This is a genomic window from Acidilobus sp. 7A, assembly GCF_003431325.1.
Classification (GTDB): Archaea; Thermoproteota; Thermoprotei_A; order Sulfolobales; family Acidilobaceae; genus Acidilobus.
In genome coordinates, this window is the sequence record NZ_CP010515.1 from 286748 (window position 1) to 748120 (window position 461373).

General features: G+C 56.5%; 472 protein-coding genes, 14 tRNA genes, 3 rRNA genes, 1 other RNA gene and 5 pseudogenes (1 of these 495 running past the window's edge). 225 read left to right on the forward strand and 270 right to left on the reverse strand.

The window, feature by feature from the left end:
- Positions 1-109: 109 nt before the first annotated feature.
- A complete protein-coding gene (locus SE86_RS01385; RefSeq protein WP_174221329.1) occupies positions 110-346 on the forward strand; it encodes a ferredoxin in 237 nt (78 codons plus the stop codon).
- A 69-nt stretch (positions 347-415) separates the two neighbouring features.
- Here SE86_RS01385 and glnA read toward each other — a convergent pair whose 3' ends face one another.
- Entirely contained in the window at positions 416-1768 is a 1353-nt protein-coding gene (gene glnA, locus SE86_RS01390; protein WP_117353974.1) for a type I glutamate--ammonia ligase, read from the reverse strand.
- Positions 1769-1980: 212 nt separating this feature from the next.
- Between glnA and SE86_RS01395 the strand changes: the two genes are divergently transcribed.
- On the forward strand, positions 1981-2997 hold the full coding sequence (locus SE86_RS01395) for an AbrB/MazE/SpoVT family DNA-binding domain-containing protein (RefSeq protein WP_236747386.1): 1017 nt from the start codon (positions 1981-1983) through the stop codon (positions 2995-2997).
- Here the strand turns inward: SE86_RS01395 and SE86_RS01400 are convergent.
- Complete coding sequence (locus tag SE86_RS01400; RefSeq protein ID WP_117353976.1) at positions 2963-3625, reverse strand: hypothetical protein; 663 nt, start codon at positions 3623-3625, stop codon at positions 2963-2965. The two genes, SE86_RS01395 and SE86_RS01400, sit on opposite strands and share 35 nt — an antisense overlap.
- Positions 3626-3699: 74 nt before the next feature.
- Here SE86_RS01400 and cmk point away from each other — a divergent pair, with 74 nt between their 5' ends.
- Positions 3700-4269 (forward strand): (d)CMP kinase, encoded by a 570-nt coding sequence (cmk, locus tag SE86_RS01405; RefSeq protein WP_236747336.1) that lies wholly within the window; start codon positions 3700-3702, stop codon positions 4267-4269.
- Between the two features lie 19 nt (positions 4270-4288).
- Here cmk and albA read toward each other — a convergent pair whose 3' ends face one another.
- Complete coding sequence (gene albA, locus SE86_RS01410; protein WP_117353978.1) at positions 4289-4588, reverse strand: DNA-binding protein Alba; 300 nt, start codon at positions 4586-4588, stop codon at positions 4289-4291.
- A gap of 480 nt (positions 4589-5068) precedes the next feature.
- Here albA and SE86_RS01415 point away from each other — a divergent pair, with 480 nt between their 5' ends.
- Complete coding sequence (locus tag SE86_RS01415; RefSeq protein WP_117353979.1) at positions 5069-6310, forward strand: zinc metalloprotease HtpX; 1242 nt, start codon at positions 5069-5071, stop codon at positions 6308-6310.
- Between the two features lie 462 nt (positions 6311-6772).
- Positions 6773-9388 (forward strand): DNA-directed DNA polymerase I, encoded by a 2616-nt coding sequence (locus tag SE86_RS01425; RefSeq protein ID WP_236747337.1) that lies wholly within the window; start codon positions 6773-6775, stop codon positions 9386-9388.
- Positions 9389-9535: 147 nt separating this feature from the next.
- On the opposite strand, the gene SE86_RS01430 is transcribed toward SE86_RS01425, so the two are convergent.
- The 3 genes from SE86_RS01430 to SE86_RS01440 all read right to left on the reverse strand — a co-directional run bounded on the left by SE86_RS01430 (position 9536) and on the right by SE86_RS01440 (position 11936).
- On the reverse strand, positions 9536-10054 hold the full coding sequence (locus SE86_RS01430) for a hypothetical protein (protein ID WP_023428489.1): 519 nt from the start codon (positions 10052-10054) through the stop codon (positions 9536-9538).
- Between the two features lie 142 nt (positions 10055-10196).
- Positions 10197-11702, reverse strand: coding sequence for a sodium:solute symporter (locus SE86_RS01435; RefSeq protein WP_117353982.1), 1506 nt, complete (start codon positions 11700-11702; stop codon positions 10197-10199).
- Between the two features lie 6 nt (positions 11703-11708).
- Positions 11709-11936: a DUF3311 domain-containing protein gene (locus SE86_RS01440; RefSeq protein ID WP_117353983.1), complete on the reverse strand. Its 228-nt coding sequence runs from the start codon at positions 11934-11936 to the stop codon at positions 11709-11711.
- 192 nt (positions 11937-12128) lie between these two features.
- Between SE86_RS01440 and SE86_RS01445 the strand changes: the two genes are divergently transcribed.
- A complete protein-coding gene (locus SE86_RS01445) occupies positions 12129-12347 on the forward strand; it encodes a DUF2283 domain-containing protein (protein WP_117353984.1) in 219 nt (72 codons plus the stop codon).
- Here the strand turns inward: SE86_RS01445 and SE86_RS01450 are convergent.
- From SE86_RS01450 to glyS, 3 genes are read right to left on the reverse strand one after another with little or no spacing between them, the layout of a single operon-like run.
- A complete protein-coding gene (locus SE86_RS01450) occupies positions 12337-12789 on the reverse strand; it encodes a hypothetical protein (protein WP_117353985.1) in 453 nt (150 codons plus the stop codon). The two genes, SE86_RS01445 and SE86_RS01450, sit on opposite strands and share 11 nt — an antisense overlap.
- A complete protein-coding gene (locus SE86_RS01455; RefSeq protein ID WP_117353986.1) occupies positions 12789-13136 on the reverse strand; it encodes a hypothetical protein in 348 nt (115 codons plus the stop codon). Before SE86_RS01455 ends, SE86_RS01450 begins: the two co-directional genes overlap by 1 nt.
- A 5-nt stretch (positions 13137-13141) precedes the next feature.
- On the reverse strand, positions 13142-14896 hold the full coding sequence (glyS, locus tag SE86_RS01460; RefSeq protein ID WP_117353987.1) for a glycine--tRNA ligase: 1755 nt from the start codon (positions 14894-14896) through the stop codon (positions 13142-13144).
- Between the two features lie 74 nt (positions 14897-14970).
- On the opposite strand from glyS, the gene speB reads away from it, so the two are divergent.
- Complete coding sequence (gene speB, locus SE86_RS01465; protein ID WP_117353988.1) at positions 14971-15894, forward strand: agmatinase; 924 nt, start codon at positions 14971-14973, stop codon at positions 15892-15894.
- Here the strand turns inward: speB and SE86_RS01470 are convergent.
- Complete coding sequence (locus tag SE86_RS01470) at positions 15872-16108, reverse strand: hypothetical protein (protein WP_211096635.1); 237 nt, start codon at positions 16106-16108, stop codon at positions 15872-15874. The genes speB and SE86_RS01470 overlap by 23 nt on opposite strands.
- 87 nt (positions 16109-16195) lie before the next feature.
- Between SE86_RS01470 and yciH the strand changes: the two genes are divergently transcribed.
- From yciH to SE86_RS01510, 8 genes are all read left to right on the forward strand, one after another.
- Positions 16196-16501 (forward strand): stress response translation initiation inhibitor YciH, encoded by a 306-nt coding sequence (gene yciH, locus SE86_RS01475; protein ID WP_117353989.1) that lies wholly within the window; start codon positions 16196-16198, stop codon positions 16499-16501.
- Positions 16502-16692: 191 nt separating this feature from the next.
- Positions 16693-17709 (forward strand): nicotinate mononucleotide-dependent phosphoribosyltransferase CobT, encoded by a 1017-nt coding sequence (gene cobT, locus SE86_RS01480; protein WP_117353990.1) that lies wholly within the window; start codon positions 16693-16695, stop codon positions 17707-17709.
- Positions 17696-18778 carry an adenosylcobinamide amidohydrolase gene (locus SE86_RS01485; RefSeq protein ID WP_117353991.1) on the forward strand — a complete coding sequence of 361 codons (1083 nt, stop codon included), beginning with the start codon at positions 17696-17698 and terminating at the stop codon, positions 18776-18778. Before cobT ends, SE86_RS01485 begins: the two co-directional genes overlap by 14 nt.
- Complete coding sequence (locus SE86_RS01490; protein WP_236747387.1) at positions 18771-19301, forward strand: NTP transferase domain-containing protein; 531 nt, start codon at positions 18771-18773, stop codon at positions 19299-19301. Before SE86_RS01485 ends, SE86_RS01490 begins: the two co-directional genes overlap by 8 nt.
- Positions 19258-20328 (forward strand): histidinol-phosphate transaminase, encoded by a 1071-nt coding sequence (locus SE86_RS01495; RefSeq protein WP_211096636.1) that lies wholly within the window; start codon positions 19258-19260, stop codon positions 20326-20328. The genes SE86_RS01490 and SE86_RS01495 overlap by 44 nt, the downstream gene beginning before the upstream one ends.
- Complete coding sequence (cobS, locus tag SE86_RS01500) at positions 20325-21044, forward strand: adenosylcobinamide-GDP ribazoletransferase (RefSeq protein ID WP_158543071.1); 720 nt, start codon at positions 20325-20327, stop codon at positions 21042-21044. Before SE86_RS01495 ends, cobS begins: the two co-directional genes overlap by 4 nt.
- A complete protein-coding gene (locus tag SE86_RS01505; RefSeq protein WP_117353995.1) occupies positions 21041-21985 on the forward strand; it encodes a cobalamin biosynthesis protein in 945 nt (314 codons plus the stop codon). The genes cobS and SE86_RS01505 overlap by 4 nt, the downstream gene beginning before the upstream one ends.
- A 257-nt stretch (positions 21986-22242) precedes the next feature.
- Positions 22243-23265, forward strand: a complete 1023-nt coding sequence (locus tag SE86_RS01510; protein ID WP_117353996.1) for an asparagine synthase C-terminal domain-containing protein — start codon at positions 22243-22245, stop codon at positions 23263-23265.
- Here SE86_RS01510 and SE86_RS01515 read toward each other — a convergent pair.
- Complete coding sequence (locus tag SE86_RS01515) at positions 23233-23940, reverse strand: DUF72 domain-containing protein (protein ID WP_117353997.1); 708 nt, start codon at positions 23938-23940, stop codon at positions 23233-23235. The two genes, SE86_RS01510 and SE86_RS01515, sit on opposite strands and share 33 nt — an antisense overlap.
- A 78-nt stretch (positions 23941-24018) precedes the next feature.
- On the opposite strand from SE86_RS01515, the gene SE86_RS01520 reads away from it, so the two are divergent.
- Positions 24019-24708 carry a DUF2250 domain-containing protein gene (locus SE86_RS01520; protein WP_211096637.1) on the forward strand — a complete coding sequence of 230 codons (690 nt, stop codon included), beginning with the start codon at positions 24019-24021 and terminating at the stop codon, positions 24706-24708.
- On the opposite strand, the gene ribC is transcribed toward SE86_RS01520, so the two are convergent.
- The 5 genes from ribC to SE86_RS07880 are packed head-to-tail and all read right to left on the reverse strand — an operon-like array spanning position 24688 to position 27326.
- Positions 24688-25104: a riboflavin synthase gene (ribC, locus tag SE86_RS01525; protein ID WP_342755403.1), complete on the reverse strand. Its 417-nt coding sequence runs from the start codon at positions 25102-25104 to the stop codon at positions 24688-24690. The two genes, SE86_RS01520 and ribC, sit on opposite strands and share 21 nt — an antisense overlap.
- A gap of 22 nt (positions 25105-25126) precedes the next feature.
- The gene (locus tag SE86_RS01530) at positions 25127-25813 is read right to left on the reverse strand and encodes a 3,4-dihydroxy-2-butanone-4-phosphate synthase (protein WP_117353999.1); all 687 of its coding nucleotides are present in this window, start codon (positions 25811-25813) and stop codon (positions 25127-25129) included.
- Positions 25800-26507, reverse strand: a complete 708-nt coding sequence (locus tag SE86_RS01535; RefSeq protein WP_148666737.1) for a hypothetical protein — start codon at positions 26505-26507, stop codon at positions 25800-25802. Before SE86_RS01535 ends, SE86_RS01530 begins: the two co-directional genes overlap by 14 nt.
- Positions 26504-27154 carry a stage II sporulation protein M gene (locus SE86_RS01540; protein ID WP_211096639.1) on the reverse strand — a complete coding sequence of 217 codons (651 nt, stop codon included), beginning with the start codon at positions 27152-27154 and terminating at the stop codon, positions 26504-26506. Before SE86_RS01540 ends, SE86_RS01535 begins: the two co-directional genes overlap by 4 nt.
- Complete coding sequence (locus tag SE86_RS07880) at positions 27141-27326, reverse strand: hypothetical protein (RefSeq protein ID WP_148666738.1); 186 nt, start codon at positions 27324-27326, stop codon at positions 27141-27143. The genes SE86_RS01540 and SE86_RS07880 overlap by 14 nt, the downstream gene beginning before the upstream one ends.
- 221 nt (positions 27327-27547) lie before the next feature.
- Here SE86_RS07880 and SE86_RS01545 point away from each other — a divergent pair.
- A pseudogene (locus tag SE86_RS01545) lies at positions 27548-28255 on the forward strand (DUF2192 domain-containing protein); the annotation flags it as partial.
- Between the two features lies 1 nt (position 28256).
- Here the strand turns inward: SE86_RS01545 and SE86_RS01550 are convergent.
- A complete protein-coding gene (locus tag SE86_RS01550) occupies positions 28257-29456 on the reverse strand; it encodes an acyl-CoA dehydrogenase family protein (RefSeq protein ID WP_117354002.1) in 1200 nt (399 codons plus the stop codon).
- A gap of 135 nt (positions 29457-29591) precedes the next feature.
- Complete coding sequence (locus SE86_RS01555) at positions 29592-30425, reverse strand: DMT family transporter (protein WP_117354003.1); 834 nt, start codon at positions 30423-30425, stop codon at positions 29592-29594.
- Positions 30426-30500: 75 nt separating this feature from the next.
- Between SE86_RS01555 and SE86_RS01560 the strand changes: the two genes are divergently transcribed.
- From SE86_RS01560 to SE86_RS01570, 3 genes are all read left to right on the forward strand, one after another.
- Positions 30501-30953 (forward strand): DUF2286 domain-containing protein, encoded by a 453-nt coding sequence (locus SE86_RS01560; RefSeq protein ID WP_117354004.1) that lies wholly within the window; start codon positions 30501-30503, stop codon positions 30951-30953.
- Positions 30950-31540, forward strand: coding sequence for a MarC family protein (locus tag SE86_RS01565; protein WP_211096641.1), 591 nt, complete (start codon positions 30950-30952; stop codon positions 31538-31540). Before SE86_RS01560 ends, SE86_RS01565 begins: the two co-directional genes overlap by 4 nt.
- Positions 31541-31762: 222 nt before the next feature.
- A complete protein-coding gene (locus SE86_RS01570) occupies positions 31763-32191 on the forward strand; it encodes a universal stress protein (protein WP_211096642.1) in 429 nt (142 codons plus the stop codon).
- Here SE86_RS01570 and SE86_RS01575 read toward each other — a convergent pair.
- The gene (locus SE86_RS01575; RefSeq protein ID WP_117354006.1) at positions 32163-33365 is read right to left on the reverse strand and encodes an MFS transporter; all 1203 of its coding nucleotides are present in this window, start codon (positions 33363-33365) and stop codon (positions 32163-32165) included. The two genes, SE86_RS01570 and SE86_RS01575, sit on opposite strands and share 29 nt — an antisense overlap.
- A 144-nt stretch (positions 33366-33509) precedes the next feature.
- On the opposite strand from SE86_RS01575, the gene SE86_RS01580 reads away from it, so the two are divergent.
- A complete protein-coding gene (locus SE86_RS01580; RefSeq protein WP_117354007.1) occupies positions 33510-34241 on the forward strand; it encodes a nucleotidyltransferase family protein in 732 nt (243 codons plus the stop codon).
- On the opposite strand, the gene SE86_RS01585 is transcribed toward SE86_RS01580, so the two are convergent.
- Genes SE86_RS01585 through SE86_RS01595 form a run of 3 tightly spaced genes read right to left on the reverse strand, consistent with a single transcriptional unit; the run spans position 34228 to position 36823 of the window.
- Positions 34228-34614, reverse strand: a complete 387-nt coding sequence (locus SE86_RS01585; protein ID WP_117355034.1) for a DUF126 domain-containing protein — start codon at positions 34612-34614, stop codon at positions 34228-34230. The genes SE86_RS01580 and SE86_RS01585 overlap by 14 nt on opposite strands.
- Positions 34615-34619: 5 nt before the next feature.
- Positions 34620-35825, reverse strand: coding sequence for an aconitase X catalytic domain-containing protein (locus tag SE86_RS01590; protein WP_117355035.1), 1206 nt, complete (start codon positions 35823-35825; stop codon positions 34620-34622).
- Entirely contained in the window at positions 35825-36823 is a 999-nt protein-coding gene (locus tag SE86_RS01595; RefSeq protein WP_117354008.1) for a hypothetical protein, read from the reverse strand. The genes SE86_RS01590 and SE86_RS01595 overlap by 1 nt, the downstream gene beginning before the upstream one ends.
- A 54-nt stretch (positions 36824-36877) precedes the next feature.
- Between SE86_RS01595 and SE86_RS01600 the strand changes: the two genes are divergently transcribed.
- Entirely contained in the window at positions 36878-37180 is a 303-nt protein-coding gene (locus tag SE86_RS01600) for a hypothetical protein (RefSeq protein WP_117354009.1), read from the forward strand.
- 100 nt (positions 37181-37280) lie between these two features.
- Here the strand turns inward: SE86_RS01600 and SE86_RS08080 are convergent, their stop codons facing one another.
- The 13 genes from SE86_RS08080 to SE86_RS01650 form a co-directional block, all read right to left on the reverse strand.
- The gene (locus SE86_RS08080) at positions 37281-37715 is read right to left on the reverse strand and encodes a zinc ribbon domain-containing protein (protein WP_236747338.1); all 435 of its coding nucleotides are present in this window, start codon (positions 37713-37715) and stop codon (positions 37281-37283) included.
- A gap of 103 nt (positions 37716-37818) precedes the next feature.
- Positions 37819-37965, reverse strand: coding sequence for a hypothetical protein (locus tag SE86_RS08085; protein WP_211096645.1), 147 nt, complete (start codon positions 37963-37965; stop codon positions 37819-37821).
- The gene (locus SE86_RS08090) at positions 37952-38485 is read right to left on the reverse strand and encodes a hypothetical protein (RefSeq protein ID WP_211096646.1); all 534 of its coding nucleotides are present in this window, start codon (positions 38483-38485) and stop codon (positions 37952-37954) included. The genes SE86_RS08085 and SE86_RS08090 overlap by 14 nt, the downstream gene beginning before the upstream one ends.
- A complete protein-coding gene (locus SE86_RS08285) occupies positions 38486-38611 on the reverse strand; it encodes a hypothetical protein (RefSeq protein ID WP_257791319.1) in 126 nt (41 codons plus the stop codon).
- A 73-nt stretch (positions 38612-38684) separates the two neighbouring features.
- Positions 38685-39767 carry a DUF1464 family protein gene (locus SE86_RS01610; protein ID WP_158543073.1) on the reverse strand — a complete coding sequence of 361 codons (1083 nt, stop codon included), beginning with the start codon at positions 39765-39767 and terminating at the stop codon, positions 38685-38687.
- Positions 39768-39904: 137 nt separating this feature from the next.
- A 23S ribosomal RNA gene (locus SE86_RS01615) occupies positions 39905-42984 on the reverse strand.
- Between the two features lie 189 nt (positions 42985-43173).
- A 16S ribosomal RNA gene (locus SE86_RS01620) occupies positions 43174-44670 on the reverse strand.
- Together the 16S and 23S rRNA genes form the textbook arrangement of a ribosomal RNA operon.
- A gap of 367 nt (positions 44671-45037) precedes the next feature.
- Complete coding sequence (locus tag SE86_RS01625) at positions 45038-45613, reverse strand: hypothetical protein (protein ID WP_117354011.1); 576 nt, start codon at positions 45611-45613, stop codon at positions 45038-45040.
- A gap of 4 nt (positions 45614-45617) precedes the next feature.
- Positions 45618-45893 carry an elongation factor 1-beta gene (locus tag SE86_RS01630; protein WP_117355036.1) on the reverse strand — a complete coding sequence of 92 codons (276 nt, stop codon included), beginning with the start codon at positions 45891-45893 and terminating at the stop codon, positions 45618-45620.
- Positions 45894-45903: 10 nt separating this feature from the next.
- Complete coding sequence (locus tag SE86_RS01635; RefSeq protein WP_117354012.1) at positions 45904-46113, reverse strand: zinc finger domain-containing protein; 210 nt, start codon at positions 46111-46113, stop codon at positions 45904-45906.
- 359 nt (positions 46114-46472) lie between these two features.
- The gene (gene rqcH, locus SE86_RS01640) at positions 46473-48422 is read right to left on the reverse strand and encodes a ribosome rescue protein RqcH (protein WP_117354013.1); all 1950 of its coding nucleotides are present in this window, start codon (positions 48420-48422) and stop codon (positions 46473-46475) included.
- Positions 48423-48854, reverse strand: a complete 432-nt coding sequence (locus SE86_RS01645; protein WP_211096647.1) for a hypothetical protein — start codon at positions 48852-48854, stop codon at positions 48423-48425. It abuts the gene before it with no gap.
- A 36-nt stretch (positions 48855-48890) separates the two neighbouring features.
- Entirely contained in the window at positions 48891-49607 is a 717-nt protein-coding gene (locus tag SE86_RS01650) for a metallophosphoesterase (RefSeq protein ID WP_117354014.1), read from the reverse strand.
- A gap of 182 nt (positions 49608-49789) precedes the next feature.
- Between SE86_RS01650 and SE86_RS01655 the strand changes: the two genes are divergently transcribed.
- Positions 49790-50995: a THUMP domain-containing protein gene (locus SE86_RS01655; RefSeq protein ID WP_158543074.1), complete on the forward strand. Its 1206-nt coding sequence runs from the start codon at positions 49790-49792 to the stop codon at positions 50993-50995.
- 5 nt (positions 50996-51000) lie between these two features.
- Positions 51001-52311 carry an SLC13 family permease gene (locus SE86_RS01660; protein WP_117355038.1) on the forward strand — a complete coding sequence of 437 codons (1311 nt, stop codon included), beginning with the start codon at positions 51001-51003 and terminating at the stop codon, positions 52309-52311.
- Here SE86_RS01660 and SE86_RS01665 read toward each other — a convergent pair.
- The 7 genes from SE86_RS01665 to SE86_RS01690 all read right to left on the reverse strand — a co-directional run bounded on the left by SE86_RS01665 (position 52305) and on the right by SE86_RS01690 (position 55994).
- The gene (locus SE86_RS01665) at positions 52305-53090 is read right to left on the reverse strand and encodes an enoyl-CoA hydratase/isomerase family protein (RefSeq protein WP_158543075.1); all 786 of its coding nucleotides are present in this window, start codon (positions 53088-53090) and stop codon (positions 52305-52307) included. The genes SE86_RS01660 and SE86_RS01665 overlap by 7 nt on opposite strands.
- Before the next feature lie 92 nt (positions 53091-53182).
- Positions 53183-53268: transfer RNA gene (locus SE86_RS01670), tRNA-Ser, on the reverse strand.
- 189 nt (positions 53269-53457) lie between these two features.
- Positions 53458-54192 carry an RNA-guided pseudouridylation complex pseudouridine synthase subunit Cbf5 gene (locus SE86_RS01675; protein WP_236747339.1) on the reverse strand — a complete coding sequence of 245 codons (735 nt, stop codon included), beginning with the start codon at positions 54190-54192 and terminating at the stop codon, positions 53458-53460.
- Positions 54193-54221: 29 nt separating this feature from the next.
- Positions 54222-54527: a hypothetical protein gene (locus tag SE86_RS08095; protein WP_211096648.1), complete on the reverse strand. Its 306-nt coding sequence runs from the start codon at positions 54525-54527 to the stop codon at positions 54222-54224.
- A 15-nt stretch (positions 54528-54542) separates the two neighbouring features.
- Positions 54543-54833: a 50S ribosomal protein L14e gene (locus SE86_RS01680; RefSeq protein ID WP_117354017.1), complete on the reverse strand. Its 291-nt coding sequence runs from the start codon at positions 54831-54833 to the stop codon at positions 54543-54545.
- 175 nt (positions 54834-55008) lie between these two features.
- Positions 55009-55746 carry a molybdenum cofactor biosynthesis protein MoaE gene (locus tag SE86_RS01685; protein ID WP_117354018.1) on the reverse strand — a complete coding sequence of 246 codons (738 nt, stop codon included), beginning with the start codon at positions 55744-55746 and terminating at the stop codon, positions 55009-55011.
- The gene (locus SE86_RS01690) at positions 55746-55994 is read right to left on the reverse strand and encodes a hypothetical protein (RefSeq protein ID WP_117354019.1); all 249 of its coding nucleotides are present in this window, start codon (positions 55992-55994) and stop codon (positions 55746-55748) included. Before SE86_RS01690 ends, SE86_RS01685 begins: the two co-directional genes overlap by 1 nt.
- A 96-nt stretch (positions 55995-56090) precedes the next feature.
- Here SE86_RS01690 and SE86_RS01695 point away from each other — a divergent pair, with 96 nt between their 5' ends.
- Together SE86_RS01695 and SE86_RS01700 are read left to right on the forward strand one after the other, a co-directional pair.
- Positions 56091-58907, forward strand: a complete 2817-nt coding sequence (locus SE86_RS01695; protein ID WP_117354020.1) for a DEAD/DEAH box helicase — start codon at positions 56091-56093, stop codon at positions 58905-58907.
- Positions 58908-58942: 35 nt separating this feature from the next.
- Entirely contained in the window at positions 58943-59482 is a 540-nt protein-coding gene (locus SE86_RS01700) for a hypothetical protein (protein ID WP_148666739.1), read from the forward strand.
- Positions 59483-59563: 81 nt separating this feature from the next.
- Here the strand turns inward: SE86_RS01700 and SE86_RS01705 are convergent, their stop codons facing one another.
- Entirely contained in the window at positions 59564-59767 is a 204-nt protein-coding gene (locus SE86_RS01705) for a ribbon-helix-helix domain-containing protein (RefSeq protein WP_236747348.1), read from the reverse strand.
- A gap of 173 nt (positions 59768-59940) precedes the next feature.
- On the opposite strand from SE86_RS01705, the gene SE86_RS01710 reads away from it, so the two are divergent.
- Positions 59941-60873: a hypothetical protein gene (locus SE86_RS01710; protein WP_148666740.1), complete on the forward strand. Its 933-nt coding sequence runs from the start codon at positions 59941-59943 to the stop codon at positions 60871-60873.
- 12 nt (positions 60874-60885) lie between these two features.
- Here the strand turns inward: SE86_RS01710 and SE86_RS01715 are convergent, their stop codons facing one another.
- From SE86_RS01715 to SE86_RS01725, 3 genes are read right to left on the reverse strand one after another with little or no spacing between them, the layout of a single operon-like run.
- A complete protein-coding gene (locus SE86_RS01715; protein WP_117354024.1) occupies positions 60886-61653 on the reverse strand; it encodes a peptidylprolyl isomerase in 768 nt (255 codons plus the stop codon).
- On the reverse strand, positions 61654-62127 hold the full coding sequence (locus SE86_RS01720) for a hypothetical protein (RefSeq protein ID WP_158543076.1): 474 nt from the start codon (positions 62125-62127) through the stop codon (positions 61654-61656). It abuts the gene before it with no gap.
- 26 nt (positions 62128-62153) lie between these two features.
- On the reverse strand, positions 62154-63155 hold the full coding sequence (locus SE86_RS01725; RefSeq protein ID WP_211096649.1) for an RsmB/NOP family class I SAM-dependent RNA methyltransferase: 1002 nt from the start codon (positions 63153-63155) through the stop codon (positions 62154-62156).
- Between the two features lie 53 nt (positions 63156-63208).
- On the opposite strand from SE86_RS01725, the gene SE86_RS01730 reads away from it, so the two are divergent.
- The 4 genes from SE86_RS01730 (at position 63209) to SE86_RS01745 (ending at position 65443) form a co-directional block, all read left to right on the forward strand.
- The gene (locus tag SE86_RS01730) at positions 63209-63742 is read left to right on the forward strand and encodes a nicotinamide-nucleotide adenylyltransferase (RefSeq protein ID WP_117354027.1); all 534 of its coding nucleotides are present in this window, start codon (positions 63209-63211) and stop codon (positions 63740-63742) included.
- 209 nt (positions 63743-63951) lie between these two features.
- Complete coding sequence (locus tag SE86_RS01735) at positions 63952-64443, forward strand: adenosine-specific kinase (RefSeq protein WP_117355039.1); 492 nt, start codon at positions 63952-63954, stop codon at positions 64441-64443.
- 33 nt (positions 64444-64476) lie between these two features.
- Positions 64477-65040: an AAA family ATPase gene (locus SE86_RS01740; RefSeq protein ID WP_236747349.1), complete on the forward strand. Its 564-nt coding sequence runs from the start codon at positions 64477-64479 to the stop codon at positions 65038-65040.
- Entirely contained in the window at positions 65003-65443 is a 441-nt protein-coding gene (locus SE86_RS01745; RefSeq protein ID WP_117354029.1) for an RNA-binding domain-containing protein, read from the forward strand. The genes SE86_RS01740 and SE86_RS01745 overlap by 38 nt, the downstream gene beginning before the upstream one ends.
- On the opposite strand, the gene SE86_RS01750 is transcribed toward SE86_RS01745, so the two are convergent.
- Entirely contained in the window at positions 65440-66321 is an 882-nt protein-coding gene (locus SE86_RS01750) for a ribonuclease Z (protein ID WP_117354030.1), read from the reverse strand. The genes SE86_RS01745 and SE86_RS01750 overlap by 4 nt on opposite strands.
- Positions 66322-66342: 21 nt before the next feature.
- On the reverse strand, positions 66343-67344 hold the full coding sequence (locus tag SE86_RS01755) for an RsmD family RNA methyltransferase (protein ID WP_117354031.1): 1002 nt from the start codon (positions 67342-67344) through the stop codon (positions 66343-66345).
- A 105-nt stretch (positions 67345-67449) separates the two neighbouring features.
- Here SE86_RS01755 and SE86_RS01760 point away from each other — a divergent pair.
- Positions 67450-67542: transfer RNA gene (locus SE86_RS01760), tRNA-Thr, on the forward strand.
- A gap of 164 nt (positions 67543-67706) precedes the next feature.
- Here SE86_RS01760 and SE86_RS01765 read toward each other — a convergent pair.
- Positions 67707-68774 (reverse strand): glycosyltransferase family 2 protein, encoded by a 1068-nt coding sequence (locus tag SE86_RS01765; protein WP_236747340.1) that lies wholly within the window; start codon positions 68772-68774, stop codon positions 67707-67709.
- Between the two features lie 121 nt (positions 68775-68895).
- Between SE86_RS01765 and SE86_RS01770 the strand changes: the two genes are divergently transcribed.
- Positions 68896-69618: a metallophosphoesterase gene (locus SE86_RS01770; RefSeq protein WP_117354033.1), complete on the forward strand. Its 723-nt coding sequence runs from the start codon at positions 68896-68898 to the stop codon at positions 69616-69618.
- Here the strand turns inward: SE86_RS01770 and SE86_RS01775 are convergent.
- The 4 genes from SE86_RS01775 to pcn form a co-directional block, all read right to left on the reverse strand.
- Positions 69611-70147 carry a TATA-box-binding protein gene (locus SE86_RS01775; protein WP_117355040.1) on the reverse strand — a complete coding sequence of 179 codons (537 nt, stop codon included), beginning with the start codon at positions 70145-70147 and terminating at the stop codon, positions 69611-69613. The genes SE86_RS01770 and SE86_RS01775 overlap by 8 nt on opposite strands.
- A 132-nt stretch (positions 70148-70279) precedes the next feature.
- Complete coding sequence (locus SE86_RS01780; RefSeq protein ID WP_117354034.1) at positions 70280-70780, reverse strand: hypothetical protein; 501 nt, start codon at positions 70778-70780, stop codon at positions 70280-70282.
- The gene (gene priS / locus SE86_RS01785) at positions 70725-71804 is read right to left on the reverse strand and encodes a DNA primase small subunit PriS (protein ID WP_117354035.1); all 1080 of its coding nucleotides are present in this window, start codon (positions 71802-71804) and stop codon (positions 70725-70727) included. Before priS ends, SE86_RS01780 begins: the two co-directional genes overlap by 56 nt.
- Positions 71764-72522 (reverse strand): proliferating cell nuclear antigen (pcna), encoded by a 759-nt coding sequence (gene pcn / locus SE86_RS01790; RefSeq protein ID WP_211096654.1) that lies wholly within the window; start codon positions 72520-72522, stop codon positions 71764-71766. The genes priS and pcn overlap by 41 nt, the downstream gene beginning before the upstream one ends.
- A 129-nt stretch (positions 72523-72651) precedes the next feature.
- On the opposite strand from pcn, the gene SE86_RS01795 reads away from it, so the two are divergent.
- The 3 genes from SE86_RS01795 (at position 72652) to SE86_RS01805 (ending at position 73326) form a co-directional block, all read left to right on the forward strand.
- A tRNA-Asn gene (locus tag SE86_RS01795) sits at positions 72652-72727 on the forward strand.
- Positions 72728-72817: 90 nt separating this feature from the next.
- Entirely contained in the window at positions 72818-73105 is a 288-nt protein-coding gene (locus SE86_RS01800; RefSeq protein ID WP_117354036.1) for a 50S ribosomal protein L44e, read from the forward strand.
- 5 nt (positions 73106-73110) lie between these two features.
- On the forward strand, positions 73111-73326 hold the full coding sequence (locus SE86_RS01805; protein ID WP_211096655.1) for a 30S ribosomal protein S27e: 216 nt from the start codon (positions 73111-73113) through the stop codon (positions 73324-73326).
- Here SE86_RS01805 and SE86_RS01810 read toward each other — a convergent pair.
- From SE86_RS01810 to SE86_RS01820, 3 genes are all read right to left on the reverse strand, one after another.
- Positions 73323-73502 carry an RNA-protein complex protein Nop10 gene (locus SE86_RS01810; RefSeq protein ID WP_117354037.1) on the reverse strand — a complete coding sequence of 60 codons (180 nt, stop codon included), beginning with the start codon at positions 73500-73502 and terminating at the stop codon, positions 73323-73325. The two genes, SE86_RS01805 and SE86_RS01810, sit on opposite strands and share 4 nt — an antisense overlap.
- A 13-nt stretch (positions 73503-73515) precedes the next feature.
- A complete protein-coding gene (locus SE86_RS01815) occupies positions 73516-74325 on the reverse strand; it encodes a translation initiation factor IF-2 subunit alpha (RefSeq protein WP_117354038.1) in 810 nt (269 codons plus the stop codon).
- A gap of 133 nt (positions 74326-74458) precedes the next feature.
- The gene (locus SE86_RS01820) at positions 74459-74794 is read right to left on the reverse strand and encodes a hypothetical protein (RefSeq protein WP_117354039.1); all 336 of its coding nucleotides are present in this window, start codon (positions 74792-74794) and stop codon (positions 74459-74461) included.
- 194 nt (positions 74795-74988) lie between these two features.
- Between SE86_RS01820 and SE86_RS01825 the strand changes: the two genes are divergently transcribed.
- A complete protein-coding gene (locus tag SE86_RS01825; protein ID WP_117354040.1) occupies positions 74989-75246 on the forward strand; it encodes a hypothetical protein in 258 nt (85 codons plus the stop codon).
- 48 nt (positions 75247-75294) lie between these two features.
- On the opposite strand, the gene SE86_RS01830 is transcribed toward SE86_RS01825, so the two are convergent.
- Positions 75295-75915, reverse strand: coding sequence for an adenylate kinase (locus SE86_RS01830; protein ID WP_117354041.1), 621 nt, complete (start codon positions 75913-75915; stop codon positions 75295-75297).
- A gap of 6 nt (positions 75916-75921) precedes the next feature.
- A complete protein-coding gene (secY, locus tag SE86_RS01835) occupies positions 75922-77289 on the reverse strand; it encodes a preprotein translocase subunit SecY (protein ID WP_174221330.1) in 1368 nt (455 codons plus the stop codon).
- Between the two features lie 119 nt (positions 77290-77408).
- Here secY and SE86_RS01840 point away from each other — a divergent pair.
- Together SE86_RS01840 and SE86_RS01845 are read left to right on the forward strand one after the other, a co-directional pair.
- A tRNA-Leu gene (locus SE86_RS01840) sits at positions 77409-77496 on the forward strand.
- A gap of 248 nt (positions 77497-77744) precedes the next feature.
- Positions 77745-78923 carry a hypothetical protein gene (locus SE86_RS01845; protein WP_117354042.1) on the forward strand — a complete coding sequence of 393 codons (1179 nt, stop codon included), beginning with the start codon at positions 77745-77747 and terminating at the stop codon, positions 78921-78923.
- 185 nt (positions 78924-79108) lie between these two features.
- On the opposite strand, the gene SE86_RS01850 is transcribed toward SE86_RS01845, so the two are convergent.
- Positions 79109-79846: a thioredoxin family protein gene (locus tag SE86_RS01850; protein ID WP_117354043.1), complete on the reverse strand. Its 738-nt coding sequence runs from the start codon at positions 79844-79846 to the stop codon at positions 79109-79111.
- Between the two features lie 411 nt (positions 79847-80257).
- Between SE86_RS01850 and SE86_RS01855 the strand changes: the two genes are divergently transcribed.
- Genes SE86_RS01855 through SE86_RS01865 form a run of 3 tightly spaced genes read left to right on the forward strand, consistent with a single transcriptional unit; the run spans position 80258 to position 83549 of the window.
- Positions 80258-80746: an archaellin/type IV pilin N-terminal domain-containing protein gene (locus SE86_RS01855; RefSeq protein ID WP_148666742.1), complete on the forward strand. Its 489-nt coding sequence runs from the start codon at positions 80258-80260 to the stop codon at positions 80744-80746.
- Between the two features lie 5 nt (positions 80747-80751).
- Positions 80752-82158: a type II/IV secretion system ATPase subunit gene (locus SE86_RS01860; protein WP_117354045.1), complete on the forward strand. Its 1407-nt coding sequence runs from the start codon at positions 80752-80754 to the stop codon at positions 82156-82158.
- On the forward strand, positions 82155-83549 hold the full coding sequence (locus SE86_RS01865; RefSeq protein ID WP_117354046.1) for a type II secretion system F family protein: 1395 nt from the start codon (positions 82155-82157) through the stop codon (positions 83547-83549). Before SE86_RS01860 ends, SE86_RS01865 begins: the two co-directional genes overlap by 4 nt.
- Here the strand turns inward: SE86_RS01865 and SE86_RS01870 are convergent.
- The 6 genes from SE86_RS01870 to SE86_RS01895 all read right to left on the reverse strand — a co-directional run bounded on the left by SE86_RS01870 (position 83546) and on the right by SE86_RS01895 (position 88401).
- Positions 83546-83914 (reverse strand): hypothetical protein, encoded by a 369-nt coding sequence (locus tag SE86_RS01870; RefSeq protein WP_117354047.1) that lies wholly within the window; start codon positions 83912-83914, stop codon positions 83546-83548. The two genes, SE86_RS01865 and SE86_RS01870, sit on opposite strands and share 4 nt — an antisense overlap.
- Positions 83889-85022 (reverse strand): DUF373 family protein, encoded by a 1134-nt coding sequence (locus tag SE86_RS01875; protein WP_117354048.1) that lies wholly within the window; start codon positions 85020-85022, stop codon positions 83889-83891. The genes SE86_RS01870 and SE86_RS01875 overlap by 26 nt, the downstream gene beginning before the upstream one ends.
- 179 nt (positions 85023-85201) lie before the next feature.
- A complete protein-coding gene (locus tag SE86_RS01880; RefSeq protein ID WP_117354049.1) occupies positions 85202-86371 on the reverse strand; it encodes a tRNA (guanine(26)-N(2))-dimethyltransferase in 1170 nt (389 codons plus the stop codon).
- Positions 86322-86921, reverse strand: coding sequence for a nucleoside-triphosphatase (locus tag SE86_RS01885; protein WP_117354050.1), 600 nt, complete (start codon positions 86919-86921; stop codon positions 86322-86324). Before SE86_RS01885 ends, SE86_RS01880 begins: the two co-directional genes overlap by 50 nt.
- Positions 86827-87870 carry a helix-turn-helix domain-containing protein gene (locus tag SE86_RS01890; protein WP_117354051.1) on the reverse strand — a complete coding sequence of 348 codons (1044 nt, stop codon included), beginning with the start codon at positions 87868-87870 and terminating at the stop codon, positions 86827-86829. Before SE86_RS01890 ends, SE86_RS01885 begins: the two co-directional genes overlap by 95 nt.
- Positions 87871-87969: 99 nt before the next feature.
- Positions 87970-88401 carry a transcriptional regulator gene (locus SE86_RS01895; RefSeq protein WP_179948722.1) on the reverse strand — a complete coding sequence of 144 codons (432 nt, stop codon included), beginning with the start codon at positions 88399-88401 and terminating at the stop codon, positions 87970-87972.
- A gap of 310 nt (positions 88402-88711) precedes the next feature.
- On the opposite strand from SE86_RS01895, the gene SE86_RS01900 reads away from it, so the two are divergent.
- The 3 genes from SE86_RS01900 (at position 88712) to SE86_RS01910 (ending at position 92650) form a co-directional block, all read left to right on the forward strand.
- Positions 88712-89674 (forward strand): deoxyhypusine synthase, encoded by a 963-nt coding sequence (locus SE86_RS01900; RefSeq protein ID WP_117354052.1) that lies wholly within the window; start codon positions 88712-88714, stop codon positions 89672-89674.
- A gap of 140 nt (positions 89675-89814) precedes the next feature.
- Positions 89815-91485 carry a DNA topoisomerase VI subunit B gene (locus SE86_RS01905; protein ID WP_117354053.1) on the forward strand — a complete coding sequence of 557 codons (1671 nt, stop codon included), beginning with the start codon at positions 89815-89817 and terminating at the stop codon, positions 91483-91485.
- Position 91486: 1 nt separating this feature from the next.
- Positions 91487-92650: a DNA topoisomerase IV subunit A gene (locus tag SE86_RS01910; RefSeq protein ID WP_117354054.1), complete on the forward strand. Its 1164-nt coding sequence runs from the start codon at positions 91487-91489 to the stop codon at positions 92648-92650.
- 380 nt (positions 92651-93030) lie between these two features.
- On the opposite strand, the gene SE86_RS01915 is transcribed toward SE86_RS01910, so the two are convergent.
- The 8 genes from SE86_RS01915 to SE86_RS01950 all read right to left on the reverse strand — a co-directional run bounded on the left by SE86_RS01915 (position 93031) and on the right by SE86_RS01950 (position 96968).
- Positions 93031-93792: a DNA polymerase sliding clamp gene (locus SE86_RS01915; RefSeq protein ID WP_117354055.1), complete on the reverse strand. Its 762-nt coding sequence runs from the start codon at positions 93790-93792 to the stop codon at positions 93031-93033.
- Positions 93793-93854: 62 nt separating this feature from the next.
- Positions 93855-94253, reverse strand: coding sequence for a 30S ribosomal protein S8 (locus SE86_RS01920; RefSeq protein ID WP_117354056.1), 399 nt, complete (start codon positions 94251-94253; stop codon positions 93855-93857).
- Positions 94254-94264: 11 nt separating this feature from the next.
- Positions 94265-94429: a 30S ribosomal protein S14 gene (locus tag SE86_RS01925; RefSeq protein WP_117354057.1), complete on the reverse strand. Its 165-nt coding sequence runs from the start codon at positions 94427-94429 to the stop codon at positions 94265-94267.
- A gap of 11 nt (positions 94430-94440) precedes the next feature.
- Positions 94441-95010 carry a 50S ribosomal protein L5 gene (locus SE86_RS01930; protein ID WP_117354058.1) on the reverse strand — a complete coding sequence of 190 codons (570 nt, stop codon included), beginning with the start codon at positions 95008-95010 and terminating at the stop codon, positions 94441-94443.
- A gap of 13 nt (positions 95011-95023) precedes the next feature.
- On the reverse strand, positions 95024-95770 hold the full coding sequence (locus SE86_RS01935) for a 30S ribosomal protein S4e (RefSeq protein ID WP_117354059.1): 747 nt from the start codon (positions 95768-95770) through the stop codon (positions 95024-95026).
- Positions 95770-96183, reverse strand: a complete 414-nt coding sequence (gene rplX / locus SE86_RS01940) for a 50S ribosomal protein L24 (protein WP_117354060.1) — start codon at positions 96181-96183, stop codon at positions 95770-95772. The genes SE86_RS01935 and rplX overlap by 1 nt, the downstream gene beginning before the upstream one ends.
- 11 nt (positions 96184-96194) lie before the next feature.
- Positions 96195-96617, reverse strand: a complete 423-nt coding sequence (locus tag SE86_RS01945) for a 50S ribosomal protein L14 (protein ID WP_117354061.1) — start codon at positions 96615-96617, stop codon at positions 96195-96197.
- A gap of 6 nt (positions 96618-96623) precedes the next feature.
- Positions 96624-96968: a 30S ribosomal protein S17 gene (locus SE86_RS01950; protein ID WP_117354062.1), complete on the reverse strand. Its 345-nt coding sequence runs from the start codon at positions 96966-96968 to the stop codon at positions 96624-96626.
- A gap of 331 nt (positions 96969-97299) precedes the next feature.
- Here SE86_RS01950 and serS point away from each other — a divergent pair, with 331 nt between their 5' ends.
- The 7 genes and pseudogenes from serS to SE86_RS01975 all read left to right on the forward strand — a co-directional run.
- Positions 97300-98679 (forward strand): serine--tRNA ligase, encoded by a 1380-nt coding sequence (gene serS / locus SE86_RS01955; protein WP_117355044.1) that lies wholly within the window; start codon positions 97300-97302, stop codon positions 98677-98679.
- Between the two features lie 426 nt (positions 98680-99105).
- Positions 99106-99461, forward strand: a pseudogene (locus tag SE86_RS08335) (RNA-guided endonuclease TnpB family protein); the annotation flags it as partial.
- 191 nt (positions 99462-99652) lie between these two features.
- A complete protein-coding gene (locus SE86_RS08290) occupies positions 99653-99784 on the forward strand; it encodes a hydrogenase maturation nickel metallochaperone HypA (RefSeq protein WP_148666715.1) in 132 nt (43 codons plus the stop codon).
- Entirely contained in the window at positions 99785-100087 is a 303-nt protein-coding gene (locus SE86_RS08100) for a hypothetical protein (protein WP_211096656.1), read from the forward strand.
- Entirely contained in the window at positions 100075-100473 is a 399-nt protein-coding gene (locus SE86_RS08105) for a hypothetical protein (RefSeq protein WP_211096657.1), read from the forward strand. Before SE86_RS08100 ends, SE86_RS08105 begins: the two co-directional genes overlap by 13 nt.
- A 71-nt stretch (positions 100474-100544) precedes the next feature.
- Positions 100545-100985, forward strand: coding sequence for a zinc ribbon domain-containing protein (locus SE86_RS08110; protein ID WP_211096658.1), 441 nt, complete (start codon positions 100545-100547; stop codon positions 100983-100985).
- A 28-nt stretch (positions 100986-101013) separates the two neighbouring features.
- Positions 101014-101675: pseudogene (locus SE86_RS01975) on the forward strand (transposase); the annotation flags it as partial.
- 1 nt (position 101676) lies between these two features.
- On the opposite strand, the gene SE86_RS01980 reads toward SE86_RS01975, so the two are convergent.
- Complete coding sequence (locus SE86_RS01980; protein WP_117354064.1) at positions 101677-102894, reverse strand: ABC transporter permease subunit; 1218 nt, start codon at positions 102892-102894, stop codon at positions 101677-101679.
- Positions 102875-103657 (reverse strand): ABC transporter ATP-binding protein, encoded by a 783-nt coding sequence (locus SE86_RS01985; RefSeq protein WP_211096660.1) that lies wholly within the window; start codon positions 103655-103657, stop codon positions 102875-102877. The genes SE86_RS01980 and SE86_RS01985 overlap by 20 nt, the downstream gene beginning before the upstream one ends.
- 84 nt (positions 103658-103741) lie before the next feature.
- Here SE86_RS01985 and SE86_RS01990 point away from each other — a divergent pair, with 84 nt between their 5' ends.
- Positions 103742-104383, forward strand: coding sequence for a hypothetical protein (locus SE86_RS01990; RefSeq protein ID WP_117354066.1), 642 nt, complete (start codon positions 103742-103744; stop codon positions 104381-104383).
- Here SE86_RS01990 and SE86_RS01995 read toward each other — a convergent pair.
- The 3 genes from SE86_RS01995 to SE86_RS02005 all read right to left on the reverse strand — a co-directional run bounded on the left by SE86_RS01995 (position 104333) and on the right by SE86_RS02005 (position 107113).
- Positions 104333-105133 (reverse strand): 4-phosphopantoate--beta-alanine ligase, encoded by an 801-nt coding sequence (locus SE86_RS01995; protein WP_117354067.1) that lies wholly within the window; start codon positions 105131-105133, stop codon positions 104333-104335. The genes SE86_RS01990 and SE86_RS01995 overlap by 51 nt on opposite strands.
- A gap of 271 nt (positions 105134-105404) precedes the next feature.
- Complete coding sequence (locus SE86_RS02000; protein ID WP_117354068.1) at positions 105405-106259, reverse strand: hypothetical protein; 855 nt, start codon at positions 106257-106259, stop codon at positions 105405-105407.
- A gap of 20 nt (positions 106260-106279) precedes the next feature.
- Positions 106280-107113: an NAD+ synthase gene (locus SE86_RS02005; RefSeq protein WP_117354069.1), complete on the reverse strand. Its 834-nt coding sequence runs from the start codon at positions 107111-107113 to the stop codon at positions 106280-106282.
- 197 nt (positions 107114-107310) lie between these two features.
- On the opposite strand from SE86_RS02005, the gene rpl12p reads away from it, so the two are divergent.
- Together rpl12p and alaS are read left to right on the forward strand one after the other, a co-directional pair.
- Positions 107311-107661 (forward strand): 50S ribosomal protein P1, encoded by a 351-nt coding sequence (gene rpl12p / locus SE86_RS02010; RefSeq protein WP_117354070.1) that lies wholly within the window; start codon positions 107311-107313, stop codon positions 107659-107661.
- Between the two features lie 643 nt (positions 107662-108304).
- On the forward strand, positions 108305-111058 hold the full coding sequence (gene alaS, locus SE86_RS02015) for an alanine--tRNA ligase (RefSeq protein WP_117354071.1): 2754 nt from the start codon (positions 108305-108307) through the stop codon (positions 111056-111058).
- 44 nt (positions 111059-111102) lie between these two features.
- Here alaS and SE86_RS02020 read toward each other — a convergent pair whose 3' ends face one another.
- A complete protein-coding gene (locus SE86_RS02020) occupies positions 111103-113055 on the reverse strand; it encodes an aldehyde ferredoxin oxidoreductase N-terminal domain-containing protein (RefSeq protein WP_117354072.1) in 1953 nt (650 codons plus the stop codon).
- A gap of 195 nt (positions 113056-113250) precedes the next feature.
- Here SE86_RS02020 and SE86_RS02025 point away from each other — a divergent pair, with 195 nt between their 5' ends.
- Together SE86_RS02025 and SE86_RS02030 are read left to right on the forward strand one after the other, a co-directional pair.
- Positions 113251-113760, forward strand: a complete 510-nt coding sequence (locus SE86_RS02025) for a 50S ribosomal protein L11 (protein WP_117355045.1) — start codon at positions 113251-113253, stop codon at positions 113758-113760.
- Between the two features lie 64 nt (positions 113761-113824).
- Positions 113825-114397 carry a hypothetical protein gene (locus SE86_RS02030; RefSeq protein WP_148666744.1) on the forward strand — a complete coding sequence of 191 codons (573 nt, stop codon included), beginning with the start codon at positions 113825-113827 and terminating at the stop codon, positions 114395-114397.
- Positions 114398-114781: 384 nt separating this feature from the next.
- On the opposite strand, the gene SE86_RS02035 is transcribed toward SE86_RS02030, so the two are convergent.
- Complete coding sequence (locus tag SE86_RS02035) at positions 114782-115663, reverse strand: prenyltransferase (protein ID WP_158543077.1); 882 nt, start codon at positions 115661-115663, stop codon at positions 114782-114784.
- 124 nt (positions 115664-115787) lie between these two features.
- Between SE86_RS02035 and cysS the strand changes: the two genes are divergently transcribed.
- The gene (gene cysS, locus SE86_RS02040) at positions 115788-117227 is read left to right on the forward strand and encodes a cysteine--tRNA ligase (RefSeq protein ID WP_117354075.1); all 1440 of its coding nucleotides are present in this window, start codon (positions 115788-115790) and stop codon (positions 117225-117227) included.
- Positions 117228-117467: 240 nt separating this feature from the next.
- Here the strand turns inward: cysS and SE86_RS02045 are convergent, their stop codons facing one another.
- Positions 117468-118838: a digeranylgeranylglycerophospholipid reductase gene (locus SE86_RS02045; protein WP_117354076.1), complete on the reverse strand. Its 1371-nt coding sequence runs from the start codon at positions 118836-118838 to the stop codon at positions 117468-117470.
- A 190-nt stretch (positions 118839-119028) separates the two neighbouring features.
- Positions 119029-119556, reverse strand: a complete 528-nt coding sequence (hsp20, locus tag SE86_RS02050) for an archaeal heat shock protein Hsp20 (protein ID WP_211096661.1) — start codon at positions 119554-119556, stop codon at positions 119029-119031.
- Positions 119557-119721: 165 nt separating this feature from the next.
- Here hsp20 and SE86_RS02055 point away from each other — a divergent pair, with 165 nt between their 5' ends.
- The 9 genes from SE86_RS02055 to SE86_RS02095 all read left to right on the forward strand — a co-directional run bounded on the left by SE86_RS02055 (position 119722) and on the right by SE86_RS02095 (position 126267).
- Positions 119722-120579 carry a nucleotidyltransferase domain-containing protein gene (locus SE86_RS02055; RefSeq protein WP_211096662.1) on the forward strand — a complete coding sequence of 286 codons (858 nt, stop codon included), beginning with the start codon at positions 119722-119724 and terminating at the stop codon, positions 120577-120579.
- Entirely contained in the window at positions 120572-121480 is a 909-nt protein-coding gene (locus SE86_RS02060) for a hypothetical protein (RefSeq protein WP_117354078.1), read from the forward strand. The genes SE86_RS02055 and SE86_RS02060 overlap by 8 nt, the downstream gene beginning before the upstream one ends.
- Positions 121481-121544: 64 nt before the next feature.
- Positions 121545-123275 (forward strand): methionine--tRNA ligase, encoded by a 1731-nt coding sequence (gene metG, locus SE86_RS02065; protein WP_117355047.1) that lies wholly within the window; start codon positions 121545-121547, stop codon positions 123273-123275.
- Between the two features lie 346 nt (positions 123276-123621).
- Positions 123622-124047, forward strand: coding sequence for an AbrB/MazE/SpoVT family DNA-binding domain-containing protein (locus SE86_RS02070; protein WP_117354079.1), 426 nt, complete (start codon positions 123622-123624; stop codon positions 124045-124047).
- Positions 124048-124140: 93 nt separating this feature from the next.
- The gene (locus SE86_RS02075; RefSeq protein WP_117354080.1) at positions 124141-124563 is read left to right on the forward strand and encodes a 30S ribosomal protein S19; all 423 of its coding nucleotides are present in this window, start codon (positions 124141-124143) and stop codon (positions 124561-124563) included.
- A complete protein-coding gene (gene rplV, locus SE86_RS02080; RefSeq protein WP_117354081.1) occupies positions 124563-125048 on the forward strand; it encodes a 50S ribosomal protein L22 in 486 nt (161 codons plus the stop codon). Before SE86_RS02075 ends, rplV begins: the two co-directional genes overlap by 1 nt.
- A complete protein-coding gene (locus SE86_RS02085) occupies positions 125023-125766 on the forward strand; it encodes a 30S ribosomal protein S3 (protein WP_211096664.1) in 744 nt (247 codons plus the stop codon). Before rplV ends, SE86_RS02085 begins: the two co-directional genes overlap by 26 nt.
- Positions 125741-125989 carry a 50S ribosomal protein L29 gene (rpmC, locus tag SE86_RS02090; RefSeq protein WP_117355049.1) on the forward strand — a complete coding sequence of 83 codons (249 nt, stop codon included), beginning with the start codon at positions 125741-125743 and terminating at the stop codon, positions 125987-125989. The genes SE86_RS02085 and rpmC overlap by 26 nt, the downstream gene beginning before the upstream one ends.
- Positions 125986-126267 (forward strand): ribonuclease P protein subunit, encoded by a 282-nt coding sequence (locus tag SE86_RS02095; protein WP_117354082.1) that lies wholly within the window; start codon positions 125986-125988, stop codon positions 126265-126267. Before rpmC ends, SE86_RS02095 begins: the two co-directional genes overlap by 4 nt.
- 37 nt (positions 126268-126304) lie before the next feature.
- Here the strand turns inward: SE86_RS02095 and SE86_RS02100 are convergent.
- Positions 126305-126380, reverse strand: a tRNA-Ala gene (locus SE86_RS02100).
- Positions 126381-126530: 150 nt separating this feature from the next.
- On the opposite strand from SE86_RS02100, the gene SE86_RS02105 reads away from it, so the two are divergent.
- The 6 genes from SE86_RS02105 to fdhE all read left to right on the forward strand — a co-directional run bounded on the left by SE86_RS02105 (position 126531) and on the right by fdhE (position 131646).
- A complete protein-coding gene (locus SE86_RS02105) occupies positions 126531-126962 on the forward strand; it encodes a translation initiation factor IF-2 subunit beta (protein ID WP_211096665.1) in 432 nt (143 codons plus the stop codon).
- Between the two features lie 288 nt (positions 126963-127250).
- Positions 127251-128555: an FAD-dependent oxidoreductase gene (locus SE86_RS02110; protein ID WP_117354083.1), complete on the forward strand. Its 1305-nt coding sequence runs from the start codon at positions 127251-127253 to the stop codon at positions 128553-128555.
- Positions 128552-128860, forward strand: a complete 309-nt coding sequence (locus SE86_RS02115; protein ID WP_117354084.1) for a 4Fe-4S binding protein — start codon at positions 128552-128554, stop codon at positions 128858-128860. The genes SE86_RS02110 and SE86_RS02115 overlap by 4 nt, the downstream gene beginning before the upstream one ends.
- 10 nt (positions 128861-128870) lie before the next feature.
- Positions 128871-129725: an electron transfer flavoprotein subunit beta/FixA family protein gene (locus tag SE86_RS02120; protein ID WP_117355051.1), complete on the forward strand. Its 855-nt coding sequence runs from the start codon at positions 128871-128873 to the stop codon at positions 129723-129725.
- On the forward strand, positions 129722-130825 hold the full coding sequence (locus SE86_RS02125; protein ID WP_117354085.1) for an electron transfer flavoprotein subunit alpha/FixB family protein: 1104 nt from the start codon (positions 129722-129724) through the stop codon (positions 130823-130825). Before SE86_RS02120 ends, SE86_RS02125 begins: the two co-directional genes overlap by 4 nt.
- Positions 130826-130830: 5 nt before the next feature.
- Entirely contained in the window at positions 130831-131646 is an 816-nt protein-coding gene (gene fdhE, locus SE86_RS02130; protein WP_158543078.1) for a formate dehydrogenase accessory protein FdhE, read from the forward strand.
- Here the strand turns inward: fdhE and SE86_RS02135 are convergent.
- From SE86_RS02135 to SE86_RS02150, 4 genes are all read right to left on the reverse strand, one after another.
- Positions 131554-132033, reverse strand: coding sequence for a hypothetical protein (locus tag SE86_RS02135; RefSeq protein WP_117354087.1), 480 nt, complete (start codon positions 132031-132033; stop codon positions 131554-131556). The genes fdhE and SE86_RS02135 overlap by 93 nt on opposite strands.
- A gap of 536 nt (positions 132034-132569) precedes the next feature.
- Positions 132570-133541: an MBL fold metallo-hydrolase gene (locus SE86_RS02140; protein ID WP_211096666.1), complete on the reverse strand. Its 972-nt coding sequence runs from the start codon at positions 133539-133541 to the stop codon at positions 132570-132572.
- 54 nt (positions 133542-133595) lie between these two features.
- Positions 133596-133705 (reverse strand) — tRNA-Tyr (locus SE86_RS02145).
- 30 nt (positions 133706-133735) lie between these two features.
- The gene (locus SE86_RS02150; protein WP_117354088.1) at positions 133736-134188 is read right to left on the reverse strand and encodes a hypothetical protein; all 453 of its coding nucleotides are present in this window, start codon (positions 134186-134188) and stop codon (positions 133736-133738) included.
- 96 nt (positions 134189-134284) lie between these two features.
- On the opposite strand from SE86_RS02150, the gene SE86_RS02155 reads away from it, so the two are divergent.
- The 4 genes from SE86_RS02155 to SE86_RS02170 all read left to right on the forward strand — a co-directional run bounded on the left by SE86_RS02155 (position 134285) and on the right by SE86_RS02170 (position 137674).
- Entirely contained in the window at positions 134285-134956 is a 672-nt protein-coding gene (locus SE86_RS02155) for a GntR family transcriptional regulator (protein ID WP_117354089.1), read from the forward strand.
- A gap of 149 nt (positions 134957-135105) precedes the next feature.
- A complete protein-coding gene (locus SE86_RS02160; protein WP_117354090.1) occupies positions 135106-136152 on the forward strand; it encodes an FAD-dependent oxidoreductase in 1047 nt (348 codons plus the stop codon).
- Positions 136130-137173, forward strand: coding sequence for a 4-demethylwyosine synthase TYW1 (gene twy1 / locus SE86_RS02165; protein ID WP_117354091.1), 1044 nt, complete (start codon positions 136130-136132; stop codon positions 137171-137173). The genes SE86_RS02160 and twy1 overlap by 23 nt, the downstream gene beginning before the upstream one ends.
- Positions 137174-137296: 123 nt before the next feature.
- Entirely contained in the window at positions 137297-137674 is a 378-nt protein-coding gene (locus SE86_RS02170) for a hypothetical protein (protein ID WP_117354092.1), read from the forward strand.
- 409 nt (positions 137675-138083) lie between these two features.
- On the opposite strand, the gene SE86_RS02175 is transcribed toward SE86_RS02170, so the two are convergent.
- Positions 138084-138344, reverse strand: coding sequence for a hypothetical protein (locus tag SE86_RS02175; protein WP_117354093.1), 261 nt, complete (start codon positions 138342-138344; stop codon positions 138084-138086).
- A gap of 82 nt (positions 138345-138426) precedes the next feature.
- On the opposite strand from SE86_RS02175, the gene SE86_RS02180 reads away from it, so the two are divergent.
- Entirely contained in the window at positions 138427-139194 is a 768-nt protein-coding gene (locus SE86_RS02180; RefSeq protein ID WP_148666745.1) for a hypothetical protein, read from the forward strand.
- A 205-nt stretch (positions 139195-139399) separates the two neighbouring features.
- Here the strand turns inward: SE86_RS02180 and SE86_RS02185 are convergent.
- A tRNA-Arg gene (locus SE86_RS02185) sits at positions 139400-139474 on the reverse strand.
- A 654-nt stretch (positions 139475-140128) separates the two neighbouring features.
- On the opposite strand from SE86_RS02185, the gene SE86_RS02190 reads away from it, so the two are divergent.
- Together SE86_RS02190 and SE86_RS02195 are read left to right on the forward strand one after the other, a co-directional pair.
- A complete protein-coding gene (locus SE86_RS02190) occupies positions 140129-140782 on the forward strand; it encodes a 50S ribosomal protein L1 (protein WP_236747343.1) in 654 nt (217 codons plus the stop codon).
- Between the two features lie 32 nt (positions 140783-140814).
- Positions 140815-141819: a 50S ribosomal protein L10 gene (locus SE86_RS02195; protein WP_211096667.1), complete on the forward strand. Its 1005-nt coding sequence runs from the start codon at positions 140815-140817 to the stop codon at positions 141817-141819.
- A 28-nt stretch (positions 141820-141847) separates the two neighbouring features.
- Here the strand turns inward: SE86_RS02195 and coaBC are convergent, their stop codons facing one another.
- Positions 141848-143080, reverse strand: coding sequence for a bifunctional phosphopantothenoylcysteine decarboxylase/phosphopantothenate--cysteine ligase CoaBC (gene coaBC, locus SE86_RS02200; RefSeq protein WP_117354097.1), 1233 nt, complete (start codon positions 143078-143080; stop codon positions 141848-141850).
- Between the two features lie 262 nt (positions 143081-143342).
- On the opposite strand from coaBC, the gene SE86_RS02205 reads away from it, so the two are divergent.
- Positions 143343-143954, forward strand: a complete 612-nt coding sequence (locus tag SE86_RS02205) for an N-acetyltransferase (RefSeq protein WP_117354098.1) — start codon at positions 143343-143345, stop codon at positions 143952-143954.
- Positions 143955-144057: 103 nt separating this feature from the next.
- On the opposite strand, the gene SE86_RS02210 is transcribed toward SE86_RS02205, so the two are convergent.
- On the reverse strand, positions 144058-144576 hold the full coding sequence (locus SE86_RS02210; protein ID WP_158543079.1) for a hypothetical protein: 519 nt from the start codon (positions 144574-144576) through the stop codon (positions 144058-144060).
- 257 nt (positions 144577-144833) lie between these two features.
- On the opposite strand from SE86_RS02210, the gene prf1 reads away from it, so the two are divergent.
- Positions 144834-145955, forward strand: coding sequence for a peptide chain release factor aRF-1 (gene prf1 / locus SE86_RS02215; protein ID WP_174221331.1), 1122 nt, complete (start codon positions 144834-144836; stop codon positions 145953-145955).
- 108 nt (positions 145956-146063) lie between these two features.
- On the opposite strand, the gene SE86_RS02220 is transcribed toward prf1, so the two are convergent.
- Positions 146064-146588 carry a nicotinamide-nucleotide adenylyltransferase gene (locus SE86_RS02220; protein ID WP_117354100.1) on the reverse strand — a complete coding sequence of 175 codons (525 nt, stop codon included), beginning with the start codon at positions 146586-146588 and terminating at the stop codon, positions 146064-146066.
- Positions 146589-146659: 71 nt separating this feature from the next.
- Between SE86_RS02220 and SE86_RS02225 the strand changes: the two genes are divergently transcribed.
- Both SE86_RS02225 and SE86_RS02230 read left to right on the forward strand, forming a co-directional pair.
- Positions 146660-147289 carry a site-2 protease family protein gene (locus SE86_RS02225; protein ID WP_117354101.1) on the forward strand — a complete coding sequence of 210 codons (630 nt, stop codon included), beginning with the start codon at positions 146660-146662 and terminating at the stop codon, positions 147287-147289.
- Positions 147290-147420: 131 nt separating this feature from the next.
- Positions 147421-147726: a hypothetical protein gene (locus SE86_RS02230; RefSeq protein ID WP_117354102.1), complete on the forward strand. Its 306-nt coding sequence runs from the start codon at positions 147421-147423 to the stop codon at positions 147724-147726.
- Positions 147727-147846: 120 nt separating this feature from the next.
- On the opposite strand, the gene SE86_RS08115 is transcribed toward SE86_RS02230, so the two are convergent.
- The 4 genes from SE86_RS08115 to SE86_RS02250 form a co-directional block, all read right to left on the reverse strand.
- Positions 147847-148221 (reverse strand): hypothetical protein, encoded by a 375-nt coding sequence (locus SE86_RS08115; protein ID WP_211096668.1) that lies wholly within the window; start codon positions 148219-148221, stop codon positions 147847-147849.
- Positions 148222-148378: 157 nt separating this feature from the next.
- Positions 148379-148846, reverse strand: coding sequence for a RecB-family nuclease (locus SE86_RS02240; RefSeq protein WP_236747351.1), 468 nt, complete (start codon positions 148844-148846; stop codon positions 148379-148381).
- 21 nt (positions 148847-148867) lie between these two features.
- On the reverse strand, positions 148868-150271 hold the full coding sequence (locus SE86_RS02245; protein ID WP_117354103.1) for an aminoacyl--tRNA ligase-related protein: 1404 nt from the start codon (positions 150269-150271) through the stop codon (positions 148868-148870).
- Between the two features lie 37 nt (positions 150272-150308).
- Entirely contained in the window at positions 150309-150971 is a 663-nt protein-coding gene (locus SE86_RS02250) for a hypothetical protein (protein ID WP_117354104.1), read from the reverse strand.
- Between the two features lie 86 nt (positions 150972-151057).
- Between SE86_RS02250 and SE86_RS02255 the strand changes: the two genes are divergently transcribed.
- From SE86_RS02255 to SE86_RS02290, 8 genes are all read left to right on the forward strand, one after another.
- Positions 151058-153496: a valine--tRNA ligase gene (locus SE86_RS02255; RefSeq protein ID WP_117354105.1), complete on the forward strand. Its 2439-nt coding sequence runs from the start codon at positions 151058-151060 to the stop codon at positions 153494-153496.
- Between the two features lie 171 nt (positions 153497-153667).
- Entirely contained in the window at positions 153668-154594 is a 927-nt protein-coding gene (locus tag SE86_RS02260) for a malate dehydrogenase (RefSeq protein WP_117355055.1), read from the forward strand.
- 88 nt (positions 154595-154682) lie between these two features.
- Positions 154683-154919: a hypothetical protein gene (locus SE86_RS02265; protein ID WP_117354106.1), complete on the forward strand. Its 237-nt coding sequence runs from the start codon at positions 154683-154685 to the stop codon at positions 154917-154919.
- A gap of 76 nt (positions 154920-154995) precedes the next feature.
- Positions 154996-155475, forward strand: a complete 480-nt coding sequence (locus tag SE86_RS02270; protein WP_211096670.1) for a multiprotein bridging factor aMBF1 — start codon at positions 154996-154998, stop codon at positions 155473-155475.
- Positions 155472-156632, forward strand: a complete 1161-nt coding sequence (gene hflX, locus SE86_RS02275; RefSeq protein WP_117354108.1) for a GTPase HflX — start codon at positions 155472-155474, stop codon at positions 156630-156632. The genes SE86_RS02270 and hflX overlap by 4 nt, the downstream gene beginning before the upstream one ends.
- The gene (locus SE86_RS02280; RefSeq protein ID WP_211096671.1) at positions 156553-157125 is read left to right on the forward strand and encodes a tRNA (cytidine(56)-2'-O)-methyltransferase; all 573 of its coding nucleotides are present in this window, start codon (positions 156553-156555) and stop codon (positions 157123-157125) included. The genes hflX and SE86_RS02280 overlap by 80 nt, the downstream gene beginning before the upstream one ends.
- On the forward strand, positions 157103-157684 hold the full coding sequence (locus SE86_RS02285; protein ID WP_117354110.1) for a transcription initiation factor IIE subunit alpha: 582 nt from the start codon (positions 157103-157105) through the stop codon (positions 157682-157684). The genes SE86_RS02280 and SE86_RS02285 overlap by 23 nt, the downstream gene beginning before the upstream one ends.
- A complete protein-coding gene (locus SE86_RS02290; RefSeq protein ID WP_117355056.1) occupies positions 157659-158636 on the forward strand; it encodes a DNA cytosine methyltransferase in 978 nt (325 codons plus the stop codon). The genes SE86_RS02285 and SE86_RS02290 overlap by 26 nt, the downstream gene beginning before the upstream one ends.
- Here SE86_RS02290 and SE86_RS02295 read toward each other — a convergent pair.
- The 4 genes from SE86_RS02295 to SE86_RS02310 all read right to left on the reverse strand — a co-directional run bounded on the left by SE86_RS02295 (position 158633) and on the right by SE86_RS02310 (position 162095).
- A complete protein-coding gene (locus SE86_RS02295) occupies positions 158633-159799 on the reverse strand; it encodes a proteasome-activating nucleotidase (protein ID WP_117354111.1) in 1167 nt (388 codons plus the stop codon). The two genes, SE86_RS02290 and SE86_RS02295, sit on opposite strands and share 4 nt — an antisense overlap.
- A 523-nt stretch (positions 159800-160322) precedes the next feature.
- Positions 160323-161048 (reverse strand): replication initiator protein WhiP, encoded by a 726-nt coding sequence (locus SE86_RS02300; RefSeq protein WP_117354112.1) that lies wholly within the window; start codon positions 161046-161048, stop codon positions 160323-160325.
- A gap of 173 nt (positions 161049-161221) precedes the next feature.
- Positions 161222-161878 carry a hypothetical protein gene (locus SE86_RS02305; protein WP_158543080.1) on the reverse strand — a complete coding sequence of 219 codons (657 nt, stop codon included), beginning with the start codon at positions 161876-161878 and terminating at the stop codon, positions 161222-161224.
- Positions 161799-162095, reverse strand: coding sequence for a hypothetical protein (locus tag SE86_RS02310; RefSeq protein ID WP_117354114.1), 297 nt, complete (start codon positions 162093-162095; stop codon positions 161799-161801). Before SE86_RS02310 ends, SE86_RS02305 begins: the two co-directional genes overlap by 80 nt.
- A gap of 172 nt (positions 162096-162267) precedes the next feature.
- Here SE86_RS02310 and SE86_RS02315 point away from each other — a divergent pair, with 172 nt between their 5' ends.
- From SE86_RS02315 to SE86_RS02335, 5 genes are read left to right on the forward strand one after another with little or no spacing between them, the layout of a single operon-like run.
- Positions 162268-163797, forward strand: a complete 1530-nt coding sequence (locus SE86_RS02315; RefSeq protein WP_117354115.1) for a type II/IV secretion system ATPase subunit — start codon at positions 162268-162270, stop codon at positions 163795-163797.
- Positions 163784-164656 carry a type II secretion system F family protein gene (locus SE86_RS02320; RefSeq protein ID WP_211096673.1) on the forward strand — a complete coding sequence of 291 codons (873 nt, stop codon included), beginning with the start codon at positions 163784-163786 and terminating at the stop codon, positions 164654-164656. Before SE86_RS02315 ends, SE86_RS02320 begins: the two co-directional genes overlap by 14 nt.
- A 9-nt stretch (positions 164657-164665) precedes the next feature.
- Positions 164666-165637 carry a type II secretion system F family protein gene (locus SE86_RS02325; RefSeq protein ID WP_148666746.1) on the forward strand — a complete coding sequence of 324 codons (972 nt, stop codon included), beginning with the start codon at positions 164666-164668 and terminating at the stop codon, positions 165635-165637.
- Positions 165613-166020 (forward strand): hypothetical protein, encoded by a 408-nt coding sequence (locus tag SE86_RS02330; RefSeq protein ID WP_117354117.1) that lies wholly within the window; start codon positions 165613-165615, stop codon positions 166018-166020. The genes SE86_RS02325 and SE86_RS02330 overlap by 25 nt, the downstream gene beginning before the upstream one ends.
- A gap of 43 nt (positions 166021-166063) precedes the next feature.
- On the forward strand, positions 166064-168022 hold the full coding sequence (locus SE86_RS02335) for a hypothetical protein (protein WP_117354118.1): 1959 nt from the start codon (positions 166064-166066) through the stop codon (positions 168020-168022).
- Here SE86_RS02335 and SE86_RS02340 read toward each other — a convergent pair.
- The gene (locus SE86_RS02340) at positions 168001-168375 is read right to left on the reverse strand and encodes a hypothetical protein (protein WP_117354119.1); all 375 of its coding nucleotides are present in this window, start codon (positions 168373-168375) and stop codon (positions 168001-168003) included. The genes SE86_RS02335 and SE86_RS02340 overlap by 22 nt on opposite strands.
- A 76-nt stretch (positions 168376-168451) precedes the next feature.
- On the reverse strand, positions 168452-169423 hold the full coding sequence (argF, locus tag SE86_RS02345) for an ornithine carbamoyltransferase (RefSeq protein ID WP_117355058.1): 972 nt from the start codon (positions 169421-169423) through the stop codon (positions 168452-168454).
- Positions 169424-169475: 52 nt separating this feature from the next.
- Between argF and SE86_RS02350 the strand changes: the two genes are divergently transcribed.
- Together SE86_RS02350 and SE86_RS02355 are read left to right on the forward strand one after the other, a co-directional pair.
- Positions 169476-169934, forward strand: a complete 459-nt coding sequence (locus SE86_RS02350) for a prefoldin subunit alpha (RefSeq protein ID WP_117354120.1) — start codon at positions 169476-169478, stop codon at positions 169932-169934.
- A complete protein-coding gene (locus SE86_RS02355; RefSeq protein WP_117354121.1) occupies positions 169931-170671 on the forward strand; it encodes a PAC2 family protein in 741 nt (246 codons plus the stop codon). The genes SE86_RS02350 and SE86_RS02355 overlap by 4 nt, the downstream gene beginning before the upstream one ends.
- A gap of 17 nt (positions 170672-170688) precedes the next feature.
- On the opposite strand, the gene tgtA is transcribed toward SE86_RS02355, so the two are convergent.
- Positions 170689-172257: a tRNA guanosine(15) transglycosylase TgtA gene (gene tgtA / locus SE86_RS02360; protein ID WP_211096675.1), complete on the reverse strand. Its 1569-nt coding sequence runs from the start codon at positions 172255-172257 to the stop codon at positions 170689-170691.
- A complete protein-coding gene (locus SE86_RS02365) occupies positions 172257-172706 on the reverse strand; it encodes an Lsm family RNA-binding protein (protein ID WP_117354123.1) in 450 nt (149 codons plus the stop codon). Before SE86_RS02365 ends, tgtA begins: the two co-directional genes overlap by 1 nt.
- Before the next feature lie 539 nt (positions 172707-173245).
- Between SE86_RS02365 and SE86_RS02370 the strand changes: the two genes are divergently transcribed.
- On the forward strand, positions 173246-173692 hold the full coding sequence (locus SE86_RS02370) for a thioesterase family protein (protein ID WP_117354124.1): 447 nt from the start codon (positions 173246-173248) through the stop codon (positions 173690-173692).
- Here the strand turns inward: SE86_RS02370 and arcC are convergent.
- The 3 genes from arcC to SE86_RS02385 are packed head-to-tail and all read right to left on the reverse strand — an operon-like array spanning position 173689 to position 175632.
- A complete protein-coding gene (gene arcC / locus SE86_RS02375; RefSeq protein WP_117354125.1) occupies positions 173689-174606 on the reverse strand; it encodes a carbamate kinase in 918 nt (305 codons plus the stop codon). The genes SE86_RS02370 and arcC overlap by 4 nt on opposite strands.
- A gap of 32 nt (positions 174607-174638) precedes the next feature.
- A complete protein-coding gene (locus tag SE86_RS02380; RefSeq protein WP_117354126.1) occupies positions 174639-175391 on the reverse strand; it encodes a phosphoribosyltransferase family protein in 753 nt (250 codons plus the stop codon).
- A gap of 13 nt (positions 175392-175404) precedes the next feature.
- Positions 175405-175632, reverse strand: a complete 228-nt coding sequence (locus SE86_RS02385; protein ID WP_117355059.1) for a 30S ribosomal protein S17e — start codon at positions 175630-175632, stop codon at positions 175405-175407.
- A 128-nt stretch (positions 175633-175760) separates the two neighbouring features.
- On the opposite strand from SE86_RS02385, the gene thsB reads away from it, so the two are divergent.
- From thsB to SE86_RS02420, 7 genes are all read left to right on the forward strand, one after another.
- Positions 175761-177446, forward strand: a complete 1686-nt coding sequence (gene thsB / locus SE86_RS02390; RefSeq protein WP_117354127.1) for a thermosome subunit beta — start codon at positions 175761-175763, stop codon at positions 177444-177446.
- A 730-nt stretch (positions 177447-178176) separates the two neighbouring features.
- Positions 178177-179268 carry an NAD(P)-dependent glycerol-1-phosphate dehydrogenase gene (locus SE86_RS02395; RefSeq protein ID WP_174221332.1) on the forward strand — a complete coding sequence of 364 codons (1092 nt, stop codon included), beginning with the start codon at positions 178177-178179 and terminating at the stop codon, positions 179266-179268.
- Positions 179269-179356: 88 nt separating this feature from the next.
- The gene (gene psmB, locus SE86_RS02400) at positions 179357-179968 is read left to right on the forward strand and encodes an archaeal proteasome endopeptidase complex subunit beta (protein WP_117355060.1); all 612 of its coding nucleotides are present in this window, start codon (positions 179357-179359) and stop codon (positions 179966-179968) included.
- Positions 179969-180012: 44 nt separating this feature from the next.
- Positions 180013-182037, forward strand: coding sequence for a beta-CASP ribonuclease aCPSF1 (locus tag SE86_RS02405; protein ID WP_117354129.1), 2025 nt, complete (start codon positions 180013-180015; stop codon positions 182035-182037).
- 10 nt (positions 182038-182047) lie between these two features.
- Positions 182048-183283: an Nre family DNA repair protein gene (locus SE86_RS02410; protein WP_117355061.1), complete on the forward strand. Its 1236-nt coding sequence runs from the start codon at positions 182048-182050 to the stop codon at positions 183281-183283.
- Between the two features lie 104 nt (positions 183284-183387).
- Positions 183388-183840: a transcriptional repressor gene (locus tag SE86_RS02415; protein ID WP_117354130.1), complete on the forward strand. Its 453-nt coding sequence runs from the start codon at positions 183388-183390 to the stop codon at positions 183838-183840.
- A gap of 79 nt (positions 183841-183919) precedes the next feature.
- On the forward strand, positions 183920-184957 hold the full coding sequence (locus SE86_RS02420; RefSeq protein WP_211096678.1) for an acyl-CoA thioesterase: 1038 nt from the start codon (positions 183920-183922) through the stop codon (positions 184955-184957).
- Positions 184958-184966: 9 nt separating this feature from the next.
- Here the strand turns inward: SE86_RS02420 and SE86_RS02425 are convergent, their stop codons facing one another.
- Entirely contained in the window at positions 184967-186160 is a 1194-nt protein-coding gene (locus SE86_RS02425; protein ID WP_117355063.1) for a thiolase family protein, read from the reverse strand.
- Positions 186161-186313: 153 nt separating this feature from the next.
- On the opposite strand from SE86_RS02425, the gene SE86_RS02430 reads away from it, so the two are divergent.
- The 4 genes from SE86_RS02430 to SE86_RS02445 are packed head-to-tail and all read left to right on the forward strand — an operon-like array spanning position 186314 to position 189952.
- Positions 186314-187288, forward strand: coding sequence for a hypothetical protein (locus SE86_RS02430; protein WP_211096679.1), 975 nt, complete (start codon positions 186314-186316; stop codon positions 187286-187288).
- Between the two features lie 6 nt (positions 187289-187294).
- The gene (locus tag SE86_RS02435; protein ID WP_117354132.1) at positions 187295-188287 is read left to right on the forward strand and encodes a methionine synthase; all 993 of its coding nucleotides are present in this window, start codon (positions 187295-187297) and stop codon (positions 188285-188287) included.
- On the forward strand, positions 188281-189339 hold the full coding sequence (locus SE86_RS02440; protein ID WP_117354133.1) for an AIR synthase family protein: 1059 nt from the start codon (positions 188281-188283) through the stop codon (positions 189337-189339). Before SE86_RS02435 ends, SE86_RS02440 begins: the two co-directional genes overlap by 7 nt.
- Positions 189332-189952, forward strand: coding sequence for an AAA family ATPase (locus tag SE86_RS02445; protein ID WP_117354134.1), 621 nt, complete (start codon positions 189332-189334; stop codon positions 189950-189952). Before SE86_RS02440 ends, SE86_RS02445 begins: the two co-directional genes overlap by 8 nt.
- Here the strand turns inward: SE86_RS02445 and SE86_RS02450 are convergent.
- A complete protein-coding gene (locus SE86_RS02450) occupies positions 189833-191482 on the reverse strand; it encodes an ATP-binding protein (RefSeq protein ID WP_158543081.1) in 1650 nt (549 codons plus the stop codon). The two genes, SE86_RS02445 and SE86_RS02450, sit on opposite strands and share 120 nt — an antisense overlap.
- Before the next feature lie 58 nt (positions 191483-191540).
- On the opposite strand from SE86_RS02450, the gene SE86_RS07965 reads away from it, so the two are divergent.
- Positions 191541-192557: a molybdopterin-dependent oxidoreductase gene (locus SE86_RS07965; RefSeq protein ID WP_158543082.1), complete on the forward strand. Its 1017-nt coding sequence runs from the start codon at positions 191541-191543 to the stop codon at positions 192555-192557.
- 170 nt (positions 192558-192727) lie between these two features.
- Here SE86_RS07965 and SE86_RS02460 read toward each other — a convergent pair.
- Positions 192728-193132: pseudogene (locus SE86_RS02460) on the reverse strand (class I SAM-dependent methyltransferase); the annotation flags it as partial.
- A gap of 316 nt (positions 193133-193448) precedes the next feature.
- Between SE86_RS02460 and SE86_RS02465 the strand changes: the two are divergent.
- Positions 193449-193820: a hypothetical protein gene (locus SE86_RS02465; RefSeq protein WP_148666747.1), complete on the forward strand. Its 372-nt coding sequence runs from the start codon at positions 193449-193451 to the stop codon at positions 193818-193820.
- A 29-nt stretch (positions 193821-193849) separates the two neighbouring features.
- On the opposite strand, the gene SE86_RS02470 is transcribed toward SE86_RS02465, so the two are convergent.
- Positions 193850-194302, reverse strand: coding sequence for a hypothetical protein (locus SE86_RS02470; protein ID WP_148666748.1), 453 nt, complete (start codon positions 194300-194302; stop codon positions 193850-193852).
- 56 nt (positions 194303-194358) lie between these two features.
- Between SE86_RS02470 and SE86_RS02475 the strand changes: the two genes are divergently transcribed.
- From SE86_RS02475 to SE86_RS02490, 4 genes are all read left to right on the forward strand, one after another.
- Positions 194359-195765 (forward strand): APC family permease, encoded by a 1407-nt coding sequence (locus SE86_RS02475; RefSeq protein ID WP_117354139.1) that lies wholly within the window; start codon positions 194359-194361, stop codon positions 195763-195765.
- 128 nt (positions 195766-195893) lie between these two features.
- A complete protein-coding gene (gene fni, locus SE86_RS02480) occupies positions 195894-197027 on the forward strand; it encodes a type 2 isopentenyl-diphosphate Delta-isomerase (protein WP_117354140.1) in 1134 nt (377 codons plus the stop codon).
- Positions 197017-198033, forward strand: a complete 1017-nt coding sequence (locus tag SE86_RS02485) for a polyprenyl synthetase family protein (RefSeq protein WP_117354141.1) — start codon at positions 197017-197019, stop codon at positions 198031-198033. The genes fni and SE86_RS02485 overlap by 11 nt, the downstream gene beginning before the upstream one ends.
- 1 nt (position 198034) lies before the next feature.
- Complete coding sequence (locus SE86_RS02490; protein ID WP_117354142.1) at positions 198035-199762, forward strand: glutamate--tRNA ligase; 1728 nt, start codon at positions 198035-198037, stop codon at positions 199760-199762.
- Here the strand turns inward: SE86_RS02490 and SE86_RS02495 are convergent.
- The 5 genes from SE86_RS02495 to SE86_RS02515 form a co-directional block, all read right to left on the reverse strand.
- Positions 199759-200985 carry a phosphotransferase gene (locus SE86_RS02495; RefSeq protein ID WP_117354143.1) on the reverse strand — a complete coding sequence of 409 codons (1227 nt, stop codon included), beginning with the start codon at positions 200983-200985 and terminating at the stop codon, positions 199759-199761. The genes SE86_RS02490 and SE86_RS02495 overlap by 4 nt on opposite strands.
- 173 nt (positions 200986-201158) lie before the next feature.
- Positions 201159-203000, reverse strand: a complete 1842-nt coding sequence (locus tag SE86_RS02500; protein ID WP_117354144.1) for a glycoside hydrolase family 15 protein — start codon at positions 202998-203000, stop codon at positions 201159-201161.
- A 163-nt stretch (positions 203001-203163) separates the two neighbouring features.
- The gene (locus SE86_RS02505) at positions 203164-203982 is read right to left on the reverse strand and encodes a GTP cyclohydrolase, FolE2/MptA family (RefSeq protein WP_158543083.1); all 819 of its coding nucleotides are present in this window, start codon (positions 203980-203982) and stop codon (positions 203164-203166) included.
- 7 nt (positions 203983-203989) lie between these two features.
- Positions 203990-205666, reverse strand: coding sequence for a phenylalanine--tRNA ligase subunit beta (pheT, locus tag SE86_RS02510; protein ID WP_117354146.1), 1677 nt, complete (start codon positions 205664-205666; stop codon positions 203990-203992).
- Positions 205667-205670: 4 nt separating this feature from the next.
- Positions 205671-207116, reverse strand: coding sequence for a phenylalanine--tRNA ligase subunit alpha (locus SE86_RS02515; protein WP_117354147.1), 1446 nt, complete (start codon positions 207114-207116; stop codon positions 205671-205673).
- 125 nt (positions 207117-207241) lie between these two features.
- Here SE86_RS02515 and SE86_RS02520 point away from each other — a divergent pair, with 125 nt between their 5' ends.
- Entirely contained in the window at positions 207242-208156 is a 915-nt protein-coding gene (locus SE86_RS02520) for a hypothetical protein (protein WP_148666749.1), read from the forward strand.
- An 18-nt stretch (positions 208157-208174) separates the two neighbouring features.
- On the opposite strand, the gene SE86_RS02525 is transcribed toward SE86_RS02520, so the two are convergent.
- The 9 genes from SE86_RS02525 to SE86_RS02565 form a co-directional block, all read right to left on the reverse strand.
- A complete protein-coding gene (locus tag SE86_RS02525; protein WP_117354149.1) occupies positions 208175-208867 on the reverse strand; it encodes a purine-nucleoside phosphorylase in 693 nt (230 codons plus the stop codon).
- Position 208868: 1 nt separating this feature from the next.
- Positions 208869-210782: an arginine--tRNA ligase gene (locus SE86_RS02530; RefSeq protein WP_211096681.1), complete on the reverse strand. Its 1914-nt coding sequence runs from the start codon at positions 210780-210782 to the stop codon at positions 208869-208871.
- A gap of 34 nt (positions 210783-210816) precedes the next feature.
- Positions 210817-212370: a vWA domain-containing protein gene (locus tag SE86_RS02535; RefSeq protein ID WP_158543084.1), complete on the reverse strand. Its 1554-nt coding sequence runs from the start codon at positions 212368-212370 to the stop codon at positions 210817-210819.
- Positions 212371-212375: 5 nt separating this feature from the next.
- Positions 212376-213335, reverse strand: coding sequence for a MoxR family ATPase (locus tag SE86_RS02540; protein ID WP_211096682.1), 960 nt, complete (start codon positions 213333-213335; stop codon positions 212376-212378).
- A 40-nt stretch (positions 213336-213375) separates the two neighbouring features.
- The gene (locus tag SE86_RS02545; RefSeq protein ID WP_158543085.1) at positions 213376-214005 is read right to left on the reverse strand and encodes a Dna2/Cas4 domain-containing protein; all 630 of its coding nucleotides are present in this window, start codon (positions 214003-214005) and stop codon (positions 213376-213378) included.
- Entirely contained in the window at positions 214002-217187 is a 3186-nt protein-coding gene (gene ileS, locus SE86_RS02550) for an isoleucine--tRNA ligase (protein ID WP_117355067.1), read from the reverse strand. Before ileS ends, SE86_RS02545 begins: the two co-directional genes overlap by 4 nt.
- 2 nt (positions 217188-217189) lie before the next feature.
- Positions 217190-217462 (reverse strand): hypothetical protein, encoded by a 273-nt coding sequence (locus SE86_RS02555; RefSeq protein ID WP_117354152.1) that lies wholly within the window; start codon positions 217460-217462, stop codon positions 217190-217192.
- Positions 217463-217591: 129 nt separating this feature from the next.
- Complete coding sequence (locus SE86_RS02560) at positions 217592-218572, reverse strand: radical SAM protein (RefSeq protein WP_211096683.1); 981 nt, start codon at positions 218570-218572, stop codon at positions 217592-217594.
- An 85-nt stretch (positions 218573-218657) separates the two neighbouring features.
- Complete coding sequence (locus SE86_RS02565) at positions 218658-219650, reverse strand: TIGR00269 family protein (protein WP_117354154.1); 993 nt, start codon at positions 219648-219650, stop codon at positions 218658-218660.
- Positions 219651-219740: 90 nt separating this feature from the next.
- On the opposite strand from SE86_RS02565, the gene SE86_RS02570 reads away from it, so the two are divergent.
- Positions 219741-220253 carry a CoA pyrophosphatase gene (locus SE86_RS02570; RefSeq protein WP_117354155.1) on the forward strand — a complete coding sequence of 171 codons (513 nt, stop codon included), beginning with the start codon at positions 219741-219743 and terminating at the stop codon, positions 220251-220253.
- Here the strand turns inward: SE86_RS02570 and SE86_RS02575 are convergent.
- On the reverse strand, positions 220240-222648 hold the full coding sequence (locus SE86_RS02575; RefSeq protein WP_158543086.1) for a DUF3536 domain-containing protein: 2409 nt from the start codon (positions 222646-222648) through the stop codon (positions 220240-220242). The genes SE86_RS02570 and SE86_RS02575 overlap by 14 nt on opposite strands.
- Positions 222649-222940: 292 nt before the next feature.
- Between SE86_RS02575 and SE86_RS02580 the strand changes: the two genes are divergently transcribed.
- From SE86_RS02580 to SE86_RS02590, 3 genes are all read left to right on the forward strand, one after another.
- Entirely contained in the window at positions 222941-223315 is a 375-nt protein-coding gene (locus SE86_RS02580) for a transposase (RefSeq protein ID WP_211096685.1), read from the forward strand.
- Positions 223316-223369: 54 nt separating this feature from the next.
- Entirely contained in the window at positions 223370-223708 is a 339-nt protein-coding gene (locus SE86_RS02585) for a zinc ribbon domain-containing protein (protein ID WP_117354158.1), read from the forward strand.
- A gap of 97 nt (positions 223709-223805) precedes the next feature.
- Positions 223806-224420 carry a CPBP family intramembrane glutamic endopeptidase gene (locus tag SE86_RS02590; RefSeq protein ID WP_117354159.1) on the forward strand — a complete coding sequence of 205 codons (615 nt, stop codon included), beginning with the start codon at positions 223806-223808 and terminating at the stop codon, positions 224418-224420.
- On the opposite strand, the gene gcvPB is transcribed toward SE86_RS02590, so the two are convergent.
- The 3 genes from gcvPB to SE86_RS02605 all read right to left on the reverse strand — a co-directional run bounded on the left by gcvPB (position 224412) and on the right by SE86_RS02605 (position 229454).
- Positions 224412-225977 carry an aminomethyl-transferring glycine dehydrogenase subunit GcvPB gene (gcvPB, locus tag SE86_RS02595; protein WP_117354160.1) on the reverse strand — a complete coding sequence of 522 codons (1566 nt, stop codon included), beginning with the start codon at positions 225975-225977 and terminating at the stop codon, positions 224412-224414. The genes SE86_RS02590 and gcvPB overlap by 9 nt on opposite strands.
- The gene (gene gcvPA / locus SE86_RS02600; RefSeq protein WP_117354161.1) at positions 225974-227353 is read right to left on the reverse strand and encodes an aminomethyl-transferring glycine dehydrogenase subunit GcvPA; all 1380 of its coding nucleotides are present in this window, start codon (positions 227351-227353) and stop codon (positions 225974-225976) included. The genes gcvPB and gcvPA overlap by 4 nt, the downstream gene beginning before the upstream one ends.
- 103 nt (positions 227354-227456) lie before the next feature.
- The gene (locus SE86_RS02605) at positions 227457-229454 is read right to left on the reverse strand and encodes a glycoside hydrolase family 15 protein (protein ID WP_158543087.1); all 1998 of its coding nucleotides are present in this window, start codon (positions 229452-229454) and stop codon (positions 227457-227459) included.
- A gap of 301 nt (positions 229455-229755) precedes the next feature.
- Between SE86_RS02605 and SE86_RS02610 the strand changes: the two genes are divergently transcribed.
- The gene (locus tag SE86_RS02610; RefSeq protein WP_211096687.1) at positions 229756-230049 is read left to right on the forward strand and encodes a hypothetical protein; all 294 of its coding nucleotides are present in this window, start codon (positions 229756-229758) and stop codon (positions 230047-230049) included.
- Between the two features lie 67 nt (positions 230050-230116).
- Here SE86_RS02610 and SE86_RS02615 read toward each other — a convergent pair whose 3' ends face one another.
- Positions 230117-230443 (reverse strand): hypothetical protein, encoded by a 327-nt coding sequence (locus tag SE86_RS02615; protein WP_211096688.1) that lies wholly within the window; start codon positions 230441-230443, stop codon positions 230117-230119.
- 98 nt (positions 230444-230541) lie between these two features.
- On the opposite strand from SE86_RS02615, the gene SE86_RS02620 reads away from it, so the two are divergent.
- A tRNA-Leu gene (locus SE86_RS02620) sits at positions 230542-230626 on the forward strand.
- A 551-nt stretch (positions 230627-231177) separates the two neighbouring features.
- Here SE86_RS02620 and SE86_RS02630 read toward each other — a convergent pair.
- The 3 genes from SE86_RS02630 to SE86_RS02640 form a co-directional block, all read right to left on the reverse strand.
- Positions 231178-231480 (reverse strand): hypothetical protein, encoded by a 303-nt coding sequence (locus SE86_RS02630; RefSeq protein WP_117354163.1) that lies wholly within the window; start codon positions 231478-231480, stop codon positions 231178-231180.
- Positions 231481-231742: 262 nt separating this feature from the next.
- On the reverse strand, positions 231743-231949 hold the full coding sequence (locus tag SE86_RS07885) for a hypothetical protein (RefSeq protein WP_148666753.1): 207 nt from the start codon (positions 231947-231949) through the stop codon (positions 231743-231745).
- A 44-nt stretch (positions 231950-231993) separates the two neighbouring features.
- Positions 231994-233355: an acetyl ornithine aminotransferase family protein gene (locus tag SE86_RS02640; RefSeq protein ID WP_117355070.1), complete on the reverse strand. Its 1362-nt coding sequence runs from the start codon at positions 233353-233355 to the stop codon at positions 231994-231996.
- Between the two features lie 48 nt (positions 233356-233403).
- Here SE86_RS02640 and SE86_RS02645 point away from each other — a divergent pair, with 48 nt between their 5' ends.
- A complete protein-coding gene (locus SE86_RS02645) occupies positions 233404-233607 on the forward strand; it encodes a hypothetical protein (protein ID WP_117354165.1) in 204 nt (67 codons plus the stop codon).
- Positions 233608-233620: 13 nt separating this feature from the next.
- Here the strand turns inward: SE86_RS02645 and SE86_RS02650 are convergent, their stop codons facing one another.
- From SE86_RS02650 to SE86_RS02675, 6 genes are all read right to left on the reverse strand, one after another.
- On the reverse strand, positions 233621-234880 hold the full coding sequence (locus tag SE86_RS02650) for an NDP-sugar synthase (protein ID WP_117355071.1): 1260 nt from the start codon (positions 234878-234880) through the stop codon (positions 233621-233623).
- Between the two features lie 74 nt (positions 234881-234954).
- The gene (locus SE86_RS02655; protein WP_117354166.1) at positions 234955-236382 is read right to left on the reverse strand and encodes a glycoside hydrolase family 57 protein; all 1428 of its coding nucleotides are present in this window, start codon (positions 236380-236382) and stop codon (positions 234955-234957) included.
- On the reverse strand, positions 236379-237971 hold the full coding sequence (locus SE86_RS02660; RefSeq protein ID WP_211096690.1) for a glycogen/starch synthase: 1593 nt from the start codon (positions 237969-237971) through the stop codon (positions 236379-236381). Before SE86_RS02660 ends, SE86_RS02655 begins: the two co-directional genes overlap by 4 nt.
- A gap of 34 nt (positions 237972-238005) precedes the next feature.
- The gene (locus SE86_RS02665) at positions 238006-238731 is read right to left on the reverse strand and encodes a hypothetical protein (protein ID WP_117354167.1); all 726 of its coding nucleotides are present in this window, start codon (positions 238729-238731) and stop codon (positions 238006-238008) included.
- Complete coding sequence (gene alaXM / locus SE86_RS02670; RefSeq protein WP_117354168.1) at positions 238728-239465, reverse strand: alanyl-tRNA editing protein AlaXM; 738 nt, start codon at positions 239463-239465, stop codon at positions 238728-238730. Before alaXM ends, SE86_RS02665 begins: the two co-directional genes overlap by 4 nt.
- A 16-nt stretch (positions 239466-239481) precedes the next feature.
- Positions 239482-239583, reverse strand: a tRNA-Thr gene (locus SE86_RS02675).
- A 420-nt stretch (positions 239584-240003) separates the two neighbouring features.
- On the opposite strand from SE86_RS02675, the gene SE86_RS02680 reads away from it, so the two are divergent.
- From SE86_RS02680 to SE86_RS02710, 7 genes are all read left to right on the forward strand, one after another.
- Entirely contained in the window at positions 240004-241233 is a 1230-nt protein-coding gene (locus SE86_RS02680) for a PLP-dependent aminotransferase family protein (RefSeq protein WP_117354169.1), read from the forward strand.
- A gap of 213 nt (positions 241234-241446) precedes the next feature.
- Entirely contained in the window at positions 241447-242118 is a 672-nt protein-coding gene (locus SE86_RS02685) for a class I SAM-dependent methyltransferase (RefSeq protein WP_117354170.1), read from the forward strand.
- A gap of 82 nt (positions 242119-242200) precedes the next feature.
- Positions 242201-243163: an NAD-dependent epimerase/dehydratase family protein gene (locus SE86_RS02690; RefSeq protein ID WP_117354171.1), complete on the forward strand. Its 963-nt coding sequence runs from the start codon at positions 242201-242203 to the stop codon at positions 243161-243163.
- A gap of 28 nt (positions 243164-243191) precedes the next feature.
- Positions 243192-243269: transfer RNA gene (locus SE86_RS02695), tRNA-Glu, on the forward strand.
- A gap of 531 nt (positions 243270-243800) precedes the next feature.
- Positions 243801-244478: a TIGR00266 family protein gene (locus tag SE86_RS02700; protein ID WP_211096691.1), complete on the forward strand. Its 678-nt coding sequence runs from the start codon at positions 243801-243803 to the stop codon at positions 244476-244478.
- Positions 244475-245152 carry a phenylalanine--tRNA ligase beta subunit-related protein gene (locus SE86_RS02705; protein ID WP_211096692.1) on the forward strand — a complete coding sequence of 226 codons (678 nt, stop codon included), beginning with the start codon at positions 244475-244477 and terminating at the stop codon, positions 245150-245152. The genes SE86_RS02700 and SE86_RS02705 overlap by 4 nt, the downstream gene beginning before the upstream one ends.
- 109 nt (positions 245153-245261) lie before the next feature.
- Positions 245262-245354: transfer RNA gene (locus SE86_RS02710), tRNA-Cys, on the forward strand.
- Positions 245355-245356: 2 nt separating this feature from the next.
- Here the strand turns inward: SE86_RS02710 and SE86_RS02715 are convergent.
- The 4 genes from SE86_RS02715 to SE86_RS02730 form a co-directional block, all read right to left on the reverse strand.
- Positions 245357-246364, reverse strand: coding sequence for an ATP-binding cassette domain-containing protein (locus SE86_RS02715; protein WP_158543088.1), 1008 nt, complete (start codon positions 246362-246364; stop codon positions 245357-245359).
- Positions 246318-247139 (reverse strand): ABC transporter permease, encoded by an 822-nt coding sequence (locus SE86_RS02720; RefSeq protein WP_117354173.1) that lies wholly within the window; start codon positions 247137-247139, stop codon positions 246318-246320. Before SE86_RS02720 ends, SE86_RS02715 begins: the two co-directional genes overlap by 47 nt.
- Before the next feature lie 9 nt (positions 247140-247148).
- Entirely contained in the window at positions 247149-248303 is a 1155-nt protein-coding gene (locus tag SE86_RS02725) for a substrate-binding domain-containing protein (RefSeq protein WP_117355075.1), read from the reverse strand.
- A gap of 98 nt (positions 248304-248401) precedes the next feature.
- On the reverse strand, positions 248402-248560 hold the full coding sequence (locus SE86_RS02730) for a ribbon-helix-helix protein, CopG family (RefSeq protein ID WP_117354174.1): 159 nt from the start codon (positions 248558-248560) through the stop codon (positions 248402-248404).
- Between the two features lie 155 nt (positions 248561-248715).
- Here SE86_RS02730 and SE86_RS02735 point away from each other — a divergent pair.
- Positions 248716-248823, forward strand: a tRNA-Met gene (locus SE86_RS02735).
- 131 nt (positions 248824-248954) lie between these two features.
- Here the strand turns inward: SE86_RS02735 and nuoN are convergent.
- From nuoN to ndhC, 11 genes are read right to left on the reverse strand one after another with little or no spacing between them, the layout of a single operon-like run.
- Positions 248955-250403, reverse strand: coding sequence for an NADH-quinone oxidoreductase subunit NuoN (gene nuoN / locus SE86_RS02740; protein WP_117354175.1), 1449 nt, complete (start codon positions 250401-250403; stop codon positions 248955-248957).
- Positions 250404-250409: 6 nt separating this feature from the next.
- A complete protein-coding gene (locus SE86_RS02745; protein ID WP_117354176.1) occupies positions 250410-252473 on the reverse strand; it encodes an NADH-quinone oxidoreductase subunit L in 2064 nt (687 codons plus the stop codon).
- Positions 252474-254042 (reverse strand): complex I subunit 5 family protein, encoded by a 1569-nt coding sequence (locus tag SE86_RS02750; protein ID WP_211096694.1) that lies wholly within the window; start codon positions 254040-254042, stop codon positions 252474-252476.
- Positions 254043-254050: 8 nt separating this feature from the next.
- Entirely contained in the window at positions 254051-254365 is a 315-nt protein-coding gene (locus SE86_RS02755; protein ID WP_117354178.1) for an NADH-quinone oxidoreductase subunit K, read from the reverse strand.
- On the reverse strand, positions 254362-254859 hold the full coding sequence (locus SE86_RS02760; RefSeq protein WP_117354179.1) for an NADH-quinone oxidoreductase subunit J: 498 nt from the start codon (positions 254857-254859) through the stop codon (positions 254362-254364). Before SE86_RS02760 ends, SE86_RS02755 begins: the two co-directional genes overlap by 4 nt.
- Positions 254856-255446 carry an NADH-quinone oxidoreductase subunit NuoI gene (nuoI, locus tag SE86_RS02765; RefSeq protein ID WP_117354180.1) on the reverse strand — a complete coding sequence of 197 codons (591 nt, stop codon included), beginning with the start codon at positions 255444-255446 and terminating at the stop codon, positions 254856-254858. Before nuoI ends, SE86_RS02760 begins: the two co-directional genes overlap by 4 nt.
- Positions 255447-255457: 11 nt before the next feature.
- A complete protein-coding gene (gene nuoH, locus SE86_RS02770; protein WP_117355076.1) occupies positions 255458-256516 on the reverse strand; it encodes an NADH-quinone oxidoreductase subunit NuoH in 1059 nt (352 codons plus the stop codon).
- Between the two features lie 5 nt (positions 256517-256521).
- Entirely contained in the window at positions 256522-257769 is a 1248-nt protein-coding gene (locus SE86_RS02775; RefSeq protein WP_211096695.1) for an NADH-quinone oxidoreductase subunit D, read from the reverse strand.
- A 3-nt stretch (positions 257770-257772) separates the two neighbouring features.
- The gene (locus tag SE86_RS02780; protein WP_117355078.1) at positions 257773-258291 is read right to left on the reverse strand and encodes an NADH-quinone oxidoreductase subunit C; all 519 of its coding nucleotides are present in this window, start codon (positions 258289-258291) and stop codon (positions 257773-257775) included.
- Entirely contained in the window at positions 258275-258892 is a 618-nt protein-coding gene (gene nuoB / locus SE86_RS02785) for an NADH-quinone oxidoreductase subunit NuoB (protein WP_174221333.1), read from the reverse strand. Before nuoB ends, SE86_RS02780 begins: the two co-directional genes overlap by 17 nt.
- A gap of 2 nt (positions 258893-258894) precedes the next feature.
- On the reverse strand, positions 258895-259296 hold the full coding sequence (ndhC, locus tag SE86_RS02790; protein ID WP_117354182.1) for an NADH-quinone oxidoreductase subunit A: 402 nt from the start codon (positions 259294-259296) through the stop codon (positions 258895-258897).
- 324 nt (positions 259297-259620) lie between these two features.
- Here ndhC and SE86_RS02795 point away from each other — a divergent pair, with 324 nt between their 5' ends.
- Genes SE86_RS02795 through SE86_RS02805 form a run of 3 tightly spaced genes read left to right on the forward strand, consistent with a single transcriptional unit; the run spans position 259621 to position 261725 of the window.
- Entirely contained in the window at positions 259621-260001 is a 381-nt protein-coding gene (locus SE86_RS02795) for a prefoldin subunit beta (RefSeq protein ID WP_211096696.1), read from the forward strand.
- Positions 260002-260013: 12 nt separating this feature from the next.
- Entirely contained in the window at positions 260014-260988 is a 975-nt protein-coding gene (locus SE86_RS02800) for a DHH family phosphoesterase (RefSeq protein ID WP_117354183.1), read from the forward strand.
- Positions 260985-261725 carry an ERCC4 domain-containing protein gene (locus SE86_RS02805; protein ID WP_117354184.1) on the forward strand — a complete coding sequence of 247 codons (741 nt, stop codon included), beginning with the start codon at positions 260985-260987 and terminating at the stop codon, positions 261723-261725. The genes SE86_RS02800 and SE86_RS02805 overlap by 4 nt, the downstream gene beginning before the upstream one ends.
- A gap of 20 nt (positions 261726-261745) precedes the next feature.
- Here the strand turns inward: SE86_RS02805 and SE86_RS02810 are convergent, their stop codons facing one another.
- On the reverse strand, positions 261746-262684 hold the full coding sequence (locus SE86_RS02810; RefSeq protein ID WP_117354185.1) for a polyprenyl synthetase family protein: 939 nt from the start codon (positions 262682-262684) through the stop codon (positions 261746-261748).
- A 73-nt stretch (positions 262685-262757) separates the two neighbouring features.
- On the opposite strand from SE86_RS02810, the gene SE86_RS02815 reads away from it, so the two are divergent.
- A complete protein-coding gene (locus SE86_RS02815) occupies positions 262758-263447 on the forward strand; it encodes a hypothetical protein (RefSeq protein ID WP_148666754.1) in 690 nt (229 codons plus the stop codon).
- Positions 263448-263617: 170 nt separating this feature from the next.
- Here SE86_RS02815 and SE86_RS02820 read toward each other — a convergent pair whose 3' ends face one another.
- Positions 263618-265813, reverse strand: coding sequence for an elongation factor EF-2 (locus SE86_RS02820; RefSeq protein ID WP_212989743.1), 2196 nt, complete (start codon positions 265811-265813; stop codon positions 263618-263620).
- A 98-nt stretch (positions 265814-265911) separates the two neighbouring features.
- Complete coding sequence (locus tag SE86_RS02825; protein WP_117354188.1) at positions 265912-266373, reverse strand: DUF371 domain-containing protein; 462 nt, start codon at positions 266371-266373, stop codon at positions 265912-265914.
- 112 nt (positions 266374-266485) lie between these two features.
- On the opposite strand from SE86_RS02825, the gene SE86_RS02830 reads away from it, so the two are divergent.
- A complete protein-coding gene (locus SE86_RS02830; protein ID WP_211096697.1) occupies positions 266486-267163 on the forward strand; it encodes a protein-L-isoaspartate O-methyltransferase in 678 nt (225 codons plus the stop codon).
- Between the two features lie 116 nt (positions 267164-267279).
- Here SE86_RS02830 and proS read toward each other — a convergent pair whose 3' ends face one another.
- The 3 genes from proS to dcd all read right to left on the reverse strand — a co-directional run bounded on the left by proS (position 267280) and on the right by dcd (position 269851).
- On the reverse strand, positions 267280-268728 hold the full coding sequence (gene proS / locus SE86_RS02835) for a proline--tRNA ligase (protein ID WP_117354190.1): 1449 nt from the start codon (positions 268726-268728) through the stop codon (positions 267280-267282).
- A gap of 74 nt (positions 268729-268802) precedes the next feature.
- Entirely contained in the window at positions 268803-269213 is a 411-nt protein-coding gene (locus SE86_RS02840; protein WP_117354191.1) for a hypothetical protein, read from the reverse strand.
- Positions 269214-269317: 104 nt separating this feature from the next.
- Positions 269318-269851 (reverse strand): dCTP deaminase, encoded by a 534-nt coding sequence (gene dcd / locus SE86_RS02845; RefSeq protein ID WP_117354192.1) that lies wholly within the window; start codon positions 269849-269851, stop codon positions 269318-269320.
- A gap of 236 nt (positions 269852-270087) precedes the next feature.
- Here dcd and SE86_RS02850 point away from each other — a divergent pair, with 236 nt between their 5' ends.
- Complete coding sequence (locus tag SE86_RS02850) at positions 270088-270675, forward strand: tyrosine-type recombinase/integrase (protein WP_117354193.1); 588 nt, start codon at positions 270088-270090, stop codon at positions 270673-270675.
- Positions 270676-270738: 63 nt separating this feature from the next.
- Positions 270739-272466 (forward strand): hypothetical protein, encoded by a 1728-nt coding sequence (locus tag SE86_RS02855; RefSeq protein ID WP_117354194.1) that lies wholly within the window; start codon positions 270739-270741, stop codon positions 272464-272466.
- Between the two features lie 372 nt (positions 272467-272838).
- Here the strand turns inward: SE86_RS02855 and SE86_RS02860 are convergent, their stop codons facing one another.
- Positions 272839-273342, reverse strand: coding sequence for a hypothetical protein (locus tag SE86_RS02860; protein ID WP_148666755.1), 504 nt, complete (start codon positions 273340-273342; stop codon positions 272839-272841).
- Positions 273343-273807: 465 nt separating this feature from the next.
- Between SE86_RS02860 and SE86_RS07890 the strand changes: the two genes are divergently transcribed.
- The 4 genes from SE86_RS07890 (at position 273808) to SE86_RS02875 (ending at position 276815) form a co-directional block, all read left to right on the forward strand.
- Positions 273808-274335, forward strand: a complete 528-nt coding sequence (locus tag SE86_RS07890; protein WP_148666756.1) for a hypothetical protein — start codon at positions 273808-273810, stop codon at positions 274333-274335.
- A gap of 280 nt (positions 274336-274615) precedes the next feature.
- The gene (locus SE86_RS08295; protein ID WP_257791320.1) at positions 274616-274741 is read left to right on the forward strand and encodes a hypothetical protein; all 126 of its coding nucleotides are present in this window, start codon (positions 274616-274618) and stop codon (positions 274739-274741) included.
- Between the two features lie 91 nt (positions 274742-274832).
- A complete protein-coding gene (locus tag SE86_RS02870; protein ID WP_236747355.1) occupies positions 274833-275948 on the forward strand; it encodes an RNA-guided endonuclease TnpB family protein in 1116 nt (371 codons plus the stop codon).
- A 93-nt stretch (positions 275949-276041) separates the two neighbouring features.
- On the forward strand, positions 276042-276815 hold the full coding sequence (locus SE86_RS02875) for a DUF1614 domain-containing protein (protein WP_117354196.1): 774 nt from the start codon (positions 276042-276044) through the stop codon (positions 276813-276815).
- A gap of 40 nt (positions 276816-276855) precedes the next feature.
- Here SE86_RS02875 and SE86_RS02880 read toward each other — a convergent pair whose 3' ends face one another.
- Positions 276856-277878, reverse strand: coding sequence for a methyltransferase (locus SE86_RS02880; protein WP_117354197.1), 1023 nt, complete (start codon positions 277876-277878; stop codon positions 276856-276858).
- 14 nt (positions 277879-277892) lie between these two features.
- Positions 277893-278208: RNase P RNA component (gene rnpB, locus SE86_RS02885), an RNA gene on the reverse strand.
- 80 nt (positions 278209-278288) lie between these two features.
- On the opposite strand from rnpB, the gene SE86_RS02890 reads away from it, so the two are divergent.
- Both SE86_RS02890 and SE86_RS02895 read left to right on the forward strand, forming a co-directional pair.
- Positions 278289-279155 carry an NAD(+)/NADH kinase gene (locus tag SE86_RS02890; protein ID WP_117354198.1) on the forward strand — a complete coding sequence of 289 codons (867 nt, stop codon included), beginning with the start codon at positions 278289-278291 and terminating at the stop codon, positions 279153-279155.
- Entirely contained in the window at positions 279118-279582 is a 465-nt protein-coding gene (locus tag SE86_RS02895; protein ID WP_117354199.1) for a DNA-binding protein, read from the forward strand. Before SE86_RS02890 ends, SE86_RS02895 begins: the two co-directional genes overlap by 38 nt.
- Before the next feature lie 92 nt (positions 279583-279674).
- Here the strand turns inward: SE86_RS02895 and SE86_RS02900 are convergent, their stop codons facing one another.
- Positions 279675-280973: a tRNA (N(6)-L-threonylcarbamoyladenosine(37)-C(2))-methylthiotransferase gene (locus SE86_RS02900; protein WP_117354200.1), complete on the reverse strand. Its 1299-nt coding sequence runs from the start codon at positions 280971-280973 to the stop codon at positions 279675-279677.
- A gap of 45 nt (positions 280974-281018) precedes the next feature.
- Complete coding sequence (locus tag SE86_RS02905; RefSeq protein WP_158543090.1) at positions 281019-281498, reverse strand: Holliday junction resolvase-like protein; 480 nt, start codon at positions 281496-281498, stop codon at positions 281019-281021.
- Positions 281499-281600: 102 nt separating this feature from the next.
- Between SE86_RS02905 and SE86_RS02910 the strand changes: the two genes are divergently transcribed.
- Both SE86_RS02910 and SE86_RS02915 read left to right on the forward strand, forming a co-directional pair.
- On the forward strand, positions 281601-283211 hold the full coding sequence (locus SE86_RS02910) for a CTP synthase (protein WP_117354202.1): 1611 nt from the start codon (positions 281601-281603) through the stop codon (positions 283209-283211).
- Between the two features lie 99 nt (positions 283212-283310).
- A complete protein-coding gene (locus SE86_RS02915; protein WP_117354203.1) occupies positions 283311-283913 on the forward strand; it encodes a hypothetical protein in 603 nt (200 codons plus the stop codon).
- Between the two features lie 19 nt (positions 283914-283932).
- Here the strand turns inward: SE86_RS02915 and fen are convergent, their stop codons facing one another.
- The 3 genes from fen to SE86_RS02930 form a co-directional block, all read right to left on the reverse strand.
- Entirely contained in the window at positions 283933-284985 is a 1053-nt protein-coding gene (gene fen / locus SE86_RS02920; RefSeq protein ID WP_117354204.1) for a flap endonuclease-1, read from the reverse strand.
- A gap of 137 nt (positions 284986-285122) precedes the next feature.
- On the reverse strand, positions 285123-285395 hold the full coding sequence (locus SE86_RS02925; RefSeq protein WP_117354205.1) for a hypothetical protein: 273 nt from the start codon (positions 285393-285395) through the stop codon (positions 285123-285125).
- A 196-nt stretch (positions 285396-285591) separates the two neighbouring features.
- The gene (locus tag SE86_RS02930; RefSeq protein WP_117354206.1) at positions 285592-287811 is read right to left on the reverse strand and encodes a CDC48 family AAA ATPase; all 2220 of its coding nucleotides are present in this window, start codon (positions 287809-287811) and stop codon (positions 285592-285594) included.
- Positions 287812-287989: 178 nt separating this feature from the next.
- Between SE86_RS02930 and SE86_RS02935 the strand changes: the two genes are divergently transcribed.
- The 5 genes from SE86_RS02935 to SE86_RS02955 are packed head-to-tail and all read left to right on the forward strand — an operon-like array spanning position 287990 to position 292855.
- Entirely contained in the window at positions 287990-288220 is a 231-nt protein-coding gene (locus tag SE86_RS02935; protein ID WP_117354207.1) for a hypothetical protein, read from the forward strand.
- A gap of 32 nt (positions 288221-288252) precedes the next feature.
- On the forward strand, positions 288253-289728 hold the full coding sequence (locus SE86_RS02940) for a radical SAM protein (protein WP_174221357.1): 1476 nt from the start codon (positions 288253-288255) through the stop codon (positions 289726-289728).
- The gene (locus SE86_RS02945) at positions 289718-290752 is read left to right on the forward strand and encodes a flippase-like domain-containing protein (protein ID WP_148666757.1); all 1035 of its coding nucleotides are present in this window, start codon (positions 289718-289720) and stop codon (positions 290750-290752) included. The genes SE86_RS02940 and SE86_RS02945 overlap by 11 nt, the downstream gene beginning before the upstream one ends.
- 34 nt (positions 290753-290786) lie before the next feature.
- Positions 290787-292082 (forward strand): asparagine--tRNA ligase, encoded by a 1296-nt coding sequence (gene asnS, locus SE86_RS02950; RefSeq protein WP_117355080.1) that lies wholly within the window; start codon positions 290787-290789, stop codon positions 292080-292082.
- Positions 292079-292855 carry a diphthine--ammonia ligase gene (locus SE86_RS02955; protein WP_117354210.1) on the forward strand — a complete coding sequence of 259 codons (777 nt, stop codon included), beginning with the start codon at positions 292079-292081 and terminating at the stop codon, positions 292853-292855. The genes asnS and SE86_RS02955 overlap by 4 nt, the downstream gene beginning before the upstream one ends.
- Here the strand turns inward: SE86_RS02955 and SE86_RS02960 are convergent.
- Positions 292795-293526 carry a TatD family hydrolase gene (locus SE86_RS02960; RefSeq protein WP_117354211.1) on the reverse strand — a complete coding sequence of 244 codons (732 nt, stop codon included), beginning with the start codon at positions 293524-293526 and terminating at the stop codon, positions 292795-292797. The two genes, SE86_RS02955 and SE86_RS02960, sit on opposite strands and share 61 nt — an antisense overlap.
- 140 nt (positions 293527-293666) lie before the next feature.
- Here SE86_RS02960 and SE86_RS02965 point away from each other — a divergent pair.
- Positions 293667-293744 (forward strand) — tRNA-Val (locus tag SE86_RS02965).
- Positions 293745-293932: 188 nt separating this feature from the next.
- Here SE86_RS02965 and SE86_RS02970 read toward each other — a convergent pair.
- From SE86_RS02970 to SE86_RS02985, 4 genes are all read right to left on the reverse strand, one after another.
- On the reverse strand, positions 293933-295000 hold the full coding sequence (locus tag SE86_RS02970; protein ID WP_211096700.1) for a site-2 protease family protein: 1068 nt from the start codon (positions 294998-295000) through the stop codon (positions 293933-293935).
- Between the two features lie 102 nt (positions 295001-295102).
- Positions 295103-295954, reverse strand: coding sequence for a diphthine synthase (gene dph5 / locus SE86_RS02975; RefSeq protein ID WP_158543093.1), 852 nt, complete (start codon positions 295952-295954; stop codon positions 295103-295105).
- Between the two features lie 154 nt (positions 295955-296108).
- Positions 296109-296603, reverse strand: coding sequence for a PadR family transcriptional regulator (locus tag SE86_RS02980; protein WP_117354213.1), 495 nt, complete (start codon positions 296601-296603; stop codon positions 296109-296111).
- A 169-nt stretch (positions 296604-296772) separates the two neighbouring features.
- Positions 296773-298827 carry a V-type ATP synthase subunit I gene (locus tag SE86_RS02985; protein ID WP_117354214.1) on the reverse strand — a complete coding sequence of 685 codons (2055 nt, stop codon included), beginning with the start codon at positions 298825-298827 and terminating at the stop codon, positions 296773-296775.
- A 138-nt stretch (positions 298828-298965) separates the two neighbouring features.
- Here SE86_RS02985 and SE86_RS02990 point away from each other — a divergent pair, with 138 nt between their 5' ends.
- Entirely contained in the window at positions 298966-299280 is a 315-nt protein-coding gene (locus SE86_RS02990; RefSeq protein ID WP_211096701.1) for a V-type ATP synthase subunit F, read from the forward strand.
- A 65-nt stretch (positions 299281-299345) separates the two neighbouring features.
- Here SE86_RS02990 and SE86_RS02995 read toward each other — a convergent pair whose 3' ends face one another.
- From SE86_RS02995 to SE86_RS03005, 3 genes are all read right to left on the reverse strand, one after another.
- Complete coding sequence (locus tag SE86_RS02995; protein WP_117354216.1) at positions 299346-300047, reverse strand: (Fe-S)-binding protein; 702 nt, start codon at positions 300045-300047, stop codon at positions 299346-299348.
- A 238-nt stretch (positions 300048-300285) separates the two neighbouring features.
- Positions 300286-300600, reverse strand: coding sequence for a (Fe-S)-binding protein (locus SE86_RS03000; RefSeq protein WP_117354217.1), 315 nt, complete (start codon positions 300598-300600; stop codon positions 300286-300288).
- Between the two features lie 54 nt (positions 300601-300654).
- Entirely contained in the window at positions 300655-301437 is a 783-nt protein-coding gene (locus tag SE86_RS03005; RefSeq protein ID WP_117354218.1) for a radical SAM protein, read from the reverse strand.
- Positions 301438-301536: 99 nt separating this feature from the next.
- On the opposite strand from SE86_RS03005, the gene SE86_RS03010 reads away from it, so the two are divergent.
- On the forward strand, positions 301537-302259 hold the full coding sequence (locus SE86_RS03010; protein ID WP_117354219.1) for a hypothetical protein: 723 nt from the start codon (positions 301537-301539) through the stop codon (positions 302257-302259).
- Between the two features lie 98 nt (positions 302260-302357).
- Here the strand turns inward: SE86_RS03010 and SE86_RS03015 are convergent, their stop codons facing one another.
- Both SE86_RS03015 and SE86_RS03020 read right to left on the reverse strand, forming a co-directional pair.
- On the reverse strand, positions 302358-302801 hold the full coding sequence (locus SE86_RS03015; protein ID WP_117354220.1) for a hypothetical protein: 444 nt from the start codon (positions 302799-302801) through the stop codon (positions 302358-302360).
- On the reverse strand, positions 302798-303172 hold the full coding sequence (locus SE86_RS03020) for a hypothetical protein (protein WP_117354221.1): 375 nt from the start codon (positions 303170-303172) through the stop codon (positions 302798-302800). The genes SE86_RS03015 and SE86_RS03020 overlap by 4 nt, the downstream gene beginning before the upstream one ends.
- A 353-nt stretch (positions 303173-303525) precedes the next feature.
- Here SE86_RS03020 and SE86_RS03025 point away from each other — a divergent pair, with 353 nt between their 5' ends.
- Positions 303526-306459, forward strand: coding sequence for an adenosylcobalamin-dependent ribonucleoside-diphosphate reductase (locus SE86_RS03025; RefSeq protein WP_117355082.1), 2934 nt, complete (start codon positions 303526-303528; stop codon positions 306457-306459).
- Positions 306460-306540: 81 nt separating this feature from the next.
- Complete coding sequence (locus SE86_RS03030; protein ID WP_117354222.1) at positions 306541-307059, forward strand: signal peptidase I; 519 nt, start codon at positions 306541-306543, stop codon at positions 307057-307059.
- On the opposite strand, the gene SE86_RS03035 is transcribed toward SE86_RS03030, so the two are convergent.
- From SE86_RS03035 to SE86_RS03050, 4 genes are all read right to left on the reverse strand, one after another.
- A complete protein-coding gene (locus SE86_RS03035) occupies positions 307024-309075 on the reverse strand; it encodes a DNA topoisomerase I (protein WP_158543094.1) in 2052 nt (683 codons plus the stop codon). The genes SE86_RS03030 and SE86_RS03035 overlap by 36 nt on opposite strands.
- 681 nt (positions 309076-309756) lie before the next feature.
- Positions 309757-310110 (reverse strand): hypothetical protein, encoded by a 354-nt coding sequence (locus SE86_RS03040; RefSeq protein WP_117354224.1) that lies wholly within the window; start codon positions 310108-310110, stop codon positions 309757-309759.
- 20 nt (positions 310111-310130) lie between these two features.
- Complete coding sequence (locus SE86_RS03045; RefSeq protein WP_117354225.1) at positions 310131-310433, reverse strand: 50S ribosomal protein L21e; 303 nt, start codon at positions 310431-310433, stop codon at positions 310131-310133.
- Between the two features lie 58 nt (positions 310434-310491).
- Positions 310492-310773: a DNA-directed RNA polymerase subunit K gene (locus SE86_RS03050; protein WP_117354226.1), complete on the reverse strand. Its 282-nt coding sequence runs from the start codon at positions 310771-310773 to the stop codon at positions 310492-310494.
- Positions 310774-311084: 311 nt separating this feature from the next.
- On the opposite strand from SE86_RS03050, the gene SE86_RS03055 reads away from it, so the two are divergent.
- Positions 311085-311483: a hypothetical protein gene (locus tag SE86_RS03055; RefSeq protein WP_117354227.1), complete on the forward strand. Its 399-nt coding sequence runs from the start codon at positions 311085-311087 to the stop codon at positions 311481-311483.
- A 114-nt stretch (positions 311484-311597) separates the two neighbouring features.
- Here the strand turns inward: SE86_RS03055 and pyrH are convergent, their stop codons facing one another.
- Entirely contained in the window at positions 311598-312290 is a 693-nt protein-coding gene (gene pyrH / locus SE86_RS03060; RefSeq protein WP_117354228.1) for a UMP kinase, read from the reverse strand.
- Between the two features lie 215 nt (positions 312291-312505).
- Here pyrH and SE86_RS03065 point away from each other — a divergent pair, with 215 nt between their 5' ends.
- Positions 312506-312904 (forward strand): hypothetical protein, encoded by a 399-nt coding sequence (locus tag SE86_RS03065; RefSeq protein ID WP_117355083.1) that lies wholly within the window; start codon positions 312506-312508, stop codon positions 312902-312904.
- 122 nt (positions 312905-313026) lie between these two features.
- Here SE86_RS03065 and SE86_RS03070 read toward each other — a convergent pair whose 3' ends face one another.
- The 11 genes from SE86_RS03070 to map all read right to left on the reverse strand — a co-directional run bounded on the left by SE86_RS03070 (position 313027) and on the right by map (position 327830).
- A complete protein-coding gene (locus SE86_RS03070) occupies positions 313027-314454 on the reverse strand; it encodes a V-type ATP synthase subunit B (RefSeq protein ID WP_117354229.1) in 1428 nt (475 codons plus the stop codon).
- Positions 314451-316256, reverse strand: a complete 1806-nt coding sequence (locus SE86_RS03075; protein ID WP_117354230.1) for a V-type ATP synthase subunit A — start codon at positions 316254-316256, stop codon at positions 314451-314453. The genes SE86_RS03070 and SE86_RS03075 overlap by 4 nt, the downstream gene beginning before the upstream one ends.
- Before the next feature lie 6 nt (positions 316257-316262).
- Positions 316263-316859 carry a V-type ATP synthase subunit E gene (locus tag SE86_RS03080; RefSeq protein WP_158543095.1) on the reverse strand — a complete coding sequence of 199 codons (597 nt, stop codon included), beginning with the start codon at positions 316857-316859 and terminating at the stop codon, positions 316263-316265.
- Between the two features lie 349 nt (positions 316860-317208).
- Positions 317209-319476: a hypothetical protein gene (locus SE86_RS03085; RefSeq protein ID WP_117354232.1), complete on the reverse strand. Its 2268-nt coding sequence runs from the start codon at positions 319474-319476 to the stop codon at positions 317209-317211.
- A 227-nt stretch (positions 319477-319703) separates the two neighbouring features.
- Positions 319704-319778: transfer RNA gene (locus SE86_RS03090), tRNA-Glu, on the reverse strand.
- 127 nt (positions 319779-319905) lie between these two features.
- A complete protein-coding gene (locus tag SE86_RS03095) occupies positions 319906-322797 on the reverse strand; it encodes a DEAD/DEAH box helicase (RefSeq protein WP_211096703.1) in 2892 nt (963 codons plus the stop codon).
- A 202-nt stretch (positions 322798-322999) separates the two neighbouring features.
- Positions 323000-324655, reverse strand: a complete 1656-nt coding sequence (gene thsA / locus SE86_RS03100; RefSeq protein ID WP_117354233.1) for a thermosome subunit alpha — start codon at positions 324653-324655, stop codon at positions 323000-323002.
- A 55-nt stretch (positions 324656-324710) separates the two neighbouring features.
- On the reverse strand, positions 324711-324995 hold the full coding sequence (locus SE86_RS03105; RefSeq protein WP_117354234.1) for a hypothetical protein: 285 nt from the start codon (positions 324993-324995) through the stop codon (positions 324711-324713).
- A 465-nt stretch (positions 324996-325460) separates the two neighbouring features.
- Positions 325461-325748 carry a hypothetical protein gene (locus SE86_RS03110; RefSeq protein ID WP_211096704.1) on the reverse strand — a complete coding sequence of 96 codons (288 nt, stop codon included), beginning with the start codon at positions 325746-325748 and terminating at the stop codon, positions 325461-325463.
- Positions 325745-326863, reverse strand: coding sequence for a DUF1512 domain-containing protein (locus SE86_RS03115; protein WP_117355086.1), 1119 nt, complete (start codon positions 326861-326863; stop codon positions 325745-325747). Before SE86_RS03115 ends, SE86_RS03110 begins: the two co-directional genes overlap by 4 nt.
- Positions 326864-326915: 52 nt before the next feature.
- On the reverse strand, positions 326916-327830 hold the full coding sequence (gene map, locus SE86_RS03120; RefSeq protein ID WP_117354235.1) for a type II methionyl aminopeptidase: 915 nt from the start codon (positions 327828-327830) through the stop codon (positions 326916-326918).
- Between the two features lie 96 nt (positions 327831-327926).
- Here map and SE86_RS03125 point away from each other — a divergent pair, with 96 nt between their 5' ends.
- Together SE86_RS03125 and SE86_RS03130 are read left to right on the forward strand one after the other, a co-directional pair.
- Complete coding sequence (locus SE86_RS03125) at positions 327927-328613, forward strand: metal-dependent hydrolase (protein ID WP_117354236.1); 687 nt, start codon at positions 327927-327929, stop codon at positions 328611-328613.
- A gap of 31 nt (positions 328614-328644) precedes the next feature.
- Positions 328645-330450, forward strand: a complete 1806-nt coding sequence (locus SE86_RS03130; protein ID WP_117354237.1) for a ribosome biogenesis/translation initiation ATPase RLI — start codon at positions 328645-328647, stop codon at positions 330448-330450.
- Positions 330451-330459: 9 nt separating this feature from the next.
- Here SE86_RS03130 and SE86_RS03135 read toward each other — a convergent pair whose 3' ends face one another.
- Positions 330460-331185, reverse strand: a complete 726-nt coding sequence (locus SE86_RS03135) for an RNA methyltransferase (protein ID WP_117354238.1) — start codon at positions 331183-331185, stop codon at positions 330460-330462.
- Complete coding sequence (hxlB, locus tag SE86_RS03140) at positions 331186-331767, reverse strand: 6-phospho-3-hexuloisomerase (protein WP_117355087.1); 582 nt, start codon at positions 331765-331767, stop codon at positions 331186-331188.
- A 567-nt stretch (positions 331768-332334) separates the two neighbouring features.
- Between hxlB and SE86_RS03145 the strand changes: the two genes are divergently transcribed.
- Together SE86_RS03145 and SE86_RS03150 are read left to right on the forward strand one after the other, a co-directional pair.
- Entirely contained in the window at positions 332335-332592 is a 258-nt protein-coding gene (locus SE86_RS03145) for a hypothetical protein (RefSeq protein WP_117354239.1), read from the forward strand.
- Positions 332593-332625: 33 nt separating this feature from the next.
- On the forward strand, positions 332626-333000 hold the full coding sequence (locus SE86_RS03150; protein ID WP_117354240.1) for a hypothetical protein: 375 nt from the start codon (positions 332626-332628) through the stop codon (positions 332998-333000).
- A 35-nt stretch (positions 333001-333035) separates the two neighbouring features.
- Here the strand turns inward: SE86_RS03150 and SE86_RS03155 are convergent, their stop codons facing one another.
- From SE86_RS03155 to SE86_RS03170, 4 genes are all read right to left on the reverse strand, one after another.
- Complete coding sequence (locus tag SE86_RS03155; RefSeq protein WP_117354241.1) at positions 333036-333323, reverse strand: hypothetical protein; 288 nt, start codon at positions 333321-333323, stop codon at positions 333036-333038.
- A 77-nt stretch (positions 333324-333400) separates the two neighbouring features.
- Entirely contained in the window at positions 333401-334021 is a 621-nt protein-coding gene (locus tag SE86_RS03160) for a methyltransferase (RefSeq protein ID WP_117354242.1), read from the reverse strand.
- Positions 333994-334749: a 16S rRNA (adenine(1518)-N(6)/adenine(1519)-N(6))-dimethyltransferase RsmA gene (gene rsmA, locus SE86_RS03165; protein ID WP_117354243.1), complete on the reverse strand. Its 756-nt coding sequence runs from the start codon at positions 334747-334749 to the stop codon at positions 333994-333996. The genes SE86_RS03160 and rsmA overlap by 28 nt, the downstream gene beginning before the upstream one ends.
- Positions 334750-335625, reverse strand: a complete 876-nt coding sequence (locus SE86_RS03170) for a DUF655 domain-containing protein (RefSeq protein WP_117354244.1) — start codon at positions 335623-335625, stop codon at positions 334750-334752. It lies immediately after the preceding gene.
- 146 nt (positions 335626-335771) lie between these two features.
- Between SE86_RS03170 and SE86_RS03175 the strand changes: the two genes are divergently transcribed.
- A complete protein-coding gene (locus SE86_RS03175; RefSeq protein ID WP_117354245.1) occupies positions 335772-336134 on the forward strand; it encodes a hypothetical protein in 363 nt (120 codons plus the stop codon).
- On the opposite strand, the gene SE86_RS03180 is transcribed toward SE86_RS03175, so the two are convergent.
- From SE86_RS03180 to aspS, 5 genes are all read right to left on the reverse strand, one after another.
- Positions 336131-337249 carry a glycosyltransferase family 2 protein gene (locus SE86_RS03180; protein ID WP_117354246.1) on the reverse strand — a complete coding sequence of 373 codons (1119 nt, stop codon included), beginning with the start codon at positions 337247-337249 and terminating at the stop codon, positions 336131-336133. The two genes, SE86_RS03175 and SE86_RS03180, sit on opposite strands and share 4 nt — an antisense overlap.
- 97 nt (positions 337250-337346) lie before the next feature.
- A complete protein-coding gene (locus tag SE86_RS03185; protein ID WP_211096707.1) occupies positions 337347-337706 on the reverse strand; it encodes a transcription factor S in 360 nt (119 codons plus the stop codon).
- Positions 337707-337835: 129 nt separating this feature from the next.
- Positions 337836-338921: a phosphoesterase gene (locus SE86_RS03190; RefSeq protein WP_117354247.1), complete on the reverse strand. Its 1086-nt coding sequence runs from the start codon at positions 338919-338921 to the stop codon at positions 337836-337838.
- A gap of 98 nt (positions 338922-339019) precedes the next feature.
- Complete coding sequence (locus SE86_RS03195; protein WP_117354248.1) at positions 339020-339580, reverse strand: DUF429 domain-containing protein; 561 nt, start codon at positions 339578-339580, stop codon at positions 339020-339022.
- Positions 339580-340908: an aspartate--tRNA(Asn) ligase gene (gene aspS, locus SE86_RS03200; RefSeq protein WP_117354249.1), complete on the reverse strand. Its 1329-nt coding sequence runs from the start codon at positions 340906-340908 to the stop codon at positions 339580-339582. Before aspS ends, SE86_RS03195 begins: the two co-directional genes overlap by 1 nt.
- A gap of 111 nt (positions 340909-341019) precedes the next feature.
- Here aspS and SE86_RS03205 point away from each other — a divergent pair, with 111 nt between their 5' ends.
- Positions 341020-341853 carry a CoA-transferase gene (locus SE86_RS03205; RefSeq protein WP_023428525.1) on the forward strand — a complete coding sequence of 278 codons (834 nt, stop codon included), beginning with the start codon at positions 341020-341022 and terminating at the stop codon, positions 341851-341853.
- Positions 341853-342599: a CoA-transferase gene (locus SE86_RS03210; protein ID WP_211096708.1), complete on the forward strand. Its 747-nt coding sequence runs from the start codon at positions 341853-341855 to the stop codon at positions 342597-342599. The genes SE86_RS03205 and SE86_RS03210 overlap by 1 nt, the downstream gene beginning before the upstream one ends.
- Positions 342600-342623: 24 nt before the next feature.
- On the opposite strand, the gene SE86_RS03215 is transcribed toward SE86_RS03210, so the two are convergent.
- Positions 342624-343418, reverse strand: coding sequence for an aldose 1-epimerase (locus tag SE86_RS03215; protein WP_117354250.1), 795 nt, complete (start codon positions 343416-343418; stop codon positions 342624-342626).
- Between the two features lie 218 nt (positions 343419-343636).
- Here SE86_RS03215 and SE86_RS03225 point away from each other — a divergent pair, with 218 nt between their 5' ends.
- The 11 genes from SE86_RS03225 to SE86_RS03280 all read left to right on the forward strand — a co-directional run bounded on the left by SE86_RS03225 (position 343637) and on the right by SE86_RS03280 (position 356600).
- Positions 343637-345205, forward strand: coding sequence for a radical SAM protein (locus SE86_RS03225; protein ID WP_117354252.1), 1569 nt, complete (start codon positions 343637-343639; stop codon positions 345203-345205).
- A 535-nt stretch (positions 345206-345740) separates the two neighbouring features.
- Positions 345741-346811, forward strand: coding sequence for a phosphate uptake regulator PhoU (locus SE86_RS03235; protein ID WP_117354254.1), 1071 nt, complete (start codon positions 345741-345743; stop codon positions 346809-346811).
- A 794-nt stretch (positions 346812-347605) separates the two neighbouring features.
- Positions 347606-347773, forward strand: a complete 168-nt coding sequence (locus SE86_RS08120) for a hypothetical protein (protein ID WP_211096709.1) — start codon at positions 347606-347608, stop codon at positions 347771-347773.
- Between the two features lies 1 nt (position 347774).
- Positions 347775-349214, forward strand: a complete 1440-nt coding sequence (gene gatA, locus SE86_RS03245) for an Asp-tRNA(Asn)/Glu-tRNA(Gln) amidotransferase subunit GatA (protein WP_117354256.1) — start codon at positions 347775-347777, stop codon at positions 349212-349214.
- Positions 349211-350698 carry an Asp-tRNA(Asn)/Glu-tRNA(Gln) amidotransferase subunit GatB gene (gene gatB / locus SE86_RS03250; protein WP_117354257.1) on the forward strand — a complete coding sequence of 496 codons (1488 nt, stop codon included), beginning with the start codon at positions 349211-349213 and terminating at the stop codon, positions 350696-350698. Before gatA ends, gatB begins: the two co-directional genes overlap by 4 nt.
- Before the next feature lie 33 nt (positions 350699-350731).
- Positions 350732-351883, forward strand: coding sequence for an alkaline phosphatase family protein (locus SE86_RS03255; RefSeq protein WP_117354258.1), 1152 nt, complete (start codon positions 350732-350734; stop codon positions 351881-351883).
- A gap of 70 nt (positions 351884-351953) precedes the next feature.
- Positions 351954-353195 carry a DUF4010 domain-containing protein gene (locus tag SE86_RS03260; protein WP_117354259.1) on the forward strand — a complete coding sequence of 414 codons (1242 nt, stop codon included), beginning with the start codon at positions 351954-351956 and terminating at the stop codon, positions 353193-353195.
- Positions 353196-353406: 211 nt separating this feature from the next.
- Positions 353407-354384: a DNA repair and recombination protein RadA gene (gene radA / locus SE86_RS03265; protein ID WP_117354260.1), complete on the forward strand. Its 978-nt coding sequence runs from the start codon at positions 353407-353409 to the stop codon at positions 354382-354384.
- 4 nt (positions 354385-354388) lie between these two features.
- A complete protein-coding gene (locus tag SE86_RS03270) occupies positions 354389-355027 on the forward strand; it encodes a prepilin peptidase (protein WP_117354261.1) in 639 nt (212 codons plus the stop codon).
- The gene (locus tag SE86_RS03275) at positions 355028-355570 is read left to right on the forward strand and encodes an HIT domain-containing protein (RefSeq protein ID WP_117354262.1); all 543 of its coding nucleotides are present in this window, start codon (positions 355028-355030) and stop codon (positions 355568-355570) included.
- Positions 355548-356600, forward strand: coding sequence for a DHHA1 domain-containing protein (locus SE86_RS03280; RefSeq protein ID WP_117354263.1), 1053 nt, complete (start codon positions 355548-355550; stop codon positions 356598-356600). The genes SE86_RS03275 and SE86_RS03280 overlap by 23 nt, the downstream gene beginning before the upstream one ends.
- Here SE86_RS03280 and SE86_RS08065 read toward each other — a convergent pair.
- The 4 genes from SE86_RS08065 to SE86_RS03300 form a co-directional block, all read right to left on the reverse strand.
- Positions 356597-356998: a hypothetical protein gene (locus SE86_RS08065; protein ID WP_179948723.1), complete on the reverse strand. Its 402-nt coding sequence runs from the start codon at positions 356996-356998 to the stop codon at positions 356597-356599. The genes SE86_RS03280 and SE86_RS08065 overlap by 4 nt on opposite strands.
- 167 nt (positions 356999-357165) lie before the next feature.
- Positions 357166-358110, reverse strand: a complete 945-nt coding sequence (locus tag SE86_RS03290) for an ABC transporter ATP-binding protein (protein WP_117354264.1) — start codon at positions 358108-358110, stop codon at positions 357166-357168.
- Positions 358111-358234: 124 nt separating this feature from the next.
- A 5S ribosomal RNA gene (rrf, locus tag SE86_RS03295) occupies positions 358235-358336 on the reverse strand.
- Positions 358337-358427: 91 nt separating this feature from the next.
- The gene (locus SE86_RS03300) at positions 358428-359417 is read right to left on the reverse strand and encodes a tRNA (guanine-N1)-methyltransferase (protein ID WP_117354265.1); all 990 of its coding nucleotides are present in this window, start codon (positions 359415-359417) and stop codon (positions 358428-358430) included.
- Positions 359418-359714: 297 nt separating this feature from the next.
- Between SE86_RS03300 and SE86_RS03305 the strand changes: the two genes are divergently transcribed.
- Together SE86_RS03305 and rnhB are read left to right on the forward strand one after the other, a co-directional pair.
- On the forward strand, positions 359715-360191 hold the full coding sequence (locus SE86_RS03305; protein WP_117354266.1) for an iron-sulfur cluster assembly protein: 477 nt from the start codon (positions 359715-359717) through the stop codon (positions 360189-360191).
- A 33-nt stretch (positions 360192-360224) separates the two neighbouring features.
- The gene (gene rnhB, locus SE86_RS03310; RefSeq protein WP_117354267.1) at positions 360225-360896 is read left to right on the forward strand and encodes a ribonuclease HII; all 672 of its coding nucleotides are present in this window, start codon (positions 360225-360227) and stop codon (positions 360894-360896) included.
- A 98-nt stretch (positions 360897-360994) separates the two neighbouring features.
- Here the strand turns inward: rnhB and SE86_RS07895 are convergent, their stop codons facing one another.
- Together SE86_RS07895 and SE86_RS03315 are read right to left on the reverse strand one after the other, a co-directional pair.
- Positions 360995-361165: a hypothetical protein gene (locus tag SE86_RS07895; protein ID WP_158543097.1), complete on the reverse strand. Its 171-nt coding sequence runs from the start codon at positions 361163-361165 to the stop codon at positions 360995-360997.
- Between the two features lies 1 nt (position 361166).
- Positions 361167-361982: a nicotinamide mononucleotide deamidase-related protein gene (locus SE86_RS03315; protein ID WP_117354268.1), complete on the reverse strand. Its 816-nt coding sequence runs from the start codon at positions 361980-361982 to the stop codon at positions 361167-361169.
- A gap of 109 nt (positions 361983-362091) precedes the next feature.
- Here SE86_RS03315 and SE86_RS03320 point away from each other — a divergent pair, with 109 nt between their 5' ends.
- Positions 362092-362352: a hypothetical protein gene (locus SE86_RS03320; RefSeq protein ID WP_117354269.1), complete on the forward strand. Its 261-nt coding sequence runs from the start codon at positions 362092-362094 to the stop codon at positions 362350-362352.
- On the opposite strand, the gene SE86_RS03325 is transcribed toward SE86_RS03320, so the two are convergent.
- On the reverse strand, positions 362330-362992 hold the full coding sequence (locus SE86_RS03325) for a V-type ATP synthase subunit D (protein WP_117354270.1): 663 nt from the start codon (positions 362990-362992) through the stop codon (positions 362330-362332). The two genes, SE86_RS03320 and SE86_RS03325, sit on opposite strands and share 23 nt — an antisense overlap.
- Positions 362993-363066: 74 nt before the next feature.
- Between SE86_RS03325 and SE86_RS03330 the strand changes: the two genes are divergently transcribed.
- Positions 363067-364179 (forward strand): pelota family protein, encoded by a 1113-nt coding sequence (locus SE86_RS03330; protein WP_117354271.1) that lies wholly within the window; start codon positions 363067-363069, stop codon positions 364177-364179.
- Here SE86_RS03330 and SE86_RS03335 read toward each other — a convergent pair.
- The 11 genes from SE86_RS03335 to SE86_RS03380 all read right to left on the reverse strand — a co-directional run bounded on the left by SE86_RS03335 (position 364127) and on the right by SE86_RS03380 (position 372826).
- On the reverse strand, positions 364127-364924 hold the full coding sequence (locus tag SE86_RS03335) for an inositol monophosphatase family protein (RefSeq protein WP_117354272.1): 798 nt from the start codon (positions 364922-364924) through the stop codon (positions 364127-364129). The genes SE86_RS03330 and SE86_RS03335 overlap by 53 nt on opposite strands.
- Before the next feature lie 49 nt (positions 364925-364973).
- On the reverse strand, positions 364974-366080 hold the full coding sequence (locus tag SE86_RS03340) for an MFS transporter (RefSeq protein WP_117354273.1): 1107 nt from the start codon (positions 366078-366080) through the stop codon (positions 364974-364976).
- 5 nt (positions 366081-366085) lie between these two features.
- Entirely contained in the window at positions 366086-367135 is a 1050-nt protein-coding gene (locus SE86_RS03345; RefSeq protein WP_117354274.1) for a glycosyltransferase family 4 protein, read from the reverse strand.
- A gap of 5 nt (positions 367136-367140) precedes the next feature.
- Entirely contained in the window at positions 367141-367578 is a 438-nt protein-coding gene (locus SE86_RS03350) for a hypothetical protein (RefSeq protein WP_117354275.1), read from the reverse strand.
- Positions 367579-367640: 62 nt separating this feature from the next.
- On the reverse strand, positions 367641-367925 hold the full coding sequence (locus SE86_RS03355) for a winged helix-turn-helix domain-containing protein (protein ID WP_158543098.1): 285 nt from the start codon (positions 367923-367925) through the stop codon (positions 367641-367643).
- Positions 367922-368566, reverse strand: a complete 645-nt coding sequence (locus SE86_RS07975; RefSeq protein WP_158543099.1) for a hypothetical protein — start codon at positions 368564-368566, stop codon at positions 367922-367924. Before SE86_RS07975 ends, SE86_RS03355 begins: the two co-directional genes overlap by 4 nt.
- A 76-nt stretch (positions 368567-368642) precedes the next feature.
- Positions 368643-369461, reverse strand: a complete 819-nt coding sequence (locus SE86_RS03360; RefSeq protein ID WP_117354277.1) for a hypothetical protein — start codon at positions 369459-369461, stop codon at positions 368643-368645.
- Positions 369458-370489 carry an NAD-binding protein gene (locus SE86_RS03365; protein WP_211096710.1) on the reverse strand — a complete coding sequence of 344 codons (1032 nt, stop codon included), beginning with the start codon at positions 370487-370489 and terminating at the stop codon, positions 369458-369460. The genes SE86_RS03360 and SE86_RS03365 overlap by 4 nt, the downstream gene beginning before the upstream one ends.
- A gap of 72 nt (positions 370490-370561) precedes the next feature.
- A complete protein-coding gene (locus tag SE86_RS03370) occupies positions 370562-371197 on the reverse strand; it encodes a TenA family protein (RefSeq protein WP_117354279.1) in 636 nt (211 codons plus the stop codon).
- Between the two features lie 47 nt (positions 371198-371244).
- On the reverse strand, positions 371245-372453 hold the full coding sequence (locus SE86_RS03375; protein WP_117355091.1) for an MFS transporter: 1209 nt from the start codon (positions 372451-372453) through the stop codon (positions 371245-371247).
- 49 nt (positions 372454-372502) lie between these two features.
- Positions 372503-372826 carry an MGMT family protein gene (locus SE86_RS03380; RefSeq protein WP_117354280.1) on the reverse strand — a complete coding sequence of 108 codons (324 nt, stop codon included), beginning with the start codon at positions 372824-372826 and terminating at the stop codon, positions 372503-372505.
- Positions 372827-373013: 187 nt separating this feature from the next.
- On the opposite strand from SE86_RS03380, the gene SE86_RS03385 reads away from it, so the two are divergent.
- Positions 373014-373553, forward strand: coding sequence for a DUF1641 domain-containing protein (locus SE86_RS03385; RefSeq protein ID WP_117354281.1), 540 nt, complete (start codon positions 373014-373016; stop codon positions 373551-373553).
- 70 nt (positions 373554-373623) lie between these two features.
- On the opposite strand, the gene SE86_RS03390 is transcribed toward SE86_RS03385, so the two are convergent.
- The 5 genes from SE86_RS03390 to SE86_RS03410 form a co-directional block, all read right to left on the reverse strand.
- Complete coding sequence (locus tag SE86_RS03390; protein ID WP_117354282.1) at positions 373624-373890, reverse strand: ferredoxin; 267 nt, start codon at positions 373888-373890, stop codon at positions 373624-373626.
- Positions 373891-373978: 88 nt separating this feature from the next.
- The gene (locus SE86_RS03395; RefSeq protein ID WP_117354283.1) at positions 373979-374614 is read right to left on the reverse strand and encodes a superoxide dismutase; all 636 of its coding nucleotides are present in this window, start codon (positions 374612-374614) and stop codon (positions 373979-373981) included.
- Between the two features lie 73 nt (positions 374615-374687).
- A complete protein-coding gene (locus SE86_RS03400; protein WP_148666759.1) occupies positions 374688-375368 on the reverse strand; it encodes an ABC transporter ATP-binding protein in 681 nt (226 codons plus the stop codon).
- A gap of 38 nt (positions 375369-375406) precedes the next feature.
- Positions 375407-376396, reverse strand: a complete 990-nt coding sequence (locus tag SE86_RS03405) for an iron ABC transporter permease (protein WP_117354285.1) — start codon at positions 376394-376396, stop codon at positions 375407-375409.
- Complete coding sequence (locus tag SE86_RS03410; protein WP_117354286.1) at positions 376393-377649, reverse strand: ABC transporter substrate-binding protein; 1257 nt, start codon at positions 377647-377649, stop codon at positions 376393-376395. Before SE86_RS03410 ends, SE86_RS03405 begins: the two co-directional genes overlap by 4 nt.
- Positions 377650-377793: 144 nt before the next feature.
- On the opposite strand from SE86_RS03410, the gene SE86_RS03415 reads away from it, so the two are divergent.
- Complete coding sequence (locus tag SE86_RS03415) at positions 377794-378675, forward strand: hypothetical protein (protein WP_117354287.1); 882 nt, start codon at positions 377794-377796, stop codon at positions 378673-378675.
- Positions 378659-379033, forward strand: coding sequence for a hypothetical protein (locus SE86_RS03420; protein ID WP_117354288.1), 375 nt, complete (start codon positions 378659-378661; stop codon positions 379031-379033). The genes SE86_RS03415 and SE86_RS03420 overlap by 17 nt, the downstream gene beginning before the upstream one ends.
- Positions 379034-379084: 51 nt before the next feature.
- Here the strand turns inward: SE86_RS03420 and SE86_RS03425 are convergent, their stop codons facing one another.
- The gene (locus tag SE86_RS03425) at positions 379085-380287 is read right to left on the reverse strand and encodes an RNA-guided endonuclease TnpB family protein (protein WP_211096712.1); all 1203 of its coding nucleotides are present in this window, start codon (positions 380285-380287) and stop codon (positions 379085-379087) included.
- 224 nt (positions 380288-380511) lie between these two features.
- On the opposite strand from SE86_RS03425, the gene SE86_RS07980 reads away from it, so the two are divergent.
- A complete protein-coding gene (locus SE86_RS07980; protein ID WP_158543100.1) occupies positions 380512-380670 on the forward strand; it encodes a hypothetical protein in 159 nt (52 codons plus the stop codon).
- A gap of 347 nt (positions 380671-381017) precedes the next feature.
- On the forward strand, positions 381018-381890 hold the full coding sequence (locus SE86_RS03435; protein WP_236747356.1) for a mechanosensitive ion channel family protein: 873 nt from the start codon (positions 381018-381020) through the stop codon (positions 381888-381890).
- On the opposite strand, the gene SE86_RS03440 is transcribed toward SE86_RS03435, so the two are convergent.
- Positions 381887-383005 carry an MFS transporter gene (locus SE86_RS03440; RefSeq protein ID WP_211096713.1) on the reverse strand — a complete coding sequence of 373 codons (1119 nt, stop codon included), beginning with the start codon at positions 383003-383005 and terminating at the stop codon, positions 381887-381889. The genes SE86_RS03435 and SE86_RS03440 overlap by 4 nt on opposite strands.
- Before the next feature lie 96 nt (positions 383006-383101).
- Between SE86_RS03440 and SE86_RS03445 the strand changes: the two genes are divergently transcribed.
- Positions 383102-383845, forward strand: a complete 744-nt coding sequence (locus tag SE86_RS03445) for a helix-turn-helix domain-containing protein (protein WP_158543101.1) — start codon at positions 383102-383104, stop codon at positions 383843-383845.
- On the opposite strand, the gene SE86_RS03450 is transcribed toward SE86_RS03445, so the two are convergent.
- Positions 383842-384729: an MBL fold metallo-hydrolase gene (locus tag SE86_RS03450; protein ID WP_158543102.1), complete on the reverse strand. Its 888-nt coding sequence runs from the start codon at positions 384727-384729 to the stop codon at positions 383842-383844. The two genes, SE86_RS03445 and SE86_RS03450, sit on opposite strands and share 4 nt — an antisense overlap.
- 42 nt (positions 384730-384771) lie before the next feature.
- Between SE86_RS03450 and SE86_RS03455 the strand changes: the two genes are divergently transcribed.
- Positions 384772-385674, forward strand: coding sequence for a DMT family transporter (locus tag SE86_RS03455; RefSeq protein WP_158543103.1), 903 nt, complete (start codon positions 384772-384774; stop codon positions 385672-385674).
- A 90-nt stretch (positions 385675-385764) separates the two neighbouring features.
- Positions 385765-386037 (forward strand): UPF0147 family protein, encoded by a 273-nt coding sequence (locus SE86_RS03460; RefSeq protein ID WP_117355093.1) that lies wholly within the window; start codon positions 385765-385767, stop codon positions 386035-386037.
- A 155-nt stretch (positions 386038-386192) separates the two neighbouring features.
- On the opposite strand, the gene SE86_RS03465 is transcribed toward SE86_RS03460, so the two are convergent.
- Positions 386193-386783, reverse strand: a complete 591-nt coding sequence (locus SE86_RS03465) for a hypothetical protein (RefSeq protein ID WP_117354294.1) — start codon at positions 386781-386783, stop codon at positions 386193-386195.
- Between the two features lie 141 nt (positions 386784-386924).
- Between SE86_RS03465 and SE86_RS03470 the strand changes: the two genes are divergently transcribed.
- The 6 genes from SE86_RS03470 to SE86_RS03495 all read left to right on the forward strand — a co-directional run bounded on the left by SE86_RS03470 (position 386925) and on the right by SE86_RS03495 (position 392053).
- Positions 386925-388601: a long-chain-fatty-acid--CoA ligase gene (locus tag SE86_RS03470; protein ID WP_117354295.1), complete on the forward strand. Its 1677-nt coding sequence runs from the start codon at positions 386925-386927 to the stop codon at positions 388599-388601.
- A 191-nt stretch (positions 388602-388792) separates the two neighbouring features.
- Positions 388793-390148 (forward strand): NADP-dependent malic enzyme, encoded by a 1356-nt coding sequence (locus tag SE86_RS03475; RefSeq protein ID WP_117354296.1) that lies wholly within the window; start codon positions 388793-388795, stop codon positions 390146-390148.
- Positions 390148-390633 (forward strand): GNAT family N-acetyltransferase, encoded by a 486-nt coding sequence (locus SE86_RS03480; RefSeq protein WP_236747345.1) that lies wholly within the window; start codon positions 390148-390150, stop codon positions 390631-390633. Before SE86_RS03475 ends, SE86_RS03480 begins: the two co-directional genes overlap by 1 nt.
- A gap of 4 nt (positions 390634-390637) precedes the next feature.
- Complete coding sequence (locus SE86_RS03485) at positions 390638-391126, forward strand: GNAT family N-acetyltransferase (protein WP_117354298.1); 489 nt, start codon at positions 390638-390640, stop codon at positions 391124-391126.
- 80 nt (positions 391127-391206) lie between these two features.
- The gene (locus SE86_RS03490) at positions 391207-391617 is read left to right on the forward strand and encodes a metal-dependent transcriptional regulator (RefSeq protein WP_211096714.1); all 411 of its coding nucleotides are present in this window, start codon (positions 391207-391209) and stop codon (positions 391615-391617) included.
- Positions 391610-392053 carry a CopG family ribbon-helix-helix protein gene (locus SE86_RS03495; protein WP_117354299.1) on the forward strand — a complete coding sequence of 148 codons (444 nt, stop codon included), beginning with the start codon at positions 391610-391612 and terminating at the stop codon, positions 392051-392053. The genes SE86_RS03490 and SE86_RS03495 overlap by 8 nt, the downstream gene beginning before the upstream one ends.
- A gap of 24 nt (positions 392054-392077) precedes the next feature.
- Here the strand turns inward: SE86_RS03495 and SE86_RS03500 are convergent, their stop codons facing one another.
- Positions 392078-393199, reverse strand: coding sequence for a tryptophan--tRNA ligase (locus tag SE86_RS03500; protein WP_117354300.1), 1122 nt, complete (start codon positions 393197-393199; stop codon positions 392078-392080).
- A 124-nt stretch (positions 393200-393323) separates the two neighbouring features.
- Between SE86_RS03500 and SE86_RS03505 the strand changes: the two genes are divergently transcribed.
- A complete protein-coding gene (locus SE86_RS03505) occupies positions 393324-394268 on the forward strand; it encodes a winged helix-turn-helix transcriptional regulator (RefSeq protein WP_117354301.1) in 945 nt (314 codons plus the stop codon).
- Here SE86_RS03505 and SE86_RS03510 read toward each other — a convergent pair.
- Together SE86_RS03510 and SE86_RS03515 are read right to left on the reverse strand one after the other, a co-directional pair.
- Positions 394258-395601, reverse strand: coding sequence for a hypothetical protein (locus tag SE86_RS03510; RefSeq protein WP_117354302.1), 1344 nt, complete (start codon positions 395599-395601; stop codon positions 394258-394260). The genes SE86_RS03505 and SE86_RS03510 overlap by 11 nt on opposite strands.
- Positions 395598-395858 carry an RNA repair domain-containing protein gene (locus SE86_RS03515; protein WP_117354303.1) on the reverse strand — a complete coding sequence of 87 codons (261 nt, stop codon included), beginning with the start codon at positions 395856-395858 and terminating at the stop codon, positions 395598-395600. Before SE86_RS03515 ends, SE86_RS03510 begins: the two co-directional genes overlap by 4 nt.
- 57 nt (positions 395859-395915) lie before the next feature.
- Between SE86_RS03515 and SE86_RS03520 the strand changes: the two genes are divergently transcribed.
- Positions 395916-396395 carry an HIT domain-containing protein gene (locus SE86_RS03520; protein ID WP_211096715.1) on the forward strand — a complete coding sequence of 160 codons (480 nt, stop codon included), beginning with the start codon at positions 395916-395918 and terminating at the stop codon, positions 396393-396395.
- A gap of 116 nt (positions 396396-396511) precedes the next feature.
- Positions 396512-397207 carry a PHP domain-containing protein gene (locus tag SE86_RS03525; RefSeq protein ID WP_117354305.1) on the forward strand — a complete coding sequence of 232 codons (696 nt, stop codon included), beginning with the start codon at positions 396512-396514 and terminating at the stop codon, positions 397205-397207.
- Here the strand turns inward: SE86_RS03525 and SE86_RS03530 are convergent.
- On the reverse strand, positions 397185-398711 hold the full coding sequence (locus SE86_RS03530; protein ID WP_211096716.1) for a DUF2139 domain-containing protein: 1527 nt from the start codon (positions 398709-398711) through the stop codon (positions 397185-397187). The genes SE86_RS03525 and SE86_RS03530 overlap by 23 nt on opposite strands.
- A 110-nt stretch (positions 398712-398821) precedes the next feature.
- On the opposite strand from SE86_RS03530, the gene SE86_RS03535 reads away from it, so the two are divergent.
- The 3 genes from SE86_RS03535 to SE86_RS08050 are packed head-to-tail and all read left to right on the forward strand — an operon-like array spanning position 398822 to position 400561.
- A complete protein-coding gene (locus SE86_RS03535) occupies positions 398822-399682 on the forward strand; it encodes an ABC transporter ATP-binding protein (RefSeq protein WP_117355095.1) in 861 nt (286 codons plus the stop codon).
- Positions 399669-400406, forward strand: a complete 738-nt coding sequence (locus SE86_RS03540) for an ABC transporter permease (protein WP_117354306.1) — start codon at positions 399669-399671, stop codon at positions 400404-400406. Before SE86_RS03535 ends, SE86_RS03540 begins: the two co-directional genes overlap by 14 nt.
- Complete coding sequence (locus SE86_RS08050) at positions 400403-400561, forward strand: hypothetical protein (RefSeq protein WP_174221334.1); 159 nt, start codon at positions 400403-400405, stop codon at positions 400559-400561. Before SE86_RS03540 ends, SE86_RS08050 begins: the two co-directional genes overlap by 4 nt.
- Positions 400562-400959: 398 nt before the next feature.
- On the opposite strand, the gene SE86_RS03545 is transcribed toward SE86_RS08050, so the two are convergent.
- The 6 genes from SE86_RS03545 to SE86_RS03570 form a co-directional block, all read right to left on the reverse strand.
- Entirely contained in the window at positions 400960-401277 is a 318-nt protein-coding gene (locus SE86_RS03545; protein WP_117354307.1) for a DUF131 domain-containing protein, read from the reverse strand.
- Positions 401278-401668: 391 nt separating this feature from the next.
- Entirely contained in the window at positions 401669-402082 is a 414-nt protein-coding gene (locus SE86_RS03550) for a DsrE/DsrF/DrsH-like family protein (RefSeq protein ID WP_117355096.1), read from the reverse strand.
- Between the two features lie 307 nt (positions 402083-402389).
- Positions 402390-404333 (reverse strand): APC family permease, encoded by a 1944-nt coding sequence (locus tag SE86_RS03555; protein ID WP_117354308.1) that lies wholly within the window; start codon positions 404331-404333, stop codon positions 402390-402392.
- Between the two features lie 598 nt (positions 404334-404931).
- Positions 404932-406140 (reverse strand): radical SAM protein, encoded by a 1209-nt coding sequence (locus tag SE86_RS03560; RefSeq protein WP_148666761.1) that lies wholly within the window; start codon positions 406138-406140, stop codon positions 404932-404934.
- Between the two features lie 278 nt (positions 406141-406418).
- Positions 406419-407720, reverse strand: a complete 1302-nt coding sequence (locus tag SE86_RS03565) for a zinc ribbon domain-containing protein (protein ID WP_148666762.1) — start codon at positions 407718-407720, stop codon at positions 406419-406421.
- The gene (locus SE86_RS03570; RefSeq protein WP_117355097.1) at positions 407692-408294 is read right to left on the reverse strand and encodes an IS607 family transposase; all 603 of its coding nucleotides are present in this window, start codon (positions 408292-408294) and stop codon (positions 407692-407694) included. The genes SE86_RS03565 and SE86_RS03570 overlap by 29 nt, the downstream gene beginning before the upstream one ends.
- A gap of 220 nt (positions 408295-408514) precedes the next feature.
- Between SE86_RS03570 and SE86_RS08340 the strand changes: the two are divergent.
- Positions 408515-408739, forward strand: a pseudogene (locus SE86_RS08340) (RNA-guided endonuclease TnpB family protein); the annotation flags it as partial.
- On the opposite strand, the gene SE86_RS03580 reads toward SE86_RS08340, so the two are convergent.
- Entirely contained in the window at positions 408693-409370 is a 678-nt protein-coding gene (locus SE86_RS03580; RefSeq protein ID WP_117354311.1) for a DedA family protein, read from the reverse strand. The pseudogene SE86_RS08340 and the gene SE86_RS03580 overlap by 47 nt on opposite strands.
- Before the next feature lie 148 nt (positions 409371-409518).
- Between SE86_RS03580 and SE86_RS03585 the strand changes: the two genes are divergently transcribed.
- Positions 409519-410040: a class I SAM-dependent methyltransferase gene (locus SE86_RS03585; protein WP_117354312.1), complete on the forward strand. Its 522-nt coding sequence runs from the start codon at positions 409519-409521 to the stop codon at positions 410038-410040.
- 162 nt (positions 410041-410202) lie between these two features.
- On the opposite strand, the gene SE86_RS03590 is transcribed toward SE86_RS03585, so the two are convergent.
- The 6 genes from SE86_RS03590 to SE86_RS03615 all read right to left on the reverse strand — a co-directional run bounded on the left by SE86_RS03590 (position 410203) and on the right by SE86_RS03615 (position 418104).
- Positions 410203-411633 carry a hypothetical protein gene (locus SE86_RS03590; RefSeq protein WP_148666763.1) on the reverse strand — a complete coding sequence of 477 codons (1431 nt, stop codon included), beginning with the start codon at positions 411631-411633 and terminating at the stop codon, positions 410203-410205.
- Positions 411620-412435 (reverse strand): hypothetical protein, encoded by an 816-nt coding sequence (locus SE86_RS03595; RefSeq protein WP_117354314.1) that lies wholly within the window; start codon positions 412433-412435, stop codon positions 411620-411622. The genes SE86_RS03590 and SE86_RS03595 overlap by 14 nt, the downstream gene beginning before the upstream one ends.
- Complete coding sequence (locus SE86_RS03600; protein ID WP_117354315.1) at positions 412419-413165, reverse strand: hypothetical protein; 747 nt, start codon at positions 413163-413165, stop codon at positions 412419-412421. The genes SE86_RS03595 and SE86_RS03600 overlap by 17 nt, the downstream gene beginning before the upstream one ends.
- A gap of 56 nt (positions 413166-413221) precedes the next feature.
- Positions 413222-413797 (reverse strand): hypothetical protein, encoded by a 576-nt coding sequence (locus SE86_RS03605; RefSeq protein ID WP_117354316.1) that lies wholly within the window; start codon positions 413795-413797, stop codon positions 413222-413224.
- Between the two features lie 106 nt (positions 413798-413903).
- On the reverse strand, positions 413904-416660 hold the full coding sequence (locus SE86_RS03610) for a GH116 family glycosyl hydrolase (protein ID WP_148666764.1): 2757 nt from the start codon (positions 416658-416660) through the stop codon (positions 413904-413906).
- Between the two features lie 193 nt (positions 416661-416853).
- Positions 416854-418104: a glycosyltransferase family 4 protein gene (locus SE86_RS03615; protein WP_158543104.1), complete on the reverse strand. Its 1251-nt coding sequence runs from the start codon at positions 418102-418104 to the stop codon at positions 416854-416856.
- A gap of 235 nt (positions 418105-418339) precedes the next feature.
- Here SE86_RS03615 and SE86_RS03620 point away from each other — a divergent pair, with 235 nt between their 5' ends.
- The 10 genes from SE86_RS03620 to bgaS all read left to right on the forward strand — a co-directional run bounded on the left by SE86_RS03620 (position 418340) and on the right by bgaS (position 428193).
- Entirely contained in the window at positions 418340-419359 is a 1020-nt protein-coding gene (locus SE86_RS03620; protein WP_158543105.1) for a glycosyltransferase, read from the forward strand.
- 919 nt (positions 419360-420278) lie between these two features.
- Positions 420279-420455, forward strand: coding sequence for a hypothetical protein (locus tag SE86_RS07985; RefSeq protein ID WP_158543106.1), 177 nt, complete (start codon positions 420279-420281; stop codon positions 420453-420455).
- Between the two features lie 86 nt (positions 420456-420541).
- Positions 420542-420955 carry a HEPN domain-containing protein gene (locus SE86_RS03625; RefSeq protein WP_117354320.1) on the forward strand — a complete coding sequence of 138 codons (414 nt, stop codon included), beginning with the start codon at positions 420542-420544 and terminating at the stop codon, positions 420953-420955.
- Complete coding sequence (locus SE86_RS03630) at positions 420946-421320, forward strand: nucleotidyltransferase domain-containing protein (protein WP_117354321.1); 375 nt, start codon at positions 420946-420948, stop codon at positions 421318-421320. The genes SE86_RS03625 and SE86_RS03630 overlap by 10 nt, the downstream gene beginning before the upstream one ends.
- Before the next feature lie 127 nt (positions 421321-421447).
- Positions 421448-422452 (forward strand): glycine betaine ABC transporter substrate-binding protein, encoded by a 1005-nt coding sequence (locus SE86_RS03635; protein ID WP_117354322.1) that lies wholly within the window; start codon positions 421448-421450, stop codon positions 422450-422452.
- Positions 422449-423189 carry an ABC transporter permease subunit gene (locus SE86_RS03640; RefSeq protein ID WP_117354323.1) on the forward strand — a complete coding sequence of 247 codons (741 nt, stop codon included), beginning with the start codon at positions 422449-422451 and terminating at the stop codon, positions 423187-423189. Before SE86_RS03635 ends, SE86_RS03640 begins: the two co-directional genes overlap by 4 nt.
- Positions 423177-423866: an ATP-binding cassette domain-containing protein gene (locus SE86_RS03645; protein WP_117354324.1), complete on the forward strand. Its 690-nt coding sequence runs from the start codon at positions 423177-423179 to the stop codon at positions 423864-423866. The genes SE86_RS03640 and SE86_RS03645 overlap by 13 nt, the downstream gene beginning before the upstream one ends.
- Positions 423867-425288, forward strand: coding sequence for a UbiD family decarboxylase (locus tag SE86_RS03650; RefSeq protein ID WP_117354325.1), 1422 nt, complete (start codon positions 423867-423869; stop codon positions 425286-425288).
- The gene (locus SE86_RS03655; RefSeq protein WP_211096718.1) at positions 425257-426165 is read left to right on the forward strand and encodes a prenyltransferase; all 909 of its coding nucleotides are present in this window, start codon (positions 425257-425259) and stop codon (positions 426163-426165) included. Before SE86_RS03650 ends, SE86_RS03655 begins: the two co-directional genes overlap by 32 nt.
- Positions 426166-426735: 570 nt before the next feature.
- Positions 426736-428193, forward strand: coding sequence for a beta-galactosidase BgaS (gene bgaS, locus SE86_RS03660; protein WP_117354326.1), 1458 nt, complete (start codon positions 426736-426738; stop codon positions 428191-428193).
- Between the two features lie 28 nt (positions 428194-428221).
- Here the strand turns inward: bgaS and SE86_RS03665 are convergent, their stop codons facing one another.
- The 3 genes from SE86_RS03665 to SE86_RS03675 all read right to left on the reverse strand — a co-directional run bounded on the left by SE86_RS03665 (position 428222) and on the right by SE86_RS03675 (position 434039).
- The gene (locus SE86_RS03665) at positions 428222-429490 is read right to left on the reverse strand and encodes a hypothetical protein (protein ID WP_117354327.1); all 1269 of its coding nucleotides are present in this window, start codon (positions 429488-429490) and stop codon (positions 428222-428224) included.
- 28 nt (positions 429491-429518) lie between these two features.
- The gene (locus tag SE86_RS03670; RefSeq protein ID WP_158543107.1) at positions 429519-431690 is read right to left on the reverse strand and encodes an ABC transporter substrate-binding protein; all 2172 of its coding nucleotides are present in this window, start codon (positions 431688-431690) and stop codon (positions 429519-429521) included.
- A gap of 99 nt (positions 431691-431789) precedes the next feature.
- Complete coding sequence (locus SE86_RS03675; RefSeq protein WP_117354329.1) at positions 431790-434039, reverse strand: glycoside hydrolase family 3 N-terminal domain-containing protein; 2250 nt, start codon at positions 434037-434039, stop codon at positions 431790-431792.
- Between the two features lie 93 nt (positions 434040-434132).
- Between SE86_RS03675 and SE86_RS03680 the strand changes: the two genes are divergently transcribed.
- Positions 434133-435050, forward strand: a complete 918-nt coding sequence (locus SE86_RS03680) for a hypothetical protein (RefSeq protein WP_148666765.1) — start codon at positions 434133-434135, stop codon at positions 435048-435050.
- A gap of 11 nt (positions 435051-435061) precedes the next feature.
- On the opposite strand, the gene SE86_RS07900 is transcribed toward SE86_RS03680, so the two are convergent.
- Positions 435062-435331 carry a hypothetical protein gene (locus SE86_RS07900; RefSeq protein ID WP_148666766.1) on the reverse strand — a complete coding sequence of 90 codons (270 nt, stop codon included), beginning with the start codon at positions 435329-435331 and terminating at the stop codon, positions 435062-435064.
- 62 nt (positions 435332-435393) lie between these two features.
- Between SE86_RS07900 and SE86_RS08170 the strand changes: the two genes are divergently transcribed.
- Together SE86_RS08170 and SE86_RS08300 are read left to right on the forward strand one after the other, a co-directional pair.
- Positions 435394-435684 carry a hypothetical protein gene (locus SE86_RS08170; protein WP_212989725.1) on the forward strand — a complete coding sequence of 97 codons (291 nt, stop codon included), beginning with the start codon at positions 435394-435396 and terminating at the stop codon, positions 435682-435684.
- Positions 435685-435868: 184 nt separating this feature from the next.
- Positions 435869-436000, forward strand: coding sequence for a hypothetical protein (locus tag SE86_RS08300; RefSeq protein ID WP_257791321.1), 132 nt, complete (start codon positions 435869-435871; stop codon positions 435998-436000).
- A gap of 8 nt (positions 436001-436008) precedes the next feature.
- Here the strand turns inward: SE86_RS08300 and SE86_RS03695 are convergent, their stop codons facing one another.
- The 10 genes from SE86_RS03695 to SE86_RS03735 form a co-directional block, all read right to left on the reverse strand.
- Complete coding sequence (locus tag SE86_RS03695; RefSeq protein ID WP_117354333.1) at positions 436009-437199, reverse strand: hypothetical protein; 1191 nt, start codon at positions 437197-437199, stop codon at positions 436009-436011.
- Positions 437196-438179: an ABC transporter ATP-binding protein gene (locus SE86_RS03700; protein WP_117354334.1), complete on the reverse strand. Its 984-nt coding sequence runs from the start codon at positions 438177-438179 to the stop codon at positions 437196-437198. The genes SE86_RS03695 and SE86_RS03700 overlap by 4 nt, the downstream gene beginning before the upstream one ends.
- Positions 438176-439156, reverse strand: coding sequence for an ABC transporter ATP-binding protein (locus SE86_RS03705; protein ID WP_117354335.1), 981 nt, complete (start codon positions 439154-439156; stop codon positions 438176-438178). Before SE86_RS03705 ends, SE86_RS03700 begins: the two co-directional genes overlap by 4 nt.
- A 1-nt stretch (position 439157) precedes the next feature.
- Positions 439158-440051: an ABC transporter permease gene (locus SE86_RS03710; RefSeq protein WP_117354336.1), complete on the reverse strand. Its 894-nt coding sequence runs from the start codon at positions 440049-440051 to the stop codon at positions 439158-439160.
- Positions 440052-440061: 10 nt separating this feature from the next.
- A complete protein-coding gene (locus SE86_RS03715) occupies positions 440062-441099 on the reverse strand; it encodes an ABC transporter permease (protein ID WP_117355099.1) in 1038 nt (345 codons plus the stop codon).
- A 605-nt stretch (positions 441100-441704) separates the two neighbouring features.
- Positions 441705-442247 carry a hypothetical protein gene (locus SE86_RS08190; RefSeq protein WP_236747346.1) on the reverse strand — a complete coding sequence of 181 codons (543 nt, stop codon included), beginning with the start codon at positions 442245-442247 and terminating at the stop codon, positions 441705-441707.
- A 79-nt stretch (positions 442248-442326) separates the two neighbouring features.
- Positions 442327-443985, reverse strand: a complete 1659-nt coding sequence (locus SE86_RS03725) for a glycoside hydrolase family 42 (RefSeq protein ID WP_117354338.1) — start codon at positions 443983-443985, stop codon at positions 442327-442329.
- Positions 443949-444260, reverse strand: a complete 312-nt coding sequence (locus tag SE86_RS03730) for a hypothetical protein (RefSeq protein ID WP_117354339.1) — start codon at positions 444258-444260, stop codon at positions 443949-443951. The genes SE86_RS03725 and SE86_RS03730 overlap by 37 nt, the downstream gene beginning before the upstream one ends.
- A 34-nt stretch (positions 444261-444294) precedes the next feature.
- The gene (locus SE86_RS08305; RefSeq protein ID WP_257791322.1) at positions 444295-444429 is read right to left on the reverse strand and encodes a hypothetical protein; all 135 of its coding nucleotides are present in this window, start codon (positions 444427-444429) and stop codon (positions 444295-444297) included.
- A 26-nt stretch (positions 444430-444455) separates the two neighbouring features.
- Complete coding sequence (locus SE86_RS03735; RefSeq protein ID WP_158543109.1) at positions 444456-446216, reverse strand: chloride channel protein; 1761 nt, start codon at positions 446214-446216, stop codon at positions 444456-444458.
- Between the two features lie 62 nt (positions 446217-446278).
- Between SE86_RS03735 and SE86_RS03740 the strand changes: the two genes are divergently transcribed.
- Genes SE86_RS03740 through SE86_RS03750 form a run of 3 tightly spaced genes read left to right on the forward strand, consistent with a single transcriptional unit; the run spans position 446279 to position 451102 of the window.
- On the forward strand, positions 446279-447439 hold the full coding sequence (locus SE86_RS03740) for a pyridoxal phosphate-dependent aminotransferase (protein WP_158543110.1): 1161 nt from the start codon (positions 446279-446281) through the stop codon (positions 447437-447439).
- A gap of 57 nt (positions 447440-447496) precedes the next feature.
- Positions 447497-448948 carry an NADH-ubiquinone oxidoreductase-F iron-sulfur binding region domain-containing protein gene (locus tag SE86_RS03745; protein WP_117354342.1) on the forward strand — a complete coding sequence of 484 codons (1452 nt, stop codon included), beginning with the start codon at positions 447497-447499 and terminating at the stop codon, positions 448946-448948.
- A 6-nt stretch (positions 448949-448954) separates the two neighbouring features.
- Complete coding sequence (locus SE86_RS03750) at positions 448955-451102, forward strand: molybdopterin-dependent oxidoreductase (protein ID WP_117354343.1); 2148 nt, start codon at positions 448955-448957, stop codon at positions 451100-451102.
- On the opposite strand, the gene SE86_RS03755 is transcribed toward SE86_RS03750, so the two are convergent.
- Positions 451099-451404 (reverse strand): hypothetical protein, encoded by a 306-nt coding sequence (locus SE86_RS03755; RefSeq protein ID WP_117354344.1) that lies wholly within the window; start codon positions 451402-451404, stop codon positions 451099-451101. The genes SE86_RS03750 and SE86_RS03755 overlap by 4 nt on opposite strands.
- 165 nt (positions 451405-451569) lie before the next feature.
- Between SE86_RS03755 and SE86_RS03760 the strand changes: the two genes are divergently transcribed.
- Both SE86_RS03760 and SE86_RS03765 read left to right on the forward strand, forming a co-directional pair.
- Complete coding sequence (locus SE86_RS03760) at positions 451570-451737, forward strand: YHS domain-containing protein (RefSeq protein ID WP_117354345.1); 168 nt, start codon at positions 451570-451572, stop codon at positions 451735-451737.
- Positions 451730-454003 carry a copper-translocating P-type ATPase gene (locus SE86_RS03765; RefSeq protein WP_211096719.1) on the forward strand — a complete coding sequence of 758 codons (2274 nt, stop codon included), beginning with the start codon at positions 451730-451732 and terminating at the stop codon, positions 454001-454003. The genes SE86_RS03760 and SE86_RS03765 overlap by 8 nt, the downstream gene beginning before the upstream one ends.
- 589 nt (positions 454004-454592) lie before the next feature.
- Here SE86_RS03765 and SE86_RS03770 read toward each other — a convergent pair.
- Positions 454593-455813 carry an MFS transporter gene (locus tag SE86_RS03770; protein WP_117354346.1) on the reverse strand — a complete coding sequence of 407 codons (1221 nt, stop codon included), beginning with the start codon at positions 455811-455813 and terminating at the stop codon, positions 454593-454595.
- A gap of 154 nt (positions 455814-455967) precedes the next feature.
- Positions 455968-456564: a creatininase family protein gene (locus tag SE86_RS03775; RefSeq protein WP_158543111.1), complete on the reverse strand. Its 597-nt coding sequence runs from the start codon at positions 456562-456564 to the stop codon at positions 455968-455970.
- Positions 456565-457347: 783 nt separating this feature from the next.
- Between SE86_RS03775 and SE86_RS03785 the strand changes: the two genes are divergently transcribed.
- A complete protein-coding gene (locus SE86_RS03785; protein WP_117354349.1) occupies positions 457348-457578 on the forward strand; it encodes a MoaD/ThiS family protein in 231 nt (76 codons plus the stop codon).
- Here the strand turns inward: SE86_RS03785 and SE86_RS03790 are convergent.
- Together SE86_RS03790 and SE86_RS08125 are read right to left on the reverse strand one after the other, a co-directional pair.
- A complete protein-coding gene (locus SE86_RS03790) occupies positions 457575-457910 on the reverse strand; it encodes a hypothetical protein (protein ID WP_117354350.1) in 336 nt (111 codons plus the stop codon). The genes SE86_RS03785 and SE86_RS03790 overlap by 4 nt on opposite strands.
- Before the next feature lie 134 nt (positions 457911-458044).
- Positions 458045-458215 carry a hypothetical protein gene (locus tag SE86_RS08125; protein ID WP_211096739.1) on the reverse strand — a complete coding sequence of 57 codons (171 nt, stop codon included), beginning with the start codon at positions 458213-458215 and terminating at the stop codon, positions 458045-458047.
- Here SE86_RS08125 and SE86_RS03795 point away from each other — a divergent pair.
- The gene (locus tag SE86_RS03795) at positions 458196-458531 is read left to right on the forward strand and encodes a YbaK/EbsC family protein (RefSeq protein ID WP_236747347.1); all 336 of its coding nucleotides are present in this window, start codon (positions 458196-458198) and stop codon (positions 458529-458531) included. The genes SE86_RS08125 and SE86_RS03795 overlap by 20 nt on opposite strands.
- A gap of 706 nt (positions 458532-459237) precedes the next feature.
- Here the strand turns inward: SE86_RS03795 and SE86_RS03800 are convergent.
- Positions 459238-460728 (reverse strand): dihydropteroate synthase-like protein, encoded by a 1491-nt coding sequence (locus tag SE86_RS03800; RefSeq protein WP_117354352.1) that lies wholly within the window; start codon positions 460726-460728, stop codon positions 459238-459240.
- Positions 460729-460914: 186 nt separating this feature from the next.
- On the opposite strand from SE86_RS03800, the gene SE86_RS03805 reads away from it, so the two are divergent.
- On the forward strand, positions 460915-461373 hold the 5' end (the start) of the coding sequence (locus SE86_RS03805) for an alcohol dehydrogenase catalytic domain-containing protein (protein ID WP_117355101.1). 534 nt of this gene lie beyond the right edge of the window; only the first 459 of its 993 coding nucleotides appear in the window; it begins with the start codon at positions 460915-460917; its stop codon lies off the right edge, out of view.

Sequence of the window (461373 nt, forward strand, 5' to 3'; positions counted from 1 at the left end):
CGCACAGGAAGCCTTACCAAAGATGATGGACAGGTGTTATTAAAGGAGGACTCTTGATAAGCAAGGCTTTTCTACTGGTTCAATCAGAATGCACGGAGGGTGCGTGCGCATGCTCAAGGTAAGCATAGACCCAAGGGATAACTGCATAGCCGACATGGTCTGCGTCAGCCTGTGCGGCGACGTTTTTGAGATGAGCGACGTTGACGGGAAGAGCCAGATAATAGCCAAGTGGAGGACGGACCCCAACGACATAAACCACGGCCAGATCCCGGATGACATGAAGGACTGTGCCGACGCCGCGGCGCAGAGCTGCCCGACCAGCATAATACACGTGGAGCCTGCTTAAGGCTAGCAGGCAGCAGAGAAACCGACTAATATAACAAGTTTTAAATAACGTTTTCCTTTATAACTAAGGTCAATAGCTCATGTACATGTAGAGCTCCATCGGCGATGGGTGCATCCTTAAGGTAGCGGCCTCCCTCCTCTTGACCTCAAGGTAGGAGTCTATGAGCTCCTTGCCCATCACCGGGAGAAGGTACTCATGGTCGCTCTCAAGCTCGTCAAGGGCCTCGTCAAGGCTCCTGGGCAGCGTCCTCAGTTTGCCCTCATCCTTGAACTCATAGACGTTCTCGCTGACCGGGTCGCCTGGCTCTATCTTCTTAACTATACCGTCGTAGCCAGCCAGGAAGGTGGCTGAGAGCGCAAGGTAGGGGTTGCAGAGCGGGTCAGGGCTCCTGAACTCAACCCTGGTGAGGTCCTTGGAGCCGCCCGTGGCTGGCACCCTTATAGCGGTGCTCCTGTTGGAGTACCCCCAGGTCAGGTAAACTGGGGCCTCGTAGCCAGGCACCAGCCTCCTGTAGCTGTTAACGGTTGGCGCCACGATGGCCGCAAGGCTCCTGCCGTGCTCCAGTATGCCGCCTATGAAGTACCTTGCCAGCTGCGAGAGGCTGCCGTCCTCGCCGACGAAGAGGTTGCTGCCCTTAGCGTCCCACAGGCTCAGGTGGAAGTGAAGACCGCTCCCGTTGTCACCGAAGAGCGGCTTCGGCAGGAAGACGGCAACCATGCCGCTCTCCCTGGCGGCCTGCCTGGCGACCAGCTTAAACGTGACTATCTCGTCGGCCACGAACAGGGGATCGCCAGCCTTGACGCTCACCTCCGACTGGGAGACCGCGACCTCGTGGTGGGTGGCGTTGAAGTCATAGCCGAAGGCCCTGAAGTACCTCAGCATTCTCTCCCTGACAGCCTCAAGGGAGTCCATGGGCTCAGGCAGGTGGTAGGCCCTCTTAGTGACGGCGTGGGGCGACTCCGTGTCCCACGGCTGCTCCTGGCTCACCACTGAGTAGCCCGTCCCCCTCAGCGGGTTTATGACGTCAACCTTGAGGGACCTGAACAGGAAGAACTCCACCTCCGCGCCCGCAAGCAGCCTGTAGCCCTTGTCCGCCAGGTAGCTCATAGCGGCCTCGGCCACGTACCTTGGGTCCTTCTGGTACCTGGCGCCGTCAGGAGAGTATATCTTACCAAGCACCCTCGCCCTCTCGAGCCTCCATGGTATCCTCGCGAACGTTGAGGCGTCAGCCATCAGCAGCAGGTCGCTTCTGTTAATGGGTTCAAATCCATCAACGCTGCTTCCATCAAAGGCCGCTATGAAGCCGTCCACCTTCTTCTTATAGCTCTGGTATGGTATTACGACGGACCTGAGAATGCCTGGGATATCTATGTATTGAACCTCAAGGAACTCAGGCTCACCTGACGCCTCGGCCTCGCCCATTCTGGCCTCACAGGCAAGGTAACTCTTTGCACACTAGGTTAAAAATTTTAGTTAGCATTCTCAGGTAAAAAGATCTTTGTACAAATCCCACTGGTTACCATCTCATTAAGTGTATGCATACGTATTTATTATGTCACCTTGGAAGTTTTTAAACCGCTGTACATTTATCTGACCCACTCCCTGTATACTTACAAGGGAGCTGCTTGAGGTCCGTGTCCTCTGAGGAGGCCCCCTCTGACGGCCGCGTACTCCCGCGCAAGGTCCAGAGGCTCGGCACTTCATCGCTCATAATTACGCTTCCCCGCAACTGGGCCAGGTCGCACGGGCTTAAGGCGGGCAGCATGGTGACAGTTGTTGAGGACGGCGACAAGCTTGTGGTAATGCCCTCCGTTAAGGGGAGACTGCTGACCGCGTCGTTCTCCTTAAAGCACGTGAACGTGTGCAAGCACCTCGGCCGCGTTGTCTTCTGCGCGTACCTCTCCGGCCTCGACGGACTCACGTTCTACTCGAATAGGCCCATAAGGGCTGACATCGTGGAGAAGATAAGCAAGGTCTCCCAGGCCCTCAGCAATGATAGCATAAAGGTCTATCTCAACAGCGTCTATGAGGTCAACGCCTCCATAGAGGACTATAAGGGCGACGTGGCGAGCTCGCTGGCCAACTACGGCAGGAGCCTGGCAGCCGCCTTTGAAAGGCTCTCGCAGCACCTGGAGGGGAGCAGGATGACGGAACAGGAGCTTGAGAGCATATATAGGGAACTTAAGGGGCAGGCCTTCAGGATGCTGAGGTCCGGGGCGAGCGGCGTCGACTACGGTGTCTCCCAGGAGCACCTTAACAGGCTCCTCATGGCTGGCGTCGGCCTCATGATACTTGTTAATGATGCCTTCTATAAGCTCGCCAAGGATCTAGTGGCCCTTGAGGGACAGCTGTCGCAGAGCGAGAGGGAGAGGGTGAAGTTCCTCTTCCAGGTCCTTGAGGTCTCCTTGGTGGCAGCATCAATGGGAGTTGAGCCCCCGAGCATAAAGAAGGAGGAGGAGGCATACTCAAAGCTCAGGATGCTCCTTGACATAGAGGGTGAGCTCAGCGATATAGTTAGCGCCTCAAGCGCAGCCTACGCCTACCTGCTCGCCAAGATCCTTGACGTGGCTAAGATCGTGAGCAACATAGAGGAGACGCTGCTCTGCCGCTCCCTCTTCAAGAAGTACTCTGACTCCGAGCAAGAGCTATGATGTACTGCTCGGCCCTGAGCAGTGACTCCAGGAAGGTCGTGGTCAGCTGGGTCAGCTGACCCTGTAGGCCTGGGTCAGGCCCGTTCTGCAGGGATTCCGCTATGGCTGAGAGGTTCTCAGCGGCACCCTCCGCCTGTGAGACGTATCCCTGGAACGTGGAGTTGGCCCCCATCTCAGCCCCTATGAAACCTATGGCCTTGACGGCCTCAACCGTCATGTTGGCAGCCTGCGAGGCTGCCCTTGAGAGCTCGTAGCGCGCAAACGGGCTCACGTTCGCCTCAACCGTTAAGTTTACAGCAACGTCGAAGGTCTTCACAGCTATCAGGTTGAGCTCAAGCGAGGAGTTGACGGCCTGCAGCGACCTCTCTGCCATTGCTGCGTGGAGCGTGGCGTTCAGGTAGCTCGTGAGGTTCTGGTAGGCCTTCAGCAGCTTCACGGTTGAGTTCAGGAGCTTCGCGCTTGCTATGGCATAGGATGTCATGTTAGTGAGCCTGCGCTCCTCCTCGTTGTACTTTGACTGCAGTGAGAGGTAGCTGGCGTACCACGCTATGTTAGTGGCGACCAGTATGACTACCAGGGCGACCGCTATAATAATTAAGTACCTTGACCTCCTGGCCTCCTGAGTCAAGCACCCTTCCCTTTGCACCCCGCGGCTTAAGAACTATTAAGCTGATATACCAGCCGAGCTAATGATTAAGGAGAGTGTGCAGCTTGGCCTCAGCCTGCAGCGAGGGGCGCAGACCCGTAATAGTTATCTCAGGCCAGCCGGGCTCCGGCAAGTCAACGTACGCGAGGAGGCTCGCCGCTGACCTGGGGCTCAGGTACTACACGACAGGCCATGCCTTCAGGAAGCTAGCTGAGAAGCTGGGCGTCAGCCTCATGGAGCTTAACAGGATGGCTGAGAAGGACCCCTCGATTGACCTGTCCATAGACATGGACTCCCTGGCCGAGGCCAGGAGGGGCTGCGTCGTTATAGACAGCCACCTGGCCGGCTGGCTGTTGAGGGACGTCGCGGACGTGACCATATACATCAAGGCTTCGCTGCCCGAGAGGGCTAGGAGGATAGCCTCAAGGGACTCTAAGGCGGACTCTGAGGCCTTGGCGGAGGCCTCGCAGAGGGAGATAAGCCACTGGGAGAGGTTTGCTAGGTACTATGGTATAGACGTCAGGGACCTGTCAAGCTATGACCTAGTTATAGACACCACGAGGATAGACATCGAGGGGACGTACCAGGTCATATTGACCTTTGTTAAAAACGTTCTTTCCATTTGACCTGTCAGCTTGGCAGCCCTCAGCTCTTGCCTATGCAGATCTCTATGCTGCTGACTCTCCTGGTCTTCTGCTGGTTCGTCTGTGGGTCTGTGACAGTTATGTCGTGGCTCCCTATGTCAATGCCCTTTATGGCGACGTTCTTGGCGAACCTGCTCCTTACTATCTCAACTGTGTCAACGGCCTTGGTGATGTTCCTTCCTCTGGCCTTTATCACGACCTGGTTAACGTTCTGCTCCATCAGGGTGGTCAGGACTGCCAAAACATAGTTCATTACAGGCTTCTTCCCTATCCTTACCTCAGGTGCGCCCTCACAGACCATTTGGGACACCTCTAGCCTAGACATTTGGGCTGATTTGCTATAGGCCTAAAGCTCATATAAAAGCTTTTCTGAGAGCCCTCGCGGCCTTAAATCAGGCCTACCATAAGGCTCTAGGGCTGCGGTGGGATATGCACTTAGTGCAAGCCTGAGGTCGTCCAGGGCGACGCCCTACGTAGCTGTTTCAACTTTCATATAGTATAGTTGTCACGCAATCAGCATATACAGGAGGTACGTAACCGAGCACTCAAGGTGTGGGGCCCCTGGGGTGGCCCTGAACGCCCCCAAGCCCGATGAAATCCCGAGCGGGGTGCGGGGGAACAGGGATGAGGCGATGACCGTAAGGTAACATGAACCTGTATGAGAGCTGAACCCCCTGCTGATGCGAGGTTCTGAAACACCTCCCAGCTCTAGGACACAGCCCCGGGACATAACAAGGTTTTTAAGCGCTCAATCAAGGGGTTATCTAGAAGGGACCGCACCATGATAATCTATAGCCCTTTCATGGGGCTCTTCGCCTTCATGATGGCATACTGGTGGCTCCTCATACTGACATCAATAGCGGCCGGAGGGGCTGTGGCCGCAATGGCAGCCATAGCCCCTAAGGCTATAAAGGGCGAGCCTAAGAGCCTCTCAAGCCTTAGGGCTTCAATGGCTATAACCGCCCTAGCGATAGTCCTCGCCGGCATCGGCGTCTTCATAGGGGTAGCCTGGCTGTTCGCTTATATCTTCGGCTTCTCCTTCGGCGCCTCCGCGGGCGTGTACCTCGTAACGTCAGCGGTCATATTCACCTTCTTCATAATACTGATCCAGTGGCTCCTCTCGCCCTTCTTCATAAACTTGGCGTACAGGGCCCATCCGCCGAAGACGCCGGAGGAGAAGAGGTACCAGGCCATGCTTGATGAGGTGGCTAAGCGCAGCCACATAAAGGCCCCGAAGCTGAGGATAGCCGAGACCAACATACCTAACGCCTTCTCCTACGGGAGCCCTGTCTCCGGGAGCTACGTGGCCGTTACAAGGGGGCTCCTCAACCTGATGCCTGACGAGGAGGTTGAGGCCGTGCTGGGCCACGAGGTCGGCCACCTGAGGCACAGGGACGTCTCCTGGATACTGGCCCTGAGCGTCATACCTCTGGCGGTCTACTACCTGGGGCAGATGCTTATCTGGAGCGGGTTCTTCGGCGGCATGGGCGGAGGAGGTGAGGGTAGGGGCAGAAACGGAGGAGGCGGCGGGGGAGCCCTGTTGCTGGCGCTCGTAGGCATAGTACTTGTTATGGCCGGCGTCGTCTTCAGGTTCCTTGTAGGCAACTTCAACAGGCTGAGGGAGTACTACGCTGACGCAAACAGCGCCATGGTTACCTCGCCGAGGAGGATACAGAGGGCCCTCGCGCGCCTGCACATAGCTGTTGAAGGCAACTCCTACTTCAAGCACCAGGTCAACTCGAGCACAGGCTCAACCCTTAAGGCCCTGTTCATAGTGGCGCCCTTCGTCGAGATAAACGGCGGCTTCCTCTACGAGCCAGACGAGGACGCGTGGCCCTGGAGAAGGAGGATGGAGCCTGACCTGAGCAGGTACAGGAACTACGACGTCGATCAGCTGATAGAGAGGATAAAGAACGAGAAGACGGACCCCGTGCAGGAGATCTTCGCCACTCACCCGCCGATACCAAAGAGGCTGAGGTTCATAGACAACATAAAGTACACGGTGAACCCTCTAGAGGCCTGACTTTAAGAGTTCTAAAGGGACTTCGCGACCTTTTTAGGCATTCTTAACGCTGGCCATTCCTAATTGCAGCGTGGGTTCCTGAGGGATAGGGCCCTTAATAGGCCGCAGCCCTAAAGGTACATCTAAGGGGCTGAACCTGACGCCTGAGGGAGACAGCAAGGGAAAAAGGAAGCCGAACCTAGATGACTTCCTGAAGGAACTTGAGAGGGCGATAAACCAGGAGGGCGCCAGGAGGGAGGAGCCGGGCAGCGACAGGGGCGAGCAGGCCAAGCGCCAGGAGGAGCCTACGCGGAGCGCTAAGCCAGGCGAGGCGCCCAGCAAGAGGCACAGGAACATCCTTGACTTCATGGAGGAGGGCACAACGGCGCAGAGGACGGAGGAGAAGGCAAAGAGCGAGGAGGCGCAAAGAAGGCTGAGCAGCCTCAGAGCGCCGTTGAGAGCCTGCAGGGCGCCCAGCAGAGGGTGCAGGCCCCTCAGGCTGAGGAGCCGCGGTGGTCCGCCGAGGCGGAGAGGTACAGGTGGTACGAGGAGTCGAGCGACTTCGCAGTTGAGGCCCCCAAGGGCTCAGGAGCCGTCCCCTGGTGGCTCTACCAGCACGAGATCTACTCCTCCCAGGCGTCAGGCTACCTGATTGAGGTGAGGTACGAGGGGGACCTGGGCAGGGCCGTGGCCTTCCTCTACGACCCTGAGAGGGGGCAGGTGGTCAAGTGGGCCGACAGGACTGGCCACAAGCCGTACTTCCTCACCAACATGTCACTCACTGATGAGGGCAAGGCTCCCATTGACTTAACTAAGTACAAGTCCTTCAGCAACCTGGCGGTCGTAACGAAGAGGGACCCCATAACCAACAGGGACGTCAAGCTGCTCAAGATAGTGACGAACGACCCCCTCGCCGTCAAGACCCTAAGGTCCGTGCTAGCTCAGAAGGGCTACAGGGTCTGGGAGGCCGACATAAAGTACTTCCTCAACTACATCTACGACAACCAGCTGATACCCGGCATGCCATACGACGTCGCTGACTCCTGGAGGCCTAGGTCGTGGAGGCACAGCGAGGAGCTGGAGAAGCTGATAGAGGGCTCATTCACGGAGGACCTCAAGGAAATAGCGCTTGAGTGGCAGTACATATTCGAGGAGCCTTCGCCAAAGGTGCCTAAGGTTGCCTTTGACGTGGAGGTCATAGCCCCCGGCGAGGGCCACTTCCCAGACCCTAAGGCTGCTGACATGCCTGTGATGAGCGTCTCCATAGTTGACGACGCGGGCAGGAGGTCCGTGCTACTGCTAGCGAGGCCTGGCAGCAAGTTCAGCGGAAAGGTTAACGTTGATGGTGAGGTCGAGCTGTTTGACAGCGAGAGGGCAATGCTCCTTGAGCTCCTGAGGAGGCTCAGCCGCTACGCCGTAATCTTCACGTTCAACGGTGACAACTTCGACCTACCCTACGTCTACAACAGGCTGATAAACCTGGGCGTGAGCCCGGACGACATACCTATAACCTTCCTTCAGGACTACGTGACCTTCAAGGGAAGGCCTCACGTTGACCTGCACAGGTTCTTTGACATAAAGGCTCTGCAGACCTATGCGTTTGGCAACAAGTACAGGGAGAAGAGCCTTGAGGCTGTGTCTGAGGCCCTCCTAGGGCAGACCAAGAAGGAGCTTAGCACTTTCCTCAACTACGTTGACCTTGACGAGCTCGCTGCCTACAACCTGCAGGACTCCGTGCTTACCATGGGCCTCGTCACCTTTAACAATGAGCTCGCCTGGAACCTTCTCGTGCTCCTGATGAGAATAAGCAAGTCAGGCCTCGAGGAGGTCTCCCGCTCCCAGGTCTCGGCCTGGGTAAGGAGCACCCTCTACTGGGAGCACAGGAAGAGGGGCCTCCTGATACCAAGCAGGGAAGACATAGATGTCATGATAGGGAAGCAGGCGCCGAGGAGCGCGGCTATAATAAAGGACAAGAAGTACAGGGGCGCCATAGTGCTCCAGCCCCCACAGGGGGTCTTCTTTAACATAGTCGTGCTAGACTTCGCCAGCCTGTACCCCTCCGTCATAAGGAACTGGAACCTCAGCTATGAGACCGTTGACAACCCCTACTGCCAGAAGTACGTTGAGGCGCCAGAGGTTGGGCACCGGATATGCATGGACAGGAAGGGCATATCAAGTCAGCTGGTGGGCCTTCTGAGGGACTTCAGGGTCAAGGTCTACAAGAGGAGGGCCAAGGACAAGAACCTGAGCGATGCCGAGAAGCTCTGGTACGACACCGTGCAGGCCGCTATGAAGGTCTACATAAACGCCAGCTACGGCGTCTTTGGCAACGAGTCCTTCGCACTCTACAGCCTCCCCGTGGCTGAGAGCGTCACTGCAATAGGCAGGGCGACGTTGCTTGAGACCCTGCGCAAGGCCAGCGAGCTGAACCTCCACATACTCTACGGCGACACTGACAGCCTCTTCGTCTGGGACCCACCCAAGGACGCCCTCAACAATGTCATAAAGTACGCGCAGGAGAAGCTAGGCATGGACCTTGAGATAGACAAGACCTTCAGAATAGTGCTCTTCAGCGGCCTCAAGAAGAACTACGTTGGCTTTGATAACAGCGGCTACGTTATAAAGGGCATGGTAGCAAAGAAGAGCAACACCCCTGAGTTCATAAAGTCCGAGACGAGCGACATCATGAAGATACTGAGTTCCATGCAGGGCCCCGAGGACCTGGAGAAGACCCTTGACCTGCTGAGGGGGAAGGTCCAGGAGATATACACTAAGCTTAGGAGGAGGGAGTACACGCTCGACCAGCTTACCATATCAGTGATGCTCAGCAAGGACCCGATGGAGTATAAGAAGAACACCCCGCAGCACGTTAAGGCCGCGCTCCTGCTTATGAACGAGGGCGTGCCCATAAACAAGGGAGACATAATATCGTTCGTGAAGACAAAAGACAAGGTCGGGGTCAAGCCAGTGAGGCTGGCGAGGCTCTCGGACGTTGACACCTCCAAGTACCTGGAGTACGTCAGATCCGCCTTTGAGCAGTTCCTCCTGGCCTTTGGGGTCAGGTGGGACGAGATGGCTGGCGTCAAGAAGCTGATATGAGCGTCAGGCCTCACACGGCTCCTCATCCCTGAAGTCAGGCCGAAGTCGCTCCTCATCCGCCTTGCCTTTGTTGGCAACGATCGCCTAAAAGTCCTTCCTATAATATATCAAAAATAAATGATATTAATTGAAAAAGCTGTGCTGTCTTTACTTGGGGCTCCTTATACCCCACAGCTTCCTGGCCGTGACCTTGAGGCCAGCGCTTATGGCGTCAAGTATCTTGGGGTTGAGCTGCATCCTTGTCCTGGCGGGCGGCGGCGATATCTTGCTGAGCTGGAGGCCCAGGCTAAGCACCGAGGAGAGGACCTCGCGGGAGCCTGGGTACTTGGCGCCACCTATGAGGCCAGCGAAGTAGGGCGCCCAGGCCGTCGGGTCCCTGCTCCTCCTAGTTATTACTAGGAAGCCGCCGACAGCGGCGCCGACCTCAGGCTTCAGTCTGTATGAAGTGTAGTTCCCCGTGCTGGACTCCTCCTCTATGTAGTTGCCCTGCCTGAGGGCAGACGATATCATGTCAAAGAGCTGCTGGGCCTTCCTGCCGCCTATCCTGACGAGAGTGGCCTCCCTGCCCTGGGATCCGGGGCCCCTGAACTGAATCACTAGGCCCCTGGCAGTCTTCCTGAGCACTAGCCTGTACGTCACGGGCTTTGAGCTCTCCTCAGCCGCCAACCTAGCTCACCTCTACTACTCAGCAGCACAGTGGTAGCCAGCTAAATTATAGTTTTCCTCCCGGAAGCCAGGAGTATCATTTATGTGAAAAAGCGCCTGGAAATACCGTTACGTGAGACCTAAAGGCTAAGGCTCTCAGGGTTCAGCGGGGCCTCCACCCCACGGCGTAAGCTACAGCCGTGCCGAGACCCACCACGGCAAGGTTAATGGCAAGCGACGTCATGCCTATGTAGACTTGGTAGCCAAATATCGGGTATGTCGAGCTGACTAGCGGGCCGAAGTGGTTTGCATAGAGGAGCAGCATGATTCCTGAAAGCATCCCTGCAGCCCAACCTGCTATCAGGGAGTACCTTTCAATCTTCCTGGTGAGAAGCCCAAGGAAAACAGGGGGCAACGTCTGCAGTATTATGATGCCTCCCGTGAGCTGGAGCTGTATCGCGTAGGTCAGTGGAGTGGCGAAGACGAAGCCCAGGGCCAGGAACTTGAAGACCACCGCCGCCCACTGGGCTGCCTTTGTCTCGCCCTTCTCGCTCAGCCTGTGAAATGGCTCTATCACGTTTCTTACCAGGAGGTTGGCCTGAGCTATTGCCATTATTGCAGCAGGTACCATGCCTCCCACAAATATACCTAGAAGCACCAGGCCTGCGAACCATGACGGGAGCAACGTAGCGGAAAGCGCAGGCACCACCAGCAGGCCCCTCTCCGCTGCCGGGAACTGGGTCAGGAACTTCATTGTGGCGGGCGAGCCGTAGACCAGTATCCCGAGGAGGGCCAGTATGGCCAAACCTATACCATAGACTGGAAGCAAGGCAGTGCTGTACCTGAGGGATTTCCTCGACTCGGCGCTCAGCGAGCCGTTGATACTGTGCGGGTAGAGGTAGAGCGCCAGCGCGCTCCCTATGAAGAGGCTCTCATACGCTGGCGTGAATGCCGCCTTAAGCGTCTCCACGCCACTTGCAAGCTTGTGCTGGGCCGCTGCGCTGAATGCCGTCGAGAAGCCCCCCTTTATGGAGAGCGGCACGATCACTATTAGCGATATCACGCCGAGCCAGACTAGGGCGTCCTTAAGCACGGCCCCGAGGGCTGAGCCCCTGAGCCCGCTGGTGTAAGTGAACGCGGCAAGTATTGCGAAGGCTATTAGCAAAGCTACCTCAGAAACAACCCTTGCGCTTGAGACGCCCGCCATCATGACCTCAAGCACGACCCTCATGCCATCTATCTGGAGGGCTATGTAGGGCAGCTCCGCCACTATGCCAGTCAGGGCAACCAGTATAGCAAGGGTCACGGAGTTAAACTGGTCCTGAACGAAGTCAGCTGCAGTTATGTAGCCCCTCTCCCTTGACTTGTCCCAGAGCATTCCCATGAAGAGCATCGCCAAGGCGAACGTTAGTGAGACGTAGGGCACCGCGAAGAAAGCTAGGGCCCCCTTAGCGTATTCGAGGGACGGAACGGCAACGAACGTGTAAGCTGTGTATAGGTCAGCGCCTATGAGGAACCAGGCCAGGAATACCCCGAGCCTCCTCCCAGCCAGAGCCCACTCGTGAAGCTGGGCTAGGTTACCCCTCCTCCATCTGGCCCCATAGAAGCCGAGGAAGACGAAGAGCGCGAAGACCGTCCAGAAGGTAATCCAGCCCGCCAGGCCCAGCAAAGCGTCTCACCTCTCCCCACTACGGCTTAAGCCGCGCTCCCATATTATGGCGGCCGCTATGTAGAGAACTGCAGATATTGCCAGCCAGAGGGTCTGGGACCAGTAGAAGAAGGAGACGCCGCCAAGCGATGGGCTCACCATGTTGTAAGCTGGGTAGGTCATGTAGTACACGAGCGGTATGAGCAGAAGTACAGCTATAGCGACCTTCTCACGCGTGGTAAGCTTACCACCCATAATAAGCCCACCACCCTATATTATGCCATTCTAAGCTAACAGTATATTTGCTTTTAGTTTGTAATATATATACTTGATAAAGCACTACAGCGTTTTGCTAAAAATTACCACGTCCAGGCAAGATTTGACTGAAGGGCCTAGAGCTTAAGGAGAGATTTAAGCTTGACGAAGCATCAGACGTGGGGGTTAACTTTGAGCGCTGGTGAGGAGGGCCGCAGGCGCCTTACAATTAAGGACATAAACGGCCTGTGGATAGAGTATGACAAGCAGAGCGACACCCTTTACATAGGCTTCGGCGAGGGTGAGGCCGAGGAAAGCTTTATGCTTGACGACGGAACTATAGTCAACGTGAGCGATGATGAGCTGATAAGCATCGTAATTCAGAACGCCAGCGAGAGACTTAATCTCTGAAGTTCCCAGCGCTTGAGGAGACTGTTATTAGGGCGTCCTGAAGAGCCCTCACGAGCCTCTCAAGTCTCTCAAAGTCACCCCTGACGTCAACGAACCTGCTGGCCTGCTCCAGCGTCTCCCTCTCCCTCCTCGAGCCGGCCATGATATAGTAACCTAGCAGCGCCTCAAAGTCCTGGCTCCTGGCGAGGCAGCAGCTGGCAATCATGCTGTACTCGTCCACCGCCTTCTCAATGCTATCCCTTACGTTCCTGAGCGATACCAGGTACTCGCTGAGCTGTCCCAGGGCCTCCTCCCTGTCCCCCTCGCGGAGCGCCATGTAGAGGTTAAGCTGCTCCCTTAACCTCTCCACCAGGTCAGCGTGCTCCTGGAGGGCCTGGGCTACCCTAGTGACGCTGAACTGAAGCAGGCCCTCGACGTTGCTGCACTTTACCTCGCAGCTCATCAGCGCGGCGCCCTCACCGTGACGGTGCTCCCGTCAGCCACACCGCGCTCCTTCATCTCGTCAGGGTTAGCCCAGACGGTAGTGTCGTCCCCGATAGAGTCGTCTATGGCAACCTTGAACCTCAGCCTGAGCTTGCCGCCAACGGCAAGCTCGACCTCGTCCACTATGCCAAGCTCTGAGGCAAGATTCTTTGAGAGCTTTATGGTGCCCTGCTCCACGCCCTGGTCATGTACGAGCTTCACCCTCTTCTCGCTGATCTTAGACTTCTTTGAGTATATGGTCGAGGCTGAAGGTATAAATGAGAGCATCTTATTTACGTCAACCTTCTCCTGGTCGCTCGAACTCATGATCTCTACCCTTCAGACCTTACCGGGGTCCCGAGGCTCTCTATGTCAGCCAAGTTATAAATAAATTTCTTCAAGGCCCCTGGGGCCTCCTCCAGCTTAAGCCTTACCTGCCTCCACGTGTCCCTGTCCCTCATAGTTACTGTGTCATCCTCAAGCGACTGGTAGTCCACGGTGAAGGCCGCTGGGACCCCTATCTCGTCAGCCCTGGCGTACCTCTTGCCTATGCTGCCGCTCTCATCGTAAATGACCGCGAAGCCGGCGGACGCCAGCCTGTCCCTCAACTCAAGCGCCTTCTGCCTGAGCCTCTCATCTCCTTCTATCAGGGGCAGCACTACGGCGTCCACGGGGGCCAGGTACCTGGGCAGCGAGAGGACCACCCTGCCCTCCCTCTCCCTGTAGGCCCTCTCAAGAGCCACGTAGAGCAGCCTGTCAGTCCCAAACGAGGGCTCAAACACGTGAGGCACGTAGGTCCTGCCGCTGACCTTCTGCTCAACCTCAACTATCTTTACCGCCGAGGCTGGGAACTCAAACTCGCCCACGACAAGCTTCCCCCTCTCCTTGAGCTGCCTCTCAGCCTCCTCGGGCGGCACCGACTCAGCAAGCCTGACGGCCTCAGAAGCCTTTGACCTAAATGTGCGGCCCGCGTACGCCAGGTCAACTATGACCTTCTTCACTTTCTCCACGCGAGGCTCCTTGTACGGCTCAAAGACGCTGAGGTCCTGTCCGCTGTACTTTATGTGGCGGCTCAGGTCGTAGTCCCCCCTGTAGGCGTACCCTGCGACCTCGACCCAGCCCCACCTCGACGTCTTTACCATCTGGTCGAAGACCTGGGTCGCGTAGTGGGCCTTCTCCTTCGGCCCCTTCTCCTCGAAGAAGGTCTCGTCCTCGGGGACCCCAATGTACTTGACAAGGTCGAGGCCAACCGCCATCCAGTAGGCCATGCAGGGGTGGGCCACTATGCCCTTCTCTATGAGCTCCCTCACTGTGAACTCCTGGGGCTCGCCGCCCTCAAGGCGCACCTTGTACTGCCTGACCCTCAGCCTGCGGTCCATCACCTTGTCAAGGTTTGGGCACTCCTTTGACTGGGGGTCGAAGAAGAACTCCATCTCCATTATGGTGAAGTCCCTGAGCCTGATCATGCCCTGCCTTGGGCTTATCTCGTTCCTCCCTACCCTGCCTACCTGGGCTATGCCCAGTGGCATCCTGCCCCTCATAGTCTCTAGGACCCTCTTGAAGCCCAGGAACATGCCCTGGGCAAGCTCTGGCCTCACATAGCCAACGCTACCCTCATAGGGCCCTATCTGTGTCTTGAAGAGGAGGTTGAATGTCGTGACCTCCGAGAGCTCGCCGCCGCAGATGGGGCACCTTATGTTGTTCTCCCTTATCTTCCTCGTCAGCTCCTCAGGGCTCAGGCCTTCAGCGCTTACCTTGAGGGCGTCCTCAACAAGGTGGTCTGCCCTGAATATCCTGCCGCACTTCGTGCACCTGACCACGGGATCCGTGAAGCTCTCGACGTGGCCGCTGGCCTCGTAAACTATCGAGGGCCCTATGAGGGGCGTCTCTATCTCAACGACGTAGTCCTGGTGACTAAATACGAAGAGCCTCCTCCACGCGTCTATTATCTTGCGCTTCACCGCGACCCCGTAGGGGCCTATGTCGTAGAAGCCCGCGAGTCCTCCGTATATCTCGAAGCTTGGCCAGAAGAAGCCCCTCCTCTTAGCCAGCTCCACCATCTTGTCGTAAATGTCCTGCTCCACCATCTTGGCCGCTACCTCGGCTACACCCTGTGTATGAGGTTTTAATCTATTGTAGTGGCAATAGCTGGGAAAGGACCTTGGGCCTGGGAAGGCTTTACATAACGTCAGCCAACAGGGTCTTCGCGGGCATTGAGGGGAGCCCTAAGTCTGCCTACAGGGTGATAGGGGTCCCATATGATTCTACCACAAGCTTCAGGCCAGGCACAAGGTTCGGCCCTGACGCCGTGAGGCTTGCCGCGGCTGGCCTTGAGAGCAACAGCGCATTCATAAAGGACGTGTTCCTCGAGGACCTGTCCCCCTACGACGAGGGCGACGTTGCTGTATCGATAGGGGACACCAATGAGACCATCTCAAGGGTTGAGACTGTCATAAGGGAGCTCAGCTCCTCGGGGCTGCCAGTCATGATTGGAGGGGAGCACACGGTGACCCTTGGCGCCCTCAGGGCGTTCGCCGAGAGGAACCCCTGCGTAGTCATGTTTGACGCGCACCTTGACCTGAGAAACGAGTACCTTGGCCTTAAGGTGGGGCATGCGACCTTCATGAGGAGGGCCCTTGAGCAGGTCAGGGTGCCGAAGCTGATCTACGTCGGGGCCAGGGCCCTCTCGAGGGAGGAGCTGGAGTTCGTGAGGACTAGGAGCAACATAGCTGTGTTCAGCCCAACCGACATAATGGCCTTGGGGCCCGTGAACGTTGCCTCAAGCATATCATCGCACCTCAAGGACTGCGAGGGCTTCTACCTCACCGTTGACATGGACGCCTTCGACCCGGCCTACGCCCCGGGCGTCGGAAACCCTGAGCCCCTGGGCCTCACGCCATACGATGGCCTCTACATGGTCTCCCGCATAGTGGATGAAAGGCTCCTAGGCGTTGATGTCGTTGAGGTCTCGCCCCACTACGACCCAGGGGGCGGCACGGCTGCCCTGGCAGCCAAGGTACTGATAGAGGCCATGATAAAGCACTACGTCTCCTCCAAGGACTCTAAACAGCGTAGACCCTCCTAGGCGCCACTATAGTAGATGGGGCCCTGACCTTCACAAATATCCTGTAGCCGCAGCGCGGACAAACCATGCTGTAGTACTGACTCAGCTCGCTCTTACTTACCTTGTAGCCGCACCTCAGGCACATGTAGTAAACTTCCCTTGGCTTTATCCCATAGAGCTCCTCCGGCGCCTCAGTCCCCTGGGCCTCAGGCGCCCCAGCCTGCTCCTCAGACAACGCCTGACCCCAGCTCACCGCTCCTGCAAACGTATATATCCCTGTTAGCTGTACCTTAAGGTGAGCGAGAGGTGGCTGTAAAAGCCCATGTCTGAGAGCCTGGACTGCGGAGGACTTCCTCCTGAGATCTGCGAGCAGCTTAACGCTGAGCAGCAGGTTATTAAGATAAGGCTTGAGGTCAGGAGGTTCAACAAGCAGGTCACCGTTATCGAGGGCATAGACAGCAAGCAGTTCAACCTTAAGGAGATAGCCTCAAAGCTTAAGAGTGAGCTAGCAGCAGGCGGCACGTACAAGGACGGCAGGATAGAGATACAGGGAGACCACAGGAGGAAGGTGAAGGAGATCCTCGTCAAGATGGGCTTCCCTGAGGAGAACATAATGATAATAGAGTAGAGAGGCAGGTTAGTAATTTAAGCTAAGAATAATTAATTTAAAAACGCCCTTTTTGATCATCTTACGGCCAGCTCCTGTGCCGGCACGGCTAGACCACGCTCAAAGCCCACCGGACCCTATTTTATTAGACCCTGCGCACATAAGCAACGCACTTTTAAATGCATGGCTAGGGTATCCAGGCAGGGTTAGCTTTGAGGCCCCTGGCCATATACGTCGGTGGCTCAACTTTGACGTCAACGGTACCTGGCCTCAGCATAGCCGGCCCCTCGCCGGAAGGGACGCTGTACACGCCCTCCCTTGACCTTGAGTACTTAGTCCTTGGAATGCCAAAGACCCTAAATGTCGTGCCCATGACACCGGATGGGTTGCCAACCCCGGCCGTTATAACTAGAGCAGTCCTCGAGCTGATCAAGGTTCCCTACCTAGTAGTTGACGCCGGGACATACTATGGTATAAGGGCCCCTCACGTGAAGCTCCCAAGCGCCAAGCATGGGGGTAACGTAGCTGAAGGCCCCGCGCTGCAGCATGGCACTGCATCCCTCCTGCTCCAGGAGGGCAGGGCTCTCGGCCTGACAGTGTCAAGGAGTCACGACGTTGTACTGATAGGAGAGAGCATACCGGGAGGTACCACCGTGGCAGCCGCTATAATGAGCGCAAGCGGCATGGACGGCGTCGGCTACGTCAGCAGCGCGTCGCCGGACAACCCGAAGGACCTGAAGAGGCAGGTGGTCTCAAAGGCCCTCAGCAGGCTCCGCGGTGGCCTGGACGTCCTCTCGATAGTGGACGAGGTGGGGGACCCAGTACACGTGACCATGGCTGGCATAGCGATCGGCGCCTCTGAGGCCGGGGCTTCTGTAGTGCTGGCCGGCGGCACTCAGATGGGGGCTGTCCTTGCTATACTTAGGGGCCTTGGCTTTGACACCAGCAGGCTATCAGTGTGGACAACAAGGTGGATAGCGGATGACGGAAGCTCCAACATACAGGCTATAGCTAAGGCCTTTGACGTCCGCGACCTTGAGGTCTCGGAGATCAGCTTCTCCGACGCCCCGTATGAGGGCCTCAGGATGTTCGAGGCCGGCTTCGTTAAGGAGGGCGTCGGCGCTGGCGGCACCATGGTTCTGGCGTCTAAAATGGGCTTCTCTAATTCTGAGATAAAGTCAGCGATATACTCTGAGTACAAGAGGTTAAAGGACCTTGGTAAGGCTTAAGCTTGAGAGCGGCTACCTGGTAGTTGACCTGGGCTCACCAAGGCTTATAGCCACCACTGCTCACCCTAAAGGGCTTGTCACCGCCTCAAAGGTGGCCATAGTTCACGTCGACAAGGACGCGGACCTCTCGAGGCCTGATGACTTTAAGGCCTCCGTCAGAGGCAAGCTGGACCTCAGCGAAGACGATCCAGTGATGTTAACGGCCGTTGACGTAAACAGGTACAGGGAGGCCGTCGAGGGGGACTACGGGGTCCTGGCAACCGTAGGCCTTGCAAACGCCGCCTGTCACGGCATGGAGGCGACCTACAGGCCCCTCACTGCATCAACTATCAACATAGTAGCCTGGGTCCCTGACAGGCTTACAGTATCGGCCATCCTAGACCTATTTAGGGTCGTCGCTGAGACAAAGGCGGCTGCAGTGGCTGACCTAATGTTAAGGTGCGACGGCGGCAGGGCGACGGGAACGGTGAGCGACGCCATAGCGGTAGCTGCGGTCCCCAGCAACAACGGCTACCTCTGGGCCGGGCAGGCGACCACGGTGGGCTCCAAGGTGGCGGCGCTGACCTACAGGGCCCTCACTGCTGAGAGCCCCTCCGTTGATGATGAGCTCCGCTGGGGACTTGGGGTCAGCCTTGAGGAGCTGTTGGACGACGCCATTAAGCTGTACCAGGCGGCGCCGGTCCCAGGTTTAAACTCCTTAGAGGCGAGGGAGATCATCAGGAGGGAGCTGGAGAAAATCCTCCGGGACCCAAACGTCTGGCCATTCATAATAGCCGCCAGGGAGAGCGACCTGCGCGGCCAGTCGGGCCTCATACCCGGGCTCAGCAGGGATGAGTTTGAGGCTGACAGCAAGAGAATAATAGCTGACGAGCTCCTCGCCACGGCCCTCAGCGTTTACATTAATGGCTTCAGGGCGCTCACCGCAACGTACTGGGCTGACACGCTGAAGGGGAGGCTCGGCCTTAAGCTGTCGGCCCTGCCCATGTTTGAGGACGACATAGCTGCAGCCCTTGTGGCCTCTGCCCTCTCAAGGGTTTACGACAGGCTGCTAGGTGTTGGCAGTGTTTGAGGTCTCAGCCATAATGGCCGGCGGGGCTGGGTCAAGGATAGGCGGGCCCTGGAAGCCTGCAGTAAGGGTCTGCGGCAGGCCCCTTATAAGTCACGTGCTTGACGCGGCCCTTCAAGTCTCCAGGCTTGTCATTGTAGTAACCTCACCATTATCATCAAGGTACCTGAGGGGGTTAGCGGAGGACCCCAGGGCCTCGGAGGTGGTCCTTGACGGCGATGGATATCCAAGCGACTTGGGCAGGCTGGTAAGCATGATGAGGGCCAGGCCCCTTCTCGTGCTCCCAGCCGACGTGTACGGCCTCACGCCCGAGGTCCTTAGCCATGTCTATAGGCTGAGCACTGAGGCTGGGGAGCCCGTGGTGTCAGTTAAGGTCAACGGCAGCTACAGCGGCATCTCCGTCTTCAAGGGCTACCAGTTTGAGCCTTGGACAGACGTCAACATAAGCGCCAACGTAGTTAATGTAAATGACGGTGATGCACTTGACAGGGCCAGGAGCATGTGCATGGAGGCGTCACGGGGGTAACAGCCCGCCCGGGGCTATAGACTTCAGCGCCCCGGCCAACCCACTGGGGCCGCCGCCAGGGCTGGCAGAGCTTATCATGAGCTGCGCGTCCTCGCGCGTCTACCTGAGTTACCCTTCGCCAGGCCTCCAGTCAAGGCTCGCGTCGGCCGCCTCGGAGTACCTGGACGTTGATGAGGACCACATAGTGCTCTCCAATGGGTCAGCCGAGCTGCTCTCGCTGATCCCCCTGGCCCTAAAGGCCAGAAGCCTTGTGGTTGTTGAGCCTAACTTCGGTGACCACGAGCTTCTAGCCAGATCCGTGGGCGTCGACCTCCTAAGGGTCCTCATGCCTGCTGTAGACGACTCCTTCCAGGTGACCACCGATGACATAATAAGGGTCGCGAGGGCCGCCAGGTCCCCGGCGGTGCTGATTATGTCAAGGCCAAACAACCCGACGGGCTACCTCGCTGATGAAAGGCTAATTGACGATATATCCTCAAGGTTGCCCAGGGACGTGACCCTCGTCGTTGACGAGGCCTTCATAGGCCTTAGCTCCCTTGGCACGAGCCTTGGGGACCGCGAGGACCTGATAACGCTTAGGTCCTTCACAAAGGACCTAGCAGCGCCGGGCCTAAGGCTTGGGGCCATGGTAACCTCAAACAGGGCTGCGCTCAGAGCCGTCTCAGGCTCAATGCAGGCGTGGCCCGTGGACTCAATAACCGCGTGCTCCCTCTCGTCGCTATTAAGCGACAGGTCCGTCAGGGACCACGTGAGGCGCGGGAAGGACCTAGTCGCCAGGGAGCTCCCGAGGGTCAGCGAGGGCCTCAGGTCGGCAGGCTTCAAAACCTTCAGGTCGGCCGCCCCCTTCGTGTTGGTAAAGCACAGGAGGCCCAACCCTGACCTGAAGGATGCCCTCCTTGAACACGGCATCTACATAAGGGACGCCTCGAGCTTCTACTCGCTCGACAGGCACTACTCGAGAATATCAATAAGGTCGCCCAGGGACAACGACGTCCTTCTAAGCGCCGCGAGGTCGATAGGGCCTTGAGCGTTAGGGACCTCCTGGCGCTCTTCACGAGGCTGCCCGTGGGGTCGGGGAGCGTCGAGGGCGCTGCCTCAAGCTTTTACCTGGTCCCCCTGGTCGGCCTCGTCGAGGGTGCAATAGTCTCCTTAGTCGGGGTGGCCATCAGTTATCTCAGGCTACAGCTGCTGGCGGCGGCCCTCATGATTGCGGCTCACCTAGCTGTGACGGGAGGCATGCACATTGATGGGCTCGCTGACTACAGCGACGTGCTCGGCTCAGGGCTGAGGGGCGAGGGGGCCTTAAAGGTGCTCAAGGACCCAAGGAGGGGGTCGTTCGCTGTCGTAGCCGTGGTAGTTGCTCTCCTTGTAAGGTTCTCAGCCCTCTACTACCTGGCGGCGTCGCCAGTCATAATTATGGCATCGTACATCTCGTCGCTTGAGGCCTCATTTATAGTTGCGCGGCTTGGCGTGGAGGAGCCTTATGAGGGCATGGCGCGTCCCTTCACGAGGTCAGCTAAGTTGGCCGAGCAGCTGAGGCTTAACATTATCGTTTACGTGGCACTCATGGCGGCGCTGGCCCTGTTTGACCCTGTGAGCCTGGTGACGGCCCTCTCCTTGGCTGCTGGCCTCCTCGTCACACTTGACGCGAACTCAAGGCTTGGGTTTGTGAACGGCGACGTCATTGGGACGTCAATAGAGCTCGGGGGCCTCGTGGCACTCGTCGCAGGTGCCCTGGCTTGATCCTGCCGGGCTTCCTTTACCCAGGCCCCCTGGAGGTCGTCTCAGCGCTACTGCTTGCAACGGCCCTTGACATAGTTTACCCCTACCACAGCGGTGTGATGCTTAAGATACATCCCGTTCACACCTCCTACTTCATGGCGCTGAGGCTCTTCAGGCCCTACTCGTCGCGCCTGCGCGGGGCCCTCATATGGCTCGCTGTAATGGCCTCACACCTGGCCATCTACTCAGCCCTGCTCTACTTTGCCTACAGGCTGAGCCCCGTGGCCTGGGTTATAGTGGCGGCTTACATAACTAAGGCATCAATGTCTGCGAGACTGCTCCTAGAGGAGGTCAGCAGTGCCGGGAGGGGGCTACTTGAGGGCGACCTCAACGCTGCCAGGAGGGCCGCCCAGGGCCTGGTGAGGAGGGACCTAAGCAAGGAAGACCCAGGCCACGTAGCATCTGCAGCCATTGAGTCCCTCGCTGAGAGCCTCAACGACGGCCTCGTCTCGCCCCTCTTCTGGTACGCTTTGCTTGGCCCGCTCGGGGCCCTCGCGCAGAGGCTTGTTAACACCATGGACGGCGCCCTCGGCTTCAAGGACCCTGAGCACATAAGGGCTGGGTGGCTCAGCGCCTGGGCTGACACCATTGTAAATTACATCCCGGCCAGGGTCACGGCGGCCCTTATAGTGATAGCCTCAGCGCCTCACAGGTCCTCCGGAAGGGCCCTCAGGGCGTGGCTCAGGTGCGGGAGGCTCACTGAGAGCAGGAACGCCGGGAGGCCCATGTCAGCCATGGCGGGCTCCCTGGGCGTCATGCTAGAGAAGAGGGGCTCCTACACGCTCTGCGGGGAGTTCGGGAGGCTACCTGAGGGCCGTGACGTCGCTGAGGCCGTAAGGGTTGCAGCTATATCGTCAGCTCTGCTGGTCCTGGCCGAGGTCATTGTCCTCCTGCTTATCTGACAGGCATTAAAATCAATGCCGACCTGAACGCGGCAAGAAACATAGCGAAGAAAGCAGGCTACAAAACACCGATATCGAGGAGGATACTGAGCTATACAGTCACTGCTAACGGCGTGAAACCGTTAACCCCCAAAGAGGGGGTAACGTTCGAGACCCACGGTAGAAACCCCGCCCTTAAGGGCGGGGAGGGGTCATAGGCCGCCAGCAATGAGAAGAAGCTACTTAACCTCCCTCAGCGCGCGGCCGCTCGAGAAGGCATGAGGTGCGAGGACCTAGGGGCTGCCCTGCTTGACTCCGTAAAGGAGTTGGTTGCCAGCGAGGGGTGTGACTGCGTGCTCTTCAGCGGCGGCATAGACACCACATTCGTCACCCTGGCCGCCGTCGAGGGCGGCCTAAGGCCTAAGCTCATATCAGTGCTCTTCCCCGGCTCGGCTGACGAGGAGTACGTAGACTACGTGTCAAGGGAGCTTGGCCTGGAGCTAATCAAGGTCAGGCCAACCGCCGAGGAGGCCCTTGCATGCGCTGACGAGGCGCTAAGGTCAATGGTGACGATAGACCCCATAGAGGTCATCTCAGGTGCCGCAGTCTGCCTGGGCCTCAGGAAGGCCAAGGAGCTTGGCTGCAGGTGCGTTGCGACAGGCGACGGAGGGGATGAGCTCTTCATAGGCTACGACTTCCTCTTTCCTGAAGGCCGCGATGAGCTTGAGAGGTGGCTAAGCAAGGTCACGCGTGGGGCTTTCTTCAACTCAGTTCCCATATCGGGCCGCCTGGGGGTCAAGGTGCTGCTACCCCTCTACAGCGACAAGGCCAAGGAGCTCTCCTGGGAGGCCCTGAGGCTCGGCTGCGACCTGAGGGAGCTCAACGGGGTCAAGTACGGCAAGTACCTAATGAGGAGGGTCATAGAGGCCAGGGGGCTCAGCAAGGTGGCCTGGAGGCCCAAGGACCCCATAACAAGGGGAAGCGGCTCACAGTCGCTGCTGGACGTAATGAGCAGCCTCACCTCTAACGATGAAATAATTGAACTCTCCAGGGAGACGGGCGTGCTGTTGCCTTCAAGGCCCCACGCCTACCTACTTAAGAGGAGGCTGTCCCTTGAACTTCAGATGCCGCAGAGGGCGACCTCCAACAGCTGCCCCATATGTGGCTCAGAGATGAGGGACGGCTTCTGCAGGTTCTGCGGGGCCTACATAGATAGGTCGGACTCGCTCTCTGTATACTCCGACGACGCTGCCAGCCTCACGGGCGCCTCAAGGCTGCTTGGAAACCTCAAGAAGTCTTGAAAGCGTGAACCTAGCATTCCCAAGCATCCAGTGATCGTTGTTAAAAAAGACGTAGGCCCTGCTCGGCCTGAGCGCTACTATCTCGTTCACGTCGCTGAGGAGCTCCTCCTCGCTGTACTCATAGGCGTACCACGAGGCCCTTCCGTGCATCCTGAGGTAGACGACGCCGTTGGTGCTCCTTATAAATACCCCCATGGGCGAGTCAACAGACACGAAGGTCACGCCAAGCCTTCTCAGGGCCTCAACGGCATCGTCCGAGAACCATGAGGGGTGCCTGAACTCCAGCGCCGCCCTCTGTCCAAGGCCTGACCTCATCACAAATGTCTCAACCCTGGACAGGTTCTCCTCAGTGTAGGCGAAGTTGGGCGGCATCTGAAAGAGGTAGAAGTCTATGAGATTGTTCATTGGCTCGAAGAGCCTCCTGAACTTGGCCCACGTGTCCGCTGCCTTATCATTAAGCCTGTGAACATGTGTTATCAGCCTGTTCACCTTAATTGACCACCTGAGACCTGAGCCCCTCCTGGACCACGAGGTCACCTGCGAGGGGAAGGGGAACCTGTAGAACGAGGCGTTCAGCTCCACGGCGTTTAGCCCGCTGTTCTCAGCGTACCAGCCGAGGCTACCATCCTCGTTCCAGTCGTAGAGCCAGCCTGATGTACCGACGTAGACCTCCAACCGACCTCCTCCCCGCCCTAAAGGGCGGGCTTTCAGCTGTAAGGCCCCTAGCTGTAGGGGGCCAGCGAGCTTATAGGAATGGCGAAACTCCCTAATATTGGTGGACACGCCGCGGAGGGCGAGAAGGGCTCTGACATTGAGGCGAAGCTGACGCAGCTGAGCCCCCTGTCGCTCTACATACTCTTCCACCTTAAGAGGGCCAACGCTGACTACGCGGGCTCGATATCTAAGGTTATCGAGGTGCCAATAGAGAAGGTTGTTGACGAGCTTGACAGGCTTGAGTCGACAGGCCTGATACAGAGGCGCGTCGGGGGCTCATCAATAAAGCGCAGTGAGGCTAGATTTAAGCTCTCCGACGAGGTACATAAGCATCACGTCTACTATGAGCTTAGCAGGGAGGGCGAGGCACTGGTCAGGGAGCTCGTGAGGGACCCCCGGAAGCTCTCAGAGTACTTTGACAGACTTGCAGGCCACAGGAACGCCCTCAAGCTGCTCCTCTTCCTCTTTGAGGCCAAGAACGAGCACGCCGGGACCCTGGCCAAGGTGGTTAATGACACGCCCTGCAACACCGTTGACCTCCTCGACAGGCTCGAGTCCCTGGGCCTTGTGGTTAAGGTCAAGGAGAAGGTCATAAAGGCCTCCCACAGGAGGGCCAAGCCGAAGCCCGAGACCAGGACGCACCACGTCTACTACAGGGTCAGCGAGATGACTAAGATGCTAATAAGGTACAGCGACCTCAGGAGAGCCTCACAGGGGGCCTACGCTTGATCTTCCCTGCCTGACGCCCTGGCCTGCCAGGGGCCTGAGGGCCTCCAGGCCGCCCGTGAGGAGCTTGACTAGGTTCTCAGCGTGCGCCCTGGCCCTGTTTACGGCTATCTCCCTGAGTTCCCTTGGGTCCTCAGTCTCGTCCTCGTGGACTGTGACGTCGACAACTACCTTGCCCGTAAGCACGGAGAGCATGACGAGGCCTACGCTCATAGCTATGTAGCTGTACTTGTCCACCTGGGTGGCGCCGACCCAGCCAAGCGTTATCACGCCGTCGCAACCCATGTCTATAAGCCTGCGGGCGGCGCCGGGGAGGTCCTTTATGCCGGGCACTGTGTACCTGACTACCCTGTAGTCAGGTAGCTCCTCCCTCAGCACCTCCTCGGCGACGGAGCCCATGTCGACCCTTGAGAAGGTCGTGTCAATCACTCCAACACATCTCGACTCCGTCACAGGCGTCTATCACCTCCCTGCCGCTCACCAAGGCCAGGCCCTCCCTCTCGGCTATAGCCTTAGCCTTCTCAAGGCTCAGCGAGGGGCCGCGGTCAAGCATCTCTGCAAAAACCGTGGTAGGCTCAAGCCCGGCGAGCGCCGTGAGCGCTATGCTTAGCTCCGTGTGCCCCCTTCTGGCCTTGAGGCCCCTTGAAGCGAGCAGGGGCACGTGGCCCGGCGCCTGGAACTCATTTAGGAACTTCCTCCTTGCCCCCTCCCTATCGCCCTTCAGGAAGGCCTTAACCACCTCATAGAGCTCCCTGACCGTTGTCGACCTGTCTATGTCGCTTATGCCTGTCCTGACGGACGTGTGGTTGACCCATATCGTGAACGCCGGCCTGTCGCCGTAGAAGAGTCTCCTCTCAGTCAGGGGCCTGAGGGCCGGGACCGACGCTATCAGCTCGTCGCCCCAGGGGACGCCTAGGTAGCTCACTATGGACCAGCGTGTCGCGAAGCATATCAGGCCCCCGGCCCTTGCCCTCAGCGCATATATGGCCTCTGGCGTAACGGCAGACGCGTGAAATACCATGTCAACCTCCGACTCCCTTGACTCTGAGTCGTAAAGTAGGACAGGCATGCCGCTCTTGAGTGCGCTTATAGCTTCATCCACGCCCACGCTCGGCCACCAGCGAGAGAGCTAGGGCCAGGAGGGAGATTATTAATAGAGCGTACGGCGTCTCCAGCCTCGCCCTTTGGGAAGTCAAGCCGCTGCTAATTGACATGGGTGGGGGCAAGCCGCTCGCTGTGCCCTCAGCAGCGCCAGGGGCGCCGCCCATTATAATGTCAAGGTACCAGCCGCTTCCGCTCACTGTGATTGAGAGCCACGAAGTGTTAGTAAAGTACGTCAACAGCTGATACTCGGGCGTGCTGCCGTAAAATGCCAGCTCCTCGCCGCAGCTGGCGTTGCTTTCATGAAACACAGAGCTAAGCCCAGGAACCTCCGTCAGGTTAACGTAGGTGGGCCCCTGCCACATGCCCCTGGGGGAAGCGCCGGAGCCGTTAACGCATAGCACAACGTTAGCCGTCCAGGCCCTCAGGAGGGCCGAGTATTCAGGGGTCGCGTTGATAAGCTCAAACGAGGTGTTTGATATAATTATAAGGACGTTCCCGTGGCTCAGGGGGTAAATAGATGCCCTAGAGGGGCCTCCAGTTATGTTAACCAGGGTCACGCTGACCCCGTTGACCGCCAGGCGCCCAACGCCAGGGCCCGGGAGGGCCAGCGTCCCGTTGGTCAGCCCCGCGGAGAGGTTGCCTATGAACAGGGCAATCGCCGCTGCGGAGAGGAGCAACAGCGACGCCAACGGCCTCAAGTCAGGGCACCGCTAGTGCCATTGACTATCATGTGCAGGGCAGTTCTGTTAGTCAGCGCCTGCACCAGTGACCCCACTACAAGGGTCACGCTGGACTCCATAATGGCAGCCACCACCAAAAGCAGCACCGAGAGCACCAGCAGGGAGAACGCCAAGGCATAGGTTCTCCCTATGCCACGCTTAAAGAACAGTACCATGGAGGACGCGACGAGGCTGAAAGCGGGTATCTCTATGACGCCGTGTGGAGCGAGGAAGTAGAATATTGCCAGGGCGTTGCCGTGCAATGGAAGGGTGTAGACGCTCACAAAGCCCACGAGCCCTCCGTTAAGCACTATTACGAAGATTGGGAAGACTATTGTGATCAGCAGTGCGTAGTCTATAATGTCCGTGAGGGAGTTCTTCGCGAATATAATGCCTGGGAGCGCCGCATAGAAATATGGACCACTGGTGTTAGCAAAGCTTGCAATGCTCCTTATGGACTGCGTCTCGTTAAGCAGGTACTGACCGGGGTAGCCGCTCACTATCTTATTGTAAAACGTCGCCACGAGCATTGCAACGACGCCGAAAAGAACTATGAACGCGTACCAGGCCCGCCTGTACAGGCTGTCCTGTGCTATCTCGTCAACAGCGTCATCAAGAAACCCCATCTCTATCACCTCCATCATCAACTAGAACCACGCAGTCCCTATCTATATGAGGCGCTATAGCGAGAAGCGTGTTTGACGTGGTCTTAACATACTTCCACTCCCTGCAGAGCCTCACGCAGTCCTCGGGGTCAGCGCACTGCATGAACTTTACTTTAAAGCCTACCTCTTCCAACCGCGCCCTCTTACTCTTTCCAGCTCCAGCAGTTAAATGAACTGTTTCAGCGTGCCGGCCTAGCGCGGCGATGTTCTTGGGTACTGACAGGACGTGAGACCTTAGGTTGCGCCCAGCCGCTGCAAGGTAAAATCAATATAAGTGTCGCCTCAGCCCCTGTGATATGGAGAACCCCGTGGTGAAGCGCCACGAAAGGAAGGACAAGCGCAGCAAGGTCTGAGGCCTTGATGAACACCTGGAATGAGATAACTAGCGCGTGGGACTCCGGCGAGCAGGTGAGCAGGGAAAGGGCCATAGAGCTGCTCAAGGCTGAGTACTCGAAGCTAAAGGTGAGCCCCATAAAGGGCTCAGCCGAGCCTAAGGACCTTTATGACAAGGAGCTCACCAGCCTCTACGTGATAGGCAAGTATGGTATGGGGCTTGACTCGCAGTACCCTGAGCAGTTCGACTCCCTATTCAACCTGGAAGTGAAGCTTGAGCAAGCAGCGTCACTGCTAACATCAGGCGACCCCTCGGCAAGAGTGAAGGTGACGGCCCTCCTTGGAGGCCTTGATGGAAACCTGGTCGCCAGGATGCTGAGGATAGGCCTTACAAAGGTCTACTTAGGCTACGCCGACGACTCATACATGAAGGAGCTAAGCGACGCCATAACTGGGGCCTTCCCAGAGATGGCTGATGACGTCAACAGGTTCCTCAAGTTCTACTCCGCGTTCAAGGTAGCCATGGCTATAGAGCAGGGCTCCGTGAGGGACCGGATGACCAAGGAGGCCATGAAGGAGGCCGTCGCCATCCAGCTCGGGAGGGGAAAGGCCACGCTGCCAAGCGACCTCTACATAGTTAAAATAGCGAGGGACGTCTTCAAGGTGCCGGGGAAGGTCCTCTGGCAGGTCTTTGGGAGTATAGCGGAAAAGGTCAGGGAGGGTAGGTAGGTTAAATCCTCAACCCGAAGGCCTGTCTGATCATCTCCCTGACTATGGTCAGCCTCTGTATTTCGTTCGTCCCCTCGTATATAGTTGTTATTATGGCGTCGCGCAGGTACCGCTCGACGCCAGTCTCAAAGTCGACGCCGTAGCCTCCGTGTATCTGAACAGCCTGCCTCGCTATCCACTCAGCGGACTCCGTGGCGAAAGTCTTAGCTATGCTGGCGGCTATAGCGTACTCCGACCTGCCCTCGTCAGCTAGGCTCGCAGCCCAGTATGTGAGAAGCCTTGACGCCTCAAGCCTTATGTACATGTCGGCCAGCTTCTCAACTATCATTTCAAAGTTTATCATGTTCTGGCCAAAGAGCTCCCTCTGAAGGGCGTAATTGACCGCTTTCTCAAAGGTAGCCTGGGCTATCCCTACAGCCTGAGCCGCTATGCCTATCCTTGTATGATCATAGGTAGTCACCACGACCTTGAAGCCCTCGTTCTCCTTTCCAACAACGTTCTCGGCGGGTACCTTGACGTTGTCAAGTACAACCTCATATGGCTGCTCCCCCCTCATGCCTATCACTCTGAACTGCTGCCCTATCTTGACGCCCGGCCAGTCCCTCTCGACCACAAACGTAGTTATGCCCCACCACCTCTTGCCCTCCTGTGGCGGGTTTGTCCTTGCTGAGACCAGGAGGTAGTCGGCCTCGCCAGCGGCGCTTATGAAGACCTTCCTCCCAGTGATTATGTAATGGTCATTCTCTTTGACCGCCCTTGACTGGATGCCGGCCACGTCACTGCCGCCGCTTGGCTCCGTGTTCGCATGAGCTCCTCTTTTTTCGCCCCTAGCTATGGGCGTCACGTACCTCTTCTTCAGGTCCTCGGCGCCGAACTCAAGGACAGGAACTGCAAACAAGTGATTGACCCCTATTGCAACTGCCAGGCTTGGCACGGCCCTGGCTATCTCTTCCATGGCTATAGCTGTTATGAGCTGCCCCCCTCCCTGGCCGCCGTACTCCTCGGGTATGCCAATGCCCGTTATGCCCTGCTCGGCGAGACCCTTGAGTATCTCAGGCGGTATTCTGTTGCTCTCCTCTATCTCCCTCCACCTCGGCATGATATCCTTCTCAACAAACTCGCGCACGGACTTCCTGAAGAGCTCGTGTTCCTGGGTCAGGTTTACCTTAAAGTCCTCAATACTCTTGAATGGGAACACCATCCAGGTCCCACTCTAGAGGGCTAAGGGGAAAATTTATATTAGAAAGCTTGGCGCGCTCATTGTCCGCCCTACATGGTGCCTTTAAACGAGCCCTGGCTACGGCAGACCAGGGCTGAGCTTTACTTAATGACAGTTTCAACCTAACTGAACTACCAGCGCCCCAGCTATCACGGCAGCCGAGGCTATAGCCTCAAGCGGCGTTGGGACCTCCCTAAACATCACGGCAGTGGAAAGAATAGCAACTATAGGCGTCAGCATGGATATAGAGCCCGCCCTGACGCCCCCAAGCGCCTTAACGCCGTAGAACCACGAGAACCAGCCGACGGCCTGTATAACCACTACAATGTAAGCTATCAGTGCCGCCGAGAGGGGCGTGAGCTTCAAGTACATCCCCAGGGGCCAAAAGGCGAGCACTAATGGCGTTGAGGAGAGCGACATGAAGGCCGTGGCGGCCACAAGGTCCAAACCTTCAGGGACCACGCGCTTCTCATAGTAAAGCGTGCCCGCTGACCACAGTACGCCGCCCAGGAGACCTATGAGGATTCCAATGTTAAGCTTAGCAGCGTCGGCAAACACTAAAAGCGCTATGCCAGCCATGCCAACCCCCACGCCTGAGTACTGGCGCCCGCTCACCCTCCTGCCCATGACGAAGGGCGTGGCCAGGGCTGTGAACAGGGGTTGCGTGTATATCATCACTGCGGCGAGCGACGGGTTGGACGACAGAGCTATTGCGAGGTTCAGCAGGACCAGGAAGGCACCTATGTTTATGAGGCCTGCTATGAAGACCTTAAGGTTAGCCGCGAGCCTCCTAGCTATGGCTGCCAGCACTGCGCCTCCTATTAAGGTCCTGAGGGCGGCCAGGGCCACAGGGGACACGTACCTCTCGGCTACACCTATTATAGGATAGGCCGTTCCCCACACCAAGATCGCGAGGGCCAGCGAGACGTAGCCAAGCCTACGGGACGTCACGCGCGGTCCTAGCCCAGGGAGCCTCCAGCTTCGCTTTTAAGCAGCCCTGAGATAAGTCAGGTGGGTTAAGGAGCGTTGAAGGTACTCACTATAAGGGCCGAGAGGGGGAAGATCATAAAGAGCGAGGTGGTCGATGGGGACCTGAAGGATCTCGTCAAGAGGAAAGCCCAGGAGGCCATGAACGAGTGGGACCCTGAGACCAGTGACTTCATAGTACTTAAGGACAACAGGGAGCTTGAGCTACCCCTCCCCCTCAAGCCTGAGCTCGTGGACCTTTTCAGGAGCATTGGCAACATCTCAAGGACCAAGGATAAGGCGATAGGCTCCTTCCCCGTCTACACCATAAGCTTTGAGAACAGAATGCTAAGCGAAGATAAGTACGTCGAATACAAGATCTACCTCCTCGCGCCTTACATAAACGACGACGTTAAGACCGAGCTGGAGGCTGAAGCCCAGGACATCACCACCGAGAAGGAGGGTCCTGAGGGCATCGAGGAGGAGGGCGAGGAAGAGGAGAAGGAGAGTTGACAGGCATTGAGAAGGACCTCGTGGGCCTCGGCGAGGCAGTGGTCACTCTGTTCATAGTGCTTGACCCGTTCACAGTTGTGCCGTTCTACGTGAGCGCTGCTGAGAAGCTGCCGCCTGAGAGGAGGGGCGGCTTCCTCAACACGTTGATATACTCGGCGGTCTTCATGCTCCTGGCGTTCATAGTTATCGGCGACTACCTGTTTGAGCTGCTAGGCGTCACGCTTAAGGACTTCAGGATAGCGGCGGGTCTCATACTTCTCGTGTACGCCATATCGAGCCTCTTTGACATAGAGATAGGCGCCCCCAGCAGCTCCGAGTCCGTGGAGAGGCAGGCCATAGTGCCGCTGGCGACTCCCCTGCTGGCAGGGCCGGGCAGCATATCAACGGCCCTCTACTTCAGGTACATCTACGGCTACCCTATAGCTATAGGGAGCGTCCTCATTAACGCAGCGCTGGCGTACGTGATCCTCTACTTTGGCGAGAGGCTCATGAGGCTCCTGGGCAAGCACGGGGCCCTTCTGATAGACAAGTTCATGAGCCTGGTGCTGGCAGGGTTCGCTGTGAGCCTCATAAGGGCCTCGCTCTGAGGCCTGCCACTGGACTTCTGGAATGCGCCTCAGCCGGGGACAGCGTCCTCATCAGCTCAGTCCTATCGACATCCTCATCGGCGTTAAGCTACAGGCCCTCTGCAACACAGGCCCTGATCATCGGTACTCACGCTTGCAGCGCTCTTCATCGGGCCACTCTGACGCTTTGTCTCCTAACGTTTATAAAATCTAGACTTCAATAACAAGCACGTGGTGGGCCAGGTGTATAAGAAGATACTTGTTGGTTATGACGGCAGCGAGGGCGGCGAGAAGGCGCTTAACAGGGCTCTCGAGCTTGCCAAGAGCTTCAACAGCGAGCTCTGCCTCCTGACAGTTATACCGCCCAGCTCCATGGCCTTTGGGGAGATAGTTGTCCCTGACGCCATCAACCTGTCACTGATAATAGAGTCCTCGAGGAAGAAGCTTGCTGACCTCTCGTCAAAGCTGAGCGCCGAGGGCTATAAGGTCAGGTTTGAGGTCCTCACTGGGGACCCTGGTGATACCATAGTGAGCTATGCCGAGGTCAACGGCTGTGACCTCATAGTCCTTGGCAGAAGGAGGCTCTCGAGGCTTGAGAGGCTCGTGCTCGGCAGCGTCACCAGCAAGGTCGCTGGCAAGTCCACTAAGGCCGACGTGCTGGTCGTCCCCTAGGCAGCATGACCAGCATAGCAGAGGAGGCAACTGCGAACGCAGCGAACATCCACATGGTGGAGTAGATCGGCGTCAGGCCAAGGAACCCCCTGCCCTGCAGCAGCAGGCCGCCTATGAGGGCCCCCACGGCGCCGCCGACGGTGTTCCCCACGCCCCACACGAGCGAGTTCGCCTGAGCCCTCACGCTGGGGTCCACGACCTCTGAGACATAGCCTAGGAGCACCGGGAACCCGCTGAGGGCGAAGAAGCTGTAGAGGCCCAGAAGGACAGTCATCATGACGACGCCGCGCGCCAGCAGGAAGACCACGTAGAGCAGCGTCGACGCCAGCGTAGTAATTATGACGACGCTCCTTCCCCCGAGCCTGGTCACCAGCCAGCCAAAGATGGGCTGGCCAACCACCGCCGTTGCGTAGGACACCGTTATTATTACGCCCATGAACACCTTCGACCTGACTATGTCAACCACGTAGGTTGGCGCGTACGTCATGACGCCATTCATAAACATGGCCCTCACGAAGACCATAGCCGTCAGCGGCACCAGCAGAAAGCTGTACCTGGAGAGCCTTGAAAATGAGCTGGAGGCGCTCTCGTGAAGGGCAGGCATCTTGACGTCGTGGAGGCCGGCCTGTATTATGAGAGCTAGAACTACCACATAGGCAGCTATGAGGGACAGGGCCTCACTGCCCCCAAGGTAGGCGACGGCAAGAACCATTACCGTGGGGAAGATGGCCCTCCCCACGCTGCCAAGGGAGCCGTTTATGCCAAGCGCCCTGCCAGCCTGGCCCTCGTAGCTGTGCTGTAGTATGGCGCCGCCCAGCGGGTGGTAGAAGGAGAGCCCGAGGCCTAGGAGGACTGAGCCTAGGCCTATGAGCGCCAGCCTGGCGACCCCGCCGTAAATGAATGTGGCCGCGAAGGCTGCCAAGGAGCTCGCTATTAGGGCGAAGCCGACGGTCATGAGCGTCACGTGCCTGCCCGTCCTGTCAGCAGCGTTGCTGACAAGGGGACTGGCCAGGCCTGAGGCAAGGTTCACGAGAGCTGCCATGCCGCCTAGGAACGCCGCCGGCACGTGCATGTCTATGTAGTACGTTATGAGGATTGACACAGTCACCAGGAAGCTGTCGTTTAGGAAGTGGGCAAGCGACGTGAACAGCAGCATCCTGCCCCTGCTGTCCATACTTTGACACCTGCGGTCTCACGGCGTCCTACAGATAAAAATTTACCTTATGAAGATAGCGCCGCCCCTGGGAGCTTTTAAGCGGCCGCTGGCTGGAAACTTTTAAGTATTGCAAGGCGATGCTAGTCCTAGGGGCGCTCCTCTGTGTCCCTGACAGCTGTTATACTTGCTGGCGGCGAGGGGACGAGGTTCAGGCCCTACACGGACCTGATACCGAAGCCTATGATACCACTAGGACCTGAGGAGAAGCCGGTCGCTGACCACATCGTGAGCACCCTCATCAAGGGCGGCGCCACTCACGTAGTCTTCCTTGTTGGCTACAAGTGGAAATACGTGAGGAACTACTTCGGCTACGGCGACAGGTTTGGCATAAAGATAGACTACAGCGTAGACGACGAGACCTACAAGAACACCGGCGGGTCCCTCCTAAAGGCTTACAAGCAACACCTGCTGGACAGCGACCCCGTGGTCGTGTGGTACGGTGACATACTGGCGCCCCTCAATGCCAGCGAGCTAGCTAAGGAGCACGCGAAGCTGGGGGCCGACGCGCTCCTAGTTGTTGCCAACGCCTACCAGGTACCCGTGGGCGTCGCCGAGATCAACGAGAGCGGTGATATTGTTGACCTAAAGGAGAAGCCGTGGGTCAACATGAAGGTGACCATAGGGGTGCTGACGCTGAGGCCCAGCCTGCTCGAGGAGTACGAGGGCAAGCTGGGGACCTCCTTTGACATAATGGGCGACCTCGTGCCAGAGATGATAAGGTCAGGGAAGAAGGTCAAGGCCTACATATATGACGGCCCCTGGATAGACGTCGGCAGCCTGGAGAGGTATAAGAAGATAGACGAGTCCCTGCTGAGGCACATCACGCTCTCCTAATGACCCTGACTGTGCCGGCGCCGTCAAGCTCAACAACGTCCCCGTCCCTAACCTTGGAGAGGGCCTCCTCGGGCACCGAGTCTACTAGCGGCACTCCGGCCAGCACGCAGCCTGCTACTATTATTGGGTCAACCCTCGACATCACTATGGCGGCCGGGGCGACGCCGTTCACCTTTAGGGCGTAAATTATGTAGCTTCCCACTGTGCTCCCCCTGGGCCTCCTGGCGACTATCACCCTTGAGGCCGCTCTTCTCCCGTCCTGCATGACGCCGGTCCTGGGGTCAACGTCGCCGTAGAAGCTTATGGCGTCGAGGGTCAGCGCCTCCCCCGTTGCCCTGCCAGCGACGAGCTGCCTCCCCCTGAGCTCAAGCACGACGCTCAACGCCTCTCACCCAGCCTCATGGCTAGGTCCTCCATGGACTCAAGGCCAACCTTTAGGCCGCGCCTTGAGAGGTAGAAGAGCGCCTTGTAGCTGTAAGTGGCCACCCTAAGGCCCCTGGACCTTAGGCTTGACACTACGAGGCACGTGTCCCTTAATATTACCGCCCCGTACTCCCTGAGCACCTTCATGGCCTCAGCGCTCACCCTTGACTCCTCAAGCCTTGACGTGGTTATCAGCAGCCCCGGCCTGTGGGGCCTGGGCCTGAGCCTGCTGAGAAGCCTGGCAAGCTCCTCTATCTCCTCATGGGACGCGTGTGGGCAGCCGATGTAGACTATATCAACGTCGTCAAGCCTCTTCGACTCGAGCTCATCCTCTACCTCCCTGTAGTCTAGCGTCTCGACGGCCTCAAGCCTCTCCGGGGGCCTCTCAGGGGTGAGGCCGGGGACGAATACCATCGCTATGTCCCCCTCCGCCCCCACCGCGGCCCCAAGCTCCTTGAACCTCTCAGCGTCTATGGGCGCCATCAACATGGGCGGCCCCTCGGACCTGTGGAGCCTGGCCAGTAGCTCCCCCAGGGCGGCGGCCCTGGCGTAGTCCAGCCTGTAGCCGTCAGGGGCCTCAAGCCTGTAGGCCACCCTGGGCAGCCTGCCCTCCGGCGTATGCATGCCATAGTAGTACGTCCTCCCAGCTATGGCCGCCATGAGGGCCACAGGCCCCCCTTCCCTGTTGGTCCTTAGGCCTAGGACGCTGTTTGCGTAGACCACGGCGTTGGACTCGCCCCAGGCGACGCTGTCGCCGGGCCTGAGGGACCTGACAGATGGTATGTAGTAGGGCGTGCACGTCAGCGTCAGAGCCGCCCCCATGCGGAGCAGCGCAGCGGTTATCGCCCTCTGGCCCTCCTCAACCTCCCGCGGCACCGCCACCAGGTCAGAGGCCTGGGGGCTCTCCAGGTCGAACCCTACTGGGTTCACAGTGGTTGGCACTGAGAACCTGGCTCCCATTGAGGCCAGGTCCTCTATTAGCCTCCTGCCGGGCTCCCCAATGTTGTTATATGACACCCCCGAGACGTGGGCGTGCACTATCGGCTGAAGCCTCGGGGCCCCCAGGGCCTCGCCCACCTTAACTATGACCTCCAGCGCCCTGGCCCTTGCCTCGCCCTCGTCGCCCTTAAGTATCCTCTCCTCCTCCCTGGTCAGGTACATCAGTACCACCACGTGTCCATGAAGTTGTGCTCAGGCACCATGTAGAGCCTCTCAGATGAGGCCCTGCAGGCTGGCAATAATATACACCTGTCCCCCTCGCAGCCCCCTGCCGAGGAGCACCTTGCTGAGCAGCCGGAGATGCAGGCGGGCGCCTCAAAGGTGCAGCAGGACCTGCCGAAGGACCAGAGGAAGTCGTCCATTATGAACGGGTCTACGCCGGCCTCCTGGGCCACAAGCCTGTAGGCCTCCCTAACCGCGAGCCTAAGCATGACGTCCTCCTGGGGCCTGAAGGGGGCGCCAGCGGCTATGAGCTCCAGGGTCTCCCTGTCAACATCAACTATGCCAGTCCTCAGTGCCACCCTGGTCAGGTGGTTGTCAACTGGCACCTCCTTGTTCTGGGGGTCCTGAAATATCACCACCTCCCTCCTCTCTATGAACTTAGCCAGGAGGAAGGCCTTTTTCTCCACGGGGTCCTGGTAAGCCTTAAACACCTTGAGCAGGTCTATGAAGCCCTGGCCGACCCCCCTCCTAAGGTAGCCGCCTGACTCAACCACTATCCTGTAGGGGTCGCCGTCGAAGAGAGCCTTCAGCTTGACCCCCAGGTCCCTGAGCAGCTCCGCCCTGACGTGGGCGTCAGGGGGCCTGGCGCCCTCGACGCTGAGCCAGGAGAGCACGTCGTCGTCGTTCACGAGGGCCAGCCTGTCAGCCGTGAAGAAGCCTGGGTCCTCGGAGAACCTCTTTGAGCCAAGCCTGTAGAGCAGGTCAGCCCCGTGAAACCTTGAGCCCCCCACGGAGGCCTCGTACTGCCTCCTGCCCCTACTCAGCCTGTGGTCCATGGCTACCATCACCAGGAAGTAGGCCATCACGTCCCTCCTGGGCGCGTCCCTGGGCGGGTAGTACCTTGGGTCATCAAACGCGTCAGCTGGCGTCTTGGACACAGCCTTAGCTATGGCCCTGCCTAGGGCCTTTGCCCTCTCCCTGTTCACCTCGACCCTCAAGGCAGCCCGGAAACGCTGTTAAGCGCCTCCAAAGATAAGCTTAGAGGAAGAGAAGTGAGCGAGAGCTGGGAGCTGGCCGCGTCGCAGCTGCTGGAGAGGGCCAGGTCCCTCAAGGGAGACCTGAGGGAGGCGTTCATCTACCTGCTTGACAACGTCTCTGTCGGGGACCTGAGGGCAGCGCTTGACCTGAAGAGAAAGGGGCTGCAGGACCCGGTGGGGACCCTTGAGAGGCTGGTAGAGATGGGCCTTGCTGAGAAGGGGAGCGAGTGCTACAACCTGCCGTGGCCCATAAGGAAGCTCATAGCAGAGAGGGGGGTAGGGGTGGCTGAGAGGGCCCTCGGCGTGGGCCCTGGCTAGGCGCACAGCTTAGGCCTTGCAACGCTCTCAACATAGGCCCTCCTCACCCTCTCCCTCATGGACAGCGCGGCCGGGTGAACTATATGACCTCCTCCCCGCCCTAAAGGGCGAGGGTTCCCTTAGGGCGGTTCACAGGTTCCCCCCATCTGTTCGGGCTTACATCTGTCACCTGGGGGGCAGTCGGGGCAGCCAGAGGTCCCCCCATCTGGCTAAGCGCCCTCCCCTCAATGTTCAGTATAGCTATTGTGTCCCTGTCGGCCTCAAGGCCGCAGCTAGGGCACCTGAGCCTGCGATGCCCTACTTCTACAAGTTTAGCGCCGCACCTTGGACACGTCGTGGATGTGTTGGTAGGGTCAACAACGAACAGCGGCACTCCGCCCTTCTCGGCCTGCCAGTCAATCCAGAACGCCAGCCTCCTGTAGCCGAGCGCTATCAGGGCTGTCCTGTGCCCCTTCGGGAGCTCCCTTAGGCTCTCCACCAGCCCCGTGAGGTCCTCCCTGGCTACCGCCAGCTGGCCCTGCTTCGCTAGCGACACGATTATATGAGCCGTCCTCCTGGCCCAGTCCTCTATGATGTTCCTGGCCTTCCTGCGGAAGTGCCTTATCCTCCTCCTTACCCCGCTCCTCCTGCGCCAGGCGCTATACCTTGAGGGAGGAGTACTTCCCCTGAAGCCTTTCAGCGAGCCTCCTGTAGCGCAGGGCCCTCTCAACTGGCGTCTCTATCCTTTGCTCAACGCTTGAGTTGCCAACTACTATCTGCCTCTCATTTATATCAACGGCAAGCACCCCCCTTAGGGGCGTACTTTGCTGGCCTAGGCACCTGTTTAGTTATGTAGAGCGTAAACTCGCCGTCCCTAAATACAAGCCTGGCCTCCCTATTAGGGAAGTCGTCATACCTCCCGTCCCAGCCGATGACTCTGAGCCTGTAACCCCCTGCCAGCTCCATATGGTTATCCTTTATCCTGTAGCCCTGTTCATGAGTCAGCCACACGCTCAGGCGCTTAGCTGTTGGTATATCGCCCCTTTTCGGGTTCTTAAGCCAGGACCTGGCTATAGCGATGACCTCCCTGTAGCAGTCCTGGGCGACCCTGGCTGGTAGGCCGTACCTCTCCCTCAGGTCATTATACAGGAGCTTGTGGGCCTTGGTGAGGCTCAGGGCCCTGCTCGCTATTACTGCCCTTATTGAGTAGTTTAGTGCGTCTCCGTACCTCCTCATGAGGTCCAGCAAGGCCTGCTGGCTTTCGGGCTCGGGGCTAACCCTCATTTTAACACTCAGGGTTAGCTCTCCCTCACCGCCCGCAGGCATTCACTCCACCCTGTTCTTCTGAATGTCCACCTTCCTCATACAGTTGGGGCATGTGACGTAGCGAGTCTTCTTACCCTTGTACTCCCAGACGTAGCCGCAGTACGGGCACCTTAGCTTTACCACCACCTCCACCACCTCCAATAGGGAAATGAGGCCTTATAGGCTTTCCTATCCATCCCCGTCCTAAAGGGCTAGGCTTTCAGTTGTAATCCACTACAGTGCCGCACGCCGAGTCGACCTCCGCCGTCTTCACGACCTCCTCAAGGAGCCCCTCTCCCCCGCCGGCGGCGTGGGCAACCATGGCCGCGTAGCCCTGGGAGGCCTCCTTGGTTATCGAGGAGCCCGGCAGCCTGCTGCCTTCGACGACCTCAATGTCAGGCATGGCCTCCATCAAGGCCTCCCTGAGGCTCCTCAGCGAGGAGTACCTGCCGTTCAGAACTACCGTGCCTGCCTCCTTGCCGAGGGGCACGAAGGCCCTGGCCACGTCCTTCACAGCGCCCTCAAGCCACGCCCTGAAGGCTGAGGCGCACGGCTCCTCCCCCGCCTCATACATGCGCTCGGCCTCCCTGAGGTCGTGGAGGCCGCAGACCTCGGCGAGGCCCCCCTTGTAGACGTCGAACCTGGCCCAGGAGGGCGCCCCTACAACTACCTCAAGGTCCATGGCCCCCGCCGTCAGGGGGCCGTAGGAGGCGTAGGTGCCCCCTATGCCGTCAACGACCTTCCCCCTGAGCACGCTTATGGCTGAGTTGTAGCCGAAACCGAGCTCCAGGATGACGGCGCTGACCTCGCTCGGCTGGAGGCCCTTGGACTTGGCCAGGTGGTGAACGGCTATGAGGGCTGATGCGAGCTTGTCAGCGGTCCCCATGTCGACCTTGTTGTACTTCCTGTAGGCCGGCACGGTCCTGAGAAGTATCACAGAGGGCACAAAGGCCGCCCTGAGGTTGGCCTTCGAGAGCTGCTCAACTACGAAGGCCAGAGCCTCGTAGACCTTGACGCCCAGCTCCCCTGAGGCCTTGGCTATCTGTTCAGGGGTGCTGAGGAGCAGGACCTCGTAGACAAACCTCGCGGGGTCCCTGACCTCGTCAGCCCAGCTGAAGGGCACGCCGTAGCCTGAGGGCGCAGCTATTACATCTGGCCTTGAGGCCTCGACTGCCCTCATGAGGCTCTCTGGGTCATCAGCCACCCTGGCTGCGGGTACGCTGGCCTCATAGACTACCCTATCACCGTCGACAACCGCTAAGTCAAAGGTTCCCGTGCCTGGGTCTATGCCTAGGGCCCTCAAGGTGAGTCCCTCGCTCAGTTAACATAACCGGTCTGAGCTGAACGAGGAAAAAGCAAGGACAAGCATGAGCGCCGCCCACCCGATAAGGCCGGCTGAACCCTCTGAGCCCAGCCCCACCAAAGGTCTGCCTTATCCCTAGCCCCTGGGCCTCGGGCGATTGGGAGCGGCGGGCTGAACCGCTCGGGCTTGCGCCCTCGCGGCTTACACCCCCGCCCCATCAACCCCGTCTTCTACGGGAGCCCTCGTCGCCCTCCCGGCAGAGCCGGGAAGGACGAGCGGCCGCCTATTTTTGGGGTGGGGTTCCCGCTTAGATGCTTTCAGCGGTAACCCCTTACGGCGTGGCTGCCCGGCTTGCCCACCAGGACAGCCGGTAAACTAGAGGCCGCGGCGCCCCGTTCCTCTCGTACTGAGGGCACCTTCCCCTCAGGCGGCCAGCACCCCCCGCGGGTAGAGCCCAACCTGTCTCACGACGGTCTGAACCCAGCTCACGTTCCCCTTTAATGGGCGGGCAGCCCCACCCTTGGGGGCTGCTGCACCCCCAGGATGGGAAAAGCCGACATCGATGTAGCAAACCGCGGGGTCGATAGGAGCTCTCGCCCGCGACGACTCTGTTATCCCCGGGGTAACTTTTCCGTCGTGCCCGGCCCCCACCGAAGGGGGCACGAGCGTGCGCTAGGCCGCGGTTTCCCGTCCGGGCCCCATGCAGTTAAGGGCCCGGTCAGGCCGGCTTTTGCCCTTGCGCTCTACGGCGGGTTTCTGACCCGCCTGAGCCGACCTTTGGGCGCCCGTGTTACCTTTTCGCGGGCGTGCCGCCCCAGCCGAACCGCCCACCTACCGCTGTCCCTGGCTTGCGCCAGGTTAGACCCTCAGGCAGGGGTGGGTGGTGTTTCATTGACGCCTCGCGGCCTCCCGAAAGAGGCCGCTCACCGGCTCCCACCTACGCTACGCGCCCCCGCCCGAGGGTCAACGGCAGGCTGCGGTGAAGCTCCACGGGGTCTTCTCGCCCTGCGGGGGGATGTGGGGCTGTGCACCCACCCAGTAGGTTCGCGGGGCCCCAGGCCGGGACAGCGGGGACCTCGTTGATCCGTTCATGCGCGTCGGAACTTACCCGACAAGGCATTTGGCTACCTTAAGAGGGTCAGGGTTACCCCCGGCCTTCAGTGGCGCTTCGCCCGGTTGAACCCGGGTTTCACGTACCACCAGTGGCCAGGATTCACCCCCCGTACACACCCTTTCGGGCTAGCGGGGAGCTATGTTTTTGTTAAACAGTCAGGTCCCCCTTGTCACTGCGACCTGCGGACCCCGGTTTTTGCCGAGGACCGCAGGCACCCCTTCTCCCGAAGTTACGGGGCCAGTTTGCCGAGTTCCCTGGCCTGGGTTGACCCCCCGACGCCTTGGGCTCCTCACCCAGGGGCACCTGTGTCGGTTCTCGGTACGGGCGTGGGGGATCCTTCCTGGCTCCCTTTTCAAGGGCCCCAGGGCTCGGCGGAACCCGCCAAAGGCGGGCCATTCCCCCCTTCAGCCGCTTCTCGCCGTTACGGCACTCCACGGCCTTCGGGCAGTTAGCTGGGTCGCCCCCGAACGGAGGCCCCCAGTCCGCCTACCCCGAGGCGTCGGGAGCCAGGCCTTGGGTTACCCCGAAGCGTACCCCCACGGCACGGGAATGTTAACCCGTTTCCCCTTCCCGGGCACCGGTTAAGGGCCCAGTTAGGACCGGCTAACCCCCGGCTGACGAACGTTGCCGGGGAACCCTGGCCCTTCCGGCGGCGGGGATTCTCACCCCGCTTCGCTGCTACTACTGCCGGGATCAGCACTCGGAGCGGCTCCACGGGACCTCACGGCCCCGCTTCTGCGCCACCCCGACGCCCGCCTACCGCACGCCCCCATCCCGGAGGCGGCCCGAGGTCTCGGCGGCCGGCTTAGCCCCGACCAATCTTTGGGGCCCCCCGCCTCGGCGGGTGAGCTGTTACGCACTCCTTAGAGGATGGCTGCTGTTGGGCCCACCTCCCCGCTGTCTTAGGCGAGGGACGCCCTTCGAATGGCACTTAGCCGGCACTTTGGGGCCTTAACCTCGGTCTGGGTTGTTCCCCCCTCGGCCCCCAGCCTTACGCCGGGGAGCCCCACTCCCGCCGTCTTCGGCGGCCGCAGGTTCGGAGTTTGACTGGGTGCCGGAGGGTTTCCCCTCCTGGTCAACCCAATCAGTAACTCTACCCCACGGCCAGCCTCAGGCGAGGCTGGGCTCCGGCCCACTTCGGCGGGAACCAGCTATCACCGGGCTAGATTGGCCTTTCACCCCTAGGCGGGGGTCATGGGAACGAGTTGCACGTCAGAACCCCTTCGGCCCTCCACGGAGGTTAGCCCTCCGCTTCGGCCTGCCCCCGCCTAGATCGCCCGGTTTCGGGCCTCACGGCCGTGACTCCGGGCCCTGTTAGGACCCAGCCCCTCGCCGGCTTTCGCCGGCTGCGGGCCTTTCGGTTTCCCTGCGCCTTCGGGGCTGACCCCCTTAGGCTCGCCACGACCGTGAACTCCCCGGCCCGTGTTTCAAGACGGGAGGCGTGACCCCGGTCAGCGCCCCTCGTACTCCTCGGTCACCCGAGTTTCCTTCGGGGGCCTCACCCCTTTAGGGCCACGCCCTTTATCGCCGCCCGGTTTCAGGCTCTTTTCGCCCCCCTACTCGGGGTCCTTTTCAGCTTTCCCTCACGGTACTTAGTTCGCTATCGGTCTCGGGACGTGTTTAGCCTTGGAGGTCGGTGACCCCCACCTTCCCACGGCACAACCAAGCCGTGGTACTCTCCTTCGCGGCGCGGGCCACCGCGGTTTCGCCTACGGGGCTATCACCCTCTACGGCGGGCCTTTCCAGGCCTCTTCGGCTACCGCGGCCCGGCCCGCTGGGGTTGCCCCCCGCCGCGAAGGCAGCGACCCCTCATCTCCCTACGGTTGTCCCGCAGGGAATTGGATTGGGCTCTCCCCCTTTCGGTCGCCCCTACTCAGGGGATCTCGATTGATTTCTCTTCCTGCCCCTACTAAGATGTTTCCGTTCGGGGCGTTCCCGCCCCTTACGGGGCGCGCAGGGCTGTTCGCCCTGCGCAGGAGGTCCCATTCGGGGATCCCGGGTTCAGCGGCTGCATGCGCCTACCCCGGGCATTTCGCTGCTTGCCGCGCCCTTCCTCGGCGCCCGAGCCGAGCCATCCACCGGACGGCTACGGCGCCGCAAGGGCCAGGGATAAGTCAGGTGCCCCTGGTGGGGCCAGGCCCAGATCTGGGCGCTGGCCCCATCGGGTGGGCGGCGCTCATTGGGCCTCAGCTCAGAGGCCCTAGCGCCCTTCGCTCACAAGCTTAGCTTGTGAGCTGCATCGGCGTCAAGGGGTCCGTGGGCTTTCACGCGACAGGGCGCCCAACTGCCGTCGAGAGGTGATCCAGCCGCAGGTTCCCCTACGGCTACCTTGTTACGACTTCTCCCCCCTCGAGGGGGAGAGGTTCGACCCCCTCCCGAGGGAGAGGGCCTCACCCCTCCCCCTCTCGGGTGGAGCGACGGGCAGTGTGTACAAGGGGCAGGGACGTATTCACCGCGCGATGTTGACGCGCGGTTACTAGGGATTCCAGGTTCATGGGGGCGAGTTTCAGCCCCCAATCCCGACTACGGCGGGGTTTCAGGGATTGCCTCCCCCTTTCGGGGTCGGATCCCGCTGTCCCCGCCATTGTAGCCCGCGTGCAGCCCGGGGGTTTAGGGGCATGCTGACCTGCCGTGGCCCCCTCCTTCCTCCGCCTTAGCGGCGGCAGTCCCCCTAGTGTGCCCCCACGGTCGCCCGCAGGGTCGCAACTAGGGGCGGGGGTCTCGCTCGTTGCCTGACTTAACAGGACACTTCACAGCACGAGCTGGCGACGGCCATGCACCTCCCCTCAGCGCGTCAGGCAAGGTCATTAGCCTGGCCGTCATCCTGCTGTCGCCCCCGGTGAGGTTCCCGGCGTTGACTCCAATTGAGCCGCAGGCTCCACCCCTTGTGTGCCCCCCCGCCAATTCCTTAAAGTTTCAGCCTTGCGGCCGTACTCCCCAGGCGGCGGGCTTAACGGCTTCCCTGCGGCACCGGGCGGGCTCTAACGCCCGCCCGACACCTAGCCCGCATCGTTTACAGCCGGGACTACCCGGGTATCTAATCCGGTTCGCTCCCCCGGCTTTCGCCCCTCACCGTCGGGCGCGTTCCAGCCGGGCGCTTTCGCCACTGGTGGTCCCCCAGGGATTATCGGATTTCGCCCCTACCCCTGGGGTACCCCCGGCCTTTCCCGCCCCCTAGCCCCGCAGTATCCCCCCCACTCCCTGGGTTGAGCCCAGGGCTTTCAGGAGGGACTTACGGGGCCGGCTACGGGCGCTTTAGGCCCAGTAGACGTCCCGACCACTCGCGGGGCTGGTATTACCGCGGCGGCTGACACCAGACTTGCCCCCCGCTTATTCCCCCGCCTCCTTGCAGCGGGGAAAAGCCCCCTTACGGGGGCACTCGGGGTGACCCCGTCACGGTTTCCCGCATTGCGGAGGTTTCGCGCCTGGTGCGCCCCGTAGGGCCTGGGCCCTTGTCTCAGGGCCCATCTGGGGGCTCCCGCTCCCACGGCCCCTACCCGTCGTCGGCTTGGCGGGTCATTACCCCGCCAACTACCATGATGGGGTGCAGCCCCATCCTCGGGCGGACCCCAGGCGATAACCCCCTGAGGTCCCTTTCGGCAAGAGACCCTTCCAGGCCCCCTTGCCTATGGGGGATTAGCCCCAGTTTCCCGGGGTTGTCCCCCTCCCGAGGGTAGGTTAGCTACATGTTACTCAGCCGTGCGCCGCGCCCAGCGGCGGCTGGGCGCGCGACTCCCATGGCTTAGCCTCACCCCGATAGCAGTCGGGTCCGGCAGGATCAACCGGAGTTCAGCCGCAAGGCGCGGCTGAGGCGGTTGGGCACACCTGCCGTTACGTGGCCCACGGGCCCCTGTCAGACCTAAGCGTCCCTGGAGTACCACTTCCAGGGTTTGCTTAGGCCCCCATTTACTCAGCGTCCTAGGCCCCTGCTCGGGGCCGTAATCTCTTCTTTCTGTGCCAGGGTTAATAACGTTTACGAGTAGCTGACACCTCGCGACAGGAATATATTGCAATGCCTTGCACGCCCGGTGTCCCCGCAGCCAGAGGCCGGGCCTCATGCTGGGAGCGACGACTCCCCGTTAGCCCAGCGCCGCCGGGCGAGCAGCTGCGGGGCCACCTCTACGTTGGCGGCCAGGCCTTTTAGGGCTGACGGAGCCTAGGCCCTCAGAAGCCCGAGCCTCCTGGCAAGGGCCTCCCAGTCAAGGGCGAAGACCAGGAGCCCAGCCACGACGCCAGCGACGCTGACGGCAGCTATGAGAGCGAACTCTGACAGCCTGAGGGCTGACGATATGAAGCCAATGGTAACATTGAGTATGTAGACCTCCATGACAGTCTTTATCAGCTTCGCTGCGGCTGCCATGAGGCCCATCAGTTTAGCCCTCATGCCTGAGGCGCCTCCAACCATGTAGACGAAGTCGTCAAGCGGCAGCACGGGCACTATCGCTGCCACGAAGGCAAACAGGTAGGCCCAGCTGGAGTTAGCGTACCTTGAGAGGAACCTCACGTTCCTGTTCCTCCTCAGGACCCCCTTGAGGCCGATGCCGAGGTAGTACATGACCAGCTTGGCTGCTGCTGCGCCGAGGGACGCGGCTATGACTGGCGGCCAGAAGCCGAGGCCGCCGTACTTGACCTCTAGGATGACGACAGTGACGTAGGGAGGGGCGCCAAGGGGTACCAGGTTAAACACGAGGGCGACAGCAAAGCTGGTCAGGATGACTTCGAGTGCCCTCAAGGCCTCACTCGCTCATCCTGGTCACTGCCTCCACCTGCACGTCCTCCACGTCAGGCACAGACCTCAGGAACTCCTCGAGGGTCTCAGTGCCTCCCTCCACGTCCTCAGGCATCGCTATTATAAGTTTCAGGGCCTTGAGGCCGAAGGCTATGGGCTCCTCGCCCGAGTTGAGGACCTCGTAGCCCTGCGGCAGCGAGCCCTTTATCCTGTTAAGGAGGTCACTGAGGTTGACGTCCACCGAGGAGGGCGTAACGCTCACCAGCACGGCGACCCTTGCCATTCTGTCCACCTCATGGCCCAACGAAGCCGCAGTTGGGGCACCTGTACGGAGTGCCCTGCTTCCTGCACTTGGCGCAGCGCCAGAGGAGGGCCTTGCCGCAGTTGGGGCAGTAGAAGGCCACGGCCTTCTCCTTGGGGTGAATTATCCTGCCGCAGCTCACGCAGACTGGGGGCTGAACGGTGTCAAGCATGTCTATCTTTCTCACGAGCGATACCGACATATCCTTACTCCCGCCAGTCCGTGGACGCTCCCAGGTATTTTAAGCCTGCCTACGGCCTTCCCGAAGGCTTAGCGTGGCGCCTTCCGCAGCTGTTTAGAGTTTCACATAGTTTTTAGGGCTCAATATATCATCATGTCTATCGGCGAGGTCCCCTTGAGGGGTGAAGAGCCGCCAGCCCCCAGGGCTACTCAGGGCGTGGGGCCCCAGGTAACCCTGAGCGCCCCAGGCCCTATGAGGGCCCCGAGCGGGGCGCGGGGAACAGGGGGTGAGGCGATTACTGTAAAACGATGAACCCGTGTAGGAGCTGAACCCCTGGCGCTACCTGCCAGCGCCTGCTCCGTCGGCTATGAAGGAAGCCCTTAGCCCTCGCCCCCTGATGGCCACCTAGGCCTCATGAGCCCCTGGGCTAGGCCTCTCCTAGCGCGCGATACAGAGGCCCTGCCGGGCAGCCTGAGGGCCACCTCCGAGGGGTCAACCGCGCCGACTATCTCAACGTCCTTGGCAACCCTTGAAAGCTCCTCAACTATTTCCTTGGCAACGTCCTCAACCTTCCCATTGCCTGGCGTCACCCTGAGGTATGCCACCGCCTGGGGGGCCACAACGCTCTCAGGCCCAACTATAACCACCGGGAGCCCCTCCTCATCTAGGGCCACCCCAAGATATACCTCGACCTTGAGGGGCCTCAGGTAGTTCTTCTTGCCGTAGACCATGAAGGAGCCCTTCGTCAGGTACTCGCCCGAGGGCGGGCTCTTCGACACCTGGGAGCCGTAGGCCCAGTAGACGCTGACGCTAGCCATGCCCTCCTTCCAGGCCCTGCTGTAGGCTGCCGTGAGCGTCGCGGCCTCCTCAACGTCCTGCTCAGTGAACTTGCCCCCGGGGCCAGTCATGAGCACCACTGCAGGGGCCCCGTGAACGTCGGCATGGAGGAAAACATCATTGGGTCCCAGCATTCTCCTAACAAGGCTCTCGTTTTGGTCTGCGTCCCTCCCCCCAACCGCAAGTAGGCCTGATGACGTTACAAGCCAGTGGTACCTCTCGTACCAGGCCCTCCGCCTGCCCCTAGCCTTAGCCCTCAGCTCCTGGAGGGCGAGCTGGCGCTCCAACTCCTTCAGCCTGGCCTCTATGTCAACCTCCGACCTCTGGGCCCTCTCGGCCTTGGCCCTCAGCTCGCCCGCCTCGCGGTAGAGCCTCTTTATGGCGTCGTCCACGCTCTCGTAGAGGTAGACCTTGACGTCAATGCCCGAGAGCTCAAATACCGCGTACCCCTGCCTCCTGTTGACCTCCTTGGCGCCGCAGCCCTCCCCTCCCTCCCTTATGCACCTGAGGGCGCCCGCGACGTCATGATATGTCGAAGCTATGGCATTTGCCTGCGCCTCGAGGAGCTCGGCCTGCTTAAGGTAGTCCTCCGCCTCCCTCCTGGCCCTCTCAAGGCTGCTCATCAGCTTGGCCCTCTCGGCCTCAAGGGGGCTTGGCCTCCTCGGCGCTGAAAGACTGAAGTACAGGTCCAGCGCCTCGTCGAAGCTGTTGAAGGCCTGCTCCCTCATGCCCGTAGCTGATGTCACCCTGAACGGCGTCGCCTGTGCAGGGGCCCCGTCAGGGCCTATGTAAACGTAGCCCCTCCCCTGAAGCGACTCGTCAAGTATCGTCCTTAGAGCGCCCGTAAGTCCCGCCAGGTCCTGGGACCCCAGCGACTGGGGGCTCACGTCAGCCCTGAGCCCGGCCCTGAAGACGGCCTCCTCCGCGGCCTCGCCTGGGACCCCCAGGGAGAGCACGAGGGACCTTACCAGGTCCTTAGCGCCTGAAGCCCTTATTCTCATCCCAAGCTCCTCAGGGTTAAGCGTGAAGGGGTTCTCGGACCTCAGGGGCGGGTATGAGTACTGGAGGCCCCTCTTGACGCTCCTGTCCTTGGCCTCAAAGTATGAGGAGGCCGAGATCACCTTGCCGTCCGGCGAGACAAGAGCTACGATGCCCCTTGGCAGGAGCTCCGCGATAACCCTGTGACCGTCCTCGAAAGCTAGCTCCACGAGCCTATCAAAGCCTACCTGCTTAACCTCAGCTATCCTCAGGTCCCTTATCGACTCCCTCATGGCTTTGGCCAGGGGGCCCAGCTCCCTGCCTGGCTGATACCTTGAGCTCAGGTGAACCCTCACGGCGGGCTGCATGACGAGGAAGTCGCCGTGGGGCACCCTAACCCTTAGGGCCAGCGCGTCGTCCTGATACACGTTATCGACCCTCTGCCCCCTGAGCTGGCCGGCGTTCGCCGTGACCCAGGCCATCACGTCAAGGGAGCTCATTGACTTCCTGGCCAACTAGGCCACCCTCTCTGACCTGAGGCCCTTGAAGAGCCAGCTAAAGTCATCGTAGAGGGAGCAGTCTATTATAATGTCTTCGCCCTCCCTTATCACCGAGAGCCCCTCAAGCGGGTTACTGGGCGGCTCCGGCAGCCCCCTGGGCCTCTCGTGACCTGCATATATCAACCTCCTCTCCCCCTTCCTCCACCAGTACCTGCCGTAGTACTCATAGACCCTGACGACGCCGTTTAGCCTCTTGTAGACCTTGTGGACGGGCTTAAGGTAGTAGCCCTTTCTTGAGGCCACCTCATTATACCTGTATATAGCCTCCTTTACGTAGCTCAGGACGGTAAGTATAGCGCTGTAGCCGCCGTAGACCCTGACCCTGCACTGGGGCTCACTCGGCTTTTCCCGCTCATCCCTTTCAGGTCGCCTCGTCGCAGGTTCCATCACAGCCCCTTTACTGCGTCCCCGGCCAGGGCTAAATTAGCTGAAGAAGGCCTCCAGGCCAGCCTTGACCTCCCTGACCCAGACAGGGGCCCTGTTAAGCGGAAAGGCCACGTTGTACACAGGAACTCCAGCGACTACGGTGAACCTTGAGCCCTTGTGGGCGTGGCCGTGCACGGCGATGGTTGGCCTCTCCTCAGCTATGACCCTCTCAAGCCTTGAGCTGTAGAGGTTCGCATAGAACCTTGGATCCTCACCCTTAAGGTTGCCCCTTGCAAGGGCATAGTGGGAGAGGAGCACGGTGACGTCAGCCGACTTCTTGGCCTCCCTTATGAGGCCCCTGACAACCTCCACTCTCCTCCTGTAGACCTCCTCTATTCCCTTAATGTGAGCCTCCTGCCACTTGGTCGGCCTGTCAAGGGCCCCAGGGGTGCCCACAACCGCCACTTTAACGCTGCCGCAGGTGTAGACTCTCAGCTCGTCAACGAGCCAGTCCACCTGCTGGTACCTTCTCCTCAGCTCGTCCCACCTGTCCTGGAACTCGTCGTTGCCAAACGTAGCAACTATCTTAACGTTAAACCTCTCCTCTATGGCTCTGAACACGGACTCAGCCATGGCGACGTTGCCCCTGTCGACTATGTCGCCCGCCAGGAGGAAGAGGCATGGGCTCTTCCCCAGGCCCGCGAGCGACTCCGTGAATTCCTTGAGGTACTCTGGCGAGTGAATGTCGGACGAGGCCAGCAGTCTCAGCTCCAAGGGCCCTCCCAGCTGAATGCTAGCTCAGGGAATTTTATTGTGTGGTTATAACTGCGTGTACTGGCATCTAATGGAGGGCCTGTGATGGGCGATGGGCAGCCCGAGCGGTGAGGTCAAACGACTTCCTGAGGCCCGCATTGGTTAATAACGCGCTCAAGGCCCCCCTTCTAAGGTTGAGCGCCTTGGAGCGCGTCGCTGACCCCGTGGAGCAGGCAACGGCTGTGCTCTCGAAGTACCCGCTGTGCGATAGGTGCCTTGGAAGGCTCTTCGCGGGCCTGGGGCGAGGCCTTAGCAACGCCGAGAGGGGCAGGGCGCTGAAGCTCTCAATTCTTATGAGGATCCATGCGGCCGCCCTCGCGGGCCAGGCGCCAGGCTACGCCAAGGAGGTGCTGACCAACATGGGCCAGACGGCTGAGGGGCTATATGAGCAACTCTTCGGCTCTAGGCCTGAGAGGAGGGCCTGCTACATCTGCAACGACAAGCTTGATGAGTTCCTTGAGAGCACGCCAGAGAAGGTAGCGAGGGCCGTGAGGGAGTGGGGAGGGACTACATTTCTGGTCGGGGCCTCTGTTGACCCGGAAGTGGTGCAGCGCGAGGAGAAGCTGAAGGCCGAGTTCAAGCTGGCCCTTGGGGAGTCCATAAAGTCGGAGATCAAGAGAGAGGTGGGCAAGAGGGCCCAGGCCCTCGGGCTTAGGGTTGACTTCGCTAGGCCTGACGTCGTTGTGCTGGTGCGCTTCCCCAGCGGCGATGCTGAGCCTCAGCCCAGGAGGCTCATGATAAGTGGAGTATACAGGAAGCTGAGGAGGGACTTGAGCCTAAGCCCGCGCGAACCCTCGCTTAACCCCCTGACTTCAAGGCTCCTGGAGATGACACAGTCGTCCAGGGTTGGCATCAAAGGCCTTGTGAGGGATGAGAGGGGTGTCAGGGCGCTCGGCCTTGGTATACCCGTGACATTCCTACTCGGCGGCTCCCGGGTCAGGTCAGCGCCCCCTGAGGGCACCGTGATAGAATCAGAGGGCGCCTCACTTGAAGTCAAGGGTGACGCCGCCGCTGTGGCTGATGAGGATCTATCTAGAAGGGTCAGGGTTTACAGGTGCGTCATCTATGCCGAGGGCGCCTCGCCCGCTGAGGTCAAGCTAGCGGCTGAGTCCTTGAAGGGCAGGGAGGCCAGACAAAAGGTTATGGGAAGAACTGTGAGCGGCGTCGTGAGGGAGGCCGCCTGCAACATAGTTGGGGACCTGGTGGAGTGCCTCATATCCCTTGACGAGAAGCTCTATGTTATGGAGCTCGTGAGCGGAAGGGGCTCTGAGCCCAGCCTGAGCGGCCTGCTGGGCAAGGAGGCCACGTGCGTCGAGGCTGACCTCCTTGGGGTCATAAGCCTCAGGTGAGGTCCATGTACTACGCCTTGAGGGAGGTCCTGGGAGGGCTCATAATACTCGTAATCTTAGTGGGGCTCATATTTAGGTCCAGGTACTTCCACAACGTACCTATATGGACTATAATGTCACTGGCTGCCTTCATAGCGATAGTTGGGGGCCTTGTCAAGCCTAACAACGTTGAGAGCTACGTTAACTGGGACGTCATACTTTTCCTTATAGGAATGTTCAGCATCGGAGCCCTGGCAGAGGAGTCCGGCCTGCTGGAGTACGTTACCTACGCCATTGCCTACAGGGTTAATGATAGGCTTATGCTTGTGGTTGCCCTCACCGCGGCCCTAGGCCTGATGGCAGCCCTTACAGTTAACGACGCGGTGGCAGCCATGGGCTCAATGATTATAGTGCCCATGGCAAAGGTGATAGGTATCGACCCAGAGCTTGCCATACTCGTGCTGGCCTTTTCAATAACTATAGGCTCTACCATGACCCCCCTTGGTAATCCCCAGAACATGCTTATAGCCATAGGATCTGGCGTGAGGGCCCCTCTGAGCACCTTCCTCCTCTACCTTGGCGTGCCGACCGTGGTGAACCTTCTTGTGACTGGCTACATCCTTGCTAAGATCTACGGCGTCAGCCACGGCAAGGTTACGTTGTACAAAGTGCCTGAGGAAGCGATAAAGAGCAGAAGGGATGCCATGCTTGCCGCAGCAGCTATAATCATAGTAATAGCGGCCCTCGCAGTTGATGACGCCCTTGAGCTGCTCAGGAGGCCTGCGCTAACTGAGATAGGAGTTATACCATTTACGGTTGCCGCAATAATATACGTTCTTTCGAGCAACCCAAGGGATATGATAAGCAGGGTAAACTGGAGCACTATACTCTTTTTCATAGTAATGTTCATAGCTATGGCCGGCGTCTGGGACTCCGGCGTCCTCCTGCCTCTCATGCACGCTTTCCTGCCAGCTGTCAGTGGGACCGTTGACGATGCTATCAGGATAACGGCGTCCTCACTTGTCCTGAGCCAGGTCCTTAGCAACGTGCCGTTTGTGGAGCTCTTCATGATCTACATGCAGAGCATAGGGTTCGCCTCGTCAAATTACCTGGCGTGGCTAACCCTTGCCATGGCGTCAACTATAGCTGGAAACCTCACAATACTGGGGGCCGCCTCTAACGTCATAATCCTGGAGACCACGGAAGCCAGGTACGGGGTCTCCGTGAGCTACTGGAAGTTTATGAAGATAGGGAGCCTGGTGACGCTGATAAACGTCATCATATACTTGGCTTACATTATTCCCCTGGCGCTAGTGCTTCACATAGCACCCTACTGAGCCTTGCGCTCGCCCCTCACAGCGGCTGGCTTAAGCTTCCTCGACTTGAAGAGCTCCATCCTTTCCTTAGCGTCGCGCGTCAGTACTAGCTCAGCCAGCCTGTCAATGACCTCCCTCACGGCCTTAGCGTCTATGTCCCGTTGTGTGAACTTCTTTATTGACTCAAGCGCCTCGTCTGGGAAAGAGACCAGCGTGCTGAGTATGTCATCTACGGTCTGATCAACGTCCGACTGAGGCACCACCTCGTCAACTATGCCGAGGACTGCCGCCTCGCTCGCGGATAGCCTTCTGCCCGACATAGCTAGGTACCTAGCCCTCCTGTAGCCGAGGGCCCTTGTGCCCACGCCCAGCAGGAAGGGCGGTATGAGGCCTAGGGCCACCTCGGGGAAGCTTATCCAGGAGTTCTCTGCTGCAACTACTATGTCGCAGGCCAGCAGGAGCTCGGCGCCCCCTCCGGCTGCGAGGCCCTTAACGGCACATACTATGGGCTTGTGGCAGCTGCTCATGGCAGTAAACACGTTGTATATCTTTTCAAAGAAGCCCTTCGCCTCCTCGGGCGTGTAAAGCCTGTACATAGCGTCTATGTCATCACCTGAGCTGAAGGCGCTCTCGGTGCCTGTCAGAAGTATTGACTTGAGTTCAGTGGAGCAGCCACGGTCGAGCTCCTTAGCTAGCGCATCCCACATCTCGTCATTTATAGCGTTGAGCTTCTCGGGCCTACTTATGGTAATCTTGTAGGCCAGGTCCTTATAGGGCTCCCCGTATACATAGCTGGGCATCTGAGTCCCAGCTTTTCGTATAGGCTTGCTGAAAGTATTTGAGCTGTTGCACATGAGATGCTATGTCGCCTGAGGTCACTAAGCGCTAGACGCGCCGGGGGTGGGATTTGAACCCACGCGCCCCTGGTGGAGCAACGGGTCTCCAGCCCGTCCCCTTGGGCCGCTCGGGCACCCCGGCGTCGCTGCAAATAGTAAGGCTTGCGCCTTAAATCTATTCGCAGTCGTTCCAAGCCTTGAGTGAGCATAACATGGCTTTAGAGCTCTCACTTAGTTTAACTACATCGGTGAAGGCTTTTGCGCTGCCAGGCAAAGCTTGAGGACTACACATCAATGACTTGTCGTGTTATTGTTAAGGCGGCTTCGGCCGCTAAGCCTTGCCAGACTTCCACATACGTGGGTAGACGCCGCGTGGCATCACAATGCGCTTAGGCTTAACTGCTATCCCCTTCTCGCTCCTCATTATCTCGTCAGCACCCATCGCAGCCTCGCCAAGCCCTACCAGCTCACCCTTAAGGGTCATCATCGCGACCTGGCTACCCGCCTTTACGTCGCTTGTGAGCAGCGATATGCCTGGAACGGCCAGCAGTGCGCCGTTCACGACGCTCTCAACGGCGCTGTCCCTGAGCACCACCTTAGGTAGCTCGCACACGGCAAACTCCCCTGGCATTACGACATTCCTGAGGTAGTCGCACTTGCCCTCCACCTTGAACCTGTAGACCGCCTCGGAGAGCTGCTGAAGCGTCACGAGGCCGTGGTCCTCGTCGAAGGGACCCGTCTTAACCCTCCTGAGCTCCCTCATGTGAGCCCCAATGCCGAGGACAAGTCCCATGTCCCAGCATAGCTTCCTCATGTATGTGCCGGGGTCCGACTCCACCCTGAGCAGGGCGAGCCGACCCCGGGCCTCGAGGAGCTCCATGGAGTATATGTTCCTCACCCTCAGGGCCCTCTTGACGTTGCTCCTCACAGGGGGCCTCTGGTATATCAGTCCCGTGAACTCCTTCACCACCTCCCTGAGCCTGTCCTCGCTGACGTCGCCATGAAGTTGCATGACGCAGATGTAGACCTTCCTCGAGTGCACGACCGAGCCCATTATCTTCGTCATGTTTTCAAGCGCTATCGGTAGGACGCCCGTTACCTTGGGATCTCCCCGCCCAGCCCCATGGGGCTGGGCTCAAGGGTCCCGCCGTGCCCAGCCCTCTTCACCCCCAGGATCCTCTTGACCCATGCCGTCACCTCATGACTTGTGGGCCCTGGGGGCTTGTCAATGTTGACCACCCCGTAGCTTATATGTTGGGGCAATGGCCTTGCTGTAGGGATCGTCCCGTAGTCCGGCGACGTGTCCTCGGGAAGCTTCTCAAGCCACTCAGCGCTGTGGCCGCAGAAGGCGTTCACAGAGTTCAAAAACTCCCTTCCAAGCCTTGTTACATCTGAGCTCAAAACTCAACACCGGCCTCAGGCTAAGGCCTTCTCAAGCTTGACGCGCTCCCTCATGAAGTCTACTAGCCCTGCGGCCTCTATGGCTTTCATTACCTCCTCGTCGCTGGCCCCCTTGTTTATCTGCACAACCTTGTCAAGTGACACTATATGCGATATGTTTACCCTCCTCCTTCTGACGCCGGTCAGGCTCTTAGGGCCTGTCACCAGGACTGTATTCTCGTCAACTATGTCAACTATGACACACTTCCTGCCAACCTCACGCCCCCTAGTCTTATAGCAAACCCTGCCAACCTCTATGGCCGGCATCTTAAGGTCCCCGGAGAGGCTGAGGAGTGCCTTTGATTTAAAACCGTTCCGCTAATCGTTGGTCTAGCCAGGCCTTAGGCTTCTACGACACCTTGTAGTCCTCCGCGCGTTGTTAACGTGTGGTTGGACTGCTGGAGCCTAGAAGTGCCTCCCACCCGCACATGAGCAGAGCAACTTAGCTTACCTTTGTCGCTAAGTCAGCCTGCCTCAGGTCGGTCTCCCTAATCTCCTGGTCCCCAACTATGAAGTACGTGCCGCTTGCTCTAACCTCCTTCTTCCACACTGGGGCCTCATGCTTCACGTGTTCAACCAGCCACTCGAGAGCAGGGAAGACGTTCTTGCGCGACTCCCCTGAGACCCCAACAACCATTGTGAGCTCACCAGGGTTCCTGACGCCGACGAAGTGAACGACGCAGACGCGTGAAAGCGAGAACTCCTTTATTGCTTCATAGGCCAGCTCCTTAAGTTTAGGCTCCATGAGTTCCTCCGAGTGCTCATAGTCAAGCTCTTTAACCACCTCACCCATGTTGATGCCCCTCACTACACCGATGAAGAAGGCAACAGCGCCGACTTTGCGGTCGCCCGCGTAGAGGAACTTTGTGAGCTCGGAGAGGTCAACGGGCTCGTTACCCTTGGCCACCCTTACCAGGACCCTCTCGTCGCCGCCCGAGGAGGGCGGCAGGACATGGACCACCCTGGCGTCGGCTGGCAGGGCCTGCGAGAGCGACAGGGCCTTACCGTCAACCACTACCTGCAGCCCTCCCTTAAGCTCCCCCATGAGCTTGCCAAGCCCTAGCGAGGAGAGGGCCCCAAGCAGGTCCGCCACCCTAGCCCCTTCCTCCAGCTCCAGCTCCAGCTCGCCCCTTCCCATGGCCTCACGCAACACGGAGTAAAGCTTCACTTTAACCCTCATCAGGCTATCACCTTTGAACGGCCTTCCCTTCTCTTCTCGACAGCCTCGCGAAGCTCTTTAGAGATTTGTTTGATAGGCCCCTCTACACATGAAGCGTCTGACCTCTCAACGAGGAGCCTTAGAAACTTGGAGGCACAGCGGGCGCTGTGGAACTCAAGCACGAGGTCGCCCCTCCTTATTACAATGCCCTGGCCCTCGTGGAAGGGCCTGCCGCACACAATGCAGGTATGAACCTCCTCCTTTGCCATCTACGGAGCCCTGGCTAGCGTGGCGCGCATTCTATTTAAGGTCAGGCGGCCCAGAGGTAGAAGGTTTGCGCCACGCCTAGAGATGGTAGAGCAGACATGCCAGAGGTGCAGCTGAGGCCTGAGATACTGACCCTTATGAGCAGGAGGGGCTGGAATGGCCTCACGCAGATGCAGGTGAGGGCAGCCAGGGCCATATTGGCTGGCAAGAACGTCCTGATAATGGCCCCCACGGGCGAGGGCAAGACGGAGGCCGCCCTGCTGCCCCTGCTCACAAGGGTAGCAAACGATGGGGACGCAGAGCCCGTGGCAATCCTCTACATAACACCCATGAGGGCGCTTATAAACGACCTCCACAGGAGAGTAAAGTATTGGGCTGAGCCTCTCGGCCTAAATGTTGCCAAAAAGCACAGCGACGTGCCGAGCTCCGAGAGGTCACTGCGCCTGAAGTCACCCCCTCACATACTTCTGACAACCCCGGAGAGCCTCGAGATAGACCTTGACTGGGCCCCAAGGTTTAGGGAATATTACAGAAACCTGAAGGCCGTGATCATCGATGAGGTCCACGAGCTTTTCTCGTCAAAGAGGGGGGCGCAGCTGGCGCTACTGCTAGAGAGGCTCATGAGGCTTGCCGGTGACTTCCAGAGGATAGGCCTCTCGGCCACTGTTGGCAACCCAGAGAAGATGCTGAGGATCCTAAGCGGGAGCAGCTCTAGGGAGGCGGAGGTCGTAGCTAGCGAGAGCAGGAGGCTGTTCACCTTTAACGTTAAGTATGTTGGCAACCTAGAAGATCCATGGCCTAAGGTCGCTGAGGATGTGCTCTCAGAGGCGGCTGGCCCAACTCTGGTGTTCACTAACAGCAGATACGCGGCTGAGAAGTTAGGCCACGAGCTTCAGAAGAAGAGCGCCAATAACGTGTACGTGCACCACTCGAGCGTCTCGGCCGAGATAAGGGAGAACGTTGAGGAGAGGCTCAGGCGTGGCGAGGACCTAATGGTTGTCTGCACTAAGACGCTGGAGCTAGGGATAGACATCGGGTCTATAAGGAAGGTGCTTCAGATCAGGGCGCCAGGCTCCGTCGCAACCCTTATTCAAAGGGCTGGCAGGAGCTTTCACGTGCTGGGCGGCACGTCAAGAGGGACCATAATTAGTCTTGACCCTGTTGATCTAGCAGAGGCGCTGGCAGAGGTAAAACTGGCTCTGTCAGGCTACGTTGAGGACGACACTATAGACGAGGCTCCAGTGGAGGTAGTTGCAAAGGAGGTCGTGGGTGCAGCTCTGTCGAAGGAATCAAACCTCAGCGTAGAGGAGTTGTACAAAACCCTGAGCGGTTCACCGCTCTTTAATTTGAGCCAGGAGGAGTTCAGGTCCCTGATAAGCTATATGAAGAAAAACGGCGTCATAGATGTAGGTGACAATTATACGATAAGAGTTGGCAAGTCATTTTTCAAGATCTGGAGGCTTCGCGGTGACAGCTCCTCCAGATCGTGGTCCCCTAGGGACTTTGGCGACTTCTTCTCAACTATTCCAAAGCGTGACATGTTTGCCGTGAGGTCACCCACCTCCGTTGTAGGGTATGTTGACGCCTACTTCGTATACCGCAACCTCAGGGTGGGGGACGTCTTAAGGCTCGCAGGCAGCTCATGGAGCGTGAGCAGGATAGACGAGATTAGCCAGCACGTTGAGGTAGTGCCAGCCCCTAACAGCCCTGGCGAGGTGCCCCTATGGAAGGGCGAGGGGCTTACAAGGTCCACAGAGGTCTCAAGGGAGTTCTACAGGGTGATCTTTGAAGGCGTAAGGAACGCTGACCTAGGTAAGGTTCTGGAACCTATAGCTTCATGGTACAGGGCTCGCGGGATTGTCATAGGGCCCGCTGACCTCGTTTATGAGAAAGTTAACGGGGAGCACATACTTCTAGGACCTCTTGGCTCAAAGGTCGCGGAGACCCTTGCTATAGCGTTGTTCTACCTTTCCATGAAGCGCAGAGGCATGGACGTCTACTACAGGCCCTCCTTCTTTGGCATAAGCATCGCCGCTGGAGACTATGATATAGTATCAGCACTGGAGGAGCTGAGTCCCGAGGACCTGCGGAGCATCATCTATGATGCCCTAGATTACCTGCCCATTTTTTATGAGCACGTGATGGAAGCAAGGTATGACCTAGGCAAGATAGGTGAGCTTGACAGCGACGCTGACATGCCGCTCATCAGCGAAGTTAAGAAGTTTATTGTAGATGAGGAGCTTGACATAAACGGCGCTGTCTCCCTGATAGAGGCCATCAGGGCTGGAAAGGTAAAGGTTCACAGAATAGATGGTGGTCCCTCGCCTCTGGCAGGGGAGATGCTCTCCATACCTCCTGTGAGGCCTTGGGTTCAGGACCTCGCCAAGAGGTTAGCTAAAATGCTTAAGGACTGGGCCTTCACAGCCATAGAGATAGCTGAGGAGCTAAAGCTGTCTGAGAAGACGGTGCTCAACAAGCTGAAGGACATGAGGCGCCCAGAGTACGGGGACCTGAGAGTCGTGGCGTTCATTGATACAAACAGCGACGAGTGGAGGTGGACCCTCTCCTCCTACTTTAACGCCATCGCAACAATGGAGGACTTCAGCGACAGCTTTGCACCATTGGACACCGACGCTGAGCTTAAGGTCAGCGTCAGAAAGGACCACTTGTGGAAGCCCAGGGAGACACTAGTTAAGGTTAAGGACGTGATGGAGAGGTGGACCGACATTTACCCCTACATAGCCTGCTCCGACGAACTTTATGAGCTCAAGGTCTCGCCTGCTGGCTACTACAGCGACTCCGAGGGCTCTGTCGTGTATCATTATGTTAACGCCAGCCACGCGAAGCTCCTGATATTAAATGCCGCCACCTTTATACAGAGAAGTGGACAGAGGTCACAGAGGGTGTCAGTTTAATGTCTGGCTGCGCTGAGGTGGAGCGTCTAAGGGTAGTGGGCTCGAAGGCCTCCCTTTCTAAGGACTCCAGCATTAAGGCGCTGTCGTCTTCTATCATTAGCCTTGCTGACGTTCTTGAGAAAGTCTGTGACATGGTCAGCGCAGGCAAGCTACAACTGTTAATCGATGATCTTGAGGCGGCAGTTAACTCGGCCGATGTAGCGGCGGCTTCTACTGCCCTCCACAAAATAAGAGACTTCGCCACCATGTACGGCAGAGCTACGCTGCTGCGGGTAGCCCTGGCCACCATTAGGCTAACTGCTGGCGTCTCGCTGATAATTTTTGCTTTCGTTTCACTTCTAACAGCAGCCACACCTCCTCAGTTCGAACTGGCGCCCCTAATTTTAGGCCTTGGAGTTGCAGCCAGCGCGCTTTACAGGAGAACTGAGGCCGACGCACTCCTAATAGCGGCCTCTCTAGCCCTCATATTCAGCGGCGTCTACCTCTCGCTGGTAGCCGGCCCACTTCTAGCTGCCGCAGGCGTCGGCAGCCTGACTATAAGCTTCTTGGGCTATAGACTAAGCGGAAGGGCTTAAGTGAGCCGCAACCAAGCCCTCTTAAAAGTCCCTATAACGTTGGCTCGCTCTTGGGAGGCTACCAACAAAAGCAGCTTCAGCCTAAGCCTCCACCAGTTCGTCGGCTTTCAACGAAGGCGCCTCCTCCAACAACGTCTCACCCCACAGCTCCCTTTTAAGGAGCTCCCTTACTGCAATCCTTATGACCTCGCTTCTGTTTGTGAACTTCTCCTCCTTAACGAGCTCATCTATGGCCTTCACGTAAAGCTCGGGCATCTTCACAGTTACGAGCTTCAAGCAGATCACCGCATAAAAGCTTATAACCTCTGGTTTTAAGAGGTAAAAGCCCATCCCCGTGCCCTTTTTGTGACCATACTAGACATAGTCTAACTTGTAGCCGGAGGGCCTAACATTAACAGGTTGTTAAAAGGCGCTAGAAGCTCTTAACCCCTTCCTCACAGAGGCATTGGGGTTATATAATGCGCGCGGAGGTGGAGACGGGCTCCAGGCTCCACGGAGGCTTCTACTACGCGGCTGGCGACTGGAACGTCAGGTGGGGCTCGCTCGGCTTTTACATCGACAAGCCTAAGTTCAGGGCCGCCGTGGAGCTCTCTGATGAGGAGAAATACAGGGGGCCACCAGAGCTCCTTGAGTATGTGAGGAGGGCTGCCAGGGCCGCCGGCGCCAGCGGGTTCAATGTTGAGGTGCTTGAGAGCCCACCTCTTCACTCTGGCTTCGGCACGGGCACGCAGGTGCTCCTCTCAATATACATGGCTATAAAGTTGCTGAAGGGCGAACAGCCAGAGCCAGCCGAGGAGGCAACGCTGAAGCTAGGAAGAGCTAGGCATAGCGGCGTTGGAACATTGCTATTCAAGTACGGCGGCTTTGTGATGGACGCAGGCCTTCCTGGCAGGCCGACGCCGCTCCTGACGCTTAAGGTGCCCAGCCAGTGGAGATTTGTCATAGCGCTTCCCGGCATGGAGAGGGGGCTCAGCGAGGAAGAGGAAGAAAACATCATGGATAGAAAGCAGTGGAGCAACAGTGAGTCAAACATAGGCTTCATGGCAGAGGGCGCGCTCAGACTGGCAGCCGGCATAGCAAGGGGCGACATAGATGACGCCCTCGAGGGCCTGAGGTTAGTCCAGAGAGGCACTGGCATACTATTCTCGTCCGTTCAGGGAGGCGAGTTCAGGGGCAAGCTGGGCGAGCTGGCCGCAGAGGCCTGGCGCAGCAGGGTTATACTGGCTCAGTCAAGCTGGGGGCCAGCCATGTACACCATAGTTGAAAATGAGTATGAGGCACAGGGCGACGTAATGTTGATGAGGGAGGTCATGAGCACCGTCGGGCTCAGCGGCACAGTAATTGTGACGCCGCCAAGAAACTATGGGGCCATGGTAAAGCTTGTCGAGTAGGCCTTAGTCAGTTTAGGCCTGCTCCTGCTGCGCCTCAGGCTGCTGAGAGCCCTGATGAGCCTGACCCTCGGTCTGCTTTGTCTCCTGAGCCTGTGAGAGCATCACGTTCACTACCAGCTTGACCTCCTTAACTTCAAGGAGAGAAGAGAGGTCCCCCATGAGGAGCTGGAGCCTTGACTCAAGGTCTGACAGCCCCAGGATCTCCTGTGGTAGCTGAAGCTCTATCTTGCCTGCGTCGCTCTGGCTCACGGTCACCAGGTCGCGGCTAATCGGCATATACCTTGTCACTAGGTACTTCACCTTGTCCTCCAGTGTCTCAAGCTTGCCCACAACCTCGAGCTCTACCTTAAGGTCCTTGCCTGCCAGGGGGTGATTGAAATCTATGTAAGCGAACCTCTCCGTGACGCTCCTTATCACGCCTACCCTACCGCCTACTTCGACCCTCCTTCCAACGACTGGTGGGATGCCGTACCTGTTAAGCTGCTTTATGGGAAGCCTTATGACCAGGTCATCACGGTACGGCCCGTAGGCCTTGTCAGGGCTTGCCACGAACTCCCTCTTCTGGCCTACGTCCATCTCCCTCAGCTGTTCGTCGATTGCCTTTATGACCTGGCTTCTTCCTAAAACGACAAGGTACGGCTCGTACTTCCTGTTAGCGTCATATATTCCGGCGCTCTTGGCCACGTCCTCCTTGTTTGTGTCCCCCACAACCTCCCTGTCGCCGCTCTTCACGCTTATCACGTAGTTTATGAGCACGAAGTCGCCGTCCTTTATTGTCACCTACCCTCCCCTCCTCAGGTACCAGCCCAGGTCCTTCACTGGCTTAACCCTGGCAACACTCCTAGATTTAAGTCTAATGCGGGAGCCGATCCCCCACCCCAGTGGCTCTAATAGGGTGTCGAGAACCACCGAGAGGCCCTCTCTAAACTTAACTATGTGATCCTCGTCGACCTCCTTACCGTAGAGGAACACCTTAGCTCCATGCTCATCCAGAACCGCGCAGTCCATTAGAATGAAGCATTTGCTTGCAAGCCTTTGGGCCAATGGAAGACCTGGGTGGAAGCCCTCCCTGTCAATGTAGCCTATGTAGAAACCGGCTGAGTAAAGGGAGCTGAACCTTGTGGCCGCCTCCTTAACGGCTCCCGTGATGTCAAAGATATCAAAGTATTTGCCCTCCGGTACCTCAATAGCGTAAGGCCTCGAGACCACAGCTTCTAGCCTAACACCAAGTGACCTACTGAAATCCTCCAGCATCTTCAGCTCATCCTCGGTTAGGTGCCTTAGCCTAGGCGCCTCATGTTGCATATGAAGAACCCCTCCGTCCCCTGCCGGTGCGGGAAGAGCCTGCCGCAGCCCTTGACCCTATCGTCAAACTTAACGCCGCGGTACTCCTCAAAAGCCTCGCTGAGCGGAAACCCTGCAGGCCTCTCGGTCGCCACATAGTCTCTATCCTGAAGAACCTTGTGCACAACATACTCGCCCTCCTCCACAGCGGTGGAGCAGGCGGCGTAAGTTACGGAGCCCCCAGAGCCTACGGCGTCTAGGGCCTTGTTAAGGAGCTCTAGCTGTAGGTAGTGGATTCTTTTTAGGTCTGAGAGTGCTGTCTTAGTCTTCCTCCTCTTATCCTTCCTTATTATGCCCTCGCCGCTTGATGGGGCGTCAAGCAGAACCTGATCAACCTTAACGTTAAGCTTCAGGTTCCTAGCATCTGACTTTATTATTATGTAATTACTAAAGCCCATCCTCTGAAGGTTTGACCTCAGCGCCCTGACCCTGTCCCTCTTGGGCTCCACAGCTATGAGCAGCGCTGAGTCCCTGGTAAGCTGGAGTATCTGCGTCGACTTGCCGCCTGGGGCGGCTGCCATGTCAAGAATTGTGGCCGAGGGCCTGGGTCTCATGATATAGACAACCAGCATGGAACCTGGGTCCTGCAGGTAATAGTAGCCCTTCAAGTACTCGTGGGTCGCCCCAGGCGATATGGGCGCCTTTGTTATTATATAGCCATGGGGGAGGAAGGGCACCCTCTCGATCTCGAAGCCGGCCTCGCCAAGCCTTGCCTCAAGCTCCCCGCAGCTTATCTTAAAGTCGTTACACCTGATGGTCTCTGACATAGGCTCCTCATTAGCCTCCAGTAGCTCCTCGGCCTCACCCCCTAGCAGCTCAAGGTATCTCTCAACTATGTAAGGCAGGTAGCCGTAGCGCTCAGCGAGCCTTCTAGCCTCTGGCGTCGACCTGTCGCTGAATATCAGCTCGTCGCCCTTCTCCCACTCATGCTTATCCAAGCTCAAGCATCACCTAAAAACCCAAGCAACATATGTGCTGAGGGGAATTTAACTTGAAGAAGTACAAGAGACTGGTGTTCCCAGGCAGGTTCCAGCCGCCCCACATGGGCCACATAAACGCCATCAAGTACGCCCTCGATCTGGCGGACGAGGTCGTGGTAGTTATAGGGAGCGCGCAGGACAGTTTCTCCATAAGGAACCCCCTCACGGCTGGCGAGAGGCTGATGCTACTTAAGGTTGTGCTAAGCCATGAGTTTGGAGAGGACTACTGCAAGCGCGTTTATTCAGTGCCAATAGCTGACGTAGAGATGAACAAGGTCTGGGTCCAGTACCTCAGGATGATGCTCGGCGACTTTGACGGCGTCGTGTCCGGCAACCACCTGGTGCTCCAGCTCTTCAGAGACGCCGGGCTGGAGGCCTTACAGCAGCCTATGTTTAACAGGGGCGAGTGCAACGGCACAAGGATAAGACAGCTCATACTTAGCGGCTCCGACGAGTGGACCCGCTGCGTCCCAAGCTATCTGCTGCCGGAGCTTGACAGACTGAACTTCGTTGAAAGGCTTCGCTTCGTAGCCTCAGAGACCTAGGCTGTGAAGTTAATATGGCTTAGGCCACCTAAAGGTCTTGCCATAGTAGAAGTCGTGGCTATATCTAGCTCTAACTTCATCGTTGAGGTCAGAGAGTTTCCTAAGGTGAAGCGTAAAGGGTTTTTAAGACCGAGTTGGCCACCAACACTTTATGACCGCTTGTATTTAAAAGCTACCTAGCCTTATATTTCGCGAGGTCTTTGAAGGGGGTGAGTCGCTTGGAGCTGAAGGTTATAGACGTCCCCATACCTGAGGGCTCTAACGTTATCATAGGCAGAAGTCACTTTATCAAGACCGCAGAGGACCTCTACGAGGCACTTGTGACATCATCTCCAGGTATAAAGTTTGGGCTCGCCTTCTGTGAGGCCTCAGGCAAAAGGCTCGTGAGGAGGGAGGGGAACGACGAGGAGCTCATAAAGACGGCCACTGACACCTGCCTTAAGATAGGGGCCGGCCACGTCTTTGTGATATACATAAGGAACACCTACCCAATTAACGTGCTTAACGCGATAAAGCACGTCCAGGAGGTCGTATCTGTTGACGTGGCTACGGCTAACCCCGTTAAGGTCGTGGTCGCCGACCTAGGCGAGAGCAGGGCGCTCCTAGGGGTCAGCGACGGCTTTAAACCTCTCGGCGTCGAGAGCGACGAGGATGTGAAGGAGAGGAGGGAGTTCCTAAGGAAGATAGGTTATAAACTATGATGCCCCACGCTCCTGAGGGTCTCATTGCTGGTAGTGTGCGTAACGGGTATGCCGGGCAGTGGCAAGAGCAGCTTCGCTAAGTCCCTCTCTAGTTTCCTTAACGCGAAACTGATAGTTATGGGTGATGTTGTCAGGGAGGAGGTCAAGAGGAGGGGCCTTCCCATCACAATAACTAACGTAGAGCTGGTGGCCACAGAGCTAAGGAAGGCCTACGGCAGGGGAGCCGTCGGCGCAAAGGTGGCTGAGATGCTGAGGGGCTCTGGGGAGGACTACGTCATTGTTGACGGCGTGAGGAGCCCTGAGGAGATCTCTTACCTCCGGTCCCTCGGCGACCTCTGCGTGGTAGCGGTGCACGCGGCCCCTTCAATAAGGTACACTAGGCAGCTCAGCAGAGCCAGGGAGGGCCAGCTGACCCTTGAGGAGCTGAGGTTCAGGGACTCCAAGAACCTAGAGTACGGCATAGGCGATGTGATAGCTATGGCTGACTACATGATTATAAACGAGGGCAGCGCCAAGGAGCTTGAGGGGGAGGCAAGGAGGTTAGCTGAGGCGATAAGGGGTGGGCTCTGGAGAGGTCGTTGTGGAGGCCGAGGTTAGGCCTACTGAGAGCGAGGACAAGGTGCTGAGGGCCATATATAACGTCTTTGAGCCTGAGAGGGTTGAGAAGGTCCAGGTGGGCGACCACGAGATAATAAGGGCCAGGGCCACGTCCCTCTCATCGTTATTAAAGCTTCACAGGCTCCTGAGGGTGCAGGAGATACTTGAGGCCGCAAGGAGCTACATGCTTAAGGAGGTTAGGGGCGACACTGTTACAATACTGCTCCACAAACAGGCCGCCTATGAGAGCAAGGTAAGCCTGCTCTCATGGGCCAGCGAGTCACCCTTAGGGCCTATAAAGATCAGCATCAAACACCCTAACATAAGGGATGTCATAGACTGGCTAGCGCCCCAGACCTCACACGGCAGGGCCCTCTGGGAGAAGGGAATGCCTGACCCCTAGACATTCATGACGAACCTAGCGAGGTCCCAAGCTAGTATGGAGTTAGGGAAGACGGAGCGCGCCTCCTGCTCCAGCTGCAGGGCCTCGTAGCCCTCATACCTGGTGCTTACATGAGAAAGTATTAGCTTGCCGGCGCCAGACCTTAAGGCATCCTGGGCTGCGCCCACGCTAGTGCTGTGCCCATACTGTGAAGCCTCAGCCTGCATGGAAGCCTCAAAGGTACATTCGTGTATTAGCACGTTAGCGCCAGAGGCCCCCCTGACGACGCTATCACATGGAGAGGTGTCCCCAGTGTAGCTCAGCTTGAACGGCCTTATGACCTTAAGGCCCTCGCCCCCCTCCTGAAGTAGCCTGCGGGCCTCGAGGGGCTCAACAGGGGACTCCAGCCTAGGCCCAAGCGTCCACGTGAGGGAGTACCCGTAGGCCTCTATGGAGTGACACACCCTGAACCAGCTCAGCGCGAGGCTGTCCCTGCCCTGCGTCGATAAGACTATGGAGCCTTCATCTCCGCTGACATCTATGACCTCCACGGGAAACTGCTGCTCAAACTTGTTAGCCTCCACCATCTCCCTTATAGGGTCTGCTATGTACTTTGGCGCAACTATGGTCAGCTTGCTCTTCCTACCACTCAGCTGCATTGTCCCAAGCAGGCCGGGCAGGCCGTTTATGTGATCCCCATGTCCATGCGTTATAGCAATGAATTCCACCTTTGTGGGCGATACGTCAGCTTGCCTTAGCCTCTGCTGGACGCCCTCACCAGCGTCGAGAAGCACCACATTGCCCATCCAGTCCCTTACTAGATAACCTGCGGTCTGCCTCTCCAGGCTGGGGAGAGCCGCGCCTGTGCCAAGCGTTATCAGCTCTACCTGCCTTGCCAAGCCCCCTCCCAGGGCATCAATCTATTGGGGCTTTTTAGCCACAACTATTTGTCTGACAAGGCCAGAGTGGACGAACTGGTCGAGAACGCTAACAACCTTGAACTCCTGCTCAACGGCATATTTATATGGCCTGAGCTCCGTAGGGCCAGCATAAACAGCGTAACCCCCGCTCCTTAGGACCCTTTTGGACTCCTTTAGGAAGAGCTCGATAAGGGAGCTGTAGCTGTCACCGGCGAGCTTTGTAGACCTGCCGTACGGCGGGTCTGTCGCTATGGAGTCCACACTCTCATCCCTGAGCGGCATGAAGGCGGCGTTAGACCTATTTATTAGGGCCTCAGCGCCTACATGCCTGACGTTTAAGGCTGAGCCGTGAACCATGGCCTTGTCCAGGTCCATACATATCACCTTGCCGCCCCAGGCTAGCCAGGCCTCAACAGCCAAAGTCCCAGTGCCACAGAAGGGGTCAAGGAAGGTGCCGCCCTCGAGAGGCCTTGAGAGGTTTACCATAGCTCTCGAGAGCCTCACGTCAAGCTCCCCTGACCTCCAGAAGGGCTTCACAGGTGGCGACCTGGTCTTTACGTCGCCCATGTCGCTGTAGGCCAGCGGCTCCCCTACTATTGCTGCACCCTCAGACACAAAGGTCCTCACCACGTTGGCCGAGCTGAGGCTTGGGCTGGCCACCGACCTAGGCACCTTAGCGATGAGCCCCTTAAGGTCACAGCAGGGGGGCACCTTAATTGCTGTCAACTCAAGCCTGTAGGTCCTATAGCCTCTAAGCTCCAGGGCTTTAGTTACCAGCTCTGGCAGTTCGTCACTGGAGCCGAAGGCCAGCACAGTTCCCACCTCCTTAACGAAGGCAGCCCTATGAATGGCAGCTACAGCCTTATCTACGTCTGAGTCGAAGACGGCCAGCTGGTCAAGCCTAAGCAGGGCCCTGTAAGTTGAGCCGCCAGCCTCTATCAGGGCCTTCAGCTCCTCCTCCGGGAGCCTTGGGTGCCTGCCGGAGAGGTAAGCGTACAGCACGGCTCTCCTAATCAGGAGCTGGAAGGCGCGGCTTTTAGGGAGGCGTCACCTTGTAGGAGGCACAGATTGCGCTTTTAACGGGAGACAGCTAATGCCTCAACTGAGGCCGCCGTAGCTCAGCCGGTAGACCCTGCGCGGGCCGGGAGCGCCGGCCTTGTAAGCCGGTGGTCGCGGGTTCAAGTCCCGCCGGCGGCTCCAGCTCCTGTTTGAGGCGTTAGAGGAGGAAAATGTAAGACTAGAGTTTAAGCAAGAGCACAACTATGAGTAAATAGTCTGTAAAGCCAATGCTCATCAACAGCGGCAGGTAACACCTCCAGCGACGATGGCCGCCTGGCGCAGGCCTTCAAGTTCTGCCCTATTAATCAGCTAAACCTCCACACATTCCTTGAGGAGAGCGTGTAATTGGCCACGAAGCCAGCGAGTATGCCTATGAAGAGCGCGAGGAGTGCGTAGACGTGGAACATCTTCGCCAGGAGCTCTGCGACGAAGAAAATTGTTAGTCCAGCCGGGGCCACCATGACGTGGTACCTGAGCAGGCGTGAGTACCACCTGCCGGATCTCCTGTCCCTGAAGGTCCACAGGTCGTTCAGCGCGAAGTTGCTCAGTATGCTGACCTCTATGCCGCCCACGAAGGCCGCCGTGTAGTTGCCCAGAAGGTAAAGTACCAGGGCGGCCACGCCCTCGTTCACCCCCGTGCCGACGCCCCCTACCAAGGCGAACCTCACGGGCCTGGAGATCTTTATGACGTGCCAGAGGTACTCAAGAATCACTTTAGTGCCGAGCTTGCTCTTCCCCCTCTCCCTCGGCATGAATGTGTAAGGGACTTCAACAACCTTGGCCTGAGGGTTCCTGTAGAGGATCTCGAGCAGGGCCTTATAGCCAGTTGGGCTGGCCCCTTCAAGGCTGACCCTGTCCCTCCTTATCAGGAAGAAGCCTGACATGGGGTCGCTAGTCCTCCTGGACTCGGGTACAAGGAGCCTAGAGATGACAGTGGCCCCCCAGCTTATCAGCCTCCTGAGGGGGCTCCAGCCCCTGGTCCTGCCACCCTTGGCGTACCTGCTGGCGACCACTATGTCAGCCCCGCTGCCCTCCGCGGCCCTCACCATCTCAGCGACTACCTCAGGGGGGTGCTGGAGGTCAGCATCCATAACCACGACGTATTTCCCCCTTGAGGCGCCTACACCGTCAAGTATCGCGGTGGCCAGGCCCTTCCTGCTGGTCCTGAGGAGGAGCCTGACCCTTGGGTTCACCTTGGCTGCGTCCTCTATGACCTTGGCCGTGCCGTCAGGGCTGTTATCATCAACGAATACTACCTCATAGTCCACACCGTCGAGGGCCTTTGTGAGCCTCTCGAGCAGGGGGGCCACGTTGTCCCTCTCGTTGTACGTTGGAACGACAACGCTCAGGAGCGGCTGGCTCAAGCGGAGCACCTTAGCCTGTCGCCACAATGAGAGTTTCTTTTAAACGCTCGTTAAAAACCTTGCCTGCCAGGTACATTGAAAGGGTGCCGGGCCCACGCTTAACAGCTACCTCGGCTCCAAGCTAAAGCTAATGGGCAGGTCGCCAGCGCTGTTACACGAGAGGAGCCGGACCCTTATAATAAGCGACGTGCACCTCGGCTACGAGGACTCCATGGCCTCACAGGGGGTGTTCCTTCCAAGGCTTCAGCTCAAGAAGGCCAAGGACGTCATAAAGGAGGGGTCGCGGGCTGAAGCTCAGAGGCTCGTAATAGATGGAGACCTTAAGCACGTCTTTGAGAAGCTTACCAAAGGCGAGAGAACAGAGGTAGCCGACCTAATAAGGTACGCGCTTGAGGAGGGCTACAAGGAGGTGGCGCTGGTTAGGGGCAACCATGATACCTTTGTGGGCCCACTGCTCAAGGACTTCGGCGTTGAGGTTGTCGAAGATTACCTAGATTTGGGAGACGGCATAATTGTAACTCACGGACATAAGCTTATTGACTCAGTAAAGGGTGCCTCTGCCGTCATAATAGGTCATGAGCACCCCAGTCTTGAGATAAACCTTGCCGGCTCTAAGGTGAAGCTCCAGGCCCTGCTCAGGGCCCCGCTCAAGGGCGGAGGGGAGCTCATAGTGTTGCCCGCTATAAGCCTCTACCAGACGGGGACCTCTATAACGCCGAGCCCAGAGACCTATCTGTCGCCAATAGTGAAGGAGATGGCCTTACTTGAGGATGCCATGCCTATAGTAGTTGACAGGGAGATAGGAGTTATAGAGCTCCCAACCCTTAAGGAGCTGTTCTCTGGAATTATCTGACGCATTTGTTCTCCTCAAGTATCTTGTGTATGTTGTTAACCGCCTCGTAGACCTCGTTCTCCCTCTTGGCGCCAGTTATGACCATCTTGCCGCTGCTGAATATCAGAAGGACCACGCGGGGCTTGTCCATCCTGTAAATCAGCCCTGGGAACTGCTCCGGCTCATACATGCTGTGAGGCAGGACAAAGGCCGCCTTCTCCAGGTCCACTACTACGTTCAAGTTAGCCGACGCCACGATATTCTGTATCTGGATCTGAGGCCTGCCCTGTACCGCTATGCCCTTTGTCATGAACTTCTTCAATATTGCCTTGACGGCCCACACCAGCTGTTTAACGCTCTTAGCCCCTGTGACCACCATCTTGCCTGACTTGAACACGAGAGCTGTTATCTTAGGGCTCTGAAGCCTGTAGACAAGCCCAGGGAACTGGTCCGGGTTATAATCAACGTCAGGTATCCTGGCCTCTATCAGGTTTAGGTCTAAAGTGTTCTCAAGTATGATTGTTGCCACGATGTTCTCTATGTTAACCACAGGCTTCCTGGCCTCCGGGAGCTCGGCGGTCTTGGACTCTGAGGTTGTCTCCTCGTCTGAGGTAGGTATGTCATCTTCGTCAGACAAGACCTTCACCCTTTTAAGCTCAGCTTATAAATTGTCTAGGCCTATTTATAAACTTTTACTTGACGCACCCCTTAGGCTTTTTAACCAATAGTCAAGGTTTAGGGACCAAGTCAGCGCGGGCTCCACGAGGCCCAAGGAGCCTAGGCCTACGGCCATCTCTACGTCTATAAAGGCAACGTCGCCCTCCCTAAAGGATATGCCGCTGGACAACGTGAGGTTCACCTTAAAGGTCACTAGAACCTTCTCACCCCTAGCCACAAGGACACCACCTATGTAGTGGCCGTAGAGCTTGATGAAAGAGTTAAACACCTTGATGACCCCGGCATCGATGCCGTCGTAGCTGGGGCCTAGATCCTCGAGCCTTGCCTTAGCGGTGAGCTCGGAGGCCTTCAGCAGAATCTCCTTAAACTTATCGCAGTAGGCCTGGCCCGAGGTGCAGTAGATAGGCCACAGCCCCCTCGCCCTCTTTATGGACTCCGTTGAAAGGACTTCATGGTGTCCAGTCGCAGCCTTGTATGGGCCACCAGCCGGTATTTCTCCTGACAACCACTTCACCGCCAGTAATAGTTACGTAGCCTGACAAATAGAGGTATAAGGCTACCGAGGCCGGCAGGCTGAGCTCCTCACCGTTGGAGAGCGAAACCTTAAAACCCATGACAGAGGTCTGGTCAAGCGCCTTTATGGCCTTCACATCAAGCGAGCCCCTGAACGGGGATAGGTGGGGCCCAGGGGTGAAGGAGTCGCAGAGAGGAGTTACAATCATGCCCCCCTTGGCGTTAAGGGAGCCCGGGACACGAGTGAGTCTTGAGGGATCCTGGGTAACCATCACATCTATGTCAACTCCAACATCCTCGCTCGTGGCTCTCAGGTCAATCCCAAGGCTCGCGGCCAGCCCCCTCCACCCAGGGTCTGAAGGCGAGGGCGCTGCGGGTCTCACGCCCTTCTTGCTTGGGAAGAGCAGGCTAACATCAAGACCCTCGGCCCTCACCAGCTTCGCTATCTCAAGCCTCTCATCGCGTCCAAGGCTTAGGCACCCGCTGCACAGACCCCTTACGTGGAACCCCCTATGCCCAGTAAAGTAAATGAGCGGCTTGCCCCCCAGCATGTCACTGATGACCCTTGCAACGACCTTGGCCTTCTCAAAGCCCTTAACTAAGCACTCATCATCAACAAGTTCGCTCTCGCAGGTCCCGGGGTGATCTAAGTCCAGGTCGAAGAGGAGCTCAGAGCCAAGCCACCCCTTATCCTCCATGCTTGACGCTCCTGGTATCTCATAAATGCCCACGGAGTGGTACAAGTGCCTGGGAACCTTTGACTTTATGAACCTCCTAAGCGCGTGCTCGTCACCAAAGGAGAGGTGCCTCACGTAGCTGTCTATCTCAAAGGGCTGTATTGCAAACTCCCTGCGGGCCATATCCATGGGCAGCACTAATGGAGGATCCATATCATAATAGGCCTTGAATATGTCCTTAAGTGCCTCCCGCTCAGTCCACCTCTCTACCTCTATTACTCTCTCCTCCCGAGGGCCCTCACTCGATCCTCGGCGAGACGTAGAAGACAAGCCTTCCACCGCCTTCATAGTCGAACTGAACGCGCGCTGGTGCGTCCTGCGCATACTGCAGGGTGACCTGGTCAGCTCCCCTTGCGGCCTTTATCATATCATCAAAGTACTCCACACTATAAGTAGCCTTGTCGTGCGAGTCGACCCTTATGTCTATCAGGTTCTGGTCATCCTTGCTCAGCTCCACCTCGACCTTCTCCACGTCCCCCATCCCTATGAAGTGCAGTCTGTCATCCGAGGGAGCCGATATCGTGATAGAGTCAGCCACCTCCTCAACGGAGTTTATGGCGTCTATGAACACAGAGTTCATGAGTTTGGCCATGACAGAGAACGATATGCGTGGCTCTGGCAGCTTCTCGACGCTCAGCGATATCTGAGGTATCTTGAACTCCCTCCTCCCGCGACCCTCAAAGGCTACTATCAGGGAGTCGCCGGAGGCCTGGAGCTCTAAGCTCTCATCATTCTGACCCCTGGCGAGCACTTTATTAAAGACATCGAAGGAGACGCCGAACATCTCGTCGCCTGACGCTGAGTACTCATCAAAGGCCTCCTTAGGGTAAAACAGGTCAACCATGACTACCCTGCTGGAGTCGAGGGCTCTAAGCGAGAGGCCCTCCGAGGTTGCCAAAAAGACCCCTTCATCTATAATGTTCTTTATGGAGCCAACTATGTAAACCCATGTCCTGGCGTTTCTAAATCTTAGCTTCACTAGCTCCAGCACCTGCATAATGTTAAGGTGCTTGCACCTAAAAAGGACTCAAAGTCCTCAGGTAATGCAAGGCCCCTTATGCCCAGCTGCGCGTTGAGCAAGCACAAAGAATTTAAAATATCTGCCCTTGGGTAAGAGTGACCTAGGGCCGGGGTAGCTCAGCTGGTAGAGCGCCCGGCTGTTAACCGGGCGGTCGAGGGTTCGAATCCCTCCCCCGGCGCCATCTAATTCTGCTGAAGCCCTCAGGATCTGCCAGGATTGGCGCGAAACGGTTAAAAATCACTTTTAGCTTTCCTAGGCTCAGGTGCTGAGGTTGAAGTTCCCCAAGACTATAAGGACCTATTGCCCGCGCTGTAAGACACACACGGAGCACACGGTAACTATCTATAAGGCTGGCAAGAGAAGGACCCTCTCAGAGGGCCAGCGCCGCTACCTCAGGAAGAACGAGGGCTACGGTAGCAAGAGGAAGCCTGAGCAGAAGAGGTTCGCCAAGACGACAAAGAAGGTGGTTCTCCTAATAACCTGTACCAAGTGCGGCTACAAGAGGCACATACTTGGCATAAGGCTGAAGAAGATAGAGCTGTCAGAGGCTGTGAGGTGATTAACGTGTCATCCCTTATCGGGGTTCCAAGGAAAAAGGTTCTCGTGCCTGAGCCTAGGAGCAAGTTCCTGCTTGTCGTGTGCCCTAACTGTGGCCATAAACAGGTAGTCTTCAGTCATGCCACGTTCCCAGTTCGCTGCCTCACGTGCGGTACCCTGCTGGTGAAGCCAACAGGTGGTGAGGCACAGATATTAGGGAATGTTGAGAGCGCCCTAGCTTAGGAAGCGCTCGTAGATCCTTGGGCCGCTTTAAGGAGGTACCTGTATCTAACATACTTGTCCTCTGGAGAGAACCTAGGTGGATGAGGCACTCTTAGGGGTCCCCCGCAGTAGGGACACCTGTCCTCGCTCAGGGTGTACCTGCCGCATATTGTACACTTCCTTAGAAGCCACCTCAAGCCATGACTCCCTCTACTCGCGCTGCCTCTCGATGGAGAACTCGATGTCAGCCTTCTTGGCCTCTCTCGACATCACTTCCTCCAGGTCCGACGCAACCTGCTCAAGATCCTTATAGTCTACTCCTACAAGGTCTATCCTGTACCTAGGCGACCCTATGGCATATACCTTGGCCGTCACCTTACCATTGCCCTTGGCGGACACCGCGCTCTCGGCGGCCTTAAGCACGCCTCTGATCTTCTCTATCCCGTCCGAGCTGAGGCTCTTTAGAGTAACTACAAGGCTTATCTTAACCTTCTTTATCTCAACGTACTTCTTCGCAGCGTCGACCAGAGGCTTAAGCCACTCCTGCGAGACCCCTGCCTCGGCAAGAGGGGCCTCGCCCTCAACTGCGGCCATCTCAAGCCCTGCCATGGCGTCGCCGTACTTACCCTCAAGCTTCCATATGACCTCTGAGTACGCCTGCTGCTCGCTCTTCTTAAGCTCCTTAGCTATCACCAGTATTATGTTTACAGCCTTCTGGGTCCTCTTCCACCACACCATCTTCCTTCTGCGCTCGTCATCTGTAACCTTCTTCAGGCTGACGTCAACGTGCCCCTTAGCCCTGTCGACTCTGATCACCTTAACTGCAACCTTCTCGTTAACCTTGATAACGTCGTCTATAGTCTTGACAGAGCGGTTTGACACCTCAACCCATGGAAGGAAGGCCCTTAGTCCATTGAACTCGTCTAGCTCTAAGTAGGCGCCATAGTCATGGATCTCCTTTACCGTACCTATAACTACTTCCCCTACATTTGGTAGCTGCCTTCTGCTCAGCAGAGGCAAGTGGCACCCCATCTTGCAAGGTGGACTTGGTAGTATTAAGGTCTGCGGTTTAAAAATGCCTCCATACAGTAACAAAAGTCGTTAATAGCTGCGTTGAGTGTAGTGCTAGTTACGGTATACTTGCCTCCTCGTACTACCTGCCATTCTGAGGCCCTGATAATAAATCTACGAATACCGTTACACGCTGATAGAGCTTGTCAGCCTCAAGTCCTCTCTTAATCCTATACAGCCTCTCGTGCGATATGCCTAGCCTCCTCGCTGCCTTGTAAAGCGGCTCGTCACGCATTATAGCGCAGAGGAAAGAAGCTAGACTAGTGAAGGCGCCTGCGCTCGTCAGCCTCCTCCCAAACTTTGGGTCATTGCAAAGCTCCTCTATAAGCGATGCAAGCCTGGCTGAACTGCGTAGGCACTCGGCTACAGCTGGAGGGAGCTCGACTACTTTTGCCTTAATTGAACCTTGGATCATCATCCTGTTGCCATCAAACCAAATCTTAGAACAGCGGCTCTCCACCGAGGGCCCTAGACAGGGCCAAGACTACTGCTTTAAAAAGCCGCGTGCACCACATCGCCCTGCTAAACGCGGTATTTAACTAAAGCTCCCTCAGCAGGCGGCACTGCCTCTCACTTATTAGGCCTCCCGAGCTGAGGCCCAGGGGACCCAGGTTGCCCCCGGCGTCACCGGACGCAATCACCAGGAAACTCCTTGAGATGCTCCATAGGAGGAGGCCTGACCTCAAGCCGGTGCTAGACGAGATTAGCAGGAGCAAGGGCGGCCAGAGAAGCCTCTCTCAGCTTTTCTCGGAGGCATATGAAGTTTACTTGAGCTCGCTAAGGCTTGAAGAAGCCTTCGACTACCTCGTGCGCCAGTTGGAGTCCATACATGCTGACTACGACGATGCAGACCTATGGGATGAAACATAAATGCCTTGAGCAAAGCCATCGCTTTTAACGCTACTCTTATGGCTTTGGTTAAAGCTTAGAAATCATGTTAATTAGTTGCTCTGCTGCCTCGCCAGCTTTACCTTCAGCGTTCCTTATTATAGTCACAAGGGAACCGACCTCTACAGCGCTTGCTATAGCCGCGTACCTCGACATCTCTATGATCTCTCTGACCCCCTCCTCCCCGCCGAAGTCGGACCTGTACCTAGTGCTGTCCCTCTGCTGCCTAGCCGCTATCTCCTTGGGGTCAGCCTCCACGAGCACTATCATGTCAGGCTTCAGGATAGTTATCACATGGCTTGGGAGGCCCGGCAGATACCCTAAGGGGGTCTTGACGACGGCATGCGTGTCAACCATGAGAAAGTCCCTCTCGCTAAGCTCCCTGCCAGCCTCCTCTACCATGGCTGTGGCAGCTGCCGCCTGCAGCTCCAGCTGCCCTCTGAAGCTTAGGTACCTTATCTGGTCCCTATTGCTAAGCAGTCCTTTTTTGACGGCGTTTTCAAGCATGTAGTCCCCAAAGTTGAGAACCTTCAGCTTCAGTCCCCTTTCGTTGGCCTTCCTCTGGGCCAGCGAGAGCACCGTGGTTTTCCCTACGCCTGGGACGCCGGTAACTATGACTACCTTGAATTCGTTGCGGCGCACGTTTGACATGAGAGCTCACTCCCCAACTAGCCTCCTTATCAGCGGGTAGGCTTCTAGCGCCCTCTCATATGTTATCATTGAGTAGTACTGGTACACTATGCCGACGGCAAGCAGAAGCCCAACGCCTCCGCCGTAGGCGCCGAAGAATGCCGCGACCACGGCTATGGCACCCACTATCAGGCTACTCAATGATGTCAAGGGGTATATATACCTTGCAAGTATACCCTCTAAAACTCTCGGGTTCCTCCTCATGCCAGGTATCTCAAGCCCTCCCTTGACCAGGGACTCGGCCTGAGAGCTTGGATTAAGGCCGGCCACCTCAACCCAGACGTAGCCGAAGGCGATCGAGAGGAGCATCCAAGACACGGCGAAGACCACGGACCTTAGAGGGTTGAGCACTGTCTCGACAAGGCCGTTCGGGGGCGATAGGTAGAAGACTATATCACTGTAGGCCCTGTACGCCAACGAGTTGAGCCCGAAGAACCTGGCTATCGGGGGCTCGAAGAGCTGAAGGTCTGCCACAAATATAGCTAGAAGCAGGACGGGTATGTTAGTCACATAAATGAACTGCAGGGGGACCTTCGTTCTAATTCCTCTGAGCTGTGGCGACGTGACCGGTATCTCAACCATCATGGCCTGAAGGTAAACGAGAAGGATAACTATAGCGAAAGTCGCGAGGAGCCCCGTGACGTCCGGGAAGCCGTTGGCCCTGGTCAGGACTATGAATGGGTCCTTATCATAGATAAGCGCGGGGACAACGCCAAAGTCCAGGGCAAGCCTAGGGACGAATCCAAAGATGTCCCACACAACCGTCTGGGCCACCATGGCAAGTATAAAGAGGCTTATAGCGCTTCCCAGGCCCCAGCCCCTCTGAAGGGCCTCATCCATGAGGATGACTATATAGCTAGCAACGACGAGCTGAATTACAACTAGCGCCTTGAGCAACGGTGACACCGGCGTGCCGGTTGGCCAGAACATGCCGCTAAGAGTCACTACCAGGGCCTCGGCTATAGCGAATATGACCGCCAGCGTCTTCATGGCACCTGTGAACTTGACCTGATCCTCAGGGTTTGAGAGGTCGACATCTATGAGCTTGGCGCCCGCCAGGACCTCAAGTATAAGGCCTGCTGTAACTATAGGGCCTATACCTAGTTGCATCAACGTCCCGACGCTGCTTGCGAATATTATGTTCTCCAAAGTTATTGTGGTAGCAGCCGTTGGCGTCACGGGGACGCCATAGAGTGGTATGTTGCTCATTATGAGGTATAAAACCAGCACTATGCCTGTCCAAGCAAGCCTCCTAGTGAGGCTAAGCTTTTGCCGCGGCTTTGTCACTGTCGGCAGGTACTCTGATACATTAGCTAGTGCGTCCAACACACCCAATGAAGGCCCCTCTTCACTGCCTACGACGCCAGGACACTTTAAATACTTAATTATTCCTTCAGGCGTAAGCCGGCAGGGCGCAAACCTTTAAAGAAGCCCCTCAACAACGTGCAACTGGTGCGGGGGTGCCCGAGCCTGGTCAAAGGGGACGGGCTCAGAACCCGTTGGCGTAGGCCTGCGTGGGTTCGAAGCCCACCCCCCGCACCACGCTGACCCTCAATTAGGTTGATAGGCTCTGCGCTCTAGGAAGCCTCGCAAACTGGCGGTTCCCTTTGTATAATTACACAGTATGAATCTAAGGGGACGGAAAGCCTCGCCCCTCCAGGGTGAGAAGGAGCTCAGGCACGTACTGAGTAGCCAGCAGACTATGACGGCAATGCCAAAAGTTGACCAGGCACTTTGCTTTATATAAGGACCGCCCTTGTTAGTGATGAGAAAGGCAGAGTGACGTAGACTTGAAAGAGGACGAGTTCGACCCCCTTGGATGGAAAATGATTTCGAGGACCTATGCCCAAAGGGAGAGCTTAAGCTATGATGACTTCGCCATACCTTCGCTCCCAGCACTATTGAACTTAGCGGGCATCAAATCCATAAGAGGTCCCAACAACGTAAGCATCAGGTGGTCCTGCTGCGGCCTCTACGAAGTCTCTGTGAACTCTGGTGAGCTGGAGTCAGAAATCCCTATGAAACCGGGCAACTTCAGCACTGACATAAGGCCCTCTCACAGCTGGAACCCTGAGGGTCTTCGTGAGGGCCATATAAATCCGTTCTCGTGGGACCTCAAGAGTCCCGTGCCCTTCTATGATGAGTCTGGCAGGCTGCTTGGCATCGCTGTCATGGAGGGCACTAGGTGGTCAGGAGTTAAGGTCTCTGAAGTCTTGAGGGCTGACTTTAAAGAATATTTGCAGGAGTGCAGACCTGGTGAGAACCTTAACATCAATGGTATCAAACTCCTGGGCAATGTTTTAGCCTGCAAGGCTAGCTCAAACGTCAGGGTTTATTCCATAGATAGTGAGCCCCTGTTCTTGAGTAGGGACTCGCATCTTGCGTTTGTCCCAGGTAATCAAGACCTTGTAATAGCTACAGGACGCTATGACATCAAAGTATCCACTCTGTACCCATTCACTTACTTTAAAAATATCTATAGGCCCGGAGATGTGATAGAGAGCAATAGCTTGGTGCTTAAGCTATCGAAGCCTCTCTTCATATCGTCGCTGGGGCCAATTAAGGTGACACTTGATCGCGGCAAAGCCGAGGTGATGGTGAGAGGCCCAACATATGTTGGCGAGGGATCTGAGCCACAGGCCCTGAGAGCCTTGCTGCAGCTTGATAGCTGGTTTTTAGCCTGGCCCCAGGGCAAGCTTGGCTTCGTGACGGCCAACGCCAGCTCAGCCATGATATACGATGTGAGCCCCAAGAACGCTAAGATCGTCGCCCTGAATCCCACACCCTTTGATGCGCAGATTGACATTAAGCTTAACCAGGAGGTAGAGGGTGGCACAATCTGCACGCCGCTGGGATGTTATCCGATAGAGAGGAGCCCTCAAGGCATTGTTAGGGTCCCTGCGCCCAAAGGATGTTACTGCGAGCTGTCTATAGAGACGAGACTGAAGCCTTCGCTAGGTCTTGCATGACATGCACTTGGAATAGTTGTAAAGACTCCATGTCAAGAGCAGGGATATCTTGGTATACCCTCCAGCCTCCGCCTAATAAATTTTCAGGGGCTCTCTCTTTGTAATGCCTTGAGGCAACCCGTTGCCAAGCCTTAACTCAACGGCCCGAGGCTACCCAGTGGTAAGGCTGCGCCGACTGTGTGACTTCACATACCTGACGTCTCGCCCTCTGTCTTGGGTACCAGCTGGTCCAGCCTGTTCTCGGCGGCAGCCACGACATAGTTTATGAAGTCCTCCTCATACGGCACGCCTATGAATGACATGATGCCGTTAAGAGCTATCGCCGGCACGCTCATGACGCCATACTTCTCAGCTATGTCCATGTTCTCATACGCCTCAACAGTGTCAGAGATAACCTTTGGGTTATTCTGCTTCCATGCCTCATAGGCAAACATATTCGCAAGTAGAGCCGCATATGGGCAGTATGGACACGACGGCGTGACAACCGTCTCTATGTGGACCGAGCCCTTCAGCGAAGCCAATGACTTCTTAGTCTCCGGGTCCAGGCCGCTCTCGCCCTCACTTATCCTCATAATGGTCTCTATAAGTCCCCTTATCTCCTCGCCCGCCGGCGTGCCGGTATACCTTATGGCGCCGCCCAGCATCGACACAGTGGGCACCCTCTCAACGTTCTGCCTCTTAAACTCCTCCTGGTCCTCAGGCCTTGCTTTGTCAAATATCCTCAGCTGCAGCATCTTCTTGCCGTCCCTTGTTGGCGACGCGTCAGCTATAGCCTTCATCAGCTTATGAGCGTCCTCGCAGGTCTCGCAGTCAGGTCCTCCTATGAAGAGGTCTATGGTTACAGGCGACACCATGTATGCAAGCGTCTCTTTGAGCTCCTTTACCAGCTCCTCATCAAGCTCCACATCAAAGTACCTGCTCATTCCTGTACACCAGACTGTTAAAGTAGCCTGCAAGGGGCCTTTTAAACGCTAGTTTAGAGCCGGAGAGCCTCGAGCGCTAGTATTGATAAGTTATGTCGTGGTGGTAGCATCTCTTTATGGTGCAACGCACTTGACCGCGCTAACCTTACAGGACATAAGGGATTGCGTGAGGAGTTTTTAAGAGAAGCACAGGATGACCTCTAAGCTATAGCTGATGTGCCTGGAAACCCTTCTAACCCCGCTTTTAATAAAATCACCAAGATTCCCTGCCCTTTAATGCAGAAAAGGGCCTTTGCTTATCATAATGTCAAGACCGACGATAAAACAAGGTATAGGGCTGGACTTTATTAGCTTTTACCATTGAAATGAAGTTGTCCTTCAGACGTGCAGACTCTATGCCTGAGTGAGAGCATGCGCGGAGGTAGGATCCTAGGGAGGAAGTCTCTCTCTAATATAATAGGGGCTGTAATTCTCATAGCAGCGACCATAGTGGGCGGCCTGATGGTATATTCGTACTTCCAGAGGTCCATGGGTGCTTTTATGAACATGGGTAACGGCGTCACTGTCACGGCCTCGGCCACGCCTATTGGCAATGGAGGAGAGCTAGTTTACATTAAGGTGGTCAACAATGAGCCACAGTCAATAACTCTAAAGGAGGTGGTCTTTGTGTTGTCAAACGGCACAAGCGAAGACGCTTATATTGAGAGCGGCAATAATGGTTACACCATAACGACGGTAGCGTCAACTGCAACTACTACACCGCCTGTACCGTTAGGGCCCAGCGGGCAGCTAGTTGCCGTGGGCACTACAAATCTTAGCAACATACAAGATGTTTACATAGTTTATGAGATGGGTGGACAGACGTACTATACTAACCCAATGAGCGTTACGACGGGCTGATACCTATGTCTGGTCTTTTGTCCAAACTTAAGGAGGCTTTTCACGCCGTCTCAGAGGAAGAGCACGACAAGGGCGCTCTTGCGCTGCCCCTTGAGGAACAGAGCTCTCCTCCCTCATGGACTGTGGTTTCACGCTACAACATAGGTCCTGTGGAGTACATACTTTACAGGGGAGGGGATGGAACTCCAAGGCTTATGGTAAGGGAGCCAGAGCGCATTGAGACGGACAGGCTGCTTTACATCTCAGCAGGCATCGATAAGCCCGCTGATGAGCGTGAGAGCTACCTTGCTGAAAAGTACAGGAGCGGGTATGGGAAAATTTACCCTCTTATGATTGACCCTCACATAGAGGAGATTTCATATAGTGGGTCCCTAAGCAACGTGGTCGTTATACATAAACAGGTTCCCTCGAGATGGGTTATGACCGATATAAAACTTACTGAGGAGGAAGCTAATGGCATAGCTATCGAGCTTGCAAGGAAGGCTGGGAAGAGCGTCAGCATCGCCTCCCCTTACGCAGAGGGCCTCACAGCTGAGGGCCACAGGGTCTCAGTGTCTTTTATGAGGGAGATGAGCAGGTTCGGCAGCAGCTTTGTCATAAGGAAGTACCCTCAGAAGCCGTTCACGATAGCCGACCTTCTTTCCAGCAAGGCCATAGATCCACTCGCAGCGGCCTACCTGTGGCTCATAGAGGAGGCCCAGGGCTTCATAATAATAGAGGGCGCCATGGGTGCTGGCAAGACGACCGTTCTCCAGTCGCTGATAAGCCTGCTGCCTCCGTACTCCAAAGTTGTTACCATAGAGGACACGCCGGAGCTTGTAGTGGTTGGCCCGATCTGGGACTCCCTGGTAACGCGTCCGAGGACTCCAGGCCAGGAGGTTGAAGAGATAACCCTCGAGGACCTCCTCAAGTTCGCCCTGAGAAGGCGCGCTGACTATGTTATAGTTGGCGAGGTCAGGGGCCGGGAGGGGAGGCTGCTGGCCCAGGCCGCCGCCGGCGGCTATGGCGCCATGACCACTTTACACAGCGACTCGCCCCAGGGAGCTATTATGAGGCTAACAATGGAGCCCATATCGCTGCCTCCCCTCTTCCTCGAGTCTGTGAAGTCTATAGTACAGGTGAAGAGCCTCCGTGCGTTTGGCGGGCGCGCGTCAAGGAGAGTTAACGAGGTAGCTGAGATGGATGGTGACAGGGCTGTGACCATTTACAGGTACGGCGAGACCAGCATAGGCGACCTGGTGGACAGGAGCAGGGAGCTTGAGTGGGCGGCTGAGAAGCTCGGGATAAGCGACGTCAGAGGCGAGGTTGAGTCAAGGGTGAAGTTCCTAGAGTCCCTGGCTGGCAGGCCGCCGGATGAGCTGCGCGCGGAGCTTTCAAAGTTCTATGTAACCAGGTACGGTGACATTATATGATGAGAAGAAAGCTCAGCGATCCAAGGCTTTATGGCCCACTAGCTATAACACTTAACAAGCTTAACGCTATCTCCGCGCCCCTATCTGTAGCCGCATTTACGTCTGCGCTGCTCTCACGCTTTGCGCTTCACCTGAATTACGCTGTTCCCACAGCCTTTGCGGCGTTTGGAGCGCTTTTCATTGTAATGCCAGCGTTAGCTAGGAAACTTGCGATGTCACTGCTAGGTTCAGGCATAGATGATGAGATGCCAGCGCTGCTGGCTGTAATGATACCATATGTGGCCTCCTCAAGGGACCTGGCAAGCGTCCTGACGACAGCTGCCGAGAGCCTTAAGTTGAGGTTTGTCAGGAATGAGTCGAGGAGACTTCAGTACCTCCTTTCGGCAGGCTATGACGAGAGGAGGGCCCTTAGAATTCTTGCCGACACCACCCCAAGCGCAAGGCTCAGGGATGTTCTCAGGGAGCTTCTAGCTGTTGAGGAGCTGGGGCTTTCAAGAGCTAGGGCAGCTGCTGAGCTTTATTCAAGGACTATGGACGCGATAAAGGTTTCTTGGCAGAGCTATGCGAAGCTGGGGGAGACTATAACTGAGGCCATAACGACTATAATAGTGTCCGCCGCCGTTCTGCTGCCCCTCTCGTTCTTTGGAAACGCTGACCTGCTCATGCCTCTTGCGGTCTTAGTTATGGTCCTCTCGCCCAGCCTTGCCATGATGCTTGCGATGCTCAGGCCCAGGCTTGGCGAGCCCGAGGGCAGCTGGTGGGTAGCTGGGCTCACTATAAGCTCAACATCCCTCGCGTCCCTGCTCTTGTTCTTAGACAGGTACTTGCCTGCAGCCCTGGCCCTGCTGGCGACGTCCATTATTAGTGAGGCCTCGTGGATTAGGCTTTCAAGAAGGGTGGCAAGCTCGCTGAGGCTCTTAAGGGAGGCCTCTGAGAGGGCGAGGCTTGGCCTGCCGTTTGGCGACGTCATATCCAGGGCCTCAGTGCTAGGCAAGTCTGTCGTCCAGGCTCTGCTGGACTCGGACAGGGTGGCCGGAAGGATAGGCGTAGGCCCGGCCATACAGGGCTTCGCGGACATACTGTATGAGTCCCTAAGGAGCCTTAGGTCGCTTCAGGTAGAGGCCTACGTCCTCATGGGAGTCTCAGCTGTGGCGCCAGCTATAGCGCTAGCTGGCGTATACGCTATTGCTAACTACATATCATCTTCATCGTTAAGTCTCATGCTGTCGAACGTGGCTTCTGTGACGTACGCCTCTAGGCTGCTCCTGGCCATCTCGCCGCTCTCAACGCTCCCAACAGCCGCACTATACCGCGGGAGGAGGATGTCCTCAACCCCCTCACTAGCGGCGCTACTACTCTCGCTCGCCGCGCTTCACGTGATGCATCTTTAGGCCAGGCCCCTAATGACTCTGGCTTCATAATAGGTCACGCCGCCGGTCTCGTCAACTATAGCTACAACTGGTTCATGGGCGTCAGCCACTGCACGCTCACTCCACGCGACTATATCCATGGGTTTCACATAGGTTCCCTCGCTTAATATGAGCACCTCCGCGGCCCTGCCTGGACCCAGACTATATATGAGGGTCCTGGGCCTTGGCCCTATCGTGACTTTCTTGCCCCTCTTCCTCAGATCATAGTATACTATGAAGGTCTCAAGGTCTAGGCCCAGCTGCTCTATGAGCCTTATCGCCTTAGCCCAATCCCTCTCCCTGGATATGAAGCTTAGGACCTCATCGTAGGGGTTCCCGACGCTCAAGCCCTTCCACCTTGACGACGACCTCTATGAGGGCTGCTATTGCAGCTCCCACCAAGACTAGGACTAAGAAGCCGCTTCCTATCACTACACTATAAACGTAACTGCTGCTGACAGCAGTTGGCATCGGCAGGGACGCTATGGAGAGCCCCATGTAGTAGAGGCCTGCGGCCAACGTTATCAAGACTGATAGGGCCTGGGCCTCCCTGAAGAGCCTGAAGCCTCTCCTTGACACCTTAAAGAAGACGTCAGCTATGATTATATATACCACTATCCCTATTATCATTGTCGTTACGTCATAGGAGACGGCATATCCAACCTTCTCGGCCAGAGGCGCTGAGCTCCTGCCAAGCATGTACATGCCATAGATACTCACTATGATGCTTACAGCTAGCGCTCCAACGCCGGCTATCTGAAAAACCCCGCCCTCGTGGAGCCTCTGAACGCCTGCCCTCACAAGGTACCACGTGCGAGACTCTAAGTCAAAGCCCTTTATAATCATGAAGAACCCCAGAAGGGCGGCTATGGCTTTAAGCGCCAGGAGAAGATAGCCTAGGATTGTCAAGAGGCCAAACACCAGTAGTAGGACCCCTGGGATGCCAAGGAAGTACCTTGAATACCTAGGGTCGTTGAGCGCCTTCCTAATGTACCTGGCCAGGAGAAGGTAGCTACCCTCAACGCCAAGGCTCTGCTCAACTATGACCTGCTTCACGCCAGCTATAGGGCCTACGTCGTTTAGAACCTGTGCCATGGAAACCTCGTCTATGCCATCACCAACCACGTAAAGCTCGAAGCTGTCAGAGGACCCGGCCACGGCTTGCTTTAACCTTGACTTAACTAGGCTCTGTGCCAACAACATATTTTTAGGGTGGCCTCCAACGACCACTATCTCTGGGTTCCTTCCGTCAGAGGCCATCTCCCTGTACAGGTTCAGGCCGACAAACATAGCGTTAGAGTCCGGGTCCTCAGGCCTCAATATGGCAAACTGAGTGGCGGCGCTGGTAACTTCCTCATAGCCTACTATAAGTGACCTACCTAAAGTGCTACCTATATCGTCATCTATGTCTATAACAACTATCAGCGGCCGTCTGTTGGGGGTCCCTGTCTCCATGCGCTGTCTTCTCATTTTACGTGTCAACACAACAGGCTATTAGCCTTATCTTGCTCAAAGGCCGAATGTCACAATAAACCTCTTTCGCTAAGAGCCCTTTGAAAACCCATGGTTGCGTCATCAGTGCATTAGACGCCAATGGCATGTGAAACTGGGGCTCCTGTTAGTCCTAATAACACTTAAGCGCTGTTCTTACAGGCCTCTACTATTGCCTCTGGGGGCGCATCAGTTCTAAAGCCTACGGGGCTCATGTGTGTTTTAGCAAAAACGTAACCCCACGATTCAAGCTTATGTCTTATAAAGTCCATCTTGGGTATGTTATGCTTTGTCGCAGAGCAGATCTCATCTAGCCTCTGATGGAAGGCCCTCTGTAGCTTAGCTTCCTCGCCTATTAACTCAAGCACCTTGAGCGCAAGACTAAGACTTCCTTGATAATTGTACTTAGCAATGTTATTATCAGAAAGCAGACCATTAATCATGTCTTTATCCCAGAGATCACCAATCCAAATGGGTCCATAGCAACTCTCTGAGGCCTCAACCTTCTGCATAGTTATGACACCATCCTTGATTGTGATGCACCCTAAGTTCTCCTCAAGAGTCCTTAAGGCCCTCTGGCCTCCCCGCTCAAACGTTGCAAAAACCCTGGCGTAGTGACCGACGCTGAACGAAAACAGAGGCCTCAAAGCCTTATCATGAGACGCCGCCTCCCTAGCCATAAATCCAATGAGAACGCGCAACGCTACCTCACGGTAGTTCCTAGTGGGCGGGGGCGGACTGAGGAGCCAGTACTTTCTCTTGGCTGCATGTCTCTTCGGACCGCCGAGAACAGCTAGGTCGGTGGCGGTTACTGCCAGGACCCCTCCCTTAGAGGTGGCGGCTACGCTGGCGCTGATGAAAGGGGCCGGGCTCCCGAAGGGGTCGATCTCAACGACGTCAAAGGTCTCCCCGATCTCGTGCGTGAGCGAAAAGAGCAGCGCGTTGGCGTCCCTGTTTGAGGCCATGGCTACGTCGTTGAGAGCGTTGAGGGCGATATTCCTCTTTATAAGATTAAAGGCTTCATGATCTATGTCATTTATAATAGTGTTCCTGAGTCCCCCTATCTCAAGCAGGTACCTTAGTCCCCTGACGCCCGTGCCCGCGAGCGCATCAATGGCTGACCTAAGGCCTGAGGTTTGGCTTGCGTAAGCGTTGAGCACCTGCACGGATAGGTCCCTGTTAAGTTCCATCTCAGGATTGTAGAACACCCGAAGCCAGGCCGGCTCAAGCTTGCCGCTCCTTACATTAAGGGCTGTCCTGGGGTCAGGTATGTAGAGTAAGGCCTTCCCCTCTCTTATTACCGCAAGCCTCACCGACGAGCCACCTTGCGAGCTCTGACGCTCTCCTCAGGTACTCATACCTGTTGCCTTCATTTAGGTATATGGCTATTCCCTGAGTCAGCAGTGAGTAAAGCCTGGGGTATACCTCATTAAGCCTATAGTAAAACGTTGCTATAACGGGCTTACTAATGTTTAACAGCAGGCTCTCTATGGCCGCCCTGAGCTCCCTGAGGCCCAGCTCCATGGGCCCCACCTCGTCCACTACTATGACGTCATAAGACCTAAGTGACGCATTCAATAGCTCTGACGCTTCGCGCCCTGCATCAGCATTAACGTAGTACCTGCCAACCCTTAGGGCGCCGGGCGTGGGCTCTGTGGTGGCGAGAGTTAATGTAATGTTCCCATCGAGGCTCTTTATAATAAAGCCTCTTCTCACTCCCCCCTCCCTGACCTCCGGTGTGACGAAGCCTCCAACGGAGCAGCCTGCGCTACTGACGCTTCTGGCTATTGTCAGCGCCAGTGTTGTCTTCCCTATTCCTGGCCTTCCTGTTATCCCTATTATCCTCCTCTGTTGCTGCTGCAACTACCTCACCCAAGATGCTCTCAAACTCCTCAATTGTAAGCGCGTTGTCAAGCCAGCTTAACTCCCTTATGGAGGGGCTGCCATCCGTTACGACGAAGCTGCGGCTTCCTATGAACTCCGCCATCCTAAACATGTTGCGGATCTTATTACTTAGCTCCCTAGGCTTCTCAGACCCATGCGGCACCGTCACGAGCGCCTTGAACTCCCCCCTTGAGAGGCAGAAGTCCAAGGGAGCCTTCCTTGTGTGGCAGAAGCCCATGTCAAGCTCCTCCAGCTTTCTCGCCAACAGCATCTCCTTCGGGCTCTCAGGCTTCGTGCCAAGGGAGGGCGTGGATGTGGCCATAACATCGTCTGATGGGCCAAAAACGTCTATCCCGGCAACTATATCTTCGCCCAGCTCTCTCACAAGCCTCTCGGCAACATCAAGCGTTGGCCTTATAGTCTCGTGCTCATAATCGTATATGGCCTTCCTCGACACCTTAATAGCCCTAGCCAGAGATCCAAGGCTATGACCCTTCAGGGTTCTTCGGGATCTCATTGCCTCGCCATTTATCTTCACTTTGAACTCGTCCTTCTCCTCATATATGGTGGGGTAGTTGCCCTCGACAGAGTTAAGCAGCGTATCAACGCTTACCAGCTTGGAGCCTCCGTAGTCATAAACGACCCCCTCGACAAGCTTAGCACCATCCCTGCGCTCAGCAACTATCAGGGCGTTCAGCTTCAGGTTAAATGAGAGCCCCTTGAGCTCTTCTCTCTCATCCTTACCTACAAGCTCGGCGTCATAGGCTAGCTTTAGCAGCACGGCCTCTCTATTCTTAACCTTCAGGGCAAGGTCCACGGTCCTCCTTAGCTGGTCCCTAGGGTAGTTGAGCTCTATAACATCACCTACCTCGGAGAGCAGCGAGAGAGCCTTACTTACAAACTCCTTTGATGCTTCGTACATGGCCATGGCTCTTATTTACACTAATATAACTGCTTCCCTTTGGAGTTTTTAAGGATATAATCGGCTCTCCGCCAGAGAAGCTGCTGCGCCCGCTCGGCGCGATGCTTATGCCTTAGGATTGTTGTTACGCGCAACCTGCGTTGCGCCGCTAGCCCTCCTTATTGCGAGAAGGTAGTGGCAGCCATAATTTTGGGCAACCTCGTTCACAGAGCTGCATATAGAGCACGTTATATCTTGAAACCTCTCAGCTACAATTGGGTCCTGGGGCTGAGTTAATATAAGTAAAGCGGCGTGCCTGACCTTCTCCGAATTAACTTTATCGTTTAATATCTTCATCACGTACTTCTCCCCCCTTCTACCCTCTATATAATTTGACACGGCGGCTGGTGTAAGACCAAGTAGCTTGGCGGCCTCATACTTTGAGAGCTTAAACTCGTTTACTAGGACGTATGCTATAGAGGCCCTTATGGATGGCATTACCTCCTTCGCTGCAACCTCGCACGGCTGGTTCGGCGGCACCGTGAGGGTTCTCTTCAAGTCCTTGCTCCCAATGGCTATAGACTTCCTGAGGCTAAAAATGTGAGTTATATGTAATGTTGATATGACTATACAGACGGGGAGCTACATCATAGAATGAGCTTCGCGCACGATAAATATCTATATAAGGCCTTCAAAATGCTTTAACTATTACCAACAGTTGCATCAAGTTAGCCTTCTATCTCAACATACTTAGGGTAGCTAAAGGCGCAGCAACTCAGCTAGCGCGAGGCCCTTAGACTGCAGCACCGCCAGCCTACAATCACGCTAATATTTCAGAAAGGACCGCTTCAGCCGAGGCGAGTTTAAAGTGAAGCTGGAGCCCCTGAAGGACATAAGGATTGACCCAAAGGACACCGTAGAGGACCTTGTTAAGATGTTCGGAGACGAGTACGGCTTTATGGCTGGACACCTCTGGAGGGCGGCCCAGATCCTATCAAAGGGACTTAGCGAGTCGAGTCTAAGGGTGCTCTCCTTCACAGGGAATCTAATCTCAACCGGCCTAAGGGGCATTATAACTCAGCTGATAAAGAATGGTCTATTCAACGTAGTCATTACGACGTGCGGGGCGCTAGACCATGACATAGCTAGGTCCACTGGAGGCCTTTACTCTAAAGGTTACTTTGAGGGAGACGACGTTGACCTTGCAAAGCACAACATACATAGACTGGGCAACGTCTACATAAGGGTTGACGACTATGGGCCTCGCGTGGAGCAGTTCGTCCGCTCCCTGGCCGTGAGGGCGTCAGCAATAAAGGAGGAGTGGGGCATGTATGAGCTCCTTAAGCTGGCAGGCGAGATGATAAGTGATGATAACAGCTTCCTCAGGGCAGCCTATGAAACTGACACCGACGTCTTTGTGCCAGGCTGGCCTGACGGCGCCTTTGGCACTGACCTCTTCTTCGAGAGCCAGAGGGGTGTCAAGCTGAAGATAAACTACTTCAAGGACATGCAAAGACTCTCGGACATCTTCTTTGAGTCCAAGGGCAAGGCTACGGCCTTGATCATAGGGGGAGGTATAAGCAAGCACCACACCATCTGGTGGAGTCAGTTCAGAGAAGGTCTTGACTATGTGGTATATGTGACCACAGCCGTTGAGTGGGATGGAAGCCTGAGCGGCGCCATGCCAAGGGAAGCTATAACGTGGGGCAAGGTTAAGCCAGAGGCTGAGAGGGTGGCAGTGTATGGGGATGCCACGATAATAGTCCCAATACTTGCCGCTTACCTGGTAGCGAACGTTAAGCTTCCCCAGCCCCCCAAAGCCAGCGGGTAATTTTTATGATGGCTGTTTTCAATAAAGTGGATGCCTTATACATATTGTTAAGCGAAAACGTTTATAAATGTTGAGAGTCACTACTCTTTGAGCCAAGCTTCCCTAATACTTCGAGCTGGTAAAAGAGAAGGGGATGAGATTTGGCAGAGAAGAGCGAAGCCAACATCGCGAAGGAGAAGTTCTCAGAGATAAGCGTAGCTGAGTTCTTCTCTAAGAACAAGGAGCTGGCGGGCTTCTCCAACCCGACAAGGGCCCTGTACCAGTCTGTGAGAGAGATGACAGAAAACGCTCTTGACGCCACCGACTCCCACGGCATACTGCCCGAGGTCAGAATCTACATAAGAGAAGTGGAACCTGCGACAGAGGAGAGGCCCGCCAAGTACGAGGTGACTGTAGAGGACAACGGCATAGGTGTGCCTAAGACTGTCATGCCGCAGGCCTTCGGCAAGGTCCTCTTTAGCAGCAAGTATGTTATAAGGCAGACGAGGGGCATGTACGGCCTAGGCGTTAAGGCGGTAGTGCTTTACTCGCAGACTACGACGGGTTCTCCAATAACCGTAATTAGCTCTCAGGAGGATAGCAACTTCATTTACTATCAGAAGATTAAGATAGACGTTAAACGAAACGAGCCGATAATAGTAGAGGACGGACAGTTCGACAAAAGAAGCTTATGGCACGGCACGGCGGTAACAGCTATCGTTGAGGGCGATTGGAACAGGGCGAAGCAGAAGATAGTGGAGTACGTGAGGCGTACAGCTGTAATAGCACCTTACGCAGAGCTGTGGCTCTTCACGCCTGAGGGCGAAGTATACTTCTTCCCAAGGGCTACTAAGAGGCTGCCAAAGCCCCCCAGGGAGGCTAAGCCCCACCCACACGGAGTTGACCTAGAGCAGGTCAAAAGCATGCTTCTCTCCACAAGAGCGGAGACGCTGCTCGACTTCCTAAAGGAGGAGTTCCAGGGCATAGGCGACAAGACCGCATCGGAGTTCTTAAAGCATGTAGGCCTGAAGCCCGACGCTAACCCAAAGACCTTACTTAAGAAAGAGAATAGCAAGGAGCTTGAGGCCCTGGCGACGGCCCTGAGGAGCTACAAGGGCTTTAAAGGACCTAGGAGCGACTTCCTGAGCCCCATAGGGGAGGAGCTCATAGAGCTCGGCCTCACGAGGATGTTTAAGCCTGAGTGGGTTAAGGCTGTGACAAGGCCCGCCAGGGCCTACCAGGGCCACCCGTTCATAGTTGAGGTTGGTATAGCCTATGGGGGCGCTATAGAGCCGCAGGAGGAGCCCATATTACTGAGGTTCGCTAACAAGATACCACTGCTCTACGAGGAGAAGGAGGACGTGTCTTACAAGGTCCTCTCTAACATAGACTGGGGCAGGTACGGCGTCAAAGAGCCATACCAACTGGCAGTGCTAGTCCATGTGGCTAGCACTAAGGTGCCCTACAAGGGTGTTGGAAAGGAAAGCATCAGCGAGATCCCAGAGCTTGAAAGCGAGATAAGGAACGGCATACATGAGGTTGTGAGGAGCCTAAGGATTTACATCACACGTAAGGCGAGGGAGGAGCTGGCTAAGGAGAAGATAGTTAGCATAGCGAAGTACATACCTGAGGTCGCGAGGAGCCTGGCGGTACTGAGCTCGCCCCCAGACAAGGTTGACAAGTATAAGGACTTGGAGCCTAAGATCGTTGACATTCTGATGACAAAGGTAGCGTCATCTATAGAGATGCCCAAGATAGACGGCAGACAGGAAGATCCGCGTGCCATAGTTAACAGGGTTATCAAGGGCATTACTGTGGAGGAGGTGAGCTGAGGTGTCAGCGCCACCTCAGGACAAAGTTGACATTGAGGCTAGGAGGAGGGGCGCAGAGGTAATATACAAGACCTTCGCTCAGCTCCTTGAACAAATGGAAAGAGGTCATGACCCAAAGCTTGTCATACCTAAGAGGACCCTTGCTAACACGGTCTTTGACCCAGAGAAGGGCATCCTGAAGCTTGGCGTCTCAAAGCTCGAGAGGAAGTTCCTTGACATGAATGAGGCCAGGAGGTTCATGCAGACCCTTGTAATGGCTGCAAACGTCTACAGGGCTCTCATAGAGAATGAGTACCCAACCATAAGGGACCTGTACTACAGGGGCAAGCACACCATAGTTTACCATGACCTGGAGGGGAGAGCTAAGGAGGAGAACACTTGGGACGAACAGGCGGAGAGCGACGCGGCCCTCAGAGACCTTGAGGTGATGCTGGGGCTACTCAGGGAGGACCTAATGATACTGAGCAAGGAGAAGGGAAAGGTTGTGGGCAACATGAGGATAAGGAGCGGTAACGATGTCATAGACCTCTCCAAGCTTGGCCACGGAGCTTATGCCATAGAGTCCACACCGGACCTAATAGAGTTCCTTGACGTTGATGCCGAGTTTGTACTTGTAGTTGAGAAGGACGCTGTCTTCCAGCAGCTCCACAGGGTAGGCTTCTGGCAGAAGTACAAGTCCATACTAGTAACTGGCGCCGGCCAGCCTGACAGGGCCACTAGGAGGTTTGTGAGGAGGCTGAACGAGGAGCTTCAGCTACCGGTCTACGTCCTAACGGACAGTGACCCTTATGGATGGTACATCTACAGTGTCTTCAAGGTTGGGAGCATACAGCTGAGCTATGAAAGCGAGAGGCTCGCGACGCCCAGGGCCAAATTCCTCGGGGTCTCTATGAGTGATATCTTCGGCTACGGAAGGAAGAAGCCCTACCTGACCGAGGAGGAGAGGAGGAACTACATAATAAAGGCCAAGGACCTTGACATAAGGAGGGCTAAGGAGCTCATGAACTACTCGTGGTTCCGGACACCGCTGTGGAAGAGGGAGATAGACATGTTCTTGGATAAGAAGGCCAAGCTGGAGATAGAGGCTATGGCAAGCAAGGGGCTGAAGTTCCTTGCGTTCCAGTACCTTCCTGAGAAGATACGGACGCATGACTGGATAGAGTGAGGCTTTAGGCATTGTTTAGAACTTAAGCAACTCGTGACAGGCCTTAATTTAAGAGTTCTTTAATATCCTAGCGACTAACATAAGCCCTAGCTGTGCCTTAAAGGCGTTGAGCGGCTGCGCTCTTGCATGGTCCTGCGGCCGTATGTATGACCACACTACTGGGGTTCGGCTCTCGTATAGTTTTACATGACTTGGCTTCATAGCCTCACCCTTATTCCACCGCGCCCCGCTCGGGGTTTCATCGGGCTTAGGGGCGCTCAGGGCCACCTCAGGGGCCCCGCATCTCGAGTGCTAGCCTGCCCAGGGCCTCGGCGACCCTGCTCTTGAAATTGCGCTAAACCTATAGTCCTATGTGAAAGTCAAAACAGCTACGTTAGGCGTTAGCCCTGCACAGGCGCCACATAAACAACCACCTGCTCAGGCCCGGAGAGGCTTAGCGAGACCTTGAGCGGATAGTCGGTAGAGAACTCCAGAGTGACGCTCTCGGCTATTGTCATGAGCGGCCTGAGTGAAGAGTATAGGGACTTAGTGCTATAGGACGCCTTAGCCTCGGCATCTACGCTAATCTCTTGCAAAGGCGCCCCACGCTGCATGGTCCATGTGTAGCTTCTCCCCTCCGAGGAGGCCGTCACTTCAAGCTTATCATCTATAGCGTGAAACTCCACAATATCACCGATGCTCTTAGCGTCTGATATCAATACCTCCATGTCGCCAGCGCTTATGACGAGCCTAGCCGTAGGGCTCATGTTAATCTCCCTTAAAGTCTCACCAGGTGACTCTGTAGCAGCGACAAGGAACGACCTCGTGAGCGAGGTCTTCTTATCCTGAAGCTCAACCTTTAGGCCCTCAGCCCCAGTCTCATAGCTCATTACTATCGCGTCGCTTCTGGCGGCCCTTCTAGCCACCCTGTGAAGCTCGCTTATGTTAACGGTGAGCGTCGCGTCAGAGTCAACGCTGTACTCCTCAAATGAGGAGGACTCCATCTTAGCTATTGAAAGCACGGTCTTATCCGGGCTGAAGAGCCATATAGTGACGTCGTTGCTTGTAAACCTGAAGTCTGCCTCGTCGCCAATCTTTGCCATTGCGGCGATGAGTCTCTTAAGCCTGCTGCCCTCAGGATATGTAGCCTTTATGGATGCCACCCTTAAGCTCCCCCAGCTAGCTTGATAAAGGGGAGCTTTTAAAAGAATGAAACGGGCTGTCGCTAGTAGACGTAAGCTAATAGTATGCCTCCCAAGCGCTTCTGAATTGCGTCCTTGTTAGTCATAACGCCCTGGCTTGTAGATATTATTAGATAGCCTAGGTCTCTGCTGGCCAGGTACCTCCTCAGGTTCTCCGGCAGCCTGAGGAGTTCCCTATAGGTGACCGGAGTCCTCGGCTTAATGGCCCCTACCTTGTTTATGTGGCCTAGCAATGTGACCCTGAACTTGCCCCACCTGCCGTCGTCTACGTATTCGAAGTCACCTATGTAGCCCTCCTTCTGCAGGACCCTCAGCACCGAGAGCGTCAGCTTCGAGGCAGGCATGAGGATAACTTCTCTGTGACCCCTGAGCTCCGCGTTATAGATCGCGGACAGGTGAGCCGATAGAGTGTCAAATGGCATCCCGCTTCACCTCACGAGTATTTGTTAAAGCCGAGCTCATAAGCTATCTCCCTGAAGCAGTGGCGGCAGAGGTATAGCCCATACTTTTGAATCACCGCGTCGCGAGTGCCGCACCTCTGACACTTTTGAGCCCCTCTTCCCATCACCTTTGCCTTAGGTGGCTTTATCTTCCCCATCTATCACCACCTCACACTATGGTGACTCCCAGCTCCTTGTTCAGCAGCACCATAGTTTCCTCAGGTCTCACCCTGTGCCTTAAAGGTATAGATGAGCGGGCCCTCCTCCTTCTCTCAACCCTGTACCCGGGCCTCTCTATGGTCAGGCACACATCCATGCCAACTATGCCTATCTCCGGGTCGTACTTGGCGCCTGGGAGAAGTATGTACTCGGGTATGCCAAAGCATACGTTGCCAAACTTGTCAATGCTCGAGGCATTTATTCTGTGGCCAACGGCCTCTAAAGCCCTCTTAAGGAAGTCCATGGCCCTCTGGCCGCGCAGTGTGACGGCGACGGCTATGTTCTCACCCCTGTGAATTCCGAAGGCCCTTATCGTCTTCTTAGCTTTCCTGAGGGTCGGCTTCTGGCCTGTGAGCTGCTCTAGGAGGCCCTGAACCTTAACTAGCCTCTCACCGGCTGATCCAAGGGCTATGTTAACTGTTACCTTGGCTATCCTTGGCTTCCTCATAGGGTTACTCTGCCACTCGTCCAGGACCTTCTTCACCACGTCCTCCGTGAAAGCATGTACCTGCTGGCCCACTTCATGTCACCTCCTAAGCTATTGTGACCAAGGGCTTCTCTGTTCCGACGACATATATGTTGGACAGTGAGGTCTCAAACGTGTTGCCTGAGGAGTCCTGTAGCGTGACCACGCTCCTCTCCCATCCCCACCCCCTGGTCACTGACATGATCTTACCATATCTTCCCATGTTCCTGCCCCACACGACCAGCGCCAGGTTACCCTCCTTGAACTCAACGTAAGCCTTGACCTCACCGCTTGGCACCGCTATTAGCAGGGAGTCGAGGGGCCTGTAGGGTAGTTGGCCCGGCTTGGTGGGGTCCTGCACCTTGACGAGCAGATTCCTCCCATCACTGAGGTGCATCTGGAAGTGCCCGCCCTTAAGCGTGGTGACCCCTTCAACCCTAAGGAGCTTGAGTGACGCCTCCTCCTTGCTTATCTGAGCCAGCTTCAGGGTCCCAGTCGGGTCTGGAAGCACGCGGTAGTAGGCGCCCAGCGAGGGGAACTCCACAATATCCATAACTCCGACCGGGAACTTGTAGTCCCTTACAACCCTTCCGTCAACCTTAACCTGGCCGGAAGCTATTATCTTGGTGGCCTCTCTGGCGGCCTCTGCATACTTGAGGACGTCCCTTATTATCAAGAGCAATGGCAAGCTTCTGTCGGCCGGGTGCGGGCCCGGCGAGGGCTTCACAGTCCAGGGCCTTACCTTCCTTGGCACCCTCTGAACAGGTGGAGCGCTCAGAGCCTTGAAGTGCCTAGAGCCACCCATCCTAGCCATTACTTAGCACCTCCCTCCTGCGTCTGCGTCGCAGGCTGCTCGACAGCCTGAGCAGCGCCTCCTCTCCTCTCTATAATCTTTTTGCGCCAAGGGTCCTTCATGTTAAGGTCTGTTATTATTAGGTTCCACGGCCTGAACTTGACTAATACCTCTGTTCCATCGGCCTTCTTCCTAGTTATGCCCTCTATCTTAACCCAGGGCCCCTTAAGATCAACCTCTGCAACCTTGCCGCTCCTGCCCTTGCGGTCACCCTTAATTACCATTACCTTGTCTCCAACGCGAACAGGAAGGGATCTTACGCCCAGCTTGTCCCTAAGCTCCTTGCTAAGGTGTACCGAAGCCTGCTTGTGCCTAAAGTGCATGGGCGCGTTGAGGAGGAACTTGCGCTGCTTCCTAGCCTGTTGGCTTGCCACACCACATCACCTCATATTATAATTGTCGCCAGCTTTGATATCGAGGGCCACCTTTCGGCCGCCTCCCTAGCCACAGGGCCCCTGACCTCAGTGCCCTTGGGTGTCCCGTCCTGGTTTATTAGCACAACAGCGTTGTCGGAGAACGACACCCACGTGCCGTCTGGCCTCCTATATGGTCTCTTCTGCCTTATCACTACTGCGTAGCTTATCTGCTTCCTGACCTGGGGCGTGCCCTTCTTGACAGTTACTATCACCATGTCGCCTGGCCCTGCGGCGGCGAGCCTCCTGACCCTGGTCTTAACGCCTGGCACGTCAACAATCATGGCCTCCTTAGCTCCGCTGTTGTCAGCTACAAAGGCGTAGGTGCCAACCTGGAGGCCTGCGCTGTACCCAAAGCGTGGCAGGATTGCAGTAAACTTTTGTCTCCTGACCAAGGCCGCTCACCCCTCAAGCCTACCTAAGACTACAAACTTGACGGTCTTGGAGAGGGGCCTCGTCTCGCCTATGAGAACCTTGTCACCTGGCTTGATGTCGATGCATGGAGGTACGTGGGCGTGCTTCTTAGTTCTCCTCCACTCATACCTCTTAAACTTATTGTCATAGTACAGGTACTCATGCCTTATCACAGCAGTGCTCTTAGTTCTCAGCTTCTCCACGTAACCCTCTAGGAGAACGCCGCGCACCCTTAGGGAGCCATGCCATGGGCAGTTCGGGTCTGAACACGAGGTAGACGGCGGTTTAACTCCAGGTACACTCAAAGCCTTTAATGCCTTCTGAGCTGGCATGATCTAATTATCCCCTTTCCTCTGTACCGCGCATCTAACAATTTAAAAGGATTTCCCGGCCTTAACTCTATGACTATATAGATATTGCAGGCCTCTGCAACAGCCTCATAAATGCGTAGTTTCGCGATTAGGGCTTCTTAAGGACCTGCCTTCGCTATAATGTGCCTTAAAAACTTTACGTGAACGAAAGCTTTGCTCAAGCCATGGAGGCATTGCTCCGAGGAGGGAACTAAGACTTGACGCACAGCTTAGGCAAAGGCTAAGCTGACGTGGAGTGACTTAGGTAACCTTAAAGCGCCCAGAGGCGCTCCAGTGGCTGACGGTGAAAGAGGTGCCGTGGTCAATACTGACCCTCATCAGGACTAATCCCGAGGCGCTGAGGGAGGTTGCAAGGAAGAGACAAATGGACGTCAGCATAGTCGACGCTGCTGTGGAGCTCGACGAGAAGTGGAGGAAGGTGCAGGCCGAGATAAACGAGGTCAGGCACCAGCACAATGTTATTAGCGCCGCGATACCAAAGGCTAAGGGGGACGAAAAGGAGAAGCTCCTGGCGCAGGCTAAGGAGCTGCGCCAGAGGCTCGAGGAGGCAGAGAGGGAGCTTAATGAGTTGGAGGCCAAAAGGGAGGAGGCCCTACGGAAACTGCCCAACATAGTGCTTGATGACGTGCCCGTCGGCGGCGAGGATGCCACGAGACCTGTGCGCTTCTGGGGCACGCCTAAGGTTTACAAGGAGTACCTAGAAGCCTTCAAGGCCCAGACAGAGGCCTACGGCTTTAACGTGTCCTATGAGCTCATAGACTGGAAGCCCGTGGGCCACGCAGACATGCTGGAGGAGGTTCTCAAGCTTGGCGACACAACGAAGGCCTCAGAGGTGGCAGGCTCAAGGTTTTACTACCTCTTCGACGACCTAGTCTGGCTTGACTTCGCGCTGCTGCTATACGCTATAGATAAGCTGACCTCTAAGGGGTACAACCTGGTGCTGCCACCTTACATGCTGAGGTATAAGGTTATAAGTGGTGTCATAGACCTGGCGACATTCCAAGACGCCATATATAAGGTTGAAAACGATGATCTCTACCTCATAGCTACCGCCGAGCACCCGCTGGCCGCGATGTACTTCAACGAGGAGCTCTACGACGATGAGCTTCCAAAGAGGTTTGTTGGAATAAGCCCCGCCTTCAGACGCGAGGCAGGCGCTGCAAATAAGGACCTCAAGGGTATCTTTAGGGTGCACCAGTTCCACAAGGTTGAGCAGTTCATCTTCTCAAGGCCAGAGGACAGCCCCAAGATGCATGAGGAGTTGATATCTAACGCCGAAGAGATCTTCCAGGGCCTTGGCATACCCTACAGGGTAGTTAACATAGCATCTGGCGACCTGGGAGCCTGCGCAGTCAAGAAGTATGACCTGGAGGCCTGGATGCCCGCCCAGGGCAAGTACCGCGAGATGGTGAGCGCTAGCAACTGCACTGACTGGCAGGCCTACAGGCTCGGAATAAGGCTGGTGAGGAGGAAGGGAATGGAGAGGGGTGAATATGTTCACACACTGAACAGCACAGGGATAGCGTCGACTAGGACAATAACAGCCATACTTGAGAACTTCCAGGAACCTGATGGCACCGTGCTGATACCCAAGGTCCTTAGGAAGTACCTAGAGCCCTTTGAGAAGGCCCCCAAGGACTTCATAAAACCTAGGAGCAAGAAGATTATATGAGGTTCTTTCTTAAATATTGTACTTAGACTTCTCCGTGTTGCTAGATCCATGCCTAGTTGATATTATCATGCATACGCACATCGCATGTTATCTGACAAATACATGAACGCGACATGCAGTCATCGTCAACCTAGCTATGCCGAGAACGTCAGTAGCTCCCTAGATACGCTTTGCAAAGCGACTACAGACGCTTTAGCAGAGCGATGCTATTATGCTACTAGATGAGTTACTAGGCTTATTTAGAGCGAAAGTTAGTTGAGCTGAAGCAAGGCTCTGCAATTGAAAGCCTGGGGAGGCTCTTAACTATGGGATTTTATATTTGTAAAATTAGGGATTAAGGGGGCGTAAAACCTCGCCTCTTAAGGCGGGGATGGATAGCCCCCTTTGTAGTTACGCTTAAATGCTTCTCTTTCAAATATCCTATTGATGCCCACCGTAGGGTTCCGTTTCAGGGCGTACACCGATGAACAAACGTTGAGGGCGTTAAAAGCCCAGTTGATGTTAGCGTGTGAGGTATACAACACCCTGCGGTGGGCAGATATCTATTTCTACCAGAGGGATGGGAAAGGTCTCACTCAGACCGAGCTGAGGCAACTAGCCCTAGATCTGAGGAAACAGGACGAGCAATACCAGCAACTTTACTCACAAGTAGTACAGCAAATTGCAGACCGTTACTACGAGGCTAGAAAGAGTTCTTCGAAGGTTTATCACGCTTCCCGAAGGAAAAGAAGCCGCACAAGTGGTACTCACTAGTCTACCCTCAATCAGGTTGGAAAATACTAGGGCTGACCTCCTCCCCGCCTTAAAAGGCGAGGGTTCCTGCAAGGGCAGGGAGGCTTGGGGCTACATCCCCTCTTCCCGAGGGTTCAGCCCCAGGCTGGGTCTCCAGCCCATTACAACTGAAAGCCTCGCCTTTTAAGGCGGGAATGGGGTAGAAAAGCCTATAAGGCCCTGTTTTCCTGGTAGTAGTTAGGTGGTAGTGATTGTAAAGCTGCGGTGCCCGCACTGCGGCTATGTCTGGGACTATAAGGGTAAGAAGATGTACTACGCCACCTGCCCCAACTGCCTGAGGAAGGTAAACATTCAAAAGAACAGGGTGGAGTGAATGCTCACGGGCGGTGAGGGGGAGCTAACCGTGACCGTGAGGATGAAGGTTAGCCCCGAGCCCGAGCAAGAGGAGGCAGTGCTGGACCTCATGAGGAGGTACAGGGACGCACTAAACTACTCGGTAAGGGCAATAATAGCCAGTAAGGCCCTGAGCCTCACTAAGGCCCACAAGCTCCTGTACAGCACCCTGAGGGAGAGGTACGGCCTGCCATCCAAGATTGCCCAGGACTGCTACAGGGAGGCCATAGCTATAGCCAAGTCGTGGCTTAAGAACCCGAGAAGGGCGCTGTGCCAACAGTAAAGGGCCTGAGCATGTGGCTGACGCACGGACTGGGCTACAGGGTCAAAGGCGACCGCGTGGAGCTGGCAGGGAGTTACAGGCTCAGAGTCATCGGCTGGGACAGGAGGTATGACAGCTACCCTAGCAGGGAGGCCAGGCTCGTGTTCAGGGACGGCGAGTTCACCCTTTACGTGACCAAGCGTGTGCCAAGGCCAGCCAAGTACGCCCCTAAGGGGGCGCTGGCAGTTGACGTGAACGAGAGGCAGATAGTAGTGGGCAACTCACGCGTTGAGGTAAGGATAGAGACGCCAGTTGAGAGGGCCCTGCGCTACAGGAGGCTCGCTGAAAGGCTTCAGGGAAGTACTCCTCCTCAAGGTACAGGACCTGGCTCAGGAGGAGCGGGGTAAGGAGGAGGGTAAGGCACTTCCACAGGAAGGCCAGGAACATCATAGAGGACTGGGCCAGGAAGACGTCGTACATGATTATATCGTTAACAAAGCAGGGCCAGCTGGCTGTCGCCAGGGAGGACCTCACAGGGCTGGTGGAGAGCCTAAGGGAGCTCCCGAAGGGGCACAGGACTGCCCTGATAGCGCTCGGCTACAGGAGGCTGGGGTTCTGGATTGACTGGCAGGCTGAGAAGGGCGGCGTGCCTCTGTTCGTCGTCGACACTGCCGACACGTCCTCTACATGTCCAAGGTGCGGCGCAAGGCTTGTTGAGGTTGGCTATCGCAGGCTCAGGTGCCCTAGCTGCGGCCTTGAGGCCGACAGGGACACAATAGCTATACTGAACATTGAGGGGAGGGCGCTTAGCCAGATGGGGGGAGCTCTGACCTCCCCGACTGCCCCCCAGGTGACAGATGTAAGCCCGAACAGATGGGGGGAACCTGTGAACCGCCCTAAGGGAACCCTCGCCCTTTAGGGCGGGGAGGAGGTCAGCAGGTACTGGTAAAGTGGTAACAGTAGATGTGGGTGTTGAGAAGCTCCTAACTGCAAGTGACGGCAAGTTTTCCCCAACCTAAGACCTTATGAGAAGGCGCTCGATAAGATAAGGAGACTTCATAAAGCTCTTTCAAGAAAGAAACTCCTTTCCCGCAACTGGTTTAAGGCTAAGGTTAAGTTAACAAAGGCTGACGAACACTTGAAGAACCTCAGGAAGGACTTGTATATGAAGCTCGGTAAGTGGTTTGCCGAGCATTACGACGTCCTCGTGATGGAGGACATTCAAGTTAAACAACTTGTTGGCAAGTCGGGCAAAAAGCTGAGGATGAGGCTTCACGATGTTGCTTTTCATGAACTTAGGAGTATCATGGAATATCAGCTAAACAAGTACGGAAAGAAACTCATCCTAGTTAATCCAGCTTTCACTTCAAAGACTTGCGCTAGGTGCGGGTACGTTAAGAAGGATCTAACACTTGCCGACCGTGTATTTGCATGCCCCAGGTGCGGTTGGACTGTAGACCGTGACTATAACGCTGCTCTTAACTTGTTAAGAGGTGCGGGGTGGGAGCCACCCTTAGTGCCCGTGGAGCTCCGCCCTCTACCCGTAGCTCACCGCTACGGGCAAGGTGGAGCTATGAAGCAGGAAGCCCTGCCCTTTAGGGCGGGGTAGCTCACCTTGAAGTCACTAGTTTCTCAGCGTTAAACACCTTAACTGAGATAAGAGTGAACACTGTTGTAAAGAGAAGCATTATCAGGATATCAACTACCGCAAGCGCGTACTGACCCAACACATAGCTGGAGAGGGCCAGCGAGGCCTCAGTAAACGGTATCGCCATGATGGCATATCTCAAAGCGGCTGGCAGAGAGCCTATGTTAACGAAGAGCGCACTAAAGTAAATCCCCAAGGCCACCATGAGGAGCGCGTAAGATGAAGCCTGGGCAGCCCTAGCTGATGGGCTCCTTAGCACTATGGGCATTATAAATGATGATGTCATAAGCACAAGCACTGCCGAGTCAGCCAAGTTGAGGGCCAGCAGGGAGGGCGTCAACTTAAGGCCCGCAGAGGAGGCGAGCATTAGGAAGTAAATTATGAAACCAGCGCTGTCAGCGATAGCTATGGCTAGTCCCATTACTGCAGATGAAAGGAGCTTACCTACGAGCATAGACGTGCCAGACGCTGGGGACGCGAGCAGGACCTCAAGCGTCTTGCGCTCCTTCTCACCAAGGAACGCGTCCGTGACAAGCACGACAGCAGGGTTTACTACAAAGAAGAGGGAGAACTGCAGAAGTCTTACTGTGAAGGAGAGCTGTACCTGTTGGACGCTGGCGGCCTGACCTGAGGGAAGTATGTAGCCTGTAGTTATGGATATGGGATTAAGCAACGCCTGGGGCGAGATAGTGACGTTGGCAAGCCTTGCAAGGCTCTCAACCCTACTGTTGACGACCTGTGAGCTGAGACCCGAGACTATGCCGGCGATTAAGTTATCGACCTCCTGGGCCGCGTAGCTGCCAACCATAACCCTGACTATCAGGGTTGCGACACCGTCAAGCGATGTTAAGTTAGAGTAGAAGCCCTGGGGAAACATCACCTCTATATCGTATACCTGTGGCGGTGGCCTTGACGATATAGTAACGTTGACCCTGAGCCCCTGCTGCTCCGACTGGTTAACAAGGTTCTCACCTAGCCACTTAGCGATACCCATGGACTTTGTGTCATTAACCTGTATGTAGACAGAAGTTACCTGTGCGGAGCTGAGACCACCTGCGAGCAGGGCCAGCAGGGGAAGCCCGACGAGCGGCACAATTATCATAAGCGCGAGAGCTCTGCGGTCCCTGGCTATGTCGAGGAGCTCCTTCCACAGAATGGTTCTAACCTCGTCCAGCCTCAAGCGATCTCACCGCCTTAACGAAGGCATCCTCTAAGTTCTCGCCGTTGAACGTCTCCATAACCTCCTTTGGCGTGCCTGTGAACAGGGACTTTCCATAAGCCATAAACGTTACCCTGTCTGCCAAGTACTCCGCCTCTGCCATGTTGTGAGTCGCTATTATGAAGGTCACGCCACCGCGTGACAGGGACTTTATTAGCTGGCGCACGTCATGTGCAGAGAAGACGTCAAGTCCGTTGGTGGGCTCATCTAGGAGGACAAGGCTGGGCCTGTACATGAGGGCCCTGGCTATGAGTAATCTTCTCTTCATTCCATTGCTGTACTCACCGGCCTTCCTCTTCAGCTCCTTGTCGCCGAGCCCCGAGATAGCAACCCCACGACTCACTATGTCATCTACTTCCTCGGGTCTCTCTGCGTAAAGCCTTGCAAAGAACCTAAGATACTCATAGCCTGTGAGCCTTTCATATGGCGAGGCATCCTCAGGCACGTAGCCTATCTGCTTTATTATATTACGCATGGCAGGCGTTGATGGGTCAACGCCGAGCACGTTAACCTTTCCAGCGTCCCTCCTTATGAGGCCCACTATTATCTTGAACAGCGTGCTCTTACCGGCCCCGTTGTGCCCTGCTATTACGTGCACCTCGCCGACCCTAACCTTAAGGTCAACGCTCTGAAGCGCCGCGACTTTCTTAAACCTCTTTACGACACCGACGGCATATACCGCCAGTCCATTATTGTCCAGAGGAACCCCTGCAGGGCGGCTCAAGGTAGCTTCCACTGAAATCCACCGAGAGTCAAAGTAGACTGGAGAGCATAGCGGTTAAATCGCTTAAGACGGGCGAGCTACGGCATGGAGGAGGGTGAGGCCTCTGAGATTGACGAGTTCATAGTAAAGTATGGAGAGAGGGGGTACTATGTCCTAAAGGGCTTACTTGAGGCCTCGCTCAGGGGAGGGGCAAAGCTTGGCGACTTCAGCCTAAGGGACCTTAAGGACAGGCTCGCCTCCTATGGCCTTGACTATAACCCTGTTCCCCTCCTCTACTCACTTGAGAAAGTCTATGGCGTTATAAGGACCTCGTATAGGAGCTCCAACCAGCACTGGTGGATCATACTTAAAAGAAAGGTCATGGAGGAGGCCATAGCTAAGTTTGAGGGTAAGTCACCAGAAAACGGTGATGACTATAGGCTCAGACTCCTGAAAATACAGTTTTACAGCCTCAACCCTCAGAGGCTCCTGAGCGAGCTTAAGGCCGCTGCGAGAAGGGGTGACAGGACCGCCGTGGCAAGGGAGGCCTTCAGCACACTGCCCCTTGTGGTCGAGTTCCTAGAGAAAGCGAAATCCCAGTATCCTGAGGAGCTCTCGAATGAAATAGAGCTAGGCGAGGAGATACTTAGATTAGCAGAGGATGTTGTGAAGCCTAAAGCCTCTTTCGGTCGCCCATTAGAGGCTGATCTCGTCCGGGAAACCAAAGTCAATAATGACTCCCTTTGAAGAGGCCTCCTCCAGCCTCTTCAGCATCGCGCTAAAAGCCCTCTTCAAGACCTCAGAGTTCCTGTAACCCTTTACAATGGCTTCCAGGCCGCTCCTGCCAAATCCCTTTAGCTGATCAACGAGGCTTGCCATATTCTTGGTGGCCCTTATGGCCTCGTCTACTACGGTTATTGAGGCCGCTTGGGCTGTCCTGCTAAACGGGTTGAGGTCTATAGCTATAACGACCTTGCCCATGCGCCTTAAGGCCTCAGTTCTATCTCCATCCTCTATAGCTACCATAACAACATCAGCGGAGTAAATACCATCTTCGCACACTATCCCCCTGGCGCTCTCAAGCCCCGGTATGTGCGTCTTCTTGCAGTCGGCGCCGTAAACCCTCCCTGCCCCATGGCTTCTCATGAAGTTCTCTATGCTCCTCACCCTCTCCTCCGTTCTGTGAAACACGTTAACTTCAATAGGTATGTTCAGCTTGTTGGACAGCTCGACGATCTCATCAGCTGCGAGAGCGGCATAATTACCGTTGACAGAAACTATTGGCCTCTTGGCTAAGAGTAGGGAGGCTACTGCTACCCTCTCAGCTTCAAGCGCGAAGTCGAGGGTCCTCTCCCCCAGTATATAGTCAAATGCTTCACCTCTCCCATGTGATATGAGTCCCTGTGGTACAACTATTCCCTCTTTCATCGCATCAACGAGCTTTTGCCTAGTCACCAGTGACCAGTACCTAGGGTGACTCCTTGGTATCTCCTCCATGCGCTCACCGGACCTAGAGCCAACTCTTACAACATTATAAAGGAAGGATTAAAAGCTCCTTACAAGTCGGCAAGGGGCTATGTTATTCATAAAGTCCCTTTCTAGGTGCTTGCCTAGCCCTATTCTTAAGCTGGCATCAATTATTAGGCTGAACGTAGCTAAGTGCGATTATTAGTAAACACAGATGTCTTGTTAGATGTCTGCAACAATGGTCTTCTTACACGGCGGGGTCTAAGGGGCAGGAAGCCCGCCTCCTAGGGCGGGGAAGAGGTCAGATAATATAAGGCCCTGCTGTTGAGGGGCTGAGCTCCCTTATTGTATAGCCAGGGAGCTTCGCCCTGAGATGCTCAACTGCGTCAGCTATCCTGTCGCTCTCCACGAGCAGCACCACAAGCCTCTTCTTAACATAATAGCTCAGAAGGCCTGGCGTGCCCTTTATGCGTTCATATCCTTCGTCGCCAACCACTGACGCAGGAAGTCTCAGTTTATCGTTGAGACCCTTAACGCTCTCTATAAACACGCTAAGGCTGAAGTCCTCGGAAAGCCTCCTCAGTAGCTCCGCGGACTCTTTGTAAAAGCCCTCGTTTAATGACGAGAGGAGCTGCTCGGTACTCATGCTGCCAGCCTCAACAGTTATCACGGACACGCTCCTTGGCATGTAGATGCAGTCCACAGCCCCGATCCCTGGCGGGCCCGGCTTAGTCCTCATAACAAGGCCGATGCCACAGCTTATTGCAAGCACGTCACCAAGGCCTGTCTTATCCTGTAACTCTATCTCATGGGCCTGTTCAAGAAGAGCTAAGAGTTTTCTCCCTTTAAGGTAAGACGTTATGTGAGCCGCGGCGACCCCGGAAGCCCCACTGGTGGCATACCCAAAACCCCATGGGAGCGGATTTGACGCCCTGACAGAGCCTGGCTCCACCCCGTTGATCTTAAGAAGCTTGGCAGCGGTGCCTGTGACGCTACCCGATAGACCCAGATTATAGCAGAGCTCAAGACGTGGCTCAACAGCAATCCCAACACCTATAGATCCTGTGCTCCTTGGGCTCTTGCCCCACACGGGCATGAAGGCTGCCGTTATATGATGCGGCACGGACGCGCACACGTAGCCGTCCCTTAGCGGCAACATTTGCCACATGGCCTCTCCTAGCCTAGGTACTTAACGACCTCCTGCAACGGAGGCGAGGGTGGCAGGGACCTCTTATGCTGCGTGGCCCTGTGCAGGCTGAGCATCCTTTCTATCACGTTAAGGCTCACGCCAGTGGCCTCGACAGCCTCTGACGGCGTAAGCTTCAGATCCTCAATAGCATGTATAACCAGGTCCACCTGGTCGTAGCTTACTCCTAGCTCCCCCTCAGCCGTCTGGCCTGGCCATAACCTTGGGCTGCTCGGCTTGAACGCCACCTTCTCTGGAACGCCAAGCCTCATCGCAAGCCTCCTTACCTGGCTCTTAAGAAGTGGCGCTACTGGCAGAAGGTCAACTCCCCCATCACCATACTTAGTGAAGTAACCCAGGAAGGCCTCGCTTCTGTCCCCAGTGCCAAGGACAGCGTAACTGAACTTATTGGCGTAATAGTATAGCAGTGACATCCTGACTCTCGCCCTCAGGTTGCCCAACGGAACTAAGTCCGTTGGCTCGTAGACTGGTATGGACGACATGTATGTCTCAATTATGGGAGCTATGTCAATGACATTATACCGAGTTCCAGCGACAGCTATGAGCTGCTTAGCGTCGTCCACGTCCTCTTTTGGGGTCACGGTAGAGTCGTGCATTATCAGCGCGAGGACCTTGTCAGGGCCCACCGCCTTCACTGCCGCAAAGTACGCGGCCGCCGAGTCCACACCACCACTTATCCCTATCACAAAGCCTTTGATGCCCACCTCCTCTAGGAAACCCTTTATGAAGCTAGTAATGGCGTTAACCGCGCGTTCATAATCTATGTTCACTACGTCCTCAAGAGAGATCTTCCTTATAGTCAAGGGGCCCCCGCTGAATTCTGGGTCTGCCGCTTAATATAATTTTAAGACTACGCTTTTACTAAGCGTCGTGGGGCGAAAGCGCGTAAAGCTTAATGCAACATTTCTTTGAAAGAAGTGCGCCTAGAGCAGGGAGCTTCCCAAGGGCTCCAAATATCTTTAAAAGCCCAAGAGTCCTCTAGGAACAACGGCTGATGCGTATGGCTCAGGAAGGTAAGGCATATATGCACGCGGCCCTCGCGCTGTACTATGCAGGGGCTCAGATAAACGAGGATAATCTAAAGAAAGTCATTGAAGCGCTGGGCCTCCAGGTCGATGACGCCAAGGTAAAGATGCTAGTTGCCGGCCTCTCTCAGCTTAACCTAGAAGATGTGCTTAAAGGAGCCGTCGCTGCAGTAGTGGCAGCCCCAGCAGCCGCGCCTGCAGCGGCCTCAGCGCAGGCGCCCGCCCAGCAGGGAGGGGAGCAGAAGGAGCAGAAGAAAGAGGAGAAGAAGGAGGAGGGCGGCGAGGTCGACATCGGTCAGGGCCTGGCCGGCCTCTTCGGCATGTAAGCCCGACAAGCCCGATATGAAGTTATTGGCTCATAGTACTTTTGACAGCGCACTTATAGTAGCAGTTTAGCCTTGGCTCATCTGATGTTACTCTTGATTAAAATCACTGGAAGCCTTAGAAGGCCCATCAATGATAGTATCTGTGCTATAGTTTACAGGCCGTTTGCCCCTACGCCCTCACCTCTATCATCTGCTTATTCTTGATCGAGCGCGGGGACCCCCACCTCGCCCACAGGGCCCTTGGGATCCCTGTGGGCTCATGGGCGGCCGCCAGGACCAGCGGCGCGGGCCCCCATCTGCGGCCTAATCCCCTCGCCCCTGGGGCATAGCCCCATCAGGCGAGGGCGTTACTCGCTTAGCCTGTTACGGAGGGGTAATACTGTAAAGGATTTTCTATTAACGTGAAAAAGGGCTCAGCTCAGATCTTAGCCCCCATCAATGCCTCAAGTTGATAGATGAGAGAACATCAAAAGGCGCAACTAACCTATGAGGACCACCTCGAGGTCTAACATTTTGCGGCTAAGCGAGGCGCTGCTTTAAAAATCAAGGCATAACGCCACAGCACAGGGGCATAAGTTGCCCTTTAACCATCTTTTTAAACTGTTTCAAACCTTCACTTTGTAGCGCAAGGAGGGTGACGCGAATGCCGCTTCAGGCGAGCCCAGACGAGTACAGGTTGCAGTTCTTCAAAGAGAACAGCTACCAGAGGAAGCGCTGCTCGGTTGGTGGCGACTTCTTCTGGACGCTTAACAGCGGCTTTGACACATGCCAGGACGTCCCGGACACTGACTACTGGTTTGATAAGATACCATCGGTCCCAGGCCTAACCGTGAGCGAGGCCAGGAGGAAGTTTATTAACTTCTTTGCAAGGCATGGCCACACGCCAGTTCCTCCCAGGCCTGTTGTTGCTAGGTGGCGCGAGGACCTTTACCTCACTATAGCTAGCATAGTTGACTTCCAGCCTCACGTGACGAGCGGACTCGTCCCTCCGCCAGCTAACCCGCTAGTAATAAGCCAGCCATGCATAAGGCTTGAGGACATAGATAACGTCGGACTGACCATAGGAAGGCACCTAACGACCTTTGAGATGGCAGCTCACCACGCATTCAACTACCCCGACAAGTGGGTCTACTGGAAGGACGAGACCGTCAGGTATGCGTATGAGTTCTTCACAAAGGAGCTCGGCATACCAGGCGACCTCATAGTATTTAAGGAGTCGTGGTGGGAAGGAGGAGGCAACGCGGGCCCCTCATTTGAGGTAACTGTTGGGGGCCTCGAGCTGGCAACACTTGTGTTCATGCAGTATAGAGTTGAGAACGACAATTACGTGGAGCTCCCGCTGAAGATAGTTGATACAGGCTACGGCGTTGAACGCATGGCCTGGTTTACCCAGAAGACTCCAACAGCGTTTCATGCAATCTACGGCCAGCTTCTTGACAAGGTCAGGTCTGAGCTGGGCCTGCCGAGGCCTCCAGACGAGTACCTCTGGGCGGCCTTCAGGGCTGCAGCCAAGTTCAACCCAGATGTCGAAGGGAGCCTTGACAACTTCTACAGCCAGGTGGCCAGGATAACGGGCGCCAACATTGGCGACGTAAGGGGCGTGCTCGAGCGTGAGGCGAGGCTCTACAGCGTCATAGATCACGCTAAGACCATTGCAATGATGCTCGGAGATGGTGTAGTTCCCAGCAACTCCGGCGAGGGCTACCTGGCCAGGCTGGTCATAAGGAGGGCCCTCAGACAGCTCAGGCAGCTTAACGAGAGCTACAGCCTTACCAACATAGTTAACATGCAGGTTGACATGTGGGCCTCTGACTTCCCACAGCTAAAGGAGAGCAGGAACTACATAGTTGAAGCCGTGACCCTTGAGGAGGAAAAGTACAGAGATCTCCTCAGGAGAGGGGAGAAGCTCATTGTAAAAGAGCTCTCCCAGGGGGCTGACACCGAGACCCTGATAAGGCTTTACGACAGCTACGGGGTCCCGCCTGAGCTGATCGCCGAGGCAGCGGCCAAGAGGGGCCTTGCGGTCAGCGTGCCGCGCAACTTCTACTCCCTTGTAGCCGCTAGGCACAGGGCGCCAGCGAAGGTGCGCTCCGTGGAGGAGAAGGCCTCGCTGCCAGAGGACGTCGTGGAGTGGGCCCGTAAGTTTAGGCCGACGGTCCTGCTCTTCCACTCCGACCCCTACGCCAGGGCTTTCACAGCCAGGCTCCTCGGAGTCAGAGGGCCTTACTTCGTGCTTGACGCAACCCTCTTCTACGCAACTGGAGGAGGCCAGCTTCATGACATTGGAACCGTTGAGATCTGTGGGGAGAGCTACAAGGTAGTTGACGTGCAGAAGGTTGGCAACGTCATAGTGCATAAGGCCGACAGGGACGTCTCTGCCACAGAGTGTGGCGATGCTAAAGGCGAGATAGACTGGGTGCGCAGGTTCAGGCTGATGAGGCACCACACAGCTACCCACATAATACTAGGCGCCGCCAGAAGAGTGTTGGGCAGCCACGTATGGCAGGCCGGCGCTGAAAAGACCCCAGAGAAGGGCAGGCTTGACATAACTCACCACAAGCCCCTCACGAGAGATGAAATTAGGAAGATAGAGGAGCTCGCCAACAGGGTCGTAGATGAGCGTAGACCCATAACCCAGACCTACATGGACCGCAATGAGGCTGAAGCCAAGTACGGCTTCGTGCTCTATGAGGGCGGCGTCCCAATGGAGCCTAAGATCAGGGTCGTCGATATACAGGACTGGGACGTAGAGGCGTGTTTCGGAACTCATGTAGCCAACACAAGCGACGTGGGGGGGATCAAGATAGTTAATGTTGAGAAGATACAGGACGGCGTAGTTAGGCTTGAGTATGTGGCTGGAACGAGGGTACCTGAGGAGATGAGCTCGCTTGAGGACAGGCTCTCAAAGATATCTGAAGAAATAGGCTCAGGGGGCAGCGATGAGCTAAGCAAGGTGAAGGAGCTAAAGGAGGAGCTCCAGAGGCTTGAGGATACCGTTAAGGCTTACCGCAGCATCTGGCTAAGCTTGGCCAAGAACAACTTAACCTCCAGCTCGGTTGGTGGCGTTCACGTGGCCGTTATAGAGTACCCAGAGCCTGACGTCAAGTCCGCCAGGGAGGCACTTAAGGAACTGACGCAGGAGTTCACGAACTCCATAGTTACAATCGCCGTGAAGCAGGACAAGGGCTACACCTACGAGCTCGGCATAGGAAGGGAGGCCGCAAAGCTAGTAGACGCCAAGGACTTAATAGCTGCCGTGGGGTCGCAGCTCAACGTTAGTGGGGGCGGAAGGGGCACCTACGGGAGCTTCTACTCTTCTGAGAGCCCAGAAAAGATTGACGAAGCCATGAGGAAGATAATTAACGACATCAGATCCAAGACATCTAAACAACCTTAAAAGACCTCTTGATTGAAAATTAAAAGGAGTTCAGTGCTTGGAGCTCATGAGAGGCTGTTAAGCTCCTTATTAAGCCTGTCATAGAACCTCTTCCACCAGTCCATCATTTTCTGCTCGTTATACATGGCGTCCTCCCACGCGTGAACTCCTGTCTCCGCTGCCAGCGAGGCTATGATATCCATGACCTTCTTCGACTCCCAGGGCTCTGGCGCGGCCCCTGACTTCACCTGGTACTCAGCTATCTTTCTATACGTAGAAAGTCCGTGCTTATAGAGATCTACGTTAACACCTACTATGTCCCTATAAAGCCCTCCGAGAATCTCCTCAGCCCAACCCCTGTGGAACCTGCAGAAGCCAGCGTTGGCTACCAGGAGCTCCATAACAGCACGCCTGAGCGCTGCCACGCTGTAGTCCTCAGGGTCCCTGAACGCTGGGGAGTAATCAGTCCAGTACTTCCCAAGCACATAGAGCGGTGCAAGGACTCCAGGGGACCAGTAGAAGTTGGGCGTGAAGTAGCCGTCCTTGCCAAACGCGGCATAAACGAGAAGATCCTCGAACTTCCTCCCAGACCGGGCGACGCGGTCACTGTAAACTTTGTCAAGCTCCTTGGCCGCCGCCCTCAGACCCATAGACCCTACAATCTTCAGCACCTTTGGAGGGTTGTCGCTGACTAAGTTTAGCAGAAGCTGTCTAGCGAGCTCAGCGTTAACTGCACTAGCCTCCGGACCCTGAAGCTTTGGATCCATTATAGGTCTTCCGCTAAGCCCGACGTCCTCCGGCTCGAGGAGGCCCTTGTCTATGAGGTCAAAAATCCATCCAATGAAGTGACCTGCCTCTATAGCGTCGAGGCCCAGCTCGTCAACCAGCTCAACCAGCTCTGCGCTCTTCTTAATATCAAATATACCACTGTCCGGGCCAACTCCATGAGCAGGCTCATAGTCCACCTTAACACCTCTGAATATCTTCTTGCAGACCACGGGGCACGGCTCGCCGCAGTTCTTTGAGGCGGCAGTAAGCTTTCCGCCGTCAAATACCTCGTCCTGGAAGGGACGCCAGAAGTTATCCATAATCTTGCCATGAAGCTCAAGCCTAAGGCCGCGGCTCAGATAGACACTGTTATAGTTGAGCATGGGAACCAGGTCCTTATAGTGCGGGTAGTTCTCGCCGAACGTCCCGCCGGTCTTGGTGGCTGGGTCAAACCTGTACTTGGTGGTCTTGTCGAGCAGCGCCTGGGAGAAGGGCTTCTTGTAGGCCTCCTGCGTGAGCTTGTTGAGAGCTTGTATGTTCGAGAGATTTGGATTTGGTCTCTTGTAGGTCCCCCCGAAGGCTATTGCAACGACGTTGTGAGCCTGAGCCATGACAGTACCTCCGCCTCCCCTTGAAGCTGAGTCTGAGACCTCGGTTATGTTGCCTTTGTCATCAAGTACGTAGCTGAAGATGCCAGCGAAGAGCGTCTTGAAGGCACCAGGTCCTACTACGGCCACACGCCCATGGTTCTTAACCAGGGTCTCCCTGTTAGCATCTACTACGAACTTAGTCAGGGCCTTGCTTCCGGCGAGCCCGCCGTACCCTGCATATATCTTGTTCAGCTCCTCCGCTGATACCTCTGAGAAGCTGATAGATTGGTTCCCATTAGGGTCGCCTATTACTGAAATGATTAAGGGGCTCTCGCTCTTACCTGTTATTATAATAGCGTCAAGGCCTGTCCTGAAGAATGAGTAGGCGGCCCCTCCCATCTCGCTTACGTGAAGGCCTTTGCTCACAGGACTCTTGAAAACAGCGACTATCCTGTGACTACCCACTACAGCCCCGCCAGCGAAAGGTCCAATTCCAAGGACCAGCGGATTCGTTGGATCTAGCGGGTCCGCCTTGTAGCTCTCCATGTTGATGTGCGTCTGAACCCCAAGGTCTACCACCCCCAGCAGCTCGGGGTCATTAACTTTCTCAATATAGTAGGAGTGACGCGTTGCGTCTATGTGAAGCACCTTGAATTCCATGAAGCCCTCCTCCGCCTCTCAACGATTTCTTAACCTTTTTAAAGAGACTTAAATACTTACAGCGCGTTAAAGCCCTATTATTGCACGTCACTGCAAGAGAACCTTTGACTGCATGGAACTAAGCAATAACTTTGCGCAACCGCCGTTCTGAAACCTTTTAAAAGGTTATTGCTGCCGGAAAAGGAGGTGCTGAGCGTGCCCCAGGAGAAGACCATAAGTATCCAGATAGAGGGAGGTAGTGCTAAGCCTGGCCCGCCCCTTGGCCCAACGCTCTCGTCATTAGGCCTTAATGTGAAGCAGGTGATAGATGAAATTAACGAGAAGACCAAGGACTTCAAGGGCATGACTGTGCCAGTAAAGATCACAGTTGACATGAGTACGAAGAGCTACAGGATAGAGGTGGGAATACCAACAGTCACTGCCCTCCTGCTTAAGGAGGCAGGAGCTGAAGCGCCCAGTGGCGACCCTGCTCACAAGAAGATAGGCGACGTAAGCCTTGAGTCAATAGTTAAGGTGGCAATAATGATAAAGCCGAAGATCACTGCCAAGACCTTAAAGTTAGCAGTTAAAAGCGTCCTAGGCACCGCCAAGAGCATAGGCCTTACAGTAGATGGCAAGGATCCAAAGGACCTAATAAAGGACGTGGACTCAGGAGCCTTTGACGATCTGCTGAACAAGCATGAAAAGGAGTGGGAGTCCAAATAAAAGGCGCAAGCTTAATACAGGTTAAAATGGGCTGGGAGCTATTGCCAAGATGCACAGGCTTACCTTGAAGTTTCTGGTTGCAGACTTTATAGTATCAGCGTTGTTAACTCTTGCAGCCTTCATATACATCGCGGCCGGCTACATCAGAGACTCTATAGTGGCTGCCACATGGCTATCACTCATCCTCTTTGCCCTGTGGCTAGTTAGGAACGAGGTAAAGGTATCGAACGTTGAGAGGCTACTCGGCGAGATGACTAAATGCGACAGCTTCAAATACGACTTCATAAGGGATGCTCTACTTTGCCAACCCTACGACGCCGCACTTGATGGCCTAGAACTGTGTGTGTCCTTCCAGGACAGGAGGCTTTACATGATAAGACGCCCATCGCTGGTTACTGCAACGGATGACCCAAGGGATTTCGTCTGCGTCAAGTACGAAGGAGGTGTTGTCAAAAAGCTTGAATATGACGTTGAGCTCTTTGAAGGTCCAGGAACCTATCTCGAGGCCTCCACCGGCAATGCAATGCGTGGGGAATTGAAGGTTTACTCCGTAGAGCTCAAAGGTCTGAGTCCAAGTAACGTATCACAAGGCCTGACCAAGCTTATGAATGCCTCGAAAGCCAACGCTGCCTCTTAAATGCCTGAGGTCTTACGCGGCAGGGAGTCTAAGGGGACTTGAAGTGCTTACCCCGTGACGCACCTATTAATTATCTCTTTAATTATCTCTGTGCGCCACGGGCGCCCTCCTGATGAATCACCCGCGTCGCCCTCAGGCCATTGGAGTTGGTCGAAGGAAATGCCGCTACCCCCATCCGCGGCCCCTACCTCAGCCCTCGTGGGCGGCACCCGTCACTAGTCGGAGGTTCATCAGAAGAAAGCACTTGAGCGGAGCATATAAACGCAGCAGACCCCTCAGCGTTGCCCGAGAATTGTTAAAAGCTATTAGCAGCTACTTAGAGACATTACAGCCTCGCCTTCCAGGGTGGAGAGGAGGCTGGAGGACGCACGACTCCTTGCATGCTCAAAGGAAGCTGACCACTAGGCCCACTACTTCAAGCAGGCCAAATGTCATAGCTAGGTTAGCAGTCATAACGTCTATGCCAAGCCACGAGCTGTCGTGTTTTAGTTTCTCGTTTATCTTAAAGGCCAGCGGCACCGAGAGCAGCGAGGCTAAGGAATATAGCGATAGGAAGCTGGTCGCGGCCAACGCTGCCTGTATTATATAAGCCAAGGCTAGGAATAGGAAGTAAAGGCGGGAAGCCCTCTTAGGACCTAACATCGTGGCCACGGTCTTTGCACCTCTGCTGCTGTCCTTGCTAATGTCCCTTATGTTGTTTGCCAGAAGTACATCGTCTATTAAAAGTGATATAGGCACCCCTACGAGGAGGCCCTTAATTGATAGGGAGCCGCTTGCCAAATAGTACCCTGTCTCCGACAGCAGTAGGCCAGCAGCTATCACCCCAACGTCCCCCAGCCCTCTATACTTTAATGAAAGAGGGGGTGCAGTGTAAAAGTAGCCTATAGCTATGCCGATTAAGCCTAAGAGTATCGCAAGCGGCCTTCCGAGCACCGCCACTATGACACCTAGAGGTATTGACGCCAGGAACATGGCTAGTGAGACTTTGTGGGCCCCGCTGGGGCCTATGTCCTTGTCATAGGCCATATGATATCTCATTGATGACACGGAGGGGTCGTCAATGCCGTGATAGAAGTCGTAGACGTCGTTAATGACGTTCGTTGCTGAGTGTATGAGGAGTTCACCAAGAGCAGCGACCGCTAGGACAACTAAAGCTAAACTCCTTACCCTGCCACTAAATGCCACAAAGCCTATGACGAGGGTTATGACATAAAATGGTAGCGCCCAAGGCCTGACTCCAACGAGCAACCTCTTGAGGCGGTTCACGTTCTGCACCACCAATAAGTGGTTTGACAGGCCTTAAACTTTTTGAGCGCCCTATACTAGAAGCTGCTTTACCTGCTGTACAGGAGATTTAAAGCTGCCACCCAAAAACCGCTTAGGGATACGGATGACTCTAATCATTACAAATACCCTTGGCAAGAGGGAGGAGGTCTTCAGGCCCTGGTCCCCACCTATCGTAACCATGTACGTCTGCGGGCCCACCGTTTACGACTACGTTCACATAGGACATGCAAAAACATTCGTAGCATTTGACGGAATAAAGAGGTACCTCTCGCTAATCGGCTACTCTGTTTACCACGTTCAGAACATAACTGATATCGACGACAAAATAATAAAGAGAGCCGCAGAGCAGGGGGTCAGCTGGAATGAAGTGGCAGACACCTACGCCAAGGACTACCTTGACAACATGACCGCGCTTAAGGTTAAGGTTGATATGCACCCGAGGGTCACGTCTCACATAAATGAGATAATAGAGTTCGTTAAAGGACTCATAGATAAAGGCTTTGCCTATGTGGCTCCCAGCGGTAGCGTTTACTTCGATGTAGACAAGTATCCAGACTACGGTAGGCTCAGTGGCAACTTCAACAAGGCGCTCTGGGACCAGGGGGAGGGCGTGGTCTCCGAGAAGCGCCACCCGTATGATTTCGCTCTGTGGAAGGCCGCCAAGCCAGGGGAACCCTGGTGGGACAGCCCTTGGGGCAGGGGCAGGCCCGGCTGGCACATTGAGTGCAGCGTGATGAGCAGCAGGTATCTTGGCAACAAGATAGACATACACGGCGGCGGCTCAGATCTCATATTCCCTCACCATGAGAATGAGAGGGCCCAGAGCGAGTCGCTCTTTGGCGACCAGTGGGTTAAGTATTGGTTTCACACCGGCATGCTTACAATCAGAGGCGAGAAGATGAGCAAGAGCCTGGGCAACATAGTGAGCCTCAAGGACGCCCTCAAGGAATGGGGTCCCATGACGATAAGGATGTGGGTCCTGACGGCGCACTACAGGGGCAGCCTGGAGTACTCTGAGCAGAGCCTGGGCCAGGCTAAGAGGCTTGTGGAGAGGCTTCACGACGTGGCGTCCGATGTAGTCAAAAGAGCCATGAAGGAGGAGTACACGAGCTACTTAAAGCAGTCTGACCTAGAGGAGCTCTTCAGGCTGAGGTCCATCTACGCTAGCTGGCACTCAGCAATGCAGAGGGACTTTAACATGGGAGAGGCGTCAAGTAGCGTCTGGGCCTTAACGTCAGAGTACTACAGGTACGTCTCCTCCTCCGAGTCCGTGGCTCTCCTAAGTTATGTTTATAAGATGCTCATAGACTTTAACAGAGTCTACGCTGTCATAGATGATATACTTGAGGGCGCCCCGATGTCGACGGTGCCGTCAATAGAGGACCAACTGGTTGACCTACTGGTTGAGGTCAGATCACAGCTGCGCAGGAACAAAATGTATGACCTTGCTGACTACATAAGGTCAAGGTTGGCCTCCTTAGGCATTACGCTTAATGACAAGGGCAGTGAGACTACGTGGAAGAGGGCCCAGCAGGCTTCTTGATGTGCACGTTAGCCCATACCTTAGACTGATACGTTTTAAGTCCTGAGAAACTTTGTAGTCTTTGATGGGGGATCTCTTAAGCTAGAAAGTTGCACAGGTTTCTGTGAGCCCCTTGCGGTTTAAAGCAATATGTGCTGACTTCCGCAAAGTAGCTGGTTACTACGGCAACCATAGAACTCAAATTCACACAAAGACGAGGTTCAAGGAGGCAGGAAGCCTCGCCCTCTAAGGCGGGGGATGTCAGTCGGCACCTATCTTAGCCTTATATTCGGAGTAAAGGGCTTTGACACTACTGACCCAGACATCAAGGCCCTCAGGCGACGTCGGATAAGCGTCATATAACTGTTGCACCCTCTTCATGTATGTGGCCACGGTGGCAAGCTTAGGCAACAGCGAGGGTCTGCCAAGCATACGCAACGCCACTGAGACCTTGTCAAGGAGGCCTAGGTTCGCCTTAAGCTCCCCTGAGACGCTGGTCTCATAGACTTGGTCGGCGTTCATGATGCCGTGCTTTAGCCCGTACTCTATGTCATCATTGCTTAGCCTCTGAAGGAATATTCTAAATATGTCCAATGACGCCTGCCTTTTCCCTATGGACTTTATGTAATTTATGTTAAGGTCCCAGAGGGCCTTGGCTGAGAAGTCATTAGCGCTAAAAGCATTAATTATAGTCCTAGAGGCGTGGAACGCCGCCACAAAGGCATATCCCATGCCTCCTCCATGAACCGGGTTCACGTTGTAACCGTTGTCGCCTATGCCTATGAAGTTGTCCCAGACAAGCGTGTTAGCCTGGCGCCTAGTAGGCACCTTGGAGCCCGCAGCATTTATGACCTTAGCGTAGTTTCTAACCTCGTCGAAGGTTTCAAGCCTCTGTTTGAATATCACATTAGGGGCCGGGTAGCCCATGCCGCCCTGAACTCCTAGGCCTATGTTAGCTGAGCTCCTGCCCTCTGGGAAGTACCACCAGTAACCCCCCGGCGATACCTCTTGATTCACATAAATCCTAAGGTACGTGGGCTCATCGATGTCATAGTTAAGCTCCCTAATCTCCCTATAGGCTATGTTAGAGTCCTTAGGGTCAAGGGGCTCGTTGGCAGGCCACGACTGAGGCAGCTGCCTCCTCAGCAGGCCGCTGTTGCCTGTAGCGTCAACTATGATCTTTCCCCTGAAGAGCAGATCATCACCGGCCTCATTCTTAGCTCTGACCCCTACAAGCTTTCCTGACTCAAGCTTAGGCGATAGGACTCTTGTCTTAAGGTAAACGTCGATCCCTGCCTTAGCGCTCTCGTTTATTAGAAAAAGACCGTACTTGTTCCTGTCTATCATGAACCCCTCTCCGTTGACTCTTAACTTCACACCACCGTACGGGCTGATAATATCTATGCCTTCTATTTTCTGCTTCAGAGCGTCGCCAGAGGGGTAGGGCAGGCCTGTCTCGTCAAAGTGATGCTTGCCTATTGCATCGCCGCACGGCTTGCCCCACACTCCTTCAGCGCCGTTCATCTCGATACCTGCAACCTTCAGGCCGGACTTCCTCAAAAAGTAGGCAAGCGACGCGCCAGCAGGACCTAGGCCCACTATAACCACGTCATAATTAAACTCCTTCGTCAATGTATGTCTCCTGAGGGCTATGTTTGAGTGGAGTTTAAAAGCGGTATTCTTGACAAAATGGAAAGCAAGCTTCGCCCTTCGGGGCGTGGAGGAGGTCAGTTGCCAACTGAAGCTGCTACTTTAAAACAACAGCATATTTAAACAAATATAATAATAGTAGTAATTCCTAACTACCACTAACTACCTTGGCTTACTCTACCTTTATATTGACAGTTCCCTTACTCCCCTGAAGCTTCTTGAACTTGATCTCAAGCACGCCATTCTTGTATGTGGCTTTCGCTGAGCCCGGATCCACGGGCGCTGGTAACTCGACCTCCTTAGAGTACTTCCTCTTCTCTCCCTCAGCCTTTATGCTAACGCCGTTCTCCGTTGCAGAAACCTTTATCTGATCCTTGTCAACGCCTGGCAGGTCAGCTATGACCCAGACCTCATCGCCGCGCTCCATAACATCGACCATAGGCTCCGTCTCTTCGCTTATAATAACCTTGTTCTTGCCTTCCTTCTTTATGTTGCCAAATTGCTCTATGTGAGGTACGCCGTCAGGTCCTATTGTGACCCTGACCCCGTAGAAGTAAGGTCCCTCCTGCGCTGGGGCGCTCTTAAGCATGTTCTCGAACTCCTCCTCCATGCTTTCGAACTCCTCCTCAAACCTCCTCATGAGCTCGTCTATTTCATCAAATATATCAAAGCTCCTCTTCTTTTTGTCGCGGCTGCTCACCGCTAAGCACCGTGATCAAAGTATAGAGCCAGAGATTAATAGCGTAACCTTAAATAGGAACACCTTAGAGCGCTGTTGCCTGTAATGGTAAAGGGTGCGGTGACTCCCGAATCTGCGTTAAACTGTAATACATCTTAAATGACGCATTAACTGAGGGGCATGCTCGTGCCATTTGAGGGGTGGCTGCTCAAAGACTGGGATCGTAATGTTGTGTGGCTTGTGAAAGGCTATGAACATCCAACAGAAGGCTATGTTGCGATACCTTACCGCAAGGTTTACTCGGGAGAGCCATGGAACCTGAGGGGTCTAACTAGATACTTAGAGTGCGTTGGCAGGGAGGTCCAGGTGGTGCCGAGAAGCCCTGAAATTAGCGTTGTGGACCCCTCGGAGGCCCTTAAGCAGGCCACTATCCCGGCCCCGCTAAGGGAGCTCCTGGAGCAGTTAGACCCAGAGTGGGCAGGCCTGACCGGCAGCAGGGCACTTGGAGCGGCTAAGCCTTCAAGTGACTTTGACATACTTGTGTACTCGTCGAGGCCCTCCGAACTCTACAAGGTGCTCGAAGACCTTGCCGCTGAGTCCAAGATAAAGGAGTGTGAGGCCAACATAAGGTACTCAAAGGTAGGTGATACATGGTCGTCGCAGGAGTTCAGGCTTCTTCACAGCTTCAAACTGCTGGACTCGTGCTACATGGGGGTGCCCTACACGCTAAGGATGCTGAGGTACGCAGAGGAGCGCGAGTGCAAAAGCTCCTACAGAAGCCTGGGGTGGTCTGAGGGCCTCATAAGGCTTGCTGAGAGCGGTGAAAAATTCCTGGTGCCAGCCACATACACAACTACCATTGTAGGGGTTAACGCCCCTGTCACATTGGTTACCTGGAGAACCAGGTACCAGGAGTTGCCGCCTGGCCTCTACCTAGCCAGAGGCCTTTTACAGGCCTCAGGCTCTGACCTCTACCTGGTGCCAGACATTCGAGGCTACGTTAAGCCGCTGGAGGTATGGGCACGGCAGCGTAGTCATGACTAGGGACCTACTCCTAGGGGTAGAGATAGGCCTGCCCTCGCCCTACGGGTTTATTCCAATAATACCGAAGTACGTTCCTTGTAGAGAGGGTCAATGGTCAAGACCTGGGGCTAGGTACTGCAGGGTGATAGAGAGCTATGGCCCAAGAGGCGTCGCTAGGGCCATTAGCAGGTCTGAGCTCAGGCTAACCTATGATCCCTTCTACTTGGCCTCTATGCCGTACATTAGGCTAAGCGACGTGGCGACCTACGTAAGTCCAAGGGATGCCTTAGAAAAGGCCTTAAGTGGCGCGTCGCCCCTTTACGAGGACCTCGTAAAGTCCTTGAACCTCATTGCAAGAGCCGTTGGCTCCTCGGAGTTCCTAGGCCTGACGGGCTCGTTAGCCATGGGTATAGAGCAGGCGTTCTCCGACATTGACATTGTCGTATATGGCTCCCAGGGGGCTCAGGCGGCCTTTGAGCTCTACGTAACAAGTTCTAGACAGGTTGAGCAACAAGAGTCAATGGGCGGGGTTTATATAAAAGGCTTTGCGGCATTAAACTGGAGGAGGGGTCTCATAGGAGACGTTGAGGTCCCCGTGAGCTGGGTCGGCGTCCCTGAGTATGGCGTTGCTACCTTCTGTAAGCCGCTTAATGACTACCTTCACATAAAGCCGCCCTTGCTTAACTACAAGGGGACCCTGAGCATACCCCCAGGCCAGGAGGGGGCCCTGCTTTATCCTCCTTGTGTGACCACCGAGGAGGGAGTCACCGTAGTGTCATTTGAGTATAACTTAGGCGGTTACCTATATGGGGGCGGGGAGGTCGAGGTCGAGGGGGTAGCCTCATCAGACAGCAAGGTGGTTTACGTCGGAACGAGGGAGCGGCCGGGCGGGCTAACCCTCAGGGCTAAGTTTAAATCTTAAGGCCCGACTGAAGATTAGTTTAAAGCCGTGTGCTTAACCCTGGAGGCTGAAAAAGTGAGTGGCCATGAGCAAGTACATAGTGATGTCAGCATGGCCTTACTCTAACTTCATACCTCACCTTGGCACTGTGCTGCACCTTCTGAGCGCTGACGTGTATGCTAGGTACCTGAGGCTAATGGGGCATAACGTGATCTTCGTAACGGGCAGTGACGAGCATGGTACGCCCATAGAGCTTGAGGCCAGGAAGAGGGGCATAATGCCGAAGGAGCTGACGGACCAGGTGCACTCCTATGACGTTGAGCTCTTTAAGGCTTTTGGCTTCGCGTTCAGCCTCTACTCAAGGACTGAGAGTCCGATCCATAAGGAATTTGTCAGGTCGTTCTTCCTTGGACTGCAGAAAAGGGGCTACATCTTTCAGCAGGAAGAGGAGATGCCCTACTGCCCTAACGATAAGATCTTCCTGCCTGATAGGTTTATCGAGGGCATGTGCCCCTACTGCGGCTATGAGCACGCTAGGGGGGACCAGTGCGATAACTGCGGCAGGCTGCTAACCCCCAAGGACCTAATAAACCCCAGGTGCGCCATATGTGGTGCTAAGCCGATATGGGTTAAAACCGTGAACTTTTACATAGACCTCAGCAAGGTTCAGGGCAATCTGCTGGACTGGCTTCAGCACAGCGAGCTACAGGACAACGTGAAGAACTACAGCGTTGAGTGGGTTAAGCAGGGCCTTAAGCCTAGGGCGCTCACCAGGGACATAGAATGGGGTATAGATGCTCCCTTTGAGGGGAGCGCCGGCAAGACTATCTACGTGTGGTTTGACGCGCTCCTAGGCTACATAAGCGCCACGAAGGAGTACCTGGTGTCAAAGGGCCTTGGGGAGGAGGCGTGGAAGGAGTGGTGGTTTGACCCTTCAACAAGGACTGTTTACTTCATCGGCAAGGATAATATACCGTTCCACGCGATAATATTGCCCTCTCTTCTAATGGCTTCGGGGGAGCCCTATGTCCTGCCGTGGCGCATCAGCGCCACTGACTACCTGCTCTACGAGGGCAAGCACTTTAGCAAGAGCAGAAGGGTTGGCGTCTGGATAGATGAGGCCCTTGAGATAGCGCCTGCCGACTACTGGCGGTGGGTCTTAATCAGGATGAGGCCTGAGAGCGGCGATGTGAGCTTCCAATGGAAGGAGTTTTACAGGATTGCCAACAGCGAGCTTAATGATGACATAGGTAACCTGGCCTACAGAGTGCTCAGCTTCATTAGGAGTAGGTTCAACGGCGTCATTCCAGGCGCCACTAAGTTGAATGACAGAGACGAGGAAGTTCTCAAGGAGGTCTGGTCACTGGTAGATGAGTTTAATGCTGCTATGAATGACATAGAGCTGAAGAGGGCGAGTGAGCTCCTGCTAAATATTGCAAGGCTTGGCAACCGCTACCTCAACGAGTCAGCGCCGTGGGATTACATAAAGACAGACAAGGAGAGGGCAGGCTCGATACTAAACGTCGCGGCAACAATAGTCAAGGTTGTATCTCAGCTAATGGCTCCATTCATGCCACAAGTTGCCGAGGACCTCTGGCATCAGCTGGGGTACACCAACAGCGTCCACGAAGCCCTCTGGCCTGAGACCCTGAAGAAGCCTATAGATGAGGGCACCAAGATAGGTACCATACGTCCGCTCTTCAGGAAGTTGCCTGATGATTTCCTGTCGCACGTTGATGAGATGGTTGAGGAGGCCAGGAGAAAGGCAAACTCTAAGAGGCCGCCGCTACTCAAGGACTACGGAGTGAGCAGCTAAAGGAATTCTTTACGGACAAACGCAGCGTCGTTTAAAAGCTTTGGTTGGCCTTTGTCCTAAGGCCACGGGATGAGGACGTGGGCAGCCAGCGACCCATAGGGATGAGATGCTCAGACTCACTCTGACCGTGGTTGTCAACCCTATGTCCTTGCTACTTGTCATGAAACTTTTCTAGTCTAGGCGGTTTCTGCCGTGAATTTCGCAAAGCCTATATAATCAATGCAAGGTCTTTCCTGCTTGCTGACATGAAAGCCTATGTCATTATTAGCGTCGAAAGCTCCTTGGTATCATTACTGCAAAAATTTTAATAACGTTACCTTGTAATATATAGGCCTGGTGGGATATAATGTCCACTAGGCTGACGGGCCTGGTAAAGGTTGACTCGAAGGGAAGGATAACCATACCTCAGACTATTAGGGAGTCGCTTGGAATAGAGTCTGGCATGCTGGTTGCTATGCTAGCTGATACTAATAAAAAGGAGATAATAGTTAGCCCCATTTTAGCCGAGAACGCTAAGGTCATAGAGATAGACGTCTCCGTGCTTGACAAGGTTGGCGCGCTTGCAAAGGTAGCGGACAAACTGAGCGAGCTGAAGGTCGACATAGTTGCCAGCAGGTGCGCGTCAATAACCAGGGGCGAGGAGGGCGAGTGCATCTTCATCGCAGACATGAGCCACTCAGCAACCGACGTTGAAACCGTCCGCAAGGCACTGGAGAACCTGGACATAGTGACCCAGGTGATGATAAGGCAGTTCGAAGCCCCCAGCTTCTGATGAGAAAATAATCGCCTTTCGCCTCACCCCTGCAGTTAAAATTATTTAAAAGCCTCTACGACGCAGCACCTGCGGAGACGAGGGCAGGGCGTAATGTCAATAGAGCTGAGGCCAGAGTGGAGGAGGTTCAAGTACAGGGGCAAGACTCTTGAGGAGCTCTTAAACATGCAGCTAGACGAGTTTGTTCAGCTGTTGCCGGCGAGGCAGAGGAGAAGCCTACAGAGGGGCCTAACGCCAGCTCAGAGGAAGCTTATAGCTAAGATAAGGGCACTGAGGAGAGCCGGCAAGACAGACGTTATGTTAAAGACTCACGTAAGGGACCTAGTCATACTGCCAGAGATGGTGGGCATGACTATAGCCGTCTATAACGGTAAAGAGTTCGTGCCGGTAAGGATAGTCCCAGAGATGATTGGCCACAGGCTAGGGGAGTTCAGTCACACGACCAAGATAGTCCACCACGGAGAGCCAGGCTTGAAGGCCTCAAGGAGCAGCCTGCACATAGCGGCTAAAGGGTGATGTGCTTGCCAGAGTGGACGTACTCCTATAGGCCTGCCAAGGAGGGGCTTACAGCTAAGGCCATGATGTGGGACGTGCCGGTGCACCCGAAGGTTATGACAGAGATAGCAAGGGCCATTAAGGGTATGAAGGTCGGCGAGGCTGAGGCGTACCTGAGGCGCGTGATGGAGCTTAAGGAGGCTGTGCCATTTAGGTCAGCCTCAAAGAAAATACCTCACAGGAGAGGCCTCGCAGACAGGTGGGGCATACCGATGGGTAAGTACCCAGTCAAGGGCGCAAGGTACATGCTTAAGCTACTTGAGAACCTCTCAAACAATGCCGAGAACAAGAACCTTGACGTTGACAACCTCTACATAGTCCATGTAGGCGTGCACAAGGGGATAACGCTTAAGAGGGCATACCCAAGGGCCTTTGGGAGGGCTGACATAAGGAGGAAGGTGCACTCCCACGTAGAGGTGATTGCTGAGGAGAGAGGTGGAGCCTGAGATGTCGAGGATAAAGGCCTACTTCCTTAGGCAGGGGCTCACCAGAGTTAAGGTAGATGAGTACCTGGCGCAGAACTTCCACACAGCTGGGTACGCTGGCGTTCAGATCGTTCAGAGCGGCCTTGGCACTAGGGTTCACATATACGCAGAGAGGCCGGCACTAGTAATAGGTAGAAGGGGCGCCACCATAAGGAAGCTTCAGGCAGTTTTCGAGAAGGTCTTCGGACTCGAGGGGGCTCAGATAACTGTGAGCCAGCCTGACAACATAGAGCTGAACGCCAGAGTGCAGGCGTTCAGGATAGCCAGGTCGCTTGAGATGGGATATCACTTCAGGAGGGTAGCTATGGCGACCCTGAGGAGAATTATGGAGGCAGGAGCTGTAGGCGTCGAAATAATAATAAGCGGGAAACTCAGCAGGGAGAGGGCCAGGTTCGAGAAGCTTCAGGCCGGGAAGGTCATAAAGACTGGCAACGTGGTAGACGTCCATACGGACAGGGCTATAGCCTACGCAAGGCTGCCCCTGGGGATCATTGGTGTTGAGGTTCGCATAATCAAGCCTGAGGCTGCCCAGCCGAACATAACAATTAAGTCTGACAGTGAGGCAGCTGATGTAGTCAGGCTGCTTGAAGAGGCTGGCGCTGGCCAGGGTGCCGAGAAGGTTAAGGAGATAATTGAGGAAGGAGGTGAGGGGAGTGGGGAAGTACAGGCTAAGAGCTAAGGACCTCCGCAACAAGGACGCCGAAGAGCTCAGAAAGCTGCTTGAGGAGCAGCGCAGCGAGCTGGCGTCTCTAAGGCATAAAGCTATGGCTGGCTCCATAGACTCGCCTGCCAGGATCAGGGAGCTCAGAAAGAACATAGCAAGAATACTAACTATCATGGCAGAGAGCTCCAGGAAAGCTGCCCAGCAAGCCCCTGGGGCTAGACAGGGCAAGCTGAGTTGAAGTTTACAGAACGTAATGTAAGGTACAGACCCCTCATAGGCCTTAAGGTCAAGGTTCTTGACTCTACAGATAGGAGCCTTGTAGGCCTAGAAGGTCTAGTCTTAGATGATGGAAGGAATGCCCTAAGAATAGCGGTCACTGGAAAGACCCATAAGGTAGTTACCTTGATTAAAGGCACCTCCGTGCTCCAGGTTACCACCCCTGATGGCACCTTTGTGGTTAGAGGTATCGAGCTAATTGGAAGGCCTGAGGAGAGGCTAAAGAGGGCACTGAGCTAGTTTCTAAGTACAAGCTCGGGATTGACAAAAGGAAGGATGGTGGACCGGCCGGGACTTGAACCCGGGACCTCTCGGGTGCAAGCCGAGCGCTCTTCCGGCTGAGCTACCGGCCCACCATCTCGCATGCTCTCTAAGCGTCCTTTTAAGGCTTAAGTGCGACACTTATGGCTCAAGCTAATGAGCCTCCAGAAAGAGGGCCAAAACCTTCCTATGGGGTCTTCAGCTTAATACCTCCTGAGAGTAGTCCAACGTTAGGGTCGAGATTGAGCGAGGAACGGGAAAAGCTTAAGGACTATGAGTGGCTGCTGGGAAGAGTCTATGAGAAGATACCGCCTAAGAGCGGCGCCGGAGCGTTCGAATTGCCAGAGCCGCAGATAATAAGGGTGGGCACTCAGACCATTATAAAGAACTTCAGGGAGATTTCACAGAAGCTCAAAAGAGATCCAGATATGGTTTCAAGGTACTTGATGAAGGAGCTAGCATCCGCCGGCAGCTATGAAAAGAGCTCAGGCCAGCTGGTGCTTAGCGTCAAGGTCTCAAGCAAGGTCATTAAACAGCTGCTTGATATTTTCGTTAAGAGCTACGTGAGGTGCCCCACCTGTGGCAGCATTGATACGCACATAGAGAAGAGGGGCAAGGTGTGGGTCCTAGTCTGCGAGGCGTGCGGCGCTGAGCAGACGCTGAAGCCCTTCTAAAGGGCGATATGGCTCCCCCGTTGTCTCCTAGCTAAACAAAAATATAGAAAGACTGTAGGCCTCGGCGCCCGTATCTCAACCGCAGAGAAGAGCATAGGGCCTCGTAGTGAATGGGTGACTTCATGTAGACACTTCAAGACGCCATTATGACGTGCCAAAAATTACATGAGCAGTTAACGAAGCCTATATTACATTAAGAAAAAGGTTGTAGAAATAGCTCACTGATATATGCGTTGTGAGTAAACTTTAAAGCACTTGCAGAGCCGCCTTAAAGTGGTGCTTTCAGCTTTGGCTTCGATACCATCGAAGTTTGATGCAATTGTGGTCGGCGCTGGGCCTGCTGGCTCAGCAGCCGCCTACACGCTTGCCAAGGAGGGCTTCAAAACGTTACTGATTGACAGAGGACGGGGTGGCGGGGAGAAGGAACTCTTCGGCGGGAGGGTCTACGCACAGCCCTTAAGGGACATATGGCCCGAACTTGATAAGGAGGCCCCCATACAGAGGTGGGTCACGCGCGAGAGGATAAGCTTTGTAAAAGACAACGAGGCCGTCACAGTTGAGTTCAAGAGCCCTAAAGGCAAGAGCTTCACAGCACTTTTGCCTCAGCTAACCTCCTGGATGGCTCGTAAGGCTGAGCAGGCTGGCGCGCTATACGTCAATGAGGTAACCGTTGATGAGATTATATTTAAGGATGGTAGGGCTGTCGGTGTAAGGAGTGGCTCTGACACCGTCGAAGCTGACGTTATCATAGATGCCGAGGGCGTGAACAGGCTTCTCCTTGAGAGGGCTGGGCTTGTTGAGAGGATAAAGCCTGACAATGTAGCCCTTGGCGTGAAGGAGATCCTTAGGACCGGCTCAACTCAACTTGAGGCCTCCTTTGGAATAGACTCCGATGAGGGCGCAGCGTGGGTAGTCATCGGAGACATAACCAAAGGCGTGCCCGGCGGTGGCTTCATATATACGAACAAGGACACTGTCAGCATGGGTATTGTGCTACACCTAAAGCATGCCATAGATGCCATCGAGGCTGGCAAACTTAACCAGCACGTCTCAGAGCTGGTGGAGGGCTTCAGGCTTCACCCATACTTCAGGAGGCTGTGGCGCGACGCCACAATATCAGAGTATGGCGCGCACCTGACAATAGAGGGGGGGCTGAAGTTCTCGCCCAAGAGGCTTGCCTATCCCGGCCTCCTGGTCGTGGGCGACGCTGCCGGCCTCCTGCTCACCACTGGAATAAACTACCGCGGCGTTGACTTCGCAGCCTACAGCGGTAAGTTAGCGGCTGAGGCTATCAAATACGCTATGGACCACGGTGGGTTCACATATGATAACCTACGCGTCTATGATGCCTACATTAGAGGAAGCTTTGTCTACACAGAGCTCCAGAGGCACCTAGGGGTTGAGATGGTTATGAATGACCCAGCGATCTTCGCCAAGCTGCCTAACATAGCTATAGGCCTCTTCAAGGAGCTCTACGAACAGGACTATGTGACCCCGACTCCATTTGAGGCCCTAACTTCAGTCCTCTCCAACGAAGGCTTGGATCTATTTAAGCTCTTGAGCCTTTCTCTATCAACGGTGATGTCACTATGAGCACACAGCAGGCGAAACAGGAGGAGCCGAAGCCCATCAAGCTAGAGGACATTCTCCAGAGCGACGTATGGAATGTAGACGAGGAACCGCACATAGTCGTAGATTACAGCAAGTGCGAGAAGTGCCCCACTAAGCCATGCATATACCTCTGCCCTGCAGGCTGCTATACGTTGGCTGGGGACAGGTTAGTATTTAGCTATGAGGGTTGCGTAGAGTGCGGTACATGCAGAGTCATATGCCCTATGGACGCAATAACGTGGAACTACCCCAAGAACGGACATGGCATTATTTACAGGTTCACGTGAGGTGATGCGCGTGAGGATAGTCGTAGGCATGAAGTGGGTTCCGGGAACCCAGTCGGTCAGGATAGATCCTAAGACTGGCACACTGATAAGGGAGGGCGTACCGAGCATAGTTAACCCGCACGACCTACCGGCTGTTGAGCTAGCCCTAAGGCTTAAGGACAAGTATGGCGGTGAGGTAATAGCGCTAACTATGTCGCCCCCGCCGGCTGTGAAGGGCCTTGAGTACCTAGTCGGCATGGGTGTTGACAAAGCTATACTGGTTAGTGACAGAGTCTACGCTGGTGCTGACACGTTAGCCACCAGCTACGTGCTGGCAAACGCTATAAAGAAAATAGACAAGGATATCGGCAAGGTTGACCTAGCGGTCTTCGGTCAGGAGACCACGGACTCCAGCACAGCACACATAGCGGCGCAGACCGCTAGCTGGCTTGAGTGGCCTTATGTTTACTACGTGCGCGACGCATGGCTAACCGAGGAAGGCAAGCTGAGGGTCGAGAGGATCCTAGAGAACGCTGTAGAGGAGTGGGAGCTTGATATGCCAGCTATAATAAATGTCGCGATGAAGTCGCTAAAGCCTAGGCCCGTGAGCCTGTTGAACAAGATCAGGTTCAAGGCCAATCCAAGCACTCTAATTACGTGGTCTAACAACGACCTAAAGCTTGACACCAGGTGCACAGGCCTCAAGGGCTCACCAACCATAGTCGCCAAGACTGTCGACGTGCCGGAGGTGCCAAGGAAGAAGCAAGTTTATACACCTAAGAATGGCGAGGACGCCGCCAAGTGGATACTGAAGGCCCTTCTTTCTGATGAGAAGGCCTCCAAGGCTCTCATAAGGGCGCTTAAGGAGGGGGGTGAGAAGGCATGAGCTGGGGTACCAGCGAAGTAAGTGGCCAGCAGAACTGCGATAAGCTTTGCCCTGAGTGGGAGTGCAGAGACAACAGTGAGTATAGAGGCGTTTGGGTCGTAGGCGAGGTTGACGAAAATGGCATAATAGAGCCCAGCCTCCAGATGCTGACTCCAGCTAAGAAGGTCGCATCTAAACTTAACGCCAAGATAACCGGCATTGTAATAGGTCACAATGTTAAGCAGTTTGCAAGGCAGTTTATAGAGTACGGGGCTGACGAAGCCATAGTAGTTGATGACCCAAGGCTGGAGATGTACGTTCCTAACGTTTATGGCGAGACCATAGTTAGCCTCATCAAGAAGTACAAGCCCGAGATGGTATTCGTTGCAGGCACCATGAAGGGCAGGGAGCTGGCTCCCTACATCGCTAACCATCTCAGAGCCGGCATAACGGCTGACTGCACTGACTTTGACGCTGATGAGAAGACCAGAGACGTGTTCCAGATAAGGCCTCCCTTCGGCGCAGTGCTGTTGGCCTACATAAGGACGCCTAGCAGAAGGCCTCAGATGGCCACGGCCAGGCCCAACGTGTTCCCGCTGCCCCCTCGCGACCCTAACAGGAGCGGTGAGATTATAGAGGAGAAGGTAGATCATGTACCGCCGCCGAAGGCCAAGCTGATCTCCCGCAAGGTTATCCCAAGGACCGAGACGCCCATAGAGAAGGCAGAGCTTGTTGTAGGGGGTGGCAAGGGTCTCGGAACTGCTGAGGGCTTCAAGATGCTTCAGGAGCTAGCTGACGTTATGGGAGCAGTCGTCGGCGGCAGCAGGAAGGCCGTAGACCTTGGTTGGATACCTCACGAGAGGCAGATAGGGCAGACAGGCAAGTCTATAAAGTCAGTCATCTATATAGCTGTAGGCATAAGCGGCGCCGCCCAGCATATGTTTGGCGTCAGAGAGGCAGAGGTCGTGGTAGCCATAAACAAGGATCCCTCAGCACCCATATTCTCGCAGAGCGACTATGGTGTCGTTGCTGACTACCGTGAAGTCATTCCGAACCTCATAAAGCTGCTGAAGGAGCTTAAAGAGCAGGTCAAGAAGGGGGAGACGCCTAAGATAGAGTGAGTGACATGAGCAACTCCATTGATGAGAGGCTGAGATCTTTTGAAAGGAGCTTGAGGAGGTTTTCCGGCTCCCTCGGACTCAGGATAAACATAGAGCTCTCCAAAAAGATCGAGGAGGTTCAATTGAAGATTATTGATGATGTCTCAAAGCTAATAGATGAAGCGTGGTCGCAGGGACTGACGTTACAGGACCTTTTGGCAAAGCTCAGCGACAACGGCACCTTAAGGCGCGAAGTTCTTCTAGCGTCATCAACGCTAGGCGAGCGCATAGGTTCCGACTCTGTTGACGAGCTATTTGCAGACGCCTTATCAGGCGACACGTCACGAAGTGGCGCTAGGAGCGCCCTAGTAGCGTTTCAAGCGATAGCCAGAGCCTATGCTGAGAAGTACTACAAAGAAAATGGCACTATAACTCATGTATCGCCCTATTGCCCCGTCTGCGGCGCCGAGAGCAGCACAATGGTAAAGCGCGGGAACAGGTACGTTATGATCTGCCCTGTCTGCGGTTATGAGTGGATAGTTTCTGAGGGCTCCCCTAGGTGTCCCTTCTGCGGCAATGATAACAGGTTTAAGCTTGGAACGTTCATGGATAAGGAATGGAAGTACGGCCTGATGTACTGTCAGGAGTGCGGCTCCTCTTGGAGAGTCATATGGGACGAGGATATGGCATCAGCGCCAAATATACTGCTGCCCCTGATAGCTATGGCCGCTGACAGGTTTAGGGGCGCGCTACCTAGGGGTGAGGGAATCAATAACGGCAATAAGGCTGGAGGCGAAGGAGGCCTGAGCGAAGGCCAGGAAGAAACCAAAGGACAGGAGTGAGTAAAGCCAGAGGAGCTCTGACTTTGGAGCCCTTAAGCTCAGAGAGCTCCCTTGCGCCGCATCCCTGAGCCTTGACATCAGCACGCCTAGGTAGGCGCCGACTATAGGCATGCCTATAATTATCATATATGCCGTCATCATGGCAGCTATGCCTATAATCTTAAGGGTTAAACTGTATTTTCTGCCCGCTATTACGTCCACAGCCCTAGAAACTATAACAAGGAAGGCCATCTCCAGCGCGGAGCCCACCATGGCCAGCACAAGCCCGAGAAGGGCTATGTCGACAGAGAGAGTCCTTAGGCTCCTGATTACATAAGAGGTTAGGGCCAGAACCATGCCAAGCGACATTAGCACAGGGCCCAGGCTCACCTCGGCGGTGTGCTTCAAATAGGCCTTAGTTGATGAGAGCCTCCGATCCGGACCCCCTCCGGGCTGGATGGCTTGAGGCTGGGGTAAAGTTTCCATTCGGCTGTCCCAGGGTCTCCGCCCTTTAGCGAAGATAAAGTTTTCAGTGCAAGCTCAGTTCATTTAAAGCTTATATTTAGTCCTTTTCTTAAGCGCTTAACCCCGGAATATTAAAAGGAAAAGAAGATGCAAACAGCCTTCCGTAGCTGTTTCAATTTTCATATAGGTATAGAGTGTCGTTGCAACCAACGCCTACAGGAGGTTATGTTATCGAGTACTCAAAGATGTGAGGTCTCCGGGATGGCCCTGAGCGCCCCCAGGCCCTATGAAAGCCTGAGCGAGGCGCGGGGGGACAGGGGGTGAGGCGATTACTGTAAAACAATGAACCCATGTAGGAGCTGAACTCCTGGCGCTCGGGTTAATGGCAAAACAGTAGTGATGCCAGAAGCCTCGGTTAAACTGAAGCGTTGATCCGAAGTTAATCTGCTGGTATCTGCGCTGAGAGTGGAGGCTCTCATTCAAGGTTCAGAAACAGCGTCTATATTGAGGACTTTCGATAGGTACTCGGCCATAAACTTAGAGTCGAACCCGCGGGATGCGTCAACTATGACCTTCTTTGGTCTCGACTCCTTTATGTACTCCACGACCTCCCAGAACGTAGCATGGTCGCTGAATGACACCCTGTAGACGTTGTCGTTAACCCTGACCGCTGGTCCTCTCCTCTCGGTGCCTGTTAATATTATATGCACCGCTGGTAACTTAAGCATAGGCTGAGACTTTGAGACATGGAGGAATGCTATGGAGCCTGGCGTGAGCTCATCTTTATTGTAGAGCCTCACGTCACCGATATCGACGTTGTAGAACCTAGAGGCGACCTTTGCCAGCTTAAGCGTAGTGTCATCGGCTAAGAACGTCTCCTTAACGCCCCTTATCCGCAGCTCTACCATTATCTCCTGGAGCTTGCCGTTGTAACCATATATCACCAGGGGGCTCTCGGGGGAGCGCCTCTCAATTATGTCAATAAGGGCTCCAAGGGCATCCCACTCTGTCCCTCTCCTAGATAGGTGGGGGCTTCCATACGTGGCGTCCACTACCAGGACATCTAGGTCCTCCATGGGGGGTGTCCCAGGCATCTTGAAGTCCCCAGTATATCCTGCTGTGCCGTCCGGGCCCTCGACCAAAACCTGGGCGCTGCCCGCTATGTGCCTTGAGGGTAACAGCTTCACTCTCTCACCGTCGAACTCTATCTCCTTATTATAATCAACTGAAAGTGCCTTACTCTGCGGTATGGAATGGCCGAGGATCCTGAGAAACTCATGGGTGACAGGCGTAGCCACTATGAAGAGGCTTTCAGCTACGCTCCGCGAGAGGTACTTTGTGTGATCCTCATGGGCATGAGTGACGACCCTTACGGGCCTCCTGTGGTAAGAGTCGGCCACGACATTACTTCCGAGTAGCACGGCACCGTTTGGCATCACTGCGGCTAACAATGACCTCGGCCCCTGCAGCCTTTGTTAGGCCGTCCTAAAAACAGTTCGCGGGCGTGGTCCCGCCGCGGGGACTTGAACCCCGGACCACCCGGTCTCGGCCGGAGGGGGCCTCCAGCCGCCCGTCCCACTACAGCCGGGCGCTCTAGCCGCTGAGCTACGGCGGGACCTGTTAGAGTCTCTGCTGCCTAATTGTTTTAAGCGTTACCCTCACCGCTGCGCCTTGACTCACACATAGGCTTCCAGAGATCCCTTAGGTAACCGGTAAGTCTTAGAATGCTCTCGTAGAGTTCATCATTAACGTTGTACTCCTTCTTCTCCTCAGTCAAAGTCGCAGCAATGTCAGCAAACGTGAGCGACACCTGCTTAAGGATGTCGCAGAGCGACGCCTGGTCCTGCCCATTGGAGGCAACGAAGTCTGCCACTACATAAGCATAGTTGCACAACAGGTTAGCCAGCAGCAGGGACGCCGCACAGAGCAGCCTCTGGTGGAGCGGCATATCGCGGAATGAGCTAAAGCCCCTTGAGGAGTAGCACGCGCGCTCCAGCCTGCTAGCCTCGACGCTAGTACATGGAGGAGCCTCCGCCAGCCCAAGCCTTGTGGTTCTCCACAGAAGTTCGTAGTACTCGTCCCTAATGAATGCGGCCATACCTTTTAAAGCCCGCCAAGATAGGGCCCTTTCAATTTAAAAAAGGTAAACTTATTTCTCTTCTGCTTTTTATTTACAAAGGGCGCGGGAGCAGAGATGTGTGCAGCCGAGGACAACGAGAGGACTGTTAAGTACTCTGATATGGTTTATGAGATGCTTAAGAACGACATTCTTAACAGGCGGTTCGAGCCCAAAGACAAGCTAAGCGAGACCACTCTAGCAAAGCTCTACAACGTCAGCCGTACGCCTGTGAGGGAGGCTCTGCATAAGCTTGAGAAGGAGGGCCTCGTGGTAAAGCTAAGTGACGGCTACCACGTGTCATTTCTGACCAAGGAACAGATACTCAAAATCTTCGAGGTCAGGGCTGTACTTGAAGCGCTAGCGGCTCAGAAGGCGGCAGAGAACCGCGACCCCGAGATGCTAAAGAGGTTAAGGGAGGCCGCAGAGGGTTTCAGGAAGGCAGACAGGTCAAACCCGCTGACCTTGGCTCAGGCCAACAGCAACTTCCACGATATTATAGCTGACATGAGCGGAAACGAGTACCTTAGGGACATACTCAAGGACTTAAGAAATAAGCTTGCTATTGTGAGAGTGGACCTTTTCGCTTCGAGCAGCCGTGTTGACCAGGAAATAGAGGAGCACTGGAAGATTTATGAGGCTATAGAGAAGGGCGACCCCAAGGAAGCCTATGACGCAGCCCTAAGGCACCAGAACAACTTAATTGAGTTCATTAAATCAAAAAGGATGGTGGGAGGCATATTAGTCTAAGCGCTCATAGGCGATACGTTTAAGCGCGCTGTTCGAGGAGTTCCATCGCCATTAGGCCTCGTTTGCTAAGCTTAGATCCCTCTATGACCTTTGTGAATATTTAGCTTCATTTAAAAGGCCGCCGAATAACTTCTAGCGGAGGGATTAGAATGTCGCTGAGGCTAGGCGCTCTGCCCCAGCACAGGACACCTCCAAAGGGTGAGCACTACGACGTACTCATTGCGGGAGCTGGGCCCGCTGGGCTCTCAGCAGCTATCTATGCAGCCAGATTTCTCCTCAAGTCTGTGGTCATAACTGAAGACGTCGGCGGCCAGCTGAACCTTACAAATGTTGTTGATGACTACCCTGCTACGCTCTCCATAAACGCCACCGAGCTGATATCACGCTTTAGGGATCATGCCGAGAAGCTCTTCGGGGTGCCTATTTACACTAACATCAGCGTTCAGAAGCTCAAGAGGGAGGGTGACGAATACCACGTCACAGGGACGCGCGACCTTGACGTCTATGCGAAGACAATAATTCTTGCAGTGGGCTCCAGGAGGAGAAAGCTGAACGTACCTGGTGAGGCTGAGTTCACCGGCAGGGGGGTCAGCTACTGTAGCATATGTGACGCGCCGCTCTACAAGGGGAAGGACGCTGTTGTGGTCGTTGGCGGTGGGGACGCGGCCTTTGAAGGCGCCATACTTCTCTCGGGCTACGTTAAGAAGGTCTACCTGGTTCACAGGAGGAGTGAGTTTAGGGCGAAGCCATACTACGTCCAGGAGGCCACGTCCAGGCCAAACATAGAGTTCCTGCTGAGCTCGGTCGTGACAGAGATCAGGGGCGACAAGCTAGTTCGGAGCGTAATAGTTAAGAATAACTTAGACGGTACCACGAGGGAGCTAAATGTAGATGGTGTCTTTGTAGAGATTGGGTTTGAGCCGCCTAAGGAGTGGTACCAGTCCCTCGGACTTGAAGTTGATGACCTTGGCTATATTAAGACTGACATGTGGATGAGAACCAACCTGCCTGGCGTCTTTGCTGCTGGCGACGCCATAAGCCTGTGGCGTGGCTTCAGACAGATAGTTAACGCCGCCGCATCTGGAGCTATAGCCGCCTACAGCGCTTATACATACTTGACAGAACGCGGGCTTACAAGGAGGCCCGCGCCGGCCAGCAGGGAGGTAAAATCGATTGGAGGAGAGACAGCTAAGTGAAGAGGCCATATATGATATTCTTAACCAGAGGCTGATAAAGCAGGGCTATCACATAATAGGTCACCATAGCTCCGTCAAAAAGTGCTACTGGAACCACGCGGCTCTTGTAGAGGGCAGGTTCTGCTACAAGGGGAAGTTCTACGGCATAGAGAGTCACAGGTGCATTCAGCTGAGCGTCACAAACCACTGGTGCTGGAACGCCTGCCTCCACTGCTGGAGGCTTAGGCCTCAGGATGTAGGAATTGAATGGAATGAGACGCGCATGCCCTTCGTCGATGACCCAAAAGAGATAGTAGAAAAGGCTATACAGGAGTACCGCAGAATAATGAGTGGCTATAAGGGCAGGCCTGGCGTGAAGCCAGAGATGTACAAGGAGGCCGTGATGCCCAAGCATGTAGCTATAAGCCTCACAGGCGAGGCGACCCTCTATCCAAGGCTTGGCGAGCTTATAGAGGAGTTCCACAGAAGGGGCATCTCAACTTTCCTAGTGACCAGGGGTGTAAGGCCTGACGTGTTAGCTAACCTTGAGGAAGAGCCAAACCAGGTATACATAAGTCTAGAGTCTTGGGATAAGGAGTCCTATAACTACTTCAATAGGCCCCTCGTGCCAAGGGCCTGGGAGCTGACCCTTGAGACGCTTGAAATGCTACCTAGCTTCTCCTCCACGACAGTTTACAGGTTAACTATCATAAGGGGCTACAATGATAAGGAGGAGGCCATCAGAGGCTTTGCAAAGCTTGTAGACCTTGGAAGGCCTGACTACATAGAGGTGAAGGCATACATGTACGTTGGCGCGAGCAGGAACAGGCTGCGCTTAGATAATATGCCAAGACATCAGGAAGTTAAGGAAGTTGCCAAAAGGCTGAGCGAGCTTACGGGCTACCCAATAGTTAGCGAGAGCCTACCGAGCAGGGTAGTGTTATTATCAAAGCTGGAGAGACCAATAAGGTACGGCAACGCCCCAGTGGACTGGAACTCCCCAGACATCCCGGCCCCTGGGGAGTACGAGTCCGAGAGCTGAAGGGCCGAACGCCTTGTACTCATACTATATCAATTAAAGAGCTATCTGTTCTTAAAATCGCCTGCGTTAAACACGATGAGGGGCCTCTGTGATGAGGCCTCGCATCGCCGCTGAGTGACAGCAATGGAGAGGGGTGCAAGCCCTGAGGGGCCTCATGAACGTCCCGGTGACAAGGAGATAGCCAGGATAGTCCTGAAGCTGCTCAGGAACTACTGGCTCTACTTCACAAAGGCGAACGAAATTAACAGTGATGGAATAAGGCTTCTAGCCTCGGCGCTAAGGTACGCGAGGTCTGCTTCACCGCAGGTGCGGAGAGAGCTGAAGGTCTCTATCAAGGAGCGTACGTTAGAGAGCGTCGTCAAGCTCTCCCAGTCACTTAATATAGATGAGGAGCTGCTGAGGGAACTTCTCGAATTGGCCAGCTCTAGAAACCTTTACACCTATCTACATAATAATAACTCTCTCGGCGATAGCTCTTCCTCTTCACAGCTGAAGGGCTGAGCAATCATTATATCCAATGAAGTCTATAATGTCTTTTGAAGTGAAGATAGCGTTTGTGAGCGAGGTCGCCAGAGGCGTGAGCGTAGTTAGCTTATCAGCGACAACAGCCTCGAGGCACAGCTCTTACAGAAGCCAGCCGCTTCGTCCTCATTAACCTCTAAGCCACTGACATAGCACCCTATGACTTCCTTCGAGCCCCCTACTTCTAGCACTACAAGAGTGCAATCGCTTGAGAGCCTTACATAGCAGAGATTGACTCCATCATATCTTAATGTTTGGTCGCAGCTTACAGGGCGTTGGCCAATGTTTAGATTGACATCAACTATAAACGTCTTAGAGTGGCCTGTGTCTAACTTGACTACATAACTGCCTTCCCTGGTTGTGCCCTCTATTAGCATGAAGCGCGGCCTCACTCTGTGATGACGGGTGTTGCCAGCACTAGCTCTGAACCGCAGAACGGACAGCGGTACTTAAGTGACCTAGCGTCGGCCGCGCAGAAGTAGGCATCGAGGGTCTTCGCGCACTTTGGACACATGTAGACTGGCTCGAACCTCCTGCTGCCAGGCCTCTGGCCGCTTAAGTCCAGGAGTCTACCGCATATCCTGCACCTAACAGTGGTCCAGCCGAGGGTTCCCATGGCATTAACTCCTCTCATCTTTCCAACGGTCATTGTACTAGCCCTAACAGGCCTGGAGTGCTCAGACTTAAAACCTATCGTTACAACTCCTCACAGCAGAGGCAAGGTGCCCAAGATGCTGAGCAAACTGGCCATCTTGACGATAGCCCTCTTCATAGCAACTGCGGCCGTGGGCGCCGTAGGCATAACTTTTTATTACTCGTACAGGTCGACTTTGCTCACCCTGACCCAGCAAAGGCCTATAGGATCCTTGATGTCAAGGGTTTCTTTCCTGGAGTACAAGATCTACGACGCTTCAACGGGAGGCACTTACTTCGCTGCCCTGAGGACCTACTATAACCACACAGCCATAATCGAGCTAAGTAACTCTACGGGTCACATAATAGGCTATGTTGAGTTCGGTTATAACAGTACCAACATTACTTGGATTTACCTTGACATCGACGGACTTAAGCAGAATGCGAGCGGGAGCAATATAAGCTCCTACATAACCCCGCTTCTCACAAGCGCTGCGATATCTTACAACCCCTTTACTGGGGCCACGTCGTTGAGCGGCTTCCCAGGGCTGGGGCCTCTTCTTGGGCTCTCATATTTTAGCAACTACTATAACATAAACTGGAGGGAGTTGCTTAATGGCCAGCAGAGCGCCACCGACGCGTCCGTGGGCTATGTGTTCACCCCTGTTTCTTTCAACGGTAAAAACTATAGGGGTGTAGACATCACCATAGCGCCTCAGACCTCCTTCCTTGGCACAAGCGGGGCTTACAGCGTTAGCGCCAGCCTGATTAACCTTAACGGGGTTCCGGTGGCCACACAGATGGTAGTAAGCACTGGAGGGGCCAACTATATCTCGATGACTCTAATTAATATAACTACCACGTAATCATAAGTAGCTGGCCTTGGTACGGTGCGCCCAGTTTTGCTAAAGGCTGCGCACTAAGGAGATAGGGCCTTTGAGAAAACCCCATTAGGAGCTTATCTAGGTAACGGCTGCAGCTGAACGTACCTGGACCTGTTCTACGGATCTTTTATGCTGTGAGACGGTGTTAAGATCACAAACGAGTTCCTTAAAGCTGTTAGCTTAAAGGCGGACCCGGGGGGATTTGAACCCCCGACCATCGGCTTAGAGGGCCGACGCTCTGTCCTGGCTGAGCTACGGGTCCCTGACCTGACCTAGGAAGCACCGCTTAAAAACTTGGCAATTAGGGTTAAGACTTAATCTTGGCTCACCTAAGATGGCACCTACGCCCCGGTTGTAACTAAGAAAAAGCTACTTTATTTAGACGAGAAGTGTTAGCATCATAGAGCACAGGGGCCCTTGGAGCGAGCGCAAACCTCGTCTGAGCGCTAACCAGAGTTTAAAAAGCAATGAAAATCTCTAAACGACTTTAATGAAGAGCCCTTGAAGGCAAGAACCTGTTTCATCTGCTGAGTTCCCTAGCCTGCCGTAACATCGCATACGGCCCTTCTCAGCGATGCTCATAGCTGCTAGCTAAAGCTGTGAACGCCTTCCGCATCTGTTTCGAGCTTCATAGGTTCTTAAGGCTCATTATACCATCATGTCTATCGGCGGGATCCCCTGTGAGGGATGAAGGGCCTGGCGGCTCCCCCGAGGCTACTCAAGGTGTGAGGCCCCCGGGGTTTAACCCTGAGCGCCCCCAGGCCCGAGCGGGGCGCGGGGGAATAAGGATGAGGCTCTGACCGTAAAACAGTGTGAACTCATGTAGGAGCTGAACCCCGTTAGCTGCAGATAGCGTTCCTTGGCTACAACATCTTTTAAACCCGCAGCACTTCTAACATTCCCGCGTAAGGCCAAGGTGACAGGCTTGCCCCTGCAACAGGAGGCCCTGCTGGAGTCCATTAGCAGGTCGCTTTCGCTGTCGAAGAAGACTAAGTTCGAGCAGTCGGTTGAGCTCATTGTAACCCTAAGGGATTTTGACGTCAAGAGCCCTGAAGGCAGGCTTAGGGAGGTAGTGTTCCTACCTCACAAACCACCGAAGGAGCCCAATGTCTGTGTGGTAGCTGCCGGGGATCTGCTGCTGGAGGCCAAGAAGCTGGGCGTAACTGCTGTGTCAAGAGATGACCTAAACTCCATGCGCGGTGACAAGAAGAAGGCTAAGGCTATAGGTAGCTCCTGCGACTGGGTCCTAGTTCAGGCTGATCTCATGGGTCTCGTGGGCAGCGTCCTAGGGCCGGCTCTAGGGCCGAGAGGCAAGATACCGACGCCCATTCCTCCCAGAGCTAACTTAGAGGAGTTTGTGAATAACTACAAGAGGGCAGCATGGGTCAGAATTAGGGGACAGCCACAGATAATGAGCAGGGTCGGCACTACCTCCATGAAGCCTGAGGAGCTCGCTGATAATATAAATGCCGTGTTCTCTGTAATAGAGTCCAGAATAGGCTTGGCCAAGGTTGGAAGCATTTATATAAAGACTACTATGGGTACACCTGTGGAAGTGCCTGTGAGGTGAGCTAGACAATGGCAACAGCTGTCCAAAAAAAGATGGGAAGACCAGAACCGCCAGAGTACAAAAAACTAAGAGTAGAGGAGCTCGATGGACTACTCACTAAGAACAGATACGTCCTCTTCGCCGACCTTGAGGGACTACCGGCTAGGCAGCTGCAAATGATAAGAAAGGAGCTCCGCAACAAGGCTTTCATGGCGGTGGCTAAGAAGAACTTAATATACTTAGCGCTTGAAAAGCATGGACTAGATAGGAAGGCCCTTGAGCCTCACCTGAAGCACGGGGTCCTACTCATAGCCACTAACGAGAACCCGTTCCTCCTCACGCTGACAATAGACAGACTGAAGATGCCTGCGCCCGCTAAGCCTGGCCAGGCTGCTACCAAGGACATAGTGGTGCCGGAGGGGGACACGGGAATAAGGCCTGGCCCCATGGTAAGCGTCTTCGGTAAACTTAAGATACCCTATGAGGTCAGAAAGGGCACCATATACATAAAGAGCGACACTATGGTAGCTAAGAAGGGCGATGTTATAACTCCTGAGCTTGCTAGCCTACTCCAGCAGCTGGGCATACAGCCCATGGAAATAGGCCTCAACGTAGTCGCTGCATGGGACGGCAAGACGCTGATACCTGGCGACGTGCTGCACATTGACCTTGAGGCCATGAAGAACGATGTGATAACGTCCGAGAAGGAAATGACGCATCTGGCCAAGGAGGCAGGGTTCTTTGAGGTGCCTGAGGTCCTGCAGATTCTAGCCGTAGAGAGTGAGCTTGAGACAACAGCAGCTATTAGGGCAGCGAGTCTGCCGCTAGACTCCGAAACGACTAAGATAGCAGTGGAGCAGGCCGTCAGCGAAGAGAATGCGCTAGTCGTAGCTCTTGGCGATAAGGCTAAGGAGCTCGGGCTTGAGGCTATCCCAGCGGCCTCAGCGCAGGCGCCCGCCCAGCAGGGAGGGGAGCAGAAGGAGCAGAAGAAAGAGGAGAAGAAGGAGGAGGGCGGCGAGGTCGACATCGGTCAGGGCCTGGCCGGCCTCTTCGGCTAAACCTTAAAAACAGAAGGGATTTGTTACCTCAACTCCTAAGCTGCGCCACTGCGAAGTCAAGAATTCTTCTAGCGAGCACCTCCTTTCTATCAAGCCCTAAATCCACCACCTCATTCGTAAGCGCGTTGACAAGGACTATCCTGTCATATTCGCTTGCAAAGCCATAGGTGCCGATATTTATGGGGTTGGCAGCGACAAAGGTAGCTCCATATTTAGCGGCCTTCTCGACGGCAGACTTCACCAACTCCTCATCATTTGTTGAGACGTCGGCAGCAAACGATATAAGCACCTTAGGCCTCTTAGCTATAGCCTTTAACGTCTTCGGAGAGGGCTTAAGCGTTATTGAGTAGCTGGCGTCACTCTTCAGCTTGCCACTGTAAGGAGAATCTACCGTGAAGTCAAGGGGGGCCGCTGCGCCTATTATTACATCATAGGCCTTCTCAGATGTAAGCTCGCCGATTCTATCTGCCATCTCTTCCGTCGTCTCCACGTGGTAGGAGTTTATGAAGTGCGGTACCTCAACGTCCATGTGACCGTAAAGCAGATCCACCTCGGCCCCCCTCGCAAATGAGTCTATGGCGAGCTCCACACCCATTCTGCCTGAGCTTGGGTTTGAGACGAACCTAACAGAATCTATCCAGCTGCGAGTGGCTCCAGCTGTTATCAGGACCCTAAGCCCCTTCATATCAAAGCCTCTGAGTACAAATGATGTGAATGTGCGAGCGACAAGGTGGGGATCCGGGTACTTGGCTGCCGACTCAGACTCGCGAGGAGGTATTACAAGGGCGCCTAGTTCCCTCAGCCTCCTCACCGCATCCTGGTACTGGGGGCTCCTCTCCATGCCCTCGTGCATCGCTGGCACGACGCCCACGGGCTTTCCATAGCCCATTGCCGTTACAGCTGTAAGCACAACAGGGTTGTCAGCAATTCCGTAAGCTAACTTCACTAGAGACGAGTAGGTGGCTGGCGCTATTAGCACGGCTGAGCAACTGCGCGCCATCTCCACATGCTCGATATCACCGTCCACAGAAACTACGGGCCTGTTGCCGGTGGCCCAGTGGAACAGCTTGGGACTGACAAGTTCAGCGGCGGCCTTGGTCATTACTATGTGGACGTCAGCCCCCCTCCTCATCAACGATCTCGCAGTGTCAAGCGACCTATATATAGACGCACTGGCAGTGACACCGACTACGACGCAGCGGCCCGCCAGTTCCTTTGAGATCGAGCCTGTTATGTCGAGCGATGGGTGCCTGAAGCCCAACCTTACAGCCCGCTAGCCTAGAACCAATCAATTTTTTAAACTTAAGAGCGATTATGCCAGCGTGGTTTATGATTAAAATATAATAAAATATCTTATATCTTAAATATTTTATTCCTTTTGATTAACCATGCCTGGCCTGTGGAGCGACTGCACAAATCCTTAGGACCCACCGTTATTCTATATACTAACGGTATCTTACCGGCAGAACCCTGTATATGCAAAAATAAGCTATCTGTGCAGAGGCCTTTTCAGGCGCCTGTGCATGAAAGCCGAGGAGAAGGAGGGAGGCAGCGGCTTTTCCTACATAATTAGAAAGGCCACAGAGGAAGACATAGATCAAGTTATGGAGGTAAACCTGGCGAGCCTCCCGGAGAACTACTGGTACAGCTTCTACGTCCACGTCCTGAACGAGTGGGGCGATGCATTTCTGGTAGCGGAGAGCGAGGGCAAAATCATAGGTTACATTATGAATAGAGTTGAGGAGACTTATGACAATGTTCTCGTGGGCCTCGAGAGCGAGCTCCCTGAGGGGACGGGCAGGGAGGGAGGAAAGAGAGAAGGGCTTCTCGAGGCCTTAAGAAGAAGGTTCTCGGGGTCTGCGAGGGTCGGCCACGTCATCTCGATAGCTGTGCTCGCCGAGTACAGAAGGAGGGGCGTTGGGTCCGCGCTGATGAAGGAGGCTATAGATGTGCTCAGCAGCAAGTACGATGTTGACGCTGTCTACCTTGAGGTTAGGGTGTCCAATGAGCCAGCTATCAGGATGTATGAGAAGTTTGGCTTCAAGAAGGTCAGGATAATAAAGGGCTACTACAGGGATGGCGAGGATGCCTACGTCATGGTCAAGAGACTAAAGCCTGTAGTTGATGAAAAGTGATGCAGTTACACCGCCGCCTCAGAACCTCTAGGAAGCAAATGTCTTAGCTCGCGTAAGCTTGCCTATAAGGGGCCTGCTCTCCCGTAAGCCTTGCACGATATTGTTATGTCTGAGAGGCCGCCTCTCCGGCCTTCTTGCTCCTTTCCTTCCTTATCGTGGCCTCCGCCTCCTCTATGACCTTCTTGGCCTCCTCATCCACAGTTGCTAGCTCCCCCTCTTTTAGGTCCTCTGAGGCCGAGGGCTCAAAGCCCATCCAAACCCTTGAAAGCGCCTCTCCGGCCTCTGAGATTTCCCTTGTAATCCCAGGATCCAGGTAGTTGTACTCATACATCAGCTTCTTTACGACAGTAGCAACGGTTGCGATACCCTTCCAGTCGACCACGCCAGTTACAACAAGGGTCTCTATTCTGAGCGACAGCCTCTCCAATATGAGATCTAAGGTCTCCAAGGACTCCTCTACGGCCTTAGTCCCCTCGTCACCCTTAAGGCCCCTCATCCTCTCGAGGTCGCGCTTTAAACGTAGCCTGGCGCTCAGGAGCGACTTCTGGGCCTCCATAAGTTCATGAATTTGTCTGCTTTTAGTATCTTTAGGGCTTTGCTGCCTCCTGAAGAGCTTTGCCAATCGCTGCACCGGAGAGACTAGGGTGGACAAAGGGTTATATTTGATTCAAGTAAAATGACGTTTAACGACAAGCCTCGCCCTTCAGGGCGGGGAGGGGGTCGTCTTCTATACTCTTTGAACACCACAGGACCTGAAACACTGCGTGTGGCTAAGCCCTATGTGCCTTATGATATAACTTTTATTAATTAAAATAAATTAGAAAAATAATAAGAAAGACCTTATAGGCCCTCTTAAAAACTAGAAGAGCAGGAAGAACCATGAGCGAGGACCTAGAGAAGAAACTGCTGGTTGACAAGAGGACGCTCAAGGATGTCATAAATGAGCTCAAGCAGTGGAGCGCCCCAGCCACGGTTCTCCTAAGCCTCTATGTGCCGCCAGGAAGGCCCGTGAGTGACGTGGTCCAGATGCTAAGGGAGGAGCTGTCCCTGGCCGACAACATAAAGCTGAAACGAACGCGAAACGCCGTGAAGAGGGCCATAGCAGCCGCCATAGACAGGCTGACCGCGATCCCCAAGGTTCCTTCCAACGGTCTCGTCGCCTTCTGCGGCGAAAACCTCGACACGGGGGACTTCAAGTGTTACGTGTTCACTCCCCCTGACAAGGTGCCCGTGTTCTACTATAGGACTGACAAGAGGTTCGTGACGGAGATACTAGAGGACATGATTGAGAATGAGGACTCCGTCGGAGTCATAATAGTTGAGAGGGACCACGCCACCATAGGCCTCATAAAGGGGTCTCGAATACAGGTGCTTGAAGAGCTCGAGGACTTCATACCTGGCAAGCACATGATGGGAGGCCAGAGCCAGAGGAGGTATGACAGGATAATAGAGCAGATGGTTGACGACTTCATGAAGAAGATCGGCGAGAGAGCCAACGGGTACCTCCTGCCAATATATGAGGCGGGTAGGCTTAAGGCACTTATAATAGCTGGTCCAGGGTATGCCAAGTCTGACTTCATAAAGTCTGGCTACCTAGATTATCGCCTTCAGAAGATAGTTGACCCGCATCTAATAGACGTCTCCTATCAAGGTGAGGAGGGAATAAGGGAGGCCCTTGAGAAGGCCAGCGACGTTGTTCAGCTGTCACTATATAGGGATACAATCAACGCATTTGAGAACTTCAAGCTTAACCTCGCTAAGGGAACGGGCCTAGTTGTTTATGGACCTGACGACGTCGAGAAGGCGCTGGAAATGGGCGCCGTTTCAATGCTCCTAATACACGAAGATAGGCCTGACGTTGAGAAGTGGAGAGAGAAAGGCGAGTCGAATGGGGCAAAGGTCTACATAATACCTGAGTCCCTGCCTGAGGCTGAGTGGTTCATGAAGACGTTCGACGGGCTTGCGGGTCTCCTGAGGTTTAAGGTCAACCTTCAAACATAGCAGCGCAGCTCAAGGGCCCACTACGCTGGCCTCAGCGAGGGCTTCTATCCTCCGTTACCCTCTGTCTTATCAGTCCCGGACTTTAAGCGATGGCGAAAGGCATGGAACCTAATCCTCGGCTGATATCCTGCGTATCCTATCAACTCCACCTATATCCTCGATGAACTTAGCAACCGACGACGTCACGTACTCCTTCCACCTAGGATCGCCCCTAGCTATAAGGGCCCGTATCCTCTCGCCCCTCCACTCGTCTCTGTTAAACGTGGGCGGGCTTATGACCTCTACGCCGGCGTCTGAGAAGGCCTTGCCTATCACAGGATTCCTAGTCATTATCGCCTTAACCTTGGGTACATAGGACAAAACGTAGTAGGCACAGCCTATGCTAACCTCTAGGGTCTCTATAGTGGCCGTCACCAACCTGTCAAGGCTTATCCCCTCGTCCCTGGCCGAGAGTCTTGCCATCTCTATCCTTTCGCCGGCCGTGAAGGGGTTCCTCACGGTGTAGTTCTCTGATGCCATGCCAACTAGCACTACTACCTCGTCAAAGCCCTGAGACAGCGCCCACTTAACTAAACTCACGTGCCCTCTGTGAAACGGCTGGAACCTTCCGTAGAGGAGTACCCTCTCAGCCAAGTCCGCGACCCCTGCACACTCAAGAAGAAGAAATTAAAATAACCAATGCCCAAGCAGCCTGGGCTCAGAATTTGCGCCCATGGAGAAGGTCGTGGTATTACACCGAGGTTGGGGAGCCATACTCATGGATAATAGGCATAATCTCCGTTGTGATAGCTATGGCTGGCCTTAAGGCATTTAACATCCATACCTATGTTTCCCCGCAGAACTCCATAATTGTTGGCGTTGTAGTTGGCGTTGTAGTTCATGAAATGATGCACAGGAACGTCGCCCGCAGATATGGCATGAGGTCAAGCTACGTCACTAACTGGCTGGGCGTCATAATTACCTTGCTAACGGCCGTTCTTCCTATCAAGCTCATAGCTCCAGGGTACACGAAGGTCTACAGCTATGGCTTCTCTGAAAGCAGGAGAGGTATACTTTACTCCGTCGCTGCTGGCCCCGCCTCAAACATAGTTATGAGCCTTGTGACCCTAGTTGTGGGTGTTATACTTAAGGTCTTCAGCACGCTTCCCGCGCTCGCATTCACTTCAATCTGGTTGCTTAACTTTTCGTATGTTAACTTCTACATCGCGCTCTTTAACCTCCTGCCGATTCCTCCCCTTGATGGCTATAAGGTGCTTAGGCTGGCCGTCTCACTCTGGCTGCTGATGTTCTTTACATCCCTTGCCTTGTTCATAGTTACTCTGTTACTAGTCTAAACGTACCGGAGGCCCTGACATGCAAGGAGATTGCAAGCGCCAACCCCAGGCTCATCATTGTCGTGCTTTCTTGCGCAACAATATGCTAGGGTTTTAACTTCCTGGCCCTCTTTAACCCGAGGTGAGGCTTCGTGTCCCTGACCCCAGATGACACCGAGCCAGGCAAAGAAGACGGCAAAAGACGATGGGTCCTTAAGATGATTAAGAGCGCTAAAAGCCAACACAAGTTGTGCCCATACTATGATAAGAAGACTCAGGTCTGCTTCTTAATGGTAACTATGAACAACCAGCAGGTCAAGTGCGACAGGGAGGGCAGGTTTGACGGGTGCCCCACTTTCACAGGCTTTTTGGAGAGGATTTATGATGAATACACCGCTAAAAAGAAAGTTCTTCCGAACAGCTTCCAGGACATTATCTGGGGCATAACGTCACTTTAGTGCCAAGGCTCCACTACGAGCTCCTAGCCCTCACCTAAAGGCCCTGAGGCCCCTGGATTAGAAACTCTGCTCAGGCTACTCATGGTATAAAGTCAATATCAAAACACGAGTGCGAATAGTTCACTCCGCATCGTTAAGGTTGTCAGAGGCCCCCTCTAGCTCAGACCCGCCGCTGAGCTCCTCCTGCCAGTACTCCTCTGAGCCGAGGAGCTCCGTTAGATAGAAGTAGCCCTGCTTGTCCATAGTAACAACGTCGTTCCTCAGGAGCTCGTTTAGGGCATATCTTATCTTATCCTCGCTGGCTAAGCCCGAAAGATACCTATGAAAGTCCTTGACAGACATCCTTCCATTACGGCGAAGTAGGTTTACCAGGATCTCCTTTAGCTCCTCCTCATTGGGAGCCGTATAGACAATAACGTCGTTATCCTCATAGATTCTTGAAAGTTCATCGGCTATGGAGTACTCTTCCTCCGACCTACCCCTCCCGTCGCTCATATCTCAATACACCTCCTACCTTATTAGCAGCGGATACCTATAAGTTAACTTGTTTTCTAGTATAGAGGGAAATTAGTTAAACTGTTACAAAGTATGAAAAGCGCAACATTTAATATAACAGCTTACGTGTTGGGCCTTTCTAGGGAGCCTTCTAATATTAAGCGGGCTTAGCTCCAGGATTTGCCCTTCTCATCAATGAGTAAAGCAGTAGCGAGGCCTCGGCACTGCTGCCAGCTCTGTATGAGAGCCCCCTTATGTAGATAGGCCTCCCCAGGGAGAGCTCCTGGGGCGTGAATGGGGAGTCGGAGCCGTTGAACACCAGAAGAACGTTCTCACCCAGCTTGGTGACGTCATCCGAAAGGGGGTCTATGAGATCCTGCGCATGCTCCTTGTCTACTAGGAGCACCTGAAAGCCCCTGTAGACCTCTGCCACATCACTCAGCTCAGGAAGAACTACAAGGCCCTTGCCGGACTTGAGTAGAAGCCTGTAGGCCTCTGCTATGCCAGATTGGGCGGCCGCGCCGTAAACCTTCGTAGTTACCAGCACGTCCATACCTAGGCTAAGCACGACCTTAGCCATATCAACCAGCTTCTGAACGCTGGAAGTGTTATGTAAAACGGGCACGACCCTCAAGTCCCATCCCCGCTAGAGCTGGTAGCTCAGGTCCCCGGGTATCCTTGGCGCGAAGCCTGCTATCTCCTTCACAGGCTCTTCCAGACCCCTAACAAGCTCCTCTATGGGGTCCGCCGCCTGAAGTGGATCGTTCGCGCTTACGGAGACCTGCCTCCTGCTGCCCCCCTCATATATGGAGGCAGTCAGGGCGCCCTTCTCAAGCTCCTTCCTGCCTATGTAAAGTATGACCGCCGGCTTGGCCCCTGACTCAATGAGTCTCACGTCACCCGAGAGCGAGGTCCTCGTGGTCTCCACGTAGCCTGACCTGAACCCCTTTGCTATCAGCGAGCGGTGGAGTGAGGATGCAAAGTCGATGACCTTCTGATCAAAATTGTCGCCAGCCTTTATCGCAACTACGGCGAACTGTAAGGGGGCCAGCACGAATGGAAGCCTGCCCTTGTAGTTCTCCAGGTAAGCGCCCAGGAACCTCTCTATGGACCCTATCAGCGCGCGGTGTATTATGTAGACGTCCTCGCTGCCGTGGAGCTCCTTGACGGCCTCATAAATCTTGAACCTCCTTGGAAGGTTAAAGTCAAACTGTATTGTGCCAAGCTGCCACTCCTTGCTCTCCTGCCCTGAGCCAAGCCTTACCAGGACGTCTATCTTGGGTCCATAGAAGGCTGCCTCACCCTCGGCGGCGACGTACTTAAGCCCGTACTTCTTAGCTATATTGTCCAGGGCACCCCTTAGGAACTCCTCAGCGTTCTCCCACTCCTCCCTGGTACCCATGAACTCCGTGCCTATCTTGCTCTTATCTGAGAGGCTCAGCCTTAGGGTCACGGTGTTGGGGTTCATATCTATGTTGAAGAGCTTAGAGTATATTGTGACCATCTCCTCGAACACGGAGGTCACGACGTTGACTGCGTCCTTGCCAAAGGTTATTATGTGCGCGTCGTCCTGCGTGAAGCTCCTTGACCTCAGCAGCCCGTAGACGCTGCCGCTGGGCTCGAGTCTGTGAACTCTGCCCACCTCGAACACTTTGAAGGGCAGGGACACCTTGTTGCGGCGCCTGGTCAGCTCGCTTAGAAATATCAGTATGTGGAAGGGACAGTTCATCGGCTTCACAGCGTAGTCTCTGTCCTCAAGCCTGAACACAAACATGTTCTGTCTGTAATAGCCCATGTGTCCAGAGAGCTCGAAAAGGGCACCGCTGCTCACTATAGGGGTCTCAGCTATAAAGTACCCTCGTCTTGCGTGAAAGTTTATAAGTACCTGGGAGAGCGCGGCCCTCAGGTAGCCCCCGCCTATGGTGAAGAGCGGTATGCCATGACCGAGCAGCGAGCCCACGTCAGTCCCAAGCACCGGTATTGCAAGGTCAGGCCTAACGGCCACGTCTAGTTCCTGCGCGTAGTCCATGTGGTCCTTCTCTTGGCTCAAGCCGCGTCATCACCCTAGCCCTAGGAACATTGAAGCTTTAAAAGTTCCTCTGAACCATGGGCTTGCCCACCTCCTTGACGTTCAAGGTTTCCTTCTCCATGGCTACCGTTACTGCTATCGCCAGACCCAGCGGGCCCAGAGAGGAGACGAGGCCGTAAAGTAGACCTGTCAGTGGTCTCCTAAAAACTAGAGAAACTAGGACTGCAGCTGCTATAGAGGCGCCTGTATAGATGACTTCACTGATGAATAGCTCGCCTACCAGCGCGTTTAATGGCACTATGGACTGAAGGGCCAGCCCTACGGACGCCGAAGCCAGGGGTATTGGGTAGGGGGCACCAGCGCCTACGCTAAGGTGGTGCGCCCCTCTTTGTCCCCTAAGAGTGATAATTACATATATCATGATGGCTGTCAGGGAACCTGCCACAAAAGAGGCGAGGCCCACTAACAGGTAGCTTAAGGAGGAGGACGCAGAGAGCGGCACAAGTGATATTATGAGACCTGCGTACGGCGTCCCCGTAACGACGGTCGTAACGGAGACGCTAACCACTATTAAAACTATTTCGGCTATAAATGTAGCTACAAGATAGACAAAGCCCCCAAGCGTTGTTGGCGGCTTCCCAAAAGGCTTAGCAATCAGGAGCGTAAGGGCCTCGACCAGGGCCGCAGCCACTGCCACTGAGGTTGCCTTGACCTCGCTCATAGCAAATCTTCTCAGCCTACCACAGCTCCTATGTTGCGGTATAAGCGATTAAAACCTATCAGGCGTTGGAGATAAAGGTGCGTCGCTTGAAGCTACAGCCAAAGATAAGTGAGACCAGGTGGGACGTCAACAAGGAGCTGGAGCTCCTTGACATATGGCGAAAGGAGGCCCTGTCGTCGTCCGGTTCAGCGGAGTGGCGCGACAAGGAGGTGCTAGTGATAGACACGCCGCCGCCCTACGCCAGCGGCAAGTGGCACGTGGGGGGAGCAGCCCACTACGCGCAGATAGACATGATCGCCAGGTACTTTAGGTTAAAGGGTTACTACGTGCTGGTCCCCTTCTACGCCGACAGAAACGGCCTCCCAGTGGAGGTTCAGGTGGAGAAGTCCTACGGTATAAACGCTAAGGACATGGCATCAACTCCTGGGGGCAGGAGGAAGTTCCTTGAACTCTGCAGGGAGTACCTTGACAGGGCCGAGGGGGACCTGGTCGGCGTGTGGACTAGGCTAGGCTGCTCCTTTGAGTACTGGCGTGAGGGGACTGACAGCCCTAAGTACAGGACCCTGACGCAGAGGACCTTCATAGAGCTGTTCAGGAGGGGCCTTATCTACGAGGCTGAGAGGCCCGTAAGGTGGTGCCCGCGCTGCGGCACAACGCTGGCTGAGGCTGAAATAGAGTACGAGGAGAGGGATGACTTCTTGTACTATATAAAGTACAGGCTCGCCGACGCTGGGGAGGAGCTGGTCGTTGCCACCTCTAGGCCTGAGCTCCTGCCCGCCTGCGCTGCACTAGCATATAACCCGCAGGACAGCAGGTACAGGGGCCTGGCGGGCAGGAAGGCCATAGCACCCCTCTTCGGCAACGAGGTTATCATTGTTGAACATCCGGGCGTCGACATGAACTTCGGCACCGGGCTTGAGATGATCTGCAGCTACGGCGATGAGGACGACGTGAGGCTATTCAGGGAGCTTAACTTGAAGCCGAAGGTTATAATTAATGAGAAGGGGGTCATGACTCAGGACGCGGGCTTCCTCGCAGGCCTGAGCGTAGAGGAGGCCCGCAGGAAGGTCGCAGAGGAGTTGGAGAAGCAGGGCCTATTAGTGAAGAAAGAGAGGATCAGGCATAGCGTGCCGATATGCTGGAGGTGCAAGACGCCGCTTCAGATAATAAACAGATCGGAGATCTTCCTCAGGCAACTTGACCTGAGGGAGCAGTTGAGGGAGCTTATAAATAAGCTTGACATGAGGCCCGAGTTCCACAAGAAGAAGCTCTTGCAGTGGCTTGACGCAATAGCGATGGACTGGCCCATATCAAGGGACCGCTACTACGGCACCGAGATACCCCTGTGGCGCTGCACCAAGTGCGGCTCGCTCCTGGTGCCAGAGCCTGGAAGGTACTATAGGCCATGGGAGGAGCAGCCGCCCTGGGACAGGTGTCCCGTCTGCGGCGCCCCCAAGGAGTACCTTAAGGGTGAGACCCGCGTCTTCGACACGTGGTTCGACTCCAGCATATCCATGCTCTACGCGACCAAGTGGATGGAGGACCCTGAGTTCTTCAGGAAGGCGTCCTCTAGCGTCCTGAGGCCGCAGGGCGAAGACATAATAAGGACGTGGCTTTACTACTCACTCCTAAGGGTCTACCAGCTCACGGGGAAGTCAGCTTTCAGATGGGTAAGGATAACCGGCATGGGGCTCGACCCTAAGGGCAGACCCATGCACAAGAGCCTTGGCAACGTTATAGACCCAGACCCCATAATAGCTAAGTACGGCGCTGACGCCTTCCGCTTCTGGGCAGCCTCGTCAGCGAGGCTGGGCTACGACTACAGGTATGACGAAAAGAAGGTCGTAACCGGCAGGAACTTTGCAACTAAGCTGTGGAACCTTGCTAGGTTCATATCATCCTTCCCGGAGCCGCAGGAGGCCAAGCTGAGGCGCATAGACAGCGCCTTCCTGGCCCTCGCGCAGAAGTACATAGATGCGGCCATCAGCGGATATGAGAACCTAGACGTGTACGAGCCTGCTGTGCAGCTCTACGAGCTGGCCTGGAATGTCTTCGCGTCACACTATGTCGAGCTAGTCAAGGACAGGGCCTACTCTGAGAGCTACCCTGAGGAGGAGAGGGCGTCGGCCTGGTACACGCTGCACAGGATTTACAGGTCCATCATAGTCCTCCTCTCGCCGATAATGCCCTTCGTCACGGACTTCATATATAGACAGCTCTACGACAGAAGCGTGCACTCAGAGAGGCTGCCGGGCAAGCTCTTAGAGGGACCTGACGTGGACCAGCTGGCGGAGGACGCAAGGCTAATAATGAGCGTCAACAATGCCGTGTGGGCCTACAAAAAGTCCAAGGGGCTTAAGCTCAGCGAGCCCCTGGAGGGCTCGACAGTAATGATACCTGCGAGGCTGGCCTCCTACATTGAGGACCTGCGGTCATTCCACAAGGTCAACTTTAATACCTACGTCGATGAGAGACCGACAGGAACGGAGATAGGGCCCGGCATTTATATAACCTCTGCCCAATAAGGCCCTTAAGTCCTCAGGGCTTTAGTCTAACTTTGACAGGTCGCCGATGGGCGTTTCTTTTGACACCCTGGACTTCGTTCTCTGACGTAAGCCTGTTGTAATGGGCTGTTATGAACAACCTGCGTGCAGAGCTTTAGTTCCGATACGTGCATAACTGAGTGGGACCCATTCATGATAACCGTAGTGGGAGGCGCCGGAAGGGTAGGAGTCACAACAGGCGCCATGATACTTCTTAGGGACCTGGACGATGTGATGCTTATAGACATAAAGCCCAATGCGCCTCAGGGTGAGGCGCTGGACCTGAATCACATGACCGCGGTCCTAGGCATCTCAAGGAGGGCCTACGGCTCCAACGACTACAAGGACATGGCGGGATCTGACGTAGTTATAGTTACGGCTGGCTTCCCAAGGAAGGCTGGTCAGACCAGGGAGGAACTGCTCAAGGTAAACGCTGACGTCATGAAGCAGGTAGCCGACAACATAAAGGAGTACGCGCCTAACTCGAAGGTCCTGGTCCTCACGAATCCCTCGGACGCCATGACCTATGTCATGTATAAGAAGTTGGGCTTCCCGAGGGAGAGGGTGATAGGCTTCAGCGGCATCCTAGACTCGCCAAGGCTGGCCTACTACGCCTCCGTCAAGCTTAACATATCGGCTGCCTCAATACAGCCTATAGTCCTCGGTATGCATGGCGAGAATATGTTCCCAGCGCCTAGGCTCTCCACTGTTGGCGGCGTTCCTCTGACCTCGCTCATGAGCCAGAAGGACATAGACGAGATAGTGAAGCAGACCATAAACGCGGGCGCCGATATAATAAAGCTGAGGGGCTACAGCAGCAACTGGGCCCCTGCGGCCGGCCTGGCCCTGATGGCTGAGGCCATAAAGAAGGACCAGCGCAAGGTCTACATAGTTAGCGCCTACCTCAATGGCGAGTACGGCTATCGCGATGTAATAGCTGAGGTGCCAGCCGTCCTCGGGCGCAACGGGATCGAGAAGATACTTGAGCTCCCGCTCAACGAGGAGGAGAAGAAAGGTCTCGACAAGAGCATCAGCGCGGTCAGGGACCTGATTAACGCCCTTCCGCCAGAGTACAAGTGAAGGTCCTATTTTAACAGCCCTTTATTTATCGCCTAATATCGTTTTTAAGGCCTCTCCGCGAGGCGTAATCTAGGTAAGGCGAGCCGAGTTGGCCTCCAGCGCTCAGCTTCCTAAGAAGGTGTTCTACGTTAACATATTTCAGCTGAACTACAGGCCCTCGTCCCAATGCGAGTTCTTCGAATCCTACGACATCGGAGGGTCCTACATTGCCTACTGTAAGGTCCTCGAGAGCTACATAGCGAGATCAAAGGTGCGCAAGTGCGAGATATCATACCAGGACTGTCCATACAGGAGGGTTGGACTCAAGGCCCTCACTCCCGGCTGAGGCCCTACTGCTCGCAACTCGCATTTTTAAGATCTCCCAGCACGCACTAACCTGTTGAGCCGGCTGGGGGTTAAGCTTGCCCGAACTTTACTGCGAGGTGTGCGGCAAGCCGATCGTCGGGAGCGGGCACAGAGTTATCATGGATGGCGCAGAGCTCCTCGTATGCGATGACTGCTTTATGAAGCTCACCAGGAGCGGCCGCGCTGTGCCCGTCACCGCGAAACCAAGGGAGGTTAAACTAAAGCCGAGGAGGCAGGCCAAGGAGGAGGTCCTTGAGGTTGTCGATAACTACCCTGACATAATAAGGGGCGCCAGGGAGTCGAAGGGGTGGACCCAGGCAGCCCTGGCCCAGAGGCTTAAGGTCAGTGAGGCGCTCATCAAGAAGATAGAGAGCGGCAAGTACAAGCCTACCGTGGAGCTGGCGAGGAAGATAGAGGCCCTCCTAAATGTTAAGCTGCTCCAGCCCATTGAGAGCGAGGGTGAAGGCGAGGAGCCTCCTGAGGACGCCCTGACCTTTGGCGATGTGGCTGTGGTTAGGAGGGACAGAAGTTCTTGAGCTTAGCTAAGGGGGCTGGGGCCAGGAGGGCTCTCCTAGTCATCTCGCGCGACCACATAAGCCACCTGGAGGAGGCCTTAGCTATAGCGGAGAGCGCTAGCTATGAGGTCGTTGACATAATAAGGAGGCCCAAGCCTGGCAGGAGGCTCAGCGACGAGGCCGTGAAAAACATCAGTGCGAGGGCTCAGGAGCTCGGCGTCGATGCCATCATATACTACGGCAACCTGGAGCCCTCCTCCATGTATAAGCTTGAGAGGGCCTCAAAGGTCAAGGTGCTTGACAGAGTCCTTATCATACTTGAGATATTCGCGCTTCACGCAGGGTCCAAGGAGGCTAAGCTTCAGATCGAGATGGCCAGGCTGAAGCACGAGCTCCCCCTGGTAAGGGAGTACATAAGGAGGGCTAAGCTCGGGGAACAGGTGGACTTCCTGGGCCCTGGCAGGTACGCCTTCGAGTCCTATGAGAAGTACATGATAAGCAGGATAGCCAGGATACGCAGGGAGCTCGACGAGCTCAGGCGAAGGGTGAGGACTCAGGAGCTGGCCAGGAGGGACAGCGGCTTCATACTGGCCTCGATAGTGGGCTACGCGTCCGCTGGGAAGACCTCCATATTCAATGCCATAACCGGTGAGAGGCAGCCCACAGGGCCCGAGTACTTCACGACCCTCTTCGCCAAGCATAAGCTTGTGGATTACAGGGGGGCTAAGATAATGCTGATAGACACCGTTGGCTTTGTGAGGGATGTGCCGGCGGAGATCATAGAGTCCTTCTACTCCACGCTTCAGGAGGCGGCCCTCGCCGACGTCCTGATATTTGTGATAGACTCCTCTGAGGATAGCGACACAATTAAGGAGAAGCTGCAGGCCGGCATCTCTGTTCTGAGCAAGCTAAATGCAATCAACAAGCCCATAATATTGGCGCTTAACAAGGTGGACCTCGTGCCTGAGGTGGAGCTGGGCGCCAAGGAGTCCACGGTGAGCAAGCTGGCGGCCCTGGCGGGCCTCAGGGCCCAAGTTGTTAGGGTCTCAGCGCTTAAGGGCCTCAACCTTGACCTACTGCTTGAGAAGGTGGCCAGCAGTGTCGGAAGGCCTGGAGAGCCTACCGAGGCAGTACGGCAGGGTGTACGTGCTAAGGCTGGGACACAGGCCGGCGCGTGACAAGCGCGTCACGACTCACGTGGCCTTAGTGGCTAGGGCCTTTGGAGCTAACGGCTTCGTCCTAGAGGGCGTGTGCGACGACTCCGTCTACAGCTCGTTGGCTAAGGCCTCTAAGACCTGGGGCGGCATGATAAGTTACGAGTGCGGCGTTGATGGCCATGAATACGTAAAGGTGTGGAAGGCCTCAGGTGGCGAGATCATACACCTGACTATGTATGGCCTTCCACTTGATGACGTTATAGGCAAAGTCTCCTCCTCGCCCAAGCCTAAGCTGGTAGTCGTTGGCTCGCAGAAGGTCGAGTCGTTCTACTACATGAACTCTGACTACAACGTGGCGGTGGGGTGGCAGCCCCACAGCGAGGTGGCGGCCCTTGCACTGTTCTTGGATAGATTATTTAAAGGTCGGGAGCTCTATTACTACTATTCGGACGCCACAGCTATCATAATGCCGAGCGAGAGAGGGAAGAGGGTTGAGCGGAGAGAACGGAAATGAAGAGGAGAGCAGGGGCCTTAAGAGCCTCAGGCAGCTCATAAGGATACTGTCAGTGAAGTCTGGCATTGATGAGGCTATGGCTGACGATCTCTTCGACTTCCTGCTCACAGTTGACCCTGAGAAGGGGATAAGCGACGAGGAGGTCGAGCAGATAAAGGGGTACAAACAGGCAGACGTAAGGAAGGTGTTCAGGATATTTTATGATTTAAGGATAGCTTCGTACCGCCGTGGGAAGCACCCTGACACAGGGGCCACGAGGTACTACTGGTACCTCGACTCAAGGGACGCGGACCTGGCGCTCCTCAGGCGTAAGCTACAGGTGCTTGAGAAGCTCAAGATGAGACTAAAGTATGAGAAGGAGAACGAGTTCTACGTCTGCCCAAAGGACGGGGCCAGGTACACCTTTGACTACGCCTACGAGTACCAGTTCACCTGCCCCAAGTGCGGCACTATGCTTGTACCTGACGACAACAGCAAATATGTAAAGGTGCTGGAGGACCGCATATCAAGGCTTGAGGAGGAGATCAAGAAGGATGAGAGGCGGGTTTTTGGCCGTTGACCTCTTCTCGGGGGCCGGAGGCTTCTCAAGGGGCTTTGAGCTGGCAGGCTTTAACGTTGCTGTCGCTGTTGAGAATGACCCGCCCGTCGCCAAGACATATAAGGCGAACTTCCCTCACACCTACCTCATAGCTGACGACGTTAAGGATGTGAGCGAGGTCACGATTAAGGACGTGAGCGGCCTGGGAAGGGGCGACTTTGACGTTGTTATAGCGAGCCCCCCCTGTGAGCCCTTCACACCAACCAACAGAAAGAGGATGCAGGACCCCACCGACAGGATACTAACTGACCCCATCGGCCAGCTCTACCTTCACGCCATAAGGCTGATAGGCGAGCTGAAGCCCAAGTACTTCGTCATAGAGAACGTGAGCGGCGTCGCGGAGGGCCCCATAAAGAAGGTCATTGAGGGCGAGCTGAGGCGCAACGGCTACGAGAGCATATACTTTAATATAGTGCACTCCGAGAAGCACGGCGCCCCCAACGAGAGGGTCAGGGCCTTCGTGTCTAACGTGGAGCTGAGGCTCAAGCGGTCAGCGCCCGTCACTGTTGAGGAGGCCCTAAGGGGTCTCCCTGAGCCGGGGAGCCCCTGGCCTCCTAACCATGACTATCCTCAGCCGCTCAGCAGGAGGCTCGAGAGGAAGGTGAGCAGGGTAGCGTGGGGTAGGGCGATGATAACCTTCGAGGGCGCCGACTCCAGGAGGTTCCGTAACTTCATAAGACTCAACCCCAACAGGCCGGCCCCCACGGTTATGGGATCCTCCAGGTTCATACACCCATACGAGGATAGGCTGCTCACAGTGAGGGAACAGGCCAGGCTCATGGGCTTCCCAGACTACCACGTGTTCCTGGGCGGCAGGGACTCACAGTACAACATGGTAGGCGAGGCTGTCCCCGTGCCGCTCGCCAGGAACATAGCGGATTACCTTATGGGGCTCCTCAAAGAAGGTGATTAGATGTGAGTTCCGAATATCTGCTTCCTCTTCTCCATCCTGTTGCGGACCTTCTCAACAGACTTTAACAGGTGCTCCTGTGAGACGTAGTTCTTCCCGTCCCTAATTGCAAAGAACCCGGCCTCTGTGACGACCGCCTTAAGCTCAGCGCCTGAGAAGCCCTCCGTTATGGCGGCTACCTCCTCGAGGTCCACGTCCTTCAACTTCATGCTCCTCGTGTGTATCTTTAATATCTCAAGCCTCCCCTTCTTGTCAGGCAGGGGTATCTCTATCAGCCTGTCAAACCTGCCGGGCCTCAGGAGCGCTGGGTCTAGGAGGTCTATCCTATTTGTGGCCGCCACAACCTTGACGCCCTCCAGCGGGTCGAAGCCGTCCATCTCGGCCAACAGCTGCAACATAGTTCTCTGGACCTCCCTGTCCCCGCTGGTGCCCAGGTCTACTCTCCTAGAGCCTATGGCATCTATCTCATCAATGAATATTATCGAAGGTTTCTTCTCCTTAGCCAGCCTGAAGACCTCCCTAACTATCCTGGCCCCCTCACCTATGAACTTGTTGACGAACTGGCTGGCGACCACCCTTATGAAAGTGGCCTTTGCCTCCCCGGCCAGTGCCCTAGCCAGCAGCGTCTTGCCGGTGCCAGGCGGACCGTAGAGGAGCACGCCCTTAGGCGGCTCAACGCCTATCTCATTAAAGAGCTCAGGCTTTATGAGGGGCAGACCCACGACCTCGTAGATCTCCCTTATCTGGCTCTCAAGCCCTCCCACGTCATTGAAGCTCGCTGAGGGCTTCTCCTCTACCTCCATGGCCTCCACGAGCGGGTCGTGAATAGAGGGTAGCACTTCAACGATTGTTGAGCCCTTGTTGTTGAGTGCCACGGAGGCGCCCGGCCTCAGCTTGCCCGCGTCAACGTTCGAGGCCACCTTAACCACCAGGTTGGGCCCCGTCGAGCTCTTAACCACGGCCCTCCCATCCGAGAGCACCTCCAGTACCATGGCCTCTATGTAAGGCGGCTCCAGGAGCTTGTTAAGCTCCTGTTTATAGAACTCCAGGTCCTTCTCCAGGTTCATGTTTAGCTGGGTCAGGTACCTGACCTTCTCCCTGAGCAACGCCAGCTCGTCCTCATCTGGCTTGTCCTTAGCGCTCCTGCCTGACTCGCTTATGGACAACTACGCTACCCCGTTCCCCATTATCTTAGCCTATGCGTTTTTAAGGAGCTTAGCCTAGTCCTCTGTCCGGCCTCCTCGCAGCCGCTGCCAGGCGTCTTCACTCCACATAGTTCTCGTTTATATTAAATTTCACACATAGGCTACAGGTCCTCGGCCGTCGCCCTTACTCCTCGCTGCGGGGAGCAGCCCATTCATGGATCCCAGGGAATCGAGTATGTACTTGCGCGGGGACGCCTACACATCTGGCGCGCCACTACGGCCTCCCTATATGCGCTCTCAAAACTTAAGCTTAATCAATTTTAAACTTTACCGCCTGAAGGGCAGCTTGTCCCCTTTGTTAACTCCCCGGTTAACTAGAGCCCTAGCTACTACTACGAGACAAGGGGCGCTGCTACAAGAGGGCGGGGGCCCCTAGGTGGTGTAATACTACTACCTTTATACAAACGGTATTATCAAGAGAGCTAGCGCGCTGGGCGCTAGGGTCGGCTGACCCGTCAATAATAGCGAGTCAGTATAGTAGAAGCTAATGCTGGCACTGCCTGAAGAGCTCCTTTACTGACTTTGAAAATCCAACCCTTATTCCAAGCCTTGGGTCTGTGTAGATGTAGACTATACCCTTGCTCTGGAGGTCCCTCACCCTCCTGAGCAGCCACTCATAGTCAGCCTTGAGCCTCTCCGCAAGCTGATCGACGTACATATAGGTGACGCCGTACTTGGAGTAGTGGCTCAGGAGCTCCATAACAACCTCGCTCTCCTCGTCGGTCACCTTGTCCTTGAGGAGCTGCAGGACGCAGGCGGCATTAGAGACTCTTCCCTCTTGTTGTTTCTTGTCCGATTTATTAGTTAGGTTTGCAATGAATGACTGAACGTCGCTGCCCTCGCTCTCCTCGGCACGAGCCCTCTTGTTGTTTCTTGTCTGACTGGCAGAGCTCATCAGCCTCTGGGCTAAGGCCATGAACTCATTGAACCTCTCGTCTCGCTGGGCCTCAGCCACCTGCCTGGCATAGTCCTCCCCTTTGGGCGTTAGGTACCACATGCCGAGGTCGTAGTCCACATAGCCCCTCGACTTCCAGTACGAGAGGTAGCTGGAGACGTACTTGGGCTCCTTACTTAGGACCTCCGCTATCTCAGCGGCCTTCATAGGCCTGGCGAGGAGGAGCACCAGTATGGCGTCAACGAGCTTGCTCCTGGGTCCTCCCTTCTCCTTCAGCGACTCCAGCGGCTGCAGCTCATCAGTGCTCTTCCTCATGGCTCCCCAGGCTCTGAGTTACACTATGAGAAGTTTCCTTCGGGAGAGCTAAGTAATACTAGCCTCTCCCAGCGCCCTGAGTCATCACCAAAGGCATGCAGCTGGCCCGCGACGCTCTGTAAACTGGGGGGTTTACAAAGGCTTGACCTAGAGGCGGGCTCCGTTTAAGACGTTTAAGCGCCAAGGCCGCAGGCTCTCGCTATAATATCAACGACGGCGTTAACCAGCGCCGGACCGCACGCGGAGGGCACGACTATCACTGTTCCCTTCCCTGCGCCGCTGACCCCTGTTGACGTCACCGCCCTACCTATGGCCTCCTCAAGCTGGGCTGGGAGCCCAGGGAAGCCGAGCTTCGGAGGGTCCAGGTAGCCGACAACTACCAGCCTACAGCCCTCTGCAACCACGTAGTCCCTTATCTCGTAGACCTGCGTGAGGTCCCTTGGAGGCTCAAGGCTCAAGGTTATAAACAGGCAGCTCCTCAGGTCGCCCAGCTCGGTCACCGAGCACTCCCTTGGACTTATGAGGCTCTCCAGGGCAGACAGAAGCCTCAGGCCTCTGTCGGTTGTCCTGCTCCCGAAGTCGCCCTTTGTTATGAGGCTCTCCCCAAGGAGTCTCCTGATGAGGGTCTTGGTGGAGGCCTCGGTCAGACCGAGCTCCCTGCTCAGGGCTATCCTGCCGAGCTCGTACCTTGACAGCCTCCTCAGGGCCTCAACGACGTGCCACGATGTGAAGCCAGGCCTTCCGCCCCTCTCAGCGGCTGTCACCCTCTTCAGGACCGCTACTGCCTCGCAGCCTCCTTGGAGCTGGTAGGACGTCCCAGGCTCCCTCATCAGGAGTTACACCCTCGTCTATCATGAATGTAGCTACGTCCTGGGGTAGTATCTCGTCGCTGGAGATTATAACCCTTTTAACGTCATCCCAGCTCCTCTTAGCCCTCAGGCCAAAATCGTCCCAAAGCCACTCAATGATATCATCGAGGGACACCTTGCCCTTCAGCTGGCTCAGCAGGGCCTCCTTAATTGCCTTGTTCCTTAAGTTGTCGTGCACCCAGGGCCCCCAGCAGCCTTCGACCTAGTGACTTAATTAGCACATTGTCTCCAACCCTGACTAAATCGGTCCTACGAGGAGAAGTGAGCCAGCTAACCTAGACCTTGCTACCATGGGACAAGTGATAAGAGCCTCGGACTATTCACTAAGGTAAGGTGGCGACGGCCTGCTAATGCCCGAGAGGCCCCAGGCCAACGTTAAGCTGCTGGAGAGCTACCCAGTAATGGGTATGCCGAAGGTAGAGGTTGACATCTATGAGGACAGTGAGGGCAGGCGCTACTACGAGGCCGTGGAGCCTCCTCTTAGCACTGACGTGAGGCGCGCGGCCTACAGGGAGCTCCTGGACCTCACATCAAAGGACGTGGGCCTCCTGGACTCCCTAACAAGGGTTGACAGCGTTGAGAAGGCGTTTGGAATCCTCAGGCCTTACGCGGAGCAGATAGTCATGAGGTTAGTTAAAGGGAGGAGAGTTAAGGTTGATGACGCTGTCACAGCCGTGGCCTACCACGCAGCCAGGGACCTGGTGGGATACGGCCCCATAGAGCCCCTCATGAGGGACCCCTACATAGAGGACATATCATGTAATGGCGTCGGTATACCGATATTTGTATACCACACCAGGTACGAGTGGCTCACCACGAACGTGGTTCTTCAGACCCACGACGAGCTCAACTCGCTGGTCGCAAAGCTTGGCGTCAGGAGCGGCAAGGAGCCGTCGGTGGCAACACCAATAGTGGAGGGGGTCCTTAAGCGCGAGGGCTACAGGGTTAACATAGTGCTTGACGTCGTGTCGCGCCACGGCTCACAGTTCACCATAAGGAAGTTCAGGGCAGAGCCCTTCACTATAGTGGAGCTGCTGAGGTCAAGGACTCTGGACCCGCTTGTGGCGGCCATTCTTTGGATAGCTGTCTCCAACAAGCAGGGGGTGGTCTTCTACGGGCCCACGGGCAGCGGCAAAACAACGCTCCTCAACGCTGTCACCATGCTCGTGCCAACCGAGTACAAGATAGTTACCGTTGAGGACACGCCGGAGGTCTTCCTGCCGTTCCATGAGAACTGGGGAGGCATGACATCAAGGCCCTCCACGGACCCAAGGGTTGAGAACGTGACACTGCAGAGCCAGGTCGAGGCGGCGCTGAGGCAGAGGCCTGACGTCATAATAGTAGGCGAGATAAGGTCGAGGGAGGCCTTCGCGTTCTTCCAGGCCCTGGCGACAGGGCATGGGGGGCTCACAACGGTCCACGCCGAGTCAGCCGACGTGCTTGTGAAGAGGCTGACATCACCCCCAATGAACGTGCCTGCAAGCCTCGTCTCAACGGCTAAGCTCTTCGTTAATATACTTCGCGTTGAGAGAGGGGGCCGCGTTTCAAGGAGAGTGACGAGGGTGCACGAGTCGAGGGGGTACGAGCCCTCGACGGATACCATAAACCTAGCTGAGATAGTCGTGTGGGACCCCGATAGGGACATCTGGAGGCTAACTAGCGATAAGATAGAGCTACTTAAGATCGTTGCCGACCTTAGGCTGACGACCTACGAGAAGGCCTACGAGGACGTGCTGCGCAGGGCCACAGTCCTTGATTGGCTCGCCAAGAAGAACGCTGACGTAACGGTGCTTCACACCGTGACCAGGCTCTACGAGCGCGACCCGGACGCGATCTATAACGAGGCCCTTAAGGAGGTGAAGCGCTTTGAGCCGCCGTAGGCCAGATGGGCTCCACCTTGAGCCCCTCTGTGGCCTTCTTAGGAGGCTCAGCCCTAACATAGATTACCTTGTCATAGGCTCCGGCATGGCAAGGGGCCTCAGGGAGTACTGCGCCAGGAGGGTCACATTGATTTTGGTGTCCATGACGCTGCTGCCGCCGCTCCTCGCGGCCCCTGTAGCAGTCAAGCTCAGGCTGGGGGCGGCCCTTGAGGCGCTCCTCATAGCCTCAGCTGCAGCCACGGGCTTCATGGCGTCGCTGGGGCTGGCGGTAGGGCTGCCAGCCTTCAGCTACACATCAAGGGCTGACTACCTGGAGGCGAAGTTCCACGTCTTTGCGTCAACCCTGGCCTCCCTCCTGGCGGGTGGCCAGAACCTCTCGGAGGCTCTAGAGGGCCTGGCGAGGTACGCCGACGATCTAAAGGAGTTTAAGGTTGAGATAAACTACATAACGTTGATGACATCCCTCTCGCAGGACCCGACGTTTATCCTGAGCGAGCTGGCTAAGATAACGCCCTCGAGCAGCCTCAAGACGCTGGCAGACTCCTTAGCTAAGGGCGTGGCTACGGGCTCGGACCTGCTCTCTATAGTAAGGTATCAGCTTGAGACCTACACCAGCTACTACTACAGCCTGGTGGATAAGGTCACGGCCTCCGTTGGCTCCCTCCTCGAGATGTTCCTCTCCATAGGCATGATAATGCCCATCATGGTAACTATAATGGGGATACTGTTCTCTGTCTACCCTATACATGGCATCTCGTTTGTTTCCCTGGTAGTGCTGGCGATATTCATACTCATGCCGATACTATCGTTTATGACAGTGGTCCTCATAGATAACCAGGTGTCTAAGGTAAAGCTCTAGGTGACAGCCATGGCCACAAGGAGGGCTAAGCTCTTCTATGCTGCTCTTGCCGCTGCGATAGCGCTTGACGAGTACGTCGTGGTGTTCATGATAATTAAGCACGTAGCTTTCAGGGCATTCGACGGTATACCCGTCCCAATGGGGATACCATCAATAATAGCCTCAGACGTCATAATATTTGGCCCCCTGCTCCCGGCCGCCTTTGTGCTCAGTAGGAGGCAGAGCATTAACAAGAGGCTGAAGGCGCAGAGCAGGGTCTTCCTTCAGGTGTTCCCTAGCATAGCGGCATCGAGCGAGTCCATGGCCGACGCGCTCAGCGCTGCTGCAGCCCTGAGCGACAGGCCCCTCAGGGACTACATAAAGGCCTTCAGTGAGCTCTACAGGGTCACGGGGGACGCCGAGGGCTCCTTCAGGAGGATCTTCTCAAGGGTTCCAAGGGAGGTGAGGCTCCTGCTCTCATCCATAGTTGTCGCCGAGAGGAGCGGGGGCAGGGCGAGGGACGTCCTGGAGATAGTTAGCAGGTACGCAGCCGAGCTTGACAGGATGGAGTTCTCGCTCTACAACAGGCTGAGGTCGTACACGATGATAATATACTTGGGAGTCGCCGTCTATGGGACTGCGAGCGGCATAGGGCTATCCATAGCCAGGTCCCTCTCGGCGACCCCGGTGACACTAGGAGCGTCCCAGCTGTCGGAGGCGACGCTCCTGGCCATCATTGGCTTCCTCTACTACGCGCTCATAGTGCTCTCCCTCGCCTCGGCCTACGTCATGGCTAAGGCCATAGATGACTACCCGCCCAAGACGGTGGTCAACTTCCTCGTGCTCCTGGCCATAGGGTCAGCCACGTTAATCGTATCACTGATCCTAATGCACGGGCCGGGGTATAACAGTTCGATTAATAAGAAAGAAAAGGAAAATAAAAACGCTGAACGGATAGCACAGATAGCGGGTGCGAGGTGCGCAGGGGCATCAGTGACATAGCGGCCGAGCTAACGCTTATACTTGTGGTGCTCGCTGTGGGAGGAGCCTTCCTCAGCTATTACTACGCCGCGCTCTCGCGCTACGAGACGGCGCTGGGGAACGGCTATGAGTACCTGCAGTACATAGTTCCCGTGTCGGCCTGGTCAAGCGGAGGTCGCGTCTACGCGACCTTCGCGGTGGGCCCCTACGGGGCCAGGCTCGTTAGCGTGCTCGTGAACTCGAGCGTTACAAGCTGCAACGTCACAGTCAACGGCGCGGCTTACAGGCTGCCAGCTGACCTGCCCGCTAACGCCATCGGCTACGTTTCCTGCAGCTGGAGCGGCCCTGGGGTGGTGACCCTGGCGACAACGTCCGGGGAGGTGAGCGTCTACGCGGGGCCGTAGGTCTCAGGCCGCAATAGTCGGGGGCCTAATAATAGCGCTGGCCGTGCTGGCCTCCATAGCGGCGCTGATCTACGTCATGGATCAGTACAGGCTGAGGGCTCAGTACGCCGCAGAGAGGGAGCAGGATCTGCAGATGGCGCAGGAGCTGCAGCAGACGACGAGCGCCTACCTAGTCTACTTCAACGGGACCTACATAGAGGTCAGGCTTCAGTCCCAGTTCCCCTACTCGTACGAGGTCGTGGGGCTCTCGATAAGGTTAGCCAACGGCTCCCCCCTCGTAGTGACAGGCTCAGGGCCCAGCGCGAACGTCACGGTGGTGGGGCCCTACGGCATAATATACGGCCTCCCGGCCTCGGCTGGGCCGGCGCAGCAACTCATGGTAATAGTCAAGCTTACTCAGGGCCTAGTGGTCAGCCAGGCTAACATGGCCGTGATCCTTAGGAGTGGTGACGCCGTGACCGCGGTGCCCGTGACCGTCTACTTGCCGCCTGGCACTTCCAGGGGCGTGAGCGTCAACGTCAACAACGAGACCTCCGTTATGGAGCTCATAAAGACCAAGGTAATAACCAACCTCGTGCTAATAGTAAGCCCGAGCATGAAGATAGCTATACCCAAGGCTTACACCGTTGTGAACCTCACTCCAATAGTACTCTACAACCCGACAGGCGACCCCACGCCCACGGGGCTCACGGTTAACTTCACGATAAACCTGAGCAGCGGGATCGTGAAGAGGAACGCCATATCAGCTAAGGATGGGACGGGCGTCGTGCCCCTCGCTAACGTGCTCTTCGCGATATGGAATGGCACCGGCTGGGACCCGCTCGACGGCTGGATAGAGTTCTACAACTCGACCGCGGCAGAGGTCTGGGTAAAGCTTGACAGGTCAATAGAGCCCTACGGCAACCAGACTATATTCATGCTCTTCTTGAACGGCTCAGCTCTGGGCACCATAAACTGGGGAGTTAACAGTTACTACACCAAAAACCTCAGCACTGATAACATAGGCTATGTCATGCAGAGCGGCGTCCTCTACCAGGTATACGTTGATGAGAATGGGACGCTGTTTGACTCTGTATACAGTTGGTGGAGATCAGGCGGGCAGGTGTTGGCAGACTACTGCTCTGATAAATACAAATACCAAGGCACCATGGTAGGATTTTCTTATGGAGGTCTAGCCGGGTTCCTCTACTCGCTTCCATTATATGACGTTACATCAAACTTCAGCGCAAGCTATGGCTACTGCGTTGTTTACAATGGGCCTTTGCAGGAGCCCATGCTTTATTACTCGCCACAAAACCCCTCCATAATGTATTACAATAATTCAGCTGAAGAGGTCTATAACGGTTTTTCGGCAGCACCCGTTTTAGCTAACGGGACATTCATATCCTATGGTGAGCCGTCAGTGGCAGTTCCTAGCGACGAACCTGTATACGACTGGCAGAATTATCTTATAGAAGGCTATGATGTTATCTTTAACTATCAGAACGAATTCATAGGGGGTCAGCCATGGCCATATGGCCTCTACGAGGCTCAGCATGAGATATCATGGCTTGTTAAGGGCGTGGGTTGGGCCCAAGTAATTAATCCTAATGTAACAATAGCTACTACAACAGATGACGGCACATTAATCTTGCTGAAGAACAGCACCGGCGGAGGCTCCTTTACGAGCTGGCTTGGCAGTTCTTGGAGGAAATATGAGCTTCTGCCCGTGTGGGCAACAGACTACGACGATGATTGGAATAGCCCTGTAACTTTTGAGGCTCCGCTTAACTCCATACTGACGAGAATAGGTGATTACAGGGTAGAGGTACTTTATTACCAGGACATAGGCACAGACACCTACTTTGCTGTCTTCGTGCCAAGCTCCTCTATGGCGCCTTACCTAATCTGGTACGCCCCGGTCTTCCCGCCAGGAGGCTCATACCCCTACGCGTTTGCCCCCCTTGCCCCAGGGCTGCTGCTAGGACCCCCGGCGCCCGTTCAGGGCTGGATAGTAGGCTGAAGGTCAGGGGTGCAGGAGGCCAGGGCTATGTCCTTAAGGTAGGTCAGCACGGGCCTCAGCTCCATGAACACTGGGTCGTTGGGATTAGAGCTAATTATAACCCTGCTCACTAGGTCGGCCAGGGCGCAGCTGTCTATGGAGGCTGCCAGCTTGTTGCCCCTCCTGGCCTCCTCGTAGGTCTCCTTGGCCTTGGCTATTATCCTCAGGAGGGAGGCCTTCCAAGACTTGTAGAGCATCACGCTGGCTATTGCTGAGGGGCTCTCCACGTCCTTTATTCTCTTCTCGCTCCTCTCCAGGCTCTCAACGTGGGACATCAGGACGTCGATGATGCCTCCCAGCACCTCGTAGCTCAAGGGCTATACCCCAAAAGGCCTAGGCTGGCCGGAGTTAAGAGGTAAAGGGCCCCTCAGGGCCCTGTAAGGCTTAAAGCTAGGGTATTAGGGCAGCCAAGACCGCCTTCTCCGTGTGGAGCCTGTTCTCGGCCTCGTCCCAGACCACGGACCACGGGCCCTCTATGACGTCGTCTGTGACCTCCTCGCCGCGGTGGGCCGGCAGGCAGTGCATGAATATTGCCCTGCTTGAGGCCCTTTCCATCAGCTTTGAGTTTACCTGGTAGGGCGACAACAGCCTCCTCTTCTCCTCAGCCATGCTCTCCTGCCCCATGCTTACCCAGACGTCGGTGTAAACAACGTCAGCGCCATCAACAGCCTCCTCGGGCCTCTCCGTGAACTTTATCTCAGCCCCGCTGACCTCAGCGTCGCTGAGGGCCGCCTTGAGTATCTGCTCGCTTGGCTTAAGGGAGGCCGGGGAGGCCACGTATATGCTCACGCCCAGCTTCGCCCCGGCCACCATGAGGCTGTGGAGCATGTTGTCACTCCCGTCGCCGACGAAGGCGAGCTTAAGTCCCTTGAACTTGCCCTTCTTCTCATATATGGTCAGGTAGTCAGCAAGTGCCTGGAGCGGGTGGGAGAGGTCGCTCAGGGCGTTTATAACGGGGACCGTGGCGTGCCTGGCAAGCGTCACGAGGTCGCCGTGGTTCCTGACCCTGGCCGTTATGGCGTCAACAAACCTTGACAGCGTCCTGGCGGTGTCCGGCACGGTCTCTCCGCGGCCCAGCTGGAGCTCGCTGGAGCTCAGCATTATGGGCAGGGCGCCCAGCTGGTAGGCGGCAACCTCAAGGCTCACCCTGGTCCTCGTTGAGGGCTTCTCAAAGATCATCGCTATGCTCCTTCCCCTTAGAACGTCGAGCACCCTCTCGCCGGCGTAGAAGCGCTCCTTCATCTGCCTGGACAGGTCCAGGAGGAAGTTAACCTGCTCAGTTGAGTAGTCCGTGAGGCACAGGAGGTCCTTGCCCTTCAGCTCATGCGGGGAGACCAAGTTAATCGCCTGGTCACCAGGCATCATGACAGTTTAAAAGCTTACAAAGAGCCAGACTCCTGGTCTGGGGACCGCCTTGCCTCCAAGACATGCCACCCAGAGCGAGCTGGCTCAGATAAGCTACCTCCTGGCGCTGCAGTTCAACTGGGACGTGGCCAGGTCCATAGTTTCGCTACCCCTCCAGGTGGAGCTCAGGAGGGGCAAGATAAGGTACGTCTACTATAATGGCGTCAGGCTCATGACGCTGAGGCCCAAGGACTTCACATTCAGCATATCCTATGAGGCTGGCAAGATTATAAGGGACTCCGCGAGACCCCCAAGGTTTAGGGTTGTTGTGAGCGGTGACCTGAAGAGTGGCGTGAGGGGGGAGCACGTAGTCAACTCAGACCCGCTAATAAGGCCAGGCGACGAGATCCTGATAGTTGACCCGGGCGACAGACTGCTGGGCGTCGGCAAGGCCAAGGCACCCGGGTTCCTTATGCGCGACCTTGGCGATCAGGAAGTGGTGAGGCTTAGGGGAGGTGCTGAGGAGTGAAGGCGCGGAGCGTCACAATAGTGGTCAGGCAGCCCCCTGAGTACTTCAAGGGGTCCGTCCTGGTGGCCGGCTTCCCTGGCTTTGGGAGAGTTGGCCACGTTATACCTCGCTATCTTGCTTCGGCGCTTTCATTAAACAAGGTGGGCTACGTGCTCACGCCGAAGCTGCCGTCTATGATAGTGATGGAGGATGACGGCATAGGCTTCCCCTTTGAGCTGTACGCGGGGAAGGGCGTCGTCTCTGTGGTCAACAGGGCTGTGCCTGAGCCCGCCGACCAGAACGCCTACTGTAACGAACTGGCCCTGTGGGCCTCCCAGGTTGGGGTGAGGATGGCGGTGCTGGTGGGCGGCCTCAGCAGGGAGTACGAGCAGCAGGACGAGAAGTACGGCTACAGGTGGCTCCACAACAGCCTCTACAGCGCTCCCAAGCTCTCGGCCCCGCTTATGGAGGAGGGACTTGGCGTCGTTGGCCCTCTGGCTCTGCTCCACATATACCTTGAGCACTACGGAGTCCCATCGGTGATGGTCCTCCCGTACTCCGCCGTGGAGGCCGTTGACTATGACGCGGCCCTTGTAGGCATGAAGGTGATAGTTAACGAGGTACTGGGGATCCAGGCCTCCATGGAGGAGCTTGAGAAGCTCGCTGAGAAGCAGAAGGAGGAGCTTGAGAAGATCACAGAGCTGCTGGCGTCGCAGGCAAGGGAGGGGAGGCAGGGAGGCACTAACATATTTATGTAAGCCCGCCCTGCCGGAACCTAGGTTTCAAGGGCTCTCGCTTGACCTTCACTGCCAAAGGGGGAGTTGCCGGCGCTCTTCCCTGGCGCCGCGTCTAGGCCAGAGACAGGGAAGCCCAGCCGGCCCAGCTCCCTTCCAACCTCAACGCTCCACGACTTCCTCTGGGCGACCTCCACAGCTACTGTGTAGCCCTCAGACCTGAGCCTTATGGCTAAAGATCTCATAAAGTTGACTAGGTCCCTGACTACATCTCCAGGCACCGGCTCGGCGTAGCTGAACTGGGCAGTGGGGTAGGCCCCGCAGAGCTCCGCTGGCACAACGCCTAGGTAGGGCAGGTAGTAGGCCACCCCCTCGCCCCTCAGCCTGGGGCACATGCCGGTGCGGCTGAGGAGCGGCACGAGCTTAACGGAGCGCGCTGCCGGCCTGTAGTTGAGGAGTACCCACGTCCTCAGCCTGAGCACCCTGGGGTTCCAGGTGCTCTCCAGAGAGGTGAACCTGACCCCCCTGAGGTTGCCCTTGCTGGTGGGCGTGAAGGACTCCATGTACTTATAGTGCTTGCTTATGGCCCTGAGGGCCTCCTTAGCCTCGGGGCGATAGTTTGAGATCTCCACCAGCAGCTCCCAGAGCCTCCCCTCCCTGATGCTCTGCTTCACCCTCTCTATGGCCCTCCTTATCATGTAGAGGTTGTGTATGGCCAGCAGCTTCCTCCTCTGGGCAGGCGGCATCTCTAGCAGGTCCCTCGGGGTGTACTTGATGCAGACCGGGCAGGAGCAGGGGAAGTACTCCAGGTCCTGCAGCTTGACAGTGCCATAGTCCGTTATGTACCTGTCGTCCCTGGCGTAGAGCATGTATGAGGCGGAGTCGAACGTGTCGATCCCGAGGGCCACGGCGAACGGGAATATAAGTGGGTGGCCGGCGCCGAAGAGGTGGACGGGCCTCTCTGGCCTCAGGAACCTCTTAGCCGTGCCTATCATGTCAATGACTACATTGTAGTTGTACTTCTCCATAAAGACAGTAGGACTCCCTATGCCGTACATGGGGTAAGGGAGCTCTGCCGATTCCTTGGCGCTCCTGGCCACGAGGTCAAGGTACCTGCCGCCCTGTATAGGGAGCACCCATACAGGCCCGTCGGAGCCTATGTACCCCAGCGCCTCCTTAGCGTTTCGAAGGGTCTCGTTAACGCTCTCCTCCGCAAGCCTCCTGCTCACGTCGCCCGTGGGGTGGTCGAGGATAACAGCTATGTCGGACCCTATCTCCCTCTCAAAGCTCACTATGGTCTCCTGCTTGATATCTATCTTGCCGTATTCAAGGAGCTGGTAGGCCCCCGAGTCTGTCATAATGACTCCATCGAAGCCTAGGACGGAGTGGACGTTAACCTCCTTCGCCTTCTCCCCGAACCTCTTGAAAAGGAGGTAAGCGTTAGTTATGACCTGATTAAAGCCGACTTCCTTAATCTCCTGGGGCGTTACGTCCTGCCTTAGGGGGTCAATCACGGGGAAAAACGCTGGCGTCTCAACGCGTCCTGACTTTGTCTCAAGGACCCCTATCCTACCTGCGAGCTCGAAGTCCTTTACTTTGAAGGTACCCATCAGCTCACCGTTACCCCCTTTGTCCTGAGGTACTCCCTGTAGAGCGTGTTAAGCTTCTGAGCCAGCGGGCCTGAGCCCTCAACGCCGTTCTTCGAGACCCTTATGGTCCTGCTAACCTCGACAACGTTGGCATCCTCGTACACCTTGACCTGTGACCTGTCTATGTTGCCGAACCTCAGCAGGAACTCCATGAACTCCTTCGCGTTGAAGACCTCGGACTCCCCAACCCTTATTTCCGCGAGGCGGCCTCCGCTTATTATTACCATAGGCCATGCTGAGCCTGAGGAGTCCTTGGCCTCCTCTATGATTACGGAGAGCGTGGCAGGATCAAAGCCCGTGAGCTTGCCCACGTACGTCTTGCCGTCTACTGTGGTGACGTTGACCACGTGATCGATCAGGCTGTTCAGCTTTGCAGTAAATCTTCGCGCGGGCTCCGTCGCTATTGACATCCGCCTTTACACCTAGCGTTAAACTCTGTGGGTTGAGGGAATAAAAGCACTGACATTCATCAAGTGAAGCCCGGGCCTCGGTCGTGTGCCTGGGCATCGACCCTCGGCCATATAGCAATTCTCGCTTTTTAAAGAAAGTTAAGAAGCGGGCTTTCCATGGTATGATCGCGGGGAGAACTACCCTCTAAAAATTACTATGATGCAGGGTTTGGGGAAAACCCTTCGCGACCTTAAAAAGGGCCGGCGACACCGTTTGCCCCTACGCTCTCACTTCAACATCTTGCCTTCATTCACTATCGGGCGCAGGGACCCCACCTCGCTCGCGCCTCATAGGCAATCAGCGTGGGCTCATGGGCGGCCGTCAGGCCGGCGGCGCGGGGCCCCCATCTACGGCCTAATCCCCTCGCCCCTGGGGCATAGCCCCATCAGGCGGGGGTCACCCGCTTAGCCTGTCATGGGCGTAATACTATATAGAGAATCTCTATTGGCATTAAAAAAGATTAAGCCCTTAGCGCCGGCCTTGAAATGGTGAGCTGAGGTTGGCCCCAGGCCGTATATTTTCAGCTACTTACAGGGTCTACTGGAGTGAGACGGACGCGGCCTGCATGATGCACTTCTCTAACTACTTCAGAGTCTGTGAGAGGACCGAGGAGGAGTTCCTGACCAGGCTGGGCTTTAGCCAGAGGGCAGAGCCCGGCAAGAGAATTATAATGCCGAGAGTCAGCGCCAGCTGCGACTACAAGAGCCCGCTGGGACCGGGCCACTCGTACAGGGTTGACATAGTTGACATAGTGATAGGCAGAAGCAGCATAACATACGTGTATGAGATTTTTAATGAGACTACCCAGAGACTGTCTGCAGCCTGCACTATAGTAGCGGTGGCCTATGATGAGGCCTCAGGCAGGTCCGTGGAGGTCCCAGTCGAGCTTAAGGAGAAGCTCTTAGCGGCCGGCGCGAGGCTCCGCGATGAAAGGGCTACCGGCTAAGGCTTCACAGCGGTGCCCGATGCCCCCCTCAGCATCTCGGGCAACTCGTCGAGGCTGCCTATAATAGCTGTTCTCCTGGTTGCGCTGACGTATTTGATGGCGGCAAGTACCTTGGGGCCCATGGAGCCTGGCGGGAACTCGCCCCTTCTATAGTAACTCTCAAGCTCGTCAGCCCTAACCTCTCTCAGCCACAGCTCGCCGGGCTTCCCAAAGTTAATTGCGACCCCCTTAACGTCGGTCAATATTATAAAGAGGTCAGCCTTAAGCTTGACCGCCAGGAGGGAGCTCGCCAGGTCCTTGTCTACCACGGCCTCCACGGGCCTCAGGCCTTCGGAGGTCTTAATTACAGGGATACCGCCCCCGCCCGTCGATATCACTATCACCCCGCTCTTTACAAGGCCGTCTATTATGTCGGACTCTAAGATGTCCATAGGCTCAGGGCTTGGGACCACCCTTCTGTAGCCTCCCCTCGGGTCCTCCTTGAACACCCACCCGAACTCAGCTGAAAGCTTAGAGGCCTCCTCCTTGCTGAAGTAGCCGCCGACGTACTTAGTCGGGTTCTTAAATGAGGGGTCCTGGGGGCTTACGAGCGTCCTCGTTATTAGTGTGACGGCTCTCCGGGTTCCCTTGAAGGCGTCCTCCACGGCCGCCTGAAGCATGAAGCCCAGCCAGCCCTGAGTCATGGCATTGGCCAAGTCCATAGATTGCGCGGGGTAACCCTTGGCCAAGTTCATTATTTCAAGCAGGTAGCCGACCTGAGGACCATTGCCGTGGGTTATTATTACCTCATCGTTAGGGAAGGTGCTCGCTATGAGGGAGGCCGTCCTCCTGATGTTTCTCCACTGCTCCTCCGGCCTTCCGCTCTCCCCCTTCCTTAATATGGCGTTGCCCCCGAGAGCTATGACCACGCGCAATAGCGACACCGCTAACCTTACGTAAGGCCTGGCTATTTTGAGCTATTCTTATTGTTACTTTCCCTCTTAAACTCGCCTACCTCCCACGGAAATATTATCCACTTGTTAACCTGCTCTGCGTAATAGTCAGGGACCAGCTTAGTCCAGGGCTTCACGTAGAGCGCCGCCGTCCTGATGTCTGATGGCATGTAAAGCGAGAGCGCCTGCACAGCGAACTGCAGGGTGAGGCCAGAGTCGCTTACGTCGTCAACAAGCAGGACTTTCCGGTCCTTTATTGGGAGCGTGAGGGGCTGCCTGAGGAAGGGCCTCTCCATCCTCTGTCCCGGGGATATGTAGAGCTTAACCTCTATGGTGCCTATGTCATCAATCCCAAGCCTGTCAGCCAGTAGCCTACCAGGTATGAGGCCACCCCTCATTATACACACTATAGCGTCAGGCCTAAAGCTGGAGGCCCCAATGCCCTCAGCTATCTTGTTGACGGCCTCGTCCACCTGAGACCATGTTATCAATTGAAACTTCTCGTTCCCGCCATGATTTATAGGCAGGATAACCACCTCGTTGGCAGGGCGGCCCCTCTCAAGGAGCCTGCTGTCGACGCCGTCAACGAAGGCCAGGAACCCAGGCTTCGGCATTCCGTCCTGCGACACGGCAGAGGAGAGCCCTGGGTAGCGTGCTATAAGGGCCCTCAGGGCTTCAGTCCAGCTGACACCCTCCACAAGTATCTCAGCCTTACCATCCGCGAGATCCTTTAGAGCCCCCAGTAGCTTAACCTTGACCTTAGTCAAGGGGTTGAGCCCCTTATGCAGCCTTGGCCTCCTCAGCCGCGCGCCTCTGCCTCTCCTTATTTATCTTTACGAGGCTTGTTATGTACCCTGCCACCTGGTTTCTGAGCTTCTTGGAGGACCAGTTCGTGAGCTGGGAGACGACCTTCTTGTTGTTTTCAAAGCTCTCATTGAAGAGGTTTGGGTACTTGGTCAGCAGCTCCCTAGCAGTTCTCTTAACTAGAGTTGTCCTGACCTTGCCCATTTTTACCACCAAGGACTGTGAGGGGCTCGGGCATTAAAAGCATTAGGAAGAGCCCGTAAGTCGTAAGAAAAGCTTTTATAGAAGCACTCCCACGTAACTCTAAGGAGCATTAAGTCGGGTGACTACATATGGCCTCGCAGATAGAAAACATGGGAGTTCCAGTAATTATACTCAAGGAGGGTAGTCAGAGGACTACTGGCAGGGAGGCCCTGCGCAACAACATGATGGCAGCCATAGCTGTGGCCGAGATCCTCAAGACGACCTACGGGCCAAAGGGTATGGACAAAATGCTTGTTGACAGCCTGGGTGACGTAACTATAACCAACGACGGAGCTACCATACTCGACAAGATGGACATACAGCACCCAGCCGGCAAGATGCTAGTCCAGGCCGCTAAGGGGCAGGATGAGGAGGCTGGCGACGGCACTAAGACCTCGGTCATATTCGCTGGGGAGCTTCTGAGGCAAGCCGAGGACCTCATAGACAGGAACATACACCCAACCATAATTATCCAGGGCTACAAGACTGCCGTTGACAAGGCTGTCGAGGTGCTTAACAGCATAGCTGAGCCCGTGTCCATAGACGACACCGAGAAGCTGATAAAGGTTGCTATGACAAGCCTTAACAGCAAGGCCGTAGGTGAGGCAAGGGAGTACTTCGCCAAGATAGTTGTTGATGCCGCCAGGGCCGTCGCTGAGATGAGGGGTGACAAGCAGTACTACGTTGACATAAACAACGTCCAGATAGTGAAGAAGCACGGCGGAGCTCTGACGGACACGCAGCTGGTTAACGGCATAGTCATAGACAAGGAGGTAGTCCACCCTGACATGCCGAAGAGGGTTGAGAAGGCTAGGATAGCACTCCTTGACGCCCCGCTTGAGATACAGAAGCCTGAGATAGACATGGAGATAAGCATATCATCACCTGACTCCATCAAGAGGCTCCTTGACAAGCAGGAGAAGATTCTGCAGGACAAGGTCGAGAAGATAGCCGCCACTGGCGCAAATGTTGTGATCACCCAGAAGGGCATTGACGACATTGCCCAGCACTTCCTGGCCAAGAAGGGCATACTGGCCGTCAGGAGGGTCAAGAGGAGCGACATAGAGAAGCTCGCCAAGGCCACTGGAGCTAAGATAGTTACAAACCTTGATGACCTAAAGCCTGAGGACCTAGGGTACGCTGACCTCGTCGAGGAGAGGAAGGTAGGCGAGGACAAGATGGTCTTCGTAGAGGGTGCCAAGAACCCGAAGAGCGTGACTATACTGGTAAGGGCCGGCTTCGAGAGGATGGTTGATGAGGCTGAGAGGGCCATCCATGACGCACTGAGCTCCGTCGCCGACGCAATAATGGATGGCAAGATAGTCGCTGGCGGAGGCGCCGTCGAGGCGGAGGTCGCTAAGTCGCTCAGGGAGTGGTCAAAAGGCGTCCCAGGCAAGGTGCAGCTGGCCGTGGAGGCTTTCGTGAAGGCCCTTGAGGCCCTCCCACAGACGCTGGCCACCAACGCTGGCTACGACCCCATAGACATATTAATGAAGCTCAGAAGCACCCACTCTGACCAATCAAAGAAGTGGTACGGTATAGACCTCAACACAGGCAACATAGTTGACATGTGGGCTAAGGGCGTAGTTGAGCCGCTGAGGGTTAAGGTGAACGCCTACAAGGCGGGCACGGAGGCTGCAACGCTGATACTCAGGATAGACGACATGGTAGCTGCCAAGAGGAGCACCACAGGCGGGCCAAGCGGCAAGAAGGAGGGCGGCAAGGAGGAGGAAGAGTCCTCACCTTCAACATCTTCAAGCGGCTCAAGCGACTAACACCACATAACGTTTTAGTGCATGTAATAGGCTGTTCTTTTGTGTATGTTGACAATTTTATTACTTTTAGCCAGAAGGAAGAGGTAAGTTTTCCATCGGGCTGTAAAGAGTTGCTGAGGCGCTAGAAGCAGGTGCTAAGTCAAGACGTGAGGCAAAGAGCGGCGCTATAAGTTAGTTCAAGGGCACAACGCCTTCCGCAGCTGTTTTGAGCTTCATATAATGTCTTTAAGGTTAATTATACTGCATATGCTCATCGGCGGGATCCCCTGTGAGGGATGAAGGGCCTGGCGGCTCCCCCGAGGCTACTCAAGGTGTGAGGCCCCCGGGGTTTAACCCTGAGCGCCCCAGGCCCTATGAGACCCGAGCGGGGCGCGGGGGAATAAGGATGAGGCTCTGACCGTAAAACAGTGTGAACTCATGTAGGAGCTGAACCCCTGAGCGAGATCTCACACATCTGAACTCCTCCCTACCCCTGAGGGGCGAGGCTTTCAGTTGTAAGAGCCCTATAATATGCCATGGTGCTCGATAAACAACAGACTGCTTAACGCGCTAACAATTCACATAACCTCTCTATGAAAGTTGCCCTGAAGCGCCTAGCGCTCAACCCCTTACAACCGAAAGCCTCGCCCCTCAGGGCAGGGAGGAGTTCAGTTCGGATCGACGTAAAAGTATGGCTTAGGATTATGGCTAAGATGCTTTTTAATTTAACCTGTCAATCCATAAGGCCTTTATGTCAGTACTCCTAGCTCATAAACGGAGGTTAGTTGTGGAACAACATGTAATAGAGTTGCCCAAGAGAGTGGTGGTCGGCGATGGAGTCCTGAAGAGCATAGGGGCTCACATGAAGGAGATGTTTAAAGGAGGGTCCGCCGTCCTTGTTGTCACAGGCCCCCACGTTCTCAACACCCTGTACAACGAGGTCAAGGAGCTTCTTGAGGACAGTGGGTTCAGTGTCTCCTACACCCTGGCCGGGCCCGCCACCGTAGAGGAGGCCGTGAGGCTCGCCGAGGAGGCCTCGAGGGAGAAGGTGGACGTGCTCCTTGGCCTTGGGGGCGGCAGGAGCATAGACCTTGCTAAGTACGCTGCCGCGGAGTCCGGGAAGGAGTTTGTGAGCGTCCCTACAGCCCCGAGCCACGACGGCATAACAAGCCCATTCGCTACGCTGCACGGCTTCGAGAGGCCGTACTCAAAGCTGGCCAAGCCGCCAAAGCTGCTACTTCTAGATATAGACGTTATTTCGTCTGCCCCCAGGAGGCTGGCCTCGGCCGGCTTTGGGGACCTAATAGGGAAGTACACAGCCGTCCTTGACTGGAAGCTCGCGCACAACCTGAGGGGTGAGTATTACGGAGCCTATGCGGCCAGCTTGGCGCTGATGAGCGCGAAGCACGTAAGCGCTTACGCTAAGAAGATAGGCCTTGGTAGCAAGGACGGCGTCAGGGCCCTTGTCGAGGCCCTCGTGAGCAGCGGGGTCGCTATGTGTATAGCTGGCAGTAGCAGGCCCGCCAGCGGCTCAGAGCACCTCTTTGCCCACGCCCTGGAGACTATAAGTGAAAGCCCGCCTCTTCACGGCGAGGCTGTAGGCGTTGGCACTATACTCATGTCATACCTCTATGGGATGAGGTGGAAGGAAATAAGGAGGTTGTTGAAGGAGGCAGGGGCCCCTGTCAACGCTAAGGAACTCGGAGTTAACAATGATGAGGTCATAGAGGCGCTTGTGAGGGCGGCGTCGATAAGGCCTGAGAGGTACACCATACTGGGCGAGAGAGGCCTGACTAGGGAGGCTGCTGAGGAGCTTGCAACGAAGACTATGGTCATTGAGTGACAGCGCGGCCTTATACGAAATCTTGATTGTATCTTTAAAAGCTTGCAGGGGCCCCACAGCTCAGGTGTGGGACTTGTTGAGCAACTACATGGACAAGCTCAGCAGGGGCTGGCATGGTACAACTACGGTAGGCATTATAGCTGGCGACTATGTTGTGCTAGCCGCCGACAAGAGAGCTACTGCTGGGACCATGATAGCTAGTCGCACAGTGAAGAAGATAGTGAAGCTCACGGACTATGCAGCAATGACTATATCGGGTCTCGTCGCTGATGCGCAGGTTCTGGCTGACGCCGTGAGGGAGGAGGCTAGGTTTTATGAGCTTGACACGGGCAAGAGGCTGAGCGTATATAGCATGGCAACGCTTCTTGCTAACATATTGTCATCAAGTAAGTACTTCCCTTACCTGGTCCAGCTGATAGTTGGAGGCTATGACGCAGCGCCAAGGCTATATGCCATAGATCCATACGGAGGCGTCACTGAGGAGAGAGTCACATCATCAGGCTCAGGCTCCCCAGTAGCCCTGGGGGTCCTTGAGAGGGGCTATAATGAAAAGCTGTCTCTAGACGACGCGATTAACTTGGCGGCCGAAGCCGTAAGGTCAGCCATATTAAGGGACTCTGCCACAGGTGACGGCATAGATATCACCGTAATAGGGCGCTCCACGTATCAGGAAAAGTTTATACCTTTTCAGCAACATTAAAATTGCATAGGCGTTAACTGTCTGCCTCCTACGGTGAAACAGCTTTGGAGAGTGAGTTCGGCTCTGGCGAAGAGAGGCGTCTGGTGTCGGGGCTTGAGCTACGCAGGCGAATAGTGGAGGAGATCTACAAGAACCTTGGTGACGCCGAGATATCAAAGATAGAGTTTGAGGGGCCAGAGATAGCGATCTATGTAAAGAACCCGAGGTGGATGCTAGAGGGCGAGGAGAAGGTAAAGGAGCTTGCGAAGCTTCTAAGGAAGAGGATAGTGGTAAGGAGTGATCCCAAGTCAAGGGCTACGAGAGAGTTCACTATAAAGTACATACTGGAGAATGCACCTGAAGGCGTGTCAATAGATCCAAGCGACGTACAGTTTGACGAAGTCCTTGGGGAGGTGAGGGTGCTCACAGACAAGCCCGGAAAGCTCATGGGGAAGGGGAAGACGTTCAGGAACCAGGTCCTGGCGGAGACTGGCTGGAGGCTTGAGGTTCAGAGGAAGCCGCCGTTAGTTAGCAAGACGTTGACGTCACTGAACACGCTTTACCTAATGGCCTCAGCAGAGAGGAGGAGGGCGCTTAGGGAGGTAGGCGAGAGGATCTATAGGGACATGATATCAGGGCCCCGCTACATCAGGATAACAGGTCTCGGCAGCTTCGGCGAGGTTGGAAGGTCGTGTATACTGGTAGACACTTCTGAGAGTAAGATACTGCTCGACGTGGGCTTTGCGCAGAGCGGCTTCGGGCCTGACGCCTACCCACTGTTCGACGCGCCGGAGTTCAGGCTTGACGAGCTGGACGCCGTTGTCATATCACACGCTCACATGGATCATGTAGGCTTGGCCCCTATGCTCTACAAGTACGGCTACAGGGGGCCCATATACATGACTCCGGCCACCCGCGATATAGCAACCCTCATGCTTCAGGACTTCATAAATCTCTACACAAAGGAGGGCAGGGAGCCCCCTTACACCCAGAAGGACCTGATAACAATGCTTAACCGCACAATAACCGTAAACTACGACGTTGTGACTGACCTGTCGCCTGACGCCAAGCTGACGTTCAGCAACGCCGGGCACATACTGGGCTCCGCCTTGGTTCATATACACATAGGCCAGGGACTTTACAACATACTTTACACTGGCGACCTTAAGTACTACAGCATAAAGGATAACAAGGCCCTTAGGCTTCAGCCACCTGCCAACACGGAGTTCCACAGGGTCGAAGCACTAATAATGGAGAGCACATACGGCGCCACTGAGACGCCAACACGCGAGGAGGCTGAGCAGCAGCTCTTTGACATAATAAACAGAACCTATCAGAGGGGCGGCAAGGTTATGATACCAGTCATGGCTGTTGGCAGGGCCCAGGACATGATGGTGCTTCTCAACAAAGCCATGCAGGAGAAGAAGATACCGGAGATGCCGATATACATAGATGGCCTCATATATGAGGTCACGGCAATCTATACCGCTTACCCTGAGCTACTCTCAAAGGACATCAGGGACCAGATACTCAACGAGGGGGCCAACCCATTCATAGGACCCCAGATGGTCTTTGTCAATGACCAGAGCAAGAGGGATGAGGCCATATACTCCCAGAGCCCAGCGATAATAGTGTCTACAAGCGGCATGATGGTTGGTGGACCTATACTTGAGTACTTCAAGGCTCTGGCTGGCGATGCTAGGAACTCGCTCGTGTTCGTCAGCTACCAGGCCTCCGGGACCCTGGGCAGGAGGATAGCTGATGGCGAGCGCGAGGTGCAGTTGGAGGATGAGAACAGGCTGAAGACCTACAAGGTCAACTTGGAGGTGGACAGTGTTGAGGGCTTTTCAGGCCACGCGAGCAGAAGTGAACTGCTCTCGTTCCTAAGGAGGCTCACGCCAAAGCCAAGGACTATAATACTTAATCATGGTGAGCACGCTGGCCTCTCGGCGCTTGCCTCAACCATAAAGAGCAGGTGGGACAAGCTCAGCTTCGAGGGTGCCCCAGAGGTCATAGTCCCAGAGAACCTAGAGACCGTAAAGGTGTACCCCAGAGCCTCAAAGCTGCACAGCGCCCTACTGTATGGATGAGGGTGGCGGCTTGCCCTCAATACCGCCAGAGCTCTGCGCCAGGTGCAAGGGCTACAAGCTCCTCTGCGGCCTGCCAAGGTGCCCCATACTCGAGAGGTTCAGGGTCCAGGTGGGTGCCCTGCAGAGAATTACTGGAAGGAATGTCAACGGCGCCACTCCCCCCAGCGTCCTTGTAGGGGAGTATGGTTACCCCAAGGTATCCTTCTACTACATGGTTCCCCCAGGCAAGGAGGGCGAGGAGGCCACATACTACGATGCGCCTAGGCTCTGGGCTGAGAGGAAGGAGAGCCTGGGCAACATAGTGAAGTTGAGGAGTGAGACGGTCTCAGCCTACCTGAGATTAGATGTAAGTGAGCCCTGGAGGCTCTATGAGACTGAGCTAGGCCTTGCCTCGCTGTCAGAGAGGCCTGTAGACAGCGATGTAGTGCTCAGGAGGCTTCCGCTGCCTCAGCTGAGGTTTGACGGCATGACAAAGCCTGTGGGACCAAGGGCCCCCGCAGAGAGAATAGTCGTGGGAAGCTCGCCTAAGCTGACGAGGAAGATGGACGAGGCCATATGGGACGACGCCAAGGCTGAGGATATTATATGGGAGCTCTACAGGTCCGGCGTTGATATCTATAAGATACAGGACATGATGAGCCTTGGGTTCCTTGGAAGGCTTCACGGGAGGAGGCTGGTGCCCACCAGGTGGGCTATAACCGCGGTGGACGACATTATATCGAAGAGGCTCAGGCAGGGGCTGAGGGGCCTGGCCTCCGTGGACTCCGTGGAGGCCAGGGAGGCTGAGTACCTGGGCAACAGGTTCCTAGTCATTATCATGCCCGGCGAGGGGACATTCGAGTGGGTGGAGGTCTGGCATCCAAGGGGACTTTGGACCGAGCGCGCTGAGAGACCCATCATAGAGAGGGTCGAGGAGGACCCCCTGGGTAGGGCGTCAACTATGGACGGGGGCTTCTCTGCTGCCCGCCTAGCAGTTCTTGAGGGGCTCAGCTCTATGGGCAGGAAAGCTGACGTAGTTATACTTAGGGAGGTCCTACCCTCCTACTACGCGCCCGTGGGTAATTGGCACATAAGGGAGTCCGTCAGGGAGGCCATGCAGAGGCCACCATCAGTTAGAGGCTCGCTTGAGGAGGTTGTCGACTACGCTAGGAGGTGGCTTAAGGCTGACCCTGGCAACGTGCTGAGGTATAGCTCCCTTCTGGGCTTCAGGCCTAGGGCTAAGAGGCTAACAGAGTTCATAAGGTGATTAAAAAGCACATAGAAAGGGAATGAATGGAGCGAACATTAGTAGTAAGACGTTAAATATAAAAACTCTTTTCAACCGTAATACTGTACTAGGATGCGCTGACCATGCCTGATATCAAGGAGGACGAGTGGGTTAAAGATAAGTTGCAGGACGTGTTGAATAGGATAAGCTTACAGGAGAAGAGGATAACGCCGCAGAGGGTGCTGTTAACGAAGCTGATCCTGTCAAAGGTTAAGGAGCACGCGTCGCTTAAGGACCTCTTCGACGCCGCCCAGCAGGAGCTGCCCCGCGTGGGCATATCTACGGTATATAATACCATTAAGATGCTGGAGGGCATGGGGATAATAGATACGTTCATAGTTGGCGACAAGTTGAGGATAGACCAGCCAACACCACACATAAACGTCTTCTGCCTGGACTCAGAGAGGATATTCGACGTAGATGGCGACGTGGCATCCTTTGTCATGGATGCCCTGAAGTCAAAGGGGCTTCATGTAAAGAAGATAGTTGTGGAGGCTAACTGCTCGGCCAGCGAGGCAGGCACTGCTGGCAGGTAACCAAGAGGCCTTCGCTCATCTATCAAGGCCCTGCACAATTATATAGCGCCCCACCCCCTGTTGCATTTGGTGGCCTCAAATGTCTAGGCCTAACTGTGAAAGGACTCTGTCGCCCATGCAGACGCTGATGACATCAATATTTCAGGTCCTACCAATGCACGCTAACCCCCTTGGGATGCTGTTTGGAGGCGTGATGGAGGACTGGATGGTACAGGTCTCTAACATGGAGGCAACGCGCGTCGCCAGGAGGCCAACGCTGCTGGCCAGCCTTGAGAACATTTACTTCCTCTCCCCCGTTCTCGTGGGTGAGAACGCTATGATAACGGCCTGGGTCGACTACGTTGGCACCAGCAGCATAGACGTCAGCCTCCTTGTGGAGGCCGAGAACCCAATAATGAACGAGAGGCGCCTCACCACGTTAGCTCACATGACCTATGTGGCGGTTGGGAGGGATCTGAGGCCAGCCCCCGTGGGGTTCTGCATAGAGCCCAGGACGCCTGAGGAGGAAGCGCTGTATGAGGACGCCTTAAGGATAAGGAAGGCCAGGGAGGAGAGGATAAAGGACAGAAGGCAGAAGGTCTTTGATACCTTGCCCCCAAAGGGGCTGTTGGACGCCTACACAGTCGTCACAAACAAGGTGGTTATGCCAGAGGACGTGATGCAGAGCAACGCGCTGTTCGCTGGGAGGCTCATGAGACTCCTCGACGAGATCACGGCCCTTGTCGCCACCAGGTATGCTAAGGGCCCAGTGGTGACGGCCTCCGTTGACAGCACAGACTTCTACACGCCCATACTGCTAGGAGAGACCATAGTCGCATATAGCACGTTAACATATGTGGGCAAGTCCAGCATGGAGGTGGTGGCTAAGGTCATAAAGCGCGATGAAATAACTGGGGAGGAGAAGCACACCACCACTAGCTACTTCACGCTGGTCCACGTGGGCCCCACGGGCAGGAGCGAGCCCATAGAGCTCTTCAAGCCTACCGAGGACTGGCAGAAGAAGATGTTGGAGGAGGCAGAGGCTAGGAGGGACGCGAGGCTGAGAGCCCTTCAGGCCTTCAGGGAAAACGCTGAGAAGGTCAGGGAGCTGTTATCAAAGAGGAATGCAATGCCATAACCCATAGCCTTAAACGAGCTCTATAGCTATCGAGGCCGCGCCTCCTAGGCCGTGGCAAATAGATGCGACGCCCCTCCTGCCGCCGTGCCCTCTCAACACGTTTATAAGTTCAAGAGTTACCCTGGCCCCGCTCATGCCTAGAGGGTGGCCAATAGCTATTGCACCTCCATGCACGTTCATTCTATCATATGGTATACCCAACTCCTTGTGCATTATGTAGCTGTTGACGGCGAATGCTTCGTTGTTCTCCCAATAGTCGACCATATCAATAGACCACCCGACGTCCTCCAGCAACTTCTTTACGGCCCCCACTGGAGCGGCAGGGAACCTCCACGTCTCAACGCCATGATAGGCAAAACCGACTATGCGGGCTATAGGCTTAAGCCCAAGGGTCTTCACGGCCTCCTCGCTGGCTATGAGCAGGGTGGCGGCGCCGTCGCTCAGCTGGCTGCTGGAGCCTGCGGTGTGCGGCCCATTTGGGCTGAAGGCATAGGGTAGCGACTTGAGCTTCTCTACGCTAGTGTCCCTCCTAATGCCCTCGTCGCGGTCGAGCAGCATCTTACCATTTCTCTCATAGGGCACGACGAAGTCCTTCATCTCGTTATTATCCCATGCCTTGGCTGCGCGCACGTGGCTCTCATAGGATATCCTGTCAAGCTCATCTCTAGGAGCCTTGTACTCGGCCGCCGTCATATCAGCCTCCTCACCCATGACCTTGTTCAGCAGCACGTCCCACAGGCCGTCGTAAACCATGGCATCAAGAATCTGCCACTCCCTGCCTATAAGGTGCTTCATGCCCCACCTCGCCGACGACTGAATTATGAAGGGAGCCATGCTCATGGACTCCATGCCGCCGGCCGCCACCAAGTTGTAGGAGCCAGCGGAGATGTAGTTGGCAGCCGTTATAATTGCAGCCATGCCGCTTGCGCATACCATGTCAACAGTCATAGAGTCTATGTGGTATGGGACCCCCGCCTTTATGGCAACCTGCCTGGCAGTGTCCATGCCTGTCCCAGCCCTTATTACGTGCCCATAAACTAACATGTCAAGATCTTCCGGCTTCAGGCCCGTTCTTTCAAGGGCCTCCTTGAGCGTGAAAGTCGCTAGGTCAGCGGCTGGCACATCCTTATAGGCGCCACCGAACCTTCCAACGGGCACCCTCACGCCGTCAACTATGTACACGGGCTGCTTGAGCTTAGGCACCCCGCTCGCCTGGAGCTGAGGCCCCTGCAAGGTTAAAATGCAGAACAACACAAGACGTTAAAGTGGTTGGATCGTGTTCTTCGCGGAGCGGGGCAAAGCAGGGACCTTAGGCTTAAAATAGTTGACATCACAGATAGCGGGGGCGTCAACTCCATGGAAGTTTGGTCAATGATTCTTGGGGGCTTCCCAAGAACAAAGGAGGTGAGGCACGCCCTAAGGGATCTAGAGAGGGGCTCCAGGTCCTACGTTGACATAGACTGGTGGATCAGGGCAGCGTCAGCGGCCATTATAGGGGCTCAGGAGACCCTGGGCTTCAGGTATGTTACTGATGGCATGGTTGACTGGCACGACATATTTAGGCCTTTCGTTTTAGCCTGGAGGAACGTCTCGGCCAGCGGTCTTCTGAGGTATTTCGATAACAACTTCTTCTACAGGGTTCCAGTGTTCACCGATAGGCCGGATCCTGACCACTTCGTGTGGCCGCCTCGCATAAGGGCCCTTTCAGACATTGCCGAGCCCAGCCCGCTGAAGGCTGTGTTGCCGGGGCCCACGACATTTCTATTGATGTCCAAGAACCTAAGCGGGCTGAGCAAGGAGGACCTCGGCGAGAGCATAGCCTCGGCCCTAGCCATGGAGGCAGAGGCCGCCCAGCAGGCTGGCGCTGGAGCCGTTCAGATAGACGAGCCATTCTTGACTGACCAGGAGATCTCAAGGGACGACGCTGAGCTCGGGGTCCAGCTTATAAATGTTATAACCTCAAGGCTTAAGGTGCCTGCTATAGTGTCGCTCTACTTTGATGTACCAAAGGATGAGGTCTACGAGGCCTTGCTTAACGTAAAGGCTGACTACATATCGCTGGACGTCGCTGACGCTCCCTCGAGGGCGCTCTCGCTGATAGCGAGGAAAGGCCTTGGTGGCCATAAAGCTGTGCTGGGCGTAATAGACGCCAGGAGGATAGAGGACGACCAGGTTGATAAGGTTAATGACTGGGTCTCCCAGGCGACAAAGTCCGCGGGGCTCAACGAGGTAGGCCTGACGACCACCACCTGGTTCGACGTGATACCCTACAGGTACAGCCTTAGAAAGGCCTTCCTCCTCTCGCTCGCGGCGGAGAGGCTGAGGGGGTGAGCAGGGATGAGCTACCACCTGCCCAGGAAGTTCCCAACTACGGTGATAGGCAGCTACCCGAAGCTCCCAGAGGCCAATGAGCTGATAAAGAGGAGGGACCGCGGGGAGATCTCTGAGGAGGAGTTTCACAGGCTCATAAAGGGCCCCATATCTGAGGTCGTGAAGGACTACATAGAGGCTGGAGTTGACATAATAAGTGACGGGGAGCAGTCGCGCGAGGACATGGTTGTCTACTTCGCCCAGAGGGTCCAGGGCTACAGCGAGGGGGAGTGGGTCAGGATATACGATAACATGTACTTCAGGAAGCCGGTTATAGTTGGACCCCTGGCCAGGACCTCAAGGCTGGCCGTTGATGACTGGCTTTTCACAACATCAATAAGCGGTGGAAGGCCTGTCAAGTTCATAATAACAGGCCCCTACACAATGATGGAGTGGAGCTTCAACACTTACTACAGGGACAGGAGAGAGCTCATAATGGCGCTGGCAAAGGTTATAAGGGAGGAGATTTTAGACGCCGTGAAGGCCGGGGCCCAGTACGTTCAGGTCGACGAGCCAGCCCTGTCAACTAGGCCGTGGAAGGAGGAGGCGGAGCTGGCCGGGGAGGCCCTCAGCTACGTGCTCTCAGGCGTTGAGGCTAAGCGCATAGTCCACATATGCTATGGTAGGCTTGAGAGGATACTGCCATATATACTGGACTACCCGGTCGATCAGTTCGCGCTTGAGTTCAAGAACAGCAACTTCAGGCTGCTCCCGTACCTTAAGGAGTACGGCTACAACAAGGAGCTCGGCTACGGGGTGGTCGACGTCCACAGCATGCAGGTAGAGACTGTGAAGGAGATAAAGGACGCGATAGAGAAGCTAATGAAGCTTGACGTCCTGCCGCCAGAGAAAGTCTTCATAAACCCTGACTGCGGCCTCAAGCCGCTGCCTCGTGAGGTCGCGAAGGCGAAGTTGATCAACATGGTCAGGGCCACCTCGGAGGCAAGGAAGGAATGGTAGACGGTGGGGAGCTCTATGAGGGCGGCTGGGTCGGGAAGCTCCCCCAGGAGACCCTTGAGCAGGTGGTGCTCTCAAAGGCTAGAAGGTTTTCATGGGCCTCAACCCTGATGGGCCCAGCCATAGGGGAGGACGCAGCGCTTATAGACTTGGGCAACTGCGTTCTCGCTGCCCACAGCGACCCCATTACCGAGTCCCGCTTCAGGGTTGGGTCCCTAGCTGTTGACGTGGCGTCAAATGACGTTGCTGTGAGGGGCGTTAGGCCTCAGTGGATGATAGTTGACGTTCTCATGCCAGCGGGCTCCCTGCTCTCGTCTCTCAGCGCCATAATTGATGACGTGGTTACCGAGGCACAGAGGCTTGGCATAGAGCTTGTCGGCGGCCACACCGAGGCTACACCTGGGATAAGTCACCCAATAGTTGTTGTCACAGTTATGGGGTGCGGCGAGCGGGGCCATGTCATCATGACTGGGGCGGCCTCGGAAGGGGACCTGCTACTTCAGGTGGGCCCAACGGCCATGGAGGCCACGGCAATTATAGCTAATGACTTTAGGGACCTGCTTGTTGATGCTGGCTTAAGCGAGGACTACATAGCAGAGGCCTCAAGGCTAATCGAGAGAGCCAGCGTGGCTCATTACGCGCTGGCTCTCGCCGAGAGGGGGCTTGTAACTTCAATGCACGATGTCACTGAGGGGGGACTTATAGGCGCCGTCTATGAACTTGCCAGAGCCTCAGGTCACGACGTGACAGTTAATGCCGAGGCTGTTATAGTTGAGGACGTCACAAGGATAATATTCAGCAGGCTGGGGGCTGACCCACTAAAGGCTATGGGCAGCGGCTCCTTCATAGCAGCCCTTAGGCCTAATCAGAAGGACGAGGCCCTTGGACTGCTAAAGGAGCTGGGCGTCAAGGCATCAGTCATAGGCAGGGTAGAGGGCAGCTCGTCAAAGCCCAGGCTTAAGCTCCTGAGGGGAAGCTCTGTGGAGGAGTACATCTCACCGCCAGAGGACGAGGTGGCAAGACTTTGGTCTGCAAGGGCGAAGTCACATGGATGACACAACAGCAATTATAGTTGCTGGGACACCTGGCGTGGGTAAGTCCACAATCTCCTCCATGCTCCTCACCGAGCTCGGCTGCAACAACGTTGTAGAACCCTCTGAGGTCGCGGTTAGGGAGGGCCTTGGAAGGCCTGACCCCGAGAGGCCTGGGACCCTCATAATTGACGAGGAGGGCCTTCTAAGGGCCGTGGCCTCAAGGCTGATGGGACCCTGCACGTTAATCCCAACGCACTACCCGTCGCTGTTCCTTGATTGGGAGGAGTTTAATGTAAACGTCCCTTTCGTGCTTCTCCTTCGCCTAAACCCGCTAGTCCTTGAGGAGAGGCTGATGTCAAGGGGATGGCAGAGGAGGAAGGTGCTGGAGAACGTCATGGCTGAGGCCCTGGGCTCCGTTGCCGAGGAGTTGCTGGACTACAGCGACATGACTGTCGAGGTTGATACAACATGGCTGAGCCCTGAGGAGGTGCTCGAGAGGTCGCTTGGGGCGCTCTCAGAGTGGAGAGTTGGCATTACCATTGACTGGCTCTCTGACGACAGGGTTGCTGAGGCCGTTGCGGCGTGGGGAAGAGAGCTTGACCTTTACTATGACAGGGTTAACTATGGTGGGTGACTGAACAATGGCCTCGCCAGGCTCAAGCTTGTCAAGAGCGTTGGTCATATCGTAGGGCAGGTTCATGCTCTGTGCTATGACTTCCTTATCCCTTAGGCTCCTCAGCGCGTGCACTACCTTAGTGTTGGCGTTGAGGAGCACAGAGTTAGGTACGGCAGAGGGGCTCTGGGTGGCCAGGGCCACATAGAGGCCGTACTTCCTAGACTCTGCCATTATGTGTCCGACAAGGTCATTGTCCTCGTTGAAGAGGTTGTGCGCCTCATCTATAGCAACGACCACGGGCCTCTCCCTGGTCCTGCGGGCGAACATAGCTGCAAGAAGCACCAGGGCGTAAGCCTTCCTCACGGTAAAGCTCTCTATCTCATCAAGCTTGACAACTAGGGGCCTGGACTCGAGCTCGTCAAGCTCGACTGATCCGTTGAAGAGGCCCGAGAACTTACTGTTAGCTAGTATCGCAACCTTCCTCAGGAGCCCCCTCTTTACGTCCCTGTCCCACCTGGCCTCCTCAGGGTAAGACTCTATGGCCTCCTTAAGCTCCCTGAAGCTCCTCGGCATGTCATCATTAAACACTCTCATAACTATGTAGCTCTGCGGCTGCGTCAGGTCGAGGGCGCTGCTGAGGACGTCAAGCAGGAGCTCTGGGGACGACCTAAGGTCACCATCGGTGAACGGGTTTATGCCACCGTCATTTATAGGGCTCCACGTAGTCGCATTGTCAATTAACTTGCTAAGCTCGCCGGCCCAGTCAAGCGCAATGAAGTTAACGCCAAGGCTTGGAAGGCCTGAAAGTACGGTGGCAAGCGTAGTAGTCTTTCCCGTGCCCGTGGAGCCGAAGACAGCTATATGCCCCCTTATGTCTTCAAGTGTCAGCTCCACGGGCCTCTGAAAAGCTCCCTCAAAGGCAGTCCCTAGCGCAAGGCCTCCGACCCCGCTGCCCTGTAGCGTTACAGGGATGGAGCCCCTAGATGGTTCCACCACTACAGGCTCCCCCCTGCCCCTGGGCTCAAGCGCTTCAAGGCCCCTCAGCAGCTGCTCTGGCACCTCCTTTGGCTCGCTCAGCCTGGCGCCCCTCACGTTCATCGATATGAGGGTCTTGAGTATCTCCGCTTCAATGTCCACCTGCACCGGGTCGGGGTTCATTATGCCTATGAGCGTCCTGCTGAAGCCGCCCTGTAAGGTGGATATCACCGCGTACCTCGCCCTTCCGGCCTTAGCCCTCTCCTTCACTATTGACGCCAGGGCCTGGGCCGCCGTCACCCTCTCCTCTGCGGCCCCTGACGTTATGACCTCTATGACGCGCACCTTCATGCTGCTACCCCTTGCCGAGGGCCTGCCTCTCCTCAGGAGCGCGACGGCCCCAGCTGCGGCCGAGGCCGCTAGGGCTGTCGCCGCCGCAGCCTCAACGGCGTGGGGCGGCGCCCTTAAGATGCCCGCGTCAAGCAACAACTTAGCTATTATGGCGGCGCTCGGCAACGACGCGAGCGGCCTGTACCTCCTTGGGATGCCGTCAATAACCTTCCTAAGCTCCATTCTTCCCCGCAAGTGCTCCTGCTTAAATGCCTGGGCCGCCCTGTGCCGGAGGACTGCAATGAGCGGCGTACAGGGCATCATAGGCTGTAAGGCGTACCTAAGCAGGAGGCTCGCGCAGATAGGCATGCCTGTGGTCTTTGAGTGCTCCTCGACAGACAAGCTAACATCGCTTGATGATGTGAAGGCCGAGGCCCTCGCGGGCCTCAGGGTGCTCTCGGAGCTCACGGAATCAGGCGGACTCATGATAATCTACTCAGGGCATGAGCTCATAGGCAGGTCCTTTGACCTCTTCTCATTCAGAATCGTGAGTGGCCAGAGCGAGGTAGGCAACCTGAGGATTGTCACTAGGAAATCTACGTTCGTGAACCTGACAGGCGTCATGTTCACCAACGCCCTGCCCCTGCTCCCTGCCGAGAGCGACCTACTGATGAGAGGCTATGTATCATCAGGGGAGGTAATGGACCGCTTGATGGCAACGAGGGACTGCCCCTCGGCCGACGTGCCTGTAGGGCAGGTGACGATACCGAAGTTCGTCATATACTCAGCAGAGGGCGAGATACCAAGGATTGAGAGGGGGTCGTGGAAGTTAAGACTTAAGGGGCTTGACGGCGACCAGGTGGAGCTCAGCCTTGCAGAGGTTATGGAGCTCTCAAGGGATCTGGGCGACGAGGACTTCCACTGCGTCACCGGCTGGAGCGTCAGGGGAAGGAGATATCTCGGGATCCCACTTAAGGAGCTTCTCAAGGGGCTGAGCGGCCTTGACGAGGCCAAGTGGGTCTACTCGTGGAGCGTCTCAGGCTACTCCTCTGTCATGCCCACGGATGTCGCGCTTGACAGCGCCGCGCTCATAGCTGGCATGGATGGCAAGGCGCTCCCAGACGAGAATGGTGGGCCTGCAAGGATCTTCAGCCCGCTCCTCTATGGATGGAAAGGCACCAAGTGGGTCACCACAATAGAGCTACTAAAGGATTATGAGGACGGTTACTGGGAGGCCCTGGCATACCACGAAAGAGGGCTTGTCTCACGGAATGAGAGGTTTAAGATAAGGAATCCGTTGCTAACCGACCTCTGCTAGAATTGGCCTTTATCATTGTTAATGGTTGCTTAACGACTATTAGTCACAATGAAGGCCGAACTCTATTAATCGTTGGGAGTTAGGAACGAATAAGGCAAAGGAGAGCTGTGCGAAGGCGCTACAGGCTCTAGCGTTGCTGGCCTTTCAATCGTCAAGTGAACCAAGCTAGACTATTTCTTGGCTATAACTAGGTAATGGGTGTTAGCAACATCTATGGGCTCACTGACGGCTGTAAGACCTGCTGCCCTTAGCTCTTCAACGACTCTGTCAGGAACGACTCTCAGCCAGGGAGGTGGACCGAAGCTGGTGAGGCCAGGCTTAAACTCAAAGACGGCAACTCTGCCGCCTGGCTTCAGCAGGCGCTTGACGTTAGACAGGACTACCTGAGAGGCCCCCTCGTGGATGAAGTCATGCAAGACGTTTGCAAGAAGTGCAAGGTCGGCCAAGCCCTCGGGAAGCGGTATCCCCTTGGTCACGTCGGCTCTCACAACATTCACGTTGGTCATACCCTCCTCCTTTGCCCTCCTCTGCAGCTCCTCAAGAGAATCTTCGTCAACGTCTATTGCATAAACCTCGCCGGGGCTATTAACTTAGCGATAGGTATTGTAAACCTTCCAGGCCCAGAGCCGATGTCGACAACTGTCATGCCGGGCCTCAGCTCGAGAGGTCTGAGCAGAGTGTTTACCTGTCCTCCAAACCCATGCGCATGCCATTTACGAAATACCATTATCGGATACCCAACGATCGATTGACAGCAAGCATTTTTAAAAATTTCCAAAGTTAAAGTGCGGAGGGTTGTCAAACGAATAAAACGGTCTCTGAGTACGTAGTTCTGCAGGTAGCCCTATGACTTCCAGCCCTCAGGAGTCTTTACTAGTCAGGCGCTTGCTGGTGGCGGTAGTAGGGGTGCTGTCTGCGATAGCAGCTCTGCTGGGGGCCCTCTTATCTATGACTGCCAGCAGGGTCACCGTCGGGGCCTCAGCAGCGCTCTCGCTGCTACTCTACATATTATTCTTAGTCCTCTATCCAAGTTTGAGGTTTCTATTCCTTGGCTTTATGGCGGGCGTCGACGTGGGCTCGTTTATATACGATGTTAGGATTCTTCATGCAAAGGTCACGGTTTACCCCATGTTCTTCCTGCTGACAAGCAGCCTTGGCAAGGTCTCGTTAAACGTAGACGTTGTACAGGTCATAATAGTACTGGAAGTCGTGTATTTCATAGTAAAGAGGGTAGGGGTCCGCAAGGCGTCGCACTCTAGCTAGAATGGTAGACGAAATAGTGGCATGAGGTGTCATATTGAAAGATACTTTGACAGAAGAGGGTACAGTATGTCGTTGCCGACGCTCTCTGAGAGCTCAGGCTCGAAATGTCTGCAGAGCGCCACTAGGCCGGCCAGCCTTATGATCTCGTTTCTAATTACTGCGCTAGTCTCGGCCATCTGAAACGTGAGGGAGGCCTCAAGGGAGGAGGCGTGCACCAGAAGCTGACGAACCCTTGCGCAGTCGTCAGGCTTAACATTTACGTCAAGGCTAACGTCGCCACCGAGCTGAAGACCTTCGGTTGACGCCTCCTCTAGTTGAGAGAAGTAATCAGGGGCATGAAGCCTTAGACATGATATAAGGTTGGCTTCTGCATTAATGACCTTCCGAAGGTCATCTAATATGTCCTTGAGAGACCCCTCAAGATCTTTAATTTTCTCCCTAGTTTCCACAAGTCTATCGTAGAGCTCGTTACAGCCATCCATAGCCAGCACCGATTTTAAACCTAGACGCTTATCCTGCGAGAGGGGTTAAAACTCATATGACAACGACAGAGGCCACTCAAGGCAGCCTGTTAGCTAGGAGACTAGGCCTGCTAGACCTGGTGTTCCTCTCGTTCGGAGGTCAGGCAGCCCTGCTATCACTGTTGACATACGCAACCGGCGTGATTTCATATACGAGGGGCTTCGCTCCAGTCGTAGTTGTGATAGGAACTCTTCTGGTACTTTTCAACGCAGCGGTCGTTTATGGCCTCTCAAAGAGGTACGGCGAGGCAGGCGGATATTATATATATGCCTTCTACAGCCTAACTAGAAGGCTAGGCCTTGAGACGGGATGGCTTTATATACTATACTCCACGGTGTACGGTTCGGCCTACGTACTTGGAGCTGCCTACGTGCTTTTTTATGTTCTTCACGTGAGCCCCTTAGCGGCAGCGGCCCTAATTTTCGTTCCCGCAGCCATTTTCCTAGTACTTGGCATAAGGCCCTCCGCAAAGTATGCTGAGATAGCATCTATAGTTGAGCTTGTGGTCTTGGTTTATATAACGCTCATAAACTTAGCCATCGCAGGCTTTCACTTCTACAACCCCTTCTCGCGAAGTGAATCATCAATACCGCTATCAATGTTGGCGGCTGGCATACTCTTTGCAATAGGTATACCAACTGGCTATGGATCAATAACGCCACTTGGGGGCGAGGCGTTAAAAAAGGAGGACATCGGCAAGGCCGCGCTTATAGTTGTAGTAGCTGGTGGCCTTCTTGGAGCACTTGTCGTTTACTCCATTATTGACGCCTCGATTATGAGAGGGCAGGTTAACTTCATACTGGCTGCTAGGATACCAGTTATAGACTTTATGAGGAAGTTCTACGGTGACATTTATGCTGCACCACTGATATTTGCAGCGTTTAATGATGGCATACTCGCACCGCTCTCATTTATGGCAGCTACCTCCAGGACCATTTATGCTATGGCAAGAAATGAGATGCTGCCAAGGAGCCTTGCTATTATAAGGTGGGGTCATCCATTTAACTCCGTCTTAACTACAGCGGTGCTCTATGCAGCCGTCACGTTCCCGGCGCTACTGGTTTATGATAAACCATTTGCCCTCTTCCTTGTCTATGGAAGCCTGGCGGGCCTAGCCAACCTGTTTGTGCACCTCTCTGCCAACTTCTCCTACATACTTGAAGGGGTCAGAAGCCTCAAGAGGGCAGCCATGTTCAGCTCGCTAAGAGCGACGAGATGGATAGCGCGTAAGGTAGGCGACATTATAATAGGCGTTGTGGCGACCCTTATCTCGCTCTGGGCTACGTCGATAAGCTTTCTGTCAAAGAGCCTGCAGCTACAGGTCGACTTGTTTGTGATGTGGATCATAGTTGGCTTCATATACGCCGAGGTTCTAGAGGAGCTTAAGGCTATAAGTCGCCCTGATAGTAAGGAGGTCGCATAGGCCCTGGGCTAGCTACCATGCGGTGGGTTATGTAGCCTACGACAAGGATAAAAGAGGCCCTTTCATCAACTGGCCCTCTCCTTTATAAGGCCCTCTCCTAACTTCAGCCTGGCAATGGAGAGACTATCATGACGCTGACCAGTAACCGTAAGTTAGAGCATATAGATATCGTGAGAAGAGGTGGAGTAGAGCCAGAGAGATCCACGCTTCTTGAATATGTGAGGATAGTGCACAGGTCGCTTCCAGAGGTAGACCTTGATGGAATAGACTTAAGCGTAGAGTTCTGTGGCCATGAGCTGGGGGCGCCACTAATAATAACTGGCATGACGGGTGGACACCCTGACGCAGAGCCTATAAATGCGGCTATAGCCAAGGCCGCGGAGAAGTTTAACATAGCTATGGGGGTTGGCAGCCAGAGAGCTGCTCTGGAGGACCCCTCTCTAATTCACACGTTCTCGGTTGTCAGGGAGAGGGCGCCTCACGCCTTCATAGTAGCTAACCTAGGTGGAGCTCAGCTCGTCAAGGGCTATGGGGTTAAGGAGGCCCTAAAGGCTATAGAGATGATCAGGGCCGACGCAATAGCGATACATCTAAATGTCGGGCAGGAGCTATTTCAGGATGAAGGGGATACGCGCTTTGAGGGTATACTTCAGATCGCGGGCGAGCTTGCGGACGAGCTGGCGGTGCCTGTGATTGTTAAGGAGGTCGGCACGGGCCTCAGCGCTGAGGACGTCAGCCTGCTGAGGTCTATTGGAGTTAAATGCTTTGACGTCGCTGGGCTTGGTGGGACTAACTGGATAAAGATAGAGACCCTGAGGTCCAGGGCAAAGCATGGCTACCCGCTCAGGGACCCAGGTAGTATTGCCGAGCAGTGGGGTAACCCCACTGCTGTGTCAATAGTCGAGGCGCGCAGCGCTGCGCCTGACGCCTACATCATAGGTAGCGGGGGCCTAAGGGACGGCCTAGATGTGGCGAAGGCTATAGCTCTTGGCGCTGACATAGGTGGGTTCGCGGCGCCTGCGCTGAGGGCCCTCTCCTCCGGGCAGGAGGGCCTGGAGAGGTACCTGGCCGACGTTCTGTACCAGCTCAAGTCAGTCCTAGTGATGACAGGGGCTAGGAGGCCTCACGATCTTTGGAGTGCCAGCGTAACCGTCTGGGGTGAGCTGATGGAGGAGCTTAAAGTGAGAAACGTGGACGTCACTAGCTACTTAAATAGCAGAGTTATGACCTTACTTTGGAGGCGGCGGAGCAGTGGCATATGAGAGCATGGACGAGCTCGTCGACAGGTATGTGCCCCTCGTGAACTCAGAAATATATAACATACTAAGGGGCGCGCCCGAGGAGCTCTACAGAGCCTCGGCGCACTTAATAAAGGCGGGGGGCAAGAGACTGAGGCCGCTGGTAGTCCTCGCCACAGCAAGGGCCCTCGGCTCTCTTGAGGCGGAGTCCCGCGCCCTGCCTTTGGCGTCGGCCGTAGAGATTTTCCATAACTTCACGCTTGTGCATGACGATATAATGGATAATGATGACTTCAGAAGGGGCGTGCCAACGGTCCACAAGGTCTACGGCGTTCCTTTAGCTATAACCGCTGGGGACCTCATGTTCTCTCTATCATATGTGGCTATCCTGAAGAGCAGGGAGACAGGGCTAGAGGATGAATACGTGGTCAAAGCCGTGAGAGCGCTTACAGAGGCCTCACAAAAGGTTGCTGAGGGGCAGGGCTATGACCTGCTCTTTGAGAGGAGCTGGGACGTCGACGCAGAGGACTACCTTAAGATGATCTACCTTAAGACGGGGGCCCTCATAGAGGCCTCAGCGAAGCTTGGCGCTATAGCTGCAAGGGCGAAGGACGAAGTGATTGAGGCTATGGGCGAGTACGGAAGGCTCGTGGGCCTGGCCTTCCAGATAAGGGATGATATACTTGGCACCTTCGGCGACCCCTCGAAGACAGGTAAGCCCATATACAGCGACTTAAGGCGTGGCAAAAAGACTATACTTGTAATAAAGGTTGCGAGGAGCAGCGAGAGCGCCAAGAAGCTCTTGATGGAGATCTTCTCCGGCAAAGCCAGCGAGGACAAGCTGAGTGAGGCTGCAGAGCTGATGAAGAGTCTAGGCGTTCTAGAATACGCACAGAAGTTGGCCGAGAGCTACTCGCAGCTTGCCGTGGAGAAGCTTGAGTTGCTTAGAGGAGCAGGGCTTGTAGTTGATGAGAAGGCTTACAGGGCTCTTAAGGACCTGGCGCTCTTCAGCGCCCAGAGGGAGAAATGAGATGAGCTCTGAGGACCTGAGAACACTCGTTTACAGGGCAACTCTCAGGAACGCTGTTCAGCATGAGGGAAAGGCGCAGGTAAACAGCGTCATGTCGTCACTTATGGCTGAGAAGCCAGAGCTCAGGAGGAATGCTAGGGAGCTGGCGCAGCTAGTTAAGGAGATGGTCGACAAGGTAAACTCTATGAGCCTTGACGAGCAGCGCGAGGCCTTAGAGAGGGAGTTCGGCGAGGTTGCCGAGGGGAAGAGGAGGCAGGAGACGGAACGCAAGTCACTGCCTCCCCTGCCAAACGCTGAAGAGGGCAAGGTTGTGACGAGGTTTGCACCCAACCCTGACTTCGCCATACACATAGGGAACGCGAGGCCTGCGATACTCAGCTACGAGTACGCCAGGATTTACAAGGGCAGGATGGTCCTCAGATTTGAGGACACGGACCCCAGGACTAAGACGCCGATGAAGGAAGCCTATGATATGATAAGGGAGGACCTGAGGTGGCTCGGCATAAAGTGGGACGAGGAGTACATACAGAGCCTTCGCATGGAGATATTCTACTCAACGATAAGGGAGGCGCTGTCGAAGGGATGTGCCTATGTTGACCTAGGTAAGGATGAGAGCAAGAAGCTCATAGCTGAGAAGGGGGCCCCAGAGTACAGGAACATGCAAGCGGAGTGGCAGCTTGAGCAGTTCGACAAGATGCTCTCAGGTCACTATAAGGAGGGTGACGCCGTCATAAGGTTTAAGACGAACCTGGAGGACCCTAACCCGAGCCTCAGGGACTGGGTTGCCTTCAGGATAATAGACACGTCGCAGCACCCGCACCCGCTAACTGGTGACAAGTATATAGTGTGGCCTACCTATAACTTCGCCGTGAGCGTTGACGACCACTTAATGGGCATAACCCACGTCCTCAGAGGGAAGGAGCACCAGCTCAACACAGTAAAGCAGAGCTACGTTTACAGGTGCTTCGGGTGGCAGGAGCCTACTTACATCCACTTTGGGAGGCTGAAGCTGGAGGGCTTCATAATGAGCAAGAGCTACATTAAGAAGATTATGAGCGAGAGCTCAGGCGAGTTCATGGGACTTGATGACCCAAGGTTTGGAACTATTGCAGGACTCAGAAGACGCGGCATACTGCCCGAGTCCATAAGGGACGTGATACTTGACGTTGGTGTGAGGCCTGGGGATGCCAAGCTCAGCTGGGCCAACCTGGCCGCCACTAATAGAAAGAAGCTAGACTCTATGGCTGACAGGCTTATGTTCGTCGAGACCTCTCAGGGCAGAGGCGTGAGGGTCAGGCTGAGCCAGCAGGGCTGCGTTACAGCGAAGATACCGCTTCATCCTAACAGGCCCCAGGCGGTGCGCGAGATAAAGGTATGCGATGGCGATAACATATATGTGCCCGCTGACGATCTTAAGTCTTCGGCCGTGAGGTTAGCAGGCCTTGGGAACTACACCGTGAGACTAAGCGATGGCATGCTAGTGTTTAAGAATGACAGCCTTGATGAGGCGAGAAGGGAAGGTTACCCAATTATCCAGTGGGTCCCCGAGAGGAGCGCCGTAAACATAAGGGTCCTGGAGCCCGACGGCTTAAAGCTAGTGGTTCACGAAGGCCTTGTTGAGGGCTACGTAGGCAACTACACGAAGGGCTCAAGGCTGCAGTTTATACGCTTCGGCTTTGTAATAATAGACTCTATCAAGCCCCTAACGGCCATACTGACGCACCGCTAGGCTAGACTCCTAATTAAGCTGACTAAACGGTCATTGCCATCCCTGTACCTGAGCAGCGCGTTGAGCGGCACATAGTGGTACCCGGTGCGCGCAGCTATCTCATAAACAGCCTCATAGCTAGCTCTCTCCACTAGCCAGAAGAAGAGGGCCCCGATCCCGTCGTAAAGGTTGCCAAGGCCCCTTGAGTTGGCCTCGGATACATATGAGTCTAGGATTACTTTAAACGTCTCGCTCTCCCATGTGAGCAGGTCCTCAGGAGGCCAGGAGGTTACCTGAAGCAAGGACCCCCCAGTCCTAAGCTGCTCACCCATCATGCCAGCATAGTCCAAGCTCCTGGCTAGGGCTGCCAGGTCCCTCACCGCGGGCTCCTTCTCAAGTCTGCTTGCAGGCGTCTTATACGGCTCACCGCCAAAGTCTATGAAATAGACGTTATCATTGGAGTCCTTCATCACCTGATAGAGGTGGAGGTCCCCATGAATCCTCATCTTGGGGGTTCCCATGAGCCTCTCAGCTAAGGGCTCTAAGTCACCTGCTAGCTCTTCAAGGGAGTCCGCAGCCTCTGAGAGAAGCGCTCTGTCGTGGGAGGGAAGCATGTGAGGGGCCTTTTCCCTCAGCCATGCTGCCCTCCAGCTTAATCTCCTTAACCACGACCTTATATCATTCTCGCTTATGGGTTCAGGCCTGCACCACGCAGCGTCGCACTCCAAAAGCGTTGCATGCAGATCCACTAATGTCTTGCCTATGTTTGAGCCTAACGCCTTTGTGCTCTCGACAGACCTTGTAAATGAGCTGCTGACGTATTCGGTTGCCGCTGGAAGGCCTTCTATGAATTTTGTTATCAGCAAATATGGCGCGCCGTCAAAGAGCACGGAGCAGAGAAGCTGTGGGGACCACCTGAAGTTCTTTTCTGTAAGGTAGTCGAGCACTAAGTGCTCGGCGTTGTCAGGCTCATGACGTCTTAAGGCCTTTATGAGAACTTTTTCGTCATTGCTTGCATAAGCTTCATACTCTACGGACCTCTGCCCTGAGCTCAAAACCCTAATTCCTCTTATCCTTGTAGTGACACGACAATTAACCTTAAGCCTCCCTGGGAGGCTTGCGCCGCCTCCAAGGGCCGCGTTCAGCCACTCCTCATTGGAGTCGAGCTCGCTCAGAGCCTTGCCGTCAGCCGTCAGCGACAGAGGTGCAAAGGCCTTCTCACCACAGCCTTCAACTATAAACATGAACCCACCGCTTATAGGCTCGCAATAATACCTGCTCTCATCGCAGTGAAGTGCCCATGGCCTAGCGGCGTACCATTTGAGGGTCTCCTGGCTGCAGACGCTAGCTAAGGCCGTGCACCTTCTTGATATTAAGGGCTGCGAGGTTTAAAGTGCTCCATATTCAACTCTAAGTTTTACTGCTTAGGCGGCATGAAGCTTCCTCCATTAAGCATAACATGGGTCTTCACATACTCGGCATGGCTCCAGGCGAGCGGCATGACCGAGAGCGGCACAGAGTCAAAGGGGCTCACCTGCTCAGGTAGCATGCCGGTTGGCGACGCCACGCCGTTAACCCATGACACTAGCTGCTTTGCAGCGTCAAGGTTGCCCTGCAACATGTAGGCTTGCGCAAGCCAGAGGGTAGTGATGATCCATGGGTTGCCAGGTATGCCGGAGTAGTCAGCGCTGATTCTCTGATAATAGTCATTCTCATATCTTGCAAGGCCTCCTACCCTGTTGACCCACAGTTTATCCTTAACCACTTTCACTGTGCTATCAAACATGGGATCTGAGGGTTCCACAAGGCCAAAGAGGCCGGCCGCCAGGATAGAGGAGTCCACGGTCTTATCAACGTCGACGACCTTCTCCTTGTCTATTATTATCATCCTGTAGAAGTAGCCTCCATCTTTGTTAAACATATGCTCCCTGAAGCCGTTCTGAAATACCTTGGCTAAGCGTCCCCACTTATCCTCCTTACTCCACACGCCAAGCCTCCTAGCTATATCTGCAGCGCTCTTCATGGCGGCGTAAAGGGCAGCGACAGTGTACGTGTGAACTCCTAACCTCTCCTCCCAGAGATCGTAGCTCATCAAGGGCAGGGACAGCTTCTCATTAATGAAACTTGCCATGAAGTCTGCTGCTCTCTCTAAGTTCTCATAAACTTCACGTAACAGGAAATAGTCATTAGCTTTCACTATATGATACCAAAAACCGTAGACCGCTAGGGCAGTCTCATCTTCCTGTATGTTCTTGCTGACCTCCGTTTCAGAGGTCCACGGGTGCCACGTGCTCCCGAAGGTACCATCAGCGTTATATTTCTGATAAAGGTAGCCTTCAGGGGTCATCAGCTCAGTGAAGAGCTTCTCATAGAACCTCCTGGTGAAGGACCAGTAACCTATGGAGTCAAGGGCCATGGCTACGTGAACGGCGTCCCTTGGCCATGTATATGCATATGTGTCAAGGTTAAACTTAAGTATGCTTGTATCCAGCGAGGCAGGCACCTCGCCGCTATTACCCATGTGTCCGAGAAGCACGGCTATACTTTGCTTCAAGATCTTTGCATCCTTGAAAGGCTCGGTGAGAACGCTCCAGTACTTGCTATCACGCTCAAAGTGCTCGCCAGGCTCGGCCCTTAGGTCTTTCACAGACTCCACAAGGTCGTTGTAGCTCTTCCCAGCGACTATGTAGAGATAGAATTCCTTGGCAGCTATGGAGATGGCACTGTCAACAGAGCCCTGGGCTATTGGGTTTTTACCCAGCGTGCCATCCTGGCAGTCATTAAGCACACTACCTTGATCTCTCCTTCCAGTAGTATACTCGTAAAGCTTATGTGACGAGGTGACCGCGAACCAGGTACTTCCCTTGTAATGGACGACGGCGTCAAGATGGGGGTCATAGAGCGCCGTGTCACCGAGCTCGCTGTTGTTAAGCCTGAAGTCATTGTATTGTATGAATCTAAAGAGCCCCTCACCTCTTATGCTTACCTTAGTTATTATTGCCGGCCTCGTTTGAGAAGCCAACGAAGTAAGCTCTACAGTTGCATCACCTAACCTAAAAACGGCCCTGGCTATCAGGTTGTCCATTGAAATGGACTTGTCCACGTTCTCAAGCCATATCATTTGGCCGTCCTTCCACAGGCCTATCTTAAAGGCGCCGTTCACTGAGTGGTTATGATGTTGGTCAAGCATAGGATAGTAAATGCTCCTTATGTAAAAGTTGCCATCATAGAGCGCTGCTATGTTTCCGTTGCTAACCATTGCAAGTCTTGCCGTCTTCGCTCGCCATAAATTTAGAACAGTGCCTACATATTTAAATTTAAACTTGAGAAAGGTTTTTTACTTTATAAAGACATACGCCTGTACGAGATAGCCTACCTACATTACATTGCGTGATATCGATAATAAAGGGTTCTTTAACTCTTCAGTCGCCGCAGCCTATCTTAGGCAGCTCTTCCACCTTTCCTTCAGCAACAGCAAAGACGTTATGCGGGTGTATGCTCTCTAGGCTATAGATCTCTGCTTTAAGTACAGTATCCTTAGGGAGGTTCTCATCAACTAGGCACCTGAGCCTCCTCACGGCTTCCCTAACGGCGTCTTCAGCAAACCTTGGGTTTCTGTGGGCACCGAAGACTAGTCTCGCCTCCTGAGGTCTTTTAAGTAACGTAAAGGCTGGTGCTGAGAGCGAAGCCCAGAGCGCGGAAGCTATATCGTCAATACTAATGATGTGAAGCTTGCGAGATATCACGGAACCCCTAAGCATCACCTTCTGACTATGGCTGGGCGCTGTGGAACTGTAGTTAAACATATCAGCTATAGTTCTCTGCGCACTGGGGCATACAGTGAAGCCTTTAACCGAGACGCTGGTCAGGAAGGTTTTTTTGCTTCTGCCTCCCACTACAGCAACTTTAACTCTAACGGGCTCTAGGGACTCTATATCCTCGAAAGCGGCCCTAGCCCAGTACGTTGTGTATAGCTCAACGCCAGCGCTGTCGCTGTAGCCGTGGAGGTTTAGAAGCTGGTCATGAATGCTCTCCGCGAGGCCCTCGAGGCTCCACGATTCCTGAGGAAAGGAGTCCAGAATCTGCATGGCGTCAACGTTGCGGGATAGGTGGGCGCCCTTTCTGTTAGATGAAAGGTCAACGTAGACATTAATTTTTGCGTCAAAGGCGAAGAGTCCTTGAGGCGACTTTATTAGGATCCTCTTCAGGACGCCTCTGAAGCCTATTCTCTTAACTGGCACAGGGTAATCAGGGCTTCTGTCCTGCAGCTCCAGCCCTTATCACCTTTAGGAGCTCCGTTAACGAGAGTTCAAAAATGGCCACCGGATACGTAATATTGAGCTTACCTAGCACAACAGGGTTGACCTCGCCAATAATTCCTATCTCGTGACTGTTGGCCAGAAGCGAGGCAGACCTGCCTAGGAGGAGCCAACTAATCGTGATAGGCCTAGCGCCGGGTCTGAGACCAAAGGACCTTATGAACGCGTAAGCGACGGACTGGATATCCTCATAACTTACAGAGTCGTCCATAATGGCCGCGGCTAGCTTTAAGTCCTCCACTGCTTCTGGGCCTACCTTTTTAACAGTCTTGCCTATCTCAAAGACATTAACAGGTTTAGTCTTGCTGACGTTGAAATACATAAACTGAAGTAGCTGGGGTATGAGAGAGGGCCTTAGGGCGTCTAACTCCTCCTGCACAGGATTTTTGAGCTTTACTACGTCATTTATTATATCAAAAAGCTTCAGCAGGGAGGAGCTAGTCAATATATAGCTCATAACTTCCGTGAAACCAAGCCCTACCATTATGTCGCGCGCTGTCCTTGAAAGCATCGTGTGGTCTAGTAATGATCCTCTGGCATCGTTTATGTACCTGCTTGGCGAAAGCTTAGGAGAGTCATATCCCATGGCCATGGCAATGTCTTCCACAAGGTCTATCTCAGATATTATGTCATAGCGGAACGGGGGCACCACGACTTTGACACGACTGTTCTCAGGCAAGGCGTTATGCCTCATCTTAAGTAACGAGATTGCTGCCTCGTCAACCGTTAGATCCGCGCCTAGGACCCTGTTTACATAATTTACATCAAGGCTCAGCTCCCTGCCCTTAAGCAATGGCGTATGTAAAGGCTCCTCCGCCCTCGAGGCTATCTTAACGAGACCTATGCGGGCACCTCTTCTCTCAGCTAGGTTAAGCGTTATGATGTCTAGAACTTTAAGTACAGTTGCAAGGTCCGTTCCGGTGACGTCTATTAGAAGATCCCTAGTACCAACCTCAACCCTGGTAACTTCTGAATTTACCACAGGGGGTAGAGAGAGCACAGCTCCATCATCTTCTGTAAATGCTGGATGGAAGCCTTCAGTCAAGCTTATGTTACCGTATTTTACTCCCTGCTCCGTGCTTCTTAGAACCTCTGCTATCGACACAGGTTTTCCGCCGCCAAGGGGTATCATGGTGTTCTCAAGCGGCAGCATGCCATACCTGAGCCTCTTACTTTTAATCTTAGTCAGATCGTGGAATCCTATGGCTACCTTTCTTCTTCTCCTTCCTACAGTGTCATGGAGTTTCTCCTGAAACTGAACGAGCTCTTCAAGGAAGGACTCAGAATCAACGTTTACATTATATACCACAGCGGCAGCTATGTAGGGCCTGGTTTCTGGCATCTCGTTGACAAGCTCCAGGCCGCTATCCTGGATATTTCCACTTAAGGACTTCCAGCCAAGCTCTAGGGACTCTATACCTCTGACAGCCCTTGCTATGCCTTCAGAGATGAACATATCTGGCCTGTCTGGGTTTACCTCAACCGAAAGGTAGTCGCTGTCAAGTTCGGTCTCGCACTTTAATTTGAAGAGAGCCTCCTCAACTATGTCTAGATCTAGGCCTGTAGTCTCTACCAGTCTCTCGGGCTTAAACCTAAGCGTCACCATGGCTTTACACCTCAACTTTAAACGATCTTAGAAAGTCGTAGTCTTTAGAGTAGAGGTCTCTTACATCATGGAGCCCAAAGCGGGCCAGGGCCAGCCTCTCAACGCCCATGCCCCAAGCCCCTACTTGGTATTCAACGCCAGCGATCCTGAGAACCTCCGGCCTGAAGAGGCCCGCGCCAAAGACTTCAACCATGTTATCTCCTATTCTCGCATAGCCCTCCACGCTGGGCTCTGTAAACGGGAAGTAAGCAGGCTTAAACTTAAGCTCTAGGCCGAGCCTTTTGCCAAACTCGCTTAAGAACCCAAGTAGGTCCCTGAATGTGAAGTCTTCCCAGCCCATAATTCCATCTAGCTGATGGAAGTCTGATAGGTGGGTGGCATCAACAGGATCTGCCCTGAAGACCTTATCTACAGTGAAGAACCTAACCGGAGGCCTAGGCCTGGAGGCGAGAACCCTTATAGTTACTGACGTGGTCTGGCTCCTCAGAATTCTTCTTGAAGCTACGTTCTCATCCCACCGATATCCCCAGCCACGTTCATGTTCATGCTTAACCCTAGCAACTATGTCAGCGTAATCCTTTAGGTCTGTTGGCGGTAGATCGGGCCAGAACGTATCATGCATCTCTCTGGCTGGGTGATCCTGGGGCTGGAAGAGCGCATCGAAGTTGAATAGCTCTAACTCCACTAAGGGACCGCTCACCTCAGCGAAGCCCATTTCCTTCATGAGGTCTTTAAGTTCCTCTATGAACTCTGCAAAGAAGTGCTTCCTTGCAGGCATCCTTAATGGCGGTTCAGTTGTGACGTCATAGGGCCTTAAGGTGTACTCTCTCCACCTGCCGGTGGCTATAAGTTCGTGGGATAACTTTGCTATGCTTGGCTTAGCTGTTACTAGCGAGAGTCCCTGAGGCAGTAGTCTTATGCTCATCAGGTTTTTCTGTTCAACCTTTACAAGCCCTCTGCTTCTCAGGACATCGACTATATTCTCACTTACAGGCCCTCCCTCCTTTATGCTCCTAAGACCCTCCTTTAGGTTGTTTACGCTGGCTCTGAAACCTTCACGGTCTACTAGAGTTGCCACGCCATTGACTACCTTTATGTGGCCGGCTTTTGCAGCAATTCCGATGGCTACATTGAAATCACTTCCAAGGGAGTTCCTAGCTAAATCAACTGTTACTGAGCCATTGTTCGCCTCCAACAGCTTGAGAAGCTTCTCCTCAGGTAACCCATCCTTTAAGGCTTCTTCACCTCTCTCTGTCAGAAGCACCCTGGTGACCGTCTTTCTGTCAATCTTGACAAGTCCCTTCGTCTCGAGGAGGCTTGCTAGGCTCACGGCACTGCTAGTAGGTACGCCTATAAGTTCTTCAGACTTCTCGGCGTCTAGCGGCTCACCAAGTTTTGCAAGCTTTTTGAGGAACTCTAGCTCGCTGGGGCTCAGCTGCTCGGCAGCCATGGTTGGCCTCCTGTGATTGACTTAAGGTTGAACAAATAAATCTTTGACTCAGTGATGGGAGATCTTAGTAAACTTAGTAAACTTATTATCCTCCCTCAGTTAGGCTTCATATCTCGATGATTGCTGTGGGGGCCACCAGGGCCATTCTGAGGCTTGTAAAGCAGAGAATTGGCGAGTCATCCTTAAGGAAGTTTGAGCCTCCAAAGGGCTTTCTCTTTGCAACTTCGCAGGAAAGCGTGGACGTAACTATATATCCCGTGTCGCTGGACTATCTTTTAGTGCAGCCTGAAGGATACTCTGACGTCTTTAAGTACACGTCAGAGCTTGAGATAGCTCAAGAGCCGTGGCAGTCATACTGTCAGTGGCACAACGGCCCCTTGGATGAGGCCGACGATCCCCTTAAGAGGCTTTACTGCCCAGTTGCAGCCGAGGGCTTCTGTCCAAAGCACAGGAGATCGGAGAGAGCCCTTTACACGCTCTGCCTTGACTCAAGGTCTGAGAAGGCGCTCGAAGCATGCAAGTACATAGATAGCCTAGTGAAGGGGGAGTACGTGGTTTATATGGTAGACTATGGCGGTGACAAGCCGAAGGTCGGCACGACTAGGAGGTTTAGGCTGCTTGAGAGGATAGCTGAGCAACCGCATACGCTTGCCACGGTCATAATGGAGACTGGCAGCCTACTTGAGGCCAGGAGGGCTGAGATTAACATATCAAGGAGCGGCATTGCTGTGGAGAGCTGGAGACATAAGCTCCTGATGCCACAGGACCACTACTTTGCGTCGTTTAGGCTCAGCGAGGCGGCCTCCCGGGCCTCTAAGCTTCTTGGAGTTCAATGGGATGAGAAGATCTTCGCCATAACGTCGGAGCAGTTCACAACAGCAAGGCCAAGGGTTATTGATGTAGAGAAGCTGGCTGGGGCGGAGCTCTTGCCAGTCGCCTCATGGGGAGGCTTTTTAATGTTTAAGGACAAAACTGGGCAGAGCCTAGCAGTTAAGGCCTCCCAGCTCATGCACAGGAACTCGATAATAGTAAGCTTTTGACAGCCTTAATGAATACCGTCAAGATGTCAGTACCTCCAGCGAGACCCTAGCGGCCTCCATAAGCCCCTGGTCAACCAGCTCCTCATTGCTCTCAGCTGACCCCACGTAGTTACTAATAACCAGGAGACAGGAAGCTTTAACACCTCTAACGTTTGCTATCGCCGTTACCGTGGCGCACTCCATTTCAACAGCCCTAAAGTTAAGGCCTCTGAGCGTTTCAACTAATGCTGACTCTGCATAGAAGGAGTCGCTTGAGAATACAGGGCCCTCGTAGAACTTAGCCCCCTTCTTGGCCAGCCTTGAGAGGATCTCATAGGTTAGCCGCGGGTCTGGCGACGACGAGGGGCACACGTGTCCAAAGTAAAGCCCTAGCCCGGCACCGCCATATGTTGATGAAAGCGCCGTGGCCACTACCAAGTCGCCCGGCCTGAGGTCTGGCGCGAGGGCGCCGGCTGTACCGACCCTGATAAGCTTCCTGGCACCTATTCTAATTAGCTCCTCAACCACTATTGCAGCGCTTGGCCCTCCCATCCCATGGGCTGCTATAGCCACCTCCTTGCCGTTGAAGCGTCCCACGTAAACTTTGAGCAGCCTGTTTTCGTTTACAAGCTCAGCTCTGTCAAGTAGCTTTGCAAACCTGTCAACCCTCAGGGGGTCGCCGGTTATGAGGACGCCCTCTGGAACCCTCTCAGTCCTTATGTGGTATGGCAACTCACATCCTCCTCAGCGTTGGGATGCCGAGGGCCTCCATACCTAACCCCATGGCGTCCTGCACAAGCTTCACAATTACGGCTTTCAGCTCCCTTGCGCCTATGTCAGGCTCCCTGACGACGCTGTCCTGCTCGTACCACGCGTTGAACAGGTCGGCGAGCTCTACCAAGTGGGTGACAAGGTCCTCGGGGGCCAGATCGTCAGCTGCTTTTGCGACGACGAGCGGCGTCTTAAGCGCCTTCACTAGCAGCCTTCTCCTCTCTGCTGTGCACTTAGCGGGCTCAGCCAGGTCAACGTCTATGGGTCCATGTTTTTCAAGTATGTTGGCAGCCCTGACGTAGGTGTACTGGAGGTAGGGGCCACTGTTGCCCTTCAGGCTGAGGGCCTTCTCAACATTGAACGTGAGAGGCTTGCTGGCGCTCATCTGAACCATGAAGAACCTTATGGCGCCGACGCCTATGCCCATAGCGATGGACTCCACCTCGTCCTTTGACATCGAGGAGTTCCTCTCCGCGACCTCCTTCGTGGCCCTGGCAGTTAGGTCTGAGAGAAGCGAGTCAAGGGTGACGTACTCGCCCCTTCTGCCGTGCATGCTTCCAGTAGTTAGCCTCACGATCTCGTAATCATAGTGAATCATGTTAAGCGCCTCCTTCCGGTGGCCCAGGCCTAACAGGGCTACCCTGAGCTGAAGCTGCGGGAGCCTCTGGTCGGCGCCTATCACATTTATCACCCTGTCGGCCTGGGTCTGGGAGAACTTGTAGACGCTGTACGCGAGGTCCCTTGTAGTGTACAAAGTGGTGCCGTCGCTCCTGAGCAGAATTAACGGCGGAAGGGCGAAGCCCTTCGGTAACTCTATTAGCTTTGACGCCTCCTTGTCATGGCTTAAGATCTCTGAGACTATCCTTGGTATGTCAATGGCGTCAGCGTCCTTATGCCTGGTGTAGAACGCGCTGGCCCTTGCCTCATCCAAAATTTTACTCACAAGGCCGTCCCACACCAGGTCGCTCTCCCAGTCCCAGGAGTCAAAGCTGACGCCTAGGAGTGTGAGGCTCTGCTTAAACCCCTCGAGGACAGCGAGGACCATCGACCTGACTAAGCTCCTCTCTGGCTCAAGCCCCTTCTCATACCTGTTATTTAGTTCCGCCACTTCCTTTTCGGGGTCCTCTAGGGATAGTATGGCATTGAAGAGGGCGTCGAAGAAGTTCCCAGGATCCTGAGACTTAAGTCTCATCAACGTGGCTCCAAGCTTCTCAGCCTCCTCTAAGTTACCGGACTTCTTAGCGCTTAACATATCTATGGTTGTGCTGGTGACAGCGTAGATCCAGCCTACCAGGGCGTCCGGCTTCAATGATAGCCTCCGCGACTCCTCCATGACGTTTATCTTCAGGAGCTTAACGCCCAGGGCGGCTATTGCAACCTGTCTGCCCATGTCGTCAATGTAGAACCTTGTTATAACCCTGTGCCCTCTCAACCTTAGGAGCCTGGCCAAGGAGTCACCTATGCAGGCGTTCCTGACATGGCCTATGTGAAGCGGGTGTATGGGATTAGCGCTGGTGTGCTCTACGACGACGGTAAGCGGCTGCGGAGACCTCGGAACGCTCAGCCTACTGTCTTCCTTTAACCACGACTTTACGGCGGCGGCGAGTTCCTGGCACTTAAAGCTTATGTTAGTGAAGCCGTTGACGTTGTTTACAGAGACGTAACTTACAGAATAATCAGCTGCAAGTCTCTCAAAGAGGTCCTTAGCGACGCCCTCAGGGTTCTTCGAGTACCTTACAGCGGGGAATGAGGCGTCGCCATACTCTTCCTTGATGGGCTCCATGAGTTCCCTGAAGGCCGTCTGCTCGTTCACACTGACTAGCTTCGAAAGTATTTGTGAGGCACCTACAATAGCCTGTGTGACTGGGTCCAGCAACCCTCAGCCCAGCGTGAACTAGCTATACAAGGCCTTAAGCTTTCCTGATTATTCTTGAGATCTTAGTTGGCATGACGCTGTCCTCCTCTATCACGTTAATGCGGGCCCCACAGGCACTGAGATCCGTCAGCTCTGCGACGTTAACTGTTGGCGGTGATATCACCGTCACTCTTGTGCCGCCCTTTATAAGCCTACAGGCAGTCTCTGAAGGTCTGGGCCCTGCTACCGTCTGCCTTAGGTCAGATACTACAACAACCCTTCTGCTGCCGCGCGCCTGCAAAAGAGCTCCCGAGAGGTTTGTGAAGCCTTCAAACCTGAGCGATACCAATAGCCTTATTAGCGCGCCCTCACTTAAAGGGCCCTTCAAGGCGTTTATCCTGTCGTTGAAGAGTATCAGCCTATCAATGGTCCTTGAGGCCATGGCCGCTGAGGCAAGTGCCATGGAGGAGTAGTGCCTCATGGAGCCACTTACGTCAACTATGAGCGTCTTTTTCTTCAGTTTTTCATGCACCCTAAATACTAGGAAGTCGTTAGAAAGTCTCACGTACATCATGGTGGACTTACGCACATCAAGCTTTCCATGAGAGCCCTCAGCGTAGGTAAACCTTCTACCTCTCTGCCCAGGCCCCCTGCTCAGGGACCTTGAAAGCAGCCTCTGCAGCTCTCTTCTCAGGCGCTTGCTCCTGGAGTTCATATAAAGGTCTTGAACAATAGGTACCAGCGTTTGAAGGGGTAACTTAACTAGGTCTGTAAAGCTCCCCCTGCTAGCGCTTATTATGGCCTTGGACTCCGCTAGCAGGTCGGCAGCCCTCTTAGCGAGCTCAGGGTCATCCGCTCTGCCCAGCAGCTCCTCAGATCTCTTGGCCTCCTCCGCAGCCATAATCTCATAGTGGGAGTCGCCGTATTCAAAGTAGAGGGAGGCGTACCGCACCGCGGCTGAGGCCCTTGACAGAGCCTCGAGGGATGACCCCTTAAAGGCTCCCTTGGCCTCAACCCTCCACAGCAACCTGGGATCAACGCTTTTAGCTATCCTGACGGCGTCCTCGTAGGAGTTGGCCTTTGAAATTATCTTGCTTATGACCTCGGAGGCCTTGTCAGTCCTCATCAGCGCAGTGGCGCTCAGCCCTTCGCTAGTGCTCAGCTTAAGTGCCAGCGCAGGCCTCCTCTCAAGCATTCTAGCTGCAAGGCTCGGCTGCAGGGCCCCGCTTCTCCTCATTATACTAAAAATATACCTGAGCCTCTGCGGGCTAGCCCTTGAGATGGCGTCGTAGGGGAGGGTGCTCTGAGCAAGTGGTTCTGCTTTCAGGCCATTGTATGGAAGTGCCGGTCCACCTTCTAGGCCGCGATCCTTCAACGCGCGCGGCCCCTCGATCAGCAGCAGGAGGGCTTTCCTGGTCTCTTCGTTCTTAGCAAGAGTCGACAAGGCTATGAGCTTTAAGTCGTCAGCGCTCAGGCCTCCATTCAGGTTTAAGTAAGCCTCTGCCAGCGTAGCTGCCGTCAGCTCCTCTGCTAGGCTGACGAACCTTCCAATGGATCTAAGCTCAAGCACCCATTTGTGCAGAGCCTCTAGAGCCTCTTCAAGCTTCATCTGCTTCATCCTTCCCTTAGGCGCTCGTCTACTACCTTTCTTATGGCCTCCTCGTCAGCGGGATCCTTCACTAGGGCCGCCTGGGCCACTTCAAGTAAATGCCTCTCGGTAACCTGAGGGCTGCCCTCCGTCTTAGCCACTGCCTGGGCCAGGCCAACCCAGGCTATTGAGGCGTCGACACCTGGCTTGTGAGTTAGGCTACCGAGCCTTCTGAGCTCATTGACTATGTCAACAACCCTTCTTATCAGCGGGCTCTTCACGACAGGCTTATCGCTAAGCTTGAGTAGTATGATCCTCTGCTCCTCCTCAGGTGAAGGGTACGTGAACTCAACCCTCACGACCCTTCTGAGAAACGCGTCACTCAGCTCGCCCTGAGCCACATCATCAGGGTTGCTCGTAAATATAAACTGGAACCCTAGGCCCCTGGCTCTGAACGTCCTCTTGAGCTCTGGAATCACTATCCTCCTCTTATCTATTATGTCTAGGAGCAGGTTCTGGAAGTTCTCACTGCTCCTCCTGATCTCATCGATGAGGGCTCCGGTGTCAAGTAACATGGCCGCGAGCAGAGGCCTCGGTATGAAGGAGTCCTCATTAAAGCCGTACTTCATTGCCATGAGGGGGTGAAAGTCGCCGACTACCTTATACTCATCATAGTCGGGAGAGGCCGGAAGCACAAATGGCGCCCTCCCGGCCCAGAGTCTGAGCAGGGCCTCACCTATCTCGGTCTTGCCGGTTCCCGGAGGTCCCTCAAAGAGGACAGGCCTGCCTATGATAAACGCGGCAAACGTGACCTTGACTATGCGTGGATCTACAACCAACCTGAACCTCTCCTCAAGGAGCCTGACGGCCTCGGATGGGCTCCTCACAGGTTCTTCTGGCTCTAACACCTGTGAGTAGATCTCTCTGGCCTTAGCCTCTATCAAGTCTTCCCTGCTATCGCCCTGCATCTTCGCGCTTCTCTCCATTTATCTCTGACCTTAGCGCCTAAAGGGTTTGTTGGCCGGCCTAGCGTGATTCCCCAGGCTCCGCGAAGTCCAGGCCTATAAGCCACGAACCGGGCTCCTCCAGCTGTACGCCTGGTTCGTCAAGGGAGAAGCATTGGTCTCTGTAGGGGCAAGTAAGGCACCTCCGGCCCCTCTTAGCAGCAGGGAGTATACCATGCCTTTTAACTAAGATGTAGTCGTCAATGGCCCTTAAGGCCATCGAGGTTAGTCTGCTGTCCAACTTGAAGATCCTTGACGTCGTAGGGTACCTTATCTCTACGGTAATGTCACTAATGCCAAGGCTCCTGGCTACGACTATGCCATAGGTGGAGGCCTGTATGACGTCACTCACCCAGGCCCCTCTCCTAGGAGGCCTTGAGCTCTTCCTCTCTATTATGTAGGCGCTGCTGCCGCTCAGCTTGAGCGCGTCAGCCCTCCCAACGATGGTTACGTTCTCGTTCAGCTTAAGAGTCAAGTTCTTCTCACTTGCGAAGCCTGTCAGTCTGTCCCTGAGGTGAAATAGAGCATGAAAGAGGCTTCCGAGGGCCAGCCTTAGGGACTCAAGCAGCCCCCTTCTTCTCGGCATATAGAGTTCGAAGAACGCAAGCCTTGGGCAGTAGCCAAAGGTATGTAGGTCGCTCGGCCTTATCACTGTTGGCCTGTCTTGACCTCCCTTATTGCTAGGCTCAGGCGTTTCTCGTCGACCTCCCACTCAGATGCCTTAACGTTATTTGGTGGAGCGTTGTAAAAGACAGCTATGGCCCTCGTCTCAGACTTTATGTAGTTCTCCATAGCCCTAGCGGCCTCTACGAGCTCCTCGTCGCCACTTATCCAGAGCTCTATATAGGCGTCCACCGACAGATTCGAAAGTTTTCTCATGTACTGTACCCTCCTCACAATCTCCCTTGCTATGCCTTCAAGGACCTCCTCTTCGGACACGCGCTTGTCAAGTGCCACGGTGCCATAGGGGGTCTCATCTGCAAGCAGCCAGTCAGGGTAGCTCGCTATGATTTTCACGTGTCTCCTCTCGATCCTCACGCTCTGCCCATTTACCGTAATATTATAGAAGCCCTTGTTAAGTATCTCTGCGGCGGCGTTCTTATCATCCTTGAGGGCCTTTATTATCATAGGGGTTAACTTCTTGAACTCAGGCCCCACGACGCTGTACTCTGGCTCCAGCTCGTACACCCTAAGCTCGTTCATCAGCTCAGGACCAACTACCTTAACCTCCTTAACGTTGATGGCCTGTGATATGAGCCTCTGGAGCTCGCTGATGGCCTTCTTGACGTCCTCTGAAGAGGGTGACACGTAAAGCGTCCTGAGGGGCCGCCTCAGCTTGACCCCGCCCTTCATCCTTAAGGAGAGCGCGTACTCCGTTATCTCCCTGACGACTTTCATCTTAGCCTCAAGGCTATCGTCTATAAGCCCGGTGTCGGGCTCTGGCATGGCGTTCATGTGTACGCTCTCGGGGGCCTCGGGCTCCGCGGGCCTCACGAAGTTCTGGTATAGATACTCGCTTATGAAGGGCATTATAGGGGCCGCCATAAGTATCCATGTCCTGAGGGCCGTGTAGAGGGTGGCATAGGCCGCCCTCTTAGATGGCGTATCCTTCTCCTCCCAGACCCTCCTCCTTATCAGCCTCAGGTACCACCTGCTTATGTCCTCAACTATGAAGTCCCTCATTATGCGTGCAGCCTCGTGAACCTCGAGCTTGTCGAAGTGCTCCCTGTACTCCTTTAGGTAACTGTTGAGGCGGGAGAGCAGCCACTTGTCCTCGACCTCGAGGTAGTCCTTAACAGAGTCCAGCGCGACCTCCTTTGGATCAAAGCCGTCAAGACTCATGTAGAGCGATGCGAAGGCGTAGACGTTCTTCATTATTGTGAAGTCCCTGGCTGTTAGGTCAACGTTATGCCAGGAGAACCTTAGATCCTCCCATGTGGTGTTGCGGAGCAAGTAGAGCCTCATTACGTCGCGCGGGTACTTCTTGAGTATGTCCTCGACAGCCACATAGTTGCCCAGAGACTTGTGCATCTCCCTGCCGTGCTCGTCGAGTACAAAGCCGTGAACTAGGACCCTCCTATAGGGCACGCTTTCGAATCCTATGACGCCTGAGCGCAGCAGGCTGAAGAACCACCCCCTGAGCTGATCATGGCCCTCAAGCACAAGGTCAACTGGCATGAGGCGCTCGTAGTCCTCCCTCCTCCTTGGGTAACCAAGGCTTGCATAGAAGGCTATGCCGCTGTCAAACCAAACGTCAGCCACGTCAGGAACCCTCGTCATGACGCCGCCGCACTTAGGGCACCTAAGCGTCACCCTGTCTATCCAGGGCCTGTGCAGGTGCTCGGGCCTCCGCCCGCCCAGCCTCTCAATATCGTCAACGCTGCCTACTACCTCCACATGGCCGCAGCTATTGCAGGTCCATATTGGTAAAGGTATGCCCCAGTACCTCTGCCTGCTTATGACCCAGTCCTCAATGTTGCTCACGAGCGAGCCTATCCGGCTCTTAGCCCACGAGGGCACCCACTCTACCCTCTCAAGCTCGCTGGCAAGCTTGTCCCTGAGCTTGCTTACCGCTATGAACCACTGTTCAGTAGTTCTCATTACCAGTGGCGTCTTACACCTCCAGCAGACAGGGTACCTGTGAACCACCTTGCCAAGGTAGAATATAGCCCCCCTCTCCTTGAGGTCCTTAAGTATGGCTTCGTTGGCCTCGGTCCTAAAGTAGAGCCCCCTGTACTTGCCAGCATCCTCCGTTAACCTTCCCTGATTATCAACCACGCTGAGCGGAGGCACGCCAAGGCGCGACCCAACCTCAAAGTCTACGTCACCATGGCCTGGCGCTGAGTGGACGAGGCCTGTGCCCTCGGTCGCCGTGACGCCCTCAGGCGCCAGCACGACGCGATGATATGCCTTGAGAACCTGCTGGGCTGGAACAAGGTCCTCAAGCGGGTGGACGTACTCAAGGTCCTTAAGCTCAGAGCCCTTAAAGGTCCTGAGGATCTTGTAATCAGTTATACCGGCCTCCTTCATTATAGCGTCAACTCTATCCTTTAGTATTATGTACCTTTCACCTTTGGCATCGACCTCGGCGTACTCCATGTCCGGGTGTGCCATGACAAACGCGTTGGCTGGGAGAGTCCAGGGGGTGGTGGTCCAGACTAGCAGGTAGAGGTTGTCGAAGCCTTTAACCTTAAACTTAACGTAAACGGATGGATCCTCCAGCTCCCTATACTCAGACACCTCATAGTCAGCTAGCGTTGTCTCGCACCTTGGACACCAGTGAAGCACCCTCTTGCTCCTGTAGAGAAGGCCCTTCTCATAGGCCACCTTGATTAGGTGCCAGCCAGACTCTATGTAGTCATCAGAGTACGTCACGTAGGGGTTCTCCCAGTCCATGAAGACCCCAAGTTGCTTGAAGTTTTCTGTCATGCTCTTGATATTTTCCTTTACGAGTTCAAGGCATGAGTTAACGAACCTCTCTATGCCTATGGAGGTCTCTATGTCCTTCTTGTTCTTTATGTCAAACTTTCTCTCAACAAGTATCTCTATTGGGAGGCCGTGCGTATCATATCCTGGCTTATCCCACACATCGTAGCCTAGCATCCTGTAATATCTCAGCAACGCGTCCTTCAGTATCTTGTTCCACGCAGTGCCCAGGTGTATGCTGGGTGCGCTCGCGTATGGAGGGCCGTCAAGGAAGTACAGCTTGCCCCTGCTGCCCCTGAGCGATTTAAGCCTCTGGTATATGCCGTTCCTGTCCCAAAAGCTCATCACCCAGTCCTCTATTTCGCGTTGTGACCTTTCGTCAGAGGCAAGGGCGCCGCTGACCTTCATGTTCACACCTCTGTGTTTATCCAGTCAACCTTGACGTACTGGGACTTAACTATGGAGGAGACAAGGTCTCTTATCTCCTTTTCTAGACCCCCCTTCTCAAGTGGCAACTCAAGGAACCTGAACTCAGGAAGCACCAGGGACTTTATGTCCTTTGGCTCAACGCCATACTTCTCCTTAAGAACTTTCTTCACCTCTTCGTGAGCTTTATCATCATAGGAAGCGTAGTAGATCCTGTAGAGCTTCTTATGAACCGCTAAGGCTTCTTCGCCGCTCATAGTAGCACCTAGCTTTAAACCGCATCAAAATGTTTTTATAGGCTTTACTGTCACAGCGCGTTTCAACGTACCCTAGAGGCCCCCTTTGCGCTATAGTAAGGCCTTAACGCTTTAGCCGCTCATTAGCTGCTAGTCAAACGGCTTAGCTATGTAAATGTTATTGTCATTCTTTATGACCCTCGCCTTGAGCCTTGCACCTAATGAGACTCTAGCGCCAACTATAGAGAACACCCTGTAGCAGTCAGGGTCCACCCCGAGAACCTCGCCCTTCAACCAACCGTTGGCGACTACCAACAGGTTAACAGTCTCACCCACTTTGAATGGCCTCTCAACCCTTGGCCTCCTCGTAAATCCAACTTCCTCCGCAGAGGGCGTCAGCCTGTAGCCAATTTCCAGCTCAACCTTCTTAAGATAGTTGTAAAACTCGCGCCAGGTCCACGGCCTCACCCGCGGTGGTCTACGGCCATACTTGTGCTCCTCATATTTCTGCGCGAGGACCCCGGTGGGCCACCCGCTCCTGACCCCCAGGCCGAGCTCTTTAGCAAGCCTTGCTATCTTAGCCAGCTCGCCCTCATTATAGCCAGGCACTATAACGGGCGTCAGGATAACGTCAAGATTGGTCTCCTCCATGAGCTCCTTCACAACTTTTATTATCCTATCGACGTCATACCACTGGACGCCTGCCAGCCTCCTCGCAAGGTTGGAGTCAAGGGCATCTATGCTAAGGTTTATCCTATCCAGGCCCGCCTCGTAGAGCCTCTTGCCGAGCTCCACTGAAAGCGAGCCGCCATGCGTCTCAATGGCAACTCTTCGTATGCCCTTCTTGCTCTTAAGCAGCCTGATGAGATCAAGAATCTTTGGATTTGTCAGGGGCTCCCCGACCCCGTCTATAAGCGCCTCAACATCGCCGCCTTTGGCCTCCGCCACGCTTCCGGCCCACTCAGCCAGCCACTCAACGTCGCTTACTATGTACTCTGAGGCCCTGCGCCGTGAGCTGGGCCCAGCGTCAACGCTGCAGAATATGCAGTCGTGAAAGCAGAGCGTTGAAGGCCTTACCTGAATCACGTTAGAGCCTCTCTCTATGACTCCGAAGGCTATGTGTCCCATCATAGGGAAGCTTTTGAAAATTTTATAAGTGGTTCTCCCATAAACCCTAGGCCCCTCTACTATAGAATCTGCGCACCCAAACATGGGCTCACCTAGCGACCACTTTAAGCTTTCTAACCGCGTAGAGGGGCCTTGTGATGCCTACGCCCTCAAGCAGCTCGCACAGCTTGCAGAGGGCCTTGCCGTTCGCTGTGGGCTCCCCGCACCTGACGCACCTGCCCAAGCCGCTCTTAGGCGTGACCTTAGACGCCAGGGGCTCAAGCAACCTATCTAGGGACTCCATGAAGGCCAGCAGCGAGCCGGGGTGCTCACTCTCATACTTGTAGAGCTCTCTTCTCACCTTAGCCCTCAGGGTGGGAAGCTGGTAAATGTAGGGGCACTCGGTCTCCTGAATGTGGTAACCTTTTAACATGGTGAACGTGGCTGTCTCCCACTCGTATATCTTTCTTAGGGGCTTGATTCTCCTGATGAGCATAGGATCCTTGACAAGCTCAGCTAGCGGGTGCTGTCTCAGCAGGCTCTGGAGGTCGCCCCTCAATATGTTTATGACCGCGGTCTGGCTCTCGTCGTCAAGGTTATGTGCAGTGGCAAGCTTATTGACGCCGAGCTCCCTGGCGTAGTAGTTCATTATCCTCCTCCTTGATATGCCGCAGTACGTGCAGGCGCTTATCCTGCTTGAGGCATCCCTAGCCTTAGCCATTATCTCGTCAACGCTAAAGCCCACATACTCCTTGATTGAAGTTACTATTACGTCAACTCCAAGCTCCTTGGCAGTCTTAACTAGGTATCCTGCGTCCTCCTCTTTGTTGTAGCCATGTATGCCTTCAACTATGTTAAGCCCTATAAGCCTGTCAGGCTTGTATATTCTGCTCATGACGTCAAGTAGCGTGTAGCCGTCCTTGCCGCCGCTCAGGGCGAGCAGCACGACGTCGCCTGGCTCTATCATGCGCCACCTCTCGACCTCGCGCTTAACCCTCGCCGTTATATCATCAAAGAAGCACTCTGAGCACAGGGCCTTGCCACTGTGTGGCTGAAACACTGCCGCTGGCCTCATGCCGCACCTGTCGCAGAGCCTCTGCAAGGGGCTTCCTTTTCAGACCTAGCTATGAGGTTCTTATACGGCTTTTCATAAAAGGCAATAAAGTTTTGCAGACACAAAGAAGACGAAGCTATGCTAAGTCAAGAGCCGTCAGCGGCCGTGTTAGTGCTTCTATGGGGCTCGCCGCCCCATGTACTGCTGGAGAGAAAAAGCTGCAGCGTGGCTTCTCGATTTGCCTGCGACGTCGCGCTTCCAGGGGGCCGTATTAAGAATGGCGAGACGCCTGAGGAGGCGGCCCTCAGGGAGGCCTGGGAGGAGGCCTGGGTTTGTCCATCAATGGTGAGGGTCCTGGGCAGGCTTGGAGTCTTCAGCACAGTGTCGGAGCCGAAAATATATACCATGGCTATTCTTGCGGAGCCTTGGGGACCTATAGACGTTGCACCAAGGGATCCTGAGGTTGACGCGGTTTTCTGGGTTAACTTAGAGCACGTAAAGAAGCTCTCAACAGTTCTTCACAGGGGGAGGCAGGTTCAGGGTGTTAAGCTAGGCAAGGACCTGGTAGTTTGGGGGCTCACGCTTAGGATACTCACGAGTCTCGGCGAGGAGATGGCAACGAGGTCAGTGAAGGACTTTAAGGGTACTTAACCTTAAGCGTAGAGGCTATGACCTTATAAATATCATCTAAGTTCTGAGGTAGCTTAAGGGTCCTCAGAGTCCTGTTGCGTAGCCTCACAAACTCGACCTGCGCTGGGATCAGGTAATCCTCGTCTAGGCGGAGCAGTGAGTAGGATGAGAGGAGGGAGGAGAGCTGACCAACAGCGTCCAAGTTCATTGGGTCAGCCTCTAGCTCCTTCAGCAAGTCAAGCATCTTGCTTGCGAAGGCCTTAGGTATCTCATGATCAACCTTTAAGCTGCTGCTAGAAACCCACTTGCTAAGCTCATAGAGTAAGGACGTGTTAAGCGGGCTCTCGGCCAGCAGCTGAAGTATAGACCTCTCAACGAAGTACTCAACCAGGTGCTCAAAGGTCCTCGGGTAGTCCATGCCTAGCAGCCTGACATACTGCATGAGAGGCATATAGTTATCATAGAGCACGTCAAACTGGTGCGAGAGGTCTACAATGGCGCTCTCCATTACGTGGTTCAGGATAACCCTCTGCTCATCCTTCAGCGACCGCTGAGGGTCTATGAAGCCCTCCCCAAACAGGGAGCTTAGCCTGTTGACGAGCTCTGGCATCATGCCCTTTGAGAACAGCTCATTCATATCCTTCTCAAGGGATTCGTACTCCTGCATCGACGATACAATCTTCGCTCCGCCGAAGACGTCGTACCAGCCGTAATAGGCCGCTGCAAACATGACGTGGTAATAGGACCACGTGACCTTGGATATAAACGTAGCGACGCCGCTGACAGCCCTGAATCTGCCGAGCCTGAGCGGCGTGAACTTCTCTATTACGACCCTATAGGAGTAAAAGTCCGTCTCCTGCTTAAGGGGCTCAAAGAGCAATCTCATGGCTAGCATAGCTGCCATCCTCTCGGGTGTAACGGCCGCGCTCGCAGCGTATCTCAAGTAAATGTCCTTTCCGGAGCCCGCCGAGGGAACGTTAGATTTGGCCTCATCTAGAATCTCGAGCACCTTCGGCTCCAGGTCGCTGCCTGTGAGCGAGCGGAGCAGCTCGAGGGTCCTCCTCATATGAAGCATGGACTGGATGGGCTCAGGCCTGAGTATGTCCTCAAAGAACCACGCGTCACTTGACTGCATGAGCAGGGCTTGCCTCATCATCTCAAGAAGCGTTAAGGACTTAATCTTAGGGTCCTCCTCGTGAGTCTTCAGGTGCTTCCTTAGAAACTCCGACATGACCTCCTCGGAGGAACCCTCGGAGAGAGCAGAGCCATAGTCAAGGAGGGCCCTCTTCGGGTCCACGAAAAGCTCGCTGCCTGTTTTAAGGAACGTGTTAAGGGCCTCCAGGGCAACATAGTCAACAGCGTTCCTGAGCGGCGTCCTCCACGCCTGCGTCCAACCAGGCCTTATGTCAGAGCCGCAGCCGCAGTTGCTTCTCCACCTCTCAACGCCGTGCGGGCAGCTCCATGAGGTGTTCTCAGCCACCTCAACCTCAAGCTCAGGCGGGGATGTCTTTGAGAAGTACTCGCCGAGGTTAGTTAATGATATGCCGTACCCAGGAGCTAACGAGAACGCTCTGGCGAGTTCGATCTCCCCCCTCTTCTTGTGATGTCCAAAGGTCTCGCCGTCGACGGCTATGGTTACCAGCTGGGGCCTGTTTGAGTTGCTATCATAAGCCTCAAGGGCCCTCCTTAGCAGTAGCTCGCCGCTCTTCAGCGCGTCGCCAAAAGCTATGAGCCCTGAGAGCCACTTGTTGTAAAGTATAACGCCTATTTCCTTGCCAGAGGGCAGCACCGCCTTGTACGTGACCCTGGCGTCAACGGTGTGCTCATCAACGGCCTTTTTACTTCCACCTGGCCCTATGACGTTCTTGACCTGGTTAGGGCCCAGCAGGACAAACTTTATGCCATAGTCGCTGAGCAGCTCGAGCGTGACATTATCAACAGCCGCCTCTGGCAGCCAGAAGCCCTCGGGCTCGCGCTCAAAGTACTTTTCGAAGTACCTTATTCCCCACGCTATTGCCGTTTCTCTGTACTCCCTGCTCGACAGAGGCAATATTATGTGGGCGTAGGGCTGGGCTATGGCGTTACCGTGGCCAGACCGAGCTGCAACGCTCTCCTTGTCCGCCTCAACAATAGCGTTAAGGACGCTGGGGTAGTTCTTGGCAAGGTACTCAAGCAGGAGGGGGCCAAAGCTGAAGGTGAGGTAGAGGTAGTTATTGAAAAAGTCCTCCACGAGCCCATGATCATCCTCTAGCTTTGCCCTGGAGTTGCTCTCGTAGCACTCCTTGGTTATGCGGTCGTTCCAGTCATGATAAGGCTTAACGGACGGATCGTAGTCTATCTCCCCCGTCCATGGGTTGAACCTAGGGGGCTGGTAGAAGTGCCCAAAGACCGCTAGGTACTTGTTATCAGGGCTCACACCATTGTCCATAGGCTTTCATAAGTTATAGCGGGGTCGACGCTTATAAGTGCGTCTAATAATCCACCGCAGGAATTGATGGAGAGTCCTTTTATACAACTAAAGTTCGTCCGCAACTAGAGACTTAGCTGTTTGCACGTTTCAGCTTCAGGGTAACGAGCCCATCGATGTACAGCGATATTATCAGCGTGTAGCCAAGAGCATGTGCTAATGAGGTGGGGCTGTTGCATGGTTGGTGTTTAGTGGTTGAGTTTATAAGCCATAGTTTTGTTTTTAATTATTATTGATGCCAGTGCCTTCGGAGAGGCTACTGAGGTCTAAGGAGGTCAGCGAGTACAGGCCAAGGGGCTACATAACAGTTGACGTTAATGAGAACTCTGAGGCCGTCCTCATTGACGGCGTCGTCTACCTCCTCGAGACGGACCTGAGCGAGGTGACCCTTGGCTATTATTACAGGAGGAAGAGGGTCCAGGAGAAATATGATGAGGTCTACGACCCATGCAGCAGGCCCGCTAGGAGGATATTCAAGAGGCTGAGTAACAATGAGAGGGTCCTCAAGAGGGAGATAAGGTGGAAGCTGGCCGCCCTAATTGTCAGGGAGGCAGCAAAAAGGCAGGCTGTCATAGTTCTTGAGAGGCTGCAGGGAGCCCGTCAACCACATGATTGAACACGTCAAGGACCCCAGCTCGGGCACAGAATTTTCCAGGCTGCGTTCAAAGGAATGCAGACGACCATTGAGGAGAAGGCAAGGGGGTATGAAGTTCCAGTCATTTACATTGACCCCAGGAACACGTCAAGGGCTTGCCCTATACACGGTGCCGAGATGATATACGGTAAGGACAGGCGCGGCACCTGCTCTAAGGGAGAGGAGACGTGGCACAGGAATGTAGTCGCCTGCTATAACCTCCTCCTGAGGGCCCTCGGCGGCGATGGGGGCGCTGCCCCAAGCCGCCTGAGGGCCTTGGCCACCGTAGATAGGGGCCCCGCGCCGCTGGTCTTGACGACCGCCCATGAGCCCACGCCGATTGCTTATGAGGCGTGGGTAAGGTGGGGTCCCTAGGTGCATCAAATGATCATAGACAAACAGGAATGAGCATCTAGGGGCAAACGGTTTAATAAGAGGGACATCATGCCTCAAGAGGTTGTGGAGTGGTAGCATGAAGCCCTCAAGAGACGATTATAAGACAGTTTTCCTGGTCCTTCTTCCATACCTTCTGTTTTACCTCTCGTTTAGGGTGTTCTCAACATACTTCCTCTACTCTATGGCTATCTCAACCTTCATTATGGCCCTCTCAGCACTTGCCCTCTTCCCCTCAATAAAGGGGCTTTACACCATTTCTGCGAAGGTTGCTATGGCCATACCGTTTGCAGGGCTTGCCTACCTTCTGTTTTACCTGGGCTGGGTTGGCACAGTTTATCTAGGTCTATCAAAGGGCGTCTACTTCATCTACGACATAGTCCCGCGCCAGGCCTTCTCGCTGTTAGCGCTTATGATTATAGGGCTCTCAGAGGAGCCCTACTGGAGGGGCTTTATACAGAAGGTCGTTGTTAAGGACAGGCTGAAGCTGAGTTGGCCCGTGGCGGCGCTCTTCTACGGCATAGTTCACATAGTTACGGGCGACCTTGTCCTGCCCCTAGCGGCCTTCGTCTTCGGCCTCGTAATGTCATGGGCTGCCGAGAGGTATGGTCTCCTGACGTCAAGCGTGGCCCACGTGCTTTGGCTTTACATTATACTTTACCTAGTCCCTGTCGTCAGGTTACCGTTACCTTAGAGCTATGTCCTTACCTGATGCCCTGGCCCTAAGCACTCTGTACGTCGGGGTTACGCTCCTCGGGTGGTTCGCTTTAACAACGTCAACGCGGGCGGAGCTGGTGTGGCGTGGCGCCGACCTCAGGCTCTCCGGGTCCTTGCGGGCCAGCTCCTCCGCCTCCTTAAGCCTCTCAACATACCTATCAATGTTCTCCTTGGTCTCAGACTCTGTGAACTCAAACATGAGCGCCTCCTTAACTATCAACGGGAAGTACATAGTTGGAGCGTATAGGCCTGCGTCAAGAAGGTACTTACTCACGTCCTCAGCCGAGACCCCGGTCTCGTTGAGGAGGGGCTCGGCACTCAGCACGGCCTCGTGCTTCCTCGGCCTCCCCTTGGCGTAAGGCATTGAGAACAGTTTCGTCTCCCTCAGAACCCTTGATATAAAGTAGTTAGTGTTAAGGGTCGCCACCTCACCAGCAGTCCTAAGGCCCTGAGGTCCAAGGGAGAGTATGTAGACGTAGGCCCAGACCAGCTGGGGTATGTTGCCAAGGAAAGGCCTTATGGAGCCAGGGCTCCTAGGGCCCCTCCACATAACTCTGTACACGTTGCTATCCTTGTCATAGTAAACGACAGGGCCCGGCAGCACGTCGCTCAACTTGACGCCGCTAGTAATCTCGCGGTCCTTTATGCACACGGGGCCTGCCCCTGGCCCTCCGCCTCCATGTGGTGTTGAGAACGTCTTATGCAAGTTGAGGTGAGCGACGTCAAAGCCCATGTCGCCGGGCCTCGCGCGACCCATTATCCCGTTAAGGTTGGCCCCATCGTAGTACAGGAGCCCGTCGACAGCATGGACGTCCCTCGCAACGTCTAGTATCCTCTCCTCAAAGAGCCCCAGGGTCGACGGGTTCGTCAACATGAGGCCGGCCGTCTGCGGCCCAAGGGCTGCCCTGAAGGCCTCATAGTCCATGTTGCCATCCTCGGCTGTCGGGATCTCGACGACCTTGAAGCCCCCCATGGCAGCGCTGGCTGGGTTGGTGCCGTGGGCGGAGTCAGGCACTATTATCTCCTTCTTTACGGCGTCCTGTCCCTTGACGACGTGGTATGCCCTTATGATAGCGACGCCCGTGAACTCGCCCTGGGCCCCAGCCGCTGGCGCCAGGGTGCAGACGTCCATGCCAGTTATAGCTTTAAGCCACTCCTGGAGCTCATAGAGCATCCTAAGCAGACCCTGGATCCTCTCCTCAGGCATCAGGGGGTGGAGCTGCTCAAGCCTCCAGTCAAAGCCGTACTTAAGGCCTATGCGTGGGTTGTACTTCATTGTGCAGCTGCCCAGCGGCACGGGGCCGCTATCAACGCCATATGACATCTCTGAGAGCCTTGTGAAGTGCCTGACGACCTCGACCTCGCTGACCTCTGGCAGCTCAGGCTCCCTGTCCCTTGCAAGCTCCTTTGGAATTGCAGGGTCGCCGAGCGTTCTCTTAAAGTCATCGCTTAGTCCTGAGAAGACGAGCCCCCTTCTGCCGCGGCTCAGCTCATATATCAGGGGCTCACCCCACCTTGCCTGCTCAAAGGTCAATGTGAGTCCACCTCCATCATGGAGCTCACTAGCTCCTCTATGTTGTTCTTGCTGTGCAGCTCGCTGAAGCTCAGAAGCCCCCACCTCTCACTGGCCCAGCTCACGTAGCTGGACAGAGGGAGGCCAGCCATGATGCCTTTATCGAACAGTCTAAGCCAGACATCTCTGTAAGGGGCCCTGGTCTCGACTATGAAGTCCTCAAAGAACTCGCCTGAGAGCGGCAGCTTATACCCAGCCTTTGTGAGGAGCTGCGCCGCGTAGTGAGCTCTGTGCCATATGGCCTCTGCTAACTCTTTAATGCCCTTAGGGCCGAGGAGCGACAGGTAAACGGCAGCAGCTATCGCGTTGAGGGCGGCGTTCGTAGTTATGTTGCTGGTGGCCTTTGACCTCCTTATGTGCTGTTCCCTTGTCTGGAGTATCATCGTGAACGCGCGGGAGCTGCCGTCCTTAGTAGTCGTGAGCCCTATTATCCTGCCTGGCATTTGCTTTATCAGCTGGCCGTCCCACTTGACAGCGAATATGCCAAGCGTTGAGCCCCCTGCGTAAACGCCAAGGCCGAGGGGCTGCCCCTCGCCAACAGCTATATCAGCGTCGAGCTCCCCAGGCGGCTTATAGAGGCCAGCCGTGATCGGGTCAAGGCCTACTACGAAGAGGGCCCCAGCGTCATGTGAGACCTCCGCTAAGCCTCTAGCGTTAAGGTCTACTATTCCGGTGAACGTGTAGGGAAGCTCCATGTAAACGGCCGATGCACCGCCGTTGCTGAGCTTCTCCTTGACGTCCTCCAGGTTCGCGTACCCAGTGCTTCTGTCGGTGGCGTAGAACTCAATCTCTATGTCCTGCGGCCACGCATAAACCTTGAGAGTCGAGAGGTGGAAGGGGTTTATTACGTCGGGCACTAGGACGCGCTTGATACCCTTGACTCTAACTGCCATCAGCGCGGCCTCGCCGAGGGCACTTGCCCAGTCATACATGCTTGAGTTGACGACGTCCATCTCAAGCAGGTCTGCCATGAGGCTCTGATACTCAAACAGGGCCTGCTGGAGCCCCTGGCTGACCTCAGCCTGATAGGGGGTGTAGGCCGTGAGGAACTCGCCGCGTCTTACGATTTCTGTCACTACGGGAGGCACGTAATGAGGCCTCACGCCTCCCCCAGCAAAAGGCGGAATCCTAAGCTGCGTGACGTTTCCTAGTCTATCCTCCACTATTGCAGAGACCTCAACCTCGCTGAGGGGTCTGCCAGCGCCTATAGGTAAGGAGTTCCACCTGTGCTCGTCTAGGAAGAGTTCCCTCGGTATGTCGGAGTAAAGCTCATCTGTGCTCTTCGCGCCAATAATCGTTAACATCTCTTCAACGAAGCTCCTTGAGGAGTTAGGCATCCATGGGTAGCTCAAAGTTCAGCCCGGGTCGTCTAGGACTTCGTCATTTTTAAGCTTGAGAATGAGGGTCTTAAATGACTGCAAGTGGCGCAGTGCAACAGCTCTAGCTTTCCAAGGACCTTATTCTGCTCGCGGACCTCCTCTGAAGAATATACGCTACTATAACGACAATAGTCAGCAGGGCTGCTGAGACAGCGTAGTAAAGGCCTCTGCTAAAGCCACTCCTTGGGCTAATGTTGAGCGAGACTAACACGTACATAGCGGAAGACCATGTTAGAGGCGATGTAGTGGGGAGAGGTAGCCCACTTTTGGGGTCTACGGCCTCAGGAAGGAGGCCATGCTGGGAGTGCGCGTATGCCCAGCTTAAGGCGCTCATTGCGCCGCTGTAGTTGCCGCTCTCTGAGTAGTAAAGGCCTAGGAACAGCGTAGTTATAACCCAGGGTGGCATTGGGCCGCTGCTGTCAAAGAGGTACTCATTATAGTGATAATTGTCACCATAGAACCGCGCAAGTCCTCCAACGCTAGGATTCCAGAGGGACTTAAGGACAGACTTAACGTCGCTGCTAACAGCATAGCCTGGCCACGCGCTCAGGTTAAGCGCGAGGGGAAGAATGGAAGAGGAGCTCAGCAGAGGCGCTTGCGGCGTTAACACTAGCTCTGAGCCGTTTTGGGTGAAGAGAACCTCACTAGTCATATCCGAGTAAAAGGCGGTGCCGTTCCAGAAGTACTTGATAATGCTTTCCTTAAGCAGCGACGCTGCCTTAATGGCAGGACTTGTATTGTAGCCAAGGTAGGACAGCAGGTAAGCCGCGTCCACGAGGCCGAGGTAGTTGAAGGCCTGTGTCCAGAAGTGATATCCAAGACGGTCCTCCCAGACGCTGAGGTCCTCTGGCACTAGGTGAAGCTTAGACCCAAGTATCCAGGAGACCTGGGCGCTGACACTCTTATTGAGCAGGGGCAGGGCCTCCTCAAGGAACGTCACGTTATGGGTCAGCATGAAGTACTGGTATATGCCGACCTCAACTATGCCGACGCTGTCAAGCTCAGGTATTCCGAACGAGCTGTCGGGCGCCCCGGTGTAGAAGTTGTAACGGGTGTACCACACGCCGTTGCCGTACTGCGGCGCCTTAAGGAGCCACAGCCAGTACTTGAGAGCGCTGTCAAGGTGCCCTGACTTCTGTAGCGCCATTGCGGCGAAGGACGAGTCCCTGACCCAGCTGTAGAGGTATATAGGGCTTGGAGACGCCGCGAATGTTCCAAGGTAAGGGTTCTGGTCGTCCTTTAAGACAAGCAGGGAGAGGTAGTACTCGCTCGCCAAGGCCTGGGAACTGAGGCCTAGGGGCCTCCTTGAGCTCATAAGCCATTCGTCTACCCTTACCGCGTTATAATTGATGAGGTCCCCTACGTTAGGGTTGCACGTTGAGTTAAGCGAGAGCTCAACATAGCTCTGGCCCTTTGGCAGGCTTATACTTATGACGGTGTAGTTAGGCCTGCTAACGTAAGAGACAGAGCCATTAGTGCACAAGTAAACTCTGAGGTTGTAGGCGCTCATATAGGTCACAACGCCGTTCTGCGCTTGAGTTACGGTGGCGCCAGCCGATATGTTGACATATGCATTAAGCTGCTTCTCCGCGGCCACCAAGCTCAAGAGCTTAGTCGTTCCAGGCGGGGCGAGGGTCTGGAGCTCATAGCCACTATCGCTGTATATAACTACAGTGTTGTTTAGGCCTAGAAAGGCCCGACGGGAGAACCCAGCGTTAAAGGTCAGCTCTATTGGAAGGAGCCCCACAGGGCCTAGGTAGAAGTTAGTTATCATAGGCTCCGTGTCAACAAGGCCGTCAAGTGACGCGTTCTCTATAGGTATACCTGTCATCACTAGGAAGCTGTCGTTGACCCAGTTGCTTAGCATCAGAAAGGACGGTGAGAGGTTAGCTTGGGATGGGCCTGACCCCAGCGCAAGCGCATGCTGAGTTAAGAGGGGTCCTGCGGCGCCGATAATCATCAGCGTCGCTATAATGGCTGCCACAATGTGACGCGTAAGCGTTGCCGCCCCCTCCTTAGGCGCGGGCCTCTGCAACTTTAACTCTGACGCGCCCTTCAAGGCCTGCATATTATGGTAGGTACCTTGAGTTGTAAAGCTGCTAGCAGCTCGCAGGCCCTTAAAGACACCCCCGCAAAGAGCTCTTATTACTGACAGCCCTTGGTGGCCTGGCTGCAGGCCCTGCATAATCTCTGCTTCACCCTCGCTTTACACCTTAAGCTATGGGGCCTCTACTACCTGTACGATGCCACCACTTAACCTAAAGGGGTAAACCTTGACAGGACCTCATTTAGAGGACCGATGAGGGAACTCTTGCCCCTTTTAAGGGGGCTCTAGGCTAGTAGTCGCCAGGAGAGGTGTCATGAGCGACCAAATTATAGATCTCCTGGGCCTGTTTAAAGAGCACGGCCCTCTCTCAGCAGGGGACGTCTCCCAGAGGCTTAACATTCCTAAGTATAAGGCTCTTGCCGTCGTGTCGTGCCTGAGCAGCCTCGGCCTCCTGGAGCCGCTTTACGTGAAGGGGAGCTACAAGATCTACAAAATAAGCGCGCTTGGCGAGCAGTTCCTTGAGAAGGCGCTGAAGGCCGGCAGCGCCAGCGATGCCTTCGGGGGGCTTTTGCTGTCACAACAGGGCAAGCAGGAAGTCACGACATAAAAGCGCTTAGCGCTAGCAGGCTTAGAGGTCTGTAGCTTCGCGTGGATCCCTTGTTTCGTTGCAACGTTTAAGAGGTCTGGATGAAAGACGGCCTTCCCTTAAGGTTTACTATAGGCATCGCTGCCCAGCCAGGCCTACTCCTGTCGCTTAACTCCACCCTCTCACCAGTTTCGTCAACTTTTAGTAAAACATATTTATATTTTAGCTCCTCGTCGTTGAACCTTGAGCGGAAGAAGTATATTATGGGTATGCCGTAGAATTTGTAGTAATCCCTATAGGTAGTCTGAATAAAGTAGTACATATAGCCGTTCTCAACATACCTGTAAATTGGCATTACAATGGAGTATGAGACCATGCTTGACGCAAGCCTGGCTATATCTGGGAGCGAGCTCACTTCAACAACATAGGCCTTGGGTACCTCTTCCAGAGATCATCACCTTAGCGTTCAAAGGAAATAAGCGTTTTAAGCGTTTTAACGTGGTTAAAACATGTGCGGGGGTGCCCGAGCCTGGCCAAAGGGGACGGGCTTAGAACCCGTTGGCGTAGGCCTGCGTGGGTTCGAAGCCCACCCCCCGCACCTTCGATTAACTTATTAAATCAGCATCTCAAGTGCTTGGCAAGGAATCCTTTCCAGCGCGCTAAGGCGGTGCGCGATACCATGGAGCGACGCGCAAAGGGCTTAGCGGAAAACCCCTGGCGTTTGGCGAGACTCTGACCTCCTCCCCGCCCTAAAGGGCTAGGCTTTCAGTTGTAACGCCTCTATGTAACTACTAGTTATTTTTAATTATCTCTAAATATTGTTTTGATAAATTATGTTTATATAGCGTTACCGAGGCAGTTTTCATTGGCGACTCCCCACCTGATGACGGGCGCCGCTCAACGAGGGTGGGAGTGATAAAAGGCGTGGATAAGAGGGTAGCGGCGTCTCCCTCGACTAGCCCCGGCGACTTAAGGGTGCCCGCGTGTGATCCCTTAAGAGGGGTGCCCGCGGCGGAACTAGGTTAAAAGTTAAGGAAAAGTCACGCCACGGGTAAACACAGCGCGGGTTCTACTACACAAAGATAGGAAGCAGCTTTGTACACGTCCCCCGCAGGAGGTTGAGAGCCGCTAATTTCGTGAGCGTAAGGTTCACTTGGACTTGGCGGAGCTTAGCGCCTTGATCTTATGGAGCGCAGTTGACCACGCCCTGTCGCTTACCCTGATGCCGCTCTTCTCGAGCCCCTCCTTAACTCTGTTTAGGAACTCTTCATAGCTTAGCGACTCCCTGGCGGTGCCCAAGTCAACGTTAATGATCTTCCTAGAGGTGGGCTCTAGGACCCTTATAACGTCGCTCACCTGACCCTTCCTGCTGTACCTGTAAACGTCAAGCTCCCTGAAACCGAGGAGTTCAAGTAACGCCTTATAGTACGTGAACTGCGACCCCCTGCTCACTTTCGCTTTCCCCTTCACTACCGCGGGACCCCTCCCTTATATAAAAGGCTTCTAGAGGTTGGTGAGCGACACGAAGGTGAGCGTAAGCCTAGAGTTCATGGTGACTGTTATCAGGTCCCTAGGGAAGAACTACGTGACCCCCAGGGACGTAAGTGCAGCCATGGGCGTCTCAACGAGGACCGCTGGAAAGATACTGAGGGCGCTGGAGAGCCAGGGCCTCGTAGTTAGGTACTCTAACAGGGCGTACCGCGTGCTCCATGAGTCACTGGGACCTGAGGGTGAAGACCATGCGCCTCCTCTCATAGTCAGGTACCCTGAGGACCCTCCCATCCCTTACTAGCTCCGCCAGGGCCCTCCGCAGCGGCCTTCTATCACCAGTCCATGAAAGCTTCAAGGCCAGCTCCTCAAAGGTGAGCCCCCTCGTGTCAAGGGCTGAGAGTACCCTGGCCTTAAGGTCCTCCTCGCTCAAGCCTTACCCTAACTGATGTTTAAAAAGAGGAGAAGTTAAGAGCTTTATGGCCTGAGGTTCCTGTTCTCCTCCCTGAGGACGTCAGCTATTATATCGACGGCCTTCATCATGAGCTCGTCACTTATCACTAGCGGCGGAGCTATCCTGATTGTGGACATGCCAGAGCCAATGACTACAACGCCGCGCTTGAACGACTTCTCTAGCACGTTAGCGAGCTCCTTGGTTGCGGGCTCCTTGGTGCGCCTGTCCCTGACGAGCTCAACCCCTATCATGAGGCCCTTGCCGCGGACGTCACCTATTATCTCGAGCTCCTCCTTGAGGTCATTGAAGTACTTGAGGACCTCCCCGCCAAGCTTAGTGGCGTGGTCGAGCAGGTTCTCCTCCTTAATGACGTCTATTACGGCGCTCATGGCGGCCGTCGCTATGGGGTTGCCGCCGAACGTGTTGGCGTGGCTCCCCCTGGTAAGCGCGGAGGCGACGTCGCCGCGGGTCACCACAGCCCCCAGTGGAAGGCCGCCGCCTACTGCCTTGGCCAAAGCCATTATGTCGGGCTTCACGTTCCAGTGCTCTATGGCGAACCACTTGCCGCTCCTGCCCATCCCGGCCTGCACCTCATCGTCTATCAGGAGTATCCCGTGCTTGTCGGCGAGCCTCCTCAGGCCCGGCAGGAAGTTGTCAGGCGGAACCACGTAGCCTCCCTCGCCCTGGATCGGCTCAACAATTATGCCAGCGACCTCGCTCGGGTCCACGAGCTTTGCGAATATCCAGTCCTCAAGGTAACCTAGGACGGCCTCGCCGCACTCCTTGGGGTCGTCGGTCCTGAACGCGCAGCGGTATGGGTACGGGTATGGCACGTGTACGACTCCAGGCATTAGGGGGCCGAAGCCCTTCCTGTAGTGTGCCTTGCTGGCAGTGAGCGAGAGGGAGCCCATGGTCCTCCCGTGGAAGGCCCCAAGGAATGCTATGAAGTACTGCCTCGAGCCGCCGTAGAAGTACCTGGCGAACTTGAGCGAGCCCTCTATACTCTCGGTGCCGCTGTTGGTGAAGAACACCTTGCCGTTGTCTACAGGTGATATGCCTAGGAGCTTCTCAGCGGCAGTCACAGCGCTCTCGTAGTAGAAGTCAGTTAGGGAGTAGTGTTGGAGCCTCTCAGCCTGCTCCTTTATAGCCTTAACCACCTTGGGGTGGCTGTGGCCCACGTTCATGACTGCTATGCCAGCGTTGAGATCTATGTACTTGTTGCCGTCGACGTCCTCCACTACGGCCCCGTGACCCTCCTTAACCACTAGGGGCACCCACCTCACGTAGGACTGCACAAGTACCTTAGAGTCCCTCTCAATGACGCTTCTGGCCACAGGCCCTGGCGGCTCAACCCTTATCAGGGGAGCCTCTGACACCCTTGTCACCAAAAAGTTAAGAGCCTCAGAGGTTTTTGTGTCTAAGGCGAGCTAATCTTGCCAAAATACGAGTTTGAACTTATAGAGGAGTATTTTTTAGAAGGCGAACACAGGTATAGGTTAAAAGTTAAGGGAAGCAACTTAATAATTAACGTTGCAGCTAGCAGTTTAGAGGAGGCGGCATCTAAGGCTGCCGGAATCCTTGAGCAGACGAACGCCGCAGCGTTTATAAACGCCAACAAGGAGGGGTCCAGGAGTTAGCCTGGGTCATGCGTCAGGATGGAGGGCCCTTCCTGTTGTTAATCTCTGTGTTGCTCTCTATGGACCTGTTGGGCCATATCTGGGAATCCGTTATTACGGCCCCATCGCCAATTACTACGTTGTTGCCTATGAAGCTGTTGACTATCTTTACGCTGCTGCCTATAGAGACGTGCCTCCCTATAATGCTTGACTCAACCGTGGAGTCAGCGCCAACTACGCTTCTGTCCATTACTATTGAGTTGGTTACCTTAGCCCCTGACCTGACAATAACGTAGTTGTCAACTATGGAGTCAACAATGGCTGCCCCATCCTCTATAGAGACGTGCCTCCCTATGAGGACGTGCCCCCTGAGCTCTATCCTCTTCTGGGCGGACCTCTCAATCAGGTCCACGTGGTCCTTCTTAGACCTTGAGCTGAAGCCCATCATGTATATCGTGTCATGGTAAACTGTTGAGACCCCTAACCTCTCTGGCGGCAACGCCTGGAGCAGGTAGAAGGAGGCCTTAATGAAGCTCTCAAGGGTGCCCACGTCGAACCAGTAGCCGTCAAGCGGGTATCCAACTATCTTGTAGCCCTTAGCTATGAGGTACGGTATTACGTCCCTTCCAAAGTCACCTCTGCCCTGCTTTATGAGGGAGCTGAACTCGTCGGACCTGAGAAACTTGACCATGTCGTGGGAGAGCACGTAGACGCCCGTGTTAGCCATGTTTGACGGTGCCTTCTCGGGATTCGCGGGCTTCTCCACGAAGGTCTCAATTGTCCAGTCCTTTCCAAGCTTTGCTAGGCCGAGCTGCCTCAGCGCCTCCCTGTCGTCAACCCTCTTAAGTGCTATGGTCATGAAGGCTTCATGAGCATCGTGGAGCTTCGACATGCTGCCCAGGTCAAGGCTTACAACGGTGTCGCCCTGAACAACCAGCAGGTCATCATTTATGTCGTAGTAATCCGCCAGCAGGGCAACGGAGTGGGCGTTGCCTATGCTCACTACGTTTGGCTGGTACCTAAGCTTTAGCACGAGCCTTCTGCCATCAGGGGTCCGCAGGGAGAATCTCTCCCCCAGGTGATCATAAAGGTCCTTGTAGTTGTAGTAGCCGCTGACTCCCAGGAAGACCTCGCTTATGCCCTGAAGAGCCAACTCTTCCATAATAAGGTCTATCAGGAACCTGTTGAGGAACCTGACCATAGGCTTTGAGGTGTCAACCGTAAGCGGGTAAAGCCTAGTGCCGAGGCCGCCGATAGGTATCGCCGTCTTCTTAATCTCAGCTATCCTGCCCACCACTTATTTCCTTCGCCATTCAGGACTTATAAAAATACCACTAAAGAGGCTATTCTACTCATTTGTTTATGGAGCTAAGTGCACGCGCTCATGAGGTGCCTAGCTCTCTCAGCGTCCAAGCCGAACAGGTCCTGTAGCCATTTATTGATATAGTAGTTGGTTTCAGCTGCGTTAACTACTTCCTTCGGCAGGCTCTGTTCAGCCTGCAGGAGCTCCCCTACGCTGCACGCTGTTCCTATAACATTCCCAGCCTTATCCCTGAAGTTAAAGCAGAGGTCGCCTGGCAGCTTAACTCTAAGCAGCGCGCAGGGGCTTCTTCTGAGCCCCTCCTTTAACTTGAGGCCGAGGAGCTCCAGCGCGTAGCTGTACGTGAGGAAGGAGTCGTAGGGGTCACCCAGATAGCTGAAGTATGCGTGAACTTCCCCCTCTCCCCCAGGCTTCGTGGCCATGTAGTAGAAGTGGTCGCTTATCGACATTATTCTCCAGGCCCTTAAGTAGTCGCCCCCCAGGGCCTTAGCAAAGTAGTAGTATCTCCTGAGTGTGTCAAAGGCCTTTCTCTGCATTCCGTTGCCCAGCCAGGCGCTCAGGTCCCTCTCGTCGGCCCAGCTTATCGTTGACCACGGGGGTACGTCGAAGTAATCCTTGGCCTCAAGGTTTAGGGCCTCGGAGGCCTTGAGAAACTTGACCCCTTTCCTGCTCAGCTCTATTGGAAGCCATCTCAGGAACTCATGGATGCCTGACTCAGGCCAGTGATGCTCTCCGAAGGTCTCATAGTCAAGGGCGACAACTACAAGGTCTCCTGGGCTCGCGGCCACCCAGGAAGCGTACTTGTCTGCCGTCAGAGGGTAGCCCACCCATTGCCTGTTGCTGAACCTGAAGCCAATGTCGTCACTGAGCCTGTAGTTCCTCAGTAGAACCTTAACGTCGCAGAGCGGGTTACGGTAGACGTAGTTAGGTGAGCGCCATCCCAAGAGGCCGTCCACGCCCTCGGTTATGACGCCCTTAAAGCCCATGTTGCACAGGGCACAGCCAATGTCGTTGTTGTATATAAACTCCGTGTTCTCAGCGATGGAGGGGTTGACTCCAAACGTCTCCTTCACGAGCTCCACCTGGGCCTTGACCTGCTCCATGAACTCGCCCCTGTCAACGAACCATGCCAGGGAGTGGTAGTAGGTCTGGACTGCCAGCTCCAGGGACCCCCTCTCAACCATCTTTCTCATTAAATCAACTACATCAGGGTGCTCAGCCCTTAACCTCTCCAGCAGGACGCCGCTGATGCTCATAGTAACCTTAAAGTCGCTTACCTTGTCAAGCGCCTCGTACAGTATCCTCGTGGCGGTCCTGTAGGTCTTGGAGACTACGCGTGAGAGTATCTCCGAGTTGCCCTGAGAGTCTAACGCGCTATCAAAGTCCTGTGGTAAGTTAGATGGCGAGTAGTAGGAGAGCCTCTTAAGCCTCAGGGGCTGGTGGAGCTCAAAGAAGAGAACAACGCTGGACGTCATGTGGTTATCGCCTTGTAGTAGGCCATCTGCCTGGCCTTGTCATAGCATGAGAGCAGCTGCGCCGCTGCAGACTTGGGCCTGAACCTGTTGTTAACATCGTTGATCGCGAACTCCCTGATGTAGGAGTCCAGGGTTGGCTCACTCTGCGCCATTGACCTCAGCCTCTCAATGGGTATGCGCTCAACGTCGTGGTCCCACATTATGTGGGTCATGGACTCCATTGCTAAGCCAAGCTCGTGGGGGTCCTCGGGCCTAACCAAAAGGCCGTCCCCTTTCCCTGACCTTACGTCAACAACTATTTCCTTAAGGCCTCCTACGGCTGTCGCTATCACAGGGGTCCCAAGGGAGAGGCTCTCGGCTGCGACAAGCCCGAATGGCTCCCATCTAGACGGCGCTAGCATTGACGTGGAGAGCCTTACAAGGGCCCTGTAGACCTCGTTGGGTAGCCTGTTAGCGGATATAATCACCCTACCCCTCCTCTCCTCTGCAAGCCTTCTGACGTACTGCTCGTACCCATAGTCGCCGACAGGTATGCCGAGCACCACAAGGGACGCCGAGGGCGCATAGTCAAGGGCCCTTATGGCCAGGTCTATTCCTTTCTGAGACGTCAGCCTGCCTGCGATAAGGAAAGGCGCCAGCCTCTTATCTATGTCATCTGTCCAGGAGCCCGGCCTTATGTACTTATCTATAATCTCAAAGAGCACCTGATGATCAATAGTGCCATAGCTTGACTTTATCCACCTCTCGACCTCCTCGAGGCTCCAGTCCGTGGCATTATAGACAACGCAGGACTTGCTGCCTATCCAGTCCCCATACTTCCTCTTCAGCTCCTCATTCAAGTAGGAGTAGCTGACTGTCTGCAGTGTATCAGCCTCAATGACGCCGAAGGCCTCTACGTTGCCCCCAACCGAGTCCCAGGCATTCCTATTGCTCACAGGCTCGTGCCTGTAAACCTTCCAGACCAGGTGGGGGCTATCATCAAGGCCTGCCCAGTCCGACGAGGCGTAGTGCCAGGGGAAGCTTGGGGAGCCGCTCAGATGTATCGTGTAAAGGAGGGGAATGGCGTATCCCCTCTTCTCAAACTCGTCCCTAAGCGCTACGCCAGCCAGCACCGTGTGCCAGTCATTCATGTGAATTATGTCAGGTTGGACCTCTGTCCACGAGAACGCCCTCACGGCCCTCGCTAGTAAGGCCGCCTTCTCCTCAACATAAGAGTAGGGGCTCCACGAGTCAAAGACCACGCCTGTTGAATAGTCAAGGCCCTTGAAAAGCACAACCCTGAAGTTATCTATGAAGGCTTCCTCAGCCCCTAGGCAGTAATCGTATTTATTGCCATCGACGCCCCTCCGGCTGCCGCACGCTGCAAAGTCAAGCGGCTTCAGCCCGTATCTCGCCCTCGTCCCAAGGTCAAGGTGTCTTCCGTGCGATGGCATCAGCACTGTGACCTCTATGCCCTCCTGGCTGAGGGACTTAGCGTAAAGGTACACCGCCTCACCAAGGCCGCCAAGCTTCACTATAGGGGCTAGTTCAAACGTCAGCATCCAGACCCTCTTTATCGACCTTGGCGCTATAAGCCCTCTGTGAGCCAAGCCCTTCCGCCTTGTATCTAGTACAGGACTCAGGTTAAACTCTAATAGGTGACTTAAATGGGTTGGTGACAGAGTCGTTTGGGCACTGCATTAATGATAGGACGCCATACTTGAGCAGCAGGGAAAGGGGGACGGTGGCGCCTTTCACTATTCTCTCGAACGTTAGTGCCGCGCCCAGCCATATCCTATTCCAGTACCTCCTTCCAGTGTGCTTTAGGCTGCTCTTTACCTTCGGGCACCTAACCCTCACGTAGCCTACTCCATCGACATATGGCGTGTGGCCATGATACATAAACCTCAGCCTAACCTTCCTCAGGCCGAAGAGCGCGTATTCGCAAAGGTCGTAGTGGACCCTTGCGTAGGCGTAGAGGAGCCTGTACCTATCCTCGTCTCTTAGGAACACAAACTCTATGGGCTCATACTCGGCCTTCGCATCGGACCTATATATTGAGAAGGGGAACCAGGCGTAGATGGCCAGGCCTACAAGCCTCTGATTAATTTCATCAGGCCACGCAGTCATAGAGAACTCCCTAGCTGGGTCAACGTTCCTGGGCAGCTCCACCTCGGCAGCGTAATCATTAATGAGTGACTCTACTAGATCCGAGGCCAGACTGACCATCTCAGGCAGCCTTGACTTAAGGCCTTCGCGGTCGCCTATAGCTAGCCTCAGGGAGCTTGGCAGGCCGTCGAGGAGCAGGCTCCTGTTCCTGAGCTTTGCGCACTCCCTCTCCAGGCTCTCAACGTCTGGCGGCTCCATCAAAAACTTGGCACCTGCTGCGATAGCCTATAGTACACCCTTTTCCTTGTCCTGCCCCTGTTCTCTATGTTAATGACCTCTATGCTGCCAACCTCACAGGTGTTTTTAACGTGAGGGGCTCCATCAGCCTGTATGTCAACGCCCGGTATCTCAACTACCCTTAGCCTGTCAACGGCTGGGGGCAGCCTGCTGGCGAGCTTGACTATGCCCGGTATCTGCAGGGCTTTCTCCCTCTCAAGCCAGTACACCTTAACTTCAACGCACTTCCTCAGGATTTCATTAGCCTCTTTGACGGCGTCAGCTATGGCGCTCCTCCAGTTCTCCAAGTTAGACAGGTCAAAGTCGTCCTGAGCCATGTCAGGCCTTATGCGACCACCCGTTATTTTGGCGTTGTACTTGTTGTAGAGCACTGCAGCTAGGACGTGACTGGCCGTGTGAAGCCTCATCATGGAGTACCTCCTGTCCCAATCTATGATGCCCCTCACGCGGTCGCCCTGCTTAAGCTGGGCGGGCGACTCAAGTACGTGGGCTACGTCGTCACCGTCCTCAACCACGTCTATAACCTTGACCTGGGCGTCAGCGGGCAACACCAGCACGCCCGTGTCAGCGTCAAGGCCCCCTGAGGGCCCCGGGTGGAAGGCGGTGGCGTCAAGGTAGACCTTGTTCTGGTCGATTTTAGTCACGCTCGCCTCAAACTCCTTGATATATGAGTCCTCCTGGTATAGCAACCTAACCATCTCACGCACCCTTGGCTGGAGCCGCCGGCGGGACTTGAACCCGCGACCACCGGCTCTCCCGACCTCGGCGCCCCGAGACCATACGAGGCCGGCGCTCTACCGGCTGAGCTACGGCGGCCCTAAATGCTGTAACACCTGCCATTCGTTTAAATGCTTAACCTGGTTTCAGCTAGGTTGGACAGGCGCAGCTAAGGCCCTCCATGGCTGTGAGGGAGCGCCAACCCTTGCAGTTAGCCCCGAACTGGGATAGAGCCTGCGCCCTAGGGGGTTCTGAAGACCCTCATTGCCCCAAGGTGATGGGTCTGACCCCCTCCCCGCCCTGAAGGGCGAGGCTTTTCAATTGTAACCCCGAGCAGATGAGGAACCTGGAGCTGTCCTGAAGGGGGCCCTCGCTTCTGAGGTCGGCCTAAGTTGGCTTGACGCAGCAAGCTATATGAGTATCCCACTATGTGTACATAGTAGGTTTTATTTTGTTTCGAACTTAAGATACGTGACGCTTTAAACCTTCTGTAGTCTTCTGACAGGTCGGTAAGGCCCTTTGATTGGTATTGAAAGTAAGCTCTCGGATAACGTTAAGCGCATGAGGCCATCGGAGATAAGGGAAATCCTAACGCTCACCGAGAACAGAAAGGTGCTTAGCCTGGCAGGGGGTTTGCCAGGACCTGAGGTTTTCCCAAAGGAGGAGCTTGCGGCTATCGCTTCAAGGGTCATAGAGGAGCTTGGTGACAGCGCGCTTCAGTACTCCCCAACCCTTGGCGTCATGCCGTTCAGGGAGGCAGTAGTAGACTTTGTTAAGGGGAAGGGCGTTAAGGTCAATGACAACGACAGGGTAGCCGTCACCACTGGCAGCCAGGAGGCAATATACCTGCTTGCCATGACCCTCGTGAACCCAGGCGACGGCATTGTTGTCGAGAGCCCGACGTATCTGGCCGCGCTCAACGTCTTCAGGTACCACGGGGCCGAGTTTATACCTGTGCCCATTGACGAGAACGGCATGAGAACAGACCTCCTGGAGGACAGCATAAAGAAGGCCAAACAGAGGGGCATAAATGTCAAGATGATATACACGGTTGCTACGTGTCACAACCCGACTGGCGTCATAATGAGTGATGACAGGAGAAAGGAGCTCCTGGAGGTTGCGAGCAAGTACGACCTGCTGGTAATTGAGGACGACCCGTACAGCTTCTTCGTGTTTGACGACACAAACTTCACCCACCTGAAGACCATGGACAGCGAGGGCAGAGTCATATATCTTGGCACGTTCAGCAAGATACTTGCGCCGGGCCTTAGGCTGGGCTACATGATAGCTGACAGGCAGCTTACGAGGGCCGTGGAGCTTGCTAAGCAGATGGTGGACCTCCACTCTTCAACCCTCTCCCAGTATATAGCGCTCTACGCCATCAGGGAGGGCGTAGTTGACAAAACCATAGAGAAGGCCAGGAAGGCCTACAAGGAGAAGAGGGACGTTATGGTTGACGCGCTAGAGGAGTACATGCCTGAGGGGAGCCACTGGTTTAAGCCGAAGGGAGGTCTCTTCGCCTTCATTTACCTGCCCGAGGGCGTCGACACCGCCGACATGCTGCCAACGGCTATAGACAGGGGGGTCGCCTATGTGCCAGGGAGGAACTTCTTCTCCGACGGCAGCGGCGCTAATGCAATGAGAATAAACTTCAGCTACCTGTCGCCAGACAAGCTGAGGACCGGGATAAAGATAATAGCTGACACCGCAAAGGATTACCTGGCGTCTAAGAGGGCGACCTCGGCCTAGGGCTCTTTGCTCCAGACCCTCATCACAATTTTCAGAACTAAGTTTCAGTCATCGCCCAGCTAGGGTTAGAGGTCACAGGCAAATAACTTTTCCCATAGTGAGCAGGGGTTAAACGTAGTGCTAAGATGGGTGGGTGCCTAGGGCTGAAGCTAGTGAAGTACCAAAGGCTAAACATTTACGGCTCGAGGACGCTACGGAAGCGGGCAGACGGTCTTGACCTGGGGCCTCTTCGATAGGCTCGCCAACAGGTATGAGGACTGGTTTACAAGGAACAGGGTCACCGCGAGGAACGAGCTGCTGGCAGTGCTGGAGGCTGACCCAGGCCAGAGGCCCTGCGTTGACATAGGCTCAGGCACGGGCTTCTTCACGGACAGCCTCGGCTGCCTTGGGGTCGAGCCAAGCATAGGCATGGCCGCGCTGGGCAGGGTGCTCAGGCGAGTTGACGCTGTGCAGGGCAGGGCAGAGTCAGCGCCCTTAAGGTCTGAGTCAATGTCAGTGGCCTTCATAGTAGTTACGCTGTGCTTCCTCCCAACGCCCAAGGAGGCGGTGCTGGAGGCCTACAGGGTGCTCAAGCCAGGCGGCTGGGCTGTACCATGCATAGTGCCAAGCGAGAGCAGCTGGGGCCGCAGGTATGAGGCTGAGGCGAAGGAGGGGCACCCCTTTTACAGCGCGGCCAGGTTCCTGAGCTTCGGTGAGGTCGTCGACATGTTCACCTCAGCAGGCTTTAGGCTTGACAAGGCCGTCGGCACTCTGGCGTATGGACCGGACGATGAGCCAAGACCTGAGGTTCCAACAGTATATACCGGCAGGGAGGGCTTCGTCTGCATGAGATTTAAGAAAGTTGGTCGTCAACTGGAGGTGGGTGAAGAGGCTCGAAAGGGCTGACCTATGGGATGAGGAGCCCGCGCAGGCCTGACGCGTTTTATGCGTATTATCGCGCGGAGAGCGCTAGCTCAAGGTGATGTGCTTGAGGTTCCTGGTCACAGGGGGTGCGGGCTTCATCGGGTCCCACTTAGTTGAGCTTCTCATATCCGAGGGGCATAGTGTCACCGTAGTTGACAACCTCAGCACTGGCAGGGTAGAGTTCCTTAAGGGCGTCATGGGGAACCCGCGTCTCAGGTTTATAGAGGCTGACCTGCTGAGGCCTGAGGTGGCCAGGGAGGCTGCCAGGGGTGTTGATGCGGTCTTTCACCTGGCGGCCAACCCAGAGGTAAGGATAGGTCAGCAGAGCCCCGAGTCCATATATAGGCAGAACGTTGAGATGACTTATAACGTCCTTGAAAGCATGAGGGTTGCCGGCGTCAGGGCATTAGCGTTCGCTTCATCCTCAACTGTATATGGTGACGCCAAGGTTATACCGACGCCTGAGGACTATGGCCCGCTCTACCCCATAAGCGTGTACGGTGGCTCCAAGTTGGCCTCAGAGGGCCTGATAAGCGGCTACGCCTTCACATTCGACTGGACAGCGGTCTCCTTCAGGCTCGCTAACGTGGTGGGACCCAGGTCCACTCACGGCGTTATCTATGACTTTATAAATAAGCTGAGGAGGAACTCCAGCAGTCTCGAGGTCCTCGGGGATGGCACTCAGAGCAAGAGCTACGTTCATGTGCGCGACACTGTCAAGGCCATGTATCAGCTGCTCATGAAGGCCATAGATAAGGGGGTCAGGTATGAGGCCTTTAACGTGGGAACCCCTGATAGGGTCTCGGTGCTTGAGATAGCTCACATAGTGGCCGAGGCCATGGGCCTTACCCCTCAGGTTTACACTACAGGAGGCGTCGACGGCGGCAGGGGGTGGAAGGGTGACGTAAAAGTCATGCAGCTCTCGGTTGATAAGGCCATGAGCTGGGGCTGGGCTCCTGAGGTTAAGAGCAGCAGGGACGTCGTGAGAAGGGCGGTTGCAGAGGCGCTGAGCGAGTTCAAAGCTTAATTTTCCCCGCTATAATGGCTAACTGGGTGCCGCGGTAGTATAGTCCGGCCCAGTATGCGGGCCTTTCGAGCCCGTGACCCGGGTTCAAATCCCGGCCGCGGCACCAGCTGTGTCAGCTCTCAGGGATCGGTATGCTTTTGTTGTTTGCTACGCAAATAAAAATCATAAATTTATTTCTAAATAGGAAAACAAAACCCTTACTTTACCTTCTCCTTGGTCTTCTTGGCGGCCTCCTTACCTACCTCTTTGGTCTTATCAGTAAGGTCCTTTAGGCCCTTCTTTATGTCTACCATACCAATTGACCCTTTTAATTTGAATTATTTATAAATTAAAAACTTTTCTATTGAAGGTTGGCTAAGCCGACGCGCCTGAAGGCGTAGGCCCCTCTGCTCAGGCCATCTAGTAATGTCTACAAGCTCTGCAGCGCTGTTAGTGGAGCTATGTCGTGCGAGAGCGCAGAGCGATGAGAAGGAAGCGCAGCGCATAACCTTGCCTTAAGTTAGTTTGCAGAGACTTTTATCACAGCTTACTAAAAGGCGGTTAAAGTAGCCAGCTCGCTTTCTTTTAAGGTTTTTATGAAGACCTTCTTATGGAACCCCTTTTAGGCAGGGCTGACGAGCCCTTCATGATGGGAGGCTTGACAAGGTTTAATGCGGTGGGGGACTCGATACAGAGGCTTGACATAGAGCTAGGCCCTAAGGAGAAGGTCTACGCTGAGGGGGGTCACTTAATCTATAAGTCGCAGAGCGTCAGGCTCACAGCGTCTGCAAAGGGAGGCCTTCTGTCAGGGCTTAAGAGAGCCCTCACAGGCGCCACGTTCTTCGTCCTCGAACTTGAGGGGCCCGGCAGCGCCTCGTTGGCCGGCTTTGCGCCAGGTAAGATAGTTGAGATAGAGCTGTCGCAGAACGATGAGGTCCTGGCTGAGCACAGGAGCTTCCTGGCAGCTGAGGAGTCAGTCAGCTACGACGCCTCCCTGACAGGGCTCGGCTTTGGCTGGCTCGGGGGCGAGGGGCTATTAATGGCCAAGTTCAGGGGGCCAGGCAGGCTGTTCCTGCACACCAGTGGCGACGCTGTTATGTTAAGCCTCGGGCCTGGGGAGTCCGTGGACGCCGAGGCCGGTCACGTCCTGGCCTTTGATTCCTCGGTAAAGGTCTCCGTCGGCAGAGTGAGCGGCTTTAAGACCATGCTTTTTGGTGAGGAGGGCCTATGGTTTGCCAGGGCCACAGGCCCAGGCAGGATCTGGCTCAGGACCCTCAGCAGGCAGCAGATAATAATGGGCCTGATGCCGGACATCGCCAAGGTGGTAAGAGCTTGAGCTACAGCTGCAACTCTGTAGCTATCTCAGAGGAGGCCAGGGCTAGGGGGATATTCGTCAGTTTCACCTTCGTGGAGCTAGCAGGTCCAGCTGTTGAGAGCGGGCTACGGGACGCTATTAGCAGGGTCACAAACGCCACGAAGGCTTTAGCGTCACTGGAGGACCTCAAGGATAACCAAGTGGTAAGAGCATACAGGAACTTCTACTGGAGGCTCGGCATAGACCCAACCAAGATGCGACCCAGCTCTGAGGCCCTCGCCAGGAGGGCCCTCAGGGGGGACTTCCCGAGCGTGAGCCCCCTGGTAGACGCCTGCAACGCCGCGTCGCTGGAGACGCTGGTGCCCATAGGCCTCTATGACCTGGACCTGGCAAAGCTGCCGCTCCTCGTGAAGCTGAGCGAGGGCGGGGAAAGGTTCTTTCCGATAGGTGGGAGGGAGCAGGTTCTTCCAAGGGGTTATCCAATCATGATCGACTCAGCCGGCGTCGTGGTTCATATATACGCTCACAGGGACTCAGCGCTGACTTCCATCAGGCAGACGACGCGCAGGGCTCTCGTGGTAGGCACCGGCGTCCCTGGGGTTCCCTCTGATCTTGTGGACAGGGCAGTCTTGCGTACAGTAGAGCTGGCCAGGCTCATTGGTTGGGGTCAAAAGGGGCCCCTCTGCAGGGCGTGACCTAGAAGGCGCTATAGGCGTCAACGAGGATAATTGAGTTCAATGAATCTGTACTTCGTGTGCTCAGGTACAAAAGCACTTAACCCACGAGGTCCTATAGCGCTGTGGAGCCGGGGTGGCCGAGCGGTCCAAGGCGGCGGGCTGCAGTGGACAGCCGCGGAGACCCGTTATATCCCGGGTTCGAATCCCGGCCCCGGCTCCACGCTATTCAACAGGAACCACGCTGTTATTCTTAATGCACACGTCAACATAGCTGGAGCTCACCTGGCCCGCGAGGAGGCCGACTAACCTCACGCCGTTAACGTTGATGAGTGCCCTCACGCTATTATTTATATCAACGTAGACCAGCTCCAGCCTACCGGACAGCCTTATGCCGTCGCACCTGTCGGCGCCCACTATGATGGATGTGTATCTGGCCGCCACGTGGCTGGACCCGTTGCAGAGCTCTGGGGCAAGCTTTTCACATGGCACTACGTTGTCGTAACCCAGGTACCTGGCCGCCTGGGCCTTGAGGGGCCTTGAGAGGGCCCTCTCAGCGGGGCCTAGGTCGTAGAGCCTGCCGCTCTCCATGTAGACAAGCCGTGTCGACGCCCTCAGGAGCATTGTGATGTACTGGCTCACTATGACTGTAGCGACGCCGAGCTCCCTGCTGACGTAGTTCACCAGGTCCACAAGGTCCTCAACGGAGTTTGGGTCGAGGTTTGACGCTGGCTCATCCATGAGAAGAAGCTTCGGCCTCGCCACCACGGCCCTGGCTATGGCTACCCTCTGCATCTGACCGCCTGAGAGCTCCGTGACCCTCCTCTCAAGTAATTCGCTTAAGCCAAGCCTTCCAGCGATCTCATTAACGGCGGTCTCCCTCTCGGCCCTTGGAACACCCCTAGCCCTGAGCGGGAACTCTATGTTGCCCCTTACAGTCATGTTGTCGAAGAGGCCCAGGCCTTGAGGCACGTAGCCTATGCCCCTCTTATTTATAGGCATGCCTGTAACATCAACGCCATCTATTAGCACCCTGCCTCTCAAGGGCCTGTAGGCCCCAAGTATTGTCTTGAGGAGGGTGCTCTTCCCTGCCCCATTGGGGCCGAACAGCAGCACTGCCTCGCCCCTGCTTACTTCAAGGTCCACGGGCCCCAGTGTGAAGCTTCCAAGCCTCGTCACGACCCCTTCAAGCCTCAGCAGCGCCGGCAGTCCTGGGTCCCCTCCTAGCCTCAAGGAGCAGCCTGGCCAGGACAAAAATACCAAGAACCACAACTAGCATCGCAGCTGAGAACTTGGCCGCCTCAATTATGCCGAGGCCCACGTAGGCCTCATATATGGCCACAGGGGCTGGGTAGACCAGGCTCCTCCCGAAGTAGACATCATACGCCACTATGAAGAGCGCGCCCGCCTCTGAGGCCGCCCTGGCCCACGAGGTGAGGGCTCCGCCGGCCACGGACCTCCAGATCCTCGGCAGGACCACGCTTGTGAAGGCCCTGGCCCTTGAGGCCCCAAGGCTCATCGCAGTCAGCTCAAGATCAGGGCTAATCGCGTTGAGGGCGGACTCGACGACCCTGACGGTGTAGGTTGCCGAAACGTATGTAACTGCCATGGCGGCCCCAAGTATTGTGTCCACAACGTTTATGCCAAGCCTGTGAAGGATCGGGCCCAGGCCGACGTACCAGGAGAAGGCAAGGACTATCATGACGCCAACGATTATGTGCGGTATCGCTATCGGCAGGTCCACGAGCGCCTCTATGACCCCCTTACCCCTGAAGCTCTGCCTGCTTAGCACGTAGGCAAGCGGCACCCCAAAGATAACGGAGGCCGCGGCGGCTATAGTCGAAGTAATTATAGTCACTAGGAGCGCCAGCTCAAAGCCTCTGACCCTCAGGGCTTCAGCCAGTCCACTTCCGCCAACGAGTATGAGCACAGCTATAGGGTATGAGAAGAAAAGCAGTAAAAGGCCTCCAGCTATAGCCAACAGCAGTAGAAAAGGGCTTGGCCTCAAGGCTGACCCTCACGGGAATATGCTGCTAAGGTACGATTCATTCGCTAAGGGCACCGTGAAGGGCTTCAAGGGGGCCGGCACAGCCGAGTAGTTGCCGTAGACGACGGCGGGCACTATTGGGTTTATTCCGTAGCTCTCAAGCACCCTCTGGCCAGCTGGGCTGAAGAGCAGCAGCAGGAAGCCTATGGCGGCCTGCTGGTTCGGCGCAGAGAACGGTATCGTGGTCGTGTAGACCACAGGGTTACAGGCGAAGGTCTTCGTCTGGCCCAGCTCGGTCCAGGTAACGTTGACCTGGTGATAGAAGTTCACGTAGCTCATGTTGCCGAGGTTTATGAACGGCGGGAGCGTTATGTATGTCATGTTGAAGCCCTTGGCCTGGTAGGCCTCCGTCTGAGGCATGGCGTTTGACATGTAGGCCGAGAGAATGAACTGAACGGAGCTGTTGGCGTACATAAGCGTCAGCAGGTCTATCTCCGTGTTCCTCATCTGGTACTTGTTCACGTTGTTATAGACCGCGTCCCAGTAGTAGGAGGCGTTGTGCATAAACGCAAGGCCGGCCAGCCTGAGGACGCACTGGGCCTGGTAGCCGCTCGGGTCGGTGAACGGGTTTGAGACGCCCACGACAGTGCTTGAGTTGAGGGCTATTATGTCAAATATCCTCTCCCAGGTCTGGTTCCACTCCGCGCTCATGGGCGTCTCCTGCTGAGCCTGCCTCCACAGGCTGTAGACCTCCCTGCCGGCCGGGGTCTCAAGGTCAACTATTACTACCATCTGAGTCACGCCGAAGGCTATCTCATAGCTTGCGTACTTGGGGAAGAGCACGGAGGGTATGGTAGTGGTGTCGGCGCTGGCGACCAGGCTGAATACCTGAGTTGTGGCCTCCTTCTGCGCCACCTCGCCGCTCCCAGCGAAGAGAGGCTGGCCCTCAACTATAGAGGGGTTGTAGGCCTTATACATTGAGAGCAGCTGGCTGAAGCTGAACTTGAGTGTGCCAGCCGCTCCAATGGTAAAAGGCGCGCTTGAAGCTGTTGAAGTCATTGTAGTGGTAGTTGCAGAGACTTTAGTGGCCGTGATAGCAGCAGTCTTACGAGGGACTGCAACATAGCCGACCCCGGCGCCTATAGCAAGGCCTATGATGAGGCCCACTGCAAGATAAAGCCACATGGAGCCCCTCGTCTGGCTCACGAAGCTTACCCTTGTAACGCACGGAGCTGAGTAATATAAAAACGTTATTTACAAGAGTTCTGTATTAATATTCAGACTCACCTGTCAGCCCTCACAATCCTTAGGTAAGACTCTATGGCCTCCCTTATTACTTCGCTCCTGTACTTCTTTTCACTCACTGCGAGCTTGTCAAGCTCCATAAGGGTGTCGACGTCAAGTTTGAATGAGATTATTCTGAGGGATCTTTCAACCTGCATCTGTTAGCCCTGCACTCCATGACTTAGGATTAGAGTAAAAGGGCTCTTCAAGAACCCGCTTACTCAAACCCCTCGGCGGAGGCCTAGCTTCGTTCCCGAAACTGTGAGCCCTGGAGGCAACACTTAAAAGAGTGTCCGCAAGGTCTACAGACGGTGCCGCCGTAGCTCAGCAGGTAAGAGCGCCGGACTCATACGGCCTTGAAGCCGAGGTCGGGGCTGGGGAAATCCGGAGGTCCCGGGTTCAAACCCCGGCGGCGGCACCACGTCACCTACTCTTAGCTATCATTTATTGCACATTTATTGTACTATGTCTTATCGGACACTGGCTGACAGGAGCGTGATTAAAGTTAACGCTCAATAAAAGAGCCTTAAACAAAAAGTGGCGCTGGGCGCGTCACAGGTAAATTGATACTATGGAGCCCAGGAGAAGCGGAGCGACGATGCCCAGCACTAGCAGCAGCAGGGCGCCAATTGTTAAGGCGGTGGAGTACCTGACCCTAGGCCTTGGAGTTCCCTCATAGTCCTTGCGGAGCAGCTCCCTCGACGCTGTTATGTAGTAGACTGAGCTGATGCCGCTGTTTATTAGTGCTGCCAGAACCAACCAGATTCCATAGCCCGCTATTCCTGCGGCGGAGAAGAACATGTACAGCTTGCCCCAGAAGCCCAGGAGTGGTGGCACGCCGAGCAGGCTGTAGAGCAGAACTGAGGCAGTAACGGCGCTCAGCGGACTTGACCTCATGAGGCCCTTCAGCGAGTCGAGGCCCCTGCCGACCTCGCCCACGAACGCGAACAGTGGGGCCTTCGCCATGGCATAAGCTATTGACTGGAGGGCAACTGCGAACAGGGCCAGCTTAAGCATGTACTCGTTGCCAACCCCAGCGAAGTAAGAGGCGGCGGCCATGGCAGCAAAGATATAGCCTACCTGGGCCATGGAGCTGTAGGCAAGTATTACCTGGAGATCCCTCGTGGTGAAGGCGGCCACGTTGCCGTATGTCATGGTGGCCACTGCCAGCACTGCCAGCGTCAGGGCAACTTCCTTGTAGAGGCCGCCGCCAGAGGCTATTATTATGAAAGTCCTTGTGAGCACCGCGAGGAAGGCCAGCTTCGCGACTGCGGCCACGAACGACACGGTCCTGCCGTCACCCCTGCCGTAGACGCTTGGGAGCCACCAGTGGAACGGGAAGATGCCTACCTTGAATCCAAGGGCTGCAAGGAGGAAGAGCACTGCGAGGGCCATAAGTCCCCTAGCTGCTGAGTTGACGTCAGCTAGAGGCGCTATCGAGAACGAGTACGTGCTTGAGGCCAGCGCCAGGAATGTGAGGGAGCTGACAAGCATCAGCGTGGCCACCATGCCAACGTATATGTACCTTATGCCTGCTGCCTTGGCTTCCCTGGCGTCGGGCGATGCAATTATTATATAGCTTATGACCGACACCAGCAGCCATGATGCAAGTATAACTAAGGCGTTGGTGGCGCCAGCGAGGAAGAACGCGCCGAACAGTGCCATTGGGACGAGGCTGTAGAGGGCTGGGCTGCTAGTCCACTGAAGACCATCGGTTCCCACCGCCAGCAGGAAGAGGACTGAGGCTACCGCCGCTCCTAGAAGCATCAGTGACGTGAAGGAATCCTGGACCACTAGGCCGTTGTAAAAGCTGAGCGGTGAGCCTAGTGAGGAGGCATAGAGTGAGAGCCCGGCTGCAACTGCAAAGGAACCGACCCCAATGCCAGCCATCACTAGCGGAGCCATGTTGTCCCTCTTGCCAGACGGCGACGTCAGCGGCGCTATGAGCGAGGCCGCCAGCGTCACGTAGAGGAAGAACTCAACGGTTCCAATCTCCCACACTTCTCATCACCTCCACGCCATGAATATCATTATGCCAACAACGACAAGCATGAAGAGGTAAAGCGTTAGTATGTAGTCAGTGCGGCCCCTGAAGAGCGCTCTGAGCCCCCTTGATGTCAGCTCGCCAGCCTTGGGAAGGACGTAGTGATAGAAGAGGTCTATGGCCCTGTTGATAACGTTGAGGAGCCACGAGAGGCCAGCGAAGGAGTCCAGGAACAGGTAGTAGATGGCAGAGTTAACGTACCACCTGTTGAAGAGGAAGGAGTGTATGGCCCTCAGCGCGCTGCTTCTCTCAAGGAGGTAGACTAGGCTGTGGCGTCTCAGGTAGAGGAGCGCCACCCCTATGATATCTACGAGCACCACGGCCGTTATAACTATCGTGGTTAGATCTATCGGAGGCATGTAGGGAGGAGTGACCTTTATGCTGAGGGTCTCCCCTACGCCGGCAGCAACCCAGTACCCCACATAGAGCCAGGCCAGGCCCAGCGCTATTGATGCTAGGCCAAGGATTGCGTAAGGTATTAACATGAGCAGGGGCGCCTCATGGTAATGCCTCTCCTCAGACTCCTTGTTGAGCGGCGGCAGGTGGAACACCCTGACCAGAAGCCTTGTTATGTAGGCTGCAGTAAAGACCACAGCAACCACGGCCAGGGCGTACAGGGAGTAGACCTCGGCCCTCTCAACGGTGCTCAGCACGAGCTCCTTGCCGAAGAAGCCCATGAACGGGGGCACCGCCGCGAGGCTCAGGCCCGCGAGCCACGCTGATACGCCGGTCCCCTTCATGTACTTCCAGAAATTGCCCATGTCATCAATGAACCTGCTCTCTGAAGCATGGAGGGCGTAGCCCGCTACCAGGAAGAGCGCTGCCTTAAACACGGCGTGGGCTATCAGCATGGTGAGGCCAGCCATCTCAGCATAAGCCATGGCGGAGTAGTTGGCCGTAACCACCGCCAGTCCGCCAGCGGCGACTGCAAGTATCATGTAGCCTAAGTATTCGGCTGTTGAGAACGCTAGGATCAGCTTGAACTCGTGGTTTACGATTGCCATAGTCGCCATCATGAACAGCGTCACTGCGGCCAGCGAAGCTACTATGAAGAAGTATTCATGCACCTGGGCGACCGCAGCTGTCGCTCCAAGAGATGAAGCTACCAGCGCTCCGACGAAGAATATAGGGGCAAACCTCAGCATGTAATAGACGCCAACCTTAACCATAGTGGCGGCGTGTATTAGCGCCGAGACTGGCGTGGGGCCCGTCATAGCAGTGACAAGCCACTCTGTGAATGGGAACTGCGCGCTCTTGGCGAGGGCGCCAAGTGTGAATATGAACAGGAACGCCGTCAGGAGCCCCCTAGTGGCAAGGAACGACATCCAGGACCCAGCGGAGCTCGCAATGGTTGGTATGCTCATGCTGCCTACTAGCGCGAAGACGCCAGTCATGCCTACTAGGAATCCTACGTCGCCAACTCTGGTGAAGAGCATGGCTCTGATGCCGCTCGTGCTAGGCTCGAAGTACATAGGCTTGCCCAGCGCCGTGCTTCCCGGCACGCCGACCCAATATTCCTTCTCATCCGTGTACCAGTGCCCTATGAGCGCGTAGCTCGCCAGTCCGGTGCCCTCCCAGCCTACGAACATGAGGATCAGGTTGCTGGCCGTCACGACTAGCATCATGCTGCCCACGAAGAATGATATGAAGAAGAAGTAGCGCTGGACTCCCCAGTCTCCCTTCATATAATCTATGCTATAAAGGTCTATGAGGAAGCTGAGCCAGGAGACCACGGTGGCCATTATGGCGCTCAGGCCGTCCAGGTAGGTACCGACGTGGACCTTAAGCACCTGGTCCCAGTACCAGCTGCTCGTGGCATATATGACCTCATGGTCGGCGAGCACGTAATAGAGGGCAGCGCTTGAGACCAAGGCGCTAGCCAGCACGCTGAGAACGCTAATTATTCCATAGGCCTTCTCATTCCTAATCCCAGCGAGCCACATGAGGGCTAGGAGGCCTGCCCCTAGGTATGGGGCAAGCCAAGTCCAGGACCATGTGAGCCAGTAAGCGTGAACTATGGTGGCCATTCATGCACCACCTCCTAAGCCTGAGAGGAGGACAACGTGCGTCACGGCCGCGCTGAGGCCGGCCGTGATCGGGTTTATAGCAAGGAAGAAAATTACGCTGAAGATTGCTATGGCCAGCATTGAGAGCTTAAAGCTGTCAACCTTTTCGGCGGCCTCTATCTTTGACCTAGGCTGGCCATAGAAGACCCTCCTCATAGTTATGAATGAGTATGACGCCGTCACTGTAAGGGCCACTATTAGGAGCAGGCTTATGCCTACAATTGTGGCCATGTTTATGAAGAGCAGGGACTTAACTACCCCCAGAACTATATATATCTCACTCCACATGCCTATGCTCGGCGGAAGGCCAGTCAAGTTCATGAATCCGAAGAGGGCCAACGCGGCGACCAGCGGGTACCTTCTGGCTAGGCCACCCATCTTGCCTATGTCCCTGAGGCCGTGCGCCTCGGTTATGAAGACCCCAGCTGTCGTGAAGAGCAGGGCCTTGCCTATGGCGTGTGATAGGTATATCAGCATGGCGCCACTGATGCCGTAGGCGTTAAGCGTGGCAAGGCCAAGGAGCATGTAGCCCATCTGGCTTATGCTTGAGTACGCTAAGAACCTCTTGAAGTCAGTCTGCCTGAGCGAGACCAGGCCCGCATATATGATAGTAGTGAACGCCAACCCCAGGAGGAAGTCGCGCCAGTCCACCATCTGGGTTGGGAACAGCGGTATGACAAACCTAGCTATTGCATAGCCCGCGAGCCCTATGAGGTTTGGCGATAGTAGCGCTGAGATGGGGGTTGGAGCCTCAGCGTGCGCGTAGGGCAGCCACATGTGGACCCCAAAGACAGCCATCTTGACGAAGAGCCCGAAGAGTAGCAGGGCCGCTATTATCGTTGCTGCTGAGGGGCCTATGTACTCAACCGAGCCGACCGAGACTAGCTGACCATTGACGACGCTTAGGTAGTTGAACGAGTGGACGAGGAACCCAAGGTAGAGGGCGCCTGTGAGGAACACGACGGCCCCGATGTGAGTCCAAACGAAGTAAAGCAGCGATATCCTCCTCCTGTCGCCGTAGCCGTAGAATGCTATGAGGAGGAAAGAGGATATGAGGCTGCCCTCCAGGAACACGTAGAACTCCACGAGGTTCGTCGAGTAGGCTAGGCCAAGCATAGTGGCCGCGAAGATGTCATAGAGCAGAATGTAAGTCCCAAATGAGGGTGGGCTCTCTCCTGCCTCCTTCATCTCGGCTATCCTGGTCTCCATGTACTTTATACTATAAACTGCCACAAAAGCTGTGACTATCGAAAGTCCTATTATGACAGGCGCAGATAGCCCGTCTATACCAAGGGCTATAGTTCCTATTGAGTACCTTGTTAAGTTGAAGTAGAGGGGGTCTACGAGGCTGCCTGCCTCCAGCACCCCCGCGGCATACATGGCTACAACTATGAGGAGGGGCGCCAGGAGGGAGGCGGCCGAGAGGTAAGTTAGCGCGTGTAGCCCGCTCCTGCTCTTAAGCGGCCAGGCAACTACGCCCAGGGCTATTGGAAGCATTACTGTAACCCAAAGCAGCGGGTACTGAAGCATCATACCTCTTACACCTCCGACTCCTCCAGGTCACTCGATGAAAGGCTCCTGTACTGTCTTAGAAAAGCTATGAGTATTGAGACCACTACTATCACCTCAACAGAGACCACAGAAATCGCTATAATGCCAAAGTACGTGGCAAGGTAGGAGGAGCCAGCCAATATAGGTATGACTAGTAGCAGTAGCCCGTTGAACATCACCTCAACTGAAAGGAGCTGCCTTAACAGGTTGCTTGATGCCGTGAGGCCATAGGCGCCTATGCCTATTATTATAGCTGAGGTCACTAACAGTATGCCGCCAACAAACGAGTCTAGGATAATCACTTCCTCTCACCTCTCTTCGCTATAGCTATAGCCTCCACCACTGTCGCGGCCTGGCCAACGAATATGAGGGCCAGGACTGGCAGGTATTCATGAAGGGCCCCGGCGGCCGCCTGCGAGGCCTGAATTGGGGCGGGTACAATGAAGAGCCTGTAAAGGCTCAAGGCGAACACCACTACAAGGATTAGCGTGGTCACGGCGGCTGCGGCCACAAGCCCCTTGAAGGGCTCGCGGGTCTCTTCCCTCTGGGGGCCTATCATGCTTACCGAAATTATTATGAACATTACAGCGGCGCCGACATATACTAACACCAGGTAAGCGCCAATTATTCCAAAGCCAACTACGGCGAGGAGCGCGGCCGTTAACGAGCCCAGTACGGCTAGCGTCACGCTGGCGTACACTAGGTCCTTGATCCTTATAACCATGTACGCGGCGACTATTGCCATAACTGAGAGCACGGCTGCGAAGAGCGGTAGGTCAACTGAGACGCCGCTCACTTGTTCTCACCCCCACTTGCCTGGCCAATCTGCCCCTCCTGCTTAACGCTCTCATCGGCCCTCACCTTGACGAGGCCCCTCTTCTCATCAAAAACGTACGTAACAGGCACGCCCTCCTTGCTAGTTACGAACTCCGGCTGCTCCTGGAACTGCTCTAAGTTGAGTATCATGTCATTCATGTTTAGGTACACCAGGTCGTGGTACGGCACATGATAGAGGGCTTCGGTTGGACAGACGTCGACGCAGAGGCCGCAGAATATGCAGCGGTTGTAGTTTATGACCGGGTACTTCTTCTTCATCACTTTGTTAAGCTTCTTATCCTTGACGTTAACAGAGACCATCTTCATGGCCCTTGCTGGGCATATCCTGGCGCAGGACGCACAGCTTATACACTTGTCAAATATCAGCACAATGTAACCTCTGTAGCCCTGCTTTAACTTGATGTACTCGTGGGGGTATAGCAGGGTTATCCTGTTGGGGTCAAAGAAGTACTTAACTCCAAGCGTCAGAGCTCCAATGTTGCCCGCAATGGCCCTCCCAAGGAAAGTTGCCCTCGGGACCTTCTTAATCTCAGGCTTCGCCGGCATCGCACATCACCTCACGGGTGCACCCCGAAAAACGCCTCGGCCACGCTTATGCCGAAGGCAGCAAATGCAAGGGGTATGAGCACCTCCCAGGCCAGGCTAAGTGCCTGGTCGAGCCTGTACCTGCCGTAGACGGCGCGCAGGAAGCTCATAATTGCCATGACTATAGTTGCCTTCACCACAACTATGAGGCTGGGTACGAAGTACCCCAGCAGTATGCCGGGCCCAGGCCTGTAGGGCGCCCAGCCCCCGAGGAAGACCAGGGTCATGAGGACTGAGAAGGCCCACCTCCTTATGTACCCTCCTCCCATGTTGATGCCGTAGATGAGGCCGCTGTACTCGGTGAAGGGCCCTGCGACGAGCTCGGTCTCGGAGTCCGGTATCTCGAACGGGAACCCGCTGGTAGACATGAGGATTGCGATGAAGAGGTCGAGCAGGGCTATGGGGTTAAGGAGGCCAAGCCAGATGCCGGTCATCTGGTAGTTAACTATGTCGACGAGGTTAAAGGTATGGAGCAGTGGCACCACAGACAGCAGAGATATGACAGCTATGAGCTCATATGCAACTATTATGAATGACTCCCTAACGCCGCCCAGCACTGAGAACTTGTTGTTGCTGGCCCAAGCCATTACTACCGTGAATATAGGTGCCAGGGTTGAGAGGGCCACAGCTATGAGCAGGCTGTAGCCCATCGGGATTGGCCAGTACTCGCTTATTGACGTCATTGGGACAGCTACCATAGGCAACAGCGATAGTATTAACATGGCGTTCGGGGCGACTATGAACGCGAAGAAGTCAGCAGCGCTGGGTATTATGAGCTCCTGGACGGTGTACCTGATAAGGTCAGCTATGAGCTGGGGCGCCCCGCCGGTCCTTGGGCTTATCTCAAGCGGGCCGTACCTCATCTGTACCCTCGCTGCCGCCTTACGCTCAAACCATATCATGAATACGACTATTACAAGCGCGGCCACTAGGCCAGGTATTATGATGAACTGGTAGACCGGGGGGTAAAATATTATGTAATGGAAGAGCCCCCAGCCGATGTCGCTAAATACCTTCGCTGCCGTCACCATATCCATCACCTATCCCACTCTGGCGGGAAATAATCAAAACTCCCATAAATGGCAGGTAAGTCCATGAGTCTGTGGCCAGGCATCACATACTTGAAGGCTATGACGTTTCTGAACGAGGGCGTGACCACTCTAACTCTGTATGGCACATCCTTGCCGTCACTTTCAACATAATAGAAAATCTCGCCCCTGCCTGCCTCAACCCTAGCGGCGGCCTTTCCAGGGGGCACCTTGAGGGTCGCAAAGAGAGGCATTAGCTTAACCCTGTACTTACCCGCATACGGTATGTTGCCCTCATAGACGTCCTTGTAAAGCTTTGGAGCAGTCTTCCAGAACTTGTCATGCATGAAGCCCTCCCTCGGGTGCTTCTCAAGCCAGTCCACGGCCTGCTCAATTATGTTAAGGCTCTGCTTTATCTCCTCAACCCTCTGCCATGCCCTCGCCAGTGAGTCGCCCTCCTCAAAGACTGGTATCTCGAAGTCAAGCTCTGGGTACGCCTCATAGGGCTCAACGAGCCTGACGTCATACTTAATCCCGCTGGCCCTGGCATTAGGTCCGACTATGCCCAGCTCCGCGGCCTTAGTCTTAGAGATTACGCCCACGCCCTCAAGCCTCTTCCTTATGTTAGGGTTGTTCAGGTATATCTTGGCGTACTCATCAAGCCTGTACCTCATGTATCTCACGGCCTTCCTGGCGTTCTGGGGGAAGTCGTCAGGGATGTCCCTCCTGACCCCGCCGAACACGGGGTAGGAGTGGGTTAACCTTGCCCCCGTCAGGTCCTCGGCCAGCTGCACGAAGACCTCCCTGTCGCCGAAGGCCCACATGTAGATCGTCGAGTGGCCCAGGAACACTGCAAATATGCCTATGCCGTAGAGGTGGCTCGCTATCCTGTTTATCTCGCAGAGGAGCGTCCTGAGATACTTAGCCCTCTCCGGCGGCTCTATGCCAAGTAGCTTCTCGACGGCCTCAACGTAGGGGAGCGTTATGTTGCAGGCGTCCAGTATAGCCATCCTCTCGAACAACGGTATGTTCTTTATCCAGTCCCTGCCCTCGGCCAGCTTCTCCATGGTCCTGTGGACGAAGCCTATGTCGGGGTCAACTCTGACCATGACGTCACCGTCGAGCTCAACTATTATCCTCATGTGCCCTGAGCCTGGGTGCGAGGGGCCTATCTGGACCTCGTAGACGTTCCTCTCGACGGGCCTCACTTCCATGCCAGGCAGGTGAGGCACGCCGCTGGCAGATCCCTCGGACATAGCTCACCACCACTTTGAAGACTCAAACGCCTCATAGTCAGTTTCGATGTCGTCGCTCTCCTCCTTGACAACAAAGTCCTTGCGCAGGGGCTTGAGGGCTGCCACAACTGGGGTTAGCAGCAGGAGCCTCAGGTCTGGGTGGCCGTCAAACGTTATCCCGAACATCTCATAGGTCTCCCTCTCCTGGAGCTCAGCGCTCAGCCACACGCGGGTGAGGCTTGGACAGTGCGGGTTGTCCCTAGATATATAAGTTGATAACGATACCATAAACTTTGAGAGGTCCTCGTTTAAGTAGCTTGTCACGTGGTACATGACCTTAAACTGCTTCTTAGCTATGTAGTCGACGGCGCCAACCGAGATAACATGGTCAAAACCTAGCTCCTTCAACTTGACCGCAGCCTCTACCAGGTGCTCGACTGGCACAACAATGTCTATGTAGCCCTTGACGGGCTCCACCTGCGGCTTATAGTCCTTAAGGGCCTCAAGCAGGCTCTTCTGAAGCTCCTCAGCTGTAGCTGGCACCTCCCTCACCCCTCCACCCACATAGGTCCTCCTTAGGAAGCACGTACTTCAGGTCCTTCCTGACGCCCTCTATGAGCCACTTGGAGGCCACACCACGATTTCTAATTATCTTCTGCAGCTCGACTATAGATCTTGCCACGGCCTCAGGCCTTGGAGGGCAGCCAGGTATGTAGATGTCAACTGGCACCACCTGCCAGGGCCTAACTATGTTATAGCTGTTGTAGAATATGCCCCCGTCAAGTGCACATGCCCCCATTGCTATGACAAACTTTGGGAAAGGCATCTGCTCCCATGTTATCCTGACAGTGCACGCCATCTTCTTAGTTACTGTACCCTCTATGATAATTAGATTAGTCTGCCTAGGCCCAACCCATGGCAGGGAGCCGTATCTCTCGTTGTCAAACCTAGGCCCCCAGGCCGCCCCTATTTCGCAGCCGCAGCAGCTGGTCATCAAGTGAACAGGCCACAGGCTGAAGGCCGTGGCCCAGTCGACAGCCTTAGCTATGGTGCCCTTTATCAGGCTCTCCTTAGCTAGCTGGGCTGCGACCTCAAGGTTACCTATGTATGCCTTCCCCTCCTGCTCCTGCTTGGCCTGTGCCATGCCTAATCCCTCCACTCATTAATACTCTTCGATACCCGCGCGCCGTATGCCAACAGGGGGGCAAATACTGCTATCATAACTAAGTATAGTATTAGGAGGTAGTGGTTGTAGCTGGAGGGCGCCGACGATAGGAAAGTTAACAGCACCACGGCTGGCTCCACAGCAAGGAACATTATCAGGTAGCCGAAGTATTGGAACGAGAGCCTTGATTTTCCAACGCCCCTGGGCGGGTTTGATGACTCGAACAGCTTGTACTTGTAAGGCTCCTTGGACTCCACGTGCCTGCTACTCCTTATTACAATGCGAAGTAAGAGTATCGTGCCGACTAGGAGTGCCAGTATTGCGGCGGGCACTATTATAAGCGAGTTGGCTGCAAGCACAAGGGGGCTATACGCGATGGACAATTCTCTGGCTCACCGAACGGATTAACTAATGACCAAATATAAATCTCTTGCTCACTTTCCAATTTTAATCTATGAATAACAACAGGGCGGGTCCCAGCCGCCAAAGGCTGATGTTAATAAGAAGAGGCGCGTTAGTGCTAGCGCTCTTTCATTTTACGTGCAGAGACCTAGATTATGTAAGGTCTTTGGTAGGACTAGGCTGAGGCATATCTTGCGAAGAGGACCAGCATCTAAAGGCGAGAGTTCAAGGGAAGGACGGCCCTAGATTGGCGGTAGAAGAGCATAATAACCTTAAGCGGCTAGGCTGCACCATAGGTGTGCGAAGTGGCAGAGAGGGTGCCGCCTGAGGCGGAGGTCAAGTATAACAAGTACCTGCAGCTGAGGGACACCTACAACGCTATTGTGCAGCAGAGGCTGGCGGCGGAGTCCTCCCTTGGAGAGATAGAGAAGGTCATAGAGGTCCTTAACGGTCTCTCTGACGGGGCTGAGGTATACAAGATGGCGGGCTTCGTGCTTGTGAAGTCAACAAAGGGTGACCTGCTAAAGGAGCTCCAGGACCGCAAGGAGAGCCTTGAGCTGAAGATAAAGGCCCTGAAGAACCAGGAGAACCTTGTCAAGGAGGAGCTAGACAAGGTTGCAAGTGACCTTCAGAGGATGCTTCAGGGCACGTCGTTAGGAAAGACAGCAGGACAGGCAGGGTCCTGAGGGCTGGGCCTTTTGTACGCTAGCCCCAGGGACGTCCTCGCGCTAGTAGAAGGGGCTAATGCTGAGGTCCTAGTTCATGGCAACGCTGACCTGGATGCCGTGGCCTCAGCGCTGTTGGCATGCAGGTTAATCGCAAGGTCAGCAAGGAGCTGCTGCGTCTACGCGAAGGAGGGCCTCAGCAGGCGCGCCAGGGATCTTCTCAGCGCTCTCGTTATTGAACTGCCGCTCTGCGACAGTCTCGATAACAAGGACGTGCTGATAGCGGTTGACGCGAGCAACGTCTCTCAGCTCGGCCTGAGCGAGGAGGAGCTCAAGGGGCATAAGACAATTGTAATAGATCATCATGAGCCTGGGAGTCTTCATAGGCTGGCGAGCGCGCTGGTGGCAGATAAGGAGTCACCCTCGTGCGTGGAGCTGCTAGTCCCGCTGCTCTCTAAGGGCTCCATAAGCCCATCTGAGGCCACCTTTGCGCTCGCGGCGCTGCTAGAGGAGACCTCTTTCCTTGAGAGGGCCAGGCTGAGCACCTTTAAGTCAATAGTGACCCTAATCGAGATGGGCGGTGACTATGGCCTGGCTGTGAAGCTGATTAGAGGGAATGGTGCTGAGGAGCCCATCGACAGAAGGGTCGCCAAGCTCAAAGGGCTCTCGAGGTCCCAGGTCAGTATTACGTGCAATGGTAAGCTGGTTGTCGCGGTTAGCAGCGTTGGGTCGTTTGAGGCTGACGTGGCCAGGACGCTGGTCTCAGTGGGCGCCGATGTTGCGTTAGTGGTAAACGAAAGCAGGGCCTCAATAAGGCTCTCTAGACGCTCCCTTGAGGCGGGGCTCAGCGCTTCAGGCCTGGCGTCATACATTGCTGAAAGACTTGGCGGCGAGGGTGGGGGTCATGAAGGGGCGGCCGTTGCGAGGCTTAGTAGCCCTGCGCAGCCGGAGAAGCTGCTTGGGCTTGCGCTTAACTATGTCAGCGGCGTGTGCGGTGGTCATCAATGAGCAGCCCTGGGCAGAGGAGGCCTAGAATATACGCCGACACGAGGGAGGAGGCCTCAGGTATACCAAAGCTACTTGAGTCTATGAACGTCATCGTGATCAGGAAGCAGCTGCCAGAGGGGGACTACCTAGTGCCACCTGACGTTGCTTTTGAGAGGAAGAGCGCGGCTGACTTCATCTCCTCGCTGTTCGACGGGAGGCTCTTTGACCAGGCCTCTCGCATCAGGGGCACTTACAGCGAGGTGCTCTACATAATAGAGGGCGACTTCTTCAGGGAGCTCAGGTTCTGGAGCGATAAGGAGAGGCAGCTAATAGGGGCCTTGGCTTCACTTGTCACAAGATATGATGCGAAAATACTCTGGAGCGAGGGGCCAAGGCAGACGGCTGAGTACCTGGCATCTATAGCCTCCAAATATGGTAATAGGGGGGCGTCAGGGCCTGTAGTCATAAATAAGAAGCCGTCGATGCAGTCGCTCAGGGAGTGGCAGCTCTACGTTGTTGAGTCGTTCCCAGGCATTGGTGCTAAGACTGCAGAGAGGATACTTGAGAAGTTCGGCTCGCTTGAGGCATTCTTCAACGCGAGCTTAGCAGAGTTGGCCGCCGTTGAGGGCGTCGGGGAAGCTAAGGCTACGAGGATAAAGGAGCTTCTGAAAGCCCCGTTTAAGTCAGGCGTCAAGAGGACTACATTGGACGAGTTCTACGACAGGCCTGCTGGTAGACCTAAGGACGAGGAGAGGTGAAGCTAAGGGTTCACTAAGCCTCACGCTTTCAGGTTGACAGCTCCTTCATCGAAGGAAAGGCCTGCGGACTCTAACATCTTGGATATTATGAAGGTCGGTATAACAGCTATCATCTTGCTGGCTTGGCTTGGAGGAAGGAAACCTAAGACCTTGGTAGATTTCTCAACCAGGTCGTGTAGGTACCTGATGCCCTGCCAAACAATTTCGGTGTCGTCGCGAGCGTTAAGCTCGCTCCTGGCCCACTCAACGAAGAGCTTCTCGCTGGGGTCAAGCTTCTGCTTTGCCCCCCTGAGGTAGTTAGCGAAGTCAGTTATATCATCAGCCACCTGGTAAGCCGTCCCAACACTGTTGCCATAGTTCCACGCGCCCTCGGCCAGGTCCTCGTGCCCGCCAGCTATGACGCCCAGGGCTGCGGCCAGCGAGAAGAGGCTGCCAGTCTTAAGGGAAGCTAGCGTCAGGTACTCAGCAGGCTTAATGCTTAAGGCTGAGTAGGCATCCATTATCTCGCCCCTCACTATTGACTCCCACGCTGAGATGCTGTAGCTGAGGGCTAGAGGACCATAACGCTCAACTAGCTTGAGGGCAGTGGGCACGAGCAGCAGGGATACCATGGCGCTCTTGCCAATGCCATAAAGGATCCAGGCTGACGGTCCTCCCCTCCTCTGAGCGTCCTTGTCTACTATATCGTCAAGTGCCAGGCTGGCCCCCTGCACCAGCTCTATGGCTATGGCAGCGTCCTCGGCCTTCTTGGGATCTCCTCCCACGGCCTCAGCGAAGAGCACGGTCATGAAGCCTCTGAACATCTTGCCGCCCTTAACTATGTATGATGCTAGTCCCTCAACCCCTGCCATCTCGAGCTTGGATACTATCGCATCCAGCCTTGGCTCTATCTCTGACCTCACCCTGCTCCACTTGTCCAGTATGGCCCTGCTCTCTTCAGCAGAAGGCTGCTGGCTCACTGCGACGCCTCCACCTTGTTTGGGGGCGCGCAACTTTATAAATAAAGCCTCTTAAAAATCAATGGCAGCGCGAATGAAAGAACAATGGCTGACAACAACGGATGGATCCCTGCTGTTGGGCCTGGCCTCTCTAATTATAGATGTTGTCGAGAGCAACTGCGAGGATCCATTAACAGCGATGGTAACCTCTGAGGTGCTTGATGAGAACCACCTGAAGGAGGGCATGAAAAGGGGGCTCCTAGAGGTCCACCTAAAGCTAGCGCGTGTAGAACCAAAGGAATTAGTGTACAGGGGAGTCAAAGTGTTCTTCACAGAGGGCAGGGAAGGCTTAATAGCAATCAGGGAGCTCTATGAAAGGCTCCCCATTAAGGTGCTCAGCCTTGATTACTTCAGCCTCTATAGCAGACTTGCAAAGAGGACTGCCGAGAGCGGCGTTGAGTACATGATAGTTTACACGGAAGACGGAGAAGCCCTTGTATTTGAAGGCGAGAAATTTAGGGCGTCGTTGCCAGGGGTAAGGTCGGTGCCAGCCTTAGTCCACACGCACCCAGCGGGCCACTGCGGCCTCTCAAGGAAGGACGTAGAGAGCGGCCTTGAACTAATGATGGACAGGGGGCTTATGGTGGCAGCGGTTACTGAGGATGCGTGCGCAGCTATAATGTATAGGGTTGGGTTACTTGATGAGGAGGACCTGCTAAAAGCGAAAGAGGGGACCCTGGGGGGTCTTAACAGCGTCAAGTTCGTCAGAGTCAACTTAGTCTAAGGACTGTACGCATGGGACTTTAGGCTTCGATAGGCTATGCCCTGATAGGTGGGTCGCTCCTGGCCTTCGGCAGTTAATGCGCGTAACGTAGCCAAGAACTAATAAGAGGGGCTTCTAAGGGGGGGGTGCACTGGGCCTTAAAGGCACGAAAGACGCCCAGGCCCATAGGCTTAAGGTCCTAACAGGTCTGATAGGCTCGGCGGCTTGGGTGGCAGGCCCTTCCTCTCCCTTATCTTCTTTATGAGGTCGTCGAGCATAGAGTCAGGCACTGGAGCCCACCTACTGAACTCGGTGCCCCAGAGGGCCTTGCCGGCTGTGGAGCCCCTTAGCTCTGCTGCCAGGTCGAAGCTCTCAGCGACAGGTATCTCAGCCAGGACCCTAGTTCCCATAGGTGTGTTCTCAACGTCAATTATTCTTCCGCGCTTCTTCACTATGACTGTGGATACAACGCTGAGGTAATCCATGGGTATCCTTATGTCAAGCTTCTGTATAGGCTCAAGCAGGGTGGGGCGCGACGTGAGTATGCCAGCCCATATGGCGTTCCTCACGGCCGGATATATCTGTCCTGGACCCCTGTGGACAGGATCCTCGTGCACCTCGGCGTCGTGAAGAACTACCTTAACTCCCCTGACGGGCTCAGCGGCTAAGGGACCCTCCTTGGTGGCTATCCTGAAGCCTCCAAGTATGGTGTCCTTGACGTCCTTGAGGTACTGGACTCCAGTAGTCATGTCTACAAAGACATTTATGTTCTCATCTATGGCCCAGATCCTCCTGGCCTCGTCGTAGTCCCAGCTGGCCTGGTCCCTCAGTATCTTGGCCCTATCCCTGGCGTCCTGGTCCTCTCTCACAACGCCCCTGTGTATGAGATCTATGGTCTCCTCGTTGAGCGGCTCAACGCTTATGTAGAACCTGTTGTGCTTGTTGGGGCTCTTGCCCTCAAACACCTGGCTCTTCTCCCTTACGGACTCCCTGTAGACTATAATGGGCTGGCTCGCCTTAACCTCAAGGCCGTAGAGCTCCTTCAACATCCAGAGCGCTATCTCAAGGTGGAGCTGACCCATGCCAGAGAGCAGGTACTCACCAGTCTCCTCGTTTATCTTTGCTACGAGGTTCGGGTCCTCTATGGTTAGCTTCCTCAGTGAGTCGACAAGCTTCGGCAGGTCCTGGACCTTGGCCGGCTCTATGGCTATAGTAACGACGGGCTCAGCTATGTAGTGCAGCTGCTCAAACGGGGCCGCCTGCGACTTGTACTGGCTCTCGACCAGGGTCTCGCCGGCCCTCAGGTTCTCTATCCCCATCATGGCTGCTATGTTGCCTGCCGTCACCCTCTGTGTGAGCTCCCTGAAGGGACCCATGTAGAGGCTTACCTGGAGCACCTTACCTGACGTGTCCTGGGACACCACGTAGAGCTCCCTGCCGGGCTCGAGGGTGCCTGAAAACACCCTCCCGGTTGCCACCAGGCCGGCCTTCTCAACATGTATGGCATTCACATAGAATACTGTAGGCCCGTTGGGGTCTGCCTCAAGCATGGCTTTGCCAATGTCGCTGTTGATGTCGCCCTTCCATATCTTGGGTATCCTGTACCTCTGGGCCTCCTTCGGGTTTGGTACAAACTTAACCGCCATGTCCAGCAGGGCCTCGTGAAGCGGCGCCTTCTTAACCAGGGCCGCTACCTTGTCCTTGTCATCGCTGGAGTAGGCGTCTATTATCTGCTGGAAGTTTATGCCTTTCTTAGAGGCTATGGGGACAGTTATGCCCCACTGGTCCTTAGCGCTTCCGAAGGCCACGTTACCAGTCGCGGGATTGAGCTTCCACTTGTCCTTGAACTCCGGCTCAGCGTACATGTCAATGATGTTGTTGACGTCCTTTATTATCTCAACAAGCCTATCCTGGAGCTGCGAGGGCGTCAACCTGAGCTCCTTTATAAGTCTGTCTATCTTATTTATGAAGAGAACAGGCCTGACCCTCTCCTCAAGCGCCTGCCTCAGCACGGTCTCCGTCTGGGTCATGACGCCCTCAGCGGCGTCGACTACGACAATAGCCCCGTCAAGCACCCTCAGGCTTCTGGTTACCATGCCAGTGAAGTCTATGTGCCCAGGGGTGTCTATCAGGTTTATGACGTAACCCTTACCGTTGTACTCGTGGTACAGGCTCGCATTAGCAGCCTTGACGGTCATCTGCCTCTCCTTCTCGACCTTCAGGTAGTCTAGGGCTAGCGCCTCGCCAGCAACCCTTTCTGATATTATTCCAGCCCCGGCGAGCAGGGCGTCGCTGGTCGTGGTCTTGCCGTGGTCGACGTGCGCTATGACGCCTATGTTCCTCACTTGCTCTATATTGTTCATTATCTTCTCTATCTCTGATACCATCTTTACTCGTGCGCCCATAGCTAAGTTCACCAGTTACTTCGCAGGTAAGGTGCGCAATTGAGGGTTAAAAACAGTTCTTAAAGTAAGCAGGATCTTCTTTAAATAATGTTGGTAACGTGCTGCGCGACCTTAAGGTATGTCATAAAGACGTGTAGTTGCTCCCCCTTGGCAAGCCTTGACACCAGCTCGCGATTAAGGTCGGCAGCAGCCTTGCTGCTCCGTATCATTATTGTTGAGCTCTCAACGTAGTCACTCCTCCTGACTATCATCTTGACGTCGTTGTCAGCGGTTATTCGGGGGTCACCCCGTCCAAGCACGGAGTCGCACAGGCCCCCAGCGCAGAGCAACAAAACTATTACACTGTTACTGTCCCTCAACCCCTCCTTCAGCCACTCGGGCAGGCTTGAGGCGCTGGCCTCTGAGGACACGCCTATTATGCAGTCCCCTCTTGGCGTCAGATGGCTTTCGGTAGTTATCTCTATCGTAGTCCTATGCCTAGCTGTCACGTTTACATGGCCATGAGCTGTGAAGTGGAACCAGCGACCCTGAAGCTCCTCCACGCGGGCCCCAGAGCTTTACTGACATCCTCCCGCCCTAAAGGGCGAGGCCTGCCGTTCTCTAGCCAAGTAAAGGGTAATTAGGCTGCAGGAGGCTATTTAATGGCGAGGGCCGGTGCCTTCCTCATTGCAAGCCTCTTATGAGGAGGCCAGGAGGAGGCTGGTAAGTGAGCTGAAGGCCAGAGGATACATCAGGAGCCAGATGGTAGAGATGGCTATGTTGACGGTGCCGAGGGAGCTCTTCGTTCCTGAGGACCTTAGAGGGAAGGCATATGAGGACAGGCCGCTGCCTATAGGGCACGGCCAAACCATAAGCGCCCCTAGTATAGCGGCTTACATGACTGAGCTCTTGGAGCTCTCAGAGGGCATGAGAGTCCTTGAGGTTGGCACCGGTTCGGGCTACAGCGCCGCTGTGCTGGCTACAATAGCAGGCGAGAGGGGGCACGTGTGGACCATAGAGAGGGTACCGGAGCTGGCAGCCAGAGCTGAGGCTATCCTGAAACAGCTTGGATATGGCGACAGGGTGACAGTCATAGTTGGCGATGGCAGCCTCGGCTACAGGCAGGCAGCGCCCTACGACAGGATACTCGTCACAGCGGCCTCCCCCAGGGTGCCTAGGCCCCTCGTTGAACAGCTGGCCGAAAATGGCGTGATGGTGATACCGGTCGGCGGCAAGGAGGGCCAGGTGCTCACAGTAATTAAGAAGGAGGGCGGGCAGGTCTACGAGAAGGCCGACCTGGAGGTAATTTTCGTCCCTCTAGTAGGCGCGGAGGGCTGGCAGGACCAAGGTTAGTTATTAGGCCGCTTAAGGCATGTAAACTATGCTGTGATGCAGTGTGGTGGACGCCGAGCCCCTCCGGGGCCATGAGGACAAGGAGCCCGCTGAGCCTCTCGCTCAACGTTAGGCTTCTAGTACTGGCGCGAGTACCTCATGTATGTCACTGCTGGCCTACCGCACACAGGGCAGACGCCCTCAGCCCTCTCAGGAGGCCACGGGGTTCCGAGGGTCTTGACGTTAAGTTCCTGCATGACCTTGTTGGCGCACTCCTCACTGCCGCACCATGGCAACTCGACGATGCCCTTCCTCTCCTCTATGGCCTTACGGGCCTCCTCGATGCTTGAGGCGCGAGTTATGTGGCTGCTCATAAATTTCCTGGCCCTCTCAGCCAAGTTGGAGTCTATCTCGCTGAGGAGCTTCTTGACGGCTTCGGCTGCCTCCCTGAGGTGAACGCTTGTCCTTCTAAGGGTGTCCCTCCTCACAAGCGTCAGGGTCTCACTGGCGGCCTCCCTGGGCCCTACCTCGACCCTCACAGGGACGCCCTTAGCGTCCCAGTAGTAATACTTGTCACCAGGCGTTGTATCACTGCGATCATCAAGCTTAGCTCTTATGCCAGCCTCGAGTAACGCTGAGAGGGCGCGGCGGGAGTACTCAAGGACCTTCCTCATCTCGTCTTCAGATTGAGACGGTATGGGTATTATTATTGCCTGCGTCGGGGCTATGTTGGAGGGCAGGACAAGCCCCATGTCATCCCCATGAACAGCTATTAGCGTGGCCACGACCCTGTCGCTCACGCCATAGCTCGTCTGCCACGGGTAGTCATACTTCTCGTCCCTGGTGTGTATCCTGAATGAGAAGGCCTTGGTGAAGTTCTGCCCAAGATTGTGCACCGTGCCTATCTGAAGGGTTCTGCCGTCAGGCAGCACAGTGTCGAAGGCTATTGTGTAGAGGGCACCAGCAAACTTATCCCAGTCAGGCCTCCTTGATATTACGTACGATATCCCTAGGCTGTCGAAGAATTTCTTGTAGACATCTATGGCCTCCATAACCTGTCTCTCAGCGTCCTCGAAGCTCTCGTGCACCGTGTGGGCCTCCTTGAACATGCTTATCTCCCTGACCCTGATGAGCGGGCGCGTCGCTTTAGTCTCATACCTGAAGACGCTGACTACCTGGTAGAACTTCCTGGGCAGCTGCTTGTAGCTCTGTATCCAGAGCGACTCATAGTATGTTATAGGCGTCTCGCTGGTCGGCCTCAGCGCTAGCTTCTGGTCAAGCTCCTCAAGGCCGCCGCGGGTGACCCAGTAGACCTCGTCCTCAAAGCCCTTGATGTGCTCCCCCTCCTTGGCAAGCAGGAAGTCAGGTATGAGCAGGGGGAAGAGGACCTCATCATGGCCTGTTTCGTCGAGTAGCCTCCTCAACAGCTCTAGAACGTTCCTCCTGATGCTGAAGCCGTAGGGCATCCAGACGCCCATGCCCTTCACGGGGTACCTGCCGTAGTCGTAGACCTCAGCCCTCTCGAGGACCCAGTCAAACCACTCTGAAAACCTCTCCTGCCATCTCCTCCGCTGGGGCTCCGGCAAGCCTTTCACCTTGGCTGCGTCAGAGAGAAAAAGAGAGGGAAGGTTTTAAAGTAGAGCGCCCTTTAAGCTGCTGTTTAGGTCGGCAGGACGAAGGCCACTATTATTGCCATCAGCAGGCCGTAGATGGCTATTCCCTCGCCGAGGACCACGAAGAGGAAGGCCGTTCCAAAGACCTCCCTCTTCTCAGCTACGGCGCTGACGGCTGCGGCCCCTGCTACGCCAACTGCATAGCCACCTCCTATGCCTGCCAGCCCCACCGCAAGGCCTGCACCTATCGCTTTTCCAAGTACTGCAAATGCGTAGGGCGTTTGGTCGCTCGTGACAGAGGAGCTGCTCGCAGCGTGGGCTAGCGCGGCCCCGGAGGCTATGGCAGCGAGAACAGCAAGAGCGGCTACTGCGACCATGATGGCCCGGTACTTAGGTCTCCTCCAGGCCTCCCTCAGGACGAAGTCTAGGCCCTCAAACAGCTTTGACCTATCAGCCATATGCGTTACCCAGGTAGCTTGATAGAAACTAGTGAGTATATTAAACGAACGCTCAAAGAAAGCGGGCGAACTTCCTTTATTACTACTATGAGTAGTAATAAAGTTCAGTAAGTGAAGAACTGCGGCAGCCTGACCCCCCTCTGTCCCTTGTACTTGCCGCTGTAGGGCTTGCTTGAGGGCGTCTCCATCTTAACGAGCACGAGGTGGAGGAACCTGTCTCCGACGTAGAGCTTCACGGGGAACTCGCTGCCTATGACCTCAATTGTGAGCTGCCCCTCGAAGCCAGCGTCAACGACCGTGCTGGGTATGTAGATGCCTGTCCTGGCCCACGTGCTCCTCAGGTTCACGAGGCCAGCCACGTAGGGCGGGAGCCTTATGTACTCGAGCGTGTGGAGGAGGTAGTGCTTGTGTGGTTCCACTATGAAAAAGCTATCGCCCGCCTCCCTGCAGTCGTAGAAGTCAGAGGGGTTGCCTGGGGACCTGGGGTCAAGGACCTTGTCAGTGTGGACGAAGGCGCAGTAGGCTCCCCCCAGCCTGAGGTCGAGGCCGTTCTCCCTTATTATGTCAGCCTCAAGGGGCTCTACCCAGAGCTCCCCTGCCTTTATGAGGATCTCAATGTCCCTGTCGCTGAGTATCAAGGTTTGCCCAGCCTCCTCTTTGTCAGAACTGGCTACTAACACTCTTAACTCGGTATTACTTTGAATGCAGCAGATAAGCAAACGCGTCGTAATGATGCTTTGATGGAGGGCTCGCATTTAGGTTCAGGGTGAGAAAGGATAGACCTTCGCCCATAAGTTAAGCTTGATGCCGTGCCCCTCGGCGCTCCAGGCCGCCTCAGCCCCCTTTATGCTGTCAACGTAAGTTAAGCCTGAAGGTGGCCCCCACGCCTGGCAGCGAGGCCTGCGTTAGGCGCGGCTGGGGCTCGTGTGTAGAGTACAGAAGGGCCTACGCTGAGATACTCGCCCACCTCTACAAGACAGGCAGCCCCTGGGACGTAGTCCTCTTGGTTCAGCTGCGTAACGGCAGCCGCATAGGCGAAGCCATCGAGGTCGTCAAGGAGTTCTGTAACGCCAAGGGCAGGGCTGACAGCGTGAGGGTGCGCGTAGAGAAGCACGCCAAGGGCGACACGCGCCTCATGGTGCTGTCCGAGGAGCTTAGGGGCGCGCAGGGCAGGGACTACCTTAGGCAGGCCTGCCTGAGGCTCTCGAGGGTCAAGGCGCCTAGGGTCGATATCGCGGACTACTGCCGCAGGGCCTACGGCTTTAACACTCACGCCCTGAGGTACGCCTTCATTACGTACATGCTGAAGAGGGGCGTGTCGCCCTCAATAGTCGCCAAGATAACTGGCCACAGGTCCCTCAACCACATCCTTCACTACACTGAGGTGAGGCTCGCTGAGGAGGTCCTGGCTGGCCTCAGGGGCTGGGGCGCCTTGCCAGTTGAAGGCCAGGGCGCGCCTTGACTTAGAGGGCCGCAAAACTATATTAACCTTTTCGCGCAGAAACTAGCTCAAGGTGCGGCATTCTTGAGGACCAAGAGGGCCCTGGCCCTCATCCTCATCATCGTTGTCTCAGCCTCGCTGCTCGCCGGGCTGTCCTACCTGGTGCCTAGCCTGTTCCACAGGGGGAGAATCATAATAAGGGCATACGCTATAGGGGGCGACGGAGACTCAACCCAGCTCACCAACGCCTCCTTCTCAGTCTGGGCCTGGGCCCCGACCCCCAACGGGACAGAGTTCATTCCCGTCTTCAACGGCACTGGGCCGCAGGCCGTGATAAACCTGAGCAGGTTAGTCAGCTGGGCCGAGGACTGGATACATGCTTATGGCATGGCGGCCATATTCTCCTTTAAGCCCTCAATAACAATTTGGGTCTCTTACCCCATAGCCCTGCCCAACGGAAGCGTTGAGCTTTTGACCCAGCCCTCCTTCCAGCCCCTTAACCTCAGCCTGCCGATCAGCGGCAGCGGGGCCGTGATAAACGTTATGGTGGGCCACCCCTTCAGGACGCTGCTGAACGGAACCCCCCTGAAGGCCAATGGCGAGGAAGCTGGGGCAGCCGCGAGGGGCCTCGCTGAGGCGTCGCCAGGGCAGACCACAACGACGACGGTCAGCACCACGCCAACTACGAGTATAGAGCATTTCATATGTTGGTCGCGCACTGGCATACCATGCTACGTTTGGTACCTGGCACCTCACGTCATTGGTTGGTACCCCAACAACGAGAGCATGGCCCCCATAAGCCTCGCCATTGCCTTAGCGCAGCCCAGTGATGTTAGTGGCAATGCATATACGACCATAAGTATAACGGTGGCCTCTTGGTATGTCAATCAGTTCAGTATAAACGGCCTCACGATAGCTGGCAGCGCGTTCGAGGCAGCTATGAAGGACGCTGAGGTGGGGGACCTGTTCCAGGCTATCAGCCAGCTTTCCCCAGCGCTGGGGACCACGTTCACGTTCACGACTGAAGGAGAGGTCATAGAAAGTAACGGCACAGGGGTCGAAACCCTACCGAGTACAATCATACCGAGTACTCATGACATAGCCCAGCTCTACATGGTTGGCCAGGTCGCGCTGGTCAACTGGACGGAGTATTTCACCGTCTGGCCGTACGGTCCCAGCAGGCCGACGGGGAACTGGTACCTCGGCCTCCAGCTGACGGAGTTTAAGGCAGTGAAGAACAGCAGCGCAGTGGCCCCCGTGATCTATTATTGGCGGGCCTACGACCCGTGCGTTAACCTGAGCGAGTGGGCCAGCGAGCAGCAGGTCCTCATGCAGGACCCAGGCGACTTCTTTGGGCTTGGCATGAACTCCACGTGCCCTCTCCCCAACACGCCAGCGCCCGTCATATGGGAGGACTACGCCACTAACCTGACGCATTACGCTAATGTGAGCCCTGGCAACTCAATCTCTATATCCTACGTGAAACTCTCCGTTAACGGGGGCGAGTCGCCCCTGGGCATAGGCCTTGACCTGGGCTCTGCCATAGCGTGGGCTATAGGTACGGGTCTTATGGTGGTGCCAGGGGGACAGGCGGCAGGCGCTGTTTTAGAGGTGATAGGGGATCTCCTCGGCGCCTTCCAGTACACGACAACCTCAGTGGCAGCGAGCGTAAACACTATTACAATAGCCAGCGACTTCTCGCCCCCGTATTCCGTTAACGTATACTACAGTAACCTGACCCCCGTGTATACCGTCAGCGGCCAGCGCTTCACCCTGCCCAAGGAGCTGATACTTATAAACGTGAGCTCATAGCCTGAAGGCTAAAGGGGCGCCTAAACGCCCTAGTAAAATCTTTTTCTTCGCTTTCCCTTTTTGGCATGAGCTTCTAAACCTCGGCCTCAGCCAGCAGAGACAGAAGTGCCAGGAATCTTACGCGTGGGGAGCGCCGTAAATGGGGCCCTGCGGGCGAGGCGGAGGTCCCTGGGCGCAACTAGTGATCGTAAGCTGACGAGAATGAGCGCCCAGGGACAGACGGCTGGGCGACCCCTCGAGGCGCCTATTGAGCTTAACGTCCAAATTTGTGCGTACGGCGTAAGGTTCTAGGCGCCTAGCGAGCCGTCCTGGGCCCTCCTGAACTCCCCCTTCACCGTCTCCTGGGCCCTCTTGACCTCCCTATCTATGTCCTCAGGCGTCAGCTGGGCCTGCGTGGTTATTTGGGGCGCCTCGAGGGGCTGGGGCCTTGGCGACCGTCTCGTTAGGGGCAGCCAGGGCGGCAGCCCCTGAGGCGTACTCGCTCAGCTCCCTAGCGAGCTCCCTGAGCTCCTCGCTGAAGCGGGAGAGCACGGTAGCGAGCTCCCTGGCCTCCCCTGCCGTCAGCCTGCCGCCCCTAATCCTGTCCCTCACGGACCTCGCGAGCGCCTCCATGTAGTCCCTCTCCCTCCCTTCCTCCATGAGCCCCTTCAGGGTCAGCCCAAGGTCGGCGTGTAGCTTGCTGACCTCGATGTAGGCGTTGGGGCCAAGGTAGCACCTCCTGACCTTCTTGTGAACCCTTCCGTCAGGGGTCCTCTCGTAGCCCTCATAGTGGACCGCGTAGTAGTAGACCCTGTTTCCGCGCCTCTGCCTCTCAATGTAGCTTACGGGCTGCCCGCACCTCGGGCAAACCATAACCCCCCTGGGCTGGGCCTCCAAGCCCCTCGCCCTCCTCCCTGCCCCTTGGCACACCCCCCTGACCCACCTCCCGCACCCCCGCGGCCGTGCGCCCTGACGCCTAGCTCTTAAAATTAGGCGTAAGGTCTCCCCTTGGCTGGGGCCTGGCGCCCGAGTACCTCCGTATTATATAGGGTGCGACTCTCCCGCCCAAGGCGCCCCCATAGGCCCTCAGCGCCATCAGGCAAGCCATACACCTAATTTTAGGAGTATGGCATCGTTAGGCGCGGCCCTGCCCCGCGCCTCTAGGCGGCCCCGCTTGGCGGGGCGCCCTGAAGGGGCAGGCCTCCCTCAGGGCTGACGGCCCCCTGGCCTTGGTGCCCCTTGGCCAGGCGGGCCCATGCGGCACGGCTAGGGCGGCGCCCCTGGGCTCAGGAATGACAAGCTCCTAAAATTAGGCGTAAGACTTAAAAGCCCAGGCTGGCCCTGTGGGCCTGGGGTAGGCGCGTGGCCGAGGAGGAGCCGCCTGTACGCAAGGGGATGGCCTGCCCGAGGTGCGGCAGGCCAATAGACTGGGTCGGCCGCCAGATTGTCAGGGGCCGCGTCTACTACTACGCCGTCCACGTGTCCTATGAGAACGGCAGGAAGAGGCTCAGCAAGTGCTACCTGGGCCCCAGGGACTACGACTATGTGAGCAGGCAGCACAGCGACATGGGCATGGAGCTGAAGGGCATGGTCTACGAGGCCATAAACAGCCCAGCCTCAAGGTTCAGGGACTACGTTGCTGGCATTGTTGATAAGCTCAGCGGCGACGCGGCCAGCGGGGCCCTGAACCTGGGCCAGGCCAGGGACTGGGCCAGGGCCGCCAGGGAGGCGGGCCAGCTGCTGCTTAGGCTGGCAGACGGGCTCGAGGGCTACGCCAGGAGGCTCGAGGCCGAGGGGAAGGCCGAGGAAAAGGCAGGGGCTGTCGCCAAGGGCGAGGGGGAGGCCCGCGCTGCCCCAGCGCCCGCTGGCCCGCTGACGGCTGAGGACTGAGGAAATATAGAGAGGGAGCTGAGGGAGCTCCTGGGCTCGCTGAAGGGGGAGGACAGGAGGGCCCAGGCCACGCGCTAGGCCCCCGAGAAGTCGCTTTCTACAAATTTGTAGAAAAGCGGGGCAGGCGCTCTGGCGCCTCGAGGCCAGGCCATAGCACTCGAGGCTGAAGGTGCGCCTGCTTAACTTACGCTAGTTAAGTTTACAACTGAAAGCCTCGCCTTTTAAGGCGGGGATGGCAGAAAACCTATAAGGCCCTGTTTTCTTGTTGGAGGTGTTGGAGGTGGTGGTAAAACTAAGGTGCCCGTACTGCGGCTACGTCTGGGACTACAAGGGTAAGAAGACCTTATATGTCACCTGCCCCAACTGCATGAGGAAGGTAAACGTTCAAAAGAACAGGGTGGAGTGAATGCCCGCGGGCGGTGAGGGAGCGCTAACCCTGACGGTCAGGGTGAGGGTTAGCCCCGAAGCCCGAAGGCGAGCAGACTATACTTGACCTTCTGAGAAGGTACAGGGATGCACTAAACTACTCGGTAAGGACGCTGATAGCCAGTAAGGCCCTGAGCCTCACTAAGGCCCACAGGCTCCTGTACAAAGATCTAAAGGAAAGATATGGCCTGCCATCCAAGATTGCCCAGGGCTGCTACAGGGAGGCCATCACCATAGCCAAGTCGTGGCTTAAGAACCCGAGAAGGGGCGCTGTGCCAACAGCTAAGCGCCTGAGCGTGTGGCTGACGCACGGACAGGGCTACAGGGTCAAAGGCGACCGCGTGGAGCTGATAGGAGGCTACAGGCTCAGAGTAATCGGATGGGACAGGAGGTACGATAACTTCCCTAATAGGGAGGCCAGGCTGGTGTTCAGGGACGGCAGGTTTGACCTTTATGTGACCAAGCGGGCGCCAAGGCCAGCAAAGTACGCCCCTAAGGGCGTGCTTGCCGTTGACGTGAACGAGAGGCGGATTGTCGTAGGTAACTCAAGCGTTGAGCAGAGAATCGAGACGCCCATTGAGAGGGCCCTACGCTACAGGAGGCTTGCTGAAAGGCTTGAGGAGAAGTACTCCTCGCCAAAGTACAGGACCTGGCTCAGGAGGAGTGGTATAAGGAGGAGCAGGAGGAGTGGTATAAGGAGGAGGCTAGGATACTTCCACAGGAAGGCCAGGAATATCATAGAGGACTGGGCCAGGAAGACTGCTCATAGGATTATATCATTGGCAAAGCAGGGCCAGCTGGCTGTCGCCAGGGAGGACCTCACAGGGCTGGTGGAGAGCCTCAGGGAACTCCCGAAGGAACATAGGACCGCCCTAATTGCGCTCGGCTACAGGAGGCTGGGGTTCTGGCTTGACTGGCAGGCTGAAAAGAACGGAGTACCATTATTTGTTGTTGACCCCGCTGACACGTCCTCTACATGCCCAAGGTGCGGTACTAAGCTAGTAGAAGTAGGGCACCGCAGGCTCAGGTGCCCAAGGTGCGGCCTTGAGGCCGACAGGGACACGGTAGCTGTGCTTAACATTGAGAGGAGGGCGCTTGGCAAGATGGGGGGATCTCTGGCCACCCCGACTGCCCCTCAAATGACAGATGTAAGCCCGAACAGATGGGGGGAACCCTCCGCCCTTTAGGGCGGGGAGGAGGTCAGATCTAGATGGTATCGCAAGGTCTCTAAATAAGTTATAAAAGCTAGCGGGCCCTTAGGGTTCAGAGACGGGAAGTTAATGAACCAGAGCAAGGACAAAGATTTCAAGAGGATTATAGTGACCTATCCCACGCATCCGCTCTTCCTTTGGGTATACCTTGCGGTTGGCATGCTATTGGCCTTGCTTTTCTCAAGACTTTTCTCAAGGCTCCCCTTCTACCTAGCCGAGGGACCATATAACCATGAGGCCTTCGCGCTGGCGTCCCTGGTGGCCGCGCTTATAGCCTTGAGCCCCCTGCTAAGCTTTGTGAACCTGGTAATAAGGCGGCTGAGCACTGGCGTGTTAGTTAATGAACTTGAACTAAGCTATGTAGAGTTCTTCGGCATACCTGTCCCAGTACCAAAGGTCAGGCTAAGGGAAATGAAGACGCTGCTGGCGATAAACGTTGGTGGTGCCCTGGTGCCCCTGATAGCATCAGTCATATTTTCATATCTTCTTATCAACTCGCCTTACGGTAGCGTATTCGTGCTCACCGCGGTTATAGACATCGTAGTGGTAACGCTTGTAACCTACGCGCTCTCAAGGCCAATGCCGGGCGTGGGCATAGTCGTGCCAGCCTTCATACCGCCACTCACGGCGGCCTTCGTGGCTATTGTAGTGAGTGGCTTCGGCGTCCCAGCCGCCGCGGCTGCCTACATAGGGGGCTCCATAGGCAGTCTGCTGGGTGCTGACGTCTTAAGACTCCTGAGAAGCTACAGAGAGCTAACAGCAAGCATGCTAAGCATAGGTGGGGCTGGCATCTTCGACGGCGTCTTTATGAGCGGCCTGTTAGCGTTCCTCTTAGCATTTTAGTTTGTAGCGTTTGGCTGTCGGGCCCTAGAAAGTCTATCAATTATGCGCCTTTACAGCTAAGGTCTGCCACAAATATGGACTTCGACGGGCTGTACTCTATCACCTTTCTTGAGAACTCCACGTTCACGTCAGCGCAGCTCCTGGAGGCGGCCTCAACGATGTTAACGATAGCTTCATCCTGAGTCTGCGCTAAGTAGTAGACATGAAGAGTCGCTGACTGCCTTGAGGCAAGCTTACAGGCCACGTCAAGGAAGTCCGTAGATGATGTCGGATTATTCATGATTATCCTGTCAAACCTACCCTCTACTACGTTGGGCAATGCCCTGGCGTCAGACCTAAGCACGACGACCCTCCCCTTGAGCAGCTTAGCGTTAAGGGCAACATTGGCCTCAGCAAGGGCGGCCGCGTAAGGGTTGAGGTCATTTGCAACTACTGTCGCCGTGCTCCTGGAGGCCACAGCTATGGAGAATGGCGCGACGCCGCAGAACATGTCAAGGACCCTTTCATTGTTGTTGACGAGGGAGGCTATCCTTTGCCTTTCCCCGGAGAGCCTTGGGTTAAAGTACGTCTTTGCAACGTCTACGCGGAACCTCAGGCCAGACTCCTTAACCACGGTGAGGGTTTCACCAGCTCCGTATAGCAGGACCAGCTGAGGTAGCCTCAGCTCACCCGTAGTGCCCAGCTTAAGGAAGATCGACTTCGCTCTGGGGTAAATCTCAGCGAGCTTGGAGACGGCGTTTACGTAGGTCTGAAAGCCTAGCTTGGAGCTGTAGTTCAGCAGGATTATGTCGCCAACCACCAAAAACCCCGAGACTCCTAGGTCCTCGTCAGAGAGCCTCAGGGGCCTCCTGCGCTTTTCAAACTCCGCCCTGCAGGGCCTTGCGACAACACCAGCCGACTTGAGCAGCCCTGCAGCTGCCTCAGCGTTAAGCACAGGTATGGCAAGTTCGCCGTCTATCTTCCTCGGTCTCCAGGCGTCAAGGAGCCTGGCAGCCCTTAGAGCGGTCAGAGCCCTATTGGCATCAGCTAGGCTGACTGCAACGCACTCCCTCAGCTCGTTCATAGTAGCGCACCGGGAGGCCGAGGCTGTAACCCGCCTTCTGTACTTCGGCGGCATCTGACTCAGCGGCCCTGGGGGCCTCCCGCGGCTCCTCACAGGCCCCCGCCTTGCTCCGCTGGGGACGGCCGTTTCACCGCATCCCCCGCGGTCCTCAGCCGGTTACTGCGAGCCTGTCGCCAGGCTCGCCTCGCGGCATCATAGCCATGTCGCGAGGGCCGTGTCGTCTCTGTGCCGTTGCCCAGAGGTCTGCCCTGGCCCCTTGCGGGGTCCAGCTGCCGCTGGGAGGGCGGTGTTTCCTCAGGCCTTGCGGCCCGTGGCCGCCAGCCTCGGCCTCCCGATGCCTAGAGCTCAAGCTCACGCATAATAAACTGTTCGCGAACACCGTAACTCGCAGAGAAGCCCAGTGAGGTAGCTTGCAGCAGGGGACCGCGGTAGGCATAGTTGTGAGGCCTTCAAGCGAGGTCGCCGAGGCCCTAGCGAAGAGGACCCTAGACGTCATAAAAGAGCTTGGGGCCAGGCCCCTTGTCGAGGTTGAAAGCGCGAGGAGTTATCCTGAAGTCTTCAAGGGGATTGAGACTTTTAACATAGAGAGGGACCCGCCGAGTAAGGTCATTGTAATTGGCGGCGACGGAACACTCCTGAGAGCAGCTATAAGGGCTGGGACTCATGACGTGGTGTTCCTTGCGGTTAGGGCCGGCAAGAGGGGCTTCATGCTCGACGTTGACGAGACCACGCTCAGCAGTAGGCTTAAGGACTTCATTAGTGACAGCTATGAGCTTGTTCTGCACCAGAGAGTTAAGGCTTCGCTTAACGGCGAGGAGCTCCCGTGCGCTGTGAACGATGTTGTGCTGTTCACATCAGAGGGCTCAATGGTGAGGCTCGACGTGTACCAGGTGGAGGGGGGCAATAGGGAGAGAATCATGGGCATTGATGGTGATGGGCTGATCCTATCAACTACTACAGGCTCTACAGCCTACAGCCTAAATGCAGGGGGGCCTATAGTGGATCCAAGGCTTGACGTTATAGTGCTGACCCCTCTTAACCCTGTGCAGCTCTTCCTGAGACCTGTAGTTATGTCAAGGAACAGCGTCATAAAGGTCCTCATGAGGCGCGACAGTGGGCCAGCGTACCTAGTGCTTGACGGTCAGATTAAGTATAACGTGAGGTCCGGCGATGAGGTAGAAGTTTACCCATGTGAAGTCCCCTTGAAGGTGGCTAGGTTTAAGTGGTGGTCAAACTACTATGAGAGGCTCTTCGCCCGCCTGCTCAGCTACTGGTAGCTCCTCGTCAGTTGCTGTGCTTGACACGGGCGCCCTGATAGCGTCACTGCAGCTTAGGCTGCCGCTTACGTGCGTGACAACGCCGCAGGTCTACGACGAGGTAAAGGATGAGGAGTCTAGGTCCTCCCTCGAGCTTTCTCTAAGCCTTCACAAGCTGATCATAGTCGCACCATCACAGGACTTTCTTGGGGCTGCCTTGAGGGAGGCAGGCTCGGCCGACGTCGCAGGCAGGTTAAGCAAGGCTGACCTCAGCGTGCTGGCGTTGGCGCTTGAGCTGGCGGCGTGCGGCAAGGAAGCATTCATTGCAACGGATGACTACTCCCTGCAGGCGGCCGCCGCTAAGGCTGGAATCAAGGTAATAAGGGTAAGGTATGCAGGGATTAGGGAGCTCAGGGGCCACCGCGGCGCTGAGCGCGAAGGATCATAGCCATGGCTTGGCCTTGTCTGTCCGGGTCACCATGCGCCTATTGCAAGCCTTACAAAATATGGCGGCCTCAGGCCCAAGCATACCTGCAAAGTTTAGCTGACTATGAAGCCCCTTAGGTCGAAATACGTGGCCTCCGATACCTTTACGTTTACATAATCTCCAAACGACCTGGCATCGGTGGCTGGCACGGTGACTGGGAAGTAGTTATCCAGCCTGACGGTGTAGTAGCCATCCCTAAAGCTCCTGGAGGCCAGTAGCCCCCTGTAGATGCCGCCCACGTACTTCCCATAGATCTCGAGCCCGACACTCCTTATGACCTCCTGTATCCTCAGACTTCTCTCCTTCTTAACGGGCTCGGGTATCTGAGGCATCGATGCCGATGCAGTCCTTGGCCTTATGCTGTACTGGGCCAGGTAAACCCTCTCGAACTTAAGCTCATTAACGAGGGCCACGCTATTCATGAAGGCCTCCTCGTCCTCGCCAGGGTGACCAACTATTATATCAGTTGCAAAGAGCGACGAGGGGTACCTGCTCTTCACCTTTCTGTGGAGCTCCTTGAACTCTGAAACCGTGTACCTGCGGTTCATTATCTTGAGCACTCTGTCGTCGCCGCTCTGCACGGGTATATGGAAGAACTTGAAGACCCTCTCGTCCCTGTAAACCTCGAGCAGGTCATCTATTAGGTCCATGGCCTGGTTCGGCGTCATCATGCCAATCCTGAGCCTGTAGTCGCCAGGGACTCTGTCAAGTATATCCCCTATCAGCTCCGGGAGCCTCGGCCTTCCCGGCAGGTCAAGCCCATAGGCGGCGGCGTCCTGGCCAGTAAGTCTTATCTCCCTGGCACCCCTCTTAACAAGCTCCCTGACAAGGTCAACTATCGCCCTAGGTGAATACGACTTCAGCGTTCTCCTGGCGATCTTTGTTTCGCAGAAACTGCAGTTCTCAAGGCACCCCTCCGATATCATAATCGTGGCGACGCCGTCCCTTATTGGCGGCGTTGGGAGGACGCTAACGTCCCTCTCGCCGTCAAGGAGGTAGAGCTGCTTGTCGGCTTTTAATACGTCAACTACCTTGGTGACGTTTTGAGGCGAGAGCATGCTGGCTGTCGGCGCCACCCTCATAACTAGGGAGGGCCTTGACTTAGAGAGGCAGCCGCTCACTATCAGTTTCTTGCCTTCAACGAGGGGGCTCAGCTCAACGAGCCTCTTGACTATCTTCTCCTCAGTGTCAAGCCTCACGGAACAGGTGTTTACTATTACTACATCTGCCTCGGCAGGGCTCTTGACCTCCTCGTAGCCCGCATCCCTGAGGAGGCTACGCATTATCGCGCTGTCGAACTCTGAGAGCGCGCAGCCGTAAGTCTCTATATAATACTTCGGCAGCTTTAACACCTATGTTTACCTCTGAGGCCGCGCTTTTCTGTGTTAGCTTATAGGCTAGCATCCCATAAGTTCCTCGGCGCTAATCACTTCAAAGGAGACCTTGCAGCTCTCAACAGCCTCCTTAACGGCTCTCTCCCTGTCAGTGAGCTTCGAGCTGCCACTCTTGAGCTCGACAAACCTGACAGTGACCTGATGGCCCTCCTCGATGCCATCAAATACGACGAAGTCTATGGGGCTGCCGAGGAACCTGACCTCCTTTGGGTTAAACCGGAAGCCGGGCAGCATGGGCGCCAGCTGCTCGTAAATCTTACCTGCGGTGACAGCAGAGCTTCTGCGCGCTGCGTCCTCCCTCACCCTCTCCACCTCGGCGGCCATTATCTCCTTTGCCTTGGCTTCGGCCAACCTCTCTAAGTTAGACTCTATCGTGCTGAGCGACCTCTTTGCTAAGTATAGCCTTACGCTCTGTATAACAATTGCTAAAAGCTCGGCAACTATCACCGCAGCGACGAGGTATTCTGTTAAAGGGCTGGCCAAAGCGCTTGAATAATACTGCAAGCTCAAAGTCCCACCTTACTCTAACTGCCGAAGGGGCGTTCACTGTTAAAAGAGCTGTCTTCTAATCTACTAGGAGGCTCAGTGACAGAGACTAAGTATGTGTTCATAACTGGCGGAGTGATGTCGGGCATTGGAAAAGGCATAGTATCAGCCTCTACCGGTCTCCTCCTGAAGTCGCGTGGCTACAAGGTAGGCATTGTCAAGGTTGACCCATACCTCAACGTGGACGCTGGAACCATGAATCCGTACGCTCACGGGGAGGTTTATGTGACAGAGGACGGCGGCGAGACTGACCTAGACCTTGGTCATTATGAGAGGTTCCTGGGCGAGAACCTGAGCAGGAAGCATAACATAACCACTGGGCAGGTCTATCTCAGCGTCATAAATAAGGAGAGGAAGGGCGAGTACCTCGGCAAGACCGTTCAGATAATACCGCACGTCACTGATGAGATTAAGCAGCGTCTATTTAGCGTGGCTCGCGAGACCGGTGTTGACGTGCTTGTGGTAGAAATTGGAGGCACAGTGGGTGACATAGAAGGCCTCCCGTTCCTTGAGGCTGCCAGGCAGATGTACGTAGAGCTTGGCTCCGGGAACGTAGCTTTTGTTCACGTGGCACTGGCGCCCGTCCTAAGCACGACTGGCGAGCAGAAGACGAAGCCAGTGCAGCACAGCGTCTATGAGCTGCGCAGGATAGGCATACAGCCTAACATCCTCGTGGTCAGAAGCCCAAGGCCTCTAGAGGCCGAGGCCAGGCAGAAGATAGCTCTGTTCGCTAACCTGTCGCCAGCGGACGTAATAGGCGACCATGATGTTGATTATGTGTATGAGGTCCCGCTGTTGCTCGAGTCGCAGGGCTACGCCTCAAGGCTTATATCAAAGCTTGGCCTCCAGGACAGGGAGCCTGACCTGGAGTCATGGAAGCTCTTCGTTGACAGGCTGAAGGGCACCGACAAGGTGGTCCATATAGCCATGGTGGGCAAGTATACGAAGCTCAAGGACAGCTACCTCAGCATTGTGGAAGCCCTCAGGCACGCTGGCGTCACCGTCGGTGTCAAGCCAAACCTGGTCTGGGTGGAGGCCACTGACGTGGAGGAGGGCAAGATAAAGGTTGAGGACGTGCTCTCAACAGTTGACGGGGCTGTCATCCTGCCCGGCTTTGGCAAGCGCGGTGCTGAAGGCAAGGTAAAGGCCATAAGGTACCTCAGGGAGAGCAATATACCTACGCTCGGTATATGCTTTGGGCTTCAGCTGTCCGTCGTCGAGTTTGCCCGCGACGTTATTGGACTTGAGAACGCTAACAGCACTGAGATAGACCCAAGTACCCCACACCCGGTCGTTGATCTGCTGCCGTGGGAGCGCGACGTGAATGAGATGGGCGGCACGCTAAGGCTTGGTGCCTCAGAGATACGCCTAGTAAAGGGCACCCAGCTCTACGACCTCTACGGCAGGGACGTGATATATGAGAGGCACAGGCACAGGTACGAGGTTAACCCGAAGTACGTTGATAGACTGGTCGAGGCGGGCCTTATAATAAGTGCGTGGAACCCCCAGGGCCTCGTAGAGGGCGCGGAGCTGCCTCACAAGGAGCACAGGTTCTTCTTGGGCACGCAGGCTCACCCGGAGTTTAAGAGCAGGCCCCTGGCGCCTAGCCCGCCCTATGTGGGGTTGCTGAGGGCCTCCACAAGTAGGTGATCCACTTTAATTGTGAAGGGATTAGAGTTTTAATGTAGAGAACTAATTAAAATAAAAACGTTTAAGCTTCGCTGCTAACAACTCTAACGGCGTAGAGCATTGCAGATACCATTAGATAAGATATGCGTCAAGAGCGGAGTCCTATGCGATAAATGCAAGGCCAAGATTGACTCTGGCAAATACCAGAGGTGGGAGGTTGATGTAATGAGGGCGCTGTTAAACCTTGAGGGCAGCTATAAGGAGCTAAGGAACGCTTCGTACAGGAAGTCCGTTATAGTTGGCGACACACTATACATAGTCCTTGATAACGTAAAGCTAGTAAGCAGGCAGCTCGCTAGGTCCCTTGAAAAGGAGCTGGCAAACCTCAACATAAAGAGGGTCTTCTTGGTGGCAGGCTCCAGCGATCCAAAGAGACTTATAGAGAGCCTGCTGCCGACATCCCAAGTGCTATCAGTCAACACCTACTATGCGCCTGACGGCTCCACGTACTACATAGCTAAGCTTCCGTTGAGCGACAGGTGGAGGGTCTCTGAGGTCGAGCGCGCCGCACAGGCCGTCTTCAAGTCTCTGAGCGGGAGCGACCTCTTCATAGAGTATGAGGAGGGGCATCAGAGCCCCCGCGCCGCGGAGGGCTTAGGGGAGAGGGTTGACAAGGAGAAACTGAACGAGATTATAAAGCACATAGAGAGGCAAAGTCAATAGCTGCCTGAGGTTCACAGCCTTAGCTGAACCACATGTCAAGTCTTGACTGCTTGCCCTTTGAGCTCTCCCTAAACGCCTTGACAAGCCTCTCAGCAGCCTTGGTCACGCGGTCCTCGCTAAAGTCGTGCTCCTTCACCAGTAGCTCCTCTATCTTGCTGAGGTCAGGCTCCCTGAAGTCTATCCTGTAGCTCATGTTAACCGGGGGCTTCAGGAAGTACTCATAAATCTTATATGGGTCCACGTCCTGCGGCAACAGGGACTTAACGGAGTCGAGGGCCTTCTGGGGGTCCTTCACGCTCTTGACGAAGTTGAGGGCAGTCTTAGGTCCATAGCCTTTCACGCCGTCTGGGTCAAAGTCAGTGCCCACCAGTATACCAATGACTATGAGTTGCTCCCTAGTTATGCCAAGTGACTTAAGCATTACGTTAAGGTCTATTATCTCAGGCCTCACTTCAACGTACTCGTCCTTGTTGGGCAGCTTTCTCTTCCCAGTTATTGCGAGGTTCCTGACTAGACGAGGAGCTCCAAAGAGTAGGCTATCATAGTCTTGGCTCCCAGCGGCCCAGGCGTCACCCCTCTGAGCCAGGAAGGCTGCCTGCGCCTCCCCGTCGGCGGGCGCCTGAACCCATGGTATACCCATATAATCAAGGAGCCTCTTAGCCTCAGTTACCATGTCCCCGGTGAGCTCTGACGTGGCCTGCGCGTATTTCTTAGCCTCCTCCAGGGACCCACGCTCCTTAGCCTTCGCGTACTTCTCGGCGGCTTCCTTCTTCCTCGATATCCTCTCTTCTATCTCTTTTCTCTTCATTTCGGGCGGCTTGCCGTCGAAGACATAAACGGGCCTCAGGCCCTCCTCCACGAGGTTTATGGTCCTGTAGAAGAGCCCGCTCAGGTGGCTTGTGACCCTTCCCTGAGAGTCCTTGAGGGGTGTGCCGTCAGGCTGCCTTATTGCAGAGAGGAACTGGTAAAGCATGTTATAACCGTCAAGGGCCACGGCGTAGCCCTTGAGGGCCTTCAGATCGACTTCCTGCCTTGCTTGGTCTGGTATTATGTCCTTTATATCAACGCCCATCGGCTGCCCCTTTTAACAGGGCAGGGGCAGCTAAATATTTGCACCGCTTTCAACGCATTTTAAAAGCTTTTGAATCCAAAATAGCCGAAGCAGCTGCTTAAGCGAGGAGGACTAAAGCTGGCAATTTGAAACCAGGCTTACCCCTTTTCATGAGCAGCCTCCTGAGGCCCGCCACGATTAATCAACTCTATTTGCCTATCCTCCTTAGTGCTCGAGCTCACGTGCACTAAGCCCATAATTTCAAGTCTAAGAAGCGTTTTCATTAAGTCTACGGATGAGATTGAGTAGCCGTTCTTTAAAAGGTATGAAAGTAGCTGGCCGTCTGTGACGGGCACCTTACCGTTCTGAGTGAGCTCCTTTAGAGCGTCGTACACCGCGTTTATGAGGGGCTGATTATACCATACTGACAACTGCTGTCACCCTTTGGTGCGCGCGACTAAGAGCCTACGCAGAAGTTTAGTGAGAGGAGGGTCTTTAACTTTAACCCTTTAATAAAAGCTCTGCTCGCGCCATTGGTAGTACTGGAAGGCTATGAGCTCTTCGCATTATGAGAGTTGCAGAGCTGAGAGGATCGTCGGTATTAATTCTATTAAAATGTTCAGGCGCTCACAGCGTGAGGGAGGGCTGCGACGGCCTCTGCTGCGATGCCACTATCTGCCTTGCAGTCTCAAGCCACCTGAGGTAGTAGTCTATCATGTACTTTGTCACGCTGGGCCTTACCTTGTTAAGAGCCTCCTCAACGTGCTTGAACCTCACGACGGGTGACGTCATGTCCTCCCTTAGTGCTGTTAGCGCCGCCTCCCTCACGAGCGCGGCCAGGTCAGCCCCCGTGTAGCCGTTTGTCATCTTAGCTATCTCCGTTAGGTCAACGTCATCAGCTAGTGGCACGCTGCGGGTGTGTATCTTCAGGATCTCGAGCCTTCCCTTCTCGTCTGGCGGGGGTACGTATACCAGCTTCTCGAACCTGCCTGGCCTAAGCAGGGCAGGGTCCACCAGGTCAGGCCTGTTGGTTGCAGCTATAACCACAACGTTCTCCAGGTTCGTTATGCCGTCTATCTCCGTTAGGAGCTGGCTAACTATCCTCTCGCCGACGTTGCTGTCCTCCTCAATACCCCTGAGCGTCGCTATGGACTCTATCTCGTCAAAGAACACCACGGCTGGTGCGTACTGCCTTGCTTTCTTGAAGACCTCCCTTATGGCCTTCTCGCTCTCGCCAACCCACTTGCTGAGCACCTCCGGCCCCCTTATGGCTATGAAGTTGGCCCCGCTCTCCGTTGCAACGGCCTTAGCGAGGAGGGTCTTGCCTGTGCCTGGTGGGCCGAACAGCAGTATCCCCTTTGGCGGCTCAATGCCGAGCCTGCTGAACGAGTGCGGGTACTTGAGCGGCCACTCCACGACCTCCCTCAGCTCCTGCTTCGCGCTCTCCAGGCCGCCTATGTCGCTCCAGTGGACCTCCGGGACCTCGACCTCTATCTCCCTTAGGCCGCTCGGCGTTACCTCCTTGAAGGCTGCAAGGAAGTCCTGCATGGTGACTACCATTCTCTCCAGCAGCTCGGTGGGGATCTTCTCCTGCTCAATGTCTATCTCGGGCAGGTACCTCCTGAGGGCGTGCATGGCTGCCTCCTTAGCTAGGGCCGCCAGGTCAGCCCCCGTGTAGCCCTTGGTCATCTCTGCTAGCTTGTCAAGGTCAACGTCGTCAGCTAAGGGCATGTGTCTGGTGTGTATCTGAAGTATCTCGAGCCTGCCCTGCCTGTCGGGCACGGGAACCTCTATCTCCCTGTCAAACCTCCCTGGCCTCCTGAGGGCCGGATCTATGGCGTTAGGCCTGTTAGTGGCCCCTATTACTACGACTTGCCCCCTCCCCTCAAGGCCATCCATAAGGGCCAGAAGCTGGGCCACGACTCTCCTCTCAACCTCGCCTATGACTTCGTCCCTCTTGGGCGCTATGGCATCTATCTCGTCGATGAATATTATCGCTGGGGCGTTCTTCTTGGCTTCTTCAAATATCTCCCTCAGCCTCTGCTCGCTCTCGCCGTAGAACTTGCTCATTATCTCGGGACCGTTTATTGCCACAAAGTAGGCGTCGCTCTCCGTTGCAACGGCCTTAGCGAGGAGGGTCTTGCCTGTGCCTGGTGGGCCGAACAGCAGTATCCCCTTTGGCGGCTCAATGCCGAGCCTGCTGAAGAGCTCTGGGTGCCTGAGCGGCAGCTCCACAAGCTCCCTTATCCTCGCTATGACCTCGTGTAGGCCGCCTATATCGTCATAGGTAACCTTTGGGAACGTCGTAGTTATGGGCTTATCCAGGACATCGACGACGGTCTTCTCAGTTACCATGATGACGCCTCTAGGCTTTGTGTCAATTACCACTAGCTGAACAGCCTGGCCTATGACTGGGATCTGCACTATGTCGTTTTCAACGAGCGGGAGACCGATGAGCTTCTTCTTCACGTACTTCTTAAAGCTGTCATCTATAGAAATGGAGTGCACGGTGGGCGCCAGCTTAACCCTAACGGCCTGCTTGGGCTCAACCTTCCTAACTATTACCTTGTCTCCTATGTTAACATCTGCGTTCCTCCTCAGGTTTCCATCCATCCTTATTATGTCAAGGCCCGCATCCTCCGGCAGGGCTGGCCACACTATGGCTGCGGTCTTCTTCTTACCCTCGATCTCTACTACGTCACCGGCTTCCACGCCGAGCTCCTTCATGACGTCTATGTCTATCCTTACTCTCTTCCTCCCTGAGTCTCTTGGCTTTGCCTCGGAGACCCTGAGGACAACCTCATTGGAGGGCTGCCTCTGCTGGTTCTGACTGTTGTCTTCGGCCAATCGGCGCACCTCCACTGTACCTCCTGCGTCAGGCCTAATAAAATGGATGGTCATAACCTAAAAAGGAAATAAAAAATGATATTATTTAATTAATACGAATATTGAAGGACACTTTTATATTGGCCGTGCCAAAATAGTCTGGAGACGGCCTTTGCAGGTGCAAAGAAACAGGTTTACATTGGATGCAGGTGGCGGTAACTATTACGTTATTAGGTGGGACCCAAAGGCGCAGAGCGACGACGACCTTAAGAGGATGATAGTTGAGAGCATGAGGAAGGGCGCGAAGAGAGTCATGGTGGTCGTGAAGTCTGACGACATAAGCTATATGGAGAGGGCCAGAGAGGTTCTGGCCAACTTCATAGCCCAGACCATAGTTGTGGTGAGGGAGAAGGAGGTGAGCAGGACTTGACTTTCGATGTAGTAATAACCACTGACAGAAGTATGATGACTGATCACCATCACCATGAGTTCCTGGGATTTATGACGACAGGCCCGTCCTTCGGGGTCCCAGAGCGGGTCTGGGCCTGGATAGCAGCGCCGAAGCCTAAGGTGGACAGCTTAGGCAGACCCAAGGTAGCCACCTACGGGCTGAGGAAGATAGAGGCCGCCCTGGTCGACGCCGGCTTTAACGCGGCAGTGGTTGACCCAGACCATATAGGGAAGCACCTTGACACTATGAAGGTGCTCATGATAGGCCATCACGACTTCTTCGCCTATGGGCCTCCGAGCAGCGAGTGGTGGACTATAACAGGAAAGGAGCCCTTCAACAGGGTCAGCTTCAGGAAGTTCATGGAGAGCCCTGTGGTGAGGGAAGCCAAGAGGAGGGGAGTCAAGATAATAGTCGGCGGGCCGGCGGCCTGGCAGTGGCTCTGGAGCCTTGACGAGTGGAGGAACTGGGGGGTTGACACCGTAGTTGACGGCGAGGCTGAGAAGGTAGTAACGGACCTTGTGGACAGGGCCATTAAAGGGGAGCCCCTGCCGGACTACATCTATGTCGGCTCCTATGACGTGCCCCCAACGGCCGAGGAGATACCTAAGATAAAGCATGCGAGCGTCAACGGGCTAGTGGAGATAATGAGGGGCTGTCCTAGGGGCTGCAAGTTCTGCAGCGTCACGCTTAGGCCGTGGAGGTTCATTCCCATAGATGACGTTATAGAGGAGATAAAGGTTAACATGAGGGAGGGCGAGAAGGGCATAATACTTCACAGCGAGGACGTGCTGCTCTACTACGCTGATGGTATAAAGCCAAGGCCTGATGCGCTTATAAAGTTGCATACCGCAATCAGGCAGCTGACGGACGAGCCCATAGGCTGGAGCCACGCCAGCCTGGCCGCCGTGAAGTACGCCGAGGATGAGCATAAGTTAATAACAAAGCTGACGGACATTATGTTCTCCAGTGAGAAGCAGAGCTACCTGGGCGTTGAAGTAGGCCTGGAGACTGGTAGCGTGAAGCTTGCTAGGAAAGTCATGCCAGCGAAGGCGGCCCCCTACCCGGTCGAGAAGTACCCTGAAGTGGTAGAGGACGCGTTCTCCATAATGCATGAGCACAAAGTGATACCAGCTGCCACCCTGATAGTTGGCCAGCCCGGCGAGGAGCCGGACGACGTGGTTGCTACGACTGAGCTAGTCGAGAAGCTGAGGCCGTACAGGAGCCTCATAGTGCCCATGTTCTTCGTGCCTATGGGAGCATTTAAGAACATGGAGTGGTTCAGAAGGAACATGGTAAGGCCGGAGCACGTGGATCTGCTGAAGGCCACGCTTAGGCACAGCGCCTACTGGGCTAGGGACATCGTTGACAAGTTCTACCTGAAGGGGACGAGGTACGTCCTCGTGAGGGCTGTTATAAAGTGGATCGTGAACTACATAGAGAGGAAGGCCGAAGAAGCAGCCAAAGCCGTGGAGCAGCGTGGAGCGTGACTTTAGCACAAATGAAAAAGAGGAAGGTGAAAAGAGTAGCGGCAGCGATAATAGAAGAATGTACATAATTGTTGCAGTTGCTTATTTTGTGGCCTTAGTGCTGATAGTTTTTGAAGTTATAGGGGGCGGATTAAAGAACATCATCTATTACGTCTCTGGCAGGTACGTCCTGCTGCTTGCGGCAGCCCTCGTAATTTTCGCCGAGGAGTCTTTAAAGAGCCTAAGGTTCGTCGTAGCCGCCAGGCTAAGGGGCTATAGGCTGTCTCCCTTTAGGGCGTTGGAGGCGCACTTCTCTAGCCTCTTCGTTGGCATGCTTACGCCGGCGTTCTCAGGGGCTGTGCCTACAGCGGCGGCTGTGATAGGGGACTCTACGCGGGCTCCGCCCTCTGACGCGCTCTCAATAGCGATGGCGGCCACCTTCGCTGACTCGATGCTACCGGCACTGGCTTCCATCTACTTCGCGCTTCCTGAGGTGCCGCGGTCAGCCATAGTTGTAGTGATCGCGGTGCTGGTTATAGTCACGTGGGCTGTGGTCCTCTCCAGTAGCCTCCTGGAGCGCATAATGGGCGGACTGGCTAAGTTTATGGGGAGCAGGGCGGCCAGCTTAGTCAGAGAGGAGACCGAAAGCTTTAGGAGATCACTGGAGGGCATAGTGACTTCTAGAAGAACTGTGACCCTGATTGTGTTGATATCGGTCACCTCCTATGTGATAGAGGCGCTGTCCCTTCTGGTAATAACCAGGGGAGGGCTGGCAGGGTTTGTAAGGGACTTCGGCGCTCTCATGATGTCGTACGTTGGGGGCAACCTGCCTACTCCTGGGGGTGAGGTCGGGGTCGAGTACTCGCTCTCGCTGCTCCTGAGCGGCAGGGAGGCTGTGCTGTGGAGGGTCGCGTATATAATTGTAGCAATGGTGCCGGCGGTCCTGATTAATAAAATTATATCGAGCTATGTGGACTATGGAAGCGCGGTTTACTCTCACTATAAGTCCCTGCTGGGCGCAGGCAGACGGCAAGGCCAAACATAAAAGACCTCCAGGGCGCATCCCCTCAGGGCACGTGATGCAGGAGGGCTTCATAAGCACTAGGGAGGCCCTGGCTAGAGGCGACGGCGAGAGGGTTAAGCTCAGGGGCTGGGTGTACCGCAAGAGGGACCTGGCCTCAAAGGTATTTGTTGTGATGAGGGACGCTGATGGCGTAATTCAGTGTGTCGTGGACAGGTCAAAGGCCGACGTCGCTGCTCAGGCAAGCAGCGCTACCATAGAGTCGTCAATAGAGGTCGAGGGAGTCATAAGGAGCGACCCAAGGGCCCCAGGGGGCAAGGAGGTCGAGGTAGAGAAGTTCAACATAATAGGTTTAGCCGATGACTTCCCGATCAAGGGCGGCGAGAGCATAGATTACCTGCTCGACGTTAGGCACCTGTGGCTCAGGTCAAGGAAGCTGACCCAGATAATGAGAATACGCGCCACGGTCCTCAAGGCCCTGAGGGACCACTTCACCTCCAACGGCTGGTGGGAGGTAAGCCCCCCAATATTGACCCAGAGCGCTGTTGAGGGCGGCGCCACTCTGTTCTCAGTTGACTTCTTTGGCAGGAAGGCCTACCTGAGCCAGAGCGCCCAGTTCTACCTGGAGGTCATGATATTCAGTCTTGAGCGTGTGTGGTCGCTGACGCCAAGCTTCAGGGCGGAGAGGAGCAGGACAAGGAGGCACCTCTACGAGTACTGGCACCTTGAGGGCGAGGCGGCCTGGATGGACATGCATGACATGATGAAGTTCGTGGAGGGCCTTGTCAAGAGCGCCGTTAAGGCGGTCCTTGACGAGAGGCAGGAGGAGCTTCAGTTCCTCGGGAGGAACCAGGAGCCGCTCGAGGAGACCCTTAAGTCGTCCTTTGCCGAGGTCACATACGACGAGGCCATAGAGAGGCTTCAGAGGAAGGGGGTCAATATAAAGTGGGGTGACGACATAGGGGCTGACGAGGAGAGGGTCCTGACTCAGGACGAGCGCGTGCCTTTCTTCCTCACAATGTTCCCAAAGCACCTCAAGAGCTTCTACATGAAGGTCTGCGACAGGAGGCCTGAGGTGGCGCTCGGCTTTGATCTTGAGGCGCCTGAGGGCTACGGCGAGGTCGTGGGAGGCAGCCAGAGGGAGGACAGGTATGATGTCCTGCTTCAGAGGATAAAGGAGAACAACCTGAACCCAGACGACTACCAGTGGTACCTGGACCTGAGGCGCTTCGGCAGCGTGCCCCACAGCGGCTTCGGCCTAGGGGTTGACAGGCTGGTCATGTGGATAACGGGCATTGACCACATAAGGGACGTCATACCGTTCCCGAGGCTGCGCGAGAGGATTTACCCATGAGGATCTGTGGCCTCATATCAGGTGGCAAGGACAGCGCCTATGCGCTCTACAGGGCCATAAAGGACGGCGCAGAAGTCGCCTGCCTGGCCTCCATAATGCCCTCAAGGCCTGACAGCTGGATGTTTCACAGGCCCCTCGTGGAGCTCACGAGGCTTCAGGCCGAGGCCATGGGTTTCGGGGACAGGCACTTCATGATCCCGGTGAGCGGCGTCAAGGAGGCTGAGGTGGAGGAGCTCAGGGAGGGCCTCAGGGGCCTTAAGGCAAGGTACGACTTTGATGCCATAACGGTTGGAGGCGTTGCCAGCAGGTACCAGTATGATAGGTTCTCAGCGATAGCAAGGGACCTCGGAGTCAAGGTGTTCGACCCCCAGTGGGGGGAGGAGCCGGAGGAGTACCTGAGGAGGCTCGTCAGGGAAGGCATAGTGTTTATAATAAGCCAGATAACGACCGCGGGCCTGCCTGAGAGGCTCCTCGGGGTCCCCGTGCAGGACGAGGTTCAAGTGGAGGAGATACTTAGCCTGTCCAGGAGGTGCGGCTTTCATCCGGCCTTTGAGGGAGGCGAGGCGGAGACCTTTGTTGTTGCGGCGCCTCACTTCTCAAGAGGCATATGTCTGAGGGGCTCAAGGGTTAAGATGGCTGAGTACCAATATGCGCTCAGCGTCTCCGAGGCGCGCCTGTGCGGCGACGTAGTTATAGTAGTTGACTCCGAGAGCTACCTGGTGAGGAGGCGCTCCGAGTTCCTCGCAACGGCTTCTAGGACCTCAGGCACCTGAAGGCCTTTCACTTGCGACACTATCTCAGCTAGATCAGGTAACATCAGCGGCGTCAGCCTTAGGCCGTGGTAGTTGTACGGACCGTCGCTCTCAAAGACCATTGAGCCCAGGGGGGTCTCCCTGGCCACGTCCCTCAGCTTTGGCTGAATCTTTATGGCTACGTTTATCGAAATGGCGTAGCCCCTGCCCACAATCCCTGGTACCAAGTTGAGGGGGCCGCTGTACCAGTGGAACATGGCCCTCTGGACCCCTATCTCAGCAGCCTCCATAAGGGCGTCGCGCCAGGCGTCAGGCGCATGTATATTGAGGAGCGCGCTGAGCTCCTTAGCAGCCTCAGCGTAGGCCCTAAAAACCTTCAGCTGCGCCTGCATGCTGTCAACCTGCATGAACTTCCTGTCAAGGCCTACCTCGCCGATACAGCTGACGCCCTTCCTCGTTGCTAGCCTTAGGAGCTCCCAGGCCTCAGAGATGTCGTGGTTCTTGAGCGACCAAGGATGAAAGCCTGCGCATGGTATCACGTTGGGGAACCTCTCAGACAGCTCTAGGGTTCTGTTAAAGCTACTCACGTCCTCTGAGACTGCAACTATCTTTAGCTCCTTAAGCTTAGAGAAAATGTCCTCCACCTCAGCGTCGCCGAACTCATTCAGGTGACAGTGCATGTCATAATACATTGTTCGCCCCGCGCCCTCTAGAGCCTTGGAATCATTTAAGGGCTACTCAGGCTCCCTGAATGTGAATGCCTTCAAATAAAGGCAACGCCTTTAAGGGGAGGCGGCTTATCTACCCTGGGCCCGGCGGGGTCCGAGGTCGAGGGCCCGTAGTCTAGATTGGATAGGACGCCGCCCTTACACGGCGGAGGTCGCCGGTTCAAGTCCGGCCGGGCCCACCACTTCTTTGGCATTTAATGGGTAATGTTGTGCTACTACTGGAGCTTGAGGTTCCCGTCTTAAAGGCGCTTGAAACCACTTTATGTGACTTCAGGCTTCCAAATAATGATCTCTGTAGCACTAGTTTTAGTGGGCTCTGTATTCTCATATCTGAGGGGCGGCAGGTATGTCTATGAGGAAAGCTCACAGGTCAGGAGGGGACGGGCAGCGTTAGAGCCAAGAGAATACCGTAAATTATAACGGCCATGACCCCCAGCCCGGTAAGTCTTGACCCCTCCAGCGCTGGACCTGGGTGCCTCCCCCTCGTAAGTAGCAACAGGAAGAGGGCAATTATGCCGAAGAGGCCAAGAGTCGGCATATAAATGCCAGACACCAGCAGCACTGCTACGAACAGGAGTGATATTGTCATGTGCCCCTTCTCGCCCAGCGCAGCCCTAAGGACGTGACCCCCGTCGAGCTGGCCCACTGGTATGAGGTTAAGGAAGGTGACGAAGAATACTATGTAAGCGGCAAAGGTGAGAGGCGACATCTCGACGACGTACCCTGAGGGTGTGTGTATAAAGGCTAGGAGGAGGTCCATGATAACCGGCACTACTGATAGCGACGACCCAGGGGGCACGGCTGACGCCGGCACTATGGCCGACGTGTGGAGCCCCACCAGCGCCACGGGGATGGCCGCCAGAAACCCTGCTAAGGGGCCCGCGACCCCGATCATTGCCAACTCATCAGCTGTGGCGGGCACCCACTTCATGTTAATCACCGCGCCTAAGGTTCCTAGGAAGCCCAGCTGGAGCGGCGGCGCTGGGATTAGATATGGCGGACTCCTTGGGACGTCAAACCTCCTCATGAAGATCCAGTGCCCTGACTCATGAATTAGCAGAGGGCCCAGGAGCCCCACCAAGTAGAGGATGGGGGTCAGCATACCTCCCCCAGGCAGTCCAGCAAGGGCTAGGCCGGAGATGTAAACAGTCACGATAGTTAGTGCCGCGAGGCTAGCCAGCAGGGCCGCGTTAGACTTCTGGCTGTACTTAACTAATATCAGTGCGAGCGACCCGTCGTTGTCCCTTCTGAGCGCGGGCGCCATACCTAACCTCACGAGCTCCCTGTAGAGCCCCTTGAAGGAGCTCGTGAGGTCTCCCTTGACGTCGACCACTTTGTACCTGGAGGCCCCTTCACCGAGCTCCGCCCTGTCGGCCACCTCGACGTACTTTGATATCGTTTGATCAACTATATCCTGCTGTTGTGCGCTGGTCCCCACCTAACCTCCCATTATTGGCTGAGGCCCGACTCTAATTAAGCTGACCACAGACATAATCGATATCAGCTTATTGTTAAGTGCCTAGCCCTTAACAATAGGGCCTTACGAAGAGCGCAGCTGGGAGAGGGCCTTAAAGTATAGGCCGCATGTGTCCATCATGGCTAGGGTCTCGTTATGCGCCCTAAGCTCGTTGTCAGGTATGGAGTATACGTACTGGAGGAACTCTCTCTCGCTCACGTGAAGCCTCCCAGGCACCACCAGGCTCCCGACAGGGACCTCATAGTCACGCAATGGGGCGTCAAGCCTGAGGCGCTTCACGTGGACTTGGTCGTCTATGGAAACTAGGAGCACCAGGAGCTTTGAAATGAGCGACAGCTGACCCTCCTGAAGAAGCTTCACCAAGGACTCCCTGAGCTCCCTGAGGCCCTCGGAGGGCTTAAGGCTGTTGCCCTCAGGCGAGACGTCGAGGAGCAGTATCGTGTGAAGCCCACGGCAGAGGTTGCCCAGCAGTTCTATGGCGGCCTCGTCAGCGCTCACCCCCCTCCAGGGGCCTGGCAGGGTCACGGTGCGGCCGAACTTGTAAAAGTGAAGACCAAGTAACGACTCCATGGAGCATATGCCTGAGACGCCACTAACGACCTTTACCTCAACGCCCTTCCTTTTGCCCTCAACTACGAGCGAGGAGTGCGTGGTGGCTATGAGTGGGTCACCGGGAACTATAATGACAACATCAAGTGTTTTGGCCAGGTCTATTATATTGGCGGAATTGTCCTCCAGGTCCGTCCTTGTTGCCTCCTTAGCTGCTGGGTTCAGCTCTCTGGCAGCTTCCAGAAGCCAGCGTGCTGCTGGCATAGTGTAGGTGTCCACTAGTACTACATCGGCGCCACTAATTACCTCCTCGGCTTCCTTAGTCAGTTGCGACCTCCTGAGGCCGGCGCCTACTAGGACTAACAAGGTGCACCCGCTTTCTAAGGCCTTAACGGTAAGTTTAAAGACGCAACAACTTCTTACCCACGTAATGCCTTAAGTATGCTCTTGAGGTAGACCCATAGGTCTGGCTAAGTAAAGTCATCGAGTGGTGTTTGATCTAGCTAATGCTATTCAATGGTTACTTAGAAGGAGCCTTGGTCTTAGCGGCGCACTCAAGCTCGCTCTCAAGAACATTGGAGAGGTCTTTTGACCACTGGCTGAGCTGGCTACACAGGGCATCGGCATCCTGCGCATATCCATGTTCTCTGAGCTGCTTTATGGAACTCTTGACGATGAAGTCAATGAAGTTCATGTACAAAGCGCTCTTCCTCATGATGAGGTCCCTGAACTCCTGCCACCCCTTCTCGGTGAGCGTGTATATTATCCTCTTGCCGCCCTTAATTTTGTTCTCCTCAACGTTCGCTACGTCTATGAGGCCTACGTCCTTCATGTAACTAAGGAGCGGGTAAATGGAGCCCGCGGCTGGCTTCCACTGGTTCATAGTGAGCTCCCTTATTCTCTTTATTATCTCGTAGCCATGCATGGGCCTTTCTGAGAGTATAAACAGCATAAACCAGACTAACGTGTCTCTATACTTTACTGCCCCCTTGACCTCCTCGCTAGCTTCGGTCATTAGAATCAACCCTTTAGCTCCGTCTCGCTTTAAAAGGTAAGTATTACAGGCTTATATATTCTTTTCTATCTAACGATTACCTAAGCTTGGGCGCTCGGTCCTGGTGTCACTCTTCACAATCAAGGGTGTCAGTAATACCAGCTCTCCTCACAGCGCCCTCTCTCAGCGGTCAGGTGAGGATTACAAAGGTGACGTTTGGAAGCCTTATTGGGTTAAACGGCACACCGCCACCCCTGTAGAACTTGTTGAACCACTCGTAGAAGTGAAGCCTCAGGTCATGCGCGAATGCCACTATGCCCTCAAGCCCAGCCGTGAGCAGGTTTCCTATAATGTAAACTACCGCCGCAGACGCTATGGTTAGCGGCGTCGGGTGGGAGGTCAGGATAGCATAGGTCAGCACAGTGAACCCTATCATTAGACCTGCGTGCGCGAGGCTAAGGCCCATTATCCTGAGGAAGCTTACGGTGTTGCCGAGGGCCATTATCATACCTTCAAAGACCCCAAGGAAGCTCTCATATGGGTCAAGCTTGAAGCCCTCGCCCACAGATACCTTGTAGAGGCCGTCGCCCAGCACAAGCCATGCCAGTGACGCTAAGCCGCCATAAAGTACGAATGCACCCATCGGGCCGCCGCGGCCGAGGCCGAGGAGCCCAAGCTCTATAATATAGCCAGCCTTATATGCGTTGAAGTACACTAAGAATGGTAAGCCTGCAACGAGGAACAGCAGCGTCAGCGGGGCCCTCCTCGCGACTAGGTCCTCATAGTCATGGCTTATAAGGTCGTCGGCAATTCCAAGCAGGTTGCCGAAGATCAACATGAATGCACCTATCCAGAATGAGAGGTCGAGGATCTCGTTGAAGAGTATAGTGGTGTAATTGCTGCCTGGCATCTCATACGCTGTTGCCACTGGGGACTCAAGGGGCGGCACCTTAAAGCCAAGCGAGCGCCAGAAGGCGTCAAGGCCGACGAAGTGAGCTGGTATTGGGCCGAAGAACTCACCAGCCAGGAAACCCGTTATCATGCCGGCCGCCCCAAGGATTGCAATCACCTTACCTAGGTTCCTGCTCCTCGGCACTATGTAGAGAAGTGCAAATAGCAGGACCATAAGCCCATGACCTATGTCGGGGAACATGAGGCCAAATATTATGGGCATTGTTATGGCCAGGAACAGCGTGGGCACTATCTCATTGTTAGAGGGAGTGCTGTACATGTCGACTATGTCCTCAAACCACTTGAAGTAGCCGGGCAGGTCTATTTTTGAGGGGACATATGTTTCACCCCTCTTGTGGCCTAGGCTCATAACTATGTATGAGCCGCCGCAGCAGGCGTCGAGGCCGCTCCTCAGTTTCCTTGAGTCCCTGGAGTCAACGAAACCACGAATAAAGGTCATCGTGTCGGTTCTCGCCGAGTAATTTATTATTTTAAAGACCTCTGAAAGAGCTGAGACAGATGTGTAGTACTCCTGGAGCTCCGGCAGCCTCTTCGCTATGCTTTCCCTTACCTCTTGGAGCTCAGCGTTTAAGCTTGAGAGCTTGCCGTTGACTTCATTAAACGCTGTCGAGGGGCTGCCGCTCAGTTCGGGCGGTATTATGAGCTGCTTCCAGCCAGTGCTTCTCGTGAGCTCAGAGACTGCTTCCCTGACGCTATTAGTCTCGCCAGCCACAGCAAGTATTGCAGTCTCCTTATCAACGGCCTCAGAGGCGTAAAGCAGCCCCCTCCTCCTAGCCACATTAATGGCGCTGACGAGGGCCTTCGCGCTTATAAGACCCACCGCAGCCCTCAACGTGCCCCCGCTCCACGCAGCCGTGACGTCAGAGACCATGCCCTTAAATGGCTCCAGGAACTTTATGATCTCCTGTAGCTCGGCTATCTTTGTCGTTAGCTCTGTGGCCCTAGCGGACAGCTTCTCAAGGTCTTTTTCAAGGTCACTGTGCGCCTTCACAATGCCCCTGAAGGTGCCCTCCCAGTTGCTCACCTCAATCTTGACGTTATCTACCATGGATGGTGTCATGCCCATGACCTTGAAGAAGCCCTCAAGCTTAGCCTTAAGCTCTGACGACTCCATCATGAGGTGCATGTAACCCCTGTTAGCGTAAGCCGCAAGTTGCTTGGGCGGCTTATCCACGTGAAATATGCCCATAGTCGCGAGGCTCGCCACAGCCTTGTCGTACTGCTCGTTGGGCAGAGCTATCAGTACCTCCTCTAGTCTGTTTGCAATTAGCATAGGTTCCTCAAGGAGGCATTGCACTAAAGGGTTTTTAAGTCCTTAGAATGGTCGATTAGATCTGACCTTGCATGCGTAAGACAGTAGAAGCTTAAGGCTTAAAACTCTTACAAGTAAATGCAACAGGGCAAAGGGCTTATGCCGGAAGTGGAGAGCGGCGAGACGGGAGTAGTCGTCATAGGCGATAGGCTGACGCTGCCACTCTTCAGGATGACTGGCATGAAGACAATAGAGGCCAGCGACCAGAGGAGCGCTGAGGAGGCTCTGCGACAAGCCGCTAGCGACGGCTATAGGATAGCCATAGTCCTAAAACACATAGTATCAGACGAGGACTCTATAAGGAAGGTGGCGGCCCGGCTCAATATAACGCTCCTGGTGCTTCCAACCAAGTGGTCAAAGCCTACCCCGTTCAACGTGGAAAAGCTGCTCGCCGAGGCCTTAGGCCTTGGCTAACGCCTTTAGCGCTATGATATGCCAGCACAAGGGCGCTGGTCAGGTGCAGTGCTCTTAGGGTCTAGTTACTGACCTTCAGCGTCACCGCCTATTACAACTGATAAGTCAATTACGTTTCCTCCAGCCCTCCTCAGGTTGCTCAGGCAGATCGGGCACATGGTTATTGCAACGTCTGCTGCCTCCCTGAGCTCGGCGACCCTCCTCTTAGCTATGGCATTGGCTAGGCCTGGCGAAAGCGACTCAACGGGCCCGCCGCAGCAGAAAGTCTTTGGACCATAGTTCCTCGGCTCAACTACGCTCACCCCAGACCCCTTGAGCAGCTCCCTTGCCTTGCCCCACAGGTTCAGGTCCCTGGCGTAGATGCACGAGTCATGGACCGTCGCCGTAAGCCTAACCCTCTTAAGAGGCCTCACTAGCTCAAGGTAGTTGACGACATTCACCTTGAGGCCTACCAGCTGTCTATAACTCATGAGGGTCAGGGTCGTGTGAGGGTCCACGGTTATTACTGTCTCGTAGCCGCCCGCCTCTATAGCCTCTGAGACCCTTTTTGCGTGCTCCTTAAGCTCATCCGCCACGCCGTAGTCTAGGATAAGCGCCCCGCTGTACATGTCTGAGACGCGGGGGTCGTAGGAGAACCTGACCCCTGAGCTCCTGAGGGCGTTGACTATGGATCTCAGTATCTTCTCCGACTCCTCCAGATCCCGCCTCTCCGGCCTCACAAGGCCCTGAAGGGCCCCTGGCCTCAGCGCTGCCAGCCTCTCCAGCACGCTAAGGATGTTTGAGAGCCCCCTCTCCTCAGCTATGCTGAGCAGCCTAACCGTTGCATTTATATAGGGAACCAGCTGGTACAGGGCGCCTGTAAATAGGAGCGTTGATGAGCCTTTGTCATCGATGTTAAGCCTCTTGACCAGGCTGAGGCGAACCCTGGAGGGGCGGGCACTGGGTAGCCCGTGAGCCTGGTGTAGGTCCTCATGAACCTCAGTACGGAGGATATTCTTACGCCTCTCACCTTGTCCTCACCGCCGCCTCAGACGTTAGCATATCACCCCATAGGAGAAGTCTCGCGGACCTCATAAGGTCCCCAACCCTTATCCTGGCCGGGCAGACCGTTGAGCACGCGTTGCAGAGGAGGCAGCTATAAAAGCTTGAGATGACCTCATCGCTTAGCTTTACGGTCCCCTCTAGGAGCTCCCTTAGCACAGTTACCCTGCCCCTCGGCCCATAGCCTCTGTGTGGTCCAAACGGCATAGTTGGACAGACGCTCTCGCAGAAGCCGCAGTAGACGCACTTTTGTGCCTCCCTGAGGAGCTCCTCAGCCAAACGCCTCTCCGCAGATCAGTGAGACCAGGCCCTAATCAAGGTTAGCCAGGGCATCTATATCATGGAGGGCGGCACGCCGTTAGGCGTCACGGCCCTCTTAGGTCGCAGGCCCAGCCTCCTGAGCTGCTCTTCAACGTGCCTGTAAAGTATGACGTACTCCCAGTCGACGTCGGTGAGCCTCCTGTCTATCTCGGCCAGCCTTGAGACGAACTCCCTTATGGACTCATCGTCGCTGAAGCCTATCATGGCGGCCGCATAGACCTCCCTGCCGGGCTCAAGGCCTGCAGCTACCAGGTTCTCAAGGGCCTTGAACTGGAGCTCAAAGAAACTGGCTCTTGCTCCCGTCAGCCTGTGGAACTCCTCCTTGGTCACTCCTTTGAAGGAGACTCTGACAACTACATTGTCATGCTTGGCCAGCTCCCTTGCAAAGTTTTGGTCACCGCCTATGATGAGGCCGTTGGTCTCAAGCACGAAAGCTAACCCCTTCTCCTCGAAGAGGCTGATGAGGTCGAGCAGGTGCCTTCTGCTTATGGTGGGCTCAGCGCCGCTCAGCCTGACCTGGCCGAAGCCATTTGACCTGGCTATTGAATAGATGCTGTTAAAGGCCTGCTGCGGCGACAGCATTTTTCCGAGCGAGGCGTTGTCCCTGAACCTCCAGCTCCAGCAGAAGGCGCAGGAGAGGTCGCAGCCGATGACGTCGCCAGTTGCTATGCCGCCGTACCACCTGTCAGCCCTGAACCTGTAGTAGGCCCTATATTCAACGCCGTTAACCTCCATTGTCACGAGTCTCCTCACGGCCTCGGCCCTCTCGAGCGGGTCGTAGCCCTGGCTCTCCAAGCTTGGTCAATAATATCCTTGGTGGCGAGGGCGTAAACGCGTTCCGAGGGTCATCAGCTTTTACCTTCTCTCACTCCCTCACCAGCTTGGATGCGAGCTTTGCCTAGGGGTAAGAGAAAGCCAGAGCAGCAGGACGCCCAACAGGCCCAGCAGAGGAGGCGCAGGGCTCAGCCAAAGCGCTCAACCAGCGAGGAAGAGATTAAGTCCATATCAGAGTCGCTCTCAGAGAGGCTGATACAAGCCCTTGGCCTTGATCTGATAGGACTTAAGGCCGTAGATATAAAGGACATAGTTTACTCCATAGTCGGCTCCCTGGCCGAGTCCAGGTCCTCAAAGCTGACGGAGGAGGCTGCAATGAAGAGGATAGTTGCTATGAAGGATAACCTGTTCAAGACAATAGCGGCCTCCCTGCTCTCGAGCGGCAGGCCCCTGACGAGGGAACAGCTCGAGTTCATAGTGGCATACGCCCCTGAGATAGCCGGGAGGGCAGCGCCCTACCTCTACAGGGAGGCTGTGAGGCTTAGGGCTGATGATATTATTGGCTCTCTGAGGGCCCTCTGGTCCCAGTACGGCAGGCCAACGCCCGTTGAGTGCCCCCGCTGCGGCTTCAGGGCCGTGACGCCGGACCTGACATGCATTGTGTGCGGCGCCCAGCTGAGCGAGGGCGAGCTGAAGAGGCACCTTAACTTTGCCAGCCTCCTGCAGGGCCTGGCCTCTAGGCTTCACCCCAGATTGGTTGAGGAGATAATATCCGCTGGCTACGTCGTACTTGACGACGACGTTAGGCCGCCAAGCATGGCCCCAGGCAGGGCTTCGCAATAGTGATACACCTGAGCAGGGCTGAGAGGGAGGCGCTCTCAGGCCTTCTGTCCGCCCAGCAGAGCCAGACTAAAGGAGGCGAACCTGGAGCCCCTCAAGCCTCATGAGCTTGCAGTAGCTGCACACCTCCCCATCCGAGGCCCCGCCACACACGCGGCACCTCTTGTAGGGGTGGCGCTGAGGAGACCCTCTATTACGTCAGCTGAGCTGTGGTCTATCTCAGGCCTTCCAGCCACCGACTCATAGACGCCCTTGACGCTTACATAGGCGCGGCACGCTGGGCTTATTTCTGCGACGCCCTCCAGGAACTCCATGGCAGCGACGGCCTCATCCTCTACGTAAAAGAAGGCGTTAACGGATCTCAGGCCTCCCAGGTCAAGTAGCTCTGCGGCCTCGGTGAGGCCAAGGCCACCGTCGCTCATCAACGAGTCCAGCGCAATGATCGTTGACGAGGTCCTCGCGGTTGGCATCACTATAAAATCCGCGCCAAGAAGTCTCGCCGCGGCGGCTGCCCACGCCCTGTCATACCTTATGCAGGCGATCAACTTCGCCTCAGGCGGCGGAGGGGGCGTGACCTCGGCCCAGAGGGCCTTTGCGGCCTGGGTGCCCCCTTAAGGATGTCCTCCCCAAGTCCCTTATAAAACGTCGGCACAAGCACGTAGATCCTTGACTTGAACCTCCTCTCGACCTGGGCCAGGACCCTGGCGGCCAGAAGCGACCTGGAGGGGGAGTAGGATGTTATGGGAACTACAAACGAGCTGTTTTCTTTAGCTTCAGCCTTCCCAAGAACCCTGGCCACGGCCCTCTCAAGTAGCCCGAAGAGGCACCTCTCGCAAAGCCTTTCGCCGCTGGAGGCTCTGTAGTATTTGGCTGGCCTGATGCCGCAGACGCTGCAGGCAGCTACGCCGCCGCTCACGGCTGCTCACAGGCAGGGTTCCGCCTCAAATAATAGCTGTTCGGCGGAGCCCCTGAGTAGCTCTGCTATTGCGAGACTAAAAGCAAGCGTAGAGGCCTTCTGCCAAGGGGCGGATGACATGATTATGGCGCCCAGCTGCGGGCCAGCAGGTAATACTGCTAGGTGTTGCCGGTACTATCCATTACATCACAATAGGGCACTTAGAGAGCGCTTTGGTGAAGTTATGGGGCGTCTCTGGTCCGCTCTTGCAAGTTCTGGTGCTAGCGACAGAGCGCTCACAGGCCCAAAAGCGTTACGTGTCAAAGCTGCCAGCTTCCGTAGTCTTTTGTGCTAGCAGGAGGGTGACGCTAATAATGAGCAGCAGCGCTAGGCAGCTTGAGCTCATCAAGGCCTCGCTGACGAGACCTGAGGCTGAGGAGGAGGCTAAGAAACTCCTTCTCTCAGATATTTACGCCGAGGTTTCTCATGCCTACAGTGGGCGCGCCCCGAATGGGGGTGCCTTGGCTGAGCTGCCAGGCTGTGTGAAGAGCCTGTGCGAGGATGACATGAAGTTCACGTATAATGCCATAAGGGTCCTCATGAGCAGGTACATGACAAAGGACCTGAGAGGAAGGTTCGTAGAGACACCATCAATGGTAATGAAGAGGGTGGCCCTGGGGTTCAGGGAGAGGGTCGACCCCGAGGAGATTTATAGGGCCATGATTGATGGCCGCTTCATGTTCAACAGCCCAACGCTCTTCAACATGTACTCCGACGGCGCCAGGGGTGCTTTAAGCGCGTGCTACGTCACGCCAGTGCATGATGACATGAGGGGCATAATGGACGGCCTAACAGTTCAGGCGATGACATTTAAGTACGGCGGAGGACAGGGCTTCAGCTTCAGCGAGCTGAGGCCAAGAGGGGATGTAGTTGCTGGAACTAGCGGCGTGGCCAGCGGCCCGCTGAGCTTCATGAGGCTCTATGACATAGCTACAGACGTCGTTAAGCAGGGCGGCAAGAGGAGGGGCGCTAACATGGGCATCCTCCACGACTGGCACCCCGACCTCTACAACCCTGACTACGACCCCTGGAGGGCCTTGGCCTCAACTCTGCCGCCGCAGGTCGTTGCGATATTAGAGCAGTACAGGAGGACCCTGGAGCAGCTCGAGGACGACGGTTACTACGAGGTTGAGAGGGCGACGCTGGAGGCCCTCTCAAGGCTAACTCAGGGCGGTGGAAGCCCTGAAGACGCCGGCTTCATTCAGGCCAAGAGGGCCCCGATGCAGGATGTCTTCCTGACTAACTTCAACATAAGTGTAGGGGTCCATGACGCGTTCATGAAGGCGATAATAAATGATGAGGAGTGGTGGATGGTCAACCCAAGGTACAGCGACAGGGGCGACGGCCTCTACAGGCTGCACTACGCAGTCTCCGCTGCAACGGGCGAGGGGAGAACTCTCAAGCTCCTTAAGGAGGGTAAGGTTAGCACCCCATACCTCAACGTACTCGAGGAGGTCGTTAAAGAGGCGCTCTCAAAGGTCCCGGAGGACGTCGACACCTCAAGGAAGAACCCGCACGCCTGGCACTACCCAGCCAGGAGGCTGTGGGAGGAGATAGTTAGAGGGGCCTGGGAGGGGGGCGACCCAGGCCTCTTCTTAATCGACAACCACAACAAGTGGATCCCAACGCCATGGCTTGGCGCGGTCTCAGCGACCAACCCCTGCGGCGAGGAGCCCCTGTACCCATATGAGAGCTGCAACCTCGGCTCCCTTAGCCTTGATAAGTACGTGAGGGGCAGCAGGTTTGACATTGAGGCCTTCGCAAGGGACGTTGACCTTGCCATTGATGGACTTGACGCCGTCATAGACTTCAACAGGCAGCCCGACCAGAGGCAGGACTTGGTCAACAGGTTCACCAGGAAAGTTGGGCTCGGCATAATGGGGCTAGCCAACGCGCTTGTCAAGCTTGACATGCCTTATGACAGCGAGGAGGCTGTAGCCTTTACGATGGCCTCCATGGCACTGCTTGAGGCCGAGGCCTGGAAGAGGAGCTGGGAGCTTGGCGCCAAGCTCGGCCATGCTCCAGCATATGAGTGCGCGGAGTTCGACTGGTCAAGCCTTAAGTGCGTGAGGCAGGCGAGGCCTGAGGACACCGTGGAGCTACTGACGCCAGCGCTGCTGAAGGCCTCTGAGGTGCTGAGCATCAAGGACAGTTGGGTGACGATAAAGTATCATGATATCAACCTCAGCGACTACATTATGGGGCAGCTTGAGGGCGAGACCGCAAGGAGGGTTGAGCGTGACGGCTCCGTTAAGCTTCTGAGGCTTGAGAGCCTAGAGAAGGTGCTCATGGAGGTCTTCGGCGTCGCTAGGGAGACACTTGCCGAGGCTGAAAGGATGAGGCCTGAGGAGCTGGCCAGGAGCCCTAGGCACCTCCTGGCCATGGCTATCTACGACCCCGCAGGTCTTTGGGAGTCATTGAAGGCCTACGGTAGGTCAATAGGCGCGAGGGCCCCGAGGCACACAGCTATTAACACGACTGCGCCAACCGGCACTATCTCAATTATAGCTGGCACTAGCAGCGGCGTAGAGCCTTACTTCGCGCTGGTATATCTAAGGAAGGTCACCATAGGGGAGCTATGGGAGGTTGTGAAGGAGTTCAGGGACAGGCTCTATGGGGCCCTGGAGAGCGTCGGGGCCCCAGTTGAGCTGGGCGAGAGAATACTTGAGGCCATATCAAGGCACAAGGGCAGCATCAGGTGGGCCATGGAGGACGTTGAGAAGGTCGTGAGGGAGGCACAGATGCAGGAGGTTAATGGGGTGCTGGTCAGGGCTAAGTGGGACGCTGAGAAGCTCATAGCTGAGCTAAGGGAGCTTGCAAAACTCTTCGCTACGAGCATGGACTTTGACGTGTGGTACCACATAGCCCACCAGGCGGCCGCCCAGGTCTACACCGACCAGGCTATAAGTAAGACTGTCAACCTGCCAAAGGATGCGGACGTCAGCGCAGTGGCCACGGCCTACGTGGCAGCGTGGCTGACGGGCCTCAAGGGGGTCACGGTGTACAGGGACGAGAGCAAGGGGGTACAGGTCATATACTTCGGGGGGCAGCGGAGGGAGCTGAGCAAGGTGCCACTGAGGCTCGTCAAGAAGCCGACGATGAGGATGGCACTAGTCAAAAGGTATATGGCTGCTGGGGAGGCCTCCGCCGATTCAAGGCTTGGCGACCTCTTCAAGGTTAAAAAGGACAGCAACGTTGTCGAGGTAGAGGCTGACGAGAACAGTACATGTAAGACCTGCAACCTCTGAGGAGCTCCAGTTCAAGGGGCTCTCGTTTAATTGCGGTAAAACTTTTTAGGATTGTGTGTGGGTCCTTCACTGGCATCAGTGATGTCCGGCAAGAGCGGGAGCAGGTCAATTTCACCTAGCGGCCTGGCAGTTGTTGCGATAGTTGTTATCGTTGCGTTTTTCTTGTATCTTCATGTAGCCTATGGGCTCCAGGCCGTCGTAGTTGACGGCATAAGCATGCTTCCAACCCTGCAGAGTGGCGACGTGGTGTTTATAGTTCATGTTAACCCAACTGATATAAACGTGGGTGACGTTATAGTTTACAGGTTCACTGGCAACTTCTATGGAATTTACTTGCGCAACGCCCTTATAATACACAGGGTGATCTATAAGTACTATTATAACGGAGTCCTCTGCTTTGTAACCAAGGGCGACAACAACCCCCTCCCGGACCCAGGCTACCCGTCGCTGTGCGGCACGGTTGACGCCAACGGCACGGAGGTCAGCGGGATCCCATACTATTATGTGTATGGAGTTGTCGTGGGGGGCAGCCAGCCCCTGGTTATACCGTACGTGGGCGGCCTCTCACTCATGTTCAACCCTTCCAGCGTCCAGCCTTAGCGTGCCGGCCAGCGCCAGCTCCGCCACCTCCCTAACCCACCTGCCCGTCAGCCTGTTCTTAGCAAGCCTCCTCAGGGCCTCGTCGGCGCTGACCCCCAGCCTCCTCGCCACGTCCTCCAGGGACCTCTCAAGCCTCCTCTTGGCCTCCAGGTGGAGCTCGCAGAGCTCTTCCCCCTCAGCCGGCCTCCCGCATATGATGCAGCGCCCCTCGGGCCTCACCTTACCTACGAACTTTGCCATCGTGGCCCCTATGACCTTCACGTTGCCGTTCAGCTGGCTAGCTATAAGCTCTGAGATGTACTTCTTTGCCTTACCGACCACCTCGTCCCTGCTGAGCCTCCCCTCAGCAATGCCCTCGAGCATGTCCTCAAACTGCCTTGTGAGCGAGACGCTAAGCAGCTCTGGGGCGACGTTGCTGAGTACTTTATAGACGGCATAGCCTAGGTCTGTTATCTCCGTCTGCCTCCCCCTCTGCACTATGAAGCCCCTCCTGTAGAGGGTCTCTATTGTCCTAGCCCTCGTGCCCTTCGTGCCCAGGCCGTTAGCCTCCATCCATTCAAGCAGCGAGAGCCTGCTCAGCCTGACCCCTGGGCCTCCCCAGGAGACCTTGACTGTGACCCTCTCTACCCTCGGCCTGTCGCCCTCCCTCAGCGGGGGTAACTGCGCCTCGCTGGGCCTGTGGAAATGGTAGTACTTGAGCCAGCCCTCGCTTATAATGGAGAGCCCCCGGGCCTCCCACCTCCTCAACTTAACGTCAAGCAGCTGCGCCTCAGTCCTGGCAACCTCAGCTGGCGGCGCGAAGGCCGCCAGGAACCGCCTAACTATGAGGTCGTAGATAGCATCATGAACCTTGTCAAGCCTACTGGGCATCTCCCCTGTTGGGTATATGGCTGGGTGGGCAGGATCATCAGCAGGCCCTTCCCTGGGCCTCAGAGCGCCCTTGGTCTGCCTCAGGAGCAGCTCCACGAGCCCCCTGTACTTGGCCTGTCTCGTCAGGCCATCCATGACTTCCCTGTAGTTAAGTGTAGGAGGCAGCCTCTCGCTGTTAGTCCTCGGGTAACTTATCAGCGCCGCTAAGTAAAGGTCCTCGGCGACCTCCTGCGTCCTGTAGGGCGAGAGGCCGTAGATCCTCGCGGCCTCCCTCTGCAGGTCAGTCAAGTTGAAGGGGGGTGGCGGCCTGATAGGCTCAGAGTAAGCCTTTACAGAGGCTACCTTCATGTAGCCCCCCTCCTTGACCTCCAGCGCTATGGCCCTAGCATCCTTGACGGTCTCGGCGCCCCAGCCTGATGGTGACGCGCTGAACTCAACCCCTCCATGGGAGAGGGTCGCGGTTATTGAGGGCTCAGGCGCAGGGACGTGAGAGTTTACCTGGATCCACCTCCTCACAGCTTCAGCTAACGTGGGAGTCTGCACCCTGCCGGCGCTGAGGGAGATCCTCTCGCCCGTCGCCTCCCTGTAGGACCTCATCAGGAGCCTTGAGACGTTAATGCCCCAAAGCCAGTCCATCTCGGCCCTTGCTATGCCAGCCATGGCATTATTAACGTCAAGTGGCTGGAGCCTGCTGTAGGCGCTCCTCAGCTCAGCTGGCGTTAGGCTCGAGAACTTCATCCTCTGGGCCCTGCTCAGGCTTCCGAAGGCCTCTATGATCTTGTAGCCTATAGTGCTTCCCTCTATATCATAGTCGCAGGCGTTTACGAAGTACCTGGCCCTCGGCAGTACCTTGGAGAGGACCTCATAGTACGGCTTAAGGTATGAAGACCTCCTGTCGAAGCGCCATATGGGGTCCCACCTAAGCGTTGTAACGGGAAGCCCCTTAATGGAAGTTGAGGGCCCAAACATGTGGCCCGCGCTAGAAACTACGACTAAGTTGTGACCGTCAACACTGAGCAAGTAAACGGGCACCCTGTTTATGAAGCACTTAGCAGGCCTCCCCAGCGCGTGGGCTATCTTGTCGGCTGCCCTGGGCTTCTCAGCCACTATGACATCGTACTGCTGTGGTATGTTGCAGCCCCTCAATCGGGCACCCTCACACATTTTGTGAAGCCTCGCCCTTTTAGGGCGGGGTCTCCCCACGCGGCGGGGTTCTATGGCAATAGGCTTGTAGGCTCGGCCTTTGACAACGGATGGGGTTGGGCGCTGACGAGCTTAGCAGGCAGTGAGCCCGCGCCTCCCCGAGGCTGACGGCGGGGCCTGAGAGGTGATGCAGCGCCCGTGGGGGCGCCCGACAGGTGAGGGGAAAAGCCCCAGTGGGCGCAGAGCCCTCGCCCCTCAGGGCGGGGAGCCGTCAGCAAGGCCCAGCTGTTAGCCTAAAGGGTCAAATCGCGTGAGAGCGCGCAGGTTACTTAAGCCGTTCATTCTTATGGGCTCGGCGTTCCAAGTTAATCGGCCCTCTAGGGCATGATTTAGGTACTGCGCTAGTTTATAGAGTTCCTTTTGTAATCGAGGCCTAGGTCCGTCCTTAGATCAAAGCTTCGTATCCTAAACCGGGTTCAGCTCTCATACAGGTTCATGATACCTTACGGTCATCGCCTCACCCCTGTTCCCCCGCACCCCGCTCGGCTTTCATCGGGCTTGGGGCGTTCAGGTTACCCCAGGGCCCCACATCTTGAGTGCTCGGTTACGTACCTCCTGTTGTATATGCTGATTGCGGTGACAACTTGTAAACCTATATGAATGTTAAAACAGCTACGTAGGGCGTTACTGCCCCTGCTGGGCGCAGGCCTTACTTAGAACCTCCCTCACTTTACCCAAAAGTTCCTCGTTAATCTTCAGGCCCTCCTCAGAACTTAATATGGTATTTATGTAGCCGTCCTCGTTTGGGCACATGTTGACGAGTTCCACCGCTAGGTACTCAGGTATGCCGCCCTTCACGAGCTCGTCAACAGCCTCCCTGGCAGTACCTGGGTCAATATTGCCGAACAGCCTCAGGTACTGCCAGGTCCTGTCCTGGGTAGGGTTAAGAGCGCCACCGCTCTCGGCTACCCTGTCCTCTAGTATTTTCCTGGCCTCGGCGTACGTTAGGTACCTTCTGCTCTCTATTCTCCTTAGCATAGGTCGAAGGCACCTCACCGTCAGGCCTTTAGGGGCCTGAGGTGTGCCGCATAGGTTATTATAGTCTTAACAGTGCTCTTGCCAATGGGCACTGAGACGACGTACGCGCGTCCCCTCACGCCGACTATGGTTCCCGTAAGGCCGTGGTAGCGCCTATGCGGCATGCCCTTGTGGAACGAGGGGTCTATGCGTACTGTGACCTTGTCGCCGACCTTATATGGATAGAACAGGACACTGGCCTTCGGCACTGCGCCTCTCTCCCTCACGCCCTTTGTTAAGAGCTTCCTCGTCCTGTGTCTGTAGCCCTTTGGTGCCTTAACCATGCGATCCCACCAAGCCTGGCTCTATCGGCTTTAGGCTATTTAAAAGTGTTGATGAGCCCTACTGCGTGAGGAGCTTTATAGGTATCACCTGGACAAGCCCTGACGGCGTGTACCTGACCACCGAGAGCGGAAGGAGGCCATGGTCCAGCTCGTAAGTTGCTATCTCTATAGGGTCCCTCTTTACATTGACCTTCTCAAGGTCAACTAGCGGGAGGGCACCGCTGTCAAGTTGCAGCGCGCGGAGCCCTATTATCTTGGCTCTCTCGTACTTGGTCAGGTAAGGGGGACCTATGACTATCTCCTCCTTGGTGGTGGGGTACAGCTTCACCTGCCCGGACACCAGCGTTCGCCTCGCCAAGGCTGATGGAGGCCTATATTTAAGGTCCAGCCGGGTTTTAAAAGCTAAGCTACCTCTAGAGCCCTAGGCGAACCACGTATGACCCCCTCCCCGCCCTGAAGGGCGAGGCTTGTCGTTCATCTTGTCACATGATGAGCGACTCTAAGGCCTTTTCAGCGCAAGTGCATGTATGCAATAAGGCCATAGCAGGTGAATCTATTATCATAAAGGCGCAAGGGACTGCCTTCCAGGAGCCTCACCTTAAATTTTTAACTCACGCTCAGAGACATAGGCATACTGCTGAGGGGTCCTCCGTGAGCGAGGACGAGGAGAAGACGAACGAGGAGGCCAACGAGGCTACAGAGGCCACTAGCGCCGCTGAGGAGAGCAGGGAACCCTCTGAGGGGGTAGAGAGCCTAGAGTATAAGGTCAGCAGCCCGGAGCTGCTCCAGATAATGCTCGACGCGTTTGACATACTTGAGCAGGCCGAGGAGGGCAAGATATCGATAGACGAAGCTAAGGCTATGTATCTTGAGAAGGTAGAGGACGCTCTTAAGAAGGCCGGCGAGAGCGTAAGAAAGAAGAGAAGGAGGGCCTCCAGGGGCACAAAGAAGGCAAAGAAGGCTTCCTCAAGACGCAAGAGGCCAAAGAGTGCTAGAGGGTCCTCAAGGGCCTCCGGCTCCGAGGAGGTGGAGGGCGGTAGCGCAGCATGAGCCTTGTTATATCATAGTTCACGCTAAGGCGTGTATATCAATAATCTCTAAGGGGCGCCGTGACTTTTCGCAAAGCTTTGAGCCCTTAGCTTTTGGTTAGCAAGATCGGCTTGCCTATTGCTTAACTAATGTTCCTAAGTCTTCTCCTCCCACGAGGACTCTATATATAACTCCTGGGTCCTCCCCGTTGGCGAACCTGACCGTTATGTCACTCCTCCTCACAACGTTAAGGGCCACTGAGTCGAACAGCTCGTAGGTCCCTGCGAGGCTCCTCTTATCCCTAATGACCGCCTCAAGCTCGTCATACGAGAGGCTCTTGCTAAGCTTAGCCGAAGGGTCCCCGGGCGGACCCCCGACATAGACGCCAGACACCCCCTTGAGCAGGTTCAAGATGATGCGAGCGCCTATGGCCTCAGCCAATACGGCAGCCACAGCGTTGGTGCTTTGTCCAGGCTGTAGCCCTCCCATTACAGGGACGAGGCCCTCCTCAAAGTCTGTGACGGCCTCCCTAATACTCCTCGGCACCTCTAGGGGCGACCTTGGATATAGTGCGGAGGCCACCGTCATGGCGTTCAGGACCGCTGACTCTATGCCTATCTCGTCAAGTATGGACTCAGGTACTCCTATTTCCCTCAGGGCGCCTATGTACGACCTTGCGGTCCCGCCTCCGCCTACAACTATGCCGAGCCTGCACCCCGCAGCTACGACCTTTTCCACGGCCTCCCTGAGGCCCCTGAGGTAGGTAGCTGAGGGGGGACTGACAAGGGAGCCACTTAGCTTGACAACGCTAACCCCGCATGCAGTCATACGCGTTCCCTCGCTAACTGTACCCAACAGTGCTTCATGAATATTTGCGGTCCCGCCAGCGAGGCTACACCTCCGCGCGGACTCATTAGCCTCAGCCGCCTAGCCTCGATCACCTTTCACCGCTTTTAACCTACATCATCGGCAACTCGAAGAGTGAGACGTCAAGGCTAAAAGCCTCTTGCTTCACTGGGAGCTCGGTGTAAAGGTTGGCAAGCGTGACGCTGGAGGTTGACATGGGGAAGTACAAGAGCGTCAGAGTACCCCTAGACGTCGCTGAGAGGCTCATAGTCGATGTCAGTAAGAGGCTCAACGTGGAGTCCAAGGATGTCATGGAGGCCTTGAGAATAGTGAGGAACTTCGACGAGTTCTACGAGTTCCAGCAGAAGAAATTCAAGGACTATGTGGTGCCAGATAAGGACATAAGTGACATGATAAGAGGTGCAGTGGTCGTTGACAGCATGAAGCTTATAAAGGAGGGTAACAAAAAGGACGTCGTAATTACTTTTGACAGGAGAGTTCGTGAGGACGTGTTAGAGGAGTCACTTAAGTCACTTGGCTTTGAGGTTATCGTGAAGAGGTCGGACCTAAAGCAGCTCCTGGTCAAGCAGGCGTGAAGAAAAGCTCACTACATTATTAAGATAAACTAGGTACGCCAGCCTATTGACGCTCCACTAAAACCGTCGATTAGTCTCTAGTAAAGAGTTAACGATACTGCTAGGCATTAAAAACTTGAGGCCTAAGCCTTGGTGCTCAGGCCCTGCGCCTGAGACTGCTGGGACCTGTACTTGGGGTGGTACTTCTTTATCATCTCCTCCCTTATGTTTGTCAGCTCGTCCTCTGGCAGCTCTGCAAGTATGTCCCAGGCCAAGTCAAGGGTCTGCTCTATGGTGCGGTTCTCCCTTATGCCCTGTGACAGGAACCTCGTCTCGAAGAGGTCAGCGAACCTAAGGAACTTCCTCTCCGTTTCACTCAGGCTCTCCTCACCTATGACAGCCGCCAGGCCCCTGAGCTCAACGCCTCTGCTGTAGGCCGCATAGAGCTGGTCGCTCACCTGGGCGTGGTCCTCCCTAGTCTTCCCAGCGCCTATGCCCTCCTTCATAAGCCTTGACAGGCTCATTAGTACGTTAATGGGTGGGTATATGTTCCTGTTGTAGAGCTCCCTGCTCAGAACTATCTGGCCCTCAGTTATGTAGCCCGTCAGGTCAGGTATTGGGTGAGTTATGTCGTCGTTTGGCATAGTCAGTATGGGCATCTGAGTTATGCTTCCCTTCCTCCCGTGCACCCTCCCTGCCCTCTCATAGATGCTGGCCAGGTCGCTGTACATATAGCCTGGGTAGCCCTGCCTCCCCGGCACCTCCTCCCTGGCGGCGCTTATCTCCCTCAGGGCCTCGGCGTAGTTCGTCATGTCAGTCAGTATAACCAGAACATGCATGTCATTCTCATAGGCTAGGTACTCTGCCAGTGTGAGGGCCGACCTAGGGGCAACGAGCCTCAGCATAGCTGGCTCATCAGCTAGGTTGACGAACATAGCTACCCTCTTCAATGCGCCTGTCTCCTCAAAGAACTTCCTGAAGAATATGTAGTCGTCATACTTCACGCCTATAGCCGCGAAGACAACGCTGAACTCCTCTTCCTCGCCCCTAACGGTCGCCTGCCTCGCTATCTGGGCCGCCAGCTCGTTGTGGGGGAGACCGGTGCCGCTGAATATTGGCAGCTTCTGCCCTCTCACGAGGGTGTTCATACCGTCTATAGCGCTGACCCCGGTCTGTATGAAGTCCTCAGGGTACGCCCTCACGGCGGGGTTTATGGGCGCCCCGTTTATGTCGTACTTCTCGTCAGCTATTATGTCAGGCCCTCCGTCTATTGGCTTGCCCAGGGCGTCGAAGGTCCTGCCCAACATGTCAGCCGACACCGGCATCTCGAGTGTCCTACCAAGGAACCTGACCCTGGCGCTGGTCGTCGATATGCCTGTGGTGCCCTCGAACACCTGAACTACGGCCGTGTTGCCGGCAACCTCGAGGACCCTGCCCCTGCGCCTCTCGCCGTCGCTGAGCTCAACCTCAACTATCTCGTCGTAGGCTACCCTGCTCACGCCGTCAACTATGAGCAGGGGGCCCCTTATCTCAGTTATCTTGCTGTACTCCCTAGCTCCTAGGAGGCTCACGCCTGGCCACCTCCTATGTTGTTTATAATGTTAACTATCTCCTGCGTGGTCTTCTCTATCTCCTCGTACTTATCATTTGGTACAGTGAACCTTGCTCTCATCATGTAGCTGTAGAGTCTGCCCAGGGAGTCCTTTATCTTGCTTACCGGCACGTTCCTCTTCACGGCGGCGCTGGCGCTCCTATGGAACTCGACGAACATCTTCATAAGCGCGAACTGCTTCTGCACGACAGTGAACGTGTCTATTGGGTCGAAGGCATTCTGCTTGAGCAGGCCCTCCTTGATTAGCCTCGCGGTCTCCAGAGTTAGCTTATCCTCCTCGCTCAGGCCCTCCGTGCCCACGAGCCTTACTATCTCCCTGAGCTCGTTTTCTCTAGTGAGTATGTTAATTATATCCTGCCTGTACTCAAACCAGTGCGGGTTGACATTCTTGTGCCACCAGGCGGCCACGGTCTCTGCGTAGGCGCTGTAGCTGGATATCCAATTGATCGCAGGGTAGTGCCTGCTGTAGGCCAGGGCCGCGTCAAGGGCCCAGAAGACCTTGGTGAACCTCCTCGTGTGGGTTGTCACAGGCTCGGTAAAGTCACCTCCAGGCGGGCTGACAGCGCCCACTACTGTGACGCTCCCCATCCTCTGCGGGGAGCCATAGGTTACAACCCTCCCTGCCCTCTCATAGAACTCAGCCAGCCTTGACGCCAGGTAGCTTGGGTAGCCCTCCTCGGCCGGCATCTCCTCGAGTCTTCCAGCCATCTCCCTCAGGGCCTCAGCCCACCTGCTAGTGGAGTCTGCCACCAGGAGCACATCATAGCCCATGTCACGGTAGTACTCGCCCATGGTAATACCAACGTATATGCTTGCCTCCCTCGCGGCCACGGGCATGTTACTTGTATTCGCGACCAGTATGCTCCTCTCCATAAGCGGCCTGCCAGTCCACGGGTCCTTGTATGTTGGGAACTTGTCTAGGACCTCTGTCATCTCGTTGCCCCTCTCCCCGCAGCCTATGTAGATGATAACGTTGGCCGAGGACCACTGGGCTAGGTTATGAAGCGTCACGGTCTTGCCCGTCCCGAAGGCACCAGGTATCATGCCTGTGCCTCCCTTTGCCATGGGGAAGAGCAGGTCTACAATCCTCACGCCAGTTATCAGGGGCTCCGTCGGCTCAAGCTTCTGCGTGTACGGTCTTGGCTGCCTCACGGGCCACCTGTGGTAGAGGAACACCTGCCTCACGTCGCCGCCTCCTACGTCAACCTCAGCCACGGGATCAACTATGGTGTAGTCGCCCTCGCTCGTCATCCACTTAACAGTGCCGCTCATGCCTGGCGGTATCATTACCTTGTGCTTTATTATCGGCGTCTCCTCAACGACTCCTATGATGTCACCCGGGCCAACCTTGTCGCCTGGCTTCACGTTGTCTGATGGTATGAAGTGCCACTTCTTGTCCCTCGGTATTGACGGCACGCTGACGCCCCTCTCCACGAATACGCTCCTGGCCGGGTTCGTCTTCGCTATGAGGGATGCTATGAGGGGCAGAGGTCTCTGAACGCCGTCATATATGCTTCCAATCAGGCCCGGGCCAAGGTCAACGCTGAGCGGCGCCCCGGTGCCCTCGACAGGCTCCCCGGGCCTTAGACCGCTCGTCGACTCGTAGACCTGTATGTAGGCAGTGTCGCCCCTTATCCTAGTAACCTCGCCTATTAGGCCCTCCTCGCCTACCCTAACGACCTCATACATCTGAACGCCAGTCATACCCTCAGCTACGACAAGAGGGCCGGCGACCCTGTATATTCTTCCCCTCACAGCCATGGCGACTCACTTCCCAAACAGGGCCCTTGAAGCCACTCCCCTGAGCGACGGCAGGTTCTCGCTTATAAACTGGTCAATAGAGTAGTCAACCCTCATGCTGCCGTCCTTTGAGACGGCTATAATGCCACCAACTATATTGACGCTCTCGTCGGAGAGCTCTAAGTCCTTGAGGTCTTTCAGTAAGCCTGCCACCAGCTCCCTGTCATCCCTGTTAGCCATAACCACGAAGCCCCCATGATCCTTAGCCTCAGCCTCAAGGTCCCTGAGCGCTGACTGGACGTACTTTATGTACCACTCTCCCCTGTCGCGGCGAAGCCTTGACATGACCTCATCTATGACATCATCTATTGCCTTGCTTTTCACTTCCTCCTCCTTGAATCTCACCTGTAGGTCCGCGGCTGCCTGGTCACTTCTCAGCTTCTCCTCAAGCTCTGCGGCCTTGGACTCTATGGTTGACCTGAGCCTCCTCTCGGCCTCTGAGTAGGAGCTCGTTATCAGCTTTTCAGCGGCGCCCTCAGCATCCTTAAGCAGGGAATCATAGCTTTCAAGAGCTCTCTTTATAGCCTCATTTGCAAGCTTTTCAGGGTTTCCACTTATGCTCACGTTGGTTTCACCAAATGAAGGCCCCAGAACTCTCGTCTTTCAGAGTATTAAAAGGACTCATGGGCTTCCAGAACTATTGCGCCTAAACTTAGGCGCAGGGACCCCTTGTCGCCACGCTTAAGTCTAAGCAAGGCTCCTGAGCGGCAATTCTGCAGGGCATTCTAAACTACTCCCCGCCCTAGAAGGCGGGCTTCCTGCCCCTTAGACATCACTGCGCAACGTTATGTAATATATTACCTCTCAAGGAGGCTTAACAATGTTTGTCGGCGACAGAGGCGCTTATTCGCAGCGGCGTTACCCTGGTCGTAAAACATTAAAGCAGTTGCGCGTTGACCTTCTTGGAACGATCTTAAGCTATGTGGAAGGCCTCGTCACCCTTGAAGCAGCCCTCAGAGCAGACTAGCAGTGAGGCCCAAGCCAACGAAATGGTGACAGCGTACTCGCCGAGCAGCGCCGCCGGGATGGCCGCCAGCAGGGCCATCGATGCCCTCCCATATATGCGCCTAGTGACAACGTAAGCAAAGGGGGTCAAGGCTAGAGCTGTCAGTTCCCACCACTTTAGCTCAGCCGCGAGCCCTATGCGCGTTAAGGCTGCTGCAGCTACCGAGGCCGCTGCTGATGTAATAAAGATAACAGAGTACATCACAACGTGCTTCCTGCTAGGCCTGTCGTCTAGAAGCTCCATTATCCACAGGGGGACCGCTGACGGCGCCAGCGGGGTCAAGACGCCAAGCAGCGCTGACGTGGCCTTTGAGGGACCGCTTCTATCGTAAATAATGACCGAGGCCACTATTGCTATTGCCCCAAGGGAGACCAGGGGGCCAGATGCCAGGAGGGGTAAGGTTACGACCCCATCGGCGAAGGCAGCGGCCTTTAGTAAAAGGTCATCCCTTGACAGAAGGGCTTTGAACAGGGGCGCTACTAGGGCCGCGCTGGACGTCAGTCCTGAGGCCAGCGAGATCATGAGTGGGAGGCCCTCGAGGTCCTTAGGCCACTCAGTGCCATATGGCATCGAGCTAATCGTGATGGGTAGCCTAAGCGATAATAAGTAACTTGAGGCTAGAGCGGATGAGGCCTCAAGCATGGAGATTGTGGGCCTCGCCAACATCCTACCAACGAAGTACGCCACAGCGCCGAGGCCAAGAATTAAGGTTACGGTCGTAGCAATGTCGTCAGTTGCCTTACTGGCTGCGAGCAGCCTCGCTAACGGGGGCAGCAGCGCAGAGCAGATAACGAGTACTATGCTCATAAGGGGGCCTAGGTTGCCGACAAACCCTTCAGCGTAGATGGACGCCAACAGCGTCAGGGACACCAACCCTACGGCCTCTGTTGAGAGAAGCCTCGCCTTAGCTGAGCCCTCGCCGTCCAGGTCAAATAGCATGTACATGAGTCCCAGGAGCGGGAACCAGAGCCAGTACGAGTAAAGAGGCCTTGGATATGCGAAGAGCGCCAGTGCTGGGAATATAAAGGCTGTTGGAACCATGACATTGCTGACCTTGAGCGTAAACACTATGCCGATTATGAGCGTTGTGGCGAGCGCTATGTATAGGGCTAGCCTATTGATGAGCTTATGTATTACAAAGTAGAGGCTGGCAACGCCGAAGCCCTCAAGGTCAAAGCGAGCTTCAGCAGGGAAGAGAACATGGCTTATGAATGCGTGAGGCGACACGAGTAGGAACGGTGCATTGATGAGCACCGCTGTGATGGTAAAGGAGGCGAGCCCCTTGGCTAAGCCCCTCCTCTTAAGCCTTCTAAGCATAACTGCAAAGTATATCAAAGCTAGGGCAGCAACGTACTGTCTGTAGGACACGGCGAGGCCCATGAGGGCTCCACCCACAATCGGGTTATCAATGAGCGTCACAGCCAGCACTGAAGGGGCGAGCCACCCGGCTATTGGGTCGAAGAAAGCTGGGTCGGTTATTATATAGAAGGCGCCAGAGGCGGCTACCAGCGGAAAGAGGTCCCTGGCGCCCCCTTTTAGCTTCAGGTAAACGGTTGCAAGAGCTGCGCCAAGGACAACGGCGTCCCACACATTGCCTGGCACGTGGAGAACTATGGCTGGCACGTAGTAGAGGAATGAGAACGCGGGGTAGTCAAGCATGGTCACGAAGCCAACGGCCTTAGAGGCGTTGAAGGGCGGCCCACCGCTGTATATAAGCGTCAGCTTATTGATGTAAGTCATTGAGAGCAGGTAGCTGGTATAGTTTGCAGTGTAAGGGTTAACGCCTCTTAGGAGCTCCATGGCCGCGGCCTCCTGAATCACGTAGGAGTCCTCCTTCCCGCCGCTCACCACTATTCTCCCATGGTAGAGCACGAGGAAGGTTGAGGCCAGCGCAGCCCAGAGGGCTACAAAAGCTAAGGTCACTGGAAGCCTCTCAGCGCGCTTTCTGCTCGCTATTATCGGGCTCGCTATGAAAAGGGAGGCCCCTATGGCGAAGATCACAAGCGAGAGGATCACGGCAGTGCCGTAGGGCACATAGTAGGGGAATGGTAGGCCATCAAAACGTCCTGCGTTTACATCAGTGCCGTCAGTTCCATAGACCATCACTGAGAGTATTATGAGGTTAAACGCCAGAAGAGCTATCAGAAGCCTTCTTTCGGCCGAGCTCTCCGTCACTTGGCATCATCTACTAGGTTTGCTTTTTTGGATTAAAACATTAGCACTTCAAGGTTCTTTAATGCATGTCAGCTTCAGGCTAATGCGCATAACTCCTAGGTCGACAAATGATTCATAATATTACTCTAGGGATGAATAGGCTTGTCGAAATCTACGCCTTCAGGCCGCAATTGGCATCTAAGAAGGGAAGTGACGATAGCTAAGACATACAATGAGCCCGCGCAGAGTGCCGCGGCCGGGATTTGAACCCGGGTCACGGGCTCGAGAGGCCCGCATACTGGGCCGGGCTATACTACCGCGGCACCTTTGTACCTCCTGAGGCCTGGGCTATTTAAAATTAGCCCTTAGCATGGCTGACCTTAGCGTGACCTAAGAGCAGGACCTGCTAAGGAATGGCCTATAACTTCCGGTAGAGGCTTTTGTTCAGGGTTAACCGTTGTTAGGCTTAGGCTGGGCTTTGGTCTCCCTCTGCTTCCTGTCGTCTATGAACCTCTTGTAGACCAGGTAATCCTCCTTGGCCTTGAGCAGGGCCTTGTAGAAGGCCTGCTCGCCTCCCTTGAAGTACTCCTCCATGACTCTCTTGGCGGCCCTCGGGCCCACGCCTGACGTCATGAGTGCCTCTATCACATACCTGCCGAGGCCCTGTGAGGCGTAGTTTATGTAAAGCATGGCCCTCTCCTGGACCTCCTTTAAGATTCTCTTTTCATCAGCCGTAGGCCTCTTAAGAGACCCCCTCCTCCACGCTGAGAACTTGGCGGCTGCCTCCTCCCCCCAGTCGCTCACGGGTAACGGAGCTACCATCATGGCTCCACACTTGGGGCACTTGACGATGCCCGTGGCCTCGGAGACTCTGGCACTCCAGGTGTTACCACACGCTGTGCAGACGAAGAGTGCCTCCTTGGCCAGGGCCGCCTTCCTGAGGCCCTCTGCTATGTAGTCGATGGCCACCTCCTTTATGTTGGAGGCCACCTCCCTCCTGAGGTATGGGTTGTTAAGGACCTCCCTGAGCAGGGGCGACGGCTCCGAGCTGCTGACGGCATGTACCTCCTTCAGCGAGCCCAGGAACTCCTCAACAGCCTGTGGGTCAAGCTTGTCAAACGCTATCTCCCTGAGGGTCTCGGTGTCAACTATGGAGCCCCTGTAGGCGTCCATTATCCTCCTGCCTTGCTCTATGGAGACTCTGGCGTCGGGGTCGAGGACCCCCATCTTCTTAGCTACCTGCAGAAATCTGGCCACGTAGAGTGGCGTTGATCTGACGGCGTCGTAGCTCATGGCAAGTAGCTCGGCCTTGTCAAGGTGCCTCAGCCTCTCAAGGGCCTCCTTTATGGCCTGTCCCTGCACGCCGGAGGGCGACGAGAACACTATGGCATATGGTATATAGTCAAACCATACCTTCATCCTACCCTCCAGCGCCTTTGATATAAGCAGCGCCAACATGAGGTTGCCCTTGCTACCAAGGCACGCGTAGAGGACGCCAAGTCCCTTGGACTCCTCCACGACCGGCTCGCTGTAGCTCAGGAGAGTTCCCCACTGGTCCCTGGTCCTTTCAGCGGTGTCCACTATCTTCTTCGCTGTCTCTTCGCTAATGCCCTTAGACTTGAGAAGCTGGAGAGCCCTCTCGGGCTCCATCATGGAGAAGCTGAGGAGACTGCAGACCTCTCTGGCTACCTTTGAGCTCACTGGTATGAGCTCGCCCTCCCAGACCGGTATGGCGCCCTCGGCCTCGCCGACGGGCTTCGCATCTATGCGCTCCCCGTCGTAGTCTATGTTAACAGTCTCCCAGACCTTGCCTGCCAGCGTGAACCTGAACTTGGTGCTGCCACTGGTCAGCATGGCAACCTCAACGAAGCGCTCGCTTACCTCTCCCACCAGGTTGGTCGAGGATATATCGTAGACCTTGAAGTTCATCTCATCAGGTATCATTGACACGCCGTAGAGGTACTTGAAGGTCCTCCTTGACCTCCTGAGCTCCCCGGTCTCCGGGTCGTACCTCAGGACTCTCACAGAGTCCAGGTGCTCGGCAACCTTAGACAACTCGTCGCTAGTTATATTGGAGAAGGGCGCAGAACGGGAGAGCAGGCTGAGGGCCTGCCTCAGGTCGCCCGCTGACCCCTCCACCACCATTGCGGTCAGCTGGTGGGCCAGGGCATCGAGCGGCCCGCGCGGGTAGGAGAGGTCCTCAAGCTCCCCCCTCTCAGACCTCCTCGCTATGGAGGCTGACTCTAGGACCTCAAAGACGTTGTCGAATGTGACTATGGTAGCCCTGCTGGTCCCTCCGAACCTGTGCCCCGACCTGCCGGCCCTCTGGGTCATTGCAATGACCTCCCTCGGCGACATGAACTGCAGGACCCTGTCTATGGCCCCTATGTCTATGCCCAGCTCCATGCTTGAGGTAGCCACCATGAGCTTCGCCTTCCCCTCTCTGAACCTCCTCTCAGACTCTTCCCTCACGGCCCTTGAGAGGCTGCCGTGGTGCACAACCACCTTGCCGTCCTCGAGCATGCTGCTGAGCAGCGAGGACAGCTTCTCTGCCACGGACCTTGTGTTCGTGAAGACTAGAACGGAGCCCTCCTCGCTCCTTGCAATTTCAGCTATCCTCTTTGCGGCGCCCTCAAAGCCGTCACCTGACTCCTTGACTACGTTAACATCTATTACGTACCTCCTTATACTGTTGTCCTCAACTACTGATACCGGCCTGCCGTAAGCTAGAAGCGACGCAGCCTCCTTCTTTGACCTCTCCGAGAGGGTGGCTGAGAGACCTATCCTCTGGACGTGGTTCCTTGAGGCGTTCTCCAGGCGCTCTAGGACGGCCGCTAGCTCAGTGCCCCTCTCGTTGTCCAGCAGCTCCTGTAGCTCGTCAACTATGACAAAGGAGACCGATGACCACATGCCCCTCCTTGAGTTTATGGTCAAGAGTAGGTTGAGGGTCTCAGGAGTAGTTACAACGAAGTCAGGCGGGCTCTGAAGGAACTTCTTTCTTATAGAGGAGGCCGAGTCCCCGTGCCTTAGGGAGAACGTAAAGCCAACGGACTCCACGACCTTTGATATTCTAAGCGTTATGTCCCTGTTAAGGGCACGAAGGGGGGTGATGTAAATAGCCTTAACAGTGCCGTCGCCAGGTTGAAAGCGTTCAAGCATGAGTGAAACCACAGGGAACACGGCGGCCTCTGTCTTACCGCTGCCTGTCGGAGAAACCACTAGGGTGTTGTAGCCTGAAAGTATGACCGGCACCGCCTTCTCCTGTATAGGTAGCAGTCTCTCATAGCCGAGCGCCCTTATAGCCTCCCTCAGCCTTGGCGCCAGTAGCTCTAGGGAGCTCAACAGTGCTACCATAGAGTCTGAGGGTGCTAGGGAGATATTAACTGGCTCCCCTGCCTCAGGAGGCTTAAGAAGGCATTCAGCCAGCTATAGTTATTCTGATCGTTGCTTGCATTAACCTAAACTGCTATTAAATTAATAAACATCATTAAAAGAAAATGAAAGGTGCTTCTTAGCTCTATCCAGGGAAACCAAGCCGGTTATTCTAAGGGCTGCCGCCTGGCGAAGCGCCGCTTTCCTTGCCCTCCTCCCCTTCCTTCTTCTTCTCCTCCTTTGGCGGCGCCGCGGCTATCAGGTCATCTATCTTAAGCAGGGCTATGGCGGCCTCTGATGCTCCCTTTATGACCTGCTTCTTGACTAGCAGCGGCTCATAGACGTTAAGCTTTAACATGTCTTCTGCTGTCTTGCTATTCAGCACGTCAACGCCAGCGAACTTTAGCCCCTTGCTGTGCATCGACCTGAGCTGCATCACTGTGTCAAGCGGGTCTGCGCCGGCGCTCTCAGCTAGCACGCTCGGTATAGTCTCAAGGGCGTCTGCGAAGGCCTCTATGGCCAGCTGCTCCTTGCCGCCTATGGTGGCGGCGTAGTCCCTTAGCTGCATTGCAATCTCGACCTCAGGCGCCCCCCCTCCGCCGAGTATCTTGGGCTCCCTCATTATGTTCCTGAGGCTGTGGAGCACGTCGTTCAGGTTCCTCTCGGCCTCGTCAAGTAGCATGTCGTTGGCTCCACGGAGCAGTATTGTGACGCTCCTCGGGTTCTTGGCCCCCTCTATGAACACCATCTTGTCGTTTCCAACCTTCCTCTCCTCGACGAGGGCGGCCTCGCCGAGGCTCTCGGGCTTCAGGTCCCTCACACTGGTGACTATCCTAGCTCCAGTGGCCTTGGCGAGCTTCTCTATGTCACTCCTCTTGGCCCTCCTGACGGCCAGTATGCCCTTCTTGGCCAGGAAGTGCTGGGCAACATCGTCAATTCCCTTCTGCGTAACCACAACATTTGCGCCAGTGGCGGCTATCTGGTCGACCATGTCCCTAAGTATCTTGGTCTCCTCGTCGAGGAACGAGTCAAGCTGGTCAACATCGCTGACCCTTATCTTAGTGGTTATGTCGGGCTTCTGTATCTCAAGTGGAGCGTCGAGCACAGCTATCTTGGCGTTCTCAACCCTCCTTGGCATGCCTGGGTGGACTACCTCCTTGTCAAGCACTATGCCCTTCACAAGCATTGAGTCCGTGAGGCTCTCGCCCTTCTTCTTCTCTATCTTAATGTTATCAAGGTCTACGTTAAAGCCGCCGCTCGGCGTGGACTCGGCCACTATCTTTATTGCGTTGACTGCAAGGTCGACAAGCTTCATCCTCTCAGGTCCCTGGCCAGCGTACTTGCTCCCTATCGTGGTCTCCGCTATCCTCTTTAAGGTCTCATCATTTTTGACGTCAACGGGGACGGCTATCTTGTCAAGGATCTCGAGCGCCTTGTTCATAGCCTTAGTGTAGCCCTCAATTATTATCGAGGGGTGTATGTTCTGCTCCAGCAGGGCCTCAGCCTTCTCCAGCAGCGCGCCTGCCAGCACGACCACGCTGGTCGTGCCGTCGCCGACCTCCGCGTCCTGGGCCTTGGCTATCTCGACTAGCAGCTTGGCAGCTGGGTGCTGAACCTCCATCTCTTTAACTATTGTGGCGCCATCATTGGTGACCGTGACGTCCCCAAACGAGTCTATAAGCATCTTGTCAAGGCCGCGCGGCCCTAGGCTTGTCTTCAGCATTTCAGCCAGTACCTGGGCAGCCAATATGTTATTTCTCATGGCCTCCCTGCCGTAGGACCTCTGGGTTCCCTCCTTGAGTATCAGCACAGGTATCCCTTGGGCCATTAGTCACCACCTTCGGCTCTCAATAAGCTTATGTGGAATTACTTCTATAAAAGCTTTACTCAGGCTCCTGAGCCCTTGACCTAGAACGTGAGGTCCTTCTAGTAGTATGTTTTCTCTCCTTAGAGCCCTCCTCAAGTGAGCTCAGGAGCCTCTCGTTGACCTCAAGCTCCTTTGGCCTCCTTGGGATCTGGCCGCCCTGCTGGCTACATGAAAGCTCTTCCTGCAGCGTGAGCAGGCACTCCTGGCAGACCCTTATCACCCTCCCGTTTAACCTGCACAGAGTGGTTGGCAACCTCCTGTGACAGATGTCGCAGACCTCCCAGGCCAGCGTGTCACGCAACCGCTCCACCAGCTAGAGCTTGCGGCTGAGGACTTTTATAGTGGATTCCAGCGAGCTGGCGCCCCTTCTGGACCGCTTAAAGTCAGCCCAGCCCTGAGTGCGCAAACGTAGAGCAGGGGTGGCTTTACATAGAGTTCGCCCTCATAGCGCTGGCAGTCGCCTTATGACTGCCAGCCGCTAGCCTCATCACTCCTCCCCCCCCCCGCCCTAGTTAGGAGCGTGGCTCCTGCCACGACATGGGAGTTCACTGGCGCCCTCCTCCGCCTCGCGACTGCTCATCGACTTCACGGTGACGCCCTCCGATGGAACGTCGGCATTAATACTTAATAAACTTTGATAGGCGCTGGGCTCAGCCTACTTAACAGCGTAAAGGATTAGAAGTAATTAAAAATAACGAATAGTTACATAATAATGTTACAGACATAGGGAGGCCAATGACAAGGCTCACAATCGTGTTGCTACATTTTACATGGGCGTCCTTCTCTTCTTGCCTTCCTCCTTTAGCGCGTATATCCCTATTATCCTCTTCGGAGTGCCGTCGGTGCAGGAGCCTGTAGCAAGCCCGACGTAATCACCCTCCCTGAAGTCCCTTGTGGTTATGGAGCTGCCGCACTGCTCAACGGTAATAATCTTAGGTCTCCTTTTCATCTCCTGGAGTTTCTTCAGGTCATTCATTTGTTTCATAGTCATTGCTGTGGTGGCGGCAAGCAGTGCTATGAGGAACATGAGGAGGTAAAGGTTAAAGTAGCTCAACCCTGGCCCACCCCCGACGTGTTGCCAACACCTATAACTACTACTGTGTCGCCCTCCTTGCTCTCCTCCCTTATTATCTGCTTCACCCTCTCAACGGCCTTCTCAACGCCATCGTAGACGTCCTTTTTCATGGCAAGTATAGCCTCATCCATGCCCATCTTGATTATGACTGCCCTCAGCGGTATGTTGTACTCAGTCGCTACCCTCTCAAACCTTATCTTCTCCGGACCTGGGTCGCCTATGGCGGCGCCGACGCCCTCAGCCACCTCGCCGGACGTCTCGCCCTCAAACTTCAGGGCGGCATCAACTGTTACCATAAGCGAGACCTTTCTGCCCTGCGCCAGTGCCTCCCTGATGACCTTTTCCGTGGCCTCCCCCGGCCTTCCAACTGTTGATCCTGGTCCTTTGGCCTTAACTATTATGAGGTTGCGACCCTCAAAGGTGGTCTCAGCCACTACGGTGTCCTCTGTCACTTCCCTCCACTTGGCCTCGGGTCCTGCCAGCCTCACGGCGACCATCGGACCTGCGGCGTCGCCTACCGGGACCTTTATGAGGAAGTCATCTAGCGCCTTCCTGTAGGCCTGGGCTATCTGCATTATCTGAGGCATCATTATGGCCAGCTGGATTATGAGGTATATGTTCTTTGTCTTCTCGCCGAAGAGCAGGTAGTGTCTGACAACCTTGTATATTAAGTTCAGGGCCGACGTTATCTCAGCTGCGGTGGACGCCACGCTCCTCGTGGTGTCGTCAGCGTTAGGCATAGCCTGAACGAAGACGTCCTTGAACCTCATGTCCCTTATGTTTAGAAGGTGCCTCATCCTGTTGATTATATCCGTGGGCTCTATGTTGACAGGATCTATTGTGAAGAAATCAGTCAGCCTGTCAAGCAACTTAGCTGAGTCCTGGGCACCGTTTTTATTTAAGAAGTCAAGCGTTGTCTTTCTGGCGTCGTCAGCAAGGCTTCCTAGTACGGACAGCTTAGACCTTATGTCAGCCCTGTACCAATACACCTGAAGCCAGTTGCCTAAGCCTGTGAAGAACAGTATGAAGAGCGCTATCCACAATATGTTTACAACAACGGTTACCCACGTGGCTAGCGCGCTCTCAGCAGCCACTTTTCTTCTCTCCAATTAGCGGAAAAGCGTAGAGGCTTTTAAGTTGTAGTAGCTAAGGGCTGCTGGTTGTAACTATCACCTTGTCCTGCGTTATGAGGAACGTGTGCTCAAACTGAGAGACGGGTGCCTTTGAGGCCTCTACGAGTATCGGGTATTCTATGAGGGCCCTAGCCCTGGTCAGCTCTGTAAGCGTCCTCTCTATCTCCGAGGGCTTCCACTCAGGGTAGAGCCACCTCTTTGCAAAGGGCAGTGTGTTGAAGCGTGACAAAACGTACTCCAACAAGTTCTTGGCGTCCTCTGAGACCCTCTGGGGCATGTTGCCCGTGGCGGAGTATATGTAGGCCTTAGGGCCGTCAACGACCAGCCCCCTCCCAGGCGTTGCGAAGGGCTCTATTGCAACCTGAGTGCCCGGCCTCAACCTCTGGTAAAACGTTGTTCTCTCGGCATAGTTAGGTATAGAGAGCCCTGCATGAAGGACGTACCTCCCAAGCGTGTGGCCGGTCAAGTTCCTCACGGGCCTGAAGCCCGCGGACTTTATGGTGATCTCTATAGTCTTGCCTATGTCATACACCCTGACGTCAGGCCTTATGGTGTTTATGACCCTCTCGAGGGCGCTCCTGGCGGCCTGGGCCAGCTGCTGGAAGGCCTCACTGCCTATCGCCACGGTCGCCGCCGTGTCAGACAAGTAACCGTCAAGGGAGGCGCCGACGTCCACCTTAACTACAGCCTTCTCGGGCACCTTCACGTCATCGTCAATGCCGGGGGAGTAGTGTGCTGCGACCTCATTAATTGAGAAGTTGCACGGGAAGGCGGGCCTTGCGCCTCTCTTGGCTATAAGCGACTCGATCTCATCGCATATCTCCCTTGCGCTGGCGCCCGGCTTAACTAGGGAGGCCCCCAGCTCCCTGGCCTCAGCGCCTATCTTACCAGCCTCAAGGATCTTATTTATCTCATCCTGGCCTATCAACTTTCCTCCGGCCTACGAGCTGCCTTGGAGGGCTATAAATCAAAGCACATAGGTGTCCTTTTATCCTACGAGCCCCCCAAAGCGGAGGGATGGGAAATGGGGTACCTAATTTACTACGGTCACTCGGCCTTTGAGGTTAACGTCTCAGGGAAGAAGATATTGATAGACCCGTGGCTCTCAAACCCACTGTCCCCTGTGAAGCCTGAGAGCGTGACTGGCGTAGACTATATACTTATAACTCACGATCATGATGATCACCTGGGCGACACGTTCGAGCTGCTTAAGAAAAACCCTAAGGCTAAGGTTGTTAGTACCTTCGAGATAGCCAACTTCGTCGCTGAGAAGGTTAATGACGAGTCAAGGGCTATAGGGGGCAACATGGGCGGCCCCATGGTAGTTGACGACAAAATAAAGGTCGCCTTGGTCCCAGCCAACCACACAAGCACTCATGGGAGCCCCGTGGGCGTTGTAATAATTACAGAGGATGGCACTCTCTACCACGCCGGCGACACTGGCATAATGGCTGAGATGGGGCTCATTGGAGAGGTGTACAAGCCTGACATTGCGATGCTGCCGATAGGTGGCCACTTCACCATGGACCACAACGAGGCAGCCAAGGCTGTGGAACTCCTGAAGCCCAAGGTCGCAGTGCCCATGCACTACGGCACCTTCCCCATGCTCTACGGCAGCCCTGAGGAGTTCAGCAGGATAGTGACCTCCAGGGGGCTGCCGACCAAGGTAGTAATACTGAGGCCAGGGGAGAGGTTCGAGTTTAAGTTTTAAGGTCCCCGAGGGCCCTTAGCCAAGGGTCAAGATGGTAAGGGTAGCCGTAATAGATGACGATGCCTGCAAGCCAAAGCGATGTAGCTACCAGTGCATATCGGTCTGCCCAGTAAACAAGAGTCACAAGGGCGTGGCCATAGAGGCCGACACTAAGGCCAGGGCGAAGCCCGTCATACATGAGGACGTCTGCATAGGCTGCGGCATATGCGTGAAGGCGTGTCCCTTCGACGCCATATCAATAGTTAATCTGCCTGAGGAGCTTGATGAGGAGGCCGTACACAGGTACGGTGTCAACGGCTTCAAGCTCTTCAGGCTTCCAATACCAAAGGCGGGCCAAGTAGTAGGCCTCCTGGGCAAGAACGGCGTCGGCAAGACGACGGCGCTTAAGATACTCTCAGGCGAGCTCAGGCCAAACCTCGGCAGGGTTGAAGTTAAGGAGGTGCCTTCTGAGGACGTCCTTAGGCACTTCAGGGGCAGTGAGCTCCAGACGTACCTGCAGAAGCTCTATAACGGCAGGCTGAGGGTGGCGCACAAGGTCCAGTACGTAGACCTCGTGCCGAGGTACCTCAGGGGGACTGTGAGGGAGCTACTGAAGAGGGCCGATGAGCGCGGGGTGGCAATGGACTTAGCCAAGGAGATTGGCCTTGACGTTGTTATGGACAGGGACGTCAGGCAGCTGAGCGGCGGCGAGCTGCAGAAGACTGTGATAGTTGCTACCCTGAGTAAGGATGCTGACGTCTACATGTTTGATGAGCCCAGCAGCTACCTTGACGTGAGGGAGAGGGTTAGGGTTTCAAAGCTCATCAGGTCAGAAGTTAAGCAAGATAAGTACTTCATAGTAGTCGAGCACGACCTTGCAATGCTGGACTACCTGAGCGACAACGTTCACGTGCTGTACGGTGAGCCCGGCGTCTACGGGATAGTCTCTCAGGCCTACGGGGTCAGGGTCGGAATAAACGCGTTCCTTGACGGCTACCTGCAGTCTGAGAACGTCAGAATAAGGAGCACGCCGATAATCTTCACTAAGTCGTTGCAGGCTACGAAGCAGGAGGCCCAGTACAAGTACCTCGAGTGGACTCAGGCAAGGATAAGGCTTGGCACCTTCACCCTTGACGTTATGCCCGGCTACGTAAACAGCGGTGAAGTTATAGCCGTGATGGGACCCAACGGCATAGGTAAGACAACCTTCATAAGGTATTTAGCAGGCGACCTGAAAGCCGAGGAGGGAGAGTCCTTCACCTACAGGGAGCTCAAGGTGAGCTACAAGCCTCAGTACATAGGGCCCGAGTTCTTCCCTGAGGGCATGACGGTCGCCGACGTGCTGAGGACTGTTAACCCTGAGTCTGTGACTGAGGGCAGCTGGCTTTACATAGAGCTCACTGAGAAGCTCGGCCTTCACAGGCTCTTTGACAGGGAGGCCAGGGAGCTCAGCGGGGGTGAGATGCAGAAGCTGGCAATTGCACAGTCTCTCAGTAGGGAGGCAGACCTCTACCTCCTTGATGAGCCCTCTGCGCACCTAGACGTTGAGGAGAGGCTCGCCGTCGGCAAGATAATAAGGAGGCTTACGGAGACCAGGAAGGCAGCCGCCTTCGTCGCTGAGCATGACATAATGATGATAGCCATGATAAGTGACAGGGCCACGGTATTTGGCGGGTCGCCGGGCATCCATGGAGTGGCATCAAGCCCTGCCCCCCTGAGGCTCGGCATGAATGATATGCTCTCCCAGCTTGGGATTACCATGAGGCAGGAGAAGGAGAGCGGGAGGCCAAGGATAAACAAGGAGGGCTCCTACCTGGACAGGCTGCAGAAGGCCAAGAATGTCTACTTCGAGGTTTAATAGCGCTCGTTAAGCTTCGCCCTCAGCCTCCACTATCCTCCTAGCCTCCTCCTTGCAGCCAAGCGAAGAGCAAGACTTGCTGAGTAGGCTGAGCAGCGACCTGGCCTCAGCGGCTGTGGCCTTGGAGAGCACCTTCCTGACGGCTAGCCCTACCTCGTCCTCGTCGCCCCCGACCCTGCCTGTTAAGGCCCTGGCGTACGCCTCAGCCAGCCTTACGGTCTTAGCGTCCGGGGGCTCGTAAGGGGGCGCCCTCGCCCTGGCCTTATATATCTCGTAAAGCATGATAGACGTGGCGTTGGAGACGTTTAGCGCCGTGTACTTCTGGGACGCAGGGATTGTGCAGAGCAGATCGCAGAGGGCCAGTTCCTCCCTGGTAAGGCCCACGCTCTCCCTGCCTACAACTAGCGCCACGGTGCCGTTGCGCGAGCTCATGAGCTCCGCCGCCTGCTCCGGCGTAATAGGGGTCCTGAGCAGGTCCCTCGCGGAGACCTCGTCTGAGCTGCAGATGCTCAGCTCAACGCCCTTTAGGGCCTCCTTGAGGTTGCCCACTACGACGGCCTCCCACGCCTCATCGGAGGCCCTGGCGGCCCACCTGAGCGACTCAGTGACGCTGGCCGAAGGACTCACCAGGTAAAGCTCATCAACGTCGAAGTTCCTGGACAGCCTGTATATGTAGCCTAGGTTGACTGGGCCCTCAATGCCAACAGCGACAAGCCTCAGCTTCAACCCAACCACTCAGAGCTCAACGTTGGCGTGCCTGCTCCTCATCTCCTCCTCGGTAACGTTTAGCTTTATCATGAGGTAGTAGATGACACCGTCGAGGAACAGCATAGCTGTGTCCTCGAAGAGCGTGCCGAGGGGGGCCAGCGGCTCGTGAAGGCCAAGTATCTGCCTGGCGAAGTAGTCATCCATCTTACTTATCTTGGACCTGCCAGGTATCCTGACGACAAGGTCAGCTATCTTGCCCAGGGGGCTCTCAGGGTAGGTTGTTATTGCTATGACGTAGGTTCCCACCTTCTTGGCGGCGTCCGCGGCCTCCACTATGAGGCCCGTCCTGCCTGAGCCTGAGATAGCTATGGCGACGTCGCCGCTTGAGACGCTCGGCACTATGGTCTCGCCCAGCACGTAGGAGTTGAAGCCGAGGTGCAGAAGCCTCATGGCAAAGGCCTTGCCGACGAGGCCGCTGCGCCCAGCCCCCATGACTAGCGCCTTGCGCTTAGTTCTATAGGCATTGATGAGCACCTCTACCATCTTGTCTACCTCGCTCAAGTCTATGGCGTCTGCGGCCCTGAGGGCGAACTCAGAGATTTCCTTCATAGCCTTTATAGCCGGGTGCTCAGAGCTCAAAGATGTAGCCCTGTAGGGTACAGAAAACCCTATACTTTAAGTTTTTGTCACTCGCCTTGACTGTAACCTTTTTATGTAACTATTCATTATTTTAATCACTTCTAACCCCTTAATGCTGTTAAGCAGGCTGAGGCTGTGTGCCTAATCAATTTTATGAGCTTTTATGCTGACATTGATCGGAGGGCGCCACCGTGAAGTCTGATTGTTGGCTCTCCTGCCTCACTCGCAACTTGTCTTATAGGCTTTAGTATATTTATGCAGGGCCCTTGTTCTTAGGTTTATAAGCTTTAAGTCTTATTAACTTCTAATGGCCCCGCCGGTCTCACGTTGCCAGAGATCCCCTAGGGGGAGATGAAGATGACGGTCTAACGGTCAGGCGGGGCACAGCCTTAGATCACCAGCCTTAGCTAGATCCGCAACTTTGACGAACCCCTCTAGTCCTACGCGTTGGCATTGTTGCTAGCAGTAGCATTAACATGTACCTGCCGCTCCTTTTTAAGGGAGGCGGCTAAGCCCAGTATTAGGTGCGAAGCAAGCATGAAGAAGGACGCCAAGCCAGAGCCCCCGCACGAGGTCATAGAGGTCGAAGGGCTGGCGATGAACGGCCTCCTGAAGAGCTTCAGGCTGGAGGACTGCGGAAAGCCCAAGGGGTACCAGAGGATAGTGGCCGAGGCAGTTGACGGAAGGATCTTAAGGACCGGCTGCCTCGAGCCGGACGCTGCTAGGAGGGAGGTCATGGTTATGAACTTATATCTGAGGCAGTGGAGTAAGTTTATACTGAAGCCTGGCCGGTGATGTAAGGTATTACCGCCGAGGGCGTGACGAGACTTGTCCCCGACTGAGGCCGGAAGGCTCTGCAAGGGCTCAGGCTCCCCTGAGGCACAGCTCGCAGAGAGAGTCCTCCAGTCCCTCTCGCAGGGACCGAGGGCCTTCATCCTTGACAAGAGGCTTGAGGACGGCCAGGCGCTTATCAGGCTCCTCAGCTCAGCCGGGGTCTCTAGACTACTCCAGATAAGCGACCTCGGCAGCCTGTTAGTGGTCTACATAGATAAGTCAAAGCTTGAGAGGGCGTGCCTCTACGAGGAGTGCGCATCAAAGATTGACCCCGTGGAGAGGAGACAGTGCTCTAAGGAGTGCGCCTCACAGAAGCTCGACGAAGTCACAGCTGCTGTGGCCAAGGGCCTCTGCGACGCCGTCAGCTGAGCCTTCAGGGCTGTAGGGTTCTTATAAGGCGGAGCCTAGGGGCCCTTAATGCACTTGAATGTCATCTCCTTAGCGCTCTCGGCCTCCTTCAGGACCTCCCTGGGCACGTTGTTAAGGAGCTCAGGCGAGAGCGCGTAAATCTCGCTTACGAGCCTCAGAAAAGCAGTCCTCAGCAGGTAGCTCCTGCTCACGCCGCACAGCCTTGCCACCTCCTCAATGGCCTGCATCTCAAGCGGCGACACCTTGGCGCTTATAGTAACCACCTTAGAGGCCTTTATGTCAAGCATTATAATCTCTTGTTCTTTGGCCTCGGCGCTCTCCAAAGCATGGATCCTTGTAGTCAGTGTGCACTATAGAAATATTTTATTTTATTCCAGTCTAAGGTGAGCAGGTAACCTTATTACCTAACGTCTGTGCGAAACCACAGCTCCACGGTAAGCCTCTCCATGAAGAGTCTTCTCTCAGCTACCACATCCCTCTTGAGGAGGCCCATGGACCTAAGGCAGCTGTCTACGTCTAGGGAGGAGAGGGAGGATCTGACTACAAGCACCTCCCTGCCGAGCCTGCCCGCCGCCCTGCACAGTTTCAGGTGATTCTCGCCTTCATTGAAGGCCATCAGTTGCCAGTAGGAGCACTCGTCCCAGGGTCTGTCCCCAGCGGGCAGGTAAGGGGGATTAAGAACAACCAGGTCCCACTCGCCTGAGAGGCAGCTCGCCGCGTCACATTGAACTACGAGCGCGTTGGGGCCGAGAGTCGCCCTGGCGGACTCTACCGAGTGTGGTGAGATGTCAACGGCTGCAAGTCTCCTCGGCGAGAAGAGCGTGCCTGCGGCCAGGGCCAACAGTCCCGTGCCGGTGCCGAGGTCGAGGAGGCTCTCATACCTTCTCCCCATGTTCTTCAGCTTCACGAGAGCCTCAACTGCTAACTTCGAGTCGTCGCTGGGCTCATAGACGCAGTCGTTGGTTGCAACCCTTAGGGGGCCCGCTGGGGTGACTACCGTGAGCCACCTGAGGTCAGCCACCTGGCAACACCCAACAGCTGCCCCGGCGTGAGGTCCCTCACCCTCGTGCCGGGGCCCACGCCATCAACGGCCTTGATTGAGCTCTCGCCGAAGCACCTCTCCAGCGCCCTCCGGGCTAGCTTATTCCTGTAGGAGAAGAGACACCTGGTCACAGCCTCAAGGGCCTCCCCCACGCTGTCCCAAGCCATAATCCTCTCCATCCTCAGCACGGCGGCGTCAACCTTGGGAGTCGGCCTGAACCAGGAGGACGGCATGACACCAAGGAGGCTTGACCTGAAGTAGACCTGGGAGATCACCGACAGCCTTCCGTAGAGCTCACTCCCAGGTCTTGCAATAGCTCTTTTAGCGACCTCAAGCTGAAGGCCGAGAACCATGAGCTTTACGTTGTTGTTCCTGGCTGCCCTGGCTACAATGGTACTACTGAGGTAGAAGGGCGTGTTTGAGACCACTACGGGGGTCCTTGTAACCTCGGCGTAGGCCTTCCCGTCGCCAACTATAACAGTCACGTTAGCGGGTACCTTGGCTGAGAGCTTTTCCGCCAGCGCACTGTCGAGCTCGACGCCTATCAGCCTCCTGGCGATCCTGGAGACCGGCATCGTCAGTTGCCCCTCGCCGGGCCCTATCTCGAGCACGTCAGCGCCCTCGGCCCCCCTCAGACCTCTGAGGAAGAGCTCTACCCCCTCCTCGTTAACCAGGAACCTCTGCCCCAGGTCACTAGGGTACCTCATTTATGGCCCTCTTTTCTGGGAGCCACGAAGTACGGAGAGGTAGTCCAGGAACGGCACGTCACTCGAGCTTGGGGCAGCGAAGAGGTTATACTTTGACCTTCCCTCGAGCTCCTCCATGACCTTATCAGTCAGGACCTCCACGGGGTCATCCTTTAGGAACTTGCGTATCTCCTCGAAGGACTCAAAGGGCTTCCTGGCCCTGGCGTCGAGTATGGCCATCAGGGTCTTCTTTCCAACGCCCCTGAGGAGCTCTATTGAGTGCAGCCTTATGTTAATGGGCTCCGCCCTGTTGAAGAACTCCACGAACACCTTCTCATTTGACTTTATTATGTACCTTACCGCCTCCCTGAGGTTCCTCTTAGCTATCTCCGTGAGGTCGCTGTACCTTATGGGCGTCCTGGGGGCGGCTATGACGTTCTCCGGTAGACCTTGAGATCTCAATGCCTTGGAGAAGTCTAAGGGCGAGCTCACGAGCTCAAGGCTCTCATCGCTCACAGCCTTAAGGAGGTCAAGGAGCCTCTGCTCAGTCTTCTCTATTGGAGTGCACAGCCTCTTGCCCTCAAGGCTTATGCAGGCCATCGGTATGCTGACCCTCCTCGTCCGCCTGCCGGTGGGGTCGAGGGGCTCCTCCACGTTCTCAATGACCTCCCTTGCGATGGTGACCTCCTCCAGGGCCTCCACGCGTTGCAGGGGGGTGCCATCAAGCAGGGTGAGCCTGCTAACCCCTATGGCCTGGGCCACGGGCCTCTCTCTGTGCCACCTGTGAGGGTCAAGGTAGTAGCCAGCCTCCATAAAGTCGAGCACCACGGCTCTCTGCTCAACCTGGGCCACGTCGAACTGCTCAGCCCTCCGCAGAGGCCCCCTATTCGAAGCCATTATATTACCTACCTTCCCTACCTACTTTCTGAAGCTGAAGCCTTTAAATTCGCTGGAGCTTAAGCCCACGTTAACTCTATATGGCTCCTTCTAGTTGGTAGCAACGCACTTAAGTCCCACAGACCCAATACATGCCGGGAAGCTGATTGAGCGAGAGCACAGGTCAAGGAAGGAGGAGGATGGAGCTACCAAAGAAGCGTGAGGATCTAGAGAAGATATCTGAAGAGGTTGAGTCAAAGGAGCATCTCGAGGAAGAGGAGCATCATGAGCATCACCATCATGAGGAGGACCTGGAGGACGTGGTCTCAGTCCTTGAGCTCCTGGTGGACTCCTTGAACGCTAACTACAAGGAGCTTGAGTCCATGGTCAGCGTGCACTCAGACGAGATAATAAGGATATACAGGGTCCTTGCAAAGATAGTCAAGGCCTGTGGCGAGGCTGACCCCTCAGCTCGCGACAGGACACTGAGGGAGGCAGTTGAACTTCTGCAGCCCTCGATTAACGCTTAGGCGCTCTTGTCTATTACTATGAACTCCCTGCTCCTGAGCTTCAGCGCCCCATAGATGAAACCCAGGCCCTCTATTATCCAGAAGGCTGGTATGGTGAGTATGTACCTCATCCTACCTGACTTCTTGGCCCCGTAGACATATATGAACCAGTAGGCCATGCTCGTGGGCGCCGCTATGAGGAGAAGCAGAAGGGAGTGAGTCAGGGGCACCAGCACCCATAGACCTATGAGGCCTATGGTCCTGAGGAACGACTTAATTATGGTGATTGTCCTCATCGACGCCGGAACCTCCCTCCAGCTCTCCAGTATGCCCGCGTGCCACCTGGTCCTCTGCCTTATGAGGTCTATCACCGAGTTCGGGCTCAGTATGCTGACCTTGGTCCTGCTCTGCCACGTGCGTCCCTCGAACTTTAGCACCTTGGCTGCGAACATGTAGTCCTCAACCTTGCTCGGCTCATTGAATGCGTTGCTCTGAATTAGAAAAGACCCCTTAACCCCTAGCAGCTCGCCGTGCAACCCTACGTACGGCCTTCTAAGGAGCCCCGTGAAGAACCTGAAGAACGAGAGGTCATCGATGAGCCTGGCGAAGTCCATTATAAACGTCATATATGACTTGCCCTTCCTCGGCACTAGTATGGGGTTAAAGGCCACATAGCCGTACCTTTCATAGTAGGGTATCTCGTAAAGGAAGCTGTCATCAAGGACAAGGTTATCATCATCAAGGAACACATACCACATGTCAGGCCTCACAAAGTTCTCAACAAAGTACCTGAGGGCCCTGCCCTTCCCGAAAAGGTCCCTCCTGTAATCCTTTGGAACGACAACTAAGTTTATCCAGCTCAATTTTCTTAAGTAACTTTCCAGCGGCGCACCTTCGTCAATAACTACGTAAATCGGAAGGCCGAGGAACCTGTTGTGGCTGAGGGAGGCCAGCAGGGAGTCCTTGACCTTCTCGCTAGCTATAGATGGGATGACGAGGACCGCGTTGCTAGCCTTGTTGGGACTTCTCTTGGCTGAGTAGGCCGCCAGGGCGACAGCCAGAACTATCAGGTAGGCGCTAAGCAGGCTCCAGTCCACAGTAATGGCATACTTGACGTAGGGGTCCGCCTGGGGCATCTGGTAGAGGGAAGAGGTTAGCTCCTCTAGGGCGTTCGTTCTGCGGCACCTTTAGTGCCCTGGCAGAGCTAGATAATTAACCTGAGCAGGGCCCTGTTTATGCGTACTCACGCCACGTGTAGCCGCACTTTGTGCACTTGTAAAACCTTGTCGGTGGCTCATCAGCCGCCCTGGTCTGCATCATCCAGGCTAGGACCTCGTCGTTACCGCAGCGGGGACACCTGACGCTGCCCTTAAGGACCTGGGCCGTGGGCGGGGGCGCCGTGGCGTCGACAACTACTATCTTTTCCTTTGGCGTGTGCATGACCTTCTGGCTGAAGCTGAGCGCCTGGGCGGTCTTGCCCTGAGCCTCCTCCTTGTAGCCGCACTTGGGGCAAACAAAGTAAAGCTTCCCGTTTATTGACATAGGTCTCATCAATGTGCCGCACTTTGGACAGAACTTAATCTGTTGAGCCATGTCTCACACCTGTTAGCCTCTATGTTGTTCAAGCTGAGAGTTAAATAGATTAAGCTAATACCAGCCCTTTCTCAAACGCGCTTAACAACCTATCAAGGCATTTAAGCCAAGCAGACCAGGGCTTTAGGTCTATAACTCTGAGACGTTACCAGGACGCCTGCCCCCTGACGCGCTTAAGGAAGCTCTCCTGAGCGCATCCTCGAGCTCCTTCTCCCTGAGCCCCTTCCTGACCCTGCCCGAGGCTATGTTGTCATGGCCGCCGACATCCTCTAACACGCCAAGCCTGTGAAGCTCCTCGGCTATCCTCATGGCCTCGCCGTGGCCGCTCCTTATGATTAGAAGCTCCACGCCATCTTCCCTTGACGTCCACAGGGCGACGGCGCTCTTAGTCATTTTGTATATAGCCGATGCCAGGGCTGAGGCCCCGCTCCTCCTCCACTTGTCCCTGGCGTCGACGAACTTGACGAAGCCCACTGTTTTAGCAGTCATAGCTAGGCTCATAGCTGCCTCCTTGACCTCCTTGTCGCTCCTCTCGGAGACCTCAAGACCCTTGGACACTAGGCTCTCGTATTCATTTTCATTAGCGGGCGCTATCAGCGACAGGTCAAAGGGCACGACGCTTGCGGCCCACCTAACGTACTTCCTCCACATCTCAGGGTCCTTGGACTGGTTTATGGCCTTTGACATTGACGCTGCGAGCTTCACCATGCCCTCCGTGGCGTCCCTGCTGCTCCTGCTGAGCCACCCTCCGCCCTCCAATATGGCCGCGCTGGAGACGAGGTCCTTGAGCCTTGGCGTCAGTTTAACCCCCTGCGACTCAAGGAAGACCTTGACGAGCACAGAGGTGGGGGACAGGCCGACAAACGCTATGGCGGAGAACTTCTCCTCTATATACGCGCTCTTCTCTATTGTGATCTTGTGGTGGTCGAAGTAGTAGAGCTTGGGCCGGCACCCCTCCCCTACCAGCTGATCCAGCGCAGCCTCGACCTCCTGCGTGAATGGTATATCAAGCAGGATGAGGTAGTCCCAGCAGCCTCCCTTCAGGGCCTCGCCCAGCATCCTGGGGCTCGCTGGGCGGAGCTCAGGAGAGCACCTGATTCCTTTGACTGGGAAGGCGCGGGCGACCTCGCTGGCGTAGACTATCTCGGCCGACGCTATTATACCGTCGGCGTCCCAGTCACCGACCACCAGCACCTTAGGGCACTGCTGCGACATTGGCCTTCATATCCCCCGCTTGAACTATTGGCTTTCAGTCCTAACTCTATGAGCGCCTCACTGTGTCATTTGAAATAGTTTCTAGTTGTTAAATTCTATTATGCTCCTTCGACATGCCGTGGAGGGCTGCAGAGCCCCTTTGGCAGTAGCACCAGTTCGCCCTCGCTACCAACTATGCTGGTGTAAGCGCCTTTAAAGTAGCACAGCGCAATGGCCGCGGCTACTACAGCATCGGCCTCATCCCTGTTAACGTTTAGCGGAGGCCTAAGGCCGAGGGCCTGGAGGACCTCGGCGTAGCTTCTGCAGGAGCCCGACCTTAGCGCACTCCTTGGGTGAGTCTCAATAACCTCTGCCCCAGCGCCGGATATCACGGGTACCAGCCTCTGGGCCCTGAGTGAAAGGTCCCTCATCGACCTCAGAGTCGAGGGCAGGAGCCTGTAGCCCTCCTTGATGGCCTTTCTTTCAAAGTCCCTGTAGGGACCCTTCCCGAGAGATAGCGGCGCATCTATGGCAACAACCTTCGGCCCGCTGGAGAGCACGAACCTTATTATCTCCTCGTCGGCCCTTGCGACGCTAACTATTACCTGTTGGCCGTCTATTAGGGCCAGGCCCGTCCTTCGCCTTGGGGAGGCCGCCAGGTCAATCCCTATAAATGTCATCAGGGGACTAGCCTCTCGGGGTCCCTCGGCAGGAGCCTTGCCTCCCTCACGTTGTCAAGGTTGAGGAACTGCTTCACAATCCTCTCCAAGCCCAGCCCTGCTCCTCCGTGTGGGGGTGCGCCGTACTTGAAGAAGTTGAGGTAGAACTGGAACTTCTCAGGCGAGAGCCCCTTGTCATTTAAATTTACAAGCAGCTGGTCGTACCTGTGCTCCCTCTGGCTCCCTGTGGCTATCTCAAGGCCTCTGAAGAGCAGGTCAAAGCCGAGGGTCCAGTCAGGCTCCCCGTGCTTCCTCATCGTATAGAACGGCCTCACGCGCCAGGGGTACTCCGTTACGAAGACAAAGTCGCTGTCATACTCCTTAAGCGCATAGTCACCAAGGTAGCGCTCGGCCTGCGGGTCGAGGTCTTCCATGTAGGGTATCTCATGCTTGTACCTCTCCTTTAGGATCTCATAGGCCTCCTTTATTGGTATGCGCGGCACCTTGCTTGGGACCCTGAGGGTCAGGTCAAAGTGGTTCCTTACAGACCTCAGCGAGTCGTCAACCTCTGCCTCCTTGCCAAGGTATTTGAAGAAGGACTCGAGAATGTTCATAACGTCCTCGGGCCCCTCTATGAAGCCCATCTCTATGTCAAGGCCGTGGAACTCCGTCAGGTGCTTAACAGTGTGGTGCGCCTCGGCCCTGAAGACAGGCCCTACCTCAAAGACCCTCTCAAGGCCAGCGATCACCGCCATCTGCTTGTAGAACTGTGGACTCTGGGCCAGGTAGGCCTCTCTCCCGAAATAGATTACTGGAAATACCTCAGCTCCTCCCTCAGTCCCCGCGGCGACTATCTTTGGGGTGAAGATCTCAATGAAGCCGTTAGACCTGAAGAAATCCCTGAACTTGTTGGCGACCCAGGACTCGAACTGGAAGACTGCTGAGACCTTGAGGTTCCTGACGTCAAGCCACCTATAGTCAAGCCTGACGTTAAGCTGCGCCTCGGTGCTCGTGGCGGGTTCAAGAGGTATGGGCTCAACGGGCCTTGAGAGCACCTTAAGGTCCGTTGCCTGTAGCTCGTACTTCAGCTTGCTCCTGCTCTCGACCAGGGTGCCCTCGAAGCAGGCCACGGACTCCTTCACCAGGTCCTTTGACGCCTCGATGAACTCGTCTGGGGTCACGCCCTTCTTTATCACGACCTGAAGCATGCCCGTCCTATCCCTCAGCATCACGAACCTGACGCCGCCCAGGTCCCTGATGTTGTCGACCCACCCGCAGGCGCTGACCTTCTGCCCTAAGAGACCCTGTGCGTTGTCATAGATTTGTGATATGAACGTAGTCTTCAGCAAGCCTGCCCCCGCCTCCAGGGAAGTAATGGGCAATATAAGCGTTGATTACACCAAACAGCCCATGTAATTAAGGATAAAACTGTAGGATAGGCAAGAAACTTGGTGCCTTCGTTGCCTTCTGAGAAGCTCATAACCTTAAGGGAGGCGGCTGACGTAGTCAGAGACGGTGACGAGATCACTATAAGCGGCATGACCTTCTTCAGGAACCCAACGGCCCTGATAGCCTCCCTGATAAGCGCCGGAAGAAAGGACCTGTCGTTTGTCGACAGGGAGCCAGGCTTCGGGCTCGACGTCATGGTTGCCATGGGTGCGCTGAGGAGTGTCAGGGCCGCCATGGCAACCTTTGAGCACTACGGGCTATCACCGAGCGTCAGGAGGGCGGCTGAGGAGGGGAGGATTAGGTACCTTGAGGACACGTGCGGGGCGATTATAGCTGGCCTCAGGGCCGGGGCCCAGGGGGTCCCCTTCATGCCGGTGCGGGGTATCATAGGCTCAGACCTAGTTAAGGTCCACGAGGCTGCAGGCACCTGGAAGGTCGTGCAGGACCCGTTCTCAGGTGAGAGCCTGGTGGCCGTGAAGGCCATAGAGCCTGACGTCGCCCTCGTACACGTTCAGGTGAGTGACGAGTACGGAAACGCTGTAATAAAGGGGCCGAGGTTTGAGGACGAGCTCAAGATAAGGGCTGCCAAGAGGGTCGTGCTGTCGGCTGAGCAGGTTGTAAGCAGCGACGAGCTTAGAGCGATGACGAGGGACCTGGGCCTCACGCTCTCGGCAACTTCTCTCTACACCTCGGCCGTGGTTAAGGTTCCAGGGGGCGCCTGGCCGACGGGGGTCTATGGCTCTTACGACCCTGACTACGCCGCTATAGAGGCCTACTACAAGGCGGCCAAGCAGGGCTCGGCCAAGGAGTGGGTGGCCCAGAACCTCCTCAGGAGGTGGTCCTGATGTCTGCAAGGCCAACGGACCTTATGGTAAAGTGCATGGCGGGCTTTGTGGAGGACGGGGACTACGTCTATCACGGCCTCGACAGCGCCCTGCCGACGCTTGCTATGGCTTATGCCGCCAGGTACCTTGGGAGGCGGTTCACGTGGCACAGCGTGGCTGAGCCCTTCGAGCCCGACCCGTCTAAGGTTGTGCTCAGGCCCTCAACGGGGGACCCTTCAATGGAGCCGGAGCCCGTCGGCTTCTTCACCACCATAGACTCCTTTGACCTGGCCGCCAAGGGTCGCATGGACCTCATGTACTTCGGGGCGGCGCAAATTGATGAGAAGGGAAACGTAAACCTCACGGCCATAGGTAGCTACGAGAGGCCCAGGGTCAAGCTGCCTGGGGGCGCGGCCGCTGCTTATCTCTTCCCGCTCGTCAGGAAGATAGTTGTGTGGGCTAGGCACGAGCCCAGGGTGCTGGTCCCGAAGGTCGACTTCGTTACCGGCAGCGGCGAGGAGAGGCTCAGGAGGGGCCTGAAGCTTTACCTATGCACTAACAGGGCCCTCATAGAGTTCACTCAGCAGGGGCCCGTCCTCAGGGCCGTCTTCCACGGCTTCCCTTTCAAGGAGGTGCTGGAGTCAGCGTCCATGAGGATAACCGTGCCAGGGAGGGTTGACGTCATACCCCCGCTCAGCGAGGGGGAGCTGAAGGTCATCTCAGAGGCCGACCCCAGCGGGCTCAGGTACGAGGAGGGCTACGGTTAGGGCCGCGAGGCGCTGCGTCATCGGCTAAGCCCTGAAGGTTGCCTCAAAGGAGAACTGCCTGGTCTCCCCCGGCCCCACTACAGCGAGCCCTAGGCCATTATGGAAGGCGTCTGGGGCCCCGCTCATGGGCTCAAGGGCCACGGCCCCCTCAACCCCTGTGTAGACCTGGAAGAACTTCATATTATCACTTGATATGGAGACCAGTCCAAGGGGGCTCTCGAGCCTTATGCGGCCGCTCTGAACCAAGAAGCAGTCGTCGTAATCCCCGTCATCACCAAAGGCGTGGGGCAGTAGCCTGCCTGTCGGTATCTTGTTTACGCTCTCGCAGAGCACGACCTGGCCCTCAGGTATAAGCCTCCAGGGCTCGGCCACCCTGAAGTATGGGTGCCAGCCAACCACGAGCGGGGCCCTCCTTGGGCCCACGTTCACGAAGGTCGCCGTGGCCTTGAGGGAGCCAGAGACCTCATACTTGACCTTTACTAGGAGCTCAGTGGGGTACCCTGGGTGCCTCAGCCTAGCTGACAGCTCCACGCTCCTCTCATCCATGTCATCAACGCTGAAGGCCTCGCTGAGCAGGAGGCCATGAATGGCGTGGCCCTCCTGGTTGCGGGGAAGCTCATAGGTGACATTGTCAAACTCGTAGGAGCCTCCCCTGACTCTGTTAGCGTAGGGGGCCAGGAAGGCCATGCCTGCCTTGGTCGGGCGTGACACGTCACCCCTGAGGAGCCACTCCCTGCCACCCACGTCATAAATAGCCGCTACATAGGCTCCGACCTCGTAAACCTCAACTACAAGGTTTCCGTCTGAGAGGGCCAGCAAGTCAGCTCACATGGTATCCTTATGGCAACGGGGCTTATAAGTGCAGGACCTTGGCTTTAAGCCACCTAAAGGGCCAGCAAAGGAGATTAAGCCCCTCGACCTTAAGGTCGCCTGGCGGATGAGGAGAACTTACCCGACCTACGTGATGACGAGGGCTAGGGTTACCGACGCCATAGAGCTCAAAGCCTCCGCCCTGCGCACTGAGCAAGGGCAGGAGCTTGCGACCAAGGAGGATAATGATTATTGATGGCTACAATGACGAGCCAGGAGGCCTTGGGGTGCCGCCGTATATAGATGTGTACGCCAGATACATGGCCGGCGCCGCGATCGACGCAAGTAAGGACGCCACAGTACATTACATAGCTGTCGACGAGCTGAGGGCGAGGCGTAACCCGGTTGACCTCCTAAGGCTCTACGACGCGGTGGTATTCATAGCTGGCGTCGTGGTTCCAGGTAAGTACATAGGCGGCAGGCCGGCGAGGGCGGAGGAGCTGGCCTCGTGGGCCTCGGCCCTTGAGGGCCCGCTCAAGGTGCTGGTGGGCCCGGCTGCTAGGTGGGGCATGGGGCCTGAGGGTGGCAGGGCCGCCTACCCGCCGTCCTTCTTTAAGACCCACGGCTTCGACGTTCTAGTAACTGGCGACCCGGAGGAGTACGTCCACGACCTAGTAATGTATGGCGAGGAGAGGGCCTCGCCGAGGCAGGTGAGGGAGAGCTACGACAAGGTTAACAGGTACGCTGTCCTCGGGGCCTGGATAGTGAGGTTTCACCCGAACCTTGGCAAGAACCTGGTGGCTGAGATAGAGACATATAGGGGCTGCGCGAGGTGGGTGAGCGGCGGCTGCTCCTTCTGTGTTGAGCCCCTAAGGGGGAGACCAATAGTCAGGGACCCGAAGTCCATAGCCCTTGAGGTGGAGGCCCTCTACAGGGCCGGCGTGAGGAACTTCAGGCTAGGCCGACAGGCTGACATACTGGTCTACGGCTCGTCGGGCCTTGGCTCGGAGGAGTGGCCTAAGCCGTCGTCCGAGGAGCTTGAGAGGCTTTTCAGGGGGGTGCGCTCGGCGGCCCCAGGCCTTGAGGTGCTTCACATAGACAACGTCAACCCTGGCACGATAGCCAGGTACCCCGAGGAGTCAACAGAGGCCCTTAAGGTAATAGTTAAATATCATACGCCTGGCGACGTTGCAGCCCTTGGAGTGGAGAGCGTCGACCCGAAGGTCGTCAAGATAAATAACCTGAAGGTGACACTCGAGGACGCCATGAAGGCCGTCGAGGTCATAAACAAGGTAGGCTCCGAGAGGGGCTACAACGGCCTCCCAGAGCTGCTACCGGGGATAAACTTCATACTGGGCCTTCCGGGCGAGAGGAGGGAGAGCTACAGGCTCAACAGGGAGTTCCTGGATGAGATACTCAGGCGAAGGCTTCTCGTGAGGAGGGTCAACGTCAGGAAGCTGCTGGCGCTCCCAACTACAAGGGTCTTCATGATGGACTGGGGGGTCGACAGGAAGCTCGAGGCTGAGGCTAAGTCATTCACCTACTTTGTCAGGCACGTCTTTGACAGGCGCGAGCTCTCCTGGGTGGCCCCGAAGGGCACCGTGCTTAAGGGGCTATGGGTCGAGGAGTGTGAGCACGGCTACTGCTACGCAAGGCAGGCTGGCAGCTATCCGCTCATGGTAATGATAAGGGGCTCCTTCCCCAAACTTCAGTACATAGAGTCAGTCAGGGTTGAGGGCGTGCACTCCTCAAGGGCTGTCGAGGGTTTAGTGGAGTCGATAAGCCCTGGTAGCTAGCCTTGGGGGAATTCAAGCTCAAGTTCATAGGAGAGAACCCTGAGCAGGAGGACTGCGGTGAAGCTGGTGACAGGGGCGTATGTCCTGGAGAGCTCCTCTGTGAAGTAGTAGACCATGCTGCCCACCGCCGTGACTGTGCGTAAATCTCCCTCTTCAGAACCATGAGGACCTTGCCAACAGGCACGTCCCTGAGGGCGCCGCCCGTGCTCACAAGCGTTGCAATTATAGCGACGGCTATTACGTTAAGGCCCTTGGATGCGGCTAGGTACGCTCCAAAGATAGCAAAGTCCGCTAGGCCTGTTGGCATCAGATATGAAGAGGGCCTTGGCTATAGAGGGCACCTGCGACGCTCTTCCTCACGCCCTTGAAGGAGCCTGAAGCCGAGAAGCGCACGATACCCATGTAGTTAAGCGCGTCGAACAGCGTGGGCTCCATGGTTGGTCCCGCGCTGTTGAGCCGAAGCGTTTTGTACTTCAAGCGATAGGCCAAGCTATATTTAACTTTTGCCGATAATCACTATATAGGGTACAGAGCTTTGAAAAGCGACGACGGAAGCTCCAACTCAAGCGGCTTCGTCGTTAAGAGAAAGGTGCAGGTGACGGGTGGCTCCACATATATAGTCTCTATTCCTAAGGAGTGGGCTAAGCTGCTCAATATAGATAGGGGGGCTGAGGTCCTCCTCGAGCTCAACCCCGAGGGCTGGATAAGGCTCAGGGCCTCAGACGCCGCGCCCAACAGGTCTGAGAGGGTGGCCCAGATTACAATAAGCCCTAACACAAGCGACGCCACCCTCTCAATGGAAGTTATATCAGCTTACCTGACGGGCTACGACACCATAGTGCTTAGGTTCAGCCCTGACGCCTCCGAGGTTGCCGAGAAGGTTGCCAACTTCGTTAGGACCAAGGCCATAGGGCTTGAGCTGCTTGAGGAATCCTACGACCAACTAATACTTAAGGCCGTCGTCGACCTCACGTCAATATCAGCCCGCATGGTCGTGGAGAACATGATCAAGGTGGTCAAGTCAATGATAGAGGACCTCTCAGACGTAGTCGAAGGTCTCAAGCAGAGGGGGCTCCTAGAGACCGTGGTCAGGCGCGATGACATAGTTGACAAGCTGTACCTCTACATATACAAGCAGCTCAACCTGGCCCTCCAGGGCCTCATGAGCCCCAAGGAACTTGGGATGAACACTCTTGCAGAGAGCATTAACATATTCACTCTTGTCAAGAGCCTCGAGCGCATAGCTGACCAGGTAGTGTCCATAGCACAGTGGCTCCTTGACTATGACAAGCAACTGCCACCTGACGTCAGGCAGCTGTTCGACAAGGTCAAGGGAAGCGTAATGCGCTCCATCGACCTTGCCAGCACGCTCTCCCGCGAGCAGGCGGTCACCATGTATGAGTCACTGCATGAGGAGGCCCTCTGGGTGGCCGAGCTCTACTCTAAGGCCAGGGCCTCGGGGTGCGCTAACGAGTGCTACCCCGTCTTTGACGGGGCTAGGAGGATGTTAGCCCATACAATAGACCTCCTTGAGGCTATTATGGGCCTGAACTTCCTTAAGGGCCTAGAGGCCCAGGTCCTTCAGGGCGCAGCTAATGGACCTTAGAGAGCCTCAGATATGCGTCTAGGCCTGTACAAAAGCGGTGAACTGCCCCGCCCGTGAGGGCGGGGCACCCCCACCTCGCGGTGATGACCTCCTGCCTCCCAGGGCGGCCTCGATCCCCCTCACCCACAGAGGAGGCTCCATCGGGCGGAGCCGCCTCTGTGGCGCCCCGCGCGGAGGAGGGGTTGCGGAGGCTGCCCTCCGCAGGCGTAAGTTCCCCCAGTCCAGAGGGCGCGGCCTCAGCCCTTACAGCCAGAGGTCTGCACATGTCTCTTCTATAATTTATGAATAGTTTATGATTGATAACTATTAAAAAGGTTTCTATAAGGGGGCTATCAATCCCCCACCTCACGGAGGGGGACTTTCGCCCCCTTAGCCCCTCATAAAGTTAAAAGCCAAGCTCTACGCGTTCCGTTGTCCCTAGGTGCTCATCCTCATCAATTTACGTTCATTCGTTGCGCCTAGGGACCTCCACCTCTTGCCGCGGGGCCCGCTGCCCCCGCGGCGTTCATGGGCGGCCGTCGGGCCCAGCGGCGCGGGGCTCCCGCCTGAGGGCCGCCTCTCCCGGGCCCTCTCGCTGCAGGGCGGATCATGGGGTCCAAGCCCTACAGACATTCGCAAACCATTTAAACTTGCAGTCAGTTCTGCAATAGTCTGAGGTGTTAAGTAACTTTGGGGAATGTGAGGACAGGGACTTTGAAGAGCTCATCCGCCTTCTGAAGCTCTCCAGGCTGTCCTTTGATAAGGGCGAGCTAGAGGGCCTTTGCAACGATATAAAGAATGTGAGGGCCCTGCTCTTGAGGGTCTCCAAGTACAAGGACCTTAGGGTGGACCCCCTCTACAACGTCTGGGACAAGACGCTGAACCCCCCTGACGAGGTCGCAGAGAGGCGCGTCGAGATATCGTGGCTTAGCGACGACCGCTTGAAGAACAACATGGTCAAGGTGCCGTGGAGGGGTGGCTAGAGTGAGGAGGGCCACAGCGAGTGCCGTGCTTGAGGGCATCTTTAGCGGCTCACTCTCGCCAGAGGAGCACGTCATGGAGATCTATGATAACATAAAGAAGTGGGAGCCTAAGGTTAAGGGCTTCATAACCCTGCTTGACGAGGAGGCCGTGCTGAGGAGGGCCAAGGAGGTGGAGTCGCTTCTCAAGGATGGAAAGAGGCCTCCCCTGGCTGGGCTCGTGGTTGCAGTTAAGGATAACATATCGACCAAGTTCGCGCCGACCACCGCTGGCTCCAGGATGCTCTCAGGCTACGTGCCGCCCTTCAACGCCACGACCGTTGAGAGGCTGCTCGCGGCAGGGGCCATAATAATAGGGAAGACGAACATGGACGAGTTTGCCATGGGCAGCACGACGGAGCTCAGCGCCTTCTGGCCGACCCACAACCCCTGGGACCTTGAGAGGGTGCCGGGTGGGAGCAGCGGCGGCTCAGCCGCGGTGCTAGCTTATGGAGGGGCTGACCTTGCACTCGGCAGCGACACGGGCGGCTCCGTCAGGCTTCCGGCGGCCTATACAGCCACCGTTGGCCTTAAGCCGACATATGGGCTGGTCAGCAGGTACGGCCTGATACCCTACGCCAACAGCCTTGAGCAGATAAGCCCCATGGCAAGGTCCGTCAAGGATGTGGCCATGTTGCTAGACGTCGTATCTGGCCATGACCCATTCGACGCTACAACGCTTAACGTGGGTCCTACTAGGACCTCCTCAGTGGCCCCTGAGGACCCGTCGAAGCTGAGCATTTGTGTGCCTCACGAGATGATAGACGGCTCAGACCCGCCGGTCAGGTCTACAATATTGAAGCTGTTGGACAGGCTTGAGGCTGAGGGCGTGAAGGTAAGCTATGATGCCTCCCTCCCCTCAGCCCCGGACGCGCTGCCAGTTTACTACACGATAGCCCTTGCAGAGGCCGCCAGCAACTTAGCCAGGTACGACGGCAAGCTATACCCATTCGTGGTCTTAAGGCCTAACTATACCGAGACTGTGACCTCGACGCGCTCGGAGGGCTTTGGAAGGGAGGTAAAGAGGAGGATACTGCTCGGCGTCATGGCACTCAGCGAGGGCTACCGTGACGAGTTCTATGTGGCGGCCGCCAAGGGGAGGAGGATCATAAGGGACGAGGTGTTGGGCATGACAAAGAAATGCATCATAGCTGGGGCCGTGAGTCCCGCGCCGCCCCCAAGGCTTGGGGAGAGGATAAGCGATCCGCTTAAGCTGTACGCCCTTGACGTCTATACAGTCATAGCTAACCTCGCCGGCGTTCCATCACTTGCTGTGCCGGCCGGCTTCTATGATGGGCTGCCTCTCGGGGTGCAGTTTATGGCGAGCCCCCTTGAGGAGGGGAAGCTCATGGCCCTGGGTCAGCTCGTCGAGGATGTCACAGGCCTAAGGGGTGTGATGGCATGAGTCACCACATGATAGGCCTTGAAGTCCACGTCCAGATGACAGAGACCGGCACGAAACTGTTCTGCGACTGCAGGTCAAACTACAGGGGCATGGAGCCCAACACTAACGTGTGCCCCGTTTGCCTTGGCCTTCCTGGAGCTCTGCCAGTGCCGAGGCGCCGCCCCCTGGTCTTCGCCACGGCCCTCTCAATGCTGATGGTCTGCGAGACGCCGCCGGCGATGATATTCACTAGGAAGCACTACTTTTACCCGGACCTGCCAAAGGACTACCAGATAACTCAATACCAGGGCGGCGGAGGGGCCCCCGTCTGCCTAGGGGGCAGGGCGAGGTACTACGACCCGGACACCGACGAGTGGCGCGAGGTCAGGATAAGGAGGATCAACGTCGAGGAGGACCCAGGTAGGACGGAGTACGAGGGCTCTATAACCTCAAGCGAGGCGGCCTACGTTGACTATAACAGGAGCGGCGTGCCCCTGGTAGAGGTCGTCACAGAGCCTGAGCTGAGGAGCCCGAGAGACGCCAGGAGGTTCGTGGAGTATCTGCTCCTGATGATGGAGTACATAGGGGCCACGAACCCACGCCTTGAGGGCGCCTTCAGGGTTGACGCCAACATAAGCGTCAGGGGTGGCGAGAGGGTCGAGGTGAAGAACATAGGTAGCACTGTTGACCTCGAGAGGGCTATAAAGTACGAGCTGTTCAGGCAGGAGAAGCTGATATCGCAGGGCGGCGCTGTTGAAAGGGAGACCAGGGGCTGGGACCCCGCTAGGAGGCTGACGAAGCCCCAGAGGTCGAAGGAGACGGAGGAGGAGTACCTTTACTTCCCTGAGCCAGACATACCGCCAATATCAATGAAGGAGCTAGTTATTGAGGCGGCACCGCTGACTCTGAGGGACCCAGCCAAGTACATGGACGTCATAACTGCAAGGGGCATTCCTAGGAGGCAGGCATGGAGCATAGTGCTCTATAGGCCAGCCCTGAGCCTTTACCTCAAGTCCCTCGACAAGGGTGCGGACCCCCTGTTGGCAGCCAGGATGATAGCGGTGGACCTTAAGGGGCTCCTGAAGAAGCTCAACGCAGATCTTTATGGTGCCAGCTCGTGGCCATCCCCTGACGTCATAGCTGGGCTGACGAGGCTTGTGAGGTCAGGCGATTACAGCTACGATGAAATTAAGTACAACTCACTACCCAAGCTCGCCCTAAACCCAAGCGCCTCGCTGAGCGACGTCCTGCCCCCCAGGTCAAACAACATTGAGGACGCTGTGGAGGTCGTGATAGCCAGGGAGAGGAAGGCAGTGAGCGACTTCATCAACGGCAAGCCTGAGGCCCTCGACTACCTGGTTGGGTCAGTGCTGAAGATGAGGAGAGGCTATGCCGTCGATCCGAAGCTGGTCCGCAAGGTCCTATTGTCACGTCTTACAGGAGCTCAGGACGGCCACAGCAACGGGGGCGACGGCGCGGACAGCACTGCTAATAGTAGAAGTTAAAGCTTTGCCCTGGACCCCTCTCTGGGATGTCAATTGGAAGGACAGGGCTTCACGTGGCCTGACTACTCCAGCGAGAGCAACCTGTACTCGCTCTCATGCGGGCTAGCGTCGTTCTTCGATGTCAAGAGGCAGTGCATTGGGAGGCAGCTCGAGCTGACGGGCAAGAGGCTGGTCCTGATATATCTTGACGCCCTCAGCTGGGATCTGTTCTCAGAGGCCAACGTAAGGCTCAGCGGTAAAGTGATGAAGGCCACCACCGTGTTTCCATCAACCACGGCGGCCGCCCTAAGCACACTGATGACAGCCCAGGCCCCCGGCGAGCACGGCCTGGTGGGATACACTGTCTTTAACAAGAGGCTCGGAGGCGTGATAAACGGAATAAAGTACTCATACATGGGTGAGAGCGGCTCAGGAACTATAGATTATGTTTCACTTGGGAGCGCCTTCCCAGTAAGGCCATGGCTTAAGGAGACGAGCGCTAAGGTGCTTGCTCTGATGTCGGGCAGCGCCGCGAGCGGCGAGCTGACAAAGACGTACCTTAACTCTAGGCCTGAGGAGGGGCTGACCAAGATAAAGGCGCACTCGAGCTCCTTTGAGATGCTGGCGGCCCTGAGGGAGGCCCTGGAGGGCGATCCCTATGACATGATCTACGTCTACCATGACAACCCTGACCACATAGGCCACGGCTACGGCTTCAGTAGCGAGCACAGGGACCTGATACTTGAGGAGGTCAGGGTTGTGCTGAACCACATAAACAAGCTGGCCGAGAAGTACAGGGACAAGTATACTTTCCTTCTGCTCTCAGATCATGGGCAGGTCACGGTCGACAAGGTCTACCTCTTTAACAACGATGAGGAGCTACTCAACAAGCTTGAGGTGCCCCCGTACGGGGACTCAAGGGCCGTGTGGTTCAGGACGAGGGAGAACGTAAGGGACCTGCTGAGGGACAGGTACTCGCTGGAGGTTATGAGCAAGCAGGAGGTCATAGAGAGCGGCATACTTGGCAGGGTGAGCGACTTCGTGGCCAACAACGTGCTCGGCGACTACCTTGGGGTCGCCAAGAGCCCCACTGTTAAGTACCACTACACCTACAGGGGCGAGGACGACCCCGCCCTGAGGCTAAGGGGCAACCACAGCGGCATGACGCCAGAGGAGATGTATATACCCATAGTGGTCTGGAGCTGAGGCGCGTCAGTAGGCCTGGCGTTTAAAAGCCCCTTGCGCAGTATAGTTTGCAGCAGAAGAGCTTGGGATCATGGTCTACGCCGAGGGACTGCTGCTCTCCATCGCGGTCGGAGCCATAGTAGGGCTTTTCAACGAGTACAGGAAGATAACGGGCTCCAAGATATTCCTAGGCCTAAGGACCTCGATATTTACATCAATGTTAGGTTATGTCACGGCGTTGCTCTCGCGCGACGCTGGAAGTTACATGATAGCCGCGGCCTTCATATCGATAACCTTAATAGCAACGGCCATATACGTTGAGAGGGCTCGGTCCCTGAGGATAACCGGCGCCACTACCTACGTTAGCATGATACTTGTCTTCTCCGCTGGCGTCCTGGTAGGACTTGGCTATTACCTTGACGGAACCCTAGTATCAGTGCTGGTGGCCTCACTGAGCTTCTACAAGACCCAGCTGCTTAACGCTATATCAAGGATAAGGCGTGAGGAGCTCCTTGCGCTCCTCAACCTGCTTGTCATCTCCGTTGTAATACTTCCACTGCTGCCCGACAAGTTCGTGGGGCCCTACGGCTTCTTCAACCCATACGAGTTCTGGCTGACGGTAGTCATAGTGGCCGTGATATTCTTCGCCCAGTACGTGGCGCTGAGGGTGTCACGTAGGGGGCTGTTGGCATTCACAATAGTGGGCGGGCTCATATCAAGCACTACTGTGACCCTTAGCCTCATAGACCTGAGCAATAAGAAGAAGGAGGTATCTGGTTCCCTGGCCTTGAATACGATTATGTCTAACATACCCCTCTTCATAGTCCAGGTGCTGGCCGCCGCGTACTTCGTCACGTACTCCTCAGCACTCATCAAGCTGTTGGCGGCGCCCATACTGATCCTAACAGTGGTCCTCCTGATCCTGGGCTTCATCAGGTCTAAGGACCTGAGCCCGGCTAACATTGAGCCGCCCTCAGCGCCGCTTCCCATTTTTAGAATAATAGAGTTCGCCCTCCTGCTCTTTATAATAACGGCGGCGGCGAAGCTGGTCGGGGTCCTAGTCCCGGGCTTTCTCCCCGTAGCTATATTCGTTGGGGCCCTCGGCAACGTCCTTGGTACAGTGATAGCGGTCGGGACGCTTTACTCACATGCTACAATTGCGTCTAGGGAGGCAGCCCAGCTGATACTTCTGGCGCTCATGGCTGGTGTCATAGAGAAGGCTTTCCTCTCCCTGCTGTCCTCAAGTTCGCAGTACAGGAAGATAGTAGTGATGGGCTCCGCAGCTCTTACGGCCATTGCGGTCCTGCTGATGTACGTCTTCGGGCTGCTCTAGCACTTCAATGGTGCAACAGGACTGACTTAATTGAATTATTATGTAGATTTTATTATATAGTTATCACTTCCGCTGTCATAAGTGCTCATACAGCGAGGGGGGTCGTAGGGCAGAGTATTACAATGGCTTCAGTATAAAGGGCGCAGGGCCTCCCAGGGGCCTTACTTGGAAATATAGGGCCTGGACTGTCCAGTTACCTAGGAGAGCGAAAGTGACAGAGGCTAGTGAGGCTCAGGCTAAGAAGCCCAAGGACATAACGGAGCTGCCAGGGGTAGGGCCTACAACTGCGGAGAAGCTCGTAGAGAGCGGGTACGCCACGATTGAGGCCATAGCGGTGGCCACACCCCAGGAGATAGCGGCGGCCACCGGTATACCGCTTCAGACGGCGCAGAAGATAGTCGAGTCAGCCAGGCAGGCCCTTGACATACACTTCAAGACTGCGCTGGAGCTGAAGAAGGAGAGGATGGCCGTAAGGAAGATAAGTACTGGAAGCAAGGCCCTTGACGACCTGTTGGGGGGCGGCATAGAGACCAAACAGATAACGGAGTTCTTCGGCGAGTTCGGCACTGGCAAGACCCAGATATGCCACCAGCTGGCGGTGAACGTGCAGTTACCTGAGGACAAGGGAGGCCTCAGCGGGAAGGCAGCTTACATTGACACGGAAGGCACCTTCAGGTGGGAGAGGATAGATCAGATGGCCAGGGGTCTCGGCCTTGACCCTGACAAGGTTATGGATAACATATACTGGATAAGGGCTATCAACAGCCACCACCAGATGGCAATAGTGGACCAGCTCTTCGAGATGATAGATAAGGAGCCCGTGAGGCTTGTAATTGTCGACTCTCTGACCAGCCACTTCAGGGCTGAGTTCCCAGGCAGGGAGAACCTGGCATCGAGGCAGCAGCTGCTCAACAAGCACCTGCACCAGCTCATGAGGCTTGCCGAGGTCTATGACATAGCCGTGGTGGTGACGAACCAGGTAATGGCAAGGCCTGACGTGTTCTACGGCGACCCGACCGCTGCTGTTGGAGGTAACGTGGTGGCCCACGCGCCGGGCGTAAGGGTTCAGCTGAAGAAGAGCAGGAACAACAAGAGGATAGCTAGGATCGTGGACGCCCCGCATCTGCCCGAGGGGGAGACGGTATTTGCAATAACGGAGTATGGGATAAGGGACGCAGAGGAGGAGTGACGTTTTGGGCCCTCCTCTGTGGCTCCCCTGGGCCCTGACAGCCGCTGTTGCCATCTACCCTGCGGTCCTTGACGCGCAGTACAGGTCTGTCCCTGAGCACCTTTGGTACCTTGGGGCAAAGGTGGTAGCCGTCATATCCTTTATCGCCTACCTCGGGCTCTACCCGCTCAGGCTCCTCGCCGCGTTTTACCTTGAGTCTCTGGTGGCCCCGGCGGCGGTGGCTCTAGCGGCGGCGCTTGGATTCATGGGCGCCGGCGACGTCTGGGCGTCGCTGGCCATCGCCCTTATGATACCGGCCCCTCCTCCTGGCTCCATTATGCCGCCCTCCCTGCTTATTGTGCTCCTGGCATCGCTGCTCGAGGTGGCGGCAAGGCCAATAGTGGCGTACATTAAGGCTAGGCAGCTGGGGGGCAGGTGGGAGGGCCTCAAAGTTATCCTGAGCTGCGGCAACGCGCACAGGACAAGGTGGTGGTTTCCAGTCGGCTCCTCTGCCGTCAGCGAGAGCCCCTCGGAGGCCATAGCGAGGGCCTGCTCTAATGACAGCGAGGTCGTCCTGGAGCCCGGCATGCCGTTCGTTACGTTTATTTTAATTGCCCTGCCCCTGGCCCTCCTACTGGAGCTCACGCTGTTCAGGGTGCCTTAGATGGACTGGCCAAAGTCTTGGTACGAGATCCTCTGGGCCCCATGGAGGATGGCATACATAGCTACCGTGGCCGGCAAGCAGAATAGCGGCTGCTTCCTGTGCGAGGCGGCCAAGGGCAGCGATGACAGGGCGTCACTTGTCGTCCTGAGGGGCGGGCACTCTTTTGTGATACTGAATAGGTACCCGTACAACACTGGACACCTGATGATAGCGCCCTACAGGCATGTGGCCTCGCCGGAGGACCTGAGAGATGACGAGATGAGGGAGATAGGCCTCCTCCTCAAGGCCTCCCTTGAGGCCCTCAGGGCCGTCTACAGGCCTGAGGGCTTTAACATAGGCATTAACGTGGGCGACGTTGCCGGGGCCGGCGTCCCTGGCCACATGCACGTTCATGTTGTCCCAAGGTGGAAGGGCGACTCAAACTTCATAACTGTGATAGGCGGGACGAAGGTGATATCACAGACCCTTGAGGAGACCTACGATAAGCTGAGGCCCGAGCTTGAGAAAGCGGCGAGGAAGTATGGAGTTACGGTCAAGGACTGACCGAAGGGTTTTCATAATTACACACAACGACCTGGATGGAGTAGGGGCAGCGGCCTCTTACCTGAGGATAGTTGGCGTGCGCCCAGAGGATGCCTCGGTGCTGTTTGCGGAGCCGTACAACGTTGACCAGGCTGTTGAGAGGCTGGCGCCTTACCTGGAGCCCCGCTCGACACTGGCCTTTATGGACATAGGCTACAACTTAGAGTCGACGCCCAGGGCGCTTGAGGCCCTCAGGTCCTTCAGCTCCAAGGACCTTAACATAGAGTGGTACGACCACCACGTGTGGGCAGAGGAGGACATAAACAAGGTCCTCTCGGCTGGCGCCAGGCTCTTCATAGACAGGAGCACGTGCGGCGCCGGCGTCGTGATAAGGTATGCCTCTAAGCTATACGGGGTTGAGGCTGACGACTTCCTAAGGAAGCTTGAGAGCGCCGTCTGCGCCGCCGACCTGTGGAAGTGGGATGACCCAATGGCCCCGAAGCTCTTCAGGGCATCAACCTCGCCTCCAGGCGTTAAGAATGGGGAGTGGAAGGAGACTCTTGTTAAGAAGTTCTTCTCAGGCGTCCTCTGGGACGAGGAGCTACAATCAAGGCTTAACGACTACTTGGCTGAGGAGCTCTCGAGGTCATCAAAGGAGCTCAAGGGGCTTTACACCTCAAGAGGCGGAGGGTGTGCAGTAGCGGCCATCGTCAGGGACTTTGACCTTCCGTCAGACAGCATAATGGGCTCCATGATCATATCAAGGGCGCGCGCCAGCGCGGCGGCCCTAATAAAGAGGAGGGGCTTCAGGAGGGTGTCCATATCGCTGAGGAGCAGGGGCGCCGCCAACGTTCAAGTCGTAGCCCGCTACCTGGGCGGCGGAGGACATCCAAGGGCCTCAGGGGCCTCAATGAGGTTGCCGCTAGGCATCGCTATACTGAGCGTCTTCAGCAGAAGGCTGTTGGCAAGGTACGTCTCAGAGAGACTCCTGGACGTGGCGCTTAAGACCAACGCCTGCAGCTCAGTTCATGCAGAAGGATATATGGCTTAGCTCGTGGCCTGGCCAGCCGCCTGGCCCTCCTCCTTCTTCTCCTCTTTCTTCTGCTCCCCTCCCTGCTGGGCGGGCTCCGGTGCCTGCTGGGCAGCCGGCTGCTGTGCCGCCTGCTGCTGGGCAGCCTTGGCCTTCTCCTCCTTGGCCTTCCTCCTCTCCTCAGCTCTCCTCTTCTTCTCCTCTGCTATCTCCTGATCAACGTCAACTACCTTCTTGCAGTTGAGCTTTGAGAGCACGTCATTAAGTGAGGCGGGGTCTGCCTTGTAGGTGTAGAGGTACCTCTTTGTCCTGACCTTTATCTTAGCCTTGCCGTCCCTTGTGACCCTCTTGACCCTGCACTCTATTGCCTTCTGCGCGACCTTGACCAGCTCGTCAACGCTTGAGAGCTCAACCGGCACTGAAGTCACCTGGGGTCTGTGCTGAAATGCGACTATAAAAGAGTTCCGTCGCACCTGCCGTGGACGCGGGACAAGGGCTATGAGCTGCCTTGAGCCCTCGCGCAGTAGGTGGTCTAAGGGGCGGAGGGCCTCACCCCTCTAGGGCAGGGAGGAGGTCAGGTAAACCATCACTCGCTAAAGATTTTGTACTTTAATATGTTGAACTTGACCCTCTCGCCCTCCCTAGGCTTACTGCTAGAGTACCCCCTAATTTCAATATCATCACCTACAACTATGTGAACTAGGTACTTGCCCATTATGAACTCAGCAGTGTCGACGATCCCCTCATAGGGGCCATCGCCTATAGAGACGTCGTCAGCCCTCACGCCAATGTAGCCCTTAATTCCAAACGCGGAGCCTTCTACAACAGCCATGGGCGGGTCACCTATAAAGGCTGCCACGTACTTGTTGGCCGGCTCATAGTAAAGCTCCTCTGGCGTGCCAACCTGAAGTATCTTCCCATTCATCATTATGGCCATCCTGTCAGCCTCGGCCATGGCCTCTATCTGGTCATGTGTTACGTAAATGGTAGTTATCTTCTCCCTCCTCTGCAGGTCCTTTATGAACCTCCTGGCGGCGATCCTCTGTGGCGCGTCGATGTTGCTCAGCGGCTCGTCAAGCAGGAGAACCCTCGGCCTCTTCACCAACGCCCTAGCGAGCGCCACCCTCTGCTGCTGTCCGCCTGACAGCTGGGAGGGGTATCTTTCGAGGAAGTCCCTTATTCCAAGCTCGTCAGCCATCTCTATGGCTCGCTTCCTGGCGTCACGCTCGTTCTCTATAGGCATCATTATGTTCTCGAGGACGGTCTTATGGGGGTAGAGTACGTAGTTCTGAAACAACATGGACACGGACCTCTTGCCTGGCGGCATGTCAGTGACGTCCTTATCATCTATAATTATCTTTCCTGAGTCAACCTTCTCAAGGCCTGCTATGCACCTCAGTAGCGTAGTCTTCCCGGAACCCGAGTAGCCGAGTATAACAAAGAGCTCACCGTCATTTACATCTAAATCTATGTTGTCGAGGACCCTATGTTTGCCGAAGCTCTTGACGAGTCTCCTGACCGAGAGTCCCAAGTGCGGTACCCCTTTCAAAGAGCCCTCCAGCTTTAATTTTATTAAGTTAGGGCTTGTTTTAAGGTAGAGACATATTTTGATATGATACCAGACTTGGCAGAAGTGCCGGCCCCGGCTTGGAGGGGCTGCGAGGCCTTTCGGACCTCACCGCCCGCTCCAACGCGGCCTGCTTAACTTCCGGGTTCGAGGTGAGTCCGGGTGTTGCCAGGCCACTATGGCCGGGCCGGCAGTTTATGGCTGGCCCTGAAGGGTAAATAAGCGTTTTGCGTTGCCCTTATGGCTTGCTGCTATAAATACAGGCCTGCTAGGGCCCTGGCTCAGTTCGCTACCTCCACGTGCGCGCGCCTTGCAGCCTCAAGGAACTCGTCGTAGGTGAGCGAAAGCCAGGACCTGAGCTGCTCGTAAAAGTCGCCTCCAACCCTGTCGACCTTCCTTTCGCTTGTGTACTTCATGATCTCCCTGTAGGCCCTAGCCACCCTGTCCTTCTTGCTCATAGTTGTTATTATCGCCTTCTCAACGTCGCCGTCGTAGAGGTAGCGGCTCTTCAGGAGGATCTCAACTATCCTGTTTATGCGCTCAGGCACGCCTATCACTGAGCCCCTGAGCTCTATCCTCCTGGGCACGCCCCAGGGGACCAGGCTGTCGAGCATCCTGCTGAGGCCTGGCCTTGGTATCTTGTCAACTATGCCGCCCAACAGGAAGGCGTCGGCAGTCATCACGTCGTCAGCCTTTAGCGGCGTGGAGGCGTCAGGCCTCAGAATGATTACCTTGTCAGCGTCGTACCCCCAGAGGACCTCGCTTGGCCTCGCGTTAACTATTGCAACCTTGTTAACGCCCATGACCTCATTTATCCATTTGGCTGTCTCCTCGTCGGTGCCTGTCACTGACATGTGGGCGTCCCAGAGGTACTCCCTCATGACGGAGAGGGTCACGCTCAGCTGAAGCCTAAGCTTTGAGAGCTCCTCGGGGGTGTGAAGGAACTTCATGCTGAGGTCTATTACAAAGAGCGGGAGAGGCGGCTGGGGGAGGTAGTCAAGTAGGGCCCTCCAGGGGATAGTCTTTTCAGTGGGGGACGGCCTCCTAACAATTACCGCGTCTGCGCTCACGTCGCCCCTCCCGTACACTATTGACTTGGGCTTGCCCTTCCACTCAGTCTCATACGCCTTCTTGCCCTTGAAGGGCTCCTCCCCTATGAAGTACTCCCTAACCAGGGTCTCCACAGCCGCGTACTGAAAGCCGAGCCTGTACAGCTTGTCACTCTCAAGCCACTCCTTAGATCCTAGGGCATCGTAGCCATAGGCATCCATTAGCTTAAGGAGCGCCTCTGAGGGCCTTGACTCCCAGCCCCGCTGCTCCCTACCCCCCGTCGCCAGACACCATTTGTCCTGGAGGGCGCACCAGGCGCTTTAAGATTGACTATGGTGTACTTCCAGGAGCTCGGCAGTCCCTGGCTCGAAAGAATGCTGCTAGAATCACTAAATGCTCAGGGACCGAGTAGCTTTTTAAGATATTTTATAAAAAGCATGTGGAGTTTTATGAACGCTTCTGACACTCCTTTAAAAATTTCCCTGTAAATATAGCAGCAGGAAAGGAGGAGGTAAGAAATGTCTCAGACTAAGAGCAGGCCGCCCAACCTTAAGGTCAGCGGTGACCCGGACCTCATAACGATCGTCGAGAACGCACTGAAGGAGGTCTATGACCCGGAGATACCAGTCGACGTCTACAACCTTGGGCTCGTCTATGAGATAGAGGCCACGAGGGAGGGCGGCAGGCCTAAGGTGAGGATCCTAATGACGTTAACAGCAGTGGGCTGCCCGGTCACGGGATCAATACTGGGGTACGTGCAGCAGGCAATACTTGATAAGGTGCCTGGCATAAAAGAGGACGACGTTGAAATAGATATCACCTTTGAGCCTCCGTGGAGCCCAGACATGGTTAGCGAGGAGGGCAGGGAGCTCCTCAAGGAGGTTTACGGCTACGACGTAGTCGAGGACTGGAAGCAGAGGTATCAGCAGCTCAATGAGGAGCAGGCCGCCCAGCAGTCGACTTCTGAGCAGCCAGCCCAGCAAGGAAAAACGTAAAGCCCTCATAGGAGCTGCCCTTAAAGGATTGGCTTGAGCTGGATAATAGGTGTTGACGAGGCCGGGCGAGGGAGCCTGGTAGGGGACCTAATTCTGGCGGCCTTCGCTATAGAGGAGGGCAGCCTGAGCCTCCTGCGCGACATGGGCGTCAGGGACAGCAAGCAGCTCACCCCGGCCCAGAGGGAGAGGCTCTATACACCGCTCACTAGGCTTGGGGTCTTTGCGGTGGTCCCGATCAGGCCGGCCGATATAGACAGGGAGAACATCAACGTGCTTGAGGAGAGGGCGGCGGCGACCGCCATCTCCCTGATATTCAGGAGGGTGAGGCCTCAGGAGGTGAGAGCAATTTACATAGACAAGTTCGGCGAGCTTAGGGCTCTCCCAGAGGAGCTGAGGCGCATGGGGTTCAGGGGAAAGCTCGTCGTGGAGCCTAAGGCTGACGTTAATTATGTTGCGGTTTCGGCCGCCAGCATAATAGCTAAGGTCATAAGGGACCGCAGGATAGGGGTTCTGAGGTCCATGTATGGGGTTGAGGGCAGCGGCTACCCGTCAGACCCCCTCACAGTGAAGTGGGTAAGGAAGGTGCTCTCCTCAGGCGAGAGGCCCCCGATAATAAGGTACTCATGGGGGACCCTGAGGGGCACGGAGGCGTTTGTAAACAAAACTAAGGCCCACAAGAGGACCCTTGAGGACTTCATGACTTAATCTGCACAGCAAAAGCCGACTTTATTGAAGTTATGGCAACTCCGCATATAACTGTGCGCTCATAAAGCCAAGCCCTTAGCTCAGAGTAGCAAGGTTTGCTAGGCGTTCATCACCTTCTCCTTGTAAGTCCATAATATCAATAAGTATGATATCCAAGGCGCCGCCAGCATTATTGCAACACCCACAAAGAGAAGCGACTTCCCAGTGCGAGGGCTGAGGGCCACTAAAGCGCCGCCAGCGATGGCTATTAAGAAGGTTATTATTATCATGTCACGGACAGCCTTCCTCGCTAATCTCTCCACCGAGCTCCTTTGCCCCACGCTTCACCATCTCCAGGGCTGAGAGAGCCCTTGACGTCGCCTCCTCCCTGCTCGACCCCGATGCCAGGACCTTTATTTCAAGAACGGGAGCCCCGACCTCTATGCCCTTCGGGTGGCTCTTGACGTAACAGCCAGGGTTCTTCCTCTCCGCCTCTTCAACGTAGGGGGCCAGCGAGGACTCTGGAACGCCTACAACTCTGAAGCCGCACTCTACAACTGAAAGCCTCGGAGCAAAAGGCTGCAGCCTTGGCATGACCTCCTCATCGAATATCGCCTCCATCTCCTTTGGAACGCCCGGGAGCGATACTATTATGGTGTCCCCCACGACAAGCCATGAGCCTGGGGCTGTGCCCACGGAGTTCCTAAGCGGCACGGCACCCTCAGGCATGTAGGCCATCTTCTCCCTCTCCTTGGACATCTGGAGCCCGCCTTCGCTGTACTTCCTGGCGACCATATCGTACGCCTCCTTGTTGAGCACCAGCTTAAGCCCGGAGGCCAGGGCGACGGCCTCAAGGGTCCTGTCGTCATATGTGGGCCCCAGGCCACCGGTCGTTACGGCTAGCCTCACCCTCCTCGCTATGGCCCTCCTGAGCTCCTCGCTAATCTCCTCCAGGTCGTCAGGCGTCACTATAATTCTCTCAACGCTGAAGCCGAGGAACGTCAGCCTCCTAGCAAGCCATGATGCGTTAGTGTTGACTACCCTGCCTATCAGTATCTCGTTGCCTATGGTGAGGAGCCACGCCTTAGGTCCCTGCGCCAGCGCCAAGCCTACTCCCCTTTGAAGGCTCGCTCTGCCAGGCAAAACTGCGTTGCGCTGGCCCAGTATTACTGTGCGGGATCCTCCTAGTCCTCGCCCAGAGTAAGGGGGTTCCTGGGTGAGCTGGGTGACCTTACAGTCCCTGCAGTACGCGGTTAACGCGATATTCGGTCACTTCAACGTCTCAGGGCTCAGCTCTGCAACCAATGTCGTAGTGCTCGTGGGAGTTGCAATGCTCTTAGCGATAATAGTTGTGGGAGGCGTCGTGCTGCTAGTAAAGGGAGTTAAGGCCATGGGTAACATGACGCCGGGCAGGTTCCTGGCAGCGTTGATAGGCATGGCTGTAGCATTAATAATTATTGGGGCACTGCTGCCTTAGCGACAGCCTCCCTAGTGGCGGCAAGCATTCTTTTGAGGTGCTTCAGCCTGACGAAGTCCTCCCTCTCCCTCTCGTCAAGTACCATCGAGATGAACTTTATAGCCTTCTCGTAGCTTGGGATCACGACATAGTCAAGGGAGTTTATGAGCCTCTGCGTCCTCCTAAGCTCCTCTATGAGCCTCCTTATGGTCTCCTCGTACTGGACAAGCCTCAGTATGGCTGGGAGCTCCTCCCTGAGCATGATAAAGCTCTCAACAAGGTCAGGCGAGGCCCCTGGGGGTATTGCTGGGGTCGCTATTGTGCTCGGTAGCAGCTGGAAGACCGGGGCCCTCACAGTGAAGATCACTGTGACCCCCGCCTTAACCCTCAGTGACTCCTTGACAGAGGAGGCGAACGCCCAGGTCCTCTGGGGGCCCTCAGCAGCCTCGCCGCGATAGAAACTGGTGTACATATCCTCAAGCGTGCCGTAGACCTCCTTCTGGTACTTGTTGTAGTCATCAGCAACGCTCCTTATGTAGTGGAGCAACACGTCCCTCTTCTCCTCAAGGACCCTCCTAATTCTCTTTATAGTGGCATACTCCCTTCGTAGCCTTATTAGGTTAATCTTGGTTGGCAGGGTGCTTCTGACGTCTATTGCCAAGCTTCGCCCCCACCTACGAGATCTGACTAGACTTTAAACAGTTCTGTCCACACCTATATCTTGCAGGATGCGAAGTGGAGCTGAGACCGCTGGACTCAAAAGGAAAGGCCATAGAGGTGCTGCCGAGGAGCGAGGAGGACCTCTGGGCGCTGGCCCTCACGCTAAGGAGGGGGGACCTGGTCAGAACGGTAGTTACAAGGGACGTCAGCGGCAGGGACGCTAAGAGCAAGGAGAGGAAGCCCATAGAGGTCCTGCTTAGGGTTGAGAGCGTCGAGTTCCAGCCCTTCACAGGCTCCCTGAGGGTATTTGGCCTAATAGAGGAGGGACCCGACAGGTTCGGAGTCAAGGGAAAGCACCAGTCGGCCTACATAGGCCTCAACCAGAGGCTGACCATAATTAGGGAGGAGGGCTGGGGGCAGAGGCCCCTCGAGAGGCTTAGGTCGAGCGGCCCCAAGGGAAAGGCACTTATCGTTGCCATTGACTACGACAGCTACGCCTTAGCCATACTTACTCCCATAGGTCTGAGGCTCCTCTACGAGAACGCCGTCTCCCTGGGCTCCAAGGACGACCCGAGGAGGCAGGCTAACGTTGAAGAATTAATCAACAGGGTTGCAAACGAGGTCATCAGCGAGTCCTCGAGGGAGGGGGCAAGCGTCATCGTTGTTGCCGGCCCCACTACACTTAAGGATGAGGTGTCCTCAAAGGTCAGGTCGCTGGCCCCTGGCCTGAGGATCATCGAGGACACTGTTTCCTCAGGCGGCGCTGAGGGCGTCTACGAGGTCATAAGGAGACAGAGCGTAGTTGAGGCGCTTGGTGAGCTGAGCAGCGTGAGGGCCCAGGGGCTCCTTGAGGAGTTCATGAGGCTTCTCTCAACAGACAGCGAAACGGTGGCCTACACCCTTGATGATGTCAAGCGCGCTGCGGACCTCGGGGCTGTTAAGTCACTCGTCATACTTGACAGCCTCCTCTACTCGATAGATGACAGGGAGAGGGAGCTCTCGCAGGAGATAGTGGAGGAAGTTGAGGCCAAGAGGGGTGAGGTCGTGGTTATAGGCAGCGAGTCGCCGGCCTCGCAGACGGTCGCCTCAATGGGAGGAGCGATAGCTATACTTCGTTACAGGCTCCCCAGGGAGGTCAAGGAGGGCCAGACAGAACCTTCAGGAGGCCAGCAGCTGCCTCCCTCCTGACAACTATTACGTCGCCAACAACGGCCACTCTGTCTATGGCTCCGCCGACGTCCTGACCGCTCAGGTTTACAGCCACAGAGCCGCACTCCCTCGCTATGCCTATAGCGGCGGCCACGTCAACGTTCCTGAGCTTGCCCCTTAGGTCTATGAAGGCGAGGCCCCTGCCAAGCCCCACGGTCGAGATTTCAAGGGCGGAGCTGCCGAGGCTTCTAACCTTGATGTTGGGGCTGTATGTGAAGACCCTGGCCACCCTCGTGGTCTCCTCAGGCCTCTCCACATAGACGAAGACCAGGTTACTCCCCTCGGCCTTCGGCCTCACGCTCTCGCTGCCCTCAAAACACCCCTTGCCTCTGCCGAACGATACGGTGTTGCCGAACCCTATTGGCGCAACTGCCCCGGCCACGGCGTCGCTAATAGATTTGCCCCCTGGCGGTATCACAGCTACAGATACGGAGCACCAAGGTATGCAGTTCTCATAGTTAAGGCTACCGTCGAGGGGGTCAACTATGAAGGTGTACTCCCCGTCGCCCATGGTTCCGCTCTCCTCGCTTACCATCCTGAAGCTGAGGCCCTCGGACCTCAGGTCCTCGTATATGGCCCTCTCAGCTTCAAGGTCAGCCCTTATGGTCTCCCCCCTTACTCTCATAGTTGAGTCGCTGCACCACTCCTCCCTCAGCATCCTGGCCGCGTCCTCGGCTACCTTCACTACGAGCGACCTGAGGTCCTCAATCTCCCTCCTCTCCATGGACTCTCTCCCTGCGACCTGTGGAGGCAAGGGTTTTAACTGGGGTTGCTCAACGGATGGCAAGCCCTATAATGGTAGCCCCGAGGGCTAGGGGCAGCGCAGCCAAGTAAAGGGTGCCGTGAAGGCCCCCTAGGGCTATTGCGACCGACGCTATGAACGGCGAGATTACTTCGCCGACCCCTGAGGATATCGATATAACGTAATTTGCTTTGACCTCTTCGTCAGGTGCCGATGCGAAGCTCTCGTAAAGGGAGACGGGGTAGACGACCGCGTGCGGGACAGCGAAGAGCAGGAGGCCGGCTAGCGCAAGAGGCCAGAGCCCCGTGGAGAGGAGTACCGTGGATACCACAAGAAGGCCCAGGGCTACCAGCTTAACCCTTCTGACTCTTGAGACTTTAGCTGATGCAAACCTTAGCATGGCAGACAGCGAGAACATGGCTGCCATGGAACCGAATGCCTCCATCGTGCTGAGGCCGAGGGCCTTAACGGCGTAGAGCGGCCAGTAGGAGAGCACAAGCGGGAAGATGGTCGAGTAGAGTAGGTTAACGTAGAAGGCGTTGGCAAACCTCCTGGTCTTAAAGAGGCCTACGAAGTCCTTGGGCCCTGGGAGCCTGACACTAAGGTTAGCCCTGGGGTGGATTGGCGCCAGGAGGGAGTGGGCGAGGGAGGTAAGTACTATAATGGACGCTATAAGAAAGGCGAGCCAGAGGTACCCCTTAGGCATGAGGGACGACGTCAGGGTCGCGGCTATGAGCCCGAGCGATAGCCCTAGGGAGTAAGTCGCAACGCCCTCAAGGGGCCTCTCGCCGGAGGAGAGCCTGTGGAGTGATGGAGCAAGGACAGAGCCAGCCATGCCAGAGCCGACTCCGGCGGCGGCGACGGCAACGATAGAGAGCCCTGGGCGTAGGGCGAGCATCGCGAGCCCTATTGCCATTAGGGAGAGGCCTGCCACCACGGCGCTCCTGGTGCCCCCTGCTAAGGAGGCGAGGAGAGACCCCAGGGCCGTTGAGACCCAAAGGTCAATAACTACATAAGGTATCATCGACACGCTGAAGCCGGAGAGAGCCAGGAAGATAGCCACTGTTGCCTGCAGAAGAGCCGTGGCGAACCTCAGGGAGGCTGTGGAGACTACTAGGCTTGAGGCGCCGCGAAGCAAAGGCGTCAGCCCTCGAGAGCGGACATGTAAACCTTGAGGAGTCTCTCCCCCACCACCTCTGGGTCATGGTCCCTCCTAACGACCTCGCGTGCGGCGGCAGAGAGCTTACTCCTGAGCCCCTCGTCGCTTGCCAGCCTCTCAAGGGAGTTCGAGAGGGAGAGCACGTCATCTCTTTCAACTACTATCCCGGCGTCCCCCACCAGCTCAGGCAGGGCGCCCACGTCAGTAACTATAGGGACTGCGCCGTGCGCCATGGCCTCGAGGACTGTTAAGTTGTAGGCCTCGGCCCTGCTGGGCGCCAGAACGATGTCCGTCTCAGGCATTATAACGTTATGAAGGGTAAAGTCGTCAACCCTGTTAAAGGCCACCAGGCCCCTCAGGCCGCTGGCCTTGGCTATCCTTGTGGCGTCAGGGCCTATGACTATCAAAACTACGTCCTTGAGGTACTTAAGGGTCCTCGCGAAAGCCTTAAGCGCAACGTCAAGGCCCTTCCTCAGCGGGTCCCTGGCGACCAGGAGTACGTTGACCGTGCTGTGGGGCCTCCTCTCGCCGAGCATCATCGGAGGGGGGACCACATACACTTTAGAGGCGGGCACGCCGTCCCTCACGAAGCCCTCGTAGGCCCACTTAGACCATGTTATAACGGCCCTGCAGTTATCGTCATTAAGCCTATCAATGATAGTGCCCACTATTGCAGACCTGACAGCAGCAGGCATGTTGAAGTACTCGCTGAGGTACTGGCCAGGGCTCTCGTCGTTCTCGTGGACCCAAGGAGATGAGATGCGCGTGAGGTCCATGAAGAAGTCGTGGACTAAATCAAAACCCTCCCCTACCGGGGGCCTCAGAGCCCTGGTCAGCTGCACCACGGCGCTCCTAATAATGTTACTAGGAGTCACCTCGCTGTAGTTTAGGGGGGCCTCATATATTGACGTCCTAGGAAGCGTGAAATACCTTACGCCAGGCGGCGGGTTCGCAAGCCTTAGGGAGGGCCCTCTCCTGAGGCCCCCGACCCTTCTATCATACTCAGCCAGGAGGAGCACCCTGAGCTCCTCCAAGGAGGTCACCCGAAGCCTTTCAAACTCATAATATCGTTTACCGTCAGCGGCCCCTCGACATCCCTTGGCAGGCTGAAGCAGCGTCCGTTGTAGATATAGGGGTCCCTCCACCTGGCATAGGGGTAGATAGACTCCTTCATCGACTCGGCTCCCTGCCCGCGCTTGGCTAAGACATCGTCAGCTCTCTCAGTGCCCCTCACGTAGCTAAGCTCGGAGGCCATGATTTCCCTGACTGCATGCCCCCTGAACGCATTGAGCCCCTCAGCCACGGCTGTTGATGGCATGTGGCCGTCGGAGCTCACCGCGTGCGCGGGGGCCCCTGTAGGCATATTATCAAATATTGCAACGTCGTCATTGGTCGTCATAATTAAGTGCACTGTGATCGGCCAACCTATGTAGCTGCCCCCTCCGAAGACTATTATCGTGTCCTTCAGTGAGTTCATGTTTTCGTCATGTAAGATAAACCTTTGAGTATAAATAAGCGGTTTGTACTCCGAGTACACGCTCAAAGGGACAGGCCAAAGCCCCTGAGGAAGTAGTTCATCCTCCTCAGCTCGCGGTAGAAGGCCGCCCCCCTCTCGGTTAGCACTAAGTAGTTGCCGTCCTCGCCCCTCTCCTCTATTATAAAGCCTTTCTCCTCCAGCTCAGAGAGGTACATAAGGAACCTGTCATAGGGCAGGTTGGCGCTTGAGAGCACGTGGGAGAACCTGGCCTTGCCCCCCTCGTTAGCCACGCTGTTCAGCACGTCATAGTATATCCTCAGCCTGCTCCTGGGGCTTGACCTGCTCAATACCTGCTCCACCTCAGCAGGAAGGCCGCTATGAGGGCAAAGGAGACGAACTGCAGTAGCTCCCCGTATATGTAGTAGTACGGGTTCCTGACGGCAGAGGCGTAAAGCATGGTGATGTGTGATATCAGCAGGACCCCAAAGGACAGCATTATAAGCCTCGAGAGCCTCGTGCCTCCTCTGCTCTCTAGTAGCCCGCCCTCAAAGATGACAATTGAGAGCATAGTTATGGACAGCACCTGGGAGGCGTCAAAGACCAGGTGACCTAACAGGAAGTACTCCCTCAGCTGCCTTGGCATTATAGGCAGCACTGCCGCGGCGGCGCCCCAGTAGGCGGCCTTTGTATAGCCGACCGCAAAGACCAGGTACGCCACGTTCTGAAGTACAAGGTAGCTGACGCCAGCTATGTACGCCAGCCTGGCGTCCTCGTAGATGTTTCCAACGCCCACGCCAAGGGAGAGGCTTAGCCAGCCCTGGACTATTAGGCCGACCCCAAGCAGCAGGAAGCCCAGGCTTATGTACTGAAGAGGCGATGTCCTCACCATGCGCTGGTAGGCGAAGGCTATGTAGCTCGTGGCCAGGGCCACTGCCCCGCTCAGCAGGCTTAGCAGGCCGCCCAGAGTTATGAAGTCATTAAGTAACATCGGCTGGCTCCCGCTATGATTTGGCTGAGTGGGGCAAGTTTAAAAGTATAAAAATAACCTAAGGGGCTGTCCAAGGTCAGGACTGGCCAAGCACCTTAACCTTTGAAACTTTTCTCATTATTTTAAGGAAGTCCTCCTGAGACCTGAGGTAGGCCTCGTCAAGAGGTAGACCTTGCACGAGGAACCTGTGCGAGACCAGCGCAAGCATCACATCGCCCGCTCCGGTCCTGTCCTCAAGCAGCTCGTTGCCCTGAGGCGAGGGCACGGCAGTAACTTTGCCGTCAACGTATATCAGTGCGCCGCCAGGCCCTACCGTGTAGAGGACGTTGGGGAACATCCTCGCGAGGATCTCAGCGACAGACTCCACCGCGTCATCATTAGAGATGTGAACCAGGGAGACATGCTCAGGGCTCAGCTTCTCCCACCACCCGTCGCCTAGGCTCCTTGAGAAGCCCTGCACGTCAACGCTTATCTTCCTGCCCCTGAGCCCGCTGGAGTTTAGGAGCTCTGGAGGCGCTTCAGAGTATACGGGGGATATTATTACAAGGTCAGGGTCGCACTCCTTAAGGGCAGAGTAAATGTCATCGGCAGTGAGCGGGCCGGAAAAGCTCTCTATGGCTGATCTCCTCACTGGTGACTTGGAGTCATAGTAATGAGCAAAGACATAACCTTCGCCGCGGCCCTCGCAGCAGAGCCTCCTTATGCCAAGGGATGACTCCAGCTTTACAGTATGGCTGACCAGGCGGCCGTAAGTTCCCAGCGCGCACACCTCATATCCAAGAGCTGTAAGGGCAAAGCCAGCGTAAAGGGCGGGCCCTCCGGCCTGAAGTCTGACAAAGCCGTTAGGAAGCCTCACCTTATCTAGTGTTGGAGAGGATACTATAAGCGCCCTCAAGCTGGCCCACCGCCCGCAGAGCATAGTTCCCTTATTCCGGTGAACTTCGTTGGGTCGCCCAGCACTACGAGGCCGTCACCCTCCTTGAGCTTGAAGTCCGTGGAGAAGTATGGCGTAAAGATGCCATTACGCTCAACCAGGACGGGTATGACCCCCTTCGGCAGCTCCCTTAAGGCCATGCCGTCACATTTAGAGCTCTTCTCAACCTTGAAGAAGCCAATGCCGTAGCCCGCCTGGCGAAGCGCTTTGCTGCTGCCCTCGGTGGACTCTAGAAGTACGCCGCCAAGGTTGCCTGAAAGCGCCATGCCTGCCAGGGCCCTCCCTATGAACCTCTTGAGCCTAACCACCTGTGTTGCCCCAGAGTCGAGGAACACGTCAGTGAGGTCCTCGTTATGTATCATCACTACTGTCCTGACCTTCGGGTTAAGTCTCCTCACCCTGATGAGGGCGGTGAGCGAGTCAGAGTCGCTGTCTAGGGCTATTATGACAACTGCCGCGGACTCTACCCCGGCTGCCCTTAGCTCCCTCTCGCTTGTGGGGCTCCCTATTATTACTTTGTGGTTCTGAAGGCTAGCGGCCAGGGACTCGTTATTTGTAACCATAACGTACTCAATGCCCATCCTGTCCAGCTCAGTCGCCACCTCAGGCATGTCGCCAAGCACTATTACATGGTCCTTCATGTGTGAGGCCCTCCACCTGGCCCTGGCGTCAATCCACACGGTCCTCTTAGTTACAGTTGAGACTATATTCATTACTATGGTAGTATAGGTTGCTACTGAGGCCAAGACCAGCACGGTCAGGAACAGCTTCTCAGAGCTGGGCATAGCATTTAATGGCGGGGTGTAGAGGCCTATGGTAGTCACTAGACCCACAGATGCATATATTGCAGACACTAGATCGATGTGCTGGAAGTACATGAATACGTAGGCAGTTATAGCTATTATAATGGCAATGGCAGCCATCTGGGGCATGAGTCTTGAGAGCACAGAGTAAGGGGCGAAGAGTACCTCAAGCACTTCCAGCAGCAACTTGTTGTGAGTCCTTACCATAAGACCCTTATGTAAAGCTGGGGCAGCAACTTTATTAGTCTTGCGCGGGGCTCAATAGATAGTAGGCTCTTTCCTTAGGGCTGACTCCCAGAAGGATATCTCGAACCTGACACTGTTGACAAAGGCCCTCTGCATCTCCGGCGTCACGTTATAATTGTCAAGCACTTCAAGCAACGCCCTCACGCGAGAGTTGTAGTCATCAGATGCGTAGAAGTCTCCCCAGGCCCTGTAAAGGGGGTCTCTTGAGCTAGCCACGTAACTGCCGACCTCGCTGTAACCCCACATGCAGGGGGCCCATGCTGCCAGGAACTGGGGCCAGCCAAGGGACGCATAGTAATTAAGGTGTCTCGTGTAGGCGTAGTTCGTCAGGTTCATGCCTGTCGAGCCTACCTCGGCCTCGCTTATGTTGAGTTCACTGAAAAGCTTTGAGTGTATCTCAGCCCCGCGCTCAGGATTAGCAAAGACCGCCAGGAGAACCTTAACTGCCTCCTGCAGGGGCGCCTGGGAGGCCGCCCTTATGACCGCCCTCTGCATCTCAGCCACGTACTTAGAGTCCTGTATCAGGTAGTACCTGAACACGTCCCTTGGCAAAGTTCCATCGTAAAGCATCCTAACAAACTCGCTCCTCACGTACTGGTTCCACAAGTCCCCGGCCGACTGCCTGAGAACCTCGGAGGCCCTAGCCAAGTTAAGCCCTGCTTACTATTGTAATAAGTAGTAATATAAAAGCTAGACTACGGGCCTTCAGCGGCCATGGGGGGCCTGATAAGCACTGCTGAGGCCCTCCTGGCGAAGAACATGGTAGCGCCGAAGATAACAGCCACTATGGGCACAATGCTTAGTATTGTGGCCTGGTAGCCGGCGGCGGTGACCATAGCTCCAAGGGCGGCTGGCAGCCCAGAGCCGATAATCATCATTATTGAGAAGAAGTAGCTGTTAGCGGCGTTGAGGCTCCTTGGCTCAAAGGTCCTAGATATTGATATGACGCTCAAAGTGTACGTAAGCCCGTGCGGGATTCCAAGGATGAGCAGGGCAACCATGTAAACCAATATGGTAGGAGAGGCCCAGGCGGCTACGAGACCTATCAGCGTGAGGGTTGAGGAGAGCGTCATGAGCCTCACTATGTTGTAGGGCGGCCTTACGGCTAGTATGAGCCTGCCTAGGAATGACGTCGTGTAGAAAAGAGAGTATAGTAGAAGCGCCAAGGAGCTGCTTACGTGGAACCTGTACTCAGCGTAGAGGCCAGCGAAGCTCGTTATGAAGGCGAAGGGAACAGAGTACGTCAGGTTGTTAAGCGAGGCGGCTATGAACCCGTTGTTGGTAAGTACTGAGGTTACCTTGGGCCTGGCCGAGCCATCGGTAGGGCGCCCCTCCTCGGGGAACCTGACCAGGGGCGCAGTGGCGGCAACGAGGGCTGCTATGGGCTCAAAGAAGATAAAGGAGGCCTTGAGTCCAACGTATTTAACTATTACAGAGTCTATGGCAGGGCCGATGAGGAGGGAGGTGCTAAGGGCAAGGGTGTATATCGTGAGCAGCCTCTCCCTCTGCCTTGAGTCGCTGATCGCGCCTGCCGATGTCATTATATTAGGCATTATCGGCCCAAGCACGGCCCCTGCGGCCACGGCCAGCGCCCATATCGTAATTGGGTTGGACTTTGAGTAGAACGGAAAGAGGACGGCGTAGGCCACAGCTGATACTATGAAGAACCTCCTCCTGCTTCTCGCGGGCAGCCTTGCGTTTATGAAGCTGGTTGATATGAAGGTGCTGCCCATGAACGCCATGGCGAGTAGCCCTACCTCGAGGCCGTTGAAGTTGAAGAGGTGATGCGCCAGAAGGGGAATGGTTGTCGCTATCATGTTGTTCGAGGCCCTGGCCCCAAAGGTGGCTAGGGTCACCACTGCAGCCATCACTGCAAACGACGTTGATCTCTTGGCCGCGCTCATAGATATCACCTACTTGTTAGTCGACGACCTTACTATTATTGGGCGCAGACTATAAATTTTTATCTATGCTCAGGTCCCTAATTATGTGCTCCTTCAGCACCCTGCCCGACTTGTCAAATCTCACGCCCTCAGACTCCAGGAGCCTCCTCTTCGCCTCAGGTCCGCCGAAGGAGTAGCCGCCCAGCCTGCCGTTTGACATCACTACCCTGTGACATGGGACCTCTATCGGCCTTGGGTTCTTGCTGAGCGCCCTGGCCACAGCCCTGGGCGATATGCCGAGGGCCTTAGCTATGGCCCCGTAGGTTGTGACCTTGCCTCTGGGTATGCGCTTGACGGCCTCGTACACCATTTCTTCGACAGCGCGTTGCGTCATCAGCTGTCACCGGTCTCCCTGACGTGTTGGCTTTAAGAAGGTTAACTTTAGGCTTTTGAGCAATTGAGCCTTTTTATGAAGTTAACGGCTACGATCCGCCACCTTGATTGAAGTCAGCTTTAGGAGGTTAATTGCGTGCAACCGCTTTTAAAAGCTAGGCTGGCTAAAGTATCGGGGAGACCCAACTTTGAGCGAGAACGACGCGCTTAAGGCCGCCCAGGTGCTCGGGGCCGCTTTGGGCTCCTTCGTATCGTCCCTGCTTGTAGGCCTCCCAGCGTCGCTGGAGGAGCTTGCCAAGCAGAGCGACCAGAGCGGCCCATCGAAGGAGCTGGCGGAGTGGGCCCTCTCAGCCTCACAGGAGATAGCGAAGGTCCTTAAGAGTAAGCTGCCGCCTGAAGAGTTGGACAAGATAGTCGAGGGCCTCGTGGTCTCTGTGAGGGGAATATCCGAGGTTACCTTAGAGCTCTCCAAGACTTTGGGCGACCCGCGGGTGGCGGAGGTCATAAGGAGAACCTCGGATGGTTTTAGGAAGAGCCTTGACCTATTATCATCATACTCAGATCCTATGGCGCTGCTTAGGGCCATGTCGGACCCCGACATAGCGTTTGCCGTGGGCGTCATACTGTCACTTCTTAAGGCCCTCGGCGTTGCGGTCAGGGTCTCGTCAGAGAGGGCCCTAAGCGGGGGAGCTCAGGGCGGAGAGGGCAAGCCTTCAGGTACTATATAAAAACCAGTCATTCATGATAAGCGGGTCACTTGTGGTGACCTACGGGTTTAGCCTTAGGAGGAGAGCCGCCTTAGTGCGACCCTTTAGGGCCCTCGTAATGAATTATCTGGGTTGGGCAGCTATTAGCAGCCGCATCGATGCAGTCCTGGAAATCGTCAGGAGTGGTGCCCTCGCTTCTGCTCCCCTGCTGCTTGTTATCTGGATCGGGCCTCCACTTTGGGATTATCTCAGCCTTGCCATCAATCTCGTTCATCTCGAATACGTCAGGGCATAGGCTCACGCATACCATGTCGGCTATGCAGTTCTCACGTGGTTCAATCCAGACTTTTACTGTCATTTTCTCGCCTCATGTTCTAGTTTTTCTGAAGAAAGTTATAAAGCCGTGTCATAAGGTCTAATACTTTAAAAAAGAAAGCGTTTAAAACTTAAATTATGAGCTTAGGCGAGTTCAGGGCCTTCTGGTACCTGGCCTCCACGTCGTCCCAGTTTACCAGGTCCCACCAGCTGTCAACGTACTTGGCCCTGTCGTTCCTGTAGTCTATGTAGTAGGCGTGCTCGAACACGTCAACGGCCAGCAGCGGCAGCAGGTTAGCGGTGACGACGTTGTTGTGCTTCTCAACCTGAAGTATCCTGAGGTCGCCTGTCACAGGGTCGTAGGCGAGCAGCGCCCATCCGACGCCCTCGACGTTCTTGGCGGCGTTGCCGAACAGCGTCTTGAACTTGTCGAAGGAGCCGAAGAGCTTGTTTATGGCGTCAGCTATGGCGCCTCCCGGCGTGCCGCCGCCCTTGCCCTTGGGAGCCATGTTGAGCCAGTAGAGCGTGTGCAGCAGGTGGCCGCCGTAGTTGAACTCGAAGTCCCTGCTCACCGCCCTTATGTCTATGTCCGTCAGCTGGCCGTTGAGGTACTTCTCAAGCTTGTCAAGTGCAGCGTTGGCGCCGTTGACGTAGCCGAGGTGGTGCTTGTCGTGGTGGTACTTCAGCGTCTCAGAGCTTATTATGGGCTCAAGTGCGTCATAGTTGTACGGAAGGGGCGGAAGCTCATACCTCTTGAGAGATACCATCTCTCTCGCCTGCCTAAGCCTGGGGCCAGGTGAAATATAAACTAATACACATGCTTTCATTTAGAAAATCTTTTTAAAAGAGCCCTGGCAGGAACAAAGGAGGATCATCGTTGACCTTCTTTATGCTTACGCTATAGACCTTGCTTAGCAGGCCCTCGTTTAGGACCTCGCGCGGGCTGCCGAAGGCTACTAGCCTGCCCTTGCTGAGGACGGCCACGTTGTCGGCCAGGGAGGCGTAGTGCAGGTCGTGCGTTGCCATGACAATCGTGACGCCGGAGCGCGAGAGCTCGGCAAGAACCTTCATGACCTTGGCCTGGTTCGTCATGTCAAGGAATGCAGTGGGCTCGTCCAGGAGCAGCAGCCTTGGCGTGCGCGAGAGCGCGGCCGCTATTAAGAGCAGCCTCTGCTCCCCGCTGCTCATAGTAAAGATAGCCCTGTTTGTCAGGCCCTCAACGCCAAACGTGGCAAGCCACTCGCGGAAGTGCTGCCTCCATAAGTTCCCAGGCGACCTGTAGTTCATGGCGAGCCCTATGTCAAGGCCCCTAGCCATGGGGTCCAGGCTCGGCTGGGCTGGGACGTACGACATGTAGTTCCTATACCTTGCTGGGCTCAGGCCCTCTATCTCAACCACGCCGCTGTACCTGGTCAGCCCAGCTATAGATCTGAGCAGCGTAGTCTTGCCTGACCCGTTGGGGCCTATCACTACCAGGGTTCCGCCCTCATGCTCAAAGCTCACATCATTCAATATCTTCATGCTGCCCACTGAATAGCTTAGACCCTTGACGGAGACCCTTACCAGGGCGACTCACCCCTTGACTTAAGGAGAATGTAGACCAGCAGCGGCGCCCCAAAGACGCTTGTGACTGCAGTAAGAGGGGCCTCTGATGGGTAGAGTATAAGCCTGGCAGCTATGTCGCTGGCCACGGCCAGGGTCGCGCCTATCATGGCGGCCGCCGGCAGGGCCAGGGAGAAGCTGCTCCCATAAACTCTCCTCGCGAGCCACGGGGAGACGAGGCCTATGAAGCCCACAGGGCCCGACATAGCCACAACTGCTGAGGTGGCTGACGATGCAAGGGCAAAGACTGTTGTCCTAAGGAGGCCTGTCCTAACTCCAAGGCTTTTAGCGACGTCGTCGCCCAGCATGAACGTGTTTATGTACCTCGTGAGCGTAGCGATGCCAGCTATCGACAGTGCTGCTACGGCCGCGGACCTCAGCAGGAGGGGCCTTGTGACAAAGGCGACGCTGCCAAACATCCAGTAAAGGGCCCCAGGCAGCTTAGGGCCCAACCCTATCATGAGGAACATTGTGACTCCTGTCAGAACGTAGGAGGCTGCCACTCCAGTTATGAGAAACGTGGAGGCCCCGCCTCCAGCCAGCAACGATATTAGCGTGACGGCCGCGAGGGTCGCGAGGCCCCCGGCGAGGGCAGCGACGTAGAGCTCGAGGAAGCCCGTATGCCCAAGGTATATCATCAGGGTGACCCCCAGGAGGGCCCCTGAAGACACCCCAGCAAGGTATGGGTCGACCAGGGGGTTGCGCAGCGTGTACTGGAGCGAGGCGCCGGCTGATGCTAGGGAAACTCCAATGACGATCGCGGCCGCAGTCCTCATGAGCCTGTAAGACAGAATGTAAAGGTACGTGCTAGGAGCGCCACGGCCCGACAGGGCCTCAAAAACTTGCACTATGCCGACCTTTGAGTAGGGCCCCACAGATACCGAGGCCAGGCACGCCGCTAGCAGCAGGGCCGGCAACAGCGCCCACGTCAGACCCCTTGCCTTCAAGACGTCGCACCTGGCAGGCTGAGCGTTGACGGTGATATGACGCCCGGCGGCTGCGTTATGTTGAACGCCTGGGGGTGGAGCACCTCAGCCAGCAGCTCCACGCCGTACGGTAGTAGGACCGCCGGCTCACTTAGCAGGCTCTCGTACCAGCCCTCCACCACGTAGACCCTGCCGTACTTTATCGCGCTGATGTTCTCATACGCCGGCCCTATGGATGAGCTTAGCCACTGTATGAGGCTGGTCTCGTTGAAGAGGCCGCCGTTGCTCATAACTATTATGACCTGTGGGTTTGAATTCAGCATCTCCTCGGCACTTATCACGGGCCACCCTGTGGAGTTCTCAAAGACGTTAACTCCGCCCGCAAGCGATATCATGCTGTCCTGGAACGTGCCGCCGCCGGTCACATAGGTCGGGTTTATCCAGCTGACAAGGGCCACGCTCACAGGGCTGTAGTTAGAAAGCCTCGACTCCAAAGAGGCCATGAGCTCTGAGTCCCTCTCCACTGTGCTCACGGCCTGTTGGACGTGCCCTGTGGCCTCGCCGACCATTATTATTGACTCGTAGACGTCGCTGAGGGAGTTGTAGGAGGGCAGGAGGAGCACGGGTATGCCGTACTGGCCTAGGACCGACGCTATATAGTTGTTATAGCCCCACCCGGCCGTGCCTATTACAAGGTCAGGCCTCAGAGACAGTATGGCCTCTATGCTAGGCGAGGTGTAGGTGCTCCCTATGTTCTTTATGGAGCCGTTCTCGTACAGCTTGTTAACGGTGTAGTTGAAGGGCGGCGGGAGGTAGATGAGGCTATTGTTGTCAATGCCCACGAGCTGGCCAGCGGCGCCAACAGCTATGACGTCCTCCGTGGCCGCTGGGTCGAGGGTCACTACCCTTGTGGGCGCGCTGGGTATGAAGACCGTCTCGTTAAGGGCGTCCACAATCTCCACTGGGAACCTGAGGGACACGCTCAGCTCTTTTATCGTGCTGTTAAGCCTCGACACCTCATAGCTCACGCTGGAGTTCAGCCCAGACAGAAGCGAGCCGAGCTCCTCGCTCTCATAGGCGAGCTTCGCTGAGACTTCAGGCATTATAGTGTTGTTTATGTTTGACACCGAGGAGCTCAGAGAGCTCAGCCTCCTGTTTATGGACTGCACCTCGCTCAGGGAGTAGGCGCTAAGGGCTACTAGCACCACCATTATAGCCAGCGTTATGGCTAGAACGGACGCGGGCACGTCAACAGACCTTCTGGCGTCCCTCAACCCAGGCAACACCTGGATACCGTATCCAGGCACGGGTTTAAATCCGCATCTATTGACATCGCCTCAAGTCCACAGGCCCACGGCGGCTGCCGCGGCATAAGATAAGGCAAAAATCCCCGCCGTTTTTATAGAAGCGGGGGCAGGATGTTAGAGGGTATCAGGAGGACAGTCCTAGCAGTCTCGTCAGAGCAGGTAAGGGGGGCGGCATGGTCCGCTGAGGCCCTTGCAAAGGCCGTCATAGAGGACTCGGAGTCGGGGCGGGCCTCGTGCGATAACGTTGACGATATCTCAAGCCTCATGATCTCTGCTAACCCAACCATGGGCAGCATAGACAGCCTTGTCTGGGCCCTGAGGGAGGCATGCTACAGCGGCAGGACATTAAAGGAGGGTGCCGAGGCCTTCCTTGAGTATATGAAGCGGTCCCACGACGAGGTGGTGGCCCACGCCGGGGACCTGATCAAGGGCAAGCGCGCCACAGTGATAACAATAAGCTATAGCAGCAACGTGGTTGACGTGCTCTCTGCTATAAAGGACATGGTGACTAAGGTCTATGTACTTGAGAGCCTGCCAGGCGGCGAGGGCAGGAACGCTGCCGCTGAGCTCAGGTCGAGGAAGGTTAACGTGGAGCTCATAGCTGACGCCGCCGCCAGCTCCTACGTGGGAGAGGCGGACCTGGTACTTATAGGGGCTGACAACGTGACCTCTGACGGCTGCGTCTATAACAAGTTAGGCTCTAAGAACCTGGCAATACTCGCGGGCTACTTCGGCAAGCCGGTCATAGCGACCTTTGAGCCATACAAGATAACGCAGGACTCCCATTGCGGGGGCGTGAGGCTGCTTGAGAGGACCTACCAGGCGGAGCCCTGGGGCGAGGTGACTTACAAGGTCTTCGACGAGCTCTCGAGGGACCTTGTGGACGCCTTGCTGAGCGCCAGGGGGCTGAGCGACAACACGCCCGCCCAGCTCTCCTCGCTGAGGAAGTCGTTCGAGGAGTGGGTGATGTCAAGAATTGAAGGAAGGAAATGATGGTGAGGAGCCCTCTCTAACTGAGTTGGAGAAGCTCATCCTGACGCACATATATAAGTATGGACCTGACAGCCCATGGTACATGGCCAGGAGGCTCATGGGGGCCAGCGGGTGGGCCCCTAAGTACAGCGAGGATGAAATAGAGAGGGCCTGCAGCGACCTGGAGGCTAGGGGGTATCTTACCAGGTTCAGGGGACAACTTAAAAGGGAGGTGACCTCCTCGGTCAAGCCGTGGCTTAAGTTTAAGTCTAGGGAGATGGGTCATAAGCCGAGCGGCATTTACTATGACTTAACTAAAGCTGGAAGGAGGCTTGCATCAGGTATTTATAAGGCCATGAGGCAGGAAGGTCAAGGCTAGTTATAGATTCAACTGGTGATGTTTATGGGTGTGACTGACCTCCTCCCCGCCCTAAAGGGCGAGGGTTCCCTTAGGGCGGTTCACAGGTTCCCCCCATCTGTTCGGGCTTACATCTGTCACCTGGGGGGCAGTCGGGGTGGCCAGAGATCCCCCCATCTTGCTAAGCGCCCTCCCCTCAATGTTCAGTATAGCTATTGTGTCCCTGTCAGCCTCAAAACCACATTTAGGGCACCTGAGCCTGCGATAGCCAACCTCTACGAGCTTAGTACCGCACCTTGGACACGTAGAGGACGTGTCAGCTGGGTCAACTACGAACAGCGGCACCCCGTTCTTTTCGGCCTGCCAGTCAAGCCAGAGCCCCAGCCTCCTGTAGCCGAGCGCTATCAGGGCTGTCCTGTGCCCCTTCGGGAGCTCCCTTAGGCTCTCTATCAGCCCCGTGAGGTCCTCCCTGGCTACCGCCAGCTGGCTTTGCTTAGCCAGTGATATTATTGTATGTGATACCTTCCTGGCCCAGTCCTCTAAAATGTTCTTTGTCTTCCTGCGGAAGTGCCTTATCCTCCTCCTTACACCGCTCCTCCTACGCCAGGCCCTGTACCTTGAGGAGGAGTACTTCCCCTGAAGCCTTTCAGCGAGCCTCCTGTAGCGCAGGGCCCTCTCAACGGGCGTCTCAACCCTTACCTCAACGCGTGAGTTGCCAACGACTATCTGCCTCTCGTTCACGTCAACTGCCAGCACGCCCTTGGGGGCGTACTTGGCTGGCCTTGGCACACGCTTGGTCACATAAAGGTCAAACCTGCCGTCCCTAAATACAAGCCTGGCCTCTCTGTTAGGGAAGTCGTCATACCTCCTATCCCAACCAATTACCCTGAGCTTATAACCTCCTGCTAGCTCCATATGGTTATCCTTTATCCTGTAGCCCTCTTCATATGTCAGCCACATGCTTAGGTTCCTAGCTGTTGGCACAGCGCCCCTTCTCGGGTTCTTAAGCCACGACCTGGCTATAGCTATGGCCTCCCTGTAGCAGTCCTGGGCGACCCTGGATGGCAGGCCGTACCTCTCCCTCAGGTCATTATACAGGAGCCTGTGGGCCTTGGTGAGGCTCAGGGCCCTGCTCGCTATTATTGCCCTTACCGAGTAGTTTAGGGCGTCCCTGTACCTCTTCATGAGGTTCACTAAGGCCTGCTGTTGCTCGGGCTCGGGGCTAACCCTCATTTTAACACTCAGGGTTAGCTCTCCCTCACCGCCCGCGGGCATTCACTCCACCCTGTTCTTCTGAATGTCCACCTTCCTCATACAGTTGGGGCATGTAAAGCCTCAGGAACTCAAGGAGGTCATCACCGCCGCCCTCGGGAAGGGCCCTCGTTCTCAGGGCCTCGACGAGTGCGGGCCCTTCACCCCTCACTGGGCAGCTCACCCACGTAACCATATGATAGAAAAGCTTATAAGCTTTTCTATCAACTCTAGCTTTTGATGATAGCATGGCTAAGTTCATATACGTCGAGAGCACGGTGATAAAGTACAGGGGCGGGACCGTGGTCCTTTACCCGCTGGCTAAGTACCAGCCAGAGGTGAAGCCTCTGCACGGTAGGAAGGTGCACGTGATAATAATAGCGGAGGAGTGGCGTTATTCTCTATAAACCTATATGAATGTTAAAACAGCTACGTAAGGCGCGTTAAACACACTAAAGAAACAGTGAACCTAATGGTTTCAACCGTAAAGAAGGCCCCTATTTTCATCATAGATCATAACTGAGTAGCACACCCGTAAAAGGGGTGTAAACCCTGAGACCTCGGGGTCCATCGCCCTTCAGGGCGTGGAGAAGGTCAGCAAAGTCCATTAGTAGGCCTGGCTAACAGGATTTAAGAGACCTCCGCATCTGCTAAGACTTCCTGGGCGCGGCATGGCCCTCAGCGACACTTATGATGCAATGTCACGGCGCCCTGGCCACGGTGTGCTGTACTTCCTTTTACTGTCGCCTTGGTAGTGGCTGCAGCGATAATTGTAGGCTATGTGCTTATAGAGCTAAAGCTTATACCCACAGGGTTTGAGAACTACGTTTACGGCATACTTTGGCTTATAGTCTCAATCTCAGTGACGCAGCTAATTGCGATGGCCATTAAGAGCAGGCTGTCCTCGACGGTGGGTTCTGCTAACGCCTCCTCAGTGGCCTTCATAGTGAGGCTTAGCGGCTACGTGATTGCGTTTGTGGTGTTTCTTGCAATAATAAGGGTAGGGGTAACAGAGGCCCTGGCAGCCGGCGGCTTCACAGGGCTGGTGGTAGGACTTGCCTCTCAGTTCGTCCTCTCTAACATATTTGGCGGCATAGTAATAATACTTACGAGACCCTTCAGGGTGGGCGACAGGATAACGTTCAGCACCTGGCAGTACGGCCTTATAGTGCCCTCCTACCCGCCCAAGTTCTTCTCAACTGACTACTTGGTGCCCGGCTATACTGGCGTTGTAGAGGAGATAAACCTGATGTACACAGTTATACTCTCGGATGACAACGTTCCAATAAAGGTGCCAAACAGCGTCATGGCCCAGGCGGCGATATTTGTCCACTCAGGCAACGAGGTCAGAAGGGTCAGGACGCGTTACGAGGTTCCCAAGGACCTTGACCCTGAGGTGGTCATAAAGAGGCTCGAGAAGGAACTTTCAGCGCTTCCTATCGTGGCCGATGTGCCCACGATAAGGGTCATAGAGAGTAGTCAGAGCACCTATGTCCTAGCAATAGACGCTAGGTGTAAGACGATGTTTGAGGACGAGGCACGGCACAGCATCTTAATAACTGTAATGAAGACCATTAAAGCTATTCAGGAGGAACAGAAGGGGGCTAAGCTCAGTGGCCAGCCCTAGCGGCCCCTCCTCCTGGTCCTCAGGGCGACTAACATTAGCAGCGAGGCCAGGAGGGGCGAACCTATGACAAGGGCTCCACCATAACCGTCCTCTATAAGTGCCGCAATTACAACGCCACCCAAGATGCCGCTGAACGCCTTGCCAGTGTACATAGCAGCATTATTTGACGTTGAGAACGCCTCGCCGTAGAGGTCGCCAACAATGCTGAAGAACAGCGGTATCTGGGCCCCTCCAAAGAGGCCCACCATGGCAACTGAGGCCACCCTGAGCTGCGGCGGCCCCATAAGGGATGAGGCAGAGAAGGCCGCTATGACGACGAGGGAGAGCTCTATGGTCTTTGGCCTTCCCAGCCTGTCTGAGAGCGCCCCGAGCAGCGGCCTGCCGAGGCCGCTGAAGAGTGGGAAGAGGGAGACCGCCACGCTCAGCAGGTACCCCCTGAGGCCCGTCAGCGGCCTGAGGGAGCTTGAGAAGGAGACCAGGGGCACGATGGCGAAGACAAAGGTAGCGTAGAGGAGCCACCAGCTGACCCCTCTCACAGCCTTGGAGACGCTGACTCCCCTCAGCCCGCCCGGGTACTTAAGGGTTGCCGCTATGACTGTGAGGGCCACGAGCTCCACTAGTCCTATTGCAAGGGCCGCCTCCCTGAAGTCCCTTGAGGACTCTATGAGCGGGTTGGCAACTGCCGCCCCGAGGCCGAAGCCGAGGCTCACGAGGCCTGTGGCGAGGCCCCTCCTGTCTGGGAACCACTTGACTGCCACGTTTGAGGCTATGCCGTACAGGACCCCCTCGCCCACGCTGCCAAGCCCCCAGGCAACGTAGAACTCTATCACATCTCTCGAGAACGCCGTTCCAAGGAAGCCGACAGCTGAGAGGAGCGCCGCGGCGGGCGCTATGACCCTTGGTCCCCTCGCGTCTGCCAGGGGGCCGAGCGCCAGCTGGGAGACCGTGGAGAGCACAGCAAATATTGAGAATGCTGTGGCGACCTTAATGAGGCTGACTTCAAGGCCTGAGGCTATCATCGGCCCCAGGACGTTCCAGGAGTACTGGTAGAGGGAGTTAAACGCCATAACCGCGAAGCTGGCGGCCAGGAGGGTCTCCCTGCGCGTCCTGAGCACCTGGGTCGACGTAGGGCGGCAACTAATATAATAGCTCCTCCTAATATCTTATTAAAAAGGCTAGTCCCAGGCTTAGGGTCGCTTTAGGTGACAGCCTTGAGTGAAGGCGAGCTAGAGTCCAAGTTGAGGAGCCTGCTAGGCCTAAACAAGTATGAGGCTGAGACCTACTCGGCGCTGCTAAGGCTTGGCAGCGGCAGGCCTGCAGACATAGCCAGGGAGTCATCAGTTCCGGCTCAGAGGGTCTACGACATCCTCAAGAGCCTTGAGTCTATGGGCCTCGTGACTGAGGCTGACGGCGTCTACAGGCTCGTGGACCCAAGGCAGGCTATGTCAGCAATCGCCCAGGCTGAGGTCCTCCAGAGCCTTGAGAGGGCCAGGGCCCTCAGCGAGCTCGGCGACGAGATAGCCAAGGCCTTCGGCTCTGCCCAGGGGCCCGCCGTGACGCTTATCAAGGGGCTTAGCAACGTGCTCGGCGCTGCGGTATCGTATGGGAGCTCGTGCTCCTCGAGGCCGATATTTATGGCCTTTAAGGTCTTCGATAGGCTCCCCCAGCTGCTGCCGGAGCTCAGGAGGCTCGTCAGGTCGCTGCCCTCGGGGGCCCTTATAATTGTCCCTAGGGGGCTTCTAGCCAAGTATAAGGAGAGCGCCGAGGAGTTCAGGGGCTACGGAGTTGAGTTTGTGGAGTCAGACCTGGCCCTCCTTGATCTAATGGTCTCTTGTAATACGGTGATAGTCGGGCTCCCGCGCGGGGACGACGCTGTAGCGGTTGTAGTTAACGACAAGGACTTCGCCGAGGCTATGTACAACAGGCTTGAGGCCCTGCTGGCAGGCCGCGCCTAGGGCGGCAGGGGCTCCCCCCTCCTCAGGGCGTCAATCAGGCCGTCTATTGTGTTCTCAAGGAAGCCCCTGACCATGAACTCCTCGCCGGCTGAGACGAGGAGGCCCACGTCAGCGTCGCTCTTGGCCAGGGCCTCAATAGCTGCCTCCCTGTAGTCATCGCCCGTGACGTTCCTGAGCACCTTAAGCCAGCTGACGACCTGCTCCTCGGCCCTCCTGAGCCACGCCAGCGCGTTATCGTGAACCCCAAAGTGGGTGGGCGCAACCTTGGCCGGCTTGAGGGCTATCATTCTCTCAACGCTGTCATAGTACATCTTTGGCTTGAAGGGCGGAGGGGTCGTGGGAAGCATCACCTCGCGGCCCTTCACTGTAAATATTACGCCGGCCGAGTCGCCCGTGAATAGGACCCCCTCGGGCTCCAGGAGGACGCTCATGTGGTGGCTCGCGTGGCCGGGCGTGTGAACTATCCTCAGCCTCGAGCCCCCTAGAACTATCACTGCCCCATCAGGGGCCGCCAGCACCCTCTCTGGGCTAGCGGTGAGCGGCCTGCCGTAGGTCTGGGGCAGTATGGGGGCCACCTTGAAGGAGGCCTCGTAGAGCTTCGATGGATCAACTACGTGCTGAACCCCCCTGGGGTGAGCGTACACAACGGCAGACGGAAAGTCCTTCATCAGGTGGGCGGCGGAGCCAGCATGATCAAGGTGGACGTGCGTGGCCACTACTATATCTGGCTTAACCGAGAGCTCCTCAAGGCCTGCCTTGAGCTTAGGGTAGCCAGTCTCAGGGCCAGGGTCTATCACTGCGACCTTCTCATCTATTACAACAAACGAAGATATGTAGCCCTTGAGGTCGCCTGGGCTCACGTCAATAACCTTTACCTCAGCCAAGGCAAGTTCCCCCCGGGCCACAGGCCGGCTAGGGTTAAAGCTTTGAATCTACAGGTCCTAGCTGCTGAGCCAGGCTTGACGCGCGGCACGGCAACGTCACGGGCCTTGGACTACACCCTCATGGCAGTGATGGCTGCAAGCTTCTCCTCAGCCGCCATATTCGTCCTCCTCAGCGGGGCCCCGGGGCCCGTGGCGGCGACCTGGAGGCTCATATTCTCAACAGCGATCGTGGCAGCCATAGCCTTCGGCAGGGGCACCCTAGGCCTCCTGAGGAGGCTGAGCAGGAGGGACTACCTGGTAGCTGCGGCGGGCGGCCTGTTCCTGGCCCTACACTTTGACACCTGGATGGCGAGCCTTCATTATGTCAGCGTTGCTGTCAGCGTCACGATAGTGGACTCCTACCCGGCCCTGCTCGTCATAGTTGGCACGCTCGCGTTTAACGAAAGGTACAGGGCCTCGGAGGTGGCCGGCGCCGTCCTAGCTATGGTTGGCGTCGCCCTGCTCTCCACCTCAGACCCCCTTAGGAGGTTCTTCGTAGGGGTGCTGCTCAGCCTCAGCGGCATGGTGTTCATGGTGCTCTACCTGTCAGTAGGCAAGCTCATGAGGGAGAGGCTGGACACTTTCAGCTACGTCACGGCCGTTTACGCCCCAGCGGCCGCCTTCAGCGCTGCCATCTCAGCGGCCCTGGGCTACAGCCTCACGGGGTACGACGCAGTTTCGTGGCTCTCCTTCCTGGCCCTCGCCCTGGTCCCGATGATAGGGGGCCACACCGTGATGAACTACCTCATAGGCAGGAGGGACCTCATATCGTCAACTGTCGCCATGATGGCCGAACCGGTGGGCTCCGCTGCCCTGGCCTACCTAATATTTGGGCAGAGGGTCACGGCCCTTCAGGGCCTCTACATGGCGATCACGCTCATAGGCATAGGCGTTGCGGCGAGCTAAGCTGACTGGGGGTTCAGCTCCTACAGCCCCTAGAAGGCCCCTTTATAACTTTTAAGATTCTAACGAACAAAAAGGGCAGAGGTGAGCGGCGTGGCGTCAGCTCAGGTCAGTACTGAGGAGAAGATTAAGCTTGCCATGACCATCCTAACTACTATAGTTAACGACGCGGGCGTCCCTAGGAACATAAGGAGGGCCGCGGCGACGGCCCTAACTTATCTGAGGGACAGCAGGCTCTCGCCTGCCGTGAGGGCGGCCAACGCTGTTGGGGCTCTCGACGAGATAAGCCAGGACCCCAACATGCCGCTCCACGCCAGGACCAAGATATGGCAGGTCCTCACGACGCTTGAGACAATAAGGGACTAAGCTGCTGCGGCCTTAGGACCTTTTTGCGCCTTAGGCCCTGCCTATAATTCCTCAAAATTTATGGTTTATTGCGTTAGCTTAGCCTTTAATATGGACCCTAAGCTTTGACTTTTATTAACTTTAAATCAAGCTGTACTTAAGGCGTGCGGCTTGCCTCAGCAGCCCGCGCCTGTCCCCCTGAGAAGCCGCAGGGCCTCCTCGCGGCCGAGGCCTCCCTCCAGCGGCACCTCCTCAGCGGCACCTCCAAGGGACCTCAGGTCCACTATGACGCTTGCCCTGCCCCAGGTTTTGGTCAGGTCGTTTGCGCCCCTGAAGCCAGGCACTATAAGTGGCGCCCCTGCAGCTATGGTAAGCGATGCAACCTCTAAGTCAGCCGGCGAAGTGAAGCCCCTCACAAGGTAGACAAGGCGCGGCCTCACCTCCAAGATAAGCGACGCGGCCCGGGATGCCAGGGGCTCCAGGTCAAAGACGTCAAGGAGGGCCCAGCCCATGACTGGGGCCTCCAGGGATTCAAGCCTGCCCCTGTTAAGCGTGGCCTCGCCTATGACCTCAAGGTCCCCGGGCCTCCTTACCTTGGCCATCAGGCTCGCCGACGAAATGCCAAGGAGCTTGAGGGGGTCAACGAGCGACGGCCTCCCCGAGGCCGTTGAGATCAAGGCCATGGGCCAGTCATCAATCACAGCAACGCACGCAGGCCTCCCATCACTGGCCCAGAGGACCTCGTAGGGGCCCCGAGACAGCTCCACGTACCCCGTTGAGCTAAGTACCTCTCTTGGCCCTGCCGTTGTGGACCCTTTTTAAAGGGCTCAGTTGCGTCTATTTAAGTTGAATTTTATTAAAGACCTCTTATATTTTCCTTAACTAGTACTTAGTAGGTGTACACATCTGTGTCCCTGCCAGAAGAGGTCCCGGACAGGCCTGGCTCAGAGTTAACCATTACAAGGGTATACGAGAGAGTCAAGTACCTGTTCCCTGACCAGGAGATAGTCTACAGGACCAGGGACGGCGTGCACAGGTACACCTACCTTGACTTCACGGAGAGAGTCGAGAGGCTGGCCTCGGCGCTCTCGTCGCTCGGAGTGAAGGGCCTTGACAGGGTAGCGACGATGGACTGGAACACCCACTGGCACCTGGAGGAGTACTACGCCGTCCCAATGATGGGGGCGGTTCTGCACCCCGTCAACGTAAGGCTCGCGCCTCAGGAAATAGTCTACGCTATGAATCAGGCCGAGGACTCCGTCCTAATAGTTCACTCGGACTTCCTTCAGCTCGCCCAGGCGGTAGTGCCTAACGTGAAGAGCATAAAGCACGTGATAGTTGTTGACGCCGACTCAGCGCCGCAGAAGGTCGGGGGCGTCCCAGCTTACCACTACGAGGACCTGCTGAAGGAGCGCGGGGGCAGGTTCGAGTGGCCAACGCTGAGCGAGAGGAGGCCGGCCTTCATGTTCTACACGAGCGGCACCACGGGCCTACCAAAGGGCGTCTACCACAGCCACAGGCAGGTGGTCCTTCACGCCTTCTCCGTGCTCTCCATGGTAGGAGGCTTCGGGGCCGGGCCCAAGGGAATTCACATCACAAGCCGCGACGTGAGCATGATAGTTGTCCCCATGTATCACGTCTACGCCTGGGGCTTCCCGTTCTCGTCACTCATGCCAGGGCAGAAGACCGTCCTGCCCAACAGGTTCGACGCAAAGGCCTACCTCGAGCTGATCAAGCAGGAGGGGGTCACCTACTTTGCCGGCGTGCCGACAATACTCTACATGCTCCTGACGGACCCAGAGAGCGAGAAGTACGACCTAAGGGGCATCACATTCATCAACGGCGGTTCCGCAATACCTGAGGGCCTGGCCAGGCTGGCTGAGAGGCGCGGCATAAAGGTCATCGTCGGCTATGGGCTCACCGAGACCGCGCCAGTGCTGACCCTGGCCATCCCGCACTCGAGGCTGCAGGACAGGATGTCCGACGAGGAGCTCTTCAGCGTAAGGATGAGGACTGGCTACCCAATACCCTTCGTTAACATCATGGTCGTGGACGAGAACGGCAACCCCGTGCCCAAGGACGGGAAGACGATAGGCGAGATAGTTGTCAGGGCGCCCTGGGTCATGTACGAGTACTTCCAGGACCCAGAGAAGACCAAGGCCGCGTGGCGCGGCGGCTGGTTCCACACCGGGGACCTGGCCGTCTGGTACCCCGACGGCAGCGTGCTCATTATGGACAGGGAGAAGGACGTGATAAAGAGCGGCGGCGAGTGGATAAGCTCCCTGAGGCTCGAGGACGCCATAAGTCAGCACCCGGGCGTCCTCATGGTCGCCGTCATAGGCGCCAAGCACCCGAAGTGGGGCGAAAGGCCCGTTGCAATAGTCGTGCCAAGGAAGGGCTGGGAGGGCAAGCTGACGACAGACGAGATCAACAGGTTCCTGACGGAGAACTTCGTCAACCGGGGAGTTATGTCAAAGTGGTGGCTACCTGACAGAGTGATAGAGGTGCAGAACATACCCCTGACAAGCACGGGCAAGGCGGACAAGAAGACGCTAAGGAACCAGTTCATGAGCGCGCTGGGCTAACGGCCTAGTCTCCCTTGCGGTACTTTAGCCTATACCACCCAGTCCCATAATAGGCCGCACTTTTGTTATGGCCGTACCTCTAGCGTCCTTTTGAGGGCCTAAGGAGTCGGCTATGACGTTATTTTCTAGTGAGCGTGATGGGCTTTCCTTTTTATAGTTGGCAAGACTCTGGATACCTGCAGGTGTGCAGGTTGGCTGAAGAGGAGGAGGGCACGGAGGAGTGGTATAAGCTCAGCATGGAATTGCACAGCTTTTACGGGGGTAAGATAGAGGTCATCCCTAAGGTCCCCGTCAGAAGGCTCAAGGACTTCGCCATATGGTACACCCCTGGCGTGGCCGAGCCCAGCAGGGCAATAAGCAGGAGCCCCGACCTCTCCTTTGAGCTCACCTCCAGGTGGAACACCATCGCCGTGGTCAGCGACGGCACCAGGGTCCTCGGTCTCGGCAAGGTGGGCCCCGAGGCCGCCTACCCTGTGATGGAGGGGAAGGCGCTTCTCTTCAAGTACCTGGGAGGCGTTGACGCGGTCCCGCTAGTGCACAGGGCCTCAGACCCCAACAAGTTCATAGAGCTGCTGCAGCTGGTTGAGCCCTCCTTCGGCGGCATAAACCTCGAGGACATAGAGAAGCCCAAGTGCTTCACCATACTTGACGAGGCCAGGTCAAAGCTCAGCATACCCGTGTGGCACGACGACCAGCAGGGCACGGCGGTCGCCGTGCTGGCGGGCCTCACGAACGCCCTCAAGGTCATAGGCAAGAGACTTCATGACGTCAGGATAGTGATCTTCGGCGCCGGCGCGAGCAACATAGCCTTCTACAGGCTCCTCAAGGTCATGGGCGTGAACCTCCACAACGTGGTGGCCATAACGACGAAGGGGGCCCTCCACCCTGAGATGAAGGACATAGACAAGCTGATGGTCTCAGATCCATATCAGTACCAGATAGCAATCGAAACCAATGGCGGTGACCTGCCCCCCAACTCGCCCATAGAGAAGGCCTTCGAGGGGGCCGACGTCGTCGTTGCCGCCTCGGCCCCAGGGCCCGGCACCATAAGGCCCGAGTGGGTGTCAAGGATGAACAAGGACGCCATAGTGTTCGCCCTCGCCAACCCAGTGCCCGAGATATGGCCTTCGGAGGCGAAGAAGGCGGGGGCGAGGATAGTAGCTACCGGCAGGAGCGACTTCCCAAACCAGGTCAACAACAGCCTCGTGTTCCCAGCCGTCTTCAGGGGGGTCCTTGACGTGAGGGCGAAGACCATAACTGACACGATGGCCGTGGCGGCAGCCTATGAGCTCGCGAGAGTTCGCGAGGAGAACGGGGGCATAAGCGAAAGCAGGATACTTCCGACCATGGAGGAGTGGGAGGTCTACCCGAGGGTTGCTGCTGCCATAGCAGTTAAAGCTGTTGAGGAGGGGGTCGCCAGGAAGACGACAACTTACAGGGAGGAGCTGGAGAGGGCCAGGGAGATAATCGGCACCGTCAGGCAGAAGTTCCAGTCCATCTGGTCAAGCGGCCTCATACCTAGGCCCCCCGTTGACTATAAGGGGTGATGTGCTTGTTTGCCGAGACTGGCGTGAGCGTCAGGAGGGCCTCTAAGGACGACGTGAAGCAGCTGGCGGAGCTTGTTTATAGGTTCTTCTCGTTTAACGCGGAGTTCGACCCCAGCTGGGCCCCCGCGAACAACCTGCTGGAGCTGGCGCAGAGGCACGCAGACGGCATAGTCAGCGACCCCAGGCTCGTAACCCTCGTCGCTGTAGAGGGTCTTCAGGTCGTGGGCTACCTGACTGCCTCCCTTGAGGAGAACGAGATGCTATACATGAGGAGACAGATGGTCATAAGGGAACTTTACGTCAAGCCCCAGCAGAGGAGGCAGGGCATAGCGACACTACTAGTTAACAAGCTCAGTGACGAGGCCAGGAGGCAGAGTGCCTCCCTGGTTACAGTAGAGTTTCCAGCTGGAAATAAAATAGCGGAGGATCTCTACGCCAAGATGGGCTTCAGGCCCTACTTGCTCAGGTACGTGAAGGAGGTGTGATGAGTTGTCAATAGAGAATATAGTGATAAGGTCCATGAGTGAGAGCGACATAGACCAGGTGGCCGAGCTCGTTGTGAGACTGAAGTCACTTAACGAGGAGCTCGACCCTCACTTTAAGGTGGTTCCTAACATATTTGAGGTCGTCAAGGAGTACCTGGCGAAGTCAATTAAGGACGACAAGGTCGTAGTCCTGGTCGCTGAGGACGCCTCAAATAAGGTCATAGCTGGGCTCATAAGGTTTGAGCTGGAGGACAGGGTTTTCTACGAGCCAAGGCTCGCGGCTCAGATAACGGACTTCTACGTCAGGCCTGAGTACAGGAGGAAGGGGCTTGGCAGGATTCTCGTGGATAAGGCCTTTGAAGAGGCCAAGAGGAGGGGGGCTGGCATAGTTACCGCGATATACCCTGCCGATAACTCTATTGCTGACAGCTTCTACAACAAGCTCGGCTTCATAGAGCTCAACAAGGAGCTCTACAGGCCCTGCAGCGGCTGACAGCGCCAGCTGGGTCATTTAAGCTGACCCTTTTAACTCTTTTTAAGTCCTCAACGGACAACTGTACTCGGGCATAGGTAGTGCTAACAGGAGAAAGGCCCACGTCGTCCAGGAGGCGCGTGTCGCCTAGCCTTCAGGAGTACCTGACAGCAATATACAAGCGCGGCGGCCTCACATCGTGGGTCCGCACCACTGACATGGCCTCAGATCTGGGCATGGCTCCTGCCAGCGTCACAGAGGCCTTCAGGAAGCTGGCCTCAATGGGCTACATAGATTACATACCCTACAGGGGCGTGAGGCTGACCCAGGCCGGCGCCTCCCTCGCAGAGCCAATAGTGGAAAGAGAGGCGAAGTTAAAGACAGCCCTGGTTAAGATGGGCGTCAGCGAGGCCGAGGCGGACAGGCTCGCATGTATCCTCGAGCATTACATGAGCGATGAGGCTGTGGCCGCTGTTAACAACTTTGTGAAGAGGTGCGGCGACGGTGGTTAACAAGGTAAGGTTCGGGGTTAGCATACCCAGCGACCTTAGCAGGGAGCTTGACGTCCTGGCCAGTAAGGTGGGCACGAGCAGGAGCGAGATCGTGGAGCAGGCCATACGAAACATGCTGAGCGACTACATACACTACCTAACGCCTCACCAGTGCGAGGGCGTCATGGTGGCCCTCTGCCCCGAGAACAGGGGAAATGAGAGCATAATAGAAAGGTACTCTGACGTGGCGGAGACCTACATGCACATCCATAGGAGCGGGAAGTGCTTCGAAGTGCTCATGCTCTCAGGGCCGTCGCAGAGGATATCGGAGCTCCACGCCAAGCTGCTCTCCTCGGGCTGTGGGGTCAGGTTCCTGCCCAGCCTCTCCCTAGAGTCTTACTTCCCACTGCTACCCGGTCAGGGGCAAGAAGGGGCCGCGGCGCAGGCCAAGTCCTGAGGGGCCTCCTCTGAGGCAGCAGGCTCAGTACTTGGGCAGCTCAACCAGCGACGCGGCCTTGTCCTTGTAGGTCTCCAGCAGGCGCTGGTGCGACTCAAGGAACTTCCTCAGCTTCTCGGAGCCCATGAGCTTGCACTCGCCGCAGAGCAGGGAGCCCGACCTGCAACTCCTCTCTATTGAGGCCAGCTCAGAGTCATCAGGAACCAGGTAGTAGAGGTACTGGTCGAACACAGGGCACTTGTCCGGCTCGCCGCCAAGCCTCCTCTGCTCCTCAGCCGTATTGCGGCCCCCTGTGAGCGACGCCCTGAACTTCCTTACGGCCTCCTCAACGGGCTCCGTGAGGAATATCGTTGAGTCAGGCTTGCTCTTGCTCATCTTGCCGCCGTCAAGGCCCCTTATCAGCTTGTGGTAGGTGGCGGCGGGTGGGTTGAAGTTTATCTCCCCCCTCATCCTCGTCGCCATGTCCCTTGTGAGCCTTATGTGGGGGTCCTGGTCGGCACCGACAGGCACTATGACGTACTCATAGCCCCCATACTCCTTAAGCATGGGGTGAAGTATGTCTGCAACCTGGGTGAGCGCGCTCACGACCTTAGCTGGGCTGAGGTCACCGTAGATGGCCTCCATCTCGTTGGACGTCACCTTTGAGCTGAAGAGCTGTATGAGCTCATGATATGGCCCCTCCCTCCCCGTCTGGAAGTAGAACTCAGTCTTCTGCGGGTCAAGGCCTAGGGCCAGCAGGTTCGGTATAAACTCCTCGAGCGCGCTCCTTATGGTCTCCTCCCTGCTGGCCCTCCTCACGGCGTAGGCCTCGGCGTCAGCCATGCAGACAAAGACCCTGAGGCCCAGCCTCTGGTAGTAGACCAGCTGAAGGGCCGTGAGCATGTGGCCGAAGTGGAACCGGCCGCTTGGCATGAAGCCCGTCACCACGGCCACGGGCCTGCCCGAGGCCCAGGCCTCGAGGGCTATGTCAAGGTCCCTGTGACCGAATATTACGCCTCTCCTCATGAAGGGGCTAGGCTCAACGCCCAGCGCCTTCAGCTTGTCAAGCACTTCGTCGAACGGTCTGATGCCGAAGACGTTGTAGAGTCTCCCGTAGTCCTTTATGTCAGGCCTGCCCCAGGGGTCTATCCTCTCCTCAGCGCCCACGCTCTCAGGCCCAGCGCTATGGACAGTGGCCGGCTTTTAACCTGGCCTCCTCACGCAGTGAACGGCGAGGCTTTTAATGTAACCTATTTAGAGCTGGAAAACAGATGTTATTCTAGGTGAGAGGGTGCTGGACCAGGTAGACGCTGACGTCATAAGGGCAGTCTCAGAGCACGGTCCCCTGACGCTCTCAGAGCTCTCAAGGCAGCTGGGCTGGAGCAAGAGCATGGTTCTGAAGAGAGTTAGGAGGCTGAAGTCCCTCGGCCTCATAAGCGTCAGGGAGGAGGGGGGAGTAGCCATAATAGGCCCAGGCTCCCGCAGGGCTAAGGCGCCCGCCATAGTTGGCATAGTCAGAGCCAGCGAGTACCCCTACATAGTAAGGCTTGTCAAGAAGCTCTCGGACAGGTACGGCTACGTCACGGTTAAGGTCTACGACGACGCCCTGCAGGAGGTCATGGACCTGGCGGCGGGGAGGATACAGCTAGCCATGGCGCCAGCTATAACCCTGCTTACCTTCAACAGGCTCACCGCTGGCGCCGTCCACATAGTCGGCGGCGGGAGCAAGGGAGGGGCAGGCGTAGTGGAGGGCAGAAGCGGCTCGGGCCACGCGACCTCCAGGCTGTCCTCCATGGAGCTCTGCGCGGAGTCGAGCGGGCTTGAGCCACCTAGGGTCTACCTAAAGAGTGGCGAGGATATACTCAACTCCGTGGCCAGGGGGCAGGTCAGAGAGGCAGTGGTCTGGGAGCCCTACCTATCCATGGCCTCCAGGATGGGGCTTAGGACAGAGCCCTGCGACCTGGAGACCTGCTGCCTCCTGGGCGCCAACAGCTCCCTTGAGGAGGAGTACGAGAGGATAACGTCAATAATGGAGGAGGCCGTCTCTGAGGTCAAGGATGCCGACCTGCAGGCCTACGCTAACATTGTTGGTATGCCTTACCAGCTCGTCGAGGAGTCCGTGAGGAGCTACTTGTTCCTTGAGAGGCCTGACAGGGACGCGCTCAAGAGGCTCCTTCCTCACATGAGGTCGGCGGCTCTCCCAGCTTCGGTGGTAAGCGAGGCGGTCAGGGCTTAATGGACTCCAGGGAGGACCTCAGCTCGAAGAAGAGGGGCGGCAGGCTTGCTAAGAAGGGGGCCAGCCTTGGGCTGAAGACCTGTCTCCTCACCCTCCTCCAGGCCTGCTGGTCAAGGGATGACGCGTAACTCCTGAGGGACTCCCTCACCAAGTCAAGGGGTGCCCCAAAGAACCTGGAGTAGTAGAAGAACACTGCGAGGTCCCAGGCCCCCTTCTGGGGCGTGAAGGGGCTGACCTGCTCAACGTCTATGAGGGCGGGCCCGCCCTCGGTTATGATTATGTTGCCTGGGTTTGGGTCCCCCATGGCATAGCCCGCCCTGTGGACCGTAGCTAAGGCCTTCCCTGCCTCCTCCCAGTGGGAGGGGTCCCTGCTCCTCAGCACGTCCTGCCCATCTATATACTCCCTCACCATGGAGGCCTCCATGGGCGTCAGGCACACGCTCAGCACCCTTGGCGTCCTTATGTAGCGCCTGAGCTCAATGAACCCCCTGTACTCGTTAGAGGCCCTGCCGTTCGGCGTCTGTGTAAACGGGTAGGCGGTCACGGACATTATTCCAGCGAAGAGCCACTTGAAGGTGCCATAGCCGTAGTCCTTTATGACGAGTCTGCCCTCCTCATCCTCGCAGACGGTCGACGAGTAGAGCATTGATGACCTCCTGCACCTGCTACTGCCGTCGAGCTCAACCACGTGGTCGGCCCACCTGCAGGAGCTCATAAAGATGCCCTCGGGCACCTCTAACGTCCTGTAGGGGTCCTCCACGAAGACGTTAGGGGGGCACTCCGACGACTTAAGCAACAGCGACATGTAGGTCCCGGCCACGCTGACGCCAGCCGCCACGCTCTTCACGACGCTGCCCAGCACTGAGGCGAAGGAGCCCCTGACCCTCTGCTCGCTCAGGCTGACGTAGACGCGTCCGTCAGGCGAGCCGACGAGCTCCATGAAGTCAGCGTAGCCCTCACCCAGGCGCTCAAGGTCCCTGGAGGCATCGTTGAATATGCACGAGTAGAGCCATGAGAGCTTTGACATCCTTGACAGGGGGAAGAAGTAGCTAGGAACCTTAATGACCCCAGCGGCGCGGCCAGCCCTGGCCACGAGGTCGCTTGCCTCCTCTATGACAACCCTTCTCCTGTAGGACTTCACTACATCAGCCACGTCATCGCTGTACTCCACGGGGGGCAGCAGGAGGGAGGCCAGCGACTCGCCAAGCACGCTGAGGCCTGCGTCGAGCCTAAGCAGCTCCAGGCCTACAGTTATCTCCCTCCCGCTGACCCTCGGCGTCGCGTAGCCCTCAACAGGCCTTATCACGTACGAGGGTCCCCTTACGTAGCTCAAGCCTTCGTACCTCTCCTCCAGACGACGGCCCCGCCGAGGCCCCTTATCTCAACGACCCTGTGAAGGGGTATTATATTGTCATCGTCAAGGGTCATGGCCCACTCGCTCACGGCCTTAACCCTTGAGGCGCTCAGCTCCGCTAGCCTCTGGCCCGCCTCGGGGTCCCTGTCGACGTAAACTATGACGTAGTCCTGGGGCCTGCCGCTGAGCAGTACCCTGTTGACCTCCTGCCTTATTACGCTCCTCCTCCTGCCCATTTTCCTCGGTCGAAACAGTTTAAGCTGGAGCTAATAAGGCTCTGAAGGGTGACGGACGTGCAGGGCGGCGACGCCTTCTGCAGGATATCAAGGGGCGAGGAGAGGGCCCACGTGGCCTACGGCGACGACAAGGTCATGATAATACTTGACAGGTCGCCCATATGCAGGGCCCACATGCTGGTGATCTCAAGGGACCACTACGAGAGCGTCGACAGAGCTCCCCCTGACGTGGTCTCGAGGGCCTTCGTAGTCGCCGCGGCGGCCGCCAGGTACCTCAGGGAGAGGCTGAAGGCCCCTGGGGTTAACATAGTGACTAACAGCGGCGCCCAGGCCGGCCAGGCCGTCTTTCACTTCCACGTCCACGTCATACCTAGGTGGGAGGACTGCCCGCCCCCGGTATTCAGCGACGAGGGGACCAACATAAGCAGGGTGGCCAGGAGGCACAGGCTGACCGAGGACGAGGCGAGGGAGGTGCTCTCGGACCTCAGCGGCCTCCCCGACTTCATAAAGGTCTACGTGGGCGTCTCAAACGGCTAGTCAGCACTCAAGACCCTCCTCATCGCCAGCGCTCAGCAGTGCCGAGGTCATCACGTTTGGACTCCTGTAGGCTAACGATTATTAGTTCAGATGGGCCAGGTCTCCAAGGTGGTCCCTTGCTCTGCTCCGCCGAGCTTCACTCCCACAGCAGGGCCAGTGATGGCAAGCCGACGCCCGAGGAGGTCGTCGTCAGGGCTGTCCAGCTCGGCCTGAGCGCCCTGGCGCTCTCAGACCACAACACCTTCAGGGGGTCGGCAATTGCTATAAAGTCCGCCAGGGAGCTGGACCTCGACATAGCTGTTATACCAGCCAACGAGGTCAGGACATCAAGGGGCGACGTGCTGGTCCTGTGCCCTTCCATCCCCAACGAGGACCCGCCCAGGGGGATAGAGCCGCCCGAGCTGAGGAGGTGGAGCGACGAGAGGGGGTGCATAATGATAGCCGCCCACCCCTTCCAGCCGGGCAGGAAGGGCGTCGGGAGGTACCTCCTCTCACACTACGCTGAGTTTGACGCGATTGAGGTCTGGAACGCCAGGGGGCTGCCCCTGCTCAACTGGGCAGCCGAGAGGTTCGCCAGGTCCAAGGGGCTACCCATGACTAGCGGCAGCGACGCCCACGTTATCTCAGAGGTCGGCGAGGCCCCGACCAAGGTAATGGCAGAGAGGTGCACGCCTGAGCATATAGTGGAGGCCATAAGGAAGGGCATGTGCTACCCGACCAGGAAGGGCATGGGCCTGAGGGCCATAAAGGAGGCCGCGAGCTGGAGCATAATGAGGAGGCTGAAGCCTTCTACCGCAGCAGGTCTATTATGATCCTGGCCCTGAGGTCTGCGTCGTCGAGCTTAAATGAGAGTATTGAGTTGCCGAAGCCGCTGAGGTCTATCACGTTCTTACCGCTGGTAATGTCATAAGTCTCTTCGTAGGCGTCCTGGGCTGGCAGGGAGAAGTCGTACTCGTATACATGGAACCTGTTGCTCCTGCCGGACCTTATCACAAGCCTTGGGCTCCTGTAGCCGGAGGTCGGTATGCCACCGAACACCTTATCTCTAACGAGCACCCCTGGCACTGAGAACCTGACGCTTGGCGGCGACTCGAGCAGCTGGGACACGCTCTCTATTATGAAGCTCCTGTAGCCTATGTCGAGCGGCAGCGCGTTGTACCTCGAGGTGTTGGACATCGTGTTGGTCCCTATGACCAGCCTGTCGCCAACCGACTCAAAGCTCGTTATCCTGGCGCCGAAGGCCCCCACTATCCTGGCCGTCGGGGGAGTTATGTAGAGGAGGACGCTGGGTCCCACTATCGTGTTTGTAGCCCTGGCGACCATCTCCTCAAACTGGTTAGTGGGCCTCACCAGCGACTCCGAGTAGGCGTTAAATGCGACCAGTACGCCGCCGCCTATGGGCTTCGCAACAGTCCTCCTTGAGAAGTAGCCGGAGTCGCCGAAGTCGAAGAGCCTTACGAACCTCATGGGCTCGGTGGCCTCGTCAAGCGGGTTGCCCACGAAGGCCCCTCCCTTGACGAACAGGAAGAACCTGCCGTAGGCCGAGGCCGCGGGCCCCGTCTGGGGCCAGCTGACTGGGGCGCCGTCAACCGACCTCTTTGATACGTCGCCGAGCTGGGCATATGAGACCTTCCCGTTGGTCAGGTCGACGCACTGGACCCCTGTCACGGCCTTTGTGAAGAGCACGCCGTGTATGTCCTTTATCTGGCGCTCCAGCACGTCAAAGCAGGCGTACTCGTAGACCAGGGCCCCCTTGAGCGCCGGCCTCTCAGACACCCTCCTGGCCTCGCCCGTCCTGCGGTCAACGCTGTAGACGCCCAGGTTTATGGTGCCGTCCCCCCTGGCTATGAGGAGCTCGTCCTGGACAGGGTTGTAGATTATCTCAGAGACCTCCCCGGCCCACTCGTCCCTCCTCCCGGCCCCCTCCTTCCAGAGGAGCGATATCCTCCTGTCACTTATGTCGTAGAAGTGCACGTGGCTGTACTTGTTGGTGAAGGATACGGTGCCCCTCAGGGAGGACTCGCTGCCCTCATACACCGCTGGGGCGTGGACCCAACCCCCAAAGTATATCCTGTCGTCAACAGCCTCAACGGCGTTGTAGGTGTCCCCTCCTGACGTGGGCAGGGGGCCCACCTGCTCGAAGCGGTACCTCTCAACGCCGCTGTCAGTTATGAAGTAGGAGAGCGCGTCGAACGCCAGGGTGTAGTAGAGGACCCCCCTGTAGTACTTAAGCCCGAATATGCCCCCGCTGCCCCACTCCGGCGCGTAGCTCGGCGGGTGATCGTGCAGCATGCCCAGTATCTCGTTAGTGCCCATCCTGGCCTCCCAGACAGGGCTGGGGCGCCAAGCTAAAAAGGCCAGGGCATCTATGCAGGGATTAAAAAGTTACTGGAGCCTTGAAGGCCAGGAGGAAGGGTCCCTTGGAAGTGATAGAGACAGTCAACCTAAGGAAGGTCTACCCCAACGGCGTCGAGGCCCTGAAGGGGGTCTCGATCAGGCTCTCGGCCAGGGTGCCGTGCGTCATAGGTCGAAACGGCGCCGGAAAGACGACGCTAGTTAGGATACTCTCAACGCAGCTGAGGCCCACGAGCGGCGTTGCTAGGGTCCTCGGCCTCGACGTCGTGGCTGACAGGGAGGCCCTCAGGAAGAGGATATGCAGTATACCGCAGGAGGCCAGGCCCATGGGGGTCGCCTCCCCCTACGAGCACGTGACCATGTACCTCGTGGCCCGAGGCTGGTCATTATCAGAGGCCAAGACGACGGCCAGGAGGGTCCTGAAGGAAGTGGGCCTGGCCGACTTCATGGACACTGCGACGGACGAGCTCAGCGGCGGCATGAAGAGAAAGGTCTTCCTAGCCATGGCCCTCGCCGCCCAGGCTGAGCTGACGTTCCTAGACGAGCCAACCGCCGGCCTCGACCCGCTCTCAAGGCTAGAGACCTGGGGCCTCATGAGGCAGCTCAAGTCCTACATACTGCTGACAACACATGACATGGAGGAGGCCCAGACCCTCTGCGAGCACCTGGTGCTCCTGGACTCGGGCAGGGCGGTCACGATGGGCACCATTGAAGAGCTCATGCGCCCGCTGAGCGGCAAGGTCAGGGTTGAGGGCTACGGGGACATAGTGATAGGCGGCATGAGGATATCTTACATGACCCCGGAGGAGGCGAGGGGACTCATAGGTGACGGGCTCAGGGTTACAATAAGGCCGGTCAACCTTGATGACGTCTTCATAATAAACGGCGTCAGGCCCCCGAGCGAGGAGGCGGAGGAGGGTGGCGAGGCTTAAGTTCAGCCCCAAGTTCGTTGCAACGTTCGCCTGGTTCTACGGCTGGTCCTCAGTGAAGAGGGGCCCGGGCTGGGTGCTCTCGTACATGGCCTGGCCCCTGGCCCTACTCTTCATGATATACATGATAAGCAGAGGCAGCCTCGTCAAATATGCCATACTGGGCGGCGTCATATCAACAGTCACCAGCAACGCCCTCAGCGCGCTGGGCGACACGGCCTTCATGAAGCTCGAGATAAAGCTCCAGGACCTGCTGGTGGCAGCGAACGTGAGCCCCATAGAGTACCTGGTCGGCATAGGACTCGGCAACCTGCTCTACTCTTTCCCAGGCCTCCTCGTCTTCCTTGCCCTGCTCGTGGTGTTCAGGGTGCTGACGACGCCCCTTGAGTGGGCGACCCTCATAATAACGCTCCTCTTCCTTGCCGTGGGAGGGGCAGGCCTCGCCTTCCTCGGCGGCAGCAGGCTTAGGCATGTGAGGAACTCGTGGGGCCTGGCCTCCTTCCTTTCAATATTCCTCACTATGATACCGCCCATATACTACCCCTACACGGTGCTCCCGAGGCCGGCCCTCTACGCCCTCATGGTGTCGCCTGCGACGCCCGCCGCAGTGTTCCTTCAGCAGCTCATGGCTGGCGACCCGCCGAGCCTCGCGCTCCTCGGCATATTTATAGCCGAGAACGTACTCTACGCCATGCTTGGACTTTGGCTTGGAAGGTGGGAGGATTGACCAAGTGGAAGGTGAGGTGCACCGAGTGCGGCCTAGAGAGGTTCCTTGAGACGGGCTTTGACCTGTCGACGCTTAAGGGCGGCAGGATATACATTTACTGCCCCAGGTGCAAGAGGAACACGTTCCACGAGATAATTGGGAGGAGCGAGGACTGAGGTCGCTTACGTCGGGGCTGCGGCCCATGAGCTAGTCGCCAGTAGGCTTTGACAATGCAGCTCATGACCTCAGGATAGGAGACGTTGACACAGTAGAGGAACATGAGTGCCGCCAGGTCCTGCGAGCCGACCTCCTCCCCGCCTTAAAAGGCGAGGCTTTCAGTTGTAATATATGGCCTCAAAGGTCACGTCAGGAAAGCTCCATACTATCAGTATATGCTGACCTGGCGGGATTCCCGTGAGGTAGCCGCTGGCCTTAGCTAGACCCTGGCCCCGCGCTCCCCTTTTCCTTGCCAGTTTGTCGGAGCAGTTGTTAGCTTGAGAGGAGAAGTCTTGCCCCCTTTCTAGGGGTCTCCTTGCACTAGAGGCTAGCTCGTCCGTCCAGGGCCTGCGGGGGCTTAAGCTATGTTATGCGCCAGCAGCGCGGCCGCGGCGGCCTGGCCAGAGGGCGTCGCCATGCCCCTCGCCACTAGCATGAAGATTATAGCTATGACCATTAGGGCTATGGCCAGGACTATTGCAATTATTGTCATCTTCCAGGACGTGCCGAATACTATTGGTATGGGACCTATCATTATGACGCCGCCGGCCTGAACCTTCTGCCCCTGCGCCTGCGACGCCTGCCTGTAGGCCTCGTATATCCCTGCGGCCATTATTATGAATACACCTATGAGTATAACCAGGAAGCCTATAGTGAACCAGGCGGCGGCGTTCATCGCCTTCCCGAACGTACTGAGGAGGGGAGGCCTTAAAGCCGTTTTCAGCCTGGGCAGGCCATTGAAGGGCTGAGGCGCTGGCCTACGCGCAGATTTATGATGACCTTGCAGGGCTACTCTGGCGTGCTGGCAAGGAGTGTAGGGAGGAGGCCAACAGGCAGCGTTTTAGGTTTACGGTAGCTAACAGCTTGAGGGGGCCAAGAGGCCATCACAGGCGCCCTGTAAGCCGCGACGCGCCGCCAAGATTATGGAGGAGCAGAGGCTTAAGGAGGCGAGGCGCGGCTGCGACATAGGCCCCTTCCCTCTGGGCGGGTAGCCCTGTGCAGGGCACCACGATTAAGGGTTGTAAACAAAAACATGAGTTCTGCGCTAGTTGCGCTATGAAGGGCGCTCATATGTAGAGGACGAAGTCGGAGTTTGACGCCTCCTCTACGAATGTGGCGACGCCAGCAACTTCATCAACTAGAGTTGGGTCGAAGTCCTCCTTCTTAAGGCCAAGCATGTCAGCGACCAGGCTGCAGGCCACTATCCTCACCTTGCCCATCTTCTTGGCGTCCCTCAGCATAGAGTACCAGCTCACCTTCTTGGAGGCCAGGTACCTCATTGCGACGTCCTTGTACTCCTCATAGTCCTTGCCAAGCTTTGAGAACTTCTCAACCTCGTCCTTCTTAAAGGCCACCTGGGCGAAGCTGGCGAATATGAAGACCTCCATGTCCTGCGCAACGGCGCCCTGAACTATGACGGCCGTCGAGAGGAGCTTCTCATACGTAGGCGAGATCAGGAAGATCGAGAGCTTCCCGGCCACGCCGCTCACCGTTCTCTAAATTAAGAAAGGCCCTAATAAGTTTTCCTATTTAGAGAATTACATAGACGGAAAGCCTTGCCCTCATGTAGGCCTAGGCCTCAAGTGCTCTTCGTTAAGAGTCCCTTGTCGTTTGTCCCTAGGCGTTTATCCTCATTAGTTTATGATCACTCGTCGCGCCTAGGGACCTCCGCCTCGCCCACAGGGCCCTAGGAACACCTGCGGGCTCATGAGCGGCTGTAGAGCCCAGACGGCAAGAAAAATGAAATAAAAAAAGAGACATTAATCAAGGGGCGTTTACGAGTAGCGCTCACTTGATTACGCCCATGTCCCTCAGGACTACCTCGAGGTCCTTGGTGTATATCCCTGAGTACGCTGCCCAGAAGAACAGTCCAAGAGCTACAACCGCTGCCGCCACTGTGTCCCACGGGAACGGTATTATCGCGTAGCTGGCCGAGGCGTAGGGGCCGAAGGGGCCGAGGAACGACAGGACGAGGCCGGCGAACGTGGTTATCACTATCCACCAGCCAGCCCTTATGTGCTGTTTGCCCTCCTCAGGGAGCATCGTTGAGGCCACGTAGACCGCGGCTATGGTGACGGCCATGTTTATGACCAGCCAGTATATGAAGTAGGGCACGGTGGCCATCAACACCTGGTGGATTCGGACGTTGTTACTGATCATAGTAGACGCGGCCTGGACCACGTCCTGGTAGAGGAACACATATGTCGTGATCCCAAGGACTACCCAGTACGCTATCCCCATCGCTGCCCCTACAGACCTCTTGAAGCCGTACCTGCTGGGCAACGTGTACATGAAGAACAGCGGTAGGCCGGCGAGTATCAGCGCCACGACGCCCCAGAGCACGGCGAAAGTACTCCAGTAGACTATGAGGAACGCGGCTATGAAGGCCAGGGCCCCTATGACCCAGGCGGCCGGCAGCCTGAAGGGCCTCGGCGCCTGCGGGGCCGTCCTCCTGAGGACAAGCAGTGCGGGGCCTGCTATCATGTACGTGTACACGGTCGTTGACGATATGAAGGAGGCTATGTAGACCCAGGCGGGGTATGGTATCAGGAACAGCGCCCCTACCACCAGCGAGGCTACGAGCGAGACCCACGGTATCTTGTACCTGTTGAGCCACAGGAACCAGTCCGGCAGGTGCCCGTCAGCTGCCATGCCGTAGAAGGTCCTGGTGGCTGTGCCCTCGTAGATCCAGCCCGTGCCGCTGGGCGAGACTATCGCGTCAATCAACAGGAAGATGCCCCAGCCGACAAGTATCGGTATTGCTGACATCCTCAGGATCTCGTAGAAGGGTCCATGGCTGAGAGACGGGTAACCAGCGGTGTTGACAAGGGCGCTGGTCAGGTTGCCCCACTGGCCGGGCTTGACTGGCACGAGCTTCCAGGAGCTGCCCGTCGAGACGTTAAGCACTAGCTTTGACCAGTCCACGCCGCCTATGAAGGCCGTCTGAAGCAACACATATATCGCTACCACTATGAGGAAGCCGATGACAGTGCCGAGCGGCACGTCCCTCTGAGGGTTCTTTGCCTCACCGCCGTACTCGAGGCCCTGCCTGAAGCCCAGGTATGCGAACACTATGCCTGTAGTCGGCAGGGCAAAGAACATGGGGGCCACGCCATAAGGTAACAGGGAGGGCGTCGTGAAGTTGGAGGGGTGCAGGTAAAGGGCGAGGAGAAGTACTATAGTTATGAGGGGTACCAGGAGCTTCCACCAGCCGACGCCTGTGTTGGTCTTGCCCATAACGTGGACGCCGAAGTAGTTGAGCAGGAAGAAGAACACAGTGAACAGGAACGCGACGAACAGGCCAAATGCCGTTAAGACGCCTGTCGGCGTCAGGAGGCCATGGACATATGAGGCCATGTAGGTCACGACGGCCTCGGCCTCCGCGGGGGCAACGGTTATTGAGCTCAGCAGGTAGGCCCAGGCCAGCATGAACGAGGCCAGGCTGCCGTGTGAGTACTGGGGGTACCTCACTATGGCCCCTGACTTGGGTATCATTCCTGCAAGCTCGGCGAAGGCGAGGGCTATGAAGAGCATGAGCACGCCGGCTATGGTCCATGAGAGTATGGCGCCCGGGCCCACCATGGCGGCCGCGTAGAGGGAGCCGAAGAGCCAGCCTGAGCCTATCATGGCGCCTACGACTAGGTATGCTATGTCCCAGAAGTTCAGGGCCCTCCTCAGCTGCTTGTCCGTGGCCTCGGCCTTCTCAACAGCTACGGACTTCTCGCCCGCCATAGTGGGATCCCTTACTGAGTTACAGTAAATATAGTGGGTGTATTTAAAAATTTAGCTGACAAAGTTTCTGGAACGATTTAAAAGGTCAGGGCTTCTCTAAATTCTCTTAATAGAATAGGAAAGGGGAGGGAAAAGGGCCTCAGGGCCCAGCCCTATGGAGATGTCGCCACACTGTGGCGACTGTAGGGGGTCGACGCGCCTAACGCGGGCAGCCCTAAGCCTGGCTGCCACCTCATAAGTGCTGTGAAGCCATCGCTGCCAAGAATAACGGCCACCAGGTCTTTGTAGAGCCCGAGCAGTTCCGCCGTTTGTCCCTACACCATCACCTCTATCATCTGCTTATTCGCAATCGGGCGCAGGGACCCCACCTCGCCCGCGCCTCATGTGCTATCAGCGTGGGCTCACGGGCGGCCGTCGGGCCCAGCGGCGCGGGGCTTCCATCTACGGTCCTCATCCCCCTCGCCCCTGGGGCAGCGCCCCCATCAGGCGGGGGTGTCATTCACCCAGCCTGTTACGGGCGTAATACTATAAAGGATCTCTATTGATGTGAAAAAGGGGTTCAGCCCCCTGAGGCTCTTGCGCCCAGGTCCTAATGAGCTCAGATGCCGTTCCTTATAGCAGTAGCCCTTATATGGGACACATTAATGTAGAGGCCCTTCATGAGGTAGCTGAAGGCCCACAGGCCCTTGCGCGTCACCACAAGCTCCCTCCCCTCGTCCCTCACCAGGCCCAGCGCCTCCATGACTGCGACCTCACGGGGCATGGCGAGGTATATTGACTTGCCGAAGGTGCGCCTGAAGTCGCGCTTGTCAAGCCTGAGGCCGTAGAGCTTGTAGAGGGCGTAGACCCTCTGCTCCTCGGCGTCGCTGAGCCCCCTTACAAGGGTCACGGGGCTCCTGCCCTCGGGGGCGAGGCGCTCATATTTAGCCAGGTTGAAGGTGTTGGCCGCGTATAGCCCCCTTACGTGGCTCATGGCCCCAGCCCCTACGCCTATAAAGTAGTTGTTATCAACTATGTACTCGTCCTTCAGGCCAGCCCCTCCCCTTGAGAAGCTCCATGCTGTGTCCTGCGAGAGGCCCAGCGCCCTGCACCTGTCAACGGCCGCGTAGTAGAGCTTCCTCTCATTCTCGTCGCTGCCTGGCATTATTGACTTCCCCTTTATTGACGGCATGAGGGGGTAGAGGGTGAGCTGGTTCGCACTGCTCTCGTAGAAGGCCTCGACGTCTCTCTCCAGGTCAGCCTCCCTCTGTCCAGGGTAGTTGAAGAGCAGGTCAACGTTGACGGTCCTGACCTTTAAGCAGGAGTCTATGGCAGACGCTATGCCCTCCTTGCTTATCATCGGCCTCCCTATTCTGCGCAGCGCCTCGGGGCTGAACGACTGGACGCCTATGGAGATCCTCGTCACGCCTGCCGAGGCGAGCTGGTTCGCCCTGTAGTCGTCTATGTCGTATGGGGAGGCCTCCACTGACGCCTCAAACCTGTGCCCCGCGGACCTCACCATGTCGAGGGCCTCGCAGACCTCCTCAGTCGCAAGGGTGGGCGTCCCGCCCCCGACGTAGACGTCCCTGAAGCTGGTGCACTCGTACCTGCTCAGGGCAGCCTCAAGCTCTGACCTGAGGGCCTTGAAGTAGCTCTTAACCCTCTCCTCGGAGTATGGGACGCTGAAGAATATGCAGAAGGGGCACATGCGGGTGCAGAAGGGGACGTGGATGTAGAGGGCGGCGCTGCCCTCGGGGGCAGGCACGTCAAAGCCGTTGACGGTCTTCACGTCTATGTTAACATTTTCCACAAGCTTTCTCAGAAACAACTCAAACGTAAGCGTTTCCCTACATAAGTTAAGCAAATAGCTCTATAAAAGCCTTCCTATGATAAGAAAAATGGTCGCCCATTAGCCTGCCAGCAGCCTCTGGGCCTAGGGCCCTTATTGTGGCCCCAGCGCATGTTTACCTGTGACGTAACTCTGCCTGGCCGACAGGGCAGAGGCGGCACGGCGTAGAGGCCTGCCAGGCACCTTTGAGGCGCCTAGCCCGCGTCGGCGTGAATTAGGCCTGGGCGCTTCACTGTGCAGCGCGTCTGCTCGGGGGTTTAGGCTTCATTGGGCTTGATATAGCTTGATATCAAGCCCTCCTCCCTTGGCTTCACAGCCCTCAGGGCCCCTTTCATCGAGGCCCGTATCACAGGGCTCCGCCCCCTCAGGGCAACCCCGACCCACAGCTCCCCCTTCGTCTCATCAGGGTCATAGCTGTGGGGAAATCCCCGCATCCTGAGGTACCTCCGGTATATGTTTACTGCGGCCACCTTCTGCCTGTCCAGCTCAAGGCCGCACCTTGGGCATCTGAACACCCTGCCCACTCGGGTCTTCACGACGTACCCGCATCGTGGGCAGGTGCGGGAGGTGTTCTTTGGTGAAACCCTTTCTATAACGGCCCTCTCGGAGGCCTTTCCCTGGATGAGCTTCCAAGGCGTCCTGGCGTTCCTCTTCCTCCTGCCCTTAGGCTCTCTCCTACTGACTAAGTTCTCCTTCTCCAGGTCCTCAAAGACGTGGACGCTGTTCGGGAACAGCTTGGTCAGCCCGCTCGCCAGCTTGTTTATGAAGTCCTTCTCCCTGTTGCGCTCCCTGACATTGTACTTCTCATAGACGTACTTCAGGCCCTTGCTCTGCGCTATTCTCTTCTTCCTCTCATAAACAATCTTCATGCTCTGCAGGGGCCTCAGGTCGACCTTGATGAAGCCTACCCTAGGCGAGAACCCGTCGAGCGACAGCTCGTTGGAGTCCCACCCAATGACTTCTTTCACGTCTACGACTTTAGCTGTCTCGAAAGGTATAAGTATCCTGTCATCCTTCAATATGACCTCCCCAACCCTCCAGCCCTCAACCCTCCTGGCGAACCACCTGCCGTTCCAGGAGACCTCCACGTGCTCCCCTGGCCTAAGCGTGATCCTGATGCTCTTCTTGTCATAGTCCACCTTCATCAGCGTTGCCTTGCACCTCGCGAACCTTCTCTCGACCCTCGGCTTGACCTTCCTGGCTTTCCCCTTGAGGTACCTCTTCCTCCAGGACTCCATCACGGAGTAAGCCGTCCTGATGGCAGCGTCTACCCAGTGGGCGGCGTACGGGCGGTCCTGAAGGAGGTAGTCGCGGAGCCTCCTCTTAAAGGACCTGTCCTTTGGCAGATACGGGACCTTGAACTTGCTGGGCGCTATTACTTGTCCCCCCTTCTCTACCTTGGGAAACCTGTACTTCCACTCGATGTTGTCCCAGATAACGTCTATTGCCCTCTGTAGGGTTCCCTGGTACCACGTTATCAGCTCGCTGACCCTTGGGTCGCTTATCGGCACTGAGTACATTCTGACCTGCTCAAGGGTCCTCAAGGAGCTTCCTGACACCCTCTACCACCTTCTCATACTTATGGCTCCTCATACCGTAGAGCTTTCCCGCGAAGTGGGATATTACTGTGATGAGGTCTTCTACAAGCTCCTCTCTAGGATCCTTGTCTTCGTGACTTAAGACAACTATCTCCACTCCAAAGGGTCTCAACAGCTCCTCAATCGTTTTAAAGCCAAATCTCGTTAATCTATCTGGGTACGCTATGACGATCTTTGATATCTTCCTCTCAACAGCTAACGTTAGTAACTTTTCGAATCCTCTCCTATCCTCATCTAATCCGCTTCCAATATCTGTCACCACTTCGTAATCAACTATGTTATTTTGCCTAGCCCAGTCCTCCAACACTTTAACCTGTCCCTCTAAGTCATCTCTTTGACTATTAGATGACGCCCTGGCATAGAGAACTACCCTCCTCTGTTTAACCACAACACCAATTAATCTCTCAACGTCCTCCTCTCTAAACCTCCACTTACCACCTGGAGTCAATACTGGCTTTATGTAGCCTCTTTTAACATAGTCCCTCAAAGTGGTATAGCTAATGCCAAGCCTCTCACAAACCTCCTTAGGCCTCAGCGCCTTCGCTCCCAAATAAAAGAGTCAATATCAACCCTATAAACCTTTATGAAAAACAAAGCAGTTTCTCTACGGCGTGAGGCGTTGGCCCGACGGCCTGACAAAACGAAAGGCAAGCCCTGCCCCTGGAAGGGACGGGGTAAAACATAAAACATCTGAGCACTTAAAGTTGCGTGGAACAAATAGTGTCCCCGCAAGGGGATACCCCACAGGGGCCCCGCATATCCCCGAGTCCCTGGGAGCTGGGAGGGAGGGCAACTCCCAGCGAGGGGTAGGGGTAAAGGGCCGAAGGCCCGGCCCGCGGCCTACCGCTGGACGAGCGGAGCGGGGTGGGGTAAAACCCGCTAGCCGTGAGGTGATGAAGGTGAGGGCGGTAAGCCGCAAACCAGTAAGCCGCCCTAAGGGAGCCCTCGCCCTTCAGGGCGGGGAGGAGGCCAGAGCATAGCTACTGCGGCCCCTAGGGCCACAAGGCCCAGGCCCCCAGCCACGTCAATCCATGGCAGCGACAGGACCTCCTGCCCGTAGGCGTGGCCAAGCCACGCGAGCAGGGAGTTCCAGGTCACTGAGCCCGCCAGGGTGTAGGCTATGAACCTGGCGAGCCCCATCCTAAATATGCCCGGCGGCGCCGAGATGTAGGACCTCACGGCGGGCAGGACCCTGCCCGCCAGGACCGCGAGCTCCCCCCTGCCCTTGAAGAAGGCCTCGGCCCTCCTGAAGTCGGCCTCCCCCATTAGCTTGAGCGCAAGCCCCCTGCCGCCCAGGGCTGAGGCGTAGTAGAGCGCAAGGGAGCCCATGAGGTTGCCCAGCGTTGAGGCCGCCACGACGCCCAGGAGGCCCAGCTGGCCCCTGAAGTAGATGGCCGCCAGTGGCACGACGACCTCGCTTGGCACAGGTATGGCGGCGCTCTCTAAGGTCATGAGGCCGACGACGCCGCCGTAGCCCAGCTTAGCCAGGGCCTGGCCCGCGAGGTCAGTTATCAGCTTGACTATGTGGGCGTCAGGCACCTCAAGCCTATACGCCACTAAGCTTACACCAAGGAGGGCCACAGCTAGGCCAACGGCTGTTGACGCCCTCAAGGTAGGCCCACGCCCATCTCGCGCCCCGAGCTTAAAATCTAAGCTAAGTCCCCTGCGGCGAGCTATATAGAGCTGAGGGCCCCTGAGCCCAGGCAGGGGAAGCTGAGGGCGCTCCCTGCCTTAAGGCCTACCTTCAGGGGGCCGGGAGGTGGCTAAGACGGTAAACAACGCTGAGCTCGCGGAGAGGTATAACGCGGGGGCGGAGGCCTACGACGAGCTCTACGGGCAGGAGCAGCTCGAGAAGTACAGGGCGGCGCTGCCGCTCTTAAGGCCGAGGGGCAGGGTTCTTGACGTGGGCTGCGGCACAGGCCTGCTCATAGAGTACATGGCCTCCGAGGGCCTGCTTGACAGCGTTGAGAAGCTCGTCTGCCTTGACTTGAGCGCCTCAATGCTTGAGAGGGCAAGGGCCAGGGCCTCGAGGCTCTGCCCCGACACCTGCCTTGTAGTTGTTGGAAGCGCGGAGGCCCTGCCCTTCAGGGACAGGGCATTCGACGCGGCCTACTCCTTCTCAGTGATAAACCTGCTCGAGGACCCCGAGGCGGCCGCGTCGGAGGTGGCAAGGGTGTCAGCCAGCTCCCTGGTCACCCTGCTTAAGGCCTTCAGGGTTCCCGAGATGAGGGGCTGGAGGGCGTTGGGTGAGGCCGGCAAGGACTTCACTTTTACAAGGTAAGCGCCGAGTGACGTGTGTCCTTGTGGACCGCTAGACCCTATATAGTCTAGGCATAGACCATGGGCTAGTTGCCAGGGGTGTCGTATAGAATACAGGGAATTCCCTGTAATTGAAATTTAGTGAATACGTGACGACGTGATGTAGCGACCGTACAACACCTGTTTACCCTTGGTAGTTCACATAGGCTATGGCCCAGTTAGCCTGTCCAGCGCCGTTAGTTCCGGCAACACCAAACACGTAGTTGCCGCTGCCAGGCGGCGTAAAGTAGCCACTAAGGTTTAGTGTGAAGCTTGCAGACCACCCAGTGTTCATGTCATATGCCACGCCGCTGAGAGTGTTCGTGCTCGGGTTATAGGTGACAGTTATGCATATGTAGTCGCCTGGCCTCGGTTGGAAGGCGCCTGTTCCAATGCCGTCCCAGCCCGTGTATGGGTAACCAATGTTTGGTGACGGGTATGGGCTAACGTATGCTGTGAGTAAACCAAATAAACCAAACCAGTTTACCGTTACCTGCGCTAGCCACACATCCCACTGACCGGTAGCGCCTGTTGTATTGTATGCGTACTGCCACAGCGGGTTCCACTCAACAACGATATAGGTGCTTGTGCTCTGAGGAAACATAACGTCACCCTGAACGGGGGCTATGACCTGCGTTGTATTGGGGGAAGCTACGTAGGGCACACTGTAGTTATATTGAGGGCTTATGTTCCACAATGAGGGCTTTAAGAACAGATACACTATGTACCCATCACCCACGTAAGGATATACCGATGAAGTTGATGGTATGCCGTTATATGAGTACACGCCTACCATCGTTATTGTCAATGAACCCCCGCCGTAGCTGTTCTGCCAGAACATAGCTCCTGAGGACCAGGAGTAGTTCGAGGGGACCATCATGAGCACCGGCTGGTTTATGCTTGACGACAGGGGCGACCAGTACTGGCTCGCCGTTGACGGGCCGTAGTAAACAGGCCACGAGCTGTTGCTTGACCCCTGATAGTCGCCCTGGTAGACGTGCTTCACATAAATCGCGTTTTGGCCGTTGAGCAGGTTCATTACATTGGCGCTGGGCGGGTTTATGGTCTCGCTGAACGAGTACAGGAAGCTGACCCCGGGCGTATACGTGTAGCTGTACTGGCCGCTGAGCGTCAGCGTGCTGGTCACAGGCGAGCTCAGGGCCAGCCTCTGTATCATCAGGTAACTGCCCGCGCTAAGGCTGAAGGAGCCAGGCGATGGATATATCTGAGTGCCGTTAACGTAATCACTGACGACAGAGCTGCTGGAGCTGAGGGACATCGTCAGCGTACCGCTTACAGACGAATTGAACTTGACGAGCGGCGTCGTCAGCACGTAGCCGCTGGTCGTTTCCAGCGTGTAAGCCGTTATCGTTGTCGAGAAGCCGCTGAGGGTCTGTGACCATGAGGAGCAGCCGCACGGGCACTGCCCAGGTATCACGGTTATCGGCGAGCTGACAGGCTCGACCGTGATCCCGGCCTGGTAGACGAACACCAGGTGGGCCATGGCGACGTATGCCGTTATTATTAGCGACAGGAGGACAATGACAAGAGCGAGGGGCCACCTACCCTTTTCCATTATCACTCACCTTGTGACCGTTTCCTCCTCTGGCCTCTGGCATGTACTTGGCCATCTCTAGCAATGCCCTGGCGGCCCAGGGCCTCGTCCTCTCCAGCTCATCAAGGCTGACCCCGAACCTCCTCCTGGCCTCTGCGTCAGCCAAGTCCCTGAGCCTCGCCTCAGCTGCCGCCTCAAGCAGATATGACCTGGAGGAGGCCCCGTGGCCTGGGGCGAACCTGGCGTAGGTCTCAACAGCCTCAGCTATACCTGGGCTCCTGCGCCTCAGCGTGTCAAGGCTGACCCCGAACCTCCTCCTGGCTAGCTCCTCAGCAGCCTCGAGGGCCCTCCTGATCTCGGGCCACGTCGAGGCTATAAGGGTGGAGGCTGAGGCTATAGTCATCACTATAAGGGGAGGCAGGTAAATCGTGGGCCTTGCCTCAGGCACAACTAGGACTGAGTAGAGCGCGCCTGGGCTTCCGTAGAGCACAGCAAGGCCTCTGAGGTAGGAGAGGCCGCGGGCCAGCTCAAGGGCTACCACGATGTAGTACGAAAGCGCTGCGATTGAGAGGTACGCCGCCCTGGACCTCACGCCACGCAGCGCATAGAAGGCGGCGGCCACCAGGAGGACCTCGGGCACTAGCATGGGCGGGTAGAGGCTGATCCTCACGCCAGTTGGCGTTGAGACGCCCACAATGAAGCCTATTTCAATACTGTAGTACCTGGCGCTGGCCGTCAGCGCTGGGAGGGCGGCAACCGCGCCCATTGAGGTTATTACAAGGAAGGCCGCGGCCCTTGTGACGGCCCTAGCGTTGATATGCAAGGCTTCCCACCTCCTCTGAGTAGTTGCCGTAGGGCGTGAAGTAGGTGACGTTAATTAGCCCCCTGACCTGGTAGACGTCGCCAGGGCTGAGCACGTCAAGGTTCTCGTAGCTGCAGGCCAGCGGCAGCGCCAGGTAGCCGGTCCCTGGGCCCACGAAGGCGCTCCTCGTTGAGTTGCAGGAGAAGCCAAACACTGTGCTTGACCTGTTGACGTTTATCAGGACTACGTCGCTGAGCGAGATCTCAGCCCTGAACGGGGTTATGTAGCTCACGTAGGCCACTGGAGAGTCATTGACTAGGGATATGTTAACGATTTTGAAGGACTCAGCGGCATATATGTACCTGAGGAAGTAAGAGAGGACGTAGCCTCTGCCCCCCTCCAGGGACAGGTTGACGACAACTATGGCCGGCCTCCCAACTAGGTAGGGGCTGAGGCCCATGGTCAGGTTGTTGGATCCGCAGCCCACTCTGCTGAAGCTGGCCTCCTCAATAACCCTGCCGTTGAGCTCTATTAGCACCGTGGCGCTCTTAGGCTTCACGTGGCACTGCGTTATGTTAAGTGAGAGCAGCAGCCTGTCCCCCACGCCAGTGATGTTAGTCACGTTCACGTAAAGGGGCGGGGGGATCAGGCCAAAAAGCCTTGGAGGTAAGAACTTCACAGCCACGAGGCCCCCTAGGACGGCGACAACTATTACAAGGGCTGCATAGAGTAAACTGGGCTCGCCGTCCAAGGGGGCCCATCACCTCTGCGGCGCGGCAGCCCGCTCAGCTTATGGTTACTTGGGGCTTACGGGGTTGGGACGGTTACCGCGCTCTCGTTAGTTAGGCCAAAGTATATCGTGAGGGTCCCTGAGCTAGCGCCATATGGTATAGGGAGCGTTGGCTCTACCTGGAAGTCTACGTAGTAGGTTTGCCCTGCGGTCAGCTGGACGTAGCCGCTAGCCGTGCACCCTGAGCTAGTACTTGGAGTTATGATTATCGTCCCGGTCGGGCTGCTGGGGCTCCCTGAGGTCTGGTACACTATAAGCTTCACTGACGTGAGGAGGTTTAGGCCTGAGTAGGAGCAGGAGTCCACGTACAGGGTCGGCGAGCCCGCGTTCACCTTGACCGCAAGGGCCTGGTAGACGTAGGTCTCTGAGGAGTTAGTAATAGGTATAGTGAGCGTGACCTGCGGAGAGGTCTTGTTGGTGAGCGAGAGGCTGACAGCGCTGGCATCAGGGCCTTTCAGGAAGACGACGGGTGTCACGGGCTTAACGGTGACCTGAGCCTGGTAGACGAATATCACGTTAGCTGCCGCTATCGGCACGGCGAGGGCGGCAGCCAGGAGGCCTATGATTATCCCAATCCTACTGAGCCTGTTCAAGTTATGTCACACCTACTGCTATATCAGCAGCTGTCCCTGCGCAATTTTAAAAGTTTTCTGTAATTAAAAACTCCTTTCCCTTAAAATGGCCTCGTAACTGTACGCCTTACTTAGACATAGCCAGCTCCAGGAGGTCGCCGGGTCTCAGGGAGAGGGGCTGAGAGAGCCTAACCCTGTCCCCCTCGGCGCTGGCCTCCACCTCTGAGCCGTTCACCTTGACCTCAGCCCGGCAGCCCGCGGCGCTAACCCTTATTGATCTGAGCTTGAGCTGCGTCCCTTCCACGAGCCTGACCCTCACAGTGCCCGGGCAGGCCCCGTCCGACTCCACTAGGAGCAGCGAGCCGGCAACTAGGGCTGGCCCCCTGAAGCCGCTCAGCCTCGGCGCCACCGCCAGCTCCTCGGAGGCGCCGTCATACGCCACCCCGGCTAGCGCGTTAGGTATCGTGAGGGCCGCCAGGGGCCTTGAGTAGTGGCCGTCACACTCTAGGTGGTTGAAGTAGAGGCCCCAGGAGGAGTACCTGTCGTGTATGGACCTGAGCACCTCCAGGCCCTCCTTTACGAGCCCCTCATATATCATCTGGGAGGCCACCCCGAACTCGACGCCAGTCCACGGCGTGTCAGCCTGGGAGCCGACCCTGTTGACTATGCCCGTGCCGTTGGGCTCCTCCGTGTCACCAACCATTGAGGGCCTCTGGGCCCCTGGGTAGGTGCCGTTAAGCAGGCCCTCCCACCTCCTGAAGTTGGCCCTGTGGACCTCCCTGAGGGCTGACCTTACCTTCTCGGCGTCAAGCCCTCCCTCAACTCCCATCAGCCTCAGGTACCACTCGCCGGCCAGCTGGGCCGAGAGAACAGCCCTGTCCCTCAGGCCGCTCACGGGGTCGTACCAGTTGTCGAGGTAGCTGCCGTTCCAGAGCAGCCTGACCAGGCCCTCGTAGGCCCTCCCAGCGTCGGCCGCAAGGGCCTCTGCGCCGTCAAGCCTCTCCCTCCTGGCCGCCTCAGCCATCGCCCTGAGCGACGCCGCCCAGAGGTCGCCGGTGAACGAGGCGACGCCCACGAGGCTGAACGTGTCGAAGGTGTTGACTGAGTTCATGACGTACATGGGGCCCGAGAACAGGACCCTGGCGACGTTGCCGCTGTAGAGGCCCGTCAGCAGGCCCCCTGCGGAGGCATCAGCGGCGACCCTTGACATGCCGTCGTAGTCGGAGGGCATGTAGTGCTCTATTAGCCCGGTGCCGAGGGAGTCGTGCTGCCTCTTGGTCCCGCTCACCACCGTCATCATGGCGTTCCAGAGAGACCTGAGGAAGTCCCTGTCCCCGGTGGTATGGTAGGCGAGCATGGCGAGGAGGAGGAACTCAGGCATGAGGTCGTTCCTGTCGTACGTGTCTATGAGCTCAAAGGATGCCCTGAAGGAGTGCGGCACCCTGCCCGTGGGGTCCTTGCCGGTCCTCCTCACGATCTCCGCTATGGCCGCTGAGAGCCTCTCCGGGTAGTTCTGTATGGCCGGGTCCCTCCTCAGCATCTCCCTGTAGAGGCTCATGTTCTCCGGGTAGGCCAGGGCGAACAGCTCATACCAGTAGTGCCTGTCGGGCCTCAGTATGTGTCTGGCCACGTCCTTAACCGCCGCCTTGACGAGCTCCGGGTAAAGGTTCACGAGGCCGGCGAAGGCCCAGAGCATGACGTCAACCGTGTTCAGCCCGCAGCACCCTGGCCCTCCCTCCCAGACGCCGAAGTGGCCGTCCCTGGTGAGCCACGTGAGCTTAGGCAAGCTGGTGAGCTGGGCGCTCACTAGGTCAGCCACGTACTGCGGGTAGGAGACGTCGTAGAGCGCCTGGAAGACCCTCTCGGCCCTCCCAATTATGTCGCTTGTCAGCGCGTAGTCTATGACCTGCTCGACGCCGGAGAAGAAGTTCTCGTAGTAGTGCCCCACCCTGACGCCGGCGGCGTCCATGTGGTTGGGGAAGTGCCAGGCTATGACAAGGTTGAACTCGGCGGAGGAGCCCGGCTCAAGCGTAGCCATGTCGGAGGCCAGGGCAGCGAACACGTCAAGGGTTGACGAGGAGGCCTCAGTTGCCCCGGAGAGGGCCCCGTCGCCCCTGAAGTCGACGAGGAGCCTCCTCAGCGCGTTGACAAGCTGCGGCCTGTCCGACGAGCTGACCGTGAAGGCAGAGCCCGTGGCCCTCCCCTCCAGCGCCACCGCCAGGGCGCCGCCGAGCAGTGGGTGCCTCTCTTCAACGCCCTCGGCCCTCATTATTATTCCTGTCCACCTGCCGGCGGCGACTACCTGGCTCCTCGCCCTGGCCCCTGCCGACCTGGCGGGGTTCCTTGAGACTACCATAACTGAGGCCCTGACCCTTGAGCCCCCGTTGTTAATCACCTTGAGCCTGAGGGGCACGGCGGGCGTTGATGAGGCCCTCAGGTCGCCCGGGACCAGCGGCGAGGCCAGCTCGGCGACGGCCTTAACTCCGAGCTCGTCCAGGGCCGAGTCCCTGTAGCTCAGGGTCACGACAGGGTACCTGACCTCCATCTCTATAGCCTCAACAGGCTTGGCCCAGGGCAGGTGGTAAGGCTCCATGACGACCCAGGGCCCGCAGCCCCTGTACGTGTAGTCCTCGCAGCTGGAGTACCAGAGGCCCGTGAAGAGCCCCCTCACGAGGGGCTCCTCGCCGTCGCGCTCAACCCTGAGGAATATAACAAGGTCGTCTGGCCCCATGAACCACTCCGGCTGGCCGTAGCCAGACCACGGCCTGTTGTTGAATATTAGCCACTCCTTGAACCTCCCGTCCGGGCCAACCTCGAAGGAGCCCGTGCCCACGCCCCCAAGCGGCACCCCTGACCTAGGCGTGTCCTGGTAGATTACTCGCAAGCGCAACACCGCGGGGCTGTCGTAGGGAATAGCTTAATAAGACGGCATTGCTATCACCTGACCTCCTCCCCGCCCTAGAAGGGCGAGGCTTTCAGCTTAAGTTCAAGCAATTGTTGTGGCGCGCCCCTTTACCCATTTTATCTTTCAGGCTGCGCCCATTATGGGGGCTAAACTCGTGGACCTGCCATCGATCTCAGCCCTTGAGGGCCTTTATGACCTCCTCCAGCCTCCCCTTAAAGGCGTCGTAGCTGAAGCCCTTGGCCACCTCCCTGGCCCTCGCCGAGAGCTCCTCCAGCCTCCCCTTGTCGCTCATGAGCGACCTTATTATTGACGCCGCCTCCTCAGCGTTGGCATAGCCAAGGCCCTGGTCCACCCTTGAAGCTATGTCGGTCCAGCCTCCCCCGTCCCTGTAGACAACCGGCACGAGCCCTGCTGCAGCGGCCTCAGCAATGGCAATTCCAAAGTGCTCAGCGAAGGGAGGGTGAAGGTATATTGAGGCCTGGGACATGAGCTCAAGTATCCTCCTCCTTGGCACGTCGGTCTCAAGGTGGAAGTTGCTTAGGCCCTCAGCCCTCTCCCTGATCTCCCTTAACACGGGCCCCGAGTACACGCTGGTGCTGCCTACCAGGTAGAACTCTGCCTCAGGCACGAGCCTTGCCACCTCAGCTATGGCCGTGAGCCTCTTCTCAGGGGATATCCTGCTAACGGTAAGCACAACCTTCCCCCTGTCCCCTCCCAGTAGGAGGAGCTCCTCTACGTTAACCGGGGGGTAAACAACGTAAATCCTCTGGCTACCATACGCCTTCCTCACGTACTCGAAGGTCCAGGAGCTGTTGGTCATAACGGGCCTCGTGCTATCAGCCAGCGACCTGGCCCTCCTCACGATGAGCCAGTCGTAAAGCCTCCTGAGGCCGCCAGCCCTGGCCTGTAAGGCCATGTAGTCTATGAGGGCGGGGAAGTGAATATATGACGCGTCGGCCCACCTGAGCGGCACGTTGCTCTGCGTCTCGACAATTACGTCGTAACGCTGCCTTAGCCCCTCGGCGTACCTGGCCAGGTAGCCCATTGTCAGGAGCCTCCTGTAGCGGACCAGGCGGCCGCTCCGCCTGAGCAGCCTGCTGGTCAGGGGCTCGCCCAGGACCTCAGGCCTCGGTATGCCGTTCATGCCGCTGGTTAACACCTCCCAGGCCCTGTCATCGACGTGGGCCGTGTAGAGGCCGACCTCATGGCCTAGGTCTTTAAGGGCCCTGTACATCTCTAGGGCCAGCCTCTCCCCTCCGCCGGCCTCCTCGAAGAGCGTGTGTACCAGCGCTATCCTCATTATCTCCGGCGGAACTGACGACGTCAAGGTTATAAGCTTACCTGGGCCCAGGCCTTTAACTTCGTCCGCCAGGAGCCCTGAGGCGAAGGGCATGGACAGGGACGACCTAATGACGCTGACCATCATAGTCCTCGGGGGCCTGGGCGCCGTGGCCCTCCTCCTGGGGCTGTGACAGAGGCCCTCGGCCTCAGAGGAGGCACTGCGACGCTTTACGCAGGGCTTGCCATGCTCCTGGCCTCAGCAGTTATGCTGGCCCTCCTCGTGTCGGCCAAGAAGGCTAGGCGGTGAGGCGGAGGCTGCCTCCTCTGGCGAAGGCTAGCCTTAATTATCGGGGCTCAGGAGCCATATGCGGTGTGCCTTGAGTAAGCTCTGCCTCTATGGAACTGTGCTCAACTCGGTTGACATTGTTGAGAGGTCCATAAGGAGCGTCTTCAGGCCAGACGCAGATATCGTTATAACTGACGGCGGCTCAAGGGACGGAACCTACGAGAAGCTCCTGGAGATATCGAAGGACTACAACCTGAGGGTCTACAGGGCCCCAGGCTCGAGCAGGGGCCTGGGGAGGCAGCTGGCGTTAGTCAGGTGCCCCGAGAACAGCTACACGGCGTACTTCGACCTAGACGACGAGTATAACGTTTACTTCCACAAGTCCATAGACTGGGGCATGGCAACGGGAAGCCCGAGGCCTCTGCTAGGTCACGGCCTAAGGGAGTATATCCTTTCAAGGGGAGGCTGGAGGGACATCAATTATGGCGAGGACTACGAGATCTGGGCCAGGGTAGAATTTGATAACAGCCTCCCACTCGTCACCGCAGTTAGGATAAGGAAGATGGAGTTCAGGAGCTTTGCCGAGTACGAGCTGAGGAGGTACGCGAGGGGCCTGTGGAGCTCGCTCAGGAGGACGCTGAGGCACGAGGTCGACATAATAAGGGGCTACGGCTACACCCTAAGTGAGTATCTCCAGGAGCCCGCGTTCAAGAGAAGGCCCTACCTGAAGCCCGCGGCGCTGTTAGTTTACGGCATAGCCCGCCTTAAGGGGGTTTACAGGTATGACAGGAGGCTCAACAACCAGGACTTGGTTATATATAAAAAATTGCAGAGAATCAGGGACCCAGTCAAGGAGCTTGGGGCCGACGAGAGTTACGCGGCGATGATTATACCTTGCGACACAGCCCTTCGCATAGGCCTGAGCTGGGCTGCCGGGAGGCTTAGGTCCGCCGGGCTGAGGCCATACCTCTGCGAGAGGACGAGGGGCATGGCACTGGTTGGCATGAGGAGCCCGAGCGCCATAGACGTCATTAATGAGTCCGTCTACCTGAAGCTCGTTCGCTGTAAGCCCCTTGAGGAGGTAGGGGAGGGTCGCCTAGGCCCGTCATGAAGCTCCAAGGAAATGAAGGCGCACACCCCTTCGCCTAGGCCTCGGCCGACGACAATGCCAGGTTGTAGACAGCTACGTGATTCACTTCCGGGGCTTCTGTGAGAGAGGTTATGTAGCGTAAGTTAAGCGGAGGTATGACACCAGCCTCGAGCGCCTTGACGCCCGCAGAACACTACTAAATACAGTACTATAGGACGCCTGCGACGCCAATGTATGTTAACGTGAAGTCATGGTGTAGGTTAAGGTGTCAACAGCGGTTATGGTGGCGGCGCTAGGGGCAACTGTACAACAGCGACGTTACCGAAGGCCCTGGCCTACGGCCTCGGCCACGCCAGCAAGCCCGTGTCCCTGGGCCTGGCCAGGCAGGGCGCGGCCGCTACCTGCGTCATAGTATGGCCCATCTTGCAGCCTCCCCTAGCGTACAGGGGCCAGACGCCTGCGTCCGCGGGACACCTCTCTTGGATGCGCCTTCAATCAGGCGCCTCTGACCCTAGGGACGCCGCTGACGTGTCCTAGGGACACAGCAGGTGTCCGCTTAACGCGTCAGCGACCCTATTTCTTTTTATTAATTATATAAGAAACCTCCCAGGCGTTCCTGACTGCTTTTCCCTAGAACCGTCTGGGGAAAGCACTTGACCACTTTTCCCCAGAGGCCTGTGGGGAAAACTCAAGCGTTTTCCCCAGAAGCTTGTGGGGAAACGCCCTCGCTGGGCCTCCCAAGCTGGCCTGACCCCCCTGTTACCTTAGGCCCTGAAGGTCAAACTCCCGCCAGACCTGGGAAAGCCCTGCGCGTCCTCACAGCGTCAGAAGGCCGTCGCTCAGCCACACCTTGGCTCTCCTCGCCGACAGGTAATAATTGCCTCCTGAGCAACAACCTGGCCGGCGCACTTCGTGAGGGCGTGGTCTCTGGGCGGCCGGCATGTTGTCTGGCGCCCTACCGCTCCTGTATGCCAACTACTTTGGCCCGATCGTGACAACCCTCCACCCGCTGTTCAGGTACGAGTTCTTCATAGGCATGATAGCCCTGGCCATCAACGTGGCAGTGGGGGGCCTGGGCACGGGCATAGCCTACGCGCTAGGCTGGAGGCCGAAGTGAGCCCAAGCTAAGACTTAGTCCCATTTTCTTTTTGTCAGGGCCTTGGCTTCTTTATTATAAGCCTTGGCCGCCCAGCCTAAGGCGGAATGACGCAGCCCCTGGACTGCGACGAGTACCAAAGGTGGATGAGACAGGCTGAGCACACCCTGAGGTCCATAGAGGCCGACCTGGGCTTCGGCAGCTACTCATGGGCCTGCTTCAAGGCCCAGCAGGCCGCCGAGCTGGCGATTAAGACCATGCTCAGGGCCATGAGCAGGCCCGCCTTCGGCCACAACCTAGTGGCCCTCTTCAATGACCTGGCCGAGCCCTGCGGCAACGTCAGCGACAGGCTGAGGTTCTGCGTTAGTTACCTGGACAAGATGTACTCCACAGCCCGCCGCCCTGACGCCCTGGTGGAGGGGGTGCCCTTCGAGAGGTTCATCAGAGAGGAGGCTGCTGAGGCCCTCAGTTGCGCCGGCCTCATTATCAGCTGGGTGAGGGGCTGCTCATCATGTCGCTAGACGACATAATAAGGGCCAGGAGGGCCGAGAGGGAGAGGGTCATAGGTGAGCTCAGGGAGTACGCCTCCAGGCTGAGGGCGAGGCTCGGCAGGCTCAGCATGGCGCTCTACGGCTCCTACGCGAGAGACGACTTCAACCTGTGGAGCGACGTCGACGTAATAGTGGTCTCTGAGCGCTTCAGGGACAGGGAGTTCGTGACCAGGTGCGTTGAGCTGAGCGACGCGCCCCCAAGGCTTGAGGCGATATGCTGGACCCCCGAGGAGGCAGCGAAGGCCCTTGGCAAGCCCTGGTGGCGTGAGGCCCTCAGGGAAAAGGTTGTCATAGTTGACGACTATGGTCTCTTCGGCGGGCAGGGCGAGTCATGAGTATTGTGCCGCCCTTATCGCCTAGGTCCGCGACCCAGGCCTGCGGGCTGACGCCATGACCTGCAAGTGTTGAGGCCTCGGATGAAGCTTTTAACCCAAGCCCTTTACACCACCTCTAGGTGGTTACATGAGGCCCCTGTGGGTCGCGGTCCTGGCAGTCGTGATAGTGGTGGTCGTGGTGGCTGGCGCCTACGTCGCCCTCACGGCCAGCAGGCCCCCCACGGTTGTCATAGGCAGCATAGCCGTGGGCTCCTCAGCCTTCGACTCCTACAGGGCCAACCCCTCAATATCAAACGTCTCGATTAAGGTCAACTACGTCGCTTTCTCCCTCACGCCCTCGCTCTACGACGCCCTCATGAAGGGGGAGGTCGAGATAGCCATAATCCCGGCCGACCTGGCCGGCCTCGCAGTTCTTAACAGCAACGACACCTACGTCATAGCCCTCGACTACCCGCTCTTCCAGGCCATAATTGTGCCCGCCAACTCAACCATAACCTCGCCGGCCCAGCTGGGCGGCAAGACCGTTGCTATACCGGTGGGCACGGGCACCTACTACCTCTTCGAGGTCATGATGAAGGCCCTCTACAACCTCACTGTGTCAACAAATGAGACGGGGCCCAACGTGATTCACGTCATAAACGTGGCCCCGGGCGAGGTGATAGACGCTGTCGCGACTGGCTCAGCCCAGGCTGGCGTCATATGGCAGCCCATGCTGGCGATAGCCCAGACGCAGTACCACATGAGGGTCCTCGCCACCTTCCAGCAGCTCTGGCAGAGCCTTACAGGTGAGCCCACAGCCCCGTTCCTGGTGTGGGTAGCTACCTCAAAGGTTGTCAACGACAGGCCCCTCCTTCTCAAGGTCCTGAGGCTCCACGCAGAGGCGGCCTACGCCTGGGACCACAACGAGACCCTGGCTGTGATGGCCCTCGAGAGGCTCTACAACGTGCCCCCGCAGGCCGCCCCGCTCGTCTGGGCAATGACAAACGACACCCCTGCCTCCCCCTGCATAACCCAGCAGGGCTACCAGGAGCTCGTCTCAGAGTGGCAGTACCTGGTCAAGGTGGGCTTCCTCAGCTCAATGCCTAACACGTCCAGGGTGCTGACGTGTAGCGACCTGGGGCTGAGCCCATGAGGGCCTCCAGAGCCATAGGCTACCTGCTCGCAGCTCTCATAGTTGGCCTCGCGTGGCAGCTGGCCTCATGGGCCTCAGGCGGCCTGATACCTGGCATCGTCCCCGCGATGGCTTACCTGGCAGGCCACCCAGGGCCAGCCCTGGGCGCAGTGGCGCTGACCCTCATTGACGCCGTGGGAGGCTACGCCGTCGCCTCCTCCCTGGCCATCCTGGGCCTGGCGATCTATGAGCTGGGGGGCCTCGGGGAGCCCGTAGTTGATTCCTTCAGGGAGGTGCTCCACAGCGTGACCCCAGTGGCCTGGAGCCTCGCCCTGCTGATACTGCTTGGGTTCTCGAGCAGGGCTGTTCCAATACTTGTCAGCGGCCTCTCCGCCTTCCCCCCGCTCATGACGTCGCTCATAGAGGGCCTCAAGGCCTCCAGGGCTCGGTTCGGCGACCTGGCCGCCGCCCTCAGGCTCAGGGGGGTGAGGAGGATGGCCTACATAGACCTGCCGGCCTCAGTGCCCTACTTCATATCCGGCTCAAGGTCAGCCATAGGGGTGGCGCTCATAGTCTCACCTGTGGCCGAGGCCTTCGGCACCGCCGGGGGCATAGGGTACGGCCTCTACCTCTTCTTCCAGCTTCACGACTACGCGGCCTTCGTGGCCTGGTCCCTCCTGCTAGTATTGGTCATGATAGTCATAGACGCGGCCGCCCTCGGCCCGCTTGAGAGGTGGTCAAGGAGATGGATGGAGTAGCAGTTGAGCTGAGGGGCGTCAGCAGGTCCTTCGGCAGGGCCAGGGTGCTCGACTCTGTGAGCCTCATAGCGAGGCGCGGCGAGGTGCACGTGGTGCTGGGGCCTAACGGGGTCGGGAAGACCACGCTCCTGAAGATAATAGCCGGGGTCCTGAGGCCCGACTCAGGCGAGGTGATGGTCAGGGGCTCCGTGTCCCTGGTGCCCCAGGGGGACTCCCTGCTCCCGTGGAGGACAGCGCTCAGGAACATAACCCTCCCCCTTGAGCTGGGCGGCCTTGACGGCGTGGAGGCGAGGGAGGCGGCCAGGAGGGCGGCCGAGGGGCTAGGGATATCGAGGTACCTCGACATGTACCCGAGGGAGCTGAGCGGGGGCACCAGGAGGAAGGTGGCAATAGCCAGGGCGCTTGTTACTAACCCTGACGTTCTCCTCCTCGACGAGCCCTACAACGGCCTTGACGTGGACTCAGTCAGGTCGCTCAACGAGACCATAAGGGGGCTTAGCTCAGGCGGGAGGACAATTATACTTGTGAGCCATCAGGTAGCGGAGGCGGCCGAGGTGGCGGACTCCTTCACTGTTATAACAGGTAGGCCGGGCAGGGTGACGGCCTCAATGGACGTCAGGGGCCTGGGGCCTGAGGAGAGGGCCAAGGCCATGAAGGCGGCCCTGGAGGTGGGCTGAATGGCGCTAAGGGACCTCAGGGCCTACCTTGAGCTCCTGGAGTCCAAGGGGATGCTGAGGAGGGTCAGGGCGCCAGTCTCGCCCGTCCTTGAGATCCCTGAGGTGCTGAGGAGGGTCATGAGGTCGAGGGGGCCTGCCGTGCTCTTCGAGAACGTCCAGGGCCACCCCGGCTGGAGGGTGGCAGGCAACATATTCTGCTGCGAGGAGGCGGTGGCCCTCGGGCTGGGGGTGAGCTCACTTGACGAGCTTGGCCAGAGGGTGCCGACCCCTGCTTCTCTGACCAGGGCGGACGTGACGACGCTCCTCAGGTACGCCTCCTACCTCCCCAGGGAGGCCAGGCCTGACTTCGAGGAGAGGCCGGGCCTGAGGCTCACGGACTTGCCTGCCTTCAAGTCGTGGCCGAAGGACGCGGGCAGGTACCTGACCTACGCCCTTGTTGTGCACAGGGAGAGGGGCGAGCTGGGCGAGTCGACGAACTTTGGCGTGTACAGGGTGATGATAGTAAACGAGAGGGAGGCCGTGGTCCACTGGCAGACCTACAAGAGGGGCTACGCAGAGCACCTGAGGGCTATAGAGAGGGGCGAGGCCAAGGTCCCCGTGGCCCTCGTCATAGGGGCCGACCCAGGGACCCTGCTGGCGGGGGCCATGCCAGCCCCCTACCCCCTTGACAAGTACCTTGTGGCGGGGGCGCTCAGGGGAGAGGGGGTTGAGGTCACCACGCTCCCCAACGGGGTCAGGGTGCCAGCCCACGCTGAGGTGATACTTGAGGGCACAGTGGACCTCTCCGACCTGAGGGAGGAGGGGCCCTTCGGCGACCACGTGGGCTTCTACGACAAACCGGACAGGCGTTTCCCCACGTTCAGGCTTGAGAAGGCGTACGCCAGGCCGGACCCCATATATTACGGCACGGTCGTCGGCAGGCCTCCCATGGAGGACTCCGTAATAGCCAAGGTCGCGGAGAGGGCCTTCCTGCCACTTGCCAGGTCGCTCTACCCTGAGGTGGTAGACTACTCCTTCCCGTCCTCTGGGTGGGCCCAGGGGCTGGCCGTAGTCTCAATAAGGAAGACGATGCCGGGCCAGGCAGTGAGGGTGGCAATGGGCCTCCTGGGCCTCGGCCAGTTCTCCTTAACCAAGGTAATCATAATGGTAGACGCCGACATAGACCCTCACGACATGGATCAGGTGACATGGGCTTTCTCAACGTTCGTCGACCCTTCAAGGGACATCATAGTGGTTCCCCAGGCCCCAGCCGACGAGCTAGACATAGCGTACCTGCCGAGGAGGAGGGTGGGGGCCAAGCTGATAGTCGACGCCACTAGGAAGCTGAGGGACGAGAGCGGCGCCGAGCCGCCTGAGGAGCTGAGGCCTGACGATGAGACCGTGAAGCTGGTTGACAGGAGGTGGGCCGAGTACGGGCTCTGAGCTGAGGAGGTACCTCCTGGCCACAAGGCCCTACTCGCTCCTCAACAGCGTCGCCAGGGCCGTGGTGGGGGGAGTTATAGCAATGAGCTACTACGCGGGCTTCCGCCCGCTTCCAGTAGCGTTAACAGCCCTGGTGGCGCTTGGCGTCGCGGCCTTCCAGGCTTCAGAGAACGCGCTCAATGACTACTATGACGTTAAGAAGGGCGTCGACGCGCCAGGGGCCCCAGCGACCCTTTACAGGCTTCACAGCGTCTACGGCCTTGGCCTCAGCCTGAGGCAGGTCAGGGACCTGGGCCTCTCCCTGCTCACCTTTGGCGTGGCCCTGGTGGCTATAGCCACCGTGGCCTTCAGCAGGCCCCTGCTGCCCCTGATCCTCGCCGCAGGCGCCCTGCTCCTCATATCGTACACGGGGCCCGGGGGCCTGAAGTACAGGGGCCTCGGGGAGCTTGACGTCTTCACGACGGCAATAGTGATGGTAGTTGGGACCGCCTACACTGTTTCGGGGAGGCTCAGCTGGTGGGAGGCATCGCTCTCAGTGCCGATGGCGCTCCTGACGGCCTCGGTGGTCCTGGCCGACAACCTGAGGGACTACGAGTGGGACAAGGCCCACGGGGTCAGGACGCTGCCCGTCAGGGTCGGCAAGGACGCGGGGAAGGCCATTTATGCCGCCATGGTTCTGCTCGCGCTCGCCCTACCCCCCGTCATGCTGTGGCCCTGGGGGCTCCTCGTTGAGGCCTCCCTGCCCCTCGCGCTGCTCTCAATACTTCACGTGGCCGAGGTCTACGACCTAGGTCTCAGGAGGGCCGTGAGGTTCAGGTTCTATGTAACTATCACCTTCGCGTCGCTGTACGCGGCCTCCATCGCCTTGGCGCACTAGGCCAGGGCATCGAAGGGTCGCCTTAAAACGAGGTCATCAGCGATGTCGCGAGGCGCGCGTTCACATACAGAGGCCTCTGAGGCCTGTGATCACAGCAACCTGTCGGGCGACCTCTGGGAGGGCTGCATAAGCCTATATTGAGTGAACTGAGTCAAGGCTTAACATAAATGATAATGACGTCCATCGTACCGTGGTAGCCGGCGACGAAGTAATAATTTCATCTAAACCTCTGAGCAGCCCTAAACCTATAGCTGGCTAAGCGGTGACGCCCGTAAGTTGAAACGACGCCTAAGGCGGCTGTTCTACACCGCTCAGGCCGTGTCGCTCGCAGCCTCCCTTGCCTGGGCTCTTACCACGCGCGACCTCTCCCTGACAGACCTGGTCGGGCCGCTGTTGGCCTCGCTGGCTGACGACATAGCTCTTGCCCTAGCGTCACTGTCGTCCTGGCTGCTGTGAAACTTTTTCAGGCCTCACGCCTTTCTTGACCAGCCCTTATTTACGTCCTTCACCGCGAGCTCAAGCTGGTATTAGGTTAAATTCCTGTCAGCCTCCCCTCTGGTGGGAACGGCCTTGACCGTGAGCTTCCCCAAGGGCTTCCTCTTCGGCTGGTCACAGGCGGGCTTCCAGTCAGAGATGGGCACGCCCGGCAGCGAGGACCCTAACAGCGACTGGTACGCCTGGGTGCACGACAGGGAGAACATAGCGTCTGGCCTGGTGAGCGGCGACCTGCCCGAGAACGGGCCGGGCTACTGGGGCAACTACCGCAGGTTCCACGACGCTGCCCAGGCCATGGGGCTGAGCGCCGCGAGGATAGGGGTTGAGTGGAGCAGGATATTCCCCAAGCCGACGTTTGACGTCAAGGTCCACGCCGACGTCAGGGGCGAGGAGGTAGCCTCGGTTGACGTGAGCGAGCAGGCCCTTGAGCAGCTCGACAGGCTCGCCAACAGGGAGGCGGTGAACCACTACAGGGAAATGTTCTCAGACCTCAGGTCCAGGGGCATAACGTTCATACTTAACCTCTACCACTGGCCCCTCCCCCTGTGGCTTCACGACCCCATAGCGATCAGGAGGGGGAACCTCTCAGCGCCCTCCGGCTGGCTTGACGTCAGGGCGGTCGTGGAGTTCGCCAAGTTCGCCGCCTACGTGGCGTGGAAGCTTGACGACCTAGTCTATATGTACTCAACTATGAACGAGCCAAACGTGGTCTGGAGCCACGGCTTCACCCAGCCCAAGTCCGGCTTCCCGCCGGGCTACCTGTGCTTTGAGTGCTCTGGGAAGGCGATGAAGAACCTCCTGCAGGCCCACGCCAGGGCCTACGACATAGTTAAGTCCATGACCAAGAAGCCCGTCGGCGTGATATACGCCACGGCCGACTGGACCCCCCTCACGGAGAGCGAGGCCGACAGGGCCGCCGCTGAGGCGGCTAAGGCCGCTGACAGGTGGGCCTTCTTCGACATGCTCTCAAAGGGCTCGCCGAGGGACGACCTGAGGGGGAGGCTGGACTGGATAGGGGTCAACTACTACAGCAGGCTCGTAGTCAGGGCAGGCAGGAGCGGCTTCCAGGTGATCCCGGGCTACGGGTTCGCCTGCGAGCCCAACTCCGTCAGCCCTGCCGGGAGGCCATGCAGCGACTTCGGCTGGGAGTTCTACCCAGAGGGCCTCTACCACGCCCTCAAGGACTACTGGGAGAGGTACCACCTGCCGCTCATGGTAACGGAGAACGGCGCAGCTGACGAGGGGGACTACCTGAGGCCCTACTACTTGGTCTCGCACATCTACCAGGTGCACAGGGCCATGCAGGAGGAGGTCAACGTCACGGGCTACCTGCACTGGTCCCTGGCTGACAACTACGAGTGGGCCTCAGGCTTCGGCAAGAGGTTCGGCCTCCTGATGGTCGACTACGAGACCAAGAGGCTGTACTGGAGGCCCTCGGCCTTCATATACAGGGAGATAGCCAAGAACAACGCCATAACTGACGAGGTAGAGCACCTCAACAGGGTACCGCCCCTGAAGCCACTGAGGAAATAAAAGGTCTAAAGAAACTATCGTTTTCTTTTTATCTGCCTCTCCTTAGGAGCACTACGACCAGCGCCGCGGCCAGTAAAACTATCACTAGGGACAGGGCCGCAAAGCTGTAGGTCCCGACGCCCACGCGCTTGGTCACGGTTGTGGTCGACGTCACTGTAAGGGCAGACGTTGTTGTAGATGTTATAGTTGAAGTTACTATGGCTGTTGAGGTGGTAGTTCTTGTGAGCGTGGTCACCTGCATTGTTGTAGACGTTACCGTTGAAGTCATAGTAGTTGTTGAGGTTGTAGTGCTCGTGACAGTGGTAACTTGCCTCGGCGCCACCAGGAAGCCGTAGGAGTACACCTTGTACCAGGCGCTCACGTTAACGTTCACGGGCGGCCACTGGACGGAGCTGTACTCCATGCCAAGCTCGACATCATTTAGGTAGAGCTGGTCGAAGCTGTAGTTAGAGACCTGGGACCAGAGCAGGGAGGCGTCGCTGAATATACTGCTAAGGGGCACGGCTACGGAGCCGTTAGCGAGGGGAGGCGTCAGCACGAAGGCCATGTAGGTCCAGGGGAAGTGAAGGGCCACGTAGGCCTGCCACGTGGCGTTGACGACCCTGCCGTCCACCATGGTTGGTATGTAGAAGGTCGCGTTAGGCCTTGAGTAGCCGGCCGGGTTGAACCCGGGGCTGTGGTAGAACCACACCATTATCTCGAGGTCATCCGCGCCGACCGAGGAGGGCTCGTAGGACCTGGTCAGCCAAATGTCGAAGGAGAAGTCGCCGCGCCCGTTAGGGAAGCCCAGGGAGTAATTAACGTAGGCAACTATGAGCGGCAGGTCGCCGACCTTGGCCGGGAGCTGAAGGTAGGGGCTCTGGCCCGTTATGATTTGCCCCCACGGCTTATACCCATAGATGATCTCAGGGTAGCCCATCACGGTGTCGTAGACGTTTGTGGCTGTGGCGTTGTAATTCACTATTGAGGCGAAGAAGCCATTGCCACACGCCCTAACCGTCACCTCGCCGCTGCCAGACCTTGTGTTCCACGCGTCAGGCGTTATGACAACGCTGACGCCGGAGGCGAAGGTTAAGTTGTACTGAGAGTACTGCCCGCCAGGGGCCTGGGAGAGCGTCACGCAGGGCACAACCTCAAGTGCTGTGGCGTTAACCGGGGGTATGAGCTCTACGTACTCCCATGGACCGCCGCCCAGTGTTGTAACGTAAGCTGAGGCTGCAGGGCTTAGAGATGACGCTAGCGGGGCAGCGGCCAGCAGAGTAAAAATACAAAGAAAAAGAAGGAAAAGGGACCTCAAAGAAAAACACCTGAGGCCGGCTTGGGAGTTACCTCCTCATGACAGCCCAGACTATCAGCCCGACCACTATGGCGGTCACGACGACAGCTATGGCAATGTAGGTCGTTGAAGTCACCAGCTTGGTCACGGTTGTCGTCAGGGTGCTCAGCGTTGACGAGACTACTGTGGTGACCGACGTGACGGTGGTCGTCGAGACGGAGGTCGTCGTTGTCGTGGTTGTGGCCGTCGTGGTAGTTGTCGTGGTTGTGGATGTCGTGTACGTGACCGTTATGGGCTTAGGCGTAGTCGTGGTGATCGTGACGCCCTTCGGGTGCAGGTGAACCAGCACGTAGGCATTGCCTGGGTTGTCCCATGGGGCAGGCGGGAAGAGGTAGCCTGTGGTCTCGTTGGGCCAGCCGGCCCAGTACGTTGGCGAGTACTCATACCAGATGCCGTTGGTCATGAGAGGTATGACAGGAGTGTAGTTCAGCCAGATCGTGAGGAGCTGGTCGTAGAGCGGCATGAGGGCGCTCATGTTATCAGGGTTAATGGAGTATATCTTATTCACGTCATTGTAGGCTGTCCAGGCGGCGGTGTTGTTGAACCTCTCCATGTCAGCCCATGCCCAGCTCCCCACCGGGGCCGTGCCTATGGTGTAGAAGTAGTACTCAAACCAGGTTGCTGGTATCACGCCAGACCAGCTGTACATAAGTGACATCGAGTACTCACCCATGGCCACCTCTGTGTACCACTGGCTCTGCGTCGGGAACACCGTGGAGGCCTCAATGCCTATCTTTGACAGGTTCTGTGCTATGAGGTCAGCGTCCTCCATCCAGTCGGTCCAGCCGTAGGGCACGATTATGGTGGCGTTCACAACTGCCCCGTTGGGCATGACCCAGTAGCCCTGGGAGTTCTTGTGCCAGCCGTACTCGCTGGCCACCTGCTGCATGAGCAGCTGGGCCTCTGTTAAGTTGAACGTCCAGCCGTACTTCTGGATTATCGACATGTTTATGTACTTGCCCCACGCCTCTGAGTAGATGTTGTAGGGGGCGAAGAAGCCGAAGCCGTTGCTGATGTTGCACGGCTCCTCCTGCCCGTTCTCCCCTACTGCGGCCAGCTGCGAGGTGTTTATGGCGTAGGCTATGGCCCTCCTGACCAGGGTTATGTTGTAGGGCGGGTACTTCTCGTTCATCAGCAACATAACCCATGGACCCTCCTGCAGGTTCCACGGCGGGTTGCTCGTGTAGGTGTAGATGCCCTGGCTCTTGAGGGTCCAGACGTTAGTGATGAAGTAACCTCCCCACGTCATCTCTCCCGTCTCGAACATTGATATGGCCTGCGGGTTTGACGTTATCACCACGTCTGCGACGTACTCAGGGGCGTACATGCCGTTGGCTGGCACGTCCCAGATGTTCCAGCCCCACCAGTTGTCCCACTTAACGAAAACGACCTCGCTCGGCGTGTAGGCGTAGACCCTGTAGGGTCCATCACCTATTATCTGGGTCACGTTAGGGCTCCAGGTGAGCGGGCTCCACTTGGTGCTGTTGGCAAAGAAGGCGCTCAGGTTGGGGTAGAACTCATGCAGAGGCAGGACAGGGTACGAGGGGCTTGTCATTATGGCAAGTATGGTGCCCCACGGCGGCGACGAAGGCGTGCTGTTGAATATAAACATGACCTCCTTCTCATTGACTGGGGTCACGTTAAGGATCGCTCCAGGGCCTGGGCTCCACATATAGCCCCAGGACAGGGACGGGAAGTACTTGCCCAGGTAGTAAGTGAACACGACGTCATCAGCTGTGACAGGGTAGCCGTCCTGCCACGTCGCGTTAGGCCATATCCATATCTCAAGGGCCGCCCTGTCAACGGTGCCCGTCGCGTTAGGCCCGTAGACCAGGGAGGCGGGCACCGTGACTGAGGTCACGGTGAAGTTCTCCCCCAGGGCAGGGTAGTACTGCTGTGTAACCGGAGACCACAGGAAGAACGGCAGGTATACCAGGCCCAGCTCCAGGTCGTCTATGACATTGGCTGTTGAGAACGGGTTGAGGGTAGTTATGGGGCTCCAGCTGACGCCCCCTACGTAGACCGTCTGGGACGAGGGCAGCGCTATTAGCGATGGAGTCTGCGCCCTGGCACTCATGAAGCCAGAGAACGGCGACAGGAAGCCGACGAGGGACAGGGCCAACAGGACGGCCGCCACAAGGCCTAGAGCTAACTTCCTCAAGGGCATTTCGCCACTAGTATACAGTGCTGGGGGCATTTTTAAATACGACTTTCGTTATATGAAAGTAGATCCCTTTTCCTGTTTAATTCAAATAAACCCTTACAGCGCCTTGGCGGTCGCCCAGAGAACCCCTCCCCTGCCCCTCAGCTCCAGGTCCTCCTTGATCTCCACCTCAGCCCTCAGCCTGAGGTCAGCCGATGAGGGGCCCGCGTAGAGCTCGTAGGTGCCCGCTGGAACTAGCAGGCGGCCCCCTGGCATGTAGACGGAGAGGGCCTCAAGGCCTACCTCAAAGCTCAAGCCTATCGACTCGCCGACCCCGAGTCGGACCCTCCCGAGGCCTATCAGCTCAAGGGAGGGCATCTCGTAGAGCCTTGAGGGGGGCGATACGTAAAGCTGGGGCACCTCCTCAACCTCCAGGGGCCCTTCGTTAGAGAGCTTCAGGCTGGCCCTCAGCACGCCCCCCTCAAGGCCCGCCCTGAGGTCTGAGTAGGCGACTCTTGAGTAGCTGAGGCCGTGACCGAAGGGGAAGAGAGGCCTTGGCCTTCTGGCAGTTATGTCTGACGCTGAGGACCTGCGGAGGCCGTGATGGACCGGTACATCGCCTACGGAGGAGGGGATGGTCACAGGCAGCCTACCTGAGGGGTTTACGAGTCCCACGAGGGCCCTGGCTATGGCGTCGCCTCCCTCCTCGCCGGGGTAGAAGGTGAGGAGTACCGCTGAGGCGGCGTTGATTACATCCTCTGGCAGCGATATGGGCCTGCCCGCGATGATGACTATCACTAGCCTGGCCCCTGAGCCGGCGAGGGACCTGAGCAGCCTGAGCTGGCAGTCAGGGAGCGTCGGGTCCCTGTCAACGCCCTCGCCTGAGAGGACCTCGCTATCCCTAAGCCAGAAGCCCCCCGACCTCTCGCCCACGACGGCCACTACCACGTCATGGCATCTGGCCGCCTCCCTGGCGCCCTCTACCTCATCATCTCTGCACGAGGTGAAGCTGCTCACGGGCCAGTGGTCCAGCTTGGGCAGCAGCGACCTGAGGCCCTCAAGGACCGTAACCACTGGCGTCACCTGCCTCCCGAGGTCCCTGTGAGCCTGGAGGTGGTAGTCGAACAACATGGCCAGGGGCTGCGAGGCCCCAGGTCCTGTCAACAGGACCCTCGAGCCCCTGCTGAGGGGGAGGACGCCGTCGTTCTTGAGCAATATAATTGCCCTCTCGGCCGCCTTCCTTGCCAGGGCCCTGTCCTCGGCTGTCTCAACAGGGCCCCCGTCGTAGCTCACGTAGGGGTTTTCCAGGAGGCCAAGCGATGCCTTAACTGCCACGACCCTCTCCACGTGCCTGTCAAGTATGTACTCGGGCAGCCTGCCTGACCTTACGGCCTCCACGAGGGACCAGAAGATCCTCTCCCTCATGGGCGCATAGCTGTTTTCAACGTCGATGCCGGCCGAGAGAGACAGCAGGGCCGCCTCCTCAGCGTTCCTGGCGACCCTGTGAAGCCAGAGGAGCCTGGTAATCCCCTCTGCGTCAGATACCACGAAGCCCTCGAAGCCCCACTCGCCCCTGAGCACGCCATCTACCAGTAGCCCGTTGGCATGACTTGGCACCCCGTCAATGTCGTTATAGGAGGCCATGACTGACAGGGGACGGGCCTCCTTAACCGCTGACTCAAAGGGCACGAGGGCCAGGTTCCTGAGGTCAAGCTCGCCGACCCAGCTGTTGGCCCCGTTCCTCCCTCCCTCAGACATGCCGTAGGCCACGAAGTGCTTGAGGGTGGTCGCAACACCGTGGGCTTGGACGGACTTGACGTAGTTGATGCCCATGGCGGCGGCGAGCCTGGGGTCCTCGCCAAAGGTCTCCTCACATCTACCCCACCTCGGGTCAAGGCATAGGTCCAGCACGGGGGAGAAGAGCTGGTGCACCCCAAGGGCCCTGGCCTGCCTGCCTATCGCGTCAGCCACCCTTGACATGAGCTCCAGGTCAAAGGTGCTGGCCATGGCCAGCGGCGACGGGAAGGCTGTGGCCCCTGGCGCCATGAGCCCCCCGGCTGCCTCCTCCTCGATCATGGCCGGGAGCCTGGCCGTGGACCTCTTGACGAGGAACTCCTGGAGCCTGTTGAATTCCCTGGCCATCTGGGCGTTGTCAAGGAACGCCCCGTTCCCGTAGACCCTCTTGACTATGCCGACGCCGTACTTTGCTATCTCCTCTGCCTTCGCCTCGGAGAACCTCCCGCTCTCATCAAGGAAGTGCGTGAAGGGCACGGCCTCGAGCTGGGCCACCTTCTCCTCAACGGAGAGCCTGGCCACGACCTCCCTGGCCCTCAGGATGTGCTCAGGCCTGATCGTGGCGTGAGGCAACCAAAGTCCCTAATAGCTAGAAGGCCTCCGGGTAAAAAGGGCCAGCCTCAAGGTGAGGCCCTTTACGTTAACAGGTACTCCATGGAGCGCCTCTTGTCAGACAGCGCCCTCCTCTCCAGGCTCATTGACAGGGCCAAGGAGATGGGCTTCCAGAGGCTGTACCTGGAGAAATACAGGGACGGCGTCATGCTCAGGCCTGAGGTGATTGAAAGGCTGAGGGACGCCCTGTCGAAGGACTTTGACGTTCAGGGAGAGCTGGCCATAGGCACCTGGGGACAGGGGATGGGCAGGCACGGCAGCTGGCAGGTGACGGGATGTTTGAGCGACAGGAGGAACATGGAGGTCTACGCCAAGGCCATGGCCGAGCTGGCGGGGCTCTTCGACATACTCCTAATAGACGACTTCTGGGCCAACTGGTGCGTTGACGATATTGAGGGGGTAAAGGGGGGCGACCTGCTCCTTGACGAGGCTGCAAGGCTCAGGCACGCAGCTTACTCCTCGGAGCTGCTCTACAGGGCCTCAGAGGAGGTCGTGAGGGCCGCAATGGACGTAAACCCGAGGGCCAGGGTGGTCCTCAAGGTGGCCGAGTGGAGGGAGCAGTTCTACCTCAGGGGCCTTGACATAGGTCGCCTCGCAGGGCTCTTCGACGGCATATACGTGGGCACGGAGTCAAGGGAGGGGACAGCGAGCTATGGGTCCCTTGTAATAGTCAAGCTTGTCAACGAGCTCTCTGGAGGCAAGGTAGTCGGGGCCTGGTTCGACAGCTACTCGGGCTACTTCAACGGCGTGCCCATCTCGGTCGACCTATTCAGGTACCAGCTCAGGTACTCAGCGCTCTCAGGCGTCGAGGAGGTGACCCTGTACCAGGGGACCGAGGTACTTGACGAGTCGAGGAGGGAGCACGTGAGGGCCTTCACCGAGGAGCTCAGGTCCCTGAGGCCAGCCCTTGAGGGACCCCTAGGGCAGACCCTCGGCGTTAAGGTCCTGCCCGTTCAGACCGCCTACCCCTAGCTCCATGACGACTATGCCCCTGACCTCCTGGCCGAGGCCGGGGTGCCCCTGTCCTTCGGGAGGCCAGGCGATAGTGACTGCGCCCTGATAACCGAGGGCGTTCTCGACGCGGTCGACCTCAGGGGCCTGCTTGAGGGAGGAGTAAGCCTGGTGGTCACGGGAGGGGCCCTGGCCAGGGCTATCAGGGAGAGGAGGGACCTCGAGCTCCTTGGCCTCAGGCCTGGCGTGAGCCCTGAGCCGGCAGAGTTCAACGTCATAGAGTACGGGGGGGCTGGTATCATCAAGGTCGCACAGGAGGCCCTGGGCCTATCCAGTGCTGCCCGCCCTGAGGGAGTCAGACCTCTTGGGCGCGAGGCCGCTGGCCTACGGCGTCAGCAAGGGAGGAAGGCTCGTTCTAGCCTATGAGGCCGAGAGGGGGAGGAGACACGTCTACGCCCTCCCCTTGACGGGCTACATGTACTACTTCACGTATCATCAGCCAGAGGCCTCAAGGCAGGTTGTGAGGGACGTTGCGTATGGGTGCACGGGCCTCAGGCTCCTGCCTCCGTCGCCCAACGACCTAGTCGGCCTCTCCGGCGTCACGGTCACGGCCTTCAGGGGAAGGGCCTTCGTGAGCAACGAGAACAGGCACTGAGTCAGGGCCCTCCTTGAGAGGAGGGATGAGGGGCGCGTCGAGCTTGTCATACCGTCAGGACGCGTAGCCCTCGCTGTGGGACAGGCTGTATACATTTTGTGACTCTTTTTTGTCTATTTTGTTTGATAAAGTAACCCCTACACACATTTTTAAGCCTCAGAAAAGAAACTAGGACTGGGCGAGAGTGAGAATGGCACAGGCTAAGGAGGTTAGGTGCGACTGGTCCCACCAGGGGGAGCTCACCTCAAGGTACGTGCTCTGCGATAGGCTGGGCTACGCCCTCTGCGCAGCCCTTTACGGGCTGACCATAAAGTAAGGCCTTTTTCAGCCCCTCCTTGTCATAACTGTTAGGGCAGCTGCGGCGGCCACAGCTATGACGGCCACGGCCGCCGCCACGATAATGGGCGTAAGCAGGACCTCCTTCACTACCTCCGTCACAGTTGAGTAGAGGGTCCTGTTAACCGTGCTCGTCAGGGTCGTGGTCGAAATGGACGTCAGGGTTGAGGTCACGGTCCTAGTCACTGTCTGCGTGACCGTGTAGGTCTGGGTGGCGCTGAAGTTGCCGCAGAGGTCCCAGCTGTAGACCGTGAAGTTCATCAACATGGTGCCGTTGCCTGAGGCGTCCACCTCAGCCCCCAGCTGGATCACGCTCAGGTAGAGGCCTGACTCCCACTGGGTCCCGTTGAACTCACCTACTATGTTAACGGCCGTCGATATGAGGTCCCTGAGGTTGACGCCAAAGACCCCGCGCGTGAAGCCGTGGTAGGCGCCTTCGCTATAGTTGAGCTCGGGTACCAGTATTATCAGCATCCAGCCCGAGGGGCCGCCGTTCCTGGGGAGTATGAAGACCTGGTATGACAGGTTCTCCAGCTGTCCATCTATAATTGTAGGCATGGTCACGTTGCCCCAGGTGACCCAGTAGGGCAGGCCCGCCAGGGACTGGTTAGCGTACATCCAGAGCATGAGCTCCACGTCGCTCGGCCCAAGCGAGGTGGCGCCGGGGTGCCTCACGAGCCATATGTCATAGGAGAAGTCGTTGTAGCTCCCCTCCCTCAGCGACAGGGAGTAGTTAACAATGGACCACAGGCTGGGCACCTGGCCTGTAGGCATGGGGAGCCTGAGGAAGCTGTAAGTTGACGTCATGGTGTAGAAGGGCCCCCAGGAGTAGTCGCCGTACATTATGTCAGGGAAGCCGACGACTGGAGTGAAGCTGAGGGCCCTGACCACGCCCGTTATGTTTACATAAACTGCAAGATGACCATCGCTGAGGACCATCGTGACGTTCCCGTTGCCCCCTACGAGGTTCCACAGCATGGGCGATATCATCGCTGTGGCGCCCTGCGGGAGCTTCATGAAATAGGCGTTGTAGTTGCTGAGCACCGCGTAGGAGAACAGCGTGTAGCTGGCGTTTGATATCATTGGGTAGCAGACCATGCACTGGGCCGAGGCCTGAGGGGTGACTGCCAGGGCTAATAGGATGAGGACAGCTAACAGGGGCAGGGCCCGCGGGCTCAAGATCCTATCCCCTTCCACAGCCCGGCGCTCTTGGAGGCGTAGTGGCAGGCCGCGTAGTGGTCAGGCTCCACCTGGGCCAGGCTCGGCTTAGTGGTCCTGCAGAGGTCGGTGGCCAGCGGGCACCTGTCGGCGAAGACGCAGCCCCTTATGTAGCCAGTCTTGAACTCTATCGTGGTGCTCGTTATGCGGCCCGTCCACCTCTTTGAGACCAGCGGTATGGATTTCATGAGCAGCTGCGTGTAGGGGTGGAAGGGCCTGCTGTAGACCGCCTCTACGTCGCCGTACTCCATGACCTCCCCCTTGTAAAGTATGAGTATCCTGTCGGCTATGTATGAGGCCAGGCTGAGGTCATGGGTCACAAAGAGCACCGACATGCCGGTCTCCTTCTCGAGCTTGTAGAGCAGGTTAAGGATGTTTACCCTGAGGGAGGCGTCAATCATTGAGACTATCTCGTCGGCCAAGAGGACCTTGGGCCCTATGACAAGCGCCCTGGCTATCATGACCCTCTGTAGCTGGCCCCCGCTGAGCTGGTGGGGGTACTTGTCAAGGATCTCATCTGGGTTAAGGCCAACGAACTCTATGGCCTCCCTCACGGCCTTCAGCCTGTCAGCCTCAGAGGCCTCGGGCATGTAGGTCTTCGCGGCCATCAGGAGCGGCCTGTCGACTCTGTAGAAGGGGTTGAACGAAGAGTAGGGGTCCTGGAGGATGGCCTGGACCTCCTTCCAGTACCTTCTGTTGTCCCACCTCTCAAGCGGGACCCCGCGGTAGAGGACCCTGCCAGAGGTCGGCTTCAGGGCCTTGAGGAGTACCTTGAGTAGCGTGCTCTTCCCGCTGCCGCTCTCCCCAACTATTGAAAGTATCTCGCCCTCCCTGACGTTGAATGAGACGTTGTTCAGGGCGTAGATCCTGGTGGTCCTGAAGAAGCCCGTGCTGAAGACCTTGGTCAGGCGGTCAACCTCATAGAGGGCCTCCCTGCTCAACCCCTCTCACCCCTGTAGAGCAAGCACTTTACTAGGTGCCTGCCCCCAACGCTTACCATCGGGGGCTCCTCACTCGAGCATATTGGCATAGCTAATGGGCACCTCGGGTGGAACCTGCAGCCGCTGGGCGGGCTCAGGAGGGACGGTGGCTCCCCCTTCAGGCCTGTCAGGGGCCTCTTGGCTATCCTGACTCCAGGCTCGGGTATGCTGACCATAAGGCTCTGGGTGTAGGGGTGCTTGGGGTTCCCCAGGACCTCGTCCACAGGCCCATACTCTACTGCTTGCCCCCCGTACATCACCAGGAGGTCAGTGGCCACCTCGTTGACGAGGGATATGTCGTGAGTTATAAATATCATTGACTTCACAGCGCCGCTGTCCAGCAGGTCCTTGAGGTACTGTATGACGAGCCTCTGGACCACCACGTCGAGGGCGCTCGTGGGCTCATCAGCTATCAGGACCTCAGGGTCCAGGAGGGTGCTTATCAGTATGGTGACCCTCTGTCTCATGCCCCCGCTCAGCTCTATTGAGTACCTGTCAAGGGCCCAGGGCGGCAGGCCCAGCTGTAGGGCCCTCTCCCTGGCCAGCTTCAGCCTGTAGTTGAGCTCGTCGGAGGACGCTTCATGGGACAGGAGGAGGTCCCTTATTACGTCCCTCACCCTGCTCGTGGGGTTGAGGGCGTTCATGGCGTACTGGGGTATTATTGATATCCCTCTTGCCCTCAGCTGCCTCAGCTTCTCGGGGTCCATTGAGTAGATGTTGGAGCCCCTGTAGAGGACCTGGCCCGAGACCAGCCTGAGCGGAGGCCTTATGACGTTCGCCAGCACGCTGCCCAGCGTGCTCTTCCCGCTGCCGCTCTCCCCAACTATGCCCAGAACCTGTCCCTCCTCCAGGTCAAAGGAAATGCCGTCAACTGCCCTCACTGGGCCCTGGGGCGTGAAGTAGTAGGCCCTCAGGTCCTTCACATCAAGCAGCTTCATCTCATGTCCCCCTCAGCCTCGGGTTGAACACCCTGTCCATGCCCATGGCCACTGCCGTGAGGGACGTGGCTACGAGTATGATAACTATGACAGGCGGCAGCCACCACCACCACCAGTTGTAGACAAGTGCCCCCCAGCCCCACGCGTAGTTCAGCATGAGGCCGAGGGTTATGGTGTTCCCAGGGCCCAGACCTATGGCGTCGAGCCCCACGTCGGCCATGAGGGACCCGTTGAGGGTCATGACAAGCATTATAGCTATATAGGGGAGCATCTGGGGCAGGACCTCCGTCAGGGCTATGTTGAGCCCGCTCATGCCGTTGAGCCTGGCGACGGTTACGTAGTCCCTGTTCCTCATGCTCAGGGCGAAGCTCCTGTACGCCCTGGCGCCCCATGGCCAGCCGAAGGCCCCTATTATTATGGCCTCAAGCTGAAGGCTCGGGTGCTTCACTATGGTCGCTACCAGCAGGAGCATCGTGAATGTCGGTATGACCAGGAACGTGTTGGTGAGGAAGTTAAAGACGGCGTCAACAGCTCCCCCTAGGAAGCCCCCTATGATGCCGAGGGCCAGCCCTATGAGGCTCGCTATCAGCGCTGCTACAGTAGCCACGAACAGTGTATTGCGGGTCCCGAAGAGGAGCTGGGACAGGACGTCCTGGCCGAAGCCCGTCGTCCCCAGCGGGTACTTCAACGAGGGGGGCTGGTTAGGCGGCCCAACCGTGGCGAGGAAGTTCTTCGAGGGGGCGACGTAAGGGGCCAACAGGCCCATGAGGGCTACGGCCAGGATGATGATAAGCCCTCCCATGAAAAACTTCTCCCTGACAAGCGAGCCCAGCAGGGGACCCCAAACTCCCCGCGGGCCCGCCGCCCTCCGCGGCCTCGGGAGCCTCCTGCTCAAACGCCTCGCCTCACGCGCCTACCTCAGCGGCCCTGACCCTTGGATCCAGGACGCTGTAAAGGATGTCAACTATGTAGTTGGCGAGGAGCACCACGGTCGCTATTACCACGAACACGCCTGCCACCGTTAAGTAGTCGTTCTCCGTGGCCGCCACGCCCATTATGTAGCCCATGCCGGGGTAGCCAAATATGAACTCTAGGACGTAGGAACCGCCGACCACCGTGCTCAGGCTGAGCGCGAGGCCCGTTATCTGGGGCAGGAAGGCGTTCTTCATGGCGTACCTCGCAAGTATCGAGCCGCGCAGCCCGAGGGCCTCACCGTAGTTCATGTAGTCGCTGTTCTTCTCGTTTATTATGAGCTGCCTCATGCCGAGGACCCAGCCGCCCAGGGAGACCAGCGTGACCGAGAGGAACGGCATTATCCAGTGCTTCAGGAATATCTTTATGTACGTCCAGCTCAGCCTAGGTATCGCCGAGTACGTGTAGCCGGTGGCCGGGACCCAGTGGAGTTCGACCGCGAAGACCATGATTAGTATGAGGCCGAGGACGAAGAACGGTATGTTGTTCAAGGCCACGAAGGCCACCATGGAGGCCCTGTCAGTGAGGGTCCCGGTCTTCCTGTAGCCTACCTGGGCCCCGATGATGTTACCTATAACCCAGGCCACCACGGTCGACGGTATTATGAGGATCAGGTCGTAGGGGAGAGACCTGGCTATGACCTGGTTGACCGTGGCCGGGAAGAACGCTATGGAGGGGCCTAAGTTGCCGTGAAAGAGGTTCTTCCAGAAGTTGACGTACTGAAGCCAGAGGGGCTCGTTGGCCCCGAAGAGCCCCTCGAGGTAGCTCACCATCTCCTTGTACTCCTGCGGTGAGATCATGGAGCCGCCGGCCGTTAAGGACCTCTCCATGCTGGCCACGGTGATCTCGACAGCGTTATAGGGCAACAGGCGCGGTATGAACCAGGCGAAGGAGACTGCCACGAACCAGGTGAGCACATAGTAAAGGGCCTTGTACAGGGCGTGCTTCACGAACGGCGATAGGGACGCCATCCTCTTACCCACTTGTCCTAACAGCTAAGCGAGGATTAATAAGATATACTTTCATGTAGCGAAAGACGAGCTTAAACCTATATGCTGTATAGTATACATTGGCGAACAACTTATGAAGACTTGTACCTGGCTTCGTAGCGGTCCTGCTTTTACTCACTTTCCTCATAGGCTTCGCAGTGCCCACTGCTGGCCTAGCACAGGTCAGGGCGCAGACGCAATCGCTTATAGCGCTGCCCAGGAGCGAGACCGTCTACATGGGAGGAGCCTCTGGGGCCCCATAACATCGCTTAACCCGTTCTCACCTTCCAACAGCCAGCTCGACGACTACCTGCAGAGCATGGTCTACCTGCCCCTGTTCCTCTTCTCACCCGTCACCGGCCGCTATGTTGCATCAGTAAGCTCTTTTACTGTAATTTTGCGGAAAGGGAGCAGTTAGTCAAGGGCGCTGCTCGGCTCGCCCACATGGCCTGCTGGACCCCGAGGAGGCGGTGAAGACGTTGGGCAAGCCATGGTTGCGCGGGGCGCTAAGGGGCGCTGTGATCGTAGCAGACTACTACGGCCTCTTCGGCGATCTCAGCATGTGAGGCAGGGGCGACCCCCTTGGACTACGTCATAATTGTGGCCGGCGGCAGCTCGAGGAGGTTCGGCTCCGACAAGCTGCTGACAAACGTGGGCAGCGAGCCCGTGGTTAGGAGGGTCCTGGAGGCCTCCTCAGGCCTCGGGGAGCAGGTAGTCCTTGCTGGCTGCTCAGGCGGCGGTATGTATGCCACCGGCCTCAGCCTCGCCCTCCGGCCAACCCCGAACTCCTTCTCGTAGAGCACCTTCACGGGCGGGGCGTCGAGACGCGGGGTCGGGTACGGGAGGCCCCCCTCCCTCTCCAGCCTCCCATAGGTTATGCCGTAGACGGCGGGCCAGGCGGACCTTATCTCGTTCCACACGTCCTCAGGTGACGAGTACCTGAAGTAGTCGCCGTAGCCCATGGCGTTGGCCAGCCTAATTATAATCTGCCAGTCAGGCAGCGACTCGCCCAGGGGGCGCTGGCGGTAACGCCCTCCAAGATACTTGTTGTCGTGCTGGTCGCCCAGGCGGGGCTCCTGCTGGGCCTCTCGTACGTCGTCATCTTTCGTGCTCGTCTCATCCCTGGCCATGATAGCTGTTGGGCTGACCCTTGAGAGGGTGTCAAACTGGGGCCAGCAGGGGCATTAATATAGCCGTCTCCGTGGCGGCCTAGGGCTCACCCACTAGCAGGGCGGCAGCCCCCCTCGGCGGCATCCTGAGCTTCACCGGGCCTGAGCCCTCAAGGGCGGCGTTGCCGGCCACGAGCGAGGCCCCGCTGATGGGGAGCTCAGCGCTGAGCTCCCCGGGCCAGTGGCTGACAGCTATGACGAGGGACTGGCCGTCGCCCCTCAGCTCCTGCACCTCAACCCTTGGGTCGCTGGGCCTCAGCGCCTCAACGCCGGACTCCACGACGAGGGCGTGGTAGAGGTCGGCGTAGGGCTTCCAGTCACCCACGACCTCCGAGTAGGCCAGGGCGGCCTCAACGGGGAAGGTTGAGAGTATTGCACTCCCCTTCCCCCTCCTAACAATGAAGACTGCCGGCTCGCCGTTAACGGTAGCTATGACGTCGGCGTCCACGGGCCTCACGGAGTAGGCGTAGATGGGCTCCTCAACGTCAAAGGCGGCCTCCCAGCCCTCCCTCAAGTCGCCGAGGGACCTCTCAAGCCTCAGGCTGAGCCTCCCAGCAAGCTTAACTCCAGGGGAGCCGACCCTCAGCGCCGGCTCCACGCCAAAGAGCTCCTGCCACAGCTGGGTGCCCGACTCATGAACAAACCTGACTCCCCCGACGCCTCTGAGCAGCGAGGCGTAGAGCGTGCCGCCGGCCTCAACGTACTCGAGCAGCTTCCTCCACGTCGTTGCAAGGCCCGAGACGGCCGAGGGCACCACTATGAGCCTCCTTGGGTCGCTGGGCTCAAGCTCAGGCTCGTGTCTGACAGAGGCCTGGGCCCCCGCTGCCGTGAGCAGCTGGTGGGCCACAAGCACCGGCTTGGCCGCCTGCAACAGGCCGCCGAGGGCCCCCCTGTAGTCAGCGAACTGGTAGTCCCCGAGGACGTAGAATGGGGAGAGGACTAGGGCCCTGCTGACCCTCCTGAGCCTGGCGTGCACCCCAAGGGCCTCAAGCCTCCCAAGCTCGCCCGCGAACCTCCTAAAGCTCTCAGCCGATGGCTTAGGCCTCCCGTCCCTGCCCACTAGGCCGAAGCCGAGCTCGAGGTTCCTCCACTCGTAGGGCGGCTCGCCCTCAGCCGGAAAGTCGGAGAAGCACCAGACCATGGCGCCGGAGGCGCCGTGGGCCAGGGCGGAGTACAACACCTCGTAGATGAAGGCCGCCCTGTCCTGCTCCGAGAACTGGAGGCTGCTGAAGCCGAACTCCTCAAGTATTACGGGCACCTGGCCGTCGTCAGAGAAGAGCTCTATCATGCCTGAGTAGCTGAAGCCGTGCCTGACTGGGTCGCTGTCGTAGAGGTAGAGGTGGAGACCGACATAGTCAACCAGGCCCCTGACGAGCGTCGGCCTCTGGGCGTAGGAGTCGGCCACGTCGCCCGAGCCTATTACGTGCTCGCCGTCAGCCGACCTCAGCGCCTGGACCAGCGCCCTGACCAGGCTGAGCTGGGCCTCCTGCGACGGCGGCCGCCTGAGGAGGCTCATCTCGTTGCTCAGCACCCAGCCCCCGAGCCCCCTTGAGCCCTTCACGGCTGAGGCGACGGCCGAGGCGAACCTCGCTGTGCCCTCAACGCCCCTCGGCGAGTAAATGTCGTTGTCGGGGGCCCAGGGCACAGCCCAGTTCCTCCCGCTCATGTGACCCACCAGCAGCGTGATGAAGGCAGCCACGCCAGCCTCGCCGAGCCTGTCAAGGAGCCAGCGGAGCCTGCCCAGCTGCTCCCCCTCACGTCGCCGGTCGGCGTGACCCAGTCCTCGTCCAGCAGGAACACCCTGGCGGCCCTGACGCCCAGGTACTTCATCATGTTTATGTCCTCAGCTATGGCGCCCTCGTCCCAGCGCCTCCACATCATTATGTTGGACCCCCTGGGCCAGTAGTTGACGCCCAGGAGGAACCTGAAGGACCCGTCCGTGAGGACCAGGGGACCCTTGGCCTCGGTGCGCAAGTCCTATCGCCGCTGGTGGACGAGCCGCTGAAAATTAACCCTTTACCACAAGCTCCTGGGCTATTACGTCTAAGTTCCTCACGAAGTCGGCGAGCTGCAGCACTGGGACCACAGCCACCCCATCCACCACCTTGGGCAGGTCCTCCCTCAGGACCACCAGGGCCGGCACCAGCCTTCCAGGCGGCCCCTTAAGGCTTAGGCTGACGCCTGGGGCCTGCCACTAAACTTCAGCGCCTCCCTCTCGTAGGCCCTGACGACGTCATCAAGCGTCACTATGCCCACAAACTTGCCGTCCTCCTCAACTATTGCGTACCTGGAGTTGGTCCTGGACATCATGTTTATGGCCTCCTCGAGCGAGGAGTCAGGCCTCACGTGGCCCGGCTCGGGCCTCAGGTACCTTATGGCGGGCTCCTCAGCCCTGCCCGACCTCAAGTCTACAGCGCTAACTATGCCGAGCACCCTGTTGACTGCGTCGACTACAGGCAGCGAGAGGAGGCCGGCCGCGGAGACCTCGCTCAGCGCCTCCGACACGCTCGAGTCGTGCCTGACGAATGCCCTCCTGGGGGGCACGTCGGCCACCTTGATCCTCCTGAGCAGCGGGACCGAGTACTCCCCCGCGTGGGCCGGCGAGTGGGCCCTGCTCTGCACCTGCTCCCTCAGCAGCGTCGGCCCCCTGAACACCATCATGGCTACTGCCAGGGCTATCATCTCGCCAGGCAGGAGTGCCAGGCTCTCCGTCATCTCAACAGTCATGAGCATGGAGCTTATGGGGGCGGACGAGGCAGCCCCGAAGGTTGAGAGCATGCCCACAACTACAAACGGCACAACATCAGGGAAGAGCCTGGGGCTCACTATGTGGAGGGCCTCACCGAAGGCGAGGCCCGTGAAGGCCCCCACGTCAAGGCCTGGGGCGAAGACGCCTCCCTTGGCCCCGCTGCCCAACGTTAAGGACGTGGCCAATATCTTTGAGAGGGGCAAAAGGGCCAGGGCAACCAGGAACGGCAGCAACGAGGGCGGCTGGACGCTGCTGGAGAGCTGTCTGACCCAGCCGAGCCCCTCACCCATGTCCTCTGGGAACACTAGCACTATGGCTCCAACTGCGACCCCTCCCAGGGCGGCCCTCGCCACTGAGCTCCTGACTGCAGACCTGAGCCACGATGAGAGGCCCCTGAGGGACCTCGTGTAAAGCATGGCCATGCCCCCGGCTATCAGGCCGAGGACTGCGAAGATGGGCAGGTAGAGGGCGTTGAAGGGGCCCGCATATGCCCCAAGTATCGGGGAGTAGCCGGTGGCCGCCCCAAATATGACGTAGGAGACGCTCGACGCTATGAAGGCCGGGTATAGGACCTCGGGCTCTATGTCGTTCCTGTAGAGGAGCTCCCCCGCGAGGAGGGCGCCTGCGAAGGGGGTCTTGAAGATGGTTCCTATCCCGGCCCCAAGGCCTATGGCAACAGCCCTCCTCCTGTCCTCGGCGCTCATGTTAAGGGCCCTTGATATAAGCTGGGATATTGCTGCCCCGGCGTGGGATGCCGGTCCCTCCCTGCCTGCGCTGCCGCCCAGCCCAAGCGTTATTGCCGACGAGACTATGGCCCCAGGGGCCTCCTCGGCCCTCATCCTCAGGTTCCTGTGGAACGCCCTGACGGCCGGGTCGCTGCCGACCTCAGGCGTCCTGAAGGCGTAGGCAACTATCAGCGACAGCGGGAATGCCAGGGCCAGCACGGCTGGCATCAGGAGTAGCCGTGGCAGCTCCCTTGAGTACTCGGCTGGGCTGAAGCCGAACTCATTTATGTGAAGGAGGTCAAGGAGAACAGAGCGGCTTATGGCGAGCTCAAGGTAGTAGAGGCCTAGGGCGGCGAGGCCGACGGCGACTCCTATCACTATCCCTGCTATGAACCACCTCTCGTAGTAGGGCAGCTCTGAGAGCTTCATAATCTCCCTCAGGCGCTGGACGGCCAAGGAAAAAAGCTTTGAGGCGCATAGCATAAATTCCTAGCCTCCAAGGCGTCATGGGGACCCGCTTGAGGCCCAGTCTGAGCTCAAGGCTCAAGGTCCTCTCGGACTCGCCCATGAAAATTATAGCCTCCCTCCTGGGCCCCGCCGGGGCCAACGTGATAAGGCTCCACGCCGGCGAGCCAAGCCTCCCGCCTCCCCTTGAGCTGGTTGACCAGGTGGTCGATGACCTGAGGAGGCCGGAGTCCTACGCGTATACCCCAGTCACTGGGCTCCCTGAGCTCAGGGAGGCCCTTGCTGAGGACCTGAGGGCTGACGGCATTGATGTGACCCCGGATGAGGTTGCTATAACTTCGAGTGGCACCACCTCGATATTCGGCGTCCTCTCAGCCATCCTCGACCCTGGCGACGAGGTAATTTTGACTGACCCGACATTTATGATGTACAGGCCGGTGATAGAGTACCTAGGCGCCAGGGCCAGGTGGGTCAGGTCGCCGCCTGAGGAGGGCTTCCAGCCCGACGTGGAGGCCATTAAGGAGGCCATTGGGGAGAGGACCAAGGCCATAGTTGTTGTGGACCCCGACAACCCGACGGGCAGACTCATGAGGCCGGAGGCCTCCAGGGCCCTGGCCGAGGTGGCCCAGGACAAGGGCGTCTACCTTCTGGTGGACGAGGCCTACAGAAGGATAGTCTACGAGGGATCGTACCAGAGCCCCCAGAGGTACGCCCCTGACAACGTGGTGGGCCTGGGCAGCTTCTCCAAGGACCCTGGGGTCCCTGGCCTCAGGGTTGGCTACGTCTACGGGCCTAAGGAGCTCGTAGAGGCCTACGCTGAGCTCAACGGCCACATGGTCTTCGGGGCCTCGAACGCCTCCCAGCTCTTCGTCCTCAGGTACCTGCGCTGGAGGGGCAGGGAGGCCTTCATACGCTCAGTCGTCGAGGAGTACAGGAGGAGAAGGGACGCCGCCGTGAGCGCGGCCAGGAGGCACCTGCCCTCTGCCAAGTTCATGGTCCCCCAGGGCTCCATGTACCTCTACCTAGACCTGTCGCCACTCGTCAGCGACTCGGAGCGCTTCGCAGCAGAGCTGGCCTCGAGGCACGGGGTCACTGTAATGCCTGGCACGGCCTTCGGCCCGAGCGGCAGGACCTTCGTAAGGGTTACCTTCGTTAGCCAGCAGCCGGACAGGCTCGAGGAGGGCATAAGGAGGATAGGGGCCGCCCTCAGCTGACGGGCCAAGGGCGTATCTATTTATTTGACGTCCGCCACGCAAGCCTGGGTACCCGGCATGATAAGGATTAACCTTCCTAAGCAGGAGATCAACACGTTCTACACCTTCCCTGACTCCGAGCCCGCCGAGGAGCACTGCAGGGGCCTCGCCTGCTACGCCGCCAGGTCCCTCAACCCTGAGGCCTGGTCAAAGGCGGTCTCCCAGCAGCCGCCAACCTACTGCCTTGGCAAGTGCTACATGGGGCCCTCGAGCACCTCAACTAAGGGCTACCCAGTAGTTGAGGTGAGGTCCAGCAAGGCCGTCGTGCTGAGGCACATAGTTAAAGGCCCTGTTGAGGGCCTCGGCCAGTACCTTGAGCTCGGCGGCATGAGGGGCCTTCAGAAGGCGCTCAGGATGACTCAGGCCGAGGTCATAGAGGAGGTCAAGAGGTCCCAGCTGAGGGGCAGGGGAGGCGCCTACTTCCCCACTGGACTGAAGTGGGAGTCAGCGTACCAGCAGAGGGCGCCCCAGAAGTATGTCATAGTCAACGGCGACGAGGGGGACGCGGGGGCGTACGTTGACAAGCTCCTGATGTGGTGGGACCCATACCTTGTGCTTGAGGGGGCGCTCATAGCAGCATATGCAGTAGGCGCCTCAAAGGTCTACTTCTACATAAGGAGGGAGTACCCGGAGGCCATATCGTCCGTGAGGAGGGCAGTTAAGGAGCTCTACGAGGCCGGCTACGCGGGCCCAGGAGCTTCAAAGGGGCTGCCCGTCGAGGTTGAGGTCCACGTCGGCAGGGGCTCCTACGTGGTGGGCGAGGAGACGGCAATGATAAACGCCATAATGGGCAGGAGGCCTGAGCCCATGCCGAGGCCCCCTTACCCCACGGAGAGGGGCCTGTTCGGTATGCCAACCGTCGTAAACAACGTTGAAACCTTGGCCAACGTGCCGTGGATCATCGAGAACGGGGGCGACAAGTACGCTGAGATGGGCTACAATAAGAGCAGGGGCACCAAGGTGCTCAGCCTCAACAGCCTGTTCGAGAGGCCGGGCCTCTACGAGGTAGAGTTCGGCGTCCCACTTAAGGAGGTAGTCTACGACATGGGAGGCGGCCTCAAGGGCGGCAGGAGGCTCAAGGCGGTCATGATAGGCGGCCCCCTTGCCTCCCTCATAACGCCTGAGGAGCTTGACGTGAGGCTAGGCGTCGAGGAGCTCAGGGAGATAGGGGCCAGCCTTGGCCATGGGAACGTGATAGCGTTCAGCGACGACAGCAGCGCGGCCGACATACTTCATGAGGTCCTGCTGTTCGCCTCCTTCGAGTCGTGCGGCAAGTGCTTCCCCTGCAGGCTCGGAACAGCAAAGCTCGAGGCCATGTTTAGGAAGGGCTACCTGACCCAGGAGGAGGCAAAGGAGGCCATGAGTATAGCTAACACCATGAGCGTCGCCTCCCTGTGCGCCCACGGCCAGTCCACTGGGCAGGCCGTCGCTGTCACGCTTAAGAAGTTCTGGAACGAGGTGGTGAGGTGAGAGGCCATGCCGGTCAGGGTCATAATAGATGGTAAGGAGGTCGTGCTTGAGAAGCCCACCACAATACTTAACGCCGCCAGGGGGGCAGGCATTGACATACCTTCGCTCTGCTACGACGAGAGGCTTCAGCCCTATGGAAGCTGCAGGCTATGCATGGTCGATGTCAAGGGGAAGGGGCTGCGGCTGGCCTGCCTTACAACGGTGCAGGACGGCATGGAGGTCGTCACCGAGACCCCAGAGATAGCGGAGCACAGGAGGAACATACTTAGGATGCTTGCGGAGAGGCACCCAGCTGACGCCAGCGGCAGGGTCGCCGACCTCTTCAAGAGGTACGGCGTTGAGCCATCAGGCAAGGAGAGTCCGAGGCTGATTGATGATAGCCACCCGCTGCTCTACGTTGACCTAAACAAGTGCGTTGGCTGCTTTAACTGCGTCAGGGTGTGCGAAGAGTATGTGGGCAGGCTCATATGGAGGACCATGTACAGGGGCGAGCAGACCATAGTCATGCCTGAGACCGGGAGGATTGGCACCAGCTCGTGCATAAGCTGCAGGGCCTGCGTCGACGTCTGCCCGAGCGGGGCCATACTTGACAAGGTCATGGGCTTCGCCAAGCCCTCGTCATGGGGTGAGACGGCGTGCTCCTACTGCTCACTCTCATGTCCGCTTAAGGTGGGCTTTGACGGCTCAGGGCCCGTCTACGTTGAGGGTGAGAGGGACAAGCTGCCCTTCTCGGCGGAGTGCCTCAAGGGCAAGTACCACTGGGAGGACCTGGTCTACGTGCCCGAGAGGCCTGAGGCGCCGAGGCTGAGGAGCGGCGCCTCCTGGTCCAGGGCCTCCTGGGACGACGCAGTAAAGGTCGCCGCGGACGGCCTCAGGAAGGCTATTGCTGAGGGAGGGCCAGGCTCCGTCGGCGTGATAGTGTCTTCAAGGCTGCCGGCCGAGGCCTACTACCTCTCGCAGCTGCTCGCCAGGGCGGCCCTTGGGACTAACAACGTGGATGCGGCGGCCTCCGCGCTCCCAGCGGCTAAGGAGCTTGAGCCCATAGGAGGGCCCCTCCCGACGACCTCCGTGGAGTCCGTCAGCGGCGCTGACGTCATAGTTACTGTTGGTCAGGTGGAGGAGTACCACCCGGCCCTGGCCTCAGCCATAAGGAGGGCGTCGCTCCAGGGCCACTCAAGGCTCGTAGTCATATCGTCGCCTGACGACAAGCTGTCGCGCTCGGCCGACGTAGTTGTGGAGGCCAGGTCCCTGGCGCCAGCAGTAAGGGCCGTCGAGGCCGCCCTCGTGGAGTCGGGTAAGGCAGACGTCGAGGGGGCGTCAACGGCCCTTAAGGAGGCCAGGTCCCTCGCCCTGTCCCTGAGGTCCCTGGGGACCTCTAGGGCTGCGAAGGAGGCAGGCGTTGAGGAGAGCGCCGCGAGGGAGGCGGCAGAGGCCATGGCCTCAGGCAGGAGGGTGGCAGTCGTAGCTGAGCTTGACACGACGCCGGGCGTGGCGGCGGAGTCCATGAACCTGGCAGCGCTCTCAGGGGCCCTTTCAAGGGAGGGCTCAGGGTTCGTGCCTCTGCTCTCGTACTTTGACAACTACGAGGCCGTTGAGCTCGGGGTGAGCCCCAGCAGGCTGCCCGGCGGCAGGGGGCTGAGCGAGGCCAAGGAGGTCGAGGGCCTCCTTGGCGTCAAGGTGCCAGCTGAGGAGGGCATGGGGACTGCCGAGATGGTGGAGGCCGCCAGGGACGGTAAGGTTAGGGCCCTTGTAATAGTTGGCAGTGACATAGCGTCGCCCTCGCCCATGCGTGAGGCCGTGCTGGAGGCCCTCTACAGGGTGCCCTTCGTCGTCGCCCTCTCGTCGGTGGCCGGGGTTGGCATAGAGTACGCCTCCCACGTCCACATGCCCACTGCCTCCTTCGTCGAGGAGGAGGGCGTCTACGTCTCCGCCGACGGGAGGCTGACGCTCGCCAGGGGCACGAGGACAGCTAAGGGGGCCCTGAGGGCCTGGGAGGCCCTCTCAAGGCTCCTCTCCGCCACGGGCGTCGGCAGGGCCTACTCCTCGGCCAAGGATATCTGGGACGAGCTGAGGCGCCTCGACAGCAGGCTGTCCTCAGCAAGCTACGACTCCATAGCCTCAGGGGAGGTCAGGGTGAGCCTCAGGAGGGCCTAAAGCGGTATGGTGAGCCAGGCCAGCGCCAGTATGGCGACTAGGGCGACCACGAGGCAGATCGCTGGCACGTAGGCGGGGTTGCCGACCCTGCGGGCGGCCAGCGCGGCGACTATGGCTGCGGTGAGGGCCGTCACCGCCGTTGGCCTTGCCTGGCTGGGACTCATGCCCATGCGGTCGCTCGCCAGGAACCTCAGGAGGGCCCCGAGCACTATGCCGACCGCCGCGCTGCCCAGCGCCGTCAGGGTGCAGGCGTCCGCTGCCCGCCTCTCCCTGGGCTCCTCCAGGACCTCCTCCTCGCTCAAGGAGGCCTCGCCCTTCAGCTAAGTGCCAGCAGCCCCTTAGGGTGGGAGCGCAAAGTAAAAGTCCTCCCCGTGCCTCGCCGAGGGACCCCCAAGGGTCTCAGGCCCGCCTCTATACCGACATTTTCTTTTTAGGTGCGCTACGCATGCGTTGGGCTGGTGAGCCCTTTGCCTGTAGACCCGGTCTGCGGCATGGAGGTGGAGGAGAGCACCCCCTTCAAGACCATGTACAAGGGCAGGACCTACTACTTCTGCTCGGACGCCTGCCTGAGGGAATTCAGGAGGGACCCCGAGAGGTACCTCCGCGAGGGCCCAAAGGGGATGCCCAGTGCCTGAGGGCAGGGGCCCCCTCAGGCTGAGCAGGGAGGAGCAGCTTAGAGTAGTTGGAATGCACTGCGCTACCTGCGCCACCACCGTGACCAAGGCCCTGAAGGGAGTTGACGGTGTTGTAGACGCCAACGTCAACCTGGCCTCTGGGACCGCTAAGGTGGTGGTGAGCGGGGCCAGGCTCAGGGACCTGGTGGAGGCCGTCAGGAGGGCTGGCTACGACGTAGTGACGGAGAGGGTCAGGCTTAGGATCTCGATGAACCCCGAGGATTCGAGGAGGGTCCTTGATCTCCTGGAAGGCCTGGAGGGCGTGGTCAGGGCCAGCGTGAGCCCGGGCACCGGGGAGGCCGTGGTTGAGATAAACCCGTACTCGACGTCTGTCGAGGCCATAGCTGAGGCCTTGACCTCCAGGGGGTTCAGGGCAAGCGTGGAGTCAAGGGCTGCGCCAGCCAGGCGCTCGGAGCTGAGGGAATACGTCAGGTCCCTGGCGGTGGCCTGGTCCTTCGGCCCTCTGACGCTCTTTCTGCAGTACACCTCAAGGCCCCTCCTCGCCATGATGGCCTCGGCCCCCGTCGTCTTCTACGCAGGCCTGAGGTACCACCTTGGGGCCTACAGGGCGCTCAGGAACAGGACCACAAACATGGACACCCTGGTCTCCACGGCCACGCTGGTTGCATGGCTGTACAGCGCCTACTCCCTCGCGGCCCACGGCCCCGTCTTCTTCGACGCCGCCTCGCTGCTGATATCATTCCTCCTGATAGGGAAGACAATAGAAGCTTACATAAAAGAGAGGCTCTCGGCCGAGGTCGCCGGCCTCCTGCCCCAGAGGGCAAGGGTGCTGAGGGACGGGAGGGAGGTGGAGGTGGGCGCCGACGAGGTGAAGGTTGGTGATATGCTGCTAGTTAGGGCAGGCGAGACAATAGCAGCTGACGGCGTCGTTGACGACGGCAAGGGGGAGGTCGAAGAGTCCGTCCTCACGGGCGAGCCCATGCCGGTCCTCAAGTCAAAGGGGTCCCCAGTCGTCGGTGGCTCCAGGCTGGTCTCTGGGTTCCTCAAGGTTTACGTGACTAGGTCGGGCGAGAGGACCTACGTGGCACAGCTCATGACTGCCGTGAGGGACGCCGAGGCGGCGAGGCTCAGAGTCCAGGACCTGGTCGACAGGGTCGCCGCGGCGTTCACGCCGACCATAATTGCCGTCGCGGCTGTAACCTTCCTGGCCTGGCACTTTGCGCTCGGGGCCCCCACGGCCAGGGCGCTCCTGTTCGCCGTGGCCGTGTTGGCCTCCGCATGCCCGTGCGCCCTTGGCCTTGCCACCCCGATGGCCGTCCTCGTGTCGGTTCACAGGCTCGCAAGGCGCGGCGTTGTTGTCAAGGACGGCGAGGCACTTGAGAGGGTCAGGGATGTTGACGTCTTCGTCATAGACAAGACCGGCACCCTGACCGAGGGGAGGCCCAGGGTGGTCAGCTTCACAGAGCTCGAGCCCGGCGCCATGGATCTGGCCTCGAGCGTTGAGGCCCTGAGCTCCCATCCCGTCGCCAGGGCGATAGCTGAGAGGTTCGGGGGCGGGCTGAGCGGCCAGGTGAGGGAGTTTAACGAGTTCCCAGGTGACGGCGTCTCAGGTGTCGTGGGCGACAGGCAGGTGATAGTTGGCAGGCCGGAGTTCATAGCCCAGAACTGCGAGGGCGAGGCCAGGGGCGACGTTGCGGTTTGCGTCGACGGCAGAGTGGCGGGCTGGCTCACGCTTGAGGACCCGGTGAGGCCTGAGGCCAAGGAGCTCGTGGGGTACCTCAAGGGAATTGGAAGGAGGGTCATAATAGCGACGGGCGACAGCGGCCCCTCGGCCGACCTTGTGGCCTCAGGGCTTGGGGTTGAGCTGGTCAAGGGCCTAACCCCCGACGGGAAGGCCGAGCTCGTGAGGAAGCTCAGAGGCGAGGGCCACAGGGTCGCCTTCATAGGTGACGGCGTCAACGACGCCGTAGCCGAGAGGGAGGCCGACGTTGGAATAGCCCTGGCGGGCGGCACCGATATAGCCAAGTACGCGGGCGATGTCATAGTTGGCAGCCTCAGGGGCGTGGAGGACCTGCTGAGGGAGTCGAGGGTGGCTGTGAGGAAGGTCAAGGAGAACCTGGCCTGGGCCTTCGGCTACAACAGCGTCCTGGTGCCGCTGGCGGCCGGCATGCTCTACCCTGCCGTCTACATAAGCCCCCCTTACGCGGCCCTGGCGATGTCGATGAGCAGCGTCATAGTGTCGCTCTGGTCACTTGCCCCGCTGTGAGGGCCTCTCGAATATGAGCGTTGTGTAGGCACCTGGGCCTCAGCCTGACCTTGAGCTCCCCGCTGAAGACCCTCACCCCTAGCTCCTCCACCGGCTCCTCGAGCAGGCTCGCATCCAGGACCCTGAAGCCCCCTCAGGGCGGGGAGGAGGCCAGGTCTATGGCATGCCGCTGCTGAACCCTTCAGTCTGTAACTTTTTACGTAACTCTTGTTATTTTAATCACTTCTAACTCCCTTAACGCTGTTAAGCAGGCTGAGGCTGTGTGCCTAATCAATTTTATGAGCTTTTATGCTGACATTAATCGGAGGGCGCCACAGTGAAGTCGATGAGCAGTCGCGAGGCGGAGGAGGGCGCCCATTGAAACTCCCGCGTCGTGGCTGGGAGCTGTGCTCCCAAACCTAGGCGCGGGGAGGGGGAGGAGGAGTGATGAGGCCGAGCGGCTAATAGCCACGAGAGGCGACTATTAGTCACGATGAAGGCCGAACTCTCTGTCTCTCTATTTATGAGCATGCTGGCGGCGACCTCGCCACTAATGGTAGCGAGGGGCCTAGAGGAGGGTGGCCCTCAGGATGGCTGAGGGCAGCTGCACTTAGCTTTGGCCGCTGTCCTGCGCGGACTTAAGCTTAGGCGCCAGGTCATCAGGCCTCATTGCTATGGGTTTGCCAACTACCTCCAGGCCCTTGACCATCCAGGCCGCCGAGGCCGCAAGGCCGACGGCCCACATGGCGGTGGCGTACCAGAGGAACTCGGCGACGGGCATGCCGCTCGTCACGAAGAAGGTTACCAACATGAGGACGTACGGGATAACCCTGATCATGGCTATCCCAGTCGCCCTGAAGCTCGTCGGGAACGTCATGGACTCCAGCACGTTCCTTGAGGCCCAGACGGTCTCCGTGAAGGCCCCGTTTACAAAGAGCAGCGCCAGAAACGGGATGAGCCCAAGCCTCAGGGCCGGGATCGCCACGGCAGACGTTATGAAGCCGCCGGCGTAGCTTGCCAGCGCAAAGGCCTTAGAGCCGAGGCTGCCAACGAAGGCGGCGGCTATAACGCCGCCTATCACCTCGCCCGCGAAGTAGATGAGCAGCATCTCAAGGGCCTCCTGGGGGAACTCCTCAGGCCCCACCTGGAGTGCCAGGAGGCCGAAGGTGAGCACCGACGATATAGCCATGAGCGTCAGGAGTGTTGCCCAGAGCTTGACGCCAGGCGCGTCAAGCCTCACCCTACCCCTCTCCTCGGGCCTCAGGGAGAGCCACGGCCTTGACTCGGGCACGAGGGACCTCGTGAGCACCATGACGGCCAGGGAAAGCCCTATGAGCGCCCCTATGGCGAGCTTCCCGGCTGACGTAGAGAGCCCTCCCTCGGCTAAAGCTATGGCCGAGGCCGCCACTGCCCCTATGTTACCCACGTTGGTTATCAGGACCACCAGCCTCTCCTTTATGTCCTGGGGAGCGCTCTCAACTATGTAGCTGAGAACTATGGGCACCTCTCCACCTATGGCGCTCTGAGCTATGAGAAGCCCCGCCAGCAGCTCATACAGGTTACTTGAGAGGAGTATCAGCGCGGCCCCTATGGCGTAGACGCCCAGCATCGCCATGTAGGTTGACTTCCTTCCCCTGAGGTCGGTGAGCCTCCCGAGGGCCAGGTTTCCTATCAGGGTGCCCACGGGTATCGTTGAGAAGACCAGCGGGAAGGCCCACTGGGGCACGGAGCTGAGGAGGGCTGAGGCGCTTGGGAGTGTCACGAAGACTCCCTCCAGGAACATGTCAAGCGTTGTCGATGTGAGCACCAGCTTCTGGTCCCTGCTTAACAAAGGCCTCACCTCCCCCTGAAAACATGGAGGCGCTTATAATTTTATTATGGCAATGGCCTCCTGGAGGACCTGCTGGCCTTGAGCCCCTCCAGTATCGCAGAGCTCACGGCCGCCCCTATGTAGTCCTTGCTCAGCTCCCCCCTCGAGGCTGACCTCAGCTGTGACGGGGCCTCGGGGGCCTCACGTAGACCTTAGCCCCGCGGGGCGAGGGTGAGGCCTCGCAGCCGCACCTGCCGAAGTTCACGTTATAGCCGAGGGCCCTCATAACCTCGGCCTCCGCCTCACTCGCGTGGCCGACGTCTATGCCTAGTGCCTCCCAGTAGTTCACCTGCAATATCACTGCGTCGTGGGGCAGCTCCCTCATGAGCTCCCTCAGGGCCGCCTCTATGGCTGGCGAGTTGCCGTAGTGGCCGTTAACTATGACGACGCTCTTGGCCCCAAGCCTCAGGAGTCCCCTGACCACGTCCTCTATCAGGCCCTCAAAGGTTGAGAGCGAGAGCGAAACCGTGCCGGGGGCCAGGGACCACTCTGCTGAGAGGCCGTAGCCTATGGCTGGCATCATGTAGCACTTGAACTCGGATGACGTGAGGTGCTCGCAGGCTGCCTCGGCGACGCCCTCAGCTATCATGAGGTCCGTGCCGAGCGGGCCGCCGCAGTGCTGCTCAACGCTGCCCACCGGTATGATAAAGATTGAGCCTGGGTCCTTGGCCGCCGAGAGGGCCTGCTCGGCGCTCAGCTCCTCGTACCTCAAGCCCGACACCGAGGATCCGGTGTGCCTTGAGGTATAAGGGGTTCAGCTCTCACATAGGCTCACGTGATACGGTTTTCATCGCCTCACCCCTGTTCCCCCGCGCCCCGCTCGGGGTAGTGCATGGGGCGCTCAGGGTTACCTGGGGGCCCCACGCCCTGAGTAACCCTCGGGGAGAGCCTGAGGACCTTCACCCCCTCACAGGGGACCTCGCCGATAGACATGATGGTATAATTAACCTTGAAACCTATGTGAAGCGCGAAGCAGCTGCAGAAGGCGCCTCGCGCCTTGACTACGCGGGTGGCATCGCTGTAAACTGGGGAGTTAACAAAGGCCGCCACGTATGTCGGGGCCCAGGGATCGGAGGTTGGGCCACTGCTCTGACCTCCTCCCCGCCCTGAAGGGCGAGGGCCCCTTAGGCGGCTCATAGGTTCATGGCTTACCGCCTTCACCTTCACAGCCTCACAGCTGGCGGGCGCATATGCGCCCACCCCGCCCGCTCGTCCAGCGGCAGGCCGCGGCCGGGCCTTCGGCCCTTTACCCCTACCCCTCGCCAGGGGTTGCCCCATCCCCTCCCCAGCTCCCAGGGGCTCGGGATATGTGGGGCCCCTGTTGGGGCATCCCCTTGCGGGGACACTATTTGTTCTGCGATGCTTTCAAGTGCTCAGATGTTTTATGCCTTACCACGCCCCTGAAGGGGCAAGGCCTGCCTTTCGTTTTGCCATTGGCGACGTAAGTGCTAAACGTTTAGAGCCCTCTGCAGGCAAAGAATAGCTGGGGCCTGACATGGGCAAGGTTAAGGTCAAGTACCTCGGCTATCTGGCTGACCTGGCTGGGACCTCGGAGGCCGAGGTCGAGGTCAACGGGGAAGCCAAGGTCTCAGAAGTGGCACCGGTCATTAAGAAGCTGAGGAGGGACGACTACGTCCTCCTTGTGGACGGCAGGGGGGCACAGCCCGACACCCCAGTTAAGCCCGGCAGCATCGTGGTTCTCCTCCCTGAGACGGGCGGCGGCTAAAGGCTGAGCCTGACCTCCCTGTCAGGGACGCGGGCCTGCAGGTAGCACAGCCTCCCTCTCAGGCCCCTCGCGCTGAGCGACCTAGCCACGTAGAGGAGCAGGTCCTCAAGCGTCCCCTCCCTGCCCGTCACCTCCCAGAGGGCGGCCCTCCTCAGGGGCTTCAAGGCCTCGTCGAGGGCCTCGCCTATGGCCTCAAGGTCCTCCCTCGCCTCGCCCTCCCTGTAGCAGTAACAGGCCGTGACCTCAACGTCATGTCCGTGGAGGCCGTAGCCCATGGACTCGAGCCTCATCGCCACGCTTACCCTTAAGCTCGCGCAGAGCGACCACTCCAACGTGACCTCACCGCCCTGTACGCTACCACCGCCATGGCCGCCACGGCCAGCGCCAGTGATCCCCACTCAATTAGGCTCAAGGCCTCTTCCGAATCTCCTGGTGCTGTTTAACCTAAAAGCCTGAGCTCCCCCCTTTAAGCCTGGTGGAGAGCTCTGGCCTGCGTCGACTCGCCCAGCGACTTCATCAGGAGGTACAGCATAGACGCCAGGATAGTCGAGTTTGAGGAGAGCGTCGAGACCGTGGAGGACGCCGCCAGGGCATCCGGGGCAAGCCCAAACGACATAGTGAAGACGCTGCTCCTCATAGTTGACGGCAGGCCTATGGCCGTCCTCCTGCCGGGGGACAGGAAGCTTGACTACAGGAAGCTCTCGGAGCTGACGAAGGCCTCAAAGATAAGGATGGCGTCCCCGGACGAGATAGAGGAGTTGACGGGCCTGATGCCAGGCGGCCTCACCCCACTCTCCGAGTGCATAAGGGGGCTAAAGGTGATAGTAGACGCCAGCGTACAGTCAAAGGAGAGGGTCTGGACCGGCGGGGGCTCAATAAACGCCCTGGCCAACGTGTCAGTAAAGGACCTTTTAAGGGCCCTCAAGCCTTTGGTGGCCGACATCTCACAATGATGTCAAGGATCCTACCGCTGTGATGCTAGCGCTCTACGTTAGTAGATCTGTTTGCGGCTGCGGAGGTCTACCGCTGCTACTGTCAGCGCAAGTTGGCATCCCTGGCACTTTCCCTGTCGGGGGCTCGGGCGTGGCAGTGAGCTGCCTTGACGTCATCTTGAGCAGCTGCTCCGGCGCGTATTATAAAGTGAGCCTTGACGACCGGCGCTGGCCTAGTTCTCGGTGGGCATAGCACTCTGCCGCAGGCCTGGCCCTGGGGCTGCCGAGGAGGCTCAGGACAGCGCAGCCTACCTGGACGGCCCTAGGCGCGGCGGCTGGGTCTTCAGGGAAACTTTCCAAACGCAGCGTCGCTCAATCAACCCCTCCTCATCGGCTCTAGGCCGTCAGCCTATGTCGGCTCGCTCATCTCGTAGGGTGTTGCATGGAGCCTTTAAATAGCTGCTGGCTCAGCTTTTAGCAAAGGTTAAATTATGCTCAGCTTACTAAAGCCCTTCTATGTGTATTGCCATTACAGCCTATAATCTTAGACATCCTCCCCGGCCCTGAAGGCGAGGGATCCCCGAGGTCTCAGGAACCTGTCCAAATACCTGAGGCCATACAAGATATTCTGGAAAAGGTGCACGACGCCGGAGCTGAGGCCCTCCAAGAGGGAGAAGAAGTAGGAGGGGGCTGGGGATTAAGCCATTGCTTCTCCTTTTCCTCCCTCCTAGCAGCTGTTGGAGTTCCCGTTCCTCTCCCATGGGGGAACTATTATCTGCTCGTCCTGAACGTAAGTCTTGCCCAGCTTGAGAGAGAGCTCCGCCTTGGCCAGCTCGTAGCCTATGTAGGCCGCGTGCTCAGCGCTGACGTTGAACCTCCTCACGAGGGCCCTGGAGAGGCTCAGCGCGTGTCTCCCCTCAAGGCTTCCAACGGCGGCCCCTCCCCTGTAGAGGGTGACCCTCATTAGGCCCCTGGCGTGGTCAAGTGCTATCCTGACGTACTCGCTGGTGCTCACGTCGGGCTCAACATAGTCCACGAGCTCAGGCCTCGGGCCCTCCTCGGCCTGCGCCGGGGGAGGCGGGAGCTGCTGCTTCAGCACCAGCAGCCTGCTAAACATGCCCCTCTCGCTGGACCTCCTTGCATAGGCCGTTGAGGCCAGCCTGAGGGCCTCCCTGGCCTCGGAGGTGCCGTGGACTGACTTGTATGTTTCCTCAACGACGAGGTAGGCGGAGGCCCTGACCTCAACGGCTATGAGGGAGAGCAGGGCGTGCACGCCGGCGCTGTCGGCCTCCACCTCCTCGGTGACGTTAGCGGCGGAGAATAGCATCGGTGACCTGAGCTCGGCGGAGGCCCTAAGGTACCTGGAGACGCTGGGGGCGAGGCCCAGAGGGGGGACGGCCAGTGAGGGGTCAATGATCAGCTTCGCCCTTGCCGAGAGGGCCTCCTCTATTGCCTTAAGTCCCTCAACACTGTCGCCCCCAACCACTAGCGCGACGCCAGGGTCAAGCAGGTCAATGACGTCATTGACCTGGTAGTCGGCCACGCTTATGCCGTCGGCCCCAGCTGTCAGGGCCTCCTCGGCGTGCCTCTTGCTGGGCGCCTCGGCTATGACTGGCCTCCCTAGGGCCCTGACGACCTTAACTCTCCTGGCGAGCTCCTCTGGCCCGGTGTCACCTTCAGCTCCAACAAGAATTATGTCAGCCCCCTCCTTCACGTACCTCTTTGCAATCAGGGGGGCGTCGGCTTCGCTGACCTCGGGGCCGACCTCGGAGACAAGAAGCACAGGCGGCCCCCGCTGGGGCACCGGGACGTCGCCCAGCCTGAAGGCCTCGGAGTAGCTTATCCTGGGCTCCACGGAGCCGAGGACCTCGTCTGCGGCCTTAACAGTGTCAAGCCTGGCCCCCTCGCTAACGTACCTAAGCGCTATGGGCAGCTCCCCGAGGTCCCTTGGGCCCTTGAAGGCGGGCCTCCCGATAACCTTTGAGACCTCCAGGGCGTCGCCCCTGACGGTCCCAGGCAGTATAACCACGTCGGAGCTAGCGAGCTGAGAGAGCAGGTCCTTTCTGCTGGCCAGTATGGACGCTATTGCACTTGCGCTCAGCAGTGATATGGCTGGCACGGGCAGGGCCACGACCACGAAGTCATCGACCCCGCCCTCCCTCAGCACCTCTCTCACAGCCTGCTCGGCGGGCCTGCTGGTGACTATGCCGAACCTCAAGCGTCGGCCCCATGGCTGGTCACGGTATCCAGGGAGTTAAATAGTTAGGTCGTGCGCGCAGGTCCCAGAGCCCTAGGCAATGTTAATGCTCCCTTAGGAAGGAGCCTCGACGCTTAAGGCCCAAGCTTAAGCTTTTATATTTATTGATAGACTGCTACCACGGTGATCCTTTTGAAGGCAAACCTCATGAGGGCCTTCGGCGTGGACTCCCTGACGGTTGAGGAGGTCGAGGACCCAAGTCCTGGCAGGGGCCAGGTAGTGGTTAGGGTCGTTGAGGCCGGCGTTAACCCTGTTGACTACTTTGTCGTCAGCGGCATGAGGACCGTTGAGCCTATGCCTCACATACCTGGGGCTGAGTTTGCAGGTGTCGTGGAGGAGGTAGGCCCTGACGTAAAGAGCGTCAGACCAGGCGACAGGGTCGTGGTCTACCCGAGGGTCTTCTGTGGCAGGTGTGACATGTGCGTCAGCGGCAGCGAGCACCTCTGTAGGGTCGGCGGCATCGTTGGGGCTGTGACTAACGGCGGCTTCGCTGAGAAGGCGCTAGTAAGCGAGTCCAACGTTTTTAAGATACCTGACAGCGTGTCGTGGGACATCGCTGCCTCCCTCCCGGTGGCGGCGCTCACCTCATACCACGCCCTCAGGGAG

Bases quoted from the DNA above. Each gene is read 5' to 3' on its own strand.
- SE86_RS01385 (WP_174221329.1), top strand. From the start codon at position 110: ATGCTCAAGGTAAGCATAGACCCAAGGGATAACTGCATAGCCGACATG.
- glnA (WP_117353974.1), bottom strand. From the start codon at position 1,768: ATGGGCGAGGCCGAGGCGTCAGGTGAGCCTGAGTTCCTTGAGGTTCAA.
- albA (WP_117353978.1), bottom strand. From the start codon at position 4,588: ATGGTCTGTGAGGGCGCACCTGAGGTAAGGATAGGGAAGAAGCCTGTA.
- SE86_RS01415 (WP_117353979.1), top strand. From the start codon at position 5,069: ATGATAATCTATAGCCCTTTCATGGGGCTCTTCGCCTTCATGATGGCA.
- SE86_RS01440 (WP_117353983.1), bottom strand. From the start codon at position 11,936: ATGGGTGGTAAGCTTACCACGCGTGAGAAGGTCGCTATAGCTGTACTT.
- SE86_RS01450 (WP_117353985.1), bottom strand. From the start codon at position 12,789: ATGAGCTGCGAGGTAAAGTGCAGCAACGTCGAGGGCCTGCTTCAGTTC.
- SE86_RS01455 (WP_117353986.1), bottom strand. From the start codon at position 13,136: ATGAGTTCGAGCGACCAGGAGAAGGTTGACGTAAATAAGATGCTCTCA.
- glyS (WP_117353987.1), bottom strand. From the start codon at position 14,896: ATGGTGGAGCAGGACATTTACGACAAGATGGTGGAGCTGGCTAAGAGG.
- yciH (WP_117353989.1), top strand. From the start codon at position 16,196: ATGTCTGAGAGCCTGGACTGCGGAGGACTTCCTCCTGAGATCTGCGAG.
- SE86_RS01510 (WP_117353996.1), top strand. From the start codon at position 22,243: ATGAGGTGCGAGGACCTAGGGGCTGCCCTGCTTGACTCCGTAAAGGAG.
- SE86_RS01520 (WP_211096637.1), top strand. From the start codon at position 24,019: ATGGCGAAACTCCCTAATATTGGTGGACACGCCGCGGAGGGCGAGAAG.
- ribC (WP_342755403.1), bottom strand. From the start codon at position 25,104: ATGGGCTCCGTCGCCGAGGAGGTGCTGAGGGAGGAGCTACCTGACTAC.
- SE86_RS01540 (WP_211096639.1), bottom strand. From the start codon at position 27,154: ATGGGGTTTCTTGATGACGCTGTTGACGAGATAGCACAGGACAGCCTG.
- SE86_RS01550 (WP_117354002.1), bottom strand. From the start codon at position 29,456: ATGGTGTTCCCATTCAAGAGTATTGAGGACTTTAAGGTAAACCTGACC.
- SE86_RS01575 (WP_117354006.1), bottom strand. From the start codon at position 33,365: ATGGACAGCAGGGGCAGGATGCTGCTGTTCACGTCGCTTGCCCACTTC.
- SE86_RS01590 (WP_117355035.1), bottom strand. From the start codon at position 35,825: ATGTACCTGACCAGGGAGGAGGAGAGGATACTTAAGGGCGACGAGGGC.
- SE86_RS08090 (WP_211096646.1), bottom strand. From the start codon at position 38,485: ATGCCTGCGGGCGGTGAGGGAGAGCTAACCCTGAGTGTTAAAATGAGG.
- SE86_RS01630 (WP_117355036.1), bottom strand. From the start codon at position 45,893: ATGGCAAGGGTCGCCGTGCTGGTGAGCGTTACGCCCTCCTCGGTGGAC.
- SE86_RS01635 (WP_117354012.1), bottom strand. From the start codon at position 46,113: ATGTCGGTATCGCTCGTGAGAAAGATAGACATGCTTGACACCGTTCAG.
- SE86_RS01645 (WP_211096647.1), bottom strand. From the start codon at position 48,854: ATGGAACCTGCGACGAGGCGACCTGAAAGGGATGAGCGGGAAAAGCCG.
- SE86_RS01660 (WP_117355038.1), top strand. From the start codon at position 51,001: ATGTACTACGCCTTGAGGGAGGTCCTGGGAGGGCTCATAATACTCGTA.
- SE86_RS01665 (WP_158543075.1), bottom strand. From the start codon at position 53,090: ATGCCCAGCTATGTATACGGGGAGCCCTATAAGGACCTGGCCTACAAG.
- SE86_RS01675 (WP_236747339.1), bottom strand. From the start codon at position 54,192: ATGACGAAGATAATGGGCTCGGTCGTGCACTCGAGGAAGGTCTACATC.
- SE86_RS01680 (WP_117354017.1), bottom strand. From the start codon at position 54,833: ATGCCGGCCATAGAGGTTGGCAGGGTTTGCTATAAGACTAGGGGGCGT.
- SE86_RS01685 (WP_117354018.1), bottom strand. From the start codon at position 55,746: ATGAGGGTTAAAGTGAAGCTTTACTCCGTGTTGCGTGAGGCCATGGGA.
- SE86_RS01690 (WP_117354019.1), bottom strand. From the start codon at position 55,994: ATGGCAAAGGAGGAGGTTCATACCTGCATTGTGTGCGGCAGGCCCTTC.
- SE86_RS01695 (WP_117354020.1), top strand. From the start codon at position 56,091: ATGCCAGAGGTGCAGCTGAGGCCTGAGATACTGACCCTTATGAGCAGG.
- SE86_RS01710 (WP_148666740.1), top strand. From the start codon at position 59,941: ATGCGCGCGGAGGTGGAGACGGGCTCCAGGCTCCACGGAGGCTTCTAC.
- SE86_RS01720 (WP_158543076.1), bottom strand. From the start codon at position 62,127: ATGCTGGAGGATTTCAGTAGGTCACTTGGTGTTAGGCTAGAAGCTGTG.
- SE86_RS01770 (WP_117354033.1), top strand. From the start codon at position 68,896: ATGGGCAGGTCGCCAGCGCTGTTACACGAGAGGAGCCGGACCCTTATA.
- pcn (WP_211096654.1), bottom strand. From the start codon at position 72,522: ATGCAGGTGCTGGAGCTAGTGAAGCTAAGATTTAGAAACGCCAGGACA.
- SE86_RS01820 (WP_117354039.1), bottom strand. From the start codon at position 74,794: ATGATGATCCAAGGTTCAATTAAGGCAAAAGTAGTCGAGCTCCCTCCA.
- SE86_RS01830 (WP_117354041.1), bottom strand. From the start codon at position 75,915: ATGTCAAACGTGCGCCGCAACGAATTCAAGGTAGTCATAGTTACCGGC.
- SE86_RS01850 (WP_117354043.1), bottom strand. From the start codon at position 79,846: ATGAGCAGGTACTTTGATGTGGAGCTTGATGAGGAGCTGGTAAAGGAG.
- SE86_RS01855 (WP_148666742.1), top strand. From the start codon at position 80,258: ATGCGCGGAGGTAGGATCCTAGGGAGGAAGTCTCTCTCTAATATAATA.
- SE86_RS01860 (WP_117354045.1), top strand. From the start codon at position 80,752: ATGTCTGGTCTTTTGTCCAAACTTAAGGAGGCTTTTCACGCCGTCTCA.
- SE86_RS01865 (WP_117354046.1), top strand. From the start codon at position 82,155: ATGATGAGAAGAAAGCTCAGCGATCCAAGGCTTTATGGCCCACTAGCT.
- SE86_RS01875 (WP_117354048.1), bottom strand. From the start codon at position 85,022: ATGGAGACAGGGACCCCCAACAGACGGCCGCTGATAGTTGTTATAGAC.
- SE86_RS01890 (WP_117354051.1), bottom strand. From the start codon at position 87,870: ATGGCCATGTACGAAGCATCAAAGGAGTTTGTAAGTAAGGCTCTCTCG.
- SE86_RS01920 (WP_117354056.1), bottom strand. From the start codon at position 94,253: ATGCCATTTGACACTCTATCGGCTCACCTGTCCGCGATCTATAACGCG.
- SE86_RS01925 (WP_117354057.1), bottom strand. From the start codon at position 94,429: ATGGGGAAGATAAAGCCACCTAAGGCAAAGGTGATGGGAAGAGGGGCT.
- SE86_RS01935 (WP_117354059.1), bottom strand. From the start codon at position 95,770: ATGGCTAGGATGGGTGGCTCTAGGCACTTCAAGGCTCTGAGCGCTCCA.
- SE86_RS01950 (WP_117354062.1), bottom strand. From the start codon at position 96,968: ATGCCAGCTCAGAAGGCATTAAAGGCTTTGAGTGTACCTGGAGTTAAA.
- SE86_RS08100 (WP_211096656.1), top strand. From the start codon at position 99,785: ATGCTCACGGGCGGTGAGGGGGAGCTAACCGTGACCGTGAGGATGAAG.
- SE86_RS08110 (WP_211096658.1), top strand. From the start codon at position 100,545: ATGATTATATCGTTAACAAAGCAGGGCCAGCTGGCTGTCGCCAGGGAG.
- SE86_RS01990 (WP_117354066.1), top strand. From the start codon at position 103,742: ATGGAGGAGGGTGAGGCCTCTGAGATTGACGAGTTCATAGTAAAGTAT.
- SE86_RS01995 (WP_117354067.1), bottom strand. From the start codon at position 105,133: ATGGAGGAGATACCAAGGAGTCACCCTAGGTACTGGTCACTGGTGACT.
- rpl12p (WP_117354070.1), top strand. From the start codon at position 107,311: ATGGCTCAGGAAGGTAAGGCATATATGCACGCGGCCCTCGCGCTGTAC.
- alaS (WP_117354071.1), top strand. From the start codon at position 108,305: ATGCCGCTTCAGGCGAGCCCAGACGAGTACAGGTTGCAGTTCTTCAAA.
- SE86_RS02020 (WP_117354072.1), bottom strand. From the start codon at position 113,055: ATGGAATTCAAGGTGCTTCACATAGACGCAACGCGTCACTCCTACTAT.
- cysS (WP_117354075.1), top strand. From the start codon at position 115,788: ATGACTCTAATCATTACAAATACCCTTGGCAAGAGGGAGGAGGTCTTC.
- SE86_RS02060 (WP_117354078.1), top strand. From the start codon at position 120,572: ATGACTAGGGACCTACTCCTAGGGGTAGAGATAGGCCTGCCCTCGCCC.
- metG (WP_117355047.1), top strand. From the start codon at position 121,545: ATGAGCAAGTACATAGTGATGTCAGCATGGCCTTACTCTAACTTCATA.
- SE86_RS02070 (WP_117354079.1), top strand. From the start codon at position 123,622: ATGTCCACTAGGCTGACGGGCCTGGTAAAGGTTGACTCGAAGGGAAGG.
- SE86_RS02075 (WP_117354080.1), top strand. From the start codon at position 124,141: ATGTCAATAGAGCTGAGGCCAGAGTGGAGGAGGTTCAAGTACAGGGGC.
- rplV (WP_117354081.1), top strand. From the start codon at position 124,563: ATGTGCTTGCCAGAGTGGACGTACTCCTATAGGCCTGCCAAGGAGGGG.
- SE86_RS02115 (WP_117354084.1), top strand. From the start codon at position 128,552: ATGAGCACACAGCAGGCGAAACAGGAGGAGCCGAAGCCCATCAAGCTA.
- SE86_RS02125 (WP_117354085.1), top strand. From the start codon at position 129,722: ATGAGCTGGGGTACCAGCGAAGTAAGTGGCCAGCAGAACTGCGATAAG.
- fdhE (WP_158543078.1), top strand. From the start codon at position 130,831: ATGAGCAACTCCATTGATGAGAGGCTGAGATCTTTTGAAAGGAGCTTG.
- SE86_RS02150 (WP_117354088.1), bottom strand. From the start codon at position 134,188: ATGGCCGCATTCATTAGGGACGAGTACTACGAACTTCTGTGGAGAACC.
- SE86_RS02155 (WP_117354089.1), top strand. From the start codon at position 134,285: ATGTGTGCAGCCGAGGACAACGAGAGGACTGTTAAGTACTCTGATATG.
- SE86_RS02160 (WP_117354090.1), top strand. From the start codon at position 135,106: ATGTCGCTGAGGCTAGGCGCTCTGCCCCAGCACAGGACACCTCCAAAG.
- SE86_RS02170 (WP_117354092.1), top strand. From the start codon at position 137,297: ATGGAGAGGGGTGCAAGCCCTGAGGGGCCTCATGAACGTCCCGGTGAC.
- SE86_RS02175 (WP_117354093.1), bottom strand. From the start codon at position 138,344: ATGACCGTTGGAAAGATGAGAGGAGTTAATGCCATGGGAACCCTCGGC.
- SE86_RS02180 (WP_148666745.1), top strand. From the start codon at position 138,427: ATGCTGAGCAAACTGGCCATCTTGACGATAGCCCTCTTCATAGCAACT.
- SE86_RS02195 (WP_211096667.1), top strand. From the start codon at position 140,815: ATGGGAAGACCAGAACCGCCAGAGTACAAAAAACTAAGAGTAGAGGAG.
- SE86_RS02205 (WP_117354098.1), top strand. From the start codon at position 143,343: ATGAAAGCCGAGGAGAAGGAGGGAGGCAGCGGCTTTTCCTACATAATT.
- prf1 (WP_174221331.1), top strand. From the start codon at position 144,834: ATGAGCGAGGACCTAGAGAAGAAACTGCTGGTTGACAAGAGGACGCTC.
- SE86_RS08115 (WP_211096668.1), bottom strand. From the start codon at position 148,221: ATGAGCGACGGGAGGGGTAGGTCGGAGGAAGAGTACTCCATAGCCGAT.
- SE86_RS02250 (WP_117354104.1), bottom strand. From the start codon at position 150,971: ATGAGCGAGGTCAAGGCAACCTCAGTGGCAGTGGCTGCGGCCCTGGTC.
- SE86_RS02260 (WP_117355055.1), top strand. From the start codon at position 153,668: ATGATAACCGTAGTGGGAGGCGCCGGAAGGGTAGGAGTCACAACAGGC.
- SE86_RS02290 (WP_117355056.1), top strand. From the start codon at position 157,659: ATGAGAGGCGGGTTTTTGGCCGTTGACCTCTTCTCGGGGGCCGGAGGC.
- SE86_RS02300 (WP_117354112.1), bottom strand. From the start codon at position 161,048: ATGAGGAAGAGCACTGATGAGCTGCAGCCGCTGGAGTCGCTGAAGGAG.
- SE86_RS02305 (WP_158543080.1), bottom strand. From the start codon at position 161,878: ATGAGGGAGCCTGGGACGTCCTACCAGCTCCAAGGAGGCTGCGAGGCA.
- SE86_RS02315 (WP_117354115.1), top strand. From the start codon at position 162,268: ATGCCCGAGAGGCCCCAGGCCAACGTTAAGCTGCTGGAGAGCTACCCA.
- SE86_RS02325 (WP_148666746.1), top strand. From the start codon at position 164,666: ATGGCCACAAGGAGGGCTAAGCTCTTCTATGCTGCTCTTGCCGCTGCG.
- argF (WP_117355058.1), bottom strand. From the start codon at position 169,423: ATGCCTGGTGACCAGGCGATTAACTTGGTCTCCCCGCATGAGCTGAAG.
- tgtA (WP_211096675.1), bottom strand. From the start codon at position 172,257: ATGGGTACCTTCAAAGTAAAGGACTTCGAGCTCGCAGGTAGGATAGGG.
- SE86_RS02365 (WP_117354123.1), bottom strand. From the start codon at position 172,706: ATGTCAATAGCGACGGAGCCCGCGCGAAGATTTACTGCAAAGCTGAAC.
- SE86_RS02385 (WP_117355059.1), bottom strand. From the start codon at position 175,632: ATGGGCAAGGTCAGGACAACTCTAGTTAAGAGAACTGCTAGGGAGCTG.
- thsB (WP_117354127.1), top strand. From the start codon at position 175,761: ATGGCCTCGCAGATAGAAAACATGGGAGTTCCAGTAATTATACTCAAG.
- SE86_RS02395 (WP_174221332.1), top strand. From the start codon at position 178,177: ATGTCAGTACTCCTAGCTCATAAACGGAGGTTAGTTGTGGAACAACAT.
- psmB (WP_117355060.1), top strand. From the start codon at position 179,357: ATGGACAAGCTCAGCAGGGGCTGGCATGGTACAACTACGGTAGGCATT.
- SE86_RS02415 (WP_117354130.1), top strand. From the start codon at position 183,388: ATGCCTGATATCAAGGAGGACGAGTGGGTTAAAGATAAGTTGCAGGAC.
- SE86_RS02420 (WP_211096678.1), top strand. From the start codon at position 183,920: ATGTCTAGGCCTAACTGTGAAAGGACTCTGTCGCCCATGCAGACGCTG.
- SE86_RS02430 (WP_211096679.1), top strand. From the start codon at position 186,314: ATGGAAGTTTGGTCAATGATTCTTGGGGGCTTCCCAAGAACAAAGGAG.
- SE86_RS02435 (WP_117354132.1), top strand. From the start codon at position 187,295: ATGAGCTACCACCTGCCCAGGAAGTTCCCAACTACGGTGATAGGCAGC.
- SE86_RS02440 (WP_117354133.1), top strand. From the start codon at position 188,281: ATGGTAGACGGTGGGGAGCTCTATGAGGGCGGCTGGGTCGGGAAGCTC.
- SE86_RS02445 (WP_117354134.1), top strand. From the start codon at position 189,332: ATGGATGACACAACAGCAATTATAGTTGCTGGGACACCTGGCGTGGGT.
- SE86_RS02450 (WP_158543081.1), bottom strand. From the start codon at position 191,482: ATGGAGCTTAGGAAGGTTATTGACGGCATCCCAAGGAGGTACAGGCCG.
- SE86_RS07965 (WP_158543082.1), top strand. From the start codon at position 191,541: ATGAGCGGCGTACAGGGCATCATAGGCTGTAAGGCGTACCTAAGCAGG.
- SE86_RS02470 (WP_148666748.1), bottom strand. From the start codon at position 194,302: ATGGATGGCTGTAACGAGCTCTACGATAGACTTGTGGAAACTAGGGAG.
- SE86_RS02475 (WP_117354139.1), top strand. From the start codon at position 194,359: ATGACAACGACAGAGGCCACTCAAGGCAGCCTGTTAGCTAGGAGACTA.
- fni (WP_117354140.1), top strand. From the start codon at position 195,894: ATGACGCTGACCAGTAACCGTAAGTTAGAGCATATAGATATCGTGAGA.
- SE86_RS02490 (WP_117354142.1), top strand. From the start codon at position 198,035: ATGAGCTCTGAGGACCTGAGAACACTCGTTTACAGGGCAACTCTCAGG.
- SE86_RS02495 (WP_117354143.1), bottom strand. From the start codon at position 200,985: ATGTTTATAGTTGAAGGCTGTGGTGAGAAGGCCTTTGCACCTCTGTCG.
- SE86_RS02500 (WP_117354144.1), bottom strand. From the start codon at position 203,000: ATGGTTAGCAACGGAAACATAGCAGCGCTCTATGATGGCAACTTTTAC.
- pheT (WP_117354146.1), bottom strand. From the start codon at position 205,666: ATGGTGACGCTTAGGTTTAAGCCCGAGAGACTGGTAGAGACTACAGGC.
- SE86_RS02515 (WP_117354147.1), bottom strand. From the start codon at position 207,116: ATGGCTGCCGAGCAGCTGAGCCCCAGCGAGCTAGAGTTCCTCAAAAAG.
- SE86_RS02535 (WP_158543084.1), bottom strand. From the start codon at position 212,370: ATGAAGCTTGAAGAGGCTCTAGAGGCTCTGCACAAATGGGTGCTTGAG.
- SE86_RS02540 (WP_211096682.1), bottom strand. From the start codon at position 213,335: ATGGAGAGAAGCGCGAAGATGCAGGGCGATAGCAGGGAAGACTTGATA.
- ileS (WP_117355067.1), bottom strand. From the start codon at position 217,187: ATGAAGGTCAGCGGCGCCCTTGCCTCTGACGAAAGGTCACAACGCGAA.
- SE86_RS02555 (WP_117354152.1), bottom strand. From the start codon at position 217,462: ATGAGCGGCGAAGAAGCCTTAGCGGTTCATAAGAAGCTCTACAGGATC.
- SE86_RS02560 (WP_211096683.1), bottom strand. From the start codon at position 218,572: ATGATGGGACACATAGCCTTCGGAGTCATAGAGAGAGGCTCTAACGTG.
- SE86_RS02570 (WP_117354155.1), top strand. From the start codon at position 219,741: ATGCTAAGTCAAGAGCCGTCAGCGGCCGTGTTAGTGCTTCTATGGGGC.
- SE86_RS02585 (WP_117354158.1), top strand. From the start codon at position 223,370: ATGCAGACGACCATTGAGGAGAAGGCAAGGGGGTATGAAGTTCCAGTC.
- SE86_RS02590 (WP_117354159.1), top strand. From the start codon at position 223,806: ATGAAGCCCTCAAGAGACGATTATAAGACAGTTTTCCTGGTCCTTCTT.
- gcvPA (WP_117354161.1), bottom strand. From the start codon at position 227,353: ATGCCTAACTCCTCAAGGAGCTTCGTTGAAGAGATGTTAACGATTATT.
- SE86_RS02610 (WP_211096687.1), top strand. From the start codon at position 229,756: ATGAGCGACCAAATTATAGATCTCCTGGGCCTGTTTAAAGAGCACGGC.
- SE86_RS02655 (WP_117354166.1), bottom strand. From the start codon at position 236,382: ATGACGTCCAGCGTTGTTCTCTTCTTTGAGCTCCACCAGCCCCTGAGG.
- alaXM (WP_117354168.1), bottom strand. From the start codon at position 239,465: ATGGTTAGGTTGCTATACCAGGAGGACTCATATATCAAGGAGTTTGAG.
- SE86_RS02725 (WP_117355075.1), bottom strand. From the start codon at position 248,303: ATGTGGCTTTATCTTGCAGTGGGCCTCATCATAGGCCTTGCTATAGGC.
- SE86_RS02730 (WP_117354174.1), bottom strand. From the start codon at position 248,560: ATGCAGGTTGAAAGATCCCTCAGAATAATCTCATTCAAACTTGACGTC.
- SE86_RS02745 (WP_117354176.1), bottom strand. From the start codon at position 252,473: ATGGCCACCATAGTTCACGCTTACTGGCTCACATGGTCCTGGACTTGG.
- SE86_RS02750 (WP_211096694.1), bottom strand. From the start codon at position 254,042: ATGCTTCAGTACCCGCTGCTTTGGGTTACAGTAATGCTTCCAATAGCC.
- nuoI (WP_117354180.1), bottom strand. From the start codon at position 255,446: ATGCCGGCGAAGCCTGAGATTAAGAAGGTCCCGAGGGCAACTTTCCTT.
- nuoH (WP_117355076.1), bottom strand. From the start codon at position 256,516: ATGGTGACGGCAGCGAAGGTATTTAGCGACATCGGCTGGGGGCTCTTC.
- SE86_RS02775 (WP_211096695.1), bottom strand. From the start codon at position 257,769: ATGTCCGAGGGATCTGCCAGCGGCGTGCCTCACCTGCCTGGCATGGAA.
- nuoB (WP_174221333.1), bottom strand. From the start codon at position 258,892: ATGGCACAGGCCAAGCAGGAGCAGGAGGGGAAGGCATACATAGGTAAC.
- SE86_RS02805 (WP_117354184.1), top strand. From the start codon at position 260,985: ATGAGCAGCCCTGGGCAGAGGAGGCCTAGAATATACGCCGACACGAGG.
- SE86_RS02815 (WP_148666754.1), top strand. From the start codon at position 262,758: ATGAAAGAACAATGGCTGACAACAACGGATGGATCCCTGCTGTTGGGC.
- SE86_RS02820 (WP_212989743.1), bottom strand. From the start codon at position 265,813: ATGGTATCAGAGATAGAGAAGATAATGAACAATATAGAGCAAGTGAGG.
- SE86_RS02840 (WP_117354191.1), bottom strand. From the start codon at position 269,213: ATGGCTGATAGGTCAAAGCTGTTTGAGGGCCTAGACTTCGTCCTGAGG.
- SE86_RS02875 (WP_117354196.1), top strand. From the start codon at position 276,042: ATGAACCAGAGCAAGGACAAAGATTTCAAGAGGATTATAGTGACCTAT.
- SE86_RS02880 (WP_117354197.1), bottom strand. From the start codon at position 277,878: ATGAACGAGCTGAGGGAGTGCGTTGCAGTCAGCCTAGCTGATGCCAAT.
- SE86_RS02895 (WP_117354199.1), top strand. From the start codon at position 279,118: ATGAGAGGCTCTTCGCCCGCCTGCTCAGCTACTGGTAGCTCCTCGTCA.
- fen (WP_117354204.1), bottom strand. From the start codon at position 284,985: ATGGGCGTTGATATAAAGGACATAATACCAGACCAAGCAAGGCAGGAA.
- SE86_RS02940 (WP_174221357.1), top strand. From the start codon at position 288,253: ATGATGACTGATCACCATCACCATGAGTTCCTGGGATTTATGACGACA.
- asnS (WP_117355080.1), top strand. From the start codon at position 290,787: ATGCAGGAGGGCTTCATAAGCACTAGGGAGGCCCTGGCTAGAGGCGAC.
- SE86_RS02955 (WP_117354210.1), top strand. From the start codon at position 292,079: ATGAGGATCTGTGGCCTCATATCAGGTGGCAAGGACAGCGCCTATGCG.
- SE86_RS02960 (WP_117354211.1), bottom strand. From the start codon at position 293,526: ATGTATTATGACATGCACTGTCACCTGAATGAGTTCGGCGACGCTGAG.
- SE86_RS02980 (WP_117354213.1), bottom strand. From the start codon at position 296,603: ATGACCGAAGCTAGCGAGGAGGTCAAGGGGGCAGTAAAGTATAGAGAC.
- SE86_RS02985 (WP_117354214.1), bottom strand. From the start codon at position 298,827: ATGCTAATTGCAAACAGACTAGAGGAGGTACTGATAGCTCTGCCCAAC.
- SE86_RS02990 (WP_211096701.1), top strand. From the start codon at position 298,966: ATGCCGGAAGTGGAGAGCGGCGAGACGGGAGTAGTCGTCATAGGCGAT.
- SE86_RS03025 (WP_117355082.1), top strand. From the start codon at position 303,526: ATGAGCAGCAGCGCTAGGCAGCTTGAGCTCATCAAGGCCTCGCTGACG.
- SE86_RS03030 (WP_117354222.1), top strand. From the start codon at position 306,541: ATGTCCGGCAAGAGCGGGAGCAGGTCAATTTCACCTAGCGGCCTGGCA.
- SE86_RS03040 (WP_117354224.1), bottom strand. From the start codon at position 310,110: ATGCTAAGGAGAATAGAGAGCAGAAGGTACCTAACGTACGCCGAGGCC.
- SE86_RS03045 (WP_117354225.1), bottom strand. From the start codon at position 310,433: ATGGTTAAGGCACCAAAGGGCTACAGACACAGGACGAGGAAGCTCTTA.
- pyrH (WP_117354228.1), bottom strand. From the start codon at position 312,290: ATGACTGCATGCGGGGTTAGCGTTGTCAAGCTAAGTGGCTCCCTTGTC.
- SE86_RS03075 (WP_117354230.1), bottom strand. From the start codon at position 316,256: ATGGCTGTGAGGGGAAGAATATACAGGGTCGCCGGCCCTCTTGTCGTA.
- thsA (WP_117354233.1), bottom strand. From the start codon at position 324,655: ATGGCCCAAGGGATACCTGTGCTGATACTCAAGGAGGGAACCCAGAGG.
- SE86_RS03125 (WP_117354236.1), top strand. From the start codon at position 327,927: ATGGGGTACCTAATTTACTACGGTCACTCGGCCTTTGAGGTTAACGTC.
- SE86_RS03130 (WP_117354237.1), top strand. From the start codon at position 328,645: ATGGTAAGGGTAGCCGTAATAGATGACGATGCCTGCAAGCCAAAGCGA.
- hxlB (WP_117355087.1), bottom strand. From the start codon at position 331,767: ATGAAGGAAATCTCTGAGTTCGCCCTCAGGGCCGCAGACGCCATAGAC.
- SE86_RS03145 (WP_117354239.1), top strand. From the start codon at position 332,335: ATGAAGAAGGACGCCAAGCCAGAGCCCCCGCACGAGGTCATAGAGGTC.
- rsmA (WP_117354243.1), bottom strand. From the start codon at position 334,749: ATGAGGTACCCTAGTGACCTGGGGCAGAGGTTCCTGGTTAACGAGGAG.
- SE86_RS03170 (WP_117354244.1), bottom strand. From the start codon at position 335,625: ATGGCTTCGAATAGGGGGCCTCTGCGGAGGGCTGAGCAGTTCGACGTG.
- SE86_RS03180 (WP_117354246.1), bottom strand. From the start codon at position 337,249: ATGCCCCAGGCGGACCCCTACGTCAAGTATGCCATTACTGTGGACTGG.
- SE86_RS03185 (WP_211096707.1), bottom strand. From the start codon at position 337,706: ATGGCTCAACAGATTAAGTTCTGTCCAAAGTGCGGCACATTGATGAGA.
- SE86_RS03190 (WP_117354247.1), bottom strand. From the start codon at position 338,921: ATGTCGCAGCAGTGCCCTAAGGTGCTGGTGGTCGGTGACTGGGACGCC.
- SE86_RS03195 (WP_117354248.1), bottom strand. From the start codon at position 339,580: ATGACATTTATAGGGATTGACCTGGCGGCCTCCCCAAGGCGAAGGACG.
- SE86_RS03210 (WP_211096708.1), top strand. From the start codon at position 341,853: ATGTCTGCAAGGCCAACGGACCTTATGGTAAAGTGCATGGCGGGCTTT.
- gatB (WP_117354257.1), top strand. From the start codon at position 349,211: ATGAGTCACCACATGATAGGCCTTGAAGTCCACGTCCAGATGACAGAG.
- SE86_RS03260 (WP_117354259.1), top strand. From the start codon at position 351,954: ATGGTCTACGCCGAGGGACTGCTGCTCTCCATCGCGGTCGGAGCCATA.
- SE86_RS03275 (WP_117354262.1), top strand. From the start codon at position 355,028: ATGGACTGGCCAAAGTCTTGGTACGAGATCCTCTGGGCCCCATGGAGG.
- SE86_RS03280 (WP_117354263.1), top strand. From the start codon at position 355,548: ATGGAGTTACGGTCAAGGACTGACCGAAGGGTTTTCATAATTACACAC.
- SE86_RS03300 (WP_117354265.1), bottom strand. From the start codon at position 359,417: ATGGATGCCTATGGCTACGATGCCCTAGGATCTAAGGAGTGGCTTGAG.
- SE86_RS03305 (WP_117354266.1), top strand. From the start codon at position 359,715: ATGTCTCAGACTAAGAGCAGGCCGCCCAACCTTAAGGTCAGCGGTGAC.
- SE86_RS07895 (WP_158543097.1), bottom strand. From the start codon at position 361,165: ATGATAATAATAACCTTCTTAATAGCCATCGCTGGCGGCGCTTTAGTG.
- SE86_RS03335 (WP_117354272.1), bottom strand. From the start codon at position 364,924: ATGGAGAGGAGGGAGATTGAGGACCTCAGGTCGCTCGTAGTGAAGGTA.
- SE86_RS03350 (WP_117354275.1), bottom strand. From the start codon at position 367,578: ATGAACTCACTGAAGGACACGATAATAGTCTTCGGAGGGGGCAGCTAC.
- SE86_RS07975 (WP_158543099.1), bottom strand. From the start codon at position 368,566: ATGTTACTTAATGACTTCATAACTCTGGGCGGCCTGCTAAGCCTGCTG.
- SE86_RS03375 (WP_117355091.1), bottom strand. From the start codon at position 372,453: ATGAGCGCGGCCAAGAGATCAACGTCGTTTGCAGTGATGGCTGCAGTG.
- SE86_RS03380 (WP_117354280.1), bottom strand. From the start codon at position 372,826: ATGACGCAACGCGCTGTCGAAGAAATGGTGTACGAGGCCGTCAAGCGC.
- SE86_RS03390 (WP_117354282.1), bottom strand. From the start codon at position 373,890: ATGACAGTAAAAGTCTGGATTGAACCACGTGAGAACTGCATAGCCGAC.
- SE86_RS03395 (WP_117354283.1), bottom strand. From the start codon at position 374,614: ATGGTATCTCTCAAGAGGTATGAGCTTCCGCCCCTTCCGTACAACTAT.
- SE86_RS03400 (WP_148666759.1), bottom strand. From the start codon at position 375,368: ATGAAGATATTGAATGATGTGAGCTTTGAGCATGAGGGCGGAACCCTG.
- SE86_RS03415 (WP_117354287.1), top strand. From the start codon at position 377,794: ATGTTAGAGGGTATCAGGAGGACAGTCCTAGCAGTCTCGTCAGAGCAG.
- SE86_RS03425 (WP_211096712.1), bottom strand. From the start codon at position 380,287: ATGCCCGCGGGCGGTGAGGGAGAGCTAACCCTGAGTGTTAAAATGAGG.
- SE86_RS07980 (WP_158543100.1), top strand. From the start codon at position 380,512: ATGGCTAAGTTCATATACGTCGAGAGCACGGTGATAAAGTACAGGGGC.
- SE86_RS03480 (WP_236747345.1), top strand. From the start codon at position 390,148: ATGTGCTTGTTTGCCGAGACTGGCGTGAGCGTCAGGAGGGCCTCTAAG.
- SE86_RS03515 (WP_117354303.1), bottom strand. From the start codon at position 395,858: ATGGGCAGGAGGAGGAGCGTAATAAGGCAGGAGGTCAACAGGGTACTG.
- SE86_RS03530 (WP_211096716.1), bottom strand. From the start codon at position 398,711: ATGGGCACTAACGAGATACTGGGCATGCTGCACGATCACCCGCCGAGC.
- SE86_RS03545 (WP_117354307.1), bottom strand. From the start codon at position 401,277: ATGAACGCCGCCGCCTGGTTCACTATAGGCTTCCTGGTTATACTCATA.
- SE86_RS03555 (WP_117354308.1), bottom strand. From the start codon at position 404,333: ATGGCGGGCGAGAAGTCCGTAGCTGTTGAGAAGGCCGAGGCCACGGAC.
- SE86_RS03590 (WP_148666763.1), bottom strand. From the start codon at position 411,633: ATGGAAAAGGGTAGGTGGCCCCTCGCTCTTGTCATTGTCCTCCTGTCG.
- SE86_RS03615 (WP_158543104.1), bottom strand. From the start codon at position 418,104: ATGGTCAGCGTCATTAGGTCGTCCCTGTCCATGCCCTTCGCCTCAGGG.
- SE86_RS07985 (WP_158543106.1), top strand. From the start codon at position 420,279: ATGTTGTCTGGCGCCCTACCGCTCCTGTATGCCAACTACTTTGGCCCG.
- SE86_RS03625 (WP_117354320.1), top strand. From the start codon at position 420,542: ATGACGCAGCCCCTGGACTGCGACGAGTACCAAAGGTGGATGAGACAG.
- SE86_RS03630 (WP_117354321.1), top strand. From the start codon at position 420,946: ATGTCGCTAGACGACATAATAAGGGCCAGGAGGGCCGAGAGGGAGAGG.
- SE86_RS03635 (WP_117354322.1), top strand. From the start codon at position 421,448: ATGAGGCCCCTGTGGGTCGCGGTCCTGGCAGTCGTGATAGTGGTGGTC.
- SE86_RS03640 (WP_117354323.1), top strand. From the start codon at position 422,449: ATGAGGGCCTCCAGAGCCATAGGCTACCTGCTCGCAGCTCTCATAGTT.
- SE86_RS03645 (WP_117354324.1), top strand. From the start codon at position 423,177: ATGGATGGAGTAGCAGTTGAGCTGAGGGGCGTCAGCAGGTCCTTCGGC.
- SE86_RS03650 (WP_117354325.1), top strand. From the start codon at position 423,867: ATGGCGCTAAGGGACCTCAGGGCCTACCTTGAGCTCCTGGAGTCCAAG.
- SE86_RS07900 (WP_148666766.1), bottom strand. From the start codon at position 435,331: ATGATACCAGCCCCCCCGTACTCTATGACGTTGAACTCTGCCGGCTCA.
- SE86_RS03705 (WP_117354335.1), bottom strand. From the start codon at position 439,156: ATGAAGCTGCTTGATGTGAAGGACCTGAGGGCCTACTACTTCACGCCC.
- SE86_RS03715 (WP_117355099.1), bottom strand. From the start codon at position 441,099: ATGGCGTCCCTATCGCCGTTCGTGAAGCACGCCCTGTACAAGGCCCTT.
- SE86_RS08190 (WP_236747346.1), bottom strand. From the start codon at position 442,247: ATGGCCAGGGATGAGACGAGCACGAAAGATGACGACGTACGAGAGGCC.
- SE86_RS03745 (WP_117354342.1), top strand. From the start codon at position 447,497: ATGATAAGGATTAACCTTCCTAAGCAGGAGATCAACACGTTCTACACC.
- SE86_RS03750 (WP_117354343.1), top strand. From the start codon at position 448,955: ATGCCGGTCAGGGTCATAATAGATGGTAAGGAGGTCGTGCTTGAGAAG.
- SE86_RS03785 (WP_117354349.1), top strand. From the start codon at position 457,348: ATGGGCAAGGTTAAGGTCAAGTACCTCGGCTATCTGGCTGACCTGGCT.
- SE86_RS08125 (WP_211096739.1), bottom strand. From the start codon at position 458,215: ATGAGGAGCAGCGTCTTCACTATGTCGTTTGGGCTTGCCCCGGATGCC.